At 61.8% G+C, this 461,373-nt stretch carries 397 protein-coding genes and 31 pseudogenes (1 of these 428 cut by a window edge); 234 read left to right on the forward strand and 194 right to left on the reverse strand.

All coding sequences use genetic code 11. From position 1 onward, the window contains the following. Positions 1 to 146, forward strand: the 3' end of a protein-coding gene (locus tag OKW40_RS00995; RefSeq protein WP_409340120.1) for an arginine deiminase. The gene continues 1,045 nt to the left of window position 1, outside the view; 146 of the gene's 1,191 nt are visible here — the last part of the coding sequence; its start codon lies off the left edge, out of view; it ends in the stop codon at positions 144 to 146. Between the two features lie 409 nt (positions 147 to 555). Beyond that, entirely contained in the window at positions 556 to 891 is a 336-nt protein-coding gene (locus tag OKW40_RS01000) for an RcnB family protein (RefSeq protein WP_184061758.1), read from the forward strand. 98 nt (positions 892 to 989) lie between these two features. On the opposite strand, the gene OKW40_RS01005 is transcribed toward OKW40_RS01000, so the two are convergent. From OKW40_RS01005 to OKW40_RS01020, 4 genes are all read right to left on the reverse strand, one after another. After that, positions 990 to 2,258 carry an MFS transporter gene (locus OKW40_RS01005; RefSeq protein ID WP_429487719.1) on the reverse strand — a complete coding sequence of 423 codons (1,269 nt, stop codon included), beginning with the start codon at positions 2,256 to 2,258 and terminating at the stop codon, positions 990 to 992. Next, positions 2,255 to 2,818, reverse strand: coding sequence for a GAF domain-containing protein (locus OKW40_RS01010; RefSeq protein WP_429487721.1), 564 nt, complete (start codon positions 2,816 to 2,818; stop codon positions 2,255 to 2,257). The genes OKW40_RS01005 and OKW40_RS01010 overlap by 4 nt, the downstream gene beginning before the upstream one ends. A gap of 38 nt (positions 2,819 to 2,856) precedes the next feature. Next, positions 2,857 to 4,284 (reverse strand): MFS transporter, encoded by a 1,428-nt coding sequence (locus OKW40_RS01015; RefSeq protein ID WP_184023600.1) that lies wholly within the window; start codon positions 4,282 to 4,284, stop codon positions 2,857 to 2,859. 69 nt (positions 4,285 to 4,353) lie between these two features. Next, positions 4,354 to 6,138 carry a gamma-glutamyltransferase family protein gene (locus tag OKW40_RS01020; RefSeq protein ID WP_429487723.1) on the reverse strand — a complete coding sequence of 595 codons (1,785 nt, stop codon included), beginning with the start codon at positions 6,136 to 6,138 and terminating at the stop codon, positions 4,354 to 4,356. A 220-nt stretch (positions 6,139 to 6,358) separates the two neighbouring features. On the opposite strand from OKW40_RS01020, the gene OKW40_RS01025 reads away from it, so the two are divergent. Continuing rightward, positions 6,359 to 7,036, forward strand: coding sequence for a FadR/GntR family transcriptional regulator (locus OKW40_RS01025; protein ID WP_184045149.1), 678 nt, complete (start codon positions 6,359 to 6,361; stop codon positions 7,034 to 7,036). A gap of 40 nt (positions 7,037 to 7,076) precedes the next feature. Here the strand turns inward: OKW40_RS01025 and OKW40_RS01030 are convergent, their stop codons facing one another. Both OKW40_RS01030 and OKW40_RS01035 read right to left on the reverse strand, forming a co-directional pair. Next, positions 7,077 to 8,402 (reverse strand): type II toxin-antitoxin system HipA family toxin, encoded by a 1,326-nt coding sequence (locus tag OKW40_RS01030; protein ID WP_429487724.1) that lies wholly within the window; start codon positions 8,400 to 8,402, stop codon positions 7,077 to 7,079. Positions 8,403 to 8,404: 2 nt separating this feature from the next. Then, entirely contained in the window at positions 8,405 to 8,863 is a 459-nt protein-coding gene (locus tag OKW40_RS01035) for a helix-turn-helix transcriptional regulator (protein WP_429487726.1), read from the reverse strand. An 897-nt stretch (positions 8,864 to 9,760) separates the two neighbouring features. Here OKW40_RS01035 and OKW40_RS01040 point away from each other — a divergent pair. The 3 genes and pseudogenes from OKW40_RS01040 (at position 9,761) to OKW40_RS01050 (ending at position 12,402) form a co-directional block, all read left to right on the forward strand. Further along, complete coding sequence (locus tag OKW40_RS01040; protein WP_429487728.1) at positions 9,761 to 10,138, forward strand: hypothetical protein; 378 nt, start codon at positions 9,761 to 9,763, stop codon at positions 10,136 to 10,138. A gap of 11 nt (positions 10,139 to 10,149) precedes the next feature. Continuing rightward, positions 10,150 to 10,368 carry a YMGG-like glycine zipper-containing protein gene (locus OKW40_RS01045; protein ID WP_018422694.1) on the forward strand — a complete coding sequence of 73 codons (219 nt, stop codon included), beginning with the start codon at positions 10,150 to 10,152 and terminating at the stop codon, positions 10,366 to 10,368. Positions 10,369 to 10,835: 467 nt separating this feature from the next. After that, positions 10,836 to 12,402: pseudogene (locus tag OKW40_RS01050) on the forward strand (alpha/beta hydrolase). A 116-nt stretch (positions 12,403 to 12,518) separates the two neighbouring features. On the opposite strand, the gene OKW40_RS01055 reads toward OKW40_RS01050, so the two are convergent. The 3 genes from OKW40_RS01055 to OKW40_RS01065 form a co-directional block, all read right to left on the reverse strand. Beyond that, positions 12,519 to 13,679, reverse strand: coding sequence for an endo-1,4-beta-xylanase (locus tag OKW40_RS01055; protein WP_429354823.1), 1,161 nt, complete (start codon positions 13,677 to 13,679; stop codon positions 12,519 to 12,521). Between the two features lie 363 nt (positions 13,680 to 14,042). Continuing rightward, positions 14,043 to 14,351, reverse strand: coding sequence for a BON domain-containing protein (locus OKW40_RS01060; RefSeq protein ID WP_187616500.1), 309 nt, complete (start codon positions 14,349 to 14,351; stop codon positions 14,043 to 14,045). Positions 14,352 to 14,780: 429 nt separating this feature from the next. Next, on the reverse strand, positions 14,781 to 14,915 hold the full coding sequence (locus tag OKW40_RS01065; RefSeq protein WP_429487730.1) for a hypothetical protein: 135 nt from the start codon (positions 14,913 to 14,915) through the stop codon (positions 14,781 to 14,783). Positions 14,916 to 15,197: 282 nt separating this feature from the next. On the opposite strand from OKW40_RS01065, the gene OKW40_RS01070 reads away from it, so the two are divergent. From OKW40_RS01070 to OKW40_RS01110, 9 genes are all read left to right on the forward strand, one after another. Beyond that, positions 15,198 to 16,352 carry a porin gene (locus OKW40_RS01070; protein WP_429487732.1) on the forward strand — a complete coding sequence of 385 codons (1,155 nt, stop codon included), beginning with the start codon at positions 15,198 to 15,200 and terminating at the stop codon, positions 16,350 to 16,352. Between the two features lie 201 nt (positions 16,353 to 16,553). After that, positions 16,554 to 17,645: a LacI family DNA-binding transcriptional regulator gene (locus OKW40_RS01075; protein WP_429487734.1), complete on the forward strand. Its 1,092-nt coding sequence runs from the start codon at positions 16,554 to 16,556 to the stop codon at positions 17,643 to 17,645. Positions 17,646 to 17,834: 189 nt separating this feature from the next. After that, positions 17,835 to 19,082, forward strand: a complete 1,248-nt coding sequence (locus OKW40_RS01080) for an ABC transporter substrate-binding protein (RefSeq protein WP_184068263.1) — start codon at positions 17,835 to 17,837, stop codon at positions 19,080 to 19,082. 129 nt (positions 19,083 to 19,211) lie between these two features. Continuing rightward, positions 19,212 to 20,246 (forward strand): carbohydrate ABC transporter permease, encoded by a 1,035-nt coding sequence (locus OKW40_RS01085; protein WP_429487736.1) that lies wholly within the window; start codon positions 19,212 to 19,214, stop codon positions 20,244 to 20,246. Further along, positions 20,243 to 21,073: a carbohydrate ABC transporter permease gene (locus tag OKW40_RS01090; RefSeq protein ID WP_429487738.1), complete on the forward strand. Its 831-nt coding sequence runs from the start codon at positions 20,243 to 20,245 to the stop codon at positions 21,071 to 21,073. Before OKW40_RS01085 ends, OKW40_RS01090 begins: the two co-directional genes overlap by 4 nt. Positions 21,074 to 21,132: 59 nt before the next feature. Continuing rightward, on the forward strand, positions 21,133 to 22,470 hold the full coding sequence (locus tag OKW40_RS01095; protein WP_429487740.1) for a GH1 family beta-glucosidase: 1,338 nt from the start codon (positions 21,133 to 21,135) through the stop codon (positions 22,468 to 22,470). A 112-nt stretch (positions 22,471 to 22,582) separates the two neighbouring features. After that, positions 22,583 to 23,713 carry an ABC transporter ATP-binding protein gene (locus OKW40_RS01100; protein WP_429487742.1) on the forward strand — a complete coding sequence of 377 codons (1,131 nt, stop codon included), beginning with the start codon at positions 22,583 to 22,585 and terminating at the stop codon, positions 23,711 to 23,713. 584 nt (positions 23,714 to 24,297) lie between these two features. After that, positions 24,298 to 24,627 carry a type II toxin-antitoxin system Phd/YefM family antitoxin gene (locus tag OKW40_RS01105; RefSeq protein ID WP_409259442.1) on the forward strand — a complete coding sequence of 110 codons (330 nt, stop codon included), beginning with the start codon at positions 24,298 to 24,300 and terminating at the stop codon, positions 24,625 to 24,627. Beyond that, positions 24,627 to 25,016, forward strand: a complete 390-nt coding sequence (locus OKW40_RS01110; protein WP_090810623.1) for a type II toxin-antitoxin system VapC family toxin — start codon at positions 24,627 to 24,629, stop codon at positions 25,014 to 25,016. The genes OKW40_RS01105 and OKW40_RS01110 overlap by 1 nt, the downstream gene beginning before the upstream one ends. On the opposite strand, the gene OKW40_RS01115 is transcribed toward OKW40_RS01110, so the two are convergent. Continuing rightward, the gene (locus OKW40_RS01115; protein ID WP_429487744.1) at positions 24,995 to 26,071 is read right to left on the reverse strand and encodes a LacI family DNA-binding transcriptional regulator; all 1,077 of its coding nucleotides are present in this window, start codon (positions 26,069 to 26,071) and stop codon (positions 24,995 to 24,997) included. The genes OKW40_RS01110 and OKW40_RS01115 overlap by 22 nt on opposite strands. Before the next feature lie 245 nt (positions 26,072 to 26,316). Here OKW40_RS01115 and OKW40_RS01120 point away from each other — a divergent pair, with 245 nt between their 5' ends. From OKW40_RS01120 to OKW40_RS01175, 12 genes are all read left to right on the forward strand, one after another. After that, positions 26,317 to 27,612, forward strand: coding sequence for an extracellular solute-binding protein (locus tag OKW40_RS01120; RefSeq protein ID WP_187613288.1), 1,296 nt, complete (start codon positions 26,317 to 26,319; stop codon positions 27,610 to 27,612). Between the two features lie 60 nt (positions 27,613 to 27,672). Further along, on the forward strand, positions 27,673 to 28,590 hold the full coding sequence (locus OKW40_RS01125) for a carbohydrate ABC transporter permease (RefSeq protein ID WP_244144714.1): 918 nt from the start codon (positions 27,673 to 27,675) through the stop codon (positions 28,588 to 28,590). Between the two features lie 3 nt (positions 28,591 to 28,593). Further along, the gene (locus OKW40_RS01130; protein ID WP_187626868.1) at positions 28,594 to 29,424 is read left to right on the forward strand and encodes a carbohydrate ABC transporter permease; all 831 of its coding nucleotides are present in this window, start codon (positions 28,594 to 28,596) and stop codon (positions 29,422 to 29,424) included. A gap of 69 nt (positions 29,425 to 29,493) precedes the next feature. Next, positions 29,494 to 30,624 (forward strand): ABC transporter ATP-binding protein, encoded by a 1,131-nt coding sequence (locus OKW40_RS01135; RefSeq protein ID WP_429487747.1) that lies wholly within the window; start codon positions 29,494 to 29,496, stop codon positions 30,622 to 30,624. Between the two features lie 278 nt (positions 30,625 to 30,902). Then, positions 30,903 to 33,308, forward strand: a complete 2,406-nt coding sequence (locus OKW40_RS01140) for a glycoside hydrolase family 3 N-terminal domain-containing protein (protein ID WP_429487749.1) — start codon at positions 30,903 to 30,905, stop codon at positions 33,306 to 33,308. Between the two features lie 65 nt (positions 33,309 to 33,373). Further along, positions 33,374 to 34,141: an SDR family NAD(P)-dependent oxidoreductase gene (locus OKW40_RS01145; protein ID WP_429487751.1), complete on the forward strand. Its 768-nt coding sequence runs from the start codon at positions 33,374 to 33,376 to the stop codon at positions 34,139 to 34,141. Further along, positions 34,138 to 35,022 (forward strand): SMP-30/gluconolactonase/LRE family protein, encoded by an 885-nt coding sequence (locus OKW40_RS01150; protein ID WP_429487753.1) that lies wholly within the window; start codon positions 34,138 to 34,140, stop codon positions 35,020 to 35,022. The genes OKW40_RS01145 and OKW40_RS01150 overlap by 4 nt, the downstream gene beginning before the upstream one ends. Positions 35,023 to 35,178: 156 nt before the next feature. Next, positions 35,179 to 36,174, forward strand: a complete 996-nt coding sequence (locus tag OKW40_RS01155) for a LacI family DNA-binding transcriptional regulator (protein ID WP_429487755.1) — start codon at positions 35,179 to 35,181, stop codon at positions 36,172 to 36,174. A 181-nt stretch (positions 36,175 to 36,355) separates the two neighbouring features. Next, positions 36,356 to 37,762: an MFS transporter gene (locus OKW40_RS01160; protein ID WP_184059190.1), complete on the forward strand. Its 1,407-nt coding sequence runs from the start codon at positions 36,356 to 36,358 to the stop codon at positions 37,760 to 37,762. A gap of 32 nt (positions 37,763 to 37,794) precedes the next feature. After that, the gene (locus OKW40_RS01165) at positions 37,795 to 39,579 is read left to right on the forward strand and encodes an IlvD/Edd family dehydratase (RefSeq protein ID WP_184023534.1); all 1,785 of its coding nucleotides are present in this window, start codon (positions 37,795 to 37,797) and stop codon (positions 39,577 to 39,579) included. An 84-nt stretch (positions 39,580 to 39,663) separates the two neighbouring features. Beyond that, complete coding sequence (locus tag OKW40_RS01170) at positions 39,664 to 40,851, forward strand: fumarylacetoacetate hydrolase family protein (RefSeq protein ID WP_429487757.1); 1,188 nt, start codon at positions 39,664 to 39,666, stop codon at positions 40,849 to 40,851. 39 nt (positions 40,852 to 40,890) lie between these two features. Further along, a complete protein-coding gene (locus OKW40_RS01175; RefSeq protein WP_090810605.1) occupies positions 40,891 to 42,333 on the forward strand; it encodes an aldehyde dehydrogenase family protein in 1,443 nt (480 codons plus the stop codon). 150 nt (positions 42,334 to 42,483) lie between these two features. Here OKW40_RS01175 and OKW40_RS01180 read toward each other — a convergent pair whose 3' ends face one another. From OKW40_RS01180 to OKW40_RS01190, 3 genes are all read right to left on the reverse strand, one after another. Beyond that, on the reverse strand, positions 42,484 to 42,750 hold the full coding sequence (locus OKW40_RS01180; RefSeq protein ID WP_429487759.1) for a DUF4148 domain-containing protein: 267 nt from the start codon (positions 42,748 to 42,750) through the stop codon (positions 42,484 to 42,486). A 197-nt stretch (positions 42,751 to 42,947) separates the two neighbouring features. Continuing rightward, complete coding sequence (locus OKW40_RS01185; RefSeq protein ID WP_184059184.1) at positions 42,948 to 43,745, reverse strand: DUF2182 domain-containing protein; 798 nt, start codon at positions 43,743 to 43,745, stop codon at positions 42,948 to 42,950. Next, positions 43,742 to 44,506 (reverse strand): DUF899 domain-containing protein, encoded by a 765-nt coding sequence (locus OKW40_RS01190; RefSeq protein WP_429354807.1) that lies wholly within the window; start codon positions 44,504 to 44,506, stop codon positions 43,742 to 43,744. Before OKW40_RS01190 ends, OKW40_RS01185 begins: the two co-directional genes overlap by 4 nt. A gap of 167 nt (positions 44,507 to 44,673) precedes the next feature. Between OKW40_RS01190 and OKW40_RS01195 the strand changes: the two genes are divergently transcribed. From OKW40_RS01195 to OKW40_RS01215, 5 genes are all read left to right on the forward strand, one after another. Then, positions 44,674 to 45,903: a helix-turn-helix domain-containing protein gene (locus tag OKW40_RS01195; protein ID WP_429487761.1), complete on the forward strand. Its 1,230-nt coding sequence runs from the start codon at positions 44,674 to 44,676 to the stop codon at positions 45,901 to 45,903. Between the two features lie 14 nt (positions 45,904 to 45,917). Next, on the forward strand, positions 45,918 to 46,592 hold the full coding sequence (locus tag OKW40_RS01200; protein ID WP_184023520.1) for a PQQ-binding-like beta-propeller repeat protein: 675 nt from the start codon (positions 45,918 to 45,920) through the stop codon (positions 46,590 to 46,592). 632 nt (positions 46,593 to 47,224) lie between these two features. After that, positions 47,225 to 49,621 (forward strand): alkaline phosphatase family protein, encoded by a 2,397-nt coding sequence (locus OKW40_RS01205; RefSeq protein ID WP_429487763.1) that lies wholly within the window; start codon positions 47,225 to 47,227, stop codon positions 49,619 to 49,621. A gap of 123 nt (positions 49,622 to 49,744) precedes the next feature. Then, entirely contained in the window at positions 49,745 to 51,235 is a 1,491-nt protein-coding gene (locus OKW40_RS01210) for a cytochrome-c peroxidase (protein ID WP_429487765.1), read from the forward strand. 27 nt (positions 51,236 to 51,262) lie between these two features. Continuing rightward, positions 51,263 to 51,934, forward strand: coding sequence for a hypothetical protein (locus OKW40_RS01215; RefSeq protein WP_429487767.1), 672 nt, complete (start codon positions 51,263 to 51,265; stop codon positions 51,932 to 51,934). A gap of 89 nt (positions 51,935 to 52,023) precedes the next feature. Here the strand turns inward: OKW40_RS01215 and OKW40_RS01220 are convergent, their stop codons facing one another. The 7 genes from OKW40_RS01220 to OKW40_RS01250 are packed head-to-tail and all read right to left on the reverse strand — an operon-like array spanning position 52,024 to position 57,579. Then, positions 52,024 to 55,119 carry a complex I subunit 5 family protein gene (locus OKW40_RS01220; protein ID WP_429487769.1) on the reverse strand — a complete coding sequence of 1,032 codons (3,096 nt, stop codon included), beginning with the start codon at positions 55,117 to 55,119 and terminating at the stop codon, positions 52,024 to 52,026. After that, positions 55,113 to 55,487, reverse strand: a complete 375-nt coding sequence (locus tag OKW40_RS01225; protein WP_184023510.1) for a sodium:proton antiporter — start codon at positions 55,485 to 55,487, stop codon at positions 55,113 to 55,115. Before OKW40_RS01225 ends, OKW40_RS01220 begins: the two co-directional genes overlap by 7 nt. A gap of 16 nt (positions 55,488 to 55,503) precedes the next feature. Then, positions 55,504 to 56,208 carry a Na(+)/H(+) antiporter subunit B gene (locus OKW40_RS01230; RefSeq protein WP_429487772.1) on the reverse strand — a complete coding sequence of 235 codons (705 nt, stop codon included), beginning with the start codon at positions 56,206 to 56,208 and terminating at the stop codon, positions 55,504 to 55,506. Next, complete coding sequence (gene mnhG, locus OKW40_RS01235; protein WP_429354800.1) at positions 56,205 to 56,549, reverse strand: monovalent cation/H(+) antiporter subunit G; 345 nt, start codon at positions 56,547 to 56,549, stop codon at positions 56,205 to 56,207. Before mnhG ends, OKW40_RS01230 begins: the two co-directional genes overlap by 4 nt. A 3-nt stretch (positions 56,550 to 56,552) precedes the next feature. Then, complete coding sequence (locus tag OKW40_RS01240; RefSeq protein ID WP_018422732.1) at positions 56,553 to 56,795, reverse strand: hydrogenase subunit MbhD domain-containing protein; 243 nt, start codon at positions 56,793 to 56,795, stop codon at positions 56,553 to 56,555. 3 nt (positions 56,796 to 56,798) lie between these two features. After that, positions 56,799 to 57,059, reverse strand: coding sequence for a monovalent cation/H+ antiporter complex subunit F (locus OKW40_RS01245; RefSeq protein ID WP_018422733.1), 261 nt, complete (start codon positions 57,057 to 57,059; stop codon positions 56,799 to 56,801). Then, on the reverse strand, positions 57,052 to 57,579 hold the full coding sequence (locus tag OKW40_RS01250) for a Na+/H+ antiporter subunit E (protein ID WP_184059169.1): 528 nt from the start codon (positions 57,577 to 57,579) through the stop codon (positions 57,052 to 57,054). Before OKW40_RS01250 ends, OKW40_RS01245 begins: the two co-directional genes overlap by 8 nt. A 435-nt stretch (positions 57,580 to 58,014) precedes the next feature. Between OKW40_RS01250 and OKW40_RS01255 the strand changes: the two genes are divergently transcribed. The 3 genes from OKW40_RS01255 to OKW40_RS01265 all read left to right on the forward strand — a co-directional run bounded on the left by OKW40_RS01255 (position 58,015) and on the right by OKW40_RS01265 (position 59,898). Continuing rightward, positions 58,015 to 58,797, forward strand: coding sequence for an ABC transporter substrate-binding protein (locus OKW40_RS01255; protein ID WP_429402140.1), 783 nt, complete (start codon positions 58,015 to 58,017; stop codon positions 58,795 to 58,797). Positions 58,798 to 59,050: 253 nt separating this feature from the next. Continuing rightward, entirely contained in the window at positions 59,051 to 59,377 is a 327-nt protein-coding gene (locus tag OKW40_RS01260; RefSeq protein WP_090811812.1) for a DUF190 domain-containing protein, read from the forward strand. A gap of 236 nt (positions 59,378 to 59,613) precedes the next feature. Next, positions 59,614 to 59,898, forward strand: coding sequence for a hypothetical protein (locus OKW40_RS01265; RefSeq protein ID WP_184059165.1), 285 nt, complete (start codon positions 59,614 to 59,616; stop codon positions 59,896 to 59,898). 205 nt (positions 59,899 to 60,103) lie between these two features. On the opposite strand, the gene OKW40_RS01270 is transcribed toward OKW40_RS01265, so the two are convergent. The 5 genes from OKW40_RS01270 to OKW40_RS01290 all read right to left on the reverse strand — a co-directional run bounded on the left by OKW40_RS01270 (position 60,104) and on the right by OKW40_RS01290 (position 62,473). Then, positions 60,104 to 60,532, reverse strand: a complete 429-nt coding sequence (locus OKW40_RS01270) for a VOC family protein (protein ID WP_429402144.1) — start codon at positions 60,530 to 60,532, stop codon at positions 60,104 to 60,106. Between the two features lie 141 nt (positions 60,533 to 60,673). Then, entirely contained in the window at positions 60,674 to 61,153 is a 480-nt protein-coding gene (locus tag OKW40_RS01275) for an SRPBCC family protein (RefSeq protein ID WP_429487774.1), read from the reverse strand. Beyond that, entirely contained in the window at positions 61,146 to 61,481 is a 336-nt protein-coding gene (locus OKW40_RS01280; RefSeq protein ID WP_018422741.1) for an ArsR/SmtB family transcription factor, read from the reverse strand. Before OKW40_RS01280 ends, OKW40_RS01275 begins: the two co-directional genes overlap by 8 nt. Positions 61,482 to 61,603: 122 nt before the next feature. Further along, entirely contained in the window at positions 61,604 to 61,933 is a 330-nt protein-coding gene (locus tag OKW40_RS01285; protein ID WP_429487776.1) for a hypothetical protein, read from the reverse strand. 87 nt (positions 61,934 to 62,020) lie between these two features. Continuing rightward, complete coding sequence (locus OKW40_RS01290; RefSeq protein WP_429487778.1) at positions 62,021 to 62,473, reverse strand: MarR family winged helix-turn-helix transcriptional regulator; 453 nt, start codon at positions 62,471 to 62,473, stop codon at positions 62,021 to 62,023. A 156-nt stretch (positions 62,474 to 62,629) separates the two neighbouring features. Between OKW40_RS01290 and OKW40_RS01295 the strand changes: the two genes are divergently transcribed. Further along, complete coding sequence (locus OKW40_RS01295; RefSeq protein ID WP_184023491.1) at positions 62,630 to 63,049, forward strand: PPC domain-containing DNA-binding protein; 420 nt, start codon at positions 62,630 to 62,632, stop codon at positions 63,047 to 63,049. 39 nt (positions 63,050 to 63,088) lie between these two features. Here OKW40_RS01295 and OKW40_RS01300 read toward each other — a convergent pair whose 3' ends face one another. Continuing rightward, a complete protein-coding gene (locus OKW40_RS01300) occupies positions 63,089 to 63,496 on the reverse strand; it encodes a LysE family translocator (protein WP_429487780.1) in 408 nt (135 codons plus the stop codon). Positions 63,497 to 64,014: 518 nt separating this feature from the next. On the opposite strand from OKW40_RS01300, the gene OKW40_RS01305 reads away from it, so the two are divergent. Then, positions 64,015 to 66,663: a glycosyl hydrolase family 28 protein gene (locus OKW40_RS01305; RefSeq protein ID WP_429487782.1), complete on the forward strand. Its 2,649-nt coding sequence runs from the start codon at positions 64,015 to 64,017 to the stop codon at positions 66,661 to 66,663. A gap of 108 nt (positions 66,664 to 66,771) precedes the next feature. On the opposite strand, the pseudogene OKW40_RS01310 reads toward OKW40_RS01305, so the two are convergent. The 4 genes and pseudogenes from OKW40_RS01310 to OKW40_RS01325 form a co-directional block, all read right to left on the reverse strand. Further along, a pseudogene (locus OKW40_RS01310) lies at positions 66,772 to 66,942 on the reverse strand (MAPEG family protein); the annotation flags it as partial. 187 nt (positions 66,943 to 67,129) lie between these two features. Beyond that, positions 67,130 to 68,800 carry an alkaline phosphatase family protein gene (locus tag OKW40_RS01315; protein ID WP_429487784.1) on the reverse strand — a complete coding sequence of 557 codons (1,671 nt, stop codon included), beginning with the start codon at positions 68,798 to 68,800 and terminating at the stop codon, positions 67,130 to 67,132. Positions 68,801 to 69,068: 268 nt separating this feature from the next. Beyond that, positions 69,069 to 69,413, reverse strand: coding sequence for a hypothetical protein (locus OKW40_RS01320; RefSeq protein WP_429487786.1), 345 nt, complete (start codon positions 69,411 to 69,413; stop codon positions 69,069 to 69,071). Positions 69,414 to 69,428: 15 nt separating this feature from the next. Beyond that, positions 69,429 to 69,833, reverse strand: a complete 405-nt coding sequence (locus tag OKW40_RS01325) for a DUF427 domain-containing protein (protein WP_184059155.1) — start codon at positions 69,831 to 69,833, stop codon at positions 69,429 to 69,431. A gap of 348 nt (positions 69,834 to 70,181) precedes the next feature. Between OKW40_RS01325 and OKW40_RS01330 the strand changes: the two genes are divergently transcribed. Beyond that, on the forward strand, positions 70,182 to 71,168 hold the full coding sequence (locus OKW40_RS01330; protein ID WP_184059269.1) for a hypothetical protein: 987 nt from the start codon (positions 70,182 to 70,184) through the stop codon (positions 71,166 to 71,168). Here the strand turns inward: OKW40_RS01330 and OKW40_RS01335 are convergent. Beyond that, positions 71,165 to 71,455 carry a hypothetical protein gene (locus OKW40_RS01335; protein WP_429487787.1) on the reverse strand — a complete coding sequence of 97 codons (291 nt, stop codon included), beginning with the start codon at positions 71,453 to 71,455 and terminating at the stop codon, positions 71,165 to 71,167. The genes OKW40_RS01330 and OKW40_RS01335 overlap by 4 nt on opposite strands. Between OKW40_RS01335 and OKW40_RS01340 the strand changes: the two genes are divergently transcribed. Beyond that, positions 71,454 to 71,741 carry a hypothetical protein gene (locus OKW40_RS01340; protein WP_429487789.1) on the forward strand — a complete coding sequence of 96 codons (288 nt, stop codon included), beginning with the start codon at positions 71,454 to 71,456 and terminating at the stop codon, positions 71,739 to 71,741. The two genes, OKW40_RS01335 and OKW40_RS01340, sit on opposite strands and share 2 nt — an antisense overlap. A 42-nt stretch (positions 71,742 to 71,783) precedes the next feature. Here the strand turns inward: OKW40_RS01340 and OKW40_RS01345 are convergent, their stop codons facing one another. From OKW40_RS01345 to OKW40_RS01355, 3 genes are all read right to left on the reverse strand, one after another. After that, positions 71,784 to 72,383: a hemerythrin domain-containing protein gene (locus OKW40_RS01345; RefSeq protein ID WP_184023476.1), complete on the reverse strand. Its 600-nt coding sequence runs from the start codon at positions 72,381 to 72,383 to the stop codon at positions 71,784 to 71,786. A 66-nt stretch (positions 72,384 to 72,449) separates the two neighbouring features. Then, a complete protein-coding gene (locus OKW40_RS01350) occupies positions 72,450 to 72,875 on the reverse strand; it encodes a hypothetical protein (RefSeq protein ID WP_429487791.1) in 426 nt (141 codons plus the stop codon). Next, a complete protein-coding gene (locus OKW40_RS01355; protein ID WP_429487793.1) occupies positions 72,862 to 73,074 on the reverse strand; it encodes a hypothetical protein in 213 nt (70 codons plus the stop codon). The genes OKW40_RS01350 and OKW40_RS01355 overlap by 14 nt, the downstream gene beginning before the upstream one ends. Positions 73,075 to 74,072: 998 nt before the next feature. Between OKW40_RS01355 and OKW40_RS01360 the strand changes: the two are divergent. Both OKW40_RS01360 and OKW40_RS01365 read left to right on the forward strand, forming a co-directional pair. Continuing rightward, positions 74,073 to 74,671 (forward strand): annotated as a pseudogene (locus tag OKW40_RS01360) (nitric oxide dioxygenase); the annotation flags it as partial. A 104-nt stretch (positions 74,672 to 74,775) separates the two neighbouring features. Further along, positions 74,776 to 75,639 (forward strand): MBL fold metallo-hydrolase, encoded by an 864-nt coding sequence (locus OKW40_RS01365; protein ID WP_429354790.1) that lies wholly within the window; start codon positions 74,776 to 74,778, stop codon positions 75,637 to 75,639. Positions 75,640 to 75,838: 199 nt separating this feature from the next. Here OKW40_RS01365 and OKW40_RS01370 read toward each other — a convergent pair whose 3' ends face one another. Together OKW40_RS01370 and OKW40_RS01375 are read right to left on the reverse strand one after the other, a co-directional pair. Continuing rightward, positions 75,839 to 76,354 (reverse strand): hypothetical protein, encoded by a 516-nt coding sequence (locus tag OKW40_RS01370; RefSeq protein ID WP_184059265.1) that lies wholly within the window; start codon positions 76,352 to 76,354, stop codon positions 75,839 to 75,841. Between the two features lie 146 nt (positions 76,355 to 76,500). Further along, positions 76,501 to 76,671 (reverse strand): hypothetical protein, encoded by a 171-nt coding sequence (locus OKW40_RS01375; RefSeq protein ID WP_429354789.1) that lies wholly within the window; start codon positions 76,669 to 76,671, stop codon positions 76,501 to 76,503. A 137-nt stretch (positions 76,672 to 76,808) separates the two neighbouring features. On the opposite strand from OKW40_RS01375, the gene OKW40_RS01380 reads away from it, so the two are divergent. Continuing rightward, positions 76,809 to 79,100 (forward strand): FdhF/YdeP family oxidoreductase, encoded by a 2,292-nt coding sequence (locus tag OKW40_RS01380; RefSeq protein ID WP_429487796.1) that lies wholly within the window; start codon positions 76,809 to 76,811, stop codon positions 79,098 to 79,100. A gap of 690 nt (positions 79,101 to 79,790) precedes the next feature. On the opposite strand, the gene OKW40_RS01385 is transcribed toward OKW40_RS01380, so the two are convergent. Further along, entirely contained in the window at positions 79,791 to 80,021 is a 231-nt protein-coding gene (locus OKW40_RS01385) for a hypothetical protein (protein WP_184059279.1), read from the reverse strand. 58 nt (positions 80,022 to 80,079) lie between these two features. Continuing rightward, entirely contained in the window at positions 80,080 to 80,436 is a 357-nt protein-coding gene (locus OKW40_RS01390) for a hypothetical protein (protein ID WP_429487798.1), read from the reverse strand. A gap of 512 nt (positions 80,437 to 80,948) precedes the next feature. Here OKW40_RS01390 and OKW40_RS01395 point away from each other — a divergent pair. Next, positions 80,949 to 81,131, forward strand: a complete 183-nt coding sequence (locus OKW40_RS01395) for a hypothetical protein (protein ID WP_090811799.1) — start codon at positions 80,949 to 80,951, stop codon at positions 81,129 to 81,131. Positions 81,132 to 81,239: 108 nt separating this feature from the next. On the opposite strand, the gene OKW40_RS01400 is transcribed toward OKW40_RS01395, so the two are convergent. Continuing rightward, positions 81,240 to 81,584 carry a hypothetical protein gene (locus OKW40_RS01400; protein WP_429487800.1) on the reverse strand — a complete coding sequence of 115 codons (345 nt, stop codon included), beginning with the start codon at positions 81,582 to 81,584 and terminating at the stop codon, positions 81,240 to 81,242. 241 nt (positions 81,585 to 81,825) lie between these two features. Between OKW40_RS01400 and OKW40_RS01405 the strand changes: the two genes are divergently transcribed. Beyond that, on the forward strand, positions 81,826 to 82,881 hold the full coding sequence (locus OKW40_RS01405) for an AI-2E family transporter (protein WP_429488458.1): 1,056 nt from the start codon (positions 81,826 to 81,828) through the stop codon (positions 82,879 to 82,881). Positions 82,882 to 82,999: 118 nt separating this feature from the next. On the opposite strand, the gene OKW40_RS01410 is transcribed toward OKW40_RS01405, so the two are convergent. Next, a complete protein-coding gene (locus OKW40_RS01410) occupies positions 83,000 to 83,755 on the reverse strand; it encodes a TetR/AcrR family transcriptional regulator (RefSeq protein ID WP_429354785.1) in 756 nt (251 codons plus the stop codon). A gap of 503 nt (positions 83,756 to 84,258) precedes the next feature. Between OKW40_RS01410 and OKW40_RS01415 the strand changes: the two genes are divergently transcribed. The 6 genes from OKW40_RS01415 to OKW40_RS01440 all read left to right on the forward strand — a co-directional run bounded on the left by OKW40_RS01415 (position 84,259) and on the right by OKW40_RS01440 (position 93,855). Next, on the forward strand, positions 84,259 to 85,347 hold the full coding sequence (locus OKW40_RS01415; RefSeq protein WP_184059261.1) for an efflux RND transporter periplasmic adaptor subunit: 1,089 nt from the start codon (positions 84,259 to 84,261) through the stop codon (positions 85,345 to 85,347). Next, on the forward strand, positions 85,344 to 88,517 hold the full coding sequence (locus tag OKW40_RS01420) for an efflux RND transporter permease subunit (RefSeq protein WP_429487802.1): 3,174 nt from the start codon (positions 85,344 to 85,346) through the stop codon (positions 88,515 to 88,517). Before OKW40_RS01415 ends, OKW40_RS01420 begins: the two co-directional genes overlap by 4 nt. Before the next feature lie 2 nt (positions 88,518 to 88,519). Continuing rightward, a complete protein-coding gene (locus OKW40_RS01425) occupies positions 88,520 to 89,983 on the forward strand; it encodes an efflux transporter outer membrane subunit (protein ID WP_429488459.1) in 1,464 nt (487 codons plus the stop codon). Between the two features lie 182 nt (positions 89,984 to 90,165). Continuing rightward, the gene (locus tag OKW40_RS01430) at positions 90,166 to 91,506 is read left to right on the forward strand and encodes a paraquat-inducible protein A (RefSeq protein ID WP_429487804.1); all 1,341 of its coding nucleotides are present in this window, start codon (positions 90,166 to 90,168) and stop codon (positions 91,504 to 91,506) included. Between the two features lie 67 nt (positions 91,507 to 91,573). Then, complete coding sequence (locus OKW40_RS01435; RefSeq protein ID WP_429487806.1) at positions 91,574 to 93,169, forward strand: intermembrane transport protein PqiB; 1,596 nt, start codon at positions 91,574 to 91,576, stop codon at positions 93,167 to 93,169. Further along, entirely contained in the window at positions 93,166 to 93,855 is a 690-nt protein-coding gene (locus OKW40_RS01440) for a PqiC family protein (RefSeq protein ID WP_429487807.1), read from the forward strand. Before OKW40_RS01435 ends, OKW40_RS01440 begins: the two co-directional genes overlap by 4 nt. 275 nt (positions 93,856 to 94,130) lie before the next feature. Here the strand turns inward: OKW40_RS01440 and OKW40_RS01445 are convergent, their stop codons facing one another. Continuing rightward, entirely contained in the window at positions 94,131 to 94,874 is a 744-nt protein-coding gene (locus OKW40_RS01445; RefSeq protein WP_429487809.1) for a TetR/AcrR family transcriptional regulator, read from the reverse strand. Between the two features lie 143 nt (positions 94,875 to 95,017). On the opposite strand from OKW40_RS01445, the gene OKW40_RS01450 reads away from it, so the two are divergent. The 13 genes and pseudogenes from OKW40_RS01450 (at position 95,018) to OKW40_RS01510 (ending at position 111,809) form a co-directional block, all read left to right on the forward strand. Continuing rightward, positions 95,018 to 95,758: an FAD-dependent monooxygenase gene (locus OKW40_RS01450; protein WP_429487811.1), complete on the forward strand. Its 741-nt coding sequence runs from the start codon at positions 95,018 to 95,020 to the stop codon at positions 95,756 to 95,758. Positions 95,759 to 95,815: 57 nt separating this feature from the next. Continuing rightward, positions 95,816 to 96,887, forward strand: a pseudogene (locus OKW40_RS01455) (VOC family protein). A 35-nt stretch (positions 96,888 to 96,922) separates the two neighbouring features. Next, positions 96,923 to 97,879 (forward strand): fumarylacetoacetate hydrolase family protein, encoded by a 957-nt coding sequence (locus OKW40_RS01460; RefSeq protein ID WP_429487813.1) that lies wholly within the window; start codon positions 96,923 to 96,925, stop codon positions 97,877 to 97,879. Then, positions 97,876 to 99,852 carry an acyl-CoA synthetase gene (locus tag OKW40_RS01465; RefSeq protein WP_429487815.1) on the forward strand — a complete coding sequence of 659 codons (1,977 nt, stop codon included), beginning with the start codon at positions 97,876 to 97,878 and terminating at the stop codon, positions 99,850 to 99,852. The genes OKW40_RS01460 and OKW40_RS01465 overlap by 4 nt, the downstream gene beginning before the upstream one ends. 485 nt (positions 99,853 to 100,337) lie before the next feature. Then, positions 100,338 to 101,060, forward strand: coding sequence for an OmpW/AlkL family protein (locus OKW40_RS01470; protein WP_184059123.1), 723 nt, complete (start codon positions 100,338 to 100,340; stop codon positions 101,058 to 101,060). A 145-nt stretch (positions 101,061 to 101,205) separates the two neighbouring features. Further along, the gene (locus tag OKW40_RS01475; RefSeq protein WP_429487817.1) at positions 101,206 to 104,184 is read left to right on the forward strand and encodes a molybdopterin-dependent oxidoreductase; all 2,979 of its coding nucleotides are present in this window, start codon (positions 101,206 to 101,208) and stop codon (positions 104,182 to 104,184) included. A 10-nt stretch (positions 104,185 to 104,194) separates the two neighbouring features. Continuing rightward, positions 104,195 to 105,058, forward strand: a complete 864-nt coding sequence (locus OKW40_RS01480) for a 4Fe-4S dicluster domain-containing protein (protein WP_429487819.1) — start codon at positions 104,195 to 104,197, stop codon at positions 105,056 to 105,058. 254 nt (positions 105,059 to 105,312) lie between these two features. Next, entirely contained in the window at positions 105,313 to 105,978 is a 666-nt protein-coding gene (locus OKW40_RS01485) for a TetR/AcrR family transcriptional regulator (protein WP_429487821.1), read from the forward strand. A gap of 531 nt (positions 105,979 to 106,509) precedes the next feature. After that, complete coding sequence (locus OKW40_RS01490; protein WP_429487823.1) at positions 106,510 to 107,397, forward strand: MinD/ParA family protein; 888 nt, start codon at positions 106,510 to 106,512, stop codon at positions 107,395 to 107,397. A gap of 253 nt (positions 107,398 to 107,650) precedes the next feature. Then, on the forward strand, positions 107,651 to 108,013 hold the full coding sequence (locus OKW40_RS01495) for a DUF3331 domain-containing protein (RefSeq protein WP_429488461.1): 363 nt from the start codon (positions 107,651 to 107,653) through the stop codon (positions 108,011 to 108,013). Positions 108,014 to 108,243: 230 nt separating this feature from the next. Then, positions 108,244 to 109,161: a LysR family transcriptional regulator gene (locus OKW40_RS01500; RefSeq protein ID WP_429487825.1), complete on the forward strand. Its 918-nt coding sequence runs from the start codon at positions 108,244 to 108,246 to the stop codon at positions 109,159 to 109,161. 13 nt (positions 109,162 to 109,174) lie between these two features. After that, the gene (locus OKW40_RS01505) at positions 109,175 to 109,444 is read left to right on the forward strand and encodes a hypothetical protein (protein WP_429488496.1); all 270 of its coding nucleotides are present in this window, start codon (positions 109,175 to 109,177) and stop codon (positions 109,442 to 109,444) included. A gap of 13 nt (positions 109,445 to 109,457) precedes the next feature. After that, a complete protein-coding gene (locus tag OKW40_RS01510; protein WP_429488463.1) occupies positions 109,458 to 111,809 on the forward strand; it encodes a DUF3141 domain-containing protein in 2,352 nt (783 codons plus the stop codon). Positions 111,810 to 112,085: 276 nt separating this feature from the next. Here the strand turns inward: OKW40_RS01510 and OKW40_RS01515 are convergent, their stop codons facing one another. After that, entirely contained in the window at positions 112,086 to 112,835 is a 750-nt protein-coding gene (locus OKW40_RS01515; protein WP_429487827.1) for a hypothetical protein, read from the reverse strand. A gap of 538 nt (positions 112,836 to 113,373) precedes the next feature. Between OKW40_RS01515 and OKW40_RS01520 the strand changes: the two genes are divergently transcribed. Then, positions 113,374 to 115,779 carry a DUF3772 domain-containing protein gene (locus OKW40_RS01520; RefSeq protein WP_429487829.1) on the forward strand — a complete coding sequence of 802 codons (2,406 nt, stop codon included), beginning with the start codon at positions 113,374 to 113,376 and terminating at the stop codon, positions 115,777 to 115,779. A gap of 67 nt (positions 115,780 to 115,846) precedes the next feature. Here OKW40_RS01520 and OKW40_RS01525 read toward each other — a convergent pair whose 3' ends face one another. Then, on the reverse strand, positions 115,847 to 116,224 hold the full coding sequence (locus OKW40_RS01525) for a hypothetical protein (protein WP_429402189.1): 378 nt from the start codon (positions 116,222 to 116,224) through the stop codon (positions 115,847 to 115,849). A 502-nt stretch (positions 116,225 to 116,726) separates the two neighbouring features. Between OKW40_RS01525 and OKW40_RS01530 the strand changes: the two genes are divergently transcribed. The 4 genes from OKW40_RS01530 to OKW40_RS01545 all read left to right on the forward strand — a co-directional run bounded on the left by OKW40_RS01530 (position 116,727) and on the right by OKW40_RS01545 (position 119,754). After that, positions 116,727 to 117,026: a DUF4148 domain-containing protein gene (locus tag OKW40_RS01530; RefSeq protein ID WP_409340123.1), complete on the forward strand. Its 300-nt coding sequence runs from the start codon at positions 116,727 to 116,729 to the stop codon at positions 117,024 to 117,026. Between the two features lie 636 nt (positions 117,027 to 117,662). Beyond that, positions 117,663 to 118,223: a YMGG-like glycine zipper-containing protein gene (locus OKW40_RS01535; protein WP_260321080.1), complete on the forward strand. Its 561-nt coding sequence runs from the start codon at positions 117,663 to 117,665 to the stop codon at positions 118,221 to 118,223. Positions 118,224 to 118,947: 724 nt separating this feature from the next. Further along, positions 118,948 to 119,070 carry a hypothetical protein gene (locus OKW40_RS01540; RefSeq protein ID WP_429447276.1) on the forward strand — a complete coding sequence of 41 codons (123 nt, stop codon included), beginning with the start codon at positions 118,948 to 118,950 and terminating at the stop codon, positions 119,068 to 119,070. A gap of 72 nt (positions 119,071 to 119,142) precedes the next feature. Next, complete coding sequence (locus OKW40_RS01545; RefSeq protein ID WP_187613648.1) at positions 119,143 to 119,754, forward strand: helix-turn-helix domain-containing protein; 612 nt, start codon at positions 119,143 to 119,145, stop codon at positions 119,752 to 119,754. 66 nt (positions 119,755 to 119,820) lie between these two features. Here the strand turns inward: OKW40_RS01545 and OKW40_RS01550 are convergent, their stop codons facing one another. The 8 genes from OKW40_RS01550 to OKW40_RS01585 form a co-directional block, all read right to left on the reverse strand. Continuing rightward, complete coding sequence (locus tag OKW40_RS01550) at positions 119,821 to 120,837, reverse strand: UDP-glucuronic acid decarboxylase family protein (RefSeq protein ID WP_429487831.1); 1,017 nt, start codon at positions 120,835 to 120,837, stop codon at positions 119,821 to 119,823. Between the two features lie 51 nt (positions 120,838 to 120,888). Continuing rightward, positions 120,889 to 121,845: a glycosyltransferase family 4 protein gene (locus OKW40_RS01555; protein ID WP_429487833.1), complete on the reverse strand. Its 957-nt coding sequence runs from the start codon at positions 121,843 to 121,845 to the stop codon at positions 120,889 to 120,891. Beyond that, a complete protein-coding gene (locus tag OKW40_RS01560) occupies positions 121,835 to 122,974 on the reverse strand; it encodes a glycosyltransferase family 9 protein (RefSeq protein WP_429487835.1) in 1,140 nt (379 codons plus the stop codon). Before OKW40_RS01560 ends, OKW40_RS01555 begins: the two co-directional genes overlap by 11 nt. Continuing rightward, positions 122,971 to 124,059 (reverse strand): glycosyltransferase, encoded by a 1,089-nt coding sequence (locus tag OKW40_RS01565; RefSeq protein ID WP_429487837.1) that lies wholly within the window; start codon positions 124,057 to 124,059, stop codon positions 122,971 to 122,973. Before OKW40_RS01565 ends, OKW40_RS01560 begins: the two co-directional genes overlap by 4 nt. Further along, entirely contained in the window at positions 124,056 to 125,801 is a 1,746-nt protein-coding gene (locus OKW40_RS01570) for a carbamoyltransferase family protein (protein ID WP_429487838.1), read from the reverse strand. Before OKW40_RS01570 ends, OKW40_RS01565 begins: the two co-directional genes overlap by 4 nt. A gap of 22 nt (positions 125,802 to 125,823) precedes the next feature. Beyond that, positions 125,824 to 127,065 (reverse strand): lipopolysaccharide heptosyltransferase II, encoded by a 1,242-nt coding sequence (gene waaF / locus OKW40_RS01575; RefSeq protein ID WP_429487840.1) that lies wholly within the window; start codon positions 127,063 to 127,065, stop codon positions 125,824 to 125,826. Continuing rightward, positions 127,062 to 127,664: a D-glycero-alpha-D-manno-heptose-1,7-bisphosphate 7-phosphatase gene (locus OKW40_RS01580; RefSeq protein ID WP_429402206.1), complete on the reverse strand. Its 603-nt coding sequence runs from the start codon at positions 127,662 to 127,664 to the stop codon at positions 127,062 to 127,064. The genes waaF and OKW40_RS01580 overlap by 4 nt, the downstream gene beginning before the upstream one ends. A gap of 125 nt (positions 127,665 to 127,789) precedes the next feature. Continuing rightward, on the reverse strand, positions 127,790 to 129,097 hold the full coding sequence (locus OKW40_RS01585; protein WP_429487842.1) for a glycosyltransferase family 4 protein: 1,308 nt from the start codon (positions 129,095 to 129,097) through the stop codon (positions 127,790 to 127,792). A 378-nt stretch (positions 129,098 to 129,475) separates the two neighbouring features. Here OKW40_RS01585 and OKW40_RS01590 point away from each other — a divergent pair, with 378 nt between their 5' ends. Then, the gene (locus OKW40_RS01590) at positions 129,476 to 132,169 is read left to right on the forward strand and encodes an ATP-binding cassette domain-containing protein (RefSeq protein WP_429487844.1); all 2,694 of its coding nucleotides are present in this window, start codon (positions 129,476 to 129,478) and stop codon (positions 132,167 to 132,169) included. 31 nt (positions 132,170 to 132,200) lie between these two features. Here the strand turns inward: OKW40_RS01590 and OKW40_RS01595 are convergent, their stop codons facing one another. Both OKW40_RS01595 and OKW40_RS01600 read right to left on the reverse strand, forming a co-directional pair. Next, positions 132,201 to 133,133: a glycosyltransferase family 2 protein gene (locus tag OKW40_RS01595; RefSeq protein ID WP_429487846.1), complete on the reverse strand. Its 933-nt coding sequence runs from the start codon at positions 133,131 to 133,133 to the stop codon at positions 132,201 to 132,203. Between the two features lie 58 nt (positions 133,134 to 133,191). Continuing rightward, on the reverse strand, positions 133,192 to 133,899 hold the full coding sequence (locus tag OKW40_RS01600; protein WP_429488465.1) for a PIG-L deacetylase family protein: 708 nt from the start codon (positions 133,897 to 133,899) through the stop codon (positions 133,192 to 133,194). Between the two features lie 103 nt (positions 133,900 to 134,002). On the opposite strand from OKW40_RS01600, the pseudogene OKW40_RS01605 reads away from it, so the two are divergent. Then, positions 134,003 to 134,398 (forward strand): annotated as a pseudogene (locus tag OKW40_RS01605) (phophatidylserine decarboxylase associated domain-containing protein); the annotation flags it as partial. 56 nt (positions 134,399 to 134,454) lie between these two features. On the opposite strand, the gene OKW40_RS01610 reads toward OKW40_RS01605, so the two are convergent. The 3 genes from OKW40_RS01610 to OKW40_RS01620 all read right to left on the reverse strand — a co-directional run bounded on the left by OKW40_RS01610 (position 134,455) and on the right by OKW40_RS01620 (position 141,064). Then, positions 134,455 to 138,537: a CheR family methyltransferase gene (locus OKW40_RS01610; protein WP_429487848.1), complete on the reverse strand. Its 4,083-nt coding sequence runs from the start codon at positions 138,535 to 138,537 to the stop codon at positions 134,455 to 134,457. A 104-nt stretch (positions 138,538 to 138,641) separates the two neighbouring features. Beyond that, positions 138,642 to 139,631, reverse strand: a complete 990-nt coding sequence (locus tag OKW40_RS01615) for a chemotaxis protein CheB (RefSeq protein ID WP_429487849.1) — start codon at positions 139,629 to 139,631, stop codon at positions 138,642 to 138,644. Between the two features lie 353 nt (positions 139,632 to 139,984). After that, a complete protein-coding gene (locus tag OKW40_RS01620; RefSeq protein WP_429487851.1) occupies positions 139,985 to 141,064 on the reverse strand; it encodes a glycosyltransferase family 4 protein in 1,080 nt (359 codons plus the stop codon). 142 nt (positions 141,065 to 141,206) lie between these two features. Between OKW40_RS01620 and OKW40_RS01625 the strand changes: the two genes are divergently transcribed. The 3 genes from OKW40_RS01625 to OKW40_RS01635 all read left to right on the forward strand — a co-directional run bounded on the left by OKW40_RS01625 (position 141,207) and on the right by OKW40_RS01635 (position 142,788). Then, positions 141,207 to 141,767: a hemerythrin domain-containing protein gene (locus OKW40_RS01625; RefSeq protein WP_429487852.1), complete on the forward strand. Its 561-nt coding sequence runs from the start codon at positions 141,207 to 141,209 to the stop codon at positions 141,765 to 141,767. A gap of 168 nt (positions 141,768 to 141,935) precedes the next feature. Further along, positions 141,936 to 142,208 carry a DUF6723 family protein gene (locus OKW40_RS01630; RefSeq protein WP_184059249.1) on the forward strand — a complete coding sequence of 91 codons (273 nt, stop codon included), beginning with the start codon at positions 141,936 to 141,938 and terminating at the stop codon, positions 142,206 to 142,208. A 301-nt stretch (positions 142,209 to 142,509) separates the two neighbouring features. Further along, on the forward strand, positions 142,510 to 142,788 hold the full coding sequence (locus OKW40_RS01635; protein ID WP_184059073.1) for a DUF2934 domain-containing protein: 279 nt from the start codon (positions 142,510 to 142,512) through the stop codon (positions 142,786 to 142,788). A gap of 84 nt (positions 142,789 to 142,872) precedes the next feature. Here the strand turns inward: OKW40_RS01635 and OKW40_RS01640 are convergent, their stop codons facing one another. Beyond that, complete coding sequence (locus OKW40_RS01640) at positions 142,873 to 143,385, reverse strand: CinA family protein (RefSeq protein WP_429488466.1); 513 nt, start codon at positions 143,383 to 143,385, stop codon at positions 142,873 to 142,875. Positions 143,386 to 143,535: 150 nt separating this feature from the next. Here OKW40_RS01640 and OKW40_RS01645 point away from each other — a divergent pair, with 150 nt between their 5' ends. From OKW40_RS01645 to OKW40_RS01685, 9 genes and pseudogenes are all read left to right on the forward strand, one after another. After that, positions 143,536 to 145,572: a protein-L-isoaspartate(D-aspartate) O-methyltransferase gene (locus OKW40_RS01645; protein WP_429487854.1), complete on the forward strand. Its 2,037-nt coding sequence runs from the start codon at positions 143,536 to 143,538 to the stop codon at positions 145,570 to 145,572. Between the two features lie 330 nt (positions 145,573 to 145,902). Next, the gene (locus OKW40_RS01650) at positions 145,903 to 147,207 is read left to right on the forward strand and encodes a cation:proton antiporter (protein ID WP_429360377.1); all 1,305 of its coding nucleotides are present in this window, start codon (positions 145,903 to 145,905) and stop codon (positions 147,205 to 147,207) included. Positions 147,208 to 147,372: 165 nt separating this feature from the next. Then, on the forward strand, positions 147,373 to 148,806 hold the full coding sequence (locus OKW40_RS01655) for a site-specific integrase (protein WP_184053385.1): 1,434 nt from the start codon (positions 147,373 to 147,375) through the stop codon (positions 148,804 to 148,806). A 10-nt stretch (positions 148,807 to 148,816) separates the two neighbouring features. After that, positions 148,817 to 150,844: a hypothetical protein gene (locus tag OKW40_RS01660; RefSeq protein WP_184053387.1), complete on the forward strand. Its 2,028-nt coding sequence runs from the start codon at positions 148,817 to 148,819 to the stop codon at positions 150,842 to 150,844. A gap of 657 nt (positions 150,845 to 151,501) precedes the next feature. Next, entirely contained in the window at positions 151,502 to 152,440 is a 939-nt protein-coding gene (locus OKW40_RS01665; protein ID WP_429487856.1) for a hypothetical protein, read from the forward strand. A 91-nt stretch (positions 152,441 to 152,531) separates the two neighbouring features. After that, complete coding sequence (locus tag OKW40_RS01670; RefSeq protein WP_429487857.1) at positions 152,532 to 153,161, forward strand: hypothetical protein; 630 nt, start codon at positions 152,532 to 152,534, stop codon at positions 153,159 to 153,161. A 122-nt stretch (positions 153,162 to 153,283) separates the two neighbouring features. Continuing rightward, positions 153,284 to 153,709, forward strand: coding sequence for a hypothetical protein (locus tag OKW40_RS01675; protein WP_184053391.1), 426 nt, complete (start codon positions 153,284 to 153,286; stop codon positions 153,707 to 153,709). Between the two features lie 311 nt (positions 153,710 to 154,020). Next, entirely contained in the window at positions 154,021 to 155,049 is a 1,029-nt protein-coding gene (locus tag OKW40_RS01680) for an IS110 family transposase (protein ID WP_429402224.1), read from the forward strand. A 277-nt stretch (positions 155,050 to 155,326) separates the two neighbouring features. Beyond that, a pseudogene (locus OKW40_RS01685) lies at positions 155,327 to 156,343 on the forward strand (transposase). Between the two features lie 245 nt (positions 156,344 to 156,588). Here the strand turns inward: OKW40_RS01685 and OKW40_RS01690 are convergent. The 8 genes from OKW40_RS01690 to OKW40_RS01725 all read right to left on the reverse strand — a co-directional run bounded on the left by OKW40_RS01690 (position 156,589) and on the right by OKW40_RS01725 (position 165,881). Further along, positions 156,589 to 157,134, reverse strand: coding sequence for a DNA-binding protein (locus OKW40_RS01690; protein WP_184053393.1), 546 nt, complete (start codon positions 157,132 to 157,134; stop codon positions 156,589 to 156,591). Between the two features lie 381 nt (positions 157,135 to 157,515). Continuing rightward, a complete protein-coding gene (locus tag OKW40_RS01695) occupies positions 157,516 to 159,072 on the reverse strand; it encodes a cytochrome c peroxidase (RefSeq protein WP_184053395.1) in 1,557 nt (518 codons plus the stop codon). A gap of 307 nt (positions 159,073 to 159,379) precedes the next feature. Next, a complete protein-coding gene (locus OKW40_RS01700; RefSeq protein ID WP_184053397.1) occupies positions 159,380 to 160,537 on the reverse strand; it encodes a PLP-dependent aminotransferase family protein in 1,158 nt (385 codons plus the stop codon). Positions 160,538 to 160,555: 18 nt separating this feature from the next. Next, positions 160,556 to 162,139 carry a class I tRNA ligase family protein gene (locus tag OKW40_RS01705; RefSeq protein ID WP_184053399.1) on the reverse strand — a complete coding sequence of 528 codons (1,584 nt, stop codon included), beginning with the start codon at positions 162,137 to 162,139 and terminating at the stop codon, positions 160,556 to 160,558. A 1-nt stretch (position 162,140) separates the two neighbouring features. After that, the gene (locus OKW40_RS01710) at positions 162,141 to 162,476 is read right to left on the reverse strand and encodes a cupin domain-containing protein (RefSeq protein ID WP_184053551.1); all 336 of its coding nucleotides are present in this window, start codon (positions 162,474 to 162,476) and stop codon (positions 162,141 to 162,143) included. 16 nt (positions 162,477 to 162,492) lie between these two features. Then, positions 162,493 to 163,272 carry a phytanoyl-CoA dioxygenase family protein gene (locus OKW40_RS01715; RefSeq protein WP_184053401.1) on the reverse strand — a complete coding sequence of 260 codons (780 nt, stop codon included), beginning with the start codon at positions 163,270 to 163,272 and terminating at the stop codon, positions 162,493 to 162,495. A 40-nt stretch (positions 163,273 to 163,312) separates the two neighbouring features. Then, on the reverse strand, positions 163,313 to 164,554 hold the full coding sequence (locus OKW40_RS01720) for an MFS transporter (protein WP_429487860.1): 1,242 nt from the start codon (positions 164,552 to 164,554) through the stop codon (positions 163,313 to 163,315). 4 nt (positions 164,555 to 164,558) lie between these two features. Beyond that, positions 164,559 to 165,881 carry a lysine N(6)-hydroxylase/L-ornithine N(5)-oxygenase family protein gene (locus OKW40_RS01725; protein WP_184053405.1) on the reverse strand — a complete coding sequence of 441 codons (1,323 nt, stop codon included), beginning with the start codon at positions 165,879 to 165,881 and terminating at the stop codon, positions 164,559 to 164,561. Positions 165,882 to 166,168: 287 nt separating this feature from the next. Between OKW40_RS01725 and OKW40_RS01730 the strand changes: the two are divergent. After that, positions 166,169 to 166,434: pseudogene (locus tag OKW40_RS01730) on the forward strand (transposase); the annotation flags it as partial. A gap of 205 nt (positions 166,435 to 166,639) precedes the next feature. On the opposite strand, the gene nodU reads toward OKW40_RS01730, so the two are convergent. The 3 genes from nodU to OKW40_RS01745 all read right to left on the reverse strand — a co-directional run bounded on the left by nodU (position 166,640) and on the right by OKW40_RS01745 (position 171,209). Next, complete coding sequence (gene nodU / locus OKW40_RS01735; RefSeq protein WP_184038150.1) at positions 166,640 to 168,361, reverse strand: nodulation protein NodU; 1,722 nt, start codon at positions 168,359 to 168,361, stop codon at positions 166,640 to 166,642. Positions 168,362 to 168,374: 13 nt separating this feature from the next. Beyond that, a complete protein-coding gene (nodS, locus tag OKW40_RS01740) occupies positions 168,375 to 169,004 on the reverse strand; it encodes a nodulation methyltransferase NodS (RefSeq protein ID WP_184053409.1) in 630 nt (209 codons plus the stop codon). 192 nt (positions 169,005 to 169,196) lie between these two features. Then, positions 169,197 to 171,209, reverse strand: a complete 2,013-nt coding sequence (locus tag OKW40_RS01745) for a carbamoyltransferase family protein (protein WP_429402227.1) — start codon at positions 171,207 to 171,209, stop codon at positions 169,197 to 169,199. A 515-nt stretch (positions 171,210 to 171,724) separates the two neighbouring features. On the opposite strand from OKW40_RS01745, the gene OKW40_RS01750 reads away from it, so the two are divergent. Beyond that, positions 171,725 to 172,672, forward strand: coding sequence for a LysR family transcriptional regulator (locus OKW40_RS01750; RefSeq protein ID WP_184053413.1), 948 nt, complete (start codon positions 171,725 to 171,727; stop codon positions 172,670 to 172,672). 58 nt (positions 172,673 to 172,730) lie between these two features. Here the strand turns inward: OKW40_RS01750 and OKW40_RS01755 are convergent. After that, a pseudogene (locus OKW40_RS01755) lies at positions 172,731 to 172,918 on the reverse strand (IS3-like element ISBvi4 family transposase); the annotation flags it as partial. Between the two features lie 82 nt (positions 172,919 to 173,000). Between OKW40_RS01755 and OKW40_RS01760 the strand changes: the two are divergent. Then, positions 173,001 to 173,087, forward strand: a complete 87-nt coding sequence (locus OKW40_RS01760; RefSeq protein WP_311541616.1) for a nitrogen fixation protein NifQ — start codon at positions 173,001 to 173,003, stop codon at positions 173,085 to 173,087. A gap of 160 nt (positions 173,088 to 173,247) precedes the next feature. Here the strand turns inward: OKW40_RS01760 and OKW40_RS01765 are convergent, their stop codons facing one another. The 9 genes and pseudogenes from OKW40_RS01765 to OKW40_RS01805 all read right to left on the reverse strand — a co-directional run bounded on the left by OKW40_RS01765 (position 173,248) and on the right by OKW40_RS01805 (position 179,227). Further along, positions 173,248 to 173,733 carry a hypothetical protein gene (locus tag OKW40_RS01765; protein WP_184053415.1) on the reverse strand — a complete coding sequence of 162 codons (486 nt, stop codon included), beginning with the start codon at positions 173,731 to 173,733 and terminating at the stop codon, positions 173,248 to 173,250. A 165-nt stretch (positions 173,734 to 173,898) separates the two neighbouring features. After that, positions 173,899 to 174,381: pseudogene (locus tag OKW40_RS01770) on the reverse strand (electron transfer flavoprotein subunit alpha/FixB family protein); the annotation flags it as partial. Then, complete coding sequence (gene nifW / locus OKW40_RS01775; RefSeq protein WP_260335095.1) at positions 174,378 to 174,734, reverse strand: nitrogenase-stabilizing/protective protein NifW; 357 nt, start codon at positions 174,732 to 174,734, stop codon at positions 174,378 to 174,380. The gene nifW (OKW40_RS01775) and the pseudogene OKW40_RS01770, both read right to left, overlap by 4 nt. Before the next feature lie 42 nt (positions 174,735 to 174,776). Then, positions 174,777 to 175,913 (reverse strand): homocitrate synthase, encoded by a 1,137-nt coding sequence (gene nifV, locus OKW40_RS01780; RefSeq protein ID WP_184053418.1) that lies wholly within the window; start codon positions 175,911 to 175,913, stop codon positions 174,777 to 174,779. 142 nt (positions 175,914 to 176,055) lie between these two features. Next, positions 176,056 to 176,547, reverse strand: a complete 492-nt coding sequence (locus OKW40_RS01785; protein WP_429402229.1) for a glutamine synthetase — start codon at positions 176,545 to 176,547, stop codon at positions 176,056 to 176,058. A 391-nt stretch (positions 176,548 to 176,938) separates the two neighbouring features. Further along, positions 176,939 to 177,631 carry a chitooligosaccharide deacetylase NodB gene (gene nodB / locus OKW40_RS01790; protein ID WP_184053424.1) on the reverse strand — a complete coding sequence of 231 codons (693 nt, stop codon included), beginning with the start codon at positions 177,629 to 177,631 and terminating at the stop codon, positions 176,939 to 176,941. Then, positions 177,628 to 178,260: a NodA family N-acyltransferase gene (locus OKW40_RS01795; protein WP_311541613.1), complete on the reverse strand. Its 633-nt coding sequence runs from the start codon at positions 178,258 to 178,260 to the stop codon at positions 177,628 to 177,630. Before OKW40_RS01795 ends, nodB begins: the two co-directional genes overlap by 4 nt. Continuing rightward, on the reverse strand, positions 178,257 to 179,024 hold the full coding sequence (locus OKW40_RS01800; RefSeq protein WP_429402230.1) for a hypothetical protein: 768 nt from the start codon (positions 179,022 to 179,024) through the stop codon (positions 178,257 to 178,259). The genes OKW40_RS01795 and OKW40_RS01800 overlap by 4 nt, the downstream gene beginning before the upstream one ends. Next, positions 179,021 to 179,227 (reverse strand): hypothetical protein, encoded by a 207-nt coding sequence (locus tag OKW40_RS01805; RefSeq protein ID WP_429487862.1) that lies wholly within the window; start codon positions 179,225 to 179,227, stop codon positions 179,021 to 179,023. Before OKW40_RS01805 ends, OKW40_RS01800 begins: the two co-directional genes overlap by 4 nt. Before the next feature lie 176 nt (positions 179,228 to 179,403). On the opposite strand from OKW40_RS01805, the pseudogene OKW40_RS01810 reads away from it, so the two are divergent. Together OKW40_RS01810 and nifA are read left to right on the forward strand one after the other, a co-directional pair. Further along, positions 179,404 to 179,700: pseudogene (locus OKW40_RS01810) on the forward strand (reverse transcriptase domain-containing protein); the annotation flags it as partial. A 653-nt stretch (positions 179,701 to 180,353) separates the two neighbouring features. Next, entirely contained in the window at positions 180,354 to 182,192 is a 1,839-nt protein-coding gene (gene nifA / locus OKW40_RS01815; protein WP_429402231.1) for a nif-specific transcriptional activator NifA, read from the forward strand. 213 nt (positions 182,193 to 182,405) lie between these two features. On the opposite strand, the gene OKW40_RS01820 is transcribed toward nifA, so the two are convergent. From OKW40_RS01820 to nifV (OKW40_RS01850), 7 genes are all read right to left on the reverse strand, one after another. Continuing rightward, on the reverse strand, positions 182,406 to 182,567 hold the full coding sequence (locus tag OKW40_RS01820) for a hypothetical protein (protein WP_429402232.1): 162 nt from the start codon (positions 182,565 to 182,567) through the stop codon (positions 182,406 to 182,408). 32 nt (positions 182,568 to 182,599) lie between these two features. Next, a complete protein-coding gene (locus tag OKW40_RS01825) occupies positions 182,600 to 182,899 on the reverse strand; it encodes a ferredoxin family protein (RefSeq protein WP_018423212.1) in 300 nt (99 codons plus the stop codon). Beyond that, the gene (locus OKW40_RS01830) at positions 182,896 to 184,206 is read right to left on the reverse strand and encodes an FAD-dependent oxidoreductase (protein WP_184053433.1); all 1,311 of its coding nucleotides are present in this window, start codon (positions 184,204 to 184,206) and stop codon (positions 182,896 to 182,898) included. The genes OKW40_RS01825 and OKW40_RS01830 overlap by 4 nt, the downstream gene beginning before the upstream one ends. An 11-nt stretch (positions 184,207 to 184,217) precedes the next feature. Next, a complete protein-coding gene (locus OKW40_RS01835; RefSeq protein ID WP_184053435.1) occupies positions 184,218 to 185,321 on the reverse strand; it encodes an electron transfer flavoprotein subunit alpha/FixB family protein in 1,104 nt (367 codons plus the stop codon). Beyond that, complete coding sequence (locus tag OKW40_RS01840; RefSeq protein ID WP_184053554.1) at positions 185,318 to 186,166, reverse strand: electron transfer flavoprotein subunit beta/FixA family protein; 849 nt, start codon at positions 186,164 to 186,166, stop codon at positions 185,318 to 185,320. The genes OKW40_RS01835 and OKW40_RS01840 overlap by 4 nt, the downstream gene beginning before the upstream one ends. 4 nt (positions 186,167 to 186,170) lie before the next feature. Then, entirely contained in the window at positions 186,171 to 186,539 is a 369-nt protein-coding gene (nifW, locus tag OKW40_RS01845) for a nitrogenase stabilizing/protective protein NifW (protein WP_184053439.1), read from the reverse strand. 154 nt (positions 186,540 to 186,693) lie between these two features. Further along, entirely contained in the window at positions 186,694 to 187,830 is a 1,137-nt protein-coding gene (nifV, locus tag OKW40_RS01850) for a homocitrate synthase (RefSeq protein WP_184053442.1), read from the reverse strand. Positions 187,831 to 187,941: 111 nt separating this feature from the next. On the opposite strand from nifV (OKW40_RS01850), the gene OKW40_RS01855 reads away from it, so the two are divergent. Next, complete coding sequence (locus tag OKW40_RS01855; RefSeq protein WP_184053445.1) at positions 187,942 to 188,199, forward strand: hypothetical protein; 258 nt, start codon at positions 187,942 to 187,944, stop codon at positions 188,197 to 188,199. 12 nt (positions 188,200 to 188,211) lie between these two features. On the opposite strand, the pseudogene OKW40_RS01860 reads toward OKW40_RS01855, so the two are convergent. The 3 genes and pseudogenes from OKW40_RS01860 to OKW40_RS01870 all read right to left on the reverse strand — a co-directional run. Next, positions 188,212 to 188,364 (reverse strand): annotated as a pseudogene (locus OKW40_RS01860) (2Fe-2S ferredoxin); the annotation flags it as partial. A gap of 22 nt (positions 188,365 to 188,386) precedes the next feature. Further along, positions 188,387 to 188,761: an iron-sulfur cluster insertion protein ErpA gene (erpA, locus tag OKW40_RS01865; RefSeq protein ID WP_184053448.1), complete on the reverse strand. Its 375-nt coding sequence runs from the start codon at positions 188,759 to 188,761 to the stop codon at positions 188,387 to 188,389. Positions 188,762 to 189,053: 292 nt separating this feature from the next. Continuing rightward, positions 189,054 to 189,308: pseudogene (locus tag OKW40_RS01870) on the reverse strand (aminotransferase class V-fold PLP-dependent enzyme); the annotation flags it as partial. 349 nt (positions 189,309 to 189,657) lie between these two features. Here OKW40_RS01870 and OKW40_RS01875 point away from each other — a divergent pair. The 15 genes from OKW40_RS01875 (at position 189,658) to OKW40_RS01945 (ending at position 197,459) form a co-directional block, all read left to right on the forward strand. After that, positions 189,658 to 189,816 (forward strand): hypothetical protein, encoded by a 159-nt coding sequence (locus tag OKW40_RS01875; protein ID WP_260335099.1) that lies wholly within the window; start codon positions 189,658 to 189,660, stop codon positions 189,814 to 189,816. Positions 189,817 to 190,120: 304 nt separating this feature from the next. Beyond that, positions 190,121 to 191,716 carry a nitrogenase cofactor biosynthesis protein NifB gene (gene nifB, locus OKW40_RS01880; RefSeq protein ID WP_184053451.1) on the forward strand — a complete coding sequence of 532 codons (1,596 nt, stop codon included), beginning with the start codon at positions 190,121 to 190,123 and terminating at the stop codon, positions 191,714 to 191,716. 40 nt (positions 191,717 to 191,756) lie between these two features. Further along, positions 191,757 to 191,951 carry a 4Fe-4S binding protein gene (locus OKW40_RS01885; RefSeq protein ID WP_184053454.1) on the forward strand — a complete coding sequence of 65 codons (195 nt, stop codon included), beginning with the start codon at positions 191,757 to 191,759 and terminating at the stop codon, positions 191,949 to 191,951. A gap of 50 nt (positions 191,952 to 192,001) precedes the next feature. Next, positions 192,002 to 192,409, forward strand: a complete 408-nt coding sequence (locus OKW40_RS01890) for a HesB/IscA family protein (RefSeq protein WP_184053457.1) — start codon at positions 192,002 to 192,004, stop codon at positions 192,407 to 192,409. Positions 192,410 to 192,424: 15 nt separating this feature from the next. Then, complete coding sequence (locus OKW40_RS01895; protein WP_184053460.1) at positions 192,425 to 193,006, forward strand: hypothetical protein; 582 nt, start codon at positions 192,425 to 192,427, stop codon at positions 193,004 to 193,006. Continuing rightward, complete coding sequence (locus tag OKW40_RS01900; RefSeq protein WP_184053463.1) at positions 193,003 to 193,722, forward strand: hypothetical protein; 720 nt, start codon at positions 193,003 to 193,005, stop codon at positions 193,720 to 193,722. The genes OKW40_RS01895 and OKW40_RS01900 overlap by 4 nt, the downstream gene beginning before the upstream one ends. After that, the gene (locus tag OKW40_RS01905) at positions 193,715 to 194,095 is read left to right on the forward strand and encodes a nitrogen fixation protein NifZ (RefSeq protein ID WP_184053466.1); all 381 of its coding nucleotides are present in this window, start codon (positions 193,715 to 193,717) and stop codon (positions 194,093 to 194,095) included. Before OKW40_RS01900 ends, OKW40_RS01905 begins: the two co-directional genes overlap by 8 nt. Next, the gene (locus OKW40_RS01910; RefSeq protein WP_071336673.1) at positions 194,092 to 194,367 is read left to right on the forward strand and encodes a nitrogen fixation protein NifZ; all 276 of its coding nucleotides are present in this window, start codon (positions 194,092 to 194,094) and stop codon (positions 194,365 to 194,367) included. Before OKW40_RS01905 ends, OKW40_RS01910 begins: the two co-directional genes overlap by 4 nt. After that, entirely contained in the window at positions 194,364 to 194,735 is a 372-nt protein-coding gene (locus OKW40_RS01915) for a hypothetical protein (RefSeq protein WP_184053469.1), read from the forward strand. Before OKW40_RS01910 ends, OKW40_RS01915 begins: the two co-directional genes overlap by 4 nt. Before the next feature lie 34 nt (positions 194,736 to 194,769). Beyond that, on the forward strand, positions 194,770 to 194,907 hold the full coding sequence (locus OKW40_RS01920) for a hypothetical protein (RefSeq protein WP_260330635.1): 138 nt from the start codon (positions 194,770 to 194,772) through the stop codon (positions 194,905 to 194,907). 41 nt (positions 194,908 to 194,948) lie between these two features. Beyond that, entirely contained in the window at positions 194,949 to 195,167 is a 219-nt protein-coding gene (gene nifT / locus OKW40_RS01925; protein WP_007177241.1) for a putative nitrogen fixation protein NifT, read from the forward strand. Between the two features lies 1 nt (position 195,168). Continuing rightward, positions 195,169 to 195,447: a hypothetical protein gene (locus OKW40_RS01930; RefSeq protein WP_429487864.1), complete on the forward strand. Its 279-nt coding sequence runs from the start codon at positions 195,169 to 195,171 to the stop codon at positions 195,445 to 195,447. Next, on the forward strand, positions 195,434 to 196,597 hold the full coding sequence (locus tag OKW40_RS01935; RefSeq protein ID WP_184053475.1) for a DegT/DnrJ/EryC1/StrS family aminotransferase: 1,164 nt from the start codon (positions 195,434 to 195,436) through the stop codon (positions 196,595 to 196,597). Before OKW40_RS01930 ends, OKW40_RS01935 begins: the two co-directional genes overlap by 14 nt. Before the next feature lie 156 nt (positions 196,598 to 196,753). Beyond that, positions 196,754 to 197,332, forward strand: a complete 579-nt coding sequence (locus OKW40_RS01940) for an SIR2 family protein (protein ID WP_311541614.1) — start codon at positions 196,754 to 196,756, stop codon at positions 197,330 to 197,332. Continuing rightward, positions 197,220 to 197,459, forward strand: coding sequence for an NAD(P)-binding protein (locus OKW40_RS01945; protein ID WP_311541615.1), 240 nt, complete (start codon positions 197,220 to 197,222; stop codon positions 197,457 to 197,459). Before OKW40_RS01940 ends, OKW40_RS01945 begins: the two co-directional genes overlap by 113 nt. 47 nt (positions 197,460 to 197,506) lie before the next feature. Here the strand turns inward: OKW40_RS01945 and OKW40_RS01950 are convergent, their stop codons facing one another. After that, complete coding sequence (locus tag OKW40_RS01950; RefSeq protein WP_090811320.1) at positions 197,507 to 197,743, reverse strand: FmdB family zinc ribbon protein; 237 nt, start codon at positions 197,741 to 197,743, stop codon at positions 197,507 to 197,509. Between the two features lie 82 nt (positions 197,744 to 197,825). Continuing rightward, positions 197,826 to 198,500 (reverse strand): OmpW/AlkL family protein, encoded by a 675-nt coding sequence (locus OKW40_RS01955; RefSeq protein WP_184053478.1) that lies wholly within the window; start codon positions 198,498 to 198,500, stop codon positions 197,826 to 197,828. A 259-nt stretch (positions 198,501 to 198,759) separates the two neighbouring features. Between OKW40_RS01955 and OKW40_RS01960 the strand changes: the two are divergent. From OKW40_RS01960 to OKW40_RS01985, 6 genes and pseudogenes are all read left to right on the forward strand, one after another. After that, a pseudogene (locus OKW40_RS01960) lies at positions 198,760 to 199,226 on the forward strand (radical SAM protein); the annotation flags it as partial. Between the two features lie 176 nt (positions 199,227 to 199,402). Then, positions 199,403 to 200,299 carry a ubiquinol oxidase subunit II gene (cyoA, locus tag OKW40_RS01965; RefSeq protein WP_260335100.1) on the forward strand — a complete coding sequence of 299 codons (897 nt, stop codon included), beginning with the start codon at positions 199,403 to 199,405 and terminating at the stop codon, positions 200,297 to 200,299. Between the two features lie 3 nt (positions 200,300 to 200,302). Beyond that, positions 200,303 to 202,309, forward strand: a complete 2,007-nt coding sequence (cyoB, locus tag OKW40_RS01970) for a cytochrome o ubiquinol oxidase subunit I (protein ID WP_184053481.1) — start codon at positions 200,303 to 200,305, stop codon at positions 202,307 to 202,309. A gap of 3 nt (positions 202,310 to 202,312) precedes the next feature. Beyond that, complete coding sequence (cyoC, locus tag OKW40_RS01975; RefSeq protein ID WP_184053484.1) at positions 202,313 to 202,921, forward strand: cytochrome o ubiquinol oxidase subunit III; 609 nt, start codon at positions 202,313 to 202,315, stop codon at positions 202,919 to 202,921. Further along, a complete protein-coding gene (cyoD, locus tag OKW40_RS01980) occupies positions 202,922 to 203,254 on the forward strand; it encodes a cytochrome o ubiquinol oxidase subunit IV (RefSeq protein ID WP_184053487.1) in 333 nt (110 codons plus the stop codon). Between the two features lie 104 nt (positions 203,255 to 203,358). Continuing rightward, positions 203,359 to 204,441, forward strand: a complete 1,083-nt coding sequence (locus OKW40_RS01985) for a fatty acid desaturase (RefSeq protein WP_429487866.1) — start codon at positions 203,359 to 203,361, stop codon at positions 204,439 to 204,441. Between the two features lie 9 nt (positions 204,442 to 204,450). Here OKW40_RS01985 and OKW40_RS01990 read toward each other — a convergent pair whose 3' ends face one another. The 3 genes from OKW40_RS01990 to OKW40_RS02000 all read right to left on the reverse strand — a co-directional run bounded on the left by OKW40_RS01990 (position 204,451) and on the right by OKW40_RS02000 (position 206,089). Beyond that, the gene (locus OKW40_RS01990; RefSeq protein ID WP_429488468.1) at positions 204,451 to 204,963 is read right to left on the reverse strand and encodes an ankyrin repeat domain-containing protein; all 513 of its coding nucleotides are present in this window, start codon (positions 204,961 to 204,963) and stop codon (positions 204,451 to 204,453) included. Between the two features lie 61 nt (positions 204,964 to 205,024). Further along, positions 205,025 to 205,633, reverse strand: a complete 609-nt coding sequence (locus OKW40_RS01995) for a hypothetical protein (RefSeq protein WP_342961016.1) — start codon at positions 205,631 to 205,633, stop codon at positions 205,025 to 205,027. A gap of 36 nt (positions 205,634 to 205,669) precedes the next feature. Further along, complete coding sequence (locus OKW40_RS02000) at positions 205,670 to 206,089, reverse strand: group II truncated hemoglobin (RefSeq protein WP_429487868.1); 420 nt, start codon at positions 206,087 to 206,089, stop codon at positions 205,670 to 205,672. 379 nt (positions 206,090 to 206,468) lie between these two features. Between OKW40_RS02000 and nifH the strand changes: the two genes are divergently transcribed. From nifH to OKW40_RS02075, 15 genes and pseudogenes are all read left to right on the forward strand, one after another. Beyond that, the gene (gene nifH / locus OKW40_RS02005) at positions 206,469 to 207,350 is read left to right on the forward strand and encodes a nitrogenase iron protein (protein WP_018423167.1); all 882 of its coding nucleotides are present in this window, start codon (positions 206,469 to 206,471) and stop codon (positions 207,348 to 207,350) included. A gap of 105 nt (positions 207,351 to 207,455) precedes the next feature. After that, entirely contained in the window at positions 207,456 to 208,919 is a 1,464-nt protein-coding gene (gene nifD, locus OKW40_RS02010) for a nitrogenase molybdenum-iron protein alpha chain (protein ID WP_184010370.1), read from the forward strand. Between the two features lie 74 nt (positions 208,920 to 208,993). Continuing rightward, positions 208,994 to 210,553 carry a nitrogenase molybdenum-iron protein subunit beta gene (gene nifK / locus OKW40_RS02015; RefSeq protein ID WP_429487871.1) on the forward strand — a complete coding sequence of 520 codons (1,560 nt, stop codon included), beginning with the start codon at positions 208,994 to 208,996 and terminating at the stop codon, positions 210,551 to 210,553. Between the two features lie 16 nt (positions 210,554 to 210,569). Then, positions 210,570 to 210,920, forward strand: a pseudogene (locus tag OKW40_RS02020) (hypothetical protein). Positions 210,921 to 210,997: 77 nt separating this feature from the next. Further along, on the forward strand, positions 210,998 to 211,348 hold the full coding sequence (locus OKW40_RS02025) for a hypothetical protein (RefSeq protein ID WP_429487873.1): 351 nt from the start codon (positions 210,998 to 211,000) through the stop codon (positions 211,346 to 211,348). 169 nt (positions 211,349 to 211,517) lie between these two features. Beyond that, a complete protein-coding gene (nifE, locus tag OKW40_RS02030) occupies positions 211,518 to 213,035 on the forward strand; it encodes a nitrogenase iron-molybdenum cofactor biosynthesis protein NifE (RefSeq protein WP_429487874.1) in 1,518 nt (505 codons plus the stop codon). A gap of 50 nt (positions 213,036 to 213,085) precedes the next feature. Beyond that, complete coding sequence (nifN, locus tag OKW40_RS02035; RefSeq protein WP_429487876.1) at positions 213,086 to 214,477, forward strand: nitrogenase iron-molybdenum cofactor biosynthesis protein NifN; 1,392 nt, start codon at positions 213,086 to 213,088, stop codon at positions 214,475 to 214,477. A 22-nt stretch (positions 214,478 to 214,499) separates the two neighbouring features. Further along, complete coding sequence (gene nifX / locus OKW40_RS02040) at positions 214,500 to 214,913, forward strand: nitrogen fixation protein NifX (RefSeq protein WP_184053509.1); 414 nt, start codon at positions 214,500 to 214,502, stop codon at positions 214,911 to 214,913. Further along, the gene (locus OKW40_RS02045; protein ID WP_429487878.1) at positions 214,906 to 215,391 is read left to right on the forward strand and encodes a NifX-associated nitrogen fixation protein; all 486 of its coding nucleotides are present in this window, start codon (positions 214,906 to 214,908) and stop codon (positions 215,389 to 215,391) included. Before nifX ends, OKW40_RS02045 begins: the two co-directional genes overlap by 8 nt. Positions 215,392 to 215,415: 24 nt before the next feature. Continuing rightward, entirely contained in the window at positions 215,416 to 215,616 is a 201-nt protein-coding gene (locus OKW40_RS02050; protein WP_184053515.1) for a CCE_0567 family metalloprotein, read from the forward strand. A 25-nt stretch (positions 215,617 to 215,641) separates the two neighbouring features. After that, positions 215,642 to 215,962: a ferredoxin III, nif-specific gene (gene fdxB / locus OKW40_RS02055; protein WP_429402241.1), complete on the forward strand. Its 321-nt coding sequence runs from the start codon at positions 215,642 to 215,644 to the stop codon at positions 215,960 to 215,962. Between the two features lie 11 nt (positions 215,963 to 215,973). Further along, positions 215,974 to 216,534, forward strand: a complete 561-nt coding sequence (locus OKW40_RS02060; RefSeq protein ID WP_429487880.1) for a nitrogen fixation protein NifQ — start codon at positions 215,974 to 215,976, stop codon at positions 216,532 to 216,534. Between the two features lie 3 nt (positions 216,535 to 216,537). Further along, positions 216,538 to 216,915: pseudogene (locus OKW40_RS02065) on the forward strand (hypothetical protein); the annotation flags it as partial. Positions 216,916 to 216,968: 53 nt separating this feature from the next. Further along, entirely contained in the window at positions 216,969 to 217,472 is a 504-nt protein-coding gene (locus OKW40_RS02070; RefSeq protein WP_260321323.1) for a DUF2325 domain-containing protein, read from the forward strand. Positions 217,473 to 217,551: 79 nt separating this feature from the next. After that, complete coding sequence (locus OKW40_RS02075; protein WP_429487882.1) at positions 217,552 to 217,674, forward strand: hypothetical protein; 123 nt, start codon at positions 217,552 to 217,554, stop codon at positions 217,672 to 217,674. Here the strand turns inward: OKW40_RS02075 and OKW40_RS02080 are convergent. The 4 genes from OKW40_RS02080 to OKW40_RS02095 all read right to left on the reverse strand — a co-directional run bounded on the left by OKW40_RS02080 (position 217,664) and on the right by OKW40_RS02095 (position 223,194). Then, complete coding sequence (locus OKW40_RS02080) at positions 217,664 to 218,452, reverse strand: ABC transporter permease (protein ID WP_090811273.1); 789 nt, start codon at positions 218,450 to 218,452, stop codon at positions 217,664 to 217,666. The genes OKW40_RS02075 and OKW40_RS02080 overlap by 11 nt on opposite strands. Positions 218,453 to 218,455: 3 nt before the next feature. Then, positions 218,456 to 219,370, reverse strand: a complete 915-nt coding sequence (gene nodI, locus OKW40_RS02085; RefSeq protein WP_184053521.1) for a nodulation factor ABC transporter ATP-binding protein NodI — start codon at positions 219,368 to 219,370, stop codon at positions 218,456 to 218,458. Between the two features lie 272 nt (positions 219,371 to 219,642). Continuing rightward, positions 219,643 to 221,001 (reverse strand): chitooligosaccharide synthase NodC, encoded by a 1,359-nt coding sequence (gene nodC / locus OKW40_RS02090; RefSeq protein WP_429487884.1) that lies wholly within the window; start codon positions 220,999 to 221,001, stop codon positions 219,643 to 219,645. A 1,176-nt stretch (positions 221,002 to 222,177) separates the two neighbouring features. Then, complete coding sequence (locus OKW40_RS02095; protein ID WP_260335102.1) at positions 222,178 to 223,194, reverse strand: DMT family transporter; 1,017 nt, start codon at positions 223,192 to 223,194, stop codon at positions 222,178 to 222,180. Between the two features lie 904 nt (positions 223,195 to 224,098). Between OKW40_RS02095 and OKW40_RS02100 the strand changes: the two genes are divergently transcribed. After that, positions 224,099 to 225,211, forward strand: coding sequence for an NAD/NADP-dependent octopine/nopaline dehydrogenase family protein (locus OKW40_RS02100; RefSeq protein WP_184053527.1), 1,113 nt, complete (start codon positions 224,099 to 224,101; stop codon positions 225,209 to 225,211). A 391-nt stretch (positions 225,212 to 225,602) separates the two neighbouring features. Here OKW40_RS02100 and OKW40_RS02105 read toward each other — a convergent pair whose 3' ends face one another. From OKW40_RS02105 to OKW40_RS02115, 3 genes are all read right to left on the reverse strand, one after another. Next, positions 225,603 to 226,754: a porin gene (locus OKW40_RS02105; protein ID WP_184053530.1), complete on the reverse strand. Its 1,152-nt coding sequence runs from the start codon at positions 226,752 to 226,754 to the stop codon at positions 225,603 to 225,605. 96 nt (positions 226,755 to 226,850) lie between these two features. Continuing rightward, positions 226,851 to 227,630, reverse strand: a complete 780-nt coding sequence (locus tag OKW40_RS02110; protein ID WP_184053533.1) for an ABC transporter substrate-binding protein — start codon at positions 227,628 to 227,630, stop codon at positions 226,851 to 226,853. Positions 227,631 to 227,744: 114 nt separating this feature from the next. After that, positions 227,745 to 228,818, reverse strand: a complete 1,074-nt coding sequence (locus OKW40_RS02115) for an NAD/NADP octopine/nopaline dehydrogenase family protein (protein ID WP_184053536.1) — start codon at positions 228,816 to 228,818, stop codon at positions 227,745 to 227,747. A gap of 1,107 nt (positions 228,819 to 229,925) precedes the next feature. On the opposite strand from OKW40_RS02115, the gene OKW40_RS02120 reads away from it, so the two are divergent. The 10 genes from OKW40_RS02120 to OKW40_RS02165 all read left to right on the forward strand — a co-directional run bounded on the left by OKW40_RS02120 (position 229,926) and on the right by OKW40_RS02165 (position 242,634). After that, positions 229,926 to 231,326: an MmgE/PrpD family protein gene (locus OKW40_RS02120; RefSeq protein ID WP_184040938.1), complete on the forward strand. Its 1,401-nt coding sequence runs from the start codon at positions 229,926 to 229,928 to the stop codon at positions 231,324 to 231,326. A 1,110-nt stretch (positions 231,327 to 232,436) separates the two neighbouring features. Then, positions 232,437 to 233,213 (forward strand): ABC transporter ATP-binding protein, encoded by a 777-nt coding sequence (locus tag OKW40_RS02125; protein WP_184040948.1) that lies wholly within the window; start codon positions 232,437 to 232,439, stop codon positions 233,211 to 233,213. Between the two features lie 74 nt (positions 233,214 to 233,287). Continuing rightward, positions 233,288 to 234,139, forward strand: coding sequence for a transporter substrate-binding domain-containing protein (locus OKW40_RS02130; RefSeq protein WP_429487887.1), 852 nt, complete (start codon positions 233,288 to 233,290; stop codon positions 234,137 to 234,139). A gap of 49 nt (positions 234,140 to 234,188) precedes the next feature. Next, positions 234,189 to 234,905 (forward strand): ABC transporter permease, encoded by a 717-nt coding sequence (locus tag OKW40_RS02135; RefSeq protein ID WP_221312166.1) that lies wholly within the window; start codon positions 234,189 to 234,191, stop codon positions 234,903 to 234,905. Further along, positions 234,905 to 235,630, forward strand: coding sequence for an ABC transporter permease (locus OKW40_RS02140; protein WP_090811259.1), 726 nt, complete (start codon positions 234,905 to 234,907; stop codon positions 235,628 to 235,630). Before OKW40_RS02135 ends, OKW40_RS02140 begins: the two co-directional genes overlap by 1 nt. A gap of 312 nt (positions 235,631 to 235,942) precedes the next feature. After that, entirely contained in the window at positions 235,943 to 237,313 is a 1,371-nt protein-coding gene (locus OKW40_RS02145; protein WP_184040930.1) for an MmgE/PrpD family protein, read from the forward strand. 462 nt (positions 237,314 to 237,775) lie between these two features. Then, positions 237,776 to 238,708 (forward strand): LysR substrate-binding domain-containing protein, encoded by a 933-nt coding sequence (locus OKW40_RS02150; protein WP_090811254.1) that lies wholly within the window; start codon positions 237,776 to 237,778, stop codon positions 238,706 to 238,708. A 1,025-nt stretch (positions 238,709 to 239,733) separates the two neighbouring features. Further along, positions 239,734 to 240,876 carry an NAD(P)/FAD-dependent oxidoreductase gene (locus OKW40_RS02155; protein ID WP_429487889.1) on the forward strand — a complete coding sequence of 381 codons (1,143 nt, stop codon included), beginning with the start codon at positions 239,734 to 239,736 and terminating at the stop codon, positions 240,874 to 240,876. Then, complete coding sequence (locus OKW40_RS02160; protein WP_429487891.1) at positions 240,857 to 241,213, forward strand: (2Fe-2S)-binding protein; 357 nt, start codon at positions 240,857 to 240,859, stop codon at positions 241,211 to 241,213. The genes OKW40_RS02155 and OKW40_RS02160 overlap by 20 nt, the downstream gene beginning before the upstream one ends. Next, positions 241,213 to 242,634 (forward strand): NAD(P)/FAD-dependent oxidoreductase, encoded by a 1,422-nt coding sequence (locus OKW40_RS02165; RefSeq protein ID WP_184040582.1) that lies wholly within the window; start codon positions 241,213 to 241,215, stop codon positions 242,632 to 242,634. Before OKW40_RS02160 ends, OKW40_RS02165 begins: the two co-directional genes overlap by 1 nt. Positions 242,635 to 243,177: 543 nt before the next feature. Here the strand turns inward: OKW40_RS02165 and OKW40_RS02170 are convergent. The 5 genes and pseudogenes from OKW40_RS02170 to OKW40_RS02190 all read right to left on the reverse strand — a co-directional run bounded on the left by OKW40_RS02170 (position 243,178) and on the right by OKW40_RS02190 (position 247,608). After that, the gene (locus OKW40_RS02170; protein ID WP_429487893.1) at positions 243,178 to 243,675 is read right to left on the reverse strand and encodes a hypothetical protein; all 498 of its coding nucleotides are present in this window, start codon (positions 243,673 to 243,675) and stop codon (positions 243,178 to 243,180) included. Between the two features lie 173 nt (positions 243,676 to 243,848). Beyond that, on the reverse strand, positions 243,849 to 244,670 hold the full coding sequence (gene istB, locus OKW40_RS02175; protein ID WP_429402851.1) for an IS21-like element helper ATPase IstB: 822 nt from the start codon (positions 244,668 to 244,670) through the stop codon (positions 243,849 to 243,851). Further along, positions 244,667 to 246,166: an IS21 family transposase gene (gene istA / locus OKW40_RS02180; protein ID WP_429487895.1), complete on the reverse strand. Its 1,500-nt coding sequence runs from the start codon at positions 246,164 to 246,166 to the stop codon at positions 244,667 to 244,669. The genes istB and istA overlap by 4 nt, the downstream gene beginning before the upstream one ends. 130 nt (positions 246,167 to 246,296) lie before the next feature. After that, positions 246,297 to 247,115, reverse strand: a pseudogene (locus tag OKW40_RS02185) (hypothetical protein); the annotation flags it as partial. 91 nt (positions 247,116 to 247,206) lie between these two features. After that, positions 247,207 to 247,608 (reverse strand): helix-turn-helix domain-containing protein, encoded by a 402-nt coding sequence (locus OKW40_RS02190; RefSeq protein WP_260330703.1) that lies wholly within the window; start codon positions 247,606 to 247,608, stop codon positions 247,207 to 247,209. 370 nt (positions 247,609 to 247,978) lie between these two features. On the opposite strand from OKW40_RS02190, the gene OKW40_RS02195 reads away from it, so the two are divergent. From OKW40_RS02195 to OKW40_RS02230, 8 genes and pseudogenes are all read left to right on the forward strand, one after another. Continuing rightward, positions 247,979 to 248,305 (forward strand): hypothetical protein, encoded by a 327-nt coding sequence (locus OKW40_RS02195; RefSeq protein WP_429487897.1) that lies wholly within the window; start codon positions 247,979 to 247,981, stop codon positions 248,303 to 248,305. Positions 248,306 to 248,409: 104 nt separating this feature from the next. Beyond that, a complete protein-coding gene (locus OKW40_RS02200) occupies positions 248,410 to 248,733 on the forward strand; it encodes a hypothetical protein (RefSeq protein WP_429402253.1) in 324 nt (107 codons plus the stop codon). Between the two features lie 5 nt (positions 248,734 to 248,738). Beyond that, a complete protein-coding gene (locus OKW40_RS02205; protein ID WP_429402254.1) occupies positions 248,739 to 249,263 on the forward strand; it encodes a hypothetical protein in 525 nt (174 codons plus the stop codon). Between the two features lie 80 nt (positions 249,264 to 249,343). Continuing rightward, complete coding sequence (locus OKW40_RS02210; protein ID WP_429402255.1) at positions 249,344 to 250,468, forward strand: helix-turn-helix domain-containing protein; 1,125 nt, start codon at positions 249,344 to 249,346, stop codon at positions 250,466 to 250,468. A 36-nt stretch (positions 250,469 to 250,504) separates the two neighbouring features. Beyond that, positions 250,505 to 250,609 (forward strand): annotated as a pseudogene (locus OKW40_RS02215) (type II toxin-antitoxin system CcdA family antitoxin); the annotation flags it as partial. Positions 250,610 to 250,753: 144 nt separating this feature from the next. Beyond that, positions 250,754 to 251,191, forward strand: a complete 438-nt coding sequence (locus OKW40_RS02220; protein WP_429353505.1) for a hypothetical protein — start codon at positions 250,754 to 250,756, stop codon at positions 251,189 to 251,191. Positions 251,192 to 251,751: 560 nt separating this feature from the next. Next, positions 251,752 to 252,114 (forward strand): hypothetical protein, encoded by a 363-nt coding sequence (locus tag OKW40_RS02225; RefSeq protein WP_429402256.1) that lies wholly within the window; start codon positions 251,752 to 251,754, stop codon positions 252,112 to 252,114. 3 nt (positions 252,115 to 252,117) lie between these two features. After that, positions 252,118 to 252,456 (forward strand): hypothetical protein, encoded by a 339-nt coding sequence (locus tag OKW40_RS02230; RefSeq protein ID WP_429402257.1) that lies wholly within the window; start codon positions 252,118 to 252,120, stop codon positions 252,454 to 252,456. Positions 252,457 to 252,953: 497 nt separating this feature from the next. Here the strand turns inward: OKW40_RS02230 and OKW40_RS02235 are convergent, their stop codons facing one another. Beyond that, positions 252,954 to 253,457 carry a DUF1993 domain-containing protein gene (locus OKW40_RS02235; RefSeq protein WP_429402258.1) on the reverse strand — a complete coding sequence of 168 codons (504 nt, stop codon included), beginning with the start codon at positions 253,455 to 253,457 and terminating at the stop codon, positions 252,954 to 252,956. Between the two features lie 150 nt (positions 253,458 to 253,607). On the opposite strand from OKW40_RS02235, the gene OKW40_RS02240 reads away from it, so the two are divergent. Next, positions 253,608 to 254,510 carry a LysR family transcriptional regulator gene (locus OKW40_RS02240; protein ID WP_429402259.1) on the forward strand — a complete coding sequence of 301 codons (903 nt, stop codon included), beginning with the start codon at positions 253,608 to 253,610 and terminating at the stop codon, positions 254,508 to 254,510. Between the two features lie 21 nt (positions 254,511 to 254,531). On the opposite strand, the gene OKW40_RS02245 is transcribed toward OKW40_RS02240, so the two are convergent. Further along, on the reverse strand, positions 254,532 to 255,050 hold the full coding sequence (locus OKW40_RS02245) for a winged helix-turn-helix transcriptional regulator (protein WP_429487899.1): 519 nt from the start codon (positions 255,048 to 255,050) through the stop codon (positions 254,532 to 254,534). A gap of 273 nt (positions 255,051 to 255,323) precedes the next feature. Here OKW40_RS02245 and OKW40_RS02250 point away from each other — a divergent pair, with 273 nt between their 5' ends. From OKW40_RS02250 to OKW40_RS02280, 7 genes are all read left to right on the forward strand, one after another. Then, positions 255,324 to 256,574: an efflux RND transporter periplasmic adaptor subunit gene (locus OKW40_RS02250; RefSeq protein WP_429402261.1), complete on the forward strand. Its 1,251-nt coding sequence runs from the start codon at positions 255,324 to 255,326 to the stop codon at positions 256,572 to 256,574. Next, positions 256,571 to 259,762: an efflux RND transporter permease subunit gene (locus OKW40_RS02255; RefSeq protein ID WP_429487901.1), complete on the forward strand. Its 3,192-nt coding sequence runs from the start codon at positions 256,571 to 256,573 to the stop codon at positions 259,760 to 259,762. The genes OKW40_RS02250 and OKW40_RS02255 overlap by 4 nt, the downstream gene beginning before the upstream one ends. After that, a complete protein-coding gene (locus OKW40_RS02260) occupies positions 259,759 to 261,237 on the forward strand; it encodes an efflux transporter outer membrane subunit (RefSeq protein WP_429487903.1) in 1,479 nt (492 codons plus the stop codon). The genes OKW40_RS02255 and OKW40_RS02260 overlap by 4 nt, the downstream gene beginning before the upstream one ends. A 194-nt stretch (positions 261,238 to 261,431) precedes the next feature. Then, a complete protein-coding gene (locus OKW40_RS02265; RefSeq protein WP_429487905.1) occupies positions 261,432 to 262,607 on the forward strand; it encodes an MFS transporter in 1,176 nt (391 codons plus the stop codon). 108 nt (positions 262,608 to 262,715) lie between these two features. Beyond that, a complete protein-coding gene (locus OKW40_RS02270) occupies positions 262,716 to 263,519 on the forward strand; it encodes an isocitrate lyase/PEP mutase family protein (protein ID WP_429402265.1) in 804 nt (267 codons plus the stop codon). A gap of 163 nt (positions 263,520 to 263,682) precedes the next feature. Next, positions 263,683 to 264,636, forward strand: a complete 954-nt coding sequence (locus OKW40_RS02275) for an IS5 family transposase (protein WP_429402529.1) — start codon at positions 263,683 to 263,685, stop codon at positions 264,634 to 264,636. 212 nt (positions 264,637 to 264,848) lie between these two features. Further along, positions 264,849 to 265,586: an SDR family oxidoreductase gene (locus OKW40_RS02280; RefSeq protein ID WP_429402266.1), complete on the forward strand. Its 738-nt coding sequence runs from the start codon at positions 264,849 to 264,851 to the stop codon at positions 265,584 to 265,586. A 494-nt stretch (positions 265,587 to 266,080) separates the two neighbouring features. Here OKW40_RS02280 and OKW40_RS02285 read toward each other — a convergent pair whose 3' ends face one another. From OKW40_RS02285 to OKW40_RS02310, 6 genes are all read right to left on the reverse strand, one after another. Beyond that, positions 266,081 to 266,701, reverse strand: a complete 621-nt coding sequence (locus tag OKW40_RS02285; RefSeq protein WP_429487907.1) for a hypothetical protein — start codon at positions 266,699 to 266,701, stop codon at positions 266,081 to 266,083. 56 nt (positions 266,702 to 266,757) lie between these two features. Further along, positions 266,758 to 267,756, reverse strand: coding sequence for a methyltransferase (locus OKW40_RS02290; protein WP_429402268.1), 999 nt, complete (start codon positions 267,754 to 267,756; stop codon positions 266,758 to 266,760). Between the two features lie 671 nt (positions 267,757 to 268,427). Further along, a complete protein-coding gene (gene xylB, locus OKW40_RS02295; protein WP_429402269.1) occupies positions 268,428 to 269,888 on the reverse strand; it encodes a xylulokinase in 1,461 nt (486 codons plus the stop codon). Positions 269,889 to 269,937: 49 nt separating this feature from the next. Continuing rightward, positions 269,938 to 270,816 carry an AraC family transcriptional regulator gene (locus tag OKW40_RS02300; RefSeq protein WP_429402270.1) on the reverse strand — a complete coding sequence of 293 codons (879 nt, stop codon included), beginning with the start codon at positions 270,814 to 270,816 and terminating at the stop codon, positions 269,938 to 269,940. A gap of 50 nt (positions 270,817 to 270,866) precedes the next feature. Next, positions 270,867 to 272,036 (reverse strand): ABC transporter ATP-binding protein, encoded by a 1,170-nt coding sequence (locus OKW40_RS02305; RefSeq protein ID WP_429402271.1) that lies wholly within the window; start codon positions 272,034 to 272,036, stop codon positions 270,867 to 270,869. A 3-nt stretch (positions 272,037 to 272,039) separates the two neighbouring features. Further along, a complete protein-coding gene (locus OKW40_RS02310; protein ID WP_429488470.1) occupies positions 272,040 to 273,026 on the reverse strand; it encodes an NAD(P)-dependent alcohol dehydrogenase in 987 nt (328 codons plus the stop codon). On the opposite strand from OKW40_RS02310, the gene OKW40_RS02315 reads away from it, so the two are divergent. Then, on the forward strand, positions 272,976 to 273,098 hold the full coding sequence (locus OKW40_RS02315; RefSeq protein WP_429402550.1) for a hypothetical protein: 123 nt from the start codon (positions 272,976 to 272,978) through the stop codon (positions 273,096 to 273,098). The genes OKW40_RS02310 and OKW40_RS02315 overlap by 51 nt on opposite strands. On the opposite strand, the gene OKW40_RS02320 is transcribed toward OKW40_RS02315, so the two are convergent. From OKW40_RS02320 to OKW40_RS02330, 3 genes are all read right to left on the reverse strand, one after another. After that, complete coding sequence (locus OKW40_RS02320) at positions 273,085 to 273,897, reverse strand: carbohydrate ABC transporter permease (RefSeq protein ID WP_429487909.1); 813 nt, start codon at positions 273,895 to 273,897, stop codon at positions 273,085 to 273,087. The two genes, OKW40_RS02315 and OKW40_RS02320, sit on opposite strands and share 14 nt — an antisense overlap. Then, entirely contained in the window at positions 273,885 to 274,763 is an 879-nt protein-coding gene (locus OKW40_RS02325; RefSeq protein ID WP_429487911.1) for a carbohydrate ABC transporter permease, read from the reverse strand. Before OKW40_RS02325 ends, OKW40_RS02320 begins: the two co-directional genes overlap by 13 nt. 107 nt (positions 274,764 to 274,870) lie before the next feature. Then, on the reverse strand, positions 274,871 to 276,091 hold the full coding sequence (locus tag OKW40_RS02330) for an ABC transporter substrate-binding protein (protein WP_429402272.1): 1,221 nt from the start codon (positions 276,089 to 276,091) through the stop codon (positions 274,871 to 274,873). A 1,154-nt stretch (positions 276,092 to 277,245) separates the two neighbouring features. Between OKW40_RS02330 and OKW40_RS02335 the strand changes: the two genes are divergently transcribed. From OKW40_RS02335 to OKW40_RS02345, 3 genes are read left to right on the forward strand one after another with little or no spacing between them, the layout of a single operon-like run. After that, positions 277,246 to 279,687: an ABC-three component system protein gene (locus OKW40_RS02335; RefSeq protein WP_429487912.1), complete on the forward strand. Its 2,442-nt coding sequence runs from the start codon at positions 277,246 to 277,248 to the stop codon at positions 279,685 to 279,687. Beyond that, on the forward strand, positions 279,674 to 280,327 hold the full coding sequence (locus OKW40_RS02340) for an ABC-three component system middle component 1 (RefSeq protein ID WP_429402275.1): 654 nt from the start codon (positions 279,674 to 279,676) through the stop codon (positions 280,325 to 280,327). The genes OKW40_RS02335 and OKW40_RS02340 overlap by 14 nt, the downstream gene beginning before the upstream one ends. After that, positions 280,324 to 283,398, forward strand: a complete 3,075-nt coding sequence (locus OKW40_RS02345) for an AAA family ATPase (protein WP_429487914.1) — start codon at positions 280,324 to 280,326, stop codon at positions 283,396 to 283,398. Before OKW40_RS02340 ends, OKW40_RS02345 begins: the two co-directional genes overlap by 4 nt. A gap of 353 nt (positions 283,399 to 283,751) precedes the next feature. Here the strand turns inward: OKW40_RS02345 and OKW40_RS02350 are convergent, their stop codons facing one another. Then, complete coding sequence (locus tag OKW40_RS02350; protein ID WP_429402277.1) at positions 283,752 to 284,210, reverse strand: Lrp/AsnC family transcriptional regulator; 459 nt, start codon at positions 284,208 to 284,210, stop codon at positions 283,752 to 283,754. Positions 284,211 to 284,304: 94 nt separating this feature from the next. Between OKW40_RS02350 and OKW40_RS02355 the strand changes: the two genes are divergently transcribed. From OKW40_RS02355 to OKW40_RS02365, 3 genes are all read left to right on the forward strand, one after another. Then, positions 284,305 to 284,937 carry a LysE/ArgO family amino acid transporter gene (locus OKW40_RS02355; protein WP_429487916.1) on the forward strand — a complete coding sequence of 211 codons (633 nt, stop codon included), beginning with the start codon at positions 284,305 to 284,307 and terminating at the stop codon, positions 284,935 to 284,937. A gap of 18 nt (positions 284,938 to 284,955) precedes the next feature. Next, complete coding sequence (locus OKW40_RS02360) at positions 284,956 to 285,420, forward strand: SRPBCC family protein (RefSeq protein ID WP_429487918.1); 465 nt, start codon at positions 284,956 to 284,958, stop codon at positions 285,418 to 285,420. A gap of 443 nt (positions 285,421 to 285,863) precedes the next feature. Further along, complete coding sequence (locus tag OKW40_RS02365) at positions 285,864 to 286,286, forward strand: PaaI family thioesterase (protein WP_429402280.1); 423 nt, start codon at positions 285,864 to 285,866, stop codon at positions 286,284 to 286,286. A gap of 181 nt (positions 286,287 to 286,467) precedes the next feature. On the opposite strand, the gene OKW40_RS02370 is transcribed toward OKW40_RS02365, so the two are convergent. The 3 genes from OKW40_RS02370 to OKW40_RS02380 form a co-directional block, all read right to left on the reverse strand. Continuing rightward, complete coding sequence (locus OKW40_RS02370; protein WP_429402281.1) at positions 286,468 to 288,087, reverse strand: methyl-accepting chemotaxis protein; 1,620 nt, start codon at positions 288,085 to 288,087, stop codon at positions 286,468 to 286,470. A 576-nt stretch (positions 288,088 to 288,663) separates the two neighbouring features. Further along, positions 288,664 to 289,209 (reverse strand): M23 family metallopeptidase, encoded by a 546-nt coding sequence (locus OKW40_RS02375; protein ID WP_429402282.1) that lies wholly within the window; start codon positions 289,207 to 289,209, stop codon positions 288,664 to 288,666. Positions 289,210 to 289,332: 123 nt separating this feature from the next. Then, the gene (locus OKW40_RS02380; protein ID WP_429488472.1) at positions 289,333 to 292,524 is read right to left on the reverse strand and encodes a CHAT domain-containing protein; all 3,192 of its coding nucleotides are present in this window, start codon (positions 292,522 to 292,524) and stop codon (positions 289,333 to 289,335) included. 318 nt (positions 292,525 to 292,842) lie between these two features. On the opposite strand from OKW40_RS02380, the pseudogene OKW40_RS02385 reads away from it, so the two are divergent. After that, positions 292,843 to 294,070, forward strand: a pseudogene (locus OKW40_RS02385) (ISL3 family transposase). A gap of 812 nt (positions 294,071 to 294,882) precedes the next feature. Beyond that, positions 294,883 to 295,299, forward strand: a complete 417-nt coding sequence (locus tag OKW40_RS02390) for an organic hydroperoxide resistance protein (RefSeq protein WP_429487920.1) — start codon at positions 294,883 to 294,885, stop codon at positions 295,297 to 295,299. Positions 295,300 to 295,406: 107 nt separating this feature from the next. Here OKW40_RS02390 and OKW40_RS02395 read toward each other — a convergent pair whose 3' ends face one another. The 4 genes from OKW40_RS02395 to OKW40_RS02410 form a co-directional block, all read right to left on the reverse strand. Beyond that, positions 295,407 to 296,141 (reverse strand): ABC transporter substrate-binding protein, encoded by a 735-nt coding sequence (locus tag OKW40_RS02395; protein WP_429487921.1) that lies wholly within the window; start codon positions 296,139 to 296,141, stop codon positions 295,407 to 295,409. 228 nt (positions 296,142 to 296,369) lie between these two features. Beyond that, positions 296,370 to 297,659 carry an MFS transporter gene (locus OKW40_RS02400; RefSeq protein WP_429487923.1) on the reverse strand — a complete coding sequence of 430 codons (1,290 nt, stop codon included), beginning with the start codon at positions 297,657 to 297,659 and terminating at the stop codon, positions 296,370 to 296,372. Between the two features lie 52 nt (positions 297,660 to 297,711). Then, on the reverse strand, positions 297,712 to 299,040 hold the full coding sequence (locus OKW40_RS02405) for an MFS transporter (protein WP_429487925.1): 1,329 nt from the start codon (positions 299,038 to 299,040) through the stop codon (positions 297,712 to 297,714). A 71-nt stretch (positions 299,041 to 299,111) separates the two neighbouring features. Continuing rightward, positions 299,112 to 300,386: a glucarate dehydratase family protein gene (locus OKW40_RS02410; protein ID WP_429487927.1), complete on the reverse strand. Its 1,275-nt coding sequence runs from the start codon at positions 300,384 to 300,386 to the stop codon at positions 299,112 to 299,114. A gap of 205 nt (positions 300,387 to 300,591) precedes the next feature. Here OKW40_RS02410 and OKW40_RS02415 point away from each other — a divergent pair, with 205 nt between their 5' ends. From OKW40_RS02415 to OKW40_RS02425, 3 genes are all read left to right on the forward strand, one after another. Continuing rightward, positions 300,592 to 301,296, forward strand: coding sequence for a GntR family transcriptional regulator (locus OKW40_RS02415; protein ID WP_184059055.1), 705 nt, complete (start codon positions 300,592 to 300,594; stop codon positions 301,294 to 301,296). 291 nt (positions 301,297 to 301,587) lie between these two features. Next, positions 301,588 to 301,845: a hypothetical protein gene (locus tag OKW40_RS02420; protein WP_429487928.1), complete on the forward strand. Its 258-nt coding sequence runs from the start codon at positions 301,588 to 301,590 to the stop codon at positions 301,843 to 301,845. A 133-nt stretch (positions 301,846 to 301,978) separates the two neighbouring features. After that, the gene (locus tag OKW40_RS02425; RefSeq protein WP_084754269.1) at positions 301,979 to 302,326 is read left to right on the forward strand and encodes a hypothetical protein; all 348 of its coding nucleotides are present in this window, start codon (positions 301,979 to 301,981) and stop codon (positions 302,324 to 302,326) included. 97 nt (positions 302,327 to 302,423) lie between these two features. On the opposite strand, the gene OKW40_RS02430 is transcribed toward OKW40_RS02425, so the two are convergent. From OKW40_RS02430 to OKW40_RS02445, 4 genes and pseudogenes are all read right to left on the reverse strand, one after another. Then, positions 302,424 to 303,407, reverse strand: coding sequence for a Gfo/Idh/MocA family protein (locus OKW40_RS02430; protein WP_429487930.1), 984 nt, complete (start codon positions 303,405 to 303,407; stop codon positions 302,424 to 302,426). 188 nt (positions 303,408 to 303,595) lie between these two features. Continuing rightward, positions 303,596 to 303,834, reverse strand: a pseudogene (locus tag OKW40_RS02435) (trehalose synthase); the annotation flags it as partial. Beyond that, a complete protein-coding gene (locus tag OKW40_RS02440) occupies positions 303,762 to 303,920 on the reverse strand; it encodes an alpha-amylase family glycosyl hydrolase (protein WP_429402532.1) in 159 nt (52 codons plus the stop codon). The gene OKW40_RS02440 and the pseudogene OKW40_RS02435, both read right to left, overlap by 73 nt. A gap of 236 nt (positions 303,921 to 304,156) precedes the next feature. After that, positions 304,157 to 305,014 carry a helix-turn-helix transcriptional regulator gene (locus OKW40_RS02445; RefSeq protein ID WP_429487932.1) on the reverse strand — a complete coding sequence of 286 codons (858 nt, stop codon included), beginning with the start codon at positions 305,012 to 305,014 and terminating at the stop codon, positions 304,157 to 304,159. Between the two features lie 104 nt (positions 305,015 to 305,118). Between OKW40_RS02445 and OKW40_RS02450 the strand changes: the two genes are divergently transcribed. After that, complete coding sequence (locus OKW40_RS02450; RefSeq protein ID WP_429487933.1) at positions 305,119 to 306,018, forward strand: SDR family oxidoreductase; 900 nt, start codon at positions 305,119 to 305,121, stop codon at positions 306,016 to 306,018. A 62-nt stretch (positions 306,019 to 306,080) separates the two neighbouring features. On the opposite strand, the gene OKW40_RS02455 is transcribed toward OKW40_RS02450, so the two are convergent. After that, positions 306,081 to 306,773 (reverse strand): phosphatase PAP2 family protein, encoded by a 693-nt coding sequence (locus OKW40_RS02455; protein WP_429487934.1) that lies wholly within the window; start codon positions 306,771 to 306,773, stop codon positions 306,081 to 306,083. Between the two features lie 247 nt (positions 306,774 to 307,020). Here OKW40_RS02455 and OKW40_RS02460 point away from each other — a divergent pair, with 247 nt between their 5' ends. Continuing rightward, a complete protein-coding gene (locus tag OKW40_RS02460; RefSeq protein ID WP_429487935.1) occupies positions 307,021 to 307,893 on the forward strand; it encodes an endonuclease/exonuclease/phosphatase family protein in 873 nt (290 codons plus the stop codon). A 139-nt stretch (positions 307,894 to 308,032) separates the two neighbouring features. Beyond that, positions 308,033 to 308,818, forward strand: a complete 786-nt coding sequence (locus tag OKW40_RS02465; RefSeq protein WP_429402293.1) for a COG4705 family protein — start codon at positions 308,033 to 308,035, stop codon at positions 308,816 to 308,818. 275 nt (positions 308,819 to 309,093) lie between these two features. Here OKW40_RS02465 and OKW40_RS02470 read toward each other — a convergent pair whose 3' ends face one another. Further along, complete coding sequence (locus OKW40_RS02470; RefSeq protein WP_429402294.1) at positions 309,094 to 310,278, reverse strand: glycosyl hydrolase; 1,185 nt, start codon at positions 310,276 to 310,278, stop codon at positions 309,094 to 309,096. A 1,880-nt stretch (positions 310,279 to 312,158) separates the two neighbouring features. Between OKW40_RS02470 and OKW40_RS02475 the strand changes: the two genes are divergently transcribed. From OKW40_RS02475 to OKW40_RS02495, 5 genes are all read left to right on the forward strand, one after another. Continuing rightward, complete coding sequence (locus OKW40_RS02475; protein WP_429487937.1) at positions 312,159 to 312,803, forward strand: SCO family protein; 645 nt, start codon at positions 312,159 to 312,161, stop codon at positions 312,801 to 312,803. Between the two features lie 17 nt (positions 312,804 to 312,820). Next, positions 312,821 to 314,779, forward strand: a complete 1,959-nt coding sequence (locus OKW40_RS02480) for an RICIN domain-containing protein (RefSeq protein WP_429354727.1) — start codon at positions 312,821 to 312,823, stop codon at positions 314,777 to 314,779. Continuing rightward, on the forward strand, positions 314,779 to 315,213 hold the full coding sequence (locus OKW40_RS02485; RefSeq protein WP_018422207.1) for a c-type cytochrome: 435 nt from the start codon (positions 314,779 to 314,781) through the stop codon (positions 315,211 to 315,213). The genes OKW40_RS02480 and OKW40_RS02485 overlap by 1 nt, the downstream gene beginning before the upstream one ends. 455 nt (positions 315,214 to 315,668) lie before the next feature. Then, positions 315,669 to 317,930, forward strand: coding sequence for a polysaccharide biosynthesis tyrosine autokinase (locus OKW40_RS02490; protein ID WP_429487939.1), 2,262 nt, complete (start codon positions 315,669 to 315,671; stop codon positions 317,928 to 317,930). Positions 317,931 to 318,158: 228 nt separating this feature from the next. After that, positions 318,159 to 318,338 carry a hypothetical protein gene (locus OKW40_RS02495; protein ID WP_429487941.1) on the forward strand — a complete coding sequence of 60 codons (180 nt, stop codon included), beginning with the start codon at positions 318,159 to 318,161 and terminating at the stop codon, positions 318,336 to 318,338. A 706-nt stretch (positions 318,339 to 319,044) separates the two neighbouring features. On the opposite strand, the gene OKW40_RS02500 is transcribed toward OKW40_RS02495, so the two are convergent. Next, a complete protein-coding gene (locus OKW40_RS02500) occupies positions 319,045 to 320,229 on the reverse strand; it encodes a glycosyl hydrolase (RefSeq protein WP_429487942.1) in 1,185 nt (394 codons plus the stop codon). A 1,101-nt stretch (positions 320,230 to 321,330) separates the two neighbouring features. On the opposite strand from OKW40_RS02500, the pseudogene OKW40_RS02505 reads away from it, so the two are divergent. Together OKW40_RS02505 and OKW40_RS02510 are read left to right on the forward strand one after the other, a co-directional pair. After that, positions 321,331 to 321,927 (forward strand): annotated as a pseudogene (locus tag OKW40_RS02505) (sugar transferase); the annotation flags it as partial. A 105-nt stretch (positions 321,928 to 322,032) separates the two neighbouring features. After that, positions 322,033 to 323,157 (forward strand): glycosyltransferase, encoded by a 1,125-nt coding sequence (locus OKW40_RS02510; RefSeq protein ID WP_429487944.1) that lies wholly within the window; start codon positions 322,033 to 322,035, stop codon positions 323,155 to 323,157. 280 nt (positions 323,158 to 323,437) lie between these two features. Here the strand turns inward: OKW40_RS02510 and OKW40_RS02515 are convergent, their stop codons facing one another. The 3 genes from OKW40_RS02515 to OKW40_RS02525 all read right to left on the reverse strand — a co-directional run bounded on the left by OKW40_RS02515 (position 323,438) and on the right by OKW40_RS02525 (position 326,568). Further along, a complete protein-coding gene (locus OKW40_RS02515) occupies positions 323,438 to 324,358 on the reverse strand; it encodes a glycosyltransferase (RefSeq protein WP_429487945.1) in 921 nt (306 codons plus the stop codon). Between the two features lie 99 nt (positions 324,359 to 324,457). Further along, positions 324,458 to 325,399: a glycosyltransferase gene (locus tag OKW40_RS02520; RefSeq protein ID WP_184059024.1), complete on the reverse strand. Its 942-nt coding sequence runs from the start codon at positions 325,397 to 325,399 to the stop codon at positions 324,458 to 324,460. A 257-nt stretch (positions 325,400 to 325,656) separates the two neighbouring features. After that, positions 325,657 to 326,568, reverse strand: coding sequence for a polysaccharide deacetylase family protein (locus tag OKW40_RS02525; protein WP_090811951.1), 912 nt, complete (start codon positions 326,566 to 326,568; stop codon positions 325,657 to 325,659). A 402-nt stretch (positions 326,569 to 326,970) separates the two neighbouring features. On the opposite strand from OKW40_RS02525, the gene OKW40_RS02530 reads away from it, so the two are divergent. The 4 genes and pseudogenes from OKW40_RS02530 to OKW40_RS02545 form a co-directional block, all read left to right on the forward strand. Then, positions 326,971 to 329,232, forward strand: a complete 2,262-nt coding sequence (locus OKW40_RS02530) for a polysaccharide biosynthesis tyrosine autokinase (protein ID WP_429487948.1) — start codon at positions 326,971 to 326,973, stop codon at positions 329,230 to 329,232. Between the two features lie 68 nt (positions 329,233 to 329,300). Next, entirely contained in the window at positions 329,301 to 330,539 is a 1,239-nt protein-coding gene (locus OKW40_RS02535; RefSeq protein WP_429487950.1) for a lipopolysaccharide biosynthesis protein, read from the forward strand. An 82-nt stretch (positions 330,540 to 330,621) separates the two neighbouring features. Next, positions 330,622 to 331,770 (forward strand): hypothetical protein, encoded by a 1,149-nt coding sequence (locus OKW40_RS02540; RefSeq protein ID WP_429487951.1) that lies wholly within the window; start codon positions 330,622 to 330,624, stop codon positions 331,768 to 331,770. A gap of 45 nt (positions 331,771 to 331,815) precedes the next feature. Beyond that, positions 331,816 to 331,989, forward strand: a pseudogene (locus tag OKW40_RS02545) (hypothetical protein); the annotation flags it as partial. Positions 331,990 to 332,023: 34 nt separating this feature from the next. Here OKW40_RS02545 and OKW40_RS02550 read toward each other — a convergent pair. From OKW40_RS02550 to OKW40_RS02570, 5 genes are all read right to left on the reverse strand, one after another. Then, positions 332,024 to 332,854, reverse strand: a complete 831-nt coding sequence (locus OKW40_RS02550) for an ATP-binding cassette domain-containing protein (protein ID WP_187613076.1) — start codon at positions 332,852 to 332,854, stop codon at positions 332,024 to 332,026. After that, positions 332,854 to 333,858: an ABC transporter permease gene (locus OKW40_RS02555; RefSeq protein WP_090811666.1), complete on the reverse strand. Its 1,005-nt coding sequence runs from the start codon at positions 333,856 to 333,858 to the stop codon at positions 332,854 to 332,856. The genes OKW40_RS02550 and OKW40_RS02555 overlap by 1 nt, the downstream gene beginning before the upstream one ends. Further along, positions 333,858 to 334,967 (reverse strand): sugar ABC transporter substrate-binding protein, encoded by a 1,110-nt coding sequence (locus OKW40_RS02560; RefSeq protein ID WP_429487952.1) that lies wholly within the window; start codon positions 334,965 to 334,967, stop codon positions 333,858 to 333,860. Before OKW40_RS02560 ends, OKW40_RS02555 begins: the two co-directional genes overlap by 1 nt. A gap of 291 nt (positions 334,968 to 335,258) precedes the next feature. Beyond that, the gene (locus tag OKW40_RS02565) at positions 335,259 to 335,873 is read right to left on the reverse strand and encodes a uracil-DNA glycosylase family protein (RefSeq protein WP_184059010.1); all 615 of its coding nucleotides are present in this window, start codon (positions 335,871 to 335,873) and stop codon (positions 335,259 to 335,261) included. A 45-nt stretch (positions 335,874 to 335,918) separates the two neighbouring features. Further along, positions 335,919 to 336,467 (reverse strand): DUF488 family protein, encoded by a 549-nt coding sequence (locus tag OKW40_RS02570; protein ID WP_429354716.1) that lies wholly within the window; start codon positions 336,465 to 336,467, stop codon positions 335,919 to 335,921. A 287-nt stretch (positions 336,468 to 336,754) separates the two neighbouring features. On the opposite strand from OKW40_RS02570, the gene OKW40_RS02575 reads away from it, so the two are divergent. After that, positions 336,755 to 338,155: an MFS transporter gene (locus OKW40_RS02575; protein ID WP_429487954.1), complete on the forward strand. Its 1,401-nt coding sequence runs from the start codon at positions 336,755 to 336,757 to the stop codon at positions 338,153 to 338,155. Positions 338,156 to 338,188: 33 nt separating this feature from the next. Here the strand turns inward: OKW40_RS02575 and OKW40_RS02580 are convergent, their stop codons facing one another. The 9 genes and pseudogenes from OKW40_RS02580 to OKW40_RS02620 all read right to left on the reverse strand — a co-directional run bounded on the left by OKW40_RS02580 (position 338,189) and on the right by OKW40_RS02620 (position 345,979). Further along, entirely contained in the window at positions 338,189 to 339,154 is a 966-nt protein-coding gene (locus OKW40_RS02580; RefSeq protein WP_429487956.1) for a sulfonate ABC transporter substrate-binding protein, read from the reverse strand. A 93-nt stretch (positions 339,155 to 339,247) separates the two neighbouring features. Further along, entirely contained in the window at positions 339,248 to 340,075 is an 828-nt protein-coding gene (locus tag OKW40_RS02585) for a MetQ/NlpA family ABC transporter substrate-binding protein (RefSeq protein ID WP_429487957.1), read from the reverse strand. A gap of 396 nt (positions 340,076 to 340,471) precedes the next feature. Continuing rightward, on the reverse strand, positions 340,472 to 340,912 hold the full coding sequence (locus OKW40_RS02590) for a MarR family winged helix-turn-helix transcriptional regulator (RefSeq protein WP_429487959.1): 441 nt from the start codon (positions 340,910 to 340,912) through the stop codon (positions 340,472 to 340,474). A gap of 27 nt (positions 340,913 to 340,939) precedes the next feature. Next, complete coding sequence (locus OKW40_RS02595) at positions 340,940 to 342,835, reverse strand: FAD-binding monooxygenase (RefSeq protein ID WP_429487961.1); 1,896 nt, start codon at positions 342,833 to 342,835, stop codon at positions 340,940 to 340,942. Between the two features lie 137 nt (positions 342,836 to 342,972). Then, a complete protein-coding gene (locus OKW40_RS02600) occupies positions 342,973 to 343,179 on the reverse strand; it encodes a hypothetical protein (protein WP_184058998.1) in 207 nt (68 codons plus the stop codon). 43 nt (positions 343,180 to 343,222) lie between these two features. After that, positions 343,223 to 343,566 (reverse strand): annotated as a pseudogene (locus OKW40_RS02605) (ABC transporter substrate-binding protein); the annotation flags it as partial. 144 nt (positions 343,567 to 343,710) lie between these two features. Then, positions 343,711 to 345,029: pseudogene (locus tag OKW40_RS02610) on the reverse strand (PQQ-dependent sugar dehydrogenase). Next, a complete protein-coding gene (locus OKW40_RS02615) occupies positions 345,022 to 345,408 on the reverse strand; it encodes a DUF2231 domain-containing protein (protein ID WP_429487963.1) in 387 nt (128 codons plus the stop codon). The pseudogene OKW40_RS02610 and the gene OKW40_RS02615 overlap by 8 nt, the downstream one beginning before the upstream one ends. Before the next feature lie 325 nt (positions 345,409 to 345,733). Continuing rightward, positions 345,734 to 345,979: a hypothetical protein gene (locus OKW40_RS02620; RefSeq protein ID WP_429487965.1), complete on the reverse strand. Its 246-nt coding sequence runs from the start codon at positions 345,977 to 345,979 to the stop codon at positions 345,734 to 345,736. 198 nt (positions 345,980 to 346,177) lie between these two features. Between OKW40_RS02620 and OKW40_RS02625 the strand changes: the two genes are divergently transcribed. The 3 genes from OKW40_RS02625 to OKW40_RS02635 all read left to right on the forward strand — a co-directional run bounded on the left by OKW40_RS02625 (position 346,178) and on the right by OKW40_RS02635 (position 347,564). Further along, positions 346,178 to 346,594 carry a hypothetical protein gene (locus OKW40_RS02625; protein WP_429487967.1) on the forward strand — a complete coding sequence of 139 codons (417 nt, stop codon included), beginning with the start codon at positions 346,178 to 346,180 and terminating at the stop codon, positions 346,592 to 346,594. Between the two features lie 132 nt (positions 346,595 to 346,726). Continuing rightward, a complete protein-coding gene (locus tag OKW40_RS02630) occupies positions 346,727 to 347,167 on the forward strand; it encodes a lysozyme (RefSeq protein WP_429487968.1) in 441 nt (146 codons plus the stop codon). Continuing rightward, entirely contained in the window at positions 347,154 to 347,564 is a 411-nt protein-coding gene (locus tag OKW40_RS02635; RefSeq protein ID WP_429487970.1) for a hypothetical protein, read from the forward strand. The genes OKW40_RS02630 and OKW40_RS02635 overlap by 14 nt, the downstream gene beginning before the upstream one ends. Positions 347,565 to 347,653: 89 nt before the next feature. On the opposite strand, the gene OKW40_RS02640 is transcribed toward OKW40_RS02635, so the two are convergent. Beyond that, positions 347,654 to 348,979, reverse strand: a complete 1,326-nt coding sequence (locus OKW40_RS02640; protein WP_429487972.1) for an MFS transporter — start codon at positions 348,977 to 348,979, stop codon at positions 347,654 to 347,656. A 124-nt stretch (positions 348,980 to 349,103) separates the two neighbouring features. After that, entirely contained in the window at positions 349,104 to 350,063 is a 960-nt protein-coding gene (locus tag OKW40_RS02645; protein ID WP_429487974.1) for an MBL fold metallo-hydrolase, read from the reverse strand. Between the two features lie 205 nt (positions 350,064 to 350,268). Between OKW40_RS02645 and OKW40_RS02650 the strand changes: the two genes are divergently transcribed. Beyond that, the gene (locus OKW40_RS02650) at positions 350,269 to 351,069 is read left to right on the forward strand and encodes an IclR family transcriptional regulator (RefSeq protein ID WP_429487976.1); all 801 of its coding nucleotides are present in this window, start codon (positions 350,269 to 350,271) and stop codon (positions 351,067 to 351,069) included. 5 nt (positions 351,070 to 351,074) lie between these two features. Continuing rightward, on the forward strand, positions 351,075 to 351,929 hold the full coding sequence (locus OKW40_RS02655) for an IclR family transcriptional regulator (RefSeq protein WP_429487978.1): 855 nt from the start codon (positions 351,075 to 351,077) through the stop codon (positions 351,927 to 351,929). Between the two features lie 10 nt (positions 351,930 to 351,939). Here the strand turns inward: OKW40_RS02655 and OKW40_RS02660 are convergent, their stop codons facing one another. Both OKW40_RS02660 and OKW40_RS02665 read right to left on the reverse strand, forming a co-directional pair. Then, positions 351,940 to 352,131, reverse strand: a complete 192-nt coding sequence (locus tag OKW40_RS02660) for a DUF2783 domain-containing protein (RefSeq protein WP_013094246.1) — start codon at positions 352,129 to 352,131, stop codon at positions 351,940 to 351,942. A gap of 5 nt (positions 352,132 to 352,136) precedes the next feature. Next, positions 352,137 to 353,822 carry an FAD-dependent oxidoreductase gene (locus OKW40_RS02665; protein ID WP_429487980.1) on the reverse strand — a complete coding sequence of 562 codons (1,686 nt, stop codon included), beginning with the start codon at positions 353,820 to 353,822 and terminating at the stop codon, positions 352,137 to 352,139. A gap of 353 nt (positions 353,823 to 354,175) precedes the next feature. Between OKW40_RS02665 and OKW40_RS02670 the strand changes: the two genes are divergently transcribed. Continuing rightward, on the forward strand, positions 354,176 to 355,330 hold the full coding sequence (locus tag OKW40_RS02670; RefSeq protein WP_429487981.1) for a virginiamycin B lyase family protein: 1,155 nt from the start codon (positions 354,176 to 354,178) through the stop codon (positions 355,328 to 355,330). 166 nt (positions 355,331 to 355,496) lie between these two features. On the opposite strand, the gene OKW40_RS02675 is transcribed toward OKW40_RS02670, so the two are convergent. After that, entirely contained in the window at positions 355,497 to 355,916 is a 420-nt protein-coding gene (locus OKW40_RS02675) for a DUF1810 domain-containing protein (protein ID WP_429487983.1), read from the reverse strand. 160 nt (positions 355,917 to 356,076) lie between these two features. On the opposite strand from OKW40_RS02675, the pseudogene OKW40_RS02680 reads away from it, so the two are divergent. Together OKW40_RS02680 and OKW40_RS02685 are read left to right on the forward strand one after the other, a co-directional pair. Continuing rightward, positions 356,077 to 356,548: pseudogene (locus OKW40_RS02680) on the forward strand (ribonuclease). A 578-nt stretch (positions 356,549 to 357,126) separates the two neighbouring features. Continuing rightward, the gene (locus tag OKW40_RS02685; RefSeq protein WP_429487985.1) at positions 357,127 to 358,473 is read left to right on the forward strand and encodes an NAD(P)/FAD-dependent oxidoreductase; all 1,347 of its coding nucleotides are present in this window, start codon (positions 357,127 to 357,129) and stop codon (positions 358,471 to 358,473) included. A gap of 144 nt (positions 358,474 to 358,617) precedes the next feature. On the opposite strand, the pseudogene OKW40_RS02690 reads toward OKW40_RS02685, so the two are convergent. Together OKW40_RS02690 and OKW40_RS02695 are read right to left on the reverse strand one after the other, a co-directional pair. Beyond that, positions 358,618 to 358,779 (reverse strand): annotated as a pseudogene (locus OKW40_RS02690) (cupin domain-containing protein); the annotation flags it as partial. A gap of 2 nt (positions 358,780 to 358,781) precedes the next feature. Next, complete coding sequence (locus tag OKW40_RS02695; RefSeq protein ID WP_184058905.1) at positions 358,782 to 359,372, reverse strand: LysE family translocator; 591 nt, start codon at positions 359,370 to 359,372, stop codon at positions 358,782 to 358,784. Between the two features lie 100 nt (positions 359,373 to 359,472). Here OKW40_RS02695 and OKW40_RS02700 point away from each other — a divergent pair, with 100 nt between their 5' ends. Beyond that, positions 359,473 to 360,363 (forward strand): LysR substrate-binding domain-containing protein, encoded by an 891-nt coding sequence (locus OKW40_RS02700; protein ID WP_429487988.1) that lies wholly within the window; start codon positions 359,473 to 359,475, stop codon positions 360,361 to 360,363. An 87-nt stretch (positions 360,364 to 360,450) separates the two neighbouring features. Here the strand turns inward: OKW40_RS02700 and OKW40_RS02705 are convergent, their stop codons facing one another. After that, the gene (locus OKW40_RS02705; RefSeq protein WP_429487990.1) at positions 360,451 to 361,341 is read right to left on the reverse strand and encodes a LysR family transcriptional regulator; all 891 of its coding nucleotides are present in this window, start codon (positions 361,339 to 361,341) and stop codon (positions 360,451 to 360,453) included. A gap of 121 nt (positions 361,342 to 361,462) precedes the next feature. Between OKW40_RS02705 and OKW40_RS02710 the strand changes: the two genes are divergently transcribed. Continuing rightward, positions 361,463 to 362,203 (forward strand): SDR family NAD(P)-dependent oxidoreductase, encoded by a 741-nt coding sequence (locus OKW40_RS02710; protein ID WP_184055638.1) that lies wholly within the window; start codon positions 361,463 to 361,465, stop codon positions 362,201 to 362,203. Positions 362,204 to 362,239: 36 nt separating this feature from the next. On the opposite strand, the gene OKW40_RS02715 is transcribed toward OKW40_RS02710, so the two are convergent. Further along, positions 362,240 to 362,989: an SDR family oxidoreductase gene (locus OKW40_RS02715; RefSeq protein ID WP_429487993.1), complete on the reverse strand. Its 750-nt coding sequence runs from the start codon at positions 362,987 to 362,989 to the stop codon at positions 362,240 to 362,242. A gap of 99 nt (positions 362,990 to 363,088) precedes the next feature. Between OKW40_RS02715 and OKW40_RS02720 the strand changes: the two genes are divergently transcribed. Together OKW40_RS02720 and OKW40_RS02725 are read left to right on the forward strand one after the other, a co-directional pair. Further along, positions 363,089 to 364,003 carry an AraC family transcriptional regulator gene (locus OKW40_RS02720; protein ID WP_429487995.1) on the forward strand — a complete coding sequence of 305 codons (915 nt, stop codon included), beginning with the start codon at positions 363,089 to 363,091 and terminating at the stop codon, positions 364,001 to 364,003. Between the two features lie 8 nt (positions 364,004 to 364,011). Next, positions 364,012 to 364,443, forward strand: a pseudogene (locus OKW40_RS02725) (glycine cleavage T C-terminal barrel domain-containing protein); the annotation flags it as partial. Positions 364,444 to 364,548: 105 nt separating this feature from the next. Here OKW40_RS02725 and OKW40_RS02730 read toward each other — a convergent pair. The 5 genes from OKW40_RS02730 to OKW40_RS02750 form a co-directional block, all read right to left on the reverse strand. After that, positions 364,549 to 364,959 carry a BON domain-containing protein gene (locus OKW40_RS02730; RefSeq protein WP_429487997.1) on the reverse strand — a complete coding sequence of 137 codons (411 nt, stop codon included), beginning with the start codon at positions 364,957 to 364,959 and terminating at the stop codon, positions 364,549 to 364,551. A gap of 226 nt (positions 364,960 to 365,185) precedes the next feature. Continuing rightward, positions 365,186 to 366,631: a DUF5939 domain-containing protein gene (locus tag OKW40_RS02735; protein WP_429487999.1), complete on the reverse strand. Its 1,446-nt coding sequence runs from the start codon at positions 366,629 to 366,631 to the stop codon at positions 365,186 to 365,188. 118 nt (positions 366,632 to 366,749) lie between these two features. Continuing rightward, positions 366,750 to 370,055 carry an adenylate/guanylate cyclase domain-containing protein gene (locus tag OKW40_RS02740; protein WP_429488001.1) on the reverse strand — a complete coding sequence of 1,102 codons (3,306 nt, stop codon included), beginning with the start codon at positions 370,053 to 370,055 and terminating at the stop codon, positions 366,750 to 366,752. A gap of 304 nt (positions 370,056 to 370,359) precedes the next feature. Beyond that, complete coding sequence (locus OKW40_RS02745) at positions 370,360 to 371,307, reverse strand: pseudouridine-5'-phosphate glycosidase (RefSeq protein ID WP_429488474.1); 948 nt, start codon at positions 371,305 to 371,307, stop codon at positions 370,360 to 370,362. A 62-nt stretch (positions 371,308 to 371,369) separates the two neighbouring features. After that, complete coding sequence (locus tag OKW40_RS02750) at positions 371,370 to 372,032, reverse strand: dihydrofolate reductase family protein (RefSeq protein ID WP_429488003.1); 663 nt, start codon at positions 372,030 to 372,032, stop codon at positions 371,370 to 371,372. Between the two features lie 264 nt (positions 372,033 to 372,296). On the opposite strand from OKW40_RS02750, the gene OKW40_RS02755 reads away from it, so the two are divergent. The 8 genes from OKW40_RS02755 to OKW40_RS02790 all read left to right on the forward strand — a co-directional run bounded on the left by OKW40_RS02755 (position 372,297) and on the right by OKW40_RS02790 (position 379,061). Next, positions 372,297 to 372,806: a DUF1269 domain-containing protein gene (locus OKW40_RS02755; protein ID WP_090811604.1), complete on the forward strand. Its 510-nt coding sequence runs from the start codon at positions 372,297 to 372,299 to the stop codon at positions 372,804 to 372,806. A 146-nt stretch (positions 372,807 to 372,952) separates the two neighbouring features. After that, the gene (locus tag OKW40_RS02760) at positions 372,953 to 374,080 is read left to right on the forward strand and encodes an aminotransferase class V-fold PLP-dependent enzyme (RefSeq protein WP_090811602.1); all 1,128 of its coding nucleotides are present in this window, start codon (positions 372,953 to 372,955) and stop codon (positions 374,078 to 374,080) included. A gap of 149 nt (positions 374,081 to 374,229) precedes the next feature. Continuing rightward, positions 374,230 to 374,592 (forward strand): hypothetical protein, encoded by a 363-nt coding sequence (locus OKW40_RS02765; RefSeq protein ID WP_429488005.1) that lies wholly within the window; start codon positions 374,230 to 374,232, stop codon positions 374,590 to 374,592. Beyond that, entirely contained in the window at positions 374,593 to 374,853 is a 261-nt protein-coding gene (locus OKW40_RS02770) for a hypothetical protein (RefSeq protein ID WP_187613074.1), read from the forward strand. A gap of 691 nt (positions 374,854 to 375,544) precedes the next feature. Further along, positions 375,545 to 375,883: a P-II family nitrogen regulator gene (locus tag OKW40_RS02775; RefSeq protein ID WP_026226100.1), complete on the forward strand. Its 339-nt coding sequence runs from the start codon at positions 375,545 to 375,547 to the stop codon at positions 375,881 to 375,883. Between the two features lie 28 nt (positions 375,884 to 375,911). Further along, positions 375,912 to 377,336, forward strand: coding sequence for an ammonium transporter (locus OKW40_RS02780; RefSeq protein WP_429360502.1), 1,425 nt, complete (start codon positions 375,912 to 375,914; stop codon positions 377,334 to 377,336). Between the two features lie 51 nt (positions 377,337 to 377,387). After that, positions 377,388 to 377,759 carry a hypothetical protein gene (locus tag OKW40_RS02785; RefSeq protein ID WP_429488006.1) on the forward strand — a complete coding sequence of 124 codons (372 nt, stop codon included), beginning with the start codon at positions 377,388 to 377,390 and terminating at the stop codon, positions 377,757 to 377,759. 135 nt (positions 377,760 to 377,894) lie between these two features. Then, a complete protein-coding gene (locus OKW40_RS02790) occupies positions 377,895 to 379,061 on the forward strand; it encodes a porin (RefSeq protein WP_184058858.1) in 1,167 nt (388 codons plus the stop codon). A 216-nt stretch (positions 379,062 to 379,277) separates the two neighbouring features. Here the strand turns inward: OKW40_RS02790 and OKW40_RS02795 are convergent, their stop codons facing one another. Then, positions 379,278 to 381,071, reverse strand: a complete 1,794-nt coding sequence (locus OKW40_RS02795; RefSeq protein WP_429488008.1) for a hypothetical protein — start codon at positions 381,069 to 381,071, stop codon at positions 379,278 to 379,280. 327 nt (positions 381,072 to 381,398) lie between these two features. Further along, positions 381,399 to 383,339 (reverse strand): sigma-54-dependent Fis family transcriptional regulator, encoded by a 1,941-nt coding sequence (locus OKW40_RS02800; RefSeq protein ID WP_429488010.1) that lies wholly within the window; start codon positions 383,337 to 383,339, stop codon positions 381,399 to 381,401. Between the two features lie 438 nt (positions 383,340 to 383,777). Here OKW40_RS02800 and OKW40_RS02805 point away from each other — a divergent pair, with 438 nt between their 5' ends. The 11 genes from OKW40_RS02805 (at position 383,778) to OKW40_RS02855 (ending at position 397,437) form a co-directional block, all read left to right on the forward strand. After that, positions 383,778 to 384,833: an ATP-NAD kinase family protein gene (locus tag OKW40_RS02805; protein WP_429488012.1), complete on the forward strand. Its 1,056-nt coding sequence runs from the start codon at positions 383,778 to 383,780 to the stop codon at positions 384,831 to 384,833. 82 nt (positions 384,834 to 384,915) lie between these two features. Beyond that, the gene (locus OKW40_RS02810) at positions 384,916 to 385,899 is read left to right on the forward strand and encodes a thiamine pyrophosphate-dependent dehydrogenase E1 component subunit alpha (RefSeq protein WP_429488014.1); all 984 of its coding nucleotides are present in this window, start codon (positions 384,916 to 384,918) and stop codon (positions 385,897 to 385,899) included. Positions 385,900 to 386,035: 136 nt separating this feature from the next. Then, on the forward strand, positions 386,036 to 387,040 hold the full coding sequence (locus tag OKW40_RS02815; protein WP_429488016.1) for an alpha-ketoacid dehydrogenase subunit beta: 1,005 nt from the start codon (positions 386,036 to 386,038) through the stop codon (positions 387,038 to 387,040). A gap of 3 nt (positions 387,041 to 387,043) precedes the next feature. Further along, positions 387,044 to 388,153 (forward strand): acetoin dehydrogenase dihydrolipoyllysine-residue acetyltransferase subunit, encoded by a 1,110-nt coding sequence (locus OKW40_RS02820; RefSeq protein ID WP_429488018.1) that lies wholly within the window; start codon positions 387,044 to 387,046, stop codon positions 388,151 to 388,153. Positions 388,154 to 388,158: 5 nt separating this feature from the next. Beyond that, positions 388,159 to 389,127, forward strand: a complete 969-nt coding sequence (lipA, locus tag OKW40_RS02825) for a lipoyl synthase (RefSeq protein ID WP_429488020.1) — start codon at positions 388,159 to 388,161, stop codon at positions 389,125 to 389,127. A gap of 188 nt (positions 389,128 to 389,315) precedes the next feature. Then, positions 389,316 to 390,719 carry a DNA-binding protein gene (locus OKW40_RS02830; RefSeq protein WP_429488021.1) on the forward strand — a complete coding sequence of 468 codons (1,404 nt, stop codon included), beginning with the start codon at positions 389,316 to 389,318 and terminating at the stop codon, positions 390,717 to 390,719. A 213-nt stretch (positions 390,720 to 390,932) separates the two neighbouring features. After that, positions 390,933 to 391,847, forward strand: coding sequence for a LysR substrate-binding domain-containing protein (locus tag OKW40_RS02835; protein WP_184058820.1), 915 nt, complete (start codon positions 390,933 to 390,935; stop codon positions 391,845 to 391,847). A 122-nt stretch (positions 391,848 to 391,969) separates the two neighbouring features. Then, on the forward strand, positions 391,970 to 393,265 hold the full coding sequence (locus OKW40_RS02840) for a dicarboxylate/amino acid:cation symporter (protein WP_090811568.1): 1,296 nt from the start codon (positions 391,970 to 391,972) through the stop codon (positions 393,263 to 393,265). Continuing rightward, positions 393,262 to 394,728 carry an aspartate/glutamate racemase family protein gene (locus OKW40_RS02845; RefSeq protein ID WP_429488023.1) on the forward strand — a complete coding sequence of 489 codons (1,467 nt, stop codon included), beginning with the start codon at positions 393,262 to 393,264 and terminating at the stop codon, positions 394,726 to 394,728. The genes OKW40_RS02840 and OKW40_RS02845 overlap by 4 nt, the downstream gene beginning before the upstream one ends. Positions 394,729 to 394,823: 95 nt before the next feature. Next, a complete protein-coding gene (gene aspA / locus OKW40_RS02850) occupies positions 394,824 to 396,242 on the forward strand; it encodes an aspartate ammonia-lyase (protein ID WP_184058815.1) in 1,419 nt (472 codons plus the stop codon). A 73-nt stretch (positions 396,243 to 396,315) separates the two neighbouring features. Next, positions 396,316 to 397,437 (forward strand): asparaginase, encoded by a 1,122-nt coding sequence (locus tag OKW40_RS02855; RefSeq protein ID WP_184058814.1) that lies wholly within the window; start codon positions 396,316 to 396,318, stop codon positions 397,435 to 397,437. 36 nt (positions 397,438 to 397,473) lie between these two features. Here the strand turns inward: OKW40_RS02855 and OKW40_RS02860 are convergent, their stop codons facing one another. Continuing rightward, positions 397,474 to 399,702 (reverse strand): SLC26A/SulP transporter family protein, encoded by a 2,229-nt coding sequence (locus tag OKW40_RS02860; RefSeq protein WP_429488026.1) that lies wholly within the window; start codon positions 399,700 to 399,702, stop codon positions 397,474 to 397,476. A gap of 250 nt (positions 399,703 to 399,952) precedes the next feature. Here OKW40_RS02860 and OKW40_RS02865 point away from each other — a divergent pair, with 250 nt between their 5' ends. After that, entirely contained in the window at positions 399,953 to 403,246 is a 3,294-nt protein-coding gene (locus tag OKW40_RS02865; RefSeq protein WP_429488028.1) for an adenylate/guanylate cyclase domain-containing protein, read from the forward strand. A 20-nt stretch (positions 403,247 to 403,266) separates the two neighbouring features. Here OKW40_RS02865 and OKW40_RS02870 read toward each other — a convergent pair whose 3' ends face one another. Further along, the gene (locus tag OKW40_RS02870) at positions 403,267 to 403,572 is read right to left on the reverse strand and encodes a hypothetical protein (RefSeq protein ID WP_429488030.1); all 306 of its coding nucleotides are present in this window, start codon (positions 403,570 to 403,572) and stop codon (positions 403,267 to 403,269) included. Positions 403,573 to 403,857: 285 nt separating this feature from the next. On the opposite strand from OKW40_RS02870, the gene OKW40_RS02875 reads away from it, so the two are divergent. Next, positions 403,858 to 404,646, forward strand: coding sequence for a class I SAM-dependent methyltransferase (locus tag OKW40_RS02875; RefSeq protein ID WP_429488032.1), 789 nt, complete (start codon positions 403,858 to 403,860; stop codon positions 404,644 to 404,646). A gap of 34 nt (positions 404,647 to 404,680) precedes the next feature. On the opposite strand, the gene OKW40_RS02880 is transcribed toward OKW40_RS02875, so the two are convergent. Genes OKW40_RS02880 through OKW40_RS02910 form a run of 7 tightly spaced genes read right to left on the reverse strand, consistent with a single transcriptional unit; the run spans position 404,681 to position 417,413 of the window. After that, positions 404,681 to 406,252 carry an efflux transporter outer membrane subunit gene (locus OKW40_RS02880; RefSeq protein WP_429488034.1) on the reverse strand — a complete coding sequence of 524 codons (1,572 nt, stop codon included), beginning with the start codon at positions 406,250 to 406,252 and terminating at the stop codon, positions 404,681 to 404,683. Further along, positions 406,243 to 409,503: an efflux RND transporter permease subunit gene (locus OKW40_RS02885; protein ID WP_429488036.1), complete on the reverse strand. Its 3,261-nt coding sequence runs from the start codon at positions 409,501 to 409,503 to the stop codon at positions 406,243 to 406,245. The genes OKW40_RS02880 and OKW40_RS02885 overlap by 10 nt, the downstream gene beginning before the upstream one ends. Further along, positions 409,500 to 410,603, reverse strand: a complete 1,104-nt coding sequence (locus OKW40_RS02890; protein WP_429488476.1) for an efflux RND transporter periplasmic adaptor subunit — start codon at positions 410,601 to 410,603, stop codon at positions 409,500 to 409,502. The genes OKW40_RS02885 and OKW40_RS02890 overlap by 4 nt, the downstream gene beginning before the upstream one ends. A 2-nt stretch (positions 410,604 to 410,605) precedes the next feature. Continuing rightward, positions 410,606 to 412,276: a fatty acyl-AMP ligase gene (locus OKW40_RS02895; protein ID WP_429332436.1), complete on the reverse strand. Its 1,671-nt coding sequence runs from the start codon at positions 412,274 to 412,276 to the stop codon at positions 410,606 to 410,608. Between the two features lie 31 nt (positions 412,277 to 412,307). Next, positions 412,308 to 413,297 carry a fatty acid desaturase gene (locus tag OKW40_RS02900; RefSeq protein ID WP_429488038.1) on the reverse strand — a complete coding sequence of 330 codons (990 nt, stop codon included), beginning with the start codon at positions 413,295 to 413,297 and terminating at the stop codon, positions 412,308 to 412,310. 51 nt (positions 413,298 to 413,348) lie between these two features. Beyond that, the gene (locus OKW40_RS02905; protein ID WP_429488040.1) at positions 413,349 to 416,093 is read right to left on the reverse strand and encodes a phosphoenolpyruvate synthase; all 2,745 of its coding nucleotides are present in this window, start codon (positions 416,091 to 416,093) and stop codon (positions 413,349 to 413,351) included. Between the two features lie 15 nt (positions 416,094 to 416,108). Continuing rightward, positions 416,109 to 417,413 (reverse strand): nucleotidyltransferase domain-containing protein, encoded by a 1,305-nt coding sequence (locus OKW40_RS02910; protein ID WP_429488042.1) that lies wholly within the window; start codon positions 417,411 to 417,413, stop codon positions 416,109 to 416,111. On the opposite strand from OKW40_RS02910, the gene OKW40_RS02915 reads away from it, so the two are divergent. After that, positions 417,400 to 417,777, forward strand: coding sequence for a hypothetical protein (locus tag OKW40_RS02915; protein ID WP_429488044.1), 378 nt, complete (start codon positions 417,400 to 417,402; stop codon positions 417,775 to 417,777). The two genes, OKW40_RS02910 and OKW40_RS02915, sit on opposite strands and share 14 nt — an antisense overlap. 12 nt (positions 417,778 to 417,789) lie before the next feature. Here OKW40_RS02915 and OKW40_RS02920 read toward each other — a convergent pair whose 3' ends face one another. Genes OKW40_RS02920 through OKW40_RS02935 form a run of 4 tightly spaced genes read right to left on the reverse strand, consistent with a single transcriptional unit; the run spans position 417,790 to position 420,918 of the window. Continuing rightward, positions 417,790 to 418,872, reverse strand: a complete 1,083-nt coding sequence (locus OKW40_RS02920) for an SDR family oxidoreductase (RefSeq protein WP_429488046.1) — start codon at positions 418,870 to 418,872, stop codon at positions 417,790 to 417,792. A gap of 26 nt (positions 418,873 to 418,898) precedes the next feature. Beyond that, on the reverse strand, positions 418,899 to 419,804 hold the full coding sequence (locus OKW40_RS02925; RefSeq protein WP_429488048.1) for a hypothetical protein: 906 nt from the start codon (positions 419,802 to 419,804) through the stop codon (positions 418,899 to 418,901). After that, entirely contained in the window at positions 419,801 to 420,130 is a 330-nt protein-coding gene (locus OKW40_RS02930; protein ID WP_429488050.1) for an acyl carrier protein, read from the reverse strand. Before OKW40_RS02930 ends, OKW40_RS02925 begins: the two co-directional genes overlap by 4 nt. A gap of 17 nt (positions 420,131 to 420,147) precedes the next feature. Next, positions 420,148 to 420,918 carry a Coq4 family protein gene (locus OKW40_RS02935; protein ID WP_429488052.1) on the reverse strand — a complete coding sequence of 257 codons (771 nt, stop codon included), beginning with the start codon at positions 420,916 to 420,918 and terminating at the stop codon, positions 420,148 to 420,150. A gap of 591 nt (positions 420,919 to 421,509) precedes the next feature. Between OKW40_RS02935 and OKW40_RS02940 the strand changes: the two genes are divergently transcribed. The 5 genes from OKW40_RS02940 (at position 421,510) to OKW40_RS02960 (ending at position 426,792) form a co-directional block, all read left to right on the forward strand. Next, positions 421,510 to 422,619: a hypothetical protein gene (locus OKW40_RS02940; protein ID WP_187611896.1), complete on the forward strand. Its 1,110-nt coding sequence runs from the start codon at positions 421,510 to 421,512 to the stop codon at positions 422,617 to 422,619. A 49-nt stretch (positions 422,620 to 422,668) separates the two neighbouring features. After that, positions 422,669 to 424,201, forward strand: coding sequence for a B12-binding domain-containing radical SAM protein (locus tag OKW40_RS02945; RefSeq protein WP_429488053.1), 1,533 nt, complete (start codon positions 422,669 to 422,671; stop codon positions 424,199 to 424,201). A 68-nt stretch (positions 424,202 to 424,269) separates the two neighbouring features. Next, positions 424,270 to 425,697 (forward strand): tryptophanase, encoded by a 1,428-nt coding sequence (locus tag OKW40_RS02950; protein WP_429488055.1) that lies wholly within the window; start codon positions 424,270 to 424,272, stop codon positions 425,695 to 425,697. Positions 425,698 to 425,706: 9 nt separating this feature from the next. Then, positions 425,707 to 426,459, forward strand: a complete 753-nt coding sequence (locus OKW40_RS02955) for a dTMP kinase (protein WP_429488057.1) — start codon at positions 425,707 to 425,709, stop codon at positions 426,457 to 426,459. A 135-nt stretch (positions 426,460 to 426,594) separates the two neighbouring features. Beyond that, positions 426,595 to 426,792 (forward strand): hypothetical protein, encoded by a 198-nt coding sequence (locus OKW40_RS02960; protein ID WP_429488478.1) that lies wholly within the window; start codon positions 426,595 to 426,597, stop codon positions 426,790 to 426,792. A gap of 125 nt (positions 426,793 to 426,917) precedes the next feature. Here OKW40_RS02960 and OKW40_RS02965 read toward each other — a convergent pair whose 3' ends face one another. Then, entirely contained in the window at positions 426,918 to 427,391 is a 474-nt protein-coding gene (locus OKW40_RS02965; RefSeq protein ID WP_429360543.1) for an Lrp/AsnC family transcriptional regulator, read from the reverse strand. A gap of 270 nt (positions 427,392 to 427,661) precedes the next feature. On the opposite strand from OKW40_RS02965, the gene hppD reads away from it, so the two are divergent. From hppD to OKW40_RS02980, 3 genes are all read left to right on the forward strand, one after another. Continuing rightward, positions 427,662 to 428,735, forward strand: coding sequence for a 4-hydroxyphenylpyruvate dioxygenase (hppD, locus tag OKW40_RS02970; RefSeq protein ID WP_184073194.1), 1,074 nt, complete (start codon positions 427,662 to 427,664; stop codon positions 428,733 to 428,735). Between the two features lie 94 nt (positions 428,736 to 428,829). After that, positions 428,830 to 430,212: an amino acid permease gene (locus OKW40_RS02975; protein WP_429488058.1), complete on the forward strand. Its 1,383-nt coding sequence runs from the start codon at positions 428,830 to 428,832 to the stop codon at positions 430,210 to 430,212. 44 nt (positions 430,213 to 430,256) lie between these two features. Beyond that, positions 430,257 to 431,462, forward strand: a complete 1,206-nt coding sequence (locus OKW40_RS02980; RefSeq protein ID WP_429488060.1) for an amino acid aminotransferase — start codon at positions 430,257 to 430,259, stop codon at positions 431,460 to 431,462. 142 nt (positions 431,463 to 431,604) lie between these two features. Here OKW40_RS02980 and OKW40_RS02985 read toward each other — a convergent pair whose 3' ends face one another. Further along, entirely contained in the window at positions 431,605 to 432,723 is a 1,119-nt protein-coding gene (locus OKW40_RS02985) for a patatin-like phospholipase family protein (protein ID WP_429488061.1), read from the reverse strand. A 260-nt stretch (positions 432,724 to 432,983) separates the two neighbouring features. On the opposite strand from OKW40_RS02985, the gene OKW40_RS02990 reads away from it, so the two are divergent. Together OKW40_RS02990 and OKW40_RS02995 are read left to right on the forward strand one after the other, a co-directional pair. After that, positions 432,984 to 435,017, forward strand: coding sequence for an ATP-binding protein (locus OKW40_RS02990; protein WP_429488063.1), 2,034 nt, complete (start codon positions 432,984 to 432,986; stop codon positions 435,015 to 435,017). Between the two features lie 151 nt (positions 435,018 to 435,168). Beyond that, a pseudogene (locus OKW40_RS02995) lies at positions 435,169 to 436,159 on the forward strand (zinc-dependent alcohol dehydrogenase family protein). Between the two features lie 250 nt (positions 436,160 to 436,409). Here the strand turns inward: OKW40_RS02995 and OKW40_RS03000 are convergent. The 4 genes and pseudogenes from OKW40_RS03000 to OKW40_RS03015 all read right to left on the reverse strand — a co-directional run. Further along, positions 436,410 to 437,441 (reverse strand): Acg family FMN-binding oxidoreductase, encoded by a 1,032-nt coding sequence (locus OKW40_RS03000; RefSeq protein WP_429488065.1) that lies wholly within the window; start codon positions 437,439 to 437,441, stop codon positions 436,410 to 436,412. 142 nt (positions 437,442 to 437,583) lie between these two features. Next, positions 437,584 to 438,231, reverse strand: a complete 648-nt coding sequence (locus tag OKW40_RS03005; protein WP_429332420.1) for a response regulator — start codon at positions 438,229 to 438,231, stop codon at positions 437,584 to 437,586. Between the two features lie 439 nt (positions 438,232 to 438,670). Then, positions 438,671 to 439,498 carry a universal stress protein gene (locus OKW40_RS03010; protein WP_429488067.1) on the reverse strand — a complete coding sequence of 276 codons (828 nt, stop codon included), beginning with the start codon at positions 439,496 to 439,498 and terminating at the stop codon, positions 438,671 to 438,673. After that, a pseudogene (locus OKW40_RS03015) lies at positions 439,495 to 439,749 on the reverse strand (universal stress protein); the annotation flags it as partial. The pseudogene OKW40_RS03015 and the gene OKW40_RS03010, both read right to left, overlap by 4 nt. Positions 439,750 to 440,117: 368 nt before the next feature. Here OKW40_RS03015 and OKW40_RS03020 point away from each other — a divergent pair. The 3 genes from OKW40_RS03020 (at position 440,118) to OKW40_RS03030 (ending at position 442,359) form a co-directional block, all read left to right on the forward strand. After that, on the forward strand, positions 440,118 to 440,645 hold the full coding sequence (locus OKW40_RS03020; protein ID WP_429488069.1) for a flavodoxin family protein: 528 nt from the start codon (positions 440,118 to 440,120) through the stop codon (positions 440,643 to 440,645). Between the two features lie 341 nt (positions 440,646 to 440,986). Then, the gene (locus tag OKW40_RS03025) at positions 440,987 to 441,868 is read left to right on the forward strand and encodes a F0F1 ATP synthase subunit gamma (protein WP_429488071.1); all 882 of its coding nucleotides are present in this window, start codon (positions 440,987 to 440,989) and stop codon (positions 441,866 to 441,868) included. A gap of 248 nt (positions 441,869 to 442,116) precedes the next feature. Beyond that, positions 442,117 to 442,359 carry a hypothetical protein gene (locus OKW40_RS03030; RefSeq protein ID WP_184058754.1) on the forward strand — a complete coding sequence of 81 codons (243 nt, stop codon included), beginning with the start codon at positions 442,117 to 442,119 and terminating at the stop codon, positions 442,357 to 442,359. Between the two features lie 111 nt (positions 442,360 to 442,470). Here OKW40_RS03030 and OKW40_RS03035 read toward each other — a convergent pair whose 3' ends face one another. Continuing rightward, a complete protein-coding gene (locus tag OKW40_RS03035; protein WP_429488073.1) occupies positions 442,471 to 444,132 on the reverse strand; it encodes an AAA family ATPase in 1,662 nt (553 codons plus the stop codon). After that, positions 444,129 to 444,437: a hypothetical protein gene (locus tag OKW40_RS03040; RefSeq protein WP_429488074.1), complete on the reverse strand. Its 309-nt coding sequence runs from the start codon at positions 444,435 to 444,437 to the stop codon at positions 444,129 to 444,131. The genes OKW40_RS03035 and OKW40_RS03040 overlap by 4 nt, the downstream gene beginning before the upstream one ends. 174 nt (positions 444,438 to 444,611) lie before the next feature. On the opposite strand from OKW40_RS03040, the gene OKW40_RS03045 reads away from it, so the two are divergent. Together OKW40_RS03045 and OKW40_RS03050 are read left to right on the forward strand one after the other, a co-directional pair. Beyond that, positions 444,612 to 445,562, forward strand: coding sequence for an acetyltransferase (locus tag OKW40_RS03045; protein ID WP_429354986.1), 951 nt, complete (start codon positions 444,612 to 444,614; stop codon positions 445,560 to 445,562). A 231-nt stretch (positions 445,563 to 445,793) separates the two neighbouring features. Continuing rightward, positions 445,794 to 446,471, forward strand: a complete 678-nt coding sequence (locus OKW40_RS03050) for a phosphoribosyltransferase (RefSeq protein WP_184059222.1) — start codon at positions 445,794 to 445,796, stop codon at positions 446,469 to 446,471. A 61-nt stretch (positions 446,472 to 446,532) separates the two neighbouring features. Here OKW40_RS03050 and OKW40_RS03055 read toward each other — a convergent pair. Then, a pseudogene (locus OKW40_RS03055) lies at positions 446,533 to 448,255 on the reverse strand (ShlB/FhaC/HecB family hemolysin secretion/activation protein). 47 nt (positions 448,256 to 448,302) lie between these two features. Between OKW40_RS03055 and OKW40_RS03060 the strand changes: the two are divergent. Together OKW40_RS03060 and OKW40_RS03065 are read left to right on the forward strand one after the other, a co-directional pair. Next, entirely contained in the window at positions 448,303 to 448,425 is a 123-nt protein-coding gene (locus OKW40_RS03060) for a hypothetical protein (RefSeq protein WP_429488076.1), read from the forward strand. Between the two features lie 245 nt (positions 448,426 to 448,670). Further along, complete coding sequence (locus tag OKW40_RS03065; RefSeq protein ID WP_429402411.1) at positions 448,671 to 450,704, forward strand: glycoside hydrolase family 28 protein; 2,034 nt, start codon at positions 448,671 to 448,673, stop codon at positions 450,702 to 450,704. Positions 450,705 to 450,782: 78 nt separating this feature from the next. On the opposite strand, the gene OKW40_RS03070 is transcribed toward OKW40_RS03065, so the two are convergent. Further along, positions 450,783 to 451,016: an EAL domain-containing protein gene (locus tag OKW40_RS03070; RefSeq protein WP_429488078.1), complete on the reverse strand. Its 234-nt coding sequence runs from the start codon at positions 451,014 to 451,016 to the stop codon at positions 450,783 to 450,785. Between the two features lie 420 nt (positions 451,017 to 451,436). On the opposite strand from OKW40_RS03070, the gene OKW40_RS03075 reads away from it, so the two are divergent. Then, positions 451,437 to 451,949, forward strand: coding sequence for a cytochrome b (locus OKW40_RS03075; protein ID WP_429488480.1), 513 nt, complete (start codon positions 451,437 to 451,439; stop codon positions 451,947 to 451,949). Here OKW40_RS03075 and OKW40_RS03080 read toward each other — a convergent pair. The 5 genes and pseudogenes from OKW40_RS03080 to OKW40_RS03100 all read right to left on the reverse strand — a co-directional run bounded on the left by OKW40_RS03080 (position 451,864) and on the right by OKW40_RS03100 (position 454,561). Beyond that, positions 451,864 to 452,151: a hypothetical protein gene (locus OKW40_RS03080; RefSeq protein WP_429488498.1), complete on the reverse strand. Its 288-nt coding sequence runs from the start codon at positions 452,149 to 452,151 to the stop codon at positions 451,864 to 451,866. The genes OKW40_RS03075 and OKW40_RS03080 overlap by 86 nt on opposite strands. Before the next feature lie 101 nt (positions 452,152 to 452,252). Beyond that, positions 452,253 to 452,783, reverse strand: a complete 531-nt coding sequence (locus OKW40_RS03085) for a cytochrome b (protein WP_429402412.1) — start codon at positions 452,781 to 452,783, stop codon at positions 452,253 to 452,255. A gap of 63 nt (positions 452,784 to 452,846) precedes the next feature. Further along, on the reverse strand, positions 452,847 to 453,284 hold the full coding sequence (locus tag OKW40_RS03090) for a YeeE/YedE family protein (RefSeq protein ID WP_184058742.1): 438 nt from the start codon (positions 453,282 to 453,284) through the stop codon (positions 452,847 to 452,849). Position 453,285: 1 nt separating this feature from the next. Beyond that, entirely contained in the window at positions 453,286 to 453,717 is a 432-nt protein-coding gene (locus tag OKW40_RS03095) for a YeeE/YedE family protein (protein WP_429488080.1), read from the reverse strand. Between the two features lie 44 nt (positions 453,718 to 453,761). Continuing rightward, positions 453,762 to 454,561: pseudogene (locus OKW40_RS03100) on the reverse strand (sulfite exporter TauE/SafE family protein). Positions 454,562 to 454,646: 85 nt separating this feature from the next. On the opposite strand from OKW40_RS03100, the gene OKW40_RS03105 reads away from it, so the two are divergent. Then, positions 454,647 to 454,772 carry a helix-turn-helix domain-containing protein gene (locus OKW40_RS03105; RefSeq protein WP_429354980.1) on the forward strand — a complete coding sequence of 42 codons (126 nt, stop codon included), beginning with the start codon at positions 454,647 to 454,649 and terminating at the stop codon, positions 454,770 to 454,772. A gap of 60 nt (positions 454,773 to 454,832) precedes the next feature. Here the strand turns inward: OKW40_RS03105 and OKW40_RS03110 are convergent, their stop codons facing one another. Beyond that, positions 454,833 to 456,560 (reverse strand): tannase/feruloyl esterase family alpha/beta hydrolase, encoded by a 1,728-nt coding sequence (locus OKW40_RS03110; RefSeq protein WP_429488082.1) that lies wholly within the window; start codon positions 456,558 to 456,560, stop codon positions 454,833 to 454,835. A 12-nt stretch (positions 456,561 to 456,572) separates the two neighbouring features. Next, the gene (locus OKW40_RS03115) at positions 456,573 to 457,715 is read right to left on the reverse strand and encodes a porin (protein WP_429488084.1); all 1,143 of its coding nucleotides are present in this window, start codon (positions 457,713 to 457,715) and stop codon (positions 456,573 to 456,575) included. Between the two features lie 369 nt (positions 457,716 to 458,084). On the opposite strand from OKW40_RS03115, the pseudogene OKW40_RS03120 reads away from it, so the two are divergent. From OKW40_RS03120 to sufB, 3 genes and pseudogenes are all read left to right on the forward strand, one after another. After that, positions 458,085 to 458,506, forward strand: a pseudogene (locus tag OKW40_RS03120) (AraC family transcriptional regulator); the annotation flags it as partial. Between the two features lie 948 nt (positions 458,507 to 459,454). Beyond that, a complete protein-coding gene (locus OKW40_RS03125) occupies positions 459,455 to 459,931 on the forward strand; it encodes an SUF system Fe-S cluster assembly regulator (RefSeq protein ID WP_429488086.1) in 477 nt (158 codons plus the stop codon). Then, complete coding sequence (gene sufB / locus OKW40_RS03130; RefSeq protein ID WP_184058734.1) at positions 459,903 to 461,351, forward strand: Fe-S cluster assembly protein SufB; 1,449 nt, start codon at positions 459,903 to 459,905, stop codon at positions 461,349 to 461,351. The genes OKW40_RS03125 and sufB overlap by 29 nt, the downstream gene beginning before the upstream one ends. The last annotated feature ends 22 nt before the right edge of the window (positions 461,352 to 461,373 follow it).

The raw sequence follows: 461,373 nt of genomic DNA on the forward strand, positions 1-461,373 counted from the left end.
CATACGACCGCAACACGTACACGAACACGCTGTTGCGCAAGCAGGGCATCGAGGTGATTACGATCGTCGGTGCGGAGCTGGGCCGTGGACGTGGCGGCGGTCACTGCATGACCTGCCCGATCATCCGCGATGCGGTCGACTATTGATCAGTCAAGCGAATCAATCTGGCCGGTGACCGGCAAAGTGTCGCCCGCTCGTTGAAGTGGCGAGCGGGCGACAGCGCCGCGTGCGCTTGCGCCGCCGCCAGGAACGGCGCGATCCGTCCAGACGATCGACGCGACGAATCGAATCGCCCCGCTAATCGCCGGGTTGACGCACGCGGTAGTGGTGGGCAGGTCCGGCTTGAAGTCGAACTTCCTTTTACTATACTTTTTAACGACTTCGCGCCTGAATTATCGAATTTGATATCTCGCGATTTGCAAGGATTACATTCGATAGACCAGCGATCGCTGCAATGAAGTTGGAGTTAATGAATCTGCGAGTAGCTGGACCATCACTTTTCACGTCAATCGCGTGAATGCTCGGAGCTTTCATCCACCGCACGGAGGTTCGAATATGAATAATCGCTTTGTTGCGCAACTCGTCGCCTTGTCGTTTGCCGGTATGTCCGCGCTCGCGATTGCGGCTGGGCCCATGAAGGACCAGGGCGGCGGCCAGATGGCCGGTACGGGCCGTCAGCAGGTGATGCCGACGATTCCGCACCGTGACTGGCATAAAGGTCAACGTGTGCCGGCCGAATACCGTAACTACAACTTCATGATGGACGACTGGCGCGGACATGGCCTCAATGCGCCGCCGCGCGGGCACAAATGGCTGGGTGTCAATGGCGACTATGTGCTCGTAACGACGAACAACTGGACCATTTCAGACATTGTCGCCGGAACCCAGTAATGCTTCCTCGTGGTGCCCGGGCTATCCGGCGACCAGTTTTAGCGCCGGAACCTGGGCCATTCATCGACACGACATGATTTCGTCATTTTCGCGTCGATTTAATGCTGCGTGTCGTATAGCCGGTCGGGAACGAACAATGCAGTCACGCCGCTCAAAAAGAACACCGCGCCGACCACGAGAAAGCCAAGTCCGATCGAAAACTGCGTCGCGATAAAACCGATGACGATCGGCGCCGCCCCCGAACAGAAGCGCCCGAGATTATACGAGCCGCCCACCGCGGTGCCGCGCACCGACGTCGCAAAACTCTCCGACATGAATGTGCCGATCGTGCCGAGTGGCACGCCGTACAGAAAGCCGAAGACAAGCATCAGCGTGGAAATGTTGTCGTGGGTGTGCCAGAAAATGATCACGGGCAGAAAGAGTGCCGCACCGATACAGCCGAGCACGTACACGCCGCGCCGGCTCCAGCGGTCACCGAGCCAGCCCGCGAAGATCTTGCCGATGAAGGCGACCACGTATGTGCCGATCATATAGCCGGTCAGCGAGCTGAACTTGATGTGCAATTCCTTCTCGAGATACGTCGGCAGCCAGTTGTTCAGGCCGTAAAAGCCGGACAGCACGAAGACTGACGCGAAGGTCCACAGGATGAACATCGTGCGCGCCTGGCGGTCGCGGAAAATCTGCGCGTAGCGATTGTCGACGAGCCGCGTTTTGCTCGCACGGTCGGCAGCCCGGCTCGCGAGCCATGCCGCCGGTTCGGGCACCGCGAACTTGATCACGAATGCGAGCAGCACCGGCACGGCAGACACGTAGTACAGCGTGCGCCAGCCGTACTGCGGCAGGATCCAGTTGCTGAGTGCGATCACGACGATATAGCCGGCCGAAATGCCGGTTTGCAGCATGCCGAGTACCAGCGAGCGCCGTTCTGTCGGCACATATTCGGCTACGAGCGTGGTGACCAGCACCATGCAGCCAATGCCGAGCGAACTGATAAAGCGCACCGCCGCGGAAGCGAGGGCGAATTCGACGAAGCTGTGCGTGAACCCGAGCATCCCCGCGCCGAGCGAGAACAGCGCGAGCGCCCATGCGATGACCCGCACGCGGCCGAGACGATCGCTCGCCCAGCCGCCGACAATGCCGCCGATCGCCATGCCGAGCAAGGTCAGACTGCCGAGCGCGCCCGCTTCGACATTGGTCAGCCCGAAGTCGTCCTTGATGCGCGACAGGGTGAGGCCGTACATCATCACGTCGGCGCCATCGGCGATCAGCGCGAGGTAGGCGAGCACGAAGACCAGCACCCAGCGGCCTTGCGAGACGGCGGAATGGGTCACCGCTCGATAGTTTTGCAGGTCGGATGGTGTTTTCATGAACGGGCGGCGCGAGCGGGGGATGCCATATTCTGCTTGAGCAGAGCGGGGACAAGGAAGGCGCCGATCAGGAGGCCTATGCTTTCATGACGGCTGGTGTACCAGCCTTCCTTGTGGGTCAGGTTCATCGTACCGATGCACACGCCATCATAGGCGATCGGAATGTTGAGGATCGAGCCGAGACCGATACCCGTCATCACCGCATGATCGTCGAAGGCCTCGCGAATGCCTTGCGACGTGGCGGCACGAAACGGCTTCAGATCCTGAAGTATCTGTCGCGCCCACGCGGTGCCTTGCTTCTTTTTGCGGCCGCCCAGTGGATAGATGTCCGGCAGGTTCGTGTAGACCCGTTCGACCTCGTGACGCCGCGCATCGTAGGACATGATCGTGAACAGGCTTAGGCCTATCGCCTTTGCCGCCACCGCGTGAACCGCGCGGAACAGCTCGAGCGGTTGGTTCTTCAGGCGCATCGCCAGCGCGAGACGCTCGAGGTCTGCGATATCCAGCATCTGCGTATCGTGCGGTGCGGGTTCGGTCAGGTTGCCTTGCATCATTTGCATCGCGTTTGCATCGGAAAGTGTGAAAAGTCGCAGTGCGTTTAGCCGTGCATGCGGGTGGAGTTCAGCTGGCCTCGCGCGTCGCGAGCCGGTTCGAGTTCGCTCGCCTCGATATCTTCGAGCGAGCGGTTGCGCGTTTCGATGCCGAGGAAGAACACCACGCATGCGCCGATCACCAGCACCGTCGTGGTCATCGCGAATACACCGAGGAAACCGGACAGCGGATAAACGAGGCCGACGAGGATCGGCGCGCTGACCGAGCCGATGCGGCCGAACGATGACGACGAGCCCGTGCCCGTCGTGCGTACCGCGGTGGGAAACACTTCCGGCGTGTAAGCGTAGACGCCGGCGAACGCGCCGTTCATGAAGAACGACAGCGCGATGCCCGCGGTCATGATCTGTATGCCGGTGTGAGAAAACGCGAGCGTGATCGCGGCGATGCCGCCGAACAGCATGTAGGAAGCGACCACCGCCTTGCGGCCGATCTTTTCGTTGAGCCACGCCGCCGAGAAGTAACCGGGAATCTGCGCGCCATAGATTGCAATCGAATAGCCGAAGCTCTTCGTCATCGTCAGCCCTTCCTTGACGAGCAGGCTCGGGATCCACGCGAAGAACGAGTAGTACGCGAACGCGACCGAGAACCACATCAGCCAGCTGACCGCGGTCGTGCGCGCGAGTCGCGGCGACCACAGCGTGAGCACGTTGCGCCACGCGTTGCCGCGCGCCGGCGTCGAGGCCGGCGTGGGCAGCGCGTGTAGCGCGTGGTTCGCAGTCACGGGCGCAAGCGCAATGCCGCGCTCGACGAACGCCGCTTCGATGCGGCCGACGATGCCGTTCGCTTCGGCCGCGCGGCCCTGGCTTTCGAGCCAGCGCGGCGATTCCGGCAGCGTCCGGCGCCACCACAGCAGCATCACGACGGGCAGCGACGTGATCACGGCCAGATAGCGCCAGCCGTCGACGAAGTTGCGCACCACCGCGAAGCCGAGAATCGACGAGGTCAGATAGCCGAACGACATGAAGCCGACCAGCGCGCCGCAGAAAATGCCGCGATAGCGGCGCGGCACGAACTCGGCGAGAAACGGCGCGATCACGACCGTCTCCGCGCCCGAACCGAAGCCCGCGACGACGCGCAGCGCGAAGAACGTGTGCCAGTCGTGCGCGGTCGCGCTCGCGAGCGACGCGACGCAATAGATGGCGAGCGCGCTCATCATGATGCGGCGCCGGCCGATCACGTCGGCGAGCACACCCGACAGGAACGCGCCGAAAAAGTAGCCGATATAGGTGCTGCTCGCGACGAGCCCGGTCTCAGCGCTCGTCAATTGCCACAGCTTGCTGACGACCGGCAGCAGGAACGCGAGCGACGACGAATCGAGCCCGTCGAACATGTACCCGAGCCCGCCGATCAGCAGCAGTCTGCGGTGAAAGCTCGACAGGGGAAGTCTTTCAAGACGGGCGGCGACGGCGGACACGGCAACTTCTCCTGAAGGAAATGGCGCGGCGAGGCCACGCGTTCTGCGCTGATGGCTGCTTCGGGCCGCTTATCGGCCGATTGCGTAGGCCTGCATCTGACGCGGTGTAGCGGCGCCTCGCATCAAACCGTTGCGGATCGCAACCGCGCAGACCCGGCCGAGCGCCCACGGTTCCGCGACGGTGAGGTCATGGCCCCGCGCGTGCAGTTCGGCGAGCGTGCTGTCCGGAAAGCGCGACTCGGCCGACATCTTGCCGAGCTGCATCGCGCGCGGATAGAACGAGCCGGGGAAGTGCGCGGTCTGGAACGAGGGCGCATCGGCGGCGGCCTGGAAGTTCATGCCGCCATGCACGTGCTTGAGGAACAGCTGCAGCGACCACTGATCCTGCTGGTCGCCACCCGGCGTGCCGAAGGCCGCGTACGGTTTGCCGTCGCGCGTGACGAGCGTCGGCGACAGCGTGGTGCGCGGCCGGCGGCCCGGGCCGAGTGACGAAGGCAGGCCTTCTTCCATCCAGAACATCTGCGCGCGCGTGGTGACGTTGAAGCCAAGCCCCGGCACCGCCGGCGACGCCTGCAGCCAGCCGCCCGACGGCGTAGCCGACACCATGTTGCCCCAGCGGTCGACCACGTCGAGATGCACGGTATCGCCGCGCAATTCGGGCAGCGGCGCGAACGTCGGCTCACCCTGGCCAAAGCCGCCGGCCTGCTCGCGCCCGGCATTCGCGACGATGCGCGCGGCGCGCTGCTCGCTGTCGCCGAGCAGCCCGGGGCGGAATTCGAACGACGCGCGGCGCGGATCGATGAGGCGGCGCCGGTCGTCGTTGTACGCGTCGCTGAGCAGCACGTCCATCGGCACATGCGAAAACGCCGGGTCGCCGTAGAACACTTCGCGATCGGCGAATGCGAGCTTCGAGCACTCGATCACCGTGTGCACGAAATCGGGCCCGAGGGGGTCCATCGCGCCGAGATCGAAACCCTTCAGCAGCGCGAGCTGTTGCAGGAACATCGGGCCCTGGCCCCACGGGCCGGTTTTGTGCACGCGCATGCCCGCGTAGTCGTAAGACACCGGGTCTTCGTAGGTTGGCTCCCAGCGCGCGAGATCGCCCGCATCGAGCAGACCGCTATTGCGCAGGCCCGAGGTGTCGAGCACGGCGGTCGAACGGAAGTACTGGTCGATCGCGTCGGCGACGAAGCCGCGATAGAAGACATCACGCGCGCGTTCGCACTGCTCGGCGCGATCGCTGCGCGTATTCGCCTCGCGCAGGATGCGCTTGTAGGTTTCGGCGATCGCGGGATTCGCGAACAACTGGTTCGGCATCGGCGCCTCGCCGTTGCGCAGCCATTGCTCGGCCGAGGTCGTCCATTCGGTGCGGAAGAAGTCCTGAATCGCGAGAATCGACGATGCCATGCGTGGCAGCACCGGATAGCCGTTTTCCGCGTAGCCGATCGCATAGCTCAGCACTTCTTCGAGCGGCAACTGGCCATAGTCGCGCAGCAGCGCCATCCACGCGCCGAATGCGCCCGGCACGACCGCGGGCAGCAGGCCCGTGCCCGGCACCACGTCGAGCCCCATCTTGCGCATCCGCTCGATCGTCATGCGCGCGGGCGTCACGCCTTGTCCGCACAGCACGCGCACGCGTTCTTCGCGCGCGCTGTAGAACACCACCGGCAGCTCGCCACCCGGACCGTTCAGATGCGGCTCGACGATCTGCAGGACGAAGCCGGCTGCTGCGGCGGCGTCGAACGCATTGCCGCCTTTTTCGAGGACCGCCATCGCCGATGCGCTCGCGAGCCAGTGCGTCGAGGCCACCATGCCGAAGGTGCCGATCAGTTCTGGACGGGTTGTAAACGACATGCGCGACTCCTTGGCGACGACGGTCCGAATGGAAGAACCAATATGGAGTGGTTCAATTGGAGAAAATGAAAGCGTAAAACTAACGAAGCCGGGTTGCACCCGGTGTTAACCATCAATATGCGACCCAGTATAGCGAATCAAAAATCACCGGGTGCTGGTATGTCATGCCGCCGCGATTCTGGTATCGTTGGGACCAATACAAATTGGTTCAGTGGACAACATGGACAAACCGGTACTGGATGCGCTGCTCGACTACATCGCCGATCATCAGTTGAAGGACGGCGACGCGCTGCCGCCCGAACGAAAGCTCGCCGAGGAACTGGACGTGAGCCGCCGCGAGCTGCGCGCGGCGCTCGCTTCGCTCGAGGCGTCGGGGCGCGTGTGGCGCGGCGTCGGCCGCGGCACCTATCTGGGCGCGCGGCCGCTGAAGTTTGCGCCGACGCTGCGCGGCTTGCGCGCCGGCACCAGTCCCGCGGATATTGCCGAAATGCGGCTGCTGTTCGAGCCGGCGCTGGCCGCGCTGGCCGCGACGAAAGCGAGTGGCGACGACCTGCAGGAACTGGAGAAATGCGCACGCAAAAATGCCGCCGCGAAAAACGACGACGAGTGGCAGCAATGGGATCATCGCTTTCATTTGCTGATCGGACATGCCACGCGTAATCCCGCGTTGATTGCGTTGATGGAGGTGATCAACGGTATGCGGGTGAAGCCGGAGGTGCGCGAGAAAACGTCCGCGCAGGAGACGCGGCAGTTTTTCGCGCAACAGCATCAGGCGATCGTCAATGCGCTGAAAGCGCGCGATGCGGATGCGGCCGCGCAATGCATGCGCGAGCATCTGCTGAGCGTGCAGTGGCGTGCGTCGGCGAAGACCGATGGTGCGGCGGCGCGGCGGGCGTGAGGTTGCCGTGGTGCCGCGCGTCGGTCAGGATGGCGGCGCTTTACTGCGCGAGCTTCCGGTTCAGCCGGCGCATGCCGTCGAAGACCGCATCGGCCACGTCCAGCGGAAAGGCGGCGGGCAGTTGCGACGAGACTGCGTCGATCACCGTCTCCGTTTGCGCGGTCAACTGATCGATCAGCGTATCGACGTCCGCGGCGGAAAAACCGACGCGCTGTCCTTCGGCCACCCAATGCCGGCGCTGGATCTGATTGAGCAGGTAGTGGACGTTCTTGCCGCGAACCGCCATCGCCAGTTTCACTTTTTGCGCCGCGAGGCGCCCCGCGCCGCTGCCGATGATCGGATGCGCGGACAGCACGTCATAAAGCGGCGTGGATTCGTAGCGATTGCCGGGCAGATGCGCAATGCTGAAGTTCTTCGCGTGGCCATCGGTCGCGGCGAGCAGCCAGAAAACCAGCTGCGTCGCGAAGAAGTTGCGCCGGTCCGCCGTCGCGCGTGTGGACCTCGCGAGTATCTCCATGATCGTCTCGATGCCCGGACCGCCATCGGACTCGTACTTGTGCAGCGCCGACGTGCCAGTGGCCTGGCACATGTCCTCTTGCGGCAGACGCACGATCCACGTGGCGTCGCTCGACAAACGGCGATCGAAGCGCTCGACGATCAATACCTTCTGCTCATCGAATCGCGCGATTTCGCAACGCGCGACGGGCAGCCCGTAGGCCGCGACGATCTGCGAGCACAGCCATTCGTTTTCCACCGACGTGCGCATATCGGCGCGCATGTTGCCGACGAGCCCAAGCGGCAGCTTGAAGATGTGCGTGGTCGGCGTGCTGCCTTCGGGCAGCAGCCAGCGATTGCGATGACGGAGCAGCGCGGTTTTTTCCTGCGCGCCGGCGATCGACAGACGCAGGTCTTCGAGCGGATCGTGCTGCCCGAGCGGCGCCGCCGTCGTCGTGCCGCGTAGCAACGCCGCGATCTCGCTGTCGCTGAGTTCGCGACCGTGGATGCTCGTCAGATCGCTCGGCTCTTCGTCCGGCGACAGCAGTTGCAATGCGCCGACGCAGTCGCGGCCGAGCGCGGTGAGCAACGCAAACGGCGCGGCGCTGCCGGTCCGGTAGCGCGCGGCGATGCGGCGCCGGATCGGTTCGCTGTCGGGCAGCAGGTTGTCGAAATAGTCGGCGACGATCTGACCGCGATATGCCTGATTGCCCGGTGTGAACGGCAGTGACAGCGATAGCGGACGTCCTTGCGGATCGTCGATCCATTCGTCGGCATAGCTCAGACGTTCGCCGCTGCGTGTCGTTTCCCAGGCGCCGACCCGCAGGCCGTTCATCCACAGATTCAGACGGTTCGGTGTGCTGCGCGCCATGCTTACCAGTCCTCCCGTTTCTTGCTGGTGCTGGCCGCTTTGGTTGCCTTGGCGGGTTTGACCGCTTTGGGCTTTTGCGCCGACGGTCCCGGTTTGAGCGGCACGCGCGTGGCGCGTTTAGCGTTGCTTTTTGCGTCGACCGGCGTTCCGGCGACCGGCGCTCCGGCGGCCGGCGTTCCGCTCCCGGCGCGGCGGGAGCGGTTCGGCGCCGGCGCGGCGTCTTCCACGGCCATGCTTTGCGTCGATCCGCTCTGCGCGAGCTTCAGATCGACCTGCAAGACCCGCAACACCCTGAAGAGCCGTTCGACGCTGACGGTCGCCGGATTCGCTTCGAGTTGCGCGTAGGTCTGTTGCGTGACCCCGAGATGCGCGGCCATCGCGGCCTGAGTGAGGCCGGCGGCCTTCCTGAAGCCCTGCAGGATCGGTCTGAGTTGGCTCAGTGTCTTGATGGCGTAGTCCACGGTCGATCTCCGGTTCGGCTGCGGCGGCGTAACAGCCCAAAACCTGTAAATAACAGATACAGTCTATACTCTGTATTTAGCAAATACAAGCTAGAGACTGTTAATGACGAGCACGTACGCATTTGAAACCGCGTCCCGTCACGCTACTCATCACGCAACTAACGGTCAACCGCGCACCGCCACCCCCTTCGCTGCTGCGCAGCCCCTCCGCCGCAGGCAACATGTGATCCACCGAAAATAAAGATGATCGACAAACGCAACCATAAAATCGCATCTGTTTCACTGCTGGTTGGTGCTGCCATCAGAAGAAGCAACGCCTCGACCGGAAATAGATAAATCCGAATCGTTTTCGATTGACGATCTAATCAGGAAGCCGAACATTCAGGCAAAACAAAAGCTGTTTTCGCATTGCGTGGCCAGAACACTGAATGGCCGTCGATAACGAATCGCTAGCAATATCACGGGCGCTCAAATCGAGCGCAGGATAGCTGACGAGTGTCGACGCGCATTGCATCGTATCCTTTCGCTTGCCGAATGAAATTTGACACAAATGTCACGCGCCGCGCATCGAGAGGAAACGGGCTTGGAAATTACAGAAAAGGCTGTAGACTCTATAGCGTGTATTACGCGGCGAGGCCGACACGAGTCCAATCGTTGCGCGCATACGGCATGTGTGCAAATCACTCCAATCCGCCATGAGATTTTCTGCCATCAAGGTGTCTATTCGCTGATACGACCCAACGCCAATAGAAGCCGAACCGGCGAACCACGCCGACCGGTGAACCTGAAAGGAGATTCGACGAGACACACAGACCATTCTTCCAAATAACGCGATCGACGCCGCCGGATGCGGTCGCCGGCGGGCCGCTGGAGAACATAACTTCTTTGGAGTATGTGATGGCAAGCAAACCACAATGGCGAACGCTGTTATCTCTGACTTTTCTATCGCTGGCAATGATGGGCAACGTGGCGCGTGCGGAGAGCATTCCAATTGTCACAGGCCAGCAATGGATGCAGTCGACCGATGAGCAGAAGAAAGCGTATCTGGTCGGCATCTCGAATTTGATCGACGTTGAGCGCGCCTATGCCGGCAACACGGCGAACAGCAATGACATCGCACAGCGCTTCGGCAAGGGCATGCAAGGCCAGACACTGGACAGCGTGCGTCAAGGCCTCGACGGCTACTACGCCGCCAATCCCACGATGATCCAACACCCGGTGATCGAGACCCTCTGGTTCCAGATGGTCGTGCCCGGCATGAAGAAAAATCAGTAAGGAGAACGATCATGAAACGACTTGGGTGGATCGTCAGTATTGGCGCACTGGCTGCGATGATCGGTTGCACGGACATGAGCCCGCAGACGCAGGGCACGGTGAGCGGCGCGGCACTTGGCGCGGGCGCCGGTGCGGGCATCGCGGCGATCTCCGGCGGCGATGCGTGGACCGGCGCGATCATCGGCGGCGCGGCGGGCGGCGTGGCCGGCAATATCCGCGGCCGTCAGTAATTACCGGCGAGCAGGAAAGGCTGGGGCGCGACCTGGGTCACGTCCCGGCTTCGTTACTGAAGCGCACGGCCCGATCAGGCCTTGATCAGGCATTCCACGGCCGTCGAGTGAAGCGATTTCCGAGGCGTCGCTGAAGGACCGTTCTTCCATGGGGCACCTCTCCCTTCCCCGCGACGCCGTATGCATTCCGTGCCATTTTCCTCACGTCGAATGTCAAGTAGCGAAGCGAATGGGGCGAATTCATTCGCGCTCGCGACATCGCGCATCCCCAGTTCGTCATGAAAATAATCCGTTCATACTCGGGCCGCTGTCGACGTCGCGTTGCCCGCCCGGCCGACAAAGTTTGAACCGATGATTAAAAGCCCTTAGGATATCCACATCGGAAGCCGCCGCGATGGCGGCATGCGCACACCACGCAGAGAGCAGCCTGCGCGCGGTGCAACCTTCATCTCATCAAGAGAACACGAATGCTGCGCACGTCACTGAAGGTAATAAAGATAAGTGCATGGATTCTGGTGCTGCTGGCGGTGCTCGCATTGGGGGCTACGCGTGTGGAATTCGCAGCGCGGGCCGGAGCTGTCGGTATGGCACACCTATGTGCCGCGCGAAATGACCGTCGAGGAAATGGACACCGCCGACTGGAACGCATACATCAAAGCGGAAAATCGGATTTTCGACGACGTGCGCGTCAATGTCGTTGAAAAGCTGCGGCCGTCCGAGCGCATTCCGGCGAACCGCTATTACGAGGGTTCGCCGATTTTTCCGTGGCATTTCGCCGAAAACTGGAATCACTCGTACATTCTCGAGCCGTCGGGGCCACCCGTCGGCGCGGTCGTGCTGCTGCACGGCATGACGGATGCGCCGTACAGCATGCGGCATATCGCGCGTCGATATCGTGATCGCGGTTTCGTCGCGATCGGCATCCGCTTACCCGGACATGGCACGGTGCCGGCGGGGCTCGTCGACGTGCACTGGCAGGACTGGACCGCGGCCACTCGGCTCGCGGTGCGTGAAGCGCGCCGTCGCGTGGGGCCGGACAAGCCGATCGAGCTGGTCGGGTTTTCGAACGGCGGCGCGCTCGCACTGCAATATGCGCTCGACGCGATCGAGAATCCCGCGCTCGCGCGTCCGACGCGCGTCGTGCTGATCTCGCCGATGATCGGCGTCACGCGTTACGCACGCTTTGCCGGTCTCGCCGGATTACCCGCGGTGCTGCCGGCTTTCGCGCGCGCCGCGTGGCTCGGCATCGTGCCGGAGTTCAACCCGTTCAAGTACAACTCGTTTCCTGTGAATGGCGCGCGACAGTCCTTTCTCCTCACGAGCGTGATTCAGGAACAGATTGCGCGGCTCGAGCGCGAGAACCGGCTCGATAAGTTGCCGCCTATCCTCACGTTCCAGTCGGTGACGGATTTCACGGTCAGCACGCCAGCGGTGATGTCGGCGCTCTACGACAAGCTGCCTGAGAACGGCAGCGAGGTCGTGCTGTTCGACGTGAACCGCAGCGTGCGCTTCAGGACCTTCCTGCGCTCCGCGTCGTACACGGCGCTCTCGCGCCTACTGCGCATCGGTCCGCAGAACTATCGCACGACGGTGATCGCCAACGTGTCGCCGGATTCAGCGCATACTGTCGAGCGCAGCGTTTATGCGGGCGAAGTGCAAACGCGTGTCAAGCCGCTGGATATCGACTATCCGCAGGATATTTTCTCGTTGTCGCACGTCGCGATTCCATTCCCGATCACCGACGCGCTGTACGGCATCGCGCCGGACGATTCGGAGAACTTCAACGAGAACCTCGGCACGCTCGCGCCGCGCGGCGAACGCGGCACACTGATTCTGACGCTCGATTCGATGTTCCGCATCGCGTCGAATCCGTTCTTCCCGTATCTGCTGCAGCGTATCGACGAAGGCATCGGAAAGATGCCGCCGCCGGTCGTCAAGTCACCGCCGCGCACGCATGAAACCGCCGACGGTTCGCCCGACGATTTCCCCGAAAATCTGAATGCGCTCGAGCAGGTCGGCTCGGACGAGCCTTGAAATCATCTCGATGCTTTGAATCAAGCTGACGGCAATTGCACTGCCACCCTCGTGAGATGTGACCAGACGGACCGCACCTACCGCGGGCCGCCTGCTTTTCGGCTCGAAGATCGACGTTACGGCTGATACGACGAATCGACGATCGTCCACAGCGCCGCTTTCGGCTGCAGGTTCGCATCGAACGGTAGCGGCAGGTTGTTGCGCGGCACCGGCGTCGACGTCAGCCACGTGTGCTTGTCCGAATAGCCCCAGAACGTGACCGCCTTGATGCTCGGCTCCTGCTCGAACAGAGCGAACACGGCGCGATAACGCTCGGCCTGCGCGCGCATGATGTCGTTCGGCACTGGATGCCCGAGGTCCGGCAGACATGCATGCGGATCGCTCCAGCATTCACCGGGATCGGCATAGAGACTCACGTCGAGCTCGGTCACCTGGTTTTCGAGGCCGAGCGCGGCGACGTCGTCGAACGCCTGCTTGATGTTCGGCAGAGGTGGCCAATTTACGCTGATATGCATCTGATGCCCGACACCGTCGATCGGCACGCCCTGCGCGCGCAAATCGCGAATCACCGCGAGCAGCTTTGCGCGCTTGCCCGGATCGTCGGTGTTGTACTCGTTGATATAGAGCTTCACGTTCGGGTCCGCCGCGCGCGCCGCGCGGAAGGCGATCGCGATGTAGTCCTTGCCAAGCGTCCGATACCACGGACTGTCTTCGCGATACACCTGATGCGGATCGTCGCTGATCACTTCGTTGACTACGTCCCACGCGTAGACCTTGCCTCGGAAATGTGTGACGACGTCGGTTACATATCGATCGAGCCGCTTCGCGACGATGTCGTGATAGAGCGGATCTTTCGGATCGCCGGCGAAGAACCAGTCCGGCGCCTCGGTCCAGTCGCCGGCCTTGAAGTGCCACAAGAGCGTGTGCCCGCGCACCGCAATGCCGTGCGCTTGCGCGAACGCGACGATCCTGTCGGCCGGTTCGAAGTTGTACTTGCCTTCCGCGACGCCGATCGTGCCCGGCTTCATCTTGTTCTCGGCGGTCAGGCTCGAGAACTGGGCGGCGACGAGCGCCGCGTCGGCGGGACTGTCGATTGAATCAGGTTCAATCGCCGCGCCGACCTTGAAGTGCGCGGCCATCACACTGCGCAATGACGGCAGCGCCTCAGCGGGCGCCGCGGCGAGCGGCTGGCCGTCATGAGCGACGGCGGCCTGGTTGTGCGCGCAGCCTGCGGTTGCGAGCGCGCAAACGGCGACGGCTGCGCAGAGCATGCGCATTGAAGTCCTCAAAGGACGCACTCCTGGTCTCCTTGTGACGCAATGCCGGTTCGGATGTCTTCTGTAACTATGTTTACCGTTACCGGTAACATGGGATGTTAAGCAGCCTCTGTCAGCCCCGCTATGAGGGATTTACCTGACATATCGACGAGACATGGATGGTGAATCAGCGTCGAGTCGACCGGCTTGACACGGCGTCGGTTGAAAGCGCTTTCAGATGGGGATTGCACGGAACCGACGCGCGGCTAACGGCGCGAAACAGGGCGCCAGTCAATGAATCCCAACTGGCGAGACAGGAAAACCGAATCCGTTGAACGCGCGGGTTTGCTTCAATCGTCGTCCGCGCCGCGATTCAGTTTGATTTCAATGCCCGTTCAGCGAGCCAGCGTCGGGCGAGAGCCGGTTGTCCACCGAGGTGACACCCGGAACCGACATCGCACTCTGCTCGGCACGCGCGACATGGTCCCGCTCTGGCACCCATCCGAGCAGCGTGATCTGCCCCGAGTGGGCAAAGACGAACACATGTGACATCCCGACTCCGCTGTGCGCCTCCGCGACCCGCACGCTATGGGCGAGTTGTTGGTCAGTGGCTTGCGAATCCTGGGCATGGGCCGCCGGCGCTATTGCGCTTGAAATCAGCAGCGCGAGTGTAGAAACAAGGGCTGTTTTCACGATACCTCCTTAGAGTGCCAAGGTGTGTCGGCAAAATCCGCCGGCAAATCTTCCGGTTCGACTCGATGCGAGGCGTCGGAAGTGCACTGGACAAAATCCTCATTTCACTGCATGCGTCGCGGTTATCGCGGTTGCGCGCCGAGGTTTTGCCAGTCGGGGCGATGGGCGGTCGTGCCGTCGCCCGCAGAAAAGTTGCAAGGGCAGCGTGTTCGAGCGGGACGTCGCATGTGCGGCGTGGCGGGGGAACAGCGAGAGCCGGGGATGGAAGCTGGTTGGAGCGTTCGTATTGGAGCGCGAGAGCCAGACGGATGAGCTGACAATCCCGCACTCAGCCTGCTACGCGGCTGAGCCCGGCTCGTTGCCCGACATCGTATGCATTGATGATAGTCGCTAATGTCCACCACTGCTGGCGGCTCCTGCGCCAGTTCGTCAAGCCCAAACCGGCAATGCAAGCGAGACGGCTCGTTGCATCTTCGCAACATCAAGCGCGAAATTTTGCTTGCATTCGAGCGCGTCTTCCTTGTTAAGCAAGCGCTGAGCGACGCGCGAGACGGATTCGCCCATCGTTTCGGTGCATGAGTTCAAACGGATTTCCGACGCTTGTGACCATCACGTAATGGTCACAAAGCAGGGCGCTACTGCGGGATCGTCCGGCGCGCAACTGTTATCGATAACAGCGTTTTCCCTGAGCAGTTAGTTTGATGCGCGGCGCGAGGCCATCCCTATAATCGCCTCGAAATGTGAAGCGAATAAGTAGCGAACATTTCGGCAAGAGGGAAAACGTGTGAGAACGCGTGCGTCCTGTGCGGCTTGGAGACGCCAAAATATATATATAAGGATATCTAAATGAAGAAGAAGCTTATTGCTGTGTCGGTGATGGCAGCCGCGACGACGGTGGCCCATGCGCAGAGCAGCGTCACGTTGTACGGCCGTATCGACAACGGCATCCAGTTTGAAACCGGCCTCCCGGGCGGCCACGCGTGGTCAGCGCAAAGCGGCGATTGGGGTTGCTCGTGGTTCGGCCTGCAGGGCGCCGAAGATATCGGCGGCGGCACGAAGACGGTCTTCCAGCTCGAAGGACAGCTCAACACGATGACCGGTGCATCCGCCGGCAATCTGTTCGGCCGCCACGCGACGGTGGGCCTGACGAACGACCACTGGGGTTTGTTCAAGATCGGTAACCTCGGCGCCGGCGAACTTTCGCAGGACAGCTGGGGCACCGACCCGCAGGTGATGCAGCGCTACGCGATCTCGACACTGGTGCGCGGTCGCAACTGGGCGAGCACCAGCAACGGCGCGGAGTACAACTCTCCGGTGCTGCTCGGCGGCCTCGTGCTGAAGGGCCAGTATTCGCTGACCAACAACACGAGCTGGAACTCGGCGCCTGTCAACTCGGCTGGCGTGCCGACCGGCCAGGGTCGTACGAACGCGGTCGAAGGTGTGTACACGTGGGGCAACGGCGACGTCCGCGTGATCTATGACGAAGTGCGCGGCGCCAACGGCTCGTTCAACAACGTCTACTCTGCTTCGCGGATGGCCCTTGTCGGCGGCACGTACGTGCTAGGTCCGGTCAAGCTGTACGCGGGCTACCAGCACCTGAGCGCGCCTGACGCGACCAACGCGAGCGTGGGCGTAACCGATGCGTCGCAGCCTCTCGGCGTGAGCGCGCCGACCAGTGTGAACCACGAATGGGTCGGCGCTGCATGGCAGGTCACGTCGCCCACGCTGTTGACGGCTGCGGTCTACCACGCGAACGCGAACAACGGCAACGGCAATGCAACGCTGTTCACGCTCGCTGCGACCTACGCGCTGTCCAAGCGCACGTTCCTGTACACGGAAGCCGGCTACGTGCACAACAGCTCGACGTCGAATCTGAACCTCGGCAACGGGCCGTACGGCAACAACAACTTCGATGCGGTGACGGGCACGTCGTCGAACAGCAACCCGAACTATGGTCATAGCCAGACCGGCGTGTTCGCCGGGATCATGACCTCGTTCTGAGTTGAGGTTGCCTGATCAGCAATCGCAGTGATCTCTTTGTTTCAAGGACTGTTTATTTTTCTCTTTCATAGAGAGGCCGGTGCGACGCCTCCTCCACCCTCGTCGCATCGGCTGCTTTTTCTTTTTTTCGAATTCATCACCGGACGTAGTGCGCCTCTTCATATCTGAGAGCGCTTTCATCACAGGATTCAGGCAGAACTCATGACCCACGACGGCTCCAACGATAAACCCGGCGCGCCCAAGGTATCCGACGTACCCGCTGCGCCCAACGTGACGCTCGAAGCCATCGCGCGCGCGGCCGGTGTTTCTCCGAGCACCGTATCGCGGATCCTGAACGGTTCTGCGCGCGTGCTTCCCGCCAAGCAGCAGGCGGTGGAAGCGGCGATCGCGCGTTTCAACTATCGGCCGAACGTGCTCGCGCGCAGTCTCGCGAGCGGGCGGACCGAAACGATCGGCGTATTGACGCAGGCGGTGTCGAGCCCGTTTTACGCCGAGTGGCTGCGCGGCATCGAGGAGTCGTTGTACGAACCGGGCTTTACGCCGATCTTCGTGAGCAGCCGCTGGAACATCGACGACGAAAAGGCGCGCCTCGAGCAGTTCATCGCGCGGCGCGTCGATGGAATCATCTTGCTGCACGCGCAACTCGATGAGTCGACGTTGACCGACTACTCGCGGCACGCGCCAATGCTCGTACTCGGCCGCTCGGTACACAACAGCGCGACGCTCGCTGGCCTGCCGATCGACAACATGCAGGGCGCACGCGACGCGACCCATCATCTGATCGAGCAAGGCCATCGCGAGATCGCCTTCATCGCCGGGCCGGCAAGTCACGAGGATGCGATCGAGCGCCTCGTCGGCTACCGGACCGCGCTCGAGGAAGCGGGCATCGGCTTCGATGCCGATCTCGTCGAGCAGGGCGATTACCTCGAAACGGGCGGCGTCGCAGCGATGGAGCGCCTGATGGCGCGCCATCCATCGTTCAGCGCGGTGTTCTGCGCAAACGATCAAACCGCGTACGGCGCGCGCCTCGCGATGTTCCGCCGCGGCGTGCGGGTGCCCGACGACGTGTCGCTGGTCGGCTTCGACGATTTGCCGACATCGTCGTACATGACGCCGCCTTTGACGACAGTCCGCCAGCCGACTTACGAAATCGGCCGCCTCGCCGCACAGGGCATCGTGCAGATGATCCGCAAGCAGTCGATCGCGCTAAGCCCGATTCCGCTCACGCTCGTGACGCGTGAAACCACGCGGCGAATCACGCCGCCGGTAAAACGGGGGGATACGCCTACGTAGCGGCTGTTTTTTCGCCTCAACGTGAAAGCGCTTTCAGGTATCGGCAGTCAAGCAGAAATTCAGCAGCGCATTCAGCGCCAGGCAAAGCAGCACCGAGCAAAGCAGCAACAAAGACAACAGGGGAAGTAGGTCGCAGCAACCGGGTATTCATCAAATGCAATTCAAACAGGGTTCTTCAGGAGACGAGTAATGAAATTCCGCTTTTCAGGCTCTGCCGCCGCCGTTCTGCTCAGCCTGGCCGCAGTCGGCGCGCACGCCAACACCACGTTGACGGTCGCGGTCTTTCCGAAGCTGGATCAGGAAATCAAGGACGCGCTTCCGGCGTGGAAGAAGCTGCATCCGGACGTCGACATCAAGGTCTCGTCGCTCGCGATCGCCGATCACCACAACGCAATGACCACCGCACTCGCGACGAGCTCCAATCTGCCCGACGTGATGGCGGTCGAGGTCGGCTTTATCGGCCGCTTCGCCTCGGGCGGCGGTCTCGAAGATCTGTCGAAGGCGCCGTATAACGCGGGCCAGTACAAAAGCCAGTTCATCAACTACACGTTCGCGCAGGCGACCACGCAGGACGGCACGATCGTCGGCATGCCGGCCGATATCGGTCCGGGCACGCTGTTCTATCGCAAGGACCTTCTCGACAAGGCGGGCGTGACCGAAGCCGACCTGACGAAGTCGTGGGACTCGTACCTGGCGGCCGGCGTGAAGATCAAGAAGGCGACGGGTGCGTACCTGATGGCATCGTCGCGCGATATCGAGGACATCTACATTCGCGCCGACCTGAAGGAAGGCGATGGCGTGTACTTCGACAAGGCCGGCAATCCGGTCGTCACGTCGCCGCGTTTCGTGAAGGCGTTCGAGCTCGCGAAGAAAGCACGCGACCTCGGTCTCGACGCGAAGATCACGCCCTGGTCGAACGAATGGGCCGAAAGTTTCAAGCGCGGGACCGTCTCGACGCAGATGATGGGCGCGTGGCTCGGTGGCCACCTGTCGTCGTGGATCGCCCCGGACACGAAGGGTCTGTGGCGCGCGGCCAATCTGCCGAACAACGCGTACGCATCGTTCGGCGGCACGTTCTACTCGATCCCGGCGAAGGCGACGCAAAAGCCGATGTCGTGGGAATTCATCAAGTTCCTGACGACGCGCCAGGACACGCAGCTCGCATCGTTCCGTTCGATCGACGCATTCCCCGCGCTGCTCGCCGCGCAGAACGATACGTTCTTCGCGGAGCCGGTCGCATTCCTCGGCAACGAGAAAGCGCGTCTGATCTGGCGTGACGCAGCCTCCCACATCCCGGCGATCCAGCGTAGCAAGTACGACCAGGTCGCCGAGGAAGCGGTGCACTCGGCGCTCGACAAGGTCGTCGACGACGGCGCAGACGTGCATACGGCGCTCCAGGAAGCGCAGGACCAGATCGCGCATCGGGTGCGCCGTTAAGCGGTATCGATGCAAGATCGCGGCACGCGGCGTGCCGCGACCGAAGTGTGTCGCAGTGCGCTGCAAGTCTGCTGCAAACAGCGTGGCCGGTCATCGATCCCGGCGACGCCCGACTGGACGGAACCATTGATGAACACCCCGCTGCCCACGACCCCAGAGGTCGCCCGCGATGCGCGCGCGAGCGACGTGCTGAGCTCGCCCGCGCCGTTCGCCGCGCCGCGCAGAACTTCGCGGCTCGATCCGGTGAAAGTCGCACCCTACCTGTTTCTCGGGCCATTTTTCCTGCTGTTCGCGCTATTCATGGCGTTCCCGCTGCTGTTTTCGCTGTATCTGTCGTTCCAGAGCTGGGACGCGACGGCGGGGCTCGCGAGCATGAAGTGGGTGGGTCTGTCGAACTTCACGTTCACGCTGACCGACCCGTGGTACTGGAAGTCGCTGTACAACACCGCGTCGATGGCGATCATGTCCGGCGTGCCGCAGCATCTGGTGGCGCTGCCGCTCGCGTTCTTTCTGCAAACCGCGTTTCGCCGCTGGCGCAACCTGGTGGTCGGCCTGTACTTCCTGCCGTTCATCACGTCGAGCGTCGCGATCGCGCTGATCTTCTCGTCGCTGTATTCGACCGACTTCGGCATGATCAACCTCGCGATCGCCGAGCTCGGCAAGCTGCCCGGCCTGCACTGGATCGTCCCTGCGCATCCGATCGAGTGGCTGTATAACCCGAAGAACGTCAAGCCGGCGGTGTCGGTGGTGATCTTCTGGCGCTATGTCGGCTGGAACACGGTGCTGTATCTGTCGGCGCTGCAAACCATTCCGAAGGACCTTTACGAGGCCGCGCGCATCGACGGCGCGAACGGCTGGCAACAGTTCACCCGCATCACGATTCCGCTGATCAAGCCGATGATTTTCTTCGCGGTCACGCTGTCGATCATCGGTGGGCTGCAACTGTTCGAAGAGCCGTTCATCCTGCTGCCGAACGAAGGCATGGGTACCAGCCAGTCCGGTCTGACCACGGCCGTCTATATGTATCGCACCGCATTCCACGACGGCGATTTCGGCACCGCGAGTTCGATCGCATGGCTGCTGTTCATTTCGATCTGCGCGTTGATGTGGTTGAACACGCGGATCTTTCACCGCAGCGGCATGAACGAGGAGACACAGCGATGAAATCGTCGAGCAACAAGGGCCGTTATATCGGCTACGCGATCGTGGTGGTCGGCGCGCTGCTGATGTTCTCGCCGTTCTACTTCATGTTCGTGTTCGCGACGCACACGAGTTCCGAGATTTTCTCGATGCCGCCCCCTCTGTGGTTCGGCAGCGCGTTTCTCGACAACATGGCCTCGCTGATGCGGCACATTCCGTTCTGGCGCAATCTCGGCTGGAGCTTCTATACGGCCACGATGCAAACCGTGCTGACGCTGCTCGTCACGTCGATGGCCGGCTACGCGTTCGCGATGTACGAATTCCGCTTCAAGAAGACGCTGTTCGCGATCGCGCTGACCGCGATGCTGATGCCGCCGTTCCTCGGCATGATTCCGACCTTCATGACGATGAACCTGCTCGGCTGGATCGATCAGCCGCGCGCGCTGTACGTACCTGGCGCGGCCGCCGCGCTCGGCGTGTTCCTGATGCGCCAGTACGTCGCGGCGGCGATTCCGTCCGAACTGATCGAGGCGGCGCGCATCGACGGCTGCGGTGAATTCCGCATCTACTGGAGCATCGTGATGCCGCTGCTCGGACCGGCGCTGGGTACGCTTGGACTGATCAGCTTCATTCAGGCGTGGAACAACTTTCTGTCGGCGCTCGTCGTGCTGCGTTCGCCGTCGATGTACACGCTGCCGCTCGCTCTGCGCATTCTGCAAAGTCCGACCAATTCGGATTGGGGCGCGGTGATGGCGGGCTCCGCGGTCGCGGTGCTGCCGTTGCTGGTGCTGTTTGCATTCACCTCGCGGCGTCTGATCGACGGTCTGACGACCGGCGCGGTCAAGGCTTGAGATTCTCTCTTTCATTTTTCACGCCCTAGCAGGCGTGACGATTCAGGACAACATCATCTATGTCGACGTATCGATTCAACGGAGACTTCGTCTGGGGCGTCGCCACCAGTTCCTACCAGATCGAAGGCGCAGCGCATGAGGACGGCCGCGGCCCGTCGATCTGGGACGCGTTCTGCAACGTGCCGGGCAAGGTCGTGAACGGCGAGAACGGCGATGTCGCATGCGATCACTATCACCTCGTCGAGGAAGACCTCGACCTGATGGCCGAACTCGGGGTCAAGGCTTATCGCTTTTCGATCGCCTGGCCGCGCGTGCAGCCGACTGGCCGCGGCGCATTCAACGACAAGGGCCTCGCGTTTTACGAGCGCCTCGTCGACGGTTTGCTCGAGCGCGACATCCAGCCGTTCGCAACGCTGTATCACTGGGACCTGCCGTTGTCGCTGCAGCATACGCAAAACGGCTGGGAAAGCCGCGACACCGCTTATCGCTTCGCGGACTACGCGCGCAAGATCGGCAGCGTGCTCGGCGATCGCGTTGCATCGATCGCGACGCACAACGAACCGTGGTGCACCGCGTGGCTCGGCAACGCAACCGGCTATTTCGCGCCGGGCAACGCCGATCTGAAGAAGGCCGCGCATGTCGCGCACCATCTGCTGCTGTCGCACGGTCTCGCGATGCAGGCACTGCGCGCCGATGGCGTGATGGCGCCGCTCGGCATCGTGCTGAACCAGTCGCCGGCGCATGGCGCGACGGATGCGCCCGACGATCAGGCCGCCGCGTCGCTCGAATACGCGAAGTTCGTGCGCTGGTACATGGACCCGCTGTTCAAGGGCGAGTATCCGGCCGAGGCGCTGGAATGGTATGGCGCGAACGGTCCGCAGGACGTGATCCGGAGCGGCGATTTCGACGTGATCGGCACGCCGATGGACTTCCTCGGCGTCAACTACTACACGCGGATCTTTGCGAGCGCATCGGGCGAGAAGCGTCCGCCGGGTGCGCTCGGCTTCACCGACATGGATTGGGAAGTCTATCCGCAAGGTCTCACCGAATTGCTGACGCGCATCAACGCCGACTACAAGTTGCCGCCGATCTACATCACCGAGAACGGTTGCGCGGCGAAAGACGTGCTCGATAACGGCCGCGTGCACGACGCCGAGCGCGTGCGCTTCTACGACCTGCATCTCGCTGCCTTGTCGGACGCGGTGAAACAGGGCGTCGACGTGGCGGGCTATTTCGCCTGGAGCCTGATGGACAACTTCGAATGGGCGTCGGGCTACGACAAGCGCTTCGGCATGGTCTACGTCGACTACGCGAGCCAGGAGCGCACGCTGAAGGACAGCGCGTTGTGGTATCGCGACGTGATCGCGCAACACGCCAGCGTCGCGGCCGTGCGCTGAGGCGCACGCCCGGCGACGGGCGCATCGAACCTCGCGTGGCGCGACAGTAGTGCGGCAGTGGGATAGCGTCACGCGGGGTCTGCAAGTACAAGGATCGAGGAGGAGGCATCAAATGGGCGAACTCGTATTGCGCAACGTCACGAAGACGTATGGCGAAGGACCGCAGGTGATCCAGGGCATCGACTTGCGCATCCCGGACGGCCAGTTCACGGTGTTCGTGGGACCGTCGGGCTGCGGCAAGTCGACGATGCTGCGCATGATCGCGGGGCTCGAGTCGGTGACGGGCGGCGACATTCTGATCGACGGCGTACGCGTCAACGATCTGCAGCCCACGGACCGCGGCATCTCGATGGTGTTCCAGAGCTACGCGCTCTACCCGCACATGACGGTCGCGGAAAACATGGGCTTTTCGCTGAAGCTGTCGGGCAAGTCGAAAAAGGAAGTGCGCGAGGCGGTGGGCCGTGCCGCCGAGATCCTGCAGATCACACATCTGCTGGAGCGCAAACCGAAGGCGCTGTCGGGCGGCCAGCGCCAGCGCGTCGCGATCGGGCGGGCGATCGTGCGCAAGCCGCGCGTGTTCCTGTTCGACGAACCGCTGTCGAATCTCGATGCGGCGCTGCGCGTGCAGATGCGTATCGAGCTCGCGAAGCTGCATCGCGAACTCGGCACGACGATGATCTACGTTACGCACGATCAGGTCGAGGCGATGACGCTGGGCCAGCAGATCGTCGTGTTCAACAAAGGCCGCATCGAGCAGACCGGCGCGCCGCTCGACCTGTATGAGAGGCCGTCGAACCGCTTCGTCGGCGGCTTCATCGGCTCGCCGCAGATGAACATGCTGACCGCGACGCTGGTGTCGCGAAGCGATGCGCAAACCGTCGTGGCGCTCGCCGGCGCGAGCCAGCGCATCGTGCTGTCCGGCCGACTGGCGCAGCCGGTCAGTGGCGAATTGACGCTCGGGGTGCGCGCCGAGCATCTGGGCATCGGCTCGCTCGACGAAGGTCTCGCCGCGCGTGTCGAACTGGTCGAGCATCTCGGCGACGTCTCGATCCTGCATGCTCGACTCGATGGCATGGCGCACGCGATTGCGCTGAAGCTCGACAAGAAGGACGCGCAGCACGCGGTCGGCGCGCGTGTCGGGATCAAGGTGGCGTCGTCGTCGGTCACGCTGTTCGATGCGAACGGCGCCGCGGTGAGTCTCGCGCGACCCGAAGTCGGCGAGGACGTCGGCGCGGTGGTTTGACAGGCCGATGTCGACGAGTGAGCAACGGTAAAGCCGCGCGAATCGTTGCATGCGTGGATCCTGCATTTCGATGCGGAGCCTTCATCAGGACCCCCTGCATCGAACGACGAAGACTGACGCAAGCAGCGATGATGTTAGCCAGTTCGCATTAAATATTGCGCGGTACTTTCGACGCCTTGCATCGAGCTTTCTCCTTGCCGGGCTTGATTTAGCGGGTCCAGTCGAGGGGTCGGATAGTGGTTCGGAGCTTAGGTAAACTCCGCATGGCGGCCGCGAACATGCGCCATTAACATCCGCTAACGTTAAGGGTAACGTTCGGGCAAGTTTGCATCTATTCGAAGATCTATAACACGGGGCAAAACATTGCAAGCCAAGACGCGCCGCGCCGCTATCCGGCGCGACCCGGTATGGCCAGAGCGGTCTGTGTAAAACCAATTGATTAGGTGAAAGTGCAGCGGTTGCGCGCAGGAATTGGCGCGACCGTTGCAGGCTGTGTCGCGGTTACGGTAGTTGTCGCCGCGAGTTGGATTGGAGCTTGAGGGAGCTCCTGGCAGTAGGCTGGGAAGCAACGACTGAGAGCAAGGTTGATAAAGAATGTCGGGCACGCATCGCGGGTGTTCGCCTGCGGGCGCACCGGCCCGATACAAAAAATACCGTTGGATTTTTGCTGGGTGGAGAGCGTCATGGAAAAGCGAGTATCTAAAGCCATTTTCAAGTCCCGGGCCTGCGAGCTGTTCCGTCAGGTCGAGGCATTGGGCGAAACCGTGGTCGTCACCGACCGCGGGCAACCCACCATCGAAATCCGGCCGTATCGCAGCAAGCAGGAAAATCCGCTGGAGCTGCTGCGCGCGTCGATTACGCATTTCAACCTGAAGCACGCGTTGCAGCCTGTCACTGCCGAGCAGGACGAGTAATGATCACGCTCGACACGCTTGCGCTCGTGTGCTGGCTCGGCAGGCAGAAAGCGCTGAGCCAGGCCGCGCACGATGCGATCGATCGGGAGCTCGCCGGCGGCGAGATCCTGATTTCGGCAATCAGTGCGTTCGAAATCGCGGAGTTCGTGAAGGTCGGCAGTCTCGGACTGTCGATGGACGCGCGCAGCTGGATGTCGACGTTTCTGTCGCTCGACGGCGTGCGGATGATTCCGGTCGACACCGAGATCGCGTTTCGCGCGGCCACGCTACCGCCCACGCTCGCCTTGCATCAACGCCTGATCGTCGCGACCGCGCGCACGCATGGCGGCGCGCTCGTGACTTCGGATGCGAAAGTGCGCGCGTCGACTTACGTCGAAACGATCTGGTGACGGACGCGGCGCTGCCTGGTGCGGACGGGGCCGGTGGAATCGCGCACCACCAGTTCCGCCGGCAGCGTGATGCGTTGCGAAGCGGCGTCGATCCCGGCGATCTGCGCGAGCAGCGTGTTGACCGCCGAGCGCGCCATTTGCTGGAACGGTTGGCGGATCGTGGTGAGCGCCGGGTGAAACTGCTCGGACATCGGGATGTCGTCGAAGCCGATCACCGAGATGTCGTCCGGCACGCGCAGTCCCGCTTCGCGGATCGCGGCGATCACGCCGAACGCGCTCTGGTCGTTGGCCGTGAAGATCGCGGTGGGCGGCTCGGCGAGGTTCAGCAGGTCGAACGTGACGTCGAACGCCATCATTTGCGAGAGGTCGCCCGCGGCGACCAGCGAGTCTTCGCGTGGCAGGCCGAGGCGAGCCAGCGTGTCGTGATAGCCGCGTTGCCGGTCGCGCACGCCTTCGATCGTTTCGTCGCCGGCCAGAAACGCGATGCGCTTGTGACCGAGCTCGGCGAGGTGCTCGACCGCGAGACAGGCGCCGCCGTAGTTGTCGACCGACACCGACGGGAAGCCCGTCAGCGTGCCGCGCTGATCGACGACGACGACCGGTACCTTCGCGGTGGCGAGCGCCTCGAGGCACAGCGACTCGCGCGGAAGAATGGCGAGGATACCGTCGGAGAATTGCTGGATGAGCCCAAGCAGGTCGTGATGCGTATGACGATCTTCGTCGAACACCGTGTAGACCAGCATCTCGCAGCCCGCGCCACGCGCCGCGCGGCCCGCGCCGAGAATCAGTTCGCTGGAGAATTGCGTGTCGAGTGTCGGCGTGATGATGCCGATGATGCCGTTGCGGCCGCCCGACAGTTTCTGCGCGGTGCGGTTGACGACGTAACCGATGTCCGACGCGATTCTCAGGACTTCGTCGCGGGTTTCGCGCGACACGCCGGGACGGCCGTTGAGAGCGCGCGACGCGGTCATCTGGGACACCCCGGCAAGCTTGGCAACGTGCTCAAGCGTTGGGGTCTGTCTTGCCATGCGGGTCGAAGGTGTGCGAGAGGTCATTGGATGGGTCGACTCGCTAATCGCGTTAGCGATACCGTTTATGTAGTCGTTATTCTAGCAGAACCCTTTATATTTCAGCTTTCCCGCAATCGGTCCATCTTATCCGGCCGTTGCGTCGCAGCCCGCCGGGACCAGGTAAAATCCCGCATAGCCTTACTTCACGCATCGACCTAACATTCACTAACGTTAAGGCTAACGTTAATGTTTCGGTGATTTCTTATAAATCCAGAAGAGGGGACACACCCATGGCGTACCCGGCTTTGTTTAAAGCGCGGTCCATCATCGGCGCGACGGCGCTGCTGTTTTCGTTGTCTGCAGTTGTTTCGAACGCCGTAGCGGCGGACTCCAAGACGATCACGGTATGGGACCAGCAGACCAATGCGTCGTCGAGCAAGATCATTCGCGACGCGTCGGATCGATTCGAAAAGGCGGTTCCGGGCTACAAGGTCGAGAATTCGCACGTCCTGAACGAGGCGTACAAGACTAAGCTGAAGGTCGCTTTCGGCGCGAACCAGCCGCCGTGCGTGTTCGAGAACTGGGGCGGCGGCGGGCTGCACGAGTACGTGAAATCCGGCCAGATCGCCGACCTCACGCCGTACCTGGAGAAGGATCCGGCGTACCGCAGCCGCTTCATGCAAGCGTCGTGGAATGTCACGACGTTCGACGGCAAGACCTACGGTGTTGCCGCCGAAAACGCGGCGGCCGCGGTGATCTTCTACAACAAGGAAGTCTTCAAGAAGTACGGCATCACGCCGCCGAAGACGTGGGATGAACTGATGCACGTCGTTGAAGTGCTGAAGTCGCACAACGTTGCAGCGTTCTCGCTCGCGAACAAGAACAAGTGGACCGGTTCGATGTACTACATGTACCTCGTCGACCGTATCGGCGGTCCGCAAGTCGTGAAGGACGCGATCGAAGGCAAGGGCAAGGGCTTCGAAGATCCGGCGTTCGTCGAAGCCGGCAAGCGCATTCAGGAACTCGTGAAGGCTGGCGCGTTCGCACCGGGCATCAACGGTCTCGATTACGACTCGGGCGCCTCGCGCCGCCTGTTGTACACGGGCAAGGCTGCCATGGAGCTGATGGGCGCCTGGGAAGCTTCGACGATCGCGAACGAAAATCCGACGTTCTCGAAGGATCTCGACTTCTTCGCGTTCCCGAGCGTGCCGGGTGGCAAGGGTGATCCGCGCGACCTGATCGGCACGGTCGGCGACGGCTTCCTCAGCATCTCGACCGAGTGCAAGACGCCGGACGCAGCATTCAAGCTGATCCAGGCACTGACCGACGAGCAGGCGATGCAGGCTCGCGCGTCGGATGACCACAAGCTCCCGCCGGTCAATCACGTCAAGATCGACGATCCGTTCACGCAGCGTCTGCAGCAAATGCTTGCCGCCGCTCCGAGCGTGCAGCTCTGGTACGACCAGGCACTGCCGCCGGCCCTCGGTGAATTGCACAAGGACACGACGCAAGCACTGTTCGGTCTGTCGCTGACGCCTGAGGCTGCTGCGCAGCAAATGGAAGCCGCTTCGAAGAAGGGCGGCTGATCTCCAGTCTTAAAGAAAAGTCCGACCGGCACCGCGAGGTGCCGGTCGGCATACAAGCCCGTGAATATCGCACTTTCCGCTACACCCGAACGCCGGCTGAGATTTTCATCGCAAACGCTCGTCACGGTTGTGTTTCTTGCGCCGTCGCTGCTGCTGCTGGCCGTGTTCCTGCTTTATCCGCTCGTCTCCAGCCTGCGGCTGTCGCTGCTCGACTGGAACGGCCTCGGCAACACTGCCCGTTATATCGGGCTCGCGAACTGGGCGCGGCTCGCGCACGACATGGTGTTCTGGCAATCGCTGAAGAACAACGTGATTCTTGCTGTCGCGTCGATCGTCGTCCAGCTTCCGATCGCGCTCGCGCTCGCCGTGCTGCTGGAGAAGGCCGGTCGTGGCTCGCGCTTGCTCAAGGTGCTCTATTTCCTGCCGCTGCTGATGTCGAGCGTGGCGATCGGTGTGCTGTTCAAGCAAATCTACGATCCGAATTTCGGTCCGATCAACGTCGCGCTGCAGGCATTCGGGCTTGATGGCCTCGCGAAGGACTGGCTGGGCGATCCGCATTTTTCGCTGGCTGCGACCATCGCCGTGATCATCTGGCAGAACGCGCCTTTCTACATGATTCTGTTTCTCGCCGGCCTCTCGTCGATGCCGGCCGAGGTCAACGAGGCTGCGCTCCTCGACGGCGCATCCGAGTGGACCATTTTCTGGCGCATCAAGTTGCCGCACCTGCAAGGCACGGTGCGCACCGCTGTGCTGCTGTCCGTGCTCGGGTCGCTGCGTTACTTCGATCTCGTCTTCGTCATGACCGGTGGCGGCCCCGAAGGCTCGTCCGAGGTGATGGCCACCTACATGTATCGCACGGTGTTCAGTTCGTTCCAACTCGGCTACGGCAGCACCATCGGCTCGGCGATGTTCCTTATCGTCATCACGGTGGCGGCGGTGTCGATGTACTTCACCCGCCGTTATGCAACCGAGGTCTGAACCATGAACAAGAAACTACGCTTCCCCCGCGTGGGGGTTCCGCTGCTGGCACTGATCTGGCTGGCCGTCACGACGATTCCGTTTCTCTTCATGGTCGCATCGAGCTTCAAGAGCCAGGAAGAGACCTTCGCGACGTCAGTGTGGGCGCCGCCGAGCCACCTGTATTGGGGTAACTACGCGGCTGTGCTGCAGGGGCCGTTTTTCACTTATTTCCGTAACAGCGTGTTCACGGTGGGCGTGTCGGTGCTGCTGATCGTCATCATCAGTGCGATGGCGGCCTACGTGTTTGCGCGCTTGCGCTTCTCGCTGAACAAGACGCTGTTCGGTCTGGTGGTCGCCGGCATGATCGTGCCGCTGCATGCGACGCTCGTGCCGATCTATCTGCTCACGCGCAACCTCGGCCTTTACGACACCGCGTTCGCGCTGCTCGGCCCTTATGTGGCCCTCAGTCTGCCGGTGTCGATCTTCATCCTGACCGAGTTCATGCGCCAGATTCCGCGCGAGCTCGAAGAAGCGGCGCAGCTCGACGGCTGCAGTCCGTTCCGCATCTTCTGGCGTATTTTCTTCCCGCTTTCGGCACCGGGGCTCGCCACCGTGACGATCTTCAACGGCATTGGTCTGTGGAACGAGTTCATCTTCGCGTACATGCTCACGTCGACGGCCGAACACCGTACGCTGCCGCTCGCGATTTGGGACTTCATGGGGCAATACGCGTCGAACATACCCTCGATGCTGGCCGTCCTCGTGCTCACGTCGCTGCCGCTGATCGTTGCCTACGCGTTCGGTCAGGAGCGCGTGATCAAGGGAATGATGGCCGGCTCGCTCAAGGGCTGATCCGCATCGCACACCACCTCGAATCGTGCGGGCTAAAGTGGCCCGCACACCGAACTTCGCATAAACGATATGGCAAGCATCTCTCTCACTAACGTACAGAAGTCCTATACGAGCGGTAACTCGGTGATCCGCGACGCCAACCTCGAAGTCGGCAGGGACGAATTCTGCGTGTTCCTCGGGCCGTCGGGCTGCGGCAAGTCCACGCTGCTGCGCATGATCGCCGGTCTCGAATCGATCACCGACGGCGAACTGCGCATCGACGGTCAACTGATGAACAACGTCGAACCCGCGAAGCGCCAGGTCGCGATGGTGTTCCAGAACTACGCGCTCTATCCGCATATGAGCGTGTACGAGAACATGGCATTCGGCCTGCGTCAGGCGAAGGTCGATAAGGCCACCATCGACAAGAAGGTGCGCAGCGCCGCTGCCGCGCTGCAACTCGACAGCTACCTGGAACGCCGCCCCGCTGCGCTGTCCGGCGGCCAGCGCCAGCGCGTGGCGATCGGGCGCGCCATCGTGCGCGAGCCGGGCGTGTTCCTGTTCGACGAGCCGCTGTCGAATCTCGACGCCGCGCTGCGCGTGCAGACGCGCACCGAAATCGCCCGTTTGCATCGCGAGTTCAACCGCGCGAGCGCGGTGTACGTCACGCACGACCAGATCGAAGCGATGGCGCTCGCCGACAAGATCGTGCTGCTGCACGCCGGCGCGGAGATGGAAAAGCACGGCAGCATTGCGCAGATCGGCGCGCCGCTCGATCTGTACCACCGGCCGAAGAGCCGCTTCGTCGCTGGCTTCATCGGTTCGCCGAAGATGAACTTCATGCCGGCCACGGTGCTCGCGGTCGACGACAAGGGCATTCAGGTCGAGCTGACCACGGGCGAGCGCGTGCGCGCCGAGGTCGACGGCCGCAGGCAACGCGTCGGTTCGCAGGTCACGCTCGGCATCCGGCCGGAGCATCTTGCCCTGCCGTCGGCGCAGGCCGGCGTGCAGACAATCCGCTGCGCCGTGCGCCTGGTCGAACGGATGGGCGAGCACAGCTACGTGCATGCGGACGGTGGCGTGCGCGACGGCAACACGATGATCGCCAAGCTGCCCGGCGACGGTGGCGTGACGCACGACGAACGCGTCGAACTGGCGTTCGCACCGCGCACGTGCCACGTGTTCGACGACAAGGATTTCGCGCTGCCGCGTCTGCAGTGATCCGCTTGCGATCGCGCTGCTTGCACGACGCGAGCAAGCGCGGTCCCATTGCATCGCGTCGCTAGGAGCAACGAACGACCCGTAGTCGATCAAACACGGCGAATTCGAGTCGCGGCTGCGTTCGATCGATTAGCAGGACTGCGAAGTCTGGAAAGGTATCTGAAATAGAAGGGATGGCATCCGGGCTGAAGCAACGCCATGCCGCACGCTTGTCAGAAACAACGGATTTGTCGGCGCTTCATGCGCTTCGTACACCACGATAAAAAAAGGAGTTTTCGATGTTGCTTCGCCAAAGTGAGGTCCCGCTCTACCGCAATCCAGCCGCAGCCGTGGAAGAGCGCGTGGCCGATCTGCTCGCGCGCATGACACTCGACGAAAAGATCGCGCAGCTTCACGCCGCGTGGCTGAAGCTGTCGGCCGATGGCAATCACAAGGCGCGTAGCATCGATTTCGCACAGAGCGCCAACCAGATCACGGTCGACGAGATCCTGCAGCATGGCCTCGGCCAGATCACGCGTCCGCTCGGCACGCATACGGTCGATCCGAAAGAAGGCGTACGCGCGCTCAACGAGCTGCAGCGCAAGATGGTCGAAGACACGCGCCTCGGCATTCCGGTGATGTCACACGAGGAATGCCTCGTCGGGCTCATGATCAAGGACGCGACGCTGTTCCCGTCGCCGTTGAACTATGCGGCGACGTGGAATCCGCAACTGGTCGGCGAAGTGGGCACGATCATCGGCGAGCAGGCACGCTCGATCGGCTGTCATCAGGGGCTCGCGCCGGTGCTCGACGTGTCGCGCGACCCGCGGTGGGGCCGCACCGAGGAGACGCTCGGCGAAGACCCGTATCTGGTTGGCGTGCTCGCGTGTCATTACGTGAAGGGCCTGCAGGGCGAACAGCGCGATCTGCTCGCGACGCTCAAGCATTTCGTCGGTCATTCGGCGAGCGAAGGCGGCCGCAATCATGCGCCGGTGCATGTCGGTCCGCGTGAGCTCAACGACGTGTTCATGCTGCCTTTCGAAATGGCCGTGAAGCTTGCGAACGCGGGCTCGGTGATGCCCGCCTATCACGACGTCGACGGCGTACCCTGTCATGGCGATCGCGCGCTGCTGCACGACACGCTGCGAGAGAAATGGGGCTTCGACGGTCTCGTCGTCGCCGATTACGCGGGCGTCGACCTGCTGTTCAGCCATCATGCGGTGGCGCGCGACAGCGCGTCGGCCGCGGCCCTCGCGTTCAACTCCGGCCTCGACGTCGAGCTGCCGGGTCACGAGTGCGCGGTGCATCTGAAGGAAGCGCTCGAGCGCAACGAGATCAGCGAAGCGACGATCGACACCGCCGTCTCGCGCGTGCTGCGCGTGAAATTCCAGCTCGGCCTGTTCGAGAATCCGTACGTCGATCCCGAACGCGTCGACGTGAAAAGCGCGACCGCGGGCGATACCGCATATCAGGTTGCGCTCGAATCGGCGGTGCTGCTGCGCAATCAAGGCGACGTGCTGCCGCTCGACGCGCACGGCCCGGACAAGATCGCGGTGATCGGCCCGACCGCCGACGATCCGCTCGCGCTGCTCGCCGGCTACAGCTTCCCGGTGCACCTGATCAACAGCGGCGAGCAGTCCACTGCTTCGATCGCGACGCCGCTGCGTTCGCTGCGTGCGTTGCTCGGCGACGAGCGCGTAATTCACGCGCAGGGTTGCGACATCATCAAGGAGCGCCGCGCGGGTGCGCCGGTGTTTCCGGGCGACGTGTCGCTCGATCTGACCGGCGACGCGCATTGCGACGAGCTGATCAGCAAGGACACCGACGGCATCGCGGCCGCGGTCGAGGCCGCGCGGCAAGCGGGCGTCGCGCTGGTGTTCGTCGGCGATCTGGCGGGCCTGTTCCAGTCCGGCACGGTCGGCGAAGGGTCCGATACCGACAGCCTCGACCTGCCGGGTGTGCAGCAGGCGTTGCTGCAGGCGGTGGTCGATAGCGGCACGCCGACGGTCGTCGTGATGACGGGCGGCCGTCCGTACAATCTCGGCGGCCTCGAAGAGCGCATCGCCGCGCAGATCATGGCGTTCGCGCCGGGCGAGCGCGGCGCCGAGGCGCTGGCCGATCTGCTGGTGGGCCGCGCCAATTTCAGCGGCCGTCTGCCGCTGTCGGTGCCGAAGAGCGCGGGCGCCGTGCCGTACGTGTATAACCATCGTCTGAAGAGCGCGGGAACGCCGATTGCATACCATTTCGGCTGCCGCTATCCGTTCGGTTTCGGTCTCGGCTATACGCAGTTCCGTTACGGCGATCTCGCGCTCGCGCACAGCGAAGTGCCGATCGAAAGCGGTACGATCGAGTTGAGCTTCACGGTCGACAACATCGGCGCGCGCGACGGCACCGATATCGTGCAGATCTACGTGCGCGACCGGCACGCGTCGGTCGCGCGGCCGGTCCGCGAGCTGAAGGCGTTTGCGCGCGTGCCGCTCGCGGCCGGTGCGTCGGCGCGTGTGCGCGTGAAACTGCCGGTGGACATGCTGAACTTCACCGACGCGTGCGGCGAGCGTATCGTCGAGCCCGGTGACTTCGATCTGCTGGTCGGCAGCTCGAGCCGCGACATTCATCTGAGCGGCAGGGTCGCCGTCGCGGGTTCCGCGACGAGAACGCTCGAACGCAACTGGCGCATGCTGAGCGAGGTCGAGATCGTGGCCTAAGCGGCGGGTCAGGGCGGCGAGCGCCGTCCTGTATGTGGTCCTACTCGTAACAAGTGGAAAATCTGATGTCGTACGCAACCTATCCAAGTCTGTCGGACAAAACCATCGTCGTGACCGGCGGCGGCGCCGGGATCGGCGCCGCGATCGTCGAGGCCTTCGCGCAGCAAGGCGCGCGCGTGTTCTTCCTCGACGTCGCCGAGCACGATTCGCTCGCGCTGCAGGAAACGCTTCGCCACGCGAAGCATCCGCCGCTGTTTCGCCGCTGCGACCTGAAAAATGTCGACGCGATCGAAAACACGTTCGCCGACATCGTCGATGCGGTGGGCCCGATCGACGTGCTCGTCAACAACGCCGGCAACGACGACCGGCACGAAATCGGCGAACTCACCGCGAGCTACTGGGACGACCGTATCGCGGTGAATCTGCGCCACCAGTTCTTCTGCGCGCAGGCCGCCGCAAACGGTATGCGTCGCGCGGGGCGCGGCGTGATCCTGAATCTGGGCTCGGTGTCGTGGCATGTCGCGCTGCCGAACCTCGCGATCTATATGACCGCCAAGGCCGGCATCGAAGGGCTCACGCGTGGTCTCGCGCGTGATCTCGGCAGCGCGGGCATCCGCGTGAATTGCATCATCCCCGGGGCGGTGAAGACGCCGCGGCAGATGCAGCTGTGGCAATCGGCTGAGAGCGAAGCGAAGGTCGTCGCGAGTCAGTGTCTGCAACTGCGCATCGAGCCCGAGCACGTCGCGCGTATGGCGCTGTTCCTCGCGTCCGACGACGCATCACGCTGCTCCGGCCGCGATTACTTCGTCGACGCAGGGTGGTACGGAGAATGAGCATGCCGGTCGCAGTGTGCGTATGGGCGCTCGGCGCCGAGCTGGCCGAAGGGCCGCTATGGCAGGCCGCCGAAAACGCGGTGTATTTCGTCGATATCAAGGGGCGCCGGATTCATCGGCTGTCCGTCGCGACCGACGAGCAGCGGACGTGGCAGGCGCCCGATCAGCCCGGTTTTCTGGCGCCGCTCGCGGACGGCACGTTCGTATGCGGGCTGCCATCCGGCTTGCATCGCTTCGATCCGGCAAGCGGCGAGTTCAGCAAGCTCGCCGAGGTCGAACCGCATCTGCCGGGCAACCGCCTCAACGATGGTTTCGTCGATGCACGGGGACGCCTGTGGTTCGGCTCGATGGACGATGCGGAAGAGGCGCCGAGCGGCACGCTGTATCGCGTGAACGAGCAAGGCGCGGCAATCGCGCAGGACGACGACTACGTGATCACGAACGGCCCGGCGATGAGCCCGGACGGCCGCACGCTGTATCACAACGACACGATGCGGCGCGTGGTTTATGCCTTCGACGTCGCCGCGGACGGCACGCTGTCGGGCAAGCGCATCTTCGCCGCGATCTCCGGCGACGGCCATCCCGACGGCATGGCCGTCGATGCCGACGGCTTCGTGTGGATCGCGCTGTTCGGCGGCTGGCGGATCGAGCGTTACTCGCCGGCGGGCGAGCTGGTCGATCAGGTGCCGTTGCCGTGCGCGAACGTGACGAAGCTCGCGTTCGGCGGCGACGATCTGCAAACCGTCTATGTGTCCACCGCATGGAAGGGACTGACGGCGGTCGAGCGCCAGCATCAACCGCAGGCGGGCGGGCTGTTCTCGTTCCGCGCGCCGGCGGCGGGGCAGGCTCAGGCGCGCTGCACGGTGGGCTTCGAGCGCTAGACGACAAAAACACAGCGACAGGACAGGCCGCAAAACGCAACCCTGACGTTGCCTGGTCGCTCCGCAAGGAGCGGCCCGCTATCATGTGCGTTCCATGACTTTCGCGCATTCGCCCCGATACCTATCATGACGTCCAGGCCGCCAGTCCCGCCCCGCATGTCCGATGTTGCCGAACGCGCGGGCGTCTCGAAGATGACCGTGTCGCGCGTGCTCGCCGGCCGCAACGTGTCGCAGGCGACTCGCGAACGCGTGCAGAAGGTCATCGACGAACTCGGCTACGTCGCCGATGCGGCGGCAGGCGCGCTGTCGTCGGGACGCTCGGCGTTCGTCGCGGTGCTGGTGCCGTCGCTGTCCAGTTCGAACTTCTCCGACACCGTGCGCGGACTGAATGCCGCGCTGGGCCCGCACGGTCTGCAACTGCTGCTCGGCGACACGGACTACCGTCTGGAACAGGAAGAACTGCTGGTGCGCTCGATGCTGCGTCACCAGCCGCGCTGCGTCGCGTTGACGGGCGGCCGGCACACCGAGGCGACGCGCATGCTGTTGCAGCGCGCCGACATTCCGGTCGTCGAAATGTGGGATCTGCCCAGCGATCCAATCGATACGGTCGTCGGCTTTTCGAACTCGGCGGCAGCGCGCGCGATGGTCCGGCATCTGCACGAGCGCGGTTATCGGCGGATCGGCTTCATCGCGGGTGCCAGCGAGCGCGACCGGCGCGGGCACGACCGGATGCGCGGCTACGTCGCCGAAATCAAGGCGCTCGGTCTCGGCGAGCCGCGCGTGATCCGGCTCGGCGATTCGCCGATCACGATGAGCCACGGCGCACCGGCGATCGGCGCATTGCTCGACACGTGGCCCGATACCGAGGCCGTGATGTGCGTGAGCGACATGTCGGCGTTCGGCGCGATCATGGAGTGTCACCGGCGCGGGCTGTCGGTGCCGGGCGACATCGCGGTCGCCGGGTTCGGCAACTTCGAGGTGTCGTGGTGCTGTCAGCCGAGCATCACGACGGTGTCGGTCGACGCGTACGGCATCGGCCTGCGCGCTGGCGAAACGCTGCTCGCGGGGCTCGCCGATCGCGAAGCGGGTGAGGTGCAGCGCAGGAAAGCGGTGAAGATCGATTTCACGGTGATTGCACGCGATAGCGCGTAGATGGCGCACTAGCACTCCCCTTAATTAAACAGATCAGGGATATCCCTCGGTTGTCCGGCTGGTAAGCCGGGCGTAACATCCACAGCTAGAAATGTTACCGGTAACTTAACTGGCGGTGCCAAATCGCACGAACCGCGAGGCAACGGCATTTCCGACCAAAAATACGCTGATGGAGATACGAATGACCGCCGTACCGCCCGCCATCGTCGCGCCCGCCGCGCGCGTCGACGAGTTCGAGGAAAGGACCTATCGCAAGGTCGTGCGCCGGCTGCTGCCGGTACTGTTGCTGTGCTATGTGGTTGCGTATCTGGATCGCGTGAACGTCGGCTTCGCGAAGCTGCAGATGCTCGACGATCTCGGCCTGTCCGACACGATGTACGCGATCGGCGCGAGCGTGTTCTTCTGGGGCTATTTCATCTTCGAAGTGCCCAGCAACGTGTTCCTGCATCGCTACGGCGCGCGCTTCTGGATCGCGCGGATCATGTTCACGTGGGGACTCGTGTCGATGGCGCTCGCGTTCGTCGCGCCGCTCGCGCGCGTCGCGCACGTCGAAACCGCGACGATGTTCTACATCCTGCGCTTTCTGCTCGGGCTCTGCGAGGCCGGCTTCTTCCCCGGCGTGATTCTGTACCTGAACTTCTGGTTTCCGTCGCAGCGCCAAAGTCGCGTGATGTCAGGCTTTCTGATCGCAATGCCGGTCAGCCTGATGCTCGGCGGCATCGTGTCGGGCTGGCTGATGGACCATACGGCCGGCCTGCTCGGCTATCAGGGCTGGCAATGGATGCTGCTGATCGAAGGCGTGCCGTCGCTGCTGACCGCGTTCGTGGTGTACTTCTCGCTCGACGACGGCATTGACCGCGCGCGCTGGCTCACGCCGCAGGAGAAGAGCCTGCTCGCGGCGAATCTGCAGCGCGAAAGCGCGCACAAGACAGCGCGCTTCGGCTCGGCGGTGCGCGATCCGCGCGTCTGGCTGCTGGTCGCGATTTTGCTCACGTTCAATACCGGCTTCTACGGCCTCGCGTTCTGGCTGCCGTCGATCATCAAGGCGACCGGCGTGCAGGATCCGCTGCATATCGGCCTGTTGACCGCGATTCCGTACGGCGTGGCCATCATTGCGACGCTCGCGAACGCCGCGCATTCGAAGAAAACCGGCGAGCGGCGCCTGCATGCGGCGATTCCGGCGCTGATCGGCGGAATCGGTCTGATCATGAGCGCGGCTTTGGCGCATCATGTGGTGTGGGCGATCACGTTTCTGACGATCGCCACCGCCGGCATCCTTGCGCTGATGCCGATTTACTGGACGTTCCCGGGACAGCTGCTGTCGGGCGCCGCCGCGGCGGCCGGCATCGCGATGATCAACGCGATCGGCAATCTGTCCGGCTTTACCGGTTCGATGATCACCGCCGTGGCGAAAGATTTGACCGGCGACATCAACAACGGCACTTACGCACTCGGTGCGTGTCTGCTGGTCAGTTGCGTGCTGATCCTGCTCGTGCCGCGCACGATGCTGACGCGGGCCGCCTCGAATGAAGGCAGCGGCCCCGGCCGCGAGACAGCGCGGGCACAGAAACACGCAGAGCACGCATAAGAAACCCTCACCCAGACAGAGAGACAAGCATCATGTCAGCATCCACCCCGCGCCGGCTGCGCAGCCAGGAATGGTTCGACGATCCCTCGCACGCGGATATGACGGCGCTGTACGTCGAGCGTTTCATGAACTACGGTCTGACGCGCGAAGAGCTGCAGTCGGGCCGGCCGATCATCGGCATCGCGCAGACCGGCAGCGATCTCGCGCCGTGCAACCGGCATCACATCGAGCTCGCGGCGCGCACGAAGGCCGGTATTCGCGACGCGGGCGGCATTCCAATGGAGTTTCCGGTGCATCCGCTCGCCGAGCAGAGCCGCCGGCCGACCGCAGCGCTCGATCGCAATCTCGCGTATCTGGGCCTCGTCGAAATCCTGCACGGCTTCCCGCTCGACGGCGTCGTGCTGACCACCGGCTGCGACAAGACCACGCCCGCGTGCCTGATGGCGGCGGCCACCGTCGATATGCCGGCGATCGTGCTGTCCGGCGGCCCCATGCTCGACGGCTGGCACGACGGCAAGCGCGTCGGGTCGGGCACCGTGATCTGGCATGCACGCAATCTGCTGGCGGCCGGCGAGATCGACTACGAAGGCTTCATGGAGCTGACTACCGCGTCGTCGCCGTCGATCGGTCACTGCAACACGATGGGCACCGCGCTGTCGATGAACAGCCTCGCCGAAGCGCTCGGCATGTCGCTGCCCGGCTGCGCGAGCATTCCGGCCGCTTACCGCGAGCGCGGCCAGATGGCCTACGCGACTGGCAAGCGCATCGTCGACCTCGTGCGCGAGGACCTGCGGCCGTCGAAGATCATGACGAAAGAAGCGTTCGAAAACGCGATCGTCGTCGCATCGGCGCTCGGCGCGTCGACCAACTGCCCGCCGCATCTGATCGCGATTGCGCGGCACATGGGCGTCGAGCTGAGTCTCGAAGACTGGCAGCGCGTCGGCGAGCAGGTGCCGCTTATCGTCAACTGCATGCCCGCCGGCGAATATCTCGGCGAGAGCTTCCATCGCGCGGGTGGCGTACCGGCCGTGATGCGCGAGCTCGCGAAAGGCGGCCTCGTGCACGAGGATTGCCTGACCGTGTCGGGCCGCACGATGGGCGAAATCGCGGCCGCCGCACCCGCGCCGGATCGCGAGGTCATCAAGACGACCGACGATCCGCTGAAGCACGGCGCGGGCTTCATGGTGCTGTCCGGCAACTTCTTCGACAGCGCGATCATGAAGATGTCGGTGGTCGGCGATGCGTTCCGCAAGACCTACCTGAGCGAGCCAGGCGCAGAAAACAGCTTCGAAGCGCGCGCCATCGTGTTCGACGGCCCCGAGGATTATCACGCGCGCATCAACGACCCGTCGCTTGAAATCGACGAGCATTGCATCCTCGTGATTCGCGGCACGGGTACGGTCGGCTATCCGGGCAGCGCCGAGGTCGTCAACATGGCGCCGCCGGCGGCGCTCGTGCGCCAGGGCATCACGTCGCTGCCGACGCTCGGCGACGGCCGTCAGAGCGGCACGTCGGCGAGCCCGTCGATTCTGAACATGTCGCCGGAAGCGGCGGTGGGCGGCGGCCTTGCGCTGTTGCGCACGAACGACCGCATCCGCGTCGATCTGAACTCGCGTAGCGTCAAAGTGCTGGTCGACGAAGCAGAACTCGCGCGACGTCGCGAAACCGTGCACTTCGAGATTCCGCCCGCGCAAACGCCGTGGCAGGAGCTGTATCGCAAGACGGTCGGCCAGCTTTCGACCGGCGGCTGCCTCGAACCGGCGACGCTGTATCTGAAGGTGATTGCCGAGCGCGGCAACCCACGGCATTCGCATTGACCCGCGGGTGACAAGGCCGGGCTTCGCACGCAACGCGACGCCCGGCCTTGCCCGTTTTCCCACTTATCCGAAAGAGCTCATCCCATGTCCGCAATTTCCCCCTCCAGCTTTCTTCCCGGCGATCTGAACGACGCACTGCTGATCGGCCGCGTGTGGCGCAAGACCGAGCAGCATGAAGGACCGTGCGTGGTCGTCGTGCGCGGCGGCGAGGTGTTCGACATCACCGCGGTCGTGCCGACTACCGCCGACCTGTTCGAGCGCGACGATGCCGCGCAATTTGCGCGCCGCGCGCCGGGCGTGCCGCTCGGGCCGGTCGCGCAGCTGATCGAGGCGAACCTGCCGGGCGCGAGCGCGCCGGCCGTGCGGGTGCTCGCGCCGTGCGACGTGCAGGCGATCAAGGCCTGCGGCGTCACGTTCGCGGTGAGCCTGATCGAGCGCGTGATCGAGGAGCAGGCCGGCGGCGATCCGGCGAAGGCGAAGGAAGTGCGCGAGACGATCGCGTCGACGATCGGCACCGATCTGTCGAAGATCAAGCCGGGATCGGAAGCGGCGATGAAGCTGAAGGCCGAGCTCGAGCGTCGCGATGCGTGGTCGCAATACATGGAAGTCGGCATCGGTCCGGACGCCGAAGTATTTTCGAAATCGCAGCCGATGTCGGCAGTCGGCTTCGGCGCGGACGTCGGTCTGCTCGCCGCGTCGGTGTGGAACAACCCGGAGCCGGAGATCGTGCTCGCGGTGAATAGCCGCGGCGGCATCGTCGGCGCGACGCTCGGCAACGACGTGAACCTGCGCGACATCGAAGGCCGCTCGGCGCTGTTGCTCGGCAAGTGTAAGGACAACAACGGCTCGTGCGCGATCGGCCCATTCGTGCGGCTGTTCGACGACACCTTCTCGCTCGACGCGGTGCGCGCGGCGAGCGTGTCGCTGCGCGTCGAAGGCGCCGACGACGACTTCGTGCTCGACGGCGTGAGCCACATGAGCGAGATCAGCCGCGACCCGGCCGACCTCGTCGCGCAGACCTGCGGCCGCCACCACCAGTACCCGGACGGCTTCATGCTGTTCCTCGGCACGATGTTCTCGCCGATCAAGGACCGCGACGCGCCCGGCGGCGGCTTCACCCACCACCTCGGCGATCGCGTGACGATTTCGACGCCGCAGCTCGGCGCGCTGACCAACACGGTGCGCCTGTCCACCGAAATCGAGCCGTGGACGTTCGGCGTGCGCGCGCTGTATGGCAATCTCGCGGCCCGTGGCCTGCTTGTTGCTGAATAACCGGATTGTCGCTGCAATTTTCGAAAGGAGGATCAGGACATGAGTCAGTTCGCAAACTACATCGACGGACAGTGGGTCGACGGCGCGAGCGTGTCGCGCAACGTCAATCCGTCGAATCTCGACGACGTGATCGGCGAATTCGCGCAAGCCGACGCCGAGCAGACGCATCGCGCGATCAGCGCCGCGCGCAAGGCCTTCGCGCAGTGGTCGTTGTCCACGCCGCAGCAGCGCTTCGACGTGCTCGACCAGGCGGGCAGCGCGATCCTCGCGCGCAAGGCGGAGCTCGGCAAGGTGCTCGCGCGTGAAGAGGGCAAGACGCTGCCCGAGGCGATCGGCGAAGTGGGCCGCGCCGGGCAGATCTTCAAGTTCTTCGCGGGCGAAGCGCTGCGCGTCGGCGGCGAAGTGATGCCGTCGGTGCGGCCGGGCATGACGGTCGAAATGACGCGTGAGCCGGTTGGCGTGGTCGGCCTGATTACGCCGTGGAATTTTCCGATTGCGATTCCGGCGTGGAAGATCGCGCCGGCGCTTGCGTACGGCAACACGGTCGTGATCAAGCCGGCCGATCTGGTGCCGGGCAGCACGTGGGAGCTGGTCAAGATCATCGCCGAGGCGGGCGCGCCGGCGGGGGTGATCAATCTCGTGATGGGGCGCGGTTCGGTGGTTGGCGAGGCGCTCGTGTCGTCGCCGGATGTCGATGCGATCAGCTTCACCGGTTCCGTTTCGACGGGCCGCGCGATCGGCGCGAAGTGCTTCGATTCGGGCAAGAAATTCCAGCTGGAAATGGGCGGCAAGAACCCGATGGTCGTGCTCGACGACGCCGATCTCAATGTCGCGATCGAAGCGTGCATCAACGGCGCGTTCTATTCGACGGGCCAGCGTTGCACGGCATCGAGCCGGCTGATCGTGACCGCGGGGATCTATGACCGCTTCATCGACGGCATGAAGGCGCGCATGCGCGCGCTGAAGGTCGGCGATGCGCTCGCGGACGGCACGCACATCGGCCCGGTCGTCGACGACAAGCAGTTGGCACAGGACGAGCGCTATCTGGCGATCGCGCGCGACGAGGGCGGCACGGTGTTCGGCGGCGAGCGCGTCGAAGGCTCGACGCGCGGCTATTTCCTCGCGCCGGCGCTGGTCACGGAGACGACCCCGGCTATGCGCATCAACCGTGAAGAGGTATTCGGGCCGGTGGCGTCGGTCATCAAGGTCAAGGACTACCAGGAAGCGCTCGCGGTTGCCAACGGCACCGAGTTCGGGTTGTCGGCCGGCATCTGCACGACATCGCTGAAGTACGCGAGTCATTTCCGCCGCCATGTGCAGGCCGGCATGGTGATGGTCAACACCGCGACGGCGGGGGTCGATTATCACGTGCCGTTTGGCGGGCGGAAGGGGTCGAGCTACGGTCCGCGCGAGCAGGGTGCCTACGCCCGCGAGTTCTATACGTCGGTGAAGACCGCGTATATCAACCCGGGCGCGGTCTGACGCAGAACTAACAGAGCTCCCCAAAACGGAACTGGCCCGGCATCGCATTCAATCGCGATGGCGGGCCAGTAGGGGAAGCTGCGAGAGCGCTAAGCCGAGCGCTCCGGCAGGTACAGCTACATCAACAGCAACTTTCCAACCTGCAACGCCTTACTGCGCTGCGTGACCTTGCTGCGACGAACCGCTGGTCACGCCGCCGACCGCGGCGTTTTGCGCCGCGACGCGGGCTTCGGCAGCCTGAATGTTCGACGGATATTCGTTCGGGTTCGAACGTGCCGGGTTGTAGCCGGCTTTTTCGATCTGAGCCAGCTCTTCACGGACTTGCGCGCGGGTCAGCGGCTGGTTCGATTGAGCGAAAACGGCAACCGGAGCAGCGAGGGTAGCGGCGATAACGACAGCTTCAACGAGCGATTTCATTTTTACTACCTCCAGATTTTGTCTTGTTAGGCTGCGAACCATTTGTTTGCAGCAGTGACGACAGTCTAGGGGGAGTGGAAAGTAGGGTAAATACCTAATTTCTGAACTCACTGTTTCCGAAACCAAAACAATAATGAGACGGCAAGGCCGTCGAGCGTCGATTTGCGAAGCGATCCGCGACAGCTGGCGCGCATGGGTCAGCCGGCTGATAGGGCCTGGATGAGCAGCAAGCCCGCGCCGGCGACGGCTATGGCGCCGCTCGCCCGGGCGACGAGTGCGCCGTCCGGCGCAAGTCGCTCGGCCGTAATGGCGGCCGTCACGGCGGCCATCAAGCGCAAATCCGTCATGCCGACGACCAGCAGAATTGCCGTGAGACCCCCGCAGCAACCGGCGCAATCGATGCCGATGCGCAGACCGTACCTCCACGCGCTCGGCGCATCGGCGGGAAGGCTGGGTGTCGTGCGGCTGCAGGCGAGGCGGCGGGCTTTCCATGTGCTGAACTGCAACGCGCCCGCGAGCAATACGACCACGCTGACCGCCAGCGGCATCGAACGCGCGAGCGCTGGCCACCGCAACTCGAGCGCCGCGAGCGACGCGCCCAGTGCGAACACGGCCACGCCGAGCACCGTCCATACGACCGCATACGCGCCACTCACGAGCATCGTCAGCAGGGCCAGTCGCTGCGCACTTGCGCGCGAGCCGATCGCGTCGCGATAGCGCAGCAGCGTCGGCATCAACGACGGCAGCATCATCGCCGCCATCATCACGATCCACATGCCGATGAACGATGCCGCGGCGCGGGCCCACGTGCGCCCGCAGGTCGGCATCCACAGCGTCGACATCGACCAGCCGCCGGGCATCGGCAACGCGCCCATCGCGGACATCGACGCGCCGTGGGCCAATGTCGCCGCGACGCTCGCGCCGAACACCAGTGCGCAGACGCCGACGAACACGCGCTGCCCGCTCAAGCAGACAGCGCGCACGAGCGGGCTCATGACCGCTCGTACTCGTCGTGACGGCGCCACCAGATGCCCGTCTCGTTGCGCCCCTTCGGCGCGCGATCGAGCCACTGGTACATGCCCCACAGCGCATCGACACCGCGCGCGTAAGTCGAGTACGTGTGATAGACGACGCCGTCTTCGAGCACGAACGCGCTCATGCCTGGCCGGTCGCGCGAATAGGTGGCCGCGTCGGTGCCGCAGGTCGCCGCGAACTGCGCGACCGGTTCGGGCGCGGGACTCACGTCCATCGCGTGACTGTTGCGCGCGTAGTTGTACTCGATATCGCCATCGCGCTGCTGTGTCTCGGTGAACGAGACGTTGAAGTCGAAATTGAAATCGCCGCCGGCCGACGACGCCCATGGAAACGTCCAGCCCATGCGCTGCTTGTACGTCTGCAGCTTGTCGAGCGGCGCGCGCGACACCGCCGTCAGCATCACGTCGTGATGCGCGAGATGCACAGCGAAGCCGGCGAAGCCGTCCGCGATCGACGAGCATGACGGGCAGCCCGCCTTGTAGTCGGGGCCGAACATGAAGTGGTAGACGAGCAGCTGCGAACGTCCTTTGAACAGATCGGCGAGCGACGCGCTGCCTTGGTCGGTATCGAAGCGGTAGGCCTTGTCGACCCTGACCCACGGCAGCGCCTGGCGTTGCCGCGCGAGCTCGTCGCCTTGTCGCGTGTGGGCTTTTTCCGCGTCGAGCAGCGCGCGTCGCGCGGCGAGCCACTGTTCGCGTGTTCCGATCGGATGCGTAGTCATCGTGGGTACCTCCGTGAGTCGTGCCGCGCCGCGCGAACCCTTGCCCGACGGCGTCGGTGACGGTTGATGGTCGTGCTAGATTAGGGCCGGGCATCGATCGGGTGGGAGTGACAAGTGTGGCGGGATTCACTTGATGCATTGACGTGCTACGCGCGGACTCGCACGCCGTGGACGCGCTGATTTCGGCGGCGGCGCGCGCGCTCGCGGCCGGCGATCCGCTTGGCGCGCTCGACCACGTCGCGTTACGCGACGACGCGCCGGCGCTCGCGCTGCGCGGCATCGCGATGGCGCAGCTCGGCGATTTCGGCCGCGCAAAGGCGCTGGTGCGCGACGCCGCGCGCGCGTTCGGCGCGCAGCATGCGGTGGCGCGCGCGAGATGCGTGGTCGCCGAAGCGGAGATCGCGCTCGCGTCGCGCGATCTCGCATGGCCCGCCAAGACACTCGACGCCGCGACCGCCACGCTCGACGCGTACGGCGATCGCGTCAATGCCGCGCATGCGCGGTATCTCGCGGCGCGGCGTCTGCTGCTGATCGGCCGTCTCGACGAAGCGGAGCGCAAGCTTGCCGCGCTCGATCCCCGGCCGTTTCCGCCCGCACTGCGTGCCGCGCATGAACTGGTGGTCGCGGGAGTCGCGCTGCGGCGTTTGCGCAGCAGCGCCGCCCGTGCCGCGCTGGCGCGGGCCGGACGCGCGGCACGCGAGGCCGGCATTCCGGCGTTGATCGCGGAAGTCGAAAGCGCGTCGGTGGCACTGGGCAAACCGGCGGCGCGCATGATCGCGCATGGCGAAGAAGAACCGATCCTGCTCGATGAAGTCGAGAAGCTGTTGACCTCGAATCGCGCTGGCGGCGCGTTGATCGTCGACGCTTGCCGCTACGCGATCCGCGATGCGAACGCGGCGGTTGCGCTCGCGAGCCGACCGGTGCTGTTTGCGCTCGCCCGCATGCTCGGCGAGGCATGGCCCGACGACGTGCCGCGCGACGCGCTCGTCGCACGGGCGTTCCGCGCCCAACGCGCCGACGAATCGCATCGCGCGCGGCTGCGCGTCGAGATCGGCCGGCTGCGCACGGCGCTCGGCACGCTCGCGAGCGTCAGCGCGACGACGCGCGGCTTCGCGCTCGCGCCGCGTCACGCCCGCGAGGTCGTCGTGCTGGCGCCGCCGGTCGAAGGCGAGCATGCGGCGCTGCTCGCGTTTCTGTCGGATGGCCAAGCGTGGTCGAGTTCCGCGCTTGCCCTCGTGCTCGGCGCGAGTCAGCGCACCGTGCAGCGCTCACTCGACTCGCTCGCCGCGGCCGGCAAGGTGCAGCCGGTGGGCGAGGGGCGCGCGCGCCGCTGGATGACGCCGCCCCTGGCCGGATTCGCGACGGCTTTGTTACTCCCTTCCCCGTTCCCTTCATGATTAGGATGGCCACCATGAACCGCTCTGCCGCCAGAATCGTCCGTGAATATGGGCCCTTTACGGGCGTCGACAAAGTGCATGGCGTCACCTACGACGGCCGACAGGTGTGGATCGCGACCGGCGAACGGCTCGACGCGTTCGATCCGGCGAGCGGCGAGACGCTGCGCTCGATCGCGGTGCCCGCCGACGCGGGCACGGCCTTCGACGGCGAACACCTGTTCCAGATCGCGCACGGCCGCATCCAGAAGATCGACCCGCAGAGCGGCCGCGTGCTGTCGACGATCGCGGCGCCCGGCGACGGCGGCCAGTCGGGGCTGACATGGGCCGAAGGTTCGCTATGGGTCGGTCAGTATCCCGAACGAAAAATCTATCAGGTCGATCCGGACACTGGCGCGGTGCTGCGCACGATCGAATCGAATCGCTTCGTGACCGGGATCACGTGGGTCGACGGCGAGCTATGGCATGGCACGTGGGAAGGTGACGAGAGCGAGCTGCGGCATCTCGATCCGCGTAGCGGCGAGGTGCTCGAGCGCGTCGAGATGCCGGCCGGCGCGGGCATTTCCGGACTCGAATCGAACGGCGCGGATCTGTTCTTCTGCGGAGGCGGCGGCAGCGGGCTCGTTCGCGCCGTGCAGCGTCCCTTGCGAGAGAGCGACTCGCAATTGCCGGTCGATTCGACGAGCGAGTGATTCGTCATGCAAGCAGCGCGTCCTCGTTATCCGGCGCTGGTATTTGGCTTACTTGTACTCGCCGATAACGTAAGTCATCGTTGGTAAACGAAGTATTCCATTGCGTTACTCTTATCGCGAGACTACTCCCCATACGCGGGCCGCCTGCAGCGACTTCTAGCAGGCCGTGGCAAAGCACTCAGCCACCGCCGGATAGCGGTCCCGTCATCTCGCTTCTTCAGCCTCGCCCCACCCGTGCTCGCATCGGACCCACCGACGCGGCGCATGCGCCACCACCCGGTACTCGAAAGTCCAAACCGCAACACACTCGGATGCTGCACCGCACACGCGAAGTATTCCGAGTGTGTATCAATCGTAGCAGGGCATTGAGAGAGCATTTTCGCTGCAATCGCAACAAGTACGACGATTGGTTCTCAGCCTTATTTTCGTCTTCGTTGCTTGCCCGTGCATTGCGGCTTTTCGAGAAGATGTGATCAGAACCAAGCCAGGTTCTCACTCCAATCCTTATCGCGTGCAGACATACCGTTTACACAATCCCTTCATATTATTCGCTGGTTTTACCAAGTGTTGCCCCACACAAGCGGTTGCCGATACAACTAACAAAGGGTCCCCAAATGTCATCGCATCACAAAATGCGCCCAGCGCTTTGTCTAACGTCCGTTGCCGCTGCCTGCGTGCTCGCAGCTTGCGGCGGAAATTCGGATAGCCCCTCTGCCAGCAACAACAACGGTGGCACGACCGCCGGCACGACTTACTCGGGCGTGGTCGCCGCAACTGCCTTCGTCCCGGGCAGCTCGAGCGGCAACCCGACCTTGAAGGCCGGCTACTACTCTGGCGCCACCGTGTTCGTCGATGCCAATGGCAACGGTGTGCTCGACAGCGGCGAAGCCTCCGCGAAGACCGACAGCAACGGCCATTTCTCGTTGACCACGACCGCCACGGGTCCGCTCGTCGCTGACATCACGACCTCGGCCACCAACACGGCATCGGCCGCCAAGGTCGCCAGCCACCTGATCCTGCGCGCTTCGGCCGACCAGATCGCCGACCAGGGCGCCACCAAAGTCGTGATCAGCCCGATGTCGAGCGAAGTGCAGCGCCTCGTCGAAGCCAACGGCAGCAAGTACGCGACCGAGAAGGCTAATCTGTCGACCCGTCTGTCCGGCCCGGCATTCAACGACGCCTCCGTGACGGTTCCCGCCGGCGACGTCCTGGCTGACGCCAACACCCTGTCCGGCGCCGAGCAGTACGCGGTGCTGTTCGAAGAAAACGCACTGACGAACCGCTACACGTACGCCACCACGAAGCTCGATCGTGGCGACAAGTACCCCGATGCACTGGCCGTTGCCGGTGGCGACCCCACCCTGACCGGCGTTTCCGGCATCACCGCCGGCGAAACCATTCCGACGGATACGCGTAAGGCGATCACCTTCGCACAAGCCCAGCAGGCTGCGTTCAACGTCGAAGCGATTCCGCGTTACGACAACGTCTTCGTGATCATGCTGGAGAACAGCAGCACGAACCGCGTCAAGGGTTCGGCGTACATGCCGGCGGTCAACTCGATGATCACCAACGGCAACTACTTCTCGACCTACTTCGCGACCGGCAGCCCGTCCGAGCCGAACTACACCGCCCTGGGCGGCGCCGACGACTTCGGTATCGGCGACGACAACTGGTGGGGTTGCGCCGCGACCGGCGCCAACGCCCCGACGGACAAGGCTTTCGCCGGCGGCACGGCTTCCGACGGCCAGCCCCTGCCGTCCCACGTCGCGCTGACGCCGAACGACCCGATCATCGGTACCACCGCCGGCGGCGCCACCGTGGCCGTTGGATCGCTGCTGTCCAATTACACGGCGGCCAGCAACCAGGCGTGCTCGACGGACGGCACCGGTTCCGTCGCCAACCACAACATCATGACCGCGCCGAACCTGTTCACGCAGATTTCGAACGCGGGCCTGACGTGGCGTACCTACAGCGAATCCATGAACCCGGGTCAGGATCCGCGCGCCGACAGCCTCGGTGACACGGGTGTATCGCAGGCCTACAACCAGACGGACGGTAGCATCACCGTGACGGGCACGCCGTTCGCCATGCCCGGTTCGCTCTACAAGACCAAGCACCATCCGGGCATGGCCTATCAGAACGTGCGTAGCCAGCCGGAGTTCTTCGCGAACAACCGCACGATCTTCGGTACCCAGTACTACACGAACGCGGCCGACCTGACCAACACCACGCTCTATAAGGTTCCGACCGGCTACAACGTCGACCAGTTCAGCACCGACCTTGCCAAGGGCGACGTCGGCACCCTGAACTTCATCATGCCTGACCAGTGTGATGACCTGCACGGCACCGGCAGCGACGGCACCTGTAAGGACAGCGCGACCGCCTCGGGTACCGTTCCGGCTCACGCGCTGCTGACCCGCGCCGACTACTACACCAACGCCGTGGTGCAGAAGATCAAGGCCTCGCCGCTGTGGCAGAACAAGCAGCGCAACGTTGCCATCGTGGTCATGTTCGACGAAGGCAATGGCACGTCCAACGGTGCCGGCAGCTCGTGCTGCGGCTGGGACGTGGGTGGCAAGGCTACGCAGATGCAGAACGCGGACGGCAGCTGGACTCCGGTTCAGACGAAGTACGGCAACGGCAACAAGGGCCATGGCAACTCGATCTTCGTCCTGATGACCAACCAGCAAGACGTGGGCTCCGCGCCGAAGGGCGTCGCCGACAGCGATACGTACAGCCACTTCTCGTTCGTGCGCACGGTGCAGGACATGTTCCAGCTGGCCGACCCGACTGTTCCGACCTCGTACGCCAACCGTTCGAAGTACACGGAGTCGTACATTGCGCAGAACATCGCCAACCTGCCTGAGTACGCTGGCAGCGCCGACACGCATTACGACGCGGTTCGTCCGATGAACCACGCCTACGTGATTCCGGCCGGTTACACGCAGAAGTTCCAGACGGGTGACGTGAGCGATCCGGCGCAAGTTGGTCCGGACGCGACCCAGAAGAACCTGTGGGCGACGAAGTAATAAAAAGCACTAAACGGTAAGCACGCGCAAGCGTGCCATTCATCAAGCAGTAGCCTGCGCGGGGGAGCGGTTCGGCCGCTCCCCCGCCAGCTGTCTTATCGAACAAAGCCGGGGGGAGTAGCGATGCGCAAGGTTTATGCGGGGGCGCTTTATGTCATCTTGTCGACACTGGCCGCTTGTGGGGGCGGGGGCTCGTCACAGTCTGCTTCGACGGATGCAGGCACGGGATCCACGGGATCCACGGGATCCACGGGGTCGGCGCCCACGAGCAAGCTGAGCGCTGCGGCCCAGATCGGTCAGCAAATGTTCTTCGACAAGAACCTGTCCGGCGGCAAGAACCAGGCATGCGCGAGCTGCCACGATCCGGCGTATGCCTACGGCCCGCCCAACAGCCTGGCGGTGCAGCTGGGTTCCGATGGGGTATCGGAAGGCCAGCGCGCGGTTCCCTCGCTGCGCTACAAGGCCATGACGCCCGCCTACGACGACAACGCCTCGAACCCCGACGGCATCACGGCGAACGCGCCGGGCGGCGGATTCATGTGGGACGGCCGCGGCAAGACGCTGGCCGACCAGGTGGCGCTGCCCCTGCTCAATCCCATCGAGATGAACAACGCCTCCAAGGACGCGGTGGTGCAGGCGGTGAAGAGCTCCTCGTATGCCGCACAGTTCACGGCGGTGTACGGCCCGGCCGTGTTCGGCGATACGGACACGGCGTTCCAGGACATCGGACTCGCGCTGCAGGCCTACCAGAACGAGGACCCGAGCTTTGCGCCGTATTCCAGCAAGTTCGACCTGTATGCGAACAACAAGATCGGCGGCACGTTGACGCCGGCCGAATTGCGCGGGATGAACCTGTTCAACGATACCGATCGCGGGGCCGGCTGCGTGGCCTGCCATTTCATGGGCGCCAACTTCAACGGCTCGAACGCGCTGGGGACCGACTTCACCTATCAGGCGATCGGTGCGCCGCGCAACGACACGTCGATCCCGGACAATCCGAACCCCATCGCGGCCAACCTGAACGCGAGCTACTACGACATGGGGCTGTGCGGCCCGATCAATAACGGCAGCTATGACAGCCACACGCCGCTTTCGGCCACCAGCGGCGCCGGCCCGGACCCCTTTACGGGCGTGAACAACCCGGATCCGTATTGCGGTCGCTTCAAGGTGCCGACGCTGCGCAACGTCGCCGCGCGCAGCGCCTTCTTCCACAACGGCGTGTTCCACTCGCTGGAGCAGGTGGTGCGCTTCTACAACACGCGCGACACCAACCCCGAGTACTGGTATCCGTCCACGGGTGGCGATTCGACCAAGCTGACCAGCAACCCGAGCTATGCGCTGCAACCCACCTATGCAGCGGGCGCGACGGTGAACATGTTCAACGATCTGCCGGCCGCCTACCAGGGCAATATCGACGAGGAACTGCCGCTGGGGCAGGGCCAGACCGACGCGGGCGGCACCACCGCGTTGAACGGTGCGCAGCCGCGTGCTGTCCATTCGGCGCCGCAACTATCGGATCAGGACGTGCAGGACGTGATCTGCTTCCTGAATACTTTGAGCGACGGCTACCAGCCTCCCGCGACCCAGCCCACGAGCGGTAGCTGCGTGAATTGATCTCTTTGAATACTTGAACTATCCACGATGATGCATTTTTCGAATCCGGTGCGCGGCACTGCCATTGCGGTTTCCCTGACGGCGTCGTTCCTGCTGGGCGGTTGCCAGAACAAGGCCGAGCCTACCGCGGAGAACTTTACCAACACCATCACGCACTACCTGGCCGATCGCGGCCACCTGTGCGTGGCGAAATACGATTGGCCCATCCACGTGGCCGATCAGGACATCGTGGTCACGCATTCCCGCGATGCGCTGCAATTGCCGGTGATGGAAAAGCTGGGCCTCGTCAAGAGCACCGTCATGACGGTCGAGCGCACTGGCGAGGACGGGGCCAGGATCGAGGCGCCGGGACGCGAGTATGCGCTGACCGACGAAGGCAAGCAGTTCTACCTGCACAAGCCGGTGGTGGTGGCGACGCCCGGCAAGACGGTCACGCACGACGCCGATTTTTGCGTAGCCACGCTGACCCTGGACAGGGTGGTGGGCTGGGAGCCGCCCCAGACTCACGACGGGGAGACCAGGACCTCGGTGCTCTACACCTATAAGATCGACCCGGCGCCTTTTGCCAGGACTCCCGAGTTCCAGCGAGTGTTTCCCATGGTGGCGCGCGTGATCGAAGGCGCGGGCACCATGCAACTGCGCGAAGGCGTGCGCTTGACCAAGGACGGCTGGGTAGCGGAAGAATATCTCGTTCGATGATCGTTGAGTTCGCCGACGCCGTGCTCCAAGGCGATCGTTCCCGCACGTGGGCCGGTCCATGCCGCTGCGCCAGGACCCCAGGTGCACCCTTACGGCGTCCTCGCTGGACTCAGCCCCGTGCTCGCAAAATAGATCGCGAGAAAATACAGCAGCACATAGAGCGCGTAGGTCTGCCCGTTGCCGGTATAGACGCGGCGTATCCGAGCCGCCGCCACGAGCGCGAAGTGCGATATGCCGCGCCAGAACATCTGCGCGACCGGCGGCACCGTGCGGCTCAGGATCGGCCGGTAGAAGTGGTAAAAATCCGGGGCGTTGCGCGCATTGCCGCGGCGGCTGCGGTAGTACAGCACACCGAGCCCGAACACGATCGCCGTGACGATCAGCACGACGATCACGACCGGCGTCGGATTCCAGAACCCGTAGATGCTTTCGAGCGACATGCCGCCCCACACCAGTGTCGCCGCGAACTGCGGATCGATCGCGGCCGACACCGGTTCGAGCAACACCTTCGGAAAGAACGACAGGACCACGATACCGACCACGAACAGCAACTGCGGCACCAGCAGCATCACAGGCGCTTCGCGCACCTGCGGCCGCTGCGGCGGGCGCGGTTTGAGGAAGACACCGTTCAGCAGGCGCAGCATGTACAGAAAGCCGGCGCAGGTCGCGATCAGCCCGCACACGGCGAGCCCGTACCAACCCTTGTCGGTCATTGCGCTCAGCAGCAGCCATTTGCCGCCGAAGCCCATCAGCGGCGGCAGGCCCGACATCGAGACGAGCGCGATCACGACCATCGCGAACGTGAGCGGCATCTCGCGCGCGAGGCCGCCCACATCGGCGAAGTTGCGCGTGCCGGTGCGCGAGATCACGCCTGCGAGCGCGAGGAACAGGATGCCCTTCACGAACATGTGATTGGCGACCAGATACAGCGCGGTGACCCAGCCGAGATGGCTCATCAGGCCGATCGCGGCGACGATATAGCCGGTCTGGCTCATGCTCGAGAGCGCGAGCATCCGTTTGAAGTCGTTCTGCCGCAACGCCATCAGCGCGCCGAACAGGGCCGTCAGCATGCCTATCCAGGTCATCGCGTGCGCGAGTTCGAGGCCGACCTCCGAGCGTATCGTCAGATAGGTGCCGATCAACAGGCCGAACATCGCGACCTTGCTGACCACCGCCGACAGCATCGCGGTCACGTCGTCTTCCGCTTCGGTGTAGGCGCCCGGCAGCCATACGTGCACGCCGATCGCGCCGGCCTTGATCAGGAAGCCGGCCGCGAGCAGCACGAACGCGCGGTTCGCCTCCGGTCCCGAATGGATCAGCGCCGACAGCGCGATGCTGTCGTCGATCGCCGCGACGTTGGCGAAGCCCGCCAGCAGGAAGAACGCAGCCAGCAGCGAAAACAGCAGGAAGGTCAGCACGTGCGGTCCCGCGCGCCGGCACTTCGCGATCAGGAAGCACGACGACAGCGTGATGATTTCCCAGCTATAGAAGAACTCGAGCGAGGTGGATGAGCGCAGCAGCGCCGGAATCGACAGCGACAGCACGACGAGCATCGGATAGAAGCCGGCGCGCACGTCGTCGCGATAGAGACTCGCCGCTGCGATCACGAGGCTGCCCGCGAGCAGCAGCCAGGCGAATAGTCCGGCGATACCGCGCGAGCCCTCGCAGAGCAGACTGCCGATCAATCCAATCGCGATCACCGCGAGCACGCCTTTCACGCGCCCCGGCAGACGATCGGCCGCATAGAACAGCGCACCCGCCGCGAGCGGCGAGAAGATCCACGCCGACACGACGCCCGAGAACACGGCTGCCATATAGGCCGCCGCGATCAGCAGCACGGCGACGCCGAACAGCGGCAACAGCGCGGCGATGTTCGGCCGGGCTTTGGCCTCGACGTCGGACGGAGCCAGCGCGCGCACGAACCAGTGGAACATATAACCCGCTTCGAGCAGCGAGCCGGTCAGGATCAACACGATCCAGTACGGCTTGCCAGCGGCGGTCAGGCGCATCACGAGTTCCCACTTCGCCCAGAAGCCGGGGAATGGCGGCAGTCCCGCGATCGCGACCAGGAAGAGACCGAGCAGGCCGATCAGCAACGGGCTGCGCGACAGGATCGCGCGTGCATCGTCGCCGTGCCGCCGCAGCACGCCGATTAGCCAGAACAGCCCCGCCTTCGCGAACAGATGGTTAATGAAGAGCCCGCCGACGACGAGCGGGATCGATGCGTCCGCGCCGATCTGGCGCAACAACGCGAGCGACAGCATCAACAGCGCCATCTGCCCGATCGACGAATAGCCGAGCAAGCGTTGCGGCTTCGTCTGCTTGATCGCGAGCAGGTTCGAGAACAGGAACGTGACGCCGCCCGAGACGGCGAGCAGCGTCAGCAGACCGTCGAACAGCGGCAGCAATTTCAGCAGCGCGAAAAACACGCCCGCCGATACGCCGACCGATACCATCGCGCCGACGCCGCTCGGCGCGGTCTCGTAGACGTCGAGCCCCCAGCCGTTGGCCGGAAACGGCTTCAGCTCGATCACGAGACTCGCGAACACGAGCAGGATCGCGGTCGTGCCGATCGGGCCGCCGAGCTGGTCGCGCAGCGACAGCAGTTCGTCGATGTTGAGCGTGCCGCTCACGTAGTAGAGCAGCACCGCGCCGAGCAGAAAGAGCGTCGACGCGATCACGGTCGCAAAGATGTACTTGAACGCGGCGGCGAGCGCGGCGGGCGTGCGCTCGAGCCCGAACAGGCCGTATGTCGCGATCGACACGATCTCGAGAAACACGAACAGGTTGAACAGGTCGCGAGTCATCACCATGCCGTCGATGCCCATCACCAGAATCAGGTACAGCAGCAACGCCGCGTAGTTGCCGCGCAGACGGTCCCACAGATGCAATGCGCCGAGCAGCGCGACCACATTGACGCTAAACGTGAAGAAGCCTTCCCACAGGCCGAAGCGCAGATTGATCGACACCGGCGGCAGCGCGCCCGCGGTCAGCACCTCGATCGTGTCGCCGCCGTCGAGCAGGCCGTAGAACGACACGCCGGAGACGAGCACGATGCCGCACAGCGCGATGAAAAAGCCGAGCGTGAGCCATGGCTTGCCGAGCCGGTACAGCAGCGGAATGGCGAAGCCGCCGCCGAGCCCGAGAATGAAGATGTGCAGCGGATGAAACAGCGCGGCTACCATTTCGACTCGGTGAAGGCGTCGATGGAAAGCGTCTTTTTGGCGGCATGAAGACGGATCGCGAACGACAGCATGATGGCGGTGACCGATAGCCCGATCACGATCGCCGTGACGACGAGTGCCGATGGAATCGGATCGATCGCGCGGTGCGCGGCGGCGGATTTGCTGAGCGCTGCGTCGATGATCGGCGCGGTGCCGCCCGTGACGTAACCGGTTGCGACCATCACGATGTGCAGGCCCGTGTCGATCACCGCGAAGCCGATGATGATGCGCAGGATGTTGCGGTGGGTCAGCATGCCCCACAGGCCGATCAAGGAAAGGCAGAAGCCCGTGATCAGCAGGATCTTCGAAACCGGGATGCCGGTGCTCATGCGCTCTCCTTCTCGTTCAGCTTCTGAACCGGTCGATGATGACACTCAGCTCCGCGCCGACCTTGACGCCGAGCAGCGTGGAAATCAGCGGGATCGCGCCGGCGCTGAAGAACGCGCCGAACTCGCCGCGCGGCAGAAAGCGCGGGTCGAGAAAACCGCCCGCGAACACGAGGCCCAGAATGCCGATGCACACGTAGATCACGCCCGCGAGCGACTCGACGACGCTCAGCAGCGCGACGTTCAACGTCGAGCGGGGCCGCGCGAGCAGCATCAGCATCACGGCGGACGCGACGATCGCGCCGCCCTGGAAACCGCCTCCCGCCGACAGATGGCCGTTGACGATCACGTAGCCGCCGAAGGTGAGGATCATCGGCAGCAGCACCTGCTTGCCGGTATGTACGATCTCGCCGGCTGGGCGGCGCGCGGGCGCGGATTCGTCTGCCGCAGCGGCGGAGGTCGCGTTGCTTTCCTCTTTCAGCAGCACCCCGACGCTCGCCGCGACCATGAACAGCACCGCGACTTCGCCGAGTGTGTCGAAGCCGCGAAAGGTGATCAGAATGCCGGTCACGATGTTCGGCGCGCCGAGTTCGAGCGGCCCTCTGACGACGTAGTACCAGGCGAGCGGGCGCAGCGCCTGCAACTCCGTGTAGCCGCCGACCAGCCGCCAGAACACGACCGCGAACAGCAGCACCGTCAGCAGCGCAAACGCGCGACGCATCATGATTCGGCCTCCCCCGCGGTGCGCCCGCCTTCGTCGGCGAGTGCGTCGGTGATCGTGGACGGGGTCATCGGCGTGCGGATCAGCCAGGCGGCGCGCGATAGCGCATGCGAGGACACCGGGTTGGTCACGAGCACGAAGTAGATCAGCAGGATCAGACGGAAGGTCCAGTTCGGGTGATAGAACGCGAGGCCGATCAGCACGAGCATGTTGCCGAGCGTCGACGCCTTGGTGCCGGCCTGAATGCGCGTATACGCATCCGGCATGCGCAGCAGCCCGAGGCCGGCAGAGAACAGAAAGACGGCGCCCACCAGGATGAACACGCTGCCGATCAGTTCGAACATGCGCTAGCCCTTCTGATAACCGGTTTTGCGGATCGCGTACAGAAAGATGAAGGTCGCGAGTCCGGAACCGATCGCGGCTTCGGCCATCGCGACGTCGGGCGCGGCGAGCAGCAGGAAGGCTATCGCGGCGAACAGGCTCGCGAGCCCCGAGCTCACCATCGCGGCCAGCAGATTCTTCAGGCAGACGGCCAGTACGCCGCTCACGAGGATGCTCGCGCACATCAGCAGCAGGAGCAGTTCGAGCATGGCTCACAGCCCCCTTTCGAGAAAGCGCGCAATCGCGAGCACCGCGAGAAAGCTCAGCAGTGCATAGACAAGTGCGACGTCGATATAGACGAAACGACCGGAGACTTGCGCGTACAGCGCGATCAGCGACAGCGAGACGACCGTCAGCATGTCGATCGCGACGATGCGGTCGACGAGGGTCTTGCCGATCACGAGACGGATCACGCCGAACAGGATCGCGAAGAAGATCAGCACGGCGGCGATCCGGAGCATGATCTCAGCCAAAGACTTTCTCCAGATGCTTTTCGAACGGTGCGACGAGTGCCTCGGTCGCTGCGTCGATATCGGTCGTCTTCACGTCGAGCAAGTGAATGAATAGTATGTCGTCCCGAATATCCATGACGAGCGAGCCCGGCGTGAGCGCAATCGAATTGGCGAGCGCGAGACGGCCAAGCGGTGTTTGGAGGCGCGTGCGAACCTTGACGATGCCGGGCTTGATGTCGATACGCGGCGAGTACACCAGCGCCATCACGTTCAGATTGGCGCGTACGAGCTCGACGACGAAGGTCGCGCTATACGCGGCGAAGTGATACGGTGCGCCTGGCGTTAGACGTAGGCGCTGCCATGCTTCGCCCGATGATACGAAGACACGCGCGATGACGAAGGTAATGACGAGACCGACGAGTGCGGGTTCGACGGCGAGCGATGCATTGGCGATCATCCAGATGACGAACAGGACGACCCAGAGGCCAGGCATTCCCCGAGGAACGAACGACGACACCGGTTTTCCGTTGTTCGCAGCCATGTCATCGGTTCCTCAGGAGGCCTTGCGGAAAATTCTAAGTGACAACTTATGGCAAAGCAACCGGCGCACGGTTGTGCGTTGGTGGTCGTTTTGTGTGCGTCAATCCGCGCGGCGCTTATCGGCTGCTGATCGAGTGAATTAGTGTCATTGCGATCTGTTCAATAAAATGGCGCGCGAAAAGCCGACGCCGATCGGCGCGCATTTATTTTGAAACAGACTGCGTTGCCGCGATAAGACACGACGTTGAATCTCTAAGCGGCGCCGTACCGTTTTTTAATCACCTGTGACTGATCGGAATCTGGAAGTCTAGTCGCCAATCTATGCGTGCGCTGCATAAATTGATTTTTTTAATGAATTTGCGCCGGCGACCAGATCCCGGTCGAATGTCGGGTTTCGCGCGGTTTGAATTCTTCAAATGACCAATAAGGAGCAACAATGAAAGCCATGCTGGCAACCCTGACGATTGCGCTGCTGGCCGTCTCGTCCGGAAGCGCAATCGCCAAGGATTGGTCGACCGTGCGGTTCGGGGTCGACGCGAGCTACCCACCATTCGAATCGAAAGCGGCTGACGGCAAGCTCGTCGGCTTCGATATCGATCTCGGCAATGAGATCTGCCGCCGGCTCAACGCGAAATGCGTGTGGATCGAGAATTCGTTCGACGGCATGATTCCCGCGCTGAAAGGCCGCAAATTCGACGGCGTGCTGTCGACGATGTCGATGACGCCCGCGCGTCAGGCGCAGATCGCGTTCTCGTCGAAGGTGTTCCGCATTCCGACGCGTCTGGTCGCGAAGAAGGGCTCGCCGATCGAGCCGACGCCGGAAGCGCTGAAGGGCAAGCGCATCGGCGTCGAGCAGGGCTCGATTCAGGAAACCTATGCGAAGACGTATTGGGAGCCGGCCGGCGCCACGATCGTGCCGTATCAGGATCAGGATCTGGTGTATTCGGATCTGCTTGCCGGCCGTATCGACGCGTCACTGCAAAACGCGGTGCAAGCCGATATCGGCTTTTTGCGCACCGCGCGCGGCAAGGACTTCGGATTTGCCGGCAATCCGCTTTACGACGCGAAAACGCTCGGCAGCGGCACAGCGATTGGTTTGCGTAAAGAAGATACCGATCTGCAGGAAAAGATCGACAAAGCCATTGCCGAGATCCGCGCCGATGGCACTTACGACCGCATTGCGAAAAAGTATTTCGATTTCGACGTGTACGGTCAGTGAGCCGGGGCCGCGCCGCACGTGACCAGTTTCGACCTGGCACTCGCGCGGCCCGACACCTAAACTTGTGTCATGACCGTCCTGAGCCGTGCTGCGGCAAGCGGGGATGCCCGAATCGGTTGCAACCGGCGCCTCACGCGGCGCTGCAGGTTTCCGCTTACAAAAGTCAGCGGGCAGGGGACGGCGCAATGCGGCCACCGGCTCGCGTGCGGATCGCCTTGCGCACACGGCGCGATCCGCATTGGGGGGCACCGACATGCACGGCTTTCAGATCACGTTCTTCACCCAGCAGGGGCGCAGCCATCATGGCAAGCCGCTTGCCGACTGGCTCGTGCGTCTCGCGAGCGAACTCGGCCTGCGCGGCGCGACCCTGATCCCGGCTAGCGAAGGCATCGGCCATCATCATCGCATTCACTCCGCGCACTTCTTCGAGCTTGCCGATCAGCCGTTGTCCGTCGTGATGGCGGTGACGAGCGACGAAGCCGATCGGCTGTTCGATCGACTGCGCGCGGAAGGTTTGCATCTGTTCTACGTGAAGACGACCGCCGAGTTCGGCGTCGTCGGCGAGGCCGACGGGGCTTGAACGACCGGGCCTCGATGGCAAGCCCCACGCCTCGCTCGTCCAGGCGACGAAGTCGGCCGCCATGTCGGAATCGGTGCGTGCTTCCAGCTTGCCGCTGCGGCACGCGTGGCGGAACACCTCGTAGTCCTTCTCGACCTGGTCCGCGTACGCGCGCGAGTAGACGCGCGCCCGGTGTGGCTATTGGGCATGGCGCATGCTCCGCTGCAAGAGGCGAGTCATCCCAGGGAGAGCGAATCATGCGGCAGGTTTCGGCAAACATGCTGATCGCGCTGTCGGCCGTTGCGTTGCTGGCGGGCGCGTCCGGCTGCAAGCGGACGGCCGGGAATGGCGGTATCTCGACGGGCCAGGTGAGCAGCGGTGTCATGAGCAATTCGGCGAGCCCGCGCGGCACACCGGGCGATAGCGACGCGGCAAATCGTGCGAACGCCGAGGCGGGCGCGGCGGCGAGCGCAGCGCCCGCCGCGAGCGACGCCGCGTCGGTCCACAGCACGCCGGCGAGCACGGCGTCCGCGACGCAGTAAGCGTCGCTTAGGCGCGACGGCGCATTGGTCGCCGTTCCATGCGCGCAGGCTTGCTCTCGGTCCTGCGCATGGCGACGCCGCGCGCCGCAGGCGCCGCCTTCCTGGCAGACATGACTCATTGAAAGACGGACCGGACAGGTATTCGCGCCGCGGCGAAGCGGCGCTCGCGTGTGCGTGTGATATGGAACGCCGGCCCGCTTCAATGCTATGCCGTGGGCTCCTCGTGCCGCACATTGACCATCCACGGCACGCCGAAGCGGTCGATCAACGTGCCGAAGCCGCTGGTCCAGAAGGTCTGCTGGAATGGCATCGTGATCTGTCCGCCGTCCGCCAGCGCGTTGAAGTATTTTTCGCCGGACGTCTGGTCGTCGGCGGTGACCGACAGGCTGAAGCCGGCATGCACGGCGTTGCCGCCGCGGCAATCGCCATCCGACATCAGCACGTGCGTGTTACCGATGACGAGCGTCGCGTGCAGGATCTTGTCGGCGTGTTCGGGCTCCACCGGGCGAGCGGGATCGGGCGGCGCGTCTTTCGCGCGCAGCTTCAGCAACTCCTGCGCGCCGAGCGCCGAACGATAGAACTCAATGGCTTCCTCACAACGGCCATTGAAGAACAGATAGGGCTGGATTTCCATGCTGATTTCCTGAGACGGGGGAGGGTCGGGCGGACGATTCTATCAGCGTGATCTCGCGGATGGACGGCTGTCGAACCTGCGATGCATCGATCGGCCCCACGATGAAGCCACACACCTGATGCTCTACAGCGTATCCCCGCATCAGGCCTTCCCAGCATGACTCCCGCCATTGGCCGGATAAGCCTCCTGCAACGCGATCGAGCCTGTCTCCAGCAGCGATTTGAGGTTGGACATGATCTTCGGCCAGCCACCCGACACCGCCTCGATGAATTTCGATGGATCGCGCTCGATCGTATGCGTGAGCGTCAACTTGACCGCCGTTCCGCTCGGTTCGAGCTCCATCGTGCAGCGCGAATCGCCTTCGGCCTGCAACTCGGGACGAATCTGGTGCTGCCAGCGGATCACCAGACGCCGCGGCGGATCGGCCTCGACGATCTCGCCCGCGTCGAAAATCTGGCCGCCGCTCGACACGAGTTTCCACGACGAGCCCGCCGTCCATTCGCTTTCGCAGTGCATGCCGAACCAGTACTGCTTGATGAACTCCGCGTCGGTGAGCGCCGACCACAACTGTTCCGGCGTAGTGCGGATATAGGTCACATAGACGAACGTCGATCTAATCATTGCCTTTCTCCAGGCGTCGTTTCAGGGTCGAGAGCGCCTTCAGGCGCGGCTTTTCGAACTTGGCAATCCAACGCTCGTAGATCTGCTGCAGCGGCACCGGATTGAGGAAGTGCAACTTTTCGCGCCCGCTGCGTACGGTAACGACGAGGTTAGCCGCTTCCAGCAGGCCCAGATGCTGGGTCACGCCTTGCCGCGTCATGTCGAGGTGGTCGCACAGGTCGTTCAGAGTCTGGCCGTCGTGCGCGTGCAGCACATCCAGCAGCTTGCGCCGGCTCGGATCGGCGAGGGCTTTGAATAGCACGTCGGTGTCGTCGGGGCGCTCGGCCATGAACGGCTACAGGCAAGTAATTTGTTGCATTTACTATAGGCAAGAAATTGCTTGCCTGTCAAGGCGACGTGAGGGACGCTCCGCAGGTTCGACACAAGCGCCGACTACCGTTTACGAGGCGCTCAAGTACGTTTCGGAATGTTGCCGCCATGCAAAGGACCGAACAGCCGCGCACAGAGCACGCCCATCGCCAGGATACCGAGGCCGAATGGCACGGCATCACCCGTTGCCTCGATCCGAAAGTCGCCAACACGAAAAACCAGAAGATAGCCGACGACCATATTGAAGAAGCCCCACAGTACATTGACGGTCGATGACGACAGCCCTTTTCCGGACGGCTTCGCGAACGGGCTCTGAAACGGCTCGCCCATCACACCGCAGACGAAATGCGGCACGGCATTCGCGAACAGAACACCGCCGAAAAAATAAGAGACGACATGCGGCCAATCCATTTCAGTTGCTCCTTGAATCGAGTAAATCGATGAGGTCGCGGGCTGTGCCCGTTTCGATGCCGGTTCGGATGAAGTACCTGCAAACGTTCAGGAGTCAGCGAGCCGCTGCAGCAGTTCCACCGCGGCGGCGAGCGTGGCCTGTTCTCGCGGCGATAGCTGCGCTTGCAAGGCACCGATCAGCCAGTCCTCTTTGGCCGCCCGACTTGCCTTGAGCGTTCGTCTGAACTTGGGGGTGAGATCGATAAGAGTTTTGCGTCCGTCGGTTGGATCCGCTTCGCCTTTGACGACGCCCAGCGTCTCCAGACCGGCAACGGTAATGCGCATGGACTGTGGTTTTACGCGCTGCGCTCGCGCTAGCGCGGAAACTGTGGCTGGGCCGCCGCGCTCCAGATGAAACAGCGCCGACTTCTGCGCCGACGTAAAGTCGCTCGATTGCGAATGTTCTCGCGCGCGGCGAACCAGTTTGCTCACGGCAATGCGCAGTTCGCCCGCAAGGGCGGCTAGATCGGTAGATTGGGAAGACGGTGATTGTCGTGACATGCCGAGAACATAGCAGATATACAGTTTAACTGTACAAGTAAACTGAAGATATTTTCGCCGTCGAGTCCGCACGAACCCAGCATAAACAAGCGCCTGTGAGATACTTCCTCATTCACGCATAATCCCCGAGTCCACCGCGTCTCAACCGGCCCAGGCATGCAAGCCCATCCCCTCCGACTCGCGCCCGGCGACGACCTTCGCGTCGCCGTCGAAGACGCGCTTCGTCAACGCGACCTGCAAGCGGCCTTCGTCGTCCAGGGCATCGGCAGCCTCCACGTTGCGGCATTGAGGTTCGCTGGCGCGCAAGCGCCGACGGAAATTCGCGGCGACCTCGAAATATTGACCCTCGCAGGCTCCGTCTCGCCCGATGGCGCTCATCTGCACATGTCGATCGCGGATGCGCGCGGGCAGGTGTTCGGCGGTCATGTGGCGCGCGGCTGCACGGTACGCACGACCGTCGAGTTGTTGCTCGTGTCGGTTCCGGGCTATTCGTTCGCGCGGGAGCCTGATCCGCAGACGGGTTTTATGGAACTCGTGATTCGCGGCGGCGGCGCTCCGCAGTCCGGCTCCGCCTGATCACGCAAAGGCGCTATCGCTTCGCGCGCCGGTAGTCGCTCAACGCCCCGCCAACATCCGCCCGCCGAGCCCCACCAACAGCACACCCGCTGCCGTATCCAGCCCGGCCTTGCGCCGAACCAGCGCGCGCCGAACCGACGGATGCGAGGCAAGCAACGCCATCGCGCAGTACCACGCGCACGAAATGCCGATCGACAGCGCCACGACCGCGATATCGAGCCACAACGGCGCATGCGCGGGCACCATCAACGCAAAGATGCTGCCGTAGAACGCGATCGACTTCGGGTTGGTCATGCTGACGAAATAGCCTTTCTTCGTCGCAGCCCAGCCGGACGCGGCGGCGAGCCCAAGGCCGGTCATCATGCCGGCGCTTAGCAACAGGACGCCCGCAAGCGCAAGCAGGATGTTGGCGGAATGCAAGATGAATCCCCCGTGGCGGGCCGACATGGGTCCGAGCGATCGCTCCGACGCTTTCATCATACCGGCGCGCTTCGGCCCGGCTGACCGTGTCCCTGATATGGGGAGGTCGGGTTTACTGTAATTGAAAGAGCGTGCCCTTCCGAAGCATGATTCGTCGTACGTTGTACGATGAATTTCAACGTTGCCCGACAACTTGGTTCGCGAACTCGCGGAGTCGGTTGCCGGCGAGGCTGCCGCATGGTCGGCTCGCAGCCAGAAAATAACCTTCGAGACGCAGTCCCATGCTGGGCAAAGCATTTCTCTTGCAATGCGTTCTCGAGATCCGGCCGGGAGCCGGATGGTTGCGTCGAAATAAGTTGGGTGATCTTTGGTTTTCCGCCCTCGCGCGTCGGCAGTGGAAGCTCCCGATTTCAGGTTGTACCTTATACGATGTCTTATAACAAATATTGATGGTCCACATGCCCTGACGCTTTCCCCGCCGCATCCGCGCGAAGGGCGAGGCCTGCCAGGAACACGCAGTGGATCCACTCCCAAGGAGATAACTTATGAAGATGCGCTCAGTCCGAGAGCTTGCGGTCCTCGGCCTGTTTGTTCTGACCGTCGCCGGTTGCGGTGAGGGTAATAACATTTCAGGTCCAGGTACGAGCTCGACCACGCCACCCACCAACCCGACTTCGCCGAGCTCCCCGGTCTGGACGCCCGGCCGCTACGCTGGCGACACGAACCTGCCGGATTCGCCGTCTTTGCCGGCGGACACCCAGGTTTGCTCGACGCTTCAGGCAAGCAATAACCTGGTGAAGAACGCGGACGGCTCGCTGCCGCTCACCTCGGATCCGACGCCGGTCACCTACGGCGGCGCAACCACGGCGCTGAACAACCCCGACCAGGCGCGTATCCAGGCCGCGCTCGACGCGTGCGGCGCCGCCGTGGACGCGGAAGTCGGCGCGAAGATTACGCAGGCCGATCAGCAGGCAGCCGCTACGCAACAGGCGGCCAACAATCCGAACGTCAACATCGCGGGTGCATCGAGCGAAACGCTGTCGAATCCGACCTACAAGGCCACCAAGTTCGCGGTGCGTCTCGTCAAGAACAGCGGCGGCGCCGGCAATGCATTCCTGAGCGGTCCGCTCGTTCTGCCGTCGGGCGTCACGCTGTGGATCGACGACGGCGTCACGCTGTTCGCGAGCCGCGACGTGGTCGTCTACGACAAGACCGCGCAGGATCGGCCGAACGCGATCACCTGCGGCGCCGCGATCAACAACCCGGCCGGGCTGCCCGCGCCTGTCGGCACCGCCAACGCGGGCGCGGCGACCATCGCGGGCACGAGCGGCATGCAGAACTGCTATCCGCTGATCCGCGGCACGCATACGGTCAACGCGTCGATCATGGGCACGGGCTCGATCGATGCGCGTGGCTATATGCCGCTGATCAGCTCGTCGCCGCAATATCCGACGATCCGCTGGGCCACCGGCGTCACCGAGGCGTTCACGTATTCGGGCAACAACATCACGGGCGTGACGACGCCGAAGTTCAGCTGCACGAACACGATCGCCGCTTACCGCGCGGGCACGCTTGCGCCGGAAGGCACCGCTTGCGATGTGGTCACCGCGATGGGCAAGACGACGCTGACCACGCCGGCCGTCACCTATGTGGTGAACCGCCAGGCAACCAGCATCCCAGGCGGCTACACGGTTACGGGCGGCGGCTGTACCGCTGGCACGGGCGGTTGCGCACGCTGGGTGCCGGCAAGCTGGTGGGATATCTCGTACCACGGCAACAAGGACATCGGCGGCGGCCCGTACAGCTTCCAGGGCAACCCCGGCGTGCTGTGGATGCAGCAGTCGAAGAACCTGTCGCTGTATCAGATCACGTTGCGCAACAGCACGTTCTTCACCGTCGAAGCCGACGGCGTGGACGGCCTCACCGTGTGGGGCATCAAGATCATCACGCCGTTGCTGCCGGATGCGGCGAACCAGGCGAGCGTCGGCATGAACAACGACGGCTTCGACGGCGTCAGCGGTTCGTACTCGCACCTCTATACGGGCGCGACGATCGATGCCAGCTCGACGGGCGTGAAGAACACCGACGGTGTCGACCCGAGCGTTGCAGCGGGTCCGGAACACGCGGCTCTCGGCACGGGCAGCAAGACGACGTCAGCAGGCCAGGTGTACTTCGACGGCTACGTGAAGAACGTCGCGATCGTGTACAACTTCCTGAGCCCGTCCGACGACAACGTCGCGTTCAAGGGCGGTCTGCAGGATCCGCGTCCGGCGGCGGCACAGGGCGCGACGACGCCGGCCAACATGCTGTGGGCCATCGACGGTAACCGCGACGTTTCGTCGAACCGCACGTACGGCATCACGGTGGCGCACAACCACAACTACAACGGCCATGGTCTGTCGATCGGCAGCCCGACGAATGCAGGTGTCCGAAACATTCACTTCTACGACAACTACTTCGACAATATCTACGACGGCACCAATTCGTCGACGGATATGGGCGTCGTGGGGCTGCGTATCAAAAGCGGTCAGGCACGCGGCGGCGACGTCAGCAACATCTACTATGACGGCGCATGTATGCGTGGCGTGAAGGATTTCCTCGTGTTCGACATGTACTACACGGGCCCGAGTGCCGATCCGATCTCGTACACGGGGTTGGGGTGGCTGGTGCCGAGCTTCCACGACATCAACCTCAGCAACATCCGCATGATGAACATCCCGGCCAACAAGACTGCGGGCAAGAACGGCGGCGGCGGCCTGACCTTCCGCGGTCTGCATGCTGACACGGCATACGCCAATACGCAGAGCGTGATCCAGCTGAACCTGGATAACGTGGTCGCGGACAAGGATGTCACGATGTCGATTGCGAACCTGAGCAAGCCTGTCGTGAACATTGGCGCGCTCGATGGCTCGACGCAATCGAAGGCCGCCAACGCCACGCTGAACCTGGGCGCGAACGTGAGCCTGATTGGCTCGTCGATGGCTCACGGCACGGGCGGTATCCTGACGAACACGTCGAGCGGCGCGGGCAAGTACACGACCCCGACGAACACGTTGAACCTGACCGTCAATGGCAGCGACGACGCCGGCGCCGCGGGCGACACGAATCCGGCGGCCACGATCGTCTCGCAGAATGCGAAGCTGTCGCTGTGCGATCAGGCTTCGTCCTGGCCGGTCTTCCCGAATGTGAAGTAAGCGTGGTTGCTTGAAAGACCAGGACTCGCGGTGTCAGGCTGCGGGTTTTTTTGAAGCCTCACGGGTGACTGTGGGGCTTATTTTCTTTTGGGCTGGCGCGGGAAGTCACCATTCCGCGGTATTGCCATGCGCTCGAACCAGCTTGTGCAGCAGGTTGGCCGGATCGTCGGCGCAGCCCGCATTGGTGCGTTCGCGAACACGCGTCATCGATACAGACAAGCCGAGGCCGAATAACAGCAGCCCCAACACCGCTACGCATCCGAGAGCAATGTTGTTCATGGCAATGCGGCTCCTTGTCAGGCAATCGACGCACGCCTGTTTGGCGAGAATCAGGCGGCCCCCATTCTCGCACGGGCCGGCACGCGAGGTCCGCGCGGCTGGACCCCGCAAAAACGACGGCGCCGCGATCGTTCCAACACCGATCGCGGCGCAGCTTACTACTCAAATACGTGGACTACGGCCATGCTTAGTCTTTGTGATCGAATTCCGGCAGCGCACGCGTTCCTTCAATCGCGACCGAATGCAGCAGCTCAGGCTTCAGATCGAGCAGACGCAAGATCGTCGGCGCGACCTGCGTGGTCAGCACCGGCTCGTCATTGACCTGCCCGGCGTGATGCGTGTGAGGCACGTACATCACGAGGCCGAGATGGCTGTCGTCGGGCGCGTTGCCGCCATGCTCTTCGTCCTTGGACGTGCTCGACGTATAGATGACGCCCGGGTTCGGTTGAACGATGATGTCGGGCGTACGGCCGCGCGACGGGTCGCCGAACCGGTTAGCCAGTTGCGGGCCGGACAGGATGTACGCCTGAGGGCCGTCCGCGCAAATGCTGGGTGCGTTGCAGCTCAGATTGGCTTTCAGCGTCTTCACGACCGAAGACACCTGGCTTTGATCGCGCAGCCAGATCAGGCCGACGTCGTCGGTCTGCACGAAACCCGTGCCGACAAGTCCGGTGCCGTCGTTGAGGTTGCCGCTCTTCGTAGCGGCCTGCCCGAAATTGCCGCCCGAATCCAGGTAGTTGTCGGCTTCGAGCAACTTGGTCAGCGTATCGCCGTTCTTCACGAGCTTCGAATGATCGGTCGGCGACTGGCCATGCTTCGCGGTCACGATGATCGCCGTCGACGAATAGAGATTGCGTTGCTTCAGTTCGGACACGACGCGTCCCAACGCGTCGTCGATATACGCGATCGCGCCGGCGACTTGCGGACCCGGCGTGAAGCTCGCATCCAGATAGCCGCCGCCCGACGCGACCGTGGCCTTCTGCGCGACGCTCAGCGTCTGGAAGTTGGCGCCGAACACGGTCGGCACCGCGACGTTCTTTTGACCTGTCGAATCCTGGCCATCGATTTCATGGATCAGCGATTGCACGTGGTAGTTGTCGAACTTCTCCGTGTGCGTGTACGTGTCGAGGTAGTAGGTATTGGTATCTGGATCGATCGAATTTATTTCGGTACGCGAAAGGTCGTCGACGCCCGCGCCCGACGGTCCGTTGAGCCAGTCGTAGCCCCACGCGTGCTTGTCCGCCCACGCGGTGCGCGCGCCGTTGACGTTGCCCTTGATCACTTCGAAAACCGTGTTGGTCTTCAGATAGTTGTGCGGATAGACGGGCGTACAGACGCCATTGACGAGCGCATGCGGAATCGCCTGCGGATTGAACGCGCCGCCGCCGTCGAGATGGATCAGCGCGCCGCCGTTCTCGCCGTCGATGCCGGTCGTTTCATCGAAGACGACATTCCAGCCGGTCGGGCCCGTGCAATGGGTATCGGAAGGCGCATAGAGCGTGCGGTCGTAGGAGACGTCGTAGAACAGCCCCGCGGACTTCGGCGAGCCGCCGGTCACGAGCGCGGCGAGGCCCGGAAACGAATCCGACAGTCCCGGTGTATGCGCGTTCGTATAGGTGGTGCCTGACTTCGCGAGCAGCGCCAGGTTAGGGCACGTATTCGCGCCGATGCAACGCGCGACGTCCTGCTCATGCAGACCGTCGAAGCTGATCAGCAGCACATGCTTGACGGACGCGCGATCGCGATCGTGATCGTGATCGTCGCCGGCTGTTGCGACTGCCGAGTACAACCCGGCGAGTAGTGCGACGGCGGCGCACATTGCGCTTTGCTTACGCTTCCATTTCGTGATCGGTTTCATGTCTCGTCCTTTTGTTTGACAACGAATTTGGGTAGTGCGGGACGAATTTGAACCGTAAAAAAGTCATTTGCGTGACCTGAAATTAATATTTGGCAATACTGAGGTGTTAAGGTCTTGTTAAGCTTGGGGTGATCCATTCGACGCGCATGCGCTGTGAACCTGATTCGATTCCGCGCGTGATTTTTCGCGGGTCGACAAGCATAAAAATGGCACGGGCTATTGCAGACCCCTGCCGTTTCGCCGGTCGGTAGTCGAATATCGCCAGGCGTCATCCCAGTGAATGAATCAAGGTCTGATCCGTCACCTGCACCGGCCTGACCTTGATCGATTGACTATAAAGCGGCGGCAGCGTCGAGCAAAACTCGTCGAGGTCTCCTTGTGGCATGCCGGGCTTAACGTATTGCAAAGGCGACGGGTTTACGTGGGGCAGTGGACCTTCCATCGTCGAACCGTACGCGCCGAGTTCAAGCAGGCCTTGCGAACCGCTGTCGGGGCCGAGCGCCATCACGAACGTGCAGTATTGGTGCGAGCAGCGGCCGCCGCGCGGCGGCGCCGCCGTCCGTGCCGCTCGCGCCATGCCGGTCGCCGCGATCGCCGCGCCCGCACGCGGCATGACGCGCGCGTTTGCCTAGTGCGCGGCCGGCTCCTGCGTGATGGAATCTACGCGGTCGGGATAGAACGCAAGGTGCTCGCGGATCGGCGCGACAGCGTCGTATGGGTGCTCGTAGGTCCACACCGCGTTGGTGCCGCGCTCGCCGGCCGAAGGAATCGAGAAGTATGCGCATTCGCCCTTGTACGGACAATAAGTGGCGTGCGCCGTGCGTTCGAGCCGGGTCATGTCGACGTCCTTGCGCGGGATGTACAGCACGGCCAGATAGCGGGCTTCGAGCAGCGTCAATGCGTCGTGCGTATCGGCAATCACGTGACCGCCTGCCATGACGATCACGCGCGCGTGGTGGTGCTCGATCATGATTGGATGATCCGGGCCGGGGATCTTGACGGGTTTGTCGTTCGGGACCGAATGAGTGGACATAACGAGGCTCCCTGCGAAAGTGGGGCTGCGAGGTTTCGTGCGTCGACGGCGATGTTCGTCGCCGAACGCCACGCAAGCGACTGAAGATCGCCCGTATTGCCGTACTACTTCCTTTCAGGTATTTCTATCACATACTAACGCAGACCTTCCAGGTGCTGTGAGCGGCGCAATGCCCGTCGGAATTGCATCAGTTGCGTGCGCGTGCTTTTGTGCAACGGGATGGCGACTTCGCGGAAGACGAACACGATCAGCCGACTGACAGGAGCGCGTCATGCTCGTTGGATATGCCGTGTATGACCCTGCAAGTGAGCCTGCAATCTCGTCGACAAATGGCGAGGTTGTTTGACTATGCCGGCGCTTCGGAAGTGTTGGTCACTTCGCGCATTTGGGGCGTGTGCCGCTCTAACCTTGAACCTGTTGTCCTGCCCTTCGCACGCACAGGTCGCGCCGAGGCAATTGTCGAGCAATACCGTGATTGGCGGCAATGTAAAGCAGCACGCAGACGCTGTGCTCGCGATCATGACCTACACGACAGTCCCGGACGTTACGACCAGTAACCTGTCGGTCAACAACGGCCTGACGGGTAATCCCGGCTTTGGGCAGACGCAATTTGGCGGCGGCTTCACCCTCAGCAGGTCGTTTCCGTTGTACATGGAGGGCACGCTCGCCTACAGCCGCTACGATCCGATCTTCATTGCCACGGATGGCGCCCAGCAGCGTGCGGTGCCGACGAAGTGGAACACCTTCAGTGGCACGGTCGGCCTGGGGTGGGATTTCCGCATCACGGACGAACTGGTATTCCGTCCGATCTTGAACGGCACGATTGGGCGTGTCTCGAGTGACCTGAAGGTAGGGCAGACCCTCTTCAATCGTGTCACCGACAGCAACCTGCAGTTCCTCGAAAACGGCTCGCTGAACGCCTACGGCTATGGTGGCTCCCTGATGCTCGACTACGAGCATTACCGCGAAAACTACGAAATCGACGCCGAACTGCGGGCAACCGATATTTACCTGCGCAGCTTCGGCGGTTCGTCGGAGGCCGTTCAGGGCTCGGCCATGGCGCAGCAGGTGAGCCTATGGACGCGCTGGCGCGCGCCCACCGGCTGGCACGCGCTGGACCGGCCGGTCCGCTATGTGCTGGAAGCCGCTTACTCGCATTATTTCGGCGATAGTGCCGGCGTGCTGGGTTTCAACGACCTCACGTCGCTGGGAGTCGGCCTCGAACTCGACAGCAGCAGGTATCCCGTCATCGTCACCCGTACGCGGGCGATGGTGCGCTATGTGTTCGGTCGCAACGTGCACGGGGTGTCGTTCGGATTCGCGATGAGTTTCTAGCCGGGCCAGCTTGCCGGTCCAGCAACGAGGCTCGAACCCATGCGCGCGATCCAATGCTTCTGGTTCTCGCTCGGCCGTGCGGTATAGCGCTTGCTCGGCCCAGACATGAATCGATCAAGGGAGTCGTGATGAACGACGAACCGAAACAGCCCGATGCCGGCGGCAATCTGCCGGGCACGTTGTAGCAGAACCAGGCCCTGAACGAAGGGCCAAAACGAAGCACCTCGTGCCATGCGTACATTCGGACAGAGCCGGTCGACGAAGCGGATCGACAGCGAGCCGGACATGCGCCTGCAGAAGATAGAGATTGCCGACTTCCTCGTAAGCTGGACCGTCATCCGGGATTCGGAAGGCGCTTTCCAGTGGGTCGTGGTCGTGACGGAGCGTGGCGGCAAGCATCACACGATCTTCGAGCGACGCGGGACGTGCGGCCACGTGTCATGGGACGACGCGCTCGACATCGCGGCCGAAACCGCGCGCCGCGTTGCGGCCGGGCTCGTCGAGCCGGGTGAACCGGCGAAGACGAAACAGCGGCGCGGGCGCACGCCGGGTGCATCGCGCCCTAATCGTTGATGCGCGATCGCGGGCGGCGCCCCGTGGTGTCAGTAGTGTGTGCTAGTTCCATTGACGCCGCGTCTGTGCCGCGCGACGCGACCTCGGCAGCCAATGCCGCAACGCGAGCAATACAGTCGATCCCAGCAGCAGCGTGGCGATCGGAAACGTGCCCGCGGCATTCACCGCAATGTCCATCGGGCGCTCTCCGAGCAACTGCATCCGGCGGCGCGTCATCGCGGCGCCGAGCGACTGCAGTTCGTTCTTCAGCACGCGCTCGGCGTCGGGCAGCAGGATGGTTTCCTCGTCGGCGACATGATGAGCGACTTCGCGGATCAGTTGATAAAAGAGCCCGTCGTAGGCGGCGTTTTCGGGGCCCATCCCGCGCAGCTTCGCGATCGTTGCGCGCATCTCGTCGTGCTCGGGACGGCTTTTTCTCAGTGCCTCGTCATTGCCGAGCGCGCGGTCGAGCGCCGGGTAGAAAATTTCCTCCTCGAGCTGCGCGTGGATATCGAGCGCGTCGCACACGCCGTTGACGATCGCGCGTTTGCGCCACCACGGCGTGGACGCGTGGTATCGGTGCGAAGCGGCGAGCACGTGCATATGGTCGAGGCGGATCATCGACGTAATCGACGGCGACAGCGATGAGGCGTCATTGGACATGGCGTTTCTCCAGGGAAAGGGTGCCGGCGGATACCGCATGCGCCATTCCCGCTGCCCAGCAATCGATCAACGCGGTGCCGGCTGCCGCGAGCGGAGTGCGTTGCTGCTCGTGAGGGCGCTCAACGCGGAGTCCGCGGCATCCGCCGCACGGGCGAACAGGTCGTCGACGATTCGCCGCGCCGCGCTATATCCGCCCATCAACGCATCGGCCTCGGTGTCGAACGGCCGGCTGCCTCCAATGTCGACGCGCAGCGGCGAGAACGTTGCGACCGCAGCGCCCGCCTGATAGATGTGAACCACCGCCGCGTAGCGTGTGCGTACCGCCGCGCGCCCGGCGGGGCGCAACGTGAAATCCGCCTCGACGGTCACCTCGATCGTGAACCCGTGGTATTCGTAGGTCCGCCTCATCATCATGTCCTTCGTCGCGTGAGTGTGTGATCGTGCCGGTGCGCGATGATCATGCGCGACGGGCGCGGCGCTAATTGCCGCCATGCGCGCTCGAGCGGCGCTGGCTCCGTGCTTCGAGCGTAGCGAGCCGCGCTTGCGGCTGCAGCGCCGGCGGCAGTTCGGCGTTGGCCTCGATGCGCGCGCGCCAGTAAGCCGGCGTCGCAATTCCCGTGCCCTGCCAGTCGACGCGGTCGCATTGAACGAGTTGTTCGAGGCGCTGGACAATCGCGCTGACGTGCGTCAATTTCCTGTGACGTCGTTGTGATTACGCGCGGCTTTCACAGGTTCTCTCCCCGTTTTGTTATCTCCAGCTTACTCGTCGTTCACAGTAAGTCATACTGGCTTGATGACATGTCCGAAAACGCCGGATTCAGCATGCTCGCATTTGCAAAAAAAAAAGTACATCGCAGTGAGTTGTCGGAGACAGCCGCATTGTGGACAGCCCCGTCCACTCTCGCGCCGCAGTTTGCGGGACCCACATTCGACGAACCGACGCGCCGGATTGCTTCTACGCTCGACTGTTGGTGTGACGTCGTGATGACAGCGTGTGCAAATGAAGTTCGCGCCGTCGTCGGTTAGCCGGTCAAGTTCTGATCTGGATCAAAATAGCAAAAGGCGGTGTGGTGATCGCGCCGGCGCTCGGGTACCCTCGTTGGAAATCCCTTTGTGCGTGGCACGATGAACGTGGTGACTATCGCGAGGGAGAGCGAAATGCCTGATGTCGGACATGGCTCGTGCGCTACCGATGCACGCAAGCGCGGCGCATCCGCGCGTTGCGATGGTGATCGCAACGCGACTCACGCAGCGAAGAATCGGCGCGCGGCAGCGCTGCGCGGAACGCTCGTGATGACATTTGCCGTCGCCATGATGGGCGGGTGCGCGACGTCGGCCGAGCGCACCAATGTGCAGCCTTCGGGTCAACAGACGTGCAATGTGGCCGGCAAATTCTGCAACACGTTTTTCGGACCTTGACGGAAACGCTCCCAGCGCGTGTCGGCGCGCACGGCACGTTTCCTGACCGGCCCACGTTCGTCTGCAATCGGACGACCGATGTTGGACGTGTCGCGGCGCGCGCGTTTGCTCGGGCGTGTCCATGGCCTTCAGCTTGTGGACAGCGAGCATCGGTTGGAGGAGCATGGTCGCTTGGATACGCTTGAAGGGGTATGCGCGATCGGACAATTCCACCCCACCATTTACGAGCACGAGCGAGGCAACCAGTCGTCCTATTGCAGGAGGAAAGAAATGCTCACGCGGAAAACCAAGGACATCGTCAAGGCCACGGCCCCGGTTCTGGCCGCGCACGGCTATACGATCATTCAACTTTTCTGCAGACGGCACTTCGAGGCGCCAACAAGCACGCGAGCCTCGACGTGAAAGCGGAGCACTATCCGATCGTCGGCGAACATTTGCCTGGCGCGATCAAGGACGTGCTCGGTGACGCCGCGACCGACGACATCCCCGCGTGGGCGCAGGCATACGGCAATCTCACGGACGTGCTGATGGGCATGGAATCCGAATTGCGCGAAACGCGCGCATCGCAGCCAGGCGGCTGGACCGGATGGCGCACGTTCGTCGTCAAGGAGAAGCGGCCCGAGAGCAGCGTCATCACGTCGTTCATTCTCGAACCGAAGGACGAACAGCCGGTCGCGAACTTCGAGCCGGGCCAGTACATCGGCATCGCGGTCGATGTGCCCGCGCTCGGCCTGCAGCAAATCCGGCAATACAGCTTGTCCGACGTGCCGAACGGCCATAGCTATCGAATTTCGGTCAAGCGCGAGAGCGGCGAGGCCGGGCGGCCGCCGGGCTATGTGTCGTCGCTGCTGCACGATCACGTCGAGGTATTCGGACTGGAACTGTTCGCTGAATGACGCATACGGTCGTGCCGCGCGACGGCTGCCGCGGAAGCGACAAGCAGGAATGCAGTCACCGTGACCGGGAGTGCGGCATGAAAGTGCACCATCTGAACTGCATTTCGACTTGCCCGCTGTGCGGCAAGCTGTTCAACGGCCACCCCGATTCGCTGATCCGCCGCGGGCATCTGACCTGCCATTGTCTGCTCGTCGAAAGTCCGGCGGGGCTCGTGCTCGTCGATACCGGTTTCGGTTTGCGCGATGTCGCCGATCCCTATTCGCGCCTCGGCAAATTCTTCCTGAGGCTGCTGAAGCCTGAGTTCCGAAATGAAATGACGGCGATCAGGCAGATCGAGCGGCTCGGTTTCGACCCGGCCGACGTGCGCCATATCGTGATGACGCACCTCGATTCCGACCATGCGGGCGGGCTCGACGACTTTCCGCACGCGACGGTGCACATGCTCGCGAGCGAGCGCCAATACGCGGCGCAGCAGAAGACGTGGCTGGACCGGCAGCGCTTCAGGCCGCAGCAGTGGTCGTATCAGAACATGTGGCGCGTGCATTCGCCGCAGTACACCGAGCGTTGGGAGGGCTTCGCCAAGGTCCATCCCATCGAAGAACTCGCGAGCGAGATCGCGCTCGTGCCGTTGCGAGGCCATACCTATGGTCACGCGGGCGTCGCGGTACACGGCGATGGCGGCTGGTTGCTGCTCGCGGGCGACGCCTATTTCGACAGCGGCGAGCTCGACCCGGTGCGCCCGCATTGCGCACCCGGTTTGCGCTTCTATCAGTGGATGCTCGAAAAGGATCGCGCGGCGCGACTGTACAACCAGCGCCGCCTGCGTGATCTGGCGAAGCGGGCGAGCCCCGCGTTGACGATTTTTTGCAGCCACGACGTCGACGAATTCGAGCGGCTCGCGGGACGTTCGGTGGCGGTGCCGGCGGAGCAGATGGTGTGATGCTCGCAGGCTTGCGCGCGCCCCCGGTGCTTCGCGGATCGCTCACGTCTTGCGCCTGGCCGAGGCACCGTGCGCGGTGGGGCGCGTTTCCTATACTGCCTTTGTCCTCCGTTTGGATTCCAGGGGACATCGTTCTCAAATGCGCTTGCGGCGACCATGCCGGTTGAAGGCTGGTGGCTCTTTTTTGCGCGAGCGCATTTCATCGATCCGGCCGCCGCAGCAGCGCGGCCGCGAGCAGGCCCGCGCCGAGCGCCACGTAGACGTTCCCGAGCGAGCGGCACGACAGGTGCGCCTCGAATCCAGGGGTAAGCCTGTTGGGCACCACCTTGTAGTCGACCACATACGCGCTCGCCACGGTCGTGGCCGCGGCCACCGCGGTCGCGCCGGGCCGTCGCGACGGGTCGGGGCCGGCCATCCGGTCAACCAGTTGCTCGAACATCATTGCCCAGAAGATCGCGGCTGCCTGATGGATCGCGAAGCCGGTCACCGTATGCCGGATGCTGAAGCCGCGTTCACGCAGCGCGCGTTGCGGCCACAGGCAGTGGGTGACGGCATTGATCGGCGCGAGCGGGCTGCCCGATGCGTCCGTGGATGCCGCCGCGGCTGTTGCCGCCGACATGCAGCCGGCCAACAGCCCCGATGGGACGGCTCGGCGTAGCGTCGCACGGGTGGCCTGATACCACGGAGAACCGATTTTGTACTCGAGCGTTTTCATGGCAGGGCTCCGGTTCGGGCGCGCAAACGCACGCCCCATGATCGCGGACAGCGGTACGCGCGAGGAGCAGCTTGGCGCGTTCCGCGCGGACGATGCGCAGGAATGCCGGCCGAAAATCGTGGTCCCACTGCGATACGTAGTGCGCTTCATCGACGACGACGAGTTCGATGCGTTGCCGGGAACGCGCCCGCAATGACGCTGCGGATGATGTCCCGTTGGCCCGGGCGCAGCCGGCTGATCCCGAACACTTCGCGCAACGTACTGCGCATCGCGTTCAGACGGTCGGACGTGTCGCGCGGGATGGAGGTGTCGGTCATGAAGTTGGCGGTTGGCTTGCGGCACGGCGAGTCAGCCTGCGACGCAGCAAACATCGTACCGCGACGCGGCGCCGCAGCCGGGAACGCGATGTGCTAATACGTCATGACGTGACATTTATGGCCAAACGGGTGGACTCATGAACAAGGAAGACAAAAGCGACGCGTATCCCTACGCGTCGGGCGGATGGGGGTCGGTCAAGGCGGTGGCGACAATCCTGCTGCAGGAAAAAGCACCGCTGAAGGATAGCCAGGTTCTGATGCATCAGAATAAGCCCGACGGTTTCATGTGTGTCAGCTGCTCGTGGGCGAAGCCGGCCGATCCGCATACGTTCGAGTTTTGCGAAAGCGGTGCGAAAGCGACCGCGTGGGATCTGACGGCCAAACGTGTAACGCCCGATTTCTTCGAGGTCCACACGGTCAGCGAGCTCGCCAAATGGCACGACCACGATCTCGAGGAAGCGGGGCGGTTGACCGAGCCGCTGCGCTACGACCCGGCTACCGACCGCTACGTGCCGGTGCCGTGGCAGCAAGCATTCGATGCGATCGGCGCCGAGCTGCGCACGCTGGACCCGGCCAGCGTGGTGTTCTACACGTCGGGCCGCGCTTCGCTGGAAACCTCGTACATGCTGCAGCTTTTCGCGCGCATGTACGGCACCAACAATCTGCCCGACAGCTCGAACATGTGCCACGAAAGCACCAGCGTCGGCCTCAAGGAAGCGATTGGCGTGGGCGTCGGTACAGTCTCGCTCGACGACTTCGAGAAGACCGACCTGATGTTTTTCTTCGGCCAGAACGTCGGCACCAATAGCCCGCGCATGCTGCATCAGTTGCAGGACGCGCGCAAACGCGGCGTGCCGATCATCACGTTCAATCCGCTACGCGAGCCGGGGCTGCTGCATTTCGCAAACCCGCAGTCAGCGTTGGAGATGCTCACACCCAGCGATACGCAGATCAGCACGCAATACCACCAGGTGAAGACGGGTGGCGATACCGCCGCGATCCTCGGCATCTGCAAGCTCGTCATCGAAGCGGACGATCGCGCGGTGAGCACGGGCGATGCGCGCGTCGTCGACGTCGATTTCATCCGCGAGCATACGAACGGCTACGAGCAATTCGCTCAGTACGCGCGCGACGCGAACTGGGACGACATCGAGCGAGTGAGCGGATTGCCGCGCGACGCGCTCCAGGCAGCCGCCGACGAGTACATGAAGGCAAACGCGGTGATCATCCATTACGGCATGGGTCTCACGCAGCATCGGATGGGCGTGCAGAACGTGCGCATGCTGTGCAATCTGCTGCTGCTGCGCGGCAATATCGGCAAGCCGGGCGCGGGGCCGTCGCCGGTGCGCGGGCATTCGAACGTGCAGGGGCAGCGCACGGTCGGCATTACCGAAAAGCCGGAGCTCGCGCCGCTCGATCAATTGGCCAGACAGTTTTCGTTCGAGCCGCCGCGCGAGAAAGGCATGAACATCGTCGAGGCCTTCGAGGCGATGCTCGACGGCAAGGTCAACGCGATGATCAACCTCGGCGGCAACCTCGTGCGCTCGGTGCCCGACCGGGTGCGCACCGAACCGGCGTGGGCCGCGCTCGGGTTGACCGTCAACGTGGCGACCAAGCTCAATCGCAGCCACCTGGTGCACGGCCAGCGCTCGTATCTGCTGCCGTGTCTGAGCCGCATCGAGATCGACCGGCAGGCGGGCGGCGCGCAGGCGGTGTCGATGGAAGACAGCACGGCGCACTTTCATGGCTCGCGTGGCATGGCCGAACCGGCCGCGCCGACGATCCGATCGGAGCCGTTCATCGTCGCGGGCATCGCGAAGGCGACGCTCGGCGAGCGCTCGAGCGTCGACTGGGATGCATGGCGCGACGACTATTCGCGCGTGCGTCTGGAGATGTCGAAGACATGGCCCGAGATATTCGGTGATTTCGAGGCGCGCATGTGGACACCCGGCGGCGTGATCCGGCCGCTGCCGGCGCGGGAGCGCAAGTGGAAGACCAAAAGCGGCAAGGCCGAATTCATGGTGCCGACTTCGATCGGCGAAGATCCGGACATGCCCGCGCGTGAGCCCGATTCGCTGCGGTTGATGACCTTGCGCAGCGACAGCCAGTTCAACACGACCATCTATGGCCTCGACGACCGCTTCAGAGGCATCAAGGGTTCGCGCATGGTGATTCTGATGAATCGGGCCGATATGGAGAAGCGCGGACTCGCGCACGGCGACCGCATCTGCCTCGAGACGATCGCGGACGACGGCGTCGAGCGGCACGTCGACGGACTGACCGTCGTGCCGTTCGACGTGCCGCAGGGATGCATCGGCGGCTATTACTCGGAATGCAATCCGCTGCTGCCGCTATGGCACTACGCGAAAGAGAGCAAGGTGCCGGGCGCGAAGTCGATTCCGGTGCGCGTACTGGCGGCCACGCGGTGATCAGTGCTTCGTGGATACAAAGAGGCCGGCATCGTTACCTGTGCCGGCCGCTGAATTACACCCGGGCAGCGCGTGAAGGGCATGATAAGCGCGTGCCCATCTCCATCATAGTCGGGCCAGGGGCCCTTAACGGGCGCGCAGGGTGTTGGTAATGCATGAGTTGCGTACAGAGCCGAACCAGCAAGCTGGCAAAGGACGAGAGCCTAAAGTTTCGCACCGGCTGTGGCGCGCGCAGCGCTATCCGTGATGTCCGTTACCCGGCATTGAAGAACAGCGCACGACGCCACATAGTGTTCGGATACTGCGACGTCCCCTACGGATTTCGGGGACAGCGTTTCTCCAGAAGCGCTCATGGCATTCCATCGCTGCCTCCGGGCTGTGGTTCGATTTGCCGGCAACCCGGCATCGTCCGTTTCATCGCGTCGGCAGCCCTCGCACGCGACACGCAGTCCATGCGTGATGTCCGCGACCTGTGCGCGCGCCTCATCGAATTGCTGAGGAAGGGTTGAGAGCAGTCTATTGCTCAACCAACCAGGGTCTCGCGGCCAGCGATTTGCCGACGTCATGAACGAATCGCCGGCAAACGCCGTCGTGCATCACATGCGCCCACGGCGATGAACAGAATCCGGGTAGCCGCGACAATCGCCGGTCTCCCAGGTATGGCTGCGCGGGTTGCGCAGCCATACGGGGTTATTTCGAAAGCTGGGTCGGGACTTGCGTCGACGCTTGTGTCGGAAGTTGCGGAATCTGTGGAAGCTGTGGAGGTTGCGGAAGCTGCGGTCCACCCTGTGAAAGCTGCTTCGTGGACGGTTGCCCGGCGGACGCTGGCTGCTGCGACGGCAATTGCTGCGGCAGATTGCTTTGCGCAAGCACGGATGTGCTGGTAAGGAAGGCGAACAGTACAAGGAAGGTCTTTTTCATTTCAATTCTCTACAGTTGGTTGTCTTGGTTTTGACGCGAATAGCAGCCGCGAGCCGTATCAACGCGCGGCCAAGGTTGCCTTGTAACGCCAGGACGCTGTTGCGGTACTGAAGTCGACGGGGCTACCCGACGCTACGTTGTCTGACGGGAGGAAAGCCGACGAACTAGTCACCCCGCCGTAGTTGTTGAACGCTTGCCGCTGGGCTTCCACGCGGGCTAACACCGCCTGAAAGTCCATTGCATGTTGTGTATTGGCGCCCGTGTGGTCATGGTAGCCGACCGTTTGACGCTGAACCGGTTGCACAGCCGCTTGCTCATAGGTTTGGGGACCGCTGCTGCTAGCGAATGCGGCGGTCGAGAAGGACAAGATCGACGCGACAACAGGGACGGGGATGAAGGTCTTCGACTTTGGCATGATCAGACTCAATATCGAGCGTCGGATTCAGGAGACGCGGTGTTTGGGGAACAACGGTCTGGCGAGGCATGAGTGCTGTTTGCCAGTTCGTTGGTGCCAGTCTAGTCATTTACGGTCGGCTTACAAGCATCTACGGGGCAACGGATAGTTGCCGTCGCTGCAAGCTTGTAGCCGATTGCGCTGAAGCAGTGTGTGCTTCTTTAGTGTGTCCGGAGGCAAGGGCGGTGCGGACTGTCTGAATGACACGCAGCAATTCGCTTCGACTGTATCCGCTGGTCGTTACACAAACGAGATCAGCCGTCGAGCATGCGCGCTTCCATCGCCGTTCGTCGACAAGACGCTACGTGGGTATCGGAATACGTCCGCTTGCTGTTCTTATGTCAGCGATTCGCGATTCACGCAAACCGTGTATTGAAGATCTCGCAACTCATAATTGCGCGCGTCGAATGGCGGCGCGCTTTGCTTATACTGCGTCCACACGAAACAGGCTTCGTTTTTACGCAGGAATACTTATGGCACACCAACTTACGCTCCACGCCGGTTCATCGAACACGGACGTCATTCACGACATCGTTCAGCACGCGTTGCGCAGCGCTGCTACGGCCTCCACCACGAATGGAGCTATCGATGTGCTTGGTCAGGCGCTACTCGAGGTCGAGCGCCTCGCCGCGCACCCGAGCGTCCTGACGCACTGAGCCCGCTGCGCGTCTGCGAACTGGCCGGGAGTCGGACCGGCAGCGCAGCGCACGGCGTACCGCCGATGGCGGATGCAGCGCGGTTCGATCTTTGGAATCAATATTGACTTAGCGAGCGAATGTGATAATATTATCACATAGTGGCCCGTCCGCGAAGTTGCTGTAGGCGAGTCGCCGCAATGCCAGCGCACGCTGAATCAACCGTGGAGATGTCACCCATGACTGCTCAACCAGACCTGAACGATTCGCTGCATCGGCGGCAGGAATGACGCGCCGATCGCGCTTCTTTTTCGCCTTGCTGTGCTCGTTCCCGCTTGTTGCGACGGTCTGCGGTTGTTCCACGACCGTGATGCCCACGCCGCGCGTCATCGCGATTGTCGTTCCCGCGATGCCAGCACCGGCAATGATGTCGCCGCCCGATCCGATGGCGCGTCCATTGTGGATCGAAGTCACCGGGCAACCCGGCGGCCAATCGCAGACAGGCACCAGCAAACCGGCGACGCCGCAAGACCCGTCGCGCCAGCACGGTGACGACAGGCGTACCCACAGCGCGGCTAGCGGCGCGACGCCGATCTGACGGATGCGCCGCGCGGCGACCCGGCATCGCCGGCTCCTGCGGTTAAGACAAACACTTCCGCCGATGCTTCGGCTCAACGACGAAAGCCACTCGATCACTCGCCCAGTGGGGGCGCTTATGACTGTATACCATCGTCAATCTCTGTTTTGGGGCGCCGTTGCGTTAGCGGCCGGCGTGTTGCTATGGAACCTGCGTGCCGTTCTCACGCCGTTTCTGCTCGGTGCGCTCGTCGCATACATTTTGCAGCCGGGCGTGGAGTGGCTGGTACGCCATCGCGTTCCGCGCGGCCTTGCGGCGCTGGTGATGATGTCTTTGTTTGCTCTGTCCGTCGCACTCGTCATGCTGCTCATGTGCGTAGTTGTCCAGAAGGAAGGGCCGGAACTCATCAGGCAAATTCCAGTTATCGTCGCAAAACTCGATGGATGGCTGAAGCCGCGTCTGGCTTTTCTGGGACTGGATTATTCGCTCGATGTCACGAATATCCGCGAGGTGCTGGCGGCCCGTCTCAAAGCGGACGGGCAGGGCGCGATGCTTGCCGTATGGCAGTACCTGCGCACCAGCAGCAACGTGATGATCAATGTCGTGAGCAATGCGGTGCTGCTGCCACTCGTCCTGTTCTATCTGCTCTATGACAGGCACGAGGCGTTCGCGCGCATGGCGAGCTTCGTGCCGCGGCGCTGGCTCGGCAAGACACGGGAATTCGTCGGAGAGATCGATTGCATGATGTCGCAGTACCTGCGCGGGCAACTGCTGGTGATTGCGGTGCTCGCGGTGTTCTACCCGACTGTGCTGACGATTGCAGGGTTGGATCTGGCGGTGCCCGTCGGCCTGTTTAGCGCGCTTGCGGTATTCGTTCCCTACATCGGCTTTGCGACCGGCCTCGCGTTCGCGCTCCTCGCGGCGCTGCTGCAATTCGGTGACTGGTATGGCCTCGCCGTGGTGGTCGCGGTGTATGGCGTCGGCCAGATTCTTGAAAGCTTTGTGCTGACGCCGAGACTGGTTGGCGAGCGCATCGGCCTTCATCCGCTCGCGGTCATCTTTGCGTTGCTGGCGTTTGGGCGGCTGTTCGGATTCTTCGGCGTGCTGCTCGCGTTGCCGGTCAGCGCCATCCTCGCATCGGCATTGCGGGAACTGCGCCACCGCTATCTCGCGAGTGCGCTTTACCAGGGCTGACCGGCATCGCGATCGCCCGATTCGATGTCCGGGCACCTGCCCCGCCTACCCACCAACCCGACACCGCACCGAGCGGCCGCACCTGCGATGGCGCGGAAACGCCGGGCTAGTTGCACTGTCACGGCAAGGTCGGAGCATCGGGAACGGTGGGCAGTGGACGTCGCGCGATCCGCTCGGCCTCTACACGTGTGAGACCGAACGCCTGCAACACAATGGCGGCGGTTCGCTGGGCAAACTTCTCCTCCTTCGAGCGAAGCACCTTTCGCGCACGAACGGTCCGCTTCGACGAGATGGCCAGTTGCAGTTCGGCGGCAATTCCCGCGAGCACCGTGCCAATCACGGTGATAACGGACATGAACCGGTCCGCGATCACAAAACGCCTTTCTGAAATGCCCTTCTCGCTATCGCGCAGCAGGCGCAGGCCGAGACCCCTGCTGAGCAGGCGCGACGACAAACCTTCGCGAATGAGAAGTTGCCCCCAAACTGGCTCGCGGTAGGCCCGCAGGAGCGTGTGACGGACTGAGACGGCGATCACTTCCGCTGGATCGGACAACCCCGCGGCGAGGCGATCGAGCGTATCCGCAAATTCCTCGAACAGCCATTCGATGAGCGCCGTGAAGATGCCTTCCTTGGATTCGAAGTGGTTATAGAAGGAGCCGAACCCGACGTCGGCTGCCTCGGTGATTTCGTTAATCGTGACGGAGCTCAAACCCTTGGCCGCGACCAGTTTCAGCGCAGCGTCGAGCAGGCGCGCGCGCGTCTCGCGTTTGCGACGGGCACCGCGCGGATAGCTTCGATTGATCGGGTCGCGGGACGCACTTGGCGCCTTGAGAGAGCGTCCGCGGCTCGCGCGCGGTTTGGGGGCTTGTGGCATGTCGGCTCCGTAGTCGTGGTTATTCGATGTCTGGATTCTAGATTTTTATGTCATAGTTGACAATATGCTCAGTATTGGGTCTAATCTCATCCTAGCCGCCGACAACCGGACGTACGAAGGACCCAACGATGCCGACGGAGCGAAAAAATTCCGTTAGCGGTCGATCCCAAGTCCTCGGCCGGAACTGACAGACCAGCAGATCACCGGGCGGTACGCATGAACGGGCGCTGCCCCACGTACTGGTTGCGTGGAGGCACATCGAGATGGCAAGTACCGACATGCACGTCGATAAGTAGGACTAACGTATCAACGAAGCTTGTTTTATGCGTCCGCGCTGATAGCGAACCGTGCTTGCTGGCACTCGGGTTTGCACGGCATCGGGAAACTTTCTTACCTGGGTTATCACCCGTCTTGTGAACATCGTGAAACATTCCGGCCCTATCGCGCAGGCGCCTGCGCGTCGCTTCTTACCTTCCCTCGTCCAATCTCCGCAGTGCGCACGCATGGTGCTTGCGGCTTGCTGCGCGGTCATGCTCGCGGCATGCCACCAGCGCGAAGCCGCCGCTCCAGAGCCGAAGCCCGTGGTCGCCCTGGCCGTCCACGCTGACGGGCGCACGGCAAGTGCGTCGCTGCCGGCTCAGGTGCAGGCGCGCTACTCCACGGCGCTTTCGTTCAGAGTGGGCGGCAAGATCATCGAACGGCGCGTTCGCCTCGGCGACGCCGTCAAGGCGGGGCAGGTTGTTGCGCTGCTCGACCCGACCGATCTGCGCAGTAACCTGGCCAACGCGCGAGCGCAGCTCGATGCCGCCGAACACCGGTTCGTCTACGCGAAGCAGCAGCTCGATCGCGATCAGGCGCAGGCGCAGGCAAACCTGATTGCACCGGCGCAGCTCGAACAGACGCAGGACGCGTACGCATCCGCTGTTGCGCAGCGCGACTCGGCGCTCGCCCAGATGGCGCTCGCCTCGGACAATCTGCGCTATGCGACGCTGACTGCGGACCACGACGGCGTGATTACCTCGGAGGACGCCGACACGGGCCAGAACGTTCAGGCAACCCAATCCATCTATCACCTCGACTGGACGGGCGACGTAGACATCGTCTGCGACGCGCCCGAGCGCACGCTGAGCTCGCTGACAGTCGGCAGCATGGCGCGCGTAACGCTGCCGGCGCTACCCGGCAAGACCTTCGAGGCCCGCGTGCGCGAGGTGTCGCCTAGCGCTGATCCGCAAAGCCGCACCTGGCGCGTCAAGCTCACCCTGAACGCGCCCAGCCCTGCAGTGCGCCTCGGCATGACGGCCACCGTTGCGTTCGATGTCGTCGGTGACGCGTCGGGCGCACAGCCGTTCACTGTGCCGGTGACGGCGCTCTTTCATCAGGGCGAGAAACCTGCTGTCTGGGTGGTGCGTACCGGCACCGACACACTCGAGCTGCGTCCTGTGACGGTGCAGCGATACGACGAGCGCACGGTCTCCATCGCATCGGGCCTCCGCGACGGCGACCGCGTCGTGGTGCAGGGCGTACACGCCGTTAGCACGGGCCAGCACGTGCAGGTGGTGGCGCCCCTGCATCGGGAGGATTTCCCGTCATGAACTCCCGTGACCAAGAACCCGTGCGCGAGAGCGCGCCTGTCCCGTCTTCCGGTGCAGACAAATCTGGCGAAGGCAGCTTCAATCTTTCCGCCTGGGCGCTGCGTCATCAGCAGCTCGTGATCTTTCTGATCGGGCTCGCCACGCTTTTCGGCGTGATCGGCTATACGCAACTCGCGCAGTCGGAAGATCCGCCGTTCACCTTCCGCACGATGGTGATCAAGACCTACTGGCCTGGTGCGACTGCGCGCGAGGTGCAGGAACAGATCACGGACCGGATCGGCCGCCAGCTACAGGCCGCGCCGAACATCGACTACATCAAGAGCTACTCGCGGCCTGGCGAGTCGATGATCTTCTTCGCCATGAAGGACTCCGCGCCCGTCAAGGAAGTGCCGGACACCTGGTATCAGGTGCGCAAGAAGGTCGGCGACATTGCCGCGACGCTGCCGAAGGGAACCGTCGGCCCGTTTTTCAACGACGAATTCGGTGACGTCTACACCAACATCTATGCGCTTGAAGGCGACGGCTTTTCGCCGGCGCAACTGCACGACTACGCTGACAAGCTGCGCACAGTCCTGCTGCGCGTACCCGGTGTGGCGAAGGTCGACTATTTTGGCGACCCCGATCAGCACATCTTCGTCGAGATATCGAATGCACAGCTCACGCGGCTTTCGATCACGCCGCAACAGCTCGCGCAGGCGATCGACGCACAGAATGCCGTGGCGCCCGTCGGCACCATCACGACCGCGGACGACCGCGTGTTCGTGCGGCCGAGCGGCGCGCTCAAGGATGTGCAGGCGCTCTCCGACATGCTGATCACCATCAACAAGCGCACGTTCCGGCTGGGCGACATCGCGAAGATCACACGCGGTTATGACGACCCGCCGGCGACCCAGATGCGCGTCGGCGGCCAGGCGGTGCTCGGCATCGGCGTGACGATGCAAAAGGGCGGCGACGTGATCGACCTCGGCAAGGCGCTCGACGCAAAAGCCGCCGAACTGCAGGCCACGCTGCCGGCGGGTCTGAAACTCGCGGCGGTTTCGAGCATGCCGCACGCGGTCAAGCACTCGGTGGATGAGTTCGTGAGATCGGTTGGCGAAGCGGTGGCGATCGTGCTGGTCGTGAGCCTCGTCTCGCTCGGCTTGCGCACCGGCATGGTCGTCGTGATCACGATTCCGATCGTGCTGGCGGTGACGGCGCTTTGCATGCACATGTTCAATATCGGGTTGGACAAGGTTTCGCTCGGTACGCTCGTGCTCGCGCTGGGTCTGCTCGTCGACGACGCGATCATCGCCGTCGAAATGATGGCGGTGAAGCTGGAGCAAGGCTGGAGCCGGGCGCGCTCGGCAGCGTTCGCGTATACCAGCACGGCATTCCCGATGCTCACAGGCACGCTCGTCACCGTATGCGGCTTCCTGCCGATTGCGCTCGCCAAATCGAGCACGGGCGAATACACGCGTTCGATCTTCGAAGTGTCGGCCATCGCGCTGATCGTTTCGTGGTTCGCGGCCGTCGTGCTGGTGCCGTTGCTGGGTTATCACCTGCTGCCGGAACGCAAGCCTGAACCCGGCGGTGCGCACCATGATCCGCATGAAATCGGCAACACCGGCTTCTACCGGCGCCTGTCGGGATGGGTTGCGTGGTGCGTCGAGCGTCGCTGGGTCGTGCTCGGCATCACCGTCGTGCTTTTCGCGATTTCCATGCTGGCCTTCACGCGCGTGCCGCAGCAGTTCTTCCCGAACTCGGAACGGCCGGAACTGCTGGTCGATCTGCGATTGCCGGAAGGCGCCTCGTTCGAAGCGACGCTGCGTGAAGCGAAGCGCCTGGAAAAGGTGCTCGACGGCAAAGCCGGGATCGACCACTTCGTCGACTTCGTCGGCACCGGCGCGCCGCGTTTTTACCTGACGCTCGACCAGCAGTTGCAGCAGCCGAATTTCGCGCAGTTCGTGATTACCGCAAAAAGCGTGGAAAACCGCGAGGAACTGATGCGTTGGCTCGACGGCAAGCTCGAGAAGGATTTCTCCGGCGTGCGGGCGCGCGTCTCCCGGCTCGAGAATGGTCCGCCGGTCGGCTTCCCGATCAAGTTCCGCGTGAGCGGCGACGATATCGCGACCGTCCGATCGATTGCGCAGACGGTGTCGGACAAGGTCCGCGCCGATCCCCGCACGCGCAACGTCCAGTTCGACTGGGACGAGCCGGCGGAGCGCTCGATCTCGTTCGAGATCGATCAGAACCGCGCGCGCCAGCTTGGCGTCACGTCGGAAGACGTGTCGAACTTCCTCGCGATGACGCTATCGGGCTACACGGTGACGCAGTACCGCGAGCGCGACAAGCTGATCAACGTCGATCTGCGCGCGCCCAAGAGCGAACGTGTCAATCCGGCGCAGCTGACCAGTCTCGCGATTCCGACTCCCAACGGCCCGGTGCCGCTCGGTTCGCTCGGACACGTGCGCAATACGCTCGAGTACGGCGTCATCTGGCAACGCGACCGTCAGCCGACCATCACGGTGCAGGCGGACGTGCGCGGCGACGCGCAGGGCATCGACGTGACCCACGACATCGAACGTGCGCTCGCGGCGGAAACCGCCAGGCTGCCGGTCGGCTATCGCATTCAGGTGGGCGGCGCGGTCGAAGAAAGCGTGAAGGGCCAGACGTCGATCAATGCCGAAATGCCGTTGATGATCATCGCCGTGCTGCTGTTGTTGATGATCCAGCTCAAGAACTTCGCGCGGACCTTCATCGTCGTGCTGACGGCGCCGCTCGGCCTGATTGGCGTCGTGGCCGCGCTGCTGCTGTTCGGCAAGCCCTTCGGCTTCGTCGCGCTGCTGGGCGTGATTGCCATGTTCGGCATCATCATGCGCAACTCCGTGATTCTGGTCGACCAGATCGATCAGGATATCGCGGCAGGGCAGCCGCGCTTCGACGCGATTATCGGCGCAACGATAAGGCGTTTCAGGCCGATCATGCTGACCGCCGCCGCCGCCGTCCTCGCGCTGATTCCGCTGCTGCGCTCGGGCTTCTTCGGTCCGATGGCGACCGCACTGATGGGCGGTATCACGATTGCGACGGTACTGACCGTGTTCTTCCTGCCCGCGCTGTACGCGGCGTGCTTCAGGGTCCGGCACGACGAGCGCGGAACGCAACCGGTCGTCGCCGAGCAGATGGAGGTTTGATGATGAGCTTCGCCTACAAGACATCCGTGATGGCCGTGGCTGTGGCCATCGCACTGACGGCCTGCACGTTCGGCCCGAACGGCGCGCCCCCGGCGATGCCTTCGCCTGCACACTACGGTGCCGGGGCACAGCCGGCGAAGACCGTCGCAGCGGGCGGCGTGGCGCAGCAGTTCGATATCGGCGCAGTGGGCGTTCCGCAATGGTGGCAGCTTTACCGGTCGGACGCGCTGAGTGCACTGGTCGAGGAAGGCTTGCGCAACAGCCCCACGCTCGGGGCTGCACAGCGGACGCTCGCAGCCGCGCAGCAGGAACTGCGCGCCCAGGTCGGCGCATCGACGCTGCCTTCAATCGATGCTGCCGCACAGGTCGATCGCGGGCGTACACCGCTTGTGCCCGGCATTGGCCCCAGCGAGGTTCGCTATAACTTTTTTGCCGGACAGGTTCTCGCGTCCTACACCTTTGACCTGTTCGGTGCGACGCGTTCGGCGAATGCGGCCAGCGCCGCTCGCGTAGACGTACAGGCGTATCAACTGGAGGCGGCGCGGCGCGCGCTGGCGGCAAACATCGTCGGTACGACGATCAGCGTGGCGGCACTCGATCGCCAGATCGCGCTCACCGAACGGCTCGTCGCCGTGGCCAGGACGGCCGCGGACGAGGATCAGCACCGCTACGCACTCGGCTCGGTCTCGCGTGCACAGGCGCTTGCGTCGACGCAGGATGCGGCTTCGGCTGCGGCGAGTCTTCCTGCGTTACGCCAGCAGCGCGCCACAGCCATCCATGCGCTCGCGGTGCTGATGGGCCGCACGCCGGACAACGCCCCGGCCGTTCCCGACCTCGACAGCCTGACGTTGCCCGAACACGTGCCCGTCGTGGTGCCGTCGGACCTGCTGCGTTCGCGTCCCGACGTACAGGCAGCCGACGCCGCCGTGAAGGCCGCAGCCGCCGATGTCGGCGCTGCGACCGCGCAGCTCTTTCCGAGCCTGTCGCTGACGGCCTCGATGGGCCGCGGCGGCTTTAGCTGGCCGGCGGTGCTCTCAGGAGCGGGCGGACTCTGGGCCATTGGTGCGAGCCTGTCGCAACCGATCTTCCATGGGGGCGCGCTGTTCGCGCACCGCAAGGCGTCGATCGATGCTTACGATGCGGCGGTGCTGAACTACAAGTCCACCGTTCTGTCGGCGTTCCAGAATGTCGCGGATTCGCTTGCCGCGCTGGATAACGACGCACAGACACTCGCGTCGACTGAAGCAGCGGCACAGGCAGCGCAGGCGGGATTCGACGATACCGCGTCGCGCCGCCGCATGGGTTCGCTGCCGTCAACGGCGGAGCATGCCAGCGAGCAGCGCTTTCTCAACGCACAGATCGGCGCCGTGCGCGCGGCAAGCCAGCGCATGAACGATACCGTCGCACTGTTCCAGGCGATGGGCGAACTGCCGCCGGGCCAGCCGCAAACAGCGTCGTCGCAATGATCGCGTGTCGATGAAGACGGGAAGAGCGACCTGCCGATCAGGCCGCTCTTCCTCGACTGTACCGGCGGGTATCGGAGTAGTCGTTTCCTATCCGAAATCAGAATGCGCCCACGCACGGGAAGGTCAAGCCGGACTTCACGTGCATCGAACGCGCCAGAACTTCAGGTTGTCCAGTTCCCTGTATGGAATATAAGAAACTGATCGCCTGTCACGAGTGCGATCTGCTGTTTCGCAAGCCTCTGCTGCGGGGCGGCCAGACTGCGAGCTGCTCGCGCTGCCGTGCGGGCCTGGAAGGAACGCAGGGAGCGAGCGTACCGCTCGACCGGATTGGTGCGCTCACCGTTGCAGCTTTGATCACATTCTGTATTGCGCAGGCTTTCCCGGTTATACAACTGCAGACCAACGGTATGACGTCGGAGGCGACGCTATTCGGCGCGGTGCGCTCGTTGTGGACGGGGCACATGCGCATCGTCGCAACGATGGTCTTTTGCTCGGCGATCCTGTTTCCGCTGATCGAACTCCTCGCCCTTCTCTATGTGCTCGTTCCGCTGCGCCTTGGCAAGGTAGTACGTCATTTCAATCGAATGCTTCGCGTCGTGCAGCTCATCCGTCCATGGGGCATGGTCGAAGTGTTCATGCTCGGCGTGGTCATCACGATCGTGAAAATGGTCAGCATGGCGCAGGTGATCCCTGGGCCAGGACTGTTTGCATTCGGTGCACTCACGTTGATGTTGGCGTTTCTCGCCACTTTCGACCCGCGCGTGCTCTGGTCGACGCGGGACGAAATAAAGTTTCGACAACCCGCTGAGATCCGCTGGACCAGAGTGAAGCGCAGGTGCGCCCCGCGAGCCCCGTCGTTCTTCGGCCTGAAGCCCGCACCGGCGGCGCATATGACGGCGCGCAGCGCCGGGCTCATAGCCTGTCATACCTGTGGACTGGTGCAGAAGCACATCGCGGCGTCGTCAGAGCAGCGCTGCTCGCGGTGCGAATCGGTGCTGCACACGCGCCATCCCGATAGCGTGACGCGCACGTCGAGTCTGGTTCTTGCCGCCGCGCTCGCCTACATACCCGCGAATCTGTTGCCGATCATGCACGCGTCATCCCTCGGCCACTCGGAGGACGACACGATCCTCGGCGGCGTGGCGTACTTCTGGACTTCAGGCGACTGGCCACTCGCCGTCGTCGTGTTCGTAGCCAGCGTCGTGGTGCCGATGCTCAAACTCGCCATTCTCACGCTGCAGATCGTAGCGGCCCGTCGCAGTCCGGACTGGCAGCCGCTCGAACGCGCGAGGCTGCATCGGCTCGTCGAGTGCGTGGGCCGGTGGTCGATGCTCGATGTCTTCGTTGTCGCCCTGACGGTCGCGCTGGTGCATTTCGGTTCGTTTGCGGTTGTCACTGCCGGTCCGGGCGCGCTGGCTTTCGGCGCGGTGGTGATTCTCACCATGCTCGCGTCGCATCAATTCGATCCGCGGCTGATCTGGGACAACGTCCGCTGCGGGCCAGCGCGTGGTTCACGGCGATGAACGAATACCGTGCTAGCGGCGTCCGCACTCCTAAATAACCTCATATTTGCGAACTACTCTCCGAGCGATGCATCTTCCCACGCCACCCAGACCTGACATCAAGCCGCCAAAACGCTGGATTCCCTCCCTCATCTGGTTAGTGCCGCTCATCTGTGCGCTGATCGGTGTGGCTCTGGTAGTCAAATCCGTCACCGACAAGGGACCGACAGTGACGGTCACGTTCAGCAACGCTGAGGGCATGGAGGCGGGCAAAACGAAGGTCAAATACAAGGACGTGGAGATCGGTTCGGTACAGGCGGTCGCGCTGTCAAAGGACCTGCAGCACGTCATCGTCACGATCGAGCTGACCAAACAGGCAGAAAAATTCGCAAGCCGCGGCACGCGCTTCTGGGTGGTTCGCCCGCGCGTGGGCGCTAACGGCATCTCGGGCCTCGGTACGCTGCTCTCCGGCGCGTATATCGGTGTCGACGTCGGGCAGTCTTCGGAAAGGCAAACCGCATTTGTCGGCCTCGAAAGTCCGCCGATCGTCACGTCCGGGCAGCCGGGGCATCTATATACGCTGAGGGGCGACTCCCTGGGCTCCGTCGATATCGGCGCGCCGATCTTCTACCGTCGCATCCAGGTGGGCCAGGTGGTCGGCTTCTCGCTCGATCCGACCGGCGCGGGCGTGGTTGTCAATGTTTTCGTCAATGCCCCGTTTGACCGGTATGTCGGCACCAATACACGGTGGTGGCACGCAAGCGGTGTTGACCTCCGTCTCGATTCGAATGGATTGAAGCTCAATACACAATCTCTGGCGACGGTGGTCGTCGGAGGCCTGGCGTTCCAGTCGCCGCCGGGTCAGGACGCCGGACAACCGGCCGCTGACAAGGCGGCGTTCCGACTCGCATCGGACGAGTCGGACGCGATGCGCGAGCCCGACGGCGCGCCGCTCAATGTCGTGATGCGGTTCAACCAGTCGCTGCGCGGCCTGTCTGTCGGCGCTCCCGTCGACCTTCGAGGCATCGCGCTGGGGCAGGTGACGGACATCGGTATCGAATATAACGAAAAGGAGAAGAGTTTCAGCATGAAGGTATCGATGGCGCTGTATCCCGACCGGCTCAGCCGGCGTTCCAACGAAGCGCTACCGGCTCCGAACTCGCAGGGTGGTCATGAGTTGCTGGAAAACCTCGTCATGGAGGGAATGCGCGGTCAGTTGCGAACCGGCAACCTGCTGACAGGCCAGCTATTCGTGGCGCTCGACATGTTTCCGAAAGCGCCTCGGGCGAGCGTCGATGTTCATCGCAATCCTATTGAACTGCCGACTGTGCCTAACACCCTCGACGAACTTCAGGTGCAGATTGCCGATATTGCGAGGAAGCTGAATCAGGTGCCGTTCGACAAGATCGGAGCCAACCTTAACGGCGCACTTGAAAACGCCAACAAGCTGTTCGGGCACATGGACACAGAGATCGTTCCGCAAGCCCGCGACACACTGGCGGCCGCGCAGAAAACCTTCAGTACCGCCGAAACGACGCTCCGGCAGACCGCGCCCCTGCAGTCGGACATCCAGGATGCGATGCAGGAAATGACACGTACCCTGCAATCCCTCAATGCGCTCGCCGATTATCTGGAACGTCATCCCCAGGCGCTCCTGTTCGGCAAGAAAGGAGACCAACGGTGAAACTGATCCAATCCCGCGCGCGGCGCGCGATCGCCCGTATTGCGACCGTCATGGGTCTGGCCGCGCTGAGCGCCTGTGCTTCCCCGCCGGCCCGCTTCTATACCCTCGGCACTGACAGCGAACCGACGCGTGCAAACGTTTCGGTCAGTCCGGCCTTCCGGATCGACATGCGCACAGTGAAGGTGCCGGTTTCAGTCGCAAGGAGCCAGTTCGTCGTACACGTCGATGCGGCGCGCGTCAGGATTCTGGAAAACGAGCGCTGGGCATCGCCGCTTGCAGACGAGATCCGCAATGCGCTGCTCGCGGCCGCGACTCGACAGGCGGGCGGCCCCGACACGTACCAGCCTGGTCACGCCGAGGACGCTCGCACGTATCAGGTCTCCGTCGACGTGCAGCGTTTTGAATCGTGGCCGGGCTCACACGCGCTGCTTGACGTCACCTGGAGTGTACGCAAGTCGAACGACTCACGAACATTGACCTGCCGCAGCATAGTCAGCCAGCCCGTATCGGCCGGCTACGATGCACTCGTCAACGGCCATCGAATCGCAGTGAGAAGGATAGGCACTCAAATTGGCGAAGTGGTCCGGGAATTTTCGGCGGCGCCGTTCGAGTCCGCCGTTGCACCGGCGCGCATCCCTGCGAGTACGAGAAGTTCGGCGTTGTTATGCCCGGCTCTAGCAGGCTGAACCGATACAGGAATTGGTGCCTCACGCACCGGGATGGAAATGGAACGAAACCGCCACCGCAACTATGTGGGAACATTCAAGATCGTCGGGACCGATGCTTGCAACAGCAGCGGGAACGACGATTCCTGTTTGCGCAAGGAGCGCGAGCCGATTGCTAGCGTCGAGGCTTTAGCAGGTGATTGAGTTTAATCGCTAGCGGCCCGAGCGGGCTTCTCCGCCGGGCCGCACCCGGCTGACTTCAGGCCGATCAGACCGATGGCGCCGGACCTCTTGATTCAATCGGCGTCGACAGTCTCCTCCACGACCGGCAGCGGACGCGCTGCAATCTTCTCCGCCTCCGCGCGCTTGAGTCCGAGTGTCTGCAGCAGCATTGCTGCAGTACGCTCAGGGAAGTGCTCCCCGCTAAAGCCAAGCTCCTTGAGTACGCTTGCCGCGGGCGCACCCGGTGCGACGAAGTTCAGCTCGGCGGCGATTGCACAGAGGACCGTACCGGCTACCGCAAGAAATCCGATGAACGGGTCGGCGACCACAAAGCGCTTCGCGGCAATGCCATTCACAATGTCGCGCAGCAGCCGCTGGCCCAGTCCGCGGCTCATCGCATGCGTCGGAATAAACCCTTCACGTACCAGGAAACGTCCCCACACGGGGTCTTGCTGCGCACGCAGGACCGTATGACGCACGGCGACAGCGATCACCTCGGCCGGGTCGGAAAGGCCAGCGGCGAGGCGATCCATCATGTTAGCGAAATCCTCGAACACCTCGTCGACAAGCGTCGCGTAAATCGCCTCCTTCGATTCAAAGTGGTTGTAGAACGAGCCAAAGCCGACATCAGCGGCTTCGGTGATTTCATTGATCGCCACGCCCTCCATGCCTTTTTCGGCCATCAGCCTGAGGGCGGCGTCGAGCAGACGGGCACGCGTCTCGCGCTTGCGACGCGCACCGCGCGGCTCGCGTTGTTCGGGAATGGCAACCGGGGCGATTGGCGCCGCACGGGTAGGACGCTTTGTAGTGTTCGGCATGATGGATCCAAGCTTTGGTTATGCCTAAGTATAGATCGTAATGTCTAGGTTGACAAAACGCTCACTAATGACTTTAATGTCATTAAAGGCGACCCGAAGGCCGGCCTTACATACAAGTACAACAGACAACATCTGGAGTGACTGTGGAGACAGCAGCAAAGGACGGCGCCGCGCCGTCGAGCCGGCATGAACAGGTTCGTCCGCCGATTGGCGCATTACCGTCGGTGGTTGACGTCTTACTGGTGGGTTGCGGACCCGTCGGTGCAACGATTGCCAATCTACTGGCGCGCTACGGCGTGCATGTATTGATTGTCGACAAGTCAACCGAGGTTTCCATCGCGCGCCAGGCAATCGAGCTGGATAACGACGCGCTGCGCATCCTTCAGCTTGCGGGCATTGGGGAGTACCGTGCGCAGCCCGAGGAATCGCAGATCCAGCCGAAAAAAACAACTAGAAGAGGTGTGTTTGTCAAAGGCCGCTCGCCGACGAAGCTTGTGCGCGGCGCAGTCATTGGGCAGGGGCGGGTACGTGGTTCGGATGGCAAGGCGCGTCCGAGCGACGAGGTGTTCGGGCAGGGCCTGGTGCTGATTGGATTTGGCACAGATGCCCGAGCCTCGCTTGATTCTTCTGAGGCAGCAGCTTTCGCGCGTGCCGGCGGAAGCACTGTGCAGATCGCACACCGTGGAGAGCGGCTGCATCTCGCTCGGCATGACAGCTGGGAGGACCTCGACGGTGTGTTCCTTCCGCGTCTCGTACCGGTTGGTTGGGCCGCCGTGGTGCGGCCCGACAAGACCGTCGTTCACGATGGCCCGGCGACCGATGCGTCTCGGCTCGTGCGCGAGAGTCTTTCCTTGCTCGGTCAGCACTGCTGGGTCATGCAGTGATCGCGAAGCCGCATGCCGTCTCGAAACCCCATTCACACCGTGTGATCTCTTATCGCCATGAACCTGACCACTGTACAACCAGCCCGTCACCCCGATCCTACGACGAAAGCGTCGGCATTGGCCTATCTGATATTCGACCGGCCAGATCTCGAGAAAGCCGAGCAGTTTCTCAGTGACTTCGGGCTCCGAACGGTATCGCGCGGTGAAGCGCTCCTGCTGCTGCGGGGAACGGGTGCTTCACACTTCTGCTATGTCGTCCGGAAGGCCTCGAAATCCCGGTTCGTTGGTTTTGGGCTACAGGTCGACAACAGGGCCGAGCTTGATGCACTTGCAAAACTGCCGGGCGCCTCGGACGTCGAACGCTCGCCCCTGCCCGGCGGCGGCTATACGGTACGGCTGACCGATCCTTCAGGCTTTCGCGTCGACGCGATATGGGGCCAGCAGCCAGCTTCGACGTTGTTTCATCGGCCACCCTTGCCGTTCAACTCCGTGGATGCGACGGTCCGGATCAACGGCACGCAGCGACCGCCCGAAGGCGCGCCGGAAATTATCCGGCTCGGACACGTCGTGCTCGAACTCGTTGACTATCAGGAAACCTGCGCGTGGTATACGCGGCATTTCGGCTTCATCCCCAGCGATGTGCAGGTGCTTTCCCGATGGTTCGCCCGCCGTCGCGTTCATGCGGCTCGATCGCGGCGACAAGCCAGCCGATCACCATACGCTCGCGCTTGCACAAGGCTTCGTGCCCACCTACAGCCATAGCGCGTACGAAGTCGTTGACGCCGACGCGGTTGGCATGGGCCAACGCATTCTGCGCGACGAAGGTTGGACGCACGCGTGGGGGATCGGCCGGCATAAGCTGGGCAGCCAGATCTTCGATTACTGGCAAGACCCATGGGGCGACAAGCACGAGCACTATTGCGACGGCGACCTCTTTACGGCGGACGCGCCGACGGGTGTCCATGCGGTGAGCCGCGAGGCGATGGCCCAATGGGGACCGACGATGCCACGCAGCTTCACGAAGCCCAGGTTCACACCCGCGAGCGTCGTGGCACTTTTCAGAAACCTGCGCCGCAGCCCCGACCTGACGTTGAGCAAGCTGCGCACGTTGGCGAAGCTTTTCGCCTGAACCACCCCACTTTCATAGAATCCGGAGATCGATAAATGGCACTTCACGTTCTGCATTACCTTCATGATGGCCGCGCCCAGTGGGGCGTAGTCGCCAATGGCGCCATCACGCCGATTCATGGCGAATTCAAGTCGACCGCCGAGTTTATTGAAGCCAATCCCGTCGAACGGCTGGCGGTACTGGACGGTTCTCCGATTCCCGAATCGGATGTGCAATGGCTGTCACCCGTGACGGCCAACCAGCAGTTCATCTGTCAGGGCGCGAATTATCGCCAGCATATGATCGACTCCGGCATGGACCCGGACGTGAAGAAATTCAACATGATCTTCACGAAGGCGACGAGCTGCATCGTTCCTGCCGACTCGCCCCTCGCGAAGCCCAGGGAGGTGCAGTTCCTCGACTACGAGATCGAACTCGGTCTGGTGCTCAAACGCGACGTCACCTCCCGCGAAACGGTCACCGACGAGAACCTGCATGAGTACATTGCTGGCGCCGTGATCGTCAACGACTACTCCGCGCGCGATATCCAGATTCCGCAGATGCAGTTCTACAAGGGCAAGAGCTACCGCACGTTTGGCCCTGTCGGCCCTTACCTTTGCCTCCTTGAGAAACATGATATTCCGAAGTTGAAAGAGCTCGTGCTGACACTGACGGTCAATGGAACTGTCCGCCAGAATGACACGACTGCGGGTCTCGTCTATGGACCGGCAGAGACCTTGACGGAGCTTTCCGGCGTGCATGATCTGCGCATCGGTGACCTGCTCGCGACGGGCACGCCATCTGGCTGTGCACTGAGCATTCCGTCGCCCGAAAAGCAACGCGCCGCGGCGCAGCTGCCTGAAGCGGAAAAATGGCGTCTTTTCCTGAAGATGCAGGCGGACAGGCCGCAGTACCTGAAGGTGGGGGACGTCGTGGAGGCGCATATCGTCAGCCACGATCGCTCGATCAATCTGGGCGTCCAGCATAACGTCGTTGTGGAAGAGGCAGCATGAAAGGCATCGCAAACGTAGACGAAGTCCTTGCCATGGAAACGCAAGGGCTGCCGGCGGATCTCCCGTCGAGCACCTACGAGATGATCTGCCGGGGCGCGGCGATTAATCCATCGGCACCGGCACTTTCGTTCTTTGCAACGGCCGACGACTATCGGAACGCCGAGTGCTGGACGTATAGTGAACTCGTCCGAGATATCACGCGCACCGCGAACATGTTCTCGCGCCTCGGAGTACAACGCGACTCAGTCGTCGCATATGTTCTACCCAACCTCCCTGAAACGCACTTCGTGATCTGGGGTGGGGAGGCCGCCGGAATTGTCTGCGCGATCAATCCATTGCTTGAGCAGGAAGCCATCGGCCAACTCCTCAACGCTGCAGGCGCCAGCGTGCTGGTAACGCTGGCGCCGTTTCCCGGAACTGATCTTTGGCAAAAGGTACAAGCGGTGCTGCACAAGGTTTCTTCGCTGAAGGATCTGGTGCTCGTGAATCTGGCCGAACGTGTGACGGGTTCAAAACAGTCCGCGACGCGGATGCTGCAGCGTAACGAGTGCTCAAGGCTGCACGGCGAGGGCGGCGTGCGGGGCGCGGTTCCTGCGCATATCGAGATCCACGACTTCGGCGTTGCCATCGCGCAGGAGTCGGGAACGGCACTTCAAGGCGCGCGGCACTTTGGCGCCGACGACGTGTCGTCGTACTTCTGTACGGGCGGGACGACCGGCCTGCCGAAAATTGCGATGCGCCGCCACGGCAATGAGGTGGCTAATGCCTGGAGCACGGGTCAATTCTTCGGCGACAGCGTCGGGCCAGGCAAGACGCTTTTCTGCGGACTGCCACTCTTCCACGTGAATGCCGTCATGGCAACGGGTCTCCTGCCTTTTTCCAAAGGCGCCCAGGTCGTGCTCGGCACGCCACAAGGCTATCGCGGCGATGGCGTTGTCAAACGTTTCTGGGAAATCGTCGAGCATCACCGCATCAATTTCTTCAGCGGTGTCCCGACGCTTTATGCGGCGTTACTCGATATTCCAGTCGGCGAGCACGATGTGAGTTCGCTGGAGTACGGACTGTGCGGTGCGGCTCCCATGCCGGTCGAAGTTTTCCGGACTTTTCAGGAAAGGACGCGCATCCGGATTCTCGAGGGCTATGGCCTGACCGAGGGGACCTGCGTGAGCAGCGCCAACCCGCCGCTGGGGGAGCGCAGGCTGGGCTCAATTGGGCTGCGCATTCCGGGCCAGGCGATGAAAGCCGTCATCGTCGACGCTGACGGGCGATATGTACGGGATTGCGAGATCGATGAGGTCGGCCTGCTGACTATTTCCGGCCCGAACATTTTCCTCGGGTATATCGTGCCCGAGCAGAACAAGGGGCTCTGGCTGGACCTCGGCGATGGCAGGTGCTGGCTCAATACCGGCGACCTCGGTCGATGCGATGTCGATGGTTATTTCTGGCTTACTGGTCGCAAAAAGGAAGTGATCATTCGTGGCGGTCACAACATCGATCCGGCAGCGATCGAGGAACCGCTCTATCGCCATCCCGCCGTCAAGATCGCGGCGGCGGTCGGTCGTCCCGATGCACACGCCGGGGAGTTGCCGATTGCCTATGTCCAGCTCAAACCGGGTGCAACCGCGACTGAGGACGAACTCGCCGAGTTCGTGCGACTCGAGATAGGCGAGCGCGCGGCACTGCCTAAACGGATCAGAATCCTGGATGCGATGCCGTTGACAGGCGTGGGCAAGATTTTCAAGCCGGGGCTGAAACAGCGCGAAACGGTAGACGCGTTACAGTCGGCACTCGTGGAGGCTGGCGTCGAGGGAGCAACCGTTAGGATCATTGAAGATACTTCGCGCGGGCTTTCGCTTCACGTCGAACTTCCCGACCCCGCGCTCGAAGCAGTGGCGACTTCCGCGCTCGGGCGCTTTCCGTTCGCATTTTCGCTTTCGGTTGCCGCGAGGCCATCGCGGAGCGAGCAATGTTGATGTACCAGCGGCGATAGAGACGCACAGCAGGTCAAGGTGATAGGAGCCTGACATCAGCGGGGGCGTTCAGTCCCGCGCACGCGGCTCGATGCGGCGTTTCAAACGCCAGTGTCATAAGTTAAACGCTCGCGTCGGTTTAGAGGAAAGAGGATGAATACTGCTTCAGAAAGGTCCTTGCGCTCGCTTGTTGAAAAATGGCTCGGGCCAATATCGGCGACTGCGTGGTAAGGATAACGCGAAAGCGTATTTCCACATAACGTGTACGAGGCAGTAGCGGTGTTCTAAGCATTCGTGCCTATTTCATGTCATTTAGTAAAACTACCTAATCAGACATAACCGGCGGACCCGATAAGCGGTCGAAGCCTATGAGGAACGACGCAACGACCCCAGACGGAGCGCCGCATCGGTTCCACAGGAAGCACCACGGGTTCACAAAAATGCCCGGGCAACGAGACAGGAGAAGACACGTGAGGAATTACCGACGAATGATCAGCTCTGCCGGTATGGCGGCTTGCCTCTGCTCGGCTGCGCTGACCGACAATGCAAACGCCCAGTCGGCGGGAAGCATTACGCTGTCCACAGGATGGCTTCACATCGCGCCACAGGGCGACGCAACGCCACTCACCGTGGAGAGTATTGGCGGCGAAACGGTAAATCGCCAGCTAGCCGGTAGCGGGGCGCATGCGACGTCAACGAATACGGTGGGAATTACCACCGAGTACTACGTCACGGACAACATTGGCGTCGCGATGCTTCTGGGACTGCCATTGACAGTAAATCTGGTTGGCGATGGGACGCTGGAGAAGTATGGCAACCTCGGCTCGACGAGGCCAATGCCGCCCGCCATCGAACTTCGATACCACCTGTTTTCGGCCGGCTCGAAATTCCGTCCATTCATCGGTTTGGGTGTGAACTATACGTGGTTCACCCAGGTTCGGACAACCAATAGCCAGTTTGTCACTGATAGCGTTGGTCCAGGTGGTTCGGCACACGCAACACTCAGTTCATCGTGGAATCCGGTATTCGAGATCGGGGCAAGTTACGCCATTACACAGCACTGGTCTGTCGGAACCTCTGTGAACTATATGCCGGTGAAGACCAACCTTACGTTAGACGGACACACCGCGACTGGAACGCAGATCGTTTCCAAATCGACGCTCCGGCTCGATCCCCTGAGCGTCTTCCTGAACGTCGCCTACACGTTCTAGCGCGTACGACTCGTTAATGCACCGATCGAGAGATTTGAATGCCCATCGAAGACATCGACTACGTTATTTTTCGCGCCCCGGGCCTGGCTGCGGTCCGCGACGTCATGCCACCGCTAGCGCACCCCGCTTCCCTTTGGATCGAATAATGAAACGACAGGTCCTCAAGACTATTCTTTTTGCTTTGCCCAAGGTTCTTGGCCTGACGGCACGCCGCTTTCCCGCTTATCGTGATCGCCTGAAGGAGCGCGATCTCGTGGCCTGGATCGGACTCGCGGACCAAAGCATCGGTCGCGTCATCAGATTAAAGAACGGACGTGTTCGGTCCAGCGCCGGCAGGCATCCGCGGCCCGACGTGAGCATGGTCTTCAAGGACGTCGCCACCGCCCTGAAGTTCCTTTCTCCCAATCCGGACCAAGGCGAAATCATCCACGCTGCCAAGAACTTCAAGGTGGTCACCGAGGGCGAGGACGAACTGCTGGTTTGGCTCATGCAGACCCTGAGCATGATGCGGACCGTCGGCCTGTCGATGGGCACGCCTTTGCGCGACGGCACCCGCCGCTACACCACCTGCACCAACGGCGGGCCTCTGTTCGTCTACGTCAAGGATGGCCGCGTCGTTCGGGTGACGCCCATCGAGCTGGACAGCACGGATGCGCCAAGTTATGTGATCGAGGCGCGCGGCCGCCGTTTCAGCCCGCCACGGCGTGGCCTGGTCGCGCCCCACGCGTTGACGCTCAAGTCGCTGGTCTATTCCGACAAGCGCATCCTTCACCCCATGAAGCGGGTCGACTTCGACCCTGACGGCGAACGCAATCCCCAGAACCGGGGCAAATCCGGCTATGTGCGTATCAGTTGGGACGAGGCCCTGGACATTGTCGCCAGGGAAATCAACCGGCAGAAGCGCGTTCACGGTCCCGGTTCCATCACCTTCCCGATGTCGTCCCATCACCAGTGGGGCAACGTGGGTTACTACCTCAGCGCGCTGACGCGCTTTGCCAACCTGATCGGCTTTACCCGGGTCGCGGCCAATCCGGATAGCTGGGAAGGCTGGTACTGGGGTGCCATGCATCATTTCGGCAACTCGATGCGCGTCGGCGTGCCATCCGGCTATGGTGGCGTCGAGGACTGCCTGAAGGAAGCCGACATGATCGTCTTCTGGTCCTGCGACCCCGAAAGTACCAACGGGGCCTATGCGGGATTCGAGGGGACTCCGCGGCGCCTGTGGGCCAAGGAACTCGGCATTGAGTTCGTTCATATCGACCCGCACTGCAACCCCACCGCGCAGTTGCTGGGCGGGCGCTGGATTCCGGTCCGACCGCAAACCGATGCTGCTCTTGCCACCGCCATCATGTACGTGTGGGCCGTGGAGGGCCTGTACGACGAGGATTACATCGCCACCCGCACGACCGGTTTCGACGAGTGGAGGGCCTATCTTCTGGGCGAATCCGACGGCGTTCCCAAGACGCCCGAGTGGCAGGAGGGCGAAACGGGCGTGCCCGCCAAGGACGTCCGTGCGCTTGCGCGCCGATGGGGGAACAGGAAGGTCCATCTCGCGGTCGGGATGACCGGCGCGGGATTTGGCGGCGCGGGCCGCGGTGCGACCGGAGCGCAATGGGCGCGCTGCATGATCATGATGATGGCGATGCAAGGCTGGGGCAAACCGGGGGTCAATTTCGGCTGCCTTGAAGCCGGGGTGCCCCACGACCTCCATTTCTATTTCCCCGGCTACGCGGACGGCGGCATATCCGGCGACCTGGCGTGGACCGCCAATGCGGTGAACAATTACCAGCGCATGCCGCACATTCTGTCCATGAATCCGGTCAAGCAGATGGTCCCGCGGCAGCAACTGCCCGACGCCATCATCAACGGCCATGCGACGGGCTACCTCTGGGACGGCATGTCCCAGGAAGCCCAGTTCGCGCCGTTCAGCTACCCCATGCCCGGATATTCGCCGATCCACATGATCTACCGCTACGGCGGGTCCGCCTTCAGCACGGTGACGAATTCCGGACGCTGGGCTGAAGCCTACCGGCACCCGAGCATCGAGTTCGTGGTCAACCAGTCGATCTGGATGGAGGGCGAGGCCCAGTTCGCCGACATCATCCTGCCTGCGTGCACCGCGCTGGAGCGCTGGGACATCGGCGAATGGGCGAATTCCGGCGGCTACGCCCATCATGGGTTTAGCACGGTCAATCATCGCGTGATGACGCTGCAGCACAAGTGCATCGAGCCTTTGGGCGAGTCCCGTTCCGACTACGACATCTTCACTGCCATCCTGACCCGGCTGGGCCTTGGCGGGGTGTTCACCGAGGGATGCAGCGAGCTGGACTGGGTCAAGCGGGTCTTCGACTCGTCGGATCTGCCCGATCGCATTTCGTGGCGCGAGTTCTGCCGCAAGGGCTATTTCGTCGTGCCGCCCGAAAAGCCCGACTTGCGCCATCCGGTGGACATGCGCTGGTTCGCGGAGGGACGGCGCAAGGACCTGCAGGAACCCCATCCGCTGCCGTCCCAGTTCGCCGAAAAATTCGGCATGGGCCTGCAGACGCCGAGCGGCAAGCTGGAGTTCGTGCCCGAGTTGCTGAAGCGGCACACTGCGGACAATCCCGAGCGACCACCGCTCAACCGATACATCCCGTCCTGGGAGGGGCTGCGTTCGGACCTGGCCCAGCGTTATCCGCTGCAGTTGATCGCCACTCACAGCCGTTACAGCTTCCATACCCATTGTGATGGCAAGAACTCCTCGGTCAACAGCATCGATGACCATCGCGCGCTGATTGGCGGGCACCGCTTCTGGCTGCTGAGGCTTGGTCCGGCCGACGCGGCTATTCGAGGCATTGCCCATCGCGACCTCGTCAAGGTGTACAACGACCGCGGCGCGGTGATTTGCGCAGCCGACGTCTCGCCGCTGGTTAGCGCGGGAGTGGTCAAGTCGTATGAGGCGAGCGCCGAATTTCAGCTGGTCGAAATAGACGGCGAGTGCGTCGAGATTGGCGGTTGCATGAACATGCTCACCCCTGACCGGCCTCAAACCGCCGGCACGAGCAGCATGAGCCCAAATTCCTGCCTGGTGCAGGTCGAGAAGTGGCAAGGCACCGAAGCGTTCATGCTCGGTCGCGCCGCGTGAGGAATTTCGAATGAGCAAGTGGAACCTGATTATCAAAGTGGGGCGTTGCGAGAACTGCCAGAACTGCGTGATCGCCGCGCGGGACGAGCATGTCGGCAACGACTTCCCCGGTTATGCCGCGCCCGCCGCCGCCAATGCCGACAGCCCGATCCAGATCCTGCGCCGCGTCCAGGGCGACTCGCATATGGTCGAAACCACGTATCTGCCGGTCATGTGCAACCACTGCGACGAAGCGCCTTGCTTGCGGGTGGGCGGCGACGCCATTCGCAAGCGCGCCGACGGCGTCGTCATCATCGATCCGGACAAGGCTCGAGGCCGCAAGGACATCGTGAAGTCCTGCCCGTACAAGGCGATCGTCTGGAACGATGAGCTGCAACTGCCGCAGACCTGGATTTTCGATGCCCATCTACTCGACCAGGGCTGGCCGCAGCCGCGTTGCCAGCAGTCGTGCCCCACCGACGTCTTCGAGACGGTCAAGCTCGATGACGCTGCGATGGCCGAGAAGGCCCAGCGCGAGGGGCTCAAGGTCTTGCGGCCTAACCTGGGCACGAAGCCGCGCGTGTGGTACAGCGACCTCGAGCGCTGGGAAACCTGCTTCATCGGCGGAAGCGTCAGCGCGCGGATGGGAGATGTGGTCGAGTGCGTCACGGATGCGGCGGTCGCCCTGTACCTCGGCAATCAGAAGGTGGCCGAAACCGTCTCGGACGGCTTCGGCGATTTCCGGTTCGGCGGTCTGGCCAAAGGAAGCGGCATGTACCGGGTCGAAATCCGTCATGCCCTCGGCAGCGCCTGGCGCAAATGCGAATTGGGCGAAAGCGTTTACCTTGGGGAGCTCAGCCTCGCACAGTCGATAAACGGTATGGAAGTCGCGTGATCATGGGCACCGCAACGAAGCTGCTTGCATGAGACAGGCGGACCGCTCACGCTTCGGTATGACGGTTCCGATTTCCTCTCACGTGTGCCATATTCCGTTGACTTTATTGACAACAAAATCAGATATGAGTCTAATGTCACATAAACCACGAGACGGCCTGATCGGGCGTCGACGGATCATTGCGAAACCCGTCATCTGACAAGCATGCCGATCTGGCGGCACCGCAGATGTCGGCCTGACCGGTACTTTATGCCATGAAGCGGGAACGCCTGACACGGGCACAGCGCAGAGAGCAGACGCGCGAATGCCTGCTTGAGGCTGCGCGGAAGATGTTCGTTAAAAAGGGATTCGCCGCGACAAGCGTGGAGGACATCGCTGAGGCGGCTGGCTATACGCGCGGCGCGTTCTACTCAAACTTCGGCGGCAAGCCGGATCTGCTGATCAGGTTGTTGCGCCGCGATGACGATAGGGCGCGGACGAATCTCCTGGCGATGGCGGAGAAGGGCGGCACGCCCGATGAAATGAAGGACCGCGCCATCGCGTACTACAGCCAATCTTTTGTTGAACACGATTGCTTTCCACTTTGGGTCGAGGCCCAGTTGCTCGCGTGCCGGGACACCCCGTTTCGGGAGCGCATTAACGCCTTCCGGCAGGAGAAGCTGGAACAGATCAGCGCGTACATCCGCATGCTTTCGGAGCGCAACGGCAGGCCGTTGCCCCGGCAGGCCGAGGCTCTCGCGGTTGGCCTGGTGAGCCTGTGCGAGGGCGTGCAGTTCTTCAGGATGTGCAGTCCGCAAACGGTGAGCGACAAGGTGCTTCAGACAGTGCTTGCCGGATTTTTTTCGTGCGTGTTGTCGCGACAGCCGGAAGAAACAGGCTACGACAATCATCGCCCGGACGTACCCATGGGCGCACCATAGCGACTCATATGACTGAATGGACTGGCACAGCCCAATTCCCGCGGCAGCCCCTTCCGGGTGAACGCGGCATGGCGGCGCCGAGCTGTCGCCAAGGCGACGCAACCGCTCGATAAGTTACCGCGGGCATCAGTCGGAGGCATCGACAGGTGCCACTCCACCCCCGCTCGCCACAACAGCACATTGGCGCACCCCAAGCGCCTTCGGCTGTTGATCGAGACGACCCGAAAGGCACGGCGTCAAGCCTTGCTGTAGCCGGCTAGACGTACCGCTACCTCCATTTTCAGGCAGCGCGCAGCATTTCAATTCCCGACGTGCAAGAAAGAACCAGATGAGTTCGGGGCCAACCCGCCGTTCGCGCTTTTTGCATCTGTCACTCATATCTGACATGCAAACCATATATGATTGCATTGTCAGTAGTGACGAGAAGGCGTACAATCCACGCGTCGATGAAACGTGCGATCCGAAAGTCGTTATGACTGACGGCGCGCGGGTCGTCAACGCTACTCGTGATGGGCGCGGAGGTCTCGATACGTGGGTGAATCAGTGAAGGATATAGTCTCCGGACAGGCGCTCGGATTGCGCCAGATGTTCGCCAAAAGTGCTACGCGTGTGGTCGCTGTCACAGGCGGCTCGAAAGGAGTCGGCCGTACGGCTGCCGTTGTCAACCTGGCGATGGCGCTGACCAGACAGGGTATGGACGTGCTGGTGGTGGACGAATGTCCTGGCGCGCGGTCGGCGAGCACAATGCTTCAAGATATTCACGCCGCAGGCGTGTTCGCTCCCGCGGTACATCGCAACTTGCCGCGCGTGCTGGCCGTTGACCGTGGTCGACGTCAGTTCCACTCGACTGGCACCGGCCATACGGATCACGAAAACTTCGCTGGCCTGCAGTACGACGCGGTGCTCACGAGCCCGCCGAACATCGTGCTGATTGATGCCGCGCTTGTTGGCAACGGCGCGTTTTCACCACTTGCGTTGCAAGCCCACCACGTCATCGTCGTCATGCACCTGTCGGCCGCTGCAGTAGCAGACACTTACGTTTGCATGAAGCGCCTGCGTCTCGCACAGGGCATCGAGGAATTCCGCATCATTGTGAATCTGTTCGATGGTGAAGCGGACACTCACGCGCTGCTGGAAAGTCTCGGAGCCATTGCCCGCGATTATCTGGCTGTCTCGGTTCTCAAGGCAGGCTGCATCTCAATCGATCCGTGTATCGCGCAAGCGGCAGAGCTTTCGCGCTGTGTCGTCGATGCATTTCCTGGGTCCCCGGCGGCGAGCGATTTTGCACGCGTTGCTGCCGATATGCAGTCCTGGTCGAGGCGGCCCGCAGCGTCCTGGCTGCTACCTGCGACAACGCACATGGCGGCACGGGGGCAGCGCACGCATAGGACTTTGGGCCCGGCAGCAGCATACCGGTAAAGCTTCGAAGAACGATCTCCCCGACCCCGGGGGACTTGCCGGGGCCACGGTGTTTTTCGGGTAGGCGCCGTTCATGAAAACGTGACTATGTTCGCAGGGGCAAAGACATCAAAAAGCTCTTTGCCGACGCAATCGGACCGGTAATTATCGACGGAAGAGAACAGCTATGGTGGGCAGCGCTCACGCGAAGCGCAAGCGTTCGAGCTTGCACAGAGGGAGCCAGGTTATGAATCGCGTTGTTGATCCGTGGAGTATGACCGTCAGAAGGCTTGGCGATTGGAGACTTAACGAACGAGCCACTGCGCACGGATCTGCCTTGAACGGTTCCTCTGTTCGACAGTCGATCGCTTCGACCGGTAAGCCAATCATACGGGTACTCGACCAACCGACCGCGCAAACACTGATCGTTTCTTGGTGCGATGCGCGCTCCGGACACTATGGATACCAGACATGGTGCGGAGGCGCCGCGCGGGTGCCAGGCATCTGTGCGCTGACCGGTCGGCTAATCGAAGTCGGAGATGCCATCTACAGGCCGCGCCTCACTGGGCCCACACCGGCTAATGCTCACGCAATGATCTGTGCGAGAAGCGTGAGCCTGATAGAACAGCCGATCTGATGTGAATCGGTTCTCTGGTGTCTTTACGGCAGAATGCTCAGCGCTTTCATGTGCGGCAGTGACACCAGGCGCATCCACGCGCGCGAGGCGTGACCGGACAGTACCCCTGGTCGCGATTGCACGGCATTGGACTATGTTCCACAGCGTGCGGTGCGGTACAGGTCCACGAACAGGACTGATATCCAAAGGATATCTACACAAGTCGTCAGATAGCAGATGGGACGTGAACCATGGAATACATTGAAAGCTTGCGCCTGTTCCGGAGTATCGTCGAAGTCAAACACTTCAGACGTGCCGGGGAAATGATGGATCTCTCGCCATCGGTCGTTTCGCGGGCGATCGCATCGCTGGAAGAGCGCCTGGGCACGCGACTCTTCCATCGCTCGACCCGACAGTTTTCGCTGACGGAAGCCGCGGAGCGCTTTTACGATGGATGTTGTCGCATCCTGGATGACCTCGATTGCCTGGAAGCCAGTGCGGCGGGCCACGGTCGAGTGCCGGCGGGCATGCTGCGACTGGTCGCACATACGACCACCGCATTGACGTGGCTCGCACCGCTGATTGCGTCCTTTAAACGCAAGCATCCGAACGTCACCCTGGATATCACATTGACCGAGCGGCCCGTGGACCTGACGGCCGACGGTTACGATCTGGGTATCGTCCTGCCTTTCATGCTGGCGACGGATCTGGCAGTGACGCGGCTGCTGCAGCGGTTGCCGCTGGTCGTTGTCACAACGGAAGCTTATCTGGGCAGGCGTCCTCGGCCCCGGCATCCGGCTGAGCTGGCCGACCATGTGTTCGTCACGGTCCCTCCTTCGATGCACAAACCCTGCGTCACCTTTCGAATGGATCAGGAAAACATCGCGGTCCCGATCAGCTACGAAATTGCGTCGAACAATCCCATATTCAATCGCGACATCGTACTCGAAGGATCCGGTATTGGTCTGCTTCCAATCGCCCTTGTTGAGCAGGACATAAAGGCCGGACGGCTCGTTCGTCTGCTGGAAGACTTCGAGATCGCCGATACTTTGGCCGAGGTCCGCCTGGCATACATCGGACGCGCACTGTTGCCCGCGAAAGTCAGGGCGTTTATCGACCATACCGCGGAGTTCTTCGAGCAGGGCATGGGACCTTCCACTGCTGGTTAGGTGGCGCACGCGGGTGAGTCCGCGGCTTGCGACGCAGCACACACGCGGCGCGCACGAGCTCATCCGAGACGTTGGCGCGCTGCGCGATCGCGGCGAGCTTCTCATCGAGCACGCCGGCGAACGCGAGCAGGTCATCGCGCTGGTTCTGCAGCGCGATGCGCACCGGGCGGATGCGGCGCGCATCCAGCGCTTCGCGCACGCCCAATTCCTCGACGATGCAAGCTTCTCTGCAACCAGGCAACGGAATGAGAGCAGTTGTGCCGGGTTCAGTCGCTTCGCTTAAGGAGATTCATGAGATGGACCAGGTTACCCAGCTGACACGCAATCACGAGATCGCATTGAAAATCCTGCGCCTGTTGCACAATCGCCTGGAAGAGGCCCGGCAACGGTTCGGGCAGAGGACGAGCGACGCAATCAAGGGGGGCGACGGCACGTCCGAGCTCACCATTCCCAACCTGGCGCAGTTCACACCATGGGGTGCCTGGCACTATACGGCCGATTTCGCGCAGCGCTCCGTCCTGTTCTGGGATGCCTTGCGTCAACGCGGCAACGAGTTCATCGAGCGCAACAAGGCCGGGATCAAGCCGGCGTTGCATTTCGACTATGACACAGTGCTCGACGCGAGGCACTTTGAGCGGCCCGTCAACTACGCTCTGCTGTCGATACGGCCGCCGGAGGGTGTCGTGGTCGACGTGAAGAAGCGCCCGTATCTGATCATCGATCCGCGCGCCGGGCACGGTCCCGGCATCGGGGGCTTCAAGGACGATTCGCAGGTCGGCGTTGCCCTGCGCGCCGGTCATCCCGTCTACTTCGTCGTGTTCTCCCAGGAGCCAGAGCCCGGCCAGACCCTGCTCGACGTGTGCGCGGCCGAGCAGCAGTTCGTACGGAAGGTGCGCGAACTGCATTCAGACAGCCCAAAGCCCGCGATCGTCGGAAATTGCCAGGGCGGCTGGGCCGCGATGATGCTTGCCAGTTCGTCGCCGGAAGACACCGGTCCCATCCTGGTCAACGGCGCGCCCATGTCTTACTGGAGCGGGGCGTGGAGCGAGAGCGAGGTGCCCAATCCAATGCGTTATGCCGGAGGCATTCTGGGCGGCACGTGGCTCTCGTCCCTGGCGGCCGATCTTGGCAACGGCAAGTTCGACGGCGCGCATCTCGTGAACAACTTCGAGTATTTGAACCCCGCCAACACGTTCTGGGACAAGTACTACAACGTGTTCGCCAACATCGATACGGAACCGGCGCGCTTTATCGAGTTCGAGCGGTGGTGGGGCAGCTACTACCTGATGAACCGGGAAGAGATCGAGTGGATCACCCGTAACCTCTTCATCGGCAACAAGCTGTGGTCCGGCGAAGTGTCGGGCCCGTCGGGCAAATCCTTCGATCTGCGCGCCATCCGCTCGCCCATCATCCTTTTCGCATCGATGGGCGACAACATCACGCCGCCGCAACAGGCGTTCAACTGGGTCGCTGACATATACAGCAGCACCGAGGAGATCAAGGCGCGCGGCCAGGTCATCGTCGCCCTGATGCACGAGGACGTCGGCCATCTCGGCATCTTTGTTTCCGGCAAGGTGGCGAAGAAGGAATACACGCAAATCTTCAACGTGCTGGAGACAATCGAGACGCTCGCGCCGGGCCTCTACGGCATGTCGATCAAGGAGGGAAAGGGCACAGACGGCAAAACGGAATACGAGGTCTCGCTCACCGAACACCGGCTTGAAGAAGCCGTCGAGCATTTCAACGAGTTGCGGCGCGAGGACGAAAAGCCGTTCAAGGCCGTGGCGGTGGTGTCGGAGTTCAACCAGCGAGCCTACGAGCTGTTCGTTCAACCCTTTGTGCAGCATGCGTCGAACGAGATGACCGCGCGGTTGCTGCGCGATTTTCATCCGTTGCGTCTGCAGCGCTGGGCATTCTCGGACCTGAATCCGTGGGTGGCCGCGCTGCGTCCGATGGCCGATGCTGTCAGAGCCAGCCGGCAGCCCTCGAGCGACCTCGAACCGTGGCGCAAGGTAGAGCAGCGCGGCTCAGAACTGATCAGCGCCTCGCTCGATCAGCTCCGGGCGGTAAGAGACGCCAGCATCGAAGCACTGTTCTTCTCCATCTACGCGAATCTGTTCGCAATGTACGACCCGGACCGCCTCGGCGAGCATGGGGCCGGCACGTCCGCCGCCGCCGATCCTCGCAGCCTGCCGTTCGTCCAGGCGGCGCTCGCCTCGCTGAGGCAGGGCGGCTACAACGAGGCGGTCGCGCGCACCGCGTTCCTGCTCGCGCCAAAGGGCGAGCCGCTGCCGCTATCGCGCATCGAGACAGTCAAGCAACTGGTCGATGAATATGCCGACGACCTGCCGCATTTGCCTCCTGCCGACTGGCGGCGCATTCGCGGGGAGCAGGAACTCATCGCGACTTTTGAGCCGCAACAGGCTATCCAGACGTTGCCCGATCTGCTCGCCAGCCCGGAAGACCGAAACCGGCTCCTGACCTTGCTCGACAAGCTGCTGGCCGACCGGCGGGTGCTGCGCATCCCGCCGACACCCGCGCAGGAAGAGGCGCTGCGCGCCATCCGGTCAGTGCTCGGCGCGACAACCGCGCTCGAGTCGCAGCCCCAAAAGGCCCACGCACCGCGCGTTCGGGCCACGGCATCGTGAGTGCCGCCAACCCGTCAGTGAGGGAACCCGCCATGGAATCCAGACACGTCAGGTACCACGAGGCAGATCCCTTTCGCGTTCAGGCAGCGCCGCCCCAAAGCTACCATCGCGAGTTTCCGAAAACCGTCATTCCCGTCACGACGGCGGACGCGCCGGGCGCCTGGCGAGGGCAACCTCGATGTCGAGTCGAAGTCAGCATGCAAGTGCCTTCACGACCTCGAACAACTGACCGCGGCCGCCTTGCTTCGTCAGTCGCGGCGGCCGATTGAACTGGCGTCAATCAGAAGGCCTTGGTCGAAAATCGTGGACCTCGATCGCGACGAGAGTCGGAGCTGGCAATGGAGCATTGCCAACCGGCAGCGGCTTTACCGTCCTGCGAGTCGGTACCAGGAATCCATCGAATTCGCGAAAGTCCTCGCAGATGTGAGCGGCTCGCGCCCAGCGTCCGATAACCATGGCGGTGTAATCGATCCTGCAAAGGCGATGTTGCCTATCGAAATAGAAATCCTGGACCCGGCTGTGCGTTGGAATGTCGCTGGGAAAGGTCGCCCGGATTCTTGGCCATATCCCGGCCGAAGTCGCCAGTGGCGGAAGTTCTTTGAACGTAAAGCCGCCGCGCAAGAATAAGAAAGGTGCTGTCAGATAGTTCCAGAACGCGTAGGCGCCGAAATAGACAAAGTCGAGGTCGTCCCAGTAGATTTGCCGTCGCCAGCCACGAAATGCTGTTCGCGGTCCGTCGCGGCGAGCCAGGATAGCCCCGTCTCGCCCGACGACGCGAACAAGTGCTTCTCCTTGAAGTTCACTCGTTTCGCCAACCTGCGGAAAATCGTTGAAAGCGAAACGAGGCTCGTGTGTCGACGCGCGAACCTGCACCTGTCGCAGTATTGGCCGTCGCTTTGCGGTGAACAGAAGGCCGCAGGCGGAAACCGTCGCCTCGATCTCCGCCAGTTCGGCCCATCGCGCTGCACCGCCGTGCGCCTCAATCGCTGCTCGGATCGAATCCGGCAATGCGTTGCTCTGTTCCATGTCGATGCTCCTCCATTACCGCGTTGCCTGCGCGCCTACCGGTGAGTCCAGGAAACGATGGTTTGATAGATGCCAATTAGTCGGGAGCCCGATATCGCGGGAAGCCTTGTAAAAAGCATCCAAGATCAGCTTCCATCTTTCAACGTCCCGCTATACCGAACGTTTCTCGCACAAACTGGATAGCGCACGCCGATGTTCAAGCGGCCGCCATCGCACATCAGCGGGCCAAGCGCTGACCGTGCACCCACCTTTCATATTTGCCGTATCGATCATGTATGATATTATAATCATGTATGATTCATTAAGCTTGCTCTCCTATCGCAGTGCGGCTCCCTCATTTCATGCCCGGCCGCGACCGAATGCAACACCGCTTACATAGGTATCGCGTGCATGAGCCAGATCTCTCAAATGCATACTCTTCGCCGCGCTTGCGCCGCGCGACAGATAGTTGCAGTCATTTTTCACCTTATCGCGCTGACGATGTTCGGCCTGATTCCGGTTGCCTCCAACGCAGCGACACTGCCGCCCCTTAGCATAGATGCTCCTGCTGATTTTTCGCCATCCATGGGCGCGGGCCTCCGAGGCATTACAAAGGCTCGGCGCGCTTCAGGAAAAACAGGACCAGATCCGGCAGCGTGCTTCGACGGCAACAAGCGACGCGCAGCTGTCCGGGCTGGACGCATTGAGCCGGCGCGTTGCCGAAGACGTCGACAGGCTGATAACCACGTCGCTGGAGCCCGATCGCGCGAAAACGCATGCCCAGCTCGACGTACTCGGAACAGCACCCGCTTCCGAATCCGCCGCGGAAACTCCCGCGGTCGCCGAACAGCGCAGCGTTCTCGCTGCTCAGCAATTGCAACTCGATGCCGAACTCAAGCAGGCGGCAACGATCAAGGAGAACCTTGCCAACCTGAGCGCCCAGATCACGCGACTGCTGCAAAACCATCTGAAAGATCAACTGGCCCTTCGTTCCGACAGCATAGTCAGCGCCGCGTTCTGGGCGTCGGCGCTCCACCCGGACACGGCTGACTATCAACGTCTGCGAGACTTCAAGGCGCAGATCGACAGGCAGATTCAAACGACATGGCAACCGGGGCAGCGGGTTGCAACCGCCCTGCTTGTGCTGCTCGCCCTGGCCGTTGCAACGATTGGAACGCGGCTTCTTGACAGAGCATCAGAACGGTTCTGCCTACGCCGCCTTCCGGAAGGCCGGATACGGCGCAGCGCGATGGCGATCTCGACCGTGTTCGCGTCTTTGGTGACCACCATATGTGCCGTTGATCTGCTCTACTTCGCGTTGACCCGTCAGCAGGCGCTGCCTCCTGCGCTGCAAGGCTTCGCCAGCGAAATCATCAAACATGTTGTGACCTGCGCGCTGGTCGCTGCTCTCGGCCGGGCATTGCTTTGCACACGACATCCGTCATGGCGGTTGCCGGCCATCGCGGATCCCATCGCTCGCGCGCTACGCCCTTTTCCACGGACACTGGCCGCACTGCTGCTGTTTTCAGGAGCCATCGAGCAGATCAACCGGGCTGTCGATACCAGCGTGCAACTTACGCTCTTTACTCGCGGCGTGGTGGCGTTGGTGGTCGCTCTGACCATCGGGATGTCGCTTTTACGCGCAAACCGGGTACTCACTGCGCTCGCCGCTGCCGGAGAATCGCCTGAGGCGCGTTCTACCCTCGCTGGCATTATTCATGCCGCCGTCAGCCTTGCCGTCGGAGCTTCTCTGATTGCGTTGCTCTGTGGTTATGTTTCGTTCGCGCGGTTCCTGACTTACGAACTGGTCTGGTTCGATCTCGTACTGAGCAGCGTTTATCTGCTGACGAAGCTCGCTCATGATGTTTGCGAAACCGTATTTTCGCCATGCCACGCCAGCGGCAAAACAATCAGGCATCTATTCGGGCTGCAAGATGTTCATCTCGAGCAGGTGGCAACGGTACTCTCCGCCATTCTTCGCAGCGCATTGATGCTCGCCGCAGTCATCGCACTGCTAACGGGCGGCCTCGGGACAACGCCCCGAGATCTGGTCGATAGCATTCTCGACGTACTCGGTGGCGAGCGATTACATGCGCTCAATATCGTTCCCGCCCATATCTTCAGCGCTATCTTTACCTGTGCAGTGTGCCTGTATCTGGCTGGGCTCATGCGCAAATGGCTGGACGCCGAGTTTCTGCCCAAGACGCAAATGAGTTCGGGTATGCGCGCGTCGCTGGTGACGGTCTTCGCCAACGTCTGCTATGTCCTCGTCGCGCTGCAAACCTTGTCCGTACTCGGCGTGAAATGGCATAACCTGGCGTGGATCGTCAGCGCATTGTCGGTAGGTATCGGCTTTGGTCTGCAGGAAATCGTTAAAAACTTCATTTCCGGGCTGATATTGCTTGCTGAACGGCCGGTCAAAGTAGGCGACATGATCAGTATCACCGGCATTGAAGGCGATATCCGGCGCATCAGTGTACGTGCGACCGAAATACAGCTCGCAGACAGATCAACGGTGATCGTTCCGAATTCGCACCTGATTTCTCAGAATGTGCGCAACGTGACAATGGGAAACAAAACGCAGGGAGTTGTCACACTCGCCCTTACTTTTGCGCTGGACGTCGATCCGGAGCAGGTGCGCGATGTTCTTCTGCAAGCTTACGTGGATCACCCATCGGTTCTCGATCGTCCCGCGCCATCGGTGATCTTTAGCCAGTTGACGCCTGACGGTATGACATTGACTGTTACCGGCTATGTCGGTAGCCCGAGAATCGCCGGGGATACCAGAAGCGATCTGCTATTTGCAATCCTGAAGCGACTACGTGCTGCAGAAATACCGCTGTCGATCTCTCGAACCGTCGTGGTCCGAAGTACGAGCGATATCATCTCGAACCAGGAACCCACCGATCGCAATTCCGGTCCGGTAGAGCTCCGTGTCCTGTCTGCAATCAGCGAGAATAGATAGTCGTCGAACCGATTTCTCGCGGTCGTGGGACTAGTAAAAGCCGTTATTGGTGGCGTGCTGGCCCTCGTTACACCGGTGATCGCAGCTCTACGCTATCGCCCACGCGGAACCGCTTTCCGCCGGGCGAATCCAGCGAAACGCGTTCCTTGGTGTAGGTTCCGTTCGCTTGCAGGCATTCCGAGTAACTGATAACTGTCATCCAGTCATAGACTTTTCCGTCCTGGGTCAGTGCAGCGATGCGCTCTGCCATGCCACGCGGCGCACGAGCAGTCTGCTGCAGTACACCGTAATAACGGCATTTGCTGTCCGCTGACCGTAGCGCGACGAAGCCGCCGACCTGATTCGTACCTGCGACGTTTTCAACCGTTGCGTTCATCGAGGAATCGCCGGCTGCATGCGAACTCGCTGCGAATGAAATCAGCAGCGCGGCAAACCACTTTTGCATTAAAGACTCCGATGGGTTAAAGGAAGAATAGCGGCTGCTTTTGCGCCGACGGCATCGGTGGCGCGACCGGGAGCGTGAGTGTCGATTGCTGCCGGACCTATACCAATCAGTGCATCAGTGTAAATAACGGAGCCGGTATCCACCGCAAAACCGAGCACATGCTGTGTCAGATGTGGGTTGCAGTATAACGACAGCGCGTCGTTATTCGACGCGCGCAATTGTGAGTTGCCATTTCATGAACATGGAGGTTGGGTGGCTCGCGAATCGTTGACCTGCCCTGTCGTTTCGCGACCGCTGCGCGCGGATAGATGCCTCTCGACGTTGCAAGCACGGAAACAATGTATTGAAGAGAGCTATTTCTAATTAAACGATAAGAAGATGACGGACCTCAACGGAACGGGCACACGGGCTTCAAGGACCTTGCCTGGTCGTTGTTTCGCTAACCCGGCGCCTGTTGTTCCTGGCGCCCGAGACTGGAAGCTTCATCATGGCTAAAGCGTTCATGCCCGTTCTCACTGTCGTGTCAGTCATCGCTCTCCCCACGGGCACCTCTGCTCAGGGCAACGGTCCTCTGACGCGTGAGCTAGTGCACGAAGAAGTCATCCGACTGCAGCTAGCGGGCTCTGACCATCCCAACGGTGACGCACACTATCCGGCGAACATCCACGCGGCTCTGGCGAGCGTGGCGGCTCAACAGCAGGCGTTCAGTGGGCACGGTGGCGTGAAATTGGGCTCCGCAGTTTCGGGGGTACCGGCAATGGCTCAGTTGGCCTCGTATCGTTCTATCTACAACGAAAGTTGATTGGACATCACGGCGGGGCAAGCCGCAGCCTTGTCTGGCTTTCCATGGCGACGTCGGCGTACCCCCTCCGGACGCGAGGTTCAGCGCAAGGCGTAGATCTCGGGAATCTGCATTCGGGGTCGGCCGGCCCCGGAATCACCAGGTTCGGCCACGCGGGATTCACTTCAACCAGCACCAACGAGATCCCTTTTTTGTCGCGCAGCGGAATTCGCCCGGTTGAACCCGTTCGGTTTTTTGCGCCATGGCCTTACCGTTTTGCGCCGGGTCGCGGCAGGCCCGCTTCATCGAATAGGAGAAAGTTTGTGAGATCCAGGATAGTTTTGCTTGCGCTGATCGCGACTACGGCCGTATGCCTGAATAGCACCGCGCAAGCGCATGTGAGAGTCGGTGTCCTTGTGGGCATCCCGCCCCCCATAATCATGGCGCCCCCCGCCGTCGTCTACGCTGCGCCCGCCCCACTCGTCGTCCAGTCGGTCCAGCCAAACCCGACCACCGTCTACGTCGAAAAAACGCAGACGAGTCCGCCGTCGGGTACCTGGTGGTATTGCCCGGTGACAAAAAAGTATTACCCGTACGTGAAGGGGTGTTCGAGCGGCTGGGTGGAAGTGCCGGTGAGGCCAACCGGGCCGAAATGACATGAGCAAAATGAATTCTCTTTCTCTGGCAATGCGAACGAAACGGGGCGTATCCGCGCTAGTCACCGCCGCGGTCAGCCTGAGCTGCATCATCGCGCTCGACGGCTGTGCAAGCATGCCGATGGGTCCCACAGTGATGGCCCTGCCCGGCACCGGCAAGTCCTTCGATCAATTCCGCGCCGACGACGCGACATGCCAGCAATTTGCTTCCCAGCAGACCGGCGGCGTGAGCACCCAACAGGCCACAGCGACGGGCGCCCTGGGCGGTATGGCCGTCGGTACCGCGCTCGGCGCGGCGGCCGGTGCGGCGTTCAACGGCCGCCGCGGCGCAGCGGTCGGCGCAGGCGCAGGTCTGCTCGGCGGCAGCATGATCGGCGCCGGCATGGCGCAAAGCTCGGCCGCCAGCCTTCAACACCGCTACGACCAGGCGTACGTTCAGTGCATGTATGGCAATGGCCACCGGGTGCCTGTGCCGCGCAGCGCCGCCGATGCGTACCGGACGCACGACGAAGCGACGCCTCCGCCGCCGGCCTACGATACGGCGCCTCCGCCAGGTTACTGAACCAGGCACGCCGACCACGCTCGCGTTGTCGACGGGGAGCGAGCGCTTGAGCGCTTACTCCCGTCAGCTGGCCTGTGGAAAAGCCGACAGTTGTTCTCTCATCCTGTACGACGACTCTTGCAGTACGAGCTTTCCGCTCAACCAGAGTCGGTCTGACACGGCAGAAGGGCAGGGCCGTCGTTCACGCCGCGGTCGCCTGTTGTGGTTTGAGACAAACGGCATGAGGGCACGCATTACGCGGCATGGTGTGGGCGTCTGGCCGGGCTGCTTCTCGGTGTATTGGGCGATATCGCGTTGCAGGGGATTTGAGAGAAGAGGTATAGAGGGTCGGCCGGGATTCGTTAATATCTGAAGCTTAAGATATTCACGAGCCGAGCTTTGAGCAGGGCGCTACCTGCCTTCCCGTCAGACGGATTCCGCGGTCGTCCCCGATTGCGGTTCCGCGATGGGCGGCCGTCACTTGCCGCGCCTCCACCGCCCACGTAATGACAGTTCAATCGCGCCAATACCGACGCCAACCGTATTGGACGTTCAATGCGGTTGATACACTTTGAAAATTCCTCCACCGGGCTGCTCGCATCGTCAGCGGAAGCGTCATAGCCAGGCGCTTGCATGCCCGCGCCGCAACGCTCTGGCGCGGGCAGGACCGGGAACACTGGTTGCGGCTTGATCACGATGGCCGCGGTTAGCCACGGTCACCCGCAATCTCACATAGGAGAGCGTCATGACTTTGGACAAGAATTCGAATCGTCAGCCGTCGAATCCGGCGCAGCCCGGCCGCGACAGCGGACAGCAGCAACAGAACCAGACTCCTCCGACGCATCAAGGCGGCCAGCGGCAGCCCTGAGCGCGATGAGTGACGGCGTGACCAGGCGTCGTCGCTCGAAAAACCGGAACCCCGACGTAATAGCGCCCGCTAATGGCGGATCGTGACTACGAAGGCGAAGTGGAAAAACTACACATCTATCTGTTCGGCGCGCACGATGCGGTTCGGCACGAGCAGGCGCTGATCCGGCTCGACAAGGCCGGCTACATGGTCACGCTCGCGCGGGTCGTGGTCGAAGATCTGCCGACCTATGCGCAGGCGCGCGACCGCTGCGAGCTGCAGAGTCTGATCCGACGAATCGCGCCGCGCGACACGCTCGTCGTGCTCGAGCTGGCCGCGCTCGGCTGCAACGCGCGCGACATCCTCGCCACCGTGATGCAGTGCCGGAAGGCCGGCGTGGCGCTGCGTTGCGTCGAAGTCGGCCATACCGATCTGGCCGGGCGCCCCGAGCCCTCGGCGGTGAAGGCATTGCGCGCGCTGGTGCGGCTCGACGCCGCGTGCCGCAGCCTGCGCAGCCGCGACAGTCTCGCGGCCGTTCGCGCGAGCGGCAAGCACACGGGCAGGCCGCCGTCGCTTTCCGAGCAGCAGCGTCAACGCGTGCTGCAATCGCTCGGCAGAGGACAGTCGGTCAGCGAGGTCGCGCGGCGCTTCGGCACGTCGCGTCAGACCGTGATGCGCATTCGCGCGGACACGCCAGCCGTGTAGAAATTGCGTGCCGCCGTGATCGCGTGAAGAACGGCGCCGCGACGTCGGCAGCGCTGCGCCGCTGGCTCAATGAAGGCGAGCGGACGTGGCTCCGGCGCCGTCCATGCCCGCAGGCGGCGGCGTGTGCTGACTCGCCTCGATGCGCGCGCGGAAATAACGCGCGGTGCGCGGCAGCCCTTCGTCAAGCGACGTGCCCGGCTGCCAGCCGAGCAGTTTTGTCGCCAACGAGATGTCCGGCTGTCGATGCCATGGATCGTCGGCCGGCAGCGGCCGTGATTCGAGCGGCGACGCGGAGCCGGTCACCGCGACGATGCGCTGCGCGATCTCGCGCATCGACACTTCGTGCGGATTGCCGAGGTTGACCGGGCCGCCTGGATCGTCGGCGCTGTTCATCAGCAGGATGAAGGCGTCGATCATGTCGTCGACATAGCAGAACGAACGCGTCTGCGAGCCGTCGCCATAGACGGTCAGCGGCTCGCCGCGCAACGCCTGCATCATGAAGTTCGACACCACCCGGCCATCGGCCGGATGCATGCGCGGGCCGTAGGTGTTGAAGATGCGCGCGATGCGGATCGACAGACCATGCTGGCGGTGATAGTCCATGAACAGCGTTTCCGCGCAGCGCTTGCCTTCGTCGTAGCACGAGCGCGGACCGATGGGATTCACGTGGCCCCAGTAGTCTTCTTTCTGCGGATGGACGAGCGCGTCGCCATACACCTCGCTCGTCGACGCCTGGAAAATCCGCGCTTTCACGCGTTTGGCGAGCCCGAGCATATTGATCGCGCCGTGCACGCTGGTCTTCGTAGTCTGCACCGGATCGTGCTGGTAGTGGATTGGTGACGCGGGGCACGCGAGGTTATAAATTTCATCGACTTCCACATACAACGGGAACGTTACGTCGTGACGCATCAGTTCGAAGTTCGCGCAGTCGAGTAGATGCGCGATGTTGTCCTTCGTACCGGTATAGAAGTTGTCGACGCATAGCACGTCGTGTCCCTGCGCGACGAGCCGTTCGCACAGGTGCGAGCCGAGAAAGCCGGCGCCGCCGGTGATCAGAATGCGCTTGCGGGTAAGTTCTTTCATGGTGCGTGATCCTGTGGTTGGACCGCATGAACGTTGAAAATCAGCGTGGCATCACGCCGTGACGTGCAGCAGCGCGTCGTGCCAGTCCTGCGCGAAACGGTCGATATGAAAGCGTTCGAGCGCCGTGCGCCGCGCGCCGTCGCCGAGCCGCCGCGCTTCGCCGGGATCGCGCAGCAGCCCGAGCATGGCGTCGACGAGCACGTCGACGTCGGTATGCACGAAGCCGTTTTCGCCGTTGCGGATCACGGTGGCGAGCTCGGCCGTCGCGAGACCGACGATCGGCATGCCGATCGTCATCGCCTCGACGATCGCGAGGCCGAGGCTGGTCCAGCGGATCGGATTGAAAAAGAAGCGGTAGTGCGCGCTGAATGCGGCCAGATCGAGGTTGCCGATTTCACCGATGCCGTCTAGCCGCTGTGCGTCCATCCCGACGAGATCGAGCGGCACGCGCGTGCGCGTTTCGCTGAAGACATCCGCGCCGAGCCGCCGGCCGCGCTGCGCGAGATGATTGACGACCACGATGCCGCGCTGCAGTTCGCCGCTGTAGCGCACGCCGTCGGGCACCACGACGCCATGTTCGATCACGCGCGTCGGCGTGACGCCGCTGTCCCACATCAGCCGGTTGAAGTGCGTGACGTGGACCAGCAGCGTGCCGGGATCGTCGACCCAATGCCATTGCTCGAACGGGTTCTCCTGCGGCGGGTCGTGCTCGACATAGACGCGTGGCAGACGTTGCTGCGCGGCGCTCAGCACGCGCTCGCGATCGTGGTCCCAGTGGATGCGATGCTGGTACAGCACCACGTCGAACTCGCGGTTGGGCACGTCGTCGATTGCGATCTCGTGCACGTTGTCGCCCCACGGCAATACGCCGACCTTGCCGGCATAGGCGGGCGGATGACCGGGTTTCGTCACCAGATAGAAATCGTGCGGCGTCTGGCTCAGGTAATACATGTAGTTGCCGTGCACGTGCCAGGTCAGCACGCGCAGCCGGCGGCAATTACGCAACATGGTGCAGATCCTCGAAAGACAGCGAAACGGTTCCCTCATGCAGGCTGCCTGGCGCGCCTGGTTGCGCGCCGGGCGCGCGCGCAAGCTGCTCGCGGGCGGTCTCGACCACCTGTTCGACCTGCACGTTCAGCGCGCACGGATGACCATACGGGCAGTCGCGGAACATGCACGGCCGGCACGCCGGATAGTCGGCCAGCACGCGATGCCGCGCATGATCGAGCGGCGCCCAGCGCCGCGTGTCGCTGCCGCATGCGATCACGACCGACGCGCTCGCCATCGCCGCGGCGATGTGCGAGATGCCGGTGTCGTTGCAGACCACGAGCCGCGCATGCGCGACCAGCGCGGCGAGTCCGCCGAGCGATGTCGCACCCGCCAGATGCAGCGCGGGCGCGCTCATCGCACCGAGCACCGCGCAGGTCAGCGGCGCTTCGGCGGCCGTGCCGGTGATCGCGATCTGCCAGCCGTCGGCGGCGAGGTGGTCGGCGACGGCCGCGAAGCGCTCGGCGGGCCAGCGGCGCGACGGCAATTGCGAACCGGGGTGAACCAGCACGAGCCGCTCGTCTTCGATGCCGTGATACGTGCGCAGCGCGGTGTACTCGCCGAGGTCGAGCTCGGTGAGCGGGAACGTCAGACGCCGGTCGTGCGCCGGCGCGCCGAGCGCGCTCATCAGCGCGAGATAGCGCTCGGGCTCCGGCAGCCCATCGGGCCAATCGATGAAGCAACCCTCGCGCGGTACCTCGTCGGGCTGCACGAAGCCGGCGTCGGCACATGCGCCGAGTTGATGCAGCAGATCGTTGGCGATGCCGCCGCTGCCGTGCAGCTGGATCGCCAGATCGAAACGCCGCTCGCGCATCCGCACGAAGAACGCGGGCAGGCCATGGTTCGTTTCGGGCTGCTCGGGAAAACCGACCGCGCCCGGAAACACGATCAGCTCGTCGACGAGCGCCGCGTAGCGCTCGACGAACGCGCGTGCCCACGGCAGTCCGATCAGCGCGATATGCGCATCCGGCGCGGCCGCGCGCAGTGCGCGCAAGGCGGGCACCGCGCACAGCATGTCGCCGAGCTGCAGCGCGCGAAACACGGCGATACGGCGCGGCGCGAGCGCCGCCAGCAGCGAGGGTGGGGTCATGGAAAGAACACCTTGAAACGGATGGCGCCATAGAGCCGCCAGTAGATCGATAAAAACGGAATGGGGATCGACGTCCAGAGCATTTCGGCGACGTGGCGCCAGCCGTGGTTGCGCCCGCGCAGCCGCCGCGCGCAGAAATAGCCGGTCAACCCGCACCATGCGCTCAAACCCGCGCCCGCGAGCATCGGCTGATCCGCGAACGAACCGCCGATCGCCAGCACCGCGGCGCAGAGAATCGCGTAGTACAGCAGCGGCGGCCGCGAGCGGATGCGGGTTCGAAACAGTTCGGAATGCTTGCGATAAAGCAGCGCATCGAACTGGCTCTTTTTCTGCTGCGCGATGCTGACGCCCCAGCGCGCGGGCCGCACCGGATGCACGACCACCGCGTCGCGGGCGCGCACGATCTGGCCGCCCGCGGTAAGCAGCGTGAACTGCAGGTCCGAATCCTCGCGCCACGCCGACGTGAACCGTTCGTCGAAGCCGCCGGTCGCGACGAGCGCCGCACGCGTGACGAACACGTTCGCGGTCGCGAATTCGGCGCGCGCGAGGCCGCTCGCGTCGGCTTCGTAATCGGTCGGCAGATCGGGCGGCGAGGGCAGCGGCACGACGATCGTGCCGGCGGCCGCCGTCGCGCCTTGCGCGAGCGCCGCGACGCCAGCCGTCAGCCAGTGCGGATCGGGCAGCGTGTCGTCGTCGGTGAAGGCGATCAGCGAAGCGCGCGCATACTGCCAGCCCGCGTTGCGCGCGCCGGCCGGACCCTGGGTGCGCGTGACCGGCAGGTAGTGCAGTTCCAGCCCTCGGGGCGCCATCTCGCGCGCGAATCGTTCGACGCAGGCGCGCGTGGCGTCGTCGGGACCGTCGTCACAGACCACGATCTCGTAGCGGTGCGGCGCGAACTGCTGCGCGCATAGCGCGGCAAGGCAGTTCGCGAGCATCGCGGGACGGCGGTAGGTGGGCACCACCACCGACACGTCGGGCCACGACTGCGTGCGCAACGTGCGGCCGGTTTCGTCGGCATCTTCGCTGCTGTAGCGCGCGGCCACGCCGCCATGCAGGGGCGACGGACACATGACCGAGGCGTTCATGCGCGGCCCCCCGCCTTGTCGACGAGGAACGGGCCGATCACGAGCGCGTCGAGCGGCGAGGTCCAGAACGACTCGACCGCGTCGCGCGGCGAATTCACCATCGGCTCGCCGCGCGTGTTGAACGACGTATTGACGAGCATCGGCACGCCCGTGCGCTGCTTGAACGCCGCCAGCAAGTCGTAGTACAGCGGGTGCTGCGCGCGGTTGATGGTCTGCACGCGCGCGGTGCCGTCCACATGCCGCACGGCCGGAATACGCGCGGCCCTGTCGGCGCGCACGTCGAACACGAACAGCATGAACGGCGCGGTTTGGCCGTTCACGAACCATTCGTTGGTTTCCTCTTCCATCACGACCGGCGCGACCGGGCGAAAGTCCTCGCGATCCTTGATCTCGTTGAGCTTCGCCTGCATCCGCGGATCGGCCGGCGACGCGAGGATCGAGCGCGCGCCGAGCGCGCGCGGCCCGAATTCGGTGCGCCCCTGATACCAGCCGATCACCTTGCCCTGCGCGAGCAGATCGGCGGTCTCGCCGGCGATATCGGCGAGTCGCCGGTACGGTACTTTCGACCAGCGCAGGAACTGCTCGATTTCCGCTTCGCTGTATTCGGGCCCGAGATACGCATGATCCATTCTCCAGTGACGCTCGCGGTCGCCGCGCGCGGCACGCTCGCGATAGTCGGTCCACAGTGCCGCGCCAAGCGCGGTGCCAGCGTCGCCGGCCGCCGGTTGCACCCACACTTCGCTGAATGGCCCGGCGTCGCGCACCTTCGAGTTCATCACGCAGTTCAGCGCGACGCCGCCCGCCATGCAGAGCCGGCTCAAGCCGGTCCGCCGATGCAGCCAGTGCGCGAGTTCCAGCACGGTCTCCTCGAGCACGCGCTGCAACGAATTGGCGATATCGAAGTGGCGTTGTTCGAGCGGCCCGCCGCGTTCGCGCGCGGGACCGAAGCGTTCGGTCAGCCGCGGAGCGTCGACGGTATAGCTGCCGTCGTGCCGATAGCGGACGATCTCGCGGAACACCTCGACATAAGCCGGCTTGCCGTACGACGCGAGCGCCATCACCTTGTACTCGTCCGACGAGTGCAGGAAGCCGAGCCAGTCGGTGACCGCTTCGTAGAGCAGCCCGAGCGAGTGCGGCAGCTCGACCTGTTTCAGACGCTGGTACTCGCCGCCGACGAATTGCCCCATGCTGGTCGTCACGCCCTCGCCGCGGCCGTCCATCGTCAGCACGGCGGTGTCGTCGAACGGCGCGGCGAGAAACGCGCTCGCCTCGTGCGCGAGATGGTGCTCGACGAAGTGCCATGCGAAGCCGTGCTCGCGATCCACGCCCCGGAAGCGCTTGCGCAGATGATGCGGCGCGCCGTCGAGCAGCTGGCCCTTCGCGTTGGCGATATAGCTGAGGAACAGCGGGTCCCACGCCGACGCGGACGGGTTGTCCGGGCGCGTGCCGGCCGGATCGAACGGCAGCTCGATCGTCGCACCCGGCCTCTTCGGCATGCCGCCGAATAGCGTGGGGTCGTACGAGTAAGCGACGTGATCGATCGCGGCGAGCGTAATGCCGGCGGCCTTCAGGCAGTAGTCGATCGCATCGAACGGGAGCTGCCAGGTCGAGAACGGCACCGGACGTTTCGCGTGCTTGACGTGCGTGAAGCGTTCGTCTTCGGCGGCGGCGAGCACCACACCGTCGCGCAGCAGCGCGGCGGCGCTGTCGTGATAGACCGCATTGATTCCGAGTGTGTACATGGCATTGGCAGTGGAAGTGGGTTCAGGGGACGGTTGGCTGATCGATCAGCGACGGCGTGCTCGTGTCATCGGCGCGACCGGCGCGCTCCGATACACCACGACGCGGCGCATGCGCATGCGCTTGCCGCAATTCGAGTGCCGCGTGCACGACCTCGTCGGTCGGAACGCCGAGCAGGCAGGCGTGATGCCCGTGCGGACACACGCTGCGATAGCACCAGCGGCATTCGACGTCGCGATACAGCACGCGTTGCGGCGTTTGCCACGGCGTGTGCTGCGGGTTGGTCAGCGCGTAAAGATCGACGACCGGCGTGCCGAGCGCGGACGCGACATGCACGGGGCCGCTGTTGTTGGACACGAGCACGCTCGCGCGTTCGAGCAGCGCGGCGAGTTCGGCGAGCGTCAGCGCACCGCTCAGGTCGTATAGCTGCGCGCGCGCGCCGGGCGCGGCCGTGCGCATCACGGTCTCGACGAGCGCTCGCTCGCTCGCGCCGCCGGTCACGAGCACCGAGGCGCCGGTCTCGCGCGCGAGCTGCGTGGCGACCTCGCCGAAGCGCTCGGGCGGATAGCGGCGCGACGCAGCGGTCGCACCTGGATGCAACACGACGCACTCGGTGTGGCGGCAGATGCCGAGCGTCCTCAGTTTCGCGTCGAGCGACTGGCGCGCGTCCGGCGGCACGCGAAAGCGCATGCCGGTATCGCCCGTCTGCGCGCCGACGTGATACACCAGATCGAGCTGGCGTTGCACCTCGTGCCGGGTGCGCTGCTGCGGCTCCGGCTCGCGCAGCCAGTCGGTCAACAGCGCGTACGGGTTTTCACGGCAATGCGCGAGGCGGCGCGGAATCCCCGCGAGATAGCACAGCATCGCGGCCGGCAACGGGCTCTGGCTATAGACGGTGAAAATCACCGCCGCGTCGAAGCCGCCGCGCCGCAGCCGCTGCTGCATGCGGTGATCGTCGAGCAGATCGCGCGTCACGGTCGACGCGGGCGCGACCCACGGCGCGTCGTATTCGATCACATCGTCGACGTCGTCGAGAAACGGCGCGAGCGCGACGCCGCTGCGCGACGCCAGCAGCGTGAGATGGCGGTCTTCGGCGGACTCGCGCAGCGCGTGCAGCGCGGGCGTGGTCATCAGCACGTCGCCGAGATTGTCGAGGCGCACGCACAGAATCCGTTTGACCTCGCCGCCCCAGCACACCGGCTGCGACGTATCGGGCGCGCGCGCGTGAGCCAGCTTGGGCGGCGCAAGTGGCAGAGGTGCGTTCACCGCGGCGCCTCCTTGCGGCGCGCCGCGGTGCCCGGCGGCAGGCCGTGCAATACGACGCGTTGCGCGGCCTCGTGCAGACCGGCGGCGCGCGCGCCCGGCGTGCGCTGCGGGCCGGTTCGCCATTCGGTTTCGTGGCCGTTGTCGAGCAGGATCGTGCGGCAGCCGGCGCGATTGCCCGCTTCGACGTCGTCGAGAATGTCGCCGATGAACCAGCTGTTGGCGAGATCGAGCTCATGCTCTTCGGCCGCGCGCAGCAGCATGCCGGGCGCGGGCTTGCGGCAGTCACAGACGATCGCGTAACGCGCGACGCTGCCCTCGGGATGATGTGGACACCAGTACGCGCCGGCGAGCGTGGCGCCGCACTCGGCGAACATCTGCCGCAGCCGGCGTTCTACGTCGAACAGCGCTCTGTCTTCGAACTTGCCGAGCGCGATGCCGGACTGATTGCTGATCACGAACAGCGCGTACGGGTACGCGGCGAGCAGCGCGAGCGCTTCGCGCGCGCCCGGCGCGAAACGCATCAGCGCGGGATCGGCGTTGTAGGGCACGTCTTCGAGCAGCGTGCCGTCCTTGTCGATGAACACGGCGGGTAGCGTCATGATGGTTCGTGGTATGCGCGAGCTTCGGTCAAAAAAGTCGGAAAAAGACGCGCCGCAGCCGCTGGACCGGCCGCGGCGTGTTCCAGATGCGCACACCGTGCGGGTTCGCGCGGCGTGCGCCGTCGTCAACGGGACGACGCTCCGGCTGCTGCTCGCAGCGGTAGCTGCGCCGGCTCGGACGCGGTGTCGAGCGATGTCTTGGTCGGTGCGAGCCTTGCCGCGCGTGCATAGATTTGCGCGAGCGCATCGCTGACGCCGCGCCAGGTGAAGCCGGTCCGCGCCCGGTCGAGACCCGCTTCGCCCATCCGGCGCGCGAGCGCGGGGTCGCGCCGCAAGCGGTCGAGACGCGCGGCGAGCGCGTGCGGATCGCGCGGCGGCACGAGAAAGCCGGTCACGCCATCGAGGATCGAATAGCGGATGCCGCCGACATCGGCGCCGATCACCGGCGTCGCGCAGGCCATCGCCTCGATCGGCGTGATGCCGAACGGCTCGTACCAGGGCGTCGTCACGAACACGTCGGCGGCGCTGTAGAAGTAGCGCAGCCGCGTGCGACCACGCCGGCCGACGAAGCTCGTCTGCTCCGCGACGCCGCATTCGCGGGCGATCTCGCGCAGGCGCGCGATCTCCGGCGTCGCGATTTCGTTGGGCGCGTCCGAATTGCCGCCGACTATGTACAGCTGCGCCGCCGCGTTGAACGTGTGCTTCAGCACGCCGACGCCGCGCACCACGTTGTCGATGCCTTTGCGCGGCACGAGCCGGCCCAGTTGCAGCACGATGAAGTCGTGCTGGCGCCAGCCGAGCGCATCGCGGGCGGCTTCGCGCTCGACGGGCCGGAACTCCTCGGCATCGAATCCGCACGGCACGATCTGGATGCGCGCTGGATCGGCGCGATAGTGTTCGAGCAGATCGGCTTGGTCCTGCGGACATTCGGCGACGAGCACGTCCGAGCCTGCGACCAGTTCGTCTTCGATCGCGAAGCGCTCGTCGGGGAAGCCGTCATCCGTTCCCTGATGGATACGCCGCACGCGGCCGAGCGCGTGAAAGGTCGTGACCAGCGGCACGCCGAGCGCAGCCTTCACTTGCAGCGCGGCGAGGCCGGACATGAAGAAGTTCGCGTGCATCACGTCGTAGGACTGCGGTTCGCGGCGAAAGAACGCGCTCAGAAACGCGGCGAACTCGTCCATGAATGGCAGCAGTCGTTCCTTTGGCAATTGCCGCGGCGGTCCCGCGGGCACATGAATCACGCGCACGCCGTCCATGTCGACGCGCTCGGGCAGCAGTGCGCGATCGCGGCGCGTGAACACGTCGACCTGATGGCCCATTTCCACCAGTTGACGCGCGACGTTCGCGACGTAGATGTTCTGTCCGCCGCTGTCGACGCCACCGGCGACAGCAAGTGGCGACGCGTGTTCGCTGATCAGGGCGATCTTCATTGGCATTCCTTCCTGCGATGAGCGGCTATTGATGTTGACTTTCGTAAGCGGCGCACAGCATGTGGTGTGCCATTCGCATCCTGCGGTGCGGACAAACGACGCAAACGTCGCGCGGAACCGTACGAAGCGCTGTAGCGTGTCCTTTTTCGTGGGTAGAGAAGCGCTGTGGCGTCCCCTGTTTCTACATACGGTCATGTAACTTCGAACCGCTTGCGCCGCGCCGGTACTAGGATGGGCGAAGGACCCCGCCCAATTAACAAGTAAGAAGTGCGCGGAAAAGGGCTGGAGCCAGCGCCTTTTTTGCTTGCGCCCGGGCGCGCCGCTTGCGCGACGCCACACTTGTGCGACGTTCCTTCCGGGTGCTCCCACCACGACCTCATGCCGAATTCCGCCCCGCCGCCTCGCTCCGAACTGACGCGCCGAATCGTCGGCGATCTCGCGCATGCGGTATGGCGTTATCGCTGGCAGACCAGCGGGGCGCTCGCGCTGATGATCGCCGCGCGGCTCGCGACCGTGCTGATGCCGCTCACGCTGAAGCACATCGTCGACGAACTGAGCCATCCGCTCGCGCAGGTGGCGTTTCCAGTGTTCCTCGTGCTCGCCTATGCGCTGCTACGATTTTTCGGCGACGCGCTGAACGAGGCGCGCGACGTCGTGTTCAGCATCGTCGTGCAACGCACGGTCGCGGCGCTGACCGAGCGGACCTTCGCGCATCTGCATCGGTTGAGCGCGCGCTTTCACGCGCGGCGCGAGACTGGCGCGATCGTGCGCGACGTGCAGAAAGGCGCCGACGGCATCGGCTTTCTGCTCGGCACTGCGCTGTTCGCGATCGTGCCGACCTTCTTCGAGATCGCGGTGATCGTCGCGATCATGGTGCATAGCTACGCGCGCGAATTCATGCTCGTGATCGTCGTGACCTTCGTGCTGTATGCGGGCTATACGTTCGTGTTCACGCGGCGGCGCGTCGCATTCCAGCGCGCGGTCAATCTGCTCGAAGCGCAATCGGACGGGCGGCTCGTCGACAGTCTGCTGAACTACGACACGGTCAAATACTTCGCGACCGAAGAAAGCGAGACGCAACGGCTCGGCAACGTGCTGGAGAAGTGGGTGCACGCGCGCATCGCTAACCAGAACGCGCTGACCGCCTTGCACGTGGGACAGAGCGCGGTGATCGCGCTCGGGGTTGCGGCGGTCATGCTGCTCGCCGCGCAGCACGTGGTGGCCGGCAGCATGAGCGTCGGCGACCTGATTCTGGTGAACGCCTACCTGATCCAGATCTGCATGCCGCTGAACACGCTCGGCTTCGTGTTTCGCGAGACCAACGACGCGCTCGTCAACGTCGAGCGCATGTTCGTGATTCTGGCGGCGCGCGGCCGCGTCGGCGAGGATATCGATGCGCGCGACGCGCAGCCGCTGAAGGTCGGCGCGGGGCTGATCGAGTTCGAACACGTCGATTTCGGCTATGACACGGCTCGGCAGGTGCTGCGCGATGTCGACTTTCACGCGTATCCGGGCAAGACGCTCGCGGTGGTCGGCGGCAGCGGCTCGGGCAAATCGACGCTCGTGAAGCTGCTGTTTCGCCTCTATCGGCCCGAGCGCGGCATGATCCGCATCGACGGGCAGGACCTCAGCATGCTCACGCAGCGCAGTCTGCGCGAGGCCATCGGCATCGTGCCGCAGGACACCGTGCTGTTCAATGAAACGATCGCCTACAACATTGCCTATGGACGTCCGTCGGCGACGCGCGCGGACGTCGTGCGGGCGGCGCGGGCCGCGCAGCTCGACGAGTTCATCGAGCGCTTGCCCGACCATTACGACACGCGCGTCGGCGAGCGGGGCGTGCGGCTATCGGGCGGCGAGCGGCAGCGCATCGCGATTGCGCGCGCGATTCTGAAGGACCCGCGCATCATCGTGTTCGACGAGGCGACCTCGGCGCTCGACACGCGCTCCGAGCGCGCGATCCAGACCGAGCTGACGCGCCTCGCGCAAGGCCGCACGTCGATCGTGATCGCGCATCGACTTTCTACCGTCGTCGACGCGGACTGGATTCTGGTGATGGAGCACGGCCAGGTGGTCGAGCAGGGCACGCATCGGGAACTGCTCGCGCGCGAGGGCGTGTACGCGAAGATGTGGTCGCTGCAATGGCAGCAGGGTGAACTCGAACACGCGCAGCGCCGGCTGACCGCGCGATCGGTCAGCGTCAGCGCATTGACGGCGGGTGTGATCGATGCCTTGCACGACGAGATCGCCGAGCAGCGCGTCGTCGTCTACGCGGAGCCGTCCGACCACGAGCTGCGGGTGACCGGCGATCCGAGCGTGCTGCAACCGTTGATCGCCGAGTTGTGCCGCAATGAGATCGCGCAGGCGAGCCCGGGGCAGCGCATCGCGTTGCGCGCGCAGCGGCACGGCAATCATGTGTGGTTCAGCGTGCTCGGCATGGGCGACAAGCCGGCCGAGCTATCGCAGGCGGTGGCGCGGCAGATGGAAAGCGCGCTGGCGGCCGCGGGCGGCGGCTTCACGCTGACGCCGCTGAACGGGCGGCTCGCCTATGTGGCGATGCTGCCGCTGCGGCCGGTCGCGGATGCGCAACCGCCACTGGCGTCGGCGCCCACGGCGCCGGATTCGGCGGAGCCCGCTGCGCTCGATGGCCTGTTCGTGCTCGTGATCGACGACCTGGAAGAAGCGCGCGACGCGCTCGAAGCGGTGCTGAGCACGAGCGGCGCACGCGTACGGCTATGTGCAGCGGGCACCGAAGCGCTGGACTGGCTGCGCGCGACGGACCCGGCGCAATGGCCGCACGTGCTGCTGTGCGATCTGATGCTGGCCGGCGAAGATGGCTATGACGTGCTGAGCCGTTTGCGCGCACTGGAAGGCGGGCGGCCGTCGATACGCGGCAGGCCACTGCCCGCGATCGCGCTGACCGGCTACGCGGACGCACTCGACGAACAGCGTGCGCGCACCGCGGGTTTCGACGCGCACTTGCACAAGCCCATGGCGCCCGCAGAACTGATCGCCGCGATCCGGCGGCTCGCGCAGGCGCCGTCGCGCACGGACACGGCGTTGCCGCGATAATGATGCGCGCGATTCAGGTCTGAGCGAGGTCTCAGATCGGCGCGTCGAACTTGCCACCAACAGTCGTCGTTGCGGCCGCGTCGAGATTGCGCTCGGCCGCGCGCACGCGGTCGCGCATCGCGAGGATCGACCGGGGGACCACCCGGCGTTCTCGCACGGTCCACGCCAGCCCGGCCAGTAATTCGGTGCCGTCGCGCATCAGCGTGCCTTCCCGCGCGAATACGTCGAGGGCGCGCACAGTCGCGCTCAACGCTTCGCCCAACGGCAGACGCAGCCATGCGACCCACGCGGCGTTGCGCGCGAGCATGCGACGGCGCAACGCGCTGTCGCGCACCGGCGACGGATGGTGATGGAGCGTCAACTGCTCGCAGTAGACGATCGCATGTCCCGACGCGAGCACGTCGAGCGAAACGAGTGTTTCCTCACCGCCGATGAAAAGACGCGGCTCATAGCCGCCGATCTCGCGATACAGCGCCGCGCGAAACACGCACGCGCCCGCCATCAAGCCGATCAAGGAGGGCCCCGGCAGACCGACACGGCCGAGCGGGCTTGCGCGCATCAACGCACAGGTCGGATCCGTCGTGTTGTCCGCGCCGACCGCGACACGCGCATTCAGCACACCGACGCGCGGCCATGCATCGAGCAATTGCATCGCGCGTTCGAGCGAGCCCGGGCCCCACCAGGTGTCGTCATCGCAGAACGCGACATAGTCGGTCTCGACGCACGCGACCGCGTGGTTGCGCCCTGCCGCGCCGAGATTGCCGTTGCATTCGACGACGCGAACGCTCGGATAGCGCGCTTCGACGAGTGCGACCGTGTTGTCGGTGGAACCGTTGTCGGCGACGATGATCGGCGGGTTTTCGGGTAACGCGAGCAGACGTTCCAGGGTAGTGAGCAATTCGCCCGCACGGTTATACGTGAGAACGACGACCGAAATACGCGGGTGGGGGGCTTTGGTTTGCATGCTGTGCAATCGCTTCGACGGTTGGACTGCGACGACGCAGCAAACCTTGTGCCGTACGTCACGCGTTTTGCGTAGCTGGAGCCGATTCGTCGCGGCCAAGCTGCCAACAGCGTTCAGGCGAAAAGAGGCTCGCCTGTCCTTCGGGACCGAATGCGCGCAGTTGGCTGCGGTAGGCGTCGATTGCCGCGCGCTTCATATGCTCGTGTTGCGTGGTGTCGGGCACGTTCAACGCATGCGGCGTGTTGGCGGCATAGCCGCGTTTCGCGAGGTCGGACAGGCGCGCTTGCACGACGCCGGACATGCGCCGGTAGGGCACATCTTCATAGGCGATGAACGGAGTGGCTGGCTGACGCCGCATCAGGGCGAGACAGGCATTGGACACGAGAACGTGATCCGAATGGAACAGGCCCAACGGCATCACGATCAGCGTGGGTTTTGTTTCGGAAACAGCGTGGTTCAACGCGGTGATCAACTCGTCCGCATCAGGCGATGCGTGGTATTGCGCGTCGCGAAACAGCAGATGCAGGGGAATCGCCGACAACAACCCTAGCGCCTCCCGGTCTTCCGCCTGACGTGCGCGCATCGCTTCGAACGCGTCGGCGAAACCGGCCGCGCGGTCCCAATCGGTCGTCGTGTTCTCGGCGGGCGGCGCGGTGAAAACCGTGCAGACGACCGTGCCGGGATGCGCGGCGATCAGCAGTCCGCAACTGAGGACCGCATCGTCGAGATGCGGTGAGATGACGAGCAAGCGCTGGTCCGATTCCATACCGGCGAGTAGCAAGCTGCATTCCGCCGGCGCGGTGCGCGAAGGGTCGGTGCGGGAATAGCACTTGCTCCCGTTGCGGTTCTACTACTACGCGAACGTGCGCGCACGGCGCCACGCACGCGCGCTGATCGAAGGCGATCCGGTGCTGCGCATGGATATGACGCGGGCCATCATTCAGGCGCAAGAGGCGGGCTACGTGCTCGGCTATGCATCGATCGACGAGCTGATGACGATCGTCGACTACCTGATGACCTACGCACCGCCGTTCAGCGAATCCGATGTGATTCACTGTCCGCTGAACGCGGTGCTCGACTAGCCGATGTGCATGCCGTCCGGCTACGCGCTGTTTCGCGACCCGGCGCTCAACGCGCAACTCAAGCACGTGCTGAACTGCTGGTGTGGCTTCCTGAGCGGCCCGCATTCACGCGCGCATTTAAATACGTCGTCGCCCGACGGCTGGTTCAGCCCTGAGGCCGACAAACGGATCGGCCTCGCACAACGCGTCGTCGTCGCAAAGCAACGGATAGATGCGTTGCGCCCCGTCAAGCCGCTAGTTCAGCCGCGCAGCCGCGCGAAAATACTCATCAGGTCTTCGAGAACCACCGGTTTTTTCAGGTGCGCGTCGAAGCCCGCTTGTTCGGCCGCACTGACGTCCGCCTGCTGTCCAAAGCCGCTGACCGCGACGCAGATCACGGACTTCATCGCCGGCATACCGCGCAGCTTGCCGATGAACTCCATGCCGTCCATGCCCGGCATGCCGATGTCGGACAGGATGATATCGGGCGCGTTGCCGTTGATGATCGTCAACGCTTCCTCGCCGCTCGTCGCGGTCCGCACTTCGGCGCCCTCGCTTTCCAGCAGCAGCTTGAAGGTTTCGACGGTCGCGGCGTCGTCGTCGACCATCAGGATGCGCGTGCCTTTCAACGGCTCGGCGGTGACTTCGATATCCGCGCTCGTGCGGGTGGCGAGCCGGTGGATGGGCAGGGTCACCGTGAAAGTCGCGCCGCGGCCGACGCCGTCCGACTCCGCACGCACCGCGCCGCCGTGCAGGTTGACCAGATCACGCACCAGCGCGAGGCCGATGCCGAGGCCCCCGCGGCGCAAGCCCGGATCGCGGCTCTGCTGGAACATCTCGAAGATATGCGGCAGCAGCGACGCCTCGATGCCGATGCCGGTATCGCTGACGCGCAGCACGGCCTCGGCGTGATCGTTGACCTGCAACGACACCTGAATCGAACCGCGCTGCGTGAACTTCAGCGCATTGCTGATCAGATTCCACACGATCTGCTCGATCCGCGTGAGGTCCGCGTGAATGATCACGGGCGCATCGGTGATGTCGACCCTCAACGCGACGCCGCGCTGCGCCGTATCGTCCTGCACCGCGCTGCACACGCGCTGCACGATCTCGCGCATGTCCACTACGGTGCGCACGACCGACAGCTTGCCCGTGCGCACGCGCGAAATGTCGAGCAGATCGTCGATGATTTGCGCCTGGCCCATCACGGTGCGGCGGATCGTATCGGTCGCGCGCGACACGTTCAGGTTCTGCCGCGTTTCCGGCGCGCGCGCGATCAGCTCGGCGCTGGCCGAAATCAGGTTCAGCGGATGCTTGAGCTCGTGCGACACGACCGCGAGAAATTCGTCGCGGCGCCGCTGCGCGTCGCGCTCGCTTGCCGCGCGCAGCGATTCGACATGGGTGCCGCGTCCCGAGGTCGGTTCGTTCACATATTCGCCGAGATCGCGCGTGATCTGCGCAAAGCCGCTGATGCCCGGTTCGTCGAGGCGGGACAGCACGCCGCTCGCGAAAAAGCGCGTGCCGTCCTTGCGCAAATGCCAGCGCTCCTCTTCGGCGCGGCCATTCAGACGCGCTTCGGCGAACTCGCGTTGCGCGACGTTGTCGGCGCGGTCCTCTTCGGTGTACAGGATGTCGGCGGACTGGCCGATCATATCGGCTTCCGTATAGCCGAAAATCCGTTCCGCGCCCGCGTTCCAGCTGTTGATCACGCCGTTGTCGTCGAACGTGATGATCGCGTAGTCGCGCGTGCTTTCCGCGACGATGCGCATGCGCCGCTCGCCTTCGCGCAGCCGGTCTTCCGCCTGACGCCGCCCGGTGATATCGATGAACGACAGCACCGCGCCGTCGATGCGGTCTTCGGTCGTGCGGTAAGGCACGAAGCGCGCGAGATACCAGCGCCCGTCGTTGCTCTTCAGCTCGCGTTCGATCAGGCGCAACGAGTCGAATGCCTCGGCCGCGTCGTCGGCGAGCTTGTCGTATTCGAGGCGGTGCGTGATGTCGAGCAGCGAACGGCCGATGTCCGACGGAATGATGCTGAAGACGTCGGTTGCGCGCGGCGTATAGCGCTTGATGCAGATGTTGCGGTCGACGAAGATCGTGCCGATGTCGTTCGCGGCGATCAGATTGTGCAAATCGTCGTTGATCTTGCCGGTTTCCTCGACCTTCGACTTCAGCTCCGCGTTGACCGTGGTCAACTCCTCGTTGATCGATTGCAGCTCTTCCTTGCTGGTTTCGAGTTCCTCGGTCGCCGAGCGCAGTTCCTCGTTGATCGCCTGCAATTCCTCGTTCGATGCCTTCAGCTCCTCGGTTGAGGTTTCCGACTGCTCGATCGTGGACTGCAACTGTTCCTTCGTGCGTTGCAGTTCCCGTTCGAGCTGAGTGATGATCGGGTCTTTCTGCACGTCGGCCGGCGCCGTTTCGGCGTTCGCCACGCTGTCCTCGACCTCGTCGAACAGCACCAGCACGAAGTCCGCGTTCGCTTCCGGATCGTGCACGGGCCGCGCGGTCATGTTGACGAAGTACGACCGGCCATCGCGCTCGATGCGCACGCGGCGCGCTTCGACGCTGCGGTTCGTGTGCAAGGCCTGATAGATCGCGGTGCGCAGTTCCAGCCGCAGTTCCGGACGCACGACGGCCACGATGTTGTGCGACGGCTCGCCGCCGGAATACTGCAGAAAACGCCCGGCGCGATCGGACAGATGAACGATTTCGGATTCGCGGCTCACCAGCACGCTGGGCGGCGCATATTGCTCGACGAGCCGCTGATGCAGATCGCCGAACGAAAAGCGCCGGCGCCCCGGCGGCTGCACCGTGGTCACGACAGGCCGCGAGCTCATGGTGCCGGAAATCGCGATCGGCAGCGGCGTGTCACTGCGTACCGCCATGTTCGCGCGATAGATGCGGTTGCGCTTGTCGACCACGGTGAACATCGAGCTCACGCCGTCGGCCGACTCCGAGCTGCCGAGGAACAGCATGCCGCCGGGACGCAGCGCGAAGTGGAACATCTTCAGGATTTCGATCTGCGCTTCGCGGTCGAGGTAGATCAGCAGGTTGCGGCAGCAGATCATGTCGAGCCGCGAGAACGGCGGGTCGCTCAGCACGTTATGGTGGGCGAACAGCATGTGCTCGCGCAGCTCTTTCTTGATCCGGAAATGCGCGGCGTCCCTCGTGAAGAACTGGCGGATGCGCGCCGGCGTCAGGTCGGCGGAGATCGAGTCCGGGTACACACCGGCGCGCGCGAGGGAAATGGCGCGCTCGTCGATGTCGGTCGCGAATACCTGAAAAGACACGCCCTCGGGCGATTTCAGCGAGCGTTCCTGCAGCAGCATCGCCAGCGAATAGGCTTCTTCGCCCGTCGCGCAGCCCACCGACCACACGCGGATGCGGTCCTGTTCGCCGCGGCTTTCGAACAGGGGCGGCAATACTTCACGTTCGAGCACGTCGAACGCTTCCTTGTCGCGGAAGAAATTGGTGACGCTGATCAGCATGTCCTGCAACAGCGCCTGGGTTTCTTCAGGGTGCAGATGCAGATAATCGCGATACACCTGCAGGTCGGTAATGCCGTTGACTTGCAGCCGGCGTTCGATACGCCGCAGAACCGTAGCCCGTTTGTAATGTCGGAAATCGTGTGCGGTGCGGGTGCGCAGAATCACCATGATTTCGCGCAGCGCGCGCTCGGCCGACTCGTTGACCGTGTCTTCCTCGGGCTCGTCCGTCTCCGCGGCCGGCAGATGGATTTCCCGCGCGGTGGACCACAGATCGAGCAGCCGTTGCGGCATCTCGGCCGCGGTCATCACGAAGTCGGCCATGCCGGTCGCGATTGCGCTGCGCGGCATGCTGTCGTATTCGGCCTCGGAAGGGTCCTGCACGAGCGTGATGCCGCCCATTTCCTTGATGCGCGACAAGCCGACCGAGCCGTCCGAGCCCGCTCCCGACATCACGATGCCTATCGCGCGTTCGCGGTGCGCCTCGGCGAGCGTGCGGAAAAACAGATCGATGCTCGCGCGGCGTCCTTCCTCGGGCAGCTTCCGCGTGACGCGCAGGTAGCCGTCGACCATGATCATCTCGAACGAGGGCGCGACCAGATAGACGTGGTCCGATTCGATCGGCGTGGGGCCTGTGACCTGCTGCACGGACATGCTGGTGACTTTCTGCAGCAGTGAGGCCAGATTGCTTTCGTGATCCGGCAACAGGTGAACGACCACGACGAAGGCCATCGACGTGTGCGCGGGCAGCGCCTCGAAGAATTCCGTCAGCGCGTTAAGCCCCCCCGCCGATGCGCCGATACCGACGATCGGATAGAGTGCCTGGCTAGGCAGAGTTTGCCCTCGCTTCTTTGACATGGCTGCGTGTCCCTTCTTGGAAAGGATAGTGTTCAGCGGTGGATTTTTATAGGGCGACGAGCCCATTTCTTGCTGGCTCGGACGGCTATTATCCCGCATCGCACTCATTTTTCCATCAGCATCGACTGCAGCAGTTCGGCCGCGTGCCTCGCGCGCAGCGCATTATCCTCCTCGCGCTGTTGGGCGGCGGTATCTCCGGTTTTGGCGAAATGGTCGCGCAACTCGCGGCTGAACATTTCGCGCTCGCGCAGCGCACGCAGCGCCTTGCGCAATGAGTCCTCGGCATCCGTCATGCGGCCGTCGCCGAGCGACGCGGCCGAATACGCATGACCGGTATGACAGCGATAACGCATCACTCGAGATCCGGTCATGCGCCACAGCGTGCCGTTGCATTCGGGGCATGTGAAAGTCGAGGGCGTCGCGAGTCCCCTGATTGCTTCGAATGCCGTGGTGCCGGCCAGCCACGCGTCCTGTTCGAGAACGATGCGATCGGTCGCCTCGCGCCGCGCACGGCCGTTTTTTCCCAGCGCGCCGGCGTTGCCGCCGGTCAGTTTTACCAAACATTGCCCCATTTGATCGAGCGGCAGCACGTGGTCGGCAAACGGCGATGCATGTCGCGGCATCTCGCTCGCGAACGCGTCGGCAGGGTCCTGGACGAGCGTCGCGCCGCCGCACGCCTGGATTGCTTCGAGGCCCGCGGTGCCGTCGTCGAGCAGGCCGGTCAGGATCACGCCGATCGCGCGTGGCCCTATCTGCGCGGCCGCAGTGCGAAAGAGAGGGTCGATCGCCGGGCGCGCGAAGTTCTCTTTCGCGCCGTGCAGAAGCCGCAGTAGCCCATCCTCGACGACGAGGTGCCGATCGGGCGGCGCCACGTAAATTCTGCCGGGCGCGTAATGTTCGCCATCCTGTGCGTGCTTGGCGGGTAGCGGTCCGGCCTGGTTCAGCAGCGCGGGCAGCATGCTGCCATGCGCGCCGATATGCAGCACGACGGCGATGCTGGCGGGCATATCGACGGGAAGCTGCGAGGCAAGCGAACGAAGCGCATCGACCCCTCCCGAGGACGTGCCGATTACGATGAAGTCGCGGTGGGTCAAGTGGGCTCCGGGACGTGGAAGCGGGGCGTGCAAGCGGACCTTTCCTGTTAGTCAAACAAACTAGCAAGCCATATGCCGTCGCTGCATTTTTTGGGGCGTTGCCGGTAAAAACGTTCTTTTGGCGACGGCGGTCTTCAGCCTCCGCCACAATCCAGGCACGCGGGCCGAAAGCGCCGCGCGAAGCTCGCACAATGCATATGACGAATGTCGTGCAAGATCAGCTGCCGGGCGAATCGACCCAGTTCGTGAATCTGGTCCGCAAGTGGACATCGCTGCGGCAGTGCTCGCGGTGATGCAGAGCCGGACGCCCCGCGAAGCCGAGATGCGCCGCGCGGGCGGTCCGGTTAACGCAATTACACCGGCGCGGGCTGACTGCCCGTTGCTCGCGGGCGGCCGCTCGTGTCGTGCGCGAGCAGCGCGTCGTAGATCGTCAGATAGTCGTCGGTCATGCGCGCGGCCGTGAAGCGGCGCTCGAACGCGCGGCGGCACGCGCCGCGCTCGATGCTGTCGATGCGCGCAACCGCTTGCACGGCCTCGTCCACGTTATCGACGATCAGGCCGCTCACGCCGTCTTCGATCAATTCGGGCACCGCGCCGCGGCGAAACGCGATTACCGGCGTGCCGCATGCCATCGCCTCGATCATCACCATGCCGAATGGCTCGTCCCATTCGATCGGCAGCAGCAACGCGCGCGCGTTCTCGATCAATTGCCGGCGCGCGAGGCCGCCGACTTCGCCAAGGTATTCGGTGAACGCGCCCGAGCGGCGCAAGAGCGGATCGATGCGTTCGCGGAAATAGTCGCGTTCGCCGGGATGAATCTTCGCGGCGATCTTCAATGGCAAGCCGCTGCGCCGGGCGATTTCGATCGCGAGATCGGGACGTTTCTCCGGCATCATGCGGCCGAGAAAAAGCAGATAGGAACCGGCCATCGGTTGAAATTCGAACTGGTCGAGCGGCAGTCCGTGATGGACCGTGCCCTGCCAGTTCGCCCACGACACGGGCCGGCGCTGACTCACGGAAATCGACACCACCGGCACGCGCGCGAATTCGCGAAACAGCGGGCCATGATCGTTCAGCAGCAGACGGCCGTGCAGCGTCGTGAGCGTACGGCACGGCAGGCGCTCGGCCCACGCGAAATGCAGCGGCTCGCCGTGAAAATGAACGACGTCGAAGCGGTCCGCGTCGCGAATCACGCGCGCGAGCTGCCTGATGTGATGGGTTTGCGTGTCCCACACGTTCGCGTCGCGCCAAAGACCGCGCGGGCAGATCGGCACGAGCCGCGCGGCGCTCTTCGAATCGGCGCTCGCATAGAGCGTCACGTCGTGGCCGCGCGCGACCAGCTCTTCGGTCAGATACGACACGACGCGTTCGGTGGCGCCGTACGCGAACGGCGGCACGCTTTCGTAAAGCGGAGCGATCTGGGCGATTCTCATCAGTCGTTGAAAAGAGGAAGGAGAGGTTAGCGCGCGACATGCCGCGCCGGACCACCAGCAGCAAGTGACGTACCGCCGCGGGACCGTTGGCGCGGTATGGCGTTTGCTCGATGCGGGCACTTGACCGATTGAAGGAGCCGCCATGAACCGCCCAACGCGATCCGCTACCGACGACACGCAGCCCACCGCTCGACGCGAAACCGCGAGCACGCCCGATGCGCTCGCGCGGCTCGAGGCCGATCACCGCGCCGTGGAAAAGCTGTTCGACGCCTTCGGCAAATCGCGCGGCGACGAGCGCGACACGCTCGAAGCCAAAGCCGCGCTGACGCAGCGCGCGTGCGAAGAGCTGACGATGCACACGATCATCGAGGAAGAGCTGTTGTATCCGGCCGCGCAACAGGCGCTGCCCGACGACGACAAGCTCGATGTCGATGAAGCCTACGTCGAGCATTTTCTGGTGAAAACGCTGATCGCGAAGTTCGAGACGCTGAAGCCGGGCGACAAAGGCTTCGACGCGACGTTCAAGGTCATGTCCGAGCTCGTGCGGCATCACGTCGAGGAAGAGGAAGGCGAACTCTTTCCGGCCTTGCGGCGCACCGGCTGCGATCTCGCCGCGCTCGGTGAAAAGATCGCGGCGCGCAAGCAAACGCTGCAAGCCAGGCTGAATGAGGCGGGCAGTCGCGCGGTCGGCGACAAGACCTGATGGGAGCCTTGAATTTGCGCGCGGCGCTCGCACTGATTCGTTTAAGACGTCGCTGCGACAGTCATGTCCATAAGTTGACACTTACGGACGTGCGCACCCTGTTACATGTCCATTACCATCGATTTCAGGAGGGTAGAACAGGATCGCCTAATGCAGCAGGGGAGAGCCATGTCAAGGAGAAAGCTGAAACTGACGCCGTATCTGGCGGCAGGGGTCGCCTCGCGCGACGACTTTTCCATCTACGTCACCGCGCGCCGCAGCGCCGATGGGCGATTCTATGCCGATCTACTGGTGAGCCGTAAAGTGGATGGCCGCCGTCTGTTCCCGTTCGATGGCGCGCCCGAAGTCGGTCCGTTCAACAGTATCGAGGAAGCGCGGCTCGCCGCCGAGGAGTACGGTGCGCGAATCGTCGCGGCCGACCTTGCCTGTCCCGAGGCGTGAGCGCGCGGCCCGCCGCGATATCGCCTGGCGACACCCTCCCCTTCAAACGCTTGTCCTGGTTCACGACTGGCACGCGGTGGATCTGTGCGCCCGCTGTTTTCGTTCTGACGTCGTCGACGTCGACGTCCTCGAGCACCAGTCCGGCGGCGCGCTGATTTGATTCGCACGTCGAATAGCGGGTGCCATCGAACGAACGTGCGACGCGCGGAACAACGCTTGCTGGCCTGTGGCTCGCCGTCATTCGGGCACGGTGCATGTGGCGCCGTACCGCGGCATCGCTCACGTTCACGGAGAAGCACATATGGACAAGGAACTCGAAGCCCGCATTCGCACGCGGGCGTACCAGATCTGGGAAAACGATCCGTCGCCGGAAGGGAAAGCCGACGACCATTGGGAAGAAGCGCGCCGGCAGATCGAGGCGGAAGGCGCGGCCGACGACGCTGCCGTGCCGCAGGAGCCGACCGATCAGTCCGCGGAGCGCGAGCGCGGCTCGCGCATCGCGCCCGAAGAGCAACTGCAGGAAATGTCGGGCGATGACATCGAACCGCCGAAGCGCGCCACGCGGCCGCGCGCCGGATAAGCGAGCGCCGCCCCTTTATACCGACGCCGGCAATGGCGTCGGTGCCACCGGCAATGCGCGTTGGTGGCGCGTCGCGCTCTCTCATCAGTGGTCCCGCTCGACGCGCGGGAGTTGATCGAAGTAATGCTCGACGCGCGACAGCGCATACAGCGCGGCGGCCGATCGCACGTCGTTGCGGTCGCCCGAAAAGCGCCGCGTCTCGGCGAACGTGGTGAACTCATTGCCGCGCCGTCGGAACGACCACGCGAAGCATTGCGTGCCTGGTGGCGGATCGTCATCGGAGCCGCCATGCGCGCCGCTATCGGCGAGCCCCGTGTTCGATACCGCGATGTCCGCGCAGCAGCCTTGCTGGCGCAGCGCGCCCTCGGCCATTTCGCGCGCGACCGCTTCGCTGGTAAGCCCGTATTGCTTCATCGTGCTTTGCCGCACGCCGAGAAAGCCGGCTTTGCCCGATGGCGAGTAGCTGACGAAGCCGACATCGAGACACGCGCCGCTACCCGGCACGCTCGCCAGATACGACGCGATCTGACCGCCGGTGCAGGATTCGGACCGGCATTTGGTTCGTGCAATCGCTCCCGAGAAGCGCGCAGCAAAGATCGGTCCGGGCGCGCTTCACGTTTCGCGCATCGCCACGAGTACCTGCCGGCGGTATGCTCATTGCTGAAGCGTGAAAGAGCAGCGGACTCGCGCGCCGCCCCGTCGCAATGCGTGGCGCGCGCAGCGCTGCGCATTCGCGAGGAGGCGGCGATGAGCGATTTCGACGAAGCGCGCGCATGGATGGTCGAACGGCAGATCGTGCAACGCGGCGTGCGCGACGACTACGTGATCGAAGCGATGCGGCGCGTGCCGCGCGAGGCATTCGTGCCATCCGATCTGCGCGAATTCGCGTATGACGATACGCCGCTGCCGATCGGCGGCGAGCAGTCGATCTCGCAGCCGTACATCGTCGCGAAGATGCTCGCGGCCGCCGAGTTGCAGCCCGGCGATCGCGTGCTCGACATCGGCACGGGCTCCGGCTATGCGGCCGCGATCGCCGCGGAGATCGCGGGCCGGGTGGATTCCATAGAACGCGACGCGAGCCTCGCCGAGGGCGCGCGCGAGCGCTTGCAGCGGCTCGGCTACGAGAACGTCGAAGTGCATGTCGGCGACGGCACCGCAGGTCTTGCCGCGCATGCGCCCTATAACGCGATCATCGCGGCGGCGGGCGGGCCGCGTGTGCCGCGAGCGCTGCGCATGCAACTCGCCGTGGGCGGACGGCTCGTGATGCCGGTCGGCAGCAGTCAGAGCCGTCAGCGGCTCGTGAAGATCGTGCGGCGCGACGAACACGACTACGACGAAGATGCGTTCGGCGACGTGCGCTTCGTGCCGCTCGTCGGCGACGATGGCTGGCCGGAGCCAGGCGGCGCGGCGCGCGCGGATTTGCGGCCCGCATCCACGTCCACGCCGATCCCGCTCACGCCTATGCCGGCCGCACCTATGCCGGCCGCGCTCGAACTCGCGATTCGCGACGCGGCCGAACCGTTGCCCGACATCGATTCCGCGGAATTCGCGGCATTTTTCGACCGCTTCGCCGGGCATCGCGTCGTGCTGCTCGGCGAGGCCAGTCACGGCACGTCGGAGTTCTACCGTGCGCGCGCGGCGATCACGCGGCGCCTCGTCGAGCAGCACGGCTTTTCGATGATCGCGGTCGAGGCCGACTGGCCCGACGCCGCGATCGTCGACCGGCATGTGCGCGATCGGCCGATGCCCGGCGGGCGGTCCCGCCCGTTTCGCCGCTTTCCGACCTGGATGTGGCGCAACACCGACTTCATGGGCTTGGTCGCGTGGCTGCGCTCGCACAACGCCGCGCACCCCGAGCGCGAAACGCGCTTTTACGGGCTCGATATCTACAGCCTTTCCGAATCGATCGATGCGGTATTGCGCTATCTCGACAGCGTCGACCCTGCCGCGGCGTGCATCGCTCGCGAGCGTTATGGGTGCCTCAGTCCGTGGCAGAAAGATCCGGCCGTATATGGACGCGCCGCGTTGAGCGGCGGCTACGCGCAGTGCGAAGAACACGTGGTCGCGCAACTCGGCGATCTGCTGAAAAGCCGGCTCGACTATGCGCGCGAAGACGGCGAGCGCTTCCTCGACGCGGCGCAGAACGCGCGGCTCGTGGCGGTCGCCGAGCACTACTATCGCGCGATGTACTACGGCGGGCCGCAAAGCTGGAATCTGCGCGACACGCATATGTTCGACACGCTGCGTCATACGCTCGACAGCCGCGGGCCGCAGGCGCGTCTGGTCGCGTGGGCGCACAACTCGCATATCGGCGACGCGAGCGCCACGCAGATGGGCCGCATGCAGGACGAGATCAATCTCGGCCAGCTGTGTCGCGCGCAGTTCGGCGACGCGGCGGCGCTGATCGGGTTTGGCACGCACAGCGGCACGGTCGCCGCGGCGAGCGATTGGGGCGGACCGATGGAGGTCAAAACCGTGCAGCCATCGCTCGAGGGCAGCGTCGAATTCAGCATGCACGGCACGGGTCTCCCGCGCTTCCTGCTCGACCTGCGGCCCGGCATGCACGACACGCTGCGCGAACGGCTGCGCGCGCCGCTATTGGAGCGCTTCATCGGCGTCATCTACCGTCCCGGGACCGAGCGGTATAGCCATTACGCGGAAGCGTCGCTGGCCGAGCAGTTCGATGCGTTCGTGTGGTTCGATCGCACGAGCGCGGTGAGCGCGCTGCCCGTTTCCGCCGACGAAAAGAACCACGCGGCGGAGACTTTTCCATTCGGTGTGTGAGGGCGATCGGCACGCTCACGCCTCAGGCGAGGAACGCGGCTTGCAACGGAACGGACAGTGCATTCCAGCTGGTCCGAACCGAGGGGTCGCTCATGAACAAGGTTGTACAGCGCCTTGCCATCGCCGCGATGTCGGGTGTTGCCAGTGGCGTCGTCTGCGCGCAAGGCGCCCGGCGAGCTGAGCCGCGACCAGGCGAACCGTGAACATGCGGGGCGCGCGAACCAAGCAGCGGTTCAGCACGGACAGTGCCGCCGGCATGGCGCGAGCAGTGCGCGCTAGCGGCGACGCGGCCTGGCTGCCGCCACCGCCGCGCGTGCTCGCGATTCCGCCATGAAGGACGAACCGGTCTGGTTCCTGCTGATCGGCGCGCTGCTCACGTTCATGGCCGTCGCGCGCGGGCCGATCCGCCGCTTGCCGCTGACCGGCGCGATGATCTATCTGCTGGTCGGCGTGGCGGTCGGGCCGGCCGTGTCCGGGCTCGTCGGGGTCGATCTGCTCCGCAATACCGCGTTGCTCGCGACGCTGGCTGAAGTCGGGCTTGTCGTGTCGTTGTTTTCGATCGGCATGCATCTGCGCGTGCGGCTGCGCAATCCGCTGTGGTTGTTGCCGCTGCGGCTCGGCGGCCCGGCGATGCTGTTCACCGTCGCCTTGATGTTCGGCTTCACCGCTTTGGTGACCGGACGCGCGGACGGCGCGGCGTTGTTCCTCGCGGCCGCGCTCGCGCCGACCGACCCGGTGCTCGCCAACGAGCTGCGCGTGACGCAAGCTGGCGACGACGAGCCCGTGCGGTTCGCGTTGTCGGGTGAAGGCGGCCTGAACGACGGTGCCGCCTATCCGTTTGCGGTGCTGGGACTGACGCTTGCCGGCGCGAGGCTGTTCGGCTCGGGCAGCGGCGTGCATTTCGTCGGCTCGGTGCTGTGGGGGATCGTCAGTGCGCTCGTGATCGGCTGTGTGTTTGCGATCGTGTTCGCGCGCGCGATCTTCTTTCTGCGCACCCGCTACGGCGAAGCGATCGGTCTCGACGGGTTTCTCGCGCTAGGCCTGATGTCGACGTCGTACGGCGCGTCGCTGCTGCTGCACGCGTATGCGTTCGTCGCGGTGTTCGTGGCCGGCGTCGCCGTCCGTCACGAGGAGTTGCGCGCGACGGGCGACAAGAATCCCTCGGAAGTGCTCGACGAGGTGCAGCACGGCGAACAGGTCGATGTCGCCCAGGATCCAGAAATGGCGCATGCGGTCCTCGCCGAATCGATGATGGGCTTCATGCGCGAAATGGAGCGACTCGCGGAGTTGTCGCTGATGCTGATCATCGGCTGCGTCGTGTCCGCGCACTGGCGCGAGATGTTCGATCTGCGCGCCGTGTTGCCCGCGGTGTTTCTGTTTTTCGTCGCGCGGCCGCTGTCCGTCGTCGTCGCGATGATGGGTGCGCGCATCGACAATAGCCAGCGGCATCTGATGGCGTGGATGGGGATTCGCGGCGTCGGCGCGTTTTACTACCTGATGTTCGGCCTCGAATACGTGCGTGGCGCGATGACGCCGCTGCTGCCCGCCGTGCTCGATGCGATCGTGTTGTCGGTGCTGCTGCATGGCTCGACGGCGAACTATCTGTTGCGGCGGTATTTCGACCGGCGTCGCTGAATGAAGCGACGGGCGCGATGGCGCGCGTGAGTTGTCGCGCCGCGCTCCGCCTGGCTCCCGTTTGCCGCTCCTTGTATCGCAATGTATCCGCGCGGCCCGGGGATACGTGCGCTTACCAAACCCGTTGATCCAGACACATGCGAGATACGTCGGCGCGTTATAGCCATGCCCAAAAATACCAGATGGAAGTTGACTGTTGCGGGAGATTCCGATAGCTTCGAGTTACCTCACCGTTCGGTGCTGTCGACGATGACTTACCACGTGATGTACAGCGACCCGTCCGTGACAACCCGAGCAGGATTCGGAAAAGTCGCGGGCTTGCCCTACATACTCGATTCACGTCCCGGTTACCACCGATTGGGCAGTCGGTATTTGATTGACCGTGGGTTGGGTGTTTGGGACCCGGTTAAACGTGGGGTAGGTCTTCCGGAGGCGTTGCCCTCCGACCAGTCGATGAAGGATTATGCGGATTGGTTAGCAAACTTCCTTGAGTATGCTGACGTCCGCAAAATTGATCTGCGGACGTGTGACTACATCACAGCAATTAGGGACGGCTATCAGAAAGAACAAGTTGAAGGCACGTGGTCCCGAGACGGTCAGCCACTTGCTCCCAATTCCGTAAATGTGCGCGTCGACCATGCGTGCAACTTTCTCTTGTGGATGGTGGATAAAGGTCTTCGGCCGAAGTTCGACATTCCTTCGGTTACCGTAACTGTTTCATCGCGAAAGGCGTCGAATTCGAGAGGACACAGTGAAACGACGAAAGATGTTCGGGCTGGAAGACTTCGAAAAGACAAACGAACTCTCCAGATGCCGACCGAGCAGGAGCTTAGGAAATGGCTTGACGCGGTCTATCGTCGCAACGGCTACGCGAAAGGGCTGATGTGTGAGTCAGTGTTGCTCACCGCAATGCGCCGGACAGAGATCTCGCGCTTTAGAGTTGACGGTCTGCCTGAGGACAGGCGGAATTGGCGAACGCACAGTCCAGACGCTCCCCTGAGACAGCAGAAGGTTCTTATTTCCATCCGCTATGGAACGAAGGGGCCAGACTATGGAAAAGACCACGGTGACAAGATCGGACCGAGCAGGTCCATATGGGTGCCAGTAAAACTTGCGCAGCGTTGGGATGAATACCGGAAAGCCAAGCACGGCCGCATCGCTGCGCTCAAAATATGGGTGAGCGGCGCTAGAACAAAGAGCGAACGTAAGGAGCGAATCGACAACGCCGTCCACATGTTCCTCGACGAGCGAACTGGCTTGCCCATCACAAGCAAGCAACTCTACCACGCATGGACAAATGTTGAACTGCCTTACGACGGCTGGTCTTGCCATCTAGGCCGTGATTGGTGGGCGTGCGCAACGCTCATCGCGTACATGAAACCGTATATTCCGGCCGGGCGTGTTGATGCCGCGCAGGAGCGGAAATTAGAGATGGCAGCTGTCGATGTCATTCGTTTTGTCATTCAACCGCAACTTGGACACGCGGATGACGAGACATCGATGATTTACCTGCGCTGGTTCATGAACCTCATAGCGAACAATCTTTGGATCAGTTACGAGGATGATTTAAATAGTGGTTCGGTCGGCAACGGCGCTTGAGGGACACATTATGAGTATACGCAAGCACGACAAGGATCACAAACGCCCGCATAACCCAACCGAAGAAGATAAGCCCCCGGTTTCGATTCCAATGCAGCGCCCCGAATTTGGCGACCCTCTGCAATTCTGGACGCTACACTCCGAGCCGGTGTTCGTGGACCTTCACCCTTTTAAGGACGGGCAACTGGAGCCACGGGGGTATGGGCTCTGGAACGGAATGTACAGGGGAAGGCCTGAATTGATATATGAAGTTGCCCCCGCCTTCCAGGCATTGACTGAATATCTCGCGCCGTCAAGTGTTGCCTTAGATCTCACGACTTTGCGCAACTGGTGGCGCATATTCGACCAAATCGAGTCAGAATGCGTCTCGAGCGGCGTGCCAGTGATTCGCGTGAAAAATTTGTCAGATATAACGGAAATCCATCGGAATCGCGCGGTCGAAAGTGGAATGGACGTCACACAGTTTCGACGCTTCCGGCGTCTTCTAGAGCTTGCTAGGCGGATGCGGGAATTGCCCAAATTGCATTGGGCAGGTATGAAAGATCCGATTCCCCAAAATTATCTCCCGCCACCAGACGGGATTAGGATGATTCGCATTGAATTAAAGCATTCTTGGTTTCGACTTCTCTGGCGATGGGAGCGGACTGACAATCTATTACGGGTCGGAGGAAAATCGTCTTCGTCGGAAAACGAGAGACTGCGAAGAAACTACAGACGTTTCCGCATGGCTGTCAATAGAAATGCGCAACCTCGCCCGCGTAGCGAAGCGCTTTACGGGAATGTCAATGAAAAACATTTCCGAAAGCGAGGCTATAGCATAGAAGATATGTTTCTCGGATTTTACCCAGACGGATCTGATATTAGAGATGCATTTCATTTGTGTTTGGCTGCAACCGGATGGAATGCTGCAGTCCTAATTCAATTGGATGTCGACGAGGACTTTATCGTCCAGCATCCAAAGGATGCTACCCGATATATCATGTATGGGAAAAAAAGGCGCGGAAATTCAGAGCAGATTTATGAAGGGTTGTACAAATCTCAAAGCTCTGCCGGGATGGTCATAAAGGCTCTCATAGAGCGCACGGCTCCTTTGAGGACTCAGCTGCGGAAGAACCTGATAGCATTGGAGGGTCGATATCGCACACTTCAGTCGAGCGGTGCGAACGCACAAGATCTCTCCGATTTAAAAGAAAAAATCGAAGAGTTGAAACTCGGGGTTCGGTCACCATGGCTCTATGCGAACTATAGATCTCCGGCGGACATGCAATGGCTCAGCAGCAACGACTATGGGCGTTCTCCATCGGGCCCTGGTTCATATATTAACGTCGTTATCGAGCGCGTGAATCGTGGTTGTCCGCCAGAGAAGCGCATTCAACGCTTTGTGGCAGGGGATCTCAGAGATGCATTCGCTGAGTATGCCTATCGGGTCAGTGGCGGAATGCTCTTATATGTCATGAAGGCGTTAGGACAGAAGACGCTTAAGTCCACGGTAAGGTACGTAGACAACACTTTTGTCAACGCAGAGACTGACAAGCTCTACATGATTTTCAGCGAGAATCTATGGGATGAAATCAGGCAGACCGAGAAGGTCGATCCGGCTATTCTCGCCATACGTTCCCGTGATGGAAGCGTGACAACGAGCCAGAGGGGGCGGCTCGATGAATACCGGAAATTGAGTCGTAGCCGAATCGGTATGGGATGTAAAGATCCTCACAATCCTCCACGCCACATCGCGCCAGATTTTGTTCCCGATGGGAAATCGAATTGTCCCGTTCAGAGATGCACACTATGTTTAGAGAATGGCGTAGTCTTTGCTGAGAGCATTGATGGACTTTGCATGCGTTTCGTAGAACTTGAGTACATAAAATCACACATATCTGTTACCGCATTTCTTGAATCATCGTTCGGAGAAGAGATTGAAAATACAGAATTCGCACTGAAGCATTTCGACGGGCGAGAGGTCGAGTTGCGCCTGCAACAATGGCGGAAGCGAGTGAACTCGGGTGAGCATCGTGTCGTTGACCTAGATGGCGTTTGAGCGATGAGCAAAAGAAATGTCTCGCAACGGTCAGTGCCGCAAGAAGAATGTTTAGACTGTCAAGTATTTGACGAGAATGGTGTTGACGGGACTGCTAACCGCGCGCGTCTGCGGGTGGAGGTCGAGTCCATACAGCGCGCTGGCAGCGACAGTCTGACGACGATTCAGTCTCTCCTCCGGCATGGGAGCAAGTTCGGCTATTGGGATACACCGCGTGATTGGGCGCCTACGCAGGTTGGCCAAGCAACACTACATGTGGATTTACGAAGCCGAATTATTCACTTTCTACCCATGACCATGAAGGGACTATGTCCTGAGGGGACGCCCTTGAACGCGAGAGGTCGGGAATCGGAAGCGGAGAGGCTTGGCCGAATTGTGGAGGGGGCAGTTCTGATCATCACACGGTACTTGCTTCTGCTTCGGATTGGTCCGGTCGGATTTCGTAGCCGTGATTCCTCTCTTGATCCGACAACCATACGGGGCCTTGCGTACGACATACTTCCTAAGCTCTTCGCGGTGTCCATCGCCTCATTCGTCTCTAGCATATCAGCGAACGAGGCGGACGTTCCAGCGGCCTTTCTAAGGCATGTCCCACTCGAATATGTCGATTCGCTTGCGAAGACTGCAAAGAGGAGAACTGTTGCTGAGCTTCAACGTATGTTCATGCTCGAATCAATGGGTCTCTGGAATCAAGTGCCGGTTCTTGAACACGATAACCGACGAACAACCCCCGTAGCCGGACCGGGGAAGCCGAAAACTGACGAAGACAAATCTGTACCGTACCAGCCGTTGCCAGATGACTACGTTGCAGCAATGGGTGCGAGAAGCTTGTGGCTTATCGAGAATATTGGGCCAGTCATAATCCCGGTGCTCCGGAAAATGAAAGAGATTTATGTCAAGGAAGATAAGCCGGAATTGGGTACAAAGGGCGTGAGGACTAGGCGGAGACGCAAGTTAAAAGAGTTTCTTTCGGGTCACGTGTGGAAAGATCGCGAAGGTAACACTATCGAGTCGTTACCCTTCCCAATATACTCTCCGAACACGGCAGGTCGATACTCGAAGGTAAGCGGGCTAACTCCTGAGGCCGGGGCTGGTGATGCAGAAATACATCGTCTTGCATGGCCGCCGAAGCTGCCCTCAGAAGTGTTTGCCATCGCAAACACGGTTCAGCTTGCACACATGTTCCTTGTAGGTATGACTTTAGCTGGTCGCAAAGGAGAAATAATTTCGCTGGAGCGTAACTGCGTGCGATATGCCAGGAATGGAAGGCCCTATGCGAATGGGAAAACCTATAAGTTGGTCGAACGGCATGGCGGTGAATGGAGAGATTGGATCTTACCTGACATTGCTGCTGCGGCAATCGAGCAACAGGTTCGGCTAGTTCGCGCGTTGGAAACCATCGGAAATCAAGAGCCAGAGCGAAGTGTCGAACGGGAAAAAGGCACAAATTTTGGAACACATTTGTGGTCGCAATCCGGCATCGGGTACGGCGATCGTGCATCACCGCTGTTGAAATTCAACTGGGCGTTAGGGCAATATGCGCGAACTCTCTGTTTGGAAACGCATCCCCGGTGGAATGGCGTTTACCTCGCATAGACTGAGAAAGACGGTGGCGCGGCTCGTCGCGCTAGCGCTTACACAAGCCCCAAAGATACTTATGAGGGTTTTTGGGCATAAAGCGGTTGAGATGACGATGACCTACATTATGACCGACAAAGGTCTCCGTGCGGAGATAGAGCAGCTATGCCGCGAACTCAGGGTCATGAGGGCAACCGAAGTTGTACAGAAGATGATTGAAGCCGAAGATGCGGAAGGTCCTTCGTTGGTCAATGGCGGATTTGGCGGGCCTGCAGCAACGACGTTCCGACAGGCCGTTGCGGTTCAGAAAGAAGGGCTACACCATGCCGGAATGGAGTGGGGCGCGGAGAATGCAAAGGAGCTTGCCGAGGTACTCACGTTGCAGGGCAAAGCTTGGCACTACGTCCGGCCTGGGATCATTTGCACGAAGTTTCCGGGCACCGAAGCGGGTCCATGCAATAAGAGCCGTGGGCACCCCGAACCTGCTCGATGCCAAACGCATTGTCGACACCGACTCGAAGAAGCGTTTCTAAGGGAAGACGTCGATGGAGCGATAAGAGATTCCATCAAGGCCTACAACGAAGCCTCCGTAGCGGGAGAGGATCTGATGCGGGAATCTTGGGCCGGTCAGATAAGAATGCACATTCGGCGATTTGAGGACATTCGCGCGAAGTGGAGTAATGACCCAACTGTTCAGCTTGTCCTCAATGAGGTCGACCACGACGGAGCGGTAACATGACGAGGGCGTACTTGAAGGGGAAGAGGGTTACGTCAGACGCTTCTCGCGCTTTGATGCGCGATAGTGCCCTAGAACGAGGGAAGGCTCGATCACAGGATGTTGAAAAGCGTGTCCGAGATGTTATGAATGGCATCGATGAAGAGATGGCAAGAAACGGTGGTGTCTATCCGCATAATGGCGGCGCGGTTTCAGCAGCGGAGGTAGCGCGCCGGGCCGGGATTCATGAAACGACGTTTTACACTGCTAAGCAGCGTGACCTCGGGAAAGAGGTCAAGGCGTGGATTTCCGGGTTAAAGGCCACGAATGTGGTTGGCCGGGTTCGTCTTCGCAGAACGGTCGCTGAACGGCTGCAAGAATGGATGGAAAACTATAAGGGCCTCGCTCAGTCACACCGTGACACTGAGCTGGAGCTACAACAAGTCGAAGCCGATCGGGACGCGGCGCTAGTCGAGCTGGAAAGACTGCGAAACGAAAATGCAACTCTTCGCGAAAATCTTTCCGTGTCAGCGGCAGGGCGGGTTGTCGGATTTCCGCCTCAAAATCGCTGATGTCTACTGCGAGCCTTGGCGATTCCTTGAGAACGGGGTTGTTTGCTATCTCAGGGGCCGTTAAGGATGCTTTGACTCAACAATTCTAACAAGTGATTTCAGTGTAGCGCCTAGAACGCGCGCCACCAGCGTAGGCAGCCGGCGGTACGTTCTGTCGCATCGTCTGCTGCAACCGTGGAGCGGCCCCCTGAATCTCCGGACACAGTCTCCCACTAAAACAACGGGTAGGTATAGGACTGTGTTAATGGGATGGTCGCCCCCGCCTCCGTGGCAAGAGTACGCTACGGAGGCAATCACCGAGGGGAACCATCATGGAAGAAGTGACGCTCGTCGGAATCGATCTTGGGAAGCATTCGTTTCACTTACACGCCCAGGACCAAAAGGGTAAAGAGGTCTTTCGCCGGAAAGTGACACGCAGGCAGCTCGTTGAGCTATTGGCGAATTTTCCCGCCTGTACTATTGCAATGGAGGCATGTGCCGGTGCGCATTTCATGGCGCGCACGCTGGGTGGCTTGGGCCATCACGTCCGGCTCATTGCCCCACACCTTGTTCGGCCGTTCGTCAAAAGCAATAAAAACGACTTTGCCGACGCCGAGGCGATCTGCGAAGCGGCATCGCGCCCGTCCATGCGATTCGTCACACCTCGAACAGAGCCGCAGCAAGTCCTGTCAGCACTGCATCGAATTCGGGAATCGTTCGTGCGCGACCGTGTGTGCACCGGAAACCAAGTTCACGGAATTCTTCTGGAGTTCGGCGTCAGTTTGCCCGTGGGCAGCACGGCGTTGAAGCGTTTGCCAACCATCATCGCCCAGCATTCACTTCCCCCCCGGCTCGTGATGATGCTTGAGAGGCTTCATGCCCACTACAAGTATCTCGACGGACAGATTGCCGACCTCGACAAGGAGCTGGCTCGCCAGTTGAGTGACGATGATCTCGGGCAGCGGCTACTGACGATCCCCGGAGTCGGCCCAATTACGGCAAGCGTGCTGTCAAGCGAGGTCGGTGACGGGAAGCAGTATCGAAACAGTCGTGATTTCGCTGCCTCAATCGGCCTTGTTCCGCGTCAGCACAGTACAGGCGGCAAAGCGACTCTGCTCGGCATCAGCAAGCGAGGGGACAAGAATATCAGGCGTCTCCTTGTGCAGTGCGCGCGCTCCTATATGCGTGACGTCGAAAGAAGATCTGGTCCTCTTGCTGACTGGGTACGTGCTCTCCTCGGGCGACGACACTCGAGCGTTGTGGCCTGCGCGCTGGCCAACAAGCTGGCCCGGATCGCGTGGGCCATAGCTGCACGGCACACGGTATTCGAAGCTACCGGTTCTCGATTGCAGGATGCCTGAGAGAGGCTGTTAGCGTTGGATTAACCATCTGGTTTTGCGATCGCTGGAAATTGATGAGGTGAACGGCATACCGGCCTGAACGAACAACCCGATAGTCAAGTAGGCTTCCAAAGCCGATGTGTTTTTTAGGATCGTCAGGTGCGACTCTCATCGTGGCGCTGGGGCAGTGACCCCATGAGGACGCCAAATAGATTTGCGCAAGCCCGTAACATCGTCGAAACCGGCATTTGCAAAAATGGGGGCGACCATAGATTTGACTAACTTCAGGCAGGAAGTGATGGAAGTGTTGACGGGCCCGGAGCGTCGGCGGCGCTGGACGGTGGAACAAAAGCTGGCGATGGTGCGAGAGAGCCTTCGAGCCGGGAAAATCGGTTTCGATGGTCGCGCGCCCGCACGGCGCGAACCCGAACCAGCCGTTCCACTGGCGCAAGCTTTACTAGGACGGGAGCCTGTCAGCGGTCAAGGCTGGCGAAGAAGTTGTCCCTGCATCGGATTTGGCCAATGCACTCAAGCAGATCGCGAACTGCAACGGATGCTCGGCAAGAAGACAACGGAGAATGAGAACGTTTGCGAAGCAGTCGAGTATGGTCGGGCAGAAATGGATAGCGCACTCGCCTTTGCTGCCGGAGGAAGACCAGTGAAGCTGGTTTGTGAAGTTCTCGGCGTGTCGCGCTCGAACGTATCGGCACGACTGTCGTGTCCGGCTACCTGGCGAGATGGACGTCAATCGAGGCATACCGACGATGCGAGCGTGGTCGAGGAAATTCGCCGCGTCGTCGGCGATTTGCCGAGTATGGCTATCGCCTGGTTCGGGGCAAGGTGCGCAACGAACGCGTTGCGCTTGGGCTGGTCCCGTTCAATGCAAAGCGCGTCTATCCCGTCATGCGCACATACGACGGCAGGCCATAGCGGCGACATCGTGCGCGACGTGATGCTGACTGCGGTGGGAAATCGCTTCGGCAATGCGTTGCATACGCCATCAGAAATCGAGTGGCTGAGCGACAATGGCTCGGGCTACACAGCCGACGATACGCGCCAGTTTGCGAGGAACATCGGGCTGAAGCCATTGACCACTCCGGTCTATAGCCCGCAAAGTAACGGTATGGCTGAGAGCTTCGTCAAGACGATGAAGCTTCATTACGTCGCCTTCATGCCGAAGCCGGACGCAGCGACCGCTGCACGCAACCTGGCCATCGCGTTCGAGCATTAGAACGAGAAGCATCCCTATAGCGCGTTGAAATACCGTTCGCCTCGCGAGTTCCGCCGCTCGATGGATTCAGCAACCATAGTGTGAACCTGTGTTCGAGATTACAGGGTCAACTCCAAACCGCATTATAGTGGGCGGGTGCAGTAGCTGGCAGGAGCCACACCGATGCCCACATTGTGCGCGCGGCGTACTGCGGCCAATAGCCCTCTCTGTACTGTGAAGTTCTCGAGGCGCTGTTGCTCCGTCTGGACCGTGTCGCGCTGGTGCGCGGTTTCACGCACTAGCTGTTTGGAAAGCCGCGCACGCTCGGCGGCAAGTTGGCTCTCATCCTTCTACGCCGAGTTGGCGGCCCCGGCCTCCAGCTGCGCCTGCAGAATCTTCAAGGGTCGCAGTCCGCTTCGTGGCCCGTTCAATATTCGCACAGCCACCGCTAGGGCGGCGTCTCGGGCGCTTAGCTGACTCCGCACGTCCGCGAACTCGACCCGCAGCAGTTCGACCTTCAGCGCGGCGTTGTGCTGTGCCTCAGCTGCGGCTCCCACCAAGGCTTCGGCCTCGCGGCATAGCCGCACCGTACTGTCCAGCTGCGTGGCGACTGCGGCCTCCCACGACACGGGCATCTGCGCGGCGATCTCCGGCGGCACGTCGGGCAACGCGAAGCCGGTGAGGCCCGCGTGCACAACCTCCGCCTCGATGGCGTTCAGGTGCCGCGAGAGCGTGGCGGGGGGCGCCGGCGCCGAGACGTGCCCCGAAGCTTGCGCAACGAGACGATCTTCCGGAAAAGGGGCATCGGACGCGAGGGTGGGGTCGCCCGCCTCGGCGAGCATCGCGAGGATGGTGGCGCGGATCGCGTCGGGGGTCACGGCGGCGGGGCGGGCCATGGAGGACCTCCTGCAGCGGACCGGCCACAGACGGCAAGCAAACGGGCAGCAAACGACGGCGCGTGGCGGGACGTCGGGAAAGGCCAGCCGCGCGAGGCGCAGGGCGGTTTATTTAGTCTGTATTACGCACAGGCCTGACGCAAGAAAACCGCATTTGTCGCGATTAAAAAAGGTCTCGCCGCGATAAACGCCCTTATCGCGGCCAGCGCACGACTTCGCCCGACGCCCGAAGCCGCAGCCGACAATTGGTCACCGTGGCGCGTGGGACAGGCATCGACGCAGGGTTAAGCACTGCGGGATGGGACCCACTTCCGAGCACTTTATTAGTGAGTAAGCTACCTCGTACGGACCTTCAGGAGCGGCAGCTTGCCCGTGCGGACTTCACGAACTCGCACCGTATCCATCAGCGCATCCCGTCTTGAACGCACGTACGCGCGGCGCGAGGGTGTAGCCATCGTAACGACGGAGCAATGCGATGGAGAACACCACGGGAGAGACTGTATCGACGGGCACGCGGCGGCCTCGGCAGGGCGAGGCGTTCTGGCGAGAGATGGTCATGGCATGGAAAGGAAGCGTACCCGTTAGCGTCCTCAGGAACGCGACGATTGCGTCAATGTCCGATTCCGCCAATTGTTTGCCGACCTGATATATCGCCATGTCACGTACAGCTTCGCGCAGATCGATGCGGCTGCCGTCGTGGAAATAGGGCGCGGTCAGCTCAACGTTGCGCAGCGTCGGCGTCTTGAACGCATGGCGATCGAGCGGATCTTTCGTAAAGTTGGCGCGGCCGTTGTCCGCGTCGGTGCGCGCGTAGCCCCGCGCGGCGAAGTAGTCGGCCGCGAGGCCCATCCGTTCGAACGACTGCCCGCCCAGATTCTTGCCAACGTGGCAGGTCGCGCAATGGTTTGCCTTGAATAACTGGTAGCCGCGCAGTTCCTCGCTATTCAGCACACCCCTGTCGCCGCGCAGGTAAGCATCGAAGCGACTCGGCGTTAGCAGTGTCGTCTCATATTCGGCGATCGCGTCTGTGATGTTCTCGCCTGACCAACCGTCCGGGTACACCCGCAAGAACTGTTGCGTCAGCGATGAGTCCTGTTTCAGCTTATTGATGATCTCACTCCATGACGTGGACGCCATTTCGACCGGATTCAGCGGTGGGCCGCCGGCCTGTTCCTGCAGCGTGGCGGCGCGACCGTCCCAGAACTGCTTGCGGTTGAGTGCCGAATTGAACACTGTCGGTGCGTTGATTGCACCCAACTGGCCACCCACGCCGGACGAAACCTTGTTTCCATCTACGCCGCCGATCGCTAGCTTGTGGCAGCTCGCACACGATATCGTGTTGTCCACCGATAGTCTGACATCGTTGAAAAGCTGTTTCCCGAGCGCGACCTTGCCCGCGTCAGTCGGCAAGGAATGTGGCAACGGTTGTACCGGCTCGTTAGCGAACTCTGGTGCAACGCCGGGCGTCGCATATGCGCTGTGTCGCTGTGACGCGATCCAGTCGACAAGCGCGCGTTGATCGTCGCCGCTCAAGCCGGTGGTCCAGTGTACGAAGCGGAACAGCTTTGGTGGCATGCTGCGTTCGTTCACAACGGTTTCCAGCTTTGCAAGATCGGCTTCGGGGGCCGGTACGCCACTTTCGAGCGCCGCGTACAGGCTGTCGATGCGGAAGTAGGCGAGGCCCGTCTGTATGTCGTGCTCGGCTAGCTGACGAATGCCCGGTAGCGCGGCATAGTTGGGCAGGACAGTTTTCGTCGAGTGGCAGTAATAGCACGCGTTTCGATCCAACACTTCGCGGATGCCGAATGCTTGTGGGGACGCAGCCAGTCTCACGGCCGCTCTTTCCGCATAGTCCTTGTCGTGTATGTACGCGATACCGCTGATGCAGAGATAGCCTATCAGCACGACGGCGATCGACACGATCAGCAGTTTTTTCACTTGCTCTCCTGTTTCGATTTTGGTCGGAATCCCATACCGTTTACATCGGGTAGGTCTTGATGTTGATATCGGCTGCAGAGCGATGACGTGCTGATCGTACAGAACGCACAGGAATTGACTGGTTCCGAGACACGCGCGAAGGGGGTGTCTGCCTATATAACGGACGGATCCTGAGCGAAATCAGTGACGTAGTGCCATGCCGAAAAGCGTTCGTCGAGTTGTTTGCGGGAGAGGCGGCGCAGTGGATGTCTTCGGTCGGCCTACTCTTGTACATCTCGCACCGACTATCCGTAGTACTTGGCATTCTCTAGCCACGCCGCTTAAAGCGCGTCGATGTCAGAAGGCTCGCATGCGCATCGTCTATCTGAGCCAAGCCGCGCTCGATCAAACGCGGCTGGAGATAACTGAAGTTTAAGCGTACATGGGCTGCACCGCTCGGTCCATGGTGCTTTCCTTCGACGAGTTTCACATTGTGCTTCCGGCGCACCTCGCCGACCAATTCGGCGGAATCGACGCCTTCGGCAAGCGAGACCCAGAACGAAAATCCACCACTCGGAATCTCGTAATCCCGTTTGCAGAATCGGCAGGCCTGTAACAGCCTATGCATTGCGTCGCGCTTGCTCCGGTAGTGCGTCCTTAGGTGTTCGACGTGAGCGTCCAAAGACGACGACTGCAATAAGGCGAGCGCCATATTGCTGACAATGGGACTCACACCTCCATCGCATTTCAGGTGGGCCAGGCGGTCGACAATTTCCGGCTCGGCCAGCACCCAGCCTACGCGAAGCCCGGGGCCTGAGATTTTGGAGAAGCTATGCACATTGATGATGTTACCACCCGCCTGCAGAACCTCAGGTGACGCGCCATCATAGGGCAACTCGCTATAAACCAGGTCCTGCACCAGCCGCACGCCGTTGCGGGACAGGAGAGCCTCCACCTCGACCATATGCCGGTGTGCAAAGTATCGTCCAGTCGGATTGTGGAACGCCGGAGTGGTGTAGTACAACTTGGCTCGCCCCTTTGCGTGCAGCAATGCTTGTTCGAGCAGATCGAGGTCGACACCCGAGGAATCCGCACCTACTTGAACCACCGTCGCGCCCGCAATAGAGAAAATGCGCAACGCGCCGAGATAGGACGGGTCCTCGGTCAGCACGACGTCTCCTGGGTCGATAAAAGCATCGGCGAGCAGTTGCAGGGCTTGTGAAGCGCCGTTCGTCAGAATGACATTGCCACGCGCCATCCGGTACCTTTGGCCAAGCTGTCCGCGCAGTTCGGGAAGGCCATAGGCGTCGGTGTACTGCGGTAGGTCGGAGATGCTGACGCCCGTCTCGACGGAAAGCGGGTCCGGCCATTGCAGGCGGGCGAACGTCAAAGGATCGGGAAGCCCATAGGCGAAGTTGACTGTGTCCTTGCCTGAGGTGTAGTCGAATACCCCATAACTGAGCGAAGTGCGACTGCGCATCGACATGACTGGCTTCATCGTTGGTTACGCGGCATCGACGGCGCGCTGGAAGCGCGATTGATATTGGCGGATGAACGAGTCGGCAATCGGCATTCCGAACGGCGGAAATTCGGCCGTTGCTCTGGGAGGCGTAGCCAATAGCATGGCGTTTGCGCCGAGTGCCGGTGTCCAATTCTCGCCAAAGAACACGTTTCCATAGCGTTCGGCCAGCACTGGCATCACGGGATGGAGCATGCTCAGAAAGACGGATACGTGCACCGGCCGCCACGTTTCCGGGCTCGTGCCGAAGCCCGTCGCGACGAAGTATTCGTCAATCAGATCGAGGGCGTTCCAGAAGCGTACCTGGTCCATCGCGGTGATATAACGTTGGACTATGTCGTCGTGCGCCGGCGTAAGACCGCTTCCATCGACATTCGCCGAGTGCAGTGAATCGCGGCGGAGGGCGCTTTCCCACGCAAGGATGTGCGAAGCCGACCGGATCAGTTCGCCGATCTGGAAATCGTTATTGTTGGTGCCGAACGGCTTGGCAAGCCGAGCGAGCGCATAGCGCAACACACTCGGGTCGACCTGCCGGGATACTTCATCTGCCCAGAGTGCATGGTCGCGGCTAGTCGAGAATTTCTCGCCCTCCAATTTATAGAAGTCCTGGATCGAATGATTTGCCGGAAGCGGATAGCCGCGCGCAAGCAGACTGCCAGTCACACCGATGGTGTAGTAGAAGCGATTATCTTGGCCCATGAAAAACAGGAGGCGTGTATCGGGGTCGCGCATCACGGTGTCGTAGTCGACCTCGTCGCGCGCGCACTGCAAGCGGATCCCCGTCTCGAAACACCAAAGCCCTTCGAACCACGTCATCAACGTTTGCCCCGCAATCTTCGCGGGTGCTTCAAGTGTCACACCCCGGTCGAAAATGCGCGACATAGGCAGCGGCCGCAATTCGTCACGCAACCATGCACGCGCTTTACGCTGGATCGTTTGATCCCATTCACTTCCCTTGATCGCATCGTCAAGCATGGCTGCTATGCGAGGGACGTCGAAAACCGCCTGTTCGATGGGGCGAAGCGATAGCGGTTTGCCGCACGACGTGTGGACTGGCGCTCGCAACTTCGAGTGCTGTTGCGCCAAACCGCAGTTTTCGCACAAGTTGCTGTCGGTGGACGCATCGCACGCGGGGCAGCGGCCGACGGCAAGCGAATCGGCCACGAACTGGTCACAGTTTTCGCAGTAGAGTTGATGGCCATCACGCACATCAATGTAGCCTGCAGCTTCCAGCTCGCGAAAGATCTTCAGACTGTTCTGCTTGTGCGTAGCGTCCGTTGTTCTGACGAAGACATCGGGCTCGATGTGCATTGCCCGCAAGCAATCCATTATCTCGTCAATATGCAACTGCGCGACTTCGTCAATCGGACGACCGAGCTTGCGCGCCTTCACTACCGTATAGGTGCCATGCTCGTCCGCACCTGTGACGTGGTAGGCGCGGTGACCTCTCATACGTTGAAAGCGAACGAAAAGATCGGTGAGCAGATAGACCCCGCCAATATGGCCGAGATGCAGCTTGCCGTTCGGGCAGGGCGGTGCGGGGCAAACGAAAAAAGTGCGTGTGGTCACGTTAGTCCCACCATATCGATAGAAATTTCAGGCTCGCTGCCGGATCGGCATTGCGAATCGCGTGCTCCTGATTCGGCTCGATATAGAGCAGCGTTGAATCTGCCACTGGCCGCGCCTGACCATTCACCTCGAAGACTCCCTTGCCTGAAATGAGTACCCACAGTTCATGCTCGGAATGGGAGTGCAGATTGACAGCGCCCGCGGGCACGACCTCAACAATCGACGTGCCGAACGCTTTTGTCAGGCCAGCGGGCAGATGTTCGAGCAGCCGGCAAACTAGAACGCCGTATTCCGGCCGCATCATGGATGAGTCAATCTGCTTTGTGTACACGCACATCCTCCGGTGAATTACATTAGGTGCGATAGAAAATGCCATTTGGCGGCTTCAGATCGTGGATATCCGATTCCTTTCCTTCGGGTGGGTTGTAGGCACGCTTCAGTTTGTTGTATTCCGTACGCGTGGGGCCACCAGTTGAGGCGCGCTGGAACACCAGATAGAGCACGCGGCGCGAACGGTTACTTTTGTTGGGCTGCGAATAGTGCGGCGCGTAGTCGTCGAAGACGAAGATGTCGCCGGCCTTCCAGGGCACGGGTTCCCACTTGAACGTCTCGGTCACCTCCGGATGAATCACGCCGCCGGCGTCCATCGGAAACACACCTTTCTGATGGTTGCCCGGACTGAAGAACAGGCCGCCGTTGTCCGGACCGGAATCGTCGATGCCGATGGCGACCACGGCATGCACCATGCGTTCAGGAATGTTGTGCGGGATGTGATAGATGTCCTGATGCGGACGATAGCCGCCGCTGTCCGGGTACTTGAAGATGAGCAGTTCCTTGAGCATGCGGGTATCTTCATCGAGAAGCGATTCGACAGCCGTCTGGATACGCTTGTCGGCTAGCAACAAATCGCGCAGCTCATTGTTGAAGTCCAAAAAGTTCTCTACCTTTGAAACGATCCTGCGATCGTCCTCGGTCTTCTCGAACCACATCATCCATTTGTTGTCGCTGATTTCCCAGCGCGAGACATCGTTGACCAGAGCAGAAATCTTTTCGCGGGTGACCGGATCGAAAAAGCCCTCTACTTTTAGATATCCATCTTCATGCCACTTGGATTTTTGTGTTTCATTCAGCATACGAATCACCTCGTTAAAGAACGGAGTTTTCAAGGAGAAGTCAGGCGGCGAAATGTGCCTTCATTCGCATGACGCCGAGTAGCACGACATTGGCGAGTACGGCGCCTAGCAGGGCGACGAGCATTGCATCGGCGCCGAAAACGTGAATCAGGGCGCCACATAGGAAAGGGAATCCGAACAGACCGATGAAATAGGCAAGCGTAAAAATTTGCGAAGTCATCGGCACCGAAACGCCGTGGTCTTGGGCGAGGTTCACGGCCATGCCGTTCAGGGTCGAGTAGCTAAGTCCGTAGCCCGTGGCGAACAGCGCGGTAGCGACGATATAAAGCGTCGTGCTGCCGCGGTTCGACAGGAACAGTACGAGCGATGCGCCGGTCAGCAAAAACAATGCGAGCGCCAGTCGCGCGGGGTTGATGCGTCCCAGGCTTCTCGCGAGCGACAAGCGCAGTGCCACGCTGGTTATCGTGAACGTCAGGAAGAACAGGTCTGGCCTGAGGTTACGCGAGACGGCATAGGGTGTCTGGTAAGTCGCCAGCCCGGCGAAGACACAGGCTGCCAGTGCGATCATTGCGATCGGCACTGCTGTTCGTGCCCTGAGCAGGGCCAACGTGTCGGTCGCGGTAATGGCCACGCGCGTCATCGGCAAACAGGACCTATCCCTCATCGCCTCGCCGGCGATCTTGACGCAGACTGCCGCCACCGCGCATGCCGCAGCGAACAGAAGGTAGGCCAGCGCGATCGAGCCGGTATGTTGGGCGATCAGGCGGCTCAAAGGCGCCGCCATGCCTAGGCCGGCCATTTGCGTGCCGGAGACGAAGGTCAGGTACTGGATACGCGCGTTGGGGCACAGATGATGGATGATTTGCAGCGGCGCGAGTATGAAGAACACGGACCACCCAGCGCCCAACAGCAAACCGCCTGCATAGACGGCACGAATGTCCATTGGCGCAGCGGCGAAGCAGAGCATGCTGCCTGCCATGACGAGCGAGGCCAGCGCAATGGTCGGCATGACACCGATACGCTGGGCTATGCGCCCAGCCACGCAGCAGCAGATCATGGTCGAGACCATGCCGCTCGAAATCACGGCGCCGGCGACATCGCTCTTCATGCCCAGGGATTGCAGGTACTCGGGCAGGAGAAAACTCGTCCCGTACGAAGCGGCGATCACCAGTGAAGCGATCAGAAACGGAATGAACGCCCGTAATTGGAGGGATGCCGGCAAGTGCTCGGCGTGTGAGATCGCACGCTCGCCGGTCGATAGATAAACGGAGGAGCTAGTCATGCGCTTACGCCACTGCCGGATGACGCGAGGCCTGATGCGCGTCGCACAGTATCGATCCTGCTTCAGTCTCCTGATCCTCAAGACTGTCGAGCAGTTGCCGGTCCGGAACATCCGGATAGAACGCACGACCTAGCAGACTGTTGATGATGCGGGTGTTCCTGTACGCGACCAGCGAAAGATTGACGCTTTGCAGGCCATGCTGGACGCGGCTTTGGTTTTGCAGATACACGGGACCGGGCATTGGCGCATCGAAGCGCACGGCGTAATCGGGATCGAGCGTTGGCAGACCGTCTTCACGGCTTGCGCCGTCGAGCAGCTTCTGAACGAATGGCAAATGGCGCGGCTGAAAACCGGTTGCCAGGATGATTCTGTCCGCGCTTATGCCGTTGCGCTGCGACGTGACGAGCGAGGTCAACCCGATATGCCAGCGACCGCTGCGGCGTGTGATCTCGTCCATCGTCACCGAAGGCAACAGACGAAAGCAGTCGGCTAGCGTGCTATGGACGCTGCGTTCGTACAACGCTTCATAGAGCCGGTTGCACAGGCTGGCGGAGATGCCGTCGCTGGTGAGCTTTTCGCTTTCGACAATGGCCCGGCGCTGCTGGATCGGCAGCGTGTGAAAGCGTTGGCTATAACTGGGTATGTATGCTTCATTGACAAATGCGTTGTCGTCCATCGCAAACAGATTGGCGCGCGACGTCGCCCAAGTGATCTTGTCGGGACCTGACTCGGTCAGCATGTGCTCGACGACTTCCGCGCCGCTCTGCCCGCCGCCCACCACCAGCACATGTTCGTCTTCGCTGAACGGTTTCCGGTTAAGGTAGTCGTCAACGTGATAGACCGTCTCGCCAACCACCTGCCGCGCACATGCCGGCACCTTGGGTTCGACCCCGACCCCGACCACTACCGCGCGCGCATGATATGTGCGCGCGGTGGTGGTCACGCAATAGCCCTTATTGCAAGGCCTGATATCGATCACCTCCTCGCCGAATCGAAGCGTGTCCAGGCATTGCGCGACCCATTGGTAATAGTGGGTGAACTCACGTCGCGACGTGCTGTTTCCACCTTTATTCACGAAGCTGTACAGGCGTCGATGTACAGCGAGATAGTTGAGAAAGGAATAGGGGCTTGTGGGATTCACCAGGGTCACGCAATCCTTGAGCGGCGACACCTGGAGTTGACTTTGGGGCAGCATGAGCCCCGGATGCCAGGAGAATTTTATGCGCTTCTCAAAGAAGAGCGCTCGCAAACCGGTGGGCTGAATGAGCGCCGCGAGGCTTAGATTGAACGGTCCGATACCAATACCGATGACGTCTAGCATGTCCATAGGAACTTGTTCCGCCGTTAGAGGGGAATTGGCCAACCGAGATAGTGCAGCGCAATTCCCGTGGACTAAGATTGAGGCGGTGGTGCCGGCGTACTGCGTAGCCGATGCCCGCTGCAGGAAAACGAAAGCAGTCGATGACGATCGCTTTTCTTCCCAATAGCGGCATTCTGACCAGCACTATGCTTGGTTTGACATTACCTCGGGCCGCCTGAGTGAATCATACGAGGAATTGAGAAGCTGAACACTTTGAACATACGCAAACCTTGCGGTGCGTCAATTGTCCACGCGTGTTGCGGCAGTGGTGCACCAACGTCATGCGCTCAAAGGTCGAGCCGATGAAGGAAGTGGCGCGAATGATTCACCAGCACTTCGATGGCATCGTCGCCTGGACTCAGACCCGCCAGACCAACGGCTTCATCGAGGCCATCAAGGCTTGTTTCAAGCTGCCAAGCGCAAGGCTCGCGGTGACACGCGCTTCACGACGATGCGCACCGTCCTCTTTCTCATCGCCGGCAAGCTGGATTTCTCCAGCTTTAACCCGCACGCCCCGTGAGCCCCATTACCCACTGCATTTTGAAGAAGATGCCACGTTTCCGAGGATGGCATCGAGGTTCCGCAGGTCGATGAGCAACCTCCGCCCGGGATAAGTGCTTGCGAAAATCGAGCCAAGGGAGGCCGGCTGATCGTCTTCGGACCGTAGCGATAGAGCGAGCTGCCGGGACAATTGACCGCGTCGTACTGACCACTGAGCTGCAACGTCAGCAATCTTCGAACGGCAACGTAGCGAAAAGTGTTTCGTCGACTGACGGCGACAGACCAGTCCTGGTCAGTAACAAACCATCGCACCACACACGTTCGACGCGTCCCCACGCACAGGCTGAAGCAGCGTCCGGGAAGAAACCTCGTCCGTGATAGTTGGCGCTCGTGTTGCAGAGCAACGGAATACCCGTCAGCTTTTCGTATTCGACCAGAAGTTGCGCCACCGGATGCTCGGAAGTTCTCGAAATGGTCTGCAATCGGGCAGATCCGTCGAGATGCACGACGGCAGGGATTCTTTCTCGCCATTCCGCGCGCGTCTGATGATCGAACAACATATAGGGATCAGGGCTCCCCGGGCTAAAAATGGTCGGCGCACGATCCTCAAGGCAAATTGGCGCAACGGGACGGAAGTGCTCTCGAAACTTGATGTCGTTGAGATGATCCTTCATTGTGGGCAAAGTCGCGGCGGCCAGAATGCTTCTGCCCCCCAATGCTCGTGGTCCGAGTTCGGCTCGGCCGGCAAGGAAAATGACGGGCTTGCTAGTGGCGAGTATGCTGGCGAGTTCTGCAATGGAGCAAGTAGACGCCGTCCATCCGGGCGGTACTTGGCAACCTTTTAAGGCCGGTCCGCTATATACCGACCACTCCAGCGGCACGAAGCCCTTCTCGACTGCCAGCGCGCAACAAGCGGCGCCAATCGCAGACCCGCTATCGTTGGGAAACGGCGGCACCCAGATTGCGTCGAACAAACCGCTTGCGCGCAGGGCGCTGTTCCATTTGATATTGAGTCCGCATCCGCCGGCGATGCACAGATTTTTCGGCCCCGCAATCGAATGGCGCTGCAGCGCGATACCCATTTCATCAACGAGAAGACGCTCGAGGAATACATGGAACGAGGCGAGTACGTCTTCGGGCGGCTTGGCTTCCAGTCGCAGCGCGCTTGCTTCGAAGAACTCTCCTACAGCCGCTAGTGACGCGTCCGCGCTGTGGATGTTCTCGCGATAAGCTTGCGCACACTCCGTGTCGCCAGCAAAGCGTGCCTGATAAAGCTCGCGAAATACCTCAACGATATCTTCGTCAACGGAGCCCAGCGCGATGTAAGCCATCAGCTTGCCGGCCACACCCAGATCCCACCGGGCGCCGCCCGGCTTCTTATAAGGACCAAAGTGATGACCCGCCGCAGCGTAGATGTGACCTATCACGGGGAACAGGCAGTCAATATGGCGGGCGTGGTGGCGTTCTACATGATAGAGGCGTGGGACGATGCCACCATCCCACACCAAACAGAATGCAGGTTGCCCGCTTTGGGCAAAGGGACTGGTGCAGTACGCGGAGGCCACATGGCCTGACACGTGAGGATAGCTTTTATAAGGAAAGGACTGGCCCCCGACAAGCAGTCCGGAGCCGTCGATCGAAGCGAGAAGATCATCGGCTTGGCGTTCGGCATAAGGGGCCCCTTTCAGGCTGACGGGAATCGACCCACTGAGGACGCGAAACTGCGACTCGACTACTCCGTCCCAGCCGTCGATGACAAACTGGTCGATATCGTGCGCATCGAAACCATGCTCGGCCAATGCGATCGCGATCGCGTCGAGGTCGTCGATTGCCTGATACCGCGGATTGTTGTCTCGCTTTTCCTGCTCCACGCAAAAAACCAGTTTTCCATCCTCGACAAGGGCGATCGCTCCGTCGTGCGTCAGTTTGATCCCACAGATGCGCATAATATCTCCCGGCCTAAGGCTGGTAAGTTGGTCCACACGAAGGCGAAGCCGCGTTTCGAAAACTGGCGAGCAGACAGTCTTCATTCAACGACTGACCGACGCACCTCAAACGATCGATTTCAACCAGCTCTTCTTCCAGGATGGCTATGACCGTCTCGGCTCCGGCAATGTGGCCCCATCGCCGGCAATTGGCGTCATGTGCCGATCCGAAAACCAGCTGTCCACCGGGCGCAAGCATCCGTGCTAAATTGCGGACAGCCGCGCGCACCTCGGCGCTGCCGTCGAGGTAATAAAGAACCTCCGCCACCACGACCAGATCGAACTGTTGCTCAGTCGAAAAATGCTGGACATCGGAGACGATCCAATTGATGTGTGGTGGGTCCATCATCCGTTCGCGTGTCCTGGCAATTGCGTGTGGCACGATATCGATCACGGTGAGCCGTTGGCAGTGCGGTGCCAATATTTCCGTGAAGGCTCCGCCTGCGCATCCGACTTCGAGCGCATTTGTGACGGATCCCTGCGAAAGTGCCATCCGAAGCATTTGCCTGTGGCGCTCCTGCTCAAAGGGATTGCTGTCGAGCCGCCATGGATCGTCTGCGTCCAATTCCCGACGCAGCAATTCGAAGTTCGTTTGATGTGTCAATTCCGCCTACCTTTATGGTGCGCCACTGCAAGTGTCCGGACCTTGGGCCGGGACTGGTGCTCCGTTGGACACCGGCGTGTTGGTACAAGAACTACACGGCGGCCAAACGCTATTGTTTAACGTTCTAGACAAATAGCTCGCGAGCGCTGTTACCTGGTTTCAGATCTTCAGCCACTCATTGGAAGGGCGTCGTTACCGTGACAACGCCCGTGAGGGATGTAGCCGAACCCGACGCTGTTCCCACAATCCGCGCAGCTCCTCGACGAGGGCTTCACGTCGAGTCTGCTCAGGCGTAAATGTATCGAGAAGATGTCCGATTACGGCTTCGCCTTCGATCTGCATCAGCAGATCGAACAACTCATGTGAAATACGCACACTGTCACAGTTGGAGCCGCCGGTGCGAATTTCGCACACCGTCTCCTGACGATCCCGCGCTGTGTGAGCGCGGACTCGATAGAGCGATGCATAGGGCGGCAGTGAAACCGCGAGCGCAGTCCAATGTTCCTGCGTTGCGGGCCGCTTTTTGACGAGGAACGGCCCGACCACAAGTCCATCCAGCTCTGTCGTCAGAAATGTGGCAATCGCGTCTGCAACCGAATCTACGATCGGCTCAGCGTTGTTATTAAAGGAAGTATTGAGCAGAATTGGGATTCCTGTCCGCTTCTTGAACGCATTAATAACCTCCCAATAGGGGGGATTGGTCTTGCGCGATACTGTTTGCAGCCGCGCTGTACCGTCAATGTGCGTGATGGCGCCGAGCAAGGGACGCTTGGAGTCGCGCACGCGAACTACAAAATTCATAAAAGGGAATTCGCAGGTGCGCTCTGGGAGGTCAAAAAATTCGCGCGCATCGTCCTCGAGCACTGATGGCGCGAACGGTCGGTAACCCTCACGCTTTTTGACCATGGCGTTGATCCGGTCCTTGTTTGCCGCCGGCCTGGGATCGGCAAGAATGCTGCGGTTGCCAAGCGCGCGTGGCCCGAACTCCGAACGACCCTGCACCCAGCCGATCACGGCGCCATTGGCCATCCAGTCCGCTGCTCTGCCTGCCACGTCATCACTGCGTTCAACGTCGAGGTGTCCGGCCCACGCATTCAATTCTTGCTCCACGACCAGATCGCTCCCCAGATCGGGCCCCCAATAAACCTCCTGTAATCGCTCACGTGGCGCGGGCCGACCGAAGTCGTTTGACATCATCAGCGCAGCGCCTAATGCGCAACCGGCGTCATGCGCTGCGGGCTGCACGAAGATGTCTTCGAAAAGTCCCGAATACAGCAGCTTACCGTTCATGGTGCAGTTATGAGCTACTCCTCCGGCTATACACAGCCGCTTCATACCGGTGACCTCGCGATGATGGCGGAGAATGTGAAACACGATCCGCTCCAGCGCTTCCTGCAATGAAGCACCCACATCTCGATGCTGCTGTGTGAATGGCATTCCCTTTCGCCGGACCTGGATGCTGCGGAGCAGCGTCGGACCGATGCGGTCCAGGTATACGCGGTACTCACCGTTGGCGGACAGTTGATAGAATTGCTCGAAGAGCCCGCGATAGGGAGCGGGATCCCCATAAGGTGCAAGCCCCATGACCTTGTATTCGTCGAACAAGCCGTAACCGAGATACCGGATTGTTTCGAGATAAAACAGCCCTAGAGAATTATGCTCTGCGAAAGTCGCGAGTTGCGTAATTTCGGTTCCAGATCCGAGCGCCAAGAGCCCTGAGAGGAAATCACCGCCGCCATCGACCGCGAGGATCAGACTTTGGTCGAATCCAGACATCGCAAACGCGCTCACGGCATGCGCCAGATGGTGACTCACGAATGAGACTCGCGAAGGATCGACCTCGGTACCGAATTCCCGCATTAGTAAGTTACGCAGAAACAGCTTGGCATCCACCGGATTGGAGATGTTCGGCTGGGACAGGCACAGGCGTTCGAGCATAACGTTGCAATAGGCCTCGGTAGCGTAAAACGCGATGTGGTCGATATCGCTGAGCTGAATCCCTGCGGATGCGAGGCAGTATTGAATTGAACTGCTCGGGAACTTGTTAGAGTGCTTGATCCGGTTGAGGCGCTCCTCTTCGACGGCCGCTATTACGCGTCCGTCCCGGACAAGCACCGCAGCGCCGTCGTGCAGAAATGTGTTCGGCAGTTCGAGTGAATTTTCATGAACTTTGTCTAGCCCGCCGCTCACTCCTAAGCACAGCATGTTTCTCTCCTTCATCGTGGTAGGAAGCCCCTATTGGCAAGACTCGAACCCCTACCACATAAGTAAGGTAGGGTATCGCTCGCCGCTGCGAACACCGGTCAGACGTCACCAGCCCCAAAGAATCTCGCGTAGGGTCCGTCTGCAAAATGGCGCCGCAATTCATGAAAATTCTGTACCGTTTGGTCCAGGGTCGCGTTTCTTGGCGCTGAAGGATGGCGCGACCAGAAAGCTGAAGCGCTGGAACCCCGAGGAAATCCCCAATCGTTGCCAAACATGCGGCTGGTTCGCGAGGAGGGCTCCCGATGCATGTGATTGATCGACAACTGCTGCAACGTCATTTCCTCGGCTTTGCTCAGTTCTACGACACACTGCATCCAATACCCCGGCACCACGAAGGTGCCAGCAGGTTTGCGAAATTCAATCGGATTTACAAGGAACACTATCCTCCATGCCGTACAATTCGTAAAATCGTTTGTCTTGATGGAACACATCCACACTATGGATAAGTTGGGATCATGCGTTTCAAAGGCCTCGATCTAAATCTCCTCGTCGCGCTCGATGCTCTGATGACCGAGCGTAACCTCACTGCGGCGGCACGCAGCATCAACCTGAGCCAGCCGGCCATGAGCGCGGCCGTCGCCAGGCTACGCGCCTATTTCTGCGACGAACTATTTACGATGAGGGGCCGGGAACTTGTCCCAACACCGCGTGCAGAAGGGCTCGCTGCTCCAGTCCGGGAGGCTCTGGTGCACATCCAGCTCTCCGTTATTTCCCAGGACGTGTTCAACCCAGCCAAATCGGATCGCCGCTTCAGGATCATTCTTTCCGATTTCATGACAGTCGTATTTTTTCGAAAGATCGTGGAGCGTATTGCACGGGAAGCTCCCGCCGTCAGTTTCGAATTGCTGCCACTTGCCGATGACCCCGATGAGGTTCTCCGGCGCGGCGAAGCCGATTTTCTTATCTTGCCGGAATTTTTCATGTCGAGCGCGCACCCTAAAGCGAAGCTGTTCGAGGAGACGCTCGTGTGCGTAGGCTGCCGCACGAACCAGCAGCTATCAGGGCAACTCACATTCGAGAGATATATGTCGATGGGGCACGTTGTGGTCAAGTTCGGGCGGGCGCGGCAGCCCTCCATCGAGGAATGGTTTTTGCTTCAGCACGGTCTCAAGAGACGGGACGAGGTCATCGTGCCGAGCTTTAGCATGATCCCGCCTATGCTATTAAACACTGACCGTATAGGGACGATGCCGTTAAGGCTGGTCAAGTATTTCGAAAAAGCGATGCCTCTGCGGATCGTCGAACTTCCGCTGCCACGTCCCGCATTCACCGAGGCCGTCCAATGGTCTGCCCTTCACAACAGTGATCCGGCAAGCAATTGGATGCTGGAGATAATATTGCAGGAGGCGTCACGCATGATTCCTCCGCCTAAGACCACGCGAAGACCAATCCAGCCAAGTTAGGAAATGGGATCTTTCAGCAAGGTTTTTGCGGCATGGATTTGTGGGGTTTCGGGGGTTTTGTGGCGATATAACGTGTATCGGCACACCGGGCCTCATTCGGCGCGGTGACGGCAAACGCCTGATCGAGCAGGTTCGGCGCGACCGGCAAGCCGTGTGTCAATCTGGTTGTTGCCTTGATTTGCGTTTCTGGTTGCAACGCAACCCCTGCTTGCGACGCGGTCTCTTTATCGGATGTACGCCGAATTGTCGGCAGCGCTGGGCTACCGGTTTCCACGGCTCGCTGAAAAAGCGTCCACGGCATGAAGCGAAAAAAATCCTCTACAAGCACGTGTGCGAGCGCGAGGCGTTGATTATCTGCAAGGCTTCAAACTGCGGCGATTGTGCCGATTTCGCGGATTGCTTCGGGCCAGAATGAAGATCTGACTGTCTAGGTAGGCCAGCGTGCGCGCCCGCGCGAAGTGTGCGGTGAGCGTCGGCTTTGACTACTGAAACGATCGCCATGAACTGCAATGGAGTTCTGCCATAGCCATGCCGGGGACATATTGTCAATCTGTCAGTTGATCTTCCGGCGGCGATTATCGGGATCCGGACTGTGCGAGCAAGGCTTCCACGACGTCCAAGCCTATGCAATCGATCGGGTCCAGCCTGCGCAGCTTGGCGATCAGCCTCAGTGCAACGGCGCGCTCACCGCGCCGCACGCTGATGAACGCGAGCGCCTTCAGTGTGAAGAGCCAGAAGCGGCCCGGACCAGGAATGGTGAAGTCGGTGTCGCCCGGCTGTACCGCACACCAGTCGCTGTCGAGCGATGCCTGCCGGGCGGCAACCGCCAAAGCCTTGGTCGCGACCTCCTGCGCCTCGCCAAGTTCACCCCGGTTCGCATGGAACTTATACAGCAGATAGTAGGGGGGCAGGCAGCGCGGGTACGACAGGACCGCAGTCCACAACGCGGCGGCCACATCGTCGTTGCTGCCGCCGCGGGTTCTCTCGATCAGCTGTAGCACGGGGGAGGGAACATTGCCGCCGAAGAGAACGGTCGATTCGATACCAGTAATGAGATTCATCAATTTGCTCCGATATGATGAGGCGTCCGGCCGCTTTTGCAGCGCTCGGAAGCCGATGTGACGATGGATGTGTTTGTCTACGCGAACCTGAACTGGATGCGATTCCCGCCGCGCGGACACGCCCATTCGAGGTTGTGATGGTCCGTGCACAGAATGCGGCAACTACGGGTCAATGTTCAGCTCAGTGCAGTCGGCGGTGAGGCCGGTCAAGAGCGTCGTTGCGACAGATCCGGCGAGATCCCGGGCCATCGAGGTTGCACCGAGCAGCAGAATCTCGGCGCGGTACTTGTTGACCAGGTCGGTCAGCCCCTTCGTGAACGGTTCGTTGCGATGGCCGGGCGACACAGTGTCGTGAATCACATACGCTTTGTCCGCGTCGAAACTGAACGCCTCACTGGCAAACTGCTCAGGCGGCTCGTCGGTACCGCCGAGCACGGCCACAGCGACACGACTGCCGAGTTTGTCGGCGAGCTTGTGCGCCTCACCGAGCAGCTCCCACGACACGCTATGCACGTGGCCGCGGTCGTGCTCGAGAAAGACCCAGACGCCCTGGTAGGCTTTCAGATGTTCGGGCAGATTGAGGTTACGGCCGGCGGCCCGTTTGACCGGCGCGGCCGGCTTCTTTTCCGAGGCAGCGGGCGAGTTCATGGGGCCCTCTTCATCAACAGGTCCGCCTCCAATGTCGGATGGCGAGCGAATATCTTGTGCACGAGTTTCAGCGACACGTCGCGCAGGCTGGACGCTTTGAAGACCTTTTGCTCCGCGGGCGTGGATACAACGAAGTCGTTGTAGGCCTTCTGCAGTAAGCATCGATAGACGGCGAGCACGGCCGTCGCGTTGTTACGCGGTAGTTCTTTCTGTTGCTCGATATACTGAAAGAAGCGCTTGAGGACGTGCAGGCGGCTCACGTTCACCACCTTCTTGTCGAATGCGATGTCGAAGAATCGCAGGAAATCCTCGGCCGACGACGGGTGACGCAGTTGTTCGATAACTTCTTGCATGTCGTTACTTCTATTGGACAAGTTTGGCCGCCATAACCACACTCACGACACCTTCACCCGCGTGCTGTGGGCTTGGGTCAGGAAGCGGCGCAGATCGCTTGCATTCGGCGCCTGCTTGTACTGCGTGACGAAAGAGCGGATGCGCGCAAGCAGGAGCGGGATGAGCCGCTCCGACACCCTCACGCCTAGAGCGTCGTAGGCCTCACGCACACTTTGAGATCCAGAATGTTTCCCGAGTATCGTCGACCGTTGCCGGCCGAGCTCTGCCGGATCGAATCCCTCGTAGGTCGTGGGGTGCTTCGCGAGGCCGTCGGTGTGAATGCCCGACTCGTGAGTAAAGATGCTCCTACCGATGATGCTCTTGTTGAAGGAAACTGCGCGGCCTGAGGCTTGTTCGACCAGCGACGAAATGTCGGGCAGCGCTCTGGTGTCGACGCCAGTGTCTCGTCGCAGCAGGTGCCGCACGCCCATCACGACTTCTTCCAGCGCTGCATTGCCGGCGCGCTCACCCAACCCGTTGACGGTGGTGCTCGCATGGGTCGCGCCGGCCCCAAGGGCGGCCAGGGTGTTGGCTGTGGCGAGCCCGAGGTCGTCGTGCGCATGGATTTCGATCTCCAGATCGACGGCGACGCGCAGCGCTGCAATGGCGTAGAAGGTCTTAAAGGGGTCCAGGATACCGACAGTGTCGGCAAAGCGCACGCGCTGGGCCCCGTGCTGCTGCGCGCATTGAGCCACTTCTATGAGAAATGAGGGATCCGCGCGCGAGGCGTCTTCCATGCCAAGGGAAATCTTGGGATGGTTTTTCGCTGCCTCGTCGACGACGCGTGCGATCTGCGCCAGGACCCAACTGCGCGACTGCCGCAGCTTGTGTTGCAATTGAATATCCGAAACGGGAACCGAGAGATGAACGATATCGGCATCGCAGCGCAATGCCGCGGTGAGATCCTCGTCCGTGAGGCGCCCCCAAACCATCAGACGGGCGTCGAGGTTCAGGTCGACGATCGCAGCGATGCACGCCATTTCGTCTTCGCCCATGGCAGGAATTCCGATTTCGAGTTCGGCCACGCCGGCTTGCGACAGTGCGGCGGCGATCGCGCATTTTTCCTCGGTGCGAAACGCGACACCGGCGGTCTGCTCGCCGTCACGAAGCGTCGTGTCATTGATGATCGGATTGAGCATGTCAGGTCTCTTGAGTTGTCGGCGATGGATCGCAAGCGTTGTGCCAAGCGAGCATCTACAGTCGGAGCACAATTTGCGGGATGTTGACCGGCACAATGTCGGGTTATGGCGGTGCATCATCCGATTGTTCGTGTCGCGAATGTTACGTTCCGGACAATGCGGCAGCGCTGGAGGTGGCTCGATCGGTTCCATCCGCTAGCGGACAGAATGTCGAACTGATGTCGGTGGCGTCCCGCAGCGTTTTCGGAATTTCCGATAGATCGGCATCCCGATAAGCGTCGCCGACAAGCGGGTCTGGCAATGCCAGCTTCTCGTCGATGCCCGCAAGCCCCGCCGCGATCAGGGCCGCAAAAGCGGGATACGGATTCAGATCCGCACCGCCAATGCGGCACTCAACGCGGACGGCGTCCGAGCCTTCGCCGTAAAGGCGGAAACCGACCGTCCGATTGTCTTGGCTCCATGCGACCTTGGTCGGCGGAAACGTACCGATCTGGAATCGCTTGTAGGAGTTGATGTGGGGCGCCAGAAAGAGGGTGATGTCCTTCGAATATTTCTGCAGGCCCCCAAGGTAATGGTGCATCAGATTGAGACGTTTATATGTGGATGCGGTACGAACGCTTTGCCGCGCGGGCAACGCTTCACAGGGGAATCTTCCTGTCCGTGCAAAATCTGGCGGTGGGCCAGTGCCGAGCTGATTGCGGTAAGGCTCAGAAGCTCCCAGGTTTCACGGAGTCGACGGATGCACAAATCGTTAGTCGGTAAGGGATTTTAGAAACCAACTGCTAGATTCTCAACGGAAAGCACGAGCGTCATCTAGATGCTTTGGGAGTGCGATGGACTCCAGGCATGCCGAGAGCGCGCGCGGGTCCTCGTTGAAGCAGGGAACGATGACATCCACGCCCGGCAGAGTGTCGGAGTCGACCAGGCCGTCCGACAGCGATGACACGTTTGTCGGCTGAGCATAAAGCGTCTGAGTGCTTTTATAGACAGTCGAGAGCAGCGCATAACACGAGACAGCGACAGTGCTAGTTGCGCCAAGCAGGTTCATAGGGTGTCTGGTTTGTCCGGTGAGGTTGAGGAAGCGATCGGATTGCAAACCCCCGGTCATGCAATGCTGGAATCATGAGGGAAAGCGCCATGAGGGTCTGCTCGCGCCGACTAGCGAGAGTGCATCGTCCCAATTCATCGGGAGGGCATCCGTCGTGCAAGAGCACAATTGCACCCGGCCGGACAGAGGCCAGCACTGCGCTGACAATCGCGTCCACGCCGGGACGAGACCAGTCTCGCGGGTCTACCGACCAGTGGAGGGGCGCCAGACCAGCGCTCGCTGACGTAGTGAACACTGCTTCGGTCCACATGCCATACGGGGCACGCATATACCGCAGCGAAGCATGGGGGCTCGCCATCCTGATGACCTTGCTTGCCGTTAGTATTTCTTGTTGTACTTCGGTGGGTTCGCATCTGGACAGGTCCGGATGAGTCATCGTGTGGTTTGCGACCTCGTGCCCTTCTGCGATCATCCGTCGGATCAGCTTCGGCTGGTCCGCTGCGTACGCACCGATGACGCAGAAAGTAGCTGGCACCCGGTGTTCCGCCAGCACATCGAGGACGTCCGGTGTGCAAAGTGGATTAGGGCCGTCGTCAAACGTCAAATAAACGCTGCGACGCCCGTTGGTGTCAGCGCACTCGCTGCGCGCTTCGGATAAGCAGTGCCTCACAGCTCTGGCCCGTTCCGATCAATTATCGTTCCGGTCGGCCAATCGCTCATTGACCGTCCAATCGGTAAGACGACAATGAGTACGTCCTCGATGCGCGTGGGCGGCGTGTCGAGATGCACTTCTCGAAGGGTCGACCTCACGCGAACTCCAGACACAATAGTCGCCAGACCGTGTCGGCCGAGCAGCCTTGCAATATGTTGCCGCAACGCGTGTCGAACCGTGCCGAAGCCGAATGGAACGTCAAGTTCCTGCAACACGGGATACATCACGCGCATTAAATGAGGGATTCCGAGTCCCTCGAGATCCGGACGTACCGCGTACAATCCTAGTTCGGCCACTAGTAGATCGACTGCGCCAACCTTGATGAAACGACGCAGTGCGCCGACATGAGCCGCTACGCCGCGCGCGTCGTAGCCGATTGCACGGACCTCTGGCCTCGCACCAGCCCAACTGTGATTGCCTTCGAATGGTTTTGCATTAAACGCCCCGGTCGGTCCGTAGGTCTTTTGGAAGAACTCGGACAGTTCGATGTGGTCGGCGAGTCGCAACTCATTTTCCCAAGCCAGCCTCCACCGCACCTGAGAGCGCAGGGAGAGAGGTCCTCTATCTGTGGACACGGCCAAATTCACGACTGCCTCCTATGCGCCGTCCGGCCTTTGAGGGTGGACCTGACGCACGCGAAGGACTTGCTGAGAAAGCGGTGCGATTTCAAGAAATCATCTGCACTCTGGAACAGTGCTGGGATGAAGCCCGAAGAAAAGAGTATTTCCGTCAACGCTTCACGGACCGATTGAACCTCTTCCACGATGGAGATTACATCGACTGCGCGTGCCTTTCGCACCGGATCTACCAAAGACTTCCCCCGCATCTTCCGCACGATCTGACCGCGATTGACACGAGATCCATTTGGCCGGGTCGCTGAAGCATTTGGCACCTGCAATCGGCTGCTCCCGATTTGTCGCGAAGCCCAGCCGAAGTCGAGGGTTGCCTCAACTGTACGAAGGTAAGCGGCCGATATAGAAAGGGTTTGGAGAACTATGCGAAGTTTTGCCGGTAGTAAGCGCCTACGCGACCTGCCAGACGCTTGCCGCGTCGTGTCGGCGCGATCCAGCTTGCCCATGCCGCCGAAGACCGTGGCCGCATTGGACATGTGCCTCGGTTGATGCTCGGCGTACACCTGAGGATTTTTCTCGGAGTCAGGGCAAAGATCGACAACCATCTTGATATGCCCAAATTCTATTTCTCCGGCCCGACGTTTTGCTACAGTATTCATGAGAGCGTCCACGAGAAATTGACTTGAAATTCGGTGCCGTATCCGCCGAGAAAGTTCAGCGAGTTCGGGATCGGCGATTTCCTTCGTCCAGGTGATGAAGCGTCGCCAGTGCTGCTTCATGTGCCCACCGTTATGGCCGCCCATCGGGCCGTACACGCCGCTGTTGCGCCATGCGTGAGCCGGTCACGGACCGACTGCCCGCTCACGCCGAGTTGCCCGGCGGCGAGCTTGCGCTTGATCCTGTGTCCGCGCAACGACAGGGCCGCCGCTCGCGTGCGCGTGTCCCGATGCATGTGAGTGATCGACAACTGCTGCAACGTCATTCCTCGGTTTCGCTCAGTTCTACGACACACTTCATCCGCTACCCCGGCACGACGAAGGCGCCAGCAGGTTTGCGAAATTGAAATGGACTTACCAGGAACACTATCCTCCATGCCGTGCATTTCGTAAAATCGATTGTTTTGATGGAACGCATCCACACTATGGATAAGTTGGGATCATGCGCTTCAAGGGCCTCGATCTAAATCTGCTCGTCGTGCTCGATGCTTTGATGACCGAGCGTAATCTCACCGCGGCGGCACGCAGCAAGGCCCAACTCAACGTCGTTCGCTACGCCGATGACTTTATTGTGACCGGTATGTCGAAAGAAGTGCTCGAATTCGAGGTGCTTCCGGCGGTCAGGCAGTTTATGGCCGCTCAAGGTCTGGAGCGCTCGGAAGAGAAGACCCGGATCACGAACATTGCAGACGGTTTCGATTTCCTTGGCCAGAACGTGCGCAAGTACGACGGCTACCTGCCCAGCGCCTGCCCGCTCAAGGAACGATGTCACCCGGCGACTACCGTCGCATTCGACGATGGGAACATGAGCATATAGTTGAAGCCATGCAGCGTCGGCTAGAGCGCAAGCCTGACGCAATGAACATCCGCAGAAGCACATGTCGAATATGTCTTCGGCACGCTGAAGCACTGGATTGGGGGCCACACACTTCCTGACCCGAACGCTCGGACGGGTCAGCACCGATAGGCTCGGATCTGACGATCTGAAAACAGTTTCCATACGTTCTCGGCCAGTTCAAGAGGAACATTTTGTCGCCCGACACGGAAGCGCTTCTTGTGCCAAATATCCCGCTGCGCCGGGGTGGGCATGCCCGAAGAGGTCGCAAAGATAGATCATCTTCGTCCTATGCTCGGATGCGGCGAGTTATCTCACGGGCACCGAGGCAGAAATCAATGATGGACGACACCTGTAATCGGCTGCACCTGGAGTAGACAAATCGCAGTTGATTTGAGCGACATCAATGGAACTCGCGTTCCTAACGGAATCCACGCAGCGAAATCGCAAAAGCAGAAAATAAGTACATCAAGGCACTACAGTTTCACCGTCCTTCCATGAAAGGGCATTATCTTTTGAAGTCAGCCCGTGAAATTGGGCGCTAGATCGAGGATGATATGCAACACAATGCCCGCAAATCCGAACAAGGTGACGGGGAGCACGGCCCCCACAACGGGGACGTCGTCATGCTGCATATCGCTTCCGTACGCGAAAGGCCTGGCTCAAAGTCCGAGACGGACCACGCGGTCCCTATTGTGCAGTGGCACGAGAGCGTGCTTACCGGCATCTTCGAAATATCGAAGGTACTCACCGCCCCCTACCGGCTCGAAGTCACGTTGGCCAACGTCATCGATCTCCTGCAATCGTTTGTTCAGATGCGACTCGGTATCGTCTCTCTCTTCGACGATGATGGCGTACCGGACATTACCGTTGGCGCGGACTGGAGCGAAGGCAGCGATGAGCACTACCGGATGCGCCTGCCGCAGAAGGCAATTGACCAGATCATGGCGACGGACAGGCCGCTCGTCGCCGAGAACATAGCGGTGCATTCGGGCTTCAGTGCCGCCGACATGGGCGTGCTCGGTGCCTCCGACAACATGCGAGTGTCGTTCATTGGCGTCCCTATTCGCATCGACGCGAAAGTCGTAGGCACGCTGACCATCGACCGCATCCTGGGCTATGAGTCGAACTTCCGGCTCGATTACGACGTGCGGCTGCTTACCATGGTCGCCAACCTGGTGGGGCAGACGGTGAAGCTGCATCGCTTTTTCAAGAGCGACCGCGAGCGACTGATGGCGGGGAAGGACGGGCTGCAAAAGCCATTGTCCGAGCTCAAGCACCCTGCAGGTGAGCGTAAGAAGTTTCAGATCGAGGGGATCATTGGCGACAGCCCGGCGCTGCGCGGGCTGCTCGCGAAGATCGCGGTGGTAGCCGAATCGAACAGCACAGTTCTGTTGCGCGGCGAATCCGGTACCGGGAAGGAGCTGGTCGCCAAGGCCGTTCACGAGCTGTCGCCGCGCGCCAAGCGGCCCTTCATCAAGCTCAATTGCGCGGCGCTCCATGAGACGGTGCTGGAATCCGAATTGTTCGGTCATGAGAAGGGTGCCTTTACCAGCGCCTTCAATTCGCGCAAGGGGCGCTTCGAGCTCGCCGACAAGGGGACGCTGTTTCTGGACGAGATCGGCGAGATCTCGGCCTCGTTCCAGGCAAAGCTGCTGCGCGTCCTGCAGGAGCAAGAATTCGAGCGCGTCGGCAGCAACCAGACCATTAAGGTCGATGTTCGCGTGATTGCCGCCACGAATAAAAACTTGGAAGAGGCGGTGGCAAGGAACGAGTTCCGCGCCGACCTTTATTATCGCCTCTGCGTGGTTCCCTTGCTGTTGCCGCCGTTGCGTGAAAGGCGCAGTGATATTCCGCTCCTCGCCGTTGAGTTTCTCGAGAATTTCAACAGCGAGAACGGCCGTACGCTGACCTTCGATGCGAGCGCGATTGAAGTATTGATGAACTGCGGTTTTCCCGGCAATGTCCGCGAGCTCGAGAATTGCGTGCAGCGGAGCGCGACCTTGGCGCCGGGACCAGCGATCGTGAGAAACGACTTTGCCTGCTGCCACGGCCAGTGCCTGTCCGCGATGCTGTGGAAGAGCCGATCGGACGAAATTGCGCTGCAGCCCGGGCGAATCGTACCAGTGCCCGTGAAGCCGGCTACGCCGCGGGCTGAGGCTGCTACGTCGGGCGCAGTTGCTGCGGTCCAGCCTGTCGGCAGCGAGCGGGCTCCGTTGGCGGCTGGCGGCGCAGTCCTCGGAAGTGATGCGAAGATGACCAACCGCGAGCGTCTCATCGCCGCCATGGAAAGGTCCGGCTGGGTGCAGGCAAAAGCGGCGCGGCTGCTTGGACTGACGCCGCGCCAGATTGGCTACGCGCTGAGGAAATACGGTGTCGAGATCAAGCGTCTCTGAAAGGACTGTCGGACTTGCGGCGTGTCGGGGCCGCGACATCGCGACTGAGGCGAATGGCTCGGAGAAGTCAAATCTGGATTTGGCGCGGACCTTGGCACGATCACGATGGGGAGCGGCCCGTATCTCGACTAAGGTGGTGCGAACGCGGCGCTGTCATCGCCGGTTCGTTGGGCCATGTGTCTCCTCAGACGGCCCGTTGCAGCGACGCTCCCACTACGGGCCGAGGCAGCCCGAATATGTGATCGCGACGGTATCGGGCGCCTGGCGTTTCTGCTGTTCCGCCCAGAAGACCTTCAGCAGCGCGGCCGAGCCCTTGCCGCCCGCGCAGGCGCCCCGCGGATGCGGCGGCGGCCGGTTCTCGGTGCAAGCAAACACATGTCGTTCTGCTTTGGCAATGACGATGTTCCTCAACCGAACTTGAACAGGATGCCGTGACCACCGCGCGGGTAGTCCCACTCGATATTCTGGTGGTCGGTACAGAGGATGCGGCAACTGCCGCATTCGAGGCAGCCGTCGGTGATCAGCGTCACCGCGCCGTTGCCTTCGGCCTTGTAGCACGAGGCCGGGCAGACGAAGGTGCAACTCTTCGCGCTGCATTCGCTCTGGCAGACGTCGGCATCCTTGATGTGGACGTGCGGCCGTCCTGCATCGACGCGATAACGGTTCTGGAACAGCTTTTCCTCTACGTTGACGGGTAGGGTGCTCATCGGAAGGCCCTCAGGAGTTTGTAGGCGTCACCCACGATGCCGGAAAGCGAACGGGCTGTGCGGAAGCTCGAAAAAATCTCGCGCTCCTTGCTTTTCTTGTCCTTACCGTCGACCGTGATCATCGTGCGCGCGGCGCGTGCCATGAGGTCGGGGTAGGTCGTGAAGAACTGCGGATTCTGGTGCAGCACGGCCGGCATGTCGCGGTACTTGTGCAGGTCTTTCATCACGAAGCTCTGATCGAGCGCGGCCTTGTAGGCCTTGAGCGTGCCGGCGCGGTAGCCGTGGCCCGCGGCTTTCGCGTGGATCACCGTTTCGGCGGCGAGGCGTCCCGTGGTCATCGCAAGATTCGATCCTTCTCGGTGCGCGGCGTTCACGAAACCGCCTGAATCGCCAACGATCATCCAGCCGTTGCCGTAGACCTGCGGGATTGCGTGAAAACCGCCTTCGGGAATCAGATGCGCGCAATACTCCTTCATCTCGCCGCCCGCAATCAGCGGTGCGATCGACGGGTGCTGCTTCATCTTTTCGAGGAGCGCGTAGGGGCTCGTGCGGTTGGGGTTTTTCTTGAAGTCGCTCAGCATGCAGCCCACGCCTATGGTGAGCGATTCCTTGTTGGTATAGAGGAAGCCAGTGCCCATCATGCCGTCGGTGATCCTGCCGACCATCTCGATCACGACGCCGTCGTCCTCGCCGACGTTGAAGCGCTGGCGGATCGTCTCCTCCGGCATGAAGAGAATCTCCTTGACGGCGAGCGCAACGTTGCCGGCCCCGATCTCTCCATGAAAGCCCGCCTTGCGCGCGAGCGTCGAATTCACGCCGTCGGCGAGCACCACCACGTCGGCATAGACATCGCCGTGCTCGCGGTCGCACTGCACGCCGACCACCCGGTCGCCGTCCATGATCAGTTCCTTCACCGTGGTCTCGCAGAGCAGCAGTGCGCCGGCTTCGCGCACTTTCGATGAAAACCACTTGTCGAACTGCGCGCGGATGATTGTGTAGCGGTTATAGGGCGGCTTGTTGTAATCCTCGCTGCGCACATGTGTACCGACAAACGACGTATCGTCGAGCATCCACATCCGCTGCTCGATGATGTGGCGCTCCAGCGGCGCATCGTCGCGGAAGTCCGGGATGATCTCTTCGAGCGCCTTCGCGTACAGGATCGCACCCTGAACGTTTTTGCTGCCCGGATATTCGCCCCGCTCGATCTGCAGCACTTCCAGACCTGCCTTGGCCATCGTGTAAGCGGCAGCGTTGCCGGACGGACCGGCGCCGACCACAATCACATCGAACTGTGAAGGTTTTCTCATCGTGATTCTCCTCAGGCAGCCTGCTTGCGGCGCCGGGTCAAATGCTCCGCAAAAGCCTGCTTCAGCGCGGGCAACACTTGCAACGCATTGCCGACAATCCCGTAGTGTGCGAAATCGAAGATGGGTGCGTTCGGGTCGGTGTTGATCGCCACGATCACGTCTGCGCTTTCCATGCCCACGCGGTGCTGGATCGCTCCGGATATGCCGGCGGCGATGTAGAGCTTGGGCCGCACCGTCTTGCCGGTCTGTCCCACCTGGCGCTCCCCCTCGACCCAGCCGGCCTGCACGCATGGCCGGGTCGCACCCACTTCGCCGCCGAGCACGTTCGCCAGTTCGAACGCCAGCTGGAAGTTCTCAGGGCTCTTCAACCCCTTGCCGCCGCTCACGATCACATCGGCATAGGGCAGGTTGATCCGGTTGCTGCTCGCATCCGGGATAAAGTCGAGCAGCCTCGTGACGATGTCCGTCTCGATCATCCCCAGCGTTCCATGGACGATGTTGCCGGTGCGTTCGGCGTCGCGCGGCGGCATCGGCATCACGCGGGGGCGCACCGTCGCCATCTGCGGACGGTACGCGAGCGTCATGATCGTGCACAACAGGGAGCCGCCGAAGGTGGGGCGCGTCGCCGCCAGCGCCCGCGACGCGGGATCGATGTTGAGTCCGGTGCAATCGGCGGTCAGCCCGGTCAGCAGGGTCGTCGCTACGGAGCCGGCGAGGTCGCGGCCCATCGACGTCGCGCCCAGCAGCAGGATCTCGGGCTGATGCCGGTTGACGAGGTCGGTCAGCCCTTTCGTGAACGGCTCGTTGCGATAGCCTTGCAAGACCGGGTCGTGGACGATGTACGCATCGTCCGCACCGTAAGTGAAGGCTTCTGCGGCGAACTGTTCGAGCGGTTCATTCGCGCCGCCGAGCACCGCGATGCCCACTCGGCTGCCGAGCGTGTCGGCCAATTTTCGCGCTTCACCGAGCAGTTCCCACGAGACGCTGTGCACGTGTCCACGGTCGTGCTCGATAAAGACCCAGACGCCTTTGTAGGCCTTCAGGTGTTTCGGCAGTTCGAGATTGCGTCCTGCGCGGCCGGCGGGTTTCTTCGCGGGGGCGGCGGGTGCGTTCATGAACCCTCCTTCATCAGCAGGTCAGCTTCCAGGGTAGGATGGCGCGCGAAGATCTTTTGCAGCAGGTTCACCGACACGTCGCAAAGACTCGTTGCGTCGAGGTCGAGCATCTCCGCTTTCTCGCTGCGCGGCGTCGGTCCAAAGACTTTACTGACCACCGTCGGCGAGCCCTTCAGGCCGATCTTGCCAAGATCTTCGATGCCGGCCTGTTCGCAGTTCCATTTGTGCACCGGATAGCCGGCCGCGTGAATCATCGCGGGCAGCGTCGCAAAGCGCAGTTCGTTGGTGTTCTCCAGCATTGTGATCAGGCACGGCAGCGCAGTCCTGAGCACGTGCACGCCGCCCTCGGCGCGGCGCTCGACGGTGATCGTGCGCGCATCGAGAGCGGTCTCGACGATGCGCGACACGTAGGTCAGCAGTTGCAGCCCGAGGCGTTTGGCGATACCGGGGCCGACTTGCGCGGTGTCGCCGTCGATCGTCTGCTTGCCGGTGAACACGATGTCCACCGCCTGCTCCTTCGCGATCTGCTGGATACCCGCTGCCAGCGCGTACGACGTAGCGAGCGTATCCGCGCCAGCGAATGCACGGTCGGTGAGCAGCACGGCGTCGTCCGCGCCGAAGCTGATGCACTTGCGCAGCGCTTCCTCGGCCTGCGGCGGGCCCATGCAAAGCAACGTGACCTTGCCGCCGAAGCGGTCCTTCAGTCGCAGCGCCTCTTCGAGTGAAAACAGGTCATACGGGTTGACGATCGCCGGAACACCTTGGCGCATGATCGTGTTGGTGACCGGATGAACGCGGATCTGCGTCGAGTCCGGGACCTGCTTGATGCAGACGACAATGTGCATGGTCTTAACGATGTGCATGGTCTTGCTCCACCTGTCCGGCAAGGGTGCGCGCGGGCAGCGACGCGCGCAGACTGTCGAGTGAAACGTGCTGCCGCCCATTTGTGTCCCGGAACACCTTGAACACTTTTTCCTGCGCCGGCGTGGAGGTGACGAAGTCGCCGTAAGCCTTCAGCAGCAGCGCGTGATATGACGCGAACAGGGCGGCTTCGTCGCCTTCCGGCAGCGCGTCCTGTTGCTGGATGTACTGAAAGAAGCGCTTGAGGATGTGCAGTCGACTCACGTTGACGACCTTCTGGTCGAACGGAATGCCGAAGAACTGCAGGAAGTCCTCGGCTGAGGACAGCGCCTTGAGTTGCTGGACAAAGCTTTCCATCGCGTTTACTCCTTGCAAGCGGATGAGGATAGGTGTGGACAGAACGTCGGCTCGGCGAAGTACTTGTCGCAGGCGCCGCTGGTGGGGCACGGCGTCGTCGTGCCCGACTGTTCGGATCGCGCGACGCACTTCGTGAAGCCGACCACAGCGCCGCTCATGACAATTCTCCGACGGTGTAGCGCAACTCGATCAGGAAGCGATAGAGGTCGGCGGCGCTGGGCGTTTGCTTGTGCTGGGTGGCATGGTGGCGGATACGGGGCAGCAGCAGCACGAGCAGCTTTTCACTGACGGCCAGGCCGAGCGCGTCATAAGCCCGGCGCACGCTTTGCGAACCCGAATGCTTGCCGAGCACGACCGAGCGTTCGCGACCGAGTTCGGCGGGATCGAAGCTCTCGTATGTCGATGCATTCTTCGCGAGCCCGTCTGTGTGGATGCCCGACTCGTGCGTGAATACGCTGGCGCCGACAATGCTTTTGTTAAGCGCGACCGGGCGTCCTGAAGCCCGTTCGACAAGCCGCGAGATGCTCAATAGCGCGGTCGTGTCGACGCCGGTGTTGCGACCCATGATATGGCGCACGCCCATCACGATCTCCTCCAGCGCGGCATTTCCGGCGCGTTCGCCGAGACCATTGACAGTGGTGTTGGAGTGGGTTGCGCCGGCGCGCAGTGCGGCAAGGGTGTTCGCGGTCGCGAGCCCGAGGTCGTTGTGCGCGTGGATTTCGATTTCCAGATCGACCGCGTCGTGCAATCGCGCAATCGCTTCATAGGTCGAAAAAGGATCGAGGACGCCGAGCGTGTCCGCAAAGCGGATGCGTTGCGCACCACACTGTTGCGCGTGCCGCGCCACGTCGGCAAGGAACGAGGGGTCCGCGCGCGAGGCATCCTCCGCGCCCAGCGAAACCTTGCGGCCGCTTTTGACGGCGGCGCTGATCACGCGATTCACCTGCGCGAGCACCCACGAGCGCGGCTGGCGCAATTTGTGTTGAAGTTGGATATCGGACACGGGAATCGACAGGTGAATGATGTCGGGATTGCAGCACAAGGCCGACGCCAGGTCCGCGTCGGTGAGACGGCCCCAGACCATCAGATCGGCGTCGAGATTCAGCGCGACGATGGTCTGGATGCAATCGATTTCCTCGGCACCCATCGCGGGGATACCGATCTCCAGTTCGGGTACGCCGGCGCTTGAGAGCGCCTCGGCAATCGCGCATTTTTCGGCAACCGTGAATGCGACGCCAGCGGTCTGTTCGCCGTCGCGCAGTGTGGTGTCGTTGATGATCGGATTCGACACGGGAAGTTGTCCTTTAGGCATTTGATCATACGGTTTGCAAGTACTGCGCCATGCACCGTTAGTGCGAATAGCCGCTTGCCGCGGGGCTTTCCCGTGTTCGCTGGCGCTGTGATGAAGCGGTTCCAACGAAGACCTGTCGCGAATGTCCTGTTTCGAACAGCCAGGTGTAGCGATGAACACGGCGCTGCAGAAAGCGATGCGCGATGCGATGGGCGTGGTCAGCCAGGATGTGCGGATGCGGTCGGCGCGATGCAAACGCTGGAGGAATTGGCTATCCATGGCGACGGCGATGCGGGAAGAAAAACACAGGCGGCGGCTATCAGCGCGGCTATGACCGCTATGGCGCTTGAAGAGGCCGCACAGCGCTAAGGACGCATGCCCTCAATGCTCACGCGCGAGCTCGCGCGTATGTGGCGGCAGTTCGATCGTCAGGTCGGCGTTGCGCAGCTTCACGCAGCACGCGAGACGCGATTGCACGTCAAGGCCCCACGCATTGTCGAACTGGTTGTTCTCCTCGTCGTCGGGAGGCGCCAGTCAGTGAGATTTCATGATTGCCTCACACGGAAAACGAACTGCCGCAGCCACAGGTGCTCTGCGCATTGGGGTTGTGAATGACGAAGCGCGAACCTTCCAGGCTGTCTTCGTAGTCGACGCGCGCGCCGGGCAGGTATTGCTGGCTCATCGAATCGACCAGCAGCGTGACGCCGTCCGTGACGGTCTGCATGTCGTCGTCCGCCACCTGGTCGTCGAACGCGAAGCCGTACTGCAAGCCCGAACAGCCGCCGCCTGACACGTACAGCCGCAGCTTCAGGTTGGGATTGCCTTCTTCCTCGATCAGCGAGGCCACTTTCGCAGCGGCCTGAGGCGTGAATTCGAGTAGGCCGGGCATGACGCCGGGTGTGGCGGAAGCCGGTTGGGCGAGCGTTTCCATGGAGGTTCCTCTCAGGCTTGAATGGACTCATTTCGGGTTAGACGAGCAGGTCGGTTGCTCGGCGAGTTACAGGTCGTCGGCTGCTGCGCCTCGAATCGTCTGGCGCGAGCGAAAGTCAGACACGGCCGCCTTGATCGCGTCCTCGGCGCGAGAATCGAGCAGTGGATCTCGATCGGCGGCAATGGCAGTTCCTCGACGATCTGATGCGTGCACAACGTCCCCGAGCGCATGCCGCGCTCGTGGACGCCGCCGTGCAGTTGGCACGCGATCCGCATGCGCGGCCCGAGCCCCACGAGGTCCAGACAATCTCGTCCGGGTCCCCGTTGACGAGCGAGCTGACCTGCTCGCGGGCGAGTTCCACCGCTTCTTCGCCGACCCAGCCGTAGGCATGCGAACGGCTGGCGGGATTGCCGTACATCTCGGTCAGGTAAGGCAGCATGCGTCTGATCACGCACGGATCGACCGGCGTGGTGGCGGCATGATCCAGATGCACCGGGTGGGCGCCGCGCGGATGGAGGCTGGTACTGACGCGTTGGAAATCCGACATTGCAGGCTCTTGAAAGCGGGGTAATGCGACCTTGAGGGCAACTTCCATGCCACTGGATTGTCACGCTCTAGTGGCCTCTTTCAGCTGGGCCGCTGTTGTTTCGCTGTTGTTTTTGAGTCGATGCGCCCGACGAGTGAGGATTGCCGCCGTTCTTTTTGTCGGATTTGTCGTTACGCGCGCGGGATTGACATGCGCGATGGCTGAATCGTCAGGCGTTGAAATGCGCTTACTTCAAACGCTGTGTCTTTGGGTCGATCGTGCGCCTTGCGCTGGTACATCGAAAGCGCGCAGCGCACGAAGGGGAAGTCAACGGTGAACATTCAGGCAAGCGTTGGACGGCGTCTACGAGGTGAGCAAGACGCTGGTTTCGTCGCTCGATGTGGCGAAAGCCTTCCGCGAGTCCCTGAACTATCTTGTGCAGACGATGGAGTGGCGGCGCGCCTTTGTGGTGCTGGCCGAACCGGACGGGCAACTGCGCGGCCGTGAGCGCTACGGGACTTTCGCGTGACGAGCAGCAGCGGGCGACCACACGTTCGCGAAATCGCAAGCCAGGGAAGCCGGAGGGTGAACGCGAACGATTGATCTGGTTTGTGCGGGTCCCTCTCGCTGGTTTAGAACATGCCGTCCGGGTCGTGTGAGATTTGTCGCAACACCGACACGACGCAACGAAAATGTAGGGATACGTCGCGCGCCGGGATCAAACAGAACTGCGAAATATATCCTAACCCATTGATTCCTGGCGTTCTTGTCGAGTGGCATGGATCTGGCTCTATGGCTTGCGCGCGGCCGCCGTTGGTTGCGAGGAGATATCCATGCAAGCGAGTTCAAATGCGAGCGACTTGCCCGCAGCGGCCTATATCAGCATCGGGCAGATTAAACCGCTCGGTGTGAAGATCGAAGACCCGTCCACCGGTGCCGGCTGCGGCACGCACGGTGGCGAGGGTAAGGCCAGCTGCGGCGCGTTGGGTAGTCTCGACGACATGCCGCCGGACATCTGGGAGAAGGTCAAGAATCACCCATGCTACTCGGAAGAAGCCCATCATCACTATGCGCGCATGCATGTGGCGGTGGCGCCGGCTTGCAACGTCCAGTGCAACTACTGCAACCGCAAATACGACTGCGCGAACGAGTCGCGTCCCGGCGTGGTCTCTCAGAAGCTAACGCCGCAACAGGCAGTGAAGAAGGTCGTGGCGGTCGCAAGCGAGATTCCACAGATGACGGTGCTTGGCATCGCCGGTCCCGGTGATTCGCTGGCGAGCCCGAAGAAGACCTTCGAGACGTTCCGGATGCTGCAGGAACAGGCGCCGGACATCAAGCTGTGCCTGTCGACCAATGGCTTGGCGTTGCCCGACCTCGTGGACGAAATCTGCAAGTACAACATCGACCACGTGACAATCACCATCAACATGGTCGACCCGGCGGTGGGCGAGAAAATCTATCCGTGGATTTTCTGGAAGCACAAGCGCGTGACCGGTTACGAAGCAGCCCGAATCCTTCATGACCGGCAGATGAAGGGTCTCGAGATGCTCACCGCACGCGGCGTGCTGACCAAGATCAACTCGGTGCTGATTCCCGGCATCAACGAGGAGCACCTGATCGAGGTCAACCGCGACGTCAAGAAACGCGGCGCGTTCCTGCATAACATCATGCCGCTGATCTCGGAGCCCGAGCACGGCACTCACTTTGGCCTGAGCGGCCAGCGCGGACCGACTGCGCAGGAACTCAAGGCCGTGCAGGACGCCTGCATGGGCGGCGCCAACCTGATGCGTCATTGCCGCCAGTGCCGCGCGGATGCGGTTGGCCTGCTGGGCGAGGACCGCAGCGAGGATTTCACGCTCGACAGGATCGAGCAGATGGAAGTGGTCTACGACCTCGACCGCCGCCGTGAATACCAGCAGCGCGTCGAAGCCGAGCGTCAGGCGCAGCACGACGCGAAGCAGGAAGCGCTGGCTGTCTCTCGCGAGATCGACGTCGCCGACGACATGAAGGCGCTGGTCGCGGTCGCAACGAAGGGCGGCGGCCGGGTCAACGAGCACTTCGGCCACGTCACGGAGTTTCAGATCTTCGAGGTCTCGGCAGCCGAAGCGCTGTTCGTCGGACATCGCCGGGTGGACCTGTATTGCCGGGGCGGTTACGGCGACGACGAGCAACTACCGTCGGTCGTGCGCGCGCTTCGCGACTGCCACGCGGTGCTGGTCGCGAAGATCGGCGCCTGCCCGAAAGACGAACTGGCGCAAGCTGGCATCGAGCCGGTCGATCAGTACGTCGGCGAATTTATCGAAAAAGCGGTGCTTGCTTGGTTCAACGACTACCGCAGTCGCATCGCCAGCGGCGCCATCGTGCACCTGGACCGCGGCGATGCTTCGATCCGCCAGGGTGCTTACACCTCGTCAGCCTCAGCGGCGTGACACCCCACACCCTTCCAGACAGGACAACAGGAGAGCCTCCATGTCTCTGAAGATTATTGCGTCCACCTGTACGGGATGCTCGGCCTGCGAACCGGAATGCCCCAATGTCGCGATCAGCGACAAAGGCGGCGTGTTCGCGATCGACCCCAAGAAATGCAGCGAATGCGAAGGCCACTTCGACGACCCGCAGTGCGTCGCCGTGTGTCCCGTGGACGGCTGCATCGTTCAGGTTTGAGTCTGGCTCGTGGCCGGGCCGGCCATTCATCCATCAGGAGACTACGCATCATGCTGTCCAACGTAACTGTTACGAGCGCCGCAGAGAAGTTCATGCGTCGTATCGTGCGCTTTTCGGGCCTGCCGGCTGGGGCCGGCTTTCGTCTGGTGGTGAGCGCCGGCGGCTGTTCCGGCTATACCGCGAAATTCACCGCCGAGCCGGCGCTGCAACCAGGCGAACAGGAACTCGACATCAACGGCCTGCGCGTATTCCTGCCGGCTGAGAGCCGGCTGATGCTCGAAGGCATAACGATCGATTTCGCCGACAGGCTAACCCAGTCCGGCCTGATCTTCTTCAATCCGAACCAGGCCGCTTGTGGTTGCAGTAGTAGTGCGGAGTCGGCGCCGCCGGGCGTGGCGACCATCGATGTCAGCGCGATTGGCCGCGGGCGGCCGCCGCTGCCGCGTCAGATCTCCTGAAGAGGAGCGATGGCGATGGAGTCCGGCGACCGTGCCCTCGACGACGTAATGACCGCGTTTGCGCAGAGCGCGATTGGCGGCGGCTTGCCGTCGGGCGTCAATGCATTGATCGCCGAGGCGGGTCGGTTGCGCGAGCGCCCCGGCGAGGCGCTCGCGCTGTTGCAACGCGCCCGCGCCGCCGCGCCGCGCCATCCGGTGCCGTTGATCGCGCTGTACCGCTTTTACTTCTACGACCATCAATTGGCGCAGGCGCGTGCGATCGGCGAAGACGCGCTGGCGGTCGCCCGCACCGCGCTGGGCTCAGATTTCGGCGATGAACCGCATGCGGCCGCGATCGTGACCACGCGTTATGACGCGGCCGCGCGTTTTTATCTGTTCACGCTGAAGGGCCTCGCGTACCTCAACATGCGTCTCGGCGACTTTGAAGAAGCGCGCATGCGACTGCGCGAATTGCGCCGGCTCGATCCCGAAGACCGGGTGGGGGGCGCGCTGCTTTCGCAGGTCTTGGATCGTCATGAGTCCGGCGTCGGGTCCGACGATGCAATGGATGCGCTGAGTGCATATCCGACGCGCGGCTGGACGGGGACGAAACCATGAGCGTACAGAACGTGCGCGTACCAGGCGGCGACATTGCACCGCGCCACTGGCAGGGCGGCCCGCTCGACTGCGCCGGCTGCGGGTGCGTGCGGTTGCGCGAGTTGCCGGCGGAGCACGATTGCGGGCCAGCGAGTCACGCCGGTGTGTTTTGTCTGCCGGCATTGCTCGGCGACCCGGACGAGATGGTCCGGCTGCAGCTCGCGTTGCGATTGCCGCAGGCGCAACTGGCACGCCTGATCCACGATCCGCATCGCGAGGTGCGGATTCGCGTGGCGCAGCGCCTGTCGCCTGCTGCATTGATCGGCATGCGGGGCGATGCCGACTACGGCGTGCGTGAATGGGTGGCGCGGCGTCTGCCGCTCGCGCTGCTGCCGCAGATGATCGGCGACCCTGATCGCGGAGTCCGGATGCGACTGGCCGAGCGTCTTGAGATGCCCGCGCTGCTGCGTATTGCCGACGACAGCGAGGCCGAGGTACGCCGCATCGTTGCCGAGCGTCTGCCCGCGACGCTGCTATCGCGCCTCGCGTTCGATCCCGATTGGCGAGTGCGCTGGCAAGTCGCGCGGCGCGCCGCTGGCGAAATCGTGGCGTCGCTGATGGATGACGCGGACGAAGAGGTGCGCGCGCTCGCGCGGCAGCGCCGGCAGTCGGGCGAGGTCGCGAACCTGATGACCACCGGACAGACGCAACGATCAGCAGGAGTGAAGCATGGCTGACATCAACCGCGATGACGACCTGATCGAGGTCGCGTTTCCCCCGCGCTTCAACTACGGCGAGCGCGTGATCGCACGCGCGGTGATCCGCAACGACGGCACCTACAACGGCAAGGACATCGGCGAAGTGCTGGTGAACAAGGGCGAGATTGGCTACGTCACCAGCATCGACACCTTCCTTCAGCAGTTCTATATCTACGCGGTGTATTTCGTCGAGAGCGGCCACCGTGTCGGCATGCGCGCGAAAGAGCTATGCACGCTCGACAACCTGCCGGACGACGTGCTGCAAGGCTTGGGCGAGCGGGCCGAAGCGCTGCACAAGATCGGCACGCGGGTCCAGCCGGAAACGTCGCAACCGCAGGAGCCGTCAGCATGAGTATCGAACCGGTTCAGCCTGCTTATCAGTGGGGCATGCGCGTGATCGCGCTGGATGACCTGTGCAACGACGGCAGCTTTCCGGAGCGCGGCCAGGACGATTGTCTGGCCGAGGCGGGTACGGTCGGCGAAATCGTCAACGTCGGCCAGGTGATTGAGAGCGGCGAGCCGGTCTATCTGGTGGAGTTCGGCAACTGTGTCGTCGGATGCACGGAGAATGAAATTGCGCCCGCACCCGCCGGCCTGCTACCCGAAGAAGGAGCCATGTCATGACGGTTCAGGCGAGCGCGCCAGAAGCGGCGGCGCCGCGCGACGGTTTGCGCGCGGGCCGCCCTTTCGACCTGACCCAGCGCCAGATCGAGCAAGCGTTGCGCGAGCGTACCCGCTACCGCTATGTGGTGCCGCGCGTGCTGCGCGATGGGCCGGGGTTCCGTGTCGAGAGTCCGTGCTGCTCCCGCAATGTCGACGCGAATGGCGGGCTGATCGACATAGCCTGGCTCACGCGCGATGAAGACGGTATGTGGCACCTGAGCGCGCGCGATCATGCATCGCACCGATGGATGCCCCAGCATGAGAGCACCGGCCTGGCCGAGTTGCTGGACACGCTGTGCATCGATTGCGAATGCGTGTTCTGGCCGTGAAGCAAACTAACGGAGCCGGGCGACGATCTATGGTGTGCCGCGCGATGAGGCGCTGGCGGCGGTGCGGCTGTCGCTCGGCGAAATCACTACGGCGCAGGACATTGAGTACGTGCTCGCCCATCTGCCGCGGTTGCTTCGTCCACTGCTGGAGGAAGCAGCGCATCCCGCTTGAACCTGGTTTGAACCTGTCATCAACCTCCGGAGTCCGCAACCATGAAAGTCATGATCCGCAAGGACAGCAAGGGCGCGCTGAGCGCCTACGTGCCAAAGAAGGACCTGGAGGAGCCCATTGTCGCGATGGCGCAGCCCGGGATGTGGGGCGGTCTCGTCACGCTCGCGAACGGCTGGCAACTCGAATTGCCCGCGATGGCCGACGATACGCCACTGCCCATCACGGTCGAAGCGCGGCGTATTGCGGGCGTGGAGGAGTGAGATGAGCCTGAACGCCGAGCAATTGGACTTCGCGGCGGACCTGCTCCGCACGGCACCGACGCTACGCGACGCCGCCGCGCAATGGCACGAACGTTATCCCGAGGTGCGCACAATGCATGTCAGCGCAACGGCGATGCGCGACGAGACAGCAGCGCTCCGGTTCGGTGTGCGCAGTATCAATTTCGCGATATCGGCCGGGTATTACAGGACCATCACGCGGCGGCCTGAAGAGGCCGATGCGTTGATCCTGACTGAGGACAAGGCGCATGGAAATCGATGAGATCGCGTTGAGCGAACCGGCTTGCGCGGCGCGCGAGATCGATCTCGTCAACGCGGTGCTGCAATCCTCGCGTTGGAGCGACGGGCCGATGCTTGATTCGTTCGAGCGCGCGTTTGCGGGCTGGGTTGGCCGGGAGCATGCGGTCGCGGTCGCGAGCGGCACGCTCGCCACCTGGATTGCGTTGCGCGCGACGGGGATCGGCCCGGGAGACGAGGTGGTCTGCGCGTCGCACACGTGGCATCAGGTGGCGCAGGCGATCACGCTGGCGGGAGCCGTGCCGGTGTTCGCCGACATCGACTACTGGAGCGGTTGTCTGAGCGCCGAAAAAGCCGCGCAGAAGATCGGCCCTCGCACGCGCGCGATCCTCGCCGGCAATACCAACGGCCACCCGGCCGCGTGGGCGCTGCTGCGCGAACTGGCCGACGCGCAGCGCTTGCGGCTGATCGAAGACAGTACTGAGGCGTTGGGCTCGCGCTACCGGGGCCGCAACGTCGGCTGTTTCGGCGACGTATCAGTGTTCGACTTCTCCAGCCCGTCCGCGCTGTGCACAGGAGCGGGCGGCATGCTCGTCACCGACGATGACGAACTCGTCCATGAACTGCGCTATCTGCGCGAGCGGCGCGTCACGGACCGCGCGTCCGTCTCGGTCGGCTCGCGGGTGCCGCTGCAGGCGGGCATCAGTGATCTGACCGCCGCGCTCGGTCTCGCGCAACTGGCCGAACTCGACACGCGCCTCGCGCAGCGAAAGCAGGTCGAGACCTGGTATCACGAAGAGATGCAAAGCTTCGAAGGGATCAAGCCGGCCTACGTGGCCGAGGACGTCGAAGAAGTGCACTGGATGCTCTATGTTGTGCATTTGGGCAAGCGTTTTACGCAGAGCGCGCGCGCCCAGATGATCGACGACATGAAATCTTGCGGCATTGAGACGGTGGCCTACAGCCATCCGCTGCATCAGCAGTTCCACTACATGAACTCGGGCGATGCGATCGGCCGCAAGAGCGGCCTGTTGCCCGACACCGAGCGCATCGGCGATCGCGCGCTGGCGCTGCCGCTGCACACGCTGCTCGACACCGACCAGGTCAGGTACATCGTCAAGACGCTGAAAGACACCGCGACCAACGTGGGCGCCGGCGCTGCCATTTATCTGTGAGGCGCACTGCATAACCGTTTCAGTCCAGACCATCGCCGAACGCCTGCGGGCGGCGTCATTCCGCACCTGGGACCGGCGCTGCTCGCGCTGTGCCCCGACACGGCCGTCCCTGCCACGCCGCTCGCGCTCGCCGAAATCATCACGGCCAAGGTCAGCGTGCTGCACAAGATCCGCACCCGGCTGACCCAGGCGGCGCAGTTCATCGAAAACTTCAAGCATCGCAAGTCGCTGGTGAGCGTCATGAATGAGGCCTTCGCCATGACGCCGACGCCGTCGGCACTGCATTGCGCGCTGGCGCAGGCGCGGCCGCAGGGCGGCTGGGCGCAGTTGCAGGGGCTGTCGCAGGCCGAGCATTTCGGCCATTGGTTCGCGGCCTATAGCGCAGACGGCGCGTTGCTGGATGACGTGCCGGCCTCGGGCGCGCTGCTCTACAAGCCGATTGGCGGCCATGCGCCGGCCTCTAACTACCTGGTCTCTGACAGCGACTTCGTCGAAGTCATGACTGAGATCGATATCCAGACGCCCATTCCGCCTGCCGTGCAGGCGTGGCGCAGCGGTCGCAGTTTTTTGTTTCTGGGCTTTGAGCGACGAGATGACCGCGGTCGAATCGCTGGTGGTCGAAGTGGCCATCGTCGGCGCGGGTCTACGCGGCCTCGCGCTGGCGCGCGTACTGCATGCGCAGGACGTTTCCGTCGTGGTCATCGAAGGGCGCGAGCGCGAGGGCGGCCGTGCTGACGCAATGTTGCGAAGCCACGCGTCGATATACGGTCAGATGCCCTTCGCGTGTTCCAGCAGGCTGTCGGCGGTGGCCCGATCCAGCGTGCCGGCCATGAAGACGGTGAGACTGAGTGCCATCTCGTAGGCGCCCTCGAGGTTCATCTACATCGACAGCGCGATTCCCCGTTGGGCTCAGCGCAGCAGCTTGCGGCGCTCGGCCGGCGAATAGTTGCTGAGGTGCCCTTCGCGCGCCGCCTGACGCCGCGCGCGGGAGATGATCGCGCGGCTCTTGCCGGGCGAGGCCGGCGCGCTGACCTGCTTGTCCAGCGCGGTGCCGCCGCATTGCGGGCAGACGGGCGTGTGGCCGGCGCGCACCAGCGTTTCGAATGCGTGGCCGCAGGCCGCGCAGCGGTAGTCGTACAGAGGCATAGTGACCAGATCTCCGTTTCAGGTGGATGGGGCGCAGCGGATCGCCCGTTGGTGCGAGCTGTGGTCTGTCATTGCGCGCTCGCTAGAACTTCATCCCGACGCCTATTCCCAGTACCAGTGGGTCGATGTCCAGTCGGCCCAACGAACTATCGCCGACCGAGGCGTCCGTGTGCATCCAGATCTTCTTGATATCCGCGTTGAGAAAGACGGTCTTCGTGATCTGCACGTCGACGCCAGCCTGCACCGCCGGACCGAAGCTGCTGCGTGACACCTGGATGCCTTCGGAGCCCGCGCTCAGGCCGTCGTTGTAGAAGTACGTGTAGTTGACCCCCGCGCCGACATACGGTCGGATCATGCCAGCATGGTTGAAGTGATATTGCAGCAGCAGCGTCGGTGGCAGCACGTTCACGCCACCGAGATCGCCGAGGCTGGACGTCACGTGGTGCCGCGAGGTGGCGAGAATCAGCTCGATGCCGATCGCGTCGCGGATCATATAGGTCAGGTCCAACTCCGGCACGAGTGCGTTATTGACACCCACGCCGAGCGACGACAACGTGCCGCTGGTGTGCACTTCGGGCTCGATCGAGATGGCACGCAGACGCACGAGCACGTCACCGGCGTGGATCCCATCCGCCGTCACCTCGCCTGCCATCGTGCTTCCGTTCGCGCTGACGTCATCCGCGTATGCCAGCACTTCGAACAAACCGGTAGCGCACAGGCTTGCCACGATCATGACGGCCTTGATCATGTGCTTCATCGCTTTCCCCTTGTTGATGTATGCGGGGAATTGTCGCCGCGCAAATCAGGGCTGCCCTTGCGCAGGGTCAACCGGTCCCGATCCCGAAGTCAGGATGCGACACCGGGTCACGCGGAGGAATGTCGAGATAGCGGGAGCCTTGAGGCCGGACTATTGGCCTTCAACCGCATTGACTCGTACCCAAGATGTTTCTCGCACCCGGAGACACCGATTTCGCAGCCATTGCCGGACTGGCTGCAGCCGCCGAACGGCACGCAGATCATTCTGCTACTTCTGCGCATGCAACAAGGTCATTACGCACGACCATGGCTGCAGCGCCAGATATCTGAGCTACCTCGTTCGTGAGATGGATCTGGCCGCGTCACATCTCGGACCTGACCGGCGAACCGTGCAGCTGCATCTGGGAGGTGGAACGCCGACCTTCTTCCCTGTTGCCGAACTCGAAGAGCTTTCCAGCAACTGCAGAACCGCTTCGCGTTCTCGATCGACGCAGAACTTGCCATCGAAATTGATCCGCGAACCGTCAGCACCAAAACGCTTTCACCACTCGCGCGCCTCGGCTTCAACCGAGCGAGCTTCGACGTACAGGACTTTGCTACCGACGTTCAGCAAGCTGTCAATCGCATCCAGCCACTCGATGTGGTGGAACGCGCACTCAGCGGCGCACGCGATGCGGGATTTCTCTCAATCAACGTCGACCTGATCTACGGTTTGCCGCAGCAGACTGTCGTCTGATTTAGCCCGCGCACTGCGTCAGTGCACCGCACCCCGCCGCTTTGTTCGTCCTTGATCGACATCAATCACAAAGCTGGCCGGTTGTCGGACCATGACGCTGCGAGTGTGATGCCGCATGCGTCAAGCCAGCTTCAGGTCGAAAGTGCCACAACCCGGACTTAACCACTATGACAGACAGAAAAGCCTTAAGGAAACGGTCGATAGCCATCGTCACGACATTGAGCGCCTGTCTATCGGGATGTGATCTGACTGTGCTTGATCCAAAAGGGAGCGTCGGCGCGGCCGAGAAGTCGCTGATCGCCACCGCCACGTGGGCGATGCTGATCGTCGCGATCCCGGTGATCCTGCTGACGCTGTTCTTCGCGTGGCGCTACCGTGCGTCGAACCGTCACGCGGTCTATGCACCCAAATGGGCGCACTCGACGGCGATCGAGATCGTCGTCTGGACGATCCCCGCCCTGATCATCCTGTACCTCGGTATCCTGACCTGGCGCACCACACATGAGCTCGACCCGTACCGGCCGCTGCAGTCGAGCGTGAAGCCGATCGACGTCGAGGTGGTCGCGCTCGACTGGAAGTGGCTCTTCATCTACCCGGACCTCGGCATTGCGTCGGTGAACCAGCTCGCCGTGCCAGTCGATACGCCGGTAAATTTCCGGATCACGTCCGATTCGGTGATGAACTCATTCTTCATCCCGCAACTCGGTACCCAGGTGTATGCAATGGTCGGCATGCAGACCCGTCTGCACCTGATCGCGGATGCACCGGGAAATTTCGAAGGCATGTCCGCCAACTTCAGCGGCAAGGGATTCGCCGACATGAAGTTCCGTACGCTCGCGACGAGCGCCACCGACTTCGACGCATGGGTGCGGAAGGTCAAGGCTTCGCCGGACCGCCTGAGCATGGACGAATACGCCGAAGTCGCGAAGCCGAGCGAGAAGCAGTCGGTACGCTACTTCTCATCGATCGACCAGTACCTGTTCCGCAACATCGTTGCCCGATACAACAACGGCAACGTCACGGCCTTCCGCGACGCCGCCTGTCGCACGCAGACCACGGAGTAAGCCATGTTTGGAAAACTCACGCCCGGCGCGATTCCGTTCGATCAGCCGGTCATCATGGGCGCGGCCGCGTTCATGGCGCTCATCGTGCTGGCGGTCATCGTCACGCTCACGAAGCTCGGCCGCTGGAAGTGGCTCTGGACCGAGTGGCTGACAAGCGTCGATCACAAGAAGATCGGCATCATGTACATCATCGTCGCGGTGCTGATGCTCGTGCGCGGTTTTGTCGACGCCGTAATGATGCGGCTTCAGCTCGCGATCGCGTTTCACGGCCCCGGTTACCTGCCGCCGCACCACTACGACCAGATATTCACCGCGCACGGTGTCATCATGATCTTCTTCATGGCGATGGCGCTGATGGTCGGCCTCTTCAATCTTGTCGTGCCGCTGCAGATCGGCGCGCGCGACGTCGCCTTCCCGTTCCTGAATTCGCTGAGCTTCTGGATGACGGCGATCAGCGCGATCCTGATCAATCTGTCGCTCGTGATCGGCGAGTTCGCGCAGGTCGGCTGGCTCGCGTATCCACCGCTGTCGGAGCTGCAGTTCAGTCCGGGCGTCGGGGTCGACTACTACATCTGGAGTCTGCAGCTCTCCGGCGTCGGTACGCTGATTACCGCGATCAACTTCTTCGTGACGATCGTCAAGCTGCGCGCGCCCGGCATGACGCTGATGAAGATGCCGGTGTTCACGTGGACCGCGCTGTGCTCGAACGTGCTGATCATGGCAACGTTCCCGATCCTAACCGTGACGCTCGCACTGCTCGGCCTCGACCGCTACGCAGGCATGCACTTTTTCACAAACGAGCTCGGCGGCAACGCGATGCTGTACCTGAACCTGATCTGGGCGTGGGGCCACCCGGAGGTGTACATCCTCGTGCTGCCCGCGTTCGGCATCTACTCGGAAGTGATCGCGACCTTCGCGAAGAAACCGCTGTTTGGCTACAGAACGATGGTCTACGCGTCGTGCGCGATCACGGTGCTCGCATTCCTCGTGTGGGCGCACCACTTCTTCACGATGGGTTCCGGAGCGGACGTCAACGCGTTCTTCGGCATTATGACGATGGTCATCGCGATCCCCACGGGCGTGAAAATCTTCAACTGGCTGTTCACGATGTACCGCGGTCGCATCGAGTTCACCGCACCCGTGCTGTGGACGATCGGCTTCATGGTCACGTTCACGATCGGCGGCATGACGGGCGTGATGATGGCGATCCCGGGCGTGGACTTCGTGTTGCACAACAGCCTGTTCCTGATCGCGCACTTTCACAACGCGATCATAGGCGGCGTCGTGTTCGGCTATCTCGCAGGCTTCCATTACTGGTTCCCGAAGGCGTTCGGCTTCAAGCTTAACGAGAAGCTCGGCAAGCGGGCGTTCTGGTGCTGGTTCGTCGGCTTCTACGTATCGTTCGTGCCGCTCTACGTGCTCGGCTTCATGGGCATGACCCGGCGCCTGAATCACTACGACAACCCGACCTGGCATCCCTGGCTGTTCGTCGCCGCATGCGGCGTGGTGCTGATCGCACTCGGTGTCGTGCACCAGATCGCCCAGGTCGTCGTGAGCGTGATCCATCGCAACGAGCCGGAATACGGCGACCTGACGGGCGACCCGTGGAACGGCCGCACGCTCGAATGGGCCACCTCGTCACCGCCCGCTGTCTACAACTTCGCGCGCATACCGGTCGTCCACCAGCTCGACGCGTTCGCGCACATGAAGGAAAGCGGCGCAGCAAATGCCGCACTGGCGCATTACGAGGACATCCACCTACCGTCGAATACCGCGGACGGGTTCCTGATCGGCGCATTCAGCCTCGTGCTCGGCTTCGCCGGCGTCTGGCACATCACGTGGCTCGCCGTGCTGGCCTTCGTCGCGATCGTCGCCGCGCTGATCGCGCGTAGCTTCCGCGACGACCATGGCTACGTGATTCCGGCCTCGCGCGTGCGCGAAATCGAAGCACGACGCGGCAGCGCACCCACCCCGGCCGCCCTTGAATTACCCGAATCCGCGGAGACCTGATCCATGACGCAATCTGCATTACTCGTCCATCACGGCAGGTCGAGCGCTGACCACGGCCCAACGCCCACCGTGTTCGGCTTCTGGCTGTACCTGATGACCGACTGCATGCTGTTCGCGTCGCTGTTCGCCGTGTTCGCCGTAATGGCGCACCAGTTCGCGGGTGGACCGTCCGGACGGGACCTGTTCGACATCCCCGGTGTCGCACTTGAAACCGGCGCGCTGCTGCTGAGCAGCACCACCTACGGCTTCGCGATGCTCGGCGCGCAGCGCCAGGGGCGTGGTGCCGTGATCGGCTGGCTCCTCGTGACGTTCGTGCTTGGCGCGCTGTTCCTCGCGTTAGAACTGGGCGAGTTCTCGCACCTGGTCGCCAACGGTGCCGGGCCCAGTCGCAGCGCCTTCCTGTCGTCGTTCTTCACGCTGGTTGGCACCCACGGCCTGCACGTAACAGCGGGCCTCGTCTGGATGGCCGTGCTCGTCGTGCATGTCGTCCGCTCGCCTGAACTGTCCGGTCGCGACCTCACGAGTCTGACATGCCTGAGCCTCTTCTGGCACTTCCTCGACATCGTGTGGATCTGCGTGTTTTCGTTTGTCTATCTCGGGAGCATGCTCTAAATGGTCCATTCACACTCGACGTCCACGACCGCCTCGCGTGGTGACGTCGCCAGTTATATCACCGGTTTCGTGCTTGCCGTGGCGCTGACGGCTGGCTCATTCTCGATCGTCACGCAACGGTTGCTGCCGTCCGGCTCCGCGATTATGGCGCTCGCGTTGCTGGCGTTCGTGCAGATCGTCGTGCATCTGGTGACGTTCCTGCATCTCGACCTGTCGCGCGGCCAGCGCTGGAACGGGCTGGCGTTATGCTACACCGCGCTCGCCGCGCTGTTCCTGATCTTCGGCACGATCTGGGTGATGCACAATGTCAGTATGAACATGATGTCGCGCTGACTCGCCACCAGCGCGAAACGGTCTGGTCACATCATCGCGGACACGGCATGTAGCCGTTGGCCGCGTGCGTGGTGTTGTGCTGCACCGCTCTACCGGTCTTCTTCATGAACAGTCCGAATCACCCCGTTCCCGCCAATGAGCCATTGCCCCATCGCAAGGTCATCCGCTCGTGGCTGACACCGTTCGCCGAACGCTGCACCGCCTACGCGCTTCTGCTGCTCGTGTTCGACTACGTTTTGCTATTGTGTGCGCTCGCCGCGAGCGTGTTCGCGCACGGGTTCGTGCTGAAGACCGTATTCGGATGCATGGCGGGCTTCGTCATCGGACGGCTCTTCGTCATCGGTCACGACGCATGTCATGAGAGCCTGACCCGGCACCGCACGCTCAACCGCTGGCTGGGCCGGATCGCCTTCCTGCCGTCGCTCACGCCGTACAGCCTGTGGCAAGTGGGTCACAACGTGGTGCATCACGGCTACACGAACCTGAAAGGCGTCGATTTTGTATGGGCACCGCTGACGATCCAGGAATATCGCGCCTTGAGTGGGCCACGGCGCGCACTGGAACGTATCTATCGCAGCGGCTGGGCGCCTGGTCTCTACTACATGATCGAAATTTGGTGGACGAAGATGTTTTTCCCGTCGCGGGCCGCAATGCCGACGCGGCGCCTCGTGTTCTTCCGTGACTGCACGCTGGTATCGGTGTTCGCACTGCTGTGGATCGGCGCGCTCGCGTGGATCGCTCGCGCGACGCAGCGGGGGGTGGTCCCGTCAATCGCATGCGGGTTCGGGGTGCCGTTCCTGTTCTGGTGCGCGATGGTGGGTTTCGTCGTGTACGCGCACCACACGCATCCGCAAATCCGCTGGTACGACGATCGCGCGAAATGGGGGCGTTCGGATCCGTTCGTATCCACGACGGTGCACTTGACCTTTCGCTGGCGTTTTGGCGCGCTGTTTCATCACATCATGGAGCACACCGCGCATCACGTCGACATGAGTCTCCCTCTATACGGGCTCGTCGGTGCTCAGCGAACCCTCGAAGCGATGCTTCCGGAACGGATCGTCGTGCAGCGGTTTTCGTGGCGTTGGTACTTCGACACCGCACGAGGCTGCAAACTATACGATTTTTCGACTGATCAGTGGACCGACTTCGCTGGTCGCGCGACGCACGTCCCTCTTAAGACTCGCTAACAAAGCCTGTCATCCGAAAGCAAGCAGCAGTTGCAGCCCGAGGTCGGCTGCCATGTCGAGCGCGCTGCGGCCATCCGGTGCGCACAGTTCTGCGTTCGCCCCATGCGCAAGCAGCATCTGCAGGACGTCGAGGCGACCGCTCGCGGCTGCCTGCATTGGGCATGTGATGTCGTCGTCGTTCACATGGTCGATCGGCGCGCCGGCGTCGATCAGCCGCAGGATGGTCGCGGGGCCGCCGTGCAGGCACGCGAACCAGAGCGCATGGTTGCCGTCGTCATCGAGCGCGTCGGCGCGTGCGCCGAGTGCGAGCAACGCTTCGACGACCGCGTCCTCGCCATGCTGCGCGGCGCGCATCAACGGCGTTTCGCCGTTCACGCAGCGCGAATGGGGAGCAGGGAAGCCGTGGTACGCCAGCCAACTGGAAAGTGCGGCGGGCACGATCGTTTCGAGTTGTGCATCGGGGTTCCGGACAACGCGCGAGGCCAGGCGTTCGCGGACGACGAAAGCAGTGTCAGTGTGCATGATCATGGTCGCGTTCGGGTGCAAGGGAACATCGGTTGGCGCAGCCGTCGGGACCCGAGCCTCAGACGGGCCGGTTCTCGTTGGGGTTGCGCACCGGCCCCATCAATTCAAGTCCTTCGCTGTAGGTGATCGTGTCGAAGGTCACGTCGAACTTGATGGCCGCGTCCGCTACCGCATCCAGCTTGCCGCCTGAGTCCTTTTTCTTCAATTCGTTCTTCTCGAGGTACAGCAGTTCGAGCATCTCGTTGTAGACGGTGGACTCGAGAATCGGCAGCACATAGAACATCGCGCCCTTGTACGGCACCTGATATCGCTTGCTCAGGTCGATGTTGTCGCAAAACAGAAAGTACTTGCCGTCCGCCGAGAGCGTGTCGCTGAGCACCTCGGCCACGTCCTTCAGATGCTCGAAGCTCAACAGATACCCGGCGAAGAACGGCAAGTGCTTATGGCCGATCGTCGCGCATGCCATCACCTGATCGCAGGTCAGCTCCGGCGGCCGCGCTTCGTCGGCGAGCTTTGGGGCAAACCGCAGCGCAAGTTCGCCGCGGAAGCCGACCCGGTCGAGCCTGTTCGTCAGCCCCTTGAGAACCGGGTTGAGCAGACGGCCTTCATGTTCGAGACGGGCGAACGCGGTGTCGTCGATCTCCTTGTGCGCGAGCGTTTCGGTCATCACAGATCCTTGGGTTAAACAGCGTTGAAGAGGGATTCACGTCTGCGTATTGCGCATCCGGTCGGCGATTTTGAAAAAGGCCTGCATCAGTTCATCGCGTAGCACCGGATCGACACCCGTCTCGTCGAACGCGGCGCGCATGCAAGCTAGCCACGCATCCCGTTCGGCGGTGCCGATCGCGAATGCGGCATGACGCGTGCGCAGCCGTGGTTGGCCGCGCTGTGCCGAGTACCGCTTGTCGGCGCCGAGCCATTCGCACAGATACAGCACCAGCACGGCCTTCGTCGAAGACAGGTCCGGGTGATGCATCGCGCGAATGCGCTGCGCGTCGGCCCGCGTATCCATGTGCCGATAGAACGCGTCGACCAGGCGGATGACGGCGGTCTCGCAGCCTAGACGGTCGAAGTGCGTCTCGCGCGGCACGGGTCGCGAAGCTTGGGTGGCTGGTGTGTCCATGGCGCGATCAATGCAATAACCGAACCAGGCCGCAACCCGGCGATTGTCCGGCTGCACGCAGGCCAATGCGACAGAAATCGCACGACAAACGCGCCCGAATGGTTTCATTGGCGACGAAGTTCGCGTGGTTTGTCGCGAAATCGACAAGACAAAAGAGGAGTCCGCAAAAGTCCCGTACCAACCCCCGCAGCGCGGCGGGGCGGACGCGTCGCAGTACCGCTGGTGACGTGGCACAGAAGCTGCGTTTGGAGTCCAGCGCGGACACAGGTCCGGCCGATGCGTGACTCGATATAAGAAGACCCATACAGGCACGACAGGCTGACATGGTCGCGGTTACGCAACCCTGGTTTCAACCCTTCTTCCTGAATGGAGAAATGCAATGTCTAAACTTCGGCAAATCGCTTTCTACGGTAAAGGCGGTATCGGCAAGTCGACCACCTCGCAGAACACCCTGGCAGCCCTGACTGAACTCGGGCAGAAGATCCTGATCGTCGGCTGCGATCCCAAGGCGGACTCTACTCGCCTGATCCTGCATGCAAAGGCGCAGGACACCATCCTGTCGCTAGCGGCCGAAGCCGGCTCGGTGGAGGACCTCGAACTCGAGGACGTGATGAAGATCGGTTACCGCAACATCCGTTGCGTGGAGTCCGGCGGTCCGGAACCGGGCGTCGGCTGCGCGGGCCGTGGCGTCATCACGTCGATCAACTTCCTCGAAGAAAACGGCGCCTATGACGGCGTGGACTACGTGTCGTACGACGTGCTCGGCGACGTGGTGTGCGGCGGTTTCGCAATGCCGATTCGTGAGAACAAGGCGCAGGAAATCTACATTGTGATGTCCGGCGAAATGATGGCCATGTATGCGGCCAACAACATTTCAAAGGGCATTCTGAAGTACGCGAACAGCGGCGGTGTGCGGATCGGCGGGCTCGTGTGCAACGAGCGTCAGACCGACAAGGAACTCGAACTCGCCGAAGCGCTGGCGAAGATGCTCGGTTCGAAGCTGATCCACTTCGTGCCGCGCGATAACATCGTGCAGCACGCCGAGCTGCGCCGCATGACGGTGATCGAGTTCGCGCCCGAATCCAAACAGGCGGAAGAGTATCGCCAGCTCGCCACCAAGGTGCACAACAACGCGGGCAACGGCACGATCCCGACGCCGATCACGATGGATCAACTGGAAGACCTGTTAATGGAGCACGGAATCATGACGTCCATCGACGAATCGCAAGTCGGCAAGCCTGCAGCGGAACTGACCGCCTAAGCGAGCGGCGCTGCGCGCGGCCCGGTGTTCTTCTTCACGCGAAGAACCGGGCCATGCCGGCTACCCGCTGCCAGGCTTGATACTCACCCTATGGAGCATTCCCCCATGAGCGTCACTGTTGAAGAGCGCAAGGCCGCGAACAAGGCCCTGATCGATGAAGTGCTGAAGGCCTATCCGGAGAAGATGGCCAAACGGCGCGCCAAGCATTTGGGCACCTTCGAGGACGGCAAGCCCGACTGTGGCGTGAAATCAAACATCAAGTCATTGCCGGGCGTGATGACGATTCGCGGTTGCGCGTACGCCGGCTCGAAGGGCGTGGTCTGGGGGCCCATCAAGGACATGATCCACATCAGTCATGGTCCGGTCGGTTGCGGCCAGTACTCGTGGGCCGCGCGTCGCAACTACTACATCGGCACTACCGGTATCGACACCTTCGTGACGATGCAGTTCACGTCGGACTTCCAGGAAAAGGACATCGTCTTCGGCGGCGACAAGAAGCTCGACAAGATCATCGACGAGATTCAGGAACTGTTTCCGCTGAACAAGGGCATCTCGATCCAGAGTGAATGCCCGATCGGCTTGATCGGCGACGACATCGAGGCCGTCTCGAAGAAGAAGAGTGCGCAGTATGAAGGGCACACCATTTTGCCGGTGCGCTGCGAAGGTTTTCGCGGCGTTAGCCAGTCGCTGGGCCACCATCTGGCTAACGATGCGATTCGAGACTGGATATTCGACAAGGCCGATCCGGACAAGCGGCCCGAATTTGTTTCGACGCCTTATGATGTTGCGATCATCGGCGATTACAACATCGGCGGCGATGCCTGGTCGAGCCGGATTCTGCTCGAAGAGATCGGCCTGCGCGTGATCGCGCAATGGTCGGGCGACGGTTCGATCGCCGAGCTCGAGAATACGCCCAAGGCCAAGCTCAATTTGCTGCATTGCTACCGCTCGATGAACTATATCAGCCGGCACATGGAAGAGAAGTACTGCATTCCGTGGGCGGAATACAACTTCTTCGGCCCGTCGATGATCGAGAAGAGCCTGCGCGAGATCGCCAGCCACTTCGACGACACCATCAAAGCCAACGCGGAGAGGGTGATCGCCAAGTATCGTCCCCTGGTCGATGCGGTGAACGCGAAGTTCAGAGCGCGCCTGCAGGATAAGACCGTGATGCTGTTCGTTGGCGGCCTGCGTCCGCGCCACGTGATCGGCGCCTACGAAGACCTCGGCATGAACGTGGTCGGCACCGGCTACGAATTCGGCCACAACGACGACTATCAGCGCACCACGCACTACGTGAAGGACGGCACGCTGATTTACGACGACGTGACCGGCTACGAGTTCGAGAGGTTCGTCGAACAGGTCCAGCCCGATCTGGTCGGCTCCGGCATCAAGGAAAAGTACGTGTTCCAGAAGATGGGCGTGCCGTTTCGCCAGATGCACAGCTGGGACTATTCCGGTCCATATCACGGCTACGACGGCTACGCCATTTTCGCGCGCGACATGGACATGGCCATTTCCAGCCCGGTATGGGGGCTCGCCAAGGCGCCCTGGAAGAAAAACCCCTAAGCGCCGGCCACCGCACCGATCACCGGACTGATCACCGGCCGGCAGGCCTTTGAATTGAATATCAGGAGCATCCCGTGCCCCAATCCGCAGACCAGATTCTCGACCAGGAACTCCTGTTCCGTGAGCCCGAGTACCAGAAAATTTTCCGCGCGAAAAAAGAAAACTTCGAGTTCAACCATTCAGACGAGCAGGTCAAGCAGATCGTCGAGTGGACCAAGAGCGAAGACTACCGGCAAAAGAACTTTGCACGCGACTCGCTCACCATCAACCCGGCCAAGGCCTGCCAGCCGCTCGGCGCAGTGTACGTGGCCAACGGCTTTCACAAGACGCTCAGTTTTGTGCATGGCTCGCAGGGCTGTGTAGCGTTTTACCGCTCGCACTTCTCGCGTCACTTCAAGGAGCCGACCTCGTGCGTCAGCTCGTCGATGACCGAGGACGCGGCGGTGTTCGGCGGCATGAACAACATGATCGACGGCCTCGCAAATGCGTACAACCTGTACAAGCCCGACATGATCGCGGTCTCCACGACCTGCATGGCGGAAGTGATCGGCGATGACCTCGACGCGCTCATCAAGAGCAGCAAGCAGAAGGGCAGCGTGCCGGAAGACTATGACGTGCCGTTCGCGCACACGCCGGCCTTCGTCGGCAGCCACGTGACCGGCTACGACAACGCGCTCCTCGGCATCCTCAGGCACTTCTGGGACGGCAAGGCCGGCACAGCGACGCCGCTTGAGCGCGTGCCCGACGACAGCGTCAACTTCATCGGCGGCTTCGACGGCTACGTGGTCGGCAACATGAAGGAAATTCGCCGCATCTTCGATCTGTTCGGCGTGACGGTGAACATCATCTGCGACCCATCCGAAACGTGGAATACGCCGACCGACGGCGAGTTCCGGATGTACGAAGGCGGCACGACCAAGGAGGAAGTCGAGCGCGCGTTGAACGCGAAGGCGACCTTCGTGTTCCAGGAGTACTGCTGCGAGAAGACCAGCAAGTTCATTGGCGAGCATGGCCAGGAAGTGGTGGTGCTGAACTCGCCGGTTGGCGTCGCGGGCACCGATCAGTTCCTGATGGAAATCTCGCGCGTGACCGGCAAGCCGATTCCGGCGCAACTGGAGAAGGAGCGAGGCCAGCTCGTCGATGCGATGGCCGACAGCCAGGCTCACCTGCACGGCAAGCGCTTTGCACTCTACGGCGACCCGGACCAGATGCTGGGCTACACGCAGTTCCTGCTGGAACTCGGCGCCGAGCCGGCTCACGTGCTGGCGACCAACGGCAACGAAACCTGGGCTGCGAAGGTGCAGGCGCTGTTCGACGCGTCGCCCTACGGCGCCGGCTGCAAGGTGTATCCGAAACGCGATCTGTGGCACATGCGTTCACTGCTGTTTACCGAGCCGGTGGATTTCCTGATCGGCAACACCTACGGCAAATATCTGGAGCGCGATACCAAAACGCCGCTGATACGCATGGTGTTCCCGATCTTCGATCGCCACCATTACCATCGCTTCCCGACCTGGGGCTATGAAGGTGCGTTGCGGGTGCTGGTCATGCTGCTGGACGAGTTCTTCGAAGCGCTCGACGCCAACACGATCGACGTGGCGAAGACCGACTACAGCTACGACATCATTCGCTGACGAGGAGAGCGCGGCCATGGCAGACACAGCAGATGCATCGGGCGCGGCAGATGCCGTTCTGGTCAAGATGACGCGGGACGGCCGTAACGTCGAGGTCATCAACGGCTAGGTTTGCCTGGCCGGTGTGGGCGATGCCGACCACCTCGTCCCGCTGCTCGAACACCCGAACCGGCAGATGATCGCCCAAGTGCTGCCCGGGGGCCCCGCGCATGTGGCCGGCCGGTTGCCATTGACGCACGAGGAGGTTGCGATTGCACAGGGTGCGATGTCGGCGGCTCGGCGGCAGTTTGACGCGAGCCCGGCGGGCATCGCGCCGCGGTTACCTCGTGCGGTGTGGGCGAAGATTGCGGCGGAGGGTGTCGAGTAGCGGGGCACCGCTGAAAACAAAATTGCTGCGCTGTTTGTAGCTAGCCTGCGTGACGAACCTAAGCGAGGGAGCGGGGCATGATTTATGTAGTCGAGCAGTCTGACTTAGGGCCGCTGAGTGCGCGGTTCGCCCACGACGACTTTGAGCGCGAGGTGGCGGCGTCCGACCCGTTGAGCCTCGCGGAGATCAATGACGAGGTAACGCCGCGCGAACTGCTCGCGTTGTCGACGACGTTTCCGATGCGAACAGACGGGCAGAGTACCTGTCGATCTGTGCGGTGGGACTACGCGAAAGCTCCACGGATGCGCCGCGCGCTGACTGCTTACCTGGCGGTTCGCGAACCCTTGGGGCCGGATGCGTTGCTGGAGGCGCGCGCGAATGCGATCGCACGGGTCCTGCTCCATACGGAACGGCAAGGCAGGCAGTGAACGTATGTTGTCGTTTTCTGTGTCGCGAACCGTCTGTCGCAAACCGTTCGAACCCGCCATTGCGATGCGCGCGAGCGACTGCTTCAGCGCCAATTGGCACGTTTTCAAGGCGTTTCCCGGTGGGATGGAACTTGCCACTAGAGAAACGTTCATCCATCAGGAGCACGTCATGTCTGCTTCGCTCAATGCCCAAATCGCCGAAGTTTTCGACGAGCCGGGTTGCGACAAGAATCAAGGCAAGAGCGAGAAGGAACGCAAAAGGGGCTGCGCGAAGCAGCTTTCGCCGGGTTCGGCCGCAGGCGGTTGCGCGTTCGACGGCGCGAAGATCGCTTTGCAGCCGGTGGTGGACGTCGCACACCTCGTGCACGGGCCGATTGCCTGTGAAGGTAACTCGTGGGACAACCGGCACGCCGCTTCGTCCGGTTCGCAACTCTATCGCACCGGCTTCACCACCGATATCAACGAACTCGACGTGGTGTACGGCGGCGAGAAGCGCCTGTTCAGGAGCGTGCGCGAAATCATCGAGAAATACGATCCGCCCGCAGTGTTCGTCTACCAGACCTGCGTCACTGCGCTGATCGGCGACGACATCGAGGCGGTCTGCAAGCGCGCCGCCGAACAATTTGGCAAGCCGGTGATTCCGGTCATTTCCCCCGGATTCGCCGGGCCGAAGAATCTGGGCAACAAGCTTGGCGGCGAGGCGATCCTCAACTATGTGATCGGCACGCGCGAGCCCGAGTACACGACGCCGTATGACATCAACGTCATTGGCGAATACAACCTGTCGGGCGAACTCTGGCAGACCAAGCCGCTGCTCGACGCGCTAGGCATCCGTATCCTCTCGTGCATCTCCGGCGACGGGCGCTACAACGAGATCGCAAGTTCGCATCGCGCCAAGGTCAACATGATGGTCTGCTCGAAGTCGATGATCAACATCGCGACAAAGATGCAGCGGCGCTACGGCATCCCTTACTTCGAGGGCTCGTTCTATGGGATCGGCGACATGAGCGACACGCTGCGCCATATCGCCAGCCTGCTCGTGCAGCAGGGCGCGCCGGACGATCTGCTCGAGCGGACCGAGCGCCTGATCGCCGCCGAGGAAGCGCGTGCGTGGGAGCGCATCGCGCACTACAAGGCGCGCCTTACCGGCAAGCGGGTGTTGCTCATCACAGGTGGCGTGAAGTCTTGGTCGGTGGTTTCCGCGCTGCAGGAAGCAGGGCTCGAAATCGTCGGCACCAGCGTCAAGAAGAGCACTAAGGAAGACAAGGACAAGATCAAGGAGATCATGGGCGACGACGCCCACATGATCGACGGTATGACGCCGCGGGAGATATACGCGATGCTCAGGGACGCGCGGGCCGACATCATGCTGTCGGGTGGCCGCTCACAGTTCGTCGCACTGAAGGCCCGCATACCGTGGCTCGACATCAATCAGGAACGCCACCACCCTTATGGCGGCTACGAGGGGATCGTCGAGCTGGTGCATGAGATCGACCGCGCGATCTACAACCCGGTGTGGCAACAGGTGCGGATCCCTGCTCCGTGGGGCGACGACGGGGGAGTGCTCGGTGTGGTCCAAGCGCAAGCCGCGCGCCCGCTGTCGAGCGCCGCGCACGGGGGAGCGCTCGGTGTGGTCCAAGCGCAAGCCGCGCGCCCGCCGTCGAGCGCCCCGGGGTGGGGGCGATGAGCCTCGAACCCGGTATACCGACCTGACGCCCCCGAACTCGAGAACATGCCATGGCCGATGTCGTCGAATCTATGAAAGCCTGTGCGGTCAATCCGCTCAAGATGAGCCAGCCGCTGGGCGCGAGCCTCGCGTTCCTTGGGCTCGATGCCTGCATGCCCGTGATGCACGGCTCGCAGGGCTGCACGTCGTTCGGCCTCGTGCTGCTGGTGCGCCACTTCAGGGAGGCGATCCCGCTGCAGACGACAGCCATGGACGAAGTCACCGCGGTGCTCGGCGGCTACGAGAACATCGAGGCCGCGCTGCTCAACATCCGCAAGCGCGCTGCGCCGAAGGTCATCGCGATCTGTTCGACAGGTCTCACCGAGACCGAAGGCGACGACGTGGACGGCTATCTCGTTGCCGTGCGCAAGCGCAAGCCCGAACTCAACGACACTGAGATCGTCTATGTGTCGACCCCCGACTATGTCGGCGCATTCGAAGACGGCTACCGGCATGCGATTACCGGCATCGTCAACGCGCTGGTCAAGGCGTTGCCAACGGTGGCCAATCAGGTGACGCTGCTGCCCGGCAGCCATCTGTCGCCTGGCGACATCGACGAACTGCGCGAGATCATAGAAGCGTTCGGCTTCGATGTCATCGTGCTGCCCGACATTTCCGGCTCGCTCGACGGCCATATCGCGCCGGACTGGCGCGGCACCACACTGGGCGGTACCACGCTCGCGGAGATCCGGGCCGCGGGTGCATCGGCATTTACGATCGGCGTGGGCGAGCAGACGCGCGACGGCGCGGAGGCATTGCATGCTATCGCCGGCACACCGTTCGAAGTGTTCGGGCGGCTCACCGGACTGGAACCCAACGATCGTCTGCTGCAATTGCTCGCGCAGCGCTCCGGACGACCCGTCCCCGCGAAATACCGGCGTCAGCGCAGCCAATTGCTCGATGCGATGCTAGATGGCCATTTCTACACTGGAGGCATCAAGGTCGCGATCGGCGCAGAGCCCGATCTGTTGTTCGCGGTCGGCAGCATGCTGCACGAGATGGGCGCGCAGTTGCGCTGCTGCATCAGCACGACGCGATCGCGCGCGCACGCGTTGCTGCCCGCTGATCAGGTCGTGATCGGCGATCTCGAAGACATGGAGCGCGCCGCGGCGGACTGCGACCTGCTGATCACCCATTCGCACGGCAGGCAGATGGCCGAGCACCTGCAAAAGCCGCTCTTCCGGATCGGTTTTCCGGTCTTCGACCGGGTTGGAAACGCACATCGACGCTACGTCGGCTACCGCGGCACGATGAACCTGATCTTTGAGATCGCCAACCTGATGATCGAACGGATTCCGCATCACGATCCGGGCGACTGGCCGCTGCCGCAGGCCGCTATCGATCTAGCCGCGCGCGATGCGGCGCGCGAAGCGAACATTCCTGTTGTCGCGGCCGGTGCTTGACCCACCTAAAGGAGCACACAGCATGAAGATCGCGTTCGCCACCCAGGACAGGCAGTTCGTCGATGCGCATTTTGGCTGGGCGAGGAGCATCGTCACCTACAACGTCACACCGGACGGCTACCAGTTCGTCGAGGCGTTCGACTTTGGTGACAAGCTCGAAGAGGACGGCGACGAGGACAAGCTCGCGCCCAAGCTCGAAGCCGTCAAGGATTGCGCGATCCTGTACGTCGCCGCAATCGGCGGCTCGGCCGCGGCTCGAGTGGTTGCGCTGAAGATTCACCCGATCAAGGTGCCGCGGCCCGAGTCCATCGAGGAGACTCTCGGCAAGTTGCAACAGGTGCTGAAGGGCACGCCGCCGCCGTGGCTGCGCAAGGCGCTGGCGAAGGATGGCGAACGTGTATACGACTTTGAAGACGATGAGGTATCCCATGGCTGAAACATCCGCAATTCCGTCCAAGGCCAGCGACGAACTGCTGCTGGTCGCACCGTTTGTGCAGCAACTCGTCAGGCAGTTGCGCGCGCAGGACACCCACGGCGTGTGGGACGGAAAGACCGACCTGCAACTGCTCAAGCCGTACATCCACACGCAGGAGGAACGCCGCGCGATTCCGGTCATGGGCGACCCCGACCCCGACACGCTGTGGCGGCTCGAGCTTTTCTATAGCGCGATTGCGGTGGCGATCGAGCGTGAGACCGGCCAAATGGTTTCGCCGATGATGACGATGAGCCACGAGGGCTTCGGCCGCATGGTGTTGATCGCGGGGCGGCTCGTTGTCGTCAACAAGCAGTTGCGCGACGTACACCGGTTCGGCTTCGCTTCGCTGGAGAAGCTCGCCCAGGCGGGCGCAAAGCTTTTCGACGAAGCGGTCGAGGTGATCCGGATGTACCCCGCCGTCGCACAGTACGGCGCCTGAAGGAATCGTGAGGGGACCGAGACGATGAGCACCGATGCCGATGAACTCAAAACGCACCTGAAGAAACTCAACGCGCAAGCGACCCGGGCGAAGTTGGACCTGCACGACCTCTCAGAGGAACTCCCGACCAACTGGGAGAACATTCTCGCTGTCGCCCAGCGCTGCCATGACGCCCACGCCGCGCTGATGGCAGCCCGCAAGGCTGCCGCTGCGGCAGCGGCCTGAACCAGCGAAGCCATGGAGCCACATCATGAGCGATACCTTCAGCGTTACGCTGCCGAGCGGCGCCACCTGGACGCCGACGTTCGTCAACAGGCTCGACGAAGAAAAATGCATTGGTTGCGGACGTTGTTTCCGTGTCTGTCCGCGTGGCGTGCTGCAACTCGTCGGGCTTAACGAGGACGGCGCGCACGTCGCACTGGACGGCGACGACGAAGACGAAGACGAAGACGACGACGAGTACGAGAAGAAGGTAATGATTATCGTGCATCGGGAACTGTGCGTCGGCTGCACCGCGTGCGCGAAGATCTGCCCGAAAAAGTGCTACACGCACGCGGCGGCCGTTCTCTGAGCGATGCCGCGATGGACGCCTATGCAACCCTGATGGCGTGTGCGGTGGATGCGGGCGATCCCACCGTGCTGGCTCTGGCCGGCGTGCTGTCGAGCGGGTTCGAGCACCACGGCGTCGAGATGCTGCCGATGCCCGGACTGGACGCCGACCAGACGCGCCGGATGCTCGCGCGTTGGTTCCCGGGTGCCGGCTCGGCGCTCGGTCTTACGTGCGTCTTGTCGCCCGCCACGATGCCGCGTGGCGACGAGCTGGAAGATGTGGTGGCGTTGCTCAATCACCATGCCGATCCGCGCGCCGGCCCGGCAGACGAGGCGAACTGCGTGGCCCATGCATTGGCCTGCGCGAGCCTCGGGCAAAACCACCTTTGGCAAGACCTGCTTCTGCCGTCGCGGCGCGAGTTGTCCGCATTGATCAGCCACTGGTTTCCGCGGCTGGCCGCGAAGAATACGCATGACATGAAGTGGAAGAAGTTCTTCTACAAGCAACTGTGCGAGCGCGAGGGCCTGTTCATCTGCAAGGCGCCGAGTTGTGGCGTCTGTTCGGACCATGCGCTTTGCTTTGGAGCGGAGTAGGCAGCACGCGTCGGTCACCGCTTCGATTGTGTCGCGTCGCGGGTGGCCGACTTCGTGGTCGAGTCCTGCGGCGGCTGCTGTATTACGGCGAGCGGCATGCGCATCTGCAGGCGGGCTTTCGGGCCGCCGTTGCTGTTTGACGAAGAGGGCCGCGAACCCTGGCTGATTCAACTTTGGCACGCGTTCGACGACGTCGGTTTCCCGCCCGCGCTGCGCGCCGACTTCTGGGGCTGGGCGAAGCCGCTGTCCGAGCATCGGCTGGCGCCGCACGCGCGTCATGCCGGCCGGACGCGCTACACGTACGACACGGTGCGTAGCTGGTTTCTCACTCCGGCAGCGGGCGAACGGCTTGCGGGCCATGTCACGAGGCGCTCTCCATGAGACCCATGCCGCCTGCCGTTGCCGTAACGGTGCGATCCGAAGCGCAGCCCGTCATGAATCAGAACCGCGGCACATGCCTTCCCGACAGCAGTGCGAGCCTGTCGCTGGAGCGCGCGCGGGCACATGTCGCGAGCCTGCAGCACGAGTTGTTCGCGGTTGAGCAGGCGCTGCTCGACGACCGCGCACTGACGCGCGCATTGAGCGGGCGTCGATGGGTTTATGTGGGCGGGCGGCCAAGCATCAACGCCGTGCTGCGTGCGCTGGTGGAGGCGGCCGGAGGCGAGTTCGTTCATCACACCGGGACCATCGACGACGATAGCCGTGCCGAAGGCTTCGAGGCTTTGCTGTCGGGCGCCTACCGGGTGCTGTGCCCATTGGATCTGATCGACCCGGACTCGCTGGTCGCGCTGCGGCGATTGTGCGCGCGTCACCGCGCGCCGTGGTCCGCTTTGCGTTCGTCGAGCGTGACGAGCTTCATCGCGGGCGTGTTGCGGGCTCGGCCTGCCCAGCCGCACGGCGTGGTCGCAGCGTCGCGCTTCTGCCTGAGGCATGGCTGACGTCGTCATGACTTTACGTACCGCGAGATGTGGGCGCAAAACTTGCCTTTGACGTGGTCTTTCCACGAGAGGGCCTGCCATGTCGGATTCCGCACAACGCTACGGCCTTTTCCTCAACGTCGGGAACCCCGACGGCGACGCGCGCGATGCGCTGAAGCAAACCGTGCGTAATGCGCCGGCCATAGCTGGCATTAAGACATGAGGCGTCGACGTAACAGCGCCACCGACAGAAAGAACGGCAACACCGTGCAAATGCAGAGAGCGCCAATATGCAGGGCAACACTGCCCACCGGGCGTCCGAGCATCGCGGGACGGATAAGGTCGACGGAATGTGCGAGCGGCAAGAAGCGCGCTACGTCGCAAAAAACGGCAGGTAGCTTACTGATCGGGAAGATCACGCCGCTCAGGAGCACCATGGGCGTGAGAACGAGCGTTTGATAGAACACGAAGTAATCGTGACTGGGTGCAAGCGCCGTGAGGATCATTGCCAGACTCGCGAAGGCGAGGCCAGTCAGGGCTATGGCAGGCAACGCATAGAGAATGGATGACCACGCTGCATAACCCAGCACGGTGGCTACCACCATGACGGCGATGCCGGCAAAAAAGGCCCTGGTGGCGGCCCATGCCAGTTCACCGAGAACGATATCGCCGAGCGTGAGCCGTGTACACAGGATCGCTTCCCACATGCGCTGAACATGCATGCGAGAGAAAGCTGCGTAAATCGTTTCGAAGGTCGCGGAGGTCATCGCGCTCGTGGCGACCATACCCGCCGCGAGAAACGCGATATAAGATGCGCCATCGACGCGACCTACCATTATCCCGAAACCAAAGCCGAGGCCGAACAGATAAATCATAGGATCGGCAAGGTTACCGAGAATCGAGGCAAACGCGACTTTTTTCCATGCCAGATAGTTGTGGCGCCACACTGCAACCCAGTTCCACACGTTCGCGGGCAGGGCCGCTGCATAAAACTCTCTCATCGTTCACTCCTTCATCCCGCGCCCGGTTAACTGCAAAAAGACATCCTCGAGATTTGCTGGACGCTGTAAAAGGCGCAGCGCCGCGCGCCCGCGCAACTGTACACACACCCGTTCCGGATCGGACACATAGCAGAAGAGGGTCCCACCACTGACCTCGATACGCTGCGCGTGCGGCGCGATCAACGTGCGCAGCTCATGCGGATTGCCGCCGTGGATCTCGACCACGTGGCTCCCGATCTGTTCTTCGATTAGCACGCGAGGCCCGCCTTCGGCGATCTTTCGCCCCTCCTCCAGCACACACAGTCGGTCGCACAACCGCTCGGCCTCTTCCATGAAATGGGTGGTCAAGAGGATCGTCTTGCCGCGCGCCAACAATGAACGCAGGCTTTCCCAGATCAGGTGGCGCGCATGCGGGTCGAGACCCGTTGTAGGCTCGTCCATGACCAACAACTGTGGATCGTTGATCAGCGCGCGTGCCAGCATCAGCCGCCGCTTCATGCCACCGGATAGTTCGGTGACGCGCGCATCGACCTTGCTTTCGAGGCAAGCGAATTCGAGCAGTGACGGCACGACCGCTTCAATTTCACGTGTGCTCATGCCGAAGTAGCGCCCAAACACCAGAAGGTTCTCGCGTACGGTGAACCCGGGCTCGAGGTTGTCGAATTGCGGCACCACGCCAATGCTCATACGTGCCGAGCGAGCGCGCGCCGGCACTGGCTCCCCGAGCACGATGATCTTGCCTGCGTCGGGCGGCGCCATGCCGAGAACCATACGCACCGTCGTGCTCTTGCCCGCGCCATTTGGCCCTAGCAGACCGAAGCACTCTCCAGGCGCGACGCTGAACGACAATCCGTCGACTACGATCTTGTCGCCATATGACTTCCTTACGCCGGTGAAGCTGATTGCTGCTTTGGACATGGAGATAAGAAGGAAAATTACGCACTCGTCTTAGAGAAAAAGAAGCCGTTCTGCTGCCGCGGCCCGATTGAAAACGCCCTGGTCGATAGAAGATCCTTGCCTGCCACGCGCGAGAGTTACTGACAATGGAGTACCAGGATTTCGGTGAATGCACTGGCGTTGGGAAGACGACAATCGAGCCTTTGCGTGAGACGATCGCACTCAAGCGGACCAGTGCCGATGGTGGGCGGTTCTGGGTTGGCGCAATACTCGAGATCTATATGTACGATTAACTAATCGCCATCGAATGCTTCGTCAGACGTCGCTAATGTTGAAGACTCGCACGCGTGATCCTGCCGCCGGTTTGGAGTCGCAGATCTTGACGCTGAAGTGGCGTTCGGCTTTGTGACCGGATTCGGAGTATCGACCGGTTTTTCACGAACGTTCGATACGTTCCCTGCAGAGCCACGGGACAGCCAATCGCTATTGCTCAATGTACACAGCGCATAGACTTTCAGGGGGAGCAAGAGAAAGAGGTTAATGGGTGTGTGAAGAGAAAAGCCAAGAAATCGAACCTGGCGAGCGCGAACCGATGCCACGCTACAGCGGATCATGGTCGATGATGCGATTATCAGGGCAGTCCACCACGGCACTGTCGCTGTCAATGCGAGCTGCGCGAGACCCGCTAGTAGCGATAAGCCGAGAAATAGCGAGCCCAGATTGTGTCCGATCACGTCCAGCGTAAGGTAACGATCGAGACGGGGCAGCAGGCGCAGCGAAAGCAACGTGTCCCGATACGTACTGCGCGCCCAGCGCAGTTGTTGGCGCAGATACGCCCCCAGTCTGTCTGGAACGACTGTCGCCGCAATGGCGTCGTGAACGTACACGGTCCGATAACCTGCCGTCAGCATGAGAATCGTCAGATGACGGTCCTCGCCGAAGTCGCTCGGCTTCCCGCGAAAAAGTTGCGTCTCGTACTGATCTAGCAGCAAAAGGAGCGCGGACCGGCGGTACATAGCACATGGACCGCAGCAACACATAACAGCGCCGAAGCGAGCCTGTGCGGCACGTTCTTCATTGCAAGCCAACCAGTACTCCATATCGATCAGACGGGTCAACCAGGTGTCGCTGCGGTTGCTGGCCGTCAACTGCCCCATGGCGGCGCCTATCGTCGCGTCTCGCATTGTCAATACGAGCTTCTTGACGACATCGGGCGCCAGCGTCGTGTCCGAGTCGACGTTGAGTACCAGTTCCCCGGATGAAGAGCGTATCGCGGCGATCTGTGCCTTGCGCTTTCCCATATTTTGGGGGAGCGTAATGAAGTTGAATCTGGGGTCGCGCGTGTGCGCATCGTATACCGGCCTCACGGCGTCGAGATTCGCAGAACCATCATCAACCACATAGACGCGCAGTTTTCCGGCGTAGTCCTGGTTTGCGATGGACTCCAGGCATGCCGAGAGCGTGCGTGGGTCCTCATTGAAGCAGGGAACGATGACATCCACGCCCGGCAGAGTGTCGGAGTCGATCAGGCCGTCCGACAGCGATGACACGTTTGTCGGCTGAGCATAAAGCGCCTGCGTGCTTTTATAGACAGTCGAGAGCAGCGCATAAAACGAGACAGCGACAGTGCTAGTTGCGGCAAGCATGTTCATAGGGTACCTGGTTCGTCCGGTGAGGTTGAGGAAGCGATCGGATTGCAAACCCCCGGTCATGCAATGCTGGAATCATGAGGGAAAGCGCCGTGAGGGTCTGCTCGCGCCGACCAGCGTGAGTGCATCGTCACAACTCATCGGGAGGGCATCCGTCGTGCAAGAGCACAATTGCGCCAGGCCGGACAGAGGCCAGCACTGCGCTGACAATCGCATCGATGCCGGGGGGCGAGACCAGTCACGCGGGTCTACCGACCAGTGGAGGGGCGCCAGACCAGCGCTCGCTGACGTAGTGAGCACTGCTTCGGTCCACATGCCATACGGGGCACGCATGTACGGCCCGAGTAAATCGAGAAAATTCGGTATGAAAAAGGAATTGGTACTGTCGTCAAGGGTTAAGTAGACGTCGCGACATCCGGCGCGATTGTGGCACTCGTCGCGCGCCGCGGATACGCAATTGAGGACCTTCACAGCTCTGGACCGTTTCGTTCAATTATCGAGCCAGTAGGCCGATCCACGGTCGATAGTCCCAACCGAAAGGCTGCGACGGGCACGGTTCCGGTAAGCTTAGGTGGCGCGTCGAGAGATACATCTAAAGGTATGATCATCATGAAGACACGTCTAAACATTGTCGTACTACTTATAAAGTTGAAGTATTCGATCAATCAACTTCGATTCCGATTTCCGCAACGAGAGGCTTCACTGTGCAACACAAAAATTGATTTGTAAAATCGATTGCGTTGATGCCTTACATCTATAGTGTGGATATGTTGAGAAATGGGTTTTATGGGTTTCGATCTAAATCTGCTCGTTGCGCTCGAGCGCATAGACCAATCCGCTGGCGTTAAGGTAGCTCCGTTTTTGGAGCGACCGACGATGCCGGCTGATCGCACAACCATGCGAAAAATCAAGGAAGTACTCCGCCTGAAGTGGGCATGCGATCTCACGCACCACCAGCGTGCAGGGCGCCCTCAGCGTCGGTCTGGGGACGATCACGCAGTATCTTCAGCTTGCCACAGCGGCAGGACTGGGCTGGGCGTCGGTCGAACATCTGGAAGAAGACGAGCTTGAGCGGCGCGTCCTGTCGCTCGCGTCGTCACCTTTGCGGTACTCGACTGCGAAGGTCATATCAGTAGCTGGTCGTGGTCATGCGCAGATTGCTCTGTCACAAAGGATCATTTAGGCGCGACACGACAGGTAGAGCACACTTGCAATAATTATGACCGTTCCGAGTGCTACCTGTAGAGAAATGACCTCCCCCCAAATCAAATAGTCGAAAATGATTGCCCATACAATGCTGAGGTAACCAAATGAGGCGACGATTGGGGTGGCGACAGTCGCGACTGCGATCGTTAGCATAAGTTGCGCTACACCTGCAGTCAGTCCAAATAGAACCATGTACCCGAAATCCCTTAGATCTGGCGTTACCCAAGCGACGGGAAGTGACACTCCGCTAACAATCGTCGCTATGATTGTGTAATAGAAGACGATTGTCGCTGGCTCGTCAGTTCGCGAGAGTCTCTTGACCTGGATGACTGAACCGGCGCTAAACATAGCACTCAGCAGAATTAGAATCATTGCGCGCAGCGACGCACCATTGGCGCTGAATGGTGAGGAAGCCACCGCGACTCCCGCGAATCCGGACATCGACGCTATCGCCGTAGGTAGACGAAAACGCTCACGCAAGAACACGATGCCGAAAAAGCAGACAAAGATTGCTTCTGTCTCCTTCAGCGTTACAGCGGTTGATAAAGGCAGATATGGCACGCCGGCAATGAAAAATCCTACTGCGGCAAGCCCTGTGACGGCTCTGATGAAATGACCGCCTAAGCGATAAATCGTCAGTTCCTTCCATTGAATGCGACAAGTCCCGAACACGAACGCGGCGGGAATTAACCCGGATAGCATCCGAAAGAACATCATCTCGTTCGCCGGATATCTTGCCGGAATGAGCCTCGCAACCGCATTGCTTATTGCGAAAAGAAGAATCGCGTAGAACATGAATGCAATCCCGCGCAGCTTTCTAAATCGTGTGCGAAAAAGCCGATTTTCGGTTGCCAACTTGTAGCCAGACTGCTCCGATGTCTCAAAAGAATCGTGACTTATATGAGGATTTCCTAACGTGACACGATTCAAACCGACATACCGCAGAAGGCAGAATTTCGTTGTGCGCGTCATCACGAAAAGTTTTCTCATGTTGCGAAGGTCCCGCGAAAAAGGAGTGCCTGCTCGATTGCGTGTGGTAACGAAGCCCACACGGCGCATACCGGCTAACTGTCGGGGCCATTTCAGCGTGGACGGAATTGAGCCGCGTTACGGGACGTCGCGGTTTGTCGAAATATCCCAGGTCGGATAGCTGTCTGCATGCAGCTTTCGCACCATGTCGGCCTGAAAGCTCGAAATCCCCGGTGAACGAACTTTTGGCGCATTTCGCGAAATTGCCTCGGCTGATATGGCCGCCGTCGGATTCCCGACAAACGGCGCGCGGTTTGTCGCAAGCGGTGCCTTCGTGTCCCGTCCTGGCGCGCGATTGGGTCTGTAACACTTCACGACGGATGACCCAGTCGCGCAGCGTCGGCTCTACGCGACGACAAATGGAATGAACGCCCCTACGTACAGATTGGAGGCTCTATTGGAGGTGTTCGCGGGCCTATGGCACTAGGGCGCCAAATTGAAGATCATTGAGATGTATCCGTCAGCTGAACTCGTGTTGTAAGAAGCTCGCACCAACATACCTACGCGATCCGAGTGCCAAAACACCGTTTTGGCCTTATAACCTTTCCGCACAGATGATTGTTCAGCGGTGGTTAATACGCATTGCCTTACAAACACGTCGAGATTCGGACAGATCTAACTCAAGATGCTGGATTTGTAACGTTCGCGACATGATCTGCACTGGACGAGGAATCGCGTCTTGTTCTCCTCACCACATTAACCGGTATATGAGCCGTTTAAAGAGGTGGCCTCGTTCCGCGGTGGCACGTTCGTTGCGTGCCGTCGTCGTGCTAACGCACAACTACTGATCGGCGTTCAGCCTTGCATGACGTCGCAATATTGGGTGGCGTCACAGAAAACTTCTGTTTGTTTATGCGGAGAGGACATGTCATTAAGGTTTCCAGTTTCAATCATCGGTGCCGGAAATTGTGGATGCGCTTTCGCGGCCGATTTGGCTAGTCGTGGATTCGAAGTTCTCCTTTACGGGAAGCCAGATCATCGTCGTAATATTGATGCGATCCGAGCGAACGGTCGCTTGTTGGCTAGCATGGCTATCACGGGTGAGTTTTATCCGACTGTAACTACCGATATGGATGAGGCCGTAAACTTCTCGCGTTTTCTCGTGATTGCTGTTCCAGCATACGCGCATGACGATCTCATTGGCGATCTAAAAGGTTTCGATTTGAGTCGACATGTCATCATAGTCAATAATGCCAATTTTTTTTCCCCAATGGGTTCAAGAGAGCTAAACCCGCAGGCAGTTCTAGAGACAAATTCCTCGCCCTATGCGTCGTCGGTCAGGGACGGCGAAGTCCGGATCACTGGAATTAAGAATTGTTTGCCGATTGCTGCTTTTTCGAACGCCATGGATGAGAAACAGTTATCGCAAATCACCGCAATCTTTCCGGAAAGGCTCTTGTGGTGGGATAACATTTTCGCAATTGGAATGCAGTCGAATAATGGTGTCATCCATCCTGTCGGGGGTATTTTAAATACGGGATGGATAGAAAGCACAAAAGGAGATTTTTTCTTCTATCGTGACGGGATCTCACCCTCGGTCGGAAGGGTCGTAGAGGCGTTGGACAATGAGCGATTGAAAATCGGAGAGGCTTTCGGTTTTCGACTGCCGACAGTCCTCGAGGAAATGATCGGCTTTTACGGCGGAGATTGTGCCAACTTCTCCGATTTCGCTTTCCAATCCAAAACTCATAACTCCACGAAGGTCAAAACGCCTGATCGTATGCAACATAGATATATATGTGAGGATATTCCATATATCTTGGTCCCTTGGTACGAACTCGGCGCCAGAGTGGGCATAGAGTCTCGGGCAATCAAAGCCGTGATTGAAATCGCTTCCTCCATCAACGGCGTTAACTATTTTCAAACTGGCCGTAATCTGAAGCGCCTCGGTGTAGACCACATGTCGAAGGCGGAGCTTTTGCGATTCGTAGATAGCGCGACTTTCCGATTGCCGTTAGCTTCGGCTACTAAGAAGTGACCGGATCCATCGGGTAACTTGAATCGCCTTCGGAATTCTGGAGGCCGCTTGGTTTAAGTCGATACCGGCTGCAACAGTATTGTTGAATTGCCGGTAGTAGTTTGCTTCAGCATCGTCAGGCGGGGCGGGATATGGTTGAGCCGTTCCATCACCCTATGGCAGTTGGGCGCCGAAGAAAGGGCCGACGCAGGCACGCGCTGATGCGACGAACGCGCGCCGACATGTGCAAGCGCAAAACATCACTCGCAGGAGATCACCGCGGAGGGCCGGCACGTGGGTGCGCTGGTGAGGACGCTCTCCGCTTCTGTAGGAACTGGGCTGGCGCAAGGCGCTGCCCAACAGGTTCGCTCGGAACGTGGACGAACGTCAATCGAGCGATATCTGGCCCGGTTTAGAATTTATGACGCAGGCCGACGCGCGCAACCACTTGATTGCGATTCGACGATACGTCATCGGCCACCGGCACAAAGGCGAAGTCGAGGGCGCTGCCAGTACGGTCACCACCGACGTGCTGATACGCACTCTGTACATAGACGTCCGTGCGCTTTGACAGTGAGTAATCAGCCATCAGCCCCGCAGTTTCGTAATTCGGCTTTAGCTTTCCAGTGGTGGCGTTGAAACCGCTCAGGGTGTACGTATACATCGCCCCGACGAAGAAGGCTGGCGTGAACTGGTACTTGCCGTTGATTTCGAAATTCTGGTAACGCAGGTTGGAAAGCGTGCCCGAGGCTGGCGTAATCTTGCCGACGTATCCCGAAGACACCGGATTGGCGACGAAGGTATTCGAATACGAGATGCCCACGTTGGCCGAACCAAACGTGTAGGTTGCCCCCGCGCCGAAGATGCGCAGCTTGTTCCCCAGAAAATTTTCATCCGCAGCGGGATTGTTCCCGATTGCACCACCGGCGGTGGACGACTGGTTGTTCGCCTGCAGATAGGCGGCTTCCAGCAGCAGGCCGCCTATGACGTATTGGACGCCCATGCTGTACGCGCGATTGTTGGCGAAGTTGGTGTCGTTGCTAAAGCCGTACGTGCCGCCAAATTTAAAGCCAGCAATCTCGGGGCTTGTGTACTTGACAGTATTGTTGACACGGAAGGTGTTGTCCGTGTTGTCGTTGTCGTACGGATGGGAGAACATGCCCCCGCCCCATGTGCCATTCGCCGTCGTTTGAGCCAGATAGTTGACGACGGAGTCGTACTGTCGACCGAGAGTAACCGTCCCGTATTGGTTGGATGCGACGCCGACCCACGCCTGTCGCCCAAACATCAGGCCACCCTGACCGAGCTTGCCATTATTGACATTAAAGCCGCTCTCCAACTGAAAAACTGCCTTGAGACCACCGCCGAGATCCTCCGCTCCCTTCAAGCCCCAACGACTCCCCTGGACCGTACCGCTCTGGAGCTCGAACAGCTTGTGGCCTCCGACGTTATTCGTATAGTTGATTCCTTCGTCGATCAGACCGTAGAGCGTCACCGTACTTTGGGCCATTGCGGGAGCTGCGGCGGCTGACATCACGAAAGCTGCAAGAAGTTTGATTTTCATTGAGGTCTCCAAACCTTATATTGTGTGTCTCGATGCTTTTTTATGCGCAACCCTGGGTCGGGCATGCGGTCTGTTTTGCTGGGCAGTTGACGTCGATTAACCGCCGTAAATGTCGAACGTGAAGTACTTCTTTGCAATTCGGTCATACGTCCCGTCCTTGCGGAGACTGTCGATCGCACCGTTGATTGCTTCGAGCAGGGCTCTGTCACCCTTTCTCACACCGATGCTGACACCGGGACCGAAGATAGCGGCGTCGTGGATGGCCGGACCTCGCGCGAAACCGAAATCACGACCCTGCGCAGTCTTCAGGAATCCCGACTCAGCCGTCGGCCCCGAAACCAGTGCCGCATCGAGCCGCCCACCCGCGAGGTCATTCCACACCTGGTCTTGCGAAGGGTAGGGCACAATGTCAACTCCATTTGTCCAATGCTTCCGTGCATAGGCTTCCTGTGTGCTTCCCTGCAAGACTCCGATATGCTTTTCGTTCGGCGATTCGGGCATTGTCACCAGAGCCGAGCCGCCCCTTACAACCAGCGCTTCGAAGTTGGCGTATATCTTGTGGCTGAAATCGATTGCCTTCGCGCGCTTCTCGGTCTGCGACATTGACGAATTGATCGCATCGAACTTGCGGGCCTGCAACGCGGGAATCATGCCGTCGAACGAGTTTTCAACCCAGACGCACTTCACCTTGAGCTTCGCGCAAATTGCATTACCCAGATCGATGTCAAATCCAACGAGCTCGCCACTCGGGGTTTTCGATTCAAATGGCGGGTAAGCGCTGTCCACTCCGAACTTAAGTTCCTTTCCATCGTACGCGAATGCCGCAAATGGAATGGACGTTGCGCACAGAGCGATCAGTAGCGTTTTAATCTTCATTTTGGTTTCTCATAAACTCCAAGTCTGGATTTGCGGCATAGTGCTTGTGGTTTTATTGCATCGGTGGCGTCGGACTCGGACGCCCATCGAGCGCCGCGCCGGATGTAATGACATCTAGGTTGGAACGGCATAGCCGTCGACCACAAGCCTCTTGAGGGTGTCGATTTGAAGCGGTCCAATCTCGGGAAGAATGTCGTTGTCCGCCACAAAGTTCCGACCGTAACAAGCGCCGAGAATTACCACGCCGCCCTCGTGCAAGGGTGCTCTCACCCCAGCCAGTTCGGCGAGTCGAAGCGTCGGTACCAACCCGAACGGCACGTCTTCGAGCACGTAGCGTGTGGCGATATCTCTCGGGCCGAGCGGATCACTCCCTTGCCGGACCAGTTGCTCCGATATTGCCGAAAGTGAGTCACCAACCACGCCAAAAGACAGCCTGCAATGATCAAAGGTCGTTCTCACTGACTTTCCGAATGCTGCTGCGATGGTAAGTCTCTCTTGGTCTAGAGCCTCAAGGAGCCTCCCGACTGTTGGTGTCAGATTGGAGTTTTGGCTCCAGCTTTCGCCTTTCTCAATACGGGTCAAGTTGGCTAGCGCAATACCCATGTGATCTTGCGGATTAATGTTGCTGAGCGTCAGCGTGAGCATGTCGTCCGTCAGTGCGAACCGGTCTCCGAAGAGTGAAACGCAAGTGGTATGAATCCGGTGGATGTGGCGGGTTGGAAATGCGGCCATGTCGACCTTGGCGCGGATCGTGCCTACCGTGATAGCTCTCGCAGACTGAGTCTTGCACGTTAGCACGGTGGTGCTCCAAGCTGCTATGGGGATGACGAGCCCCCGCGCCGCAAGGCGCTGGGAAATGTAGAGAGCGGCAAATGAAAGATGAGCGCTGATGATTACGCTATGGTGTGCGCGGATATGAGGGATGATGCTGTCGAGGACGAATCGGTATCCGTAGGCCGGCAATGCCAAAATAATGACATCGGCGTCGCCAACATCTTCCGCTTTCCCGCAGACTTCTAAGTAGAACTCTCCCTCGACCGCTCCCTTCACGTGAAGGGGAAGTCCAGCAACGAAGTCTGCAGTCCGGGCTCCCGATGGAGACCAAACTTTCGGTTTATGTCCACTCTGTATGAGATACGCCGCATAACCCAAAGCGATTGCGCCGGCTCCCACGATTGTCACTTGCATGTACCTTCTACCTTGGAATAGTCCACTGGCCGTGCACGACCTGGGCGGTTATGTACTAAATTTCTCAGCCCAAGCCCGAACCCATCGTCTTTAGGAGAGGGCAAACGAAACGTTACGTAGACGTTCTTCGCATATGAGATAGCATCGATCTGCAAAACTACATTGAGTGTGGTGGGTTTTGGTGCTCAATGCGATGATCTTACGTGCGAAAACACTATCGGTTGCAAGACAAGCGTTTGTCGTTGTAAAGGCTTTTATTGACTGCATCAAACTGCGGCAGAAAAGGCAAGTTCCGTCTTATCCAGTGAGAAGCAAAGCCAATGGGGCTCAGAATAGAGAGGCAAAAATCTCGTGTCAAAGTCCGGTTTGATTGTGGATGTATTCTGGGAGGTTATGGGTGCGGAGTTGCCTTTAGGGAAGCGAGCAACTCAGGCAGTTCACCTCGCACCTTTGCTCCGCGCCATTTGTCTTCATCGTTTCAGCAACGTCTGCAGCTTCGTGATCTCCCGCGCTGGACGTCGAGATCAGTGCATCATTCGGTACGCTGCGCGTGGAAAGGGGCTTCGGTCCCGGACAAAAACGGCATCCCGTCCGTAGTGCACCCACATATCCTCGCCTTTTTCTGGCGTTTATGCAGAGACGATGTACTCGCCAATAGACCCTGCATTTTGTTAAATGCTCGGGAGAAAGCAATGCAGCGCTATAACCTTCTGGAATGTTGACGTTTGAAAATCGGACTTTGATTTTTCGACGAGACGCGCCTAACATGTCTCGTCACTCGAGTGAGCGTCGGGAGGGTTGACAGTAGCATCAGCGCACAATTGTTATTAAGGACGGTCGGGCGTCGCAGATCGGCGTAGCTGTTGCCAGAGGTGGTCGGTTCGGGTTACTTGCGAAAAGCGGCATTCCGATTTTTCACGGCGAGTACTCGCATGCTCATTGACAAAGCTTCGAGTCGCCTTGGAGACGTTACGACCCGTCCGTCGTATCCGTGGCGACGACCAAGGGCTTCCATCGGATCCCTGGGCGGTCGCACGCGGTGCAATCATTTTGAACATAGATTTGTGCGTTACGCACGTTTGGTCGGTCACATAATTCTGGAACGTCATGAACAATTCACCGCCTGATGACGAGCTTTCTCTGCAGCCAAGCACGATTCATCGTATTGCATCTTATGTCGTCGAAGCTCGCGGTAGGCGGGTGTCCGGGGTTGCCAGGGAATCTGCGCTAAAACGCATCCTTGACCTCTTATGCGCGGTGGGGGCAGGGGCTAGCGAGCCAGGTGCTGTCGCAATTCGCGCGACAGCATGTAAATATCTGGGATCGGGCGATATACCGATGTGGTTCACGGGAACGGGCAGTTCGGTCGTCGGTGCTGCGTGGGCGAATAGCGCGGCTGCGTCGATGCTAGATCTCGACGACGGGCATCGACGCGCGCGCGGGCACCCGGGCGCGGCGGTCATTCCGGTGGCCTTTGCGGTTGCGGCTGAAATGGGAGCCGGGCTGGAAGATTTGATCGCGTCAATCGTCATCGGTTATGAAGTCGGCGTATCAATCGCTGCGGCCCGTACAACATACGGTACGACAGGTACGTGGTCATCCTACGCAGTTGTCGCGACAGCCGCGGCCTTGAGGTGTGCCTCGTGTAGTGTAGTCGAGCATGCGTTGGCTATCGCAGGCGAAAGCGCGCCCAATTCGTTGTTCATGAGCGCGCCACCGCTCTCCTTCCCAACACCGGAGAGCAGCGACATTAAGGAGGGCATACCATGGTCCGTAGTGACCGGGATGCTCGCGCTCGATCTCGCAGAAGGCGGGTTCACCGGTCCCCGGAACATACTTGACAGCGGTCTGCTCTATAGGTTTGCCGACGTATCGCCCCTCGGGGAGTCTCTGCATATCTGCAATGCCTACTACAAGCTCTATTGCTGCTGTCGGCACGTTCACCCGCCCTTGGAAGCCACCCTGAGGCTGATCGAGCAATATCGACTCGACGCGAAGGCGATTGAGGCGATCGACATCGAGACGTACGGCGGGGCGCTGCGCATCGCGAATCAGACCTGCCCAGCTACCCTTGTTGACGTTCAGTACAGCATCCCTTATTGCGTGGCCCTCGCCGCCCTCGCGGGACGAGAGTCGCTTTTGCCCCTCACGATAGACTGCTTAACTTACGAGGGAGTAAGCGCACTCGCCAACAAGGTCTCGCTAACGGTCGACGCCGAAATTGATAAACAATTCCCTGCCAGAACACTCGCGCGAGTCACAATCGTGTGCGGGGGACGTCTGTATGTATCGGAGGTTACCGAGCCACGCGGCGAAGCCGGTGACTCCCTCTCTTGGGAAGAACTCAAGGCAAAGTACGTTGCGGCGACGCGGTTTCACGCCACTGTTGCGCAGCAGGAGCAACTGCTCGCCGCGGTTGAAGAACTGCGCTCAAAAGCCGACTTGGAGCCGTTAAAGGCCTGTATGAGTACTTCGTACGCAAATAGTATTGCGCGTGCCAATGCCTAAGAAGCTCTAATAATATGATTTTTGGGGGGGATAACTTCAAGGATTGAGGTTAGCCTCATCACCGTTTCGGTGATGAAATGCGTGCGAATCGGCGAGGACATCCGGGAGAAGCTCGACTACGCACCGGGTGTATTTACATTAGAGGGACATATCGGGGGCCAACTGGTATGCCGCCTCGGCTACAGCCGTGCGAGCTTCATGCGCTTTGCCGCCGGCGAAGACGCGCGTATCGGCCGGTGGCTTACTACGCTTCGCGCAACTCAATAGGCAAGACCCGCACGCAATTTCAAGGACATCCTCACGCGCTTGCCCACGAGGGCCAGCCCATCGCCGCGTTATTGCCGCATCGCTTGCAGCCCGAGGCAAGCCAGCGCCTACCTCGCCCGTCAAGAGATCATTGGTCGCTTATGACATTGGTAGTCAAATTGCGGGCGCCCTGCCGATCGGCCGAAGGCAAACGAAAACCTTGGAACAATTTCGACCCTCAAGCGATCGTTAAATTGGATCGAAGAGTAAAAGGGGCTCGATCACGGAAGGTTCTGTGATGTGTTGGCGCCTGGGGACGGCCATTTTCGAAGGGGTGCGGCGGTCTCCTTGACATCAGAATGCTCGGATTGCGTACGCGGTGCAAATTGTGCCAAATCCAGAACGGGCACGCGACGAAGTCTGGGGCGCAACCTCAACATGCGCTCGTGCGACCCGCAAACGTGCCCGATGTAACGCAAGGAAGGTATAACCCGGAGGAATACCATCGTGTCTCAACTCGACTTTGACACCCAATTTGGGCATACGTATTCTGAGCTTATCCGCAATCGCTGGGCGCTGAGACGGGCGTAAATCGAGCGAACGACCGGCGGCCGCCTTTTTTTCGTCCGTCGAGTGTGCTTGGCGCTTACATCGCGTTCATTGCAGGTCCGAAAGCGCAAGGCAGTACAACGTTTAATGAATATCTATAACGATAATCCTTCTCAGGTTGACGTAAATGTCAAACCTGAGATGTTCAGTCATGAGGAGATGAGATGAAGGTGGTTAATGCACTTCGATCGGCGTACCAATCTGCGAGTTACGCCTTGTCAATGACCCCAAGAGGCGGGCGGGACCACGATCGGCATGGTGGGCCATAAAACACCGGCTCTCGTAGCCGATGGCATATACAAAAGTTACGGCGTTCACGAAGTGCTCAAAGGGGTCTCGCTTCAGGCTGAGCGGGGCGACGTGATCTCGTTAATTGGCAGTTCTGGGTCGGGAAAAAGTACGTTTTTGCGGTGCATGAATCTCCTTGAGGTCCCTACCAAAGGCCGCATCGCGGTGGGGCAGCGGGAGATCAGCGTGGACACCGACGCAACCGGTCGCGTCGTCGGGATGGATCGCAAGAAAGTTGACCAGATGCGCACGCAACTCGGTATGGTCTTCCAGGGCTTCAATTTGTGGTCCCATATGACCGTGCTGCAAAATGTGATGGAAGGGCCAGTCCATGTGCTGAAGCTGCCAAAGAACGAAGCGCGCGATAGGGCAATGGATTTCCTTGGGAAAGTTGGCGTTGCGGACAAGCACGCGTGTTACCCATCCGAGTTGTCTGGTGGGCAGCAGCAACGAGTAAGCATCGCGCGTGCGCTCGCGATGCAACCGGCTGCGCTCCTTTTCGACGAGCCGACCTCCGCACTCGATCCCGAATTAGTGGGAGAAGTGCTAAAAGTCATCAGGAAGTTGGCGGAAGAGGGGCGCACGATGATAGTCGTGACTCATGAGATGGGTTTTGCTCGTGATGTCTCCAACAAGATGATCTTTCTTGAAAGGGGACGCATTGAGGAAGAAGGGACGCCAGAAGAGGTTTTCAAAAATCCAGCATCGCCGAGATGTCGTGAATTTCTCTCGCGTGTACTTTGACTGACTTAAAACGCGATATTGAAATTCCGAGAATCGTAAAACGAAGAATATAGGACATAGTCCAGGAGATGCTCATGAAGTTCCTAAAAATCGGCCTGCTTATTGGAATGCTGTCTGCTGCATTTATGCTCAGCGACCCTGTTATGGCCAAGGAGTACAAGAGAATCACGATTGGTACCGAAGCTTCGTATGCTCCGTATGCCTTCAAGGACAAGAGCGGCAAGATGGTTGGCTTTGAGATCGATGTAGCTAGCGACTTGTGCCGACGGATGGGATTGCACTGCGAAATCGTCGATCAGGCCTATGACAGCCTAATTCCCTCTCTCTTGTCCGGTCGGTTCGATTCAATTATGGCTGCAATAGGGATCACACCCGCCCGAGAAAAGGTTATCTCATTTTCCAGGCCGTACGTAACCACTCCGATGGTTTTCGTCACCACATCGGCGAGCGATCTAACCGCTCTCAAAATATCGCCATCAAATCTGAATTTGGACAAATTTGATGCTGATGAGGAGTCAGCGATAAAAAAAATCACCTCCGCTCTGAAGGGAAAAACCGTTGGGGTACAGGTGGGCAGCAACTTTGAGACATTCATGAAGAAGTTCATGCCGAGCGTGAGAGTTTCGACATATGACACCACGGACGACATGATGCTCGACTTGACGGCGGGGAGAATTGATGCCGGAATGGTTTCGTTCAATTTCCTCAAGCCGTTGATGGACAAGCCCGACGGCAAGAACCTGCGGACATTTGGCCCTAGTATGACGAACGGGCCGTTCGGCAGCCGAGTGGCCGTTGGATTTCGCAAAAATGACGATCAACTACGTGCGATGTTCGACAAGGCGATCGGGGAAGCAATTTCGGATGGCAGCCTGCGCAGACTTGCCATCAAGTGGTTCGGCTTCGACAATTCGCCGAAGGAATAGGTAAGTGAATACGGTCGTTTATGCATAGCCGAACTCAATTTGATGGGGAATGAAAGTGAATATTTCAGTGCTCGCATGGGGAAGCACAGCGTGGGTTGATGAATTTGCGCGTGGCACCCTTATGACCGTTGCCGTCGCGGTGTGTTCATTTCCCGTCGGCATTTTGCTCGGCTCGGTTTTTGCCGCGGCAAAACTCTGTCCCTTCAGTTTGCTGCGTTTTCTAGCTGACGTCTATACGACGGTCGTACGCGGAATTCCCGAGCTGCTGATAATTTTTCTGGTGTTCTTTGGTGGGGATACGTTGCTCCGCTATGTCGCGAACGCTGTCTTCGGCTTCGAAGGTTATATAGAACTGCCCGTGTTCGCAGTCGGTGTGCTCTGCATCGGCATCAGTGCCGGCGCCTATGCGACAGAGGTCATACGGGCGGCGGTCATAGCCATTCCAACAGGACAAATTGAAGCGGCAGTGGCAATGGGATTGGAGCGGACAGTGCTACTTCGTCGGATTCTTATCCCACAGGCCGCGAGATTCGCCTTGCCCGGTCTGGGGAATGTCTGGCAACTGGCGTTAAAGGATACCTCGCTCATTTCCGTTGTTGGGTTGGTTGAAATCATGCGCACAGCTGCCATCGGAGCTGGATCTTTCAAAGAGCCGTTTACGTTTTATCTGGTCGCCTTCGTGATTTTCCTTTTGCTTTCTTCGATTTCTAACCAGGGATTTCTGAGAGCAGAGAAGTGGGCTAATCGCGGCGTAAGGAGTCGGTGATGGATTTTCAGCTGATATATGAGTCGTTTCCCAAGCTTCTTGCGGCGGTTCCTGCGACCGTCGCATTGGCTTCCGTGTCGCTTTTTGTTGGTTTTCTGCTTGCGGTCCCAGTTGCATTGGCTCGGCTTTCACACAGTAGACTTTTGGCTTCTCTCGGTTATGGTTACGTATATGTAGTGCGGTCCACGCCGCTTCTGGTGCAAATGTTCCTGATTTATTACGGATCGGGGCAGTTTAGAATTGTCTTGGAACACCTCGGCCTGTGGGCGCTATTTCGCGATGCGTGGTTTTGTGCGATTTTAGCTCTGTCGCTGAACACTGCGGCGTACACCAGCGAAATCATTCGTGGTGGTGTTCAGTCAGTACCATGGGGACAAATTGAAGCGGCGCGGTCAATTGGCATGTCGAGCGTCCTTTTATTCCGCAGAATTGTCTTCCCGATTGCAATGCGGCAAGCACTCCCAGCTTATGGAAGTGAACTTATGATTATGATCAAGTCAACGTCACTTGCGTCGACAATCACCATAGTCGAAGTGACAGGAGTGGCTAAGCAAATCATCTCTGAAAGCTACCGCCCCCTAGAGGTATTTCTGATAGCTGGCTGCATATATCTCAGCATGAACTTTCTTATCAGCAGAGTTATATTCATGATCGAAAGGCGGATTAGTCCGAAGAGACGCGATCGCGGCACGTTCGGATCTTCTGCGGCAGCGGCCATGCATTAAGCACTTCGGTACGGTGTCCGTCGCCCATGAACGCATCAACAGTTCGACGACGTAGAAGTGGCCTGACGGCACGAACCGACATTGTTCCGTTACGGGCGGCTCCGTCCGGGTACACGAGGGTAGTTGGGCCCTTGTGTACAGCTTTTTTCTCATGGCCGACGGCTTGATGTTTCAAGAGTGCCCGGCTGCGTCGATTATGGCAGGCCAACAGCAAAACGGGATCGTGGGTGGACATCGCGGTGTTGCGCATTAAAGTGTCACTTGCAGCCAACTATCAAGTTCGAAATGTTCAATTGATGTTATCGAGGCACCATGACGACTAATGTAATCGAGGACGAGCGTTATCCCCAAGGCGGGATCGTCCAAAAATTTTCCGCTTATATCGTGGAGGCGCGGGAAAATCGAGCTCCAGAAGAGTCGCTGGAATTCGCGCTCAAATGTATCTTGGATCTGCTCAGTGCTGTTGGCGCTGGAATTGGGCAGGCGGGGGCCCTTGCGATCCGAAAGACGGCTCACGAAACGCGACCTCCTGGCGACATTCCTATTTGGTTCACGGGAGAGACCAGTTCCGTCATTGGAGCTGCTTGGGCAAACAGTGCCGCCGGTTCTGCGCTAGACCTCGACGATGACACGCCGGCATCTCGGGGCCATCCTGGAGCCGCCGTCATTCCAACAGCCATTGCCGTTGCCAAAGAGACGAAAGCCACCTTGGGAGAGCTATTAAATGCGATTGTCATCGGTTATGAAGTGGGTACAGCGATTAGCGCTGCGCGCGCCTACGGAAGTAGTGGTACGTGGGCGCCTTATGCGGTCGTCGCAACGGCTGCGGCGCTTCGCCGGTCCTCCCGCGAGGTGATTGAACACGCTTTGGCGATTGCAGGGGAAAGTGCACCCAATCAGTCGTTGGCGAGCGCTCCCGCTCCCCGAAAACCGCATCCCGAGCCAAACCATGTCAAGGAGGGCATCACGTGGGCTGTCGTGACCGGCTTGGAGTCGCTTGCATCAGCGCAGAACGGATTTCACGGCGCCCGCAATATCTTGGACGCAACGCGTTACTACAATTTTCCGAACGATCTGGACCTCGGTTCTTACCAGTACATTCGCACGACGGGCTTTAAGCCGTATTGCTGTTGCAGGCATCTACACGGTGCGCTTGATGCATTAATCGAGCTGATCAAAGAACATCGGTTAGTGGGTCGAAATATCGACAGGATTGAGGTCGAAACATACGGGCCGGCCTTACGCATTTCGAACTGGAAAGAACCTCGAGATATAATGGATGTTCAGTATAGTCATCCATATTGTCTCGCGTTGGTAGCGTACTACGGTCACGAGGCTCTGTTGCCACTGACTGGCGATGTCCTAAACAATCCCTCTGTCACTGCGCTTTCACACAAGGTGGAGCTTTCGCTAAGTCCGGAGCTGGACAAGATCTATGCGGAAAGCGGCATGCTGCCGGCCCGTGTCACGGTCACATGCGGGGATCAGCGCTTTGTTTCACCTGTAACCTTCCCGAAGGATAACGGTCTTCCGTGGGATAAACTCGAGGATAAGTTTCGACAGGCCACGCGTTTCGTTGCCACTCCCGAGCAGCAGAACAGTGTGGTCGGGGCCATTTCGGACGCCAGACGAGGCGACATGCGTGGTTTGACGGAAAGCTTGTCGGAGATCCAGTTCGTTTAAAAACGGCATTTGTGTAGCCCGCGTAGTTCGGAAACTCATCGGTCATCGATGTAAGAAATGACAAAATGTCTCCGCTTGTTGAGGATCGTCCGCAAGCTGTGGCTACCGTTGCATACAGCGAGCGAGTTGCATTGTCTACCCGGCATCCAAGGAGCTGAAAATGGGTTGCATATGGAAGTGACTGCTAGCAGGGACGCTCAGCGGTGCCGGGTAAACGCTGCGACCGTCAGAACAAGCGTTCTTCACAGCTTCAAAAGGACAGATCGGCGACGCGGGCTACATCGGCGTAGACAAGCGCGAGGAAACCAAGAGGCTCGTTTACGAGCCAAATTTACCGAAATGAGCGCCGATTCGATTCGTTATCCGGAAATTTCGACGCCTGTTCTTCTGCATGCCGAACGGGCCGCACGTTAATCAGCATTTTCCTAGTCTAGGAATGACATTAGAAAAAGCAGCCGGCATATGAAAAGACAAATTCAACTACGGCAGATAGAGGCATTTAAAGCTCTCATCGAGCAAGGCACGGTGAGTCGAGCGGCCGAGGTTCTTCACGTGACCCAACCTGCCGTGAGCAAACTGCTAGTCCACCTTGAGGAGGAGACAGGTCTTCTACTGTTCGAACGAGTTAAAGGCCGACTAACTGCGACGGCACAAGGCATGCGCTTGTACGGTGAAGTCGATCGAGTATTTGCGGGTCTAAGACAAATTGAAGAGGCGATCGCAATCATCCGGCGAAAGGACATGAGTCACTTTGCTATCGGAGTGCTTCCGGAATTATCCGGATCATTCATCAGGCGGGCGACGATGATGTTCCTCTCTCGGTGTCCAGACGTTCGTCCGACGATCCATATGCGAGCGTCCAACATTGTGTCGGATCGCGTCGCCACGCGTCAGATGGACGTTGGATTCACAACGAGCTTGATGAGCAGCCCAAATTCGGTGGTGACGCCTATCATGGAGAGCCCGTTAGTTTGCATCATGCCAAAAGGACACCCGCTAAGCCAACTTGAATTTATCACCCCCGAGCATATTGAGGGAATCCCTTTTATCGGATATGCGGCAGATAACCGAACGACTAGTGCTTTCAATGACGCTATCCGTTCCTACGGCGTCGACCTCAACGTCGTGTTAGAAAGCGAAACTACGCCCACCCTGTGTGAATTCGTCTCGGCGGGACTGGGGATTTCCTTGGTACATCCCCTATCTGTCATCGACATGAGCTGTCGCTTAGATATCAGGCGGTTCAAGCCCGATATTCCCGAGTATTTTCATTTTTGTCATGCAAGATTGGCGAAAAACATCGAGCGTGTTCAGGAGTATGAACGATGCGCTAAACAGGTTGCGGAAGAGGCGTGGACGGAGATATTCGGTGAGTCGGCGACAAAGCAAACCTAGCAGAATGCTGAGATTGATCATCGTACTGATGAGTGCACCAAATAGTGCGGGATGCCTTATGCGGGCATGAAGACGAAGCGTTCGCGAGAAGACGGATTGAGGGCGCTCAGACCTGGCAAACATGACTGCCGGCCGGGCAGTGGCTGATTGAATCATGACCTTGCCCCTGTTTGGCGAATCCCATAGCTGAGAGATTTGCGCGGCTCGCCCCTCTTGGGCGGCGAACCAGTTTTTCTCGAACGTCATGGGGCTGACATAGTCGAGCGTCGAGTGTGGTCGGCGCGAATTATACAACGCCGTACGCTTGCATTCGACTTTGGGGTATCTGTCGCCCGTTTCCTACGAGGCGAAACCGACAGTGAAAGAACCCATCAGCCTGTCCAAAATAACTTGACCACTACAGAACGGCCTTGATTCCGCGTCGGCTTCAGTTGTCATTTGCCACTACTACATGCTGACCTGTGTTTGGGATAGCATGAACACGAGATCGTAGGGGCTTACGTTGAGCGCGCGAACATCCCGTCACCTTCTTCAGCGTGCGCACCGTTGCTTGCCGAATGCTCCCGCGATGCTCGCCCAACCAAAGCCTTGCTCGATTGAGTTGGTTTTTTTCTGCGAGATGACGTAACCCCAACTGGGGCGTTTGTCTCGACCGCAGCCGAACGCCGCCACAGAAGTTTCGTTGGCTGACTAAATTCGCGGTCAGCTACGGCCGCCTAACACGGTCCATTGATCGTATCGCCTTGGCAATGAAGTTATGCGTTGGGACCAATCATGGAGTGTGGCGTCTCGTTGCTGGGTTTGGGGCTTTTGCGAGCGCCCGTGCTGCCGAGATTGTTGTCGTGATGGAAGCGGTCGTCGCACTCTATTCTCGTATTCCGTGGGCACGCGAGCTCTATCGCCTACCGGGGGCGCCCGCGTTTTGGACCATAACCGCTGAGAATACCTCGTACCTCAAATTCGACTTTGACGCCTTGCTGCGACGATCATAGAGTTAACCAAATCATTCAGGAAAAGAGGCGGGCTTGATACGCGAAAACCATGACGTCATCATAGTTGGCGGCGGTGTTGTCGGCTGCGCATTGGCGCACGGGATGCTGGGGCGAGGGAAGCGTGCGCTTGTGCTCGACGGGGGTGATTGCGACCCGCGCGCGTCGAAAGCGAATTTCGGTCTTGTCGGCGCATACGGGAAGGGATATGGCGCGCCCCGCTACCAGCAGCTGTCACGCGAGAGCGTCGCACTTTGGTCCGTTTTCGCAACAGCGCTGCACGATGAAACTGGCATTGATGTCGAGTATGAAAACGATGGCTGCTTGCGCTTTTGCCTAAGCGAAGCGGATTTTGAAGAGGAAGCCGAATTCCTCGCGAGCTGGAATGCGCAAAGCCCGAAAATCGACCCGTGTTCGCGCATGATCGATCGATCGGTATTAGAAAGGCTGCTGCCTGGTGCACGGCTCGGGCGGGAAGTGGTGGGGGCTGGAATTGGCGTTGCCGATGGCCATTGCAATCCGCTTAAGCTGTTGCGGGCGCTGCAGCAAGCCATTGAGTTACGTGGCGGCACTCTAGCTGGCAATCACACGGTGTCGAAGATTGAGCCATGTCCTGACGGTAGTCTTCGTGTTCATGTGCAAACCTCGACAGGTCCGCGTTGTTTCGAAACGGGACAGTTGATCATTGCGGCCGGGCTTGGTTCCACAGCCCTGGGGGCAATGGTGGCGCTCGACGTCCCGTTGCGTCCCCTGCGTGGCCAGTTGCTGGTCACTGAACGGCTCGACCCAATTCTGCGCCTCCCCGCTAGCGGCATTCGCCAGACTCGCGACGGTACAGTAATGATAGGTGTAAGTCATGAGGAAGTCGGTATGGATCTCGGTACTACTACCTTCACCGCCGCCAAGATGACAAAGCGAGCCCTACGAATTTTGCCGGACCTTGCTATGGCTCGCCTTGTTAGGCATTGGGCATGTCTGCGCATCATCACCCCGGACGAGCATCCGGTGTACGCACAATCTTCAACGTATCCCGGTGCCTGGATCGCGCTCTGTCATTCCGGCATCACCCTCGCGGCGGTTCATGCTGGACCAGTTGCGGATGCTCTCGCGCGCAACGTACTGCCAGAAAACTTCGAGTTCTTCCATCATAGGCGCTTTGATGTTTCGCAAGTTATCTAGTCCCGCCGGGGACGCCGTGGTCACGGTATCGATCGACGGCAGGCGTGTGAACGCCGAGCGAGGCGAATCCGTGGCGGCTGTCCTCGTGCGCGAGGACAACCCCGTCGCTCGCACCACGCCGCGAAGCGGCAGTCCACGCGGACCTTTTTGCATGATGGGTGTGTGCTTCGAATGTCTTGCTGTCGTCGATGGTGTAGCGTCCACGCAGACCTGTCTGACGATCGTGCGCGACGGGATGCGCATCCAACGCCAACACGGTCGCCGCAATCTCAATGAGGCGATCGCTGAGTCAGAAGACGGTAGTGGCGATCTTCGTAGTGGTGAGGTGCATTCGTGATGCGAACGTTCGATATTCTGATTGTAGGTGCAGGACCTGCCGGCATGAGTGCCGCAATACGTTCTGCTCGTCTTGGAATGACCACGATTCTCGTAGACGAACAGCAGGCACCGGGCGGTCAGATATGGCGCGCCATCGAAGAAAACGTCCGACGCGGTGTTCATCAAGGGTTAGGCGCTGCGTACAGCGCAGGCGCGGCAGTGGTACAGAACTTTCGCGAATGCGGTGCGCACTACTTGCCGGAGACCCGTGTATGGCAGATCGAGCGAGCGGCTAGCCCGGGGAAACCGGCCGGTTCCGGGGAGTGGATTGTCTTTTTGAGCCGCGCGGATGGCGCCGAAAGTATTCGCGCGCGCCATGTGTTACTAGCGACGGGCGCACAGGAACGCCCCATGCCTTTCCCAGGTTGGACGCTTCCGGGTGTAATGACAGTCGGCGCCGCGCAGATTCTGCATAAAAGCGCTCACCAGATACCCGATCAACCCGTCTGGATAGCCGGTAGTGGTCCATTGCCACTGCTCTACATGACCCAGCTGCTCGACGCCGGCGGTAGGATCGCAGGTTGGCTTGACACGACTCCCCGCGGCGCCCTCCGTCGGGGCGTTCGGACTCTACGTGGCGCAGTTGACGGCTGGCATGATCTCCTTAAGGGGCTACTGTGGTCGGCAAGATTGCGCGGGAGGGGGTTCCCCATTGTTCGAAACGTCAGTAGCCTTCGCGGTTTCGGTATCGGCCGTCTTGAACAGATTGTCTATCGCACCGAGAACGGGCTGTCGGGCGATGTGGCTGCCGACATTCTTCTGGTTCATGAAGGCGTCGTGCCGTCTATACACTTCACTCAGGCGATGGGATGCAGCCATCGATGGAACGAAGCACAACTTTGCTTTGAGCCCGAAGTTGATACGTGGGGTGAAACCAGCACGACTGGTCTCTATGTCGCAGGCGACGGCGCCGGCATCGGCGGCGCGAAAGCCGCGTGCACACGCGGTGAACTTGCTGCTACCGGCGTCGCGCTTTCCTCGGGCGCACTCTCAGTCGAGCGCGCAAGCGAGCTTGCAGCGCCGCTGCATCGGCGGCTCGGACATGAGCTGGCGATGCGGCCTCTGCTTGATTCGATCTATCGGCCGCGTACGGAGATTTTCACGCCGCCCGATGAGACGATTGTCTGTCGCTGCGAAGAGGTAACCGCTGGCGATGTACGGCTGGCCGCGCAGCTCGGCCAGCCGGGGCCGAACCAGCTCAAAGCGTTCACGCGCGCGGGCATGGGCCCGTGTCAGGGTCGTCAATGCGGCTACACCGTTGCTAATTTGCTTGCATCTGCGCAATGTCGCTCCGTTGCTGCGGTTGGTTTCCAGCGCGTGCGGCCCCCACTAAAGCCGATAACACTCGCGGAGCTCAGTGCACTTGAAGAGTCGTCATGAGGGCGTGTGGGCATGCCTCGGAGCTCACGGCATGGCAATAAGAGAGTGTGGGTGCGGATGTTTCAGGTCCCGGAAAGGTGGAGCGTGTCGCGAGACTAATCGGATTTCCCCCTTTCTGAGAAGCGTGCGCCGCTGCACACGGCGCTCGTCGTCGAAGTTGCCGCAATGTCGCACATTGGACGTGAGCCGCAAGCAATCATTCCATCAAGCTTTCGCGTTTATGATCTGATGGGGAGGGCTTGCTGTTATTCCCCGACGGGCACTAATAGCGGCCCAATAGTTCTCCGGGATCATTCATAACGAATCTCCTGAAAGATTGATGTGAGCATGATGGTTCTTCGTCCAGTTGCACAGGCCAGATGCGCTTTGCCGATCGCTGTTGTCCGGCGTGGATTTCTGGCTGGTTGTACGACTCCGGATCAAGGAGAAAGTGTCTCATTAACGGACATCCAGATCGGCGGTGCCGTCTGCTTGTACTACCAGGTGTCTGACATGATCGGCACAGCCCCGTTGCCTTTGCAGCACGGCGCACGCACCCTCGACTTACAAGAGAACTGCCTGCTGCAAAAGTTCCAGCGCCTTCAGTTCGTCCAGTCGACCCGTCCGTGCCTTACCTGCCAGCGTCTTGATCAATGCTTCGGCGATTGGCGCGATGCCGTGAAGATTGTCCAGGCTTGTCGCGGAAGCGGGTTGCGTCGCCGGATCTCGCTGCGACGTCGCGGCGACTGGCAGCGGCTCACTTTTTGCCGCTGGGACGGACGGTAGCCCACTATCGCCGTTGGCGGCATTGCGACCGGCTGGCTCGTCGGAGGCATCGCCTGAATGATTTCGCTGGCTGACACCCATCCCGTTCGCTTCTACGGAATCTGCGGAAACAGGGGAGGCGCTTTCCAGAGCGCTCGCGACACCCGTGCGCGGGCGTGGGCCGCGCACCTTTGCCTTCGCATCTGCCGCCTTTTCCCGCAGGCTTTCGCTGGATGCGTTGGCGAGCGGCTCCTGTCGTTCAACAGGCTCGCGACCGCGCGAAGCAGGGGTCAGCAAACGCGACACCGATTCCGGAATCTCCGCTTCGGATCGCGGCGTATCCAGCCAGCCAGCGGGCAGGCCAAGCCGCTCAGTGAAACGGTTTGCTTCAACACTGTGTAGATTGTCAATTACGATGGCCGCCTGGGCGACAACTATCTTGGCCGGTCGGCGGGGTTAGTTGTCGCTGCTCAGCTCGGCATAGTTGTCGCTCCTTCCGATTCGGGGTGGGGTAATTGACGCCGCCGCGCGCGCTTGTTGTCGTCGGCACTGCGACGCCGGTAGCTTTCCACGTTCAGCTCGAAGATCGTCGAGTGATGGACCAGTCGGTCGATGGCGGCGACCGTCATTGAGGGATCGGGGAAGACATCATTCCAGCCGGAGAACGCGGCGTTGGCCGTGATGAGAAGGCTTCGACGCTCGTATCTTTCCGCGATCAATTCGAACAGCACGCTCGTTTCGGCCTGGTCCTTTCTGACGTACGACAGGTCGTCCAGGATGATCAGATCGAAGTGATCGAGCTTGGCGAGCATCGATGGCAACTGCAGGCTTTGGCGTGCCGCCTGCAGCTTCTGCACGATTTCGCCGGTGCGTGTGAACAGCACCCGGTACCCGGCGTCGATCAGCGCATGGCCAATGCCGGAGCCTAAATGGCTCTTCCCGGCACCCGGTGGCCCAAACAGCAGGATCGTGGCGCCTTTCTCGAGCCACGAGTCGCCGCTCGCGAGCGCCATTACATGTGCCTTGGACACCATCGGTACCAAGCCGAAGTCGAAGGCCTCGAGCGTCTTGCCTGGGTCCAGATGCGATTCGACGCGATGCCGCTCGATGCGCCGTTTCGCGCGCTCGGCCAGTTCATGCTCGAGCAGCGCGCCGAGCAGACGCGTCGATGGCCAGCCTTCCTTGTCGGAGCGCTGAGTGAACTCAGCCCATAGCCGCGCGATCGTCGGCAAGCGCAGCTCGGTGAGCATCAGCCCCATACGGGCGGCATCGTAGGTTGCTGGCGCGTTCATACCGATACCTCCTCGCCAAGCAGCGTGTCGTAGAGAGCTGGCGTGGGCATGTCGACAGCCACGTCTGGGCACTGCGCCTGCCGCGGCGCAAATTCATTCTGTAGTTGCTCGAGATCGGGCAGCTCACCGGCGGCGAGCAACGCCTCGAGCCGCTCAGCAAGAACGGCCTCGACTCCGTGATTCGCGGCCAGTTCCAGCAGTCCGACCATGGTCTTGCAGGCTTCGCGCTGCGTGAGCTGAGCCTCGAGCCGCTCCCACGTCCGGCGGTACGCCTCGCGCGGGAACAAGTCGTCGCGAAACGCCAGCCCCTTGAACGCCTGGGGCTTGCGCTTGAGCGCCTCGATGAAGTGCCGGTAGTCGAGCTTGCGACGGCGGCTATTGGCCGCATGCGAGCCCCGTGCTGTGTTGTGCACGAGCGCGCCGGACAGATAGCAGTCGAGGTGATCGGCATAGACGCGCACCTTCAGACGGTGGCCAATCAGGCGCGACGGCGCGCTGTAGAGAATGCCCCGCACGGTGAAGGTGCCACAGCGTGTCACGCGTGCTTCCTCTTCGATGAAGTCGGTCGTGCGATGTGCGGGCAGATCCTGCAAATGTTCGCGCTCAGCGTTAAACGCCGCTGCGTTGCGACGGTTACGGCGCATGACGACGTCGCGAACAAACGCCTCATAGGCAGCACGATCGTCGAAGTCGCGATGGCCACGCAGCATCAGCGCCTGGTCGATCGCCTCCTTCAGATGGCGGTGCGAGGATTCCACACTACCGTTCTCATGGGCCACACCGACGTTATTGCGCGTGCCGGCCATGCCGTAATGCACCAGCAGTGCGTCATAGCGAGCCGTGAAGTCCTCTTCAGTCTGCAAATTCTTGAACGCTGCCGATAGGCTGTCGGTGCGATGCTCATGCGGGCAGCCGCCGGCCTGCGACAGCGCGTTCTGTAATCCGGTGGAGAGCGCCTCGAAGCTCTCGCCACCTTCGACGACATAGCCGTATTCCCAGTGCGAGAACGCGAGCACGAAGTGATAGAGCCGGTGATCGAGGGGCGCGCCGGCGACCGTCACGCGCAGATCCCGCATGTCGGTGAAGTCCGAGAGCCCCTGCACGCCGGGCAAGTGCTGCTGCGGGAAGAAGATCTCCTTGCCAGGGCCCTCGAGTGCGCGCCATTGGCTGACGCGCCGCTCGAGCGTGCGCCGCATGCTGTCAGGGAAGAGGCCGGGATGCGCCTCCTGCAGCTTGCACAGCAGCGTGATGGCCTTGAGCCGGGGCGCGTGGCGCAGCAATGGCACGACCTCGCTCTCCCAGACTTCCGCGAACGGATCGTGACGTGTACGCCACGCGCGCGATGGCTTCTGCGACGGCAGACGGCCGTCATGCTCGATGCGCCGGGCCGTGCGAACGCTCATGCCCGCCATCGCCGCGGCGACTTCTTGAGTGTGATGTTTGCGCTTGCTCATATAGAGTCGGACCTGCTGGTCCGTCACGTAGGTTCCAGGCATGACTGTTCGCTTGTTCGACGCGATCAGCCATCGTAAAACCCCGCTACTCCGGCGCCGCCGGTAGTTCGTCGTCTCCGGCGGCTACGCCGCCTTCGACTCCTCACCACCGGCCACGGTAACTGTCAAAGGACCGGCCAGGATAATTGTCGTTCTCTACACTGTCCATGCGCTTCTTGCCATAAAGTCGATGGGCCATGTTCGATCCGCTCATGGACATCACCACACCCAACCTTGCTTTCGATCCGTTGCGACCCGTGAGAACGTGGAGGTTATCCCGTCGAACTTTTGCGACCGTGGCCTCGTCTTCGAGCGCCAGCGGTTGCTGCTGGATTGCTTCAGACGCTGCTTTCTGTTTCGATCGCGAAGCTTTGTGCGGTACAGCGGCGTCGAGCTGCAGGGTCGTTTCGCGTCTACTGCTCCTGGCGTTCCCCGGCGACCCGCCAGTTGCTTTCTTCGGCATTTCCGTTTCCTTGGACAGGTTATCTTCAGTAGATGATGGTTGGCCGCCGTCCGGTGCAAGCACCGTGTTGGATTCTTCAGTCACGATTTCCCGCTCATCATCCAGGCTCGCGAAATCAAGCGGCGACTTCAGGCGCGCTATGGTTTCGACCGAGAGAACCGGATGGGGCTGGTCAAAGAAGCCGTGCGGTAGCCCAAGCGTGGTTTCCATGTGAAATGCGGTCTCGGGCGTGAACCGTTCACCTTTTGTCAGTTCAGCCACTCGCGTCATGCTGGATTGAAGTCCTAACGCGATGTTCTCAGCACCCACAGCATCGACGAGGAACTTGAAGGAACGTGTTTTGAAAATCGAAGCGGTTTGTGCGGAGTCTCGAGGCGGCGCTTTCGCGTACGGTTGCCCCTGCCGGTTGGCTGGAGATTTTTTCACGTGACGGGGCTGACGTTGCGCGCTGTCACGAACTCCCGCATATCGTCCGCGGGTTTGACTCATAAAGTGGGGCTCCGTGCGGTCGTTGATGTTTGACTTCCGGACTATAGGCGAGGCAATGATGACATCACGCGTCCATAATTTCGTCAGCAGCTCACGTCATTTCTCCTCGTGCACGCCGATTTGATCTGACTGTTTTTGAACCGGTAGGCACCTGTTTGCTGGAAGCTTTTGTCGGCTTCCTGGCGACCTTTGGTGCGTTCTTCTGAGCGGCGGGAACGTTCACGCGCGTCTTGATAGCAGTCGGTGTTTTTTTCTTGGACCGACGAGCTTTTTTCAGCTTCCGTTCTACCTCGGCGAGTAGCTCGGCGGGCGAGCATTTCAAAGCGGTTGCCAGTGCGAACAGCATCGTTAGCGTTGGCTGGTGCTGGCCGAGTTCCAGCATGCTGACGTAGTTGCGACGTATATTGGCCTCGAAGGCGAGCTGTTCCTGCGTTAGCTCGGCGTGAATACGGCGCTCGCGCAGAAGGGCGCCAAAGACTTCGGCCAACTCCAAATTTCTCTCCCAGTGAAATGGGAGTACTGTCCAATCGGCGCTATAATTTGTCTTCCCAGTACACTGGGAATTAGATGGTTGGTATGTTGGCGAAGTCCTTATCCAGTAAGGATGTGAGAATTTTTTGATGTCGGCGTACGTGCGCGAAGCGATGGTGCTCCCGAAGAAAGCGCACGTCGGCATCAGGTGGTTGATTTATCGCGAAAGCGTTTGAGGTCGTGGTTGAATGTTTGTGACTAGTGAAAAGAACCGTTTGCCTTCGTCGGCAGTGCCGTTTGAGCCTGAGGGCGCAGGGGTGTGGGGGGTTATCTCGCAATTGATCCCGCGGGATGTACTGATCCTCCGGGTCTCGCCGCGGGGTTCGCGGGCCGTGCCGACGATTGTGATGATGGACCTGAGCGGAAGCGCGCCGTCGCTTGACCAGTTCGCGGGCGGGGATGTCGTACTGCGCGACGCGGCCGTGCTGAGCACGAAGCTGGCACGGGAGGTCGACCAGTGGACGCTCGAACCGCTGAGCGAGATCCGGGTGAGGGCAACCGAGCCCGAACAGTACAGCCAGGGCGAGCGACTGGTGACGGTGACCCGGTTCACGACGTCGGCAGGACGCACGTTCTCCGTGCCGTACGCGCTGGCGACGCGCCCTGCGCGCGGCAGGCGGTTATGGCGGGCGAAGGCGCCAGCCGTCGCCCGTCGCTGACCGGGGCTGGCAGCGGATGCACATCCGGAGGTGGGGTGATAATCCGCCTTATCGCGGCGAGCGCACCACCGGCGCATCGGCTGCGGCCTCAGAAAGGGATCGGTATGAGCAGACGCAAACGGGCGACAGCGCTTCCAGACGAAACCGCCGAGGCGCTGCGCGCGCGGCTGCGGCGCTTCGTGCGTGCGACCCGCGACGAGGCGACTGGGGCGACCGGGGCCGTCCCGATCCCGTTTCCCACACCCGTGACGGTGCTCGCCGGGCCGCTGCGGCGGATCCGCGGCGCGCGCGAACCCCGCACGGTGCCGGGGCCGGAGGTGCGGGCCGGGTCAGACGCGCGCAGGGAAGACGGCGACCAACCCGGATCAGCCCCGGGCGGGTTCGCGTGGGATGACACGGGGCGAGCCGACGGCAAAATGACGAAGTAGCGGACATGACGGATACACACTTTCACGGCGCCATGCGGTGGCCACTGCCGGCTGAACCCGAGCCGCAGGCCGGCTGGAACAACCGGTATTTCCTCGACACGGAATTCACCGACTTCCGGCAGTGCCAGCTGCTCAGTCTCGCCCTCGTGGGCGAGAACGGGTACGAGTTCTACGGCGAGCGGACCGATTTCGATCCGGCGCTGTGCAGCGACTTTGTCCGCGCCGTGGTACTGCCGCAGCTCGGCCAGTCCGAGGGGCGCGCGATGCCGTTCGCAGCGCTGCGCGAGGCACTGCGCGCATGGCTCGTGGCGGTGCCGGGCGACTCCGGGCCGGTGCTGTGCTACGACTACGAGACGGACCTGGCCCTGTTGCGGTTCCTGCTGGGCGGCCCGCTGCCGCGTGGCTGGCGGATCGAGAACATCGCAGGCACGCGCAACCCCGAGCGGCGCGCCGCCTACTACGCGCGCCATGGCGGCGAGCACCATGCGCTGCATGACGCGCGCGCCAATGCCTATGCGTGCACCGGTTGAAGCCGGGCGGCTGCCGGCCGGGCCGTCGTCCGGTCTCCGGACGTGCGGACGCATTTCTTCGCTCAAACAGAAACAGCCTCATGAAGGGGATCAGGATGGCCGGGATGCGTGTGTGGATTCCACGATCCGACGTACCGCGGATTGCACAGCGCCTGCGGACCCGACGCAAGGCGTTAGCGATCACACAGGACGATCTCGCGGTCAGGGCGGGGGTGGCGAGAGTGACCCTGGTGCACCGGGAGCAGGGGCGGTGGCCGCACACCGTCGCAGCCGTCACCGTGAACGCGCTGGAGGCGGCCCTGCAGGTGCCGCCGGGATGGCTGCTCGGTCCTGGGACGCGACCGTTGCCGGACCCCGTGTTCAATGCAGCGGATGCCGTCGCCCGCGAAGGAGAGGGTGACAGCGAGACGCGCATTCCCCCGTCCCGGTGCCGGGAAATCGGCCCCCACGCGCGGCGGCTGCGCAGTGAACTGGGCCTGGGCGTCGCGGAGGTGGCGCGCGCCTGCCATGTGTCCCGTCCCACGCTGTTGCAGTGGGAACACGGGACGTTTCCGAGGGCGCTCACCGTGGCGCGCCTTCGCACCTGGGAGCGCGCCCTGCTGCTCGCGCCCGGGCAACTGCTGGCGCCGCCGGCGTCGCATCCCCGGGTAGGCGATGGCCGCTGGCGCGTGACGATCGGCACGGAAACGCTCGAGGCTGCCATCCATCGCGTCGCGGCGTGCCTCGCCACCCGCGGACGCAACCTGCTCCGACCGGAGCAGCCGCTCGATGCACAGGCCGCGCGCGATGCCGACCTGCTGGCCCACCGCTATGGGGTGGGCGCGCATCGCTGGCCACTGGTCGACGTGGCCGTCTCATACGGGATCGATCCGTCGCACGCACGCCAGACCGTCGCGCGCATGGTCGCGCGCGCCGCCGGGTTCGCCTTCAGGATTCCGGCGCTGGATGCGATGCTGGCGGTGGACGCGGCGGGCTTTTCGTTCACGACCGCCGTTGCCGATGGTCGCATGCGTGACCTGCTGGGGCCTTCGCTGTCCATGGAGCACGCTGCGGCATTCGCCGGCGACATACTGTCCCGGCGGATCACCGGTGCTGATCCTGGCAAGGCGGTGGCCGGCACCCGCGGGCCGGCGAAAGCGGCGAACCCTTCGCTGGCCGCGGACGTCGTCTGTGTGGCGAAGGAACATCGCCTCGAGAGGTCATAAGCGGCGCAACGGGGCGTACGCAGCGTTGCGCCCGGCCGGCAGGACGGGGTATGGCGGAAGGAAAACGCGAAAGCCATCGAAAGCGACAACGCCTGCGTGGCGCAGCAGGGGCTTCCACGCGACGGCTACTGGAAGTTCTGAGGGGGCGTTCTGCTGACCGGGCGGAGCCACCGGGACGACCTGATTTGCTGGGGGGCAGGCGATCGCGGCGCAGGTCCGGGTCCTCGACCCGATGCGCGCCCGCGCAACTGCGGTACCGGATGACAAGATCACAAGGAAAGGCGAATGCTTCGAATCACCATTGAATTGCTGCCCGGTGGACGGGAAGACGGAAAGCGGGTCATCGCGACGGCGGACATCGCGCGCGTGAGGTCCGGGGCTCTTGCGGACTACAGGGTGGCCCTGGACGATGCGGTGCTCCGGCAGGTCGGCGAGCGGGCCACGGTGCGCGGCTATCCGAGATGGGCGGGCAGCGTATGGGATCTCGTTGCGCGCTGTGTTGCCGCTGCGCTGAATCAGGGCCGCGAAGCCCTGCCACCGCGACCCGCGCCACCGCAGGTGACGGTTCACGTGAATGACGCAGGCTACCGTTACGTGCGTCTGGATGAGATTCCCGAGCCTGCCAGAACGTACTTCGACAGGAAGCTGGCCGGTTCGGGCATTCCTGACCACGGCTGTGCCTTTGCGCACGACTGGTTCGACTTTCTCAACGGCCAGCGCTGATGCCAGAGCGGTGCGCCGTGCCGTGTAGCAAGTTGCAGCCTCGCACAACATGTCGATCAGATCGAACCAGCCGTCGCCGCACTCGAAACCCCACAGGGAGAAAACCGTTGGAATGGCATCCAGATCATCAGCGACTGTCGGGTTGACGTCGAAGATGAGCGGGTATTTTGCCCGCAGGATGCCTGACAGTTCTCACGCACCGTTCTCTCGCTCCCATTCCTGTACCGCCATTGCAGCAACGGGATCGATCGTCCCATAGTGAAAGGCTCTCCGGAACCCGAGTGCGGTGCACGGTCAGTGATGAGCGATGATGGCGTTCTGGAATGCGCTGTAAATTTGATAAGCGTCAGGCAGCGCGGCCGCCCGGCCAACCTGCTTCTCGCCCTACACCCTATACGCCGGGCATCGGAGATTGCGACAATGGCGCTCCCTGGAGCATATTGCGGTTATCGACTCGAGTCTGTCATGGCCGCATTCAGATCGGCTGCTCCATCGGGAAGAAGGGATAAGGCCGGAGCACCTGCGAACCTTTCTGGCCAACCGGGATCGCATGATGAACAGTGAAACGAGGGGCGGCTGTCAGTGACGCCGCTGACCGCATCCAGTATCTGCGCGATTGGCCACCGACAATCAGGGCATCGGCGAAACGCTCGCAAAAGGGACAGGGATTCACGAGTACCAGGAACCACATCAGGTATCAGGCGAAAGAGGGTGATCAGCCCGGCTGGGATCTCTACACCGAGATTCTTGAGCCGGAGGACGTCGTGTATCTCGAGCTCGACGGTGTAGCCGCTGAAGTCACGATGCTCGGCAACATGGAGCGCGGCCCGGGCACGGTGCTGTTGCGCCTGCCGGTCGACACTGCGAAGCAGCTTGGTCTCGTGCCGCCGGACTGGGAAAATTCGGACTGGGGAAAAGGATAGGTCATGCGCGAATACCGGGACAGGACGGTGCAGGAGGTCGCGGCATGCACATGCGACCGCTGCGGCCGGCGCATGACGCCCGTTGACGATCAGGGGGAGTGGTACGAAAAGATGTCGCTCGATTGGCGTGGCGGCTTTGGCTCGATTTTCGGCGACGGCGCCCATGTGAGCCTTGACCTTTGCCAGCAGTGTGTCCGCGATACGCTGGGGCGTTGGCTTCGCGTCGATCCGCCGTCCGGACCGGATGGCTCAATGCAAGCCCTGAAGGGCGTCGTGCCCCGACCCAATGCACCGGTATCTGTCGACAGGATGAATCCCTGGGAATTTCACGAGCGCGACTAGAGGGCTTACCGCCCCATGCGGCTCCGCGCGTCGCTCAGACTGCCGATCATGGATTGCCGTTTCTCACGGGGCATCCCGAACTCACCGTCGCGACACTCAGGCGGCTCGTTACCTTCGGTTGAACAGGTTAGCCTTCTCGCTGAACGAGTCTTGTCGACCGCATCGCCGCCGGTGCGACGTTGGGAGTTCAAGCGCAGATAACAAGATGGACCGGTCGTTCATGACGGCGCCTCAGAGGCAGCAGCTCGGCCATTGTGGTCATTGGGCCAATCTCCGGCCAAGGGCCGCTATGGGTTGCTCTGCTGTCTTTGGACCATCGGTCATTTCGAATGAAAGCTTTTCGCCTGCGCGAGGACAGCACACGACCCGAAGCGGGCGGTCAGCTCTTGCAGTTCAAAGTCCGCTTTCGATTGGATTGTGTTGAAAAAGTCTTGTTTGGGTCGGAGACGCAGGAGTTAGCGGCAGGTTTTCGAGTTGCGACCAAGGAAGAGTGTTGCTCAAAGATCAACAGAATTGACCGGACCGATGAAATCCATTTTCCCGAGGTCGACCCCATTCGTGCGCAAGATCGCGTAAGCCATAGATACATGGAAGTAGACATTCGGAATCACGATCTGCAGCAAATAGTTTTCACCAGTTAGCTTACCGGGCACCCACGACACCTGGACGATTCGATTCGCGGCGTCCGCGTACTGGTCCACAGCTACACTTTCGGCGAAGTCGATCGTCTTGCGAATGCGTGCACGCGCTTCGTCGAGCGTGTGTTCATTGTCCTCATGCCGCGGTGGCTGCTGTCCGGAAAGCCACGCGGCTCCGCCCTTCAAATAGTCGCAAGCGCTTTGTATCTGATAGAGCAACCCGCCCATGTCTGGGGCAAGGCGAGTCGATAGCAGAACCGCGACATCGAACTTCTTGGCATTCGCGGTGCGCTCGGCCTTGTCGAGATAGGTTTCCATTGCTCTTACTGCCTGAACGCATTGTGCGATAGCCTGTGCATACATTGGCGTCTCCCATGAGATGTGTTTCCGTGAACCGGCGCCGCACAACCGCCGCGAAGCGCCCGGTCATTGTGCAGCGAGGGATGTTTGTATCTCATACAATACTGCGAGCTGAACCTTACGTGAGCAAGCGCCTTGGACCGACTTGAAGCGATGGAAATGTTGCTGACTGCTGTGGACGGAGGCAGCCTCTCGGCAGCAGCGCGTCAACTGAAAATCCCTGTCAGCACGCTCACTCGCAAGGTGGCCGATCTCGAGGAGCTGCTCGGAACCCGCTTGCTCATACGCACCACCCGAAAGCTAACCCTGACCGAAGCGGGCATGTCGTATGTGGCGGCGGCCCGGCGCATCCTCGATCTCGTGCGTGAACAGGAGCACGAAGCCACGGGTGAGTTTTCGACGGCGAGAGGAGAACTCGTGGTGACGGCACCTGTGCAGCTGGGTCGCCTGCATGTCTTGCCTGTCATCAACCAGTTCCTCGCGCAATACCCGGACATCACCGTTCGACTGCTGCTTTCAGACCGGAACATCGACCTCATCGATTCGCACGCCGATCTCGCAGTGCGGATCGGAGAGCTTCCGGACAGCAATATGATCGCCACGCGTATTGGTTCATTGCGGCCGATCGTCTGCGGGAGTCCGGACTTCCTGGCAAAGCATTCACTCCCGCGCGAACCCGACGACCTCGTGAAGTATTCGTGTGTCGTCTTCAACAGCCCGTATCTGTCGCCGTGGCGCTTCCGTCTTCCTGCGAGCAACAAGATCTATATGCTCGAAGTGAAAGCCCGGCTCGAGGTCACGTCGCCGGACGCTGCCGTCAGCGCCGCGATGGACAGTGCCGGTATCACCTTCGTCTTCGAACACGATGCCGATGAAGCGGTTCGAAACGGACAACTCGAGATACTCCTGTCCGAGTTTGAAATCGATCCGGTGCCGGTTCATCTGGTGCATGTGTCCAGAAACCTGATGGCGATAAAGCTACGTCACTTCATCGACTTTGCGGCGCCCAAACTCAGAGAGTCGCTTTCCAGATTCGGCAAGCAAAAGCGGTCATAGCATCTTTCCCGCTTTCGCCACTTACGATTCTTCATCCTGATTGCCGAGTACCCGGTCGTTCCGGTTCTCGATGACCTCTCGCGTCGCCTTCGTCGCGCCTGGCCCGGGCGCAAACCGCACGTCCTGGTATTTCAATGCTTGCCCGCTAGGTGAGCGAACCCCCACGGCTTCTACGCGATGCCCGCTTGCATGTTCCACCAGTTCGATCGGCGGTTTGCCATTTCGCGCTAGCCACTTGTCGCCCCATTGCATGAGTGCGACCAGCACCGGGTACAGGTCTGCCCCTTTCGAGGTCAACCGGTAACCGAACGTATTCGCGCGTTCTGCAAGCGGGAAACGTTCGAGAATCTCAAGCTCGATCAAGCGCTCAAGGCGAGCCGTCAGGATATTGCGGGAGATACCGAGCCCGCTCTGAAATTCGTCGAAGCGCCTGCTGCCCTGCGTGCATTCGCGAACGATCAGCAGCGTCCACCACTCGCCGACCTCGTCGAGGGCGCGAGCGACCGAACAGTCCATTCCATCGAAGCGTTTTCTGTACATGATGGACCATATCGTAGCGCAAGTTGCGTCATGCAACTTAATCAGTTTATGGGGAACAGCTTCCCGATTTCGGCCAGTAGTGTGACGCAACTGCGTTACCTATAGTTGCGTCACGAAACTTAGCCGGTAGATGTCACGGGACATACCCGGAACGCGGCCAGCTTCCGGATTATTGGCGCTGCCTTCCTGCAAGACAGCAAGGAAGGATCACCTCACGGGCGAGTCAAGGCATACGACGCCGTTGTCCAGCCTGTATCCATACTTAGGAATACGATGAACATTCAAATCGATCAGTCCGAGACACGGAGCGCTGCTCCGGAACGCTCGGCAAACGCCGGGGCCGTTCGATGGGTCGGTAAAGGCGTCGCGGCCGTTGTCGTCATCGCCGTGGCCGCGACGGCGTTTCACCTGCATTCGTCGAGTTCGGCTCCTGTTGCCGTGCCGTCGCCGCCGTCCGTTGCAGTCAGTGCGCCATTGCAGCGCGATATCGAAGGCCGGCTCGCGTTCTTTGGCCAGTTCTCAGCGGTGAACCGCGTCGAATTGCGTGCGCAGGTCGGTGGCACGCTTACCCAGATCAACTTCAGGGACGGCGACATCGTGCATAAAGGCGATCTGCTCTTCGAGATCGACCCAGAACCGTATCAGATCAAACTGAGTGAAGCGACAGCCGAACTGGAATCCGCGAATGCCCGACTGGCACTCGCAACGCGGCAGCTCGCCCGCGCTCAGGAATTGCAGCGCTCGGAGGCAGGCACGGTCGAGAACGTCGATCAGAAAGTCGCCGAGCAGCGTGCGGCTCAAGCGGCCGTCGACAATGCAAATGCGCTGGTTCGCGACGCCAGGTTCGACCTGGATCGCTGCAAGATCACGGCACCGTTCACCGGCCGCATCGGCACGCACGAGGTGTCGACCGGCAATCTGGTGTCCGGCAGCCGCGCAGGTAGCGGCCCAACGACGCTGCTCGCGACCATCGTTTCGCTCGATCCGGTCCATCTGGATTTCGATATCAGCGAAAACGACTACGCCGCATTCCAGCGCTCGCGTGGAACGCAGAGAGGGCCGCTGGCCGACACGGTGAATATTTCGCCGACCGGCGATAGCGGTTTTACCCGCACCGGCACGCTTAATTTCATCGACAACGCGCTCGACCGGTCGAGCGGGACCATCCACGCGCGCGCAACCATTCCCAATAGCGATCTGTCGTTGACGCCCGGAGGCTTTGCCCGTGTCCGGCTCGCAACGACTGCACCGCAACCGGCATTGCTCGTGCCCGACGCCGCCGTACTCGAGGACCAGACGGACCACATGGTCTACGTCGTTGGAGACGACAACGTGGCCACGCCGAGAAAGGTCGAGACAGGCGATCTCCGCGGCGGTCTGCGAATCATCCGCTCTGGATTGAAGCCGACTGATCGCGTCGTGATCGACGGCATTGCGGCTGTCCATCCCGGCGCGAAGATTTCCCCGCAAGCCGGAACGATAAGGTTCTCGACGGAGCAGGGTAACGAAGGAGCGGCATCATGAAACTGACTCACTTCTTTATCGAGCACCCACGTTTTGCGGCGGTGCTCAACATATTCGTGGTTCTGATCGGTCTGGCAACCATGATGTCGTTGCCCGTGGCCCAATATCCGAACATCGTTCCCACGACGATCCAGATTACGACGTCGTATCCGGGTGCGTCGGCCGATACCATTGCCCGCACCGTTGCAACGCCGCTTGAACAGTCCATCAACGGCGTCGAGAACATGGACTACATTTCGAGCCAGTCGACGGGTAACGGTCAGCTGACGATCACGGTGATCTTCAAGGTCGGCACGAACCCGGACACTGCGCTGCTGCTGACACGTAGCCGCGTCGAAGATACCTTGTCGCGCTTGCCGCAGGACGTGCAGCTGCAAGGCGTCCAGGTGAAGAAGACGATTCAGGCCCTTCTGCTCGGCGTACACGTCTACTCGCCCGACGGATCACGCAGTCCTGAGTACATGTCGAACTATATGCTCAAGATCCGCGACCAGATCGCGCGTCTGCCGGGCGTGTCGGACTTCCAGCTATTCGGCGAGCGGCAGTACGCAATGCGGATCTGGATCGATCCGGACAAGGCTGCGTCGTACAACATCAGCGCCACCGAAATTCTGGCGGCACTTCGCGCTCAGAACGCGCCCTTGTCGGCGGGCGTCCTCAATCAACCGCCCGTTTCGAATAAAGGCACCGGTGCTTACCAGATCAACGTCGATGCGCTGGGTCGTCTCAAGACGCCCGAGCAGTTCGGCGATATCGTCGTCAAGTCTGACTCGCAGGGTCGTGTTACCCGGATTCGCGATATCGGTCGCGCCGAACTGGGCTCGGTCGATTACGGTTCCAAGGCTTATGCAGACCGCTACGCGTCGACGCCCTGGTTCGTGATTGCTACGCCCGATGCGAACGTCGTGCAGGTCGAGCATGCCGTCTGGAAAAAGATGGCGGAACTAAGGAAGAGCTTCCCGCCCGGCATCGACTACATCAAGATCTACGACCCCACGACGTTCGTCGGTCAGTCCATCGAAGAAGTCGCCAAAACGATCACCATTGCCGTGCTACTCGTGGTGGGGGTGGTGTATCTGTTCCTTCAGAACTGGCGCGCCACGATCATTCCGGTCGTCGCGATTCCGGTTTCGCTGGTCGGAACCTTCACGATCCTTTCGCTGTTCGGCGCGTCGATTAACAACCTCTCACTGTTCGGACTGGTCCTCGCCGTTGGGATCGTCGTGGACGATGCAATCGTGGTGGTCGAGAACGTCGAACGGAATATGGCGCGTGGCATGTCACCACGAGAAGCGGCGCATCAAACGATGAACGAGGTCTCGACCGCGATCATTGCCATCGCGCTCACGCTGTGCGCAGTGTTCGGTCCCACGGCCTTGATGTCCGGCATCTCCGGTCTTTTCTTCAAGCAGTTCGCGATTACGATTGCGGCATCCACCGTCATCTCGTGCTTCGTTTCTCTCACGCTGAGTCCCGCACTTTGTGCCGTGCTTCTCAAGCCTCATGCGATGGAGAAACCTCACGGCGGAGCCAGTATGCTCGGCCGCATCCACCATGCAGTCTTTGGACGATTCAACCTGTCGTTCGAATGGTTGTCGTCCAGGTATGGAAAGCTGACCGGCCGTTTCGTCCGCGCGACGACTGTGATGCTGATCGTCTATGCAGGGCTGATTGCTGCGACTGCATTCCAGATGTCGAGGATGCCAACGGGTTTTATTCCGGATCAGGACATCGGATATCAGGCCGTCATTGCATTCCTTCCGCCAGGTTCGAGCCTCGAGCGCACCGACAAGGTGATCCGGGAGATCAACGACATCGTTCTGAATACGCCGGGAATGAAGGGTGTCACGCATACGTCGCCGGTGGCAGGTTTCGATGTGACGACGGGCACCACCGCGCCTAACGTGGGTACGCTTTTCTATGGACTTCCCTCGCTCTATGGGAAGCACGTCCCAGGCGTCAACGCAGCATCGATGCTGGTCACGCTGCGCAAGCGGGTCTCGGTCGTCAAGGATGCGGTCGTCGTCGTGGTCAATCCACCGCCGGTTCAGGGACTGGGTTCAGCGGGTGGCTTCAAGCTGATGCTCGAAGATCGCGGTGGCGTGGGTCCGCAGGCACTCGCAAAGGCCGCTAATGTTCTGGTCGCAGCGGCTAACAAGGACAAGGTATTCGGCGGCGTCTTTACGCTATACAACGCCGGAGCACCGTCCGTGTTCACGGATATCGATCGCCTGAAAGCAGAGAAAGTCGGTCTCACGCCAACCGATGTGTTTTCGACGATGAACCTCTATCTCGGCTCCCAGTACGTGAACGATTTCAACTTCATGGGCCGCACGTATCAGGTTCGGGTGCAGGGCGATCAGGCATTCCGTCAGACGCCGGAGGATATCGGCCGTCTCAAGGTCCGCAATGCGGCCGGTGAAATGGTGCCTGTCAGCAGTGTCGCGACATTCCAGAACGTGACCGAACCCTATCGGGTGCCTCGCTACAACATGTATCCCGCCGCAGAAATCATGGGCGCGGCCGGGCCAGGCTACTCATCGGGAGACGCGATCGAGCATATGGAACATCTCGCGGATCAGGTGCTTCCGAACGGGGTCTCCTATGAGTGGACCGACCTGGCTCATCAGCAAAAAGAGCAGACCATGTCGCCGCTCGTGATCTTCGCGGCGTCTGCGTTGTTCGTCTTTCTGGTCCTTGCCGCGCAGTATGAAAGTTGGAAAACACCGCTCGCGATCGTTCTGATCGTTCCGATGTGTCTTCTCGCAGCCGCGATTGGACTGAACGTTAGAGGGATGCCGATCGACATCCTCGCGCAAATCGGTTTTGTCGTCCTTGTGGGGCTCGCGGCGAAGAACGCGATCCTGATTGTCGAGTTCGCGAAGCAGCGCCAGGAGGAGGACGGTGTCGGTGCGGAGGACGCGGCGGTCCATGCAGCCCACGTGCGACTGCGCCCGATCCTGATGACGTCGTTCGCGTTTATTGCAGGGGTCGCGCCACTTGCCATCGCAAGCGGGGCAGGCTCGGAAATGCGGCAGTCGCTCGGCACGACGGTGTTCTTCGGCATGCTCGGCGTGACGCTCTTCGGGCTTGCGTTCACGCCTGCGTTTTTTGCCTTCGTTCGCAAGCTTGGCATCAAGGACACGCCAGCGTTGCCCCGGCAACTCGGTAGAGGAGAAGTGAAATGAACACCGTCATATCCAGAACATCGAAAGCGATCATGGGCAGTCTGATCGTCAGCGCTTTCCTTGCGGGCTGTGCCGTCGGACCGGACTATGTCGCGCCCGACATCGAGATGACATCGTTCCACAACGCGAAGACAGTCGCTGACCGCCAGACGACGCTGCCGGCACCGAAACTCGATAGCTGGTGGACCGGGTTCGACGACCCAGAACTGGTCAAGGTGGTACAGCGCGCGCTGGCTCAAAACCTGAGTATTCAGGCTTCGATCGCACGGGTTGCGCAGTCGCGCGCTGCGGCTCAGGCAGCGGGCGCGCAACTGCTTCCTACCGTCGATGCCAACGCGTCGTATTCGGCAGAGCATCAGAGTGTCCAGAGTCCTCTAGGCACGCTCGCGAGCGCATTCCCCAATTACAGTCGCAACCAGAAGGAATATGTCGCGGGTGCGACTGCAAGCTGGGAAATCGATCTGGCCGGCGGCTTGAGGCGCACGCATGCAGCCGCCACTGACGAAGAACAGGCCGCCGAGGCTGCGCAACTTGGAACGCGCGTAACAGTGGCGGCCGACGCCGCGGACGCGTATCTGCAAATCAGAGGACTGCAGGCGGCACTGGCAGTCACGCAGGATCAGGTGGATACCGATGCACATCTGCTCGAACTCGTGAAAGCGCGCAAGCAGGCCGGTGCCGCCGACGCGCGCGAAGTCGCACAGGCGGGAGCCCTGTTGCGTCAGGCACGGGCCACTGTCCCGAGCTTACGGGTGACGCTCGAAGCTCAATTGAATCGACTCGATGTGCTGATGGGTGCGCAGCCGGGCACCTATGCGGTGGAACTCGGCGCGCACGCTGGCGCGATTCCGGAGGTTCCCGCGATCGGACGTATGGATCAGCCCGTCGATGTGCTGCGACGCCGCCCTGACATCATTGCTGCAGAGCGTCATCTGGCAGCCTCGAACGAAGCGATCGGCGCGGCACTTTCCGAGTACTACCCGAAGATTTCGCTCGCCGGCGCACTGGGATTCGACAGCATCACCGGCAGCGGCTTCCTCAGTGCGAAGTCGTTCCAGCCTGTCGGGACAGGCGCGCTGCAATGGCGTCTTTTCGATTTCGGCAAGGTCGATGCCGAGGTCAGGAATGCGCGCGGATCGTATGCGGAAGCACTCGCGCAGTATCGCGAGGCAGCGCTCAAGGCAACTGAGGACGTCGAAGACGCCTTGATGACGCTTTCTCAAACGGAGATCCGTTTGCAGGAAATCCAGCAGGAGGTCGACTCGTTGATGAAGGCGCGCGATCTCTCGGAGAAGGCGTATCGCGCAGGTTCGATCACGCTGACCGATGTGCTCGATGCCGATCGACAGCTTCTCGATGCCCGCAACGATCTCGATGCGACGGAGGCAGACGCTGCCCGCGCTGCGGTGAGAACGTTCCGTTCGCTGGGAGGCGGATGGGACGCTCCTGAGCAGCACGTCGCCCAGACGAACTGACTCGTAGGGGCGCGTTTTGTGCGCCTACGTGCGCCTACTTGCCGCTTCGTGCCGCGTAGCAGCAATGTGCGCGGCAATCCACCTGTCCGTTTTGTGGGGAACAGCTTCCCACTTCCGCCTGGTAGTGCGGCCCGCGCGGCTTACCTATAGTTTCGTCAAGCAACTCTACTCGCCATCTTTACGGAGAAGTCCCCATGGATCGCCGCCTTCTAACACTCGCACTTGGCATGTTCGCGCTTGGCACCGACAGCTTTGTCTTCGCGGGCATCCTGCCGGAAATTGCTCACTCGTTCGGCGTTAGCATCGGCGCTTCCGGCCAGCTGATCAGTGTCTATGCACTGAGCTACGCACTACTCGGTCCGACCATCGCGGCGCTGGCTGCCAACGTTGCGCGCAAGCGTCTGTTGCTCAGCGGTATCGGGCTGTTCGTCATCGCCAATCTCGGTACCATCGTTGCGCCAAACTTCGGCATCGCGTTGGCCACGCGGGCTTTTGCCGGTCTTGGTGCAGCAATGTTCTCACCGACTGCCAGCGGAACCGGTGCATCGCTCGTGCCGCCCGAGCGTCGCGGATATGCGTTGTCGATCATCGTTGCCGGCCTGACGACGGCGACTGCGCTAGGCTCGCCGATCGGTGCGGTGATCGGCGGGCTTGCGGGCTGGCACTGGACTTTGGTGCTGGTCGCCGTGCTGGGCGCTGCTGCGTTCGCCGGTATCCTGGCGTTTTTGCCCGAAGTCCCGCTGCCGCCCGCCATCTCGCTCACCGGGCGTCTGTCTCCGGTCACGGATTCCCGCGTCGGACTCACGCTTGCCACGACGGTGCTGGCGCAGATCGGTACCTTCATCATGTTCAGCTACTTCTCCGTCGTGTTCGACCGTGCGACGGGTCACAGCGCAGTGTTGCTCGGCGGACTGCTGGTGCTATGGGGGCTTGCGGGCACCTGTTCGAATCTGCTGACCGGACGCATTCTCGACAGGATCGGCTCGCACAAGGTCGTCGTGATCAAACTCTCTATCGTCGCCATCGTCATCCTCACGATGCCGATCACCGGCGCACACCTTTGGAGTGCGGCAATCGCGGTCACGATCTGGGGAGCCTGTGCATGGGGTGTACTGGTGCCGCAACAGTTTCGACTCGCGAGCCTCAATCCGCCGATGACCTCCGTGCTGGTCGGTCTGAATACGTCGGCGACCTACGTGGGTGTGTCGATCGCGGGCGCCCTCGGTGCAGCCATGATTCCGCTCATCGGCACTCACAACCTGGGCTACCTCGCCAGCGTTCCGGTGGTCATCGCAATCGTCGTGTCCGGGCTTGCAACGCGTCGCATTGCGTCGTTCTCAAATACGGCGAAGCGCGTTGTTGCTGCGTGAGCGTTGCCAGTTAATCATCAATGCAATCGCCGGACGAAGACTGTGCACGATGCCGGTATTTGGGCTCTCTTCGCGCTGGCCTTACCTGATCCGCAAGGAGGAACAACAATGTCTCACGCAAGCACATTTCATCAGTTGCACCGCAATGCATCGCCGCTACGGTTACCGAATGTGTGGGACGCCGGGAGTGCACGTCTTGTCGAAGCGCTAGGCGCTCCGGCAATCGCGACGACCAGCGCAGGGTTCGCATGGGCACTGGGTTATCCGGACGGACGGGTTCTTCCCTTCGATGAGGTTGTAGCCACTGTTCGACGCATCATCCGCGTTCTGAAGGTGCCACTGTCGGTCGATATTGAAAACGGCTATTCCGACGACCCGAAAACGGTTGCGGACCATGTCATGCGGCTGGTGGAGCTAGGAATTGCCGGCATCAATATCGAGGACGGCCCGGACGCAGCGTCGCTTCTCGCTTCCAAGATCGAGGCGATCAAGCGTGCCGTTGCGAAGTCCGGTTCGGAACTCTTCATTAACGCACGCAGCGACGTTTTTCTGGCAAGCCTTGTCGAGAAATCGACGCAGCCGGAAGAGTCGATCGCACGAGGGAAGCTGTATACATCGGCGGGCGCGGATGGTCTTTTTCTTCCTGCACTTGTGCATACGTCCGATATCGAGACGATAGCCGGCTCGATCCGGATACCGCTTAACGTCATGGCGGTTCCCGGGCTTGCCGATGCCGCGACGCTCGGTAAGCAAGGGGTTCGTCGGCTCAGTGCGGGCAGCGGCATCTCGCAAGTCGTGCTCGGTAAAGCGAAGGCCATCGCACGCGAATTCCTGGAGAGTGGTCGCTCTGAATCGCTCGATGACACGCCTGTGCCGTATGCCGAGCTTCAGGCTCTTTTTCGCCAGGGATGACAAACCCGTGAAGGGCAAGGGTGCGCTTGATCAGATGGCGCCTTGAGGCGTCGCGTTTTGCGGCGATGAAATTTGATTGTTAAGGAAGATCTGCAAAAGTCCTGGCATTGCGTTGTTGCTGAGCTATCCTGGAAACAGAGCGAATTAGGTGGGGGGCAACGTGATGACGCAGCTTGGTCTTGGTCTGGATCTGTCAACGAAGCGCACGCGCAAGCGGGAATTTCTCGATGAGATGCGACGTGTTGTGCCCTGGTTGAAGCTGATTGCGCTGATTGAGCCGCACTATCCCACGGGCAAAACCGGTCGGCCGCCGTTCCCGATTGCAACGATGTTGCAGATTAATTTCATGCAGCAATGGTTCGGTCTGTCAGACCCTGCCATGGAAGAGGCACTCTATGACGTTCCGCTGTATCGCGAGTTCGCGGGTCTCGACGGCGGGATGGTTCGCTTGCCGGATGAAAGCACGATTCTCCGGTTCCGCCATCTGCTGGAAACGCACGGACTGGCGGTGCAAATGCTGGCGCTGGTCAATGAAATCCTGACGGAGAAAGGCCTGATGCTCAAGGCTGGATCGGCAGTCGACGCCACTCTGATTGCCGCGCCCAGTTCGACAAAGAATGGCTCCGGCACGCGTGATCCGGAAATGCAATCAACGCAGAAAGGTGGCAACTGGTACTTCGGGATGAAAATGCATGTCGGCGTGGACGCCGACTCGGGCCTGGTCCATACGGTCATTGGAACGGCGGCCAATGTTCACGACATCACCGTAGCCCAGGCGTTGCTGCATGGTGAGGAAACGGACGTGTATGCGGACGCCGGTTATCAGGGTATCGAAAAGCGTTGTGAGACTGACGCGGTTCGTTGGCATGTGGCGATGCGACCGGCAAAGCGCAGGAAACTGGATCTGAGCGACTCGTTGGACGCGATCTATGATCAGATCGAGCGCCTGAAGGCGGGTATTCGGGCCAAGGTCGAACACCCGTTTCGCATCCTCAAGCGACAGTTCGGTTACATGAAGACCCGCTATCGTGGTTTGATGAAGAACACCGCCCAGATCACTACGCTGTTTGCTTTGGGCAATTTATGGATGGCGCGTAGAGCTTTGCGCAAAGCTTGAAACACCGGGCCGATGAAGATCACATGTCTGGTTGGAGCGCTCCGGCGCGCGGAAAAACCATGGCAATCAACTCACCAACAAAGATCTGAAGGCCGAGGCTGCGCTTGATGCGAAAGGTAATGCTTCAAAAGCGGGTTGTGCAGACCTTCCTTAACACAGGCAGACGGCAATTTATAACCGTCTGTATCGTTTTACACACCAAGGAGATTGTAATGACGCTGAGTGGAAAACGCGCTCTGGTAACGGGAGCAAGCAGGGGAATCGGGGCTGAAATCGCGAAGGCCTTGGCAGCAGCCGGCGCAGATGTGGCGATCACCTATGAAAAATCGGCGGAGCAGGCCGCTAGTGTCGTGAAGGCGATCGAAGCGGAAGGCCGACGTGGCGTTGCCATCCAGGCCGACAGCGCAGATGCATCGGCGATTCAAGCGTCGGTGCAGAAGACGGTCGAAACGCTGGGCGGGCTCGACATCCTGGTCAACAATGCCGGCATTCTTCGAATGGGTAACGTAAGAGATATTTCGATCGAAGACATCGATGCGACCCTCAACGTCAACGTGCGTGCGCCGATCATAACTGCAAAGGCGGCGATTCCTCATCTCAAGACCGGCGGGCGGATCATTTCGATCGGAAGCTACTTTGCCGATCGGGTTCCGGCGTCGGTGCTCGGAGTATATGCGGGTTCAAAATCCGCGCTCGTGGCCTTCACCCAAGGCCTTGCGAGAGAGCTAGGGTCACAGGGTATTACGGCGAATCTCGTTCAGCCGGGTTCGATCGATACCGACATGAACCCGGTCGAAGGTCCGTTTGCATCGACATTGAAATCGCTGACGGCGACGGGCGACTATGGCAAAGGCGCGGACATCGCGCAGGCGGTGGTATTCCTCGCGAGTGCCAGCGCAAGCTACGTCACCGGCTCGACGCTGACCGTCGATGGTGGTGCCAACGCTTAAAAGAAATCTGCGTGGCCGTGGACGAGGCATGCGCGAGAGTAAAGACCTGTTCCGGAAGGCGCGTGCGGAGTGCCTCATAGGGATCGCGCGGCCCAAAGTACTGATGCGCGGATCACGACCAGTTACGCGCCAAATCCGTCCTACCGATTCTCGATCCAAGGCGACACTGTATTAGTCGAGAGATTGGAGTCTTCTCAACTCGCATTGCCTCGGAGGCAAGATGTTCTGTGGAAAAACGAGATGACAAGAGCGATGATCAGGCGTCAAGCGACAAACGTGGGGAACTATAGTTCTGCCCTCTCAGCCGCTTCTGCGAGTAATAAAAAATCGCATAGTCCTGCGTCTCATTGGCCATCGATTGATGGTCCGATAGTAACGGCTAAGCGGTCGTTCAGAGGCACGCACCGAGGGACTCCTCCTGGCCGGCAGTACGCGTTCACACCACCAACCGGAAAGCCGCCGTTGAGGATTCCAATGTCGGCTCTGTAAAGTGTTCATCGAACTGGTGCGGCGAAGGCGGAAACCGACGCCATCACTGACGCGCTGCGCGCAGTCGCGCTGGTGTCCGGCGCGTGCGCGTTCGCAGGAGCGGGTCTCGCGGTGGCGACCATCCAGCCCGCAAGTGATGTGCTTGGCGTCGCCGGACGCGCCTGCTTTCGGCATCCGTACTTCGATCTCCGCTGAAACGCACCGCCTTCAGGCAGGCAACGATTAAGCGCGGCCCGCTGACGGATCGCCGTGTACACGTTTGCTGCCAATCGCGCCGCAACCATGTGCGGGGACTGAGCCGTGGACAAGGTGCGGAACCCTTCTTGAAAATTCCGTGAAGCAATGAGGGGGTGGCCGAGCGTCCTGACGAATGCTCTGCGCATTCTTTCGGTATCGCCAAATCCGGTCTCTCTGGCGATCACTGCAAGTGAGAGTTCTCCGGTATCGACGAGGCTGCGAGCGGCATCGACCGCAGGACGAGCAAGATCGACCAGGTTTTGTACGTCAGCAAGAGCATACGTCGTCGGGCGTCCGCGACGGCGGAAGATAGCCGCCCGCGCCCGTGCCGAGCACACCTCGGCGTCGACCGTCAGGTCGGCCGGCAGCGCAACCTTCAACATCGACATCGTCTGAACGCCGTCTCCATTACGAAATGCGGTGCCTGGAGCGCGAGGGGTGTGCGCTACTCGAATGCAACGAGGGCTTGCGGCGAAGGTGGCAGCGGCGTCACCGTTACGTTGGAAAAGCCGGCTTCGCGGCCCATTTGCTCGAGTTCGCGCGCGGTGTACGCGTCGCCTTGCGGCGTGGATGCAAGCATCATAAAGGAAAACGCGGCTGCGAACGGCGGCGACACGCGATCCTCGTCGGGAACAAATTCCACCGCGAGCGCTCGCCCTGCGGGACTGAGGCTCCTGCGGACTTTCGAGAGTAATTCCACGCAGGTTGGCGGATCGAAGTGGTGCAGGAAGTTCGTGACCAGCGCCAGATCGAAATTCGTACCCCAATCGACTTCGAACGCACTGCCGGCGACCGTGCGGTAACGCGAACTGACACCGGCCGCTGCGGCGTTCTCCGTCGCGACCTCGAGAACCGGTTGCCAGTCGGTCGCCACGATTTCCGCGCCGGGAATCGCTTCGGCGATCGCGATTCCGAACAGCCCATGCCCGGCTGCAATGTCCAGCACGCGCTTCGGTGCCTGAGGCCGTGCACTCACGTGTTGCGCGATGCTCTGTGCGGTTTGTGTCACGAAGGGTGCCATCGCACGCGCAAACTTCACCCAGACGGGATGCTCGGGGGCGATGTTGCCCAGCCCTACGGCTCCTCCGTTGCGAACGAACGCCGCAGGGTCGTCCAGCCACAGTGCCGTCATTTCAGGAGCCGCCAGGAAATCCACGATGCTCCCCGTCCAGGCCGGCGAGGAAGTCGTCAGGAATGCGGCGGTCGACGGCGTCAATCGGTACTGTCCCGTTTCCTTCTGCAGAAACCCGTGCACGGTCAGAAAGTCGCAGAGTATGCGCACACCGCGCTCGGCGGCCTTTACCCGCTCGGCTATACGCTTAACGTCGCCGTGCTCGTCCGCTATCGCGGTGAACAGATCGAGCTCGACGGCGGCTTTCACTGCGGCAGTCTTCTGATAGGCGATCGCGGCATCGACGAAGGCCTGCGGAGAGATGTCGTCCATGGTCGGTAGCTTATCGTGAGATACCCTGCAAACAGATGTTTGAATCGAATCTTTCTTGGCGGATTTTCAACGCGTTTGTGCAGCACGGGGCTTCTGATAAGCCTAGTCGAATAATGGCTGCGTGTCGAACCTCTGATTGAAGCGGGGGCAAGCGGCCACTCCGCAGGCCTGCTCGCATTCAGCGGAATCCCGAATTCGCGGCGCTGGCGCACTCTGTTAGTCTCGGCCGGAACCCGAATTTTCGGGTTCGGCCAGTTTCGGTCGTTCATCCACAGAGTGGAGCGGACGTTTGAACGTCTGCGTCAACCCAGACAGCGGTCATTCGTTGGGGCGTGACTGCAGGCAGGTCATCAGCCTGGTCTGATAGCCGGACAAGGAAGTGGGCGTCTGTGAGCGTCCGCTATCAACTGTGAGTATCGTCGGACCGAGGTCGTCCAGATGGCCGCGTACTGCCTGACGCAACCGTCCACAGTCAGGTGCAACGCTCGTCCATACTTGATCGCCCACAGGCAAGTTGGGATCGAACGCCGCGATTCTCACGACGCCTCGCGCACCCTCGCCAGCAATCTTGGCCATGGACACAGAAAGAAGCAACGGCGCGACAGGAAGGCTGGCAAAGACATAAGCAATCTCAATCCGGAACTTCGAGATACACGGATCTGGATGAACATCTATCTGGAAAATTCGTCTTTAAGCGCCGCGTATATTCTGCGATATCGCGCGAGCCGGTCCCGGGTCACGGTCCGGTGCCCTGCGTCGGGTTCGCATACCTCGATCGTTGCCGGAGACGTACACACCTGCTTGACGTTCTCCTTCGTGACGGCCAACCGCGCAAGCCGTGCAGCGCCTAAAGCGGCGCCGACATCTCCGCCATGATGGCGGCGCATTGCAACGCCAGTGGCTGTTGCACAAAGCTTCGCCCAGAAACGGCTACGCGAGCCGCCTCCAATGAAAGACGCCGTGCCCAGCGCCGTCCCGGCACCTTGTAGCGCTGCGTAACCGTCGGCCATCGCGAAAGCCACGCCTTCCATCACGCTGTACGCAAGGTCGGCCTCACCGTGAGCGCTGGTTAGCCCCCAGAACACACCCTTTGCATTCGCGTCATTGTGAGGCGTACGCTCACCGCTCAGGTACGGCAGGAACAGCGGTGCGCCCCGCGCGTCGGCCTTCTCGGCCAAGCCGGCAAGCTCGGCGACGTCCTTCTTAAGCACGTCGGACAGCCACGCGAGACTTGAAGCCGCCGACAGGATGACGCTCATCTGATGCCAGCGGTCCGGCAAGCAATGGCAGAACGCGTGCACCGCCTGCGCGGGATTCGGCGCAAACCGGTCAGTTCCGGCAAACAGCACGCCAGACGTGCCCAATGACAGGAACGCGCTACCGGCGTCGGCGACGCCCATGCCGATCGCGCTGGCTGCGTTATCACCCGCACCGCCGCAAAGGAGCACTGGGCTAGCAATGCCCCATTCGCGCCGCAATGTATCGTTTAACTGTGCCGCAGCCTCGCTGCCTTCTACCAGCCTGGGCATGTGCTCACGCGAAAGGCCGGTCGCGGAGAGCATCCTGTCCGACCAGTCACGCTTCGCGACGTCGAGCCACAGTGTGCCCGACGCATCGGACATCTCGGAGACGAACTCGCCAGTTAAGCGCCACGCCACGTAGTCCTTCGGCAATAGGATCTTGTGCGCTGCGCGGAACACGGCCGGTTCGTATTTAGACAGCCAGAGCAGTTTCGGCGCGGTGAAACCCGGCATCGCAAGGTTGCCGGTAATCGAGCGCGACTCTGGAACCAGCGCTTCGAGCTCCACACATTCGGCAAACGCCCGGGTGTCGTTCCACAGGATCGCCGGGCGTAACACCTGACCGGCGCGATCAAGCAGGGTCGCGCCATGCATCTGTCCAGATAACCCAATACCGCGTAGCGCCGAAAAGCCAGCGGGATTGGACGCCCGCACCTGCGCGATTGCATCAAGTGTGGCGTGCCACCACGCCTGCGGGCTCTGTTCGGACCAGTGGGGGTGAATATTCTCGACTTCAAGTCGTGCACTGCCGGTGGCGATCGTGTGCGATTCGTCGTCTGTGAGTAGCGCTTTTACCTCGGAGGTCCCAAGGTCGATTCCAAGGAAAGTCAAGAGTGTCGTCCTGGTTCTTGCGGCCGGCTCGTCTTGCCGAAGCAAAACGTCAAGCCGCGATCATGTGTTCGTTAAGCTGATGCAGCGCGCGAAACTTCGATGGCGGCATCGCTTTCGTTGAAAGGAATTGACGATTGAAGTTCGACAGATTGTTAAAGCCAACGCGATAGCAGATCTCCGTCACGCTAAGCGTCGAACACATCAGCAGTTCACACGCTTCGTTGATCCGGAGCCGGTTCTGGTACTGCACAAACGTACACCCCGTATGTCGTCGGAAAAAGCGTGTGAACGTGCTCACGCTCATGCCGGCAAGCTCAGCGACATCAGCTTCGCGCAATGTGCCCGGGAGGTTCTGCTGAATGTACGAGAGCACCTGATTGATCGTGGACTGCATGTAGCGATGCGCGTTGACATCGTATGCGGGTCCCGCCAGCAAGGTGCGCTCGGTGCACGCCGACAACCTGTCGAAGATCGACATCAACAATTCGACGCGGCGACAACCGTGTGAAACAGCAAGCTCCAGCATCATTGGCGCAATGGCCAGGCCCACCGCATCCGGAAACTGTATCCCGCGCGCTGCATCGTCGACCAGGCCGACGATCGAGTGCAATTCGGTGAACGCGGCCACCATGCGTTCGACCGCGTCACGCGAAAACTGGAGGACCACGTCGCGTGACGGCACGGTTTCGCGCTCGCCGACTTCGCTGATCCAGTTGTGCGGTAAATTCGGCCCGGTGATCACCAGGTTACCTGGCGCGAAGTCACCGATGAAATCGCCGACAAAAAACTTGCCGGTCGACGCCCGGATGACGTGAATCTCATACTCCGGATGAAAGTGCCATTTCGCTACCGTATGCGGATAGTCGTGCGCCCAGGCACGGAACGACTCGTCCCGTCGCGTGTATACCAACTCCAGGTCCGGATTCATACCGCTTCTCCTCCTCGGCCGTCTCGACGCCGCGACTTCTTTTGTTAATGCTAAGCCGCTCCCTGTACACCCAATTCTTGATGTGGCGGACCGGCGAGCGTTGTTCTGATGCTCTGAGGAACAGGCAATGAGACGTTTTGCTCCGTCTGGGCATCGAAAACGTGCAGGTCGGCTACTTTGAACTGAAACGTTACCACGCTATCCAGTTCGGGTAGGTCACCCGCTGGCACCAGGGCGGCCAGGCGTTCGCCGGCGAATTCGAACGTGACAAGCGCCTCCGCGCCCAGCAGTTCGATCAGCTCCACCTTGCCGCGAAGCCTTAGCGAGCCGAACTCATCGTCTGCGGACGCCACCTTCAGATAGTTCGGCCGGATCGCCAGTTTCACCGCCTGGCGGTGCTGCAGCCCTGCGAAACGCGGCCCGACAAGAGCCCAGCGCTGGCCCTGCACCTGGACGAAGCACGTTTCACCTGTTCGCTCGACCGTCCCGGATATGAGATTCATGGCGGGTGTGCCGATGAACCCTGCGGCGAACAGCGTATACGGGAAATGGTACAGATCAGATGGCGTGCCGGCCTGCTCAATCCGCCCGCCCCGCATCAGGATCACACGGTCGGCGAGCGTCATGGCCTCGAGCTGGTCGTGCGTCACATACACCGTCGTGGTCTTCAGGCGCTTGTGTAGCCGCTTGATATCGCCTCGTAATTGGGCTCGCAGTTTCGCGTCGAGGTTGGACAGCGGCTCATCGAAGAGGAATACCTCGGGTGTCTTGATCATTGCCCGAGCGATCGCAGCGCGCTGCTGCTGGCCGCCCGACATTGCTCGCGGTTTGCGATCGAGCAACCCGTCGAGGTTCAGCATCGCAGCGACTTCTCGCACGCGACGGTCGATTTCTGCAGCCCGCACCTTCAGCCGGCGCAAGCCAAACGCGACGTTGTCATACACTGTCATGTGCGGATACAGGGCGTAGTTCTGGAACACCATCGCGACGTTACGCTCGCGCGCCGGCAAGTCGTTCACGACGGTGTCACCGATCGCAAGGTCCCCGCCCGTGATACCTTCGAGACCCGCAATCATGCGAAGCATCGTGGATTTGCCACATCCGGATGGCCCGAGCAACACGACGAACTCACCGTCGTCGATTTCCATATCGAGTGGATGCAGCACCGGCGGCCCGCCGTCGTAACGCTTCGTGAGGCCTCTGCAGACGATTTTGGCCATGGCTCAGTCCATCTCGATCTGGATCTTGACATCATTCGGGCGCCCTGCTGCCGCCTCTTCGAACGCCCTGAGGCCGTCGGCGAACGCGAACTTGCGCGAGATGAACGGCTTCACATCAATCATTCCTGAGCTGATCAGCGCCAGCGCGCGCGGGAACACATTCGCGTAGCGGAACACCGATTCGAGGCGCGCTTCCTTCGCCTGCATGGCAACGACGTCGAGCGGCACGCGGTCGACCGGCATTCCAACAAGGACCGCACAGCCACCCGGGCAGAGGAGATCAAACAGGTCATCGTAGACGTTCGCGTTGCCACTCGCTTCGAACACGACGTCGGCACCCCAGCCCGCGGCGACTTCCCGAACAACATCGGCCAGCCGTTGCTCCAGCACATTAACTGTCGTAACTGCTGGATTGTCGGCGAAGAGAGCCAGTTTTTCCTTGATCACATCTGCCAGAATGACGCGCGACGCGCCGCCTGCCAGTGCGGCCAGGGCGGTCATCGCGCCGATCGTCCCCGCGCCGATGACGACCGCGACATCTCCGGGTTTCATCGCAGCCTTCTTGGCGGCCTGTAGCCCGATCGACAGTGGCTCGACGATCGCGCCCTCCGCGAAGGACACATTGTCGGGAAGCCGGAAGGTTAATGCCGCCGGATGCACGACATAAGGCGTCAGGCAACCGTGAATGGGCGGCGTTGCCCAGAAACGCACCGCAGGGTCCAGGTTGTACAGGCCGCGCATCGTCGCCGGCGAGTCGAATTGCGGAATGCCCGGCTCCATGCAAACGCGGTCGCCCATACGCAGATGCGTGACCTCGCTGCCAGTTTCGACCACCGTTCCGGACGCTTCGTGACCAAGCACCATCGGTGCTTCGACCTTGAACGGTCCGATGCGTCCGTGCGTGTAGTAATGGACGTCACTACCGCAAACGCCAACCGTATGAATCTTGATCTTGACGTCGCGAGGACCGACTTCGAGCGGCAGGTCGATATCGCGCAGCGCGAGTTGGCGCGCTTCTTCGAGTACGAGGGCTTTCAAAACTATCTCCTTACTTGCCTTTGAGCATTGAATTCAACAGCCGGCTCAGGACGCCGACGAAAATGATCGGAGGAAGCGCGAGCAGGACGGTGGAAGCATTGATGACGCCCCACGGCACCTCCTGCCCGAGCGAAGTGAACGCGGAGGCAACGACCGGCAGCGTCGCGCTTCTCGACGACGTCAAGGCGAGTGCGATCATCAGTTCATTCCAGACCAGTACGAAGCTGAACACGATGCCACCCATCAGCGTGGTTGCGCTGATCGGCAATGCAATGCGCCAGAACACCCCGTACGGGCCGTAACCGTCCAAGGTGGCGGCTTCTTCGACCTCACGCGGCAAGCGCTGAAATACCGGAATGGACAACCATGTGATGGTCGACAGCGTGACCAGCAGATAGGTCACCACCATCGACAGCTTCGTGTCATACAGCCCAACATCGACCCAGATCGCGATCAACGGGACGGCGATTGCGACCGGCGGCAGAAACCGCAGCGACAAAAGGAAGAACTGAATGTCGCGCTTGCCCGGTAGGTGATAGCGTGCGATGACATAGGCCGCAGGTACGCCGAGCAGCGCGCCCAACACGACAGCAGAACCGACGATAGAAAGGCTGTTGGCGAGTCCGATGAGTACCTCGGGGCTCGATACAACCTGCCGGTAGTTGTCGAGTGTCGGCGAAAAAAAGAAGCGCGGCGTCGGCGTAACGATGTCGAGCAGGTTTTTCAACGAATTGAGAAACGCCCAGAAAATCGGAAACACGGCCACTATGGCGAGCACCGCGCCGAGCGACCAACTGGTGCTTCGCGAAATCAGTCTTCCCATTTGTTCACCCGCTTCCAGATGAAGGTGAAAATCAGCGTGGTCGCGACCATCATCAGCACGGCCATACTTGAGGCATACGAGACCTTTCCGGACACCCCGATGCCTTGCGAATACGCGTACATGTCGAGGGTTTCAGTCGTGATCCCGGGGCCGCCCTTGGTCATCACGTAGACCAGATCGAACGAGCGCAGCGACTCGACCATCTTGATGAACGCCAGACTCATGATCGGCACCTTTAGCATCGGCAAGGCGATATACGCGTAGACCTGCCAGGTGCGCGAATAGTCGAGGCGGGCGGCTTCGAGCGGCTCGGGCGGCAGCGTTTCAAGCAGTTTCAATATGACGACCCCGAAGAACAATCCCCACTGCCAGATATCGACGACTGCCACCGCGTACAGCGCGAGATGCGGATCGGAAAGAAAAGCCGTGTTCTCAACTCCCAGCAGACCAAGAAACCAGCTGAGAATGCCGGTGAGAGGCGAATACATGAACTTCCAGATGAAGGCCGCCGAGACTCGCGGTAGAAGCACTGGCACGATTAGCAACAGCGAAATGACGCTGCGCATCCGGCCATGCATCTGCTCGAACAGATAGATCGCAACCAGAACGCCGACCACGACCGCGCCGACCACCGTGGTGATTTCCCAGATCGCCGATACTTCGATGGAATTGAGGAACCGTCTGTCCGAGAACAGCCGGGCGAAATTGCGCAGCCAGACGTACTCGCTGTCCGGATAGCGCAACACGCGATTTCTCAATGCTAGGTTGATTGCCGCGACAGTGGGAACTAGACCGAGGACCGCCATCAAGGCAAGAGGCGGGCCAAGAAATACGAACGGAAGGCTGGTTTTACCCCGATTGAACATTGACTTCTCCAACAACGTAGAGTCCGCGAATTCAGTGTTCCTGTGAGACCACGACTGGATCGGCGGTGCCCCTCGCAGTACAACGCGTGCTGCAAGGGGCGTGCGCGTTACTTCTTCGCGCCGTGTTCCATCGCGTCCTGAGCGTACTGAACGGCGTCGTTCAGCGTTGCCTGAACATCCGGCTGCGTACCCGTGAACACCTCCTCCAGCGCGATACCGAGGTTGTCGCCGATATCCGGCCACTGCGGGCTTGACCAGATCGTGACCTTTGTCACCGGGTTGGTATCGTTCAGGCCAGCGAGAATCTGCGGCTTGACGTGCTTCTGGAAGTAATCGCTCTTGATCGTGCTCGAGCGGTTGTAGTCGCTAAAGACGTTGTCGCGAAGGCGGGCCTGCTCCTGATCCTTGCCCGTCGCCCAGGCAATGAACTTCCCTGCCGCCTGACGCGTGCATTCGTCCTTGGCGCCGACAGAAGAAATCGCCAGGCCATGACCATAGGCAGCCGACGGCAACGGTGCCGGCGGCCTGACGTATCCCACCTTGTCCGCCACGCTAGACTTGGTCGGATCTTCCATCCAGTCGGCGAACGGCGTCGATTCGATCATGAACGCGACCTTGCCGGAACGGAACGCTTCGAGCGCGTTGCTCCAGTCGTACGTCGCCGAACCCGGGGGCGCGTATTTGAAGAGATCCCGATACAGTTGCGTCGCCTTCACCGCGCCCGGCGAATTGAAGGATGGAGCTTGGCTCTTGTCGGTCCAGGTACCGCCCTCGGCGAGCATGAACGGCGCCCAGCGCCACACGTTCATGCCCGACCCGCGTTGCCCGCGTGCAACCCAACCGTACATGTTAGGCGGCGCATTGAGCTTCTTGATGTCCGCAACGAGCTCGTCGAGCGTTTTCGGCACTGGGAGATGCGCTTTCTCGAGAAGGTCACGACGGTAGAACAGGAAATCGCCACCGCCGATCAGCGGAGCGAAATACGCGACGCCCTTATAGCTTGCCACCGCGCGCCGGCCCGGCAGGAAGTCGTCGTAGTCGGCGTCTTTCGGGTAGTACTTCAGCAGCGGTACGACCCAGCCCGCTGATGCAAACTCGGCGACGTTCGCCTCATCAACGTAATAGATCTGATAGGAACCCGCGCCCGTCGACGCGTCGAGTCGTGATTTCGAACGACGGTCGTTTTCACCAAAGTAGTTGATTTCAATCTTGGTGCCGCTGCGCTTTTCATAGTCGGGCAGCGACTTCTCCATGACTGTCAGGCCGAGGCTCTTCTGGGCAAGCACCTTGAGCACGGGAACGTTGCAGGTCTGTGCCGTCGCTAGCATGGGAAGGCTTGCGCCTAGGAACGCGCAAGCTGTCAACAATTGAATTGGTTTCACTCTCGTCTCCGCTTTTGGAATGTTTTTTGGCAACGCCATACGGGCGCTGCGATTGAGAGCAGAGCAGGCGTACGGTGACGAGAACTGTAGTGGTCGCGGCCAATGGCCAGCCACTGCAAAAGGCGGAAGCCGCTGATACTTTTTGCTCGCGCTTTGGGTGCGGCGCACAAAATGTGTCAGTGACCGAAGCGGTCCCGGAAGTGTCCACGCCGTGGAGGACGCCAGTCAGCAGGTCGCTTCGATCGCTGTTTCGTCTCGAAAGTACAGGTGACGAGTGCTGGACAGGTCTGTTCCGGCGTACATCGAACGAGTTGTGGTCGGAGTTGCTAGGCGGATTCAACCGGTTATGCAGCGCATGATCCACCGTCCGTTGAGGGTCGGGAGTGTGAGTTCGCTGATGCAGGAAGCTGCCGTCTAGCTGCTCGATGCCGCCACCGTCAGCAATCCGCCGCATTGCTGACGCAGAACTCAGCCCGGCCCAATGTCAGCAATGGCCGATGAAGCACATTTCGTCCTCGCGAATTGAATGGCCGCTTGCTGGGTGGATCCGACATCTGAACGTCCGCGCAACGGTGCGGGCGAATGACGCTTCATGGCCGAGTCCTGCCGGATGGACGACGTGCGCGCTTCGGCCATTGCCGACATTGGCGCTGCCTCGGTTCTACGTCGGCAATGTGGCGGACTGCTGACGGTGGCGGCATCGAGCAACCCCCTCAAAAGACTTGACGGACTGACTCAGGGCGCGAAGCGGAAGTTCGACCAGTAAGTATCCTTGACTGCTTCGCGGCGTGTCCAGCCCTTCGGTCGCTGCGGCTGAACTCACGCTGCTGGCCGCATATCGCTCATCTGAGGCGGTCAGACATCCGCCCAGTGAGGGGCACCACCAAAAACAGGCGCATGCGCACGTGCATCCTTTAGCCCCGAGAGTGTCACCGCGATGGGCTGCAACTGACCAACCAGCCTCTTCCAGAAGGTTCTGCAATGGGCACGGTTCGCAATTGCTATGATCAGTAGATAATGATCGTAATAAACCCAGTGAGGAAGGCGATGAGTCAAGAAATTCGCGCTCGGCAACGCTGGAATTCCCTTCCAAGGTAGCCATGACGCCTCAAGAAATCGTCGAAGCAACGCTAGTCACAGGTACGAAGCGCGTCCTTGTCCTTGGCTGCTTTGAGCAACGTGTGACGGTCTACTCCCAACAAGTGCGCGCACTCAATCTGGTCGATGCGATCTTGTCGCAGGGGCTGGTGCGACTGAACGGCGGGAAGGTGGCGGTTGTGGGCGGCGGCGTCGCCGGCATGACGGCAGCGGTCGCATTTGCAAAAGCTGCCCCGAATCTTGGAAGCCTAGACCTGTTCGAGCTTCGGCCAAGCACTCTGGACTTCCAGCGCAACAGTCGGCGCTTTCTTCATCCGCATTTCTATGACTGGCCAGCACCGGGGTGGGATCAAGTAGACGCGGGCCTGCCGATCATGAATTGGCAGGCTGGACCTGCAGGCGACGTCGCGAAGGTGCTGACCGCGCAGTTTGAGCAGGCACGGAGCAACTCGAAGCTTGCCGTTCATTGCGATCACAAAGTCACAGAGATCAAGAGCACCGACCTTGGACCGGTCCGCGTCGTGACAAATGTTGGCTCAGCGGCGAACCGCATCTACGACGTAGTCGTGCTCTCGATCGGATTCGGAATCGAGCGGTTCCTGGGTTCTGAGACATCGTCGTATTGGACGCCAACGGAACTCTCGGCGCCCATCCTTGCGAACGTCCGCGATCCGTTGATTTTTATCTCCGGGAACGGCGATGGCGGACTGGTTGATTTCTTGATTGCGGCCTTCGATAGCCATGAGCACATTGACATCTGTCAATTGTTGATTGAGCAGAATTTCGGCCCGGCGCTAGCTGAACTTGAAGCAATTGAGCAGGAGGCATGGGAACCCGGCGCCGACATGGATCTGCTTGCTAACTATCGTGCGCGAGTCCGCCCCCTCGTTCCACCTGAGGTCTGGGTTGCCATCAATGAGCGATTGAGGCCGAATGTGCGGATCTGTCTGCACACGAAGGAGCCCCGCCTTCTTCGGCGGGCCACCGCATTGCACAACCGATTTACGGTGTTTTTGGTCCTCGAGGCTGACGCGGATGAAGTGATAGGCCGTAAAGCCATCACGCTCAAGGTGGGCGTTGACTTCGATGGCGCCCCACCGGAGACAGGAGACGTCAGGCTGGCAGGTGATGCCCACCCCATCCAGCCGTTCAAACGATTCCTGCGTCTTGGAGCTGATACAGATACCAATTTAACGCCGTTTGCGGATCTGCTCGCGACATATCGAGCCGCGATTTCGGCGGGACATCCGACCCGACCTGTATCCCCGAGACTCAGCGCAACTGCCATCGATCGATTCGAACCATTTCGCGCGGACGCGGCGCCTGCGGCCGCCCAGCCAGCGCCACAAGCTGCCGTCCAACCGAACGCCCAGCGCGTGGCAATCCGCTTGTCTGCGGCCGGCACAGTGATTTGGGCTGGTGACATACAACCATCAGAAATCCATCTACTGTGGGCACACGGGGCAACAGTGGAGCTGTACTGCGACGTCGGTGCGGCAGACGCGTCGCGCTTACTCGCTGCTATTGCCCGTGTTGGCGCACATGCCGGCGACCTCACCCTCTTCGTACGTGATGCTGCGCGCTGGCGAACTGCGCTCGACAGCCTGTGGTCAGACCGCTCCCACCCAGGCCCCCACCTGAACTTCCGCTCGCCTGTCGAAGATTGGCGCGACCCGCCCGCACTCGTTGATATGGCCGAGTTCCACCTTGGGGAGTTGGCCGACGCAATTCACGAGCGCCTCGACGCCAGCACTCTCAACGCGGTACACGGTGCCCTGTTTAACTTTTTGGGACCGCCTGCTGTCCCAACGGGCTGGGAAATCGAACCCGCACTGCGAGATAGGCTCTGGGAGCTTTGGCAGGCATGGAATGGAGTCCTAGCCCATGATGCCGACAAGCGGCGCCGATTCCTTCGATTGCTTGCAAGCGTTCAAGACAAAGTCGACGTGGAGGTGGCGGCCCTGGTGCGCATAGGGCCGAAGGTCGTAAGCAGATACCTCGCGATGCCAACGATCTTCGCCCTAGCATTTGCGGTCTGCTCGGGTCGGCCTGTTGCCCCTGCATCGCAGCACCCGGGAAACGTTTCTGTAGAAGCGCTGACCGGACACACCTGTGGCGTCGAGTGGATTGATCGCCGCGCGATTCACGCACTCGCGGTGGGCCAGCACAACTGGACCACAAGCGTTGTCCTTCTGTCTGAGCTGAGCGAAGCTGCGCAGATGATGGAAGGTGATATTCGGATGGACCAGATCAGCTCTGACCCGCCCAAAGTAGGCGTGCCCTCCTTGAGTGAAAAGCCCATAGTTATCGGCGCGGATGGTGAATTCCTGCGCGCACTCGAGGAGGGAAATCTTGCAGTGCAACGGTTCTTTCAGTCTATTTTCCAGCGCCGAACAGACGCAGCTCGACAATCTTTAGAGGAGGTCAGCGATGCCCAATCTTGACGCAGCAGATCTGGCGCCCATGCTGCTTCAGGCGGCCGGAGCCATAGGCGCCATGGTCACGGACGCTCCCGAGTATCTAAAGGGCGACAGATTCAACTCCGAAGTTCTGAGCGATGCGATTTCAGATAGTCCGCTCCGGCGGCAACGTAGCGACCTACCAGAATCCGTCGAGGCCGTGGTGTTCGACGGCTTTCCCGTTCTGTTGGGGGTGTTGAACGGCCCGCCTAACCGGGGAAGCGTTGGTACACAAGTTCTTCGCTATCGAAATCAGGCTACCATCGCAAGGTCATGGCTCGGCGTTGCCGCTCCGAATCTGCATCTCTTCTTGGCGGGTCCCGTAGGTGCATTTGCAGAGCCGGATTGGCGTCAGCTTGCAGCAGAAATCGAGGCCGACGACCGTGTTTGTCGTAAGCTCGTTTGGCTGTTCAACGATCCTCCGACGGCAGACAATGCCAAGGAGTTCCTAGAACGCACTTTTGTCGCGCGCCCTTGGCCGGCCGAGCAGCGGACAGAACGCCTGGATAGCGTCGCAGATTTCTCCCTTCCCGACGGTTGGGAGGATGCTTTGCAAGACCAGGAGCTCGACTTCGCGGGCCTCGTCGACCGGTTGATTGAGCTTCAACGAGGGAAAGCCCTATGACCGACCTTTATTTGCGTGGCGTCGAGTTCTCAAACTTTCGCATCTACGGCGATAGCTATGCCTTCGAGTTTCCTACAGGTCCTGGCGTCACGCTGATCACTGGCGGGAACGGTCTAGGCAAGACCAGCTTCTTTGACGGCATTGAATGGGCGCTAACTGATCAAGTAGGTCGTTTCAACGACATCCCAGTGGATGGGCGCCGTAAGATCATCGACCCGCTGACGCGCATCGGCGCGCCCGAAAAGAGCCATCGCGTTAGTCTCCAATTTTCGGATGGCACCATCATTGATCGAGGTGCTGGCTTTGAGGCCAGCGAAGCCGAGATTATTCGGCTGCTCAAGCGCCCCGAGTGGGCCGAGATCAGCAGTCTCCACGGCTACTTGTCGATCACTCACTTTTTTGGGCAAGCGTCTGCACAGCGCTTTTCGCTGAAGAAGCCGACAGACCAATGGGAAGCACTGAAAGGTCCGGCAGGCGTTGACCGCATCAACACGTTGCGCGAGCGTATGAGTGGGATGGGGGTGAAGCGAGCGTTCACCCGGGCAATTGAGGACAGGGGCTCAAAGCTTGAGCAAGCGACGCTCAATCTGACCTCGTGGAACGAATTGCTCAGTGACCGCGATCGCGCGCGACAGTTGGCATCTTCTGAACATGCGGTCCCGCCGTCCGAGCTGCGAGCGGACGTAGACAGACTCGCCAATCAGATCATCGGGCTGACAAATCAGGGAAACTGGTCTCAAAACTCTGCAGATGGACCACCTGAGGCGGCGTTAGATGCACTATCTTCGCTGTTCCGCGCGGCGACAGATCGAGCCGATGCGGACAACGAGGACGCCAATTTACTAACTAGACTTCTGAATGCATTTGAGTCCGCCCGCTCAGAAAGCTCCACGCTTGGCTTGCAAGTGGACGCAACCGAAGCCAAGCTTGCGTCGGTGCGCGACGACTTAATGCATGCCAATGGAAGATTGGCTGAAATGGCGGAGGCCCTGCGGGCTAGTGAAGTTGAGGTTAGTCACGCTCAGAACCGCCTCGTCACCATTGGCCGCGTAGCGGTCTCGGCTAGACAGCTAGATGACGCCTTGGCGCGCCAAGCCACCTTGCAGGCAGAGCTGAGAGCATCAGAGATGGCGCAAAGCGAAGCGGCAGCAAACTGCGAGGTATTGCGAAAGCAGCATGCGGAAGCGGTCGGTCGGCGAGCTGAGCGTCGAGCTCTTGCTGACCGGGTGACCCTTGCGCGCAGGCGCTCGCAGATCTCTGCATCCATGGTGAGGGTTGTGGCTGAGATTGCTCGGGTCTTAGGACTGCTCACGGATCGGAATGTACTCGAAATCCGCGAAAGGCGAGCGACGTGGGCCGACCAAGCGGAAAAAGCGGTCGCCAGAGTCGTCACCTTGAACGACGAACTCCGTCGGCACGATGACCGATCACGGGCCATTACCGAAGCGGTAGCGGCGATTGCACACCGACTCAGCCATGACGACACGGCATGCCCGGTTTGCGCGACGACATTCCCTGCAGGTCGACTATTGGATCTAGTTCAAGATCAACTCGCGGCCGGCGCCACACCTGCCCACACCATTGCGAATGCATTGGCAGAGGCGCGTGCTGAGGTTGAGGAGTTGCATCGTCAAATTGCAGGGGCGGACCGAGAATTGTCCGATGTCGGACAGCTTGAAGCGTCCTTGGCCAGCTACCGGTCTGAGGAGGACGATCTGCGCCAGCAACTAGTCGAGGCCGGTGGCATCGCTGATGGCAAGTACGACGAAGCTGGTGTCGTCGAGTTGGAGCAAGAGCTACTGCGACTTGATGAGGCTCTGGCGCAGACCGAGACTCCAGAAGGGATTGCGGTTCTTCTTTCAGGTGCTGAAGCATCTGTCAAAGCCGAAGAGGTAAAGCGAGGCTCAACGCAGAAGCTATTGGTCAGCGCATCCGACGACGCTCAAACGGCACGATCAGTACTACTTCAACATCCCGATCTGTGGAGCGTCGAGCGTGGTGCCTTGGTTGACCTGGCGATGGAGCAGAAAGTTGCCGAAGAGCGCACCCGCGACGCGGGAGCGCTCGCCGCCGCAGCACGGTCCAGCCTTGCCACAACTCAAGCAAATCGTGATGCGCTTCAAGCTGCCGAGGCGCGAGAAGTAGGGACTATTGAAGCTACAAAGTCTCGGCTGGCCGCGCTCGCACGCGAGCTGGAGGAAACACGTGGACGGTGGACTGGAATTGGTCAAACTGGAGATCCCGACCCGGAGCGTCTGGCGTCATATCGACAGGTAAAGATTGATAGAGCCGCGGCGTTGAACTCGATCGAACCGGCGATAGAGCGTCTGGTGGTTGGGTACCGAAAGTGGCACGATGACGAACAACTTCGCAAGCTTGAAGCGGACATCGTGGCCAGGGTTAAGGCCGCGCAAGTTGATTCCGAACAAGGGTGTCAGGCGCACCTTACCCAGTGTGTTGAACAAGCTTCGAAGGATCTAAAGCTCGCGCAGGAGGCGAAGGCGAAGGTCGATGATGTCGGAGCGCGCATGCAAGAACTGGCCAAGGCCTATGCTGGCGGCGTACTTGTACCGCTGAACGAAACTATTAGGCGCTTCGCTCGGGCTCTCATGACCTGGTCAGAGACGGCCGTCACCTACAAGGCAGAACACCACGCTACCCGCTCCGAACTTCGACCCAACATCGTCCACAGCGAGCTAGATGGATCAACGAGTCAGGTGGACATGAATCCAAGCCTCTATTTCAGCGAAGGGCAACTCTCAGCGCTTAGCGTTGCGGCGCTCCTTGCTGCTAGTACGACCTTTGGCTGGTCGCGCTGGCGCGGGCTTCTTCTTGACGACCCACTGCAACACAACGACGTTATTCATGCCAGTGCTTTCATGGACCTCGTTCGGCAGATGGTGCTGGGCCTGGGCTACCAAGTCATCCTGTCTACTCACGACAGTGCCGAAGCTGAGTTCTTGATTAGGAAGTGTCGCAGCGCTGGCATACCGCACCGTGTCCATGAGCTTGTCCCACGTGGCGCAGGCGGATTGGTGAATCCTTATGTGAGCAACTCTCGCGTTGCCTAAGGAAGAGAACCCATCACGCTTGGTGCTTAGCTCGCTTCCGATCATCTGAGTCAATGTCTTCGGCGCCACTGGGCGGCGAGAGTCCGGTGACGACCATAGCTGCCGCTCAGATTCTATCTTTGAATGACGGTTCATGGCCGGCAGTACGCGTTCACCCACGTCGCCGGAAAGCAGCCGTTGACGACTCCAACTTCGGCTCTGTAGAACGTTCACAGGACCGGTTCTCTCGGCCAGTTCCCGTCATTCACTATCGACGGAGAGTAGTCATTCAAGCGACCGCTTTTCTGGTAGTTGCCCTTGAACCGGCAACGGCGCGACCGCGAGAAGCGGATCGGCCGCGGCCCCTTGGAGGCTCAGCGTGACGCGCCCGGCACCACCAGGCCGCGACGCGGAATGGGGGTGGAGAAGACGATCGAGGTTCGCGTCTCGCCATAGCTGTTGATGGAGGCGAGAAAGCGCTCCAGTTGCTCAAGGCTGGGGGACACCACGATGTAGGAATCGGCGTCGGCCACGTGATGGCATTCCAGCACCTCGGGCGCGCGGCGCAGCTTGTCGAGAAAGCTATTCTTGCCGGGCTGCGGCACGGTGATGCCGACAATGGCGCGCACGGCGTAGCCGGCCTGCACCGGATCCAGTTCGACACCCAAAGAGCGCACCACGCCGGAGTCCTTCAGACGCTTGAGTCGCTCCGCAGTGGCAGGTACCGACAACCCAGCGGCAAGGGCCAGGGTCTTCAGCGGTGCGCGCCCATCCTCCTGTAGTGCCATCAGCAGCGCCCAGGCTTTGGCGTCGAGTTGCAGTGCTTCGGTCATAACGGGCTTCTACCTGAAAAATCGAAAGTTAATTGGATTTTGGGTTGGTGTTTTATTCTGCGCAACTTTTCGATGCCGTCGGATAATTCTCGACATGGATCTCATCTTGTCGTCACCCGTACCCGTGCTGTTCGGCCAATCGCTACTCATCGGGCTGTCGATCGCCGCGCCCGTCGGGCAGATTGGATTGCTGGCCATCCAACGCACGTTGGACCATGGCCGCCCTGCGGGGCTCGCCACTGGATTGGGGGCGGCATTCGCCGACGCAGTGTACGGCGCCATCGGCGCGTTTGGCGTCAGCGGACTGATCGGCTGGTTGTTGAGCCTGAGGCTATGGCTGGGCCTGTTCGGTGGCGGCTTCCTGCTATGGCTTGCCTGGCGCATCGCCACAAAGCGGGCAGTGCGCAGGGTGTATACGTCCCGGCCGACCAGCACACTACTGCGCTACGTGGCCGGCACGTTTGTGCTGACGATGTCGAACCCGACGACCATCCTGTCGTTCATGGCGGTGTTCGGCGCGCTGGCAGGCCGCGCGCCATCGGTTTCGCCTTGGGTGATGGTGGTCGGTGTACTGGTGGGCTCGTCGCTGTGGTGGTTGATCCTGTCTACCGGTGTGAGCCAGTTGCGCGACCGTTTCGACGAACGTTGGCAACGCGCCGTCAACCTATGCTCAGCCGCGCTGCTGGCTGGACTCGGGCTATGGCAGCTTGGCCAGCTCACCATATGATCAATGGAGGATTAACCCATGGCGCACCGTCTGCACGCAAGCCACCGAATCGTAGTCGACGCCGCGGTCGACCAAGCCTTCATGTTCTTCACGCCGGCCGGCGAGGAGCTGTGGGTTGACGGCTGGAAGCCAACCTACGTCTACCCCCGCGACGGCCGCACAGAGTCCGGTATGGTGTTCACCACTGGTCAGGGTGATGAGCTGACCATCTGGACCCTGGCTGACTTCGACAGCAAGGCACACCGATCGCGCTACTTACGCTGCACACCGGCCTCGCGCACCAGCCTTGTCGACGTGCGTTGTGTCGCAATCGACCAGGCGCGCACCGAAGTATGGGTGAGCTACGAGCTCACCGCGCTGAACGCTGCGGGCGAACAGGCGATCGAGGATTTCGTTGGCGAGCGCTTCGCTGCAATGATCGACGACTGGGCACGTAAGATAGCAGCTTGTCGCGAGTTGCTGCTGGCAATTCCAATCCGCTGAAGCGCTCGGCCCGTGGCTGCAGCAGCTTCACGGCTTCTGCGACACCGACGTACACCGCCAATTGCGAGCGGTGCCGGTCAAATCCGCGGATTGCGGATTTGCTGTCGCCACACTGGGCTTGCAGCAGGACGCAGGGCAGCCTGTCACGCAAATTGATCAGCTCGCGGACGGATGGAGAGTCCAATGCTCTCGCCGCGGCGCGACAGTCGGCTTTGAGGCAACGAATCCGGGGAGGAGCGTCGCTGTGTTGTCGCCGGGCGGTATACGGCCGGGTGCAGCGCGCATGTATTGCCCCGACTGTGGGTGCCGGCGATCGGCGGCATGCGACGTAACGGCTCATTCGTACCGGAACTGCGAATGTCGCGCGTCTCCGTCGCTAGAGCAGTTGATACGATTTAAGTGCCGCCGAATCGCTTCACCGAACCGCCTTTTTTCCGACGACAATGGCCGATCTTCACACGCAAATTGCAAACAGCTTCAACGCGCAGGGGTTGATGCTTACACTTGGCGCACAGCTTCTCCTCGTTAAAGACGGGGAGGTGCAGATCGGCCTACCTTTTTCAAGTCAACTGTCTCAGCAACACGGCTATCTCCATGCGGGCGCTACGTCGAGCATTCTAGACAGCGCATGCGGATACGCAGCGCTGACGAAGGTAGCGCCTGACTTTGAAGTCGTCACAACAGAATTCAAAATTAATCTCTTGCGGCCAGCTGTTGGTAAGCGCTTTCTGGCTATCGGACGAGTACAGAATGCAGGCAAGACCCTTACCGTCTGCACAGGTGAAGTCCGGGCGTTCTCCGGAGTTGGGGACGAGCATAAGGTGATTGCGATCATGCAGGCAACGATCGCTAACCTACGTCGGTAACGATTAACACCGCCGCTGTTGCGAGAGCCGCTAAGTTTTATAACGGCTGGTGTGTGATCGAAAGCCGTCGTTGGCGGACGACGCGTCGAGCGGCCGTATTGGGTGGCAAGGTGACGGTCCAAAAAAACGCGCAGACGTGCCATGAAACGCGAGGTTCGCCGCGAGATTGCGGCGCGGGTCCTTACGCGAACACTGCGCGGTGCTGCACCGAAGCCGGCGCGAGCTGTGCACCGCCGTTAGCGTCAGCGTCGCCCACCTGAAACGCCGCGGCCGCGCGTTGCAGACTCATCGCCTGCTCCTTCAGCGACTGTGCCGCGGCCGTCGCCTGCTCGACGAGCGCCGCGTTCTGCTGCGTCATGCTGTCCATCTGCGTGACCGCGAGATTCACCTGGTCGATGCCAGCGCTCTGTTCCGCCGCGGCCGCAGCGATTTCCTGCACGACACCGGTCACACGCATGATCGCGTCGCGCGCTTCGTCAATCGTCGAGCCGGTGTTTTCGACCAGCGTTGCACCACTGCCGACGCTGCCCACCGCATGACTGATCAGCTCGCGAATTTCCTTCGCCGCGGTCGCGCTACGCTGCGCGAGGCTGCGCACCTCGCTCGCGACGACTGCGAAGCCGCGGCCTTGCTCGCCCGCGCGTGCTGCCTCAACCGCAGCATTCAGCGCGAGGATGTTGGTCTGGAATGCGATGCCCTCGATCGTCGCGATGATCTCGACCATGCGACCCGATTCGTTCGAGATCCCCTTCATCGCCGCGACGGCCTGCGTGACCATGTCGCCGCCGCGGTTCGCGATTTTCGCGGCGCCGGCCGCAAGCTCGCTGGCAGTGCGCGCGTTGTCTGCAGTCTGGCGGACCATCGCCGTCATCTGCTCCATGCTCGACGCCGTTTCCTGCAACGACGCCGCCTGGCTCTCGGTGCGCGACGACAGGTCCGCGTTGCCGTTCGCGATCTCGTTCGCGCTGCACGCGACGTTGTCGGACGCATGCTTGATCTGGCAGATGGTACCCGTCAGCGCGTCGCGCATCCGCTGCATTACGTGTAGGAGGCTCGACGTGTCGCCGTTGCGCGTGCGGATCGCCACCGTCAGGTCGCCCGATGCGATCGCGTCCGCCACGTTGGCCGCATAGGCCGGATCGCCGCCGACCATGCGCGCGATGCTGCGGTTCGTCACCGCGACGAGCGTCACGAGGACCGCGGACACGGCCACGAAGATCGCGCCGATCAGCCACAACGATGCCATGAACGCAGCGTCGATGTCGTCAACATAGGCGCCGGTTGCGATGATCCAATCCCACGGCGCATAGCGCACCACGTAGCCGATCTTGCCGACCGCCTCTGTCGACGCCGCGCCTGAATGCGGGAACACGTAGTCGACGAAGCCGCCGTCCGGCGCCTGTGCGGTCGACGCGAACGTCACGTAATGGTGACGGCCGTCGGCATCGGCGCTGCCCGAGAGATCCTTGCTTTCGAGTGCCGGCTTGATCGGATGCATCACCATCTGCGGCTTCGAATTGATCACGAGGAAGTAGCCGTCTTCGCCGTAGCGGATGCCGCGCAGGCGTTCGAGTGCCTGCTTGCGGGCATCCGCCTCCGGCAACGCGCCGCTTTGCGCCAGCGCCGCATACTCCGTCACGATGCTGAGTCCGACGTGCGCGATGTTCGTGAGGTCGTGCTTACGTTCTTCGATGCGCGTCTCGCGCGACTGCCACGCCGCCGATACGGAGACAGCGAGCAACGCGACGAGGCTGATGATCAACGGCAGCCAAAGCTTCTGCGTAAAACTGAGCTTGCGCATCCTGAGTCCTCGTGCAAATGAATGGAAACCGCGCAGGGCTGCCATGCGAAGTGGCATGTGTATGGGCGCGCCGTGTGGCGCCGGCGGACTGTCCGGCGGCCATCCAGGTGGTTCCTGCTCGAGTTATCGGCGGATACGAGCGAAAGTTTCATCCCGTGAAACCCTCGGTTACCACCTTGCCAAGGCGTATCGGAGGGCCCTTGTGCGTCGGCTCCCACGGAGCGTCATCAGGCACCAGCCGGCCACTTGCTGCCGCTCGCACATCGCGCTGAGCCGACACTCGAACGGCTGGTCCACTCCGAAAACTGCCCGATACCCAATGCGAACATCTCGGCCTTAGCCGACAGTCGGGGATCCGCGGCTGTGGGGCGGCTGCACACTCCTTTGCAGACGTTCGAAAACCGGCGCTGGCGAATGGTGCTCTGACCGATGTTGATTGAATCTTCCCGAGACATTGCCGTCGTTCAGGTGGTAGACATGGGATTTACTGTTATCGAGTGCTCAACAGTCATTCGTTTGAGTGCAGTGCTGATTGCTTGTCGAGCAGTTGAGATGGGCCCATCGTCGGACTCGCAGCTAATTAGCCTTACGTGAGCCGAACACTTCCTGGTTAACCAAGCCTGTGCTACCGCACGTATACAACTCGTATCCCAGCAAGTCACCCGGATCGATGCGCCGCGCGCTCTTAGCAAGGCTATTCTCAAGCAATAACTCAAAATGCAGATGGGCGGGCTCCCCGCCCGCATTACCCGACGTACCCGTTTTCCCGATCTCCTCACCATCTCTTACAGAGTCGCCTTCGCTAACTTCAAACTGACTCAGGTGTGCGTAGAGCGCGTACAGCTTTTCATAGTTTTCGATTCCAACCGAAGCAATTAATCCAGGCTTGTACTTCGGATTATGAAATTCGAGCAAGATGCAGCGGCCGAAGCCTGACACGTTTGTGTGAATCTGGACAACAGATCCGTCCGCTACGGCGAACACTGGAGAATTGGATTCGGCGGAGAGGTCCCAGCCTTTGTGCCATTTCGTCCCACTATTCCTAACCTTTCCGAAAGAGTTGCCTAGAGCCTCATGCGGCCCGTCTGAGCGAATCTTGTTCACTACAAGAGGCAGTGTCATGTCGCCACTCCTTTGATGATGTTTGGTCAGGCTTTATCTCGCGAAACGCGAAGGTAAGCGCAGTCCAATAGGGCACGTCCTCGGAGCCTCCACAGCCAATTGCCGCGCTGGTCCCGCAAACGTTCAGTTCGCACCTCCGTCGCCAAAGAGCGCAAACGGCGCCCAGAAAAACGGATGTGCATATGACGCGATCATCTTGCCGTCTCTGAATCGTCCGGATTTGTCAATGATTGCAACCATTGTTTGCCGCAACGCTTCAGCACGGCCCAGCGTCGGCTCTGCTTGTTGAAGAGAAAACAGCTGGGTCGTCAGTTCCTGGGCCGATTCCGTTTCGACAGCCCAATGCGTCGCAAGCAGAGCGCGCGTGCCTGCATAGAAAAAAGCCCGTCCCAGACCTGACACCGCCTCTGAACCAGCGCCATCGGCCGCAGCAGTGTTGCAAGCGGACAGCACTACCCAGTCGGCGTTCAGTTTGAGCGTTAGCACATCATCCATCTTAAGCAGTCCATCGCCGGTTCCACCCACGACCTTGGGGTTTGACAAGGCCAGAGCAGGTTGCTGCAATCCGTCAAGGTCACCGGGCACGAGTCCATGTGTGGCAAACATGACGACACGGCGATTGGCGAGTAGTCCGCTCTTTGCGGCCGATACCGTCGCTGCGGTACCGAGTAAAACGTCCGAGTTCTCATCCGCACCGAGCGCACGGGCTACCTCGCGTACTTCGTCGGCCGTTTCGGGAAGGGGCATGAGATCGTCCAGATGTGCCGAGACAAGTGCTTGACTATCCAGTGCGCCACGGCCGGTGATACGTGTATCCAAAACATGGATCGCGCTCGTACCTCGTTGGCTGAACTGAGGCGTCGTGGCCGACCGAGCGGCGCTAAAAAGAGGGGCGCCGAAGCCGATGAAATTCTTGCGGAAACCGGTCGCCGTCGATACTTGCCGCAGACTAACTAACGCCGCGGCTGACGGCACGCTCGAAGTGGCGTGCGAGCGAACCAGCCATGCTACCTGCCGGTAACCGTCGAATATCGCGTGAGCATCAGTCGTGTGCTCAGGCCGTTCTACAGGGAGCAACCCGAACGGCACAAAGCCAAGTGCTTCATCGGGGACGATGACGAGCGAATGCGCACGATCCCATCCTGGCTGTACAGGCAAGAGTGCCTGTTCGTAGATGGCGTAGGCAGCGGCGAGATCGAACGACTTGATGCTTGCAAAGGTATCTCCGTGTATTTCGGTTGAGGCACGGACCAACGCTACCAGACGGCTAATTTGCCCGCGTCCGCCGCTGGACGCGCGAAACAAAATCGAGCCGGACGGATCGATACTCCAGATAAATGTGCGATCGCTGGTCACAAAGGTCGCTACCATCACCTCGTCGGGGCGCAGCGCCTTCGCGACAGCGCTTGCTCCTACGCTAGGTGACTCAAGTGCGTCACCGCGCTCGCTCAGATGCATGACGAGATCCTTGTGCGCCGCCTGCTGCTGCTGCTGAGTCAGCTTCAGCTCGTCCACAAGATTTGCCGTGATCTGCCGTATCTGCGGGCTGGGCCGGGTGGCCGACAGCCTCGCGAGATGAACGCGCAATGCACTCGCGCGCAAAGCAAGGTCCTGCTCCTGACGAACGACGTCAGCTGTTTGCGACGACCTTGCTGCAGCTCGAGCGGACGAAGCCTGGATTGCTCGTCGCACCTCAGCTTCGCGCGCCGAATCTGCGAGAACAAAGGCCTTCTCGGTCATCTGCCGCCTCACGTTGGGATCGCTCGCGTGCTGCGAGGCTTCGAACATGACTCCAACGTAGCATTCCGTCAGAAGGCGGTAGCGCACATGATCAAATACATTGCTACCCCCGCCGATCGTAGAGTATTGGGCAAATACGTCAAACTCTGCGATCGCGTCGGCGCTCTGCCCGGCATGGGCAAGCGTGAACGCATGAATGCCGATTGCCTCGGCCCATTCTCGACTGCCGTCCCCATACGTGCCCCGCCGCAGCTCCACCAAGCTACCCGCGAGCTGGACGGCCCGCGCGATTTGCCCATTTGCGGCCAAAGACAGAATTGCGTCAGGCGACTGATGAAATAGGGATCTCGCGAAGAAGTCGTCGTCGGGCAAGCCCGCTTTTGCCTGTTCAAACGATGTAAGACTTTTGGTCAGCTCGCCTTCGGCAAGATAGATGCGGCCCTTAAAGTGATCGATCTGGCGGCGTTGACGAACATTCGGAGGTACCTTCATTTCGTCAAGGATCGCGAGAGCTTCGTCGCAGAGACGAAGCGCATCAGCGATGTGATTTCGCGCATAGACCGCATCGCCCAGCGCCAAGACGCCATCGACGGTATCGAGGTTGGTTCGCCCGACGCGATGAAGCAGCGTGCGAATCACCTGCCGATCTATTGCTTCTGCCTCGTCGTACCGACCCTGCATTACCAGATTCTCGGAAAGATGCAGCAGGCGCTTCTCAATCCAGTTGGGCGTCCGATCTTTACGAGCGCTGCCTTCGTAGGCGGCAATTGAGTCGCGTATATAGGGCTCTGCCTGTCGCCACTGGCCGTCCGACTCGAGGATGAGATATTCGACAGTCGGGGCACGCCACTCCTGCGGCGGATCGGACTTGCTGATGTGGTTCATTAGCTGTTGCGCCTGCCGCCCGGCACTGCGAGAGTTGCTGGTATCGCCAATCGATGCATAGATGGCACTCAGCGTTTCATAGTTGCCGATTGACTTGGGTACCTCGCGTAAAGCCTGTTGCATGAGTTCGATGGCTTTTTGGAAGTTGCCGGCTTCTAACTCCGCATTGGCGAGTTCCCGTACGACGTCGCGTCGTGCTCCCGTGCCGCGGGTGTGCTCTGTCAGTTCATAAGCAGTGCGCAGATCTGTAAGCGCCTGTTCGGGACGACCGACCTGTGCGGCCGCCCCCGCACGTTTCCAATAGAACGTGATTGGGCTTTGACCTTCTTGCGGAGATGTTGCATTGGCAACCGCCGTCAACCGCTGCAAGGTGTCCTCATTGCCCTTTACGGTGCGGATTTCTGCAAGAATGTCATTCGCATTTCGCGGCGGCTGCAGGATCGGCTGAGTGGACGCCGAGAGCGGTAGGCGCGCCGCTTCATCATGTGTAGTTAGTGTGCCTGACGAGCAACCAGCAAGCAGGAATGTGAAAAACCAACACGCAAGGCCCATGTGCGTCGCTCTCACTTGCTCCTCCTCGCTACATTTAGTCATTGGGAATTGCATTGCATCGGGCTGAGAGCGCCCGTCCCGATTCTGAGCCCGCGGGATTTGACGTACCGGCGACGTCGGCAGGGCGGTCACCCTCATGCACCGAGTAGTCTTGGCGCAGTTGACATTGCTGCCGGTCTGTAAGACACCGCTGCCGCACTTGCCAACGGGAATAAAGGAAAATGAGCCTGCGTCTGGAGAATAGCCGCTGACGTCGTGAATATTTGCCGATACTTCGGCGATTTGCGCCTTGATATAGAGTTTTTTGCCTCCTTTGAATTTCGAGTGGGCGGTTTGGCGGGTCAAGGGCGGGCGTGAGCCCGGCGCAGCAAACCCTTGAGGCGCCCTGAATCGATAAGCTTGGGCATGGCTGGTTGCTGCAGAATGCGGCAACCAGCCATGCGAGACGAAGCGAACATGACGAATCAACTCTTTGAAGCCGCCTTGGGCATCAAGGCCCCGTGGTACGTGCAAAGGCGTCGACTTCGACACGGCCAAACGGCAGCTCACGATTGCCGTGGACTTTGTCGCTGGCAGCCGCTTCGCCTACCCCGGGGTCGCCGGTGAGCACCCAGTGCATGACACGCAAATCAAGCGACTGCGCCACCTGAATTTCTTCCAGCACGAGTGCTATCTGGAGGTCCGGGTCCCGCGAGTGCGCTTGCCGGATGGAGCGGTACGGCTGGTCGAGCCGGATTGGGTCGGCCAACTTGACGGCTTCACGTTGCTGTTCGAAGCGCTGGTGCTGATGCTGGCGCAGCAGATGCTGTTTGCCGCTGTGGCGCGCATCGTCAATCTGTCGTGGCACCGGGTGCACGCCATCTGTTCGCGCTATGTGGAACTCGCGCTCGCGTCTGCGAACCTCTCGGACGTGAGCACGGTCGCCATTGACGAGACCTCGTACCGGCGCGGCCACGAGTATCTGACACTGGTCGCCGATATGCGGGCGCGGCGCGTCGTGTTCGTCACGCCCGGCCGGGACGCGAAGACGATTGAGGGCTTTGCGGCGTGCCTTAGCCAGCACTACGGCACGCCCGAGCAAGTCACCTCTGTGAGCATCGACATGTCGCCCGCGTTTATCAAGGGCGTGGGCGAACATCTGCCCAACGCGCGAGTGACGTTCGACAAGTTTCACGTCGTCGCCCACGCGTCCAAGGCGCTTGATACGGTGCGCCGCCAACAACAGAAAGCCGACCCGGAACTCAAAGGGATGCGCTGGACGCTGCTCAAGGACGCCAACAAACTGAATCTATCGCAGTTGACCGACCTCGAGGCGCTGGTCAGGCAGTACGCCACCAAGCGCACCGCCCGCGCATGGCTGTATCGCGAGCAACTGCGCGAGATTCTCGAGCGCAAGCAAATCCATGTCGTCTCCGAGATGTTGCGGCAGTGGTGCACCAATGTCATGCGCTCGAAAGTCGAGCCGATGAAGGACGTCGCGCGTCTGATTCGCCGGCACTTCGACGGCATCGTCGCCTGGACTCAGACCCGCCAGACCAACGGCTTCATCGAGGCCATCAACGGCTTGTTTCAAGCTGCCAAACGCAAGGCTCGCGGCTACACACGCTTCACTACCATGCGCACCGTGCTCTTTCTCATCGCTGGCAAACTCGATTTCTCCAGCTTCAACCCACATGCCTCGTGAGCCGCATTAGCCACTCCACTTTTGAAATAGCCATTTTTGTCATTAAAGTGGCGGTACCTAGCGACTGCCGGACTCTGATACTCGGTGCCTGATCTCCGGCGTCCCGAGCGGCCGCAGTGGGTCCGGCATCTGCCTGATCAGTCGGGAGAAGAGGGGGATGCCCCCGTCGCCCCGCGCCGACGCCCGGCCAACAAAAAAAGGCCCGCGCGCGGCGGGCCGGAATCCATGTGGAGACATGGAGGAGACGGCTTACGTATGAACCCTGGCTCGATCTTGTGCACGCCCCAGGGTGAAAGACCGTGTCACGGACCCGGCCTCGACGCCACGGCCGCGGAGGGCGCGCCGCGCCGGGGGACGGGCAGGCTCCAGTTGCGACCGCGGCAGCCACGCGATGCGTGGCGCGGCCTGGCCGCGATAAGCGGCGTTATCGCGGCCAGCGTCGTTGCTAATCGTGACAGCGGGAGCGCCCGGCAGCCTCTGTCCACTGTCGTCGCGTCGTCACTCAGCGAGCCTGTGGATAACTCTCCCCCTGCACCCCCCAAAAACCCGGAGAGGTAAAGGTTTACGAAACCGCAAAACCATTATGAAGTGCATGAACCCGCGATGCGGGTTCAAGGTAACAAAATCACTGAAACCCAAAGCCTCGTCCAATACGAATAGTATTAGACGAGGCTAAAACCCAATGTTCACGGCAGTCTCAGAGTTAGATCTAGTAAAGCGCCGGCTATAATTGGCCTTCAAATACGTGCACCGCAAGTTCGAGCCCGGATTTGCAGACCTGAATATCACTGGATCAACAGGAGTAAGCCACCATGACCCGCATCGAAGAAGTGCTGTACACCGGCAAAACCCATACGACCGGCGGCCGCGAAGGCGCCGCGCGCAGCGCGGACGGCCGTCTCGACATCAAGCTGTCGCCGCCCGGCACCTCGGGGGGTGGAACGAATCCCGAGCAGTTGCTCGGCGCGGGCTGGTCGGCGTGTTTCATCGGCGCACTCGGGCTGGCGGCGCGCGCGTTGCACCTGTCGTTGCCGGCCGATACCAGCGTCGATGCGGAGATCGATCTCGGCACCACCGATGGCGCTTATTTCCTTCAGGCGCGTCTGTTCGTCAGTCTTCCCGGTGTCGAGCGTGACGTGGCGCACGGGTTGATCGAGCGAGCGCATCTGACCTGCCCGTATTCGAAGGCGTTGCGCGGTAATGTGGATGTGCAGACTACGCTCGTTTGAGCGTCGCTGAGGGTGGTGGCGGGGCCGCGCCGAAGCATCGCGCGGCCCCGCGTATCTGCCATGCCAGTAGCTTCGAAAGCTACGCGGTGTCGGGTTCGAGCGGCCCGCTACGCCGCAGGCGCAACCGACGCTCCCGCGATCTCGTGCCGCGCGAGCGATTGCGCCACCAAGCCCGAGGCCTTCATCTCTTCGACAAACGAACGCAGCGCGTGAGCCGCCGCTTCGCCGCGGCTCTTCGGCACACCCATCGCCTGCCGGATCACCATGAAGCGCTCGTCTAGCAACCGCAGACCAGGAGTTTGCTTCGCATCGGCCTCGAGTTGCTGCTTCACGCCTGCCGCCACTTCCAGATGCTGCTCGATAAACGTCGGCACGACGCTCGGCGAGCTCGGCGCGCGCACGATTTGCGCGGATTTCAGCTCGCGCGTCAGAAACAGATCGTATGCACTGCCTGTGCCGACGACGACCCGGTTGTGCGCCTGATCCACATCCTGATTCGAGCGTACCGGCGAGTCGTCGCGCACCAGGTAGAAGCCTTCGATCAACACATACGGCGCTGTGAACGCGATCGTCTCGCCGCGCAACGGATCGATCGCGAAGAAGCCGAAATCCGCGCGCTCCTCGCCGACGGCCTGCACCGATTTGCCGGCCGTATCGAAGACGACCAGCTCCAGTTCGACGCCCAGTTTCGCGGCGAACGCGCGCGCGAGATCGATCGATACGCCGAACGGCTCGCCGGAGTCGGCGTGACGATTGGCGAGGATTGGATTGCCGAGATTGATCGACGCGCGCAGCTTGCCCGTGGGCGTGAATGCGGCGACGACGGAGGGATCGATGGTCATAACGGCTCTCGTGGCGATGGCGTTGGGGCGAGCGAAGTCTCAGGGTCCGAGGATTTCGCTGATGCGGGATAGCGCGTTGAGAGTATGCAACAGATGCTCGCCCGTTGCTTCTGACACTTCTTCGTTGCGCTCGCGCTCCAAAAGTTAGGCAGGAAGCATCGTTGCAAGGGCGGGGGACGCCAGTTATCCGTGCCACGCCCCCTCGCCCTTTCACCCGCCAGCGGCACTTCAATCGCGCAACTTCACCGCCGTCATCCGCGGCATCAACAGATGAATGATGCCCAGCGCAACCAGATACGCCGACGCGCCGACCGTAAAGAGCGCCCAATACTGCCCGGTGCGCTGCAAGGTCTCGCCGATCACGCCGGAAAAGAAGAACGAACCGACCATCCCCGCCACGCCGCCGATACCGACCACCGTGCCGACCAGCCGCTTCGGAAACACGTCGCCGACGGTCGTGACGAGGTTCGCCGACCAGCCCTGGTGCGCCGCTGCCGCGAGACCAACGGCGAAGACCGCCCACCACAGGCTCTGGAAATACGACAACGTTGCGATCGGCACCACGCACAATGCACAAATGAGCATCGTGAGCTTGCGCGCGAAATTCGGCCTGTTGGTGCGGGCCATCAAACGCGACGACAGCCAGCCACCCGCCACGCTGCCGACCGATGACATCGTATAGATAGCGATCAGCGGCAGGCCCATGTTGCCGATGTCGATATGGCGCGACTCATTGAGCCACTTGGGCAGCCAGAACAGATAGAACCACCACACCGGATCGGTCAGCAACTTGCCGAACACAAACGCCCACGTTTCGCGGTACTTGAGCACCGACAACCAGCCGACTTTCTGCTCGGCGACTTCCTCGCGATCCGCATTGATGTAGTCGAGTTCTTCCTTCGACACCGACGGATGCTCCGAAGGCTGCCGATAAACCAGCATCCACACCGCCAGCCAGATGAAACCGGTCGCGCCGCCCGCGATGAACGTTGCGCGCCAGCCCCACATCACGGCAGCGATCGGCACGAAGGCCGGCGCCACGATGCCGCCGATCGTCGCGCCCATGTTCCAGAAGCCCGTCGCTAGCGCGCGTTCCTTCTTCGGAAACCACGTGGCGGTAGTGCGGATCGCAACCGGAAAATTGGCCGCCTCGCTGAAGCCGAGCAGACCGCGCACGGCCGCGAAGCCCGGCACGGTCGATGCCACCGCGTGGAGCATCGCCGCGAGACTCCACAGCGCCATCGCGCTGCCGTAGACCTTCTTCGTGCTGACGCGATCCGCGATGCGGCCGAAGATCGCGAGACCCACCGCATAGGCGACCGTAAACACCATCACGGTCTGCGCGTACTGCACCTGGCTCCAGCCGATATCCTTTTGCAGCAGCGGCGCGAGCAGCCCGAGCATCTGACGATCCATGTAGTTGATCGTCGTCGCGGCGAAGATCATCGCGCAGATGGTCCATCGGTATCGTCCGACGGCCGTGCGTGCGGCGGCCGTCGTGGCTTCTATCGTTTTCATCGTGTCTCCTTAAGGTTTCTGCAAATGGTGTCTGTACGGTTGTTCGATGCAGTCAATGCGCGGAGGTGGGCATTCCTTCGCGCGGGCTCATACGGGAGAAGAACACGACCCCGGCGGCTACCACCGACATCACCGCGAGTCCAGTGAGGCCGCCCTCGATCGAGCCGGTCTTCTGTTCGAGGAAGCCGAAGGCCGCTGGCGCGACGAAGCCGCCGAGGTTGCCGATCGAGTTGATCAGCGCCAGCACCGCGGCGGAAATCCGCGCGTCGAGATAGCCCTGCGGGATCACCCAGAACAGTGACGAGGCGGCCTTGAAGCCGATCGCCGCAAAGCAGATCGCGACGAACGAAAATGCCGGGCCGCCCTGGCCGGCCGCATACATGCCGAGCGCGGCGATCAGCAGCACGCACGCGACCCACGCCTGCTGGAACTTGAAGCGCGCCGCGAGCATCGCGAACAGATACATCGCCGCGATCGAGATCAGCCACGGAATCGAGTTGTAGAGGCCGACCTGGAAATCGTTGAAATGGCCCATCTTGCGGATGATGCTGGGCAGCCAGAAGGTCGCGCCGTAGATGGTCAGCGATACCGCGAAGTAGATCAGGCAAAAGATCAGGATTTGCGGATCGCGCAGCAGCGCTCCTATCGATGGCTTGACCGGGTGCGCGGCGGCGCGCTGGCGTTGCTCTTCGTCGACCGCATCGAGCAAGGCGTCCTGCTCGGCGCGGGTGAGCCAGGCCGCGTCGCGCGGCTTCGAGTCGAGCCACAGCAGGATGAAGCCCGCGAGCACGACCGAGAACATGCCTTCGATGATGAACATCCACTGCCAGCCGCGCAGCCCCGCGCCTTCGATCAGCATCAGCCCGCCGGAGATCGGCCCGGACAGCACCGACGCGAGCGCCGAGCCGCTCAGGAAGATCGCCATCGCCTTGCCGCGCTCGTTGTTCGGCAGCCATTGCGTGAAGTAGTAGATGACGCCGGGAAAGAAGCCCGCTTCGGCCGCGCCGAGCAGGAGCCGCATCACATAGAACGACGTCTCGCCGCGCACGAACGCCATGCCGGCCGCGGCCAGCCCCCACGTGAGCATGATGCGCGCGAGCCACAGCTTCGCGCCGTAGCGCTGCAGCAGGAGGTTCGACGGCACTTCGAAGATCGCATAGCTGATGAAGAAGAGCCCCGCGCCGAGCCCATAGGCCGCCGCCCCGATGCCCAGATCGGCGCTCAGATGCTGGCGCACGAAGCCGATGTTCACGCGGTCGATGTAGTTGACGATGAACATCACGACGAACAGCGGCAGCACGCGCAATTTGATCTTGCGCACCGCGCTCGCCAGCGCGCCGGCGCGCTCGGGCCGCGCCGTGTCGGCAATCGGGCTACTCATGGAGTTGTCTCCTTCGATGGCGACGCGCGTTGCGCGTCGCAGGGCTCGTAGGCGCGGATTGGAAGCGGGAGTTAAAAGCGCGGATTCTTGCCGGTGAAGCCCGGCTCGTACTTGCGCATCTGCGAGAGGTCATCGCGATTGCGCACGCCGCACGACAGATACTGCGCATGCAGTTCGGCGAGCCGCCCGCGGTCGAGCTCGACGCCGAGGCCCGGCGTGGTGGGCACGCGCACCGAGCCGTCGTCGAACGTCACGCGGCCGCCCTTGATGACTTCTTCCTCCTGCCACGGATAATGCGTGTCGCACGCATAGGTCAGGTTGGGGATGCTTGCCGCGACGTGCGTCATCGCCATCAGGCTGATGCCGAGGTGCGAGTTCGAGTGCATCGACATGCCGAGATCCCACAGCTTGCACATGCGCGCGAGCGTCTGCGTCGCGCGCAGGCCGCCCCAGTAGTGGTGATCCGACAGCAGGACCTTGACCGAACCCATCTCGGCGCCGCGCCGGAAATCTTCCATCGTCGTGATGACCATGTTGGTCGCGAGCGGCAGGCGCGTGTGCTTCGCCAGTTCGGCCATTCCTTCGAGACCCGGGCACGGGTCTTCGTAGTACTCGAGCAGCTCGTCGAGTTCAGGGGCGGCGGCGATGCTCGTTTCGAGCGTCCAGTTGGCGTTCGGGTCGAGGCGCAGCGGCACGCCGGGGAACGCCTGATGCAGCGCGCGCATGCACGCGATTTCGTGTGCCGGTTCGAACACGCCGCCCTTCAGCTTGATGCTCTGGAAGCCATACAGCTCGATCATTCGACGCGCCTGCGCGACGATCTGCCCGGGGCTCAGGCCTTCGCCCCAAGCGTCGGGCGCATAGGGCTTGTCGACGTGCTCGGCGTATTTGAAGAACAGATAGGCGCTGTAGGGCACGGCGTCGCGCACCTTGCCGCCGAGCAGGTCGACGACCGGCGCGCCGACGATCTGCCCTTGCAGATCGAGCATCGCGACTTCGAGCGTGCTGATGACTTTCGGCGCGTTCTTCGCCGAGTGCGAGCCGGGCGCGAGTTCGAATTCGACCGCGCCCGGGCTCGCCTTGATCGACGCTCGCACGCGCTCTTCCATGCGATTGAGGTCGAATGGCGACAGGCCGGTCACCAGCGACTTCGCCTGTTCGAGCACGCGCAGCATCGGTTCGTCGCCATAGGTCTCGGAGATGCCGACGCGGCCGTCGCTCGTCTCCAGCTCGACGATGGCGCGCAGCGCCCAAGGTTCGTGGATTCCGGCGGCGTTGAGCAGCGGGCCGTCGCGGAAGGCGATCGGGGTGATGCGCACCTGCGTGATGGTGATGTCGCGAGTCATGATGGCAATCGGCATAAGAAGAGTTTGATGGGACGGATGGTAAAGCACTAATGTATTAGTGCGTTACTGGGGTAAGTACCCATGTGCACTGTTCGCGGAATTCCGCTCGGAAGCCCGCTGGAAGGGGCGCGCGTCGGCTATAGTACTAGTGCCTCAGCGGACCGCCATGCCGGGTCACGCCTGCTTCCATGCTTCAGTTTCTGCCATGAAAAACCACGCTCATTCGTCGACGGTAACCCGGCTCGACCGCTCCCGCCACGCCGCGCCGCAAGTATTCGAACGACTGCGCGAAATGATCCTTTCCCTCGAGCTCACGCCGGGTACGGTGCTGTCGCGCACCGAGCTGGCGAACCGCTACGGGCTCAGCCAGACGCCCGTGCGCGACGCGCTGATGAAGCTCGGCGAGGAAGGTCTCGTCGACATCTATCCGCAGCACGCGACGGTCGTCAGTCAGATCAACGTGACGTCCGCGCTGCAGGCGCATTTCCTGCGCCGCTCGATTGAACTCGAAGTGGTGCGCACGCTCGCGGAGCAGCGCGACGCCACGCTGATCGCTGAACTGCGCCTGACGATCGCGCGGCAAACGGAAGTGCTCGACCTGAAGAACTACGAGCAGTTCTCGCTGCTCGATCAGGCGTTTCATCGGCAGATGTACGAGGCGGCCGGCGTGCCGCAGCTATGGGATCTGGTGCGTAGGTTGAGCGGCCATATCGACCGGCTGCGGCGCCTGAATCTGCCGGTGGAGGGCAAGACGATAGCGGTCGTGCGCGATCACACCGAGATCGTCGATGCGATCGACAAAGGTGATGTCGAGGCGGCGCAGGCAGCGCTACGCAAGCATCTGTCGGGGACGCTGAGTCAGATCGATCAGATCCGCACAAGTCATCCGAATTTTTTGGCGGACGAGTGAGCGTTCGCTGATTCGCTGGCTACGGCTGGTTCACGGTCATTCTGAATGGACCGCCGTTCGCCGCCGCGTGGGGTACCGCTTCGTTGAGCGGACCGCAACATCCTGTTTTCATGTTCATCGAACCGGAAGCGCGGCGGCTGTTCGGACCCGCCTGGGAAAACGAAGCGCGCCGCTTGTGGATCGCGCACGACGCGAAGGCCCTAAGACCATGGTCCGATTGACGCGACAGCCACGCGTGGCACCCTCGTACAAAGCCGGAATACTCATATTCAACCTGTCAGGGAGGTCGCCATGTTTTCATGGAGTCGGGAGTTCGCGGTCACGGTCATGGCTGTGTCCGTGATGGCTTGCGCGGGAAGCTCCTGGGCAACCGAACAGGCTCAGCAGCGTCGCGCCGGACGTGACGTTCGCCAGGAGACACGCCAGGGTTCCCGCCACACGAAGCAGGAGTGCCGGGCCACGGACCAGAAGAGCAATTCGCAATGCCGGCAGGACAAGCGGCAAACCAAGCAGAACGGCCGTGAGGCGGCCAGGAATATCAAGTATTGAGCGTTTGCGTTCGCGTGCGCCAGCTGGGCACTGAACCAGCGACAGCAGGGGATGGCAGACACCACGTCCACCAGATCAAGCGGGGAAGCTGATGCGAGCCTGCCGATACGTAGCGCTTTGCACCTTGCCGTTCATGATCGTCGGCTGTAACACGCCTCCGATCGCACCGGGCAAGCCGGTCGATATTCCGACTGCCCTCGAGCAGGTTCTCCAGGGTCTGTGCAATTTCCGCAAAGATCAGGCCGGCCGGAAGCAGGATCTCGGCGCTGCAATCGACTCGATCACCGTGGAACTCGACCTGACCGTCGACGGAGCGAGAAATCCCCCGGTGGCGGTCGCGCCGGATATCCAGTTCATTCCCACCGTTAGCTATGGTCAGATCATGACGGCAAACAGAGGTAGCAGACTCGTGCTTACGCTGAAAAACACCGGCAGCGGTGCCCACGGCGGCGACTGCGATGTCACCGCGCCGGCCAGGTAGAGACCACTTTCGCTTGCCATAGTCTATGGCTTTGCGAATGCGGACAACTGGGCACTTGCCGCGCGTTGAACAGCGCGGCAAGTGCAAGCGTTGCACGTCAACCTTGGGCGATGCTCTCCCACGCGCCCGATTGAGCCGAGCGGAACACGGCATCGATCACCCGCATATTCGCGCGCGCATCTTCTAGCGGAATAGCCTGCGGCCCTCCACTCAGGATCGCCTCCGCGAACGTGGCGGCGGCTACGCCATATTGATCGCACAGCGCAAGCTCCAGCCAGCGATCCGTCGCGACACCGTCGCTATTGTGCTCACTGATTAGCAGGCGCGTCGGTCGATCGTTTGGTGCATTGAATGGAATTTCGACTTCGATTCGCCCCTTGGTACCGTGAAATTGCATCCGCTGGTACGGATAGGTCTGAGTCGAATAGAAGAAACTCGCCTGCACGCCATCGAAGTCCATCAGCACGGAGCCGAGCCGGTCCACTTTGAAGGTCGGATCCTGCTCCACCAGCGCAACTACGCGCCGTGGCTCACGCCCGATAGTGAAGCGCGACGTCGTGATCGGATAACAACCAATATCGAGCAGACCGCCGCCACCTAGCTCGCTCTTGTTGCGGATATTGTGTTCGTTCGTGTTGTGATAGGTGAAACCGCCGGTCACTGCCCGCAATTCGCCGATCGCGCCTTCGTCGATCAAGGTCCGCACCTTCAACCATTGCGGATGCGTGCGAACCATGAACGCTTCCTGGACGTATCGGCCGTTCATGTCGCGCGCGGCGATCAGCCGTTCAACCTGTTGAGCGTCCAGGCTGATCGGCTTCTCACACAGGACGTGCTTGCCCGCCTCGACCGATTTGATCGTCCATTCCACGTGGAGATGATTGGGTAATGGAATATAGACCGCGTCGATTTCCGGGTCCGCGAGGAGCGCCTCGTAACTATCGTATGCGACAGCCAGACCATACCTGGCCGCGGCTTCCCGCGCCTTCTCCGGAGAGCGCGACGCGATGCCTTTCACCCGACACTTCGGCGCGTTGTGCATGGGCACGACCACCTTGTCGTTGATCTTTGCGGCGCCCAAAACTTCCCCAGACTATTTCATCCTTTGCCATGACATCCCTTTATTCGATTGCGTATCCGATGAGTCGAGCAGGCTGAACATTCGCGTGAGTCGACAAGTCGCGTGAGTCCGCGAACGACCAGAAGCACGCGATCGTATCAGTTTAACCGTGTCGACCCGCGATGCGCGGCGAACACTGCCGCGCGCTAAGCGGGCGTCAGCCGGCCCAGATCGAGTTCGTCGTGATTGCGCAGAAACACCCCCCATTGCGCGCTCGGCGGCCGTGGCTTCGTCGCAAGGAGCGCGTCCTTCAACGGCTTCGTGTGCCCGTCGCGAGCGTGTAGAACGTGTTTTGATTGACCCGGAAGTTGAACATCATCGGCAGGCGCTCGCCCTCGTCGCCGAAGTAGTGCAGGTCGGTTTGGGGCGGCACGTTGGCTTCGGCCAGATCGTCGTCATGCCGAGCCCTTGCAGGTAATCGAGCCTGCGCATCAGGCCCTGGAAGTCGCCGACGCCGTCGCCATTCGCATCCATGAAGGTGCCTACCGAGAGGCAATAAATGATCGCGCCAACTTGCTTGCCGCCAGCGAGGCGGTCATCGTGATTCTTACGCGAAGCTTGTGCGATGCCGTGCGGCCAATTAACGGGCCGAACGATGCAGTTCGGTAGTCGTCCCCAAGGTGCTCCAACCTCATTGGTTTCCACGAGCAATTGCGAAGTCGCCCGAGTGCGATCCGGCGGCCGCGCTCGCGCTCGAGCGTCAAAGCCGATCACGCAGCGGTCAAAGGCGCGGCGCTGGCACTCTCATCGATCGATGAAACGGTACTGCGGATGCGCGCGGCGATTCGCGCATCGAGCGGCGTGTACACGAGCATGCTCAGGTCTGGCCGACCATCGACGGCGAACAGCGAATACTCCATTTCGATGGTCCCGAACGCAGGATGCAGCAGGCGCTTAACGTGCTGTCCTTCGCTGTGGCCGAATACCTGGTTTTCGCGCCACATGCGTTCGAAGTCCGGGCTCGCGCGACACAGATCGTCGACCAGATCGCCCACCTCGGAAGCGAGCCCCGCGCGAGCAACGTCCGCTCGGAACGTCCCCACGACGAAGCGCGCGACACTCTCCCAGTCGTGCTGTTTTGCCCAGACGGCCGGATCGCCGAACAGGAAGCGCAGGATGTTGCGCTGGCCCGGCGGCAGCGCGCTGTAGTCGGTCAGCACCACGGCTGCGGCGCGATTCCACGCGACGACGTCCCACGTCGCGGTCTTGATGATCGACGGGCTGGCATCGAGTGAATCGAGCACGCGCTGCAAGCGCGGGTCCACTGCGTCGGTGGATCGGTAGCGCACTTCCGGGGGGCGTCCGAGGCCCAGCATGAAAAGATGTTCGCGCTCGGTATTCGTCAGCATCAGCGCCGCGCAGATCCGCTCAAGCACCGCGGCGGACGGCGCGCCGCCGCGGCCCTGCTCGAGCCACGTGTACCACGTCGAGCTGATATTCGCGCGCTGCGCCACTTCTTCCCGGCGCAATCCGGGCGTGCGCCTGCGGCCCGAGAAGCCGAAGCTGGCCGGATCGAGCCGCGTGCGGCGACTACGCAGAAAGTCCCCGAGGGTTTGGGCGGTGTTCACTGGGATGATTAACCTGTTAGTCGCTTTACCGGGATAAGCTCACTACTTCAATAGCATAGTGAATGATCGCATAGTGCGTCGGTGGCTATTCTGGAGACTTGACCATGCGAATCTTTCTGACGGGCGCAACCGGGTTTATCGGCTCGGCTCTGGTGCCCGAACTTATCGAAGCCGGGCATCAGATCATCGGCATGACCCGGTCCGATCAGGGCGCGCAGGCTCTCAGCGCGGCCGGTGCGGAGGTCCATCGCGGCACGCTCGAAGACACCGACAGCCTGCGCAGCGGCGCCGCGAAGGCGGACGCCGTCGTTCACCTTGCTTTCGACCACGATTTCTCGCACTTCGTGGAGAACTGCGAGAAGGACAAGCGTGCTATCGCTGCACTGGGCTCGGCGCTGGCCGGCTCGGATCGGCCGCTTCTGATCACGTCGGGCACGGGCGTCGGCAGCCGCGATAACGGGCAGCCGGCCACCGAAGACGTGTTCAACACCAGTCACCCGAACCCGCGCATCGGCTCGGAGCTGGCCGGCAACGTGCAGCTGGAGGCGGGCGTCAACGTGTCGGTGATGCGCTTGCCGCAAGTGCATAACCCGTACCGGCAAGGCCTCATCACGCCGCTCATCCAGATCGCGCGGGACAAAGGCGTGTGCGCATATGTGGAGGAGGGACGCAACCGCTGGCCGGCGGGGCATCTGTCGGATGTCGTGCGGCTGTACCGGCTCGCGATCGAGAAGGGCGAACGCGGTGCGCGCTATCACGCGGTCGGCGAAGAAGGCGTTAGCGCCCGCGAGATCGCCGAGGCGCTCGGACGCGGCCTGAAGTTGCCGGTCGTCTCGATCGCGCGCGGCGAGGCGCAGGCGTACTTCGGATGGATGGCGATGTTCGCCGCGCTCGATATGCCGGCATCGAGCGCGCAGACGCAGGCGCATTTGGGCTGGCGACCGACAGGTCCGACGCTTCTCGCGGATCTGAACGAAGCGCGCTACGTTCAGGTGTCCACGTAGCTGTCGCTGTCGCTGTCAGCCGCCGTCCCACGAGAACAAACCTGGAGCAACCATCGCCGTCATCATAGGTGTTTCATTACGCCACTCGCCAGCTTGCGCAGTTCGTCGAACTGCGTGACGAGCTGGAGGCACAGAATAAAGGCCAGCGTCGCTGCGGGCGCCGGGTGGCGTTCGGTCCATCGCAGCACCGGCGTCGCGTAGCGTACGCGGATCGCATCCCGCGTCATCACCAATGTAATCACGATTCCCACCGTGGCGCCCACCAGCAAATCGGTCGGATAGTGAAAGCCGAGATAGGCGCGCGGAAGGCAAATGAACAGCGCAGTATAGAGAAGCGCCAGCACGCCGACGCGCCGCGACATGAGGAAGATGCCGGTGGCGACCGCCATCCATAGCATCGCGTGATCGCTTGGGAAGGAACTCCAGTTGGTCAGCACTGCGTCCTTGATTTCGCCGCTGGCAAAGCGCAGATGCAGTTCGGTGTCGTAGACGGGGCGCACCCTGAATGGCAACCAGTGAGTCAGCAGTCTTCCGACTAAGAGCGCCACGATGCCGCTGACAAGCGTCGCGAGAACCATTTCTCGCCGCCATTCGCGGCACTCGTCTTGCTGAAACCACATCCACCACAGCACGGGAATGAGTACGAGGCCTTTGAAGGTGTACAGGTTGTCGATGGCCTGGATGGATAGATTCGCGAACTCACCGAGGTGTATGTTGGACAGATATGTTTCGACGGATAGATCGAAGCTATTCATTGTTTTCTAAAGAAATTGAGCCGGTCGCGGATGAGGGTCAGCATAATTCATCGCATGCACGGCATTTTTTGGCGCTTACTTTCACTGACAATTTTTACTGCGCAATTTCATCGCTAACTTTCAGTGACCCTGTGGACGCTCATAACAAGGGGAGCCGTGTGATTGAAATGCGCTCGTCCTCTCCAGCGCTGAGTCACCGCGCAGGATGCGGCGATACACTGTAGTCGGATCTTTCAAGGAGGCCGTCATGAAACTGGTCGACTGGAACATTCAGTGGGGATGCGGCGTCGACGGCCGCGTCGACCTCGGACGGATCGTGCGGGAAGCACGCGCGTTGTGCGACTTCGACGTCCTGTGTCTGCAGGAAGTCACGCGCGGCTTCAACGAGGAACCGGCGGCCGGCGGACTGAAAGGCGCGCCATCGTCCGATCAGTTCGCCGAACTTGCCGCTCTGCTGCCGGAGATGACCGTGCTCGATGCGGTCGGCTCCGATCTGCCCTCGTTGGGCGCGAGCCGTCATCGGCGGCAGTTCGGCAATGCCATCGTGACCCGTTTGCCGGTTCGTCAGGTGCTGCGCCATTCTCTGCCGTGGCCCGCGGACCCCGCCAAGCCGTCGATGCTGCGCGTCGCGCTCGAAGCGGTGCTCGAAGCCGACGTCGGTCCGCTTCGTGTCATCACCACGCACCTAGAGTTCTATTCGGAGAAACAGCGGCTCGCACAAGTGGCGAGACTGCGCGAGTTGCATCAGGAGGCGTGCGCTCACGCGCGCGCTCCCGCGCGTGGCGAGAAGCCGGACAGTCCGTTTGCCGATACGGCGCGCCCGGTCAGCGCGATTGTCTGCGGAGACTTCAACAGCGCATTCGAAGACACCGCCTTTTGCCGGATGCTCGAACCGATCACCGACGCTCCGGCGTTCGTCGATGCGTGGGCCCGCGCGCACCCCGGCGAGCCGCGTGCCGCGACGGTCGGCCTATACGATCACGAGCAATGGCCCGACGGAGCATTCGCGTGCGATTTCGTTTTCGTCACGGCAGACCTGAGCGCACGCATTGCATCGTGCGATGTCGATCAGCACAGCCGCTCGTCCGATCATCAGCCGATGTGGCTGGAACTGCGTTGAAGGGACTCGGAGTTACCGCCCCGTTACTGGCGCAGGAAAATCTGACCGCGTGATTCGGCGGGATGCTTAAGGTGCTGTTAAGGGTTGCTCTGCGATGGTTGAGCCTATGTTCAAGCCATGAGAATAGTGAGCACGTCACATGAATAGCAACCCGTCGCAAACTCGCGCGCATGCACTCAGTAAAGTCCCGCAGATCACGCTGGGCTTCTGGATCATCAAAATCGCCGCCACGACGCTTGGCGAAACGGGCGGCGATTGGGTGACCATGTCGCTCAAATTGGGTTATCTGATCGGCACCGCGATTTTTGCGGTTATTTTTATTGGGCTGGTCGCAGGGCAGATCAGGGCGGAGCGGTTCAATGCCTCGCTCTATTGGGCGACCATCGTTGCAACGACCACGCTCGGTACCACGCTGGCCGACTTCTTCGATCGTTCGGTGGGAGTCGGCTATCCGGGCGGTGTAGTCATCGTCTTCGCGCTTCTGCTTGCGAGCCTGGGCGTCTGGTACAAATCGGAAGGTACGGTGGCGGTGCAGAGCGTAACCACGCCCAAAGCCGAGTGGTTCTATTGGGTGACGATCCTCTTTTCGCAGACACTGGGTACGGCCTTGGGCGATTGGGTGGCGGGATCGGACGAAGGCGGTCTGGGGCTTGGCTATGAGTACGGCGCTTTGATCTTCGGTGGGGGGCTGCTGATCGTCGGTGCGCTTTATTACTGGTCGCGGCTGTCACGGACCGCTATATTCTGGGCGGCGTTCATCCTGACGCGTCCGCTCGGCGCGACCTTGGGGGACCTGCTCGACAAACCCATTTCTCAAGGTGGGCTCGAGATCAGCCGACTCTATGCGTCGGTGATTCTGGTTTCGTTCATGGCGCTCTGCGTGATTTTCTTACCGCAACGTCCTGCTGGGCGAGCGATGCGGTAGATGGCGCGAAGAGGCTACGAATGTTCGGGAATAGCCATTGCGTGCCCGCTTCTCGGGTGGCGCCGCGTTGTTTGCCGTGTCTGCTCCTTCGATTACGGCAGCGACGAGTTTGACGCAACGCATTGGCACAGTGCCAGTTCATCCTCGCGAAGCTCGGCCTCGGGAATTTCGCTGCGCCCTCAAACTGGATGCGGTCCTGTCAACCCGGCCAAAACGGAAAAACGAAGGAGCGCGACAGTCGCGCTCCGTTCATTCATGGGTTACAGCAGGCAGGCTTACTTGATCGCAGTCAGGTAAGAGCCGGACAGGAAGCGTTGCGAACGCGGAATGGTCGCCGTGTAGGCCTGAATCGCGGCTGCCAGCTGCGGACGAATCAGGTTACGGTTGTAGTCGTAGATCGAATAGCCGTCGCCTTCGCCATTGCTCGGATCGCCGTTGCGCACGACATACCAGAACGCCTTTGCCACCGAACCGTTGTTCATCAGAACCTTCAACTGGTTGAATGCGGCCGTTTGTCCGGCGTCCGTACCGTTGGTGCCATTGTTGGTCTCGGTCAGCCAGATCGGCTTCGCGCCACTGCTGACGAGGTTCGACACCGTGGTCATGAATGCCTGCACCATCATGTCGTATTCGGCGCTGCCGAAGTAGGGGTGAACGTCGACGACATCGATCGTGGTGTTCAACGGGCTGGAAGCACTCTTCGTGTTGTTACCCATTGCCTTGATGTAGTCGGTCGCCTGGATCAGCTCGCTGCCCGCGGGCGGTTTCCAGCCGTTATTCGGGTACGCCGAATTGTAGAAGTACGAGATGCCCTGAGTGTGCAGAACCGTTTTGTAGCCCGACTGGCTTTTCGTGTTCAGGATCTGCCTGGCTTCCGAATAGAGCGTCTTGCTGCGATTCAGAATGTATCCGGAGATACCGTTCGGATCGCCGTAAGACGGGTCCGAAGCGGAGAACGACCAGTTGGTCTCATTGAACAGTTCGATGTCAGCCGTAAAGGGCAGAACGACGTCCATGAGCGAGCCGAGATACTTCGTGAACGTCGCGTCGCAGAAGTCGAGTCGCGGTGACGATGCGCTCGGCGGATTTTTGGTGGCCGGGCATTGGTATGCACTAGACGGCGCGTACATGCCCACCTGGAAAAGAATCTTCATGCCGCGCGTGCGTGCGGCGTTCAGAAGCGACTTCAGAAAGGCCACTTTGTTGGGGTCCAGCGTGCTGCCGTCGGCCAGCGTCATGAAGTCCCACGAAACGCCGAGGCGAACCGTACCGACGCCCAATCCGGCAATCAGATCCAGGTCCTTTGAGCATTCGCTCAGCGCCGTCTGATCCGCACTCCAGAGATTGCAGTTCACGTCCATTGCAAAACGGTCGTTTCCGCTTCCGGTGGGCGGCGGCTGCAGCGCCGCGAGTTGCTGGGCGGTGGCGGCGGTCGAACTCGTCTGGGAGAACGCTGGCATCGATTGCCCGCACAACAGGGCTAAAACGGCGAATAGTGAGTAGAGTCTGAGTTTCATGGCTTAGCTATAAATTGCTACTGACCGGGGATGGGCCGAGAACGTTGGAATTACGTTTGCCGATGACCATCAGTTCCTGAAGCGATGGCATACGTAACGCAAACACGTCAAACGCGTGAGTCAACGGTCGCTGACATCACGATTGAAAATGCTCTTGCACGGGATATGCGGGTTTCGTATCGATCGTCGCGAAACGGTTCAATCGCCTTGTCCCGCCCGTTGCACCAGGGCGCGGTTATAAGGCTGACCGTTCGCCTGAACCGGCGGAGAGCCATTGTCGGGGGGCACTACGCCGTTGCTGTACGGATCTGTAGCCGCGTTCGCGGCTGTGTCGGCAGGGAGGGAGTTGGCGGTCACGGACGCGGTGCTGCCATCATCGCTTGTTTCACCGCCACAACCTGCAAGGCTTAGTACGCCTGCGATAAATGCAAGCGCCGAAGCAGTTTTTGCGATCTGGGGAAGCCGACGAAATGACGGTTTCAGTCTTGGAGAGAGTCTGCTGAAGAAGGACATCTGTCTATCAAGGCCGATGGAACCTGGCCGCTAAAACGAACAACGTTCGCGTGATAAGGACGTCGCCACGAAAAAATACGCAACAACACGAAGTACAACTGAATAATGATCGGCTTTTGTCAAGAGCCGCCCGCTGCCGCACTCGCGTGGGGCACTAATCGCGTTTAATCTTCAGATTTAATGCGACCTACTGAAAACCCGCTTTCATCATTTTCAATCGGAAGATTCGGTAATTCGTCGCAAATTGCGAAGTTTTTCCAATCGAATCAAAATCGACAAGGTTTTCCCTGAGTGATCTGATGAATACGAATGATACAGAATTGGAACAAATCTTGCGCCATCGGGCGTAACTAAGCGTAACAACGACATTTGTGCTATGTGAGCCTATCGGCAACGCGTCCATCCTCCCTTCTCACGCTTATCCAGAGGCGTTCTCACGCCCAAATTCGAGATTCACAAAACAACAAAAAAACCGTTACAAAATTGTTACTTGTCGCTTTTAGACAGTCGGGGCGCTTTATTTCCGCCAATGTATGGTTTTTATCGGAATGGCTGGGAACCTAATTAAATGCTAATCAAATGTTTCGGTATGGTTTTAGAAAGAAAATAATGTTGCCGAGGCATATATATGGGCCGCATCGGTCGCATCAAATAAATCGCGGAATGCGAATTTTGCCATGGTTTGACTTTGGGCTTTGGAACAAGGAGATGGCCGGGAGCCAGGGGCGCGGAACCTGCATATCATCGCCAGCGAAACACGCGCAATGGCTCGCCTGGTCGCGGCGAAACTCGAAGCCGCCGGAACACCGGCGCTGCTTGCTATTCGCCACCGCGGACTTGCCATCGTGCCGATGCTGAGGCCTTGTTGGGCAACCCCTTCGTGGTAGGAGCAGGGCTTGGCAGTTCGGTAACGGTCAGCCGAGTCTCTTCGGCCGGGCCGACCTGGTCCGCCTGCCCGACGCGTCTTGCCGCCACGTTTGAGCGCGCAATCCATTTTCGCGACTTCGCCATTTCCGCCGCCTCACGACGAATCTCAGGACGACATAGGGTTTTGCTCGGGCTTTCTAAAACAACCAGTTTTTGAAGTTTCATTGTTATGTGGCCGACCTCACAAAGCGCAGCAAGTCGCGGGCCTGACGCTGTCATTTTCCGGAAAGTTCTCTGCTACGCTCCCGAATGCCGTTGATTCGCAATTAGAAAGCGAACGTAGCCGTCGCGCGACTCGTGCGCATTATCGCGTGGGTAACACGCAATAAAAGATGGCGACGAATGGTTCTGCGAGCCATTACACGTTGCGGGAGATCATAGTCATGTTCCATCAACACGCGCCCACTCGCGCGACGTTGCGTGCGTGCGCGCCGGTCCGAAGTCCGGGACGCCGCGCGCTGCTGCGTGGCATATCGGCCGCGGCGTTAGCCGGCGTTTCTTTTCCGCTATACGCGCAGCACGCAAGCATAGGACTCGTCACGCCGCCCATTCGTCTCGACGACTTCTGGGTGGTCGATCAAAGCGGCCAGAAACAGTTGCTAACCGACCTGTTGCGTCAGAAAGTGACTGCGTTGCAGACGATTTACACAGGATGCACTTCAGTTTGTCCTTTGCAGGGTGCACTGTTCAGCACCGTTCAGCAACGGATATCGCAGTTACAGCACCGCCACCCCGTTCAGTTGGTGTCGATCGGAATCGATCCGCTTTCCGACTCGCCGCCCGCGCTGCACGCATGGCTCATGCGCTTCCAGGCCGGACCCGAATGGCGGGCGGCCACGCCGACGTTGCAGGACGTCGACCGGATGCGCCGAGCGCTTGCGGGCAGCACCCTGCCACTCGGCAACATTGCCGATCACTCGACCCAAATCTACTGCTTCGATGCGAACGCAATGTTGCGCTGGCGAAGTGACGACCTGCCTCGCGCGGATCAAATTTGCGATGTACTGGGCGCATTAGGGCGTGTGTAACCTACTGGACTGAGGCTATGTCACAAAACCGATCGTTTAGGATCCTCTCGCAATCGTTCGACGGGTGCGTGAAAGCGTTGCTGCTGATCACATTCATGGCGGCGCTTTCGATGTTCTCCACAGCTGCCGACGCGCAGACATCGAGCACGCTCACCGTCAACGGCACGACCTTGTGCGCCGACGTGAACGCTGAATCGAAGACGCCTGGCGCCTCGGTTATCGAGTGGACGTGCAATGGCGGGAATAACCAGCACTGGACACTGACGCAGAACAACGGGCTTTATCAGTTCGTCAACGTCAACAGCAACCTTTGCCTCGACATCTACGGTGTCAGCACGGACGCCGGCGCTGGGGCGGACCAGTGGACCTGCAATGGCCAGGCGAATCAAAGCTTTCAGCTGATCCCGCAAGGTGGCGGCTTTGCAATCGTCGCGTCGCAGAGTCACCTGTGTCTGGCTGCTGCCAGCCTCACGGCGCAGGGCTCGCAGATCACGCAGCAGGCTTGCAGCGGAACCGCTCTGCAGACGTGGCAGATCAGCGGCATGACCGCGAAAACATTGCCGGCAAAGTGGACTACACCCTATAACCTGTCGATCGTGCCGGCAGCTGCGGCGAATCTGCCCGATGGCACCGTGGTAGTGTGGTCCGCCGACCAGAAGCTGGACTTTACGTCTGGCGAAGTCACCCCCGGCAACACATACACCGCAATCTTTAACCCGACTACCGGCACGAGCAAACAGGTTCTCGTGTCGAATACCGGCCACGATATGTTCTGCCCGGGCATCGTCAATCTTCCGGATGGCCGTATTTACGTCACTGGTGGCTCGAGCAGCGACGCGACGAGTTTCTACACGCCTTCGACCGGAAAATGGTCGTCAGGTCCTCTAATGAATATTCCGCGCGCCTACCACGGCAGCGTAACGTTGAGCAATGGCAACGTATTCCTGGTGGGCGGCTCGTGGAACGGAGGCGAGGGCGGCAAGACCGGCGAAACCTGGTCACCGAGTACGGGTTGGCAGCTCAATAGCGCCATTCTCGCCGACTACATCCTCACGAATGACGCGGCTGGCATTTTCCGCTCCGACAATCATGCATGGCTGTTTGCGGTGGCAAATGGGCGAGTCTTCCACGCTGGTCCGAGCGTTGCCATGCACTGGTTCGATACCGCCGGCGCGGGCAACGTGACGCCTGCCGGCAACCGGGGCAGCGATACCGATGCGATGAACGGCAACGCCGTTATGTACGATATCGGCAAGATCCTGGCTGTAGGCGGTGCGCCGAGCTACGAGTATGCCAACGCGACTGCGGACGCCACCCTAATCGACATCAGCAGCGGCACCGCGGTGACTCAAACGCTTACGCCGATGAATTACCGCCGCGCCTTCAACACCAGCGTGGTCTTGCCGAACGGTCAGGTGGTAGTCCTTGGTGGAGAGGCGTACCCGATAACGTTTTCGGACGACACCGCCGTGCTGGCGCCAGAGTTGTGGGACCCTACCACCAAGACTTTCTCGGTGCTCCCGCCGCAAGCCGTGCCGCGTAACTATCACAGCATCGCACTGCTGTTGTCGGACGGTCGCGTACTGAGTGGTGGCGGTGGACTGTGCGGAACCTGCTCGACAAACCATACGAACCTCGAAATACTGACGCCGCCGTACCTGCTCAACGCGGACGGCTCGGCGGCAACACGACCGACCCTCACAGCCGCGCCCACTACGGCACAGCTCGGGACATCGATCGCCGTAACGGGCAGCAGTGGCATCAAGGCCTTTGCGTTGATGCGCATGTCTTCGTCGACCCACGCGGTCAACAACGAGCAGCGGCGGGTACCCGTGACTTTCACGGTAGGAACGGCGGGCGAATATCTGATCAATATTCCTTCCGATCCGGGTGTCGTCGTGCCTGGCTACTACATGCTGTTTGGCCTGAACGCGAAGGGCGTGCCGAGCGTTTCGCGCACGGTGCAGATCCAGTGATGGCGTTACGGTCACGGCGAACCGCGGCGCGTGCGCTGGCGCTGGCGCTGGCGAACATCACGTATGTCGCGCATGGCGCGCCGCTTTGTGAGTCGAACGATCTCGGGTGTTCGATCTTCAACGGGCAGCATTCGGTTGAGGCGCAATTGCGCGACGACGATCGTCTGTTGCCCGGCTCGACCACGCGTTGCGCGAACTGCCATTCGCAAACCGGCTCGGGCGACGCATTCGCACCACCCTTGACCGCCGGCAACCTGTTTCCTGCGAAGAGTCGAAGGGACGGTCCGGCGAGCAGTTACGATCAGGCAACGTTCTGCAGGGCGCTGAGGGAAGGCATCGACCCGGTCAACGTGATGTTGCGCAAAGCCATGCCTCACTACCGGATATCCGACACCGAGTGTGCGGCGCTCTGGCATTTCGTGACGAAGCCCTAGCACCCTTGCGTGCGGTTGCGCGAATTCGGCGCCGTTTGCTCCACCAGCTTTTGTCGGTGTTTTCACGCTATACCGGCGCTTGTTCGAAATGATCGAAATAGCAACATCGCAATTGCGCACGACCCGTTGGGGCGAAAAACGCGAATGTGCGGCAGCGTACGGAGGTGCGGCAAGCCGTCAGATAGGCTGCGATAACTTCTGCTATGAATAACTCGATTTCTGTTTGCTGGCGCAATACATCGGATGCGGAAAAATTAGAAGTCTGCGCCAGACCCGGCGGAAGTCTCTTTTAGACCATAAGACGATTCATTTCGAGCACGCTTGCGAGCAGGACTGACGTACTCGGCCTGTGCGTCCGATTTCAGCCGTGACAAAAAGCGAGATCTGGCAACGCCGCATCGCCTGCACATTAAATCGAGCTTCCACCCTTTTCGTACACCCGCCCTGGGGTTTCGATGAATCAGAACTCTCTGCTTACGAATGCTGCCGTGCTCCGGAATAACGATGTAAGTCTTTCGCGTTATTTCGACGTTCTAATGGCCAACCGCTGGCTGGTCGGTGGAATCGCCGGCGGCGTGCTCGCCGTGGGCGTGGCCTACGCGTTTATCGCGCCGTCGGTGTACCAGGCCGATATTCTCGTGCAGGTTGAAGACAGCATTCCGACCAGCAATTCAAAAGGCCCGCTGGGCGACGTCTCCAGCATGTTCGACGTCAAAACAGAGGCGACGGCTGAAATGGAGATCCTGCAGTCGAGAATGGTGGTCGGAAAAGCCGTTGACGATCTGCACCTCGACGTCAGCGCAAAGCCGAAGCGCTTTCCCTTGATCGGAGACTGGTTGGGCCGGCAAGCCCGGAGTCTTTCCGAGCCAGGGATCTTTGGATTTGGCGGATATGCATGGGGCGATGAAGCGATCAAGGTGTCCAGCTTCGACGTCCCGGAAGCATTCGAAGGCGAGAAGTTCGTTCTGACGGTTCTGGAGGGCGGACGCTACCGGCTGGAGCAGTCGGATCTCAGCGAGCCGATCGAGGGTCGCGTGGGCGAAAAGCTCGACACGAAACTGCCCGATGGCGCGATCACGCTGCAGGTCGATTCGCTGAACGCAAAGCCGGGCACGCAATTCATTCTGGAGAGACAGTCGCGCGAGAAGACGGTGGAAAGCCTGCAAAACAGGCTGACGGTCTCGCAGAAGGGTAAAGACAGCGGCATCATCGGCGCGTCGCTGATGGGCTCTGAGCGGCTGCTGACGGCCAGCACGCTCGCCGAAATCGGCAATGCGTATGTTGACCAGAATCTGAAGCGCAAGGCGGCGGAAGCCGAGAAGTCGCTTGCGTTCCTGAGCGAGCAGCTGCCGCAACTCAAGAGCGACCTGGAGCGCGCCGAGGGACGCTATAACGACATGCGCAACCGCATGGGCGTGTTCAATCTGAGCGAGCAGGGCAAGGCCTATCTGGATCAAAGCGTAGCCACGCAGCGCAGCCTGCTCGAACTGAAGCAGAAGCGCGCGGAGATGGGCGCGATCTACGCGCCGGGTCACCCCGCGATCCAGGCGATCGATCAGCAGATCGGCATGCTGAGCAGCAGGATCGGAAGCTTGTCGCAGCAGGAACAGGCGTTGCCGGACCTGGAGCAGAATGCGGTGCGCCTGACCCGTGACATGAACGTGAACAACGAGCTTTACGTCGGCATGCTGAACAACATGCAACAGCTCAGACTGGTTCGCGCCGGCAAGGTTGGAACGGTGCGGTTGATCGATAACCCGGTGGTGCCGAAAGAGCCGATCAAGCCGAACAGGCTTCTGGTGATTATCTATGCTGCGTTGGGCGGCCTGATTCTGGGCGTGGGTGCGGCGTTCGGGCGTACGGCGCTGTATCGGGGCGTGACCGACGCGCAGGAGATCGAGGAGCAAACGGGCCTGAACGTCTATGCGAGCGTGCCGCTGTCGCAGGCGAAAGTCGCGCGAATCGGCAAGACGCCGAAGCTGCCCGCTGGCGAGAAGTTCCTGCTGGCGAGCGAGTTTCCGCGCGACCCGTCGATTGAAAGCCTGCGCCGACTCAGAACCGCGCTTCATTTTGCAATGCTGGAATCGGAATCGGGCGACAATCGCGTGCTGCTGACGGGGCCGACGGAACAGGTGGGCAAGTCGTTCCTTTCGGCGAATCTGGCGGCGGTCGTATCGGCGGCCGGCAAGCGGGTGTTGCTGATCGACGCGGACCTGCGCAAAGGTCATCTCGAGCAATACTTTGGTCTCGACTCGAGCCCCGGCCTGGCTGACTATCTGTCGTCGGAGGTGACGTCCGACCCGGTGATCATGCGTGACGTGCGTCCGGGCCTCGACTTCGTTGCGCGCGGAGCGATACCGGAGAACCCGGCCGAGCTGCTGGTGAGCGAACGCATGCAGCAATTCCTCGCGAAGACGAGCGAATACGATATCGTGCTGATCGACACGCCGCCGGTGCTCGCCGTATCCGACGCGACCGCGCTTGCGGATAGCTGCGGCACCGTGTTGCTGGTGACCCGCTTCGAGACCACTTCCATTGCGCAGGTGGTGGAGGCCACCAAGCAGCTCAAGCAGGCGAATGCCCGGGTGAAGGGTGTGATCTTCAACGGGATCGATACGGATGTCTATCGCTATAGTCTGGGCGCGCGCGCAGACCTCTATCGCAGTGCTTCCTATCTCGATGCACTGCCCGCCAGTGGAGAGACAAAGAGAGACTAGCCTTCACGGCGCGAGGGCCGTCGTCACGAATGGTGATGAAAAATCAGCCGACTTTCGGCGTGGATGATTGGCGGATATCAAAGACTCATTCGTCAGTGTCGCTGGAGTCGTACTGAGTCAGGCGCTCAATTTCGTTTCGACTCTATTGATCGGGAAGTTCTGCGGGCCGACGGCTCTCGGGTACTTTTTATCCGCTCGTTAATCGGCTTGCGTCCGGAAGTTGCGTGCATGGCGGCGGACAAGGCCCAGGCCGTGCGTGCAATGACGAGTTGCAGCGCCGTCGTCATACCGATCGGCCCCGCGCTTGGTGGCCACGATCATTTCCGCCCCTCCGATTCGATCCCGGTGATCGCCCTCGCATTCGGCGTATTTCTGCAGCAGATGCTGGGTGAAGCGCTGACCAGCTGAGCGCACGGGCACCGGCGTCTTCATCTATGGCGGGATCTTTCCGACCTCTCTGTTTGTGCCGGCCGGCGTCTGCCATTTTGATGCTGATGATATTCGTCCATCGCGACGCCGGCAGCTTCGCGCTCGCCTACTGCGTCGGCTATTTTCGTACGTCACGTTCTTCTGAACCCGCGCGCCGCCGGCCATGCAATGCGCTTGCCATTCTGAAGTTTGGCGCCGAAAGCGTGGCTAAACCCGTGGTATAGTGAGTTCGATTATTAGGTCGGCATCCATCCGCAAGCGGGACATTGCGCCCTTGTCAATCTCTGCCGGACTTTGGATCGCCTTCATCACACTGTCCGGTGCAGCTAGGGAAGATCTCAAGCCATAGCTACGCCACCGATGACATCGTGCTGTTCAACTTCTCGAAAATTCGATGTGGTCGTAAAGGGAGTGGAAGATGGTAACTTTCTTGACGCATGCCGCCTGTCTGCTGATCGGCGTGGCGATTGGGGTCTTCGCGTGTGCGCTTTGCGTTGCGCGCGCGAGAGGATCAAAGGAGGATAATTAGTCTCATCGCCCTCTTATGATTCATCCGTCATTGCGGATGTCCGCTGCTTCCTGTTTGCAACACCATCAAGCACGCTGGAGCAGGGCAGAACAGCAAAATGACGCAGACGGCGGAGTCGGCGTTCGCGTTCATCTCATCGATTGCAATTAGACGCCTTCACTGGACCGGGGTCAGGTAGGGACCCGATAGGAATCGCTGCGCTCGCGGGATGCTCGCGGTGTAAGCCCGAATAGCGGCGGCAAGCTGCGGACAAATCAGGTTACGGTTGTAATCGTAGATCGAATAGCCGTCGCCTTCCCCGTTGCTCGGATCGCCGTTACGCACGACATACCAGAACGCCTTTGCCACCGAACCGTTGTCCATCAGCACCTTCAACTGATTGAATGCCGCGAGTTGTCCGGCGTCCGTACGGGTCGTCCCGTTGTTGGTTTCCGTGATCCAGATCGGCTTGGGACCGCTAGCGACCAGATTCGAAACGGTCGTCTTGAACGACTGCATCAGCGTTTGGTAGTCGGCGCTGCTGAAGTACGGGTGAACGTCGACGACGTCGATCTCGATGTTCAACGGGCTGGAAGCACTCTTCGTGTTGTTACCCATTGCCTTGATGTAGTCGGTCGCCTGGATCAGCTCGTTTCCTGCGGGCGGTTTCCAGCCGTTATTCGGGTACGCCGAGTTGTAGAAGTACGAGATGCCCTGAGTGTGCAGAACCGTTTTGTAGCCCGACTGGCTTTTCGTGTTCAGGATCTGCCTGGCTTCCGAATAGAGCGTCTTGCTGCGATTCAGAATGTATCCGGAGATACCGTTCGGATCGCCGTAAGACGGGTCCGAAGCGGAGAACGACCAGTTGGTCTCATTGAACAGTTCGATGTCAGCCGTAAAGGGCAGAACGACGTCCATGAGCGAGCCGAGATACTTCGTGAACGTCGCGTCGCAGAAGTCGAGTCGCGGTGACGATGCGGTCGGCGGATTTTTGGTGGCCGGGCATTGGTATGCACTAGACGGCGCGTACATGCCCACCTGGAAAAGAATCTTCATGCCGCGCGTGCGTGCGGCGTTCAGAAGCGACTTCAGAAAGGCCACTTTGTTGGGATCCAGCGTGCTGCCGTCGGCCAGCGTCATGAAGTCCCACGAAACGCCGAGGCGAACCGTACCGACGCCCAATCCGGCAATCAGATCCAGGTCCTTTGAGCATTCGCTCAGCGCCGTCTGATCCGCACTCCAGAGATTGCAGTTCACGTCCATTGCGAAACGGTCGTTTCCGCTTCCGGTGGGCGGCGGCTGCAGCGCCGCGAGTTGCTGGGCGGTGGCGGCGGTCGAACTCGACTGGGAGAACGCTGGCATCGATTGCCCGCACAACAGGGCTAAGACGGCGAATAAAAAGAAAAGTGTGAGTTTCATTTCTCAACTATAAATGCTGTCGCGTGGAATTGGTTCCGAAAACGTCAGAGTTAAGTGTGCCGATGAACATCAATTGTTGAAGCGACCGCATTGACGGCACGGATATGTCGAACACGCGCATCGAATACCGTGTCGACGTCAGAGTTCCGCACAGACACTACACTTCCGAACAGAGCGACTCAATCTTCCTAAGGATGCGCCCCCTTGTTCGGCATCAGTCCCAGCTGAAGTTTGTTGTGTGACGCAATGCCTCACTATCAGATTTCCGACGCCGGTTGCGCCACGCTTGTCGGCATATCACGAAGTCTTCGCGTCGAACTCCGCAATGAGCGAATCGTCCGATCATGTACGGCAACGCACATCGATTCGTAGTGCCGAGCCGGGATACTTGCGACTTCGATGCGCAGCGCGAGTCATCGCATAGACCTTGCCGCGGTCAGTCATTACACAGGTTGTTCCTTCATCAAATGTTCTTTTTTCCTAAAGATGAAAACTGTCGTCTCTCTTTAGACAAATTCGAAATCACGAGCTTTAGAGAGAACGGTTACACGTCTGATAAAAAGTATGCGTCTGACCTGAACGCTTTGTCATCATATTTACGAGTGATACCTGGCGATAAGACCAATCAAAGAACGAAGCCATGATTCGAATTCTGCGTATTTGATTGGCAGAAGAACTGTTGGTGCACCTGATGAAGGGCGACGTGTCTCGATCGAACTGTACGATGGCGACTTTATGCGCTATTGCTAACATTCGGTCTTTGAGTGAGATGTTACGCTCGTCGTGACTCGTCAGTGAATCAATGAAATTAGCTTCACTAAACGATTCACTTCCACACCAAAATCTGTTTTGCAAGCGCAGGGTGCCTACGCCGGCATCGTTCCCCACGAGTTTCCGAACTGAGGAGATAGTATGTTCGAATCCAACGCCACCGCGGATCCGAAACTGAAAGAGGCGTGCCTTGAGGCGAATTCAAAACAGGTCGCCCTGGATGACTCGAACCCGCAAAGCGAGAACATCTTCGTCGCAAGGTGGGACGACGCAGTGAAGAGAACGATGGACGTTTGCGGGGCGTCGGTTCTACTGATCCTGCTCTTCCCGGTTCTTCTGATAATTGCGCTGGCAGTCATGAGAGATCACGGAAACGCCGTATATGGTCATCCAAGAATTGGCCGAGGAGGACGTACTTTCAAGTGCCTGAAGTTCCGCTCCATGGTCAAGAACTCGGATGAAGTTCTCGCCAAACTGCTCGCAACCGATCCGCAGGCTCGTGCGGAATGGGACCGCGATTTCAAGCTCAAAAACGATATTCGTGTGACGCCGGTTGGCCGCATCCTGCGCAAGACGAGCCTCGATGAGTTGCCGCAACTATGGAACGTGCTGCGCGGCGATATGAGCCTGGTGGGACCCCGTCCTATCGTGCAGAAGGAGCTGGTGCGATATGGCCGCGATGTTCGTTACTACCTCGCGCTGAAGCCGGGAATGACAGGCTTATGGCAGGTCAGCGGCCGCAACGATGTGGACTATCCGACGCGGGTTTCGCTCGATGTTAAATACGCAATGAACCGCTCGCTGACATTCGATATGTCGATTCTTCTGAGAACCGTCAAAGTGGTGTTCGCGAAAGACGGCGCCTACTGAGCCGGCTGAGGTCCTTTCCCTGTCGTAGATTGCATGTCGTCCCGATCGCCGTGACCGATCGGGGATGTGTTCCGCTATCGCTGCGCAATTCACGAGAAACATGTTATGAGAGTGGTCCACGTAATCGAATCGACTGCTACAGGAACGCTTGCAGTTGTGAGCACGCTTGCGACGCGCCTCGCCAAGGAAGGTCACGAGGTGTATGTGATCTATTCAGAGCGCGAGGAAACACCGAAGAATTTGCGCGCGATGTTTCACTCTGACGTCGTCCTGCAGCATCTGCAGATGAAAGGGCCATCATTGGCACGGATCATGTCTGTCTTGCGCCAACAACTCATCGAATTGAACCCGGATATCGTCCATCTGCACTCGTCATTCGCAGGTTTCCTGGGACGAATGTCGACCTTGTTTGCGTTGCCGTCAACGGCGCTTCTTTATAGCCCGCACTGCATCTCTTTCGTACGGCGAGACATAGGCAGGTTGAAGCGATACTGTTTCGCCGCGTTGGAGTTGCTCGCGTGTGTGAAGAACTGCACATACGTTGGCTGCTCCGAGAGTGAATGCGCCGCCATTCGCCGCTATCTTCGGCGAGATGCAGTACTGGTCGAGAACGCGATCGATCGGGCTGTCAGTGTCCAGGGCAACAATCGTTTGGAAAGCGCCGGAAAAGCCGGATCGACGAAAAGGCGAAAAATTGTGACTGTCGGCGGCATTCGTGTGCAAAAGAATCCGCGATTGTTCGCGGAAATTGCACGCTCGTTTGATCGGGACGGCGTCGAGTTCGTATGGATCGGCGACGGCGACGCAGATCTCAGGAGGACGCTCGAGGACGCCGGCGTGCGTGTGACCGGTTGGCTTACGCGTGCTGACGTAATCGCGGCTGTGGCGCAAGCGGATATCTATTTGTCGACAGCTTCCTGGGAGGGAATGCCGATTTCTCTGATTGAAGCAATGACGCTCGGCACTCCCGTTGTGGCGTCAGATTGTCCGGGCAATATAGACACCATTCGTCACAATTCGACCGGCGTTCTTTATCGGACGGCTGCGGAAGCGACTTCGCTGATCCGGAAGATGATAGCCGAGGATAAATTTCGTGAAGGTTTATTGCGGCGCGCGCAGGAAGAAGCGCGCAACAGATTCAGTGAAGATCGTTTCTTCAACAACATCGCGCTGCTTTATTCGGCCCAGTTGAGAAGCATTCGCCAGGGCCGTTCGGTGCTGAGCGAGTGACTACTGCGCGATTTGCAGCAGGCCGTCGTCTGGGACCGATTGCATACAGTGCTCTTGCCGAAGTGAAGAGTAGCGGACAAAAGCCTCTTCACGCGCGTGACCATCAACTCTTCATCGATTCGCGCAGTCGGGACGGGCGAAGAACTGGCCCGAACGTGCCGATGGGGCGCGGCAAGAATCGAAGCACCACTCCGTAACCAACGTTCACGGAACGCGATCGCGACGAGACTGACTTTTGAGAAATGGTTTGCGCGTGTCATCGCGCAAACCATTTTAATTTTTAGAGCCGCGCGAGATATCGCTCCACGCCCGAGGCGGCGATTATATCTGTCCACCGCAAATGCAGCAGCGTGGAGGGGTCATTTTTCGGCACCATATCGCCGTGGAAATTGCAGATGCTAGAGAATACGTCTGGGCCCGTTACTTTACATTGAATTCCAAACTTGGCGGCGGCGTTCAGATTCGAAGGCGAGTCATTGCAGATGATTCTTTTGCCGAGCGCAGCATATTCCAGAAGCTTGGTCGGCGTCTGCACGTCGTACGGACGCTTGTACGGGATGGTTGAAATAGCAATCTCGCAGTTGCGAACCACCGCGAGGGCATCGCGTTGCGCAAGACGTCCCGTGAACAGGATGCCGGGCGATCGAAGATATGCGTCGGAGATTTCCTTTTCAACAGGCCCAATCAGAACGAGGGTATCCGAGTCGCGCTTGGCGGCCAGGAAGTCCCTGATGAAGCCGACAAAGCCGCGTTCCCGTGTTATCTCGCCCAGATAACAATACGTTCCCGACGGAAGCGCCTGGTTGCGGTCAGCATCCGCCGTGAAAATCCAATCTGGTACGCCCATCGGCAGGAAAACGGTATCTACGCCGTCGCGGAAGCCCATGACTGCACTCATTGAGTCGTTCTGAAATATTCGAAGATCGGGCCGCGGTTGAAACGTTTTCTTGATGCTGTCCTTTAGCGCACTGTTACGCCCGACAGACAGCGAGCGGTAATCGTGGATAACGTATTTTGCAGCAGGGATCCTGGGGTAAAAGCCCATGATGCACCAGAGAACGTACTCCTCCGGATTCTTGACTTTTTTGTAATCATCCAGTGTCCCTGACGTTACCTTACAGTCGTTTCTCACAAAATACTTCGTGTAGGCGTCTATCTCAGGATAATTCGCCTTGCCGGGGTGAAGAATGAATATCTGCATGTCATTACCACCGTTCAAATGTCGTCTCTTCGGCTGACTCAGTGCTACCAAGGGCAGTTCGAGTCGCATTCGTTGAAATGTCGCACCTCAATGGATTGGTCAAGCGTTGGTTAGCTTGATATCCGTCGGCAGAAATGTCGCGACGTTGGACTGCTCTATCACCCGGTCCCAAATGAGGTCTGCGAAGTCCGTCCGACGATTCGCTGTCGCACCGCGCGCGGCGTCTTCATCGATTCCGTCAAAGATGTTCGCCGTGGTGATCACACTATGGATGCCCATCTCTTCACAGCATCTGATATTCGACGGCGAGTCGTTGCACACGATTTTCTTGCCGAGCGCAGCATACTCGAGCAGCTTGGTCGGCGTTTGATAGCAGTGCGGCCGGTGATAGGGGAAATAGCACACCGCAACATCGGATTCGACCACGTGCTTCAGCGCCTCACGCTGCGGCAACGGCCCAGTGAAAATGATATTTTTTGCATTCGAAAATCTTTCGTAGATGCGCGGGTCCGGTTTCCCCACCAGGAGGAGGGAGACGTCGCGCTTCTGAAAGTTGTTTATAAATGCTTCCAGCACGCGATCGAAGCCCCGCTCGACGCTCATTTCGCCGATATAACAGAAATCAGCTTTCTTTTCGGTTTGACCGCCATCCTGTACCTCGAAGATCCAGTTCGGCACGCCCATGGGCAGGATCACACTGGGTACGCCGTGACCGAAACCCATGATCTCCTGTTGCCGTTTGTTCTGAAAGATCCGCAGATTCGGCTGGCAATTGAAATACCGCTTCGCGACGTCTTTCATCGCCGGCCAGCCGCCGACGGAGAGAGAACGGTAGTCATGGATGACAAAGTCAGATTCAAACCGGTTCGGATAAAAACCCATGATTTCCCACAACACGAAATCTCGTTTGTTATCGAGGGCGCGGTAATCGCTGATTGTTCCGACCACCACATCCACGCCGCGCGCTTTAAAATAGTTTTGATAGGCAGTAATTTCCGGATAATTGGCGGTACCCGGAGACGTGATGAAGATTTTACGCATGCCGCCTTCCTTTTTAACCGTGGAGATAAGGAACAATAAGGCCGTTACGAATAATGCACTGGCGGTGCGGTGGCGCCTTTGATTGACAGGTGCTCGAACGTTGACCGCTTGTTCTGCTCGAAGCCGAGATCGCGCGCGATAGTATTTTTATTAGCGAATACCTTATCGTGACGATTCGCTGCCCTGGGTTGGATGCAGCGCGGTGCACGACGGTGTCGTACGCCGCTGCGCGAGCTGTCGCGTCGGCGCTGTGCTTTCTACGCCTGGTTCAATGCACGTGGCCTGCTAAAGATGCGCTGAGCGAGGCGCCTGACGCGTCCCAGTCGCAGATAGCGCGGCACCAACGTCAGGCCCGTAAGCTGCGCGGCGAACCACGACACGGAAGAGTCATCGTCAATGTCGAACGCCTTGAGTCGGAACGGGTCGCTTCCTTCGTCATTCCAGCCCACGTCGGTCGTGCGTGCGGTCTTGTAGCCGGCGGCCTTCAGCAGCTCGACTTCGCGCGGACCATAAATGCCATAGGGATACGCGAAATGCTCGCAAGGCTTACCTACGATCCGTTCTACCTCCGACTTTGATAGCGCAAGCTCTTCAAAGCATTCGTCATCGTCACAGAAGGTTAGTGTCGGGTGATAGCGTGTGTGAGACTGAAAGTCGACATAGGGGCGCATCTCTTCAATATGGGCGGCGCTGAGGCCACTAATCGTCGCCGCTGGGTCTGGCAAGTCCTGACGAAAGCCTCGCGCGTCGAGTTCAGCCAGGCGCTCGTGGTTTTTCATGCGAATCAGCCGCTTCACACCTGCATCCCTCGCGACAGGATGCAGGAACCAGTGAGTACGATCGTGCGCCACGACACTGCTGCAGATGTAAATGGTCGGGTACACGCCGTACTTGATGAATACGGGCAGCAGATTTGCATTGCCGATATGGCCGTCGTCAAACGTGACGGCCACGCGCGGGCGACCACTACCTCGCGAATTTGCCTGCGACAACGGCACGAACTCGACCTTGTCTTTCAGGTACTCAAAATGAGCCTCGAGCGTGGCGGGCGACGGATCGTGATAGAGCAGAATCGCGGTGCGATCGCGCCAGAGAAAGGCTCGAATCGCCGCGGGGGTTCCACTGAAAAGCAGCGCGCGTGTGAATATCTCACGCATCAATTGTTTCATATGCATCCCAAGCTAACGGCGTTGAATGGGATTGTGCCGTCACGGCCACAAAAGCGATGTGCGTTAGCGTACGGAGGTGATGACCGTCTTCAGATAGTCTGGGATACTTGTTAGTGTGAAATATACGCTAATTTTCCACCGAGAAATCTACTGCGGGGAAACAGTGGTTCAGCGGAGAATTAGGCAGTCTTATCTTTGTACGGTAAGACGATTATTCTGAAGTTGGTGGCGCGCAAAGCAGAGGAATTGTTGACAGATTGCGTTGCACACCGAACTGACGCGCGCAACTCCAGCACCCAAAATGTTGCCGTCCCGTGACAAAAAGCGAGATCTGGCAACGCCGCATCGCCTGCACATTAAATCGAGCTTCCATCCTTTTCGTACACCCGCCCTGGGGTTTCGATGAATCAGAACTCTCTGCTTACGAATGCTGCCGTGCTCCGGAATAACGATGTAAGTCTTTCGCGTTATTTCGACGTTCTAATGGCCAACCGCTGGCTGGTCGGTGGAATCGCCGGCGGCGTGCTCGCCGTGGGCGTGGCCTACGCGTTTATCGCGCCGTCGGTGTACCAGGCCGATATTCTCGTGCAGGTTGAAGACAGCATTCCGACCAGCAATTCAAAAGGCCCGCTGGGCGACGTCTCCAGCATGTTCGACGTCAAAACAGAGGCGACGGCTGAAATGGAGATCCTGCAGTCGAGAATGGTGGTCGGAAAAGCCGTTGACGATCTGCACCTCGACGTCAGCGCAAAGCCGAAGCGCTTTCCCTTGATCGGAGACTGGTTGGGCCGGCAAGCCCGGAGTCTTTCCGAGCCAGGGATCTTTGGATTTGGCGGATATGCATGGGGCGATGAAGCGATCAAGGTGTCCAGCTTCGACGTCCCGGAAGCATTCGAAGGCGAGAAGTTCGTTCTGACGGTTCTGGAGGGCGGACGCTACCGGCTGGAGCAGTCGGATCTCAGCGAGCCGATCGAGGGTCGCGTGGGCGAAAAGCTCGACACGAAACTGCCCGATGGCGCGATCACGCTGCAGGTCGATTCGCTGAACGCAAAGCCGGGCACGCAATTCATTCTGGAGAGACAGTCGCGCGAGAAGACGGTGGAAAGCCTGCAAAACAGGCTGACGGTCTCGCAGAAGGGTAAAGACAGCGGCATCATCGGCGCGTCGCTGATGGGCTCTGAGCGGCTGCTGACGGCCAGCACGCTCGCCGAAATCGGCAATGCGTATGTTGACCAGAATCTGAAGCGCAAGGCGGCGGAAGCCGAGAAGTCGCTTGCGTTCCTGAGCGAGCAGCTGCCGCAACTCAAGAGCGACCTGGAGCGCGCCGAGGGACGCTATAACGACATGCGCAACCGCATGGGCGTGTTCAATCTGAGCGAGCAGGGCAAGGCCTATCTGGATCAAAGCGTAGCCACGCAGCGCAGCCTGCTCGAACTGAAGCAGAAGCGCGCGGAGATGGGCGCGATCTACGCGCCGGGTCACCCCGCGATCCAGGCGATCGATCAGCAGATCGGCATGCTGAGCAGCAGGATCGGAAGCTTGTCGCAGCAGGAACAGGCGTTGCCGGACCTGGAGCAGAATGCGGTGCGCCTGACCCGTGACATGAACGTGAACAACGAGCTTTACGTCGGCATGCTGAACAACATGCAACAGCTCAGACTGGTTCGCGCCGGCAAGGTTGGAACGGTGCGGTTGATCGATAACCCGGTGGTGCCGAAAGAGCCGATCAAGCCGAACAGGCTTCTGGTGATTATCTATGCTGCGTTGGGCGGCCTGATTCTGGGCGTGGGTGCGGCGTTCGGGCGTACGGCGCTGTATCGGGGCGTGACCGACGCGCAGGAGATCGAGGAGCAAACGGGCCTGAACGTCTATGCGAGCGTGCCGCTGTCGCAGGCGAAAGTCGCGCGAATCGGCAAGACGCCGAAGCTGCCCGCTGGCGAGAAGTTCCTGCTGGCGAGCGAGTTTCCGCGCGACCCGTCGATTGAAAGCCTGCGCCGACTCAGAACCGCGCTTCATTTTGCAATGCTGGAATCGGAATCGGGCGACAATCGCGTGCTGCTGACGGGGCCGACGGAACAGGTGGGCAAGTCGTTCCTTTCGGCGAATCTGGCGGCGGTCGTATCGGCGGCCGGCAAGCGGGTGTTGCTGATCGACGCGGACCTGCGCAAAGGCCATCTCGAGCAATACTTTGGTCTCGACTCGACACCCGGCCTGGCTGACTATCTGACGTCGGAGGTGACGTCCGACCCGGTGATCATGCGTGACGTGCGTCCGGGCCTCGACTTCGTTGCGCGTGGAGCGATACCGGAGAACCCGGCCGAGCTGCTGGTGAGCGAACGCATGCAGCAATTCCTCGCGAAGACGAGCGAATACGATATCGTGCTGATCGACACGCCGCCGGTGCTCGCCGTATCCGACGCGACCGCGCTTGCGGATAGCTGCGGCACCGTGTTGCTGGTGACCCGCTTCGAGACCACTTCCATTGCGCAGGTGGTGGAGGCCACCAAGCAGCTCAAGCAGGCGAATGCCCGGGTGAAGGGTGTGATCTTCAACGGGATCGATACGGATGTCTATCGCTATAGTCTCGGCGCGCGCGCAGGCCTCTATCGCAGTGCTTCCTATCTCGATGCATTGCCCGCCAGCGGAAAGACGCAGAAAGGCTAGCCTTCAGACGACAACTATCGTCGTGTAGAGCGATGAAAAATTCACCCGGACTTCGACGTAGATAAATTGTGAATATCAAACATTCGATCGTCAGTATCGCTGGAGTCGTACTGAGTCAGGCGCTCAATTTCGTTTCGATTCTATTGATCGGGAAGTTCTGCGGGCCGACGGCTCTCGGGTATTTCAGCCAGCTCATGGCCGGTGGTCTTTTTATCGGGTCGGTGATCGGCTTGCGTCTGGAGGTTGCGTGCATGGCGGCGGACAAGGCCCAGGCCGTGCGCGCAATGACGAGTTCCAGTGCGGTCGCCATAGGGATCGGCGTGGCGCTCGTGGTGGCCACGGCAGCGGCCGGGCATACGGAATACATACCTGTTATCGGTCTGGCACTTGGCGTGTTCCTGCAACAGGCGTTGTGCGGAGCACTCACCACCGAAAGAAAGTACGCGCAAATCGCGACGATCCGGTTCTTCCCTAATGCTGCGTTCGCCGTCTACTTCGTCTGCATGATGATGTTTTCGAAAGGGGAGTGCACAGGCACCACCGTATTCAACATCTATAGCTGGATTTTTCTGGCCTCGACCGTTGTGCCGGCCGCGATCTGCCTTTACTCGGCGCGCCGGATGATCCCGTTGGCCTTCCTCAGGTTCTCCGCGCTTCAGATCCAGTATGCAAAATTTGGTGTGCCGACCACTACGCTGAATTCATTCGTGATCTATGCGTCCGCCATTTTGATGCCGATGATCTTCGATCATCGTGAAGCCGGCATCTTTGCGCTGGCGTATCGTGTGGGGTACTTCCCTGCGTCCCTCTTGTCGCAAAGTTTGGGCGCTGTCTTCCGCCGCGATCTGATCGATTATTTCGACGGCCACAGAAAAGACAGAGTGAATCCCTCGAAACAGTTTTTTACTATGCTGACGTTTATCAGCATTTCTCTTGTGGCAGCGTGCTATGCAGGCCTTAGCCTCATTATCCACATGAAGATGGGCGACGAATGGGAACCGTCGATGTCCGTGTACCTGATCTTTGTTCCCTATTTCATCACGATGGCGATCTATGGCTCGATGGCTCAGGTATTCATTGTCGCGAACCGGCTGAAGATCGACTTGATGATTCAAGCAGTCAATGCCGTATCGATCTTCCTGATCTTTGCGACGGCTCAATTCCTCGGCGTCGGGTTCATCCACTCGCTTCTTCTGCTCAGCGTCTGTGGAACGATCGTGGCAAGTGCGGGTACTTACCAGGCGCTCAAGATCGGCAAGGAGCCGGACGCTTATTTGAATCGCCAACCTAGTTTTGAAGCGCCGTGATCTCTGCGCTCAAAAATCAGCGACGCTGCAAGTTTAGCTCCTCCACCGCGAGGCGAGTCGCTCACTTGTTCAGGGAAAGAGAATGCGCATTGTAAAACTCCCCGGCATCATCGGCAGGAATGCGAGTCCAGGCGTGTCGGCCGTGGTCTGGTTCATTCTGTTCATCGCACTTTATGCGATCTCCGCGTTTCACGAGAGCACGTTGCCGGCGCGTTTTCTGTTGGATGAACTGGTGATCTTCGACCGGATGAAGACCGTCACGGCTTTCAGGGCGTTTGGCGACTCATTTGACAATCTCGCGTGGCTGTTCAACTTTTTCGGTCTCCAGAGTTTCTCCATTTCTTTGATAGGATTTCTCGCATCGACTATCGGCATGTTTGTCGCCGTCTGGCGTTCCGGTGCCACTTCGCTAAAACCGGCCGAGTTCTTTCTGGTTGCGTTCTGGCTCGCCAATCAGACCGTCTACATCGGTGTTCCATCGAAAGAAATCATCATTTCGGTTCTGGTTCTTCTGATGCTGTTTTACAACTCGTCGCGTGCGATATTGGTTTTGTTTGTCGTCCTGGCAGCGCTGGTAGCCGTGTACTTCAGATCGTACTGGGGCATTACACTGGCCGCAACCGTGTTTCTTTATTTCGCGCCAAACGGCTTCAGAAGGCCGGTTTCATTGATCTTTTTCGCGCTGGCCATGTTTGTGATGGTCGCCTTCGTGTTCCAGAAGGCCTATGGCGAATCACTGGATTTCGCAAGGCAGAACGCCAATGAGTGGCGGGACCCGGAGGAAGTGGGGTCGATGATCGTACAGTTCATTCCAGGCAGTGGTATGTTCATTGGCGTGGCGAACGTCGCCATCACACTGGCGACCTTCGTTTTGCCGGTGCGGTTGATTACGTCGGGTTCTCCGCTGCAAATGCTGGGCGGCATTGGCGTGTTTTTCACTTTTGCGATTGTGTTTATGCGTTATCGCTCCGCGGCGGCGCTATTTCCGGTGGGCCGATTCGAGACGCTTTGTTTTTGTTTTCTGGTCAGTTTCCTGTCAACGCAAGCTATTTTCGAGCCGGACTACGGGTCATTTCTGCGGCATCTTTCGCCGGTGTCGCCGATGATCATGTTTCTCGTCCTGCGGCTCTCGTACGATGAACACATAACGGTATCGGCGCAGAGTGCGTCGCGAGTGAACGACGGCGCCCATCGCCAGTCCACATTGTCGAAGCATCGCAGCGCCTCCTGAATCGCAATGAAGGTCCGCTGATTCAGTAGGCCGTCGATGAAGCACATGATCGTAAACATCGGGGCGAACTATCTGACGCGCATCGGTGGGCACGACGTGACGCTGCGCGCGGCGATCGACAACATCACGAATCGCCGCTACTGGATGTTCCAGTACTCGGACTACATCGCGCCGGGCGATCCGCGTATGGTCAGCGTGAACGCGAAGATCGATTTTTGACCTGAGTTGCGCGGTGTCGCGGGCCGTGGCGGGCTCACTGTGCGCCGCCGGCGCGCATGGCCCGGTATTCCCGCTGCACGATGTCCATCAGCTCCGCCACCGAAGTCAGCGCGCTCTGTTGCTCGTAGGTCACGCGGCCTCGCTGCATCAACATGATGCGATCCGCGATATCGAGCGTCTGCGCATAGTTGTGCATGATCATGATGATCGAGAGGCCGCCTTTTTCCTTCAAGCGCATCAGTAGGTCGATGATGAGTCCCGCCTCGCGCGCGCCCATCGCGGCGAGCGGTTCGTCGAGCAACAGGATTTTCGCGTTCGAATGCACGGCGCGCGCCACGGCGATCGCCTGGCGCTGGCCGCCCGAAAGACGCTCCACGGGCAAATCCACCGAAGGCACGTGCACGCCGATATCGTCGAGGCATTGCGCCGCGCGCTCGCGCATCCGTTTGTGGTCGAGCAGCCTGAACGGCCCGCGCCGCACGATTTCGCGGTTCAGGAACATGTTGTGGTAAATACTCAGCGAATTCGCGAGCGCGAGATCCTGATACACGCATTCGATGCCGAGCGAACGCGCATGATCGACCGAGCGCAACAGCGTCTCCTCGTCGTCGATGTGGAGCGTGCCGCTCGTTTGCTGATGAAAGCCCGTGAGGATCTTCACGAGCGTGGACTTGCCCGCGCCGTTGTCGCCGAGTATGCCGAGGATCTCGCCCTTGCCGAGCGTGAGCGAGACGCCATCGAGCGCCGTCACCGCGCCGAAGCGCTTGACGAGGCTGTCGCCGCGCAGCGCGAGCGGGGCGTTCGGCGCGCTGCGCGCAGCGGCCGTGGCATTGGCGCCCGCGGAGGAGGTTTGCGATTGGTCCATCATCGTCCACCCTTGCGGCGAATGCGCCCGACGTGGATGTTGAAGATCATCGCCGCCAGAATCGCGGCGCCAAGAATGATGTTGAACGTAAACGCGTTGATACCGATCAGTGTAAAGCCGTCGTTCAGAATGCCGAGCACCGCTGCGCCGATGAGTCCGCCCACGATGGTGCCCGAGCCGCCCGTGAGCGGCGTGCCGCCGATCACGGCGGCGGCCACGGCAAGGAACATGATCTGGTTGCCGCCGGCCTGCGGGTCGATCGAGGTAATGCGAAAGGCTTCGAGCATGCCGGTGAAGCCCGCCAGCACCGCGGCGAGGACGAAGTTGCCGAGGCGCAGTCGCTTCACATGTATGCCGGCCTCGCTCGCGCCGAGCGGATTCGCACCCGCGGCCTGCGTATGCAGGCCCCAGCGTGTATGTCGCAACAGCACGTGCATCGCGGCCGCGATCACCAGGGTCCAGATGATCTCGCTGTAGCCCCACGCGCCCATGAACGCGGCGAAGGTGGGCGATCCCGGCGTGGCGGCGGGCGTGCCGCGCGAGATCGTGAGCGTGATACCGTTGATCAGAAAGAGCGTGCCGAGCGTCGTAACGAACGAGGGCAGCCGCAGCCAAACCGACACCGCCCCGTTCACGAAGCCGACGATTCCCGCGGCCACGAGCCCCGCGATCACGGCGAGCCACATCGGCGCGCCCGCGTCATTCGCGAACACCATCATGAATGGCGCGAACGCGAACACCATGCCCGCCGACAGATCGATGTCGCCGCCGATCATCAACATGATTTCGCCGAACGCGATGATCGCCACCGGCGCGATGAACTGCGACAGGTTGACGAGGCTCGCGTTGGTGAGCAGGAAATCGTGGTTTGCGAATTCGAAGTAGGCGGCCAGCAGCACGGCCACGAGCAGGATGCGCAGCTCGGCCGCCCATTGAGACGCGAAGGAAACGCCCGCGCGCCGGGACGCGCGGACCGCTTTGCTGGTTTCGTTCACTGTATTCATCAGGACTTGATTGCGCCGGATCTCGGAACGATTTGCTCCTTGTCGGTCTTGCCTTCAAAGCGCGTCGAGGTATTCAGGTACGGCTCGACGTTATCCTTCGTCACGAATTTCAGGCCGGTGTTGATGTCGGCCGGGCCGACGAGGCCGCCGGAGCTGAGGAACACGAACGCCTCCATCACCGTATAGAAACCCTGGACGTAGGGCTGCTGATCGATGGTGAAGTCGAGGAAACCTTCGTGGATCAGCTGGATCGTGCTCGGCAGCAGGTCGAAGCCGCCGCCGTGCACGCCTTTGGACGGCAGGTTCGACTCTTTCATCACCTGCGCGACGCCCTGCGTGCTGCCCGCATCCACCGCGAACATGCCTTTCAGGTCCTGGTGGCCCAGGTAGAACGCCTTGATCTTCGACAGCTCCTCGTTGACGGTCGCGCCCGTGGCCACGGTCTGGATGTCGATCTTCTTGCCGGACTTCTTGATGGCGTCGCTCGCACCGTCCAGACGCGGCTGGATGTTGAGCTGCCCCGGCGTGGCGATGAACAGCCCGACCATGCCGCTGTCGATCAGACTGACGATGCGCTCGCCCATCTGGTAGCCCGACAGATACAGGTCCTGGCCGATATACGCGAGGCGCGGATTCTTCTTGCCGCGCGGCGCGTCGGCGTTGTACGCGAACACCGGAATTCCGGCGTCGAGCGCGGCCAGGATGGGCTTGTCGAAAGCGCTCGGATCGACGATCGGCACCGCGATGGCGTCGGCCTTCGCGGCAATCGCCGAGTTCACGGCGCGGACCATTTCGCCGGCATCGGACGTGGCCGAGCCGGTCCACTGATAATCCATGTTGAGCAGTGAGCAGGCATCCTGAATGCCGTACTGCGTGGGCACGAAGAACGGGTTGGTGGTGACGTGATTGACGAACACGATCCTCCACTTCTTGTGCGACGGAAAAGCCGTCTGCGCTGCCTGCGCGGTGCCGATCAGACCGCCCGCGCCGCCTAGCGCGCCCATCAGCGAAAGCGCTGCGCCGAGTCCCGCGCCCTGCATCAGCCCCCGCCGCGCCGTGCTGAAACCGTTGCCGCTGTTTTTTTGATCGTCATCCCGTTGCTGTGCCATCTGATCCTCCGGTTCTTGTCTTCATTGGTCGATGTGGTCGACGTTGCGTCGATTGCGTGCAGATGCTGGACGGCACCGGGAGTTCGCGGGGCAGCGCGAGAGTTTGGCGTGGGACGTGCAACCCCGATTCGGAAGCGCTCGATACGAGCCGTGCGGTACCGCAAAAATGTTAGTGCAGTGCGGTAGCGACTCCTAATCCATGTATACCCGTAACCGTTCCGAAGATTGGGACGCCGGGTCAGGATGCGTGTTTACCACGAGCGGCTGATCGCGCGGATGGGTGCGCGGCGCTCAAAGCTCGCCGCCCGCCAACACCGTCGCCACGTGCTCGCGCAACGTCGGCAGCACCGCGCCCTCGAACCAGGCATTGCGCTTGAACCACGCGATATTGCGCGGCGACGGATGCGGCAGCGGCATCACATGCGGTCCAAACTCGGCCCACCTGACGAGCGTTTCGGTCGAGGTCGGGCCAAACGCGTCGCCGAGGCCAAAGCGCTGCGCGTATTGTCCGATCAGCAGCGTCAATTTCACCGAACGCATTTGCGCGAGCAATTCGCGGTGCCAACGGCCGGCGCACTCGGGCCGAGGCGGCAGGTCGCCGCTCGCGCCGCGGCCCGGAAAACAGAAGCCGATGGGCACGATGGCGAATCTGGAAGCGTCGTAGAAGGTCGTGTCGTCGACGCCGAGCCATGTCCGCAGACGCGCGCCGCTCGCGTCGCTCCACGGCACCCCCGACGCATGCACGCGCGCGCCTGGCGCTTGCCCGATGATCAGAATGCGCGCCCGCGTGGACGCGGCGAGCACGGGGCGGGGCGCGTGCGGCAGCATGGGTGCGCACAGCGTGCAGGCGCGGATGTCGCGAAGCAGCGTGTCGAGTTTCGACGGACGTTTGGTGCTAACAGCCATAAAGCGGTGCGAGGTGACTGGTGCGCAGTCGTGTCGTGAGTCGGCTCAGTTCTGCGCCTGAGCCGGATAGATCAGCGTGCCGTCGGCCTGGGGCTCGGCGCCCGGTGTCATCGTGGCGGCGTTCGTGTGATGTGCGTCCATGATGTGCAGGACGGTTTCATCGTGCATCAGCAGATAGTCCGTAATGATACGCCGGTGGCAGCGCCACCAGACCGCCTCCGAGCACATGATCGCGCAGCGCTGCCGATGACCGAGCGTCAGAAGTTGCGCCAGTCCCTCGCGGAACGCGTCGCTCATTGCATAGTCGGCATAGTTGCGAAAGGCCGGATGCGTCCAGTACGCATTCGGCGACGGCGCGTCATCCTTGCGCCTGCTGCGGCGTCCGCCGAGCGCGGCGAGATGCATGTAGTCGATATGTTCCGGTGCGAGCGAGGCGGGCAGCGTGTCGCGATTGAACTGCGGGTTGGTCCGCGAGCGCGGGATGCTGCGCACGTCGACGAGCAAGGCGATCTGCTCGCCTTTCAGTAAGTCGACGAATTCCTGCAACGGACGCGTCGAGTGGCCGATCGTGAAAAAAGGGCGTTTCGTTTCCATGCGTGCTTCGCCGGCGCCGATAGCGGCGACGATCCCGACAGATTTACAACGTGTGGCGCAGTAACGTCAACTGTGTCCCGATTCAGGGGTTGCACGTGTCATGCCTGACGAGCGCGCGTATCCACGCGCTCGCGAATCGCAAGACCCCGGGGAGACAAGCCGGGTAGCCATCATTCCGGTATCGAGTGCAACCTTGCTCCCGCGAGTCAGAGTTGCAACAATGCACCCGCGACGGCGCCCGCGCCGCACGCAGTCGCCCGCGCATTTTCTTTCGACCCGCTTGCACCATGACCGACGGCCTGCCCAATCCCCAACGCGCGTTTGCGTACATCGCGATCGCCATCGCGATGACGATGTCGGTGCTCGACACCTCGATCGTCAACGTCGCGCTGCCCACCATCAGCAACGACCTCGCGGTATCGCCCGCAAACGCGATCTGGGTCGTCAACGCGTATCAACTGGCGATCTCGGTGTCCTTGCTGCCGCTCGCGGTGCTCGGGGACAGCCTCGGCTACAAACGGGTCTACTGCTACGGACTCGCACTTTTCACGCTGGCGTCGTTCGCCTGCGCGAATGCGCACACGCTGCTGGTGCTTGCGGTCGCTCGCGTGTTTCAGGGCTTCGGCGCGGCCGGCATCATGAGCGTGAATATCGCGCTGGTGCGCTTCGTCTTCCCGAAGGCACGGCTTGGCGTCGGCGTCGGCTATTCGTCGCTGGTGGTGGCCGTTTCGTCGGCGGCGGGGCCGAGTATCGCGTCGGCGATTCTGGCGGTCGCGCACTGGCAGTGGCTGTTCCTCGTCAACGTGCCGCTCGGCGTGCTGGCGCTGTCGATCGGCGCGCGCACGTTGCCCGCGACGCCGACCTCGGGGGCTCGCCTGAGCGGCCTGAGCGTCCTGCTCAACGCGCTCACATTCGGCCTGCTGATCTCCGGTCTCGCGGCATTCAACCAGGCGGGCGCGACGCAGCGCGGCGCCGCGATGGTCGCGATCGCACTGGTGGCCGGCGTGCTGTTCGTGCGACGCGAAAGCCGGCTCGCGACCCCGATGCTGCCCATCGACCTGCTGCGCATGCCGGTGTTTTCATTGTCGATGGCGACGTCGATCTGCTCGTTCGCGGCGCAGACGATGGCGTACATCATGCTGCCGTTCTACTTCGAGCAGACGCTGAAGCTGTCGGAAACACAGACAGGCATTCTGATGACGCCGTGGCCGCTCGTGACCGCGTTGATCGCACCGGTCGCGGGCCGGCTGTCCGATCGGTGGGCGCCGGGACGCATCAGCAGCGTCGGGCTCGTCGTGTTCGGGTGCGGACTCGCGATGCTCTGCCAGCTCGGCGAGACGGCGACGCGTTTCGACATCGTGTGGCGGCTCGCGGTCTGCGGCCTCGGCTTCGGTATCTTTCAGTCGCCGAACAACCGCGTGATCATCGGCAGTGCGCCGCGGCATCGCAGCGGCGGCGCGTCCGGCCTGCAATCGATGGGTCGTCTGCTCGGCCAGTCGAGCGGCGCGGTGGCGGTGTCCATCGTGTTCGGACTCGTGCATGGCCGGCACCTCACGTTGATTGCCGGCATTGCCGCGGCGCTCGCGTTGATCGCGGCCGGCGTGAGTTCGGTGCGGCGTATGACGGAGCACAGCGACGCCCCGCCGGAACAGCAGGCTACGCCAACGCGGTCGGTCTCCGAGCGTTGACGCGGGTGCGGCGTCGTTCCACCGCCCATACGCCTACGCGAGATTCGAAGGCGCCGCCTTCAGCACGTCGACGTGCTTCGGAATCAGGCCGAGATCGAGGAACGTATCGGCGATCTGTTGCTGCTCGCCGAGAATCGCGCGGGTAATCGGCTGCGTGCCGAACTGCTGACGCTGCACCGCCACGTCCACGACCTGCTTCGGCAGACCCCATAGCCGCGCGAGTTCGCTGGCGAGCTGATCCTTGTTCTGCTTGCCCCACTGATCGACCTTGTCGAGTTCTTCGATCAGGATCCGGACTACGTCGGGATTGTTCGCCGCATAACTCTGCGACGAGAAGTAGAATCCCCGATTGCCGACTACGCCGCTTGCATCGGCAATCACGCGAGCGCCGAGCGATTGCTCCGCCGCGGCGAAGAAAGGATCCCAGATGACCCACGCGTCGATCGACGCCCGCTCGAACGCGGCGCGTGCATCGGCGGGCGCGAGGAACACGAGCTTTACGTCGCCGTATTGCAGGCCATGCTGACGCAGTAGTTTGACGAGAAAGTAGTGGACGTTGCTGCCTTTGTTGAGCGCGATCCGTTTGCCCTTCAGGTCCGCGACCGAGCGGAGCGTCGATTGCGGCAGCACCAGCACCGCTTCCGACCGCGGCCGCTTGACGGTCGCCGCCACATAGGCCAACGGTGCGCCGGCGGCCTGTGCGAAGATCGGCGGTGCTTCGCCGACGTCGCCGAAATCGATCGAGCCGACGTTCAGTGCTTCCAGTTGCACGGGGCCCGCCGCGAACTCGGTCCATGTAACCGATACGTTCAGCGGCGCGAGCCGTTTTTCGAGGGTGCGGCGGCCCTTCAGCAGATTCAGGTAACCCTTCTGATTGCCGACGCGCAGCGTGCGCGCGTTGCCTTGCGCGAACGAAAGCGGTGCTGCCGCGGCCGCTGCGGCGCCGAGCGAAAGTTTCAGGAAGGTGCGGCGGTCGTGGAGCGTTCTGTTAATGGACATGACGGACGATACGATCAGGAGGGCAATGAAGAAGGCAGGATGCGCGGCGGCCGAAGCGCCGCGGCGTGAGTCGCGCGTTGTTCGTGCGTCAGGTTAGTGCTGGGGCGCGCCATCCCATGCCGGCAGCGTGGCGCCGTGATAAACGGTCAGGATCGCCGCGGCGACGTTGGTCTGCTGGTAGCTGTCGACGATCGTCTTCACCCACGCAGCGTTCGCGTCTTTCGCGTTGACCGCGATGAAGTTGCGGTACGGGTTGCCCGGCACTTTCTCCTGCGCGATGCGTTCCTGCGGAATCTTGATGCCCGCTTTGATCGCCCAGTCGGTATTGACGACGGCAGCGTCGAGGTCGCCAATCGCGCGGCCGACGATGCCGGCGTCGAGTTCCTTGATCTGGACGTGCTTCGGATTCTCCGCGATGTCGCGCGCGGTCGGCAGCAGGCCGACGTCGGGGCGCAGCTTGATCAGTCCATTCGCCTGCAGCAGAAGCAGCGCGCGGCCTTCATTGCTCGGATCGTTCGGCACGCCGATCGCCGCGTCCTGCGGCAGCGCCGCGACCGATTTCACCTTGCGCGAGTAGAGACCGATCGGCTGCAGGTAGGTATAGCCGACCGGCACGATCCGATAGTGGCGCGCCGCGATCTGCGCGTCGAGATATGGCTTGTGCTGGAACGAATTCGCATCGAGGTCGTGTTCCGCGAGCGCTTGGTTCGGCTGCGTATAGTCGGAGAAGGTCGTGATCTTGACGGTGACGCCCTGCCTGGCGGCATTGGCCGCGACCGCACGCCACACGTCTTCGTCCTCGCCGGACATGATGCCGACTCGCACCGTTTGTCCCGCCGCGAGCGCCGGTTGCGCGCTGACGATGCCGCATGTAACGAGAACCGAGAGGAGTGCGGCCTTGAGCGCTTTTGTCGTAGCCATGTTTTGAAAAGAGATCGAAGTGTAGGTCCGGAGATCGTAGAGAGGCGCTCGGTAGTGCACAAATAATATCGAGCGCTATCGTTATCGCGCTTGAGCGTAAGCGGCGGTACGACGTGCATGGCGCTGCTGGAATAAGCCAAGCGCGATCGCCGCGCTGGCATGAAGCGAGCCGCAGCGGGGTTGGCGGATGCCGGATCGTGCGAATGTCCGCTGGCGCGGTTTTCGTTTCAGGTTGCGTGCCGGAACAGATGTGCGGGCTCGCGTGCGTCGTCCGTCATTTGTTCTGGAAAGGCACCCGGTTCTAACCAGGTGGCGGCGGGGAGGGGGCTATGGGAGCCGAAATGGAGGCGCTGTCTGGAAGACCGCGACGGCAGGCGGTCTTCAGGAGCAAGCGCATCAAGTCCGCGGCGGCAACAGTGCCGAAAGCAGCCGGCGCAACTGCGCCAATTCGCTTGCCGTCAGTCTTTCAGTGAGAATGCGCTCGACCTGCTCGACGCGCGGACGCAAGGCCGAGAGCTGCTTCTTACCGGCAGTGGTGAGAAACAGCACATAACTGCGCTTGTCGACAGGATCGTCCGCGCGCTCGATCTGGCCGTTGCGCACCATGCGTGCAACGAGATCGGCAATCGTCGAACGATCCACGTCGAGTTTGTCTCCGAGTTGCCGCTGACTGACGCCAGGCGTCTCGTGCAAGACCTCGAGCGCCGCGTACTGCACGCTCGTGATCTCCGCGGAAACCTCGCTCAGCCAGACCGCTGCATGGCGCTGTTGGGCACGGCGCACCAGGCTGCCAGTAAATTTGGGGAGCGCCCCGGCGTCTTCGGGTTTGATCGGCAATTTCGGAGGTTTGGGTTTCGTTATGGTTTAACGCACGCGAAAGATGGGCCGAAAGAAGGCGTTCAACTCCGCATACGCATTCAATGGGAGAACATGGGCCACGTATTGATCGGGACGTACCACGACGAGTGCACCTTGTTCGCGATCGATGCCGCGCTCGTCGAAGATATCAGTCGTCGCGTCGCTCGTAAATGCCTTTTCGTAGTCGATGAGGCCGTGGCGACCCTTGCGCGGCAGCAGGAGGGCGGGGACGTCTTCGAGGCGGACTTCGCGATGCGGCTGTTGCAGCACCGCGCGCAGATCGAGAACGCTGTCCACGTCGGCGTCCTTCGGCGTGAAGAGCCTCAAAACGGAATCGGGCGACTTGTCGAGATGCTCGCACAGCGCATCCAGCGCACGATGCGACGCGTCCGCGAAAGCGTACAGGCGCCAGCGGCCGTCCGCTTGCGCGGCATGCCCTAGATGGAACGGTTTTGCATCAGCGAGGCGAACGACAGGCGACGAGTGAAAGCGCGTACCGATCGCAAAGCCTTTGGCGAGCGCTTGATGCGTCGCTTCACCGGTCAGGGTGGCCGGCCGGTAACGCGTTGCGACGCCAGCCGTGTAGCGGCCAGCGCGAACGAAGTACGCCTGAAGCTCCGCGGGATCGACGCCGCCCGCCTCGGGCCGGTTGGGATCCTTCGGCGGCGCGGCCATCATCGCCGACCATTCCTTGTCGAAATCGATCAGCTCCTGCGCAATAGGTTGGCGCTCGTCCGAATACGTGCGCAACAGAGCGGCGTCGCTGCGGCCCTCCAGCACCGCGCCGAGCTTCCAGCCGAGATTGAAGCCGTCCTGCATCGACACGTTCATGCCCTGACCCGCTTTGGCGCTATGCGTGTGGCAGGCGTCGCCCGCGATGAACACGCGAGGCTCGCGCGAAGTGCCGTCGGCGGCGATGGCATCGTCGAAGCGGTCGGTGAGGCGCTGCCCGACCTCATAGACCGAGAACCACGCCACTTCTTTTACGTCGAGCGTATAGGGATGGAGGATGCGCTGCGCCGTCTCGATGATGCGATCGACCGTGATCTGCTTGATGCTGTCGCGGTTCTCCGGGGTGACATCGCCGAGGTCGACGTAGAAGCGGACCAGATATCCGCCTTCACGCGGAATGATCAGCAGGTTGCCCCTGCTCGCGGACTGAATCGCCGCTTTCAGCCGGATGTCCGGAAAGTCGCTGACCGCCAGCGCATCCATCACGCCCCACGCATGGTTGGCCGCGTCACCACGCAGCGTTTGTCCGATGGCGGTGCGTACGCGGCTGCGAGCGCCGTCGCAACCGACGACATAGCGCGCACGCACGGACACGGTCTCGTCGAGCCGCGCAGGATCGGTATGGCGCAGCGTGACCAGCACCGGGTATTCGTGCGTATCGTCGCGCTGAACGTCGACCACTTCGAGGCCGTAGTCCGGTTCGATCCGTCGCGCGGAGCGGCGCATCACGTCGAGCAGATATTCCTGGATGCGGGCCTGATTGACGATGACGTGCGGAAATTCCGAAAGGCCTGTTTCGGTATCCTGAACTCGGCCGGTACGACTGATCGCGCCGCGGTCATTTGCATCGGGTCGCCAGAATACTGTTTCATTGACCCAATAGGCTTCTTGCAGCAGGCGGTCACTGAGGCCGAACGCATTGAACATCTCGACGGTACGGCACGCCACGCCATCGGCCTGACCCATCTGCAACGGTCCGTCGCGACGCTCGACGACGCGCGTGCTGATCGACGGGAATTGCGACAGCTGCGCCGCCAGTACGAGTCCGGCAGGGCCGCTGCCGACGATCAGCACGTCGACCGTCTCGGGCATCTGCGCCGCATGCGCATTGCCGATGACTGGCTCGATCGTCGGATCGCCGACCCGGAAACCGTTGAGATGAAATTGCATGACGTCCTCCTCCGTTCAGTAGATATTTGCTGAACGCGAATATACTCCGTACACCAACCATTTTGAAGTGCTTCGTGGGAGGATGGATGTTTACCCTGGTTCGGTAGAGCGCTCGTGGACTTTCGGGAACGGCTGTTTCAATGACCGTGCCAATGGCCCCCATGGCCACCCCAGTAGCCGCCAATGCCGATGCCGAGGCTCACGGAGGGCGCGACGTAATACCCGGGGGCATAGCCATAGGCGGGCGCTGGCTCATAACCGTAGCCAGAGCTGGGCGGCGGCGGGGCGACGACGCAGCCCGCCAGGCCGACTGCCACGATGATTGCAAAGAGTAGTCTGGTCATGATCGTTTTCCTCCAATGATTGAGGAGACGCAAGATTCAGTCCAGCCGTCTTCTGCCACCATGTCGACAGTACCCATTCGTCGGCGGCGAAGTAAAGCGGCAGCTTCGCCGGATAGACGAGGTTGTTCCGTACGCGATGCGATGAACCGCGGAATACCAGTGCGGAATCACGTAATAGCCGTTCATCAGTACCCGGTCGAGCGCGTGGGTCGCGTCGACGAGCTGCTCGCGCGTTTGCGCGCCCAGCACCTTGCGCAGGATCGCGTCGACGGCCGGCGATTTCACGCCCGCGAGATTATCGGAGCCCGGCTCGTCCGCGTACTTGCTGCCGAAGCGCGACAGCTGCTCGGTGCCCGGCACCTGCACGTCGGGCAGGCGCACGGTCGTCGGCATACCACATTGCCGATCCGCTCAGCACGAGCATGATCAGCAAGCGCCGCCGGTTGGACCAGTGGATCGCCGGGGAAGTCATCACTGGGTCGCGGTGTCCGCAACGGTGCATCCACGCGGCAGGCGATTGCGATGCGCGCATCAGCCGCCCGCGCCCGTCACGCGCCACGCCGTGTTGCCGACGTCATCGGCGATCAGTAGGCCGCCGTCGCGATCCTTGGCGACGCCCACGGGCGCGCCATACAACTCCTTCTGATCCGGCGACATAAAGCCCATCACGACGTCTTTCGGCGCACCGGCGGGCTTGCCGTTCTCGAACGTCCCGTACGACACCACATAACCGCTCAACGGCGAGCGGTCCCAACTGCCATGCGCACCGATGAACGCGCCGCCGCGATACTGCGAGGGCAGGCTGTTGCCGGTATAGAAGGTCAGTCCTGGCGGCGCGACATGCGAGCCGATCGAGAAGTCTGGGGCAATCGCCTTCGCGACGAGGTCGGGACGCTGCGGTTGAGCACGCGGATCGACGTGCTGGCCGTAATAGCTGTACGGCCAGCCGTAGAAAGCATTCTCCTTCACCGACGTCAGATAGTCGGGCACGAGATCGGGGCCGATCTCGTCGCGCTCGTTCGCGATGGCCCAGAGCCGGCCCGTCGTCGGTTCCCATTGCAGGCCGGTCGGATTGCGAATGCCCGCCGCGTAAATGCGGCTTGCGCCCGTCGCCGTATCGATTTCGAGTACGTCCGCGCGCCGGTACTCGACCTCCAGCCCGTTCTCGCCGACATTGCTGTTGGAGCCGACTCCCACATAGAGCTTCTTGCCATCGCGACCGGCGAGCAGGGCTTTGGTCCAGTGATGGTTGATCGTATCGGGGAGATCGGCGAGTTCGACGCCGCGCTCGCTGATGGTGGTTTCGCCCGTCTTGTATGGAAACTTCAGGATCGCATCGGTATCGGCGACATAGAGTGTGTCGCCGACGAGCTGCATGCCGAACCGGGAATGCAGATGGTCGATGAACACATACCGCTCCCATTCGCCACTGCCGTTGGCAGGCTTTCTGAGCAGCGTAATGCGATTCGCGCCGTCGGCCTTCTTTCCCGATCTGGCTTCGATCAGCCCGGCGATGACCTGCTTCGGCGTGGTAACGGCCTCCTCGTTCGGGCTATTGGCTTCCGCGACGAGAACGTCACCATTGGGAAGCGTATAGATCTGGCGAGGGTGCACGAGTCCCGAGGCGATCTTCTCGATCTTCAGGCCGTCGCCACCTTGGGCGTCGCGCCATTTTTCCATCCCACGTATTTCGGCACCTGCATCGGCGGTGCGAAGAAGTTGCGTGCCCGCGGTATCGACGGATTCGCTCCGGCCTGCTGCGAGGGGTCGTACTCTGCCCGTACGTGGCAGCCGCTCATCAACACGGAGATGGTGATGACGAACGCGCTGCCGGCGATCAGCTTAGCCATGAGTCACCTCGGGGAGATCGAGCCTGTTCATTGCCATCGCGACGTGGGCGATGCTCAGCAGCACGACGGTGATGACCGACAGAATCACGTTGTCCGGGACCATCGCATAAGCGTCGCGGCTGTGCACGAATGCATTGACGATCGCCGCGATGATGGCGAGCAGATTGAGCCAGAAGTCGATTCTTTCGATACGCGTGACGCGGCGACGTCGCTGCAACCAGACGTGACCGAAATTGAGCAGGCGCGGAATGATGGCAATGATCAGGCCCACCGTAATGAGCCACGCGGCGCCCTTGCCCCAGAACACGTTACGTGTGCTCATGTAGGTCAGGTCAAAGATCAACGCGCCGACGAACATTCCATACGAGATGGGGCTCAACAGTCCGAAGATCGCGGGGCGCGAGTTTCGATGGATGTGTGGCGGGATGTCTGATAGCGGACGGCGTGGTGGACATAGCTTCTCCTTTCGATGTAGGAGCCCGGTATCGTCGTCGCGCGCATTAGACGTGCCTGAACGTTTCGCTTTGCTGTCGGTCTTCGTGGCCTGCGTGGTTGGGTTGGGCATGCCCGGTGCTGCGATCACAGATTATCCGTTGGCAGCGTCACGAAGCACAGACGCGAGGAGCGGAGATGAAACGATTGATATTGGCGGTTTTACTGCTTACGCCGTTAATCTCCGGCGTAGCGAGTTGTCAGAAAGCGCATTAGGCCGGTAACGATAGCATGAGGGCGGGTGGTGCAAAGATGGATGTTTCGGCATCGGCGTCGGACACGAGCAGATTACCCGAAGCCGCAGCCATAGCCGCCCGCTTCACGTCGACTTTCGGCGCCGAAGGCGCAATGACGCCGCGCCGCAAATACCAGGAACACGGTGAGATCAAGAAAAACATCGAGCGCGACATGCGAAAACGTCGGAATTGACGCGCCGGGTCAAAGAACAGCGTCAGCAACTGTCAATTTAATAACGAGATAGGAATGCCGACTGTTTTATTCGGCCGCGCTACCGGCAGGACACGCCTGGAAATGAAATGCCCGGAATCATTGTAAATATTTGTCAAAAAGTTTAAATCTCAATTTAAAGGTGTTGACCGTGACTGCTTTCGATGGTTAATTCGTCGGGTTTGTTCTGGAGAATCAGAGGAGGCCAGATGGAACAACAGAAACAGAATGAAACCGGGGGCAACGAAGAGTGCCAACTTTGCCGTATCACCTATTCAATCTACTCAAACTTCCCGCCAATGCCGTCCGCAATGGCACTGAACGCCGAAACCGGCGAATGGTTTCCGTTCGATAGGCTGAAGTCGTATTCAAACGGTTACGAAATGGCCGAAGCCCTCGGTTACGCATGGGCTTGCGATTGTCGCCGACGCTCCCGGAATCGTTTCGATCAGCGGTTCACATTAACAGATGCCGGAGGTAACGCACTCCCTGATACGTATTACACCGCCCGACTTCCATCGGGCGAACTTGTTCACGGCATTACCGATTTGCAGGGACGCACCAAGCGCTATCGAACAGAGGGCGCGCGATCTATTCACCTTTTTATCGGTCACAGGGAGGCGTAATGCCTGATGCACTGGGAGCAGCACTGAGATACAAACCCCAACTCACTTGTAATTCTCCAGTCGGACAGGATCGGCAAGCCGTGGCATGTTAGCCCGGAGGGGTTGTCTTTTACCGCTGTATGGGAGTCAGGGGTGTTAAATGGCGTGTACAAAGGTCATCAAGTAACAGAGGGGTTCATCTTAACAGCCTATCGGGACAATGTTGGAATTCCTACTGTTGGATGTGGGCATCGCATTGTCCCTGCCGACCGCATCGAAGTCGGGCAGGTGATCAGCGTGGAACGTGCGCGAGAGTTCAGACGGCGGAACGTTGCCGAGGTAGAAAGACGTCTGGATGCTGACATGAAGGTCCCGTTGTTTCAGTTCGAATACGATGCCCTTGTGAGTATCGTATATAACTGTGGCTCAGGAGACGGCGCCAGCGAAATTATTAGAAAAGTTAATTCTGGCCATTATGATGATATGCATGATTTTATACTGACGTATCGGGTGGGAACGAATCGTGGCGTCAAGAATCGCCGGATTGCCGAAGCTCGTTTATTTGTCTCAGGAGTTTACGATGCATCTCATTAGGATCATGGTAGTTTTTTTTATCTCGGGTGTATTATTTTCTAGTCTTGCGGTCGCTAAGTCGAACTCGGATTGCCTGCAGCATTTGGGGGGCGGTTACGGTGACGCCGAATGCTATTCCGAATTACAGAAAGACCTGATGGTCCAGAGCAAATTTATCTATAACAAGTTGCGTGCGACTATGCGGAACGGCAACGTCCATGCGAAGTTGCTCGATGAGTACATGGAAACGCAAGATGCATCCGTGAGGTACTGCGAATTACCACGTAATGCCGGGGCAAAGTGGAAAACGGAACACGATGGATCGATGTTTTCAGCTTTGCGAGAGGAGTGCATCTACAATCTTCGCAAAGCGCAAAATCAGTTTTTAAAGGATTTGCTTGATATGGCAAATTGGTAGAGCGTGAAATCGCAGCCCCGCTTCGGCGGGGCCATTTAAAGGCAGATTACGCGGGCAAGCGGCACCACCACGACTCGGCATAGGCGACATCACCGTCGCATCACGCCCCCCTTAACGCCGACCATCAAAGCAACCCCACTAACCACAAGCAGCCCCGCAAGAAGATAAACGGCAAGATCCATACTCCCCGTCGTCGCGCGAATCTGACCGATCACCCACGGACTGACGATCCCGCTCGTAATCCCAATACTGCTAATAAACGCGATCCCCGACGCAGCCGCTTTCCCGGACAGATAGCTGGTAGGCACCGCCCAAAAGATCGGCAGCGCCGCGAAAATCAACACGGCAGCGAGCGACAGGATAGCCAGCATCGCAGGAAAGCTGCTCAGATGCAGCGTAAGCGCCGCAAGCGCGAGACCCCCGCCCACCGTGCAGAAAGCAAAATGCTTACGCCGTTCCCCAGTTCGATCCGAGCGGCGCGCAATCAGAATCAGACCCACCGTACCGATCGCATTCGGCACCACGGTATAAAGACTCACCGCCACGACATCCTGAACCCCAAAATCGCGGATCATCAACGGCATCCAGAAATTGAGCGTCAGCGACGCACAGGTCAGCGAAAAATAGATGAACGCGAACAGATAGACGCGCGGATTGAGCAACGCGGCGGCGAAGCTGCGACTGTCATGCCGGTGGTCTTTCGACTGGCCTTGCGCGCAAAGCGCGACGAGTCGCTCTTTTTCGTCCTGCGTGAGCCAGCTTGCCTCGTGCGGCTGGTCGACCAGATAGCGCCACGAGAGCAATCCGAGTATCACAGCGGGTGCGCCTTCGATCGCAAACATCCACTGCCATCCGAACAGGTTCAGCACGCCGCTCATGTCGCGCATGATCCAGCCGGAGAAAAGTCCGCCGAGCACGCCCGCGACCGCCACGCCCGCGAAAAACACCGAGATCACGGCGGCGCGCCGGCTGGCGGGAAACCAATACGTCAAATACAGCACGATGCCCGGGAAAAAGCCCGCCTCGAAAACGCCCAGCATAAAGCGCAGAACGTAAAAGTGCGCGGGCTTCGACACGAACATCATGCACATCGACGCGATGCCCCACAGCAGCATGATCCGCATGAAGGTTTTACGCGCGCCGTATTTGGCCAACAGGATGTTGCTCGGCACCTCGCACAGCACGTAGCCGACGTAGAACACGGCTGCGCCGAGTCCGTACATCGCGTCGCTGAAGCCGAGATCATGCTTCATCTGCAATTGCGCGAAGCCGATGTTGATCCGGTCCAGAAACGACACGACATAGCAAAGAAACAGAAACGGCACGATGCGCCTCGCGACCTTCCTGAACATCGAATCGTCGCTCGCGACGGGCGCGGCGTGGCCAATGGCGTTGCCATCGAGGGAATGCTGCATGTCTCGCTCCAGGTGCGGAGCGCGCCTGTGCGAAGACGAGCGCGCCCGAGGCGTCTAGCGCGCCTTCATGGTTTGAACGGAAAAGAGGAAAGACCGGACGGCCTTTCCCGAGTGCGTGGCGCGATCAGTTCTGCAGCGCGTCCCACATTTCCTTGTCGCGCTGCGCGGTCCAGATGCGCGGATGGCTGATTCCGCTTGCTTCGTCGTAGGCTCGCGACACGTCGAACGGCAGGCAATGCTCGTAGATGAAGACGTTGCCGAACTTCGGGTCCATTGCCTTGCGCGTGAGCGCCATCGCGCCCTTCAGATCGAGCTTGTCCCTGAATGCGTCACGGCCCGCCTGCAATAGCGTGGTGACGAAGTCTTTCGTGTAGTCGAGGCCCTTGTTCACTTCCGCCGGCGACAGCAGCGCGGGGCCGCGACCCGGCACCAGCTTCTCCGCGTTCAGGGCGCGCAGTGCTTCGAGCGTCGTCGGCCATTGTTCGAGTTGCGCGTCGCCGCAGTAGCAGGCCGCGTCGTACTCGACCAGGTCGCCGGAGAACAACACCTTCTGCGACGGCAGCCAGACGACCGTGTCGCCCTTCGTGTGGCCGGAGCCGAGATGCGCGATGCGCACTTCGAGCTTGCCGAGAAAGAGCGTCATTTCCTTTTCGAACACCAGCGTCGGCCACGTCAGGCCGGGCACCGTTTCGACGCCCGCAAAAAGGCGCGGGAAGCGTTCGATCTCCGATTTCATATCGGCTTCGCCGCGCTCGACGATCATTTCGTAGGTGCCGCGGCTGGCGATCACCTGCTGTGCCCCTTCCTTGAAGTACGCCGACGCACCCAGCACACGCACCGCGTGATAGTGCGACAGCACGACGTATTTGATCGGCTTGTCGGTGACGCTGCGGATCTTCGCGATCAGGTCTTGCGCCATGGCCGGCGTGGCGGTGGTGTCGACGATCAGCACGCCGTCGTCGCCGATGATCACGCCGGAGTTGGGGTCGCCTTCGGCCGTGTAGGCATACGCGTTTTCCGACAATTGGGTCCACGTGATCTTCTTCTCTTCCAGGTCGGCCTGGGATGCGAAAGCCTTCGCCATGTCTGTCTCCGTCTCACGACTCGTTGGGGGATGACTAATAGTCGTCGTCACGCTTATATTTGTCAATGACAAAATAACTTGTCATTCACTAAACTAGGGTAAACTCCGTTGGTTGGTCCGCACGGTCCGATCGGATACCATCTAGGCCTTCCACGGGCGACAGCGGACGGGCCGAATCTCCTTCGGGTCAAGGGCGGACAACACGATGGCTGATACGACAAGCGAAAAGAAACAGCGGGGGATTCAGAGCGTCGAGGTCGGCGGACGTCTGCTGCAGGCGCTGGCGCGACAGCGCGAACCGCTCGGGCTGACCGAACTGGCCGGCGAGGCGCAACTGTCGTCGGCGCAGGCGCATACCTATCTCGTGAGCCTGACGCGCCTCGGCCTCGTCAAGCGCGATGCCCTGACCGGCAACTACGAGCCGGGGCCGCTGTCGTTGCGGCTTGGCCTCATGCATATCGAACAGCAGCCGGTCTATCGCATCGCGGCTGCCCACGCGGCTTCGCTCGCGGAGCGGATCGGTCTTAGCGTGGCGATCTGCGTGGCGGGCGTGCAGGGCCCGACCATCGTCCGATACGAGCGCAGCGGTGCGCCGCTGCATGTCAATCTGCACATCGGCACGGTGATGTCGCTCGAAGCGACATCGACGGGCCGCGTATTCTGCGCGTTCTGCGCGCCCGAGCAGGTCGCGCAAATGGCGCGAAGCCAGGCGCATTCCGCGGACCCGACGCCGGCGCGGGGCCGCGCCAAAGGGCCGACTAGCGCGGAGTGGCGCAAACGCTTCGATGAGATCCGCGCGCGCGGCATCGAGCGAGGTATCGATGCGCCGAGTCCGGGCATCAGCAGTCTGAGCGTGCCGGTGTTCGATGGCGATCAACGGATGCAACTCGCGTTGACGGCGATCGGCTCGTCGGGCTCGATCGAAGTCGCGTGGGACGGTGTGGTCGCGCGTCAATTGCTCGAAACTTCCCGACGTATCACCGAAGCGCTGGTCACACCCAGCTGAGAATCATGCAGATCGAAACCCCGGACGCGTCCGACGCGAACACGCCCCAACTCAACGACACGAAAGCTCAGCGCGGAATCAGCGCGCTCGACAACACGGGCGACCTCCTGCTGGCACTCGTTGCCGCCGGCCGTCCGCTGTCGCTGCGCGATCTGGCCGCGGCCGCCGATATGCCCGCCGCCAAGGCGTTTCCGCATCTGGTGAGTCTGCTCAAGGTCGGCTTGCTGAGCCGCGACGACGCCGGTCTTTTCAGTGCGGGACCGCTCGGCATGGAGCTCGGCCTGATCGCATTGCAGCGCATGTCGCCGATTCGCGATGCCGAACCGGAGATCGTCACGCTTGCGGCGGAGTCCGGCATGAGCGTCGCGGTGGCGATTCTTGGACCTTTGGGTCCTACGGTCATCCGTTTCGAAGAATCGGCGAGACCACAACACGTGAGCCTGCGCGTGGGCACCGTGATGTCGCTCGTCAACACGGCGATAGGGCGCGTGTTCGCCGCGCATCTTGCGGACGACGTATTGGTCGGGCTGTTGTCGCAGGAATCGATCAGACTCGCGGGCGCGCCGGTTGCGGAAGTGCTCGTGGCGCCGAAAAAGGGCCCGCCGTCGTTGGCCCCGGCCTATCTGGCACGTCGTGCGAAGGTTGTCAGCGACGGCATCGATGACGCACTCGATGCGCCGGTGCCGGGCATCGGCGCGTTGGCCGCGCCCGTGTTCGATCATACGGGCAGCGTCAGTCTGGTGGTCGCGGTGATCGGTCCGTCGGGCGGCTTTGATTTCAGCACGCACGGCACGACCGCACAGAGGCTGCTCGCCACGACACGACGGCTGTCGTGGCGGTTCGGCTGGATCGGGCGCTGAGCCTGGGTCGTCAATCGGCGCGCGCCAGCGCCAGCGCTTCGAGCAGCACGTCGGCATCGCCGATGTGGTTCGCGAGCAGCAGCACGAGCTTTGCGTTCATGAAATGGCTTTGCTCGTCGGTCAGTCCATTGTGCGCGTCGATGAGCTTTTCATAGAACGCATCGGGATCGGCCATATTCGTTTCGATGTTCAGCTTGGTCATGATGGTTATCCGTTGCAGGTTGCGCGATCCACGGCCTTGGCGACCGAGGCGGTGTCGAGGGCGCGCCAGCGCGCGCAGACGTGCTGGTCCGGACGCAGCAGATAAAAGGTGCCGGGCCGCGCATCGAAGCGATGCGTGACGATGCCTTCGACGTCCTCGATCACCGTGACGTGAGGCATCTCCGGAAGAGCGGTCACGGCCGCGCCACGCGGCACGACGATCAACGAGTGAACCGGCACCGCGAGGCATGCGAGCGCGCGAAGCCGTTCGGCGCATTTCGTCAGGTCGTCTCCCGGGCCGCAGAATTGCACACCCGTGAAGCCGCCATGTCCGGTCTGATTCAGGAACCAGGCGTCTTCGCCAGCGAGCTTGACCGGCGCGTCGGTGCTGGCCGCGCCGGGCACCATCGCACCGGTGAACGCGTCGGCGTCGGGCGTGTTCAGGGGCGAGTCGCGCAGAACCGCCGGCACCGACAGACGGCCGCTGTTGACGATGCGCCGCGCGAACGGACACTCTTTCGCGAGCTTAAGCGTGGCATCGCGGAACATCCGCGAAACCGCGCTTTTCGGCGTGATGAAGTCGGTGGCGCGCGATGAGTTCAGGATGTTTTCGTCCGCCGCATACTCGCGCTCGGATGCATAGGTATCGAGCAGCGCCGGCGGCGCGTCGCCGTTGACGACGAGCCGCAGCTTCCAGGCGAGATTGTCGGCATCCTGCACGCCGCTATTCGCGCCGCGCGCGCCGAACGGCGACACGCCATGCGCCGAATCGCCCGCGAACAGCACGCGGCCATGCCGGAAACTGTCCATCCGCAAACACGAAAACGTGTAGACGCTGACCCATTCGAGCTCGAACCCGGCATCGTCGCCGAGCAGCGCTTTCACGCGCGGAATCACTTTTTCAGGCAGTTTTTCGGCGACCGGATCGGCGTCCCAGCCGAGCTGGAAATCGATGCGCCAGACGTTGTCGGGCTGCCTGTGCAGCAGTACGGATTGATTGCGATGGAAGGGCGGATCGAACCAGAACCAGCGTTCGGTCGGAAACGGCGCCTTCATTTTCACATCCGCGATCAGGAAGCGGTCCTTGAAGGTGCGACCATGACTGTCGAGACCGAGCGCCTTGCGCACCGCGCTGCGCGCGCCGTCGGCGGCGACCACGTATTGCGCGCGCATCGGATAAATGCCGTCGGGCGTTTCGACCCGCAACTCGACATGGTCGTCTTGCTGGGTCACACCGATCACATTGCTTTTCCAGCGCATCTGCAGATTCGCGGTTCGCTTCGCCTCGTCTACCAGATAGCCCTCGACGTAGTACTGCTGCAGATTGATGAATGCTGGGCGCGCGTGGCCTGTCTCGGGCAGCAGGTTGAACGTATAGATCAGTTCATCCTGCAGGAACACCTTGCCGACGTTCCAGCTCACGCCTTTGTCGACCATCTGCTTGCCGCAGCCGAGCCGATCGAAAATTTCCAGCGTCCGCTTCGCAAAACAGATTGCGCGCGAACCGCTCGACAGCGTGTCGTCATTGTCGAGCAGCACGGTACGAACGCCCTGCTGGGCCAGATCGATGGCCGCTGACAACCCGACCGGGCCAGCGCCGATCACCACGACCGGATAGGTGAGCGGTGCACCGGCATCGTGGTCGGCGGCTCGCTCGTAGTCGAACCGCATCGTTTGGAAGTCGATCTGCATGGCGTCTCCGGGTTCTGCGGGATGTCTTTGATTAATCTATAGCAAGCAGTATTGCTACTTGCTAATATTGGCCATTCTATAAAGCTTTTTGAGCGATCGAATCTGTATTTACCCTGGTGCGGTTCCATTGCCCGCAAACCCGGCAACGAATATCCCGGCGAATCGCACTTTCGACAACGTCGAGGAAGCGCACGCCGCGCTAGAGGAGCGTCGGCAGGCAGGCAGGAAGACGGGGGTCGAGATCGGCTGATGACAGACGCATAGCGCGCCGCCAAGCATTGAAACGTCGGGTTGACCTTGGCAAGTGGCATTCGTGATACGTTAGCTGGCACAAGCAGCGATGGAGACCACCCATGCTGATTCCTCTGCTGTTACTTGTGGGGCTTCTTTGGTGGATGTTCGCGATCCATCCGGGGCATGCGGCGCTCGAGCGACTTCGTGCGATGATGGAATTTGCCCGCTTGGACTTCAAACATTTTCCGAAGCTTGCCCCGCAATCGACTGCCCGGTCTGCGATTGCCCTGGCTCTGTACGCCATCGCTTGCGCGATCAGCACAGACAACCTTGGCCTCGCGCAGGCTCAAGCACAGCCGCCGTCGTTCGAGAGCTTCGCCATCCCGGCCGGCAGCGCACCGCATGACGTCGCACCGGCGCATGACGGCACCGTGTGGTACACCGCGCAGGCGCGGGGAGCGCTCGGGCGGCTGGACCCGCGCAGCGGCAAAACCGACATGATCGCGCTCGGCGCCGGATCGGCGCCACATGGCGTGATCGTCGGCCCCGATCGTGCGGCGTGGGTCACTGACGGCGGCCAGAACGCAATCGTGCGTATCGATCCGAAGACGCTCGCCGTCACGCGTTTTCCGCTACCCAAGGACCGGCCAGATGCCAATCTGAATACCGCCGTGTTCGACAAACAGGGGCATCTGTGGTTTACGGGGCAAAGTGGTATCTACGGTGAACTCGATCCGCAGCGATCGCGCATGCGCGTCTTTGATGCCCCACGCGGCGCCGGGCCCTACGGTATCTGCGTGACCCGCTCCGGGGATCTGTATTTCGCTTCGCTGGCGGGAAATTACGTAGGTCGCATCGACCCGACCACGGGCGCGGCACAGGTCATCGAGCCACCAACGTCGAATCAGGGCGCGCGCCGCGTCTGGGCCGATTCCAGGGGGCGCATCTGGGTCAGCGAGTGGAACGCCGGAAAAGTCGGCGTGTACGATCCTGGCACGCATCATTGGCGCGAATGGCGACTGCCCGGCAACGATCCGCACGCGTATGCAATATTCGTCGACGACCAGGACATCGTCTGGCTCAGCGAATGGAGTGCTAATGCGCTAGTGCGCTTCGATCCGCGTGCCGAGCGGTTCGACGTGTTGCGGCTGCCGCGTGACCACGCGAACGTGCGTCAGATGATGGGTCGTCCGGGCGAGGTCTGGCTGTCCGAATCCGGCACGGATCACCTGCTGCTCTTTCGATCCGGTGCAGCCGATGTGAGCGGGCAGTGACCACGCACTGCACCGGGAGCGGAATTGCGCGGTTCGCTGCGCCCCGCGTGCGCGGGACCGCTACCAAAATGGTCTAGAGCTACGCTGATTAAGTCCTTTTCGCTCCCCGCAAAGCCTTGTCGCTACGTGGCCATTTGCGAAAATCAGGTACTTATTCAGCGTTGCCCTAGAGCAGCTGGAGGGTCCGCGGATCGGCTTCTCCGCCGAAATACTTGCGCAAAGCTTCGATGAATACGTCGTTGTCGTTCGTGGCGCGCGCGAACAAGGTGACCGACGAGCGAAACTTCAGGTCATCCGGATACCCGAATATTTCCTCGACGGAGCGGTCGCTGACGAGGTTGACCAGGTGCGTCGTTTCGCGCAGCCGTGGGCCGAGTATCGGGTGGCGCAGATAGGCTTGCGCTTCGTCCAGCGACGAAAGCGCGAATCGCTGAGCGATTGCGCTGGTTCCGAGCCCCTCGATTTGAGGAAACACGAACCACATCCAGTGGCTTCGCTTGCGTCCGTGCCTCAGTTCATCGCATACCTGGTCGTAGACCGGCTCTTGTGCATCGAGGAAGCGCTGAAGATCATAGGGATCGTCCATTTCGTACTCCGCTGCAGGCGTGGAAACCATCGTTAAACCACGATTCTCGCGCGCATGCAGGCACGGGTCTACGATGGATCGTTGATTCGCTCCGTCATTAGCGATACCTTTACGTCTATCCAGGTCGTCGGGTGCTGGTCAACGAAGGGAGAACCGTTTCGTGAAGAGAGCGTGGGCTGTCTCCTGCATCGTCGCATTGAGCGCGATCTTCGGCGGATGCGGCAAGCAGGGACCGCAAAGCGCCACTGAGGCATCGGGCGCATCCGCGAGCTCGGCGCCGGTTCAGCCAGCACAGGGTGCGAGCAATGCAACCGCTGCATCAGGCGCCCAAGGAACGGGCGCGCTGGTCACCGTCACCAAGGCGCAGTTGCCGGCGGAGGCGGCCGAAACTCTGCGACTGATCAAAGCGGGCGGCCCCTTCCCGTTTAGCGATGACGGCGTCTTGTTTCGTAACAGTGCGGCTTTGCTGCCGAAGCATCCGCGCGGTTACTACCAACACCTATACGGTTCGCACACCAGGCGCGACGGATCGGGGGCAGCGTCGGATCGTATGTGGTGGGCCGCGCAAGCAAACCGGCGAGTGCTATTACACCGACGATTACTACGCCAGCTTCAAGCGCATTGGAGAATAAAGACGGAATGAACTGCGTCAGCGACGCTATCTGCGAACTGGCGGCGGCGTCGCAAGGCATCTTTTCGCTAGCTGCGATGGCGCCTGTTTCAGCGAGTTCGGCGACGCAGTCATGGTGCCATTGAGGCCCACAACGATGAGATACCTGCCGACGGTATCAATCCATCGACCGAAAGTGTGAACGTTGATGGCTTCATCCTGATCACCACAGATCTGGCGAAGAACGACCCCCAGCCATCAGCGCGGCACCTACGATCATTCCTTTGACGACCACGTCGAGTGGAAGGGCCGAACTGCGTTCAGCAGTACGTTCGAGCGCCTGGCCATCGCGGCGAGCCGACTGCGCCGAAGTGAAGTCGCGCGTCGGGTCTCGGGCATCGTGCGTGTGAACCTGGAGGGGTTTCCAGACAGTGCGAGTACGCCGTTGAGGGCGAGGTCAGTAGGAGATCTCTCAATCAGAAAACCTGAAGGCAACCATCAGAACTATGAGATTTTCCTGCTGTCGGGCTTCTGCGATAGTTGTTCTCAACCGTTGTGTTGGATTTCCGTACCGCGCGTCGTCGTCCAGGGAGAATCTGCATGCATCGTTTTGTGATCGTGGGAGGAGGGGCGGGTGGCATCGAACTCGCAACGAGGCTAGGCGATCGTTATGGTGGTCGGCGAAGCGGGGCGCAACGTGCCTCCATTACGTTGGTCGACCGCAACCCGACGCATATCTGGAAGCCCCTGTTGCACGAGGTCGCAGCAGGAAGTCTGGACCCATTCGCACAGGAACTGGCGTACGCCGCGCAAGCCCAGTGGCACGGCTTCGAGTTCATCCATGGCGAACTTGTCGGACTGGATCGTGGCTCGAGGCAGGTCCTGCTTGCGCCACTGCTCGATGACGACGGAACCGAACTGGTACCGCCGCGCCGAATCGGGTACGACTCGTTGATTCTTGCCATCGGTAGTACAACGCACTACTTCGGCGTGCCGGGCGCGGCGGAAAATTCGCTCGCGCTTGACAACGTCGCTCAAGCGGAACGCTTCAGAAAGCGCCTGATTTCAGCTTGCATTCGCGCCGAACAACAACGAGACGCCGGTGAGCGGAGTGCATGTGGAGTGCCCGTCGATCACGCGCCTCGTGTTCAGGTCGCGATCGTTGGCGGGGGCGCTACGGGCGTGGAATTGTCCGCCGAATTGCGCAATACGGCGAAGGTACTTTCATCATACGGCTTGCATCGGCTCGACCCCACACACGACGTCGGGATCGTGCTCATTGAAGCTGGGCCGCGGATTCTCCCAGCGTTGAAAGAACGCGTGTCCACCGCAGCTGCCGGACTGCTGGGCAAACTCAATGTCAAGTTGATGGTCGACGAGCGGGTCGCGGAGGTCGCGCCCGGACTCATCCGCACGAAAAACGGCAAGACGATACGTGCGGATCTCACGGTGTGGGCCGCGGGCATCAAGGCACCCGCGGTGCTTTCAACGCTCGATGGGCTGACAGTCAATCATCTGGGGCAACTCAATGTGCGTCGCACGCTTCAAACGGATCTCGACGACCATATATTCGCGTTCGGCGATTGCGCGGCCTGTCCATGGTTGGGTTTCGAGCGCAATGTTCCACCGCGCGCCCAGGCGGCTCATCAGCAGGCATCGTTTTTAGTCAAGGCACTTGCGCGACGCATCGAGGGGAAAAAGCTTCCGGAGTTTGCCTATCGCGATCTCGGCTCGCTAGTGTCGCTCGGGCACGCGAATGCGGTAGGGAGTCTGATGGGAGGTCTTATCGGCGGCAGCATGCTCGTGGACGGACTGCTTGCTCGCTTCATGTATTTGTCGCTGTATCGGATGCACGTTGCAGCGCTGCATGGCTATGCACGCATGATCGTCAATACCCTCGCGCATCGGCTCCGTCGAAGCACCGCGCCGCACGTCAAACTGCACTGAGCACGCCTTTCAGCGTCGACTCGAGCGGAGGCGCCATGCACGCTCGAAACGGCACCTCGGCCAGACGATGCCGACGTCTCCGGCGTCTCGAATGGATTCATCCAGCAAGGTCTCGATATCGGGGTGCTCGTGTTCTTCGGCAAGCTCCTCGTGCTCATGGTCGTGCCACACGAGCTGCCCGCGCACTTTCGCGACCTTCACGTACTGATCGTTGACCTGTGCGACAACTTTCGGCGACCCATGATCCGACACATCGGCGAACGCGGCTTCAAGGTCGAACGATTCGGCGAACGGATGGGAAGACATGCTTATCTCCAGGTCGGAATGAGGGATGCGGCGAGCAGCACACCCATCGCGAGATTGAGAATGCGCCAGTGGCGCGGCGTCCGAAACAGCCGCGCGAATAGCACACCGAGCGCACACCACAGCGCGAGCGACGCGCACGCAGTCACCCCGAACGCTGCACCGAGCAGCATCGCGAGGCGGTTCGGATTGTTTGCGAGCAGCGCGAAAGACGCCGCCGCGCCAACCGTCATCGCCCAGCCTTTCGGGTTGAGCCAGAGCAGCAGGAAACCGTTGACGAGCGAAACCGGCCGCACGGGGCCGTTGCTCGCGTTTGGCGGCCCGCTGCGCGCGATGCGCCACGCGAGCCACAGCAGATACGCCGAGCCGAGCGCCCTCACCGCCGTTTGCAGCGACGGCAGCGTCAGAAGCAGGCCGCCAAGCCCGAGCGCGGCGACCGCGGCGAGCAAGGCGAGGCCCATCGCGATGCCGAGCATCAGCGGTATCGAGCGTACGAAGCCGAAGCGTGCGCCTGAGGCGGCGGCGAGCGTTGTCGCGCCGCCGGGCGTCACGGTCGCGACGGCGACGAAGAGCAGAAGCGGCAGAATCGAGGTCATCGGTGCACATTCGGATCAATGAATTCGCACTGTACGGATCGTCAAGGCAACGTGAAAGCTAATAATATTGATGCGGTACATTACGCCGCATAATGCATAGATGAGCCGAAACCTCGACCTCGATCTGATCCGCACCTTCGTTGCCGTCGCCGATAGCGGCAGCATGACGGTCGCCGCGAATCTGCTGCACATGACGCAAGGCGCCGTGAGCCAACAGGTGAAGCGCCTCGAAGATGTGCTGGATTGCCTTCTGTTCGTTCGCAAGACGCGCCGGCTGGAACTGTCGCACCAGGGCGAGCAGTTTCTCGTGAAGGCGCGCAAGCTGCTGCGGCTGAACGATGAAATCTGGGCCGACATGACCGGCCAGCCGTTGCGCGGCGCCTTGCGTGTGGGCGTGCCTTACGATCTCGTGACGCGGCTCGCGCCCGCGATGAAGGCATTCGCCGAGGCGCATCCGCACGTCGAAATTTCGTTGGTGTGCGCGGCGTCGCCAGAGCTGAGCGAAGCGGTGAATAGCGGTCGCGTTGACGTGTCGTTGGTCGAATATGTCGCAAGCGAAGCCGAAGGTGAAGTGGTCTGCATCGAGCCGCTGGTGTGGGTCAAGGGGCGCGGCAGTGATGCATGGCAGAAGCGGCCGTTGCCGCTGTCGATGGTAGACGATCGTTGTGCTTTCCGTCCGGTGGTGCTCGGCGCGCTCGCGGACGAGGGCATTGCCTGGCGCACGGTGTTCGAGAGCGGAAACATCGAGGCGACGGCCGCAACGGTGCGCGCGGGCCTCGCGATCACGGCCTGGCTCGCCTCCACGGTGCCGGCCGATCTGGAGACGCTGACGCCTCGAGTAACCGGCTTGCCCGCACTGCCTGCGTTCGCGATCTGTCTGCGCTTGCCCGCGACGGTTCAGCCAGCGGCACAGGAATTCGCACGCCACGTACGCGAGTCGATGTCGAGCGACGCTGGCACTCGACGCGCGCCGCTCGCGAACATTGCGTGACGGACGGCGTTTGAAGTGCACGCCGGAATCGACTGATTCAGACGCACGCAGTGCCGCCAGCCATCTTTTAGTTCACGGACGTCGCTCCTACAAGCGCTGCGGCAGCGCAGCCGCAAAATAGTCAGTCACCCGGCGCACGCGCGCAGGCACGAAACGACGCCTCGGCCAGATGATGCTTACATCACGGGCGTCGCGAATGAAGTCGTCCAGCACGGTCACAATGTCGGGATGCTTGAGTTCGTCGGCGAGCGAGAGCTTCGCGAAGAGGCCGATTCCCACGCCCGCGAGCACGGCCGATCGTATTGTCTCGACGCTATTCGACGACAGGTTGCCTCGCACCGGTACGCTGAATCGGCCTCGTGGCCCATGAAACGGCCAGTTTGCCGACTCCATCAGACCGCCGTAGAGCAGGCAATTGTGATTGGCGAGTTCGGTAGGATCCTTCGGTACACCGTATTGCTCGAAATAGCGACGCGATCCGACGCAGACCAGCGGGGTGCTCGCAATCCGCTTCACGACCGAATCCGGATCGTTGACGGAGCCCACTCGAATCGCGAGATCGATTCGATCCTCGACCATATCGCGTACGAAATCCGACAACACGAGATCGACCCGCAGACCAGGATAGCGCGACAGCAGCTCGGGAATGAGCGGAACAACGTGCAGGCGACCGAACGTAGAGGCAGAGGCGATCCGGACCAGCCCCGAGACATCCAGCGTGCTGCTGGTCAGTTCGCTGTCGGCCACCTCAATCTCATCCAGCAACGGCTTGGTGCGTTCGTAGTATTTCTGCCCCTGATCCGTCAGGGTCACGCTGCGTGTGCTTCGGTTGAATAGCAGCACGCCCAGGCGCTTTTCCAGCGCGCCGATCGACTTACTGATCGCGGACTGTGACTCGCCGGTTCTGCGCGCCGCGGCGGAAAAGCCACCCGCTTCAACCACGGCGAAGAAGGCGCTCAATTCGTGAAACCGATCCATTGTATTTCTCTCGTGCGATCTATTCTCTCGGTGAATGGATCTTATGATAAATCCGCCGATTATCATTCGCAGGAGCCGCAATTACGATGTCACTTCCATTCACGAACAGGCAGAAGCTTCAATGTCTACTCTCACAGGGAAGATCGCGGTTATTAGCGGCGGAACGACCGGTATCGGCCTGGCGATCGCCAGGCGATTCGTCGCCGAAGGTGCTCACGTCTTTATCTTCGGTCGGCGCCAAGGCCAGCTCGACGAGGCCGTCAAACTGCTCGGACGCAACGTTACCGCGCTTCAGGCCGACGCCGCGAATCTCGATGACCTCGACCGTGTCGCTGCGGCAGTCAGGGACGAAAAAGGTGTCGTCGACATCATCGTGTCGAACGCGGGCTTTACCGAGCAGGCTTCGATCGACACCATCACGCCTGAGCATTTCGACAAGGCATTCAACCTCATGGCGCGCGGCCCGGTATTTCTGGTGCAGAAGCTGCTGCCGATGATGACAGGTGGCGGGTCGATCATCCTGGTTTCGTCGGCCATGCACGTCATGGGCATCCCTGGTCATACCGCCTACGCGGCGACCAAGGCCGCGTTGCGTTCCTATGCCCGCACCTGGGCCGCCGAATTCAAGGATCGCGGCATTCGCGTCAACATGCTTAGCCCCGGTGTCACCGACACCCCGATTCTCGACTCCCAGTCGGCGACACGCGAGGATCTGGTGAGCATGTACAAGAGCATGGTCCCGATTGGTCGACTCGCCCGCGCCGAGGAGATGGCCAGCGCGGCGCTCTTTCTCGCCTCCGAACAGAGTTCCTATATGACGGGCGCGGATTTGATGAATGACGGCGGCATCGGCCAGGTCTGAGGCCCGAGGCTCTCACCTCCGCGATTTTTACTCGTGCTATTTAGCGGCCGCGTTGTACCACTCGACAGCGTCCTCGCCGGCGGGGATGTTGAACGGGCTCGATGAATCGGTCGCTGCGAGCCAAACCGCTTCGGCGACATCCGATGCGTGCGTGACGGCCGTTTCTTTCTGCCAGTTTGAGAAAATCTGCTCCACGAGCGCGCCGTACGGCTCGGCGAATCCGTCTTTCATACGTGCCTGCGCGTTCTCGCCGAAGCGGGTGGAAGGCGCGCGTCCCGGCAGCACGACACGCACGCGCACATTGAACTGCTCCAGTTCGAGCGCGAGCGATTCGCTGAACGCGTTGACCGCGGACTTGCTCGCGGTGTAGACCGACAGCAAATGCAGCGGTCTGCAGGTGACGGTCGACGTCACATTGATGATCACACCTTCGCGGCGCTCGCGGAACTGCGGCAACACGGCCTGCGCCATCGCAATGGTACCGAGCGTATTGGTCTCGAAGATATCGCGCACGGTGTCCATCGGCGTTCCTTCGAGCGCGTTCAGAAAACCGATACCCGCATTGTTGACGAGCACGTCGATCCGACCGGCGGCATCGATGACGGCGCGAATGCTTTGCGGGTCCTTCACGTCGAGGGCGAGAATCGAAAGACGATCGGAGCGCGGCAAGAGGTCTTCGCGTGGCGCGCGCATCGTGGCGATAACGCGCCAGTCGCGATCCAGAAAATAACGCGCGATTTCGAGGCCAAAGCCGGACGAGCAACCGGTAATCAAGACGGTCTTCATGTCGAATCCTGTGGTTGGTGACAGTCCCAACACAATAAGTCCTGACCACCCGGACTCGCTACAATTGAGCGTCCAGGTTTCATTCGAAATCGTCCGATCATGATCGACCCGCTCGCCGAAATCGTCACATTGCTGAAGCCGACGCCCACGTTCTCGAAAGTGCTGAGCGGCGCCGGGCGCTGGCGCGCGAGCCGCACGGAAGTCGGCCAGCCGTTCTATTGCGTGGTGCTCGAAGGTTCCTTCTGTCTATCCGTCAATGGTTGCGAGCCGCTCATTCTTCAGGCCGATGACTTCGTGCTCGTGCCCGAAGTCTTTAGCTTCGCGATGACGAGCATCAACCCGCCCGACGATGACGACGTCTCCGATATCGCGCCCGCGGCACTGCCCGACGGCAGCTTTCGTTTCGGCGATGCATCAGTCGCGCCAGAAGCCCAATGGCTTGCGGGCCTCTGCGCGTTCGGTTCGCCGGATGCGGCCTTGCTTGTCTCGCTCTTGCCCAAGCTCGCGCACGTGCGCGGTGAACCCAGGCTGGCGACGCTCGTCAAGCTCGTGAGGGAAGAATCGCGCGCGCAGCGGCCCGCGCGCGAGGTCGTGCTGGCGCGACTGCTCGAGGTGCTCTTCATTGAAGCGTTGCGAGCCACGGGGACGGGGGCCTCGCCCGGACTCGTCCGCGGCCTCGCCGACGCCCGTCTCGCGCTCGCCATCCGTCATATGCACGAGAGTCCGCACAAGCCCTGGACGATCGCACAACTCGCAAAAACCGCCGCGCTTTCACGGTCCTCTTTCTTCGATCGATTCAGCCGCGCAGTCGGCGTGGCACCGATGGAGTATCTGTTGTCGTGGCGCATGGCCGTCGCCAGGAGCCTGCTGCGCCGGAACGAAGTCAGCATCGCGGTGATCGCGGAACGTGTCGGTTACGGCTCGGCGAGCGCATTCAGCGTCGCGTTCACGCGTCATGTCGGGCTGCCGCCCACGCAGTATGCTCGAGACGCAGCGAATGTCGTCGCTCGATAGCGTCATAAAAAGGCTATCGGGCCTGGGGCCGCGAGCTTTCGCCGGATTGCAATCCGTTCGAGGCAGGCCTGGCGTTCGCCTGCAAGCTCGACCAGGACATCGCCTTCCGCGGTCGCGACGCCCTTCTGCGTCTGCGCGAGGCGCCGCTGCGCCGGCGTCTCGTTACCCTGATGGTCGACGGAGCCGAACATCTGATGCTGTGCGGTGGCGAAGCAATCTTGCGCGACGGCAAGCCGGTAGGGGCGGTAACCTCAGCCGCGTTTGGGCATACATTGCGATGTCCGGTTGCAATGGGTTTCGTGAACCGTGCCGATGGTGCCGCCGATGCTGCGTGGCTCACGCAAGGCCGCTATACGATCGACGTGGCGGGTGAACAGGTAAGGGCAACCGTGCATCTTAGGGCGCCATACGATCCGCGATCGGAACGCGTGAAGGGCTAAATGCAGCGAGCCGAGGCGAGAACGACCCCGAAATCAGGTTTTCGCGCAACAGTCGCGCGTTGCGTCTTCGTGGAGCTTCCCGAAGTGATGAGATCAACATCGAGCCTATCCGGCCGATGCCGCGAGACGTTGCTCAATGCTTGCTGCATCGCTCTTTCGCACTGTCAATCTGTTCGTCACCGACTTGACTCCCAGCACTGATCTTGATGCATTGCCAGCGCGCGAGATCTGCCAGCTTTCCGGCACCGATCCGGTGAGCGTGACGACGCCGTGGCTCGCCCTGATGTGAATCTCTGAATCATCCATATCCGGTACCCGCCTGAGGGCGCGGCGAACGTCACGAACTATCGAAGTATCCGGCCTGGGTCGAGGCGGCGAGCCCGAGGCCGCCACCTTTTGTGCGACCGCGCCGGCCGTCGCGCTCATACCTTGTTGCGCGTTCGCATAGGCCGCGCCACTCGCGATGGCCGCAATTAACATTGCGCCGATTATTCTGCTCGCATTGCTTATGTTCATGCTGGCTCCTTTGGGTTCTGCCAACCTTGCAAAATCCGCTGTCCGTGTCGAACGATTTCTTTGACCAGCAGATCCAGGTCGCGAGCGTTTCCTCGGAACGCGGCCGAACGCCGTGCATAGGGAGCAAACCGGCTGCGTCGTTCTTCTCCATCTCGGCACCTGTCGGGTTCGACGTTGAGCAAACAGGAATAGCCCTAGGAGGAGGCAAGATCGGCGCCGTAAGCCGTCACCACTCGGACACGATGCGATACACGCTTGCCCTGCCCTGGAGGCCGCGAAGCGGAGCCTCAAATTCGACGACAGTGCGGCCACCAAGGAGGTCGCGGACCCCAGGCGCACTATAGAGCGCTTCCGAAATGCAAATCTCCCCGGCGTCGGCGAGAGACTGCACGCGCGCGGCGACGTTGACGGCCTGGCCGAAATAATCGAGATTGTCGTTCAGTGTCACCGCAATCGACGGCCCGCAATGTGCCCCGATCTTCAGGATGATCGCCGGTTCTCCACGTTCGCGATTGAAGCGCCCGATTTCCTCCACGATACTCAACGACGCGGAAACCGCGTCCGTCGGTCGACAAAAGACGGCCATCACAGCGTCGCCAATCGTCTTTACGATAGCGCCGGAATACCGTTGTGCGATCATCTCGAGCAAGGCGAAATGCTGTCTGACGAGGCCGTACGCATTCAGATCACCGATGCGTTCATACATGGCCGTCGAACCCTTGAGATCCGTGAAAACGAACGTCACTTGCCGAATCCCAAGGCCTTCCTTCTCGTCAACGTTCTCCGAGCGGAACAGGCGCCGGAAGGTCTGTCGCGCCACCAGCGCCCCGCCGGAGAGATACGGTTCGAATTCGAGCGGGGGCTTGATGGCCTGAGCGACGACCTCTGGAGGCCAATTGATCAAGAGCAGCGACCCGCGCGTGCTCCCGGTATTCCTTACTTGAATGACGACAGGACCAGGCGGCACAACGGAGAGCGCCGGGGCAAACCGTTGACCGTCATAACCGACCTGCAACAGTGTCGGCGAGGTGGCGGGCTCACCAGCGACCGGAACAATGAGAGCGGCTTGTGTCTCGACATTCACACCCGTCAAGGCACCGGGGCCAAGAACAGCCTGCAGGGTCGTCGTCGAACCTGGCGGCAGGAACGTGAGGCCGCGCACGAGCCCCCGCAAGAAGTCGAGAAACCGGACTTGCTGGCCGGCGAACCGACCGTCACCGTTAAATCGCAGTTTCCAGTGGAAATCTTCAACGGAAAGCGACTCGGGATCGTGGAACGTCAGTCTCCGAAGTTCGGGCGATATTGAAAACGTGACCTGGATGAAATCGTCGAGGTCGGTTTCGCCCGTAACGTCGCATAGCCCACAGACGTAATGGGTCTTGAGAGTGCGCAATGATCCGAAGCTGTGGAGGACCATTCCCGACTGCGGACAAAGAACGTCCCAGTTCATCTCGAACAATCCGTATCGCGCCGCATGAAGAAAGAGGTCAATGCATTCAGCCTCGCTTATGCCGCGATCTCGCGCAAACGCCAGCGGATTGACCCGGTAAACGGACAGCTCGTCGCCGCTCCTGATCAGAGTCTCGAGCTTGGAAATGACGCGCGGACTCCATGATCTCGCCTGCTCGATCGCGATCATTTTGCTCTCGAGAAGCCGATCGTCAATGTTCATCGTCGTGGCCAGGTCAACGGAAAACAGTCAGACACAACTGCCGTGTCATATCGCTTTACCTTGGATTGCAAGATACGGTGATGGTTGGACGGCGTCAACCGGAGTGAGCGCGGCGACCCTATCCTCCTCTATCGGCCTCGCCCGCAAGCGCGGCCTCGATCGCCTGGAGCGCATAAAGGAAACCCAGGCTGCTGCCCTCCTGCCGTAGCCGCTGGAGTTCCTTTAGCGACGCCGGATCGCGATTGCCGGTTCCATACGAGACAAGCGCCCGAGCGCGCGCCACGAAAAATCCGGAAAAGGGCGATGGCTCGCGGCGTGCGTAGTCTTCAAGGGCCGCAGCATGGTGCGCGGCCGCATCCCAGCGTTTGCGGTCGATGCATGCATCTATCGCATCACGTCGAAACAGAAAGTGGTTGTGGCTCACCGCTCCGGCCGCGAGCAAAGCTTCGCCCTCCGCGAGCGCCTGTGCGAAGACAACGGGGTCGTCCGTCGTGCGCGCGAGCACGCCGAGATAAGCGGGGCCCAGGTAGTTCATGCCGGTCTCCCGGCTGATCGACAGCGCCGCTTCGATATCGGCGCGCGCTTCGCGCGGACGGCCGGCGACCCGATGCAATTCCGCGCGAAACGCGAGCGCTTCACCTTCGAAGCGCCTTGATTTCAGCTCGCGCGCGCACTGTAGCGCAGGAGCGACGTGCTCCCACGCGCGATCCCACTCCGCGCGATCGTGCAGGCAGTGCCAGGCAGCGTGATGGGCGACGGCGAGTGCGCGGGGATGCCCCACCTTCTGCGCTGCGGCGACGCTGGCAAGCGCGGCGTCGAGTGCGCGCGCGGCTTCGCCGGTAAACCACGTCGTGATCGCCCGCATCGGAAGGTTGGCCACCTCGATCCGTCCGAAGCCATGGCATTGGCAGAGTTCGATGCAGCGGCTGAAGGCCGCGTGGGCGCTGATCATCCGGCCGCGCATGTACTCGCCATCGCCAAGGCCGCCGAGTGCGGCCGCCTCCTGTTCGGGATCACACGCGTCGCGCGCGAGGGCAAGGCTGCGCCCGTGCTCACGCACGCAGCCGTCGATATCGCCGCGTGGAAAACACAGATTGCCGCGCAGGAAGTGAATGCGCGCCTCTTCGCGCAACAGGCCTTGGGAGGCTTCAACGGCGGAGTCGAGGTCGGCCCATGCACCGTCGAGATCGTCGATGATCCGCTTCACAGTGGCCCGCCCGATCCATGCGCGGCAACGCTCCGCGTCCGTCGTCGCATATTCGAGGGCGATTTCGAATGCATGAAGTGCCGACTTCATGTCGCCGAGGTCATGCAGGACGTTGCCATGTAGACACTCGAGCGCGGCGCGGTCGTTACGTTGATCCGCGAGATCGAGCCCTCGTGCGACAAGCCGGAGCGCGGCTTCATGGCGGTGTCCCGACGCCTGCGAGCGCGCTGCTTCGCAATAGGCGAGCGCTGCCCCGGGTTCTCCCGCGCGATCGAGATGTTCGGCTCGCAGGACGAGGTCGCGCTCGCCGTACCACTGTGCGGCGCGACGATGCAAATCGCGGCGCCGGCTTTTCAGCAGCCCGTCATAAATGGCGTCGCGAATCAGTGCGTGATGGAAGATGAATCCGGTGCCTTGACGTCGTAACAGCAGACCGATCACAAGCGGTTCCAGCGCAACGCCGGCATCCGCATCGGCGCCGGCGCCATCGACGAGAAAATCGACTGCCTCCTTCTCGAACAACTGGCCGAGCACCGAGGCAGCCTGCAGCACTGTCTTATCGGCGGGATCAAGCCGATCCAGCCGCGCCTGTACGAGGCTTCGCACCGACCCCGGCACGCCGGTCCCTTCGCCGTCCTGCGCATCGTTCAGCAACTGCTCGAGAAACAGCGGGTTGCCCGCCGCCCGTTCGATGCAGCGTCCCGCCAGACCTGCCTGCGTCCCGGGAAACGATCTGGCCATCGCATGCGCGTCGCCGGCGCTCAGCGGACCCAGATCGATCAGCGAATACGGTCCGCCGGTCGCCACGCGCCACGGCTCTTCACTCGAATCGCCGTGCGTCCGCACTGTCAGCACGAGTACGGCCGGACATCCCGCCATCGTTGCCGATAGTCCGGCGAGGTCGCGAAGCGTCGATTCGTCCGACCAGTGAATATCCTCGACGACCAGTACCCGAGGTTGCTGGCGGCTCGCGCGTTGGACGAGCCGGGTCAGGGCGTTGCGTCGGCCGCGAACGCGCATTTCATTGTCCATGGCGTCGTAGACCGCCCGGTCCTCGAACCCCATCGGTAAATCGACCAGATCTTCGAGAAAGAGTGCGTCGCCAGCGTCGATCAAACCGCTGGCGAGCGCGTGCTCGACGCCAGTGGCACTCGCAGCTCCGTCAGTTGAGCCGTCGGCTGCCAACAGGCCGCGCACGAGAGACTGGATTGCGCCACGTCCGGTTGACGCACCGAAGTCGAGCACGAGGCCAGTATGAGAAAGGAATCCTGACTCCCGCGCCTCGCGTTCGAATTCCTCGACCAGGCGTGTTTTGCCGATCCCGGCCTCACCGCGCAGCAGAACGGTGCGTCCGCCTCCGGTGTCGCGGCAGGAATGGAGCACGGATCGAAACTGCCGCATCTCATGATGCCGGCCGACGAACGGCCGGCCCGGGCGTGAGCGCCGAAGGCCGGCAATACACCACGCCGTGACCGCTTGCGCGAAGCCTTTGACCGACAGCGCGCCGCGTTCGACACAGTCCAGGCGGTCAGCCAGCGGGCGTCGCACGCTTTCCGAGATCAGGATCGTCCCCGGCTCTGCCGCATCGGTGAGACGCGAGGCGAGGTTGACCGTGTCGCCGGTGACGGTGTATTCCCTGTGAGTCGCGCTACCGGTGCCGCTTGCGACGACTTCGCCGCCGGCTATGCCGATATGCACGCAGACCGGGCGGCCGAGCGCACGCGACAGGTCGGGCATCCCGTCCCTGATCGCGAGTGCCGCCCGCACGGCGCGTTCGACATCATTGCCATGCGAGACCGGCGCGCCGAATACTGCCATGACGCAGTCGCCGACGTGCTTGTCGACGTGCCCGCCATGCTGCTCGATGGTGCGGTCAACCTGCTCGAAGTAGCGATCGAGCACGGCGAGTACTTCCTCCGCGTCGACTTCACGGCTCATCCGCGTGAAGCCACACAGATCGGCGAACAGGACGGCGACCTGCCGTCGTTCGCCTTTCGCCTCGCCAGGGCTCGCGGCGCTATGCCGGGGCCCGGTTCGCGCCCGCAATTCAGTCAAGGCATCGAGCAGTTTGCGGCGATGACCAACCGACGCAATACCCAGTTCTTTCAGATCGTCCGCGGTGAGATCGCGAAGCACGTCGGCGTCGATGGCGTTCTCGCGAAACACCGGTTCATACCGCTCCATTCCGAGGCTGTGCAGCCACACGGCGACGTCCACGCGCCCTCCTGAGAGGAAGGTGTCGAATCCGTTCAAAGATAGCACGGAGCTGGCTTCGTGGAGCCCTGCGCCCCGGGCGGCGGCCGATGCATCGCTGCCACCCATCGGCGCGGTTGTCGACCGGTGGAAAGCAGCGGAGAAGGTGCGTCTCGCGCATTGCCGATTGGACGCCTGGGACTTCCGCGAGGCAGATATCGACGAGCCAGCGCCTCATATAGCGGCCGGGCGAACAGCTTCGGCACTGGCTCGAAATCAGCGCGGTGGTCGTCAAGGAAATCACCAGCCGCGCGAAACAGCAGTGAGGCTACACCGCGCCTGTGCTGGGCTTTGAGCGTGCCAACGCTAGCGCCAGCCTTGCGCCGACCTCGGCGTTGTGTTTCACGAGCGCGATGTTTGTCGCCAGGCTGCGCCCGCCTGTCAACGCCTTGATGCGCGCCAGCAGGAAGGGGGTGACGGCCTTGCCGGTGATTCCTTGTGCAGCGGCCTCGTCGAGCGCCTGCTGGGTCAGCGCGTCGATCTCTTCGAACGACATCGCTGCGGCTTCCGGCACCGGAGTGCTCAACACCACACCGCCGTCGAGGCCCAGGTCCCACTTGGTGCGAATGAACCGTGCCTGTTCCTCCGCATCGTCCAGCCTGAAGTCCGCGCGAAAGCCGCTGTCACGCGTGTAGAACGCCGCAAAATTGTCCTGTTCGCAACTGAGCACCGGCACGCCGTGGGTTTCCAGGTATTCCAATGTGAGCCCGATGTCCAGGATGGACTTCGCACCGGCACAGATCACCGCCACCGAGGTCTTCGCCAGTTCTTGCAGGTCGGCCGAGATGTCAAAGGTTTCATGCGCGCCTCGGTGTACGCCGCCAATGCCTCCGGTGACGAAGACCTCGATGCCGGCCAACGCCGCACATATCATCGTGCCAGCCACGGTCGTGGCGCCCAGCCCGCCGCCGGCCAGCACGGCCGGCAGGTCGCGGCGGCTGACCTTATGTACGCGGTCCGATCGGCCGATCGTTTCCAGTTCGTCATCCGAAAGGCCGATATGGATTCGCTTATCGATCAGCGCAATAGTCGCCGGCTCGGCACCCGCGTCACGGATCAAGGCTTCCACTTCGCGCGCAGTGCGAACGTTCTCCGGGTAGGGCATGCCGTGGGCGATGATGGTCGATTCCAGCGCCACGAGCGGGCGACCGGAGGCCTGCGCAGCGGCTGCAGGCGCGCTCCAGGTCAACCAGGAGCGTGCAAGGTCGGCAACCATGTCGATCCTTTCGGTGGTGTGATTCACTGAAGTATGCGGTACAAGAGGCCTTCAGCGAGTGCTTAGGCGTCCGTGTGCCCCTGGCGCAATAGGACGACATGCGTGGCCTTCTCCGACGCTACGAATTCAACGCATTCGTATCCCAGAGCCCGCAAGTCGACCCCTTCGAACAGCGATTCTCCCCGGCCGAGCAGGACCGGCGCGACGGCAATGTGCAGATCATCGATGAGGCCCTCGCGAAGATACTGCTGAATTGTGTCCGGCCCACCGCCAATCCGCACGTCCATTCCGGCAGCGGCCTCGCGTGCACGGTCGAGCGCCTCGCGAATGCCTCCGGTTATGAAGTGGAACGTCGTGCCGCCTGCCATCTCGATGGGGGGACGAGCGTGATGGGTCAAGATGAAGACTGGAACGTGATACGGTGGATTGTCTCCCCACCAGCCTTTCCAGTTTGTGTCCGGCCAGTCCCCACGAATGGGTCCGAACATGTTGCGCCCAAGAATCCAGGCCCCGACATTCTGAAAGCCGCGGGCGGCGAAATCATCGTCAACCCCGGTCGTACCGCCGTCCTTGCCGAACAAGGCTTGCTGGAACGTGTGTGTTGGGACTAGCCACTGATGCAGTTCCGTCCCGCCAACGCCGAGCGGATTGTTGATGTCTTGATTCGGGCCTGCACCGTATCCGTCGAGCGAAATGGTGAAGCCCGCAATGCGAACGCGTGTCATCGTTTGCCTCCGTTTAGACGCCTAACGTAATGTGGACCGCAAACCTGCATGGTTTGCCGGAACTACGCGAAATAGTCTGTCAGCAGATTTTTGCTCAACCCTATGTCTCCAGGAGAAGTTTTCCGAATTTGTAAGCTGGCATACAGCGGCGACCAGCCATCCAAACACGGCACGCACCTGCCCAGAGCCAACTTTTGCCTGCCGCAGGCGTACGATGAACGGCATAGTCCCGTTTGAGGACGGCTTGATTGATGGAGGGTCGAGATGAGACGTCTTTATTTCCTCGCATCTGACACGTCGACGGCGAAGGCGATCGTAGACGACTTGCTGCGGACGCGGATCACATGGCGACATCTCCATGTTCTCGCGAATCACAGCGTCGCACTCGAACAGTTACCCGAGGCAACTTTGCTGCAGAGCAGCGACGTCGTGCACTCGCTCGAACGCGGCGTGGCGCTCGGCGGTGCGACCGGAGCGCTTGTCGGCCTCGTGGCGCTGGCGTTTCCTCCCGCGGAGCTCGCTATTGCGGGCGGAGCCGTCGTCGCCTTGACGTTGGCGGGTGCCGGCTTCGGGGCCTGGACGGCCGCGATGATCGGCGTCGCCGAACCGAATGCACGACTCGAGCGCTTCCGGGACGCCATCCGTGACGGCCAGCTCCTGATCATGGCCGACGTGCCTGGATCGCGCGAACAGGAGATCGAGCAGATGGTCGCGCAGCATTTTCCGAAGGCCGATATCGAGGGCGCAGAGCCCACGACACCGATCTTCCCCTGAGAAGCAGTCGGGACGAGGCGAGCGGCGCCACCTTTGGCGCGACTGCGATCGAATAAGGGCGGGGACGTCTCGGCCGATACCGTTGCAGGCAGCTTTCGTTAGAATCTGTCTTCGATTCTTTTACTCGTCAATTACCGGAGGCGAAGGTGCCAGGTTTACTTCCCGATGTCGACCGCGATGGACTCCTCGAATATTCGGTCGTCTACACCGACCGATCAATCAATCACATGTCGCAGCTCTTTCAAGGAGTCGTACGCGATATTTCCGGCGCCCTGAAAAAAGTCTACAACGCGAAGTCGGCCGTTATCGTCCCGGGCAGCGGGACTTTCGGCATGGAAGCTGTCGCCCGGCAGTTCGCGACGAACAGGAAGTGTCTGGTCATCCGCAATGGCTGGTTCAGTTTCCGCTGGTCGCAGATTTTCGACATGGGCGACATTCCGTCTGAATCGGTGGTGTTGAAGGCGCGTCCGGTCGAACGAGGTAGGCAGGCCGCATATGCACCGGCTCCGATCGAAGAAGTCGTCGCTGCGATCAAGGAAAACAAGCCGGATCTGGTCTTTGCGCCGCATGTCGAAACCGCATCCGGGATGATGCTGCCTGATGCCTACTTGCGCGCGGTGTCCGACGCGGTGCATGCCGTCGGCGGCATGTTTGTACTGGATTGCATCGCCTCCGGTACGATCTGGGTGGACATGCAGGCCAGCGGCATCGATGTCCTGATCAGCGCACCGCAAAAAGGATGGAGCGCGTCACCTTGCTGCGCAATGGTCATGCTCAGCCCTCTCGCCCGCGAAAGAATCGACGCAACGACCAGCACCAGTTTCGCTTGTGATCTGGGGAAATGGCTGCAGATCATGGAAGCCTACGAGAACGGCGGGTTCGCCTATCACGCCACGATGCCCACGGACAGTCTCGCGACGCTGCGCGACGTCATGAAGGAAACCGAGGCATATGGCTTCGAGAAAGTCAGAGCTGAGCAGCTTGAACTCGGCAAGCGCATTCGCTCGCTCATGAGTGACAAAGGTTTCAAAAGCGTGGCGGCTGAAGGTTTTCAGGCTCCTGGCGTCGTGGTCTGCTATACGGACGATGACGGCATACGATCCGGCAAGAAATTCGCCGATGCCGGCTTGCAGATCGCGGCCGGTGTTCCCCTTCAATGCGACGAGCCAGAAGACTTCAAAACCTTCCGCGTCGGATTATTTGGGCTGGACAAACTGCATGACGTCGAAGGTGTGGTCGCCAGGCTCGCCAAGGCGTTGGACAGTATTCTTTAGAGCGTTTTTCCAAAGCACGTGCGCGTGGCTCGCTCTCGCGACCGGCCGCCGCACGGCGCCGCGGATGGTGCGACTGGCTGCGCACCATCCGGTTGCAAGTGGCTGTGCGACAGGTCTCCCGCGCGATACAGAAACCGTTCCAAAGAAGAATGATGGGCTGCGTGCAGGCGATACGGCAGCAGCGGGAAAAGGCTTCCCGCTCAGCCGCCGTGCGCGCGCAGAAACCGGCCAATGCGGACATGCCAAGGTCGCTCTACCGCGACACCCCACGCGTGCCGCAGAACTTCGACAATGCGCAGCCGTTCAAGTACACACCGGGCGCGATGAGCGACGATGTGCAGAGCATCGCGGCGCGCGGAGTGAACGAAGCGCACGAGGCAGAATGCCACGCGCAGTACGAACGAGACATGGACGAATGCACTGCCTATCGGATGGAAATGGGTGGGCAGAGATTCATGGATGTGTGCTCGCAGAGAGCATTTCAGAACCATCAACGATGCAGAAGATATTGAATGGCAACTCACCCCCAAAAGCGATGTGTCGTGGTCATGTGGTCGGAGGAAAAGCAGGCACTGGTCTCCTATACGCTTGAGGTTGAAAAGGTGCTGGCGGTTACCACGCGACAGTTTCCTTTAGAACTGCCGGTGGCCGACTACAACAATACGCTGGACGATGAGTTCGCGCGTCGGTTCGGCGGGGCGACGCTCAATCTTCTCGCTCTCTCAAATCCTGAACTCAGGCCGTTCATCAAGATTACCTCGGCTAACGACTGACTTGCTGAATGGAAGCCCTCGACGGGATCATCGGGGGTGACGAATGCCTCGGGAAGTCAACCGAATGTTAGGTCCACTGAACAGTAGCCGACCCGATCCCGTGGACCGCTCGCGCCGCCTCGACGGCAATTTTCAAGTCGAAGCGGGTACCGCTTCGAAAATAGGCCGGTGTATAGCGTGTTCGGGGCTTTGCGAATGCTACGGAGTCACGGGATCGTGACAACAAACGCAAATCCTGTTTCCCTCCGGGTCGCGGAAGTACGCCCCGTACTTTGCACGTTATTACGGCGGAGTTGCGCTCGACCTCTTGAACGCTCCGCGAGCGTCGGGCGTGCGAGTGGAAACCTGGAAGCTTCGATTAATGAATATGTAATGACAAGCGGCAGAACCGTGCACGCATGCCCCCGATTGGACGGACGACGGGAAAACGCGCTCGCACATGGTGCCTGGGTGCATTCCATCTGCACACCGCATTCCGCCAAGCAGCCTTCTGACAGTGCTGCCGCCCAATCCCGCTCCCTTCCTCACAACATCCATCTGACCGCTGAAGGACCCGAAGTTCGGCTCCTCCGATAACTCCCCGCTCCAGTACCTGCCGTGCAAATGGCATGACAGTTGCTTTGAACGTCTCCGCGCTGAGCCACGGTCATTCGCGGCCAACATCGGGATCGACGGTCAACGGAGAGGCAAATTGAAACTAATCAGTGCGGTCATCAAGCCATTCAAGCTTGATGAGGCTCGAGAAGCCTTGTCATCGCTTGGCGTCTCTGGAATCACGGTTACGGAGGTCAAGGGTTTTGGGCGTCAGAAAGGGCACACCGAACTGTATCGGGGCGCGGAGTACGTCGTCGATTTCCTGCCGAAAGTGAAGATCGAGGTCGCCGTCCCGGATGACATCGTCGATCAGGCTATCGAGGCGATCGAGCGTGCGGCGCGTACCGGAAAGATTGGTGACGGGAAGATCTTCGTGACGCCGATCGAACAGGTGATCCGGATCCGCACCGGCGAGACCGGCGCCGACGCCCTATAAAAAAACACTGGGATAAGAGGAAAGAAAGATGCGCAAACTGTTGATGACATTGTTGATGGCCGGCTCATTGCTCGCCGGCGGGCTGGGCTCCGCATTCGCGCAAGACGCCTCGGCGCCCGCGGCCGCCTCCGTACCGGTCGCGCAAGCGTCCGCGGCTCCAGCGGCACCGGCCGCGGCGGATGCCGCTGCATCGGCACCGGCCGCCCCAACCGCACCGTTCTCGGTCGATTCATCGAAGATCAACTCCGGCGACACCGCGTGGATGCTGACCTCCACCGCGCTGGTGCTGTTCATGACGATCCCGGGTCTCGCGCTGTTCTACGGCGGCATGGTCCGCAAGAAGAACGTGCTCGCGACGCTGATGCAAAGCTTCGCGATCACCTGTGTCGTGACGATCGTCTGGACCGTGGTGGGCTACAGCCTCGCGTTCACGCCTGGCAGCTCGTTCATCGGCGGCTTCTCGCGCGTGTTCATGACGGGCATGAACTACATCAAGGGCGACAAGGCCACGACGCTGACCGTCAGCCACCTCGCGCCGACGATCCCCGAGACGGTCTACTTCGTCTACCAGATGACCTTCGCGATCATCACGCCGGCGCTGATCACCGGTGCGTTCGCGGACCGCATGAAGTTCTCGGCGATGCTGGTGTTCATGACGCTGTGGTCGATCATCGTCTACTCGCCGATCGCGCACATGGTGTGGGAGCCGAGCGGCTGGCTGGCTAGCGCGGGCATCCTCGACTTCGCGGGCGGCACGGTGGTGCACATCAACGCCGGTATCGCGGGCCTGGTCTGCTGTCTGGTGCTCGGCAAGCGCGTCGGCTATGGCAAGGAAGCGATGGCGCCGCACAACCTGACGCTCACGCTGATCGGTGGCGCGATGCTGTGGGTCGGCTGGTTCGGCTTCAACGCGGGTTCGGCCGTGGCAGCGGATGGCCGTGCCGGCTTCGCGATGTTCGCGACGCAGGTGGCGACCGCCGCGGCGGCGCTCGCGTGGATGTTCGCCGAATGGGCGGCCAAGGGCAAGCCGTCGGTGCTCGGTATCGTGTCGGGCGCGGTCGCTGGTCTGGTGGCGATTACGCCGGCGTCGGGCTTCGTCGGCACGCTCGGGGCGCTCGTGATCGGTATCGTCGCGGGTGTGGTCTGCTTCTGGTCGGCCACGTGGCTCAAGCACAAGCTCGGTTACGACGATTCGCTCGACGCGTTCGGCGTGCACTGCGTGGGCGGGATCGTCGGTGCGCTGCTGACCGGCGTGTTCGCGGTCAAGGACATCGGCGGCGCGGACGGTGACGTGATGCTGCAACTCAAGGGTGTCGCGACGACGCTGATCTACAGCGGGGTGGTCTCGTTTGTTCTGCTCAAGGCAATCGACGCAGTGATGGGGTTGCGTGTCGCCGAGGAAGAAGAGCGCGAAGGACTGGACCTGGTGCTGCATGGCGAGGCGGTCGAATAACGGTTGCGCCGCGGATGGAGCGGGTACGACGGTCACTTTCCGTTCGCGGGGGTGGCCGCCGGTACTGCCGAAGCTCGCCCGGACGAGCGAGGAGGTCGTGCCGGGTTCGAGCAACCGGATTTCCGCCAGCCGATGAAAAAGAATAATCAGCAGCATGTTGTCGTACTGGTCGTTCTCATATCGCAAATCGCCTTTTTGGCAATGTTCGCATTCGCCGAACATGTCGTCAGGCATAACAGATGGCTCGCCGCAGGATTCGGATTCGACTTTTTATTCGGGCTGATTCTGTCGGTCGGCTTTGTCGGGATGTGGCGCACGCGCGCCGTCGATTCAGATTTTCTCGGATTTCTTCTGGCCAATCCGGTTGATCTGGCGATCGTGATTGCGACCGCCGGTCAGCTAGTGGCCATTCTGCTTGTTTGATGCGATTGGAAAGCGCATTTCGATTTAGAACCAGCCCGGCGCGAGCTGACCATCCCAGGTGGAATGTCCCGGGATGGAACTCCAATTAAGAAAAAGCTGTTCTATTTTTCTGTAGTCGCAAATGGGGCATAAGACATGAAAAAAACCTTGCTGGCAATTGGGGTCCTCGGCGCATTTTCGGTTTCCGCGTATGCGCAAAACAGCGTGACCCTGTACGGTCTTATCGACACGGGACTCATCTATACCAACAACCAGGCCGGTCATAGCAATTGGCAAATGGCGACCAGCTCCACGCAGAATACGGTGTTTGGCCTCAAGGGTACTGAAGATCTGGGAGGTGGTGTTCGTACGATCTTCAAACTCGAGCAGGGCTTCAATCTAAACAACGGTAGCCAGGCCTTTCCGGGTGACGCCTTCGGTTCTCAGGCCTGGGTCGGGTTGCAAAGCGACAATCTCGGCACCGTGACGTTGGGCCGCCAGTTCGATGTGCTGAACGACCAGCTCGGACCGATCACCGCGGGGAGCAACACGTGGGGTGGCAACCTCGCCGCACACCCGTTCGAGAACGACAACCTGGCGGCTGATTCGGTGGTCGTCAACAACTCGGTCAAGTATGTGAGCCCGACCTATGCCGGCGTGACGTTCGAAGGCATGTATTCGTTCAGCAACAAGGCGGGAGGATTCGCTGACAATCGCGCGTACGGCTTTAGCGTAGGTTATGCGCAGGGCCCAGTGAATCTTGCTGGCGGGTACCTGCAGTTCAATAACGCAGGCGGCGGCGTATCGGCCACGAATCCGAATGGGGCAATCGCGCAGGGCGACGGCAGCGCGAACTTCATCGCGGAGCGCCAGCGTATCTGGGGCGCCGGCGGTAATTACACGTTCGGCCCCGCAACTGTCGGATTCGTGTGGAGCCATACTCAGATCGACAACATGGCGGGCGTCATCTCGCTGGGCCTCGGCAGCTATCTACCGCTTGGCGGTAATCTGCGATTGGACAATTACGAGGTGAACGCACACTACTCGGTGACGTCTGCGTGGAGCGTATCCGGTGCCTATACGTTCACTGACGGTGCTTACAACCAGGGGGCCACGAAGGCCTCTCCAAAATGGAATTCGGTCATGCTGCAGACCGACTATTCGTTGAGCAAGCGTACCGACGTGTACCTGGAAGGGGTCTATCAGCATGTTCATGGCGCGCCGGCGGATTCCGTGCTCGCGGATGCGATGATCAATACCCTCTCGCCATCGTCGACGGGCACGCAGGTCGCGGTCACCGTGGGACTGCGACACCAGTTCTGATCTTCTGATTGCACGAATCGTGCGCTGTGGCGATGCGGCTGTGGGCGTAATGTGGTGCACGGACACAGCCGCGTTGCAACAGAGGGCGCCTGACTCGCAACTCGTCGCCCCGGGCTAGGAGACCTATCGCGGTCTCGGCCGGGACGGGTTATCCGTCACGTCTCACGCAGGTCGAATCGACCGTAGGCAGCGCGCGGACTCAGCGAGTGCGGACGCTCAGCTATCGGGATGGCTCGCGACAAAACTCGCGAACGCATTGTACGGAAGCCCAAGCGCCGTGCCGTTGATCACCAGACCGTAGGTTGCATCCCCGCTATCGAGCTCGTAATACATCGCCGATTGAATGTTCTTCGTCTTTCTCGCCTGATAGTAAGTGAGCAGGCGCGACGTGATGTAGTTGGCCCGGTACGCCTCGGTCTTCTCCGGTCCTGTGTTCCATTCCGAGATCACGAAGGGGACGCCATATCGGGCCTTGCAATAGGTGGGCAAATCGAAGCCCGGGCCGGACCCGTCGGAGCCGATATCGAAGATGTCGCCGTACACCTCGTAGTTGTGCCACGTAGTCAAGTCCCACCTGACGGTCGGATGGCCGCTCGTGCCATCGGGCTGCTTGCCATCCCACAGAGCGTCGGATGCGCCGGTGTCCGCGACGCAAAAGTTGACGCCGCATTTAGCATCCGCCTGCACCGACTTGACCCCGTCGATCATGCCGCGCATCACGCCGCGCATCAGCGGCCAGTTCGCATTGTTGAAGTCGACGACGCTCGTTCCTGCGTTGGTGGAGTCGAGGATGATCCCGTTCGCGCGCGTCAGTTCGTTGCCGCATTCATACAGGGTCACGCCGTGGGGTTGCAACGCCGTCGCGACAGTTACCGCGCAATTGAAGCCGCGTGTGTAGGCGGTCGATTCGCTCGTGAACAGGTTGCCGTTACCGTCGTAGATGCCGGCATCGATCAGCACGAAAAGGGTCAAGCCCGCTGGCTGGAATGCTTGTGCCAACGCCACGACCGCGGCGAGTTGCGGTGCGTAGTCGGTACAGCTGAGCCGGTACGTCGAGCAGCCCAGGGCTTGCATGATCGACACGAGTTGCGATGTGGAATACAAATAATCGTAATGCCCGTTGATACCGTGAAACGAGCCGGCCGGCGCCGCGGTCGCGATGCGCGGATCGTTGCACGGCAACCATTCATCCGCATCGGCGCACACGTAGAACTGACCGCCGGTCGATTGTGCCCAGAACTTGCCGCCGTACCACAGCAGAAGCGCAGCATTCGACATCGTGCCGACGGCACTCCGATTGCGGTACACGACACCGTTCACGACGGTCCATATCGTGCCGACCTTGTCGATCAGATACGACGCGGGCGGGATCATGGTGCCGTCGGCGGAGGTGCCGCCCAAACGTGGGTCATTGCACGACTGCCATCTCGAACCATTCCATCCGTAAAATTGGCCGCCGGTTCCCTCGTGATAGATCGTACCCCCGTACCAGAGTATCAACGAGACGTTGTAGGTGTTGCCCGCCGCGACACCGTTCCTGTAGACAGATCCGCCGACCAGGGTCCACGACGCGTTCTGACTGTCGATAATCACCGTCGCCGGGGGGATGGTCGTGTTCTGTGGCGAAGCGTTCGATGTGTTGCCGGGTGACCCCGAGTTCGGGTCCGATGGAGCGCCAGAACTGTCGCCCGAGGTCGAGCCGGACGTACCGGTGGAGGCCGTTCCAGTCGAGGCGGTCGGCGACGAGCCGTTCGCCACCGTCGTCGTGCCGCCAGTCGAAGTCGTAGTACCGGAACTGGTCGTGCCCGTCGAGGTCGCGATACCGGAGGTTGCCGTGCCCGTAGAGGGTGCCGCCGTCGTGCTCGACGGGTTCGTGGAATTGCCCGTGGAAGAGCCGCCGGCATCCGCAGTACCGCTATCACCACCACCACCACCACCGCCGCACGCGCTCAATACGACGCTTCCGCCGAGCGCAGTGAGACAACCAAGAAATTGACGTCGCGCAATCATGACAATAGCGCGAGCTGCCGCGAGGGCGGCCCGCAAGGAATCCGGAGAGAAGTTGGGGAGTCCTTCGGGTCGCGAGTGCGTCGCGTGAGCCGTTCAGGACATTCGATGCGCGGTCGTGGGTGGTCTCGCGTTGCGACCGATCACTGAGTCCGGCAAGTCATGCCTGTCTGTCGGCACAAACTGCGCATGGGAGCAGGGTTGTGCCGAAATAAAATCTTTTCGCTCGCGATAGACGAACCGCGAAAAGATTTCACTCTGCGGGTGAGGGCGTGGGAATCGGACGCTGTCTGCACAGCGGCAGACTCAGACGGGCGATCGCAATGCCGCTTATGTGCGATGCGGCCCGACGATGCCCAGCCGCGCGATGCGCCGGTACAGCGTCGCGCGCGATATGCCTAATGCCAGCGCGGCGGCGTTAGGCCGCCACTGGCAACGCGTGAGTGCCGCGACGATCCGTGCCCGCTCGTCGTCGGCGCTGGCCGGCGACGTTGAGTTCGCCGCGAGCGCCGGCGTGACGGCGGGCGCGAGTTGCGCCGCGAAGTCCGGCGATACGTGCCGCAACTCGACGCGAGCCGAATCGCAGACCGCGCACGCATATCGCAGCACGTTGCGCAGTTGCCGGATGTTGCCGGGCCACGAAAAAGCGGCAAGACGCCCGGCGAATTGCGGATCGAGCATCAGCACATGCGTGGCCGCCTGGGCTTCCTCGTTGAACACCGTATCGATCACATCGCGGATATCGGTGCGCTCGCGCAGCGGCGGTATCCGCAGCGTCGCGCCGCTCAGGCGATAGTAGAGATCTTCGCGGAACGATCCAGCTTCGACCATCTGCATCGGATCGCGGTGCGTCGCGCAGATCACGTCGATATCGACGCGCACCGGCGTATCGCCGCCAAGCGGCACCACTTCGCCCTCGGCGAGTACACGCAGCAGGCGTGTTTGCAGGCCGAGCGGCATGTCGCCGATTTCGTCGAGAAACAGCGTGCCGCCATGCGCGAGGGCGATCTTGCCGCGCGCGCCGCGACTGCGCGCGCCGGTGAACGCGCCAGGCGCATAACCAAATAGCTCGCTCTCGATCAGCGGCTCCGGAATCGCGCCGCAATTCACGGCGACGAACGGCCGCGTGCGCCGCGAACCCGAGTCGTGCACCGCGCGCGCGAACACCTCCTTGCCGACACCGGTTTCGCCGAGCAGCAGAACCGGGAGCCGCTTGCCGGCGATCCGCAATGCGACTTGCGCGTTGCGCGCGATCCGTTCGTCCGAGCTGTGCAAAAAGCGGCTCATCGCGCCGATGCTGCCGTCCGCATGCGGATCGGCCGGCCGTGTCGCGAGGAGCGGGCGAGCCGCGCGTCTCATCGGCGCGCGAATGCGTGCATACAGCATCGCGCCGGTCGCGCGCAGCCGCAGCGCCACGATCATGTCGGTGCGCGCGACGTCGTGCAGACGGACCTCGGACGTGTCGAATATCTCGTCGATGTGACGCGGCCCGTCGAGCCCCGCGATGCTCTCGTGCGCCTTGCGGTTCGCGGCGGCGATGTTGCCGCATTCGTCGAATGCGATCAGTGCTTCGGGCTGTGCTTCGACGAAATGGCGGCTTTGATGGCCGAACAGGATCCAGTGCTGCGCGGTCTGATTCAGAAAGTAGCCATCCTCGATCAAACTCGCGCTTTGCCGCACCAGCTGAAAAACCAGCCCTTGGCTGTCGCGGTTGTCGGGCGATTGAATCGCCGATGCATCGAGCACGCCGATCAATTCGCCGGTCGGCGCGAAGATCGGCGAAGCGCTGCACGTGAGCGTCGTGAACGCGGCCCGGAAGTGATCGGTCTTGTGCACGGTGATCGGCGCGAGATCGGTGAGTACGTTCGCGATGCCGCAGGTGCCTTCTTCGCGCTCGGACCAGCACGAGCCGATATACAGCCCCGCATGCTTGAAATCGTTGCGCCGGTCGCGGTCGATCCGATAGTCGATCGTGACGCCGTGCGCGTCGGACAGCATCACGCAATAGTCGGCGACACGAATCATTTCGTGCAGCCGCGTCAGGCACTGACCCGAGGCGCGCAGAAAGGCTTCCTCCTTGCCCTGGACTTCGCGCAGTTCGGCGGACGTCAGCACGCGCGGGCCGATCACCGAACTGGGGTCGAGCCGGTACTGCTCGTACGAACGCTGCCACGACGACACGAGGCGCGACGAATTGGCAGGAGCCGGCAAGCGTCCTTCGATGGCCCCGCGTACGCGATCGACGTGCTGCGTTTGAGAAACATAGGGCATGGCCGGCTCCAGGCGAGCGACACCGAGTAGGGCGCGTCCCTGTCTTGTAGCACATCCACACTGAGCGATCACATTGCGGCGCAGCACGTCAGGGGCGTGAGACGAACGTCTCAGCGATGAGCGAGACGCTGGTCGCATCGAGCAAACCCTTGTCTGGCGCGGTACCGCGCAAGCGTCGCGACGTGCTGTGAGTCTCGCACCACGTCGCGGGACGGGCCCGTGAGACACAGTGAACTGCGCGGCGCAGGTCTGATGAAAGCGGCCGCGACCGTTCGACCTCCGCGTCCACCCCGTGAATACGGCGCTTTCGGCGCGTGCGCACGGCGCGCATGCAACTGGCCCGACCTTTGCAGTATCGCTGGCAGACAAGCAAACGCGAAAGCAAGCGCGCTTCATCACAGCAAGTCGCTTCGCTACTCGCGCACAGGAGACAAGCCCGTGTCATCACCCATCACCGTCGGCGTGATCGCGAACCCGGCATCGGGCCGTGATATTCGACGCCTCACCACGCACGCTTCGGTGTTTCCGACCGCCGAGAAGGCGAACATGGTCGTGCGCCTGCTCGCGGGCCTCGGCATGCTCGGCGTCGCTCGCGTGCTGACCTTGCGCGACCGGACCGGTGTCGCTGCACTGGTACTGCGTGCGCTTGAAACGCACGCGGCCGTGGCCGAGCCGCAGCCTTGGCCGACCGTCGAATTTCTCGAACTGCCGATCACGGACAGCGCGGCCGACACCCATGCGGGTGTCGCGCGGATGGTCGGGTTGGGTGTCGATCTGATCGCGGTGCTCGGCGGCGACGGCACGCATCGGGCGGTTGCCGCGCATTGCGGCGAGGTGCCGCTGCTGACGCTGTCGACGGGTACCAACAACGCGTTTCCGGAACTGCGCGAAGCGACGGTGGCGGGCCTCGCGGGCGCGCTTGCCGCTTCGGGGCTCGTGCCGCCCGAGGTCGCGCTGACGCGCAACAAGCGTCTCGTGGTCCGTTGCGTCGCGGGCCCGAACAAGGGGCGCGAGGAAATCGCGCTGGTCGATGTGTGCCTGAGCCGGCAGCGTTTCGTCGGTGCGCGCGCCGTCTGCGAGCCGGCTGATATCGAAGCGCTGTTTCTGACCTTCGCGGCGCCGGATGGTATCGGCCTGTCGTCGATCGGCGGGGCGTGGGCGCCGGTCGAGCGCGGCGCGCCGTACGGGCTGCATCTGACGTTCGCGCGCGCGGGCGAATCCGGCGTGCCGATCTTCGCGCCGCTCGCGCCGGGCCGTGTCGATCGGGTGACGATGCGCACCTGCGAGCGCTTCGAAGCGGGCTGCTGGACGCCGCTGCATACCGAACGAGGGACGCTCGCCTTCGACGGCGAGCGCGAGATCGAGCTCGAACGCGACGACCGCTACGAGATCGCGCTCGACTGGGCGGGACCGCTCACCGTCGATGTCGGCCGCACGCTGCGCTATTGCGCGTCGCGGCAGTTGATGCGTGAAGCGGCGGCGCGTCGGAGGTAATCAACTCAGGAGGAAGCGAACGCCTGAAGCACAGCTGGCTGAAGTAGCAGTGACCATCGAGATCATTCCCTGGAGACACACCATGTCTGTATCGACGCAGTTGAGCAAGGAAAAGCTGCTGGAAGCGTACCGGATGATGCGCACGATCCGCGAGTTCGAGGAGCGCCTGCACGTCGAATTCGCCACCGGCGAGATACCCGGCTTCGTGCATCTGTATGCCGGCGAGGAAGCGTCGGCGGTCGGCACGATGATGCATCTGAACGACGCGGACTATGTCGCCACCACGCACCGTGGTCATGGCCACTGCATCGCGAAGGGCGTCGACGTGCCCGGCATGATGGCCGAAATCTACGGCCGTAGCACCGGCGTGTGCCGCGGCAAGGGCGGCTCGATGCATATCGCCGATCTGTCGAAAGGGATGCTCGGCGCCAACGGGATCGTCGGCGCGGGTGGTCCGCTCGTGTGCGGCGCCGCACTCGCCGCGAAGCTCAGGAAGACCGGCGGCGTCGGCGTCTGCTTCTTCGGCGACGGTGCGTCGAACCAGGGTGTGATCTTCGAATCGATGAATCTCGCTTCCGTCTGGCGCCTGCCGGCGATCTTCGTCGCGGAGAACAACGGCTATGCGGAGGCGACCTCGTCGACGTGGTCGGTCGCGGCCGACAACATCGCCGACCGCGCGAGCGGCTTTGGCATGCCCGGCGTGATCGTCGACGGCTTCGATTTCTTCGCGGTGCACGAGGCGCTCGGCGCCGCGATCGAGCGGGCGCGCGGCGGCGGTGGCCCGACGCTCGTCGAAGTGAAGCTGTCGCGCTATTTCGGTCACTTCGAGGGCGATGCGCAAACGTATCGCGCGCCCGGCGAAGTGCAGAAGCTGCGCGACGAAAAAGACTGCCTGAAGCGTTTCGAGGAGCGCGTGGTGCGCGCCGAAATGCTCAGCGCGGACGAACTGCGCGGCATCGATGCCACGGTGAAGCAGTTGATCGACGGCGCGGTGACCGAAGCGAAGGCCGCGCCTCTGCCGACGGCCGCCGACCTGCTGACCGACGTCTACGTGTCCTATCCGTAACCCGCGGCGCGAAACCATTCAATCTTCAGCTTTACATGGGATCGGAATAAGTGCGTTGCATGGGACCAGAGTAAGCGCTAAAGCGCCAACTCTGTTCGACAGCTAAAGCGCTAACTCCGATCGACAGGAGACAGTCATGGCAAGGAAGATCACGTTTTCTCAGGCGATCAACGAAGCGCTGAGCCAGGAGATGGCGCGCGACGAAACCGTCATCGTGATGGGCGAGGACAACGCGGGGGGCGCTGGGTCCCCAGGCGAAAAGGATGCGTGGGGCGGTGTGCTCGGCGTGACGAAAGGACTCTTTCACAAGTATCCGGGGCGCGTGCTCGACACGCCGTTGTCCGAAGGCGGCTTCATCGGCGCCGCGGTCGGCGCGGCCGCATGCGGCATGCGGCCCGTCGCCGAGCTGATGTTCATCGATTTCATGGGCGTGTGCTTCGACCAGATCTTCAATCAGGCCGCGAAGTTTCGCTATATGTTCGGCGGCAAGGCGCTGACGCCAGTCGTGATTCGCACGATGCAGGGTGCTGGCCTGCGCGCGGCCGCGCAGCACTCGCAGATGCTGACGTCGATGTTCACCCATATTCCCGGCCTGAAAGTGGTGTGCCCGTCGACGCCATACGACGCGAAAGGCCTGTTGATCCAGGCGATTCGCGACAACGACCCGGTCATCTTCTGCGAGCACAAGCTGCTGTATGGCCGCGAGGGCGACGTGCCGGAAGAGTCGTATGCGATTCCGTTCGGCGAAGCGAACGTGGTGCGCGAAGGCGACGACGCGACCATCGTGACCTATGGCCGGATGGTTCACCACGCGACGGATGCCGCCGAAAAGCTCGCGAAAGAGGGCATCCAGGTCGAGGTGATCGATTTGCGCACGACCTCCCCGCTCGACGAGGAAACGATCCTGGAAAGCGCCGAGCGCACCGGGCGCGTCGTCGTGGTCGACGAGGCGAATCCGCGCTGCTCGATCGCGACCGATATCGCCGCGCTGGTCGCGCAGCGCGCGTTCCATTCGCTGAAGGCGCCGATCGAACTCGTGACCGCGCCGCATACGCCCGCGCCTTTCGCAGGCGTGCTCGAAGATCTGTATATCCCGTCCGCGGAGAACATCGCCGTGGCCGTGCGGAAAGTAAGGAGCTGAGCAATGCCGATTCACATGATCACGATGCCCAAGTGGGGGCTGTCGATGGAGCAGGGACAGGTCAACGGCTGGCTGAAGGAGGTCGGCGAAAAAGTCGCGAAGGGCGACGAGATACTCGATGTCGAGACCGACAAGATTTCGTCGGGCGTCGAGTGCGCTTTCGACGGCACGCTGCGCAGGCAGATCGCGCGGCAGGGCGACACGCTGCCGATCGGCGCGCTGCTCGGCGTCGTCGCCGACGAAGCGAGCTCTGAGGCCGATATCGATGCGGCGGTCGAGGCGTTCCAGCGCGACTTCGTGCCGGCCACCGCGGACACGGCGGAGGCGGGACCGCAGCCGCAAAAGGCGCAGATCGGCGGGCGCACCGTGCGTTACCTGAAGATCGGCGACGGCGGCACGCCCGCGGTGCTGATCCACGGTTTCGGCGGTGATCTGAACAACTGGCTCTTCAATCATGCGGATCTCGCCGCGCACCGCGCCGTGTGGGCGCTCGATCTGCCGGGGCATGGCGAGTCGGGCAAGGCGGTCGACACGGGCAGCCTCGACGAACTGGCCGACAGCGTGGTCGCGTTTCTCGACGACCGGGGCATCGAGCGCGCGCATCTCGTCGGCCATTCGATGGGCGGCGCCGTGTCGATGACGGTCGCCGCGAAGGCGCCCGAACGCGTCGCCTCGCTGGCATTGATCGCCGGCGCGGGGCTCGGCGACGAGATCAATCGCGAGTACATCGAAGGATTCGTCGAGGGCAGCAGCCGCAACGCGCTGAAGCCGCATCTGGCGAAGCTTTTTGCCGACGGGTCGCTGGTCACGCGGCAACTGATCGAAGACATCGTCAAGTACAAGCGGCTCGAAGGCGTGAACGACGCGTTGCGCAAGATTGCCGCGTCCGCGTTCGAAGGCGGGGTGCAAAGCCGCGTCTATCGCGAGCGGCTCGACACGCTCGCGCCTCGCACGCTGGTGATCTGGGGCGCGCAGGACCAGATCATTCCGGCCGCGCACGCGCAGGGGCTGCCCGCTCAGGTGCGTGTGCACGTGATCGACGGCAAAGGACACATGGTGCAGATGGAGGCTGCATCGGAGGTGAACCGCCTGCTCAACGAGTTCTTCGGATAACCGCGATGGACGCCCCTCTTCATACCGACAGCCTCACGGCGCTTGGCCAGCATGGCAAGCGCAACCGCGACAAGCTCGCCCGCATTCCGGTGAAGATCGTGCCGGCGGACCATTCGACCGTATTGCCGAAGCCGCCCTGGCTGCACGCGCGGCCGATGATGAGCGAAACCGTCGCGGGCATGGCGGCGGTGCTGCGCGAGCACAGCTTGCATTCGGTCTGCGAGGAGGCGATGTGTCCGAACATCGGCGAGTGTTTCGCGCAGCGCACGGCGACATTCATGATCATGGGAGGGATCTGCACGCGGCGCTGTGCGTTCTGCGACGTCGCGCACGGACGGCCGCAAGCGCTCGACGACGACGAGCCCGCGCGGCTTGCCGACGCCGTCGCGGCGCTCGGGCTGCGCTACGTCGTGATTACATCGGTGGACCGCGACGATCTGCGCGACGGCGGCGCCGCGCACTTCGCGCGTTGTATTGCGCTCGTGCGCGAGCGCGTGCCGGGCATTCGCGTGGAAATCCTGACGCCGGATTTTCGCGGGCGAATCGACCGCGCGCTCGATGCTCTGTCCGTGGCGTGGCCAGACGTTTTTAATCACAACATCGAGACGGTGCCGTCGCTGTACCGGGCGGCACGGGCAGGCGCGGACTACCTCGGCTCGCTCGAACTGCTATCGCGCGCGAAACGCCAGAACGCGGCGGTGTTGACCAAATCCGGCCTGATGGCCGGGCTCGGCGAGACCGACAGCGAACTGCTCGCGACGATGCGCGATCTGCGTGCCCACGACGTCGACGTGCTGACGATCGGCCAGTATCTCGCGCCGTCGCGGTTTCACATGGCGGTGCGGCGATACGTGCCGCCCACGACGTTCGACATGCTACGCGACGAAGGTTTGAAGATGGGGTTCATCGAAGTGGTGTCGGGGCCGCTCGTGCGTTCGTCGTATCACGCGGATCGGGTCACCGGAAAGCTCTGAATGCATGTGTGCCGGACCTTTGGTGGCGCAATCCGACGAATACCTCCCCGTAACCTCGGCTTTTCGAGCGATTGACCGCCGGGGAAGTACTCGACAATTCGTAGGTATGCGAGGCGAGTCCCGGCGCGGGGCCGCCTCCCGAACGACGAAACGGTATTCGTCACCACGTGCACTTTGTCGAGGCAGGCATGTCAAGCAACATTACGATCACGGACGAACTCGTCGCTGAAATCGCAAACCGGTTGGCCGAAGAAGGCGAGAAGGTGTCTCCGGTAGCCATCTGGTCCGAAGTCCATACAGGCTCGGTGGTCGCGGTGGCAGCGGCATTGCGCAAGTGGCGTGAAACGCGCGCCCCGCGGGTGCCGCAGGTCGTCGAACGTCCGGCTTTGCCGCAAACCGTGACCGACACCATGCGCGATGCGCTCGACCGGCTGTGGAGCTCAGCGCAGGATGAAGCTGAACGCGCGGTGGCGCGACGCCTTGCCGCGATGCGCCAGCGCGTCGAGGACGCCAGCGACGAGCGCGACGACGCGCTTGCCGAGCTGCAAACCACCGTCCAGGAACTCGATGCGCTGCAAGTCGAACTGGATAAGATGACGAGCGCCTACGACGAGAAAGTCGACGCAGTAGCCGGGCTCGAAGAGGACATTGCGCTCGCCGTGCAACGGACCGACGCGGCGGAGAAGCGCGCGCAGGAACTTGCTGAGCGCGTTTCGCTCCTCGAAGCGGAACTGCAGAGCGCGGAACTGGCCGCGGAGCGCCGAGCGCTTTCGCACGAGGAGACCGACGCCGCGGGCGAGGGCGAGGTGGCGAACGAGTCGGCTGGGTCAGTCGTCGAAACGCCGGCCGACGAAACGGAGCGTGCGGCGCTGGAAGCGGCGCATTCCGAAGCGGTCGCTCGTCTTCAAAGCGAGCTCGAAGCGATTCGCGCGGAGCTGCAGGCCGAGCAGGAAGCGCACGCGGCCCGCCGGGAAGAGGTCGCGGGCGCGCAGGCTGAACGCAATGCCGCCGCACTTGAATTGCAGAATGTCCAGACGCAGATCGCCGGCCTGACCGATGAGCGTGACGCGGGCGCCTCCGAAATCGCGAGACTGTCGGCCAGCTTGTCGGAGGCGCAGGAGCGTGCCGACGCGGAGCAGCAGCGCGCGGCCGAACTGGCCGAAAGCTCGGTGGCGAGCGAGAACGTCGCGGGCCTGGAGTCGGCGTCGCCGGTGACTGCCGACTCTCAGCAGCTCGAGGCATTGAAGGCGCAGATGACGCGCGACGCGGACGCGCATGCCGCCGCAATTGCCGAAGCGCGGGAGACCGTCAGGAAATGGTCCGACTACTCGAACGCACTGAAGCAGCAACTGGCTCAGGCGAATGAAAAAATGGTCGTCGTCCTTGCCCGCGGCGCGGGCGAAGCGACATTGAGCCGCCGGCTTGCCGCTGAACTGGGCCAGCTCAAGCCGGAGCATGAATTGCTGCGCAAGGAGATTCAGCAGCAGGTGCTCGTCGAAACGATCAGCGCTCAACTCGAGAAACAAGGCTACCGCTACGACGAGAAGACGGGTGCGGTGTCGAAGCTGAACATCGAAAGCTCGCCAGCGTGACGGGATCGTCGATGGGGTGGCGCGCGTCGCGAGCATGGCGACGCGCAATGGGCTCGTAGGGAGGGCTCGCATTACGGGATCGATGATTACCTTGAAGTACCTGTGCATGGCGGTTTGACCCAGGTCCGATAGTCAGCGTGCGGCACGGCCAAGCGTAGAATTGCGGGCGCAGCGGCGAGTCCATTCGTCGCCAGGACCGGAGACCGATGGCTGATGGAAATCAAGTGGATCGAAGACTTCATCGCGCTCGCCCGCTATCAGAGCTTTTCCCGGGCGGCGGAGTTCCGCAACGTCACGCAGTCGGGTTTCAGCAGACGGATCCAGTCGCTCGAACAATGGGTCGGCGCCGATCTCGTCGATCGCAGCGGCTTTCCGCCGACCCTGACCCCGGCAGGGCAACTGTTTCGTGACGCGGCCGAAGACATCCTCGACAAGCTGTTCGACACGCGCGCCATCATTCGCACCGAACAACGCATCGCCGGCACGAGCCTGCAGATCGCAGCCGGCCACACGATCGCGCTCAACTTCCTGCCCGCGTGGCTGCGCACGCTGTCCAAGCATGTCGGCGAAGTGCGCGCGCGCGTGATTCCGGCGAACGTGCACGATTCGATACTGATGCTGGTCAACGGCAACTGCGAGCTGATGTTCGCTTATCACCATCCGCAGCTGCCGTTGCATCTCGATCCGACCAGGTATGAATGCGTGACCGTGGGCGTCGATACTTTCATGCCGGTATGCAGGCCCAATCAGCGGCTTGCGCACGTGTACCGTCTGCCCGGCGTGATCGAACATCCGATGCCGTTCATCGCCTATACGGAGACGAGCTACTTTGGGCGCTGCTTCGCGTTGCTGATGGAGCAGAGCAAAGCGTCGCCCGCCTTGCAACTTCACTATGAATCCGACATGGCCGAGGTCGTGAAGAAGCTCGTGCTGGAAGGCGAGGGTGTCGCCTGGCTGCCGAAGAGTTCGATCGCCGCCGAACTCGACAGTGGCCAGCTTGTCGCCGCCGGCCGCTCCGAATGGCAACTGGAGCTGGAGTTGCGCGTGTATCGCGACCTCACGAACCGCACTGAACTGCTCGATACGCTGTGGCGGCATCTGCGGGCCTCGTCGGGGTCAGCCGAATAGCGCCGCTAGGGTTATCCCGCGTTATGCGAAACTTGCATAGCCGTATGCAACACTAGCATTCACGTCTTTTCTGCCGTCTCTAGAATTCCGTCCAGTCACAAATAATCTCAGGACGGAGACACATGAAGAATCGGCTTACCCTCTACATCCTCGCCGGCATGCTGCTCGGCGTGGCCGTCGGTTATGTCTGCCATCGCACGGCGGCCGATGCCGCGCAGGCGAAGGAGATCGCCGGCTACTTTTCCATCGTCACCGATATCTTCCTGCGGCTCGTGAAGATGATCATCGCGCCGCTCGTGTTCGCCACGCTCGTGTCAGGTCTCGCCGGCATGGAAGGCACGAGCGACGTGCGCCGCATCGGTCTGCGCTCGATCGCGTGGTTCCTGTGCGCGTCGCTGTTCTCGCTCGCGCTCGGCCTCGTGCTCGCGAACCTGCTGCAACCGGGCGCCGGCTTGCACATGTCCCAGACGAGCGCTGACGTGGCCACCGGCCTCAACACGTCGAGCCTGAACTTCAAGGACTTCGTCACACACGCGTTCCCCACCAGCATCGTCGATGCGATGGCGCGCAACGATATCCTGCAGATCCTCGTCTTCTCGGTGATGTTCGGCATCGTGCTCAGCGTGATCAAATCGGACCCGCGCGTCGCGCCGCTGATCGCGGGCGTCGAAGGGCTCGTGCCCACCATGCTGAAACTGACCGATTATGTGATGCGTCTCGCGCCCGTCGGTGTGTTCGGCGCGCTGGCATCGGCGATCACGGTGCATGGCCTCGACGTGCTGACGACGTACGGCAAGCTCGTCGCCAGCTTCTATACGGGGCTCGCGCTGCTGTGGGCGGCGCTGATCCTCGCCGGCTACGCGTTTCTCGGCAAGCCGGTCTGGGCTTTGCTCAAGGCGATCCGCGAACCCGCGATGCTGGCGTTCTCTACCGCGAGCAGCGAGGCGGCGTATCCGCGCCTGACGGAGAAGCTGGAGGAATTCGGTGTCGACAAGAAAGTGGTGGGCTTCACGTTGCCGCTCGGCTATGCGTTCAATCTCGACGGCTCGATGATGTATCAGGCCTTCGCGGCGATCTTCATCGCGCAGGCGTTCGGCATCGACATGCCGATCGGCACGCAGATCGTGATGCTGCTCGTGCTGATGGTGAGCAGCAAAGGCATGGCGGGTGTCGCGCGCGGCTCGGTGGTGGTCGTCGCGGCCGTGGCGCCGATGTTCCATTTGCCGCCATCGGGCGTCGTGCTGGTGCTCGCGATCGACCAGATTCTCGACATGGGGCGCACGGCGACCAACGTGATCGGCAACAGCATCGCGACGGCAGCCATCGCGAAGTGGGAGGGCCAGCGCGTGACGCGGCAGGAACGCCGCACGGCGATGGCGACGGCTTCGTTCGGCCAGCTCGAAGGCGAGACCAAATGAGCGGCATCGACGCAACGGCTGCCACGAGCGCGCGCAAGTTCGGCGTGGTGGGCGGGCTCGGCCCGCTCGCGAGCGCGGACGTGTTCTTCAAACTGATCAAATCGACGCCGGCCACGCGCGACGCCGAGCACTTCGATGCGATCTTCGAGCAGCAGCCGTTTCGCAGCGCCGATGCCGACAGCGAGACGTTGACGCAGCGCAAGCTGTACATCTTCGATCTGATCAGCAGCTTCGAGAAGCGCGGCGTGACGACGGTCGTGCTGCCGTGCTTCCTGAGTCACACGTTCATCGACGAACTGAAAGCCAATTCGCCGCTGCAGATCGTCGACATGATCGATGCGGTGCGCAGCCACGTGCGCAGAAGATTTCCCGCGGTGCGCCGCGTGGGCGTGCTCGCGTCGGCGCATACGCGGCGCAGGCGCCTGTTCGAGAAGTACTTCGCGGCGCCCGAGTTCGAAGTGATCCACCCGCGCATCGGTGACGGCATCGATTTCGTCACCGAGGCCGTTTATGGCGAGGATGGCGTGAAGAGCGGCAATCTGCGTGGCCGTCCGGCCGAGTTGCTGCGGGCGGCGTGCGAGGACCTGATCGAACAGGGCGCCAACGTCATCGTGCCGGGGCTCACCGAGATCGCGCTGGTCGCGGACGAACTCGGTGCGTTGCGCGTGCCGCTCGTCGATTCGAACCTGGCTTATGCGCAGTACGTGGTGTCCGGCCAGTACCACACGCCCGAGACGATCTTCAAGGTCGGCGTGGTGGGCGGCGTGGGTCCGGCGGCCACCGTCGATTTCATTCACAAGATCGTGCGCGCGACGCCCGCGCGGCGCGATCAGGACCACATCAAGCTGCTCGTCGAGCAGAACCCGCAGATCCCGGATCGCACGGAGAATCTGATCGGCGATGGACCCGACCCGACCATCTCGCTCTATGCGACCTGCAAGAAACTCGAAACGGGCGGCGCGGATCTGATCGCGATCCCGTGCAATACGGCGCATGCCTTCGTCGAGCGGATACAGCCTTATCTCGGCGTGCCGATCGTCAATATGCTGACGGTGACGGTGCGTTATCTGCGCGAGTCGTTTCCCGCGCTGCGCTCGGTCGGCGTGCTCGCGACTTGCGGCACGCTCGCGAGCGGCGTCTACGAAAAGGCGCTCGAATCGCACGGCTTGCGGCAGGTCGTCCCGGCACCCGCGCTGCAGGCGCGCGTGATGGACGCGATCTACGGCAAGGAAGGCGTGAAGGCCGGATTCACGGCGGGGCAGTGCCAGCAAGACCTCGCCGCGGCGATCGACGGGCTTATCGCCGACGGCGTCGAAGTGATCGTTCTCGGCTGCACGGAACTGCCGCTGCTGATTCGCGAGCCGTATGTGATCGGCGCGAACGGCGCGCGCGTGAGCGTGGTCGATCCGACCGACGTGCTCGCGAAGCAGTGTGTCGCCTGCGCGATAGCGCCGCCTCGATAACCCAACCGCATCACCCAGTCAATGCGACGGACCTGCACACGAGGTGTGCCGGATGACCCCGCTCGCCTGTCGATTTCAGAACCTGAGAGGTAATCATGCTTGCACCGACCGAACGTATCGAACACGACCTTCTCGGCGATCTCGCCGTGCCCGCGACCGCGTACTACGGCGTACACACGCTGCGCGCGCTGCAAAATTTTCCCATCACGGGTATTCCGATCTCCGTGTATCCGAACCTCGTCAACGCGCTGGCGAGCGTGAAACAAGCCGCCGCGCTCGCGAATTACGATCTCGGCCTATTGAGCGCAGTGAAGATGCAGGCCATCGTGCACGCATGCAGGCAAGTGCGCTCAGGCACCGCGCACGAGCATTTCGTCGTCGACGTGATTCAGGGCGGCGCGGGCACGTCGACCAACATGAACGCGAACGAGGTGATCGCCAATCTCGCGCTCGAACATCTCGGGCAACAGCGCGGCGAATACGCGGTTCTCCATCCGAACGAGGACGTGAATCTCGGCCAGAGCACCAACGACGTCTATCCGACCGCGCTCAAGATCGCCACGTACGCGGGCATCATGCAACTGGTCGACGCGATGGGCGTGTTGCGCGCATCGTTCGAACGCAAGGCGGTGGAATTCGGCAACGACCTGAAGATGGGCCGCACGCAGCTTCAGGACGCCGTACCGATGACGCTCGGCCAGGAGTTCAGCACCTTCGCTGTGATGCTCGGCGAAGACGAAGAGCGGCTGAAGGAAGCGGCCCAGCTCATCTGCGAGATCAATCTCGGCGCGACGGCGATCGGCACCGGCATCAATACACATCCGGAATACGCGCAGCTTGCATGCAGGCACTTGAGCGAAATAACCGGTATCGCGTTGACCACGTCGCCGAATCTGATCGAAGCGACGCAGGATGTCGGTTCGTTCGTGCAGCTCTCCGGCGTACTGAAGCGCGTCGCCGTAAAACTCTCCAAGACCTGCAACGATCTTCGCCTGCTTTCGAGCGGTCCTCGCGCGGGCCTCGGCGAAATCAACCTGCCGCCGGTGCAGGCGGGTTCGAGCATCATGCCGGGCAAGGTGAATCCGGTGATTCCGGAGGTCGTCAACCAGATCGCGTTCGAAGTCATCGGCAACGATGTGACGGTGAGCTTCGCCGCCGAAGCGGGGCAGCTCCAGCTCAACGCGTTCGAGCCGATCATCGCGCACAGCCTGTTCAAGAGCGTCGCCCATTTACGCGCAGGGTGCCTCACGCTCGCGTCGAAATGCGTCGACGGCATTACCGCGAATCACGAGCGGCTGCGCGCGATCGTCGAGAGCTCGATCGGCATCGTGACCGCGCTGAACCCGTACATCGGCTATACGCACTCGACCGAAGTCGCGAAGGAAGCGCTTGCGTCGGGCAAAAGCGTCGCGCAGATCGTGATCGACAAAGGGCTGTTGAGTCAGGCGCAGCTCGACGAGATTCTTCAACCCGCCATGCTGACGCAACCAAGAAAGATGTCGTCGGCGGCGTGAGCGACGAAGGTTGTTCCGCTCACAGGTCGCGTGCATACGCACGCGACTCTTTTAAACGATGGAGGAGAGAAAGATGAACGGCAACACGATCGATCGAAAAGCAAAGCGGCTGTGCGGTTCGGCGGCACTGCTGATCGCGGCACTTGCCGCGGGTACCTGCGCACAGGCTGCCGGCGCGCCATCGCAACAGGCAAGCGCCGTCACGGCAACGCCGCGTGTTCTGGTGCTGGCCACCGGCGGCACGATCTCGGGAACCGCCGATCCCCGTTCGGCGATCGGCTACAACTCGGGCAACGTGAAGGGGCAGGAACTGGTGCGCGGCGTGCCGGGCATCGAGAAGCTCGCGAGCATCAGCGCGGAGCAGATCTCGAACGTCGGCTCGCAGGACATGAACGACAAGATCTGGTTGCAGCTTGCGCGGCGGATCGACGAGGTCTTCGAGCGGAACGAGGCCGACGCCATCGTGATTACGCACGGCACCGATACGATCGAGGAAACGGCGTTCTTCCTGAGCAACGTGCTGCGCTCCGACAAGCCGGTGGTGCTGGTCGGCTCGATGCGACCGGGCGGTTCCGCGAGCGCCGACGGTCCCGGCAATCTGTACGAAGCCGTCGAAGTGGCGGCGAGCCCGCAGTCGCGTGGCCGAGGCGTGATGGTCGTGATGAACGACCAGATTCACGCGCCGCGCTGGATCACCAAGACCAATACCACGGCGGTACAGGCGTTCGCGTCGCCGAATGCCGGCGCGATCGGTTATGTCGATCCGGCCAGCGTGCGCTTCGTGATGCCGGCGGTGCAATCGACGCGCGCTGCGCTGAGCCTGCCCGCGAGCGGGCAATTGCCGCGCGTCGATATCGTCTACGCGCATAGCAACATGGATGGCCGCCAGATCGATCATGCGATCGCCGATGGCGCGAAGGGCATCGTCGTCGCCGGCGAAGGCGATGGCGACATGTCGAAGGAAGCCCTCGCGGCGCTCGACCGCGCGGCGGCAAAAGGCATCGTGGTGGTTCGCTCGACGCGCCTGGTGTCGGGGTTCGTGAACCGCAACGTCGAGGTGGACGACGACAAGCGCGGATTCGTCGCATCGCTCGATCTGAATCCGCAGAAGGCGCGATTGCTGACGCAATTGCTGGTGGCCAACGGCGTGACCGATCCCGTCAAGGTACAGCAGGCATTCAGCGGGACGTGGTGACGGGTTGGGGGCGCCGCCGGTCAGGGGCGCTGCCGCTTATAAAGCCGCGCGTAATGCCTCATCGGCAACGGCAAGACGCAACGCGATGGTCTTCACGAGAAACCGATGCAACTGTTGCGCCGTCGCCGGATCCTGCTGTTCGAGTTCGAGCAGCCGGGAGATCGACAGACGGTACACGCGCGTCGGTGCCTCGGCAATCACATCCGCGCTGCGCTGTTGCTGCGTGTACACCGCCATTTCCCCCACGACCGTGCCCGGGCCGAACGAGCGCAGACGCGCCGAGCGGCCATCGCCGAGCGGCAGCGAGATCGCGACACGTCCTTGCTCGACGAAATACAGCGCGTCGCCCGGCTCGCGATGACGAAACAGCGCCTGCCCCGAAAGCAGATCCTGCACCTCCAGACACGCGATCAAGCCGTTCAACGCGCCGGCCGTGAAATGCGGCTCGAGCATCGCCCGCAGATCGCCGCCATGCGCGATCGCGAGCGAGTTCGACGCGAGCAGTTTGTCTTCGATCCATTCGAGACCCGCATCGAGCGTATCGAATTCATGGATCTTCAGATTGAGCGTGCCGGTCTTCACGAGCAGATCGCGCGAGCGCGGCGGCAGCGCGGTCAACACGAGGTCCACGCTTCTTGCTGCGCAGAGCTGCCTGAGTTTGACGAAGCTGATGGATACGGATGCATCCATGCCATGTGTCGCCGCAAAGTCGAGCACGACGAAGCGGACCTGCGACGGATTCCCGGCGCCGAATCGCTCGCGAAGGCGCTGCAGAATCGAATTGGCCGTGCCGAAGAAGAGAAACCCTTGCAGGCACATTCCGCATACCTGGGGGCCGATTGCGCGCAAAGCCTGGGTGTCTTCGATGCTGCGCTCAACATTCGAGGTCCGCGCGCGCAGGTCGAACTCCATGCGTATGCAGCCGACCCGACCGTAGAGCAGCGTGAACATCACACATGCTGCAACGACGCCCACCCCTACGCCGACGATCACGCCGTACGCCGCGATAGTGCCGAGAATCACGGGCACGAGCAGATACTCATACCAGTTGAGCTTGGTCCAGGCGCCCGCGAGCCAATGCACGAGCAAGCGCAGCCCCATGAAGAGCTGAAGGCCGACCAGCACCGGCACCGGAAAGAGCGCCACGACGTCCGGCGAAGTGGCGAGCACGACCACACACGCGAGCGAGGCGAACACGCCCGCCACCCGGCTCGTCGCGCCCACCCGCGCGTTGAGCATCGAGCGATTGAACGACTGGTAGCCGACCATCCCGCCCAGCAGTCCGCTCGCGAGATTGGCGAGGCCGGCGGCGCGCATCTCGCGATTGAGGTCGACGTCCTCCCCGGTGGCCGCGCCGATCGCTGTTGAATTCATCAGGATCGTCACGGCCGATACCGAGGTCACCACCAGACTCTCCGGAAGATGCGCGCCGACCGCCGACCAGTCGATGCCGCCCCGTCCGAGCCTCGCGGCCAGGTGCAACTCCGGCAGCCCGGATAGGTGCAGCTTGACGCGCGGCAGCAGCAGACCCATGCCGCGCGCGTCGTCGATCGAAACTCCGGCAACCTGCAGCAGAACGTAGAAAAGCACGACGCCGAAGGCCAGCGTGAGCGGCAGCGCGGCGATGTGCTGCCACGTGCGCATCAATACCGTGGCCAGCACGCCGACGACCAGCGCCGGAACCCATGTGAGCCAGTGAAGGTGCGCGAGCAACGCGAGCGTGTGCCACTGCAGCGGCTGGCCCGTCAGCACGCGGAACGCCCCGGCGAGCAGCAGGTAGCCCGTGCCCGCGAGAAATCCGCCGAGCACCGGATAGGGCAGGAACTGCAAGGAGCGGCTGCGCTTCGACGAGCCGATCGCATAGAGCACGATGCCCGTCATGAGCGAACAGAGCGCGATGGCGATCAGCACAGTGAGGATCAGCGTCTGCGGTGAACCGCCGTCCGCGCGCACGCTGCTGGCCACCCCCGCCGCCACGCCGGCGAGAAAGGCGGCGGCGTTGCTGTCGGGGCCGCCAATGTTGACGCGCATCGAACTCGTCAAGGCGATCACGAGCGCCGTGACGACGCAGCTCACGAGCGCGGTGGGCACGCCCAGCATCGCGTAGCGGGCAAGATCGGCGCTAAAGATCATCGTGCCGAGGCTCATCGCATAGCACAGCATGACGAGCGTCGAAACGGCGCCCGCCGCCACGTCGCCTGGCAGACCCGCCAAACGCGAGCGCAGCGGGATCTCGGAGACGGAAATGGTCTTGCCCGGCTTCACGTGGATTCCCGGTCGAATGCAAGGGCGCCGTGAGGCGCGCCAGCCAGTATCCTGCGCGGCTCGAACGGCTGTCAAACGCGATGCAGCGTGCTTATCGGACACCTACACTGGTTATTCATCGGCCCCGTACCTGGCGAGCTCCACGCAAAGGCCGTGCAGTTCCGGAGCCGTTCACACCGGCGGTCGGCAGGCGCGCTATTCGTCTGAGCTTTTGCCCGCGGGGCCACGCATCGGAGGCGGGGCGACGAACATGGATATCGAGAAATGGCTGCGGGACCTCGGGCTCGAGCAGTACGCCCACGCGTTCGCGGCAAACGACATCGACATGTCGCTGCTCGGGCAACTGACCGACGTGGACCTGAAAGAGCTGGGGGTACAGTCGCTCGGCCACCGTAAGCGCATTCTGGCCGCGGCGGCAGGCGCCCTAACGGCGGCCGCGCCGCTACCGCCCCAGACCTCCGCCGACAACGAGGTGCCCGCGGACGAGCGCAGGCAGGTCACGATTCTGTTCGCCGATCTCTGCGGCTACACGATGCTGTCCCGCTCGCTCGATCCCGAAGACTTGCGCGCGCTGATCGGACGCTACACGGCGCTGGTCGACGGGATCGTGCTCGCCTATGGCGGCACGATCGACAAGCACATCGGCGACGCGGTGATGGCGCTGTTCGGCGCGCCCCGCTCGCACGAGACGGACACGCTGCGCGCCGCCCGTGCCGCTCTCGACATTCACGACGGCCTGGCGCGGCTGGCCGCGCAGACCGGGCGGCCGTTGCAGGCGCATATCGGCATTGCGAGTGGCGAGGTCATCGCGGGCGCGCTGGGCCGCGCCGACGCGCAGGACTACACCGTGCATGGCGATCCGGTGAACCTGGCCGCCCGGCTCGTGGCAGCCGCGGCCGCCGGCGAAACCTGGATATCCGACGACGCGGCGCGCACGCTCGGCGACGCCGCCAGTTGCGAAGCAATCGGCGAGCGGCGCTTCAAGGGCATCGACACGCCGGTGCGGGCATGGCGGCTCGTCGCGCTTGGCAGCGAGCCCGTCAGGACGAGCCGCAGCCGCTTCGTCGGACGCGCAGCCGAGCTCGAACAGTTTCACGGCATCCTTCATGCGTGCATGGCAAGGCGAGCAGGGCATGTCGTTCATGTGCGGGGCGAAGCCGGGATCGGCAAGACGCGGCTCGTCGACGAGATGCGCCGCCATGCGCAGGCACAGGGCTTCACGCTCCATCGAAGCCTCGTGCTCGATTTCGGTGTCGGCAAGGGCCAGGATCCGGTGCGGACCATCATTGGAAGCCTGCTCGGCTTACCGGCCGGTGCATCGAGTGAAGCGCGGCAGGCCGCCGCCGCGCAGGTCGCGACCCAAGGTGTCGTCAAGGCCGAGCAGATCGTGTTTCTGCACGACTTCCTCGATCTCCCGCAGGCCGTCGAATGGCAAACCATCTACGAGGCCATGGACCACGGCGCGCGCAAGCGCGGCAAGCAGGCGCTCGCCGTGAGGCTGACCGAGGACGCTTGCGCCCATGCGGCGACGCTCATCGTCGTCGAAGACCTGCATTGGGCCGATTCCGAAGTCATCGGCTACCTGTCGGCGTTCGCGTCAGGCATTGCCAACGGCACGGGCCTGCTGGTCACGACTTCGCGCGTGGAAGGCGATCCGATCGATGCAGGCTGGCGCGCACGTTGCCGCGACACCCCGTTCGCCACGATCGATCTCGGACCGCTTCGCAAGGACGAGGCCCTGAGCCTGGCGGGCAATTTCATCGATGCGACCCAGCGCGTCGCGCTCGCCTGCATCGAGCGCGCGGGCGGCAATCCGTTGTTTCTCGAACAGCTGCTGCGCAACGCTGAAGAAGGCAGCGGCGGCAACGTGCCCGCATCGATCCGCAGTCTCGTGCTCGCGCGGATGGACCGGCTCGCGCCCCGTGACCGCCTGGCGTTCCAGGCGGCCGCCGTGATCGGCCAGCGTTTCGACCTCGCGCTGCTGCGAGAGCTGGTGGACGATCCTGGCTACGTCTGCGACGGCCTGCTCGTCAATGCACTCGTGCTGCCGGAAGGCGAGGACTTCCTGTTCGCCCACGCATTGATCCAGGAGAGCGCTTACTCGACGTTGTTGCGCGCGCGCCGCCGTGAACTTCATCTGCGCGCGGCCGAATGGTTCGCACAGAGCGATGTCACGCTGTACGCCCAGCACCTCGACCGCGCCGAAGACGAGCACGCGCCGCACGCCTACCTGGGCGCGGCGGCCGCACAGCGTGCCGCCCATCGTTTCGAAGCCGCGCTGCGGCTGGCCGAGCGCGGCATCGAAATCGCGCAGTCGGACGCGGACCGCCATGCACTGAGCTGCTGCAAGGGCGAACTTCAGCGCGACCTGGGCGACATCGCAGGATCGATCGTGACGTACCGCACTGCACTCGCCGCCGCCACCGACGACGCCGCCCGATGCGACTGCCAACTCGGGCTCGCGGAAGGTCTGCGTGTCAGCGAGGGTCTCGACGAAGCACTCGGCTTACTCGCGCAAGCGCAAAAGATCGCGGAGCGAGACAACCGGCTGGCGGAGCTTGCAAGCCTCCATCATCTGCGCGGCAACATTCTCTTTCCGCTCGGCAAGATCGACGCCTGCAGCGCCGAGCATGAGCGCGGTCTTGGCTACGCGCGGCGCCTCGGTCTGCCCGAGGCAGAGGCTCGCGCGCTCGGCGGTCTGGCGGATGCGGCGTATGCGCAGGGGCGCATGCGGACCGCGTTCCATCATTTCAGCGAATGCGTAGCGATGAGCCGCGAACACGGGTTCGGCCGCATCGAGGTTGCCAATCTGTCGATGCGGGGCTTCAGCCGCATTTATCTGAACGACGCAAGTCAGGCTCGCGAGGACGCAAGCGCCGCCGCCCGCGCCGCCGAGTTGATCGGGCAGCCTCGCGCGCAATTGCTGGGGGAGACGCTGGGGGTGTTCGCCTGCCAGGAACTGGGCGATGCGCAGGCGGCCAGCAAGCATCTGGTGCAGGAAATGCGTGTGATCCGGCAATTGGGTGCGCGCCGCTTCGAAGCGCAGAATCTGGAGATGCAGGGTCGCCTGCTACTGGACGAAGGATGCCGTAGTGAAGCGGTGAAGGCGCTGCGCGAAGCACTCGCCATCTCACGCGAGGTAGGGACTCAGTTTTCCGGCCCAAAGGCCTTGAGCGCACTGAGCCGTGCGGTTGACGATAACGGCGAGCGTACGCGGCTACTGGCTGAAGGCGAGGCGCTGTTGCGCCTCGGCGCGGTCGGCCACAATCACCTGTGGTTTTACCGCGACGCCGTCGAAGCGATGCTGGGGGCGGGCGATCCTGCTGGCATGCTGCACTACGTGGACGCACTCGAGGCCTATACACAGCGCGAACCGTTGCCGTGGTCCGAGCTTTTCGCGGCGCGCGGCCGTGCGCTTGCACTCGCGCTTCAGGCGCCGCTCAGCGAAGCCACGCGACATGAACTCCTGCGACTGCGAGAGGCGCTGCAGCAGGCCGGCTTTCGCAATTACGTAAGCGCGGTCGAAGCGGCCCTTGCGGCTTGAGGCACGCGCGTAGCCGATCCTCAGCGTGGCGCGGAATGGTCGTCGGGCGGGTCCTTGTGGACGACCTCCATGTCGATGGTGCGGGCGTCGTCGCCATACGCGACCGTCTGCCGGCGCAACGCGCGCATCTTCCACCACAGATACCCGACGACGATCGTGCCGACCGCGAACAGCACGGCGAACAGCACGATCGACAGCATCGCGGCCACCACGAACAAGATCGCGCTCAGGGCGACGGCCAGCAACCGGCCGAACCAGCCGGGGCCGCCGATCCGGATCCCTTTCTCATATGTCACCCGCCGCGGCGGCGGTCTGTCGTTTTGCATCGCTCGTCTCCCGGCCGCCGTCCGGCGGATGATGCGGGTAAATCCTCATGCGTGGTCATTATGCAGGATGCGAACCGCTAACGTCGCCGGCGCGGCTCAGCGTATAGTCGACTGACGTCGTTAAGAAGCCCACGCGTTGGCTCGTTTAAGTTCGGTAGTAAGTTGCCGCTCGCCAAGGCTGACAGGCCCTAGCGTGCAGGCCTTCTCTGTCTACCCGGTTGCACCCCTGCCAGGGCACGTTATGAAATCCGCCGGTTTTCAGTTACCTCGGTTGCCCGCGTGATCATGCGACGCCTGCATCTGCTCGAAATCGAAGACCAGCCGTGGTGCCCACGGGCGATCCGTGACGGCGGGACGGACTGGCTGCATTTCCTGGCGAATACCCTCAAGGGCTTCAACGTCATCGCGGGCAAGCTGCGCGAAGCGATGCGGCGGGTCGGCAACGACCGGATCGTCGATCTATGTTCGGGCGGCGGCGGCCCGTGGCTGACGCTTGCACCGTTGCTCGCGCAGTCCGGACGCGTGACGGTGCAGCTGACCGACTTCTATCCCAATCGCGCCGCGTACGAGCGCGTATCCGCCGGGGCAGCCGGCCGCGTCACCTATGTGAGCGAACCGGTGGACGCGATGGACGTGCCATCGGGATTCGACGGTGTGCGCACGATGTTCAACGCTTTCCACCATTTTCGGCCGGACGATGCGCGGGCGATCCTCGCCGACGCGGTGACGAAGCGCCGCGCGATCGTCATCGTCGAGGGTGCCGACCACCGGCTGCTCGGTGTCGTGTTCATCCTGGCGATGCCGCTGATGATGCTCGCGCTGACTCCGCTGATCCGGCCGTTTCGCTGGTCGCGACTAGCGCTCACCTATGCGCTGCCCGCTATCCCGCTGCTGTGTCTGTTCGACGGCATCGTGTCGATGCTGCGCATCTACAACCCCGACGAATTGCGTGAGATGGTGGCGAGTATCCCGGACCAGCAGAGCTTCGAATGGGACATCGGCACACTGCCGGTGCAGGGCTCGCCGATCGGTCTGACTTACCTTGTGGGCGTTCCGCGCGGACGCGCCGGCTGAACGCAAGCGGGCGCCGTCGGCAGCGGCGGGCCGATCACTTGCCGGCCAGATGGTCAGGTGTCTGGCTGCTGCCCGCCGGCAGCTCGCCCATCGCCTGAAACAGCGTCGCCGTATCGGCCAGGCGCCGGCCGATCAGGCGGATTTCTTCGAGCCTCGCTGCTTCGTACTGCTGCTCGCCGCCGCGGGCGGATGCAGCGGGCAGCGCGCCGAGCCGGTGACGTGACGTGGCATCGTCGAACGCCTCGCGTGCCTCACGGGCAGCGCCGCTCGCGGCGTCGAGTGCCTGCGCGTCGTGTTCGAGCGACGCAAGCGTGTCCGCGACGTTTTCGAACGCCGCCAGCACGGTCTGCTTGTACTCGAACACGGCGGCCTCGTAGGTGTCGATTGCCGCGCGCCGCTGTGCGACGAGCGCGCCGCCATGAAAAAGCGCTTGCGACATCGTCGCGGCGATGCTCCAGATCGCGCCTGCGCCCGACAGCGCGAGCGGCCAGTTGAACCCCCCTTGTCCCATCGAAGCGTTCAGCGTCAGGCTCGGAAACAGCTGTGCCGTCGCGACGCCGACGTCGTCTGCGGCGGCTTTCAGCGCCGACTCGGCGGCCGCGATATCGGGCCGCGCGCGCAACAGGTCCGATGGCAGCACGACGGGCAGGTCCTGCGGCAAGTGCAGGCTCGCCAGCTCGGGCTCGGGCGGCGCCGCGTCGGGCGTGCGGCCGAGCAGCACCGCAAGCGCATGTCTCGTCACCGTCAGCCGTTGCCGCAGATCGGCCACGCTGACCTCGAGCGCGGCGATGCTTTGCCGCGCAGTCGACACGTCGCCGCGCGTCAGCGATCCGAGTTCGTAATGCCGTTGGATATCGTGAGCCTGATCGCCCGCAAGCGCGATCAATCGCTCGGTCGCGTCGATCTCGGCGCGCAACATCGCCGCCTCGATCGTCGCCGTGACGATGTTGGTGGCCAGTGCGCGGCGCGCGGCTTCGCGTTGATACGCGTCGATGTCGACACGCGCTGATCGGGCCGCGTTGGCTTTACGCACCGCGCCGAACAGATCGAACGTATATTGCGCCTGGACTACGCCGATGAACTCGTTGTAAAGCAGCGTATTCGGGCCACCGGGGACCGGAATGCCGAGATCGCGTCCGCGCGAGGCCTGCCCGACCAGATCGACCGACGGCAGCAGCGAGGCGCCGATCTGCGCCCGCAGTTGTTCGTGCGCGGCGGCAAGGTGCCTGTCGGCGGCAGCAAGGGTTGGGCTGTTGCGCAAACCTTCTTCGACGAGGTCATTCAACGCTGTCGATTCGAACAGCCGCCACCATTGCGGCACAGGTTGCGCGCCGGTGGTGAAGTGCTGCGCGACACCGAGCGCGGCGACCGTTTGCGCGGGCTGAGGCTCGACGCCGTAATGGGCGGGAGAGGGCATCGCGGGCGGCTCGCCGTTCGGACCGAACGAGCATGCGCCAAGCGCGATCGTCGCGGCCGCGCCGAACGCCGCGCGCCAACCATGGATCGCCGCTGCCCGCGTTCGACCCGGCGCGCCGGCGAAATGCGGCGCGCTCGCGAGCGCCGGCCCGTCGACGGGGTTGCAGTCTGTGCCCACGATCAGCTCCACGTATATTCGATTGTCGGGGTCGCGGTTCGCACACCGCGTTCGAAGTGCCGCACCTTGAACGCGGTCGCGTACAGCGCGGGAACGAAGAACAGCGTCAACACCGTGGCGCCCGTGATGCCGCCCATCAGTGCGGTCGCCATCGGTCCGAAGAAGGCCGATTGCAGCAGCGGGATCAGCGCGAGCACGGCTGCCGCGGCGGTCAGCATGATCGGGCGGAAGCGCCGGACCGTGGCACCCACGATCGCATCGAAGCGCCCCTGGCCCGCGGCGATATTGCGTTCGATCTGATCGACCAGAATCACCGAGTTGCGCATGATGATGCCGGACATCGCAATGACGCCGAGCATCGCCACGAAGCCGAACGGCTTGCCGAACAGCAGCAGTGCGGCGACCACGCCGATGAGCCCCAGCGGCGCGGTGAGCACGACCATCAGCACGCGCGCGAAGCTGCGCAGTTGAATCATCAGCAGCGTCAGCACCACGACGAGCATCAGCGGAAGCTGCGCGATCACCGACGCCTGCGCCTTGCCGCTGATCTCGCCCGCGCCGCCGGTCTCGATCCGGTAGCCGATCGGCAGCGATGCGCGTAGCGGCGCGAGCGTCCGATCGATCGCCTGGGTCACGTCGATATCCAACGCGTTGCCGCGCACGTCGGCCTGGACCGTGATCGTCGGTTGACGGTCGCGGTCCCAGATCACCGCGTATTCGAGTTCGTTGTTGAGGTGGGCGAGCGCGCCGAGCGGCACCGGGCCGTTCGGCGTCGGCATCGCGAGGTTCACGATCTCGTCGGGGTCGACCCGCTCGCGCTGGGGCGCACGCAGATCGACACTGATCAAGCGGTCGCGGACCCGGTACTGCGTGAACGTATAGCCCGACAGCGTCATTGCGAGGAAGCTCGCCACGTCTTCCGACGTGACGCCGAGCTCGCGCGCCTTCTGCTGGTCGATCTCGAAGCGCACCGAGCGTTCGCCGGGTTCGTCCCAGTCGAAATGGACGCCCGTTGTGCGGGCATCGGCTTTCATCGTCGCCGCGACCTTTTCCGCGATCTCCCGCACGGTGGCGAGGTCGCTTCCGCTGACACGAAACTGCACCGGATAGCCGACCGAGGGGCCCGTCTGGAGCGGCGAAACGCGCGCGCGCACGGCGGGAAAGCTGTTTTGCAGCGTGCTCGCGAGCCAGCGTTCGAGCTTTGCGCGGTCGTCGACGGACTTCGCGGTGATCACGAGCTGCGCGAAGTTGGGCTGGGGCAACTGCACGTCGAGCGGCAGGTAGAAGCGCGGGGCGCCCGCGCCGACGAAGTCGACCAGATGATCGATCTCGGGCCGGCCGGCCAGCGTCTTTTCGAGGCGCGCGGCTTCGCGCAGCGTCGCTTCGAACGACGCGCCTTCGGGCAGCCGCATGTCGACGAGCAGTTCGGGCCGTTCGGAGCTCGGGAAGAACTGTTGCGGCACGAACGCGAAGCCGGCCAACGCGGCAACGAACAAGGCGGCCGTGACGCCGAGCACGACGAGGCGCCGCTTCACGCACCACGCGATGCAGTCGCGCAGGCGGTCATGAAAGCGGCTGGCGCGCGGCGCCGCCACCGGGGTCCGGCGCGTCTGCGCGTCGTCGCGCCGGCGGAGCTTGCGAAGCGCGCGCCGAGGCGTCTCGCGTGCGGTGTCCTTGCGTTCGGGTAGCAGGTGATAGCCGAGCAACGGAATCAGCATGACCGCCGCGAACCACGAAGCGATCAGCGCAATCGCGGACACCTGAAAGATCGAACGCGTGTATTCGCCGGTGGCCGATTTTGCCAGCGCGATCGGCAGGAATCCCGCCACCGTGACGAGGGTTCCCGTCAGCATCGGAAATGCGGTACTGCTGTAGGCGAACGCCGCGGCCCTCGCGCGGCCCCAGCCCTGCTCGAGCTTCACGGCCATCATCTCGACCGCGATGATCGCATCGTCGACGAGCAGGCCCAGCGCGAGGACCAGCGTGCCGAGCGAGATCTTGTGCAGGCCGATGTCGAAGCCGTTCATGCATAGCGCGGTGACCGCGAGCACGACGGGGATCGAGATCGCCACCACCACGCCGGCGCGCCAGCCCAGTGAGATGAGGCTCACGGCCAGCACGATCACGATCGCTTCGGCGGCGGCCCGCAGAAAACCGTTGACCGAATGCGAGACCGCGTCCGGCATGCTCGACACCTCGACGAGTTCGAGCCCCGCGGGCAGACGCGCACGCAATTCCGCTGTCTGCGCATCGAGCCGCTTGCCGAGCTGAATCACATCGCCGCCTGCCTGCATCGTGATGCCGATGGCGAGCACCGCGCGGCCGCCGGTGCGAACCTGCGAGACCGGCGGATCGTCGTAGCCGCGCCTGATCGCGGCAATGTCACCGAGACGAACCAGGCGGTGATTGATGTCGATCAGCGTGTCGGCCATCGCCTTCAGGTCGGTGAACTGGCCGCTCGGACGTACGTACACGCGGTCGAACGCGGTGGTCAGCGTGCCGCTCGGCGTGACCGCGTTTTGCGCGTTGATCGCCCGCGCGAGCTGTTGCGGCGTGATACTGAGCCGCGTCAATTGCGCGTTGGGAATCTCGATCGTGATGTGCTCGTCGGGGTCGCCGAAATAATCGACTTTCGCGACCCCGGGCACGCGCAGCAGCACGCCGCGCAGTTCGTCGGCATAGTCGTGCAATTGCGCCGGCGAGAACCCGTCGCCGGCGAGCGTATAGATGTTCGTGTAGACGTCGCCGAACTCGTCGTCGAAGTACGGCCCCCGCACGCCGGGCGGAAGCGTATCCGCGATGTCGGCCATCTTCTTGCGTACCTGGTACCACGTCTCGCGCACTTCGTTCACCGGCGCGGAGTCTTTCATCGTGAAGACGATCAGCGATTCGCCGGGACGCGAGTAGCTGCGCAGATAGTCGAGATGAGGCGTTTCCTGCAGCTTGCGGCCGATCCGGTCGGTCACCTGTTCCTCGACCTGGCGTGCGGTCGCGCCGGGCCAGAAGGTCCGGATCACCATCGCGCGGAACGTGAACGGCGGGTCCTCGGATTGTCCGAGCCGGGCATAGGCGAGCACACCGAACAGCGTTGCGAGCACGACGGCGAAGATGACCAGCGCCTGGTTACGGATCGCCCACGCGGACAGATTGAAGCGGCCGGTATCGTCCGCTGCCGGCCGCCGCGGTCCGCCCGTTCCACCGGGTCCGCCGGGTCCGCCGGGTCCGCCCGCTCCGTCGGGCCCCTGGCCGAACGGCGCTCTCATGATGCGAAGTCCTCGGGATGCAACGGCGCTACCGCGCGCACGGTTTCGCCGGCGCTGACGGTATGCACCCCTTGCAGCACGACGCGCTCGCCGTCGTTGAGGCCTCGCGCGACCGAGATCGTGCGGTCGTCGTAGCGGCCAACCTGGACCCGGCGCAGTTCCAGCGCCTGGTCGCCCGGCCGAACGACCCAGACGGCCGGCGCGTTGCCGTCGTGAAAGAGCGCGCTCGCGGGCAGTGTGATCGGGTCGTCCGCTTGCGCCTCGCCGGCCGCGGCGAACGTGACGGTGGCGGTCATGCCGAGACGGACCTCGGGGCCTGGCGCATCGAGCGTCAGTTTCGTGCGATAGGTGCGGCTACCGGGGTCCGCGGCCGGCGACAGCTCCCGCACGTGTGCCGTGAAGCGTCTGCCCGTGGCGGCCGGCAGCGAGACGCTGGCCGCGCTGCCGATCGCCAGCGCGTTCAGCAGACTCTCGGGCACGTCGCAGAGAATATCGAGCTCGCCGGACCAGGCGAGATGGTAGACCGCTTGTCCCGCCGCGACGTTCTGCCCGGTATCGGCGTCTTCGGCGGTGATGACGCCGGCATGGTCCGCCGTGAGGACCGTGTACTGCGTCTGATTCTTCAGCAGCGCGAACTGTTGTAGCGCCTGATCGCGCTGCGCGGTGGCCGCCACATACGCATCCTGGGTCTGCTCGAGCTGCGCTGTCGAGATCAGCTGTTCCTGCGCCTGCGCCCGGTCGCGATCGAGTTGCTGCTCGGCGAAGGTGAGCCGATGCTGCGCCGCCATCAGTTGGGCCTGCGCGCCCGCGAGGCTGCGTTGCGCGTCGTCGGCATCGAGCCGCGCGATCGCCTGGCCGGCCGTGACCGTATCGCCGAGCCGCACCTTCCGCTCGATCAGCTTGCCCGCGATGCGAAACGACAGCGGCGTCGCATAGCGTGCATTGACTTCGCCCGGCAGCGTCGCGAGCACGGGCTTGCTGTCCCGATGCACGACCACGGCGATGACCGGGCGCGGCAGCGTCACCTCGGCTTCTTTCGCGTGACAGGCGGCGAGCGTGAGCGCGCCCGACAGCGTCAGCATGATCTCGCGCCAGCGCATGCTCACGAGTGTTCCTCCAACTCGCCGGCTTCGAACTGTGCCTTGGTCCGGCGGCGCTGTACCTTGCCGCTCGAGGTCCGCGGCAAGCTGCCCGCCTGCACGATCGCAACGTGACCGACCTGCAGGCCCGCGCATTCGGCGACCTTCTGCGCGATCGCACGCCGCAGCGCCGTGGCCTCCGCCGGCTTGCCCTCGGCACAGACGACCAGTGTCTCGTCGCCGTCGCGCATCACGCTGAACGCGATGACACCGCGGCTTTGCACGCTCGGCAACTCGGCCACCGCCCATTCGATGTCCTGCGGATAGAGGTTCGAGCCGTGAATGACGATCAGGTCCTTGCTGCGGCCGCAGATATACAACTGGTCGCCGGCGAGGTAGCCGAGATCGCCGGTCTGTAGCCAGCCGTCGCGGTACGCGTCGGCGCTCGCGTCGGCCTGGCCGTAATAGCCCACGGTGATGCTGGGCCCGCGCGTGACGATTTCGCCGACACAGCGTTCGGGCAACGCGCGCCCGGATTCGTCGACGATCCGCAACTCGTGGCCGGGAAAGCAATGGCCGCAGCCGACCAGTTCGATCGTCCGTAAGCCGTTGTCACGCGCAGCCGGTATCGCTCGACCAAGCCCCAGCGCGGCCGCATAGACGACGTCGGTGACGAGCGGCTGGCCGTGGTCGTGAAACGTGATCGCGAGTGTTGCTTCGGCCATCCCGTAGCACGGCAGCAGCGCTTCGGCACGAAAACCGGCCGGCTCGAAGCGCGCGCAGAACTGGCGCAGCGCTTGCGCGTTGATCGGCTCGGCACCGCAGCCGGCGACGCGCAGCCGCCGCAGATCGAGGCCTTCGAGGTCCTGGTCGCGGCTACGGCGAGCGGCGAGCGCGTACGCGAAGTTCGGCGCGAAGCTGATGGTGCCGCGGTATTTCGTGATCGCCTCCATCCAGAGGCCGGGCCGGCGCACGAACGCTTCGGTTGCCAGCAGCACGCACGGCAAGTCGCAGATCAGCGCGCCGAGCACGCTGATGAGCCCCATGTCGTGGTGCAGCGGCAGCCAGCTGACATAGACGTCCTGCTCGCGCAGATCGATGCCGCGGGGTCCGAGGAACGCCGTCGCATTCGCGACCAGATTGCGATGCGTGACCATCACGCCTTTCGGCAGCGACGTGCTGCCCGACGTGTATTGCAGGAAGCACAGGTCATCGGGATGCAGCGTGGGCAAATCGCACGCGGGAGGCTCGCCGTCGAGCAGCGCTTCAATGGTCACGACACGTTCGAGACCGGTGTCGACGGCGAGCACGTCCTCGATGGTCTCTCTTGTCGAGTTCGACGTGAGCAGCATCCGGGCGCCTGCCGAGCGCACGATGTGACTGACAGTTTCGGCGTAACGTGTGCGGGTCCTGAAGTTCAGGCTTCCGCGCGGAAATATCGGTACCGGGACGAGACCGGCGAACGAGGCGCCGAGGAAGCTCAGGATGAACGCTTCCGGGTCGAGGACCACGAGCGCGACGCGCTCGCCCTTGTTCAGCCCCAGTGCCACGAGCTTTTTCGCGTGGTTGCGCGCCTCGCGTTCGAGCGCCTCGTAAGGATAGTAGTGCTCGTCGCCGTGCGTGGAGACGAAGCGAAGGCCTCGAGCGTCGCCGCGCGGCAGCGCTGCAACGGCATCGACTAGCGTCTGGTTCATGGTGACGGGTCCCCGGTCAATTAATCGAGATTCAGTGATCGAGCGAAGCAGCGGGCGTCCAGTCGCGGATCGGCTGCAGACGGCGGCGCAGCAGCGCGATCACCTCGTCGTCGCTGCGCACCGGCGCGCCCGGCAAGCGCACGAAATGCGTGGCGAGCTTGCGGTGCTGGCGCGTGACGAGCAGCAGCCAGATCTGCGCGATGTCGATGCGATCGAACACGACCGCGTCCTCGCGACCGTACTTCTCGAGGTTCGCCGCGAATTCCTTCGTGAGCTCGCTGAAGTGCGTGCCTTTGCGGACGTGGTGGTAGATGTGATAACCGGCGTTGAAGACGCGCGCATTGAAACGCGAGTCGATCGTATTGGTGCTGCTCGTGTACGGGTTGTCAGGCTGATCGGGGTCGATGAACGCGTGCTGGACCCAGTTGCCGATCATCATCATCAGCCGCACGAACACCAACGGAAACACGAACACGACGAGCGTCGCCCGCAGGTTCCAGTACGCGGCGGCGGCAACCGCCGCGTAGAACGCGACCTCACCCACGAGCAGTTGCCTGATCAGCTTCGTATTGCGCGAGCGCCACAGATAGACGGACAGATCGAGCGGCACCAGCGCGGCGAAGCGCAGGTAGTAGTGCAGAAAGCCGATGACGCTATCGCGCTGAAACCGCATCGTGGAGCTCAGGTCGCGTGGCAGGTTGTCGTCGATGTGATGCATGCCCATGTGATGGACATAGAACGTGCCCGGCGTCTGACCGAAGAACGGACACAGCACCCAGTCGAGCAGGATTTCGAGCGCCCGGTATTGCTTCCTGAAGAGCCGCCGATGCAGCGTGCAGTGGTAGCTCATCGTGAAACGGTCGCCGAACGCGTTCCAGACCAGCACGTATGCAACGCCCAGCCACCAGGGAAACCGGCCGAGCCCATACAGCACGGCCGCGGCGGGAATGAATATCAGCGCGCACTGGAGGTAGAGCCGCAGATGCGGCAGGTCGCGACGATCGTTGAGCAGGCGGTACATGGTGGTTTCCTTCAGGGGCGGTTTCAGTGGTCAGCGGGCGGTCAATTCATGTCAGGTCGGCTCGGGCAGTTCGATCACGCCGCTATGGCCATCGACCTTGAGCTGCATGCCCGACTGCACGCGCGTGGTGAGGCCCGGAATCTGGACGACGGTCGGGATGCCGATTTCGCGGGCGACGATCGCGGCGTGGGTCAACGGACTGCCACGCTCGATCAGCAGCCCGGTCGCCGACGCGAATACGGGCACCCAGCCGGGGTCGGTCCGATAGGTGACGAGGATGCCGCCGTCGAACTCGTTCGCTTCGCGCACCACCTTCGCCCGTCCTTCGGCGAAGCCCGGCGAGCAGGGCGTGCCGCGCAGCGTCGCGCCGGCCGCGTGGGCAGGCGCCGCGCGCAACGCGGCGAGGTTCGCCGGGTTGCTGAGCCAGGCCGCTACCGGGCCATGCGTGACGAAGCGTGGCGGCAGGTCAGCCATGTCGCGATAGCTGGCATCGTCGCGCTTGCGCTGCTCGATGAGCGGGCGCAGTTCGCGGTGGGAGACGGTGCCTTCGAAGCACCCGCGAATTTCCTCGAGGCGCAGATGGAAGATGTCGCGGCCCGTCGCCAGCACGCCGTCGGCGGCGAGACCCTCGCCGATTGCGCGGAACATCCGGCGCGCGACCCCGAACGCGCGCGAACGGCAAAAGCGCACGGTCTCGCGCGCCCGGATCGCGGCGCGCACGCGGCCGCGCGCGCGTGCAAAAATCCAGCGCTGCAGCGGATTGAGCCGCTCACGCAACAACGCGTCGATGTGCGCTTCGGTGGCGCTGCGATCGATCGATACGGCACCATGCGCGAGCGCGGCCTTCAACATATCGAACAGCACGCCCGGGTCTTCGCGCAGGTCGGGCTCTTCGAGCTTCAGTTCGTTGTTGCTGCGGTACGCGAAGTCGGCGAGGTAGCGCTCGATGTCGGCGACGATCTCGGGCGCGCCGCATCCGCGCAGCGCCGCATACGCAACGGCAGACGGCGTGTTGCGGATCAGCGCTTCGACCTGAGGCTTCGCCCGCACGGCTTGCGCAATTGCGCTCAGCCTGCGGACCGGCTCGATCGACTCGATGTCGTCCATGCCGCCGATCACCGCCACTTCGAGCCAGTCGGGCGCACCGGGCATCCACCGCTTGATCAGCCGCCGGACGACGCCGTAACTTAGACCGATCGCCGATTCGAGCACGATCATCATGCCCCAGCGTGCTAGCAGCGCCTGCTCGAAGCGGCAGTAGTGCGCATAGACCGCGTCGGCGGGAAGCGAGCGATAGTCGAGCGCGTTGAACTCGTCGTAGACCGGATAGAAAAACGCGCGGAAGCGCTCGACGTTGCGCGCGAGACGCGCGAAGTGCCACGCGAACTTCGTGCCGCTCAAGGCCCGGATGCAGGCGAGTCCGGCGCGCGAGCCGGTCTTGTACGGCGCGATCAGCGCGGCGAAGCTCGCCAGATCGAGCGGCTCGTCGACGCCCATCTGGACTTCCATCATCTTGCGCCCGAGGTTTTGGAACGGCGCGAGCCCGGAAAGCTTGTACCAGTGCAGCAGGTTGTAGTACACGCGCCCGTTCAGGAACGCGAGCGTCGAGCCGAGGAAGCCATCCATCTCGCGCCGCTGCTTGTGCGGAATCGCGAGCAGCCGGCAGAACTCGCGGAACACCTGCGCATAGACGTGCTGCGCGAAGGTGAAGGTCAGCTGCGTTGTCACGCCGGGATAGTTCTCGACGATGTTGGAGTTGTCCCATAGCTGAAATTCGCCGGTCCGCGATGGGGCCGGTGCGATCGGCGTGGTCACGGGGCGCGCCTGCAGAATCCACAGCTGGTGCTCCGCGATACACCATTCGATATCGAGCGGCTCGCCGAGCTCGCTTTCGAGCGTGCGGGCCGCCGCCACGACGCGCTCGATCTCGTCGTTAGAGAGGGCCGCTGCGTCGCGCAGCGCGGCCGGCACCTCGCGGATGTGGCGGCCGTCATGACGCTCGTGTTTTTCACCGATCACCACCTGCCTGGGCTGTCCGGTGTGGCGATCCACCGTGATCGTGTCGGCGTCGACCGCGCCCGACACGAGTCCCTCGCCGAGCCCGTAGACGGCGCTCAGCACGAGCTCGTCGCGGCTGCCGTTGGCCGGGTTGATCGTGAACACGACGCCGCTCGTGTCCGCCTGAACGAGGCGCTGCAGGATCACGGCCATACCGGCGCCGGCGATATCGAGTCCGTGCTGATGCCGGTAGCGCAGCGAGCGCTCGGAATACGCGGAAGCCCAGCACCGGCGTACGTGTTCGAGCGTCGAGTCGAGCCCGCGGACGTCGAGGAACGTGTCGAACTGGCCTGCGAACGAGAAGCTCGCGCTGTCTTCTTCGATGCCGGACGAGCGCACCGCGAGCGGTCCGTCTCCAATGATGTCGTGCGCGCGAGCGATGTCGGCGCGCAACGCGGCGCTGATGTCGCATGTCAGCACGGCCTCGCGGATCGCGCTCGCGATCGCGGCGGCGTTCGCAGGCGTGAAGTCGCGCAATAGCGCGGCGATGGTCTGATCGAGGCCGCCGTCGCGGCGGAACTCCGCGAAGCAGTCGGTGCCGAGAATCGCCCAGTGCGGCACCGCCACGCCGAGGTTGGCAAGCCGATGAAGCGATCGCCCCTTGTTGCCGGCGAGCCGCTCGATCGTTTCGGCCGGACTCGCCGCGGTCAGGATCACGCGTGGCGATGCTGTCGGGGTGGCGCAGCTTTCGGCCGATTCGAATTCGCCGCGTGCGCGCGTAATGGTGTCGAAAGTCATTGAGGTCCCCGTTGCTCAGGTGCTCGACGAAGCGAGCAGGTCTCTTGCTTCCTCGGCTGTACCGCGCCCGCCGTGAGCGGTCTGCGGGAAGCGCGCGTGCAGATGCGCGCCGAGGTTGATCCAGTCGTAGGCGGCGTGGATCGTTCCGCGCCAGCCCGACGCCGTATCGAAGCTCGCCGGAAACTGCGGGTCGCCGCCGAGGTCGCGCAGACGCTGCGCGAGTTCATCGGCGAGCGCGACGTAACGCTGTGCATCGCGAGCCGATCCGATCGAGCACTGTTCGAGTTCGCGGATGCCGTCGATCAGCGCCGCATCGAGCGGCAGCAGCCGGATCGCGTCGAGCGTCGCTTCTTCCATCGTCGACTGCGGCGTCACGCCATGCGCGCCGAGCGTGACCATGCAGGCGGTCTGCATCATCCGTTGCAGCGCGTACTCGAGCACCTTCCATTGGCCGCGCTGGAGTGCGCCCTGGGCATCCTCGCGCGCATTCTCGAGACCGATGTTGGCCCAGATCATCTCGAGACCCGCTTCGGCGAAGCGCCCGGCGGGCATCGGCAGCAACTGGGCACCGCTCGCGCGGCCGCCCGTGAGGCGCGCGCCGTCGATCGAAATCAACGGCGCGCGCGACACCGGCATCGACGTCGCCTGCTGACGTGCGTGGATTTCTCCGCTGCCCTTCCAGCGCAGGCTGATGAGACCCAGCCGGCTGAAGTCCGCGATCAGCGCGCGCTGCCGGCTCGCCGTTTGCGCGTCGCCACGGCTGGCGATGGCCTTGCATGGCGTGTCGAATGTGATCACTCGCCAGGCCTGGGTCGCTTCGTCGTCGAGCGCAAAGACGTCGCTACCTCGCAGCACGTGGACCCGTTCGCCGATCTGCCAGGTCGTCGTGTCCTTGCCGGGGCCAATCAGCACGTTGTCGGCCATGAGGCTCACACCGTTGACGCCGAACTCGCGGATCAGCGCGACCCCCGCCGCGAGGAACCCGCTTTCGGCGCCATGCTCGCGCGGCGCGTGCAGCAGGCTCCACAGACGGCCGACGCGGCCGGCGTCGACGGCCGCGCGTTCGAGTTGCAGCGACAGCCATTTCGGACTCATGTAGCACTCGCCGAGGCGTGCCACGTGACTCTTCGCCGCATGAAACGCGGCGGTCCTGATCCAGGCGCGTGCGTAGTCGGGCTCGCCGAGCGCGAACATCGCCACCGCATAACGGCCGGTCTGACGCGCGAAATCCTCGAACCACAGCGCCACCGCCTCGCAGAGCGCCTCGCGGCCAAGCTCCGCTTGCAGCGTCTCGATCAACGCCGGGTTGTCGATCGGCAAGCGCGCCGATAAAGCGCTGGCACCGTTCGAGCAGATTCCACGACAGACGCGCGACCGCGCGCCGGCCTTTGCCGAGCGCTGCGCGAACCTGCGCGAGTTCGCGGCGCAGCCGCGCCGGACTCAGCAACCTGACCTCGACGCGGCGGCCGTCGATGAACAGGATGTACGGCATCGTGGCTGGCTCCAGCCCGCTATCGACGATCGCGACGAAGTCGACGTCGGAGCGCTCGTTGCCAAAGCCTTCGGCGATCGAGCCTTCGAGAAACACGGCGCTCGGTGCCCGCTGTTCGAACTGGGCGCCGAGCGCGGCCCGCGCTTTTTGCCAGAGCTCGGCGAGCATCGGATCAGTCATCAACATGGTTAGGCTCCCTGAGCGTCAAGCCGTACGCGGCACGAAGTAGCCCGCCGCGATCCCGTAACGAAAGATCCTGCGCAGCAGCGTTTTGCCCGTCGCCCGAGGCAGGGCCGGCAGGATCGCGGCGGTCGCGTCGCGTGCAAAGCGCACCTGGCGAGTCAGGTACGACTCGTACAGTTTCACGACCTCGTCGTAGTAACGCCGCTCGAGCGGTTTCATTGCGGCGGCGTCGAAGACATGCCGCGGCACATAGCGAGGCACGTGAAACGAGGGAAACTCCGCGCAGACGTCATTGATTTCGCGCAGCGTCGTCGGCGTGCCCGAGGTCAGATGCAGCGTGCGTCCGCGCACGAGCGGAAACTTCGCCAGCGCTTCGACGACGCAGTCCGCGACCCAGTCGATCGGCACGATGTTCAGCGTCGCGCCGTAGTCGCCCGGCATCGTGCGCACGAGTCCCGCGGCCGTCAGGCGCACGACGGTGTACAGCGTGTCGAACTTGCGGATCACGCCGCTCGCCGAGTCGCCGACGATGATCGACGGGCGCAGCACCGCCGCCGGCAGACCGCTGCGCATCGCCGCTCGCACCGACTGTTCCGCGCGGTACTTGCTCTGCTCATACGGGTTGCCCAGACGCTGACCGAGTTCGAGATCGTCCTCGCTGAATACGCCGGGGCGCTCGCCGCAGACATAGGCGGTGCTCACGTAGAGCAGCGGAATCGGCGCGTCGCCGCTACCTTGCGCGAACTCGACGACGCGCTCGGTGCCGCGAAAGTTGATCGCGTCGTAGACCTCGGGCTTGCGCCCGAAGCTGGTTAGCGCGGCACAGTGGACGATCGCGCCCGTTGCCGCGCGCAGTGCCTCGTAGGTGTGCGGATCGAGCCCGAGCCTGGGCTCGGCGACGTCGCCCCGCACACATGCGAAGGTTCCGGCAGCGGGTGTGTGGCCGCCGTACGGTGTTGCCGCGAGCGGTGTGCCGTCGTTGCGGACAACCGGTCCGTCGGAGCGCAAGAATGCGACGACCGGGTACCCCATTGCCGTCAGCCGGGCGATCACTTCGGCGCCCAACAGACCTCGCGCACCGGTGACGAGAACGTGCTTATCCATCGTGGGTGACCATCCAGGGTTGCGTGTCATTTGAGGAAAAGCCCGGCCAGCAGTCCGAGCTCGACGGCGACGATGAAGCGCGTGCCAGCCCAGCGTGGCCGGCCCGGTCTGCTCGCGGGGCCCGGCCAGCTCGCGTTGAGCCACACGAGCCACACGAGCGGCAGCGTTGCGACATAGATCGAATACGTTTGCGACAGGCTTGCCAGGCGCGAGAGCGACACGTTGATGCCGAGCGCAAGAATCAGCAGGGCATTCAGCGCGACCCGAATGGCGCGCGCCGGCAGGAGATAGGGCTGCAGTGCGGTGGTGCCGACCTTGCGCGAGAACTTCCAGAATTCGTAGCCGGTCCACATCGAACCCGCTACGCACACCACGACGTAGAAGCTCAGTTCGCGCCCAGCAACCTCGCGCCACAAGAAAAAGCCGTACATGAAGATGGCGAAGGGCGCGCCCTCGAAAACGGGTAGGCACAGCAGCGGGTGGGTCGGGAGCAGCCGCTTGAAGACGAACGGCGCAGCGAAGGCCAGTGCGGTGGCGGCAGCGGCGGCCGTTCGCGCGTGCCCCATGCCGGCGTTCAGCGCAACGAGCAGGATCGCGCTTGCCGCGAGGCTGGCGATGAGGCGTGCGCGTCGCGCCGACAGCGCGTGCCCGGTGGGGTAGTCGCGTTCGAGGTCGTCGAGGTCGTCGATCAGGCGAAGCTGGACGAACAGCAAAAAAAACGACGCAAGACCGGCCAGCAAGCGCCAGCCCGGTTCAATGGCGACGCCGGCTATCCGTCCGTATAGCAGCAGCGAGCAGACGAACGCGCCGGCGATCGGCACCGCGTCGGCCGCCAGAGGCAAGCGGCCGAGCGTGTGACCGAACGCGGCTGCCGCAGTGGCGAGCCGGCCACGTCTCGCATGCGGGGTGACCAGCGAAAGGCGCGGGCTCATGTGCGCATCCCCTCATTGGCGTCTACACGGACGGAGGCGTGCCGGATGCACAGGTCCACTAGCGAGCCGACCGTGAAATACGTTTCGGCGCGTTCTTCGTTCAACGCTTCTAGAGGCAGACGCTCGATGCCAAACGCCTGCTCGATTGCGACCACGGCTTCGACGAGCGACAGCGAGTCGAGGCCAAGATCGGCGATCAGCGAACTGTCGAGGCGAATCTCAGTGTTGAAGTCACGCTGATGCTCGCGGCAGACGCGCAGTAACTGCGTGCGTACGACTCCGAATACGGTGTTGCGCGTCGACGCATTTTTCGATGTGCTGGCCATGCTGGATCCCTTTCCGTTCACGCGTTGCTCGACGCGGCGTAGCGCCACGGCAGTGTCTGGCCGCCGGCCAGGATGCCCTGTGGATGCGCGAGCGCGACAGGCTCGATCGCCAGCTCCAGGCGGACGGCTTCGAGTGGCCGCTGCAACGCTTCTTCCCAGCGGTAGGAAAGGGGAATGCGCGCGCGCTTGCCACGCAGCCACGCGCGGCGCAGAAAACGATGGACCCAGAAGTTCGGCCACCACGGCGCAGTCAACGCGGTGCCGAGCAGACCGACGATGCGCGCGCGCATCGGTTCGAGCCCGCAGTCGAACGCGAGAAGCGAGGTCTCGCCGGCCCAGTCCTGGCCATAGCCCGTCAACACGTGCAGCAGGTCATGAATGCAGCCGGTGCGCTCGATGAACCACTGACGGTCCGGGCCGGGGAGGATTTCTTCGAGGCCCGCGGCCAGCCGGCTCGCCTGCAGCAGACCATCGGCGCTGTAGCCGCTGTGCTCCATCATCGCCATGTAAGCGCAGCCGAACGAGCCCGGCGGCAAGCGCAGCAGCGTGTCGGAATCCGCGAGCGTGCCGAGCAGTGACGGCTGCTCGGCAAGCAGCGCGCCGGCGCAGGGCTCGCCGAGAAAACGCTGGTACATCGCCTCCATCTGGCCGCCGTCGAGCGCGATCATCACTTCGTAGGCATGCTGAATATCGTCTACGTTCGCCCTCAACGCCTTGATCGCCCGCAAGGCGCGCGGCCAATCGATGTGGCGTCGCGCCAGCGCGTCGTCCTTCAAGGTTGCTGTCATCTGCGGCTCCCGGCAAAGATCAAGAGGGCGAGTCACGAGTGGCAATCGACCGGTGCCTCGCGATTCGGGTTCGGCTACGGCAAGAAGGAATCGAGGCAGGCCGGCCACCAACTGTGGATGCTTTTTGCAGGGTTCATGCCAGTCGTGCGTCGGCAGCACGAAGGTCCTCCTCATTCCCTGCAAGAACGGACCGAGGTGCCCAGATCTCAAAAGGCCGCGCGGGTTTCGCGCCGATTGAAGCGGAGTCTGCGATTTGCCGACGCCCGTTCGGGGCGAGCCCGTCGCAGCCTGCTGGTTGTCGGTGCCGGGCCAACAGGTGAAGCGCATCTGTTGGTTGAGATCGACTGCGGGACGTTCGATACCGGCCCGGTACGCATGCCGACGTCCAAACATCTAAACGTGCGCATGTATCGCGCTGCCCTTTGAAATCTGGCTGCCCGCTTGCGTCATTGCTTCTGACGAGGACTCACGTCGCGCTGCAAGAGCGTGCCTGGCACGAACCGTGCGCCAGGAGCGCGAACAGTGAGTGGTGCGTATTGATGGTCGCGAAACGTATCGCTTGGGAATACTCACGAGGATGGAGGTAGAGCAATGAATCAGGCATGGAAGGCGAAAGCGGGGCAGTTCCTGCCGGGTGCGAATCTGACTGTGCTGCCGCACTGGGAGCGCGACGCGGTACCGAGCTACGATCGTGCCGAGGTCTCGGTGCCAGGGCGCCTTCACTTCGCGGTATTCGACTTTATGCAAATGGCGCCCGGCTTCGGCGGCGGCGGACTCGGCGTATCGACGAGCACGGTCGGACACCGGATCACCGTCACGAAGACGACCAACGGCGAGGGCGGCTGCGACGTGCCGAGCGGGCGGCACATGCTCGAGTTGTTCAAGCGAGCCGTCGGCTACGCACGTGACGACATCCGCGTCGATCGGGTGCGCAGCATCCAGCACCAGCACAGCGGCTTCGGCTCGAATGTCTCGTTCAATACCGCGACGCTCGCCGGCTTGAACGCGTTGTTCGGCTCACCGTTTTCGCCGCACGACATGTGGGAAATGATCACCCGCAACTACGTCGAGACCGCGAAGGATGACGAGCACGTGTATTTCGGACTGGAGACCGGCGTTGGCGAAGCGTGCCTGTTCTTCGGCGGTCTGGTCTGGGTCGACGAGAAGCACGGCAACGGCCGTTTTCTCGGCAACCTGAGTTCGGAAAACCTGTGGGTGACCACCGCCGTTGGCAACTACGACACGCTATCGACCGAAGCGCTGCGCGCCCATGGCGAAGGCGCGGACATGTCCGGCACGACCGAGGCAGGCTTCGTGCCGACGCATTTTGTCGAGTGGCAGAAGCGCTACGGCATCGCGTGGCGCAACTTCATCGAGCAGAAGTTGCGGCCGGCACTGCATCGCAACGACCTGTTCGCGTTTCTGAAGCACGGCTGGGAACTCAACAGCATGAGCAACATGAAGGTGCTCGAAGGCATTTTCCGGACCGACGTGATGCGTGAGTTCGACGAGACGATGCAACGCGAGGGCGCGGTGTACGCGGGGATGAGCAGCGCGGGTCCGGGCTTCTATGCATTCTCCGACTGCGAGGACAAGGCGAAGCACCTCGCGGCGGTGATGATGCATCGGTTCAGCGATTTCATGAGCGAGATGACGGTGGCCCGCGCGGGCCAGAAGCTGTCCATCGACGTCGCCGTCTAGGCGCATTCCTGCGAGCCCTCGCGAACCTTTCCACCGAGACCGATCGAACATGGCCAAGCGCGTCACCTTCGTCAACACGAACCAGATCAAACCGGCGATTGCGCCGATTGCATTCGACTACCTGTCGGCGCCGATGGAGCGAGCCGGGTTCGAGCTCGATTTGCTCGACCTGTGCTTCTCCGACGATTGCGAGGCGGCCATTGCCGCGCACTGCCGCACCGCCGCGCCGGATTACTGGGGGGTGACGCTGCGAAATACCGACGACGTCTATTTTTCCAGCGGCTACAGCTTTCTCGACAGAATCAGGGACATCGTCGCGTTGCTTCGGCGCGCGCGCGCGGTTCCGGTCGTGATGGGCGGCGCGGGCTACTCGGTGATGCCGGAAAAGCTGCTTGCTTACCTCGACGCCGACTTCGGCATCGTCAGGGAAGGCGAATTCAGCTTTCCCGAGCTGCTGACCTGCCTCGAAGAAGGCAGGAGTTTCACGCACATACCCGGCGTGGTCTACCGCGATACGGCCGGGGTGCGCGCTACGCCGCTCGCCCCGAACGCATGCGGACCGCTGGCCAGCATCGGGCCTCACAAACGCGAGCTGGTCGACAACCCCCACTATTTCGCCAAAGGCGGCCAGATCGGTATCGAAACGAAGCGCGGTTGCAATCGCTCCTGCATCTATTGCGTCGAGCCGCTGATCAAAGGCCGCACGGTGCGCATGCGCGAACCCGATGATGTCGTCGCCGAGATGGCATCGCTCGAAGAACGCGGGGTCAACGTCTTTCACATCAACGACTCGGAATTCAATCTGAGCGTCGCGCATCCTCTTGCGCTGTGCGCGGCCATCATCCGGCACGGGCTCGCCGGCAAAATCCAGTGGTATGCGTACGGTATGCCGCGGCCCTTTCCCGATGAACTCGCGGCCGCGATGAAAGCAGCCGGTTGCGTCGGCATGAACTTCGGCGTCGACACCGCCAGCGAAACGATGCTGAAGATACTGCGCCGCACCTTTAGCGCCCACGACATCGAGCATGCGGTCAATACGGCGAAGCGCCACGGCCTCGAGCACATCATCGAGCTGCTGTTCGGCGCCCCCGGCGAGACGCAGGAAACCGCGCGCGAGACGATCGAGTTCATCAAGCGGGTCGATCCGGAGCGCGTTTCGGTGACGGTCGGGCTGAGGATTTTCCCCGGCACCGAGCTCGAGCAGATGATTCGCCGCGAAGGCCTGCACGTCGGAAATCCGAATCTTCACGGCCATATCGAAGGCAACGACGATCTGCTGCATCCGGTGTTCTATCTGCCGACCGCATTGGGCCCGGACCCGCAGCAATTCATTGCCGAACTGATCGGCAATGATCGGCGGTTCTTCGGGACCAACGCGAGTCTGTTCAACTACAACGCGAACGACGCGCTGGTCGAAGCGATCGCGCAAGGCGAACGGGGCGCGTATTGGTCGATCCTGAACCGGATCGAGAAACGCTTCGAAGCGGCCCACGACGCTCGCGGTTGTCACCGCACGTCCGCGGCCGGCGGCGATGCGGATTGGGCACCGATCGAGGTTGTGACGATCGAGCAAAGTGCCTGATGCGGTGTGCGATGCCCGAAGCGGCCGGTCATCCAGTGGCCTGCGTACTTTCAACCCAGGAGGAGTGCATGCTTTTAGAAAACAGCCAGCCTGAGCCGTACAGGATCAAGATGGTCGAGCCGATCAGGCTGATCGACCGCGAGCAACGGCAGGCGCGGCTTGTCGCCGCCGGGTACAACGTCTTTCGGCTCGAAGCAGACGACGTCTACATCGATCTGATGACGGACAGCGGCACCTCCGCGATGAGCGCGAACCAGTGGGCCGGCATCATGACCGGCGACGAATCATATGCCGGTTCCCGCAGTTTCACGAAGTTGACGCAGGCCGTGCGGGACATGCTCGGCTTCGACTACGTATTGCCAACCCATCAGGGCCGGCCGGCCGAGCACTTCCTGTTTCGGACCCTCGTGCGCCCAGGCCAGGTGGTGCCATTCAACGCGCCGTTCGATTCGACCGAGGCACACGTATCGATTGCCGGCGGGACCGCGATACCGTGCGTCGCCGAAATCGGCTACCAACCCGCTGTCGAGCACCCGTTCAAGGGCGACGTGGATGTGCAGAAGCTGCGCAACGTGATCGAAAGCGAAGGGCGCGACAATATTCCGCTGATCATGGTCTCGCTGACGAACAACGCGGGCGGCGGCCAGCCGGTGTCGATGGCGAACCTGCGCGCGGTGAGGGCGTTGGCCGATGAGTTTGCGATTCCGGTCTACTTCGATGCGGCGCGCTGCGCGGAGAATGCTTACTTCATCCAGCAGCGCGAGAGCGGGTATGCGAACCGGTCCGTGGCGGAAATTCTGAAGGAGCAGTTTTCCTATGCCGAGGGCTGCACGTTCAGCTGCAAAAAGGACGCACTGGTCAACATCGGCGGCTTGCTCGCGACACGGTCGCGCACGCTCTATGAGCAGGTCGTGCCGCTGCTCGTGCTGTATGAAGGTTTCCTCACCTACGGAGGGATGGCGGGCCGCGATCTCGAGGCGCTCGCGATCGGTCTGCGCGAGATGGTCGACGACCGATACCTGCAACACCGCGTAGGTCAGGTCGAACGGCTAGGGGACACACTGCTTGCCGGCGGCGTTCCGATACTGAGACCGACCGGTGGACACGCGGTGTACGTCGATGCGGCCGCCTTCCTGCCGCACCTGCCGCGCTCGCAGTTCCCGGCCGAGGCGCTGGCTGCCGAGCTTTATCTGGAGGGCGGCGTGCGCGCCGTCGGTCTGGGCTCGTTGGCGTTCCTGAAAGAAGATCCGTCGACGGGCAATGTCAGCGCCCCGAGGCTGGAACTGCTGAGGCTGGCCATTCCTCGCCGCGTCTACACCGATAGCCACCTCGCGGCGGTTGCCGCCGCGTTGATCCGGGTCTACCAACGACGCGATGCGATCCGGGGAATGCGCATCGTCTCGGCACCGTCGATGCTCAAGCACTTCACCGCGGTCCTCGCGCCGATCGAGGCCCGTGACGAGATGCTCGCGGAGTCTCGGGAAGTTATGGTCTGAGGTGATTTCATGTCGAATGGTGTCTTCGAAACGCTCGAGCTCAAACCGCATGCTTATCCGGGGGTTCTGGTCACGTTGTGCGGTGTGGATGGGGCGGGGAAGTCGTCACTGATGGAAAGGCTCGAAAGCGCGTGCACGCGTGCGGGGCTCAACTGCGTGACGACGTTTACGCCGACCCGTAGGATCCGCAAAGATGCGCTGTTCCGGGATATGGTGGACAGCCACTGGCATACATCGAGCGCCGGTTCCGGACTCGACGTAAACCGACGGCGCGTCGACATGCTGGGCATTCTGCTGTCCATCATGGGAGACCTCGTCCAGCATCTGACCGACACGGTCATACCGGCACTGGAACGCGGCGACGTCGTTTTCTGCGACCGCTACGTGTTCACCTCTCAGGCTGAAATTGGCACGCGTTCCGATCCCGCTGAGACTGCGCCTGTGCTCCGCAGCATCGCCGGTCACTTGCTGCGTCCCGACGTCGCCTTTGGTCTGAACGTTTCCGGCGCGACTTCACACCGTCGCGTGCGGGCAAGGAACGACGAGAACGACCAGCCGCCGCCGATGAGCTTTCTGACGCGTCAGGTGGCGGCCTATCGCGCGGTGTTCGAGGTCAACGGCGTTGTCGCGCTGGATGCGGAGCGCAGTCTCGACGAGACGTTCTGTCAGGCACTCAGTCATCTCGTGGCGATCGACCGTGTTGCGGGGCGGTTGGGCTCTATCGGGACGGAACGTCCTACACGAAGCGTGGCGGCATGCTGAGGCTTCGACCTGCCCCGGGAAGCCGGAATCGGGCATCGAGGTATGCGACAAAATGCGCGTCGACACGTTTTGATGAGCATCTATCCTTCGAGGAAGGACCATGATGCATGGAACATCAGAGCCAGGGAGACGACGATGCTTAGCCCACATGAGATCGCAACGCTCATGCTTCTCGAGACAAACCCCCGTCCAGAAAATTTCGATCCCGGCGATCTCGACGTGTTGTGCGAGCGCCAACTTGTATTTCTGGAAAAGCTCGCGTCTGGATACGCGCGAGGGCGTCTGACCGCGCAAGGACGCTCGGTATTGCGGTCGGTCGGGAGGGTGAACTAGTGCCTCGCTCTGCATCGCCTGGGAACTGTGACCTTCAGGAGCAAAATGATCGTTGAAGCGCACGCACGCATGCGGGAATAGTGGGCAGCACCGGAATGTGACGGACGACGCTCGCGCTCAGCGGGCTAGGCCGCCAACGGGACAGCGCCCGTACATTTGATTTCATCGAGGCAAACGCTGGACTTGACTCCGCTCACGCCCGGAATGCGCATCAGCGTATCCAGCAGAAACTCCGACAGCGCTTTCAGGTCTTGCGCCACGACCTTGAGCATGTAATCGATATCACCCGTTACGACGAAGCATTCCTGAACCTGGGTGAGTTCCGAGATCATTCGCTTGAACTTCGACAGGTCGCGGACATGGCCTCGCTCCATCGTCACCTGGATGAAGGCCACTACGCCAAAGCCCAGCAGCTGCGCGTCGAGCCGCGTCTCGTAGCGTTTGATCACACCCATTTCCTCGAGCCGGCGATGCCGCCTCAGCGTTTGCGCGGGCGACAGTTTGATCGCCTCCGCAAGTTCGAGATTGGAGATGCGCCCCTGGGACTGAAGAATCTCCAGTAGACGCACGTCGATACGGTCGATGTCGATTGTCTGCACTTTTATTTCCTCGTTCTCCAGTGAAATGAAATATTAATGCACAAATCAGGGTTTGTCTGCGTCTGCAAGGAAATCCAATTGCGTCCATAAAAACTTACACTGAATCCAAATGGCGCTGCGACGACGCCGGAAAATGCGTTGAGAGAGTGGTCCGAGGACGCTGCCTGCGTGGCGATTGGAGAAATTTGCTTTCATTTTTCCGACACCCGGCGCCACTCGGTGCCGGTTGCTCGCCACAAATCATTCACCCTCTGCTGAACCTGAGAGATCATGGCCGACCTGTTTGACAATCCAATGCAACTGATGGGCTTCGAATTCGTTGAATTTGCCTCGCCCGTACCCAATGTCCTTGAACCGCTGTTCGAGCAGATGGGCTTCACACTGGTGGCTCGCCACCGTTCGAAGGACGTGCTGCTTTACCGCCAGGGCGAAATCAACTTCATCGTCAATCGCGAGCGCAACAGTGCTGCCGCTTACTTTGCCGCCGAGCATGGCCCGAGTGCGTGCGGCATGGCATTTCGCGTGAAGGATTCGCACAAGGCCTACGCCCGCGCGCTGTCACTAGGGGCTCAGCCGATCGAAATCGCAACCGGTCCAATGGAGCTGAGATTGCCGGCAATCAAAGGCATTGGCGGCGCACCGCTTTATCTGATCGACCGCTTCGAAGACGGCAAGTCGATCTACGACATCGATTTCGAGTTCATCGAAGGTGTCGAGCGGCGGCCGGCCGGTCATGGCTTGCGCCTCGTCGACCACCTCACGCACAACGTCTATCGCGGCCGCATGACGTATTGGGCCAACTTCTACGAGACGCTGTTCAACTTCCGTGAGCTACGCTACTTCGACATCGAGGGCGAATACACGGGTCTCACGTCGAAGGCGATGACGGCGCCGGACGGCAAGATCCGCATTCCATTGAACGAGGAATCTGGCAAGGGGAGCGGGCAGATCGAGGAATTCCTGATGGCCTTCAATGGCGAGGGCATTCAACACATCGCGTTCCTGACGGACGATCTGATAACGGTTATCGACAATCTGCAGATGGCAGGCGTGCCGCTGATGACGGGGCCCAACAGCTACTACTACGATGCGCTCGAGACGCGCTTGCCGGGCCACGGTCAAGCGGTGGGTGAATTGCAATCGCGCGGCATCCTCCTCGACGGAACGACGGCAGACGGGTCGCCGCGCCTGCTGCTGCAGATTTTTTCCAAGCCGCTGCTTGGCCCTGTCTTTTTCGAATTCATCCAGCGCAAGGGTGATGAAGGTTTCGGCGAAGGCAATTTCAAGGCGCTGTTCGAGTCGCTCGAACGCGATCAGATCGAGCGGGGCACGCTGAAGGTTTGACGCGCGTACAACCCCGTTGATAGCTCTCGACCAGAGCAGGCGAAAAGCGAGGCGTGGCGTCCAGAACCAACCGCAGGACAGAGGAGACAACATCGTGGCACACCAGCAACAGGGCACGCTACAGCGCGGCCTGAAGAATCGTCACATTCAGTTGATCGCGCTAGGAGGCGCAATCGGCACCGGCCTCTTTCTCGGCATCGCGCAGACCATCAAGACGGCAGGGCCGTCCGTGTTGCTCGGGTACGCGATCGCGGGCATCGTCGCCTTCTTCATCATGCGGCAGCTCGGCGAAATGGTCGTCGACGAGCCGGTTGCGGGATCCTTCAGCTACTTCGCAGGCAAATACTGCGGCCAATTCTCCGGCTTCGTGTCCGGCTGGAACTACTGGGTGCTGTACGTTCTCGTGTCAATGGCAGAACTGTCGGCCGTTGGCATCTACATGCAGTACTGGTGGCCCGGTCTGCCCACGTGGGTCTCCGCGCTCGTCTGCTTTTGCGTCATCAACGCGATCAACCTCACCAGCGTGAAGTCGTACGGCGAGCTCGAGTTCTGGTTCTCGATCGTCAAGGTCGCGGCGATCGTCGGCATGATCGGCTTCGGCGGCTACCTGTTGATTTCGGGCCACGCAGGCCCTGACGCGGGCGTGGCCAATCTCTGGCGCCACGGCGGCTTCTTTCCGAACGGCGTGTCGGGCCTCGTGATGGCGATGGCTGTCATCATGTTCTCGTTCGGTGGACTGGAACTCGTCGGCATTACGGCCGCCGAGGCGGAAGATCCTTCGCACACCATCCCGCGTGCGACCAACCAGGTGATCTACCGGATCCTGATTTTCTACGTCGGCGCACTCGGCGTGCTGCTGTCGCTGTATCCGTGGGAAAAAGTCGTTACGGGCGGTAGTCCGTTCGTGCTGATCTTTCACGCGATGAATAGTAACTTCGTCGCCAACGTGCTCAATGCGGTGGTGCTCACCGCCGCGCTGTCGGTGTACAACAGCGGCGTCTACTGCAACAGCCGCATGCTTTACGGCCTCGCAGGCCAGGGCAATGCGCCGCGCGCTCTGCTGAAGGTGAACGCCCGCGGGATTCCGCTCGTCGCGCTGGGTGTTTCCGCCGTGGCGACGGCCACCTGCGTGGTGATCAACTACCTGATGCCCGGCAAGGCATTTGAACTGCTGATGGGGCTCGTCGTCTCGGCGCTCATCATCAACTGGGCAATGATCAGCGTCATTCATTTGCGCTTTCGCAGCGCGAAAGCGCGAGCCGGTGAGACGACCGTATTCCGCAGCCTGGGCTATCCGCTTACCAACTATCTGTGTCTGGTGTTCCTTGGCGGCATCCTGGTGGTGATGTGGCTGATACCGGATCTGCGCATGTCGGTCTACCTGATCCCCGTTTGGCTCGTTGCGCTGGGCGTCGGCTATCGCTTGCGCAATCGACGCGCGGACACCTCGGTACCAGTTGGTGTGCCGATGCGCTAGGCACCGCGTTTCTGCAACCATTTGGCCTAATCCAGGGAATGAGCATGTTTGAACACATCGATGCCTATGCGGGCGACCCGATCCTCACATTGAACGAGAACTTCGCGAAGGATTCGCGCAACCATAAGGTCAATCTGAGCATCGGCATCTATTACGACGATCAAGGCCGCTTACCGGTGATGCAAGCCGTACGTGAGGCTGAAGGACAACTGCTCGCCGAGCTCGGTCCAAAGCCGTACCTGCCGATGGCGGGCTTCGCCCACTACCGCGATGCCGTGCAATCGTTGGTGTTCGGCGGCGACTCGCCCGCACGTACCGAGGGGCGCATCGCGACTGTGCAGACCTTGGGCGGCTCGGGCGCGCTCAAGATCGGTGCGGATTTCATCAAGCGCTATTTTGCGGGCTCACGGGTATGGGTCAGCGATCCGACGTGGGAAAACCACCGTTTCATCTTCGAGCGCGCGGGATTCGAAGTCGACACGTACCCGTACTACGACGAATCGAGCGGCGGGCTCAAGTTCGAAGAGATGCTATCGGCCATCGACGCGCTGCCGGCGCGCAGCGTCGTCCTGTTGCACGCGTGCTGTCACAACCCGACGGGCGTCGATCTGAACGACGCGCAATGGGTGCAACTGATCGAGGTCATCAGGAAGCGGACCCTGCTGCCCTTCATCGACATGGCGTATCAGGGCTTCGGCGCGGGCATCGACGCGGACGCATTTGCGATTCGTGAACTCGTGCGCCAGAACGTGCCGGCGTTGGTGGCCAATTCATTCTCGAAGAACTTCTCGCTGTATGGCGAGCGGTGCGGCGGACTGTCGGTGATTTGCGAGTCGCCGGACGTTGCCGGGCGCGTATTGGGTCAATTGACGAGCGCTGTGCGCGCGAACTACAGCAATCCGCCGACGCACGGCGCAAAGATCGTAGCGCGCGTGCTGACAACACCGGCAATGCGGCAATCATGGCAACAAGAGCTTGCATCGATGTGCCGGCGCATCATGCGTATGCGTGCGGAGATCCATGAACGCCTGCGCGGCAAGGTGCCGGACACGATGCTCGCGCGCTACCTCGAGCAGCGCGGTATGTTCACGTACACCGGGTTGTCGGCAGACCAGGTCGACACGTTGCGCGAACGGCACGGCGTCTACTTGATCCGGTCCGGGCGCATGTGCGTCGCCGCGCTCAATGACAACAACGTTGCGACGGCTGCGGAGGCCATCGCGAGGGTCATCTCGCGGGCAGGCGATTGAGACTACTGCCGCAAGCGTGGAGCCGCGGCTGGACACGCGATCAGTCCGGCTAAGGTGCGCGCGATGGCGGATCGGTTCCAGACCGACGTCGAAGCCGTCGCTAACGCTCTCGATGCGGTGCACGGCATGGAAATCGTCCTTTTCAGTTTCGTCGCGCGCTCGCGTTGCCGCTGTGCTTGAGCGTCGGATCGAGCAACGAACCCTTGACATCGAGCGAAGACGCTTGCCCGAGTTTCGCGTAGTCGTTCTCGAGCCATACGTTCGCCACTTCGCGGCCACGCTCGAAGAGCGTTTTGAGCAATGACCAGGACGTGCTGCTCTTGGAAACAAAACCGAACTTCGCGAGAAAATCGTCGTCGCGAATCAGGTGAAACCTGACGGGCTTGAAGCGGCTTTTGCGCGCCGCTTCCTCGCCGACCGAGTCGAGCACACGGTTGACCGCTTCGATCGCGTTGATCTCCAGTACGACGGACGCGTTGAAACCGATTTCATTGAGCCGGTCGAGAATGCCGCGCGCGTCTTTAGGCGGCATGTCGTGGCGCACGAACGGATTCGCGAGAACGAGAATCAGGTCCTGGGCATGGGCGATCAACGGCGCCAAAGGCGGGTTGCCCAGATAGCCGCCATCCCAGTACGGTATGCCGCCCACGCTGATGGTGCGAAACTCGCTCGGCAGGCATGCGGAAGCGCGCAATACGTCAATGGAAATCTCGGGGCGGGTGAAAATTGCGCGTTGGTTGGTTCGTACGTCGGTTGCGCAAATGAACAGTTGCGGGCCATCGCGCGTGGTATTGAGCGCGGCGAGATCCTGTTCGGGGAGGGCGGAACGAATCACCGGCCCGAGCGGATCGCGGTAAAACGGATTGCCGTAAGGCGAAGCGACGAGTCCCACGGCCTCCAGCATGATGGCGGCGGGATTCCAGTCGATATTCCAGCCGCCGAATGGGCCGGGTTCGGAAAAGCCGAGGAGCGCGTTGCCCGCCAGCGCGCCGGCGCGCGATACCGCTTCCCAGAAGGCGCGCAGCATGTCGCGTGCTTTCGGTGCGCCGCTGGTTGCGAGACCCGCCGCGCACAGCGTCGCATTGATTCCGCCCGCGCTTGCGCCGCTGATCGCCGCGATATCGAGCGGGGTTGCCTGCGACGAAGCCTCCAACAGACGGTCGAGCACACCCCACGTGAAGGCGCCGTGCGAACCGCCGCCTTGCAGGGCAAACGCGACCTTGGGGCCGTTCTGTCGCGTCGGGTTCCGGGGTTCCTCCATCGCCATGGCTCCTTCGCGTCTTCATCGCGTTCCCGGCAATCTTACGCGCACGCGAGGATACTTGCGTCGGAAACCTCGAGCTTTTAATTGGTTCGTCCTGTCCCGCATGCCATGGCGGATCGCCTTGGATGCTGCGATACTATTTATAAGCGCGCGCTGCGTAACCTGCTAAAACGGTCCATGAGAAAGAGGTTGACTGACACAAACCGGTGTGCCGGGACGGCATCGCGGGCTCACAGCTTTCGTCCGGGGGTACCTGGATGAAACGGCATCTCGATCTGGATTCCCGAGGCGCGATCACGCTAAACGGGCTGGCGCACAGGCTGGGGCGTGCCCGTGAGCAACTGATGCATCGCTGGATCGCCGAGACCTCGGAGCAGGCCGCGCACACCGATGCGGACAGCGGGCAGGAACTCATTGGCTGTTTCGCCTATATGCTGGCCGAAGTATGCGCCGCCCTGCTGGTCGCCGAGAGCGACGCGTCACTATCCGCGCATGTGGCTGTCGCGTACCCCGGCAGGTTCTGGCCAGAGAGTTGGCGGGTCACGGATCTGTTTCGCAACATCGATCTGATGCAGCGCTTTCTGAAAGACGAGATCCGCGCGTATTTCGGTCCGGTTGCGGCTTCCGTCGACGTTCACATACGGGCACACGACATCGTCGAGCGCACGTTTCGCGCGATGATCGAAAACGCCATCGAGGCGCAAATGCAACGTCAGGCGGCCGAGGTGGCGGCGGCGCAGGACAGCCTGCACACGGTGCTGACCGCGCTGAAGCTCACCGAGGAGCGGCTGCGTGTCGCGACGAGCGCGGCCGGCATCGGCATCTTCGAGTGGTGTGGCGCCTCGCGACAAGGCGTGTGGGAAAACCGCCAGATGTACGACATCACCGGGCAGCCCGAGGAGAGGGGGCCGTTGACGGAAACCGAGTTCATGACGTCGGTCGTTCATCCCGACGATGTCGAACTGCTGAAATGCCATTTTCAGTCCCGGCTGGTCTCCGGCGAGCCGGTGCATGTCGCGTTCCGGCTGCACCGCGTAACCGACCACGCGCTCAGGACCGTCGAAATGTTCGGGTATCTGCGTCCGCCCGTTCAGCAGGACGATTACACGTTCATTGGCAGCTTGTGCGACGTGACGGAGCGGACCGACGCGGAGGCGAAATTGCAGGACGCCGATCGCCGCAAGGACATCTTTCTGGCCACGCTCGCGCACGAGCTGCGCAACCCATTGGCGCCCGTGCGTAACGCCGCGCATCTGCTGGGCCACGGCGCGGGAGCCGATCCCGCCAAACGTGAATGGCTGCGCAATGTGATCGAACGCCAGACCGGCCACCTGTCGCATCTGATCGACGACCTGCTCGATGTATCGAGGATCACCACCGGCAAGATCGAGTTGAAGCGCGAGGTCTTCGATATCAGGCTGGCACTCGACCACGCTCTCGAGATCACGATGCCGGCTGCGTTGCAGCGGCATCACGACATCGTGCGTCTGCCGCTCGCGCACCCAGTGTACGTCCACGGTGACCCGGCGCGGATCACCCAGACATTTGCCAATCTGCTGGATAACGCGATCAAATACACCGACGACGGTGGCCGGATCGTCGTATGCGCGACGCTCGTCGGTCAGGAGGTATCCGTTACCGTGTCGGACACGGGCACGGGTATTTCGGGCGACGCACTGCCTCACGTGTTCGATCTGTTCGTACAGGGTTCCTGCCACGGCGAGCCGTCCAGGGGCGGTCTTGGGATCGGGCTCTCGGTGTGCAAGACGCTGACCGAGATGCACGGCGGGACCATTGTCGCCAGGAGCGAAGGCAAGAACAGAGGCAGTGAATTCGAAATACGTCTACCCGTTTGCCAGGGCAGCAACCAGCAGGCGAAGGACGGTGCCGAAGCAGGTCGACCGCCGTCCGATCCATTGCGTGTTCTGATCGTCGACGATAACAGCGATGCCGCGCTGTCGCTCGCAATGATTCTCGACGCGCACGATGTGCGCACCGCACACAGCGGGGAAGAAGCGCTTCAGATTGCCGCTGCCTTCGAGCCGCAGATCGTTTTCCTTGATCTTGGTCTGCCGGGAATCAGCGGCTATGAGGTTGCGCGTCGGCTGAGGGACCGTCAGGCGGCCGGCAAGCGCCTTGAAATCGTCGCCGTGTCGGGCTACGGACAGCCTGAGAACGTGGCTCGCTCAGCGGGAGCGGGGTGTGATAGTCATCTCGTCAAACCCGTCGATATCGAAGAACTGCTTGCGATCATCAGGCGAATGACCAGCGAAAATCCGTCCACCGCGTAGTTTTCGATCGACCCTCTTTGTGCGAGGCGGCGTTCTGGGGCGACGACGAAAAGCACTGTTCGGATTTCCCCGCTTATCAGTCGAATTCCCTCGCGGGAACGACGTGGCAATTTTCGCAATGCTCTACCATCAATCCATCCAGGAGGTAGTGATGTCACGGACTGTCAGGTTTGCCGAGGCCGGTGGGCCGGAAGTGCTTCGATTCGTCGACGAATCGGTCCGCGGCCCCGGCCGCGGTGAAGTTCGCATCAACGTGAAAGCGATCGGTCTCAATCGCGCGGAATCGATGTGGCGCACCGACCAGTACATCGAACCAGTCCGCTTTCCGGCCGGACTCGGGTACGAGGCGGCCGGCATCGTCGACGCGGTGGGCGAGGGCGTCGGCGGTTTCGCGCCCGGAGACGAGGTCAATGTGATCCCGTCGTTCTCGATGAATCAGTACTTCACCTACGGCGAAGTCATCATCGTGCCGGACCATGCAGTCGTCAGGCATCCGAAATCTCTTTCCTTCGCCGAGGCCGCGTCGGTGTGGATGATGTTCGTCACCGCATATGGCGCGCTGATCGAAGATGCGAAGGTGGGCGCCGGCGACTATGTCGTCATACCGGCCGCTTCGAGCAGCGTTGGACTGGCAGCGATCCAGCTAGCGAATTACGCGGGGGCGACGTCGATCGCGGTCACGCGCCATGCTGGCAAGCGACAGCAGTTGCTCGACGCGGGTGCCGCACACGTGGTCGTCACGGACGAGTCGGACCTTGTCGAAGCGATCATGCGGATCACGGATGGAAAGGGGGCTCGTGTCGCGTTCGATCCGGTCGGCGGCCCGAACTTCGCGAAACTGGTCTCGGCGCTGTCCTTCCAGGGGATCGCGTATCTGTACGGCGCGCTAGACGAATCGTGCCACGACGCTGCCCGTGCTGCCGATGATCGCCAAAATGATTTCCGTGAAGGCGCACAACATCTGGCTGACGAGTGGCGACCCGACGCGCCGAAAGGCTGCGGTGGAGTTCGTGCTCAAGGGGCTCGAAAGCGGCTCGCTGAAGCCGGTCATCGATCGCACCTTTGGGTTCGACGAGATCGTCGACGCGCACCGCTACCTCGAAACCAACGGGCAGTTCGGAAAGATCGTGGTAACGGTGTAGCCCGCGAACCGACATTGAGGTGAGGCAACGCGCTGCTTTTCCGCTTGATATCGTTGCTGGCCGCGTTCGCTCAAGCGCGGCCATCGCGAAGTGCTGAGGTCCAGTTCATGCAGCATGTGGCGGCATTGGGGTAGCGCATGACATGGCGATTCTTCGGTCGGATCGCGCATGCCGGCGTTGGTCTGGCTGTCGCGCGACCTTCATCAGGGCCCATCGGTACCGTTTCCACGCGTGCCCGGACTCACGCGTGTCAGGACACCACATCGGCCAGCGGCCGCCTCGGCGCATGACTGACGCGCGGACCGCGGCCGACGCGGAGCAGAAGCTGCGGAATCGCCTCCGTTCCCAGCAGCGTCCGGAGCCGCTCGCGCAGCGGGTCCACTTCGATCGGCTGGTTCAGGTAGGAAGCGGTCAGTCCCGCGGATGCCGCGACCAGCAGCATCCGCTCGAGCGCCTGTCCCGCGGCGAGCCATGCCTCGCGGTCGTCGCGCATCTTGGCGATGCCGACCATCAGCGGCGAGCCTTGCACGAGGTGCTGATGCGTGGCGGGCTGTCCCGCGCCCACATCGAATACGCGGACGGCCAGGCCGACGAGCGGCGCCGCGAAGTCGAGCAATGCTCCGACAGCGGTACCGTAGGCCGGCATGCCATCGTCGCGCCGGCGCGGGTGGATCCAGCTGGCGAGCTCGCGACGGAAGCGTGGGTCCGCGAACTGCGCGTGATCGGCGTCGGCGATCAGTTGCGCAAGCGCCTCGCGCGCGGTCGTTTGCTCCACGCAACAGGCAATCGCGCCCTCGTCGTCGCAGGCGTCGCTGAGCTTGCGTTGCAGTGCCGCCGGAACGGCTTCGTCGGCGAACGGCGCACGCGTCGTCACGCGCGCCGTCAGCGCGTCGAATAGTTCGTGCAAGTGCGGGTCGCGGAGCCCGTCGCGCGACACGCGCACGAGCGCCACGATGTCGGGGTCGGCTTCCGATGGAAACAGCGTGATCGCATAAGCGAGACCGAGACGGCACAGCGCCACGCGAAGATTGAGCAACGCCGCGCCGCAGCTCATCAGAAGTTCGCGATCGAAAGGATCGACCACGGGAAGCGCGCGCATGCGGTCGGCGCAGATCTGTACGGTCTCGCCATCGACGATGAACCGCCACGGTTGCGTGTTGTGATTCGACGGCGCGAGCACCGCATAATGCAGCGCAAAGCGCAGCTGCTGTTCCAGTGGCGTGGAGGCGTGGGTGTGCGGTTCGCCGATTTCCCACGCGTCATGTTGGGCGGCATCGTTCATCTCGAAGTCTCCTTTCGGATCGTTCCCGCGAGCACGCGGTTCGTGTCGTCATCGTGTCGCCGGGTACCGTGGCAGGTTTGTGGCAGGTCGACGTTTCAGATGTCTCGCGTACGCTTTGCGCGGGTCTCGCAGCGGAGAAGCGCTACAGGTCGTTTTCGTCGTCGAACAGCTTATGGCGGATCGCATAGCGAACCAGCCCGTTCTCGTTCGGCATCTGCATTTTTTCGAGGATGCGCGTCTTGTGCGTGCTGATCGTCTTCACGCTGACGCATAGTTCGTTGGCGATCTCGGTGATGCTCTCGCCTTCGACAAGGCGCCGGAACACGTCGAATTCGCGATCGGACAGCCGCTGGTGCGGCAGCGCGTCGGCAGGCTCGTTCAGGTTCTGGGCAAAGCGTTCGGCCATCGCGAGGCTGACATAAACGCCCCCTGACGCGACTTTCGTCACCGCGCCGACCAGTTCCGCGCTCGCGCTTTCCTTGGTCAGATAGCCGGACGCGCCCGCCTTGAACGCTCGCACCGCGTATTGCTGCTCGGCGTGCATCGTCAGCACCAGAATCCGCAGGCCGGGTTTTTCCTCCTTGATCTGCTTGATCAGTTCAATGCCATTGCGCCCCGGCATCGACAGGTCGAGCACGAGCACGTGGGCCTGCGTCGCGCGAATCAGCGCGATCGTCGTCGCGCTGTCGCAAGCTTCGCCGGCCACTTCGAAGCCGCTCGCCTGCTGCAGGATATGGCGCAGTCCGTCGCGCACGAGCGTGTGGTCGTCGGCCAGCAACACCTTGATCATGGGGTGATCTCTCCCGGTTGCATCCATTGCCAAGGAAACCTGACCGCAATCGCGAAATCGGCGCTTTGCGCTGTATCGATCCGCATGGAGTCGCCGAGCATAGGCGTGTTCGCGCACGTCGATCAATCCGAACGGCATTTCGTGACCGCTGGCTCCAACCGTCTCGCGATCGGCGTCTCGTTCACGATCCATTGTCCGCTATCCGTGGCGGGCGGTCGGGCCGTTTGTGTGAGATGTCACTTCGGCCGTGTTTCGCCTTCGCATGGCGGCGACCTTATTCAGCGCTTCCTGAACGAGGCGGAAGGACGGTGTCGCGTTTCGCCGTGAATGGTTCGCATTGAGCGGACCGAGGCGGCGCGGGAGTTGATGCGCGGCGCGCAGGCGCGCGGCGTGTACCGCCCCACGCCGCGCAGCAGCGTTCGTTCGGCACGGCGTCCTGTCAATGCGCCATTAGCACGGGCACCGTCATCGATTCGAGCATCGTCCGCGTAACGCCGCCCCACACGCGCTCACGCGCACGCGAATGGCCATACGCGCCCATCACGAGCAGATCGGCATGTAGATCCGACACCCGGTTCAGCAGCGTCGCGCCCGTGCCGGCGATGCCGAGGCGCGGCGTCGTCGAGAACGACGCGCGCACGCCGTGCGCTTCGAGCCATGCCGCGACGTCGATCGCGCTGGGTCCCGCTTCATGGTCGTGCGTGGGCTCGACGACGGCGACGCCAACGAAGCGCGCCCGTTCGAGCAGCGGCATCGCGTCGGCGATCGCTCGCGAGGCTTCGCGGCTGCCGTCCCACGCGATCAGCACGTTCTCGCCGAGCGTCGGCACGGCGCCCGCGCGCGGGATCACGAGCGCGGGACGCCCCGCGCCGAGCACGACCTCGCCGACGAAATGCCGGTCGACGTAGCTGGCGGGATCTCGCGGGTCGGGCTGGCCGAGCACCAGCAGGTCGGCGTGCCGCGCGTGAAGCGTCGTCACGGCGACGGGGGAGCCCTCCGGCGCGCGCCATTGCGCTGCGCGGCCGGCGCGCTCGGCCGCGGCGAGAAATGCATGCCGCGCCGTCTCGCGGCGATCGGTCGTCAGTGCGGCGCGTTGGGCAACGAAACCGTCGTCGGTGCCGAACAGCGGTTTCGCGAGGCCCTCGCACACGACATACAGACCGATCAGGTGTGCATCCCAACGCTGCGCAAGATCGAGCGCGAGCGCGACGCGAGTGTCGCAGCGGCGGCTGTCGTCGATGTGAACGAGCAGGGTCTTATAGCTCATGTCAGTTCCTTTTCGGCTGAGGCCGGGACGGAATGGTCGGCTGGTTCGACGCCTGCATGGGCCGGGATCGTCAGAACCGGGCAGCGGGCACTGCGCAGCACGCGCTCGGCGACGCTGCCGAGCATCAGTCGTTGAACACGACGGCGGCCGTGCGTGCCCATCACAATCGCGTCGGCGTGCCATTCGAGCGCCGCCGCGACGATGCGCTTCGCGACGTCTTCGCCAGGTGTCGAGGCTTCCACCGTGCGTGGCTTGTAGCTCATCGCCAAAGCGCCGTGACAGAACGTGGGGACACCGGCGTAAGCCCGTTGTCAAATGGAGTCTATGGGCCGGCCCGGCGCGACTATTGACGCAGATCAAGCGCGCCGATGCCGCACGCCAGTTGATGTAGGTCAAGCTCTGCCGGCTGCGCGCAAATACAGTGATAGCAGCGGACGTCGCGCCGTAGCGGTGCCTGCAGTTGCGTGCCGTCTGTGGAGGGCAACGATCACGGCCAGGGAATGTTCCGGTTAATCCGGGCTGAGTCCATACCCCGGCTCGGCGTGCGCGCTTCGCGCACGCAACGAGTGACGCCCAATTGGCGGACGGAGCGCCCAGTGTCTGCTGCCGGAGAAGGAACATGACCGAGCGTTGCAGGATTCTGATCGTTTACTACTCGCGAACCGGCACCACGCGACGTGTTGCCGAACTGCTCGCGTCCGAACTCGACGCCGACATCGAACCGATCCGCGAACGCGCCGGGCCACGATCGCGTGATGGCGCACGCGGCTACGTCAGATCGGTGATCGATGCGCTGTGCCATCGGCGCGCCGCCGTGATGCCGGCGGTGCTCGACGTCGCCGCGTACGACCTCGTCGTCGTCGGCGCGCCCGTCTGGGCAGGCCGCGCGTGCGCGCCGGTTCGGGCGTGGCTGGAATCGAACGGAGGACAGATCCGTCACCTGGCGCTGTTCTGCTGCGAGGGCGCGCGCGGCAGCGGATCGGCGCTGAAGCAGATGTCGGAGGCGGCGGGCAAGACGCCGCTTGCGGCCTGCGTGATCAGCGGCAGCGATCTGTACCGCCGCAGGGACGCCAACAAACGCGAAGCGTTCGCGCAGAAGATCAGGCAAAGAATGGCGGCGCGGCGGGAGACGGAGTGGCTGGTGTAGCTCGGGCGGTCGCACGCGCGGTCGGGAAGGATGCAACTAAACCCGCAGCGAACCACGCAACGCGCCGAAGTCGGTGCGTGGATGACGGTGCACCGGCGTTGCGTCCGGTACCGTGAAAGCCGGCTTGTCGAGCTCCGGACGAATGACATTCGCGAGGTCGAAAGGGAAACGGTGACGCGCCGCGTCGTAGCGCCGTGCCGCTTCGTCATAGCGCTCGCGCGCGCAGGCGATGGATCAGCTTGCATGCTGGGCGGGCCGCTATCGTGAGGGAGTTGCGGAGCCGCTCGTCGAGTGCGCGATGCACGAACGTGCGCGCGCGGCGCAAGCAGCAGGGAGTCCCGATGAGCAGCAAGCTCAGTGAGATCGAAAGCCGCACCGCTTCGGCGCGGCAACTCGAAACGGTGATTGGCGCGATGCGCGGCATCGCCGCCGCGCGCGAGCGCGAGGCGCAGGCGCGGCTCGCGGGCATCCGCTCGACGGCGGCGACCGTCGGCGAGGCGATCGGGATGGTGCTGGCTGCCGCATCGTCGGCACATGCGGCGCAATACGCGCCACCGGAAGGCACCGCGCGCATTCTGATCGTGCTATGCACCGAGCAGGGTTTCGTCGGCGGCTTCAACGAGCATCTGCTGGCGCGCGTCGAACGATTGAAGGCGGGCGAGCCGGGCGAGATTTTCATCGTCGGCACGCGCGGCGTGATGCTCGCCCAGGAACGCGCATTGCATTACGGCTGGTCCGTGGGAATGGCCTCGCACGCGGAGGTCGTGATGCGCGTGGCCAGTCAGCTCGCGGACGCGGTGTTCGCGCGCTTTCGCGATCAGGCGTCGTCGCAGGTGTGGCTCGTGCACGCGACGCCCGGCCCCGGACTCGACGAGCGCATCGTGACGCGGCGGCTGGTGCCGTTCGATTTCACGCGCTTCCGGGTGGCGTCGCGCGGGCAGGCGCCGCTTTTGAACCTGCCGCTCGACGGCTTGCTGAGGGGCCTCACCGAGCGCTACGTGTACCTCGAACTGTGCGAAGGCCTGATGCAGTCATTCGCGGCGGAAAGCGCGGCGCGCGTCGGGGCGATGCTGGCGGCGAGCCGTCATGTGAAGGACCGGCTGCAGGAACTCACGCGCGACTATCGGATCGTCCGGCAGGACGAGATCACCGCCGAAATCGCCGAACTGGCCGCGACGGGCGCCTGCGTGCCGCCGGCTACGTCGGCACGGGGGCAGTCGTGAAGCGCGCCGCGTGCTGGCTCTGCTTGTCGCTGCCCGGTTCGGTGACGTGCGTTTGAGCCTCGGCGGTGGAGCACGGACCGTGTCGTCCGATCGTTCAACTGGGGTCAGCCGATTCCTACGACCGGCGACGACGGACTAACCCCGTTTCCGCCGTCGCTGATTTAGATAACGCCAGCCGTTGCCGATAATAGATTCGACGACACGCCGCGATGTCCGGCGCCAAGGTCGGCGAGTCCAGGGAGGCGGCAATGAACGACACCATCATCCCGCTGCGCGCACTGGTCGAGAAATGGCTTGCGCCGACCGGCACGACACCGGCGCACGTGGTGCGCACGGGCCGCCTGGCGATCACCCGGGCGCGGTATGTCTGGCTCGAAGGCGCGATTTCTTCGAGACCGCTGACGATCGTATTTTTCCGGCACGGCAAGGGTTCGTGGGACGTGTTTCCGCCCGTTGAACAGGCACCGGCAATGAGCGCGCGCTACTTCTAAGCGCCCACCGGTATCAACGGATCTGGTGAAGCATCGGCCAGCCGTGATCGACGCGGACGCGACCTCGGTCACGCGCGCAGATCAATGACCCCGCTTCGCGTCGGAACACGATCAGCGGGTCGCAAACGGCGCTGACTGCATCAGTGCAAGCACGGGTCGCCAGATCGCGGGGGAGTCGAACGCCGCCATCGGTACCGCGGTGTCGAATGACAAGGTCAACGCCTGTTCCGCCGGCGTCAGTGCGTCGGCGCTCGCAAGTTGACGCGCGAGCGTCGCGGTGTCGGCGTCGGACAGATCGCGCGGACCATGCCGGCGCGCTTCGATGCGTTGCGCGAGCACCGTTGGTTCGGCACGAAAGTCGAGAATGCGAGCCGGTACGCCAAGCCGTTGGGCGAGCGCGAAAAACGTGTCGCGGTGACGGAACTCGAGAAAGGTCGCGTCGACGATCGCGCTGTGGCCGCTTTGCAGCACGCGGTGCGCGAGTCGTAGAAGGTGGTCGTAGATCGCGTGGCGTGCAGCTGGCGTGTAGTGTTCGGCGCCGAGCGAGGTTTGCGCGTCGGGCGCCGGCCGCGGACGCTTGCGTTCGGCATCGCTCGACACTCGCACCGCGCCGCACAGGTCCGCAAGGGCCCGGCTCGCGACCGATTTTCCCGAACCGGAGTAGCCATGACACAGCAGCAAAACGGGTCCCGGCTTCTGCGTTTGCGCCCGTGCCACCTCGAGGTAGCGCAGGGCCGGATCCGGGATGGCGACGCTGCGGCCCGCTACGTATCCCGCTTTCAGGCACGCGACCCACGCCCGCACCAGCGCGCGATAGGCGACGTACAAAGGCATCAGCGACAGCGCCGCATAATCGCCCGACGTTTCGAGCCAACGGTTCAACAGTCGATTGGCCAGACGGGGCTCCGCTCGCGCGCACAGGTCCATCACGAGAAACGCGACGTCCGCTGCGACGTCGATCCAGCGTAGCGCATCGTCGAAGTCGATACAGTCGAACATCGCGATTGCGCCGCGCCAGCGAACCACGTTGTCCAGATGCAGATCGCCATGGCAACCCCGCACGAAACCCTCGGCGCGGCGCCGCTCGATCAGCGGCGCGAGTTGGTCGAGCTGTCGCGCGCACCACGCGGCAATGCCGGGCAGCGCGGGATGGCTGCAATTGGCCAGCAGCGCCGCGTTGATCGTTTCGATCTGCGTTCGCACCAGCGTGGCGCTCCCGTAGCGCGACGACGGCGCGTTGCGGGGCGCCCTCAGGTGATAGTCGGCGAGCCGCTTCGCCGCGCCGTCGATGTCGCGCGGCGTCAGTGCTCCCTTCGCCGCGAGACTCGAAAAGAGCATCGCCTCGTCGAAGCGGCGCATCTTGACCGCGTGATCGACTGTCACGCCGCCGTCCCCGAGTGTCAGCACGCCGGCGTGGCGCGCAATCGGCAGCACGCCGGCGTAAATACCTTGCGCGAGTGGCCGGTTCAGACGGAGCTGGGCTTCGCAGCAGCGCTCGCGGGTCGCGGTGGCGGTAAAGTCCGCGAAACCCGGGGCGACGGGTTTGATGATCTTGTACGCGAAGCGCCCGGCGAGATACACGACGGATATGTGCGTTTCGACCCGGACGATCCTGCCCGCCGGATGACGGTACGTGCCCGGCCTGCGCAGCGTCGCGTCGAGTCCGCGCACGCTGCGGCGCGCGGCGCGGACCCGGTTGGCGAGATGCTGGATGCCGCGCATGCCTGCATTGGCCCGTGGTGAAGAAAGCTTGCGGCTCCGTGGCGAACTCATGCCGGACTCCACCTCGCGGGCAGCTGCGCGCCCATTTCTTCGTGGCGACCGCTCAAGTCGACCGAGCCCGCGACAACCAGGCCGGAATTCGCGAAGAGCGGCACGCCGGGCGCGCGTTCGACGATCACGCTGCGGCCGCCGAAACCGGGCATGACCTTGACGGCCTCGGCGAGCGCATTGATGCCATCGAGCAGCCATTGCCGGGCGTCATGGTGAAGCACGAGCGTCTCATTCGGCACGGTTGACCTCCGCGTGGTGGGACGGCCGGCGCCCGCCTTGCGCGCGAGCCGGAATCGTCTACTCATTGAAGCCATCGGGTATGGTAACCGGCTTGATCTGTATCAACGAGGCGGTAGCCGGGCATCGCCAGTCGCTCGGCAACTGCCTGCACGCTTCCATACGAAATGGAGCGTGGGTCACCGATTGACCGCAGTCAAGCCGCGTGCGATCGTGGCAGCAACGCGCCGGTGGAGCAGCGGATGAAGCGATTCGATATTTTCAATGGCGATGCCGACGGCATCTGCGCGCTGCATCAGTTGCGGCTCGCCGAGCCTGCCGACACCATCCTGATCACGGGAGCCAAGCGCGAGATAACGCTTCTGCAACGCGCGAACGCGCAGCCGGGCGACAGCGTGACCGTGCTGGATATTTCGCTCGACTCGAACCGCGAGCCACTCATCGCGTTGCTGGATCTTGGTGTAAAGATCGACTATTTCGATCATCATTTCCCCGGTCCCATCCCCGCACACGCGCTGCTGACGACGCATATCGATACGTCACCGGATAGGTGCACTGCGCTGATCGTGGACCGCCATCTTCAAGGCCGGTACACGCGATGGGCGGTGGTCGCGGCCTATGGCGACAACCTGCATAGGGCCGCGCATCGGGCCGCCAGTGCGTGCGCGGTGAACTCGTCCGATGAGCGCAAACTGCGCGAACTCGGCGAAGCGATCAACTACAACGCCTACGGGGACAGCGTCGTCGATCTTGCCGTCGATCCTGTCGAGATGTATCGCGCCATTCAACCCTATTCGGACCCCCTTGAGTTCATTGCGTCGACCGGCGTGCTGCCCGAACTGCAGGCGCGACGAACGGAAGACCTCGAACTGGCCTTGGGACTCGCGGTAACGCGGCGGCTCGCCAATGGAACGCTGCACATTCTTCCCGACGCGGCGTGGGCGCGGCGCGTGCGAGGCGATTTCGCCAATCTCGTCGCGCGACGCGACCCGGCGCGAGCGCACGCGGTGCTGACGGCCGGCGCCGATGGCCGATACACGGCGAGCGTACGGGCTCCGCTCGATTGTCCGCGAGGCGCCGACGTCCTTTGCAGGAAGTTCGGAGGAAACGGCAGGGTCGCTGCCGCCGGTATCGACGGGCTCGATCGCGCGCGGCTCGACGAATTCGTGACAGCGTTCAGCGTTGCGTTTTGACGCGACGTTCGAGGAGCGGGTGACCGGTAATTCACCGCCGCATCGCAGTCGGCAGTGCGAATTCGCCAGGTGGCGCATCGAGCGCGAGGTAGCGGCCATGGAAGCATGCCCCTGTACCGGCATCGCCGGCGAGACCCGTGAAAACTTCTCCGTTCAGGAGGACGCTTGCTGCGGCCGATTGATGGCATAGTGGCTCTGGCAACGCGCACCGACGTTGCGGGAGGAAAAGCGATGGGCAACCTGTTTCGCGACCGCGCCGACGCTGGCAGACAACTGGCCCACGCACTGCGCGACTATCAGGGTCGCGGCGATCTGGTGGTGCTGGCTCTGCCGCGCGGCGGCGTTCCTGTCGCGTTCGAAGTTGCACGGGCATTGCATGCGAAGCTCGACGTTCTCGTCGTCAGAAAGCTTGGGGCGCCGCAAGACGAGGAACTGGCGATGGGCGCCATCGCGACGGGGGGCGCCCTTCATCTGGAAAGGTCGGTGCTTCGCGAACTGCAAATCAGTGACGCCGAATTGGCCGACGTGATCGCGCGCGAAACAGCCGAACTCGCGCGCAGGGAACTGGCGTACCGTGGGGAATGCCCGCCGGTGCCAGTACAGGGCAAGACGGTGATCGTGGTCGACGACGGCATCGCGACGGGGGCATCGATGCATGCGGCGCTCGACGCACTCCGCAGCAGACATCCCGCTCGGATCGTGGTGGCGATCCCGGTGTCGCAATCCGATGCGTGCACGGCATTCGAAGGAATCGCGCACGCGTTCGTGAGCGTGCTGCAGCCGGATTGGTTGATGGGGATCGGCGGGTTCTATGTGAATTTCGACCAGACGACCGATGAAGAAGTCCGCGCCTGTCTCGCCGCCGCGCGCGATTGGGAGCCCGAGCAGGGCTCGGACTCGGCCGGATGACGGCGCAACGAAGGCAGACACGGCGGCGGGCCGTGTCGAACATGGGGCATCTATCGACGGCTCACGTTCCGACCGACACGTACAAGAGCACGATCGGCGCCTTCGAACCATTTGGTATCGCCGAGCGTAACGGCGCGCCATAGGTGCAGCGCAAATCCACGAATCTCGACCATTGGACGCGCACGCCCGCGCCGATGCCCGCGAGCAGACCGGGGTTAGTTTCGGCTGGCTGGTCGATCGTGCTCCATACGCGGCCCGCATCGAAAAACACAAAGGGTTGCACGACTGCGTTGCTCGCGCCGAGCGAGATCGCAGGCGTGCGCACCTCGGTCTGAATGTTCCAGCCGCGATCGCCGAGCGTGACGTATGGGTCGTAGCCTCGCACACTGGACTCCCCGCCGAGCCCCATCTCCTCGCTCGGTAATAACGTGTTCGGCGTCCACTGGAACGTTCCGTTCGTGATCAGCGTGAAGCCAGCCCCAAGCGCGGTGGCACGAGACGCTGTCAACTGCATATAGACGTAGCGGGCCGTCGCGCCCTGCCGCGCGGCGTTAAATGCCGAATCCTGATTGTTGCCATCCAGTCCGCCCGGACTGGCGACGAGTGTCGCCGCGGCGTGCGCCGTGCCAGCCTCGGTCGGTTTGCTGATGTCGTAAGACAACACGAACTGATGTATGTGCGTATTCGAGTTGAAAACCTGGGAGCCGCCAAATTCCAGATCGTTGTTGCTGCGCTTGAAGTCGTATCCGATCTGGATCAACTGTGTCGTGTCCGTGATGGTCGGCAGACGCAAGTCGTAGCGAAAGCTGAGCTGCGCAGAAATGCCCGTTTGCCCATACGTGTCGGGCAACCGTGGCGTGCTCTGCGCGTAGACGCCGAACAACTCGATACTGTCGAGCCAAGGCAGCGGCGCCGTATAGTTCAGCGCGTGCGCGGTGAAGCGGGGCGCGGTTCGGGCGGCCTTCGATATTCGGATTGCCGCTGAAAAAATCGTTGCTGGCCGTGAATTGATAGGCGATCTGCTGATCGAGACCAAGCAGGTTGCCGTAGCCTATGCCTGCAAAGAACCGATCACGGCCGAGCTCCGGCACGCCTTCATTGTCATAACCCGCGCTTACGCGAAGCGGCAGCCGGTCTTCGGTTTGCAACACGACGTCGGTCGTGTCGGCGGCCTCACCGGGCGCAAAAACAGCATCGACCCGTCGGTAAGGATTCGCGTTGAGCACCGCAAGTCCCTTCGAGACCGCCGATTGCAGGATCGGTCCGCCGGGCTCGAGCGGCATTTCACGTTCGAGAAGCCTGCTCGAGAAGTAGGTGTTGCCGCTGGCGTGAACCCGACCCAGTTTGAATTCGGCAATGGCGATACGCACGACACCCGAGCTCACGTCCTGTTCCGGCACGTAGACGTCGACGAGCGGCTTTCCCGCCGCCCGATAACGCGCGACCACGGCGCGGCGTATCTCGGCGAGGCGGCCGAAGGTCAGCGGCTTGTCGAGGTCCGTGGCGAAGCTCTGCAGGAAGGCGGCGTCGAGTACGGGCAATCCTTGCGCGACGATACGACCTTGCTGCCTCGGCGATGCCGCCGCGGACGCGCCGGCTGGTTCGAAGACGAGCCCGGCAAGCCGCTCGACAGCGATCCGTGCAGACTCGGCCTGCGCTTCCGGGGAGGAGGGTGACGACGCGCTTCGCGGCGCCTGCGGTGCGGGTTGCGGCGCGAGGTCGCGCCATGCCTGTGCCGCTACTGGTGAAGTCTGCATGATGCCCGCAATGCACGTTGCGATCATCAGGACAGCAGTGCAGGCGGCGGATCGCGGTTTCATCGATCGCTTATATGCAAAGCGCTGTGCCTATTGGCAGCGTGGCCGCAGGCTGCGGCGACCAGCAGGCCGCCGCCCTCAACCCGATGTCGCGCATGCAATACGAGCCTTCCGTCGTTCATGGCGATACCTATTAACGGGTGTGGTGCATCGAATCCGGAGCCGCACGTCGAAATTATTCTAGTCGAAGCGCCTGCGCCAGTTTCCAAAAGCGATCCGAACCCTCTTCACACTCGCGAAATGCTATCGAGGAAACATTTAGTAAGGGTTTCCACGATATGTACTGACCCGCGTCTTGTCTTTACTCTTCTAGACTTGTCATACAACATGCGCGATGACGATTCTCTCGTGCGCCTACAACTATTTGTCCGGAGGGGACTCCATGTCCAAGCTGTCGTGCGATCTTGATAAAAATGCGCCCGCAACGGGCGACACCTTGCGCATTTCGCGCCGTGGCTTCATTGGCCTCGGAGGCGCGCTCGCCGGCAGCGCACTCCTGCAGGCTTGCGGCGGCGGAGTTTCCGCTTCCGCGGCAGGCGGAAGCAGTAGTTCCACGCCAGCGACGGGAAGCACGCCGTCAACGGCTGCGGCCGACCCGATCTGGGGTCCCAACGGCTCAGCGACGAACATCATTAATGCGCTGCAGAAGATCACGCAGAGCGCGTTCCCGGCCGTCGATTTCCAGGTCGAGCAGTACGGTGCGCAACCGTGCGCGGTCATTGCCCAGGCCAACCCCTACACCGGCAGTTCATCGCCCCTGAGTACGGGGGCCGGCGCGACCAACGCACCGGGATCGTTCGATTCACGTCCCGCTTTCCTCGCGGCAATCGCGGCCTGCAGTGCAGCCGGTGGCGGCCGGGTCGTGGTGCCGGCGGGCACGTGGTATTGCGCGGGTCCCATCGTGCTGCAGAGCAACGTCAACTTCCATCTGAGTGCGAACTGCACGATCTATTTCAGCCCGAATCCCGCCGACTATGCGAAGGACGGTCCGGTCAACTGCGGCGCCAACGGCAATCTTTACTACAGCCGCTGGCAGGCGAACGACTGCCTGAACTTCGGCTCGCCCGTGTACGCGCGAAATGCGAACAACATCGCGGTGACTGGCGAAGGCCCGACCTCGGTGCTGAACGGTCAGGCGATGACGCCGTTCGCCGGAAGCGGAAACACCAGCACTTGCTGGTGGACCTACAAGGGTTCCAGCGGCGCATACGGCTGCGCGGGGTCGACCACGCCGTCCCAGGCCTATACGAACCCGAACAACGTCGATCTGATGGTGGTCGCCCCTACCATTCCGGCCGCGCTCTACGCGATGTTGACCAATCCGGCTACGCCGTGGCAGCAAGACCAGAACTACCTGCCGGCGCTCTCCGAAGCGGGCGTGCCGGTCGCGCAGCGAATCTTTGGTCTCGGCCACTATCTGCGGCCGTGTATGGTTGAGTTCATCGGTTGCACGAACGTGCTGATGGAAAACTACCGAACCAACAACACGCCGTTCTGGCAGCATCATCCGACGGACTGCACGAACGTCGTGATCCGTGGCGTGACAGCCGACAGTATCGGACCGAACAACGACGGCTTCGACCCCGACGCCTGCAACACGGTGCTGTGCGACAGCGTAACGTTCAACACCGGCGACGACTGCATCGCGATCAAGTCAGGCAAGGATCTCGACACGGAGTACGGACCCGCGCAGAACCATGTGATCCAGAACTGCATGATGAATAGCGGTCACGGCGGCATTACGCTCGGCAGCGAGATGGGTGGCGGCGTGCAGAACATCTACGCGCGCAATCTGACCATGCTCAATCAGTTCTGGGCAACGAATTCGCTGAACATCGCGATCCGTATCAAGACGAACATGAACCGTGGAGGCTACGTCAAGAACTTCTACGTGAACGGCGTCACGCTTCCGCATGGCGTGAGCCTGACGGGTGGAGGCTACGGCAGCAAGATGCTGACGGGCAGTCCGATCAACGGCACCGTGCCCATCGGTGTGGCCACCGCAACCGCCGCCAACCCGTCCGCGTCTCAAGGCGGCCTGATCACGTTCGATTGCGATTACCAGCCTGCCGCCGATGCGATTCGCACACGCCCCGCGCTCATTGACAACGTCAACATCACGAACGTCAATGCTTCGAACGTGACATTGGGCAGTACAACCGGCTCCTGTTTCCAGGCCATCGTTGCACAAGGTCCAGTTGCGTTCGACTACAACGGTCCGGCGCCTGCGCCGAGCGTACCGGCAATCACGGGAGTGACGATTTCCAACTGCGACTTCGGCACGCCTGTGGCCGCAGGCCCCGCGAGCGCCAGCACGCCGGGTCCGATCTACCTCTACAACGTGCACGACATTACGTTGCAGAACGTGATCATCGCTGGGCAGACGCTCAATCAGACGCTGTCGGATCCGCGTTAAACACGACGCACCAAAGAGCGGCGAGGCGCCGCTCTTTGGCGTCGCACAGCCAAAGTGAAGTCGTCGCGCCGGGGGCTCTCAAGACGAGCCACTTTGCAGCTCGCTCATCAGGCTCGCCGCGTAGGCCGGAATATTCGCCGCTGGCTGTGGCGCGGCGAAGTAGTATCCCTGAACGATCTCGCAGCCGGCCACGGCAAGAAAAGCCAATTGTTCCGCTCGTTCGACGCCTTTCGCGACGACTTCGAAACGCAGGTTGCGGGCAGCACTTCCTCCCAGCGCTTTGCCTGTGCACAGGCAGTTTGCAGCACCCATTCTCCGATTGACGCAATCAAACCGATGTCTTCGGCCAGGGGTATAAACGTCGTTGCAGGTGTTTCGGGCCGCGCGGAATGATCTGCGATCTGCGGGCGCTCGCCACGCGACCGGCTGCACACCGCGCCGCCTGACTGGACGGAGAAGATTTGAAACGTGAGCCGCCAACAGCTTGAGATTTCACCAGGAGTTTGCGCGTAGAATCCATTCACGAATCCAATACGCCAGCGTCCGGCCAGCCATGTATGCCACGTCACGATACGATGCAGCTGCGTGTGTTATCCACTGGCTTGCCGTGTCGCGGTCGTGCCTACCGTTCGTCGATGGGCACACATCGGGAGCGCTATAGTGAAAAGCTCTGCCACACGCTACGGTTCAATTGCCCAATTCCTCCACTGGTGCACGGCAATTGTCGTGCTCGTGACGTTCATGTATGGGCCCGGCGGATCTGAACAGCGCGTCTACTCTTCGGTGCACGAGTTCGACCGGCGACTGCACGAGACTTTGGGTTTGTGCGTGTTCGCGCTCACCCTCGTCCGCCTGCTGTGGCGAGCATACGACGCGCGTCCCGAGACACCTCCAATTTCTCGCTGGATAGCTGTGATGGCAACAACCGTTCGATGGATGCTGTATCTGCTTCTCCTCGCGCTTCCGCTTACCGCCATCTCGGGCGCGTGGCTCGAAGGGCATCCGTTGACGCTGATCGGCGGTTACGATATTCCGCCTTTACTCAGTAGTTCGCATGGAGCAGGCTCAGCCCTCGCATCGCTGCACGCGTGGCTCGGCGACGCCATTATGTGGCTTGCGGGGTTGCACGCATTCGCGGCTATTTTTCATCATGCCTTCCTTAAAGACGACGTCCTGATCGCGATGCTTCCACGCTGGTTTCCGGCGGGACGGGCACGTACTGATGGTCGTAGTTCGAGTAGGTAAATTGCGCGAACGCACCGATCCTGTCGGTGATCTTGCCGGCGAGGAAGATGCTGGCTGAATCGAAAATAGGCAGACCGTCTTTGGGAGAGACGATATTGCCGCTGGCATCATGGTTGAGCCTCGTCCTGGTCACGTCGAGCATCGCCATCACGGCCACTGGAATCGTACGTTCACCGAAGGTATATCCGTTCAGCTTGAACATTCGACCGTACGGCATCAGTTCGGGAAACTGTCCGCCCGCGTGACATGCCACGCAGCTTTGCCCTGTTTGACGGGCAAATATAGGCAGCGCTCGAACTACCGCTAGATCTTCATGCGCTGCAGAACGCGGTCGCCGGCGACGAACTGATGAAACATCGCCGCTGCGATATGCAAGCAGATCACGCCGAATAGAACCCAAGCGAGGACGCCGTGAACATCGCCCATCGCATGTCCGAATGACGAACCCGGTGCCGACAGTGAGGGCAACGAAGCAAGTCCGGCGAGGCGGACCGTCCACGTGCGCGACGAAGCGTTGATCCAGCCGAGCAGCGGCACCAGCACGAGCAGCACATACAGCGCGAGGTGCGTGAGCTTCGAAGCGGCGCGAAACAGCGGCGGCAGGCTGTCCGGCGGCGACCGATGAGTCACGCGCCACAGCACCCGCAACACCATCGCTGCGAGCAGTGCGGTGCCGACGCCAAGGTGCCAGGCGATTTCGCCGTCCGGCACGGTATCGCGGTGCACGTCCGGCATCGTCCAGCCGATCACGAACTGCGCGGCAACCAGCCCGACGACGAGCCAATGGAGCAAACGTGCGACGATATCATAGCGGTGTTCAGTGGAGACTTGCATAGGGGAGCCTGTGAGTTGGATTCAGTCGAAACAGATCGTACACGGCCGCGCCTTAAGGCCAGGTTAAGGGGCAGTCGCCAAGGCCGCCTGTCTGCGCCGTTCCAACCACTCGAAGACCGCCATCCCCGCGATCATCGCCGCCACGAACACCCACGCTTTCACCGACCCGAGTCCGAGCGCAACGAGCGCCGGGCCGGGACAGAACCCTGCAATTCCCCAACCGACGCCGAACGCGAGGCTGCCCACCATCAGCCTTCGCGTGACGTGCGTTGACGCGGGAATCTGCATCGGCAATCCGAGCAGCGACTTGCCGCGGCGCTTCGCGATCGCGAAGCCGATTGCTGCGACAGCCACCGCGCCGATCATCACGAACGCGAGCGACGGGTCCCAGCGTCCTGCGAAATCGAGGAAGCCCAGCACTTTGGCGGGGTTGGCCATGCCCGACAACAGCAGGCCGAAGCCGAACAGCAGCCCGCATACGAATGAAACGACTGTTGCCATCCTATGCTCCGAGAAGATGTCGCGTGATATAGACGGTGACGAAGCCGGCCGCCATGAACGTCGCCGTCGCTACGAGCGAGCGCGTGGCGCCGCGTGAAATGCCACACACGCCGTGTCCGCTCGTGCAACCGCTGCCATAGCGGGTGCCGATGCCGACCAGAAAGCCGGCCGCGATCACGGCCGGCCACGACGCGTCGACGGTGATCGCGACGGGCGCACCGACCGCGCGCGCGATTACCGCGGCAGCGACCAGCCCGGCAACGAAGGCGACGCGCCATGCGCCGTCTTGCCTGGTCCAGCGCAGCAGGCCGCCGACTATCCCGCTGATTCCGGCGATGCGGCCCAGCAAAAGCGCCATCGCCGCAGCCACGGCGCCGATCAGCAGGCCTCCGCACAGGGACGCGAGCGGGGTGAAATGGTCGAGATCGATCATCGTTCAGGTCGACAGTCGTGTGGGTTGGAGGGAAGCGGCGGCGCTTACATCAGCGCCGCTTTGACCAGCAGGCCGAGCGCCACGCAGACGAGGATGCTCGCAAAGCCCAGTTGCACCTGACGCGCGGCGATGTGATGCGATGCAAGCCGTCCGCTGAGCATACCGGCGGCGGCGCCAGTGAACCACAACGCGACTTCGAGTGGAAGCGTTGCGCCGTGCGTGGCCGTCGCGAGAACGCCGCCACTGCCGACGAGTGCGATCACCATCAGCGAAGTCGCGACGATACCGTGCATCGACACGTCCGTCAGCTTGCGCATCATCGGCACGATGATGAAGCCGCCGCCGACACCGAGCATCCCCGTCATCAATCCCGTCAGCGAACCGGTGGCCGCGAGCGCGGCTGCGGTCGGCCAGGTCCAGCGAAAGCGGCCGGTCGCAGGGTCGACATGCGCGACGCAGATTGACCATTGTGCCTCGCGAGACGCGCGAGCGTCCGACGCAACAGCCGGAACGCGACCACCAGCATGACCGCGGCAAACAGCGCGAGCAGCACGCGTTGCGGAAACGCATGCGCGAGACGCGCGCCGGCGGCGGTCGCGGGCACCCCCGCGGCGGCCATCAGCAGCGCGGCGCGATAACGGACGAGCCGCTTGCGGAATGCCTCGAGCGCGCCCACCGCTGCGCCGCCGGCCACCGCGACGAGCGCGACCGGCGTGGCCTGCTGCAGCGGCCAGCCCATGCTGAACACGAGCCCGGGCACGGCAAGAATGCTGCCGCCCGCGCCAGTCAGCCCGAGAATCGCGCCGACCAGCGCGCCGACGGTGGCGTGATCCGCGCCGAACACTTGCCGCAGGCGGTCCGCGACAGGACTTCCGGCGGTGGTCAGGATTCGCTGGCGGTGGGCGTGGGTTTGCCGCGCAAGCTGACCGATGCGGAACTCGCGCGCAGCGGCGCAATTCCGCGGAAAACGCAGTGAGCTTGCCGCGCAGCTGGGATTGAGCGAGCGCACGCTTTATCGCCGGCTCAAAGCGATCGCGGGCGGTGAGGGAGCCTAACGTTTCCTCGGCGTAGTGGGGGAGCGTTCACATCTTCTCCCCCCTCGCACGGTCAGTGGCTTAGCTGCAAGTGAAACTGCTTGCCGAGTTCACGTCTCCGCTGGTATAGCGGGCCACCTTCGGATACGCGCAGAGCGGACGCGTGCGCCCGGCACCCCAGCTAGTCGGCACCTCGCCATTCGGTATCGCGTTGGTCGTGTCGCGAGCCGTTGCGATGACCCGGTTCGGCACTTGCCCTTGCTCGACCCATGCCACCATAGGCGTCAGCATGTCGAACTGATCGGCCGTCGGACCGCCGCTGCAGTGGTTCATTCCTGCTACCGTGAAGAGCCGGGCGAAATTGCTCGCGTCACCACCACTAGCCGTGGACAGGCGCTGATACCAGTCGGTCGTATCGTTCGACGAGAACACTGGATCGCTCGTCCCGTGATAGACGATCAACTTCGCGCCCCGGCTCCTCAGACCGCTCAAATCAGTCTCGTTCGGCGGGGTCATGAATGACCACGAAGTCTCGGAATAGACACCGCTCGTTGCGAAGATCTTCGGCGCGTCACTGTCCATGTCGAAGTTCAGAGCGTAGGCGCCGATGGAGCTGAGCAGCGAAGCGCTCTGCGGCGGCGACGTAAATACGAAGGCCGCCGCAGCCGGGTCAAGGCTGATCGAATTGCCTTGCTTCCACGCGGCCCAGCCTGATCCGTTGACACCGACGTCATACGGAAAGCTCGCATAGAGCGCAGTGCCAGCGCTATTTTTCGCCCCAGAAAAAATATTTCCAACGGCTTGCTTTTGAGCCGCCGTAAGACAGGTGCCGTCGCGCCCATTGCTCGAACATGTCGGTACGTCCGTGGCCAGGTCGAAGTTCGCCTGGCACGCTTTGATGTCTTGCACCATCCCGTCCGCTACACCATCCAGCGAATCGCACTTCGCGATGACCTTCGACGCGATGAGCTGCCTTTCAGCAGTCGTCAAGCCGGTGGTGATATCGGCAATTCCGGCCGACGTTTTGGCGGTCGCGACGGTAGCTAGCTGTTGTGCGCTCCACATCTGCCCGATCGCCGCCTTTGGCAAATGGAAGCCGGGGTCGCCGGCAATGATGCCGTCGTAATCCGCGAAAGACCTGGCTGCCGCCACCATCGCATGACGGCCGCCGTTCGAGCAACCTTCGAAGTAGCTGCGGTCGGGGCCCTTGCCATAGGCCAACTTGATCACCTGCCTGGCCATTGGCGTGAGCGTAGCAACGGCGTTATAGCCATAATCGAGGCGCGCCTGGGGATCGAGACCAAACAGCGGGTTTTGCGACCCGGAATGACCTGCATCCGAACTGATCACGGCGAAGCCCATGTTTAGAGCGTTGTTCAGCGGGCCCCCGCCACTGAGCACCCCCGTCGCCGGTGTCACACTACCGTCGAGACCACCGTTGGCCTGATAGAAAAAGCGACCATTCCACGCGATAGGTAGCCGCATTTCAAAACCAATCGCATAAGTTTGGCCGTCAACGGCGCTCGTGCGTTGATTCATTTTCCCTTCGATCACGCAATGTTCGGGCACGGACTTTCCTGCCACCGTGAGCGTTCCGGCCGGCACGTCGGTAACGGACGTGAACGTCGTGGCCGCAAACGTCAGCCTGGCGGCGAGCGCGCTGCAGTTTCCTGACAGCGTCGCGGGTTGTGCTGCGGAAAGCCGAGGCAATTGTGTCGCACTGGTGGAGAGCGAGTCGGAACCGCCGCCGCAGGCCGCCAGCATCGCGGACACTGCCGATACGCACATAGCAATTGAAGTTCGTTTCATTCTCGCCCCCTATCAGAACATGTGTTTAATGCCGACCATCACGCCCGTTTGACCCATGCCCGCGCCTGGCGTGGTCCCACCGCCGCCACCGCTGACCGAATAGCGCGCCTTCGCGCTGTTCGCGAGATACGCAGCCTGCGCATAGACCGACGAACGCTTGCTCAGAAGATAGGTGGTGCGTAACGTTCCCATCGTGGCGCGGGTATCGTGGTCGCTATTGATGATCCGAAACATTTCGCCATCGAGGAGGAACGCAGGCGTGACCATGTACGAAGCGCCCAGGAAGAACAGATCCGAACGGATATTCGGTACTGTCGGCGACTGGGTCACTACGCGGCGTCCAATCCAACCTGCGCCGATCTTCGCGCCTGCGTACTGCGCATAGGCGCTCAGTTGGGTACGGGCGTCCTTGTCCGCGGCGTTGATGAGAGGTGTCGGCGCAATTCCGTCGAAGAAGTTGGCGGCTGCGGTCGCGCCGCCGCGTTGCTCCTCGTACGACGCAGCCGCGCCGAAATATTGAGAGTCGTACTTGAGCATTGCGGACCAGTCGCGGCATTCCGTGGCGTGGCCTGGAACCGAGCCGGTACAGGTTCCTTGTCCCGGCGAGTTGCCGGTACCCGCCGCGTCCCGTCCGAATGAATAGCCCGCGCCCAGCGTAAAGCCCTTGTACGAGCCAAGATAGGTGATGGAGTTGTCGGCGCGTGCGTTGGGCACATAGGCATCCAGGGAGCCCATGCCGTAAATGTCCGGACCGATGATGTCGGCGCCCTGAACCGCAAGATAGGTCATCGTGTACTGACGGCCGAACGCGAGCGTTCCGTACGGGCTTTTCATGCCGACGAATGCCTGGCGTCCAAACAGCCTCCCGCCCTGTCCAGAACTGCCGTCGCGCACGTTAAAGCCGCTTTCGAGCGTGAAGACAGCGCTGTAGCCGCCGCCTAGATCTTCGTTGCCGCGCAGCCCCCAGCGTGATGGGAACTCTCCGGTAACGGATGGCATGCGAAAGACGCTGTCGCCCTTCGCGTTCGCGTGCGAGACATACTCGATCCCCGTGTCCACGATGCCATACAACGTGACGCTCGATTGCGCAAAGGCTCCAGTGCTCAGCGCGCATAGCGCACCGAACCTGAGAACGTGAGTCGACTTCAATTGCATGGTGATGTCTCCAGACCAGTTGTATGTTTTTTTGTTGAACTGCGATTGAGGGATCTTCGGTTTCAGGCGATTGCGGCGATGAGCGTGACGGGGATGCTGGCGCCGATCACCGTTGATGCAATATCAGGCAAGCTGATATAAAGAACAAAATAAAGCGCGTCCTGGAAGACGCGCCTGTCCGTCGCTATAGTTCCGTATTTGATATCAGGTATCCTGACAACGCAAGCATGAAATGTTCGGTAGATACCCTATGCAGCGGGATGGATGCGAGCCGAGCGTTGATCGGTGACGGCTGCCCTTCCGACGAGCAGCGCAAACTGTACGAGCTCGCCTACGCGCAGGTCCACTTCAATATGGACGCTCGCCGGCTCGCTGGTGTCGCCCACGCTGGCGCTGCGCATGCGGTGGGGCGAAGCTTGCCCGCAGGCCATCCTGCGTATCGAGCGCGATGTGCTCGAGCGTCATGCACAGCGTCATTTCGGCGACGCGGCGGGTGGGGCAATCGAATTCGAGCCAGAATTCGCACTGACGTCGGCACAGGGGTGTGCCTGATGCAGTTGCTGCCGATGCTCGCGGAAATCATGAGTACGGAGGCGCATCCGCTGCGCTATCCACTCGCATTTGAGCAGTTCGAGTCGACACTGCTGAACGCGCTTATCTACGGTCAACCGAACAGCGTACGAAGCGGCATGACGCGCGAGCGCAGACCGCTTGCGCCGTTTTATGTACGACGGGTGGAGGAATACATCCGTGCGCATTTGCAGGAGCCGCTAACGATCGAGCGGCTCGCGCTGACGGAGTGTGGGCTGACGATGCATCCTGAAAAGTCAAAGATCGTGTAGTGCAAGGACAGAAGTCGCACCCAAACCTACCCGAATGTGACCTTCTGGAGTTGACCCGCTTTCGTGGACACCTATCCTTTGGAACAGGAGGTGTCCATCATGGGTAAACGCGTACTTCGTCAAATACTTTTTCTGAAAATGAAATAATCAGAATTTATCGGCGCAAAATTGTTAATTGCCTATACGCCTTGAAGGGCAATCTCATGCAGGCACGGACGAAAGGGGCCGTCATCGTTAGCGCACGTAAACGTCCGAATCTTGACGGGGGATTATTCATCCGACAGCGACAACCGGCAACGGTGACCGTGGATTCCGGGCTTTCATGTATGCGCTGAACACGTAGGCCGGGGCAATGGGCGCGTTCGACATTCAGTCCGCGCACCTGCTCAACACTCCACACAACCACAATCACCAGAAAGATCGGGCAGTAGCCCCACTGGGTCCGGATGCCACAACAGCCCAAAGTACTATGCGGCGGGCCTCTCCCGAGATAGGCGACGCACATCGCGCATCCTTCACGCGGATTCCGGCTTTTAAATCAGTTTTCGATATTCTGGATATCAAACAATTGATGTCTGGTCGGGCGAGTGGGTATTCGCGGTCGATGGAGCGTGGCTCGCCAGAGCGGTCCGTCACGAAGACCAATACACTGACAAGGTTATATATACAGGTCTAGAATGAAATTGGCGTTGGGCCGTTCGCGAAATACTTCTCCCGAAACGGAAAGCGATTCGCGACGTGGCCAGGAATCCCCACACAGGACAGTGTCGCTCACTCCAAACGTGCGGTTTTCGTTTCGATGTAATCTGGACCAAAAGGGTCCTGATTAAAACGGGAGATGTTCCGATGTTGCGCATGAGCAAACTTGCCGATTACGGCACGGTGATCATGACTGCGATGGCGCGCGATCCCGATGCCGTCCACAGCGCAAGCAGTATTGCGGCGGCGACCGGGGTCGCGATGCCTACGGTGTCAAAGGTGCTGAAAGTGCTGACGCGCGGTGGTGTCGTCGAGTCGCTGCGCGGCACAAACGGCGGCTACCTGCTGCCGCGGCCGCCCGCGCGGATCACGCTGGCGGAGGTGATCGCCGTCGTCGACGGCCCGATCGGGATGACCGAATGCAGCACTACGCCAGGCCTGTGTATCCAGGAGGCGGCGTGCGCGGTGCGCGCCAACTGGCAGAAGGTCAATCGCCTGATTTACGAAGCGTTGCAGCAGGTCACGCTGGCGGACATGGCGGGCCCCACTTTGCGCGCAGTCGATATCAGCGCGATCCGCGCGCGTAGTATCTCCACCCATCGCGCGGGCTCGACGCCTGCGCCAAGTCGATTGACGGAGGCCACGCATGAGCGCATCCACAACCGGTTTCGATGAACTGATCAGCCGCGAATACCAGCACGGTTTCGTGACTGATCTGCAGGCCGATGCGCTTCCGCGCGGGCTGAGCGAGGATGTGGTCCGGCTCATTTCGGTGAAGAAAGACGAGCCGGCGTTCATGCTCGAATGGCGACTCGCGGCCTATCGCCACTGGCTCACGATGACCGAGCCGCATTGGGCGACGGTCGAACACCCGGCGATCGATTATCAGAACATCATCTATTATTCCGCGCCGATGACGCAGAAGAATCGTCCGAAGAGTCTCGATGAAGTCGATCCGGAACTGCTGCGTACCTACGAAAAGCTGGGTGTGCCGCTGAGGGAGCGCGAACTGCTGGCGGGCGTAGCGGTGGATGCGGTATTCGACAGCGTGTCAGTAGCGACTACGTTCCGCGAAAAGCTGGCGGAACTCGGCATTGTGTTCTGTTCATTCTCGGATGCCATACAGCATCATCCTGAACTGGTGCGAAAGTATCTCGGCTCGGTCGTGCCGCACACCGATAATTTCTTCGCCGCGCTTAATTCCGCCGTGTTCAGCGATGGCTCGTTCTGTTACATCCCGCCGGGCGTGCGCTGCCCGATGGAACTGTCGACCTACTTTCGTATCAACGCCCAGAACACCGGGCAGTTCGAGCGCACGCTGATCGTCGCGGACAAAGGCGCGTACGTGAGCTATCTGGAAGGCTGCACCGCGCCGATGCGCGACGAAAACCAGCTGCATGCCGCTGTGGTCGAGCTGGTCGCGCTGGAAGGGGCGCAGATCCGCTATTCGACCGTGCAGAACTGGTATCCGGGCGATGCGTCGGGCAAGGGCGGCATCTACAACTTCGTGACCAAACGTGGCGACTGCCGCGAGGCCAATTCGAAGATTTCATGGACTCAGGTGGAAACTGGTTCGGCAATTACGTGGAAGTATCCGAGCGTGATCCTGCAGGGCGATAACTCGGTCGGTGAATTCTATTCGGTGGCACTGACCAACCACTATCAACAGGCCGATACCGGGACGAAGATGGTTCACCTCGGCCGCAATACGCGCAGCACGATTCTGTCGAAAGGCATTTCGGCGGGCCGCGGAAAGAACGCGTATCGCGGCCTCGTGAAGGTCGGCCGTGCGGCGGAAGGCGCGCGCAACTACACGCAGTGCGATTCGCTTTTGCTCGGAAACCGTTGCAGCGCTCACACATTCCCCTACATCGAGGTCAAGAACCCGACCGCGAAGGTCGAACACGAAGCATCGACATCACGCATCGGCGAAGACCAGTTGTTCTATTGCCGGCAGCGTGGGTTGTCGCCGGAAGATGCGGTGTCGATGATCGTGAACGGCTTCTGCAAGGAGGTCTTCAAGGAGCTGCCGATGGAGTTTGCAGTCGAGGCACAAAAGCTGCTCGGCGTCAGCCTGGAAGGCGCCGTGGGATAACCCACAGCGATTCGCGAGGGAT

Source organism: Paraburkholderia sp. RAU6.4a, assembly GCF_050435625.1.
Taxonomy (GTDB): Bacteria; Pseudomonadota; Gammaproteobacteria; order Burkholderiales; family Burkholderiaceae; genus Paraburkholderia; species Paraburkholderia tuberum.

Bases quoted from the DNA above. Each gene is read 5' to 3' on its own strand.
- OKW40_RS01000 (WP_184061758.1), top strand. From the start codon at position 556: ATGAATAATCGCTTTGTTGCGCAACTCGTCGCCTTGTCGTTTGCCGGT.
- OKW40_RS01005 (WP_429487719.1), bottom strand. From the start codon at position 2,258: ATGAAAACACCATCCGACCTGCAAAACTATCGAGCGGTGACCCATTCC.
- OKW40_RS01010 (WP_429487721.1), bottom strand. From the start codon at position 2,818: ATGCAAATGATGCAAGGCAACCTGACCGAACCCGCACCGCACGATACG.
- OKW40_RS01020 (WP_429487723.1), bottom strand. From the start codon at position 6,138: ATGTCGTTTACAACCCGTCCAGAACTGATCGGCACCTTCGGCATGGTG.
- OKW40_RS01025 (WP_184045149.1), top strand. From the start codon at position 6,359: ATGGACAAACCGGTACTGGATGCGCTGCTCGACTACATCGCCGATCAT.
- OKW40_RS01030 (WP_429487724.1), bottom strand. From the start codon at position 8,402: ATGGCGCGCAGCACACCGAACCGTCTGAATCTGTGGATGAACGGCCTG.
- OKW40_RS01040 (WP_429487728.1), top strand. From the start codon at position 9,761: ATGGCAAGCAAACCACAATGGCGAACGCTGTTATCTCTGACTTTTCTA.
- OKW40_RS01045 (WP_018422694.1), top strand. From the start codon at position 10,150: ATGAAACGACTTGGGTGGATCGTCAGTATTGGCGCACTGGCTGCGATG.
- OKW40_RS01055 (WP_429354823.1), bottom strand. From the start codon at position 13,679: ATGCGCATGCTCTGCGCAGCCGTCGCCGTTTGCGCGCTCGCAACCGCA.
- OKW40_RS01065 (WP_429487730.1), bottom strand. From the start codon at position 14,915: ATGGGCGAATCCGTCTCGCGCGTCGCTCAGCGCTTGCTTAACAAGGAA.
- OKW40_RS01070 (WP_429487732.1), top strand. From the start codon at position 15,198: ATGAAGAAGAAGCTTATTGCTGTGTCGGTGATGGCAGCCGCGACGACG.
- OKW40_RS01075 (WP_429487734.1), top strand. From the start codon at position 16,554: ATGACCCACGACGGCTCCAACGATAAACCCGGCGCGCCCAAGGTATCC.
- OKW40_RS01080 (WP_184068263.1), top strand. From the start codon at position 17,835: ATGAAATTCCGCTTTTCAGGCTCTGCCGCCGCCGTTCTGCTCAGCCTG.
- OKW40_RS01085 (WP_429487736.1), top strand. From the start codon at position 19,212: ATGAACACCCCGCTGCCCACGACCCCAGAGGTCGCCCGCGATGCGCGC.
- OKW40_RS01090 (WP_429487738.1), top strand. From the start codon at position 20,243: ATGAAATCGTCGAGCAACAAGGGCCGTTATATCGGCTACGCGATCGTG.
- OKW40_RS01095 (WP_429487740.1), top strand. From the start codon at position 21,133: ATGTCGACGTATCGATTCAACGGAGACTTCGTCTGGGGCGTCGCCACC.
- OKW40_RS01100 (WP_429487742.1), top strand. From the start codon at position 22,583: ATGGGCGAACTCGTATTGCGCAACGTCACGAAGACGTATGGCGAAGGA.
- OKW40_RS01110 (WP_090810623.1), top strand. From the start codon at position 24,627: ATGATCACGCTCGACACGCTTGCGCTCGTGTGCTGGCTCGGCAGGCAG.
- OKW40_RS01115 (WP_429487744.1), bottom strand. From the start codon at position 26,071: ATGACCTCTCGCACACCTTCGACCCGCATGGCAAGACAGACCCCAACG.
- OKW40_RS01120 (WP_187613288.1), top strand. From the start codon at position 26,317: ATGGCGTACCCGGCTTTGTTTAAAGCGCGGTCCATCATCGGCGCGACG.
- OKW40_RS01130 (WP_187626868.1), top strand. From the start codon at position 28,594: ATGAACAAGAAACTACGCTTCCCCCGCGTGGGGGTTCCGCTGCTGGCA.
- OKW40_RS01135 (WP_429487747.1), top strand. From the start codon at position 29,494: ATGGCAAGCATCTCTCTCACTAACGTACAGAAGTCCTATACGAGCGGT.
- OKW40_RS01140 (WP_429487749.1), top strand. From the start codon at position 30,903: ATGTTGCTTCGCCAAAGTGAGGTCCCGCTCTACCGCAATCCAGCCGCA.
- OKW40_RS01145 (WP_429487751.1), top strand. From the start codon at position 33,374: ATGTCGTACGCAACCTATCCAAGTCTGTCGGACAAAACCATCGTCGTG.
- OKW40_RS01150 (WP_429487753.1), top strand. From the start codon at position 34,138: ATGAGCATGCCGGTCGCAGTGTGCGTATGGGCGCTCGGCGCCGAGCTG.
- OKW40_RS01155 (WP_429487755.1), top strand. From the start codon at position 35,179: ATGTCCGATGTTGCCGAACGCGCGGGCGTCTCGAAGATGACCGTGTCG.
- OKW40_RS01160 (WP_184059190.1), top strand. From the start codon at position 36,356: ATGACCGCCGTACCGCCCGCCATCGTCGCGCCCGCCGCGCGCGTCGAC.
- OKW40_RS01165 (WP_184023534.1), top strand. From the start codon at position 37,795: ATGTCAGCATCCACCCCGCGCCGGCTGCGCAGCCAGGAATGGTTCGAC.
- OKW40_RS01170 (WP_429487757.1), top strand. From the start codon at position 39,664: ATGTCCGCAATTTCCCCCTCCAGCTTTCTTCCCGGCGATCTGAACGAC.
- OKW40_RS01175 (WP_090810605.1), top strand. From the start codon at position 40,891: ATGAGTCAGTTCGCAAACTACATCGACGGACAGTGGGTCGACGGCGCG.
- OKW40_RS01180 (WP_429487759.1), bottom strand. From the start codon at position 42,750: ATGAAATCGCTCGTTGAAGCTGTCGTTATCGCCGCTACCCTCGCTGCT.
- OKW40_RS01185 (WP_184059184.1), bottom strand. From the start codon at position 43,745: ATGAGCCCGCTCGTGCGCGCTGTCTGCTTGAGCGGGCAGCGCGTGTTC.
- OKW40_RS01190 (WP_429354807.1), bottom strand. From the start codon at position 44,506: ATGACTACGCATCCGATCGGAACACGCGAACAGTGGCTCGCCGCGCGA.
- OKW40_RS01200 (WP_184023520.1), top strand. From the start codon at position 45,918: ATGAACCGCTCTGCCGCCAGAATCGTCCGTGAATATGGGCCCTTTACG.
- OKW40_RS01205 (WP_429487763.1), top strand. From the start codon at position 47,225: ATGCGCCCAGCGCTTTGTCTAACGTCCGTTGCCGCTGCCTGCGTGCTC.
- OKW40_RS01210 (WP_429487765.1), top strand. From the start codon at position 49,745: ATGCGCAAGGTTTATGCGGGGGCGCTTTATGTCATCTTGTCGACACTG.
- OKW40_RS01215 (WP_429487767.1), top strand. From the start codon at position 51,263: ATGATGCATTTTTCGAATCCGGTGCGCGGCACTGCCATTGCGGTTTCC.
- OKW40_RS01220 (WP_429487769.1), bottom strand. From the start codon at position 55,119: ATGGTAGCCGCGCTGTTTCATCCGCTGCACATCTTCATTCTCGGGCTC.
- OKW40_RS01225 (WP_184023510.1), bottom strand. From the start codon at position 55,487: ATGAGCACCGGCATCCCGGTTTCGAAGATCCTGCTGATCACGGGCTTC.
- OKW40_RS01230 (WP_429487772.1), bottom strand. From the start codon at position 56,208: ATGATGCGTCGCGCGTTTGCGCTGCTGACGGTGCTGCTGTTCGCGGTC.
- mnhG (WP_429354800.1), bottom strand. From the start codon at position 56,549: ATGTTCGAACTGATCGGCAGCGTGTTCATCCTGGTGGGCGCCGTCTTT.
- OKW40_RS01240 (WP_018422732.1), bottom strand. From the start codon at position 56,795: ATGCTCGAACTGCTCCTGCTGCTGATGTGCGCGAGCATCCTCGTGAGC.
- OKW40_RS01250 (WP_184059169.1), bottom strand. From the start codon at position 57,579: ATGGCTGCGAACAACGGAAAACCGGTGTCGTCGTTCGTTCCTCGGGGA.
- OKW40_RS01255 (WP_429402140.1), top strand. From the start codon at position 58,015: ATGAAAGCCATGCTGGCAACCCTGACGATTGCGCTGCTGGCCGTCTCG.
- OKW40_RS01260 (WP_090811812.1), top strand. From the start codon at position 59,051: ATGCACGGCTTTCAGATCACGTTCTTCACCCAGCAGGGGCGCAGCCAT.
- OKW40_RS01265 (WP_184059165.1), top strand. From the start codon at position 59,614: ATGCGGCAGGTTTCGGCAAACATGCTGATCGCGCTGTCGGCCGTTGCG.
- OKW40_RS01270 (WP_429402144.1), bottom strand. From the start codon at position 60,532: ATGGAAATCCAGCCCTATCTGTTCTTCAATGGCCGTTGTGAGGAAGCC.
- OKW40_RS01275 (WP_429487774.1), bottom strand. From the start codon at position 61,153: ATGATTAGATCGACGTTCGTCTATGTGACCTATATCCGCACTACGCCG.
- OKW40_RS01280 (WP_018422741.1), bottom strand. From the start codon at position 61,481: ATGGCCGAGCGCCCCGACGACACCGACGTGCTATTCAAAGCCCTCGCC.
- OKW40_RS01285 (WP_429487776.1), bottom strand. From the start codon at position 61,933: ATGGATTGGCCGCATGTCGTCTCTTATTTTTTCGGCGGTGTTCTGTTC.
- OKW40_RS01290 (WP_429487778.1), bottom strand. From the start codon at position 62,473: ATGTCACGACAATCACCGTCTTCCCAATCTACCGATCTAGCCGCCCTT.
- OKW40_RS01295 (WP_184023491.1), top strand. From the start codon at position 62,630: ATGCAAGCCCATCCCCTCCGACTCGCGCCCGGCGACGACCTTCGCGTC.
- OKW40_RS01300 (WP_429487780.1), bottom strand. From the start codon at position 63,496: ATGTCGGCCCGCCACGGGGGATTCATCTTGCATTCCGCCAACATCCTG.
- OKW40_RS01305 (WP_429487782.1), top strand. From the start codon at position 64,015: ATGAAGATGCGCTCAGTCCGAGAGCTTGCGGTCCTCGGCCTGTTTGTT.
- OKW40_RS01315 (WP_429487784.1), bottom strand. From the start codon at position 68,800: ATGAAACCGATCACGAAATGGAAGCGTAAGCAAAGCGCAATGTGCGCC.
- OKW40_RS01320 (WP_429487786.1), bottom strand. From the start codon at position 69,413: ATGCCGCGTGCGGGCGCGGCGATCGCGGCGACCGGCATGGCGCGAGCG.
- OKW40_RS01325 (WP_184059155.1), bottom strand. From the start codon at position 69,833: ATGTCCACTCATTCGGTCCCGAACGACAAACCCGTCAAGATCCCCGGC.
- OKW40_RS01330 (WP_184059269.1), top strand. From the start codon at position 70,182: ATGCCGGCGCTTCGGAAGTGTTGGTCACTTCGCGCATTTGGGGCGTGT.
- OKW40_RS01340 (WP_429487789.1), top strand. From the start codon at position 71,454: ATGCGCCTGCAGAAGATAGAGATTGCCGACTTCCTCGTAAGCTGGACC.
- OKW40_RS01335 (WP_429487787.1), bottom strand. From the start codon at position 71,455: ATGTCCGGCTCGCTGTCGATCCGCTTCGTCGACCGGCTCTGTCCGAAT.
- OKW40_RS01345 (WP_184023476.1), bottom strand. From the start codon at position 72,383: ATGTCCAATGACGCCTCATCGCTGTCGCCGTCGATTACGTCGATGATC.
- OKW40_RS01350 (WP_429487791.1), bottom strand. From the start codon at position 72,875: ATGGCGGCAATTAGCGCCGCGCCCGTCGCGCATGATCATCGCGCACCG.
- OKW40_RS01365 (WP_429354790.1), top strand. From the start codon at position 74,776: ATGAAAGTGCACCATCTGAACTGCATTTCGACTTGCCCGCTGTGCGGC.
- OKW40_RS01370 (WP_184059265.1), bottom strand. From the start codon at position 76,354: ATGAAAACGCTCGAGTACAAAATCGGTTCTCCGTGGTATCAGGCCACC.
- OKW40_RS01375 (WP_429354789.1), bottom strand. From the start codon at position 76,671: ATGACCGACACCTCCATCCCGCGCGACACGTCCGACCGTCTGAACGCG.
- OKW40_RS01380 (WP_429487796.1), top strand. From the start codon at position 76,809: ATGAACAAGGAAGACAAAAGCGACGCGTATCCCTACGCGTCGGGCGGA.
- OKW40_RS01385 (WP_184059279.1), bottom strand. From the start codon at position 80,021: ATGAAAAAGACCTTCCTTGTACTGTTCGCCTTCCTTACCAGCACATCC.
- OKW40_RS01390 (WP_429487798.1), bottom strand. From the start codon at position 80,436: ATGCCAAAGTCGAAGACCTTCATCCCCGTCCCTGTTGTCGCGTCGATC.
- OKW40_RS01395 (WP_090811799.1), top strand. From the start codon at position 80,949: ATGGCACACCAACTTACGCTCCACGCCGGTTCATCGAACACGGACGTC.
- OKW40_RS01405 (WP_429488458.1), top strand. From the start codon at position 81,826: ATGACTGTATACCATCGTCAATCTCTGTTTTGGGGCGCCGTTGCGTTA.
- OKW40_RS01410 (WP_429354785.1), bottom strand. From the start codon at position 83,755: ATGCCACAAGCCCCCAAACCGCGCGCGAGCCGCGGACGCTCTCTCAAG.
- OKW40_RS01415 (WP_184059261.1), top strand. From the start codon at position 84,259: ATGGTGCTTGCGGCTTGCTGCGCGGTCATGCTCGCGGCATGCCACCAG.
- OKW40_RS01420 (WP_429487802.1), top strand. From the start codon at position 85,344: ATGAACTCCCGTGACCAAGAACCCGTGCGCGAGAGCGCGCCTGTCCCG.
- OKW40_RS01425 (WP_429488459.1), top strand. From the start codon at position 88,520: ATGAGCTTCGCCTACAAGACATCCGTGATGGCCGTGGCTGTGGCCATC.
- OKW40_RS01430 (WP_429487804.1), top strand. From the start codon at position 90,166: ATGGAATATAAGAAACTGATCGCCTGTCACGAGTGCGATCTGCTGTTT.
- OKW40_RS01435 (WP_429487806.1), top strand. From the start codon at position 91,574: ATGCATCTTCCCACGCCACCCAGACCTGACATCAAGCCGCCAAAACGC.
- OKW40_RS01445 (WP_429487809.1), bottom strand. From the start codon at position 94,874: ATGCCGAACACTACAAAGCGTCCTACCCGTGCGGCGCCAATCGCCCCG.
- OKW40_RS01460 (WP_429487813.1), top strand. From the start codon at position 96,923: ATGGCACTTCACGTTCTGCATTACCTTCATGATGGCCGCGCCCAGTGG.
- OKW40_RS01465 (WP_429487815.1), top strand. From the start codon at position 97,876: ATGAAAGGCATCGCAAACGTAGACGAAGTCCTTGCCATGGAAACGCAA.
- OKW40_RS01470 (WP_184059123.1), top strand. From the start codon at position 100,338: ATGATCAGCTCTGCCGGTATGGCGGCTTGCCTCTGCTCGGCTGCGCTG.
- OKW40_RS01475 (WP_429487817.1), top strand. From the start codon at position 101,206: ATGAAACGACAGGTCCTCAAGACTATTCTTTTTGCTTTGCCCAAGGTT.
- OKW40_RS01480 (WP_429487819.1), top strand. From the start codon at position 104,195: ATGAGCAAGTGGAACCTGATTATCAAAGTGGGGCGTTGCGAGAACTGC.
- OKW40_RS01485 (WP_429487821.1), top strand. From the start codon at position 105,313: ATGAAGCGGGAACGCCTGACACGGGCACAGCGCAGAGAGCAGACGCGC.
- OKW40_RS01495 (WP_429488461.1), top strand. From the start codon at position 107,651: ATGACCGTCAGAAGGCTTGGCGATTGGAGACTTAACGAACGAGCCACT.
- OKW40_RS01500 (WP_429487825.1), top strand. From the start codon at position 108,244: ATGGAATACATTGAAAGCTTGCGCCTGTTCCGGAGTATCGTCGAAGTC.
- OKW40_RS01510 (WP_429488463.1), top strand. From the start codon at position 109,458: ATGGACCAGGTTACCCAGCTGACACGCAATCACGAGATCGCATTGAAA.
- OKW40_RS01515 (WP_429487827.1), bottom strand. From the start codon at position 112,835: ATGGAACAGAGCAACGCATTGCCGGATTCGATCCGAGCAGCGATTGAG.
- OKW40_RS01520 (WP_429487829.1), top strand. From the start codon at position 113,374: ATGCTCCTGCTGATTTTTCGCCATCCATGGGCGCGGGCCTCCGAGGCA.
- OKW40_RS01525 (WP_429402189.1), bottom strand. From the start codon at position 116,224: ATGCAAAAGTGGTTTGCCGCGCTGCTGATTTCATTCGCAGCGAGTTCG.
- OKW40_RS01530 (WP_409340123.1), top strand. From the start codon at position 116,727: ATGCCCGTTCTCACTGTCGTGTCAGTCATCGCTCTCCCCACGGGCACC.
- OKW40_RS01535 (WP_260321080.1), top strand. From the start codon at position 117,663: ATGAGCAAAATGAATTCTCTTTCTCTGGCAATGCGAACGAAACGGGGC.
- OKW40_RS01540 (WP_429447276.1), top strand. From the start codon at position 118,948: ATGACTTTGGACAAGAATTCGAATCGTCAGCCGTCGAATCCGGCGCAG.
- OKW40_RS01545 (WP_187613648.1), top strand. From the start codon at position 119,143: ATGGCGGATCGTGACTACGAAGGCGAAGTGGAAAAACTACACATCTAT.
- OKW40_RS01550 (WP_429487831.1), bottom strand. From the start codon at position 120,837: ATGAAAGAACTTACCCGCAAGCGCATTCTGATCACCGGCGGCGCCGGC.
- OKW40_RS01555 (WP_429487833.1), bottom strand. From the start codon at position 121,845: ATGTTGCGTAATTGCCGCCGGCTGCGCGTGCTGACCTGGCACGTGCAC.
- OKW40_RS01560 (WP_429487835.1), bottom strand. From the start codon at position 122,974: ATGACCCCACCCTCGCTGCTGGCGGCGCTCGCGCCGCGCCGTATCGCC.
- OKW40_RS01565 (WP_429487837.1), bottom strand. From the start codon at position 124,059: ATGAACGCCTCGGTCATGTGTCCGTCGCCCCTGCATGGCGGCGTGGCC.
- OKW40_RS01570 (WP_429487838.1), bottom strand. From the start codon at position 125,801: ATGTACACACTCGGAATCAATGCGGTCTATCACGACAGCGCCGCCGCG.
- OKW40_RS01580 (WP_429402206.1), bottom strand. From the start codon at position 127,664: ATGACGCTACCCGCCGTGTTCATCGACAAGGACGGCACGCTGCTCGAA.
- OKW40_RS01585 (WP_429487842.1), bottom strand. From the start codon at position 129,097: ATGAAGATCGCCCTGATCAGCGAACACGCGTCGCCACTTGCTGTCGCC.
- OKW40_RS01590 (WP_429487844.1), top strand. From the start codon at position 129,476: ATGCCGAATTCCGCCCCGCCGCCTCGCTCCGAACTGACGCGCCGAATC.
- OKW40_RS01595 (WP_429487846.1), bottom strand. From the start codon at position 133,133: ATGCAAACCAAAGCCCCCCACCCGCGTATTTCGGTCGTCGTTCTCACG.
- OKW40_RS01600 (WP_429488465.1), bottom strand. From the start codon at position 133,899: ATGGAATCGGACCAGCGCTTGCTCGTCATCTCACCGCATCTCGACGAT.
- OKW40_RS01610 (WP_429487848.1), bottom strand. From the start codon at position 138,537: ATGTCAAAGAAGCGAGGGCAAACTCTGCCTAGCCAGGCACTCTATCCG.
- OKW40_RS01620 (WP_429487851.1), bottom strand. From the start codon at position 141,064: ATGAGAATCGCCCAGATCGCTCCGCTTTACGAAAGCGTGCCGCCGTTC.
- OKW40_RS01625 (WP_429487852.1), top strand. From the start codon at position 141,207: ATGAACCGCCCAACGCGATCCGCTACCGACGACACGCAGCCCACCGCT.
- OKW40_RS01630 (WP_184059249.1), top strand. From the start codon at position 141,936: ATGTCAAGGAGAAAGCTGAAACTGACGCCGTATCTGGCGGCAGGGGTC.
- OKW40_RS01635 (WP_184059073.1), top strand. From the start codon at position 142,510: ATGGACAAGGAACTCGAAGCCCGCATTCGCACGCGGGCGTACCAGATC.
- OKW40_RS01645 (WP_429487854.1), top strand. From the start codon at position 143,536: ATGAGCGATTTCGACGAAGCGCGCGCATGGATGGTCGAACGGCAGATC.
- OKW40_RS01650 (WP_429360377.1), top strand. From the start codon at position 145,903: ATGAAGGACGAACCGGTCTGGTTCCTGCTGATCGGCGCGCTGCTCACG.
- OKW40_RS01655 (WP_184053385.1), top strand. From the start codon at position 147,373: ATGCCCAAAAATACCAGATGGAAGTTGACTGTTGCGGGAGATTCCGAT.
- OKW40_RS01660 (WP_184053387.1), top strand. From the start codon at position 148,817: ATGAGTATACGCAAGCACGACAAGGATCACAAACGCCCGCATAACCCA.
- OKW40_RS01665 (WP_429487856.1), top strand. From the start codon at position 151,502: ATGTTCATGCTCGAATCAATGGGTCTCTGGAATCAAGTGCCGGTTCTT.
- OKW40_RS01670 (WP_429487857.1), top strand. From the start codon at position 152,532: ATGACGATGACCTACATTATGACCGACAAAGGTCTCCGTGCGGAGATA.
- OKW40_RS01675 (WP_184053391.1), top strand. From the start codon at position 153,284: ATGAATGGCATCGATGAAGAGATGGCAAGAAACGGTGGTGTCTATCCG.
- OKW40_RS01680 (WP_429402224.1), top strand. From the start codon at position 154,021: ATGGAAGAAGTGACGCTCGTCGGAATCGATCTTGGGAAGCATTCGTTT.
- OKW40_RS01690 (WP_184053393.1), bottom strand. From the start codon at position 157,134: ATGGCCCGCCCCGCCGCCGTGACCCCCGACGCGATCCGCGCCACCATC.
- OKW40_RS01700 (WP_184053397.1), bottom strand. From the start codon at position 160,537: ATGTCGATGCGCAGTCGCACTTCGCTCAGTTATGGGGTATTCGACTAC.
- OKW40_RS01710 (WP_184053551.1), bottom strand. From the start codon at position 162,476: ATGTGCGTGTACACAAAGCAGATTGACTCATCCATGATGCGGCCGGAA.
- OKW40_RS01715 (WP_184053401.1), bottom strand. From the start codon at position 163,272: ATGCTGAATGAAACACAAAAATCCAAGTGGCATGAAGATGGATATCTA.
- OKW40_RS01720 (WP_429487860.1), bottom strand. From the start codon at position 164,554: ATGACTAGCTCCTCCGTTTATCTATCGACCGGCGAGCGTGCGATCTCA.
- OKW40_RS01725 (WP_184053405.1), bottom strand. From the start codon at position 165,881: ATGGACATGCTAGACGTCATCGGTATTGGTATCGGACCGTTCAATCTA.
- nodU (WP_184038150.1), bottom strand. From the start codon at position 168,361: ATGCGCATCTGTGGGATCAAACTGACGCACGACGGAGCGATCGCCCTT.
- OKW40_RS01745 (WP_429402227.1), bottom strand. From the start codon at position 171,209: ATGCTGTGCTTAGGAGTGAGCGGCGGGCTAGACAAAGTTCATGAAAAT.
- OKW40_RS01750 (WP_184053413.1), top strand. From the start codon at position 171,725: ATGCGTTTCAAAGGCCTCGATCTAAATCTCCTCGTCGCGCTCGATGCT.
- OKW40_RS01765 (WP_184053415.1), bottom strand. From the start codon at position 173,733: ATGAATCTCATTACTGGTATCGAATCGACCGTTCTCTTCGGCGGCAAT.
- nifW (WP_260335095.1), bottom strand. From the start codon at position 174,734: ATGCAAGAAGTTATCGAACAACTGCGTCACCCGTCGTCGGCCGAGGAT.
- nifV (WP_184053418.1), bottom strand. From the start codon at position 175,913: ATGCTCAATCCGATCATCAATGACACGACGCTTCGTGACGGCGAGCAG.
- OKW40_RS01800 (WP_429402230.1), bottom strand. From the start codon at position 179,024: ATGAAGCAGCACTGGCGACGCTTCATCACCTGGACGAAGGAAATCGCC.
- OKW40_RS01805 (WP_429487862.1), bottom strand. From the start codon at position 179,227: ATGACGTTGCAGCAGTTGTCGATCACTCACATGCATCGGGACACGCGC.
- nifA (WP_429402231.1), top strand. From the start codon at position 180,354: ATGCAACACAATGCCCGCAAATCCGAACAAGGTGACGGGGAGCACGGC.
- OKW40_RS01825 (WP_018423212.1), bottom strand. From the start codon at position 182,899: ATGAGCACCCTACCCGTCAACGTAGAGGAAAAGCTGTTCCAGAACCGT.
- OKW40_RS01830 (WP_184053433.1), bottom strand. From the start codon at position 184,206: ATGAGAAAACCTTCACAGTTCGATGTGATTGTGGTCGGCGCCGGTCCG.
- OKW40_RS01835 (WP_184053435.1), bottom strand. From the start codon at position 185,321: ATGAACGCACCCGCCGCCCCCGCGAAGAAACCCGCCGGCCGCGCAGGA.
- OKW40_RS01840 (WP_184053554.1), bottom strand. From the start codon at position 186,166: ATGCACATTGTCGTCTGCATCAAGCAGGTCCCGGACTCGACGCAGATC.
- nifW (WP_184053439.1), bottom strand. From the start codon at position 186,539: ATGGAAAGCTTTGTCCAGCAACTCAAGGCGCTGTCCTCAGCCGAGGAC.
- OKW40_RS01855 (WP_184053445.1), top strand. From the start codon at position 187,942: ATGAAGCGGTTCCAACGAAGACCTGTCGCGAATGTCCTGTTTCGAACA.
- erpA (WP_184053448.1), bottom strand. From the start codon at position 188,761: ATGGAAACGCTCGCCCAACCGGCTTCCGCCACACCCGGCGTCATGCCC.
- nifB (WP_184053451.1), top strand. From the start codon at position 190,121: ATGCAAGCGAGTTCAAATGCGAGCGACTTGCCCGCAGCGGCCTATATC.
- OKW40_RS01885 (WP_184053454.1), top strand. From the start codon at position 191,757: ATGTCTCTGAAGATTATTGCGTCCACCTGTACGGGATGCTCGGCCTGC.
- OKW40_RS01890 (WP_184053457.1), top strand. From the start codon at position 192,002: ATGCTGTCCAACGTAACTGTTACGAGCGCCGCAGAGAAGTTCATGCGT.
- OKW40_RS01895 (WP_184053460.1), top strand. From the start codon at position 192,425: ATGGAGTCCGGCGACCGTGCCCTCGACGACGTAATGACCGCGTTTGCG.
- OKW40_RS01900 (WP_184053463.1), top strand. From the start codon at position 193,003: ATGAGCGTACAGAACGTGCGCGTACCAGGCGGCGACATTGCACCGCGC.
- OKW40_RS01905 (WP_184053466.1), top strand. From the start codon at position 193,715: ATGGCTGACATCAACCGCGATGACGACCTGATCGAGGTCGCGTTTCCC.
- OKW40_RS01910 (WP_071336673.1), top strand. From the start codon at position 194,092: ATGAGTATCGAACCGGTTCAGCCTGCTTATCAGTGGGGCATGCGCGTG.
- OKW40_RS01915 (WP_184053469.1), top strand. From the start codon at position 194,364: ATGACGGTTCAGGCGAGCGCGCCAGAAGCGGCGGCGCCGCGCGACGGT.
- nifT (WP_007177241.1), top strand. From the start codon at position 194,949: ATGAAAGTCATGATCCGCAAGGACAGCAAGGGCGCGCTGAGCGCCTAC.
- OKW40_RS01930 (WP_429487864.1), top strand. From the start codon at position 195,169: ATGAGCCTGAACGCCGAGCAATTGGACTTCGCGGCGGACCTGCTCCGC.
- OKW40_RS01935 (WP_184053475.1), top strand. From the start codon at position 195,434: ATGGAAATCGATGAGATCGCGTTGAGCGAACCGGCTTGCGCGGCGCGC.
- OKW40_RS01950 (WP_090811320.1), bottom strand. From the start codon at position 197,743: ATGCCTCTGTACGACTACCGCTGCGCGGCCTGCGGCCACGCATTCGAA.
- OKW40_RS01955 (WP_184053478.1), bottom strand. From the start codon at position 198,500: ATGAAGCACATGATCAAGGCCGTCATGATCGTGGCAAGCCTGTGCGCT.
- cyoA (WP_260335100.1), top strand. From the start codon at position 199,403: ATGACAGACAGAAAAGCCTTAAGGAAACGGTCGATAGCCATCGTCACG.
- cyoB (WP_184053481.1), top strand. From the start codon at position 200,303: ATGTTTGGAAAACTCACGCCCGGCGCGATTCCGTTCGATCAGCCGGTC.
- cyoC (WP_184053484.1), top strand. From the start codon at position 202,313: ATGACGCAATCTGCATTACTCGTCCATCACGGCAGGTCGAGCGCTGAC.
- cyoD (WP_184053487.1), top strand. From the start codon at position 202,922: ATGGTCCATTCACACTCGACGTCCACGACCGCCTCGCGTGGTGACGTC.
- OKW40_RS01985 (WP_429487866.1), top strand. From the start codon at position 203,359: ATGAACAGTCCGAATCACCCCGTTCCCGCCAATGAGCCATTGCCCCAT.
- OKW40_RS01990 (WP_429488468.1), bottom strand. From the start codon at position 204,963: ATGCACACTGACACTGCTTTCGTCGTCCGCGAACGCCTGGCCTCGCGC.
- OKW40_RS01995 (WP_342961016.1), bottom strand. From the start codon at position 205,633: ATGACCGAAACGCTCGCGCACAAGGAGATCGACGACACCGCGTTCGCC.
- OKW40_RS02000 (WP_429487868.1), bottom strand. From the start codon at position 206,089: ATGGACACACCAGCCACCCAAGCTTCGCGACCCGTGCCGCGCGAGACG.
- nifH (WP_018423167.1), top strand. From the start codon at position 206,469: ATGTCTAAACTTCGGCAAATCGCTTTCTACGGTAAAGGCGGTATCGGC.
- nifD (WP_184010370.1), top strand. From the start codon at position 207,456: ATGAGCGTCACTGTTGAAGAGCGCAAGGCCGCGAACAAGGCCCTGATC.
- OKW40_RS02025 (WP_429487873.1), top strand. From the start codon at position 210,998: ATGATTTATGTAGTCGAGCAGTCTGACTTAGGGCCGCTGAGTGCGCGG.
- nifE (WP_429487874.1), top strand. From the start codon at position 211,518: ATGTCTGCTTCGCTCAATGCCCAAATCGCCGAAGTTTTCGACGAGCCG.
- nifN (WP_429487876.1), top strand. From the start codon at position 213,086: ATGGCCGATGTCGTCGAATCTATGAAAGCCTGTGCGGTCAATCCGCTC.
- nifX (WP_184053509.1), top strand. From the start codon at position 214,500: ATGAAGATCGCGTTCGCCACCCAGGACAGGCAGTTCGTCGATGCGCAT.
- OKW40_RS02045 (WP_429487878.1), top strand. From the start codon at position 214,906: ATGGCTGAAACATCCGCAATTCCGTCCAAGGCCAGCGACGAACTGCTG.
- OKW40_RS02050 (WP_184053515.1), top strand. From the start codon at position 215,416: ATGAGCACCGATGCCGATGAACTCAAAACGCACCTGAAGAAACTCAAC.
- fdxB (WP_429402241.1), top strand. From the start codon at position 215,642: ATGAGCGATACCTTCAGCGTTACGCTGCCGAGCGGCGCCACCTGGACG.
- OKW40_RS02060 (WP_429487880.1), top strand. From the start codon at position 215,974: ATGGACGCCTATGCAACCCTGATGGCGTGTGCGGTGGATGCGGGCGAT.
- OKW40_RS02070 (WP_260321323.1), top strand. From the start codon at position 216,969: ATGAATCAGAACCGCGGCACATGCCTTCCCGACAGCAGTGCGAGCCTG.
- OKW40_RS02075 (WP_429487882.1), top strand. From the start codon at position 217,552: ATGTCGGATTCCGCACAACGCTACGGCCTTTTCCTCAACGTCGGGAAC.
- OKW40_RS02080 (WP_090811273.1), bottom strand. From the start codon at position 218,452: ATGAGAGAGTTTTATGCAGCGGCCCTGCCCGCGAACGTGTGGAACTGG.
- nodI (WP_184053521.1), bottom strand. From the start codon at position 219,370: ATGTCCAAAGCAGCAATCAGCTTCACCGGCGTAAGGAAGTCATATGGC.
- nodC (WP_429487884.1), bottom strand. From the start codon at position 221,001: ATGAACATGCTTGCCGCAACTAGCACTGTCGCTGTCTCGTTTTATGCG.
- OKW40_RS02095 (WP_260335102.1), bottom strand. From the start codon at position 223,194: ATGAGAAAACTTTTCGTGATGACGCGCACAACGAAATTCTGCCTTCTG.
- OKW40_RS02100 (WP_184053527.1), top strand. From the start codon at position 224,099: ATGTCATTAAGGTTTCCAGTTTCAATCATCGGTGCCGGAAATTGTGGA.
- OKW40_RS02105 (WP_184053530.1), bottom strand. From the start codon at position 226,754: ATGAAAATCAAACTTCTTGCAGCTTTCGTGATGTCAGCCGCCGCAGCT.
- OKW40_RS02110 (WP_184053533.1), bottom strand. From the start codon at position 227,630: ATGAAGATTAAAACGCTACTGATCGCTCTGTGCGCAACGTCCATTCCA.
- OKW40_RS02115 (WP_184053536.1), bottom strand. From the start codon at position 228,818: ATGCAAGTGACAATCGTGGGAGCCGGCGCAATCGCTTTGGGTTATGCG.
- OKW40_RS02120 (WP_184040938.1), top strand. From the start codon at position 229,926: ATGAACAATTCACCGCCTGATGACGAGCTTTCTCTGCAGCCAAGCACG.
- OKW40_RS02125 (WP_184040948.1), top strand. From the start codon at position 232,437: ATGGTGGGCCATAAAACACCGGCTCTCGTAGCCGATGGCATATACAAA.
- OKW40_RS02130 (WP_429487887.1), top strand. From the start codon at position 233,288: ATGAAGTTCCTAAAAATCGGCCTGCTTATTGGAATGCTGTCTGCTGCA.
- OKW40_RS02135 (WP_221312166.1), top strand. From the start codon at position 234,189: ATGAAAGTGAATATTTCAGTGCTCGCATGGGGAAGCACAGCGTGGGTT.
- OKW40_RS02140 (WP_090811259.1), top strand. From the start codon at position 234,905: ATGGATTTTCAGCTGATATATGAGTCGTTTCCCAAGCTTCTTGCGGCG.
- OKW40_RS02145 (WP_184040930.1), top strand. From the start codon at position 235,943: ATGACGACTAATGTAATCGAGGACGAGCGTTATCCCCAAGGCGGGATC.
- OKW40_RS02150 (WP_090811254.1), top strand. From the start codon at position 237,776: ATGAAAAGACAAATTCAACTACGGCAGATAGAGGCATTTAAAGCTCTC.
- OKW40_RS02160 (WP_429487891.1), top strand. From the start codon at position 240,857: ATGTTTCGCAAGTTATCTAGTCCCGCCGGGGACGCCGTGGTCACGGTA.
- OKW40_RS02165 (WP_184040582.1), top strand. From the start codon at position 241,213: ATGCGAACGTTCGATATTCTGATTGTAGGTGCAGGACCTGCCGGCATG.
- istB (WP_429402851.1), bottom strand. From the start codon at position 244,670: ATGAACGCGCCAGCAACCTACGATGCCGCCCGTATGGGGCTGATGCTC.
- istA (WP_429487895.1), bottom strand. From the start codon at position 246,166: ATGCCTGGAACCTACGTGACGGACCAGCAGGTCCGACTCTATATGAGC.
- OKW40_RS02200 (WP_429402253.1), top strand. From the start codon at position 248,410: ATGAGCAGACGCAAACGGGCGACAGCGCTTCCAGACGAAACCGCCGAG.
- OKW40_RS02205 (WP_429402254.1), top strand. From the start codon at position 248,739: ATGACGGATACACACTTTCACGGCGCCATGCGGTGGCCACTGCCGGCT.
- OKW40_RS02210 (WP_429402255.1), top strand. From the start codon at position 249,344: ATGAAGGGGATCAGGATGGCCGGGATGCGTGTGTGGATTCCACGATCC.
- OKW40_RS02220 (WP_429353505.1), top strand. From the start codon at position 250,754: ATGCTTCGAATCACCATTGAATTGCTGCCCGGTGGACGGGAAGACGGA.
- OKW40_RS02230 (WP_429402257.1), top strand. From the start codon at position 252,118: ATGCGCGAATACCGGGACAGGACGGTGCAGGAGGTCGCGGCATGCACA.
- OKW40_RS02235 (WP_429402258.1), bottom strand. From the start codon at position 253,457: ATGTATGCACAGGCTATCGCACAATGCGTTCAGGCAGTAAGAGCAATG.
- OKW40_RS02240 (WP_429402259.1), top strand. From the start codon at position 253,608: ATGGAAATGTTGCTGACTGCTGTGGACGGAGGCAGCCTCTCGGCAGCA.
- OKW40_RS02245 (WP_429487899.1), bottom strand. From the start codon at position 255,050: ATGTACAGAAAACGCTTCGATGGAATGGACTGTTCGGTCGCTCGCGCC.
- OKW40_RS02250 (WP_429402261.1), top strand. From the start codon at position 255,324: ATGAACATTCAAATCGATCAGTCCGAGACACGGAGCGCTGCTCCGGAA.
- OKW40_RS02255 (WP_429487901.1), top strand. From the start codon at position 256,571: ATGAAACTGACTCACTTCTTTATCGAGCACCCACGTTTTGCGGCGGTG.
- OKW40_RS02260 (WP_429487903.1), top strand. From the start codon at position 259,759: ATGAACACCGTCATATCCAGAACATCGAAAGCGATCATGGGCAGTCTG.
- OKW40_RS02265 (WP_429487905.1), top strand. From the start codon at position 261,432: ATGGATCGCCGCCTTCTAACACTCGCACTTGGCATGTTCGCGCTTGGC.
- OKW40_RS02270 (WP_429402265.1), top strand. From the start codon at position 262,716: ATGTCTCACGCAAGCACATTTCATCAGTTGCACCGCAATGCATCGCCG.
- OKW40_RS02275 (WP_429402529.1), top strand. From the start codon at position 263,683: ATGACGCAGCTTGGTCTTGGTCTGGATCTGTCAACGAAGCGCACGCGC.
- OKW40_RS02280 (WP_429402266.1), top strand. From the start codon at position 264,849: ATGACGCTGAGTGGAAAACGCGCTCTGGTAACGGGAGCAAGCAGGGGA.
- OKW40_RS02285 (WP_429487907.1), bottom strand. From the start codon at position 266,701: ATGTCGATGTTGAAGGTTGCGCTGCCGGCCGACCTGACGGTCGACGCC.
- OKW40_RS02290 (WP_429402268.1), bottom strand. From the start codon at position 267,756: ATGGACGACATCTCTCCGCAGGCCTTCGTCGATGCCGCGATCGCCTAT.
- OKW40_RS02300 (WP_429402270.1), bottom strand. From the start codon at position 270,816: ATGAATCCGGACCTGGAGTTGGTATACACGCGACGGGACGAGTCGTTC.
- OKW40_RS02305 (WP_429402271.1), bottom strand. From the start codon at position 272,036: ATGGCCAAAATCGTCTGCAGAGGCCTCACGAAGCGTTACGACGGCGGG.
- OKW40_RS02315 (WP_429402550.1), top strand. From the start codon at position 272,976: ATGAATCTTGATCTTGACGTCGCGAGGACCGACTTCGAGCGGCAGGTC.
- OKW40_RS02320 (WP_429487909.1), bottom strand. From the start codon at position 273,897: ATGGGAAGACTGATTTCGCGAAGCACCAGTTGGTCGCTCGGCGCGGTG.
- OKW40_RS02325 (WP_429487911.1), bottom strand. From the start codon at position 274,763: ATGTTCAATCGGGGTAAAACCAGCCTTCCGTTCGTATTTCTTGGCCCG.
- OKW40_RS02330 (WP_429402272.1), bottom strand. From the start codon at position 276,091: ATGCTAGCGACGGCACAGACCTGCAACGTTCCCGTGCTCAAGGTGCTT.
- OKW40_RS02335 (WP_429487912.1), top strand. From the start codon at position 277,246: ATGACGCCTCAAGAAATCGTCGAAGCAACGCTAGTCACAGGTACGAAG.
- OKW40_RS02340 (WP_429402275.1), top strand. From the start codon at position 279,674: ATGCCCAATCTTGACGCAGCAGATCTGGCGCCCATGCTGCTTCAGGCG.
- OKW40_RS02345 (WP_429487914.1), top strand. From the start codon at position 280,324: ATGACCGACCTTTATTTGCGTGGCGTCGAGTTCTCAAACTTTCGCATC.
- OKW40_RS02350 (WP_429402277.1), bottom strand. From the start codon at position 284,210: ATGACCGAAGCACTGCAACTCGACGCCAAAGCCTGGGCGCTGCTGATG.
- OKW40_RS02355 (WP_429487916.1), top strand. From the start codon at position 284,305: ATGGATCTCATCTTGTCGTCACCCGTACCCGTGCTGTTCGGCCAATCG.
- OKW40_RS02360 (WP_429487918.1), top strand. From the start codon at position 284,956: ATGGCGCACCGTCTGCACGCAAGCCACCGAATCGTAGTCGACGCCGCG.
- OKW40_RS02365 (WP_429402280.1), top strand. From the start codon at position 285,864: ATGGCCGATCTTCACACGCAAATTGCAAACAGCTTCAACGCGCAGGGG.
- OKW40_RS02370 (WP_429402281.1), bottom strand. From the start codon at position 288,087: ATGCGCAAGCTCAGTTTTACGCAGAAGCTTTGGCTGCCGTTGATCATC.
- OKW40_RS02375 (WP_429402282.1), bottom strand. From the start codon at position 289,209: ATGACACTGCCTCTTGTAGTGAACAAGATTCGCTCAGACGGGCCGCAT.
- OKW40_RS02380 (WP_429488472.1), bottom strand. From the start codon at position 292,524: ATGAGGGTGACCGCCCTGCCGACGTCGCCGGTACGTCAAATCCCGCGG.
- OKW40_RS02390 (WP_429487920.1), top strand. From the start codon at position 294,883: ATGACCCGCATCGAAGAAGTGCTGTACACCGGCAAAACCCATACGACC.
- OKW40_RS02395 (WP_429487921.1), bottom strand. From the start codon at position 296,141: ATGACCATCGATCCCTCCGTCGTCGCCGCATTCACGCCCACGGGCAAG.
- OKW40_RS02400 (WP_429487923.1), bottom strand. From the start codon at position 297,659: ATGAAAACGATAGAAGCCACGACGGCCGCCGCACGCACGGCCGTCGGA.
- OKW40_RS02405 (WP_429487925.1), bottom strand. From the start codon at position 299,040: ATGAGTAGCCCGATTGCCGACACGGCGCGGCCCGAGCGCGCCGGCGCG.
- OKW40_RS02410 (WP_429487927.1), bottom strand. From the start codon at position 300,386: ATGACTCGCGACATCACCATCACGCAGGTGCGCATCACCCCGATCGCC.
- OKW40_RS02415 (WP_184059055.1), top strand. From the start codon at position 300,592: ATGAAAAACCACGCTCATTCGTCGACGGTAACCCGGCTCGACCGCTCC.
- OKW40_RS02420 (WP_429487928.1), top strand. From the start codon at position 301,588: ATGTTTTCATGGAGTCGGGAGTTCGCGGTCACGGTCATGGCTGTGTCC.
- OKW40_RS02425 (WP_084754269.1), top strand. From the start codon at position 301,979: ATGATCGTCGGCTGTAACACGCCTCCGATCGCACCGGGCAAGCCGGTC.
- OKW40_RS02440 (WP_429402532.1), bottom strand. From the start codon at position 303,920: ATGGATGCGAATGGCGACGGCGTCGGCGACTTCCAGGGCCTGATGCGC.
- OKW40_RS02450 (WP_429487933.1), top strand. From the start codon at position 305,119: ATGCGAATCTTTCTGACGGGCGCAACCGGGTTTATCGGCTCGGCTCTG.
- OKW40_RS02455 (WP_429487934.1), bottom strand. From the start codon at position 306,773: ATGAATAGCTTCGATCTATCCGTCGAAACATATCTGTCCAACATACAC.
- OKW40_RS02460 (WP_429487935.1), top strand. From the start codon at position 307,021: ATGAAACTGGTCGACTGGAACATTCAGTGGGGATGCGGCGTCGACGGC.
- OKW40_RS02465 (WP_429402293.1), top strand. From the start codon at position 308,033: ATGAATAGCAACCCGTCGCAAACTCGCGCGCATGCACTCAGTAAAGTC.
- OKW40_RS02470 (WP_429402294.1), bottom strand. From the start codon at position 310,278: ATGCCAGCGTTCTCCCAGACGAGTTCGACCGCCGCCACCGCCCAGCAA.
- OKW40_RS02475 (WP_429487937.1), top strand. From the start codon at position 312,159: ATGTTCCATCAACACGCGCCCACTCGCGCGACGTTGCGTGCGTGCGCG.
- OKW40_RS02480 (WP_429354727.1), top strand. From the start codon at position 312,821: ATGTCACAAAACCGATCGTTTAGGATCCTCTCGCAATCGTTCGACGGG.
- OKW40_RS02485 (WP_018422207.1), top strand. From the start codon at position 314,779: ATGGCGTTACGGTCACGGCGAACCGCGGCGCGTGCGCTGGCGCTGGCG.
- OKW40_RS02490 (WP_429487939.1), top strand. From the start codon at position 315,669: ATGAATCAGAACTCTCTGCTTACGAATGCTGCCGTGCTCCGGAATAAC.
- OKW40_RS02495 (WP_429487941.1), top strand. From the start codon at position 318,159: ATGGCGGCGGACAAGGCCCAGGCCGTGCGTGCAATGACGAGTTGCAGC.
- OKW40_RS02500 (WP_429487942.1), bottom strand. From the start codon at position 320,229: ATGCCAGCGTTCTCCCAGTCGAGTTCGACCGCCGCCACCGCCCAGCAA.
- OKW40_RS02510 (WP_429487944.1), top strand. From the start codon at position 322,033: ATGAGAGTGGTCCACGTAATCGAATCGACTGCTACAGGAACGCTTGCA.
- OKW40_RS02515 (WP_429487945.1), bottom strand. From the start codon at position 324,358: ATGCAGATATTCATTCTTCACCCCGGCAAGGCGAATTATCCTGAGATA.
- OKW40_RS02520 (WP_184059024.1), bottom strand. From the start codon at position 325,399: ATGCGTAAAATCTTCATCACGTCTCCGGGTACCGCCAATTATCCGGAA.
- OKW40_RS02525 (WP_090811951.1), bottom strand. From the start codon at position 326,568: ATGAAACAATTGATGCGTGAGATATTCACACGCGCGCTGCTTTTCAGT.
- OKW40_RS02530 (WP_429487948.1), top strand. From the start codon at position 326,971: ATGAATCAGAACTCTCTGCTTACGAATGCTGCCGTGCTCCGGAATAAC.
- OKW40_RS02540 (WP_429487951.1), top strand. From the start codon at position 330,622: ATGCGCATTGTAAAACTCCCCGGCATCATCGGCAGGAATGCGAGTCCA.
- OKW40_RS02550 (WP_187613076.1), bottom strand. From the start codon at position 332,854: ATGGACCAATCGCAAACCTCCTCCGCGGGCGCCAATGCCACGGCCGCT.
- OKW40_RS02555 (WP_090811666.1), bottom strand. From the start codon at position 333,858: ATGAATACAGTGAACGAAACCAGCAAAGCGGTCCGCGCGTCCCGGCGC.
- OKW40_RS02560 (WP_429487952.1), bottom strand. From the start codon at position 334,967: ATGGCACAGCAACGGGATGACGATCAAAAAAACAGCGGCAACGGTTTC.
- OKW40_RS02565 (WP_184059010.1), bottom strand. From the start codon at position 335,873: ATGGCTGTTAGCACCAAACGTCCGTCGAAACTCGACACGCTGCTTCGC.
- OKW40_RS02570 (WP_429354716.1), bottom strand. From the start codon at position 336,467: ATGGAAACGAAACGCCCTTTTTTCACGATCGGCCACTCGACGCGTCCG.
- OKW40_RS02575 (WP_429487954.1), top strand. From the start codon at position 336,755: ATGACCGACGGCCTGCCCAATCCCCAACGCGCGTTTGCGTACATCGCG.
- OKW40_RS02580 (WP_429487956.1), bottom strand. From the start codon at position 339,154: ATGTCCATTAACAGAACGCTCCACGACCGCCGCACCTTCCTGAAACTT.
- OKW40_RS02585 (WP_429487957.1), bottom strand. From the start codon at position 340,075: ATGGCTACGACAAAAGCGCTCAAGGCCGCACTCCTCTCGGTTCTCGTT.
- OKW40_RS02595 (WP_429487961.1), bottom strand. From the start codon at position 342,835: ATGCAATTTCATCTCAACGGTTTCCGGGTCGGCGATCCGACGATCGAG.
- OKW40_RS02600 (WP_184058998.1), bottom strand. From the start codon at position 343,179: ATGACCAGACTACTCTTTGCAATCATCGTGGCAGTCGGCCTGGCGGGC.
- OKW40_RS02625 (WP_429487967.1), top strand. From the start codon at position 346,178: ATGGAACAACAGAAACAGAATGAAACCGGGGGCAACGAAGAGTGCCAA.
- OKW40_RS02635 (WP_429487970.1), top strand. From the start codon at position 347,154: ATGCATCTCATTAGGATCATGGTAGTTTTTTTTATCTCGGGTGTATTA.
- OKW40_RS02640 (WP_429487972.1), bottom strand. From the start codon at position 348,979: ATGCAGCATTCCCTCGATGGCAACGCCATTGGCCACGCCGCGCCCGTC.
- OKW40_RS02645 (WP_429487974.1), bottom strand. From the start codon at position 350,063: ATGGCGAAGGCTTTCGCATCCCAGGCCGACCTGGAAGAGAAGAAGATC.
- OKW40_RS02650 (WP_429487976.1), top strand. From the start codon at position 350,269: ATGGCTGATACGACAAGCGAAAAGAAACAGCGGGGGATTCAGAGCGTC.
- OKW40_RS02655 (WP_429487978.1), top strand. From the start codon at position 351,075: ATGCAGATCGAAACCCCGGACGCGTCCGACGCGAACACGCCCCAACTC.
- OKW40_RS02660 (WP_013094246.1), bottom strand. From the start codon at position 352,131: ATGACCAAGCTGAACATCGAAACGAATATGGCCGATCCCGATGCGTTC.
- OKW40_RS02665 (WP_429487980.1), bottom strand. From the start codon at position 353,822: ATGCAGATCGACTTCCAAACGATGCGGTTCGACTACGAGCGAGCCGCC.
- OKW40_RS02670 (WP_429487981.1), top strand. From the start codon at position 354,176: ATGCTGATTCCTCTGCTGTTACTTGTGGGGCTTCTTTGGTGGATGTTC.
- OKW40_RS02675 (WP_429487983.1), bottom strand. From the start codon at position 355,916: ATGGACGATCCCTATGATCTTCAGCGCTTCCTCGATGCACAAGAGCCG.
- OKW40_RS02685 (WP_429487985.1), top strand. From the start codon at position 357,127: ATGCATCGTTTTGTGATCGTGGGAGGAGGGGCGGGTGGCATCGAACTC.
- OKW40_RS02695 (WP_184058905.1), bottom strand. From the start codon at position 359,372: ATGACCTCGATTCTGCCGCTTCTGCTCTTCGTCGCCGTCGCGACCGTG.
- OKW40_RS02700 (WP_429487988.1), top strand. From the start codon at position 359,473: ATGAGCCGAAACCTCGACCTCGATCTGATCCGCACCTTCGTTGCCGTC.
- OKW40_RS02705 (WP_429487990.1), bottom strand. From the start codon at position 361,341: ATGGATCGGTTTCACGAATTGAGCGCCTTCTTCGCCGTGGTTGAAGCG.
- OKW40_RS02710 (WP_184055638.1), top strand. From the start codon at position 361,463: ATGTCTACTCTCACAGGGAAGATCGCGGTTATTAGCGGCGGAACGACC.
- OKW40_RS02715 (WP_429487993.1), bottom strand. From the start codon at position 362,989: ATGAAGACCGTCTTGATTACCGGTTGCTCGTCCGGCTTTGGCCTCGAA.
- OKW40_RS02720 (WP_429487995.1), top strand. From the start codon at position 363,089: ATGATCGACCCGCTCGCCGAAATCGTCACATTGCTGAAGCCGACGCCC.
- OKW40_RS02730 (WP_429487997.1), bottom strand. From the start codon at position 364,959: ATGAACATAAGCAATGCGAGCAGAATAATCGGCGCAATGTTAATTGCG.
- OKW40_RS02735 (WP_429487999.1), bottom strand. From the start codon at position 366,631: ATGAACATTGACGATCGGCTTCTCGAGAGCAAAATGATCGCGATCGAG.
- OKW40_RS02745 (WP_429488474.1), bottom strand. From the start codon at position 371,307: ATGGTTGCCGACCTTGCACGCTCCTGGTTGACCTGGAGCGCGCCTGCA.
- OKW40_RS02750 (WP_429488003.1), bottom strand. From the start codon at position 372,032: ATGACACGCGTTCGCATTGCGGGCTTCACCATTTCGCTCGACGGATAC.
- OKW40_RS02755 (WP_090811604.1), top strand. From the start codon at position 372,297: ATGAGACGTCTTTATTTCCTCGCATCTGACACGTCGACGGCGAAGGCG.
- OKW40_RS02765 (WP_429488005.1), top strand. From the start codon at position 374,230: ATGATGGGCTGCGTGCAGGCGATACGGCAGCAGCGGGAAAAGGCTTCC.
- OKW40_RS02770 (WP_187613074.1), top strand. From the start codon at position 374,593: ATGGCAACTCACCCCCAAAAGCGATGTGTCGTGGTCATGTGGTCGGAG.
- OKW40_RS02780 (WP_429360502.1), top strand. From the start codon at position 375,912: ATGCGCAAACTGTTGATGACATTGTTGATGGCCGGCTCATTGCTCGCC.
- OKW40_RS02790 (WP_184058858.1), top strand. From the start codon at position 377,895: ATGAAAAAAACCTTGCTGGCAATTGGGGTCCTCGGCGCATTTTCGGTT.
- OKW40_RS02795 (WP_429488008.1), bottom strand. From the start codon at position 381,071: ATGATTGCGCGACGTCAATTTCTTGGTTGTCTCACTGCGCTCGGCGGA.
- OKW40_RS02800 (WP_429488010.1), bottom strand. From the start codon at position 383,339: ATGCCCTATGTTTCTCAAACGCAGCACGTCGATCGCGTACGCGGGGCC.
- OKW40_RS02810 (WP_429488014.1), top strand. From the start codon at position 384,916: ATGTCTGTATCGACGCAGTTGAGCAAGGAAAAGCTGCTGGAAGCGTAC.
- OKW40_RS02815 (WP_429488016.1), top strand. From the start codon at position 386,036: ATGGCAAGGAAGATCACGTTTTCTCAGGCGATCAACGAAGCGCTGAGC.
- OKW40_RS02820 (WP_429488018.1), top strand. From the start codon at position 387,044: ATGCCGATTCACATGATCACGATGCCCAAGTGGGGGCTGTCGATGGAG.
- lipA (WP_429488020.1), top strand. From the start codon at position 388,159: ATGGACGCCCCTCTTCATACCGACAGCCTCACGGCGCTTGGCCAGCAT.
- OKW40_RS02830 (WP_429488021.1), top strand. From the start codon at position 389,316: ATGTCAAGCAACATTACGATCACGGACGAACTCGTCGCTGAAATCGCA.
- OKW40_RS02835 (WP_184058820.1), top strand. From the start codon at position 390,933: ATGGAAATCAAGTGGATCGAAGACTTCATCGCGCTCGCCCGCTATCAG.
- OKW40_RS02840 (WP_090811568.1), top strand. From the start codon at position 391,970: ATGAAGAATCGGCTTACCCTCTACATCCTCGCCGGCATGCTGCTCGGC.
- OKW40_RS02845 (WP_429488023.1), top strand. From the start codon at position 393,262: ATGAGCGGCATCGACGCAACGGCTGCCACGAGCGCGCGCAAGTTCGGC.
- aspA (WP_184058815.1), top strand. From the start codon at position 394,824: ATGCTTGCACCGACCGAACGTATCGAACACGACCTTCTCGGCGATCTC.
- OKW40_RS02855 (WP_184058814.1), top strand. From the start codon at position 396,316: ATGAACGGCAACACGATCGATCGAAAAGCAAAGCGGCTGTGCGGTTCG.
- OKW40_RS02865 (WP_429488028.1), top strand. From the start codon at position 399,953: ATGGATATCGAGAAATGGCTGCGGGACCTCGGGCTCGAGCAGTACGCC.
- OKW40_RS02870 (WP_429488030.1), bottom strand. From the start codon at position 403,572: ATGCAAAACGACAGACCGCCGCCGCGGCGGGTGACATATGAGAAAGGG.
- OKW40_RS02875 (WP_429488032.1), top strand. From the start codon at position 403,858: ATGCGACGCCTGCATCTGCTCGAAATCGAAGACCAGCCGTGGTGCCCA.
- OKW40_RS02885 (WP_429488036.1), bottom strand. From the start codon at position 409,503: ATGAGAGCGCCGTTCGGCCAGGGGCCCGACGGAGCGGGCGGACCCGGC.
- OKW40_RS02890 (WP_429488476.1), bottom strand. From the start codon at position 410,603: ATGCGCTGGCGCGAGATCATGCTGACGCTGTCGGGCGCGCTCACGCTC.
- OKW40_RS02895 (WP_429332436.1), bottom strand. From the start codon at position 412,276: ATGAACCAGACGCTAGTCGATGCCGTTGCAGCGCTGCCGCGCGGCGAC.
- OKW40_RS02900 (WP_429488038.1), bottom strand. From the start codon at position 413,297: ATGTACCGCCTGCTCAACGATCGTCGCGACCTGCCGCATCTGCGGCTC.
- OKW40_RS02905 (WP_429488040.1), bottom strand. From the start codon at position 416,093: ATGACTTTCGACACCATTACGCGCGCACGCGGCGAATTCGAATCGGCC.
- OKW40_RS02920 (WP_429488046.1), bottom strand. From the start codon at position 418,872: ATGGATAAGCACGTTCTCGTCACCGGTGCGCGAGGTCTGTTGGGCGCC.
- OKW40_RS02925 (WP_429488048.1), bottom strand. From the start codon at position 419,804: ATGAGCCCGCGCCTTTCGCTGGTCACCCCGCATGCGAGACGTGGCCGG.
- OKW40_RS02930 (WP_429488050.1), bottom strand. From the start codon at position 420,130: ATGGCCAGCACATCGAAAAATGCGTCGACGCGCAACACCGTATTCGGA.
- OKW40_RS02935 (WP_429488052.1), bottom strand. From the start codon at position 420,918: ATGACAGCAACCTTGAAGGACGACGCGCTGGCGCGACGCCACATCGAT.
- OKW40_RS02940 (WP_187611896.1), top strand. From the start codon at position 421,510: ATGAATCAGGCATGGAAGGCGAAAGCGGGGCAGTTCCTGCCGGGTGCG.
- OKW40_RS02945 (WP_429488053.1), top strand. From the start codon at position 422,669: ATGGCCAAGCGCGTCACCTTCGTCAACACGAACCAGATCAAACCGGCG.
- OKW40_RS02950 (WP_429488055.1), top strand. From the start codon at position 424,270: ATGCTTTTAGAAAACAGCCAGCCTGAGCCGTACAGGATCAAGATGGTC.
- OKW40_RS02955 (WP_429488057.1), top strand. From the start codon at position 425,707: ATGTCGAATGGTGTCTTCGAAACGCTCGAGCTCAAACCGCATGCTTAT.
- OKW40_RS02960 (WP_429488478.1), top strand. From the start codon at position 426,595: ATGCTTAGCCCACATGAGATCGCAACGCTCATGCTTCTCGAGACAAAC.
- hppD (WP_184073194.1), top strand. From the start codon at position 427,662: ATGGCCGACCTGTTTGACAATCCAATGCAACTGATGGGCTTCGAATTC.
- OKW40_RS02980 (WP_429488060.1), top strand. From the start codon at position 430,257: ATGTTTGAACACATCGATGCCTATGCGGGCGACCCGATCCTCACATTG.
- OKW40_RS02985 (WP_429488061.1), bottom strand. From the start codon at position 432,723: ATGGAGGAACCCCGGAACCCGACGCGACAGAACGGCCCCAAGGTCGCG.
- OKW40_RS02990 (WP_429488063.1), top strand. From the start codon at position 432,984: ATGAAACGGCATCTCGATCTGGATTCCCGAGGCGCGATCACGCTAAAC.
- OKW40_RS03000 (WP_429488065.1), bottom strand. From the start codon at position 437,441: ATGAACGATGCCGCCCAACATGACGCGTGGGAAATCGGCGAACCGCAC.
- OKW40_RS03005 (WP_429332420.1), bottom strand. From the start codon at position 438,231: ATGATCAAGGTGTTGCTGGCCGACGACCACACGCTCGTGCGCGACGGA.
- OKW40_RS03010 (WP_429488067.1), bottom strand. From the start codon at position 439,498: ATGAGCTATAAGACCCTGCTCGTTCACATCGACGACAGCCGCCGCTGC.
- OKW40_RS03020 (WP_429488069.1), top strand. From the start codon at position 440,118: ATGACCGAGCGTTGCAGGATTCTGATCGTTTACTACTCGCGAACCGGC.
- OKW40_RS03025 (WP_429488071.1), top strand. From the start codon at position 440,987: ATGAGCAGCAAGCTCAGTGAGATCGAAAGCCGCACCGCTTCGGCGCGG.
- OKW40_RS03030 (WP_184058754.1), top strand. From the start codon at position 442,117: ATGAACGACACCATCATCCCGCTGCGCGCACTGGTCGAGAAATGGCTT.
- OKW40_RS03035 (WP_429488073.1), bottom strand. From the start codon at position 444,132: ATGAGTTCGCCACGGAGCCGCAAGCTTTCTTCACCACGGGCCAATGCA.
- OKW40_RS03040 (WP_429488074.1), bottom strand. From the start codon at position 444,437: ATGAGTAGACGATTCCGGCTCGCGCGCAAGGCGGGCGCCGGCCGTCCC.
- OKW40_RS03045 (WP_429354986.1), top strand. From the start codon at position 444,612: ATGAAGCGATTCGATATTTTCAATGGCGATGCCGACGGCATCTGCGCG.
- OKW40_RS03050 (WP_184059222.1), top strand. From the start codon at position 445,794: ATGGGCAACCTGTTTCGCGACCGCGCCGACGCTGGCAGACAACTGGCC.
- OKW40_RS03060 (WP_429488076.1), top strand. From the start codon at position 448,303: ATGCAAAGCGCTGTGCCTATTGGCAGCGTGGCCGCAGGCTGCGGCGAC.
- OKW40_RS03065 (WP_429402411.1), top strand. From the start codon at position 448,671: ATGTCCAAGCTGTCGTGCGATCTTGATAAAAATGCGCCCGCAACGGGC.
- OKW40_RS03070 (WP_429488078.1), bottom strand. From the start codon at position 451,016: ATGGGTGCTGCAAACTGCCTGTGCACAGGCAAAGCGCTGGGAGGAAGT.
- OKW40_RS03080 (WP_429488498.1), bottom strand. From the start codon at position 452,151: ATGTTCAAGCTGAACGGATATACCTTCGGTGAACGTACGATTCCAGTG.
- OKW40_RS03085 (WP_429402412.1), bottom strand. From the start codon at position 452,783: ATGCAAGTCTCCACTGAACACCGCTATGATATCGTCGCACGTTTGCTC.
- OKW40_RS03090 (WP_184058742.1), bottom strand. From the start codon at position 453,284: ATGGCAACAGTCGTTTCATTCGTATGCGGGCTGCTGTTCGGCTTCGGC.
- OKW40_RS03095 (WP_429488080.1), bottom strand. From the start codon at position 453,717: ATGATCGATCTCGACCATTTCACCCCGCTCGCGTCCCTGTGCGGAGGC.
- OKW40_RS03105 (WP_429354980.1), top strand. From the start codon at position 454,647: ATGCGGAACTCGCGCGCAGCGGCGCAATTCCGCGGAAAACGCAGTGAG.
- OKW40_RS03110 (WP_429488082.1), bottom strand. From the start codon at position 456,560: ATGAAACGAACTTCAATTGCTATGTGCGTATCGGCAGTGTCCGCGATG.
- OKW40_RS03115 (WP_429488084.1), bottom strand. From the start codon at position 457,715: ATGCAATTGAAGTCGACTCACGTTCTCAGGTTCGGTGCGCTATGCGCG.
- OKW40_RS03125 (WP_429488086.1), top strand. From the start codon at position 459,455: ATGGCGCGCGATCCCGATGCCGTCCACAGCGCAAGCAGTATTGCGGCG.
- sufB (WP_184058734.1), top strand. From the start codon at position 459,903: ATGAGCGCATCCACAACCGGTTTCGATGAACTGATCAGCCGCGAATAC.